363 protein-coding genes, 12 tRNA genes, 3 rRNA genes, 1 other RNA gene, 18 pseudogenes and 1 riboswitch (2 of these 398 running past the window's edge) are annotated in these 461373 nt (G+C 70.1%); of the genes and pseudogenes, 219 read left to right on the top strand and 178 right to left on the bottom strand.

The features are described from left to right. From thrS to LRS14_RS07465, 9 genes are all read left to right on the top strand, one after another. Nucleotides 1–1617: the 3' portion of a threonine--tRNA ligase gene (gene thrS / locus LRS14_RS07505; RefSeq protein ID WP_257799119.1), read on the top strand. It extends 291 nt beyond the left edge of the window; the window shows 1617 of its 1908 coding nt (coding positions 292–1908); its start codon lies off the left edge, out of view; its stop codon occupies nucleotides 1615–1617. 71 nt (nucleotides 1618–1688) lie between these two features. Further along, nucleotides 1689–2237 carry a translation initiation factor IF-3 gene (infC, locus tag LRS14_RS07500; RefSeq protein ID WP_083440438.1) on the top strand — a complete coding sequence of 183 codons (549 nt, stop codon included), beginning with the start codon at nucleotides 1689–1691 and terminating at the stop codon, nucleotides 2235–2237. 119 nt (nucleotides 2238–2356) lie between these two features. Then, nucleotides 2357–2560, top strand: coding sequence for a 50S ribosomal protein L35 (gene rpmI, locus LRS14_RS07495; protein WP_046112289.1), 204 nt, complete (start codon nucleotides 2357–2359; stop codon nucleotides 2558–2560). A gap of 24 nt (nucleotides 2561–2584) precedes the next feature. Beyond that, nucleotides 2585–2941, top strand: coding sequence for a 50S ribosomal protein L20 (gene rplT / locus LRS14_RS07490; RefSeq protein ID WP_046112288.1), 357 nt, complete (start codon nucleotides 2585–2587; stop codon nucleotides 2939–2941). A gap of 86 nt (nucleotides 2942–3027) precedes the next feature. Continuing rightward, the gene (pheS, locus tag LRS14_RS07485) at nucleotides 3028–4068 is read left to right on the top strand and encodes a phenylalanine--tRNA ligase subunit alpha (RefSeq protein ID WP_257799118.1); all 1041 of its coding nucleotides are present in this window, start codon (nucleotides 3028–3030) and stop codon (nucleotides 4066–4068) included. Nucleotides 4069–4107: 39 nt separating this feature from the next. Continuing rightward, complete coding sequence (pheT, locus tag LRS14_RS07480) at nucleotides 4108–6531, top strand: phenylalanine--tRNA ligase subunit beta (RefSeq protein ID WP_257799117.1); 2424 nt, start codon at nucleotides 4108–4110, stop codon at nucleotides 6529–6531. A gap of 17 nt (nucleotides 6532–6548) precedes the next feature. Continuing rightward, nucleotides 6549–6890 carry an integration host factor subunit alpha gene (locus LRS14_RS07475; protein WP_083440437.1) on the top strand — a complete coding sequence of 114 codons (342 nt, stop codon included), beginning with the start codon at nucleotides 6549–6551 and terminating at the stop codon, nucleotides 6888–6890. Between the two features lie 34 nt (nucleotides 6891–6924). Next, nucleotides 6925–7383 carry a MerR family transcriptional regulator gene (locus LRS14_RS07470; protein ID WP_257800432.1) on the top strand — a complete coding sequence of 153 codons (459 nt, stop codon included), beginning with the start codon at nucleotides 6925–6927 and terminating at the stop codon, nucleotides 7381–7383. Between the two features lie 31 nt (nucleotides 7384–7414). Continuing rightward, nucleotides 7415–7491: transfer RNA gene (locus tag LRS14_RS07465), tRNA-Pro, on the top strand. 59 nt (nucleotides 7492–7550) lie between these two features. Here LRS14_RS07465 and LRS14_RS07460 read toward each other — a convergent pair. The 7 genes and pseudogenes from LRS14_RS07460 to LRS14_RS07430 all read right to left on the bottom strand — a co-directional run bounded on the left by LRS14_RS07460 (nucleotide 7551) and on the right by LRS14_RS07430 (nucleotide 16222). After that, nucleotides 7551–9516 (bottom strand): annotated as a pseudogene (locus LRS14_RS07460) (acyl CoA:acetate/3-ketoacid CoA transferase). Nucleotides 9517–9621: 105 nt separating this feature from the next. Continuing rightward, nucleotides 9622–9697 (bottom strand) — tRNA-Thr (locus LRS14_RS07455). 25 nt (nucleotides 9698–9722) lie between these two features. Beyond that, on the bottom strand, nucleotides 9723–10736 hold the full coding sequence (locus LRS14_RS07450; protein WP_046112282.1) for a class 1 fructose-bisphosphatase: 1014 nt from the start codon (nucleotides 10734–10736) through the stop codon (nucleotides 9723–9725). A gap of 3 nt (nucleotides 10737–10739) precedes the next feature. Then, a pseudogene (gene pepN, locus LRS14_RS07445) lies at nucleotides 10740–13425 on the bottom strand (aminopeptidase N). 29 nt (nucleotides 13426–13454) lie between these two features. Continuing rightward, on the bottom strand, nucleotides 13455–14105 hold the full coding sequence (locus LRS14_RS07440) for an HAD family phosphatase (protein WP_232315299.1): 651 nt from the start codon (nucleotides 14103–14105) through the stop codon (nucleotides 13455–13457). Then, nucleotides 14106–15210 (bottom strand): peptide chain release factor 2 gene (prfB, locus tag LRS14_RS07435; RefSeq protein ID WP_157039489.1). Its coding sequence is split into 2 segments (ribosomal slippage): nucleotides 14106–15128 and nucleotides 15130–15210, totalling 1104 coding nucleotides; the frame shifts between segments, so codons are not numbered across the junction. Nucleotides 15211–15283: 73 nt separating this feature from the next. Next, nucleotides 15284–16222: an alpha/beta fold hydrolase gene (locus tag LRS14_RS07430; protein ID WP_046112279.1), complete on the bottom strand. Its 939-nt coding sequence runs from the start codon at nucleotides 16220–16222 to the stop codon at nucleotides 15284–15286. 99 nt (nucleotides 16223–16321) lie between these two features. Between LRS14_RS07430 and LRS14_RS07425 the strand changes: the two genes are divergently transcribed. Further along, a complete protein-coding gene (locus LRS14_RS07425) occupies nucleotides 16322–16831 on the top strand; it encodes a GNAT family N-acetyltransferase (RefSeq protein WP_046112278.1) in 510 nt (169 codons plus the stop codon). 6 nt (nucleotides 16832–16837) lie between these two features. After that, nucleotides 16838–18591: pseudogene (locus tag LRS14_RS07420) on the top strand (acyl-CoA synthetase). Here LRS14_RS07420 and LRS14_RS07415 read toward each other — a convergent pair. Further along, nucleotides 18580–19224 (bottom strand): hypothetical protein, encoded by a 645-nt coding sequence (locus tag LRS14_RS07415; RefSeq protein ID WP_257799116.1) that lies wholly within the window; start codon nucleotides 19222–19224, stop codon nucleotides 18580–18582. The pseudogene LRS14_RS07420 and the gene LRS14_RS07415 sit on opposite strands and share 12 nt — an antisense overlap. Before the next feature lie 121 nt (nucleotides 19225–19345). Here LRS14_RS07415 and LRS14_RS07410 point away from each other — a divergent pair, with 121 nt between their 5' ends. The 5 genes from LRS14_RS07410 (at nucleotide 19346) to LRS14_RS07390 (ending at nucleotide 22382) form a co-directional block, all read left to right on the top strand. Continuing rightward, on the top strand, nucleotides 19346–20425 hold the full coding sequence (locus LRS14_RS07410) for an aldo/keto reductase (protein ID WP_257799115.1): 1080 nt from the start codon (nucleotides 19346–19348) through the stop codon (nucleotides 20423–20425). 12 nt (nucleotides 20426–20437) lie between these two features. Beyond that, a complete protein-coding gene (gene ybaK, locus LRS14_RS07405) occupies nucleotides 20438–20929 on the top strand; it encodes a Cys-tRNA(Pro) deacylase (protein WP_046112274.1) in 492 nt (163 codons plus the stop codon). Nucleotides 20930–20990: 61 nt separating this feature from the next. After that, on the top strand, nucleotides 20991–21647 hold the full coding sequence (gene plsY / locus LRS14_RS07400; RefSeq protein WP_257800431.1) for a glycerol-3-phosphate 1-O-acyltransferase PlsY: 657 nt from the start codon (nucleotides 20991–20993) through the stop codon (nucleotides 21645–21647). Further along, entirely contained in the window at nucleotides 21647–21991 is a 345-nt protein-coding gene (locus LRS14_RS07395; protein WP_310740850.1) for a RidA family protein, read from the top strand. The genes plsY and LRS14_RS07395 overlap by 1 nt, the downstream gene beginning before the upstream one ends. A 22-nt stretch (nucleotides 21992–22013) precedes the next feature. Further along, nucleotides 22014–22382 (top strand): glutaredoxin family protein, encoded by a 369-nt coding sequence (locus LRS14_RS07390; protein ID WP_046112272.1) that lies wholly within the window; start codon nucleotides 22014–22016, stop codon nucleotides 22380–22382. Here the strand turns inward: LRS14_RS07390 and LRS14_RS07385 are convergent. The 3 genes from LRS14_RS07385 to LRS14_RS07375 all read right to left on the bottom strand — a co-directional run bounded on the left by LRS14_RS07385 (nucleotide 22369) and on the right by LRS14_RS07375 (nucleotide 28295). Beyond that, complete coding sequence (locus tag LRS14_RS07385; protein WP_257799113.1) at nucleotides 22369–23004, bottom strand: L-threonylcarbamoyladenylate synthase; 636 nt, start codon at nucleotides 23002–23004, stop codon at nucleotides 22369–22371. The two genes, LRS14_RS07390 and LRS14_RS07385, sit on opposite strands and share 14 nt — an antisense overlap. A gap of 56 nt (nucleotides 23005–23060) precedes the next feature. Beyond that, nucleotides 23061–26186: a PAS domain-containing protein gene (locus LRS14_RS07380; RefSeq protein ID WP_257800430.1), complete on the bottom strand. Its 3126-nt coding sequence runs from the start codon at nucleotides 26184–26186 to the stop codon at nucleotides 23061–23063. A gap of 147 nt (nucleotides 26187–26333) precedes the next feature. Then, entirely contained in the window at nucleotides 26334–28295 is a 1962-nt protein-coding gene (locus tag LRS14_RS07375; RefSeq protein ID WP_257799112.1) for a diguanylate cyclase, read from the bottom strand. A 72-nt stretch (nucleotides 28296–28367) separates the two neighbouring features. Here LRS14_RS07375 and LRS14_RS07370 point away from each other — a divergent pair, with 72 nt between their 5' ends. Then, nucleotides 28368–29093: a 2OG-Fe dioxygenase family protein gene (locus LRS14_RS07370; RefSeq protein ID WP_046112269.1), complete on the top strand. Its 726-nt coding sequence runs from the start codon at nucleotides 28368–28370 to the stop codon at nucleotides 29091–29093. On the opposite strand, the gene LRS14_RS07365 is transcribed toward LRS14_RS07370, so the two are convergent. Then, nucleotides 29081–29746, bottom strand: coding sequence for a DUF502 domain-containing protein (locus tag LRS14_RS07365; RefSeq protein ID WP_257799111.1), 666 nt, complete (start codon nucleotides 29744–29746; stop codon nucleotides 29081–29083). The two genes, LRS14_RS07370 and LRS14_RS07365, sit on opposite strands and share 13 nt — an antisense overlap. A gap of 173 nt (nucleotides 29747–29919) precedes the next feature. Here LRS14_RS07365 and LRS14_RS07360 point away from each other — a divergent pair, with 173 nt between their 5' ends. Then, nucleotides 29920–30252, top strand: coding sequence for a hypothetical protein (locus LRS14_RS07360; RefSeq protein ID WP_046112267.1), 333 nt, complete (start codon nucleotides 29920–29922; stop codon nucleotides 30250–30252). A gap of 22 nt (nucleotides 30253–30274) precedes the next feature. Here the strand turns inward: LRS14_RS07360 and LRS14_RS07355 are convergent, their stop codons facing one another. Genes LRS14_RS07355 through LRS14_RS07340 form a run of 4 tightly spaced genes read right to left on the bottom strand, consistent with a single transcriptional unit; the run spans nucleotide 30275 to nucleotide 34300 of the window. Further along, a complete protein-coding gene (locus LRS14_RS07355) occupies nucleotides 30275–31315 on the bottom strand; it encodes a VWA domain-containing protein (RefSeq protein ID WP_046112266.1) in 1041 nt (346 codons plus the stop codon). After that, the gene (locus tag LRS14_RS07350; RefSeq protein ID WP_046112265.1) at nucleotides 31315–32250 is read right to left on the bottom strand and encodes a DUF58 domain-containing protein; all 936 of its coding nucleotides are present in this window, start codon (nucleotides 32248–32250) and stop codon (nucleotides 31315–31317) included. Before LRS14_RS07350 ends, LRS14_RS07355 begins: the two co-directional genes overlap by 1 nt. 14 nt (nucleotides 32251–32264) lie before the next feature. Further along, entirely contained in the window at nucleotides 32265–33278 is a 1014-nt protein-coding gene (locus LRS14_RS07345; RefSeq protein WP_046112264.1) for a MoxR family ATPase, read from the bottom strand. Nucleotides 33279–33319: 41 nt separating this feature from the next. After that, a complete protein-coding gene (locus LRS14_RS07340) occupies nucleotides 33320–34300 on the bottom strand; it encodes a S1C family serine protease (protein WP_257799110.1) in 981 nt (326 codons plus the stop codon). A gap of 102 nt (nucleotides 34301–34402) precedes the next feature. On the opposite strand from LRS14_RS07340, the gene LRS14_RS07335 reads away from it, so the two are divergent. The 5 genes from LRS14_RS07335 to LRS14_RS07315 all read left to right on the top strand — a co-directional run bounded on the left by LRS14_RS07335 (nucleotide 34403) and on the right by LRS14_RS07315 (nucleotide 40270). Further along, nucleotides 34403–35224: a TatD family hydrolase gene (locus LRS14_RS07335; protein ID WP_257799109.1), complete on the top strand. Its 822-nt coding sequence runs from the start codon at nucleotides 34403–34405 to the stop codon at nucleotides 35222–35224. Continuing rightward, nucleotides 35221–35730: a DNA-deoxyinosine glycosylase gene (locus LRS14_RS07330; protein ID WP_257799108.1), complete on the top strand. Its 510-nt coding sequence runs from the start codon at nucleotides 35221–35223 to the stop codon at nucleotides 35728–35730. The genes LRS14_RS07335 and LRS14_RS07330 overlap by 4 nt, the downstream gene beginning before the upstream one ends. Continuing rightward, complete coding sequence (locus tag LRS14_RS07325) at nucleotides 35727–36500, top strand: spermidine synthase (RefSeq protein ID WP_257799107.1); 774 nt, start codon at nucleotides 35727–35729, stop codon at nucleotides 36498–36500. The genes LRS14_RS07330 and LRS14_RS07325 overlap by 4 nt, the downstream gene beginning before the upstream one ends. 35 nt (nucleotides 36501–36535) lie before the next feature. Beyond that, complete coding sequence (locus LRS14_RS07320) at nucleotides 36536–38356, top strand: GspE/PulE family protein (protein ID WP_257799106.1); 1821 nt, start codon at nucleotides 36536–36538, stop codon at nucleotides 38354–38356. A 147-nt stretch (nucleotides 38357–38503) separates the two neighbouring features. Beyond that, nucleotides 38504–40270 (top strand): ATP-binding protein, encoded by a 1767-nt coding sequence (locus LRS14_RS07315; protein ID WP_257799105.1) that lies wholly within the window; start codon nucleotides 38504–38506, stop codon nucleotides 40268–40270. Here the strand turns inward: LRS14_RS07315 and LRS14_RS07310 are convergent. Further along, nucleotides 40259–40933 carry an N-acyl amino acid synthase FeeM domain-containing protein gene (locus LRS14_RS07310; protein WP_046112259.1) on the bottom strand — a complete coding sequence of 225 codons (675 nt, stop codon included), beginning with the start codon at nucleotides 40931–40933 and terminating at the stop codon, nucleotides 40259–40261. The genes LRS14_RS07315 and LRS14_RS07310 overlap by 12 nt on opposite strands. 214 nt (nucleotides 40934–41147) lie before the next feature. Between LRS14_RS07310 and LRS14_RS07305 the strand changes: the two genes are divergently transcribed. The 5 genes from LRS14_RS07305 to LRS14_RS07285 all read left to right on the top strand — a co-directional run bounded on the left by LRS14_RS07305 (nucleotide 41148) and on the right by LRS14_RS07285 (nucleotide 45650). After that, nucleotides 41148–41618 carry a tripartite tricarboxylate transporter TctB family protein gene (locus LRS14_RS07305; protein ID WP_046112258.1) on the top strand — a complete coding sequence of 157 codons (471 nt, stop codon included), beginning with the start codon at nucleotides 41148–41150 and terminating at the stop codon, nucleotides 41616–41618. 10 nt (nucleotides 41619–41628) lie between these two features. Continuing rightward, on the top strand, nucleotides 41629–43134 hold the full coding sequence (locus tag LRS14_RS07300; RefSeq protein WP_046112257.1) for a tripartite tricarboxylate transporter permease: 1506 nt from the start codon (nucleotides 41629–41631) through the stop codon (nucleotides 43132–43134). 126 nt (nucleotides 43135–43260) lie between these two features. Next, nucleotides 43261–44187 carry a DMT family transporter gene (locus tag LRS14_RS07295; protein WP_046112256.1) on the top strand — a complete coding sequence of 309 codons (927 nt, stop codon included), beginning with the start codon at nucleotides 43261–43263 and terminating at the stop codon, nucleotides 44185–44187. A 2-nt stretch (nucleotides 44188–44189) separates the two neighbouring features. Next, on the top strand, nucleotides 44190–44978 hold the full coding sequence (locus LRS14_RS07290) for an SDR family oxidoreductase (protein WP_046112255.1): 789 nt from the start codon (nucleotides 44190–44192) through the stop codon (nucleotides 44976–44978). Nucleotides 44979–45005: 27 nt separating this feature from the next. After that, nucleotides 45006–45650: a glutathione S-transferase N-terminal domain-containing protein gene (locus LRS14_RS07285; protein WP_257799104.1), complete on the top strand. Its 645-nt coding sequence runs from the start codon at nucleotides 45006–45008 to the stop codon at nucleotides 45648–45650. A gap of 21 nt (nucleotides 45651–45671) precedes the next feature. Here the strand turns inward: LRS14_RS07285 and LRS14_RS07280 are convergent, their stop codons facing one another. Beyond that, nucleotides 45672–46493: a carboxymuconolactone decarboxylase family protein gene (locus LRS14_RS07280; RefSeq protein ID WP_257799103.1), complete on the bottom strand. Its 822-nt coding sequence runs from the start codon at nucleotides 46491–46493 to the stop codon at nucleotides 45672–45674. Between the two features lie 86 nt (nucleotides 46494–46579). Here LRS14_RS07280 and LRS14_RS07275 point away from each other — a divergent pair, with 86 nt between their 5' ends. Continuing rightward, nucleotides 46580–47452: a LysR family transcriptional regulator gene (locus LRS14_RS07275; protein ID WP_257799102.1), complete on the top strand. Its 873-nt coding sequence runs from the start codon at nucleotides 46580–46582 to the stop codon at nucleotides 47450–47452. A 61-nt stretch (nucleotides 47453–47513) separates the two neighbouring features. Here the strand turns inward: LRS14_RS07275 and LRS14_RS07270 are convergent, their stop codons facing one another. Both LRS14_RS07270 and LRS14_RS07265 read right to left on the bottom strand, forming a co-directional pair. Further along, nucleotides 47514–48437 (bottom strand): DMT family transporter, encoded by a 924-nt coding sequence (locus tag LRS14_RS07270; RefSeq protein ID WP_257799101.1) that lies wholly within the window; start codon nucleotides 48435–48437, stop codon nucleotides 47514–47516. Then, entirely contained in the window at nucleotides 48434–48739 is a 306-nt protein-coding gene (locus LRS14_RS07265) for a putative signal transducing protein (protein WP_046112250.1), read from the bottom strand. The genes LRS14_RS07270 and LRS14_RS07265 overlap by 4 nt, the downstream gene beginning before the upstream one ends. Nucleotides 48740–48809: 70 nt before the next feature. On the opposite strand from LRS14_RS07265, the gene LRS14_RS07260 reads away from it, so the two are divergent. Then, nucleotides 48810–49802 (top strand): quinone oxidoreductase, encoded by a 993-nt coding sequence (locus LRS14_RS07260; RefSeq protein WP_257799100.1) that lies wholly within the window; start codon nucleotides 48810–48812, stop codon nucleotides 49800–49802. An 18-nt stretch (nucleotides 49803–49820) separates the two neighbouring features. On the opposite strand, the gene LRS14_RS07255 is transcribed toward LRS14_RS07260, so the two are convergent. From LRS14_RS07255 to LRS14_RS07235, 5 genes are all read right to left on the bottom strand, one after another. Continuing rightward, nucleotides 49821–50489: a histidine phosphatase family protein gene (locus LRS14_RS07255; RefSeq protein WP_257799099.1), complete on the bottom strand. Its 669-nt coding sequence runs from the start codon at nucleotides 50487–50489 to the stop codon at nucleotides 49821–49823. 93 nt (nucleotides 50490–50582) lie between these two features. Then, nucleotides 50583–51101 (bottom strand): signal peptidase II, encoded by a 519-nt coding sequence (gene lspA / locus LRS14_RS07250; protein WP_257799098.1) that lies wholly within the window; start codon nucleotides 51099–51101, stop codon nucleotides 50583–50585. A gap of 23 nt (nucleotides 51102–51124) precedes the next feature. Beyond that, complete coding sequence (gene ileS, locus LRS14_RS07245) at nucleotides 51125–53998, bottom strand: isoleucine--tRNA ligase (RefSeq protein WP_257799097.1); 2874 nt, start codon at nucleotides 53996–53998, stop codon at nucleotides 51125–51127. Between the two features lie 232 nt (nucleotides 53999–54230). Further along, the gene (locus LRS14_RS07240) at nucleotides 54231–55187 is read right to left on the bottom strand and encodes a bifunctional riboflavin kinase/FAD synthetase (protein WP_257799096.1); all 957 of its coding nucleotides are present in this window, start codon (nucleotides 55185–55187) and stop codon (nucleotides 54231–54233) included. 8 nt (nucleotides 55188–55195) lie between these two features. Beyond that, nucleotides 55196–55903 (bottom strand): 16S rRNA pseudouridine(516) synthase, encoded by a 708-nt coding sequence (locus tag LRS14_RS07235; RefSeq protein ID WP_257799095.1) that lies wholly within the window; start codon nucleotides 55901–55903, stop codon nucleotides 55196–55198. A 139-nt stretch (nucleotides 55904–56042) separates the two neighbouring features. Between LRS14_RS07235 and LRS14_RS07230 the strand changes: the two genes are divergently transcribed. Further along, a complete protein-coding gene (locus LRS14_RS07230; protein WP_257799094.1) occupies nucleotides 56043–58607 on the top strand; it encodes a TAXI family TRAP transporter solute-binding subunit in 2565 nt (854 codons plus the stop codon). Then, nucleotides 58604–59098, top strand: coding sequence for an OmpA family protein (locus LRS14_RS07225; protein ID WP_052736182.1), 495 nt, complete (start codon nucleotides 58604–58606; stop codon nucleotides 59096–59098). The genes LRS14_RS07230 and LRS14_RS07225 overlap by 4 nt, the downstream gene beginning before the upstream one ends. Nucleotides 59099–59107: 9 nt before the next feature. Here the strand turns inward: LRS14_RS07225 and LRS14_RS07220 are convergent, their stop codons facing one another. The 4 genes from LRS14_RS07220 to LRS14_RS07205 form a co-directional block, all read right to left on the bottom strand. Next, nucleotides 59108–60106, bottom strand: a complete 999-nt coding sequence (locus LRS14_RS07220) for a P1 family peptidase (protein ID WP_257799093.1) — start codon at nucleotides 60104–60106, stop codon at nucleotides 59108–59110. Next, nucleotides 60082–61191: a glycerophosphodiester phosphodiesterase family protein gene (locus LRS14_RS07215; RefSeq protein ID WP_257799092.1), complete on the bottom strand. Its 1110-nt coding sequence runs from the start codon at nucleotides 61189–61191 to the stop codon at nucleotides 60082–60084. The genes LRS14_RS07220 and LRS14_RS07215 overlap by 25 nt, the downstream gene beginning before the upstream one ends. A gap of 118 nt (nucleotides 61192–61309) precedes the next feature. Continuing rightward, the gene (locus LRS14_RS07210; protein ID WP_257799091.1) at nucleotides 61310–62419 is read right to left on the bottom strand and encodes an acyl-CoA dehydrogenase family protein; all 1110 of its coding nucleotides are present in this window, start codon (nucleotides 62417–62419) and stop codon (nucleotides 61310–61312) included. 1 nt (nucleotide 62420) lies between these two features. Then, the gene (locus LRS14_RS07205; protein WP_046112240.1) at nucleotides 62421–63602 is read right to left on the bottom strand and encodes an acyl-CoA dehydrogenase family protein; all 1182 of its coding nucleotides are present in this window, start codon (nucleotides 63600–63602) and stop codon (nucleotides 62421–62423) included. 121 nt (nucleotides 63603–63723) lie between these two features. On the opposite strand from LRS14_RS07205, the gene LRS14_RS07200 reads away from it, so the two are divergent. Both LRS14_RS07200 and LRS14_RS07195 read left to right on the top strand, forming a co-directional pair. Further along, complete coding sequence (locus LRS14_RS07200) at nucleotides 63724–64929, top strand: SUMF1/EgtB/PvdO family nonheme iron enzyme (RefSeq protein ID WP_257799090.1); 1206 nt, start codon at nucleotides 63724–63726, stop codon at nucleotides 64927–64929. 38 nt (nucleotides 64930–64967) lie between these two features. Next, on the top strand, nucleotides 64968–66116 hold the full coding sequence (locus tag LRS14_RS07195) for a mechanosensitive ion channel family protein (protein ID WP_257799088.1): 1149 nt from the start codon (nucleotides 64968–64970) through the stop codon (nucleotides 66114–66116). 250 nt (nucleotides 66117–66366) lie between these two features. Here LRS14_RS07195 and LRS14_RS07190 read toward each other — a convergent pair whose 3' ends face one another. From LRS14_RS07190 to LRS14_RS07170, 5 genes are all read right to left on the bottom strand, one after another. Beyond that, nucleotides 66367–67215, bottom strand: a complete 849-nt coding sequence (locus LRS14_RS07190; RefSeq protein ID WP_257799087.1) for an SHOCT domain-containing protein — start codon at nucleotides 67213–67215, stop codon at nucleotides 66367–66369. Nucleotides 67216–67270: 55 nt separating this feature from the next. Further along, complete coding sequence (locus LRS14_RS07185) at nucleotides 67271–69817, bottom strand: GspE/PulE family protein (RefSeq protein WP_257799086.1); 2547 nt, start codon at nucleotides 69815–69817, stop codon at nucleotides 67271–67273. Between the two features lie 110 nt (nucleotides 69818–69927). After that, entirely contained in the window at nucleotides 69928–71262 is a 1335-nt protein-coding gene (locus tag LRS14_RS07180; RefSeq protein WP_046112236.1) for a TRAP transporter large permease, read from the bottom strand. 22 nt (nucleotides 71263–71284) lie between these two features. Next, nucleotides 71285–71818 carry a TRAP transporter small permease gene (locus LRS14_RS07175; RefSeq protein WP_257799085.1) on the bottom strand — a complete coding sequence of 178 codons (534 nt, stop codon included), beginning with the start codon at nucleotides 71816–71818 and terminating at the stop codon, nucleotides 71285–71287. Then, nucleotides 71818–72783 carry a TRAP transporter substrate-binding protein gene (locus tag LRS14_RS07170; protein ID WP_046112234.1) on the bottom strand — a complete coding sequence of 322 codons (966 nt, stop codon included), beginning with the start codon at nucleotides 72781–72783 and terminating at the stop codon, nucleotides 71818–71820. The genes LRS14_RS07175 and LRS14_RS07170 overlap by 1 nt, the downstream gene beginning before the upstream one ends. 182 nt (nucleotides 72784–72965) lie before the next feature. Here LRS14_RS07170 and LRS14_RS07165 point away from each other — a divergent pair, with 182 nt between their 5' ends. From LRS14_RS07165 to LRS14_RS07155, 3 genes and pseudogenes are all read left to right on the top strand, one after another. Continuing rightward, nucleotides 72966–73538, top strand: a complete 573-nt coding sequence (locus LRS14_RS07165; RefSeq protein ID WP_083440433.1) for a winged helix DNA-binding protein — start codon at nucleotides 72966–72968, stop codon at nucleotides 73536–73538. Then, complete coding sequence (locus tag LRS14_RS07160; RefSeq protein ID WP_257799084.1) at nucleotides 73538–74206, top strand: aspartate/glutamate racemase family protein; 669 nt, start codon at nucleotides 73538–73540, stop codon at nucleotides 74204–74206. The genes LRS14_RS07165 and LRS14_RS07160 overlap by 1 nt, the downstream gene beginning before the upstream one ends. Nucleotides 74207–74214: 8 nt before the next feature. Then, nucleotides 74215–77869, top strand: a pseudogene (locus tag LRS14_RS07155) (hydantoinase B/oxoprolinase family protein). Here LRS14_RS07155 and LRS14_RS07150 read toward each other — a convergent pair. Next, nucleotides 77866–78387, bottom strand: a complete 522-nt coding sequence (locus LRS14_RS07150; RefSeq protein WP_257799083.1) for a BON domain-containing protein — start codon at nucleotides 78385–78387, stop codon at nucleotides 77866–77868. The pseudogene LRS14_RS07155 and the gene LRS14_RS07150 overlap by 4 nt on opposite strands. Before the next feature lie 148 nt (nucleotides 78388–78535). Here LRS14_RS07150 and pcp point away from each other — a divergent pair, with 148 nt between their 5' ends. Further along, nucleotides 78536–79219: a pyroglutamyl-peptidase I gene (gene pcp / locus LRS14_RS07145; protein WP_257799082.1), complete on the top strand. Its 684-nt coding sequence runs from the start codon at nucleotides 78536–78538 to the stop codon at nucleotides 79217–79219. Nucleotides 79220–79246: 27 nt separating this feature from the next. On the opposite strand, the gene LRS14_RS07140 is transcribed toward pcp, so the two are convergent. Continuing rightward, nucleotides 79247–79474: a hypothetical protein gene (locus LRS14_RS07140; RefSeq protein WP_046112230.1), complete on the bottom strand. Its 228-nt coding sequence runs from the start codon at nucleotides 79472–79474 to the stop codon at nucleotides 79247–79249. Nucleotides 79475–79490: 16 nt separating this feature from the next. After that, nucleotides 79491–80054, bottom strand: a complete 564-nt coding sequence (locus LRS14_RS07135; protein ID WP_046112229.1) for a sigma-70 family RNA polymerase sigma factor — start codon at nucleotides 80052–80054, stop codon at nucleotides 79491–79493. A 140-nt stretch (nucleotides 80055–80194) separates the two neighbouring features. Between LRS14_RS07135 and LRS14_RS07130 the strand changes: the two genes are divergently transcribed. The 5 genes and pseudogenes from LRS14_RS07130 to LRS14_RS07115 all read left to right on the top strand — a co-directional run bounded on the left by LRS14_RS07130 (nucleotide 80195) and on the right by LRS14_RS07115 (nucleotide 82638). Then, nucleotides 80195–80467, top strand: a complete 273-nt coding sequence (locus LRS14_RS07130) for a DUF2282 domain-containing protein (RefSeq protein ID WP_046112228.1) — start codon at nucleotides 80195–80197, stop codon at nucleotides 80465–80467. Nucleotides 80468–80493: 26 nt separating this feature from the next. Further along, complete coding sequence (locus LRS14_RS07125; RefSeq protein ID WP_257799081.1) at nucleotides 80494–81351, top strand: DUF692 domain-containing protein; 858 nt, start codon at nucleotides 80494–80496, stop codon at nucleotides 81349–81351. Then, a pseudogene (locus tag LRS14_RS30635) lies at nucleotides 81264–81605 on the top strand (putative DNA-binding domain-containing protein); the annotation flags it as partial. The gene LRS14_RS07125 and the pseudogene LRS14_RS30635, both read left to right, overlap by 88 nt. 41 nt (nucleotides 81606–81646) lie before the next feature. Further along, complete coding sequence (locus tag LRS14_RS07120) at nucleotides 81647–82186, top strand: hypothetical protein (RefSeq protein ID WP_257799080.1); 540 nt, start codon at nucleotides 81647–81649, stop codon at nucleotides 82184–82186. Next, on the top strand, nucleotides 82183–82638 hold the full coding sequence (locus LRS14_RS07115) for a DoxX family protein (protein ID WP_046112226.1): 456 nt from the start codon (nucleotides 82183–82185) through the stop codon (nucleotides 82636–82638). Before LRS14_RS07120 ends, LRS14_RS07115 begins: the two co-directional genes overlap by 4 nt. Here LRS14_RS07115 and LRS14_RS07110 read toward each other — a convergent pair. The 6 genes from LRS14_RS07110 to LRS14_RS07085 are packed head-to-tail and all read right to left on the bottom strand — an operon-like array spanning nucleotide 82635 to nucleotide 86345. After that, on the bottom strand, nucleotides 82635–82868 hold the full coding sequence (locus LRS14_RS07110; protein WP_257799079.1) for an energy transducer TonB: 234 nt from the start codon (nucleotides 82866–82868) through the stop codon (nucleotides 82635–82637). The genes LRS14_RS07115 and LRS14_RS07110 overlap by 4 nt on opposite strands. After that, nucleotides 82847–83614 (bottom strand): hypothetical protein, encoded by a 768-nt coding sequence (locus LRS14_RS07105; RefSeq protein WP_257799078.1) that lies wholly within the window; start codon nucleotides 83612–83614, stop codon nucleotides 82847–82849. Before LRS14_RS07105 ends, LRS14_RS07110 begins: the two co-directional genes overlap by 22 nt. Nucleotides 83615–83620: 6 nt before the next feature. Next, nucleotides 83621–84046, bottom strand: coding sequence for a biopolymer transporter ExbD (locus LRS14_RS07100; RefSeq protein WP_046112224.1), 426 nt, complete (start codon nucleotides 84044–84046; stop codon nucleotides 83621–83623). 12 nt (nucleotides 84047–84058) lie between these two features. Further along, on the bottom strand, nucleotides 84059–84739 hold the full coding sequence (tolQ, locus tag LRS14_RS07095) for a protein TolQ (protein ID WP_046112223.1): 681 nt from the start codon (nucleotides 84737–84739) through the stop codon (nucleotides 84059–84061). Beyond that, a complete protein-coding gene (ybgC, locus tag LRS14_RS07090; RefSeq protein ID WP_046112399.1) occupies nucleotides 84736–85152 on the bottom strand; it encodes a tol-pal system-associated acyl-CoA thioesterase in 417 nt (138 codons plus the stop codon). The genes tolQ and ybgC overlap by 4 nt, the downstream gene beginning before the upstream one ends. Before the next feature lie 8 nt (nucleotides 85153–85160). Further along, nucleotides 85161–86345 (bottom strand): pyridoxal phosphate-dependent aminotransferase, encoded by a 1185-nt coding sequence (locus LRS14_RS07085; protein ID WP_257799077.1) that lies wholly within the window; start codon nucleotides 86343–86345, stop codon nucleotides 85161–85163. A gap of 194 nt (nucleotides 86346–86539) precedes the next feature. Between LRS14_RS07085 and LRS14_RS07080 the strand changes: the two genes are divergently transcribed. The 3 genes from LRS14_RS07080 (at nucleotide 86540) to LRS14_RS07070 (ending at nucleotide 92187) form a co-directional block, all read left to right on the top strand. Further along, entirely contained in the window at nucleotides 86540–86959 is a 420-nt protein-coding gene (locus LRS14_RS07080) for a response regulator (protein ID WP_052736178.1), read from the top strand. Continuing rightward, nucleotides 86956–91461, top strand: a complete 4506-nt coding sequence (locus LRS14_RS07075) for a PAS domain-containing protein (protein WP_257799076.1) — start codon at nucleotides 86956–86958, stop codon at nucleotides 91459–91461. The genes LRS14_RS07080 and LRS14_RS07075 overlap by 4 nt, the downstream gene beginning before the upstream one ends. Nucleotides 91462–91469: 8 nt before the next feature. Further along, a riboswitch (FMN riboswitch) is annotated at nucleotides 91470–91623 on the top strand. A 78-nt stretch (nucleotides 91624–91701) separates the two neighbouring features. Next, nucleotides 91702–92187, top strand: coding sequence for a 6,7-dimethyl-8-ribityllumazine synthase (locus LRS14_RS07070; RefSeq protein WP_046112221.1), 486 nt, complete (start codon nucleotides 91702–91704; stop codon nucleotides 92185–92187). Here LRS14_RS07070 and LRS14_RS07065 read toward each other — a convergent pair. From LRS14_RS07065 to LRS14_RS07035, 7 genes are all read right to left on the bottom strand, one after another. Beyond that, nucleotides 92176–92646, bottom strand: coding sequence for a hypothetical protein (locus LRS14_RS07065; RefSeq protein ID WP_257799075.1), 471 nt, complete (start codon nucleotides 92644–92646; stop codon nucleotides 92176–92178). The genes LRS14_RS07070 and LRS14_RS07065 overlap by 12 nt on opposite strands. An 81-nt stretch (nucleotides 92647–92727) precedes the next feature. Continuing rightward, on the bottom strand, nucleotides 92728–93003 hold the full coding sequence (locus tag LRS14_RS07060) for a DUF4212 domain-containing protein (protein WP_257799073.1): 276 nt from the start codon (nucleotides 93001–93003) through the stop codon (nucleotides 92728–92730). A gap of 34 nt (nucleotides 93004–93037) precedes the next feature. Then, nucleotides 93038–93802, bottom strand: coding sequence for a sensor histidine kinase KdpD (locus LRS14_RS07055; protein ID WP_257799071.1), 765 nt, complete (start codon nucleotides 93800–93802; stop codon nucleotides 93038–93040). Continuing rightward, entirely contained in the window at nucleotides 93715–94167 is a 453-nt protein-coding gene (locus LRS14_RS07050) for a two-component system response regulator (RefSeq protein WP_257799070.1), read from the bottom strand. The genes LRS14_RS07055 and LRS14_RS07050 overlap by 88 nt, the downstream gene beginning before the upstream one ends. Further along, nucleotides 94164–94742, bottom strand: coding sequence for a chemotaxis protein CheB (locus LRS14_RS07045; RefSeq protein WP_232315297.1), 579 nt, complete (start codon nucleotides 94740–94742; stop codon nucleotides 94164–94166). Before LRS14_RS07045 ends, LRS14_RS07050 begins: the two co-directional genes overlap by 4 nt. Before the next feature lie 80 nt (nucleotides 94743–94822). Further along, nucleotides 94823–95677 carry a protein-glutamate O-methyltransferase CheR gene (locus LRS14_RS07040; RefSeq protein WP_232315308.1) on the bottom strand — a complete coding sequence of 285 codons (855 nt, stop codon included), beginning with the start codon at nucleotides 95675–95677 and terminating at the stop codon, nucleotides 94823–94825. A gap of 5 nt (nucleotides 95678–95682) precedes the next feature. Then, nucleotides 95683–98853, bottom strand: a complete 3171-nt coding sequence (locus LRS14_RS07035) for a response regulator (protein WP_257799069.1) — start codon at nucleotides 98851–98853, stop codon at nucleotides 95683–95685. 132 nt (nucleotides 98854–98985) lie between these two features. Between LRS14_RS07035 and LRS14_RS07030 the strand changes: the two genes are divergently transcribed. The 6 genes from LRS14_RS07030 to LRS14_RS07005 all read left to right on the top strand — a co-directional run bounded on the left by LRS14_RS07030 (nucleotide 98986) and on the right by LRS14_RS07005 (nucleotide 107081). Further along, nucleotides 98986–100401, top strand: coding sequence for an HlyD family efflux transporter periplasmic adaptor subunit (locus tag LRS14_RS07030; RefSeq protein WP_257799068.1), 1416 nt, complete (start codon nucleotides 98986–98988; stop codon nucleotides 100399–100401). Continuing rightward, entirely contained in the window at nucleotides 100398–101090 is a 693-nt protein-coding gene (locus LRS14_RS07025; protein ID WP_257799067.1) for a hypothetical protein, read from the top strand. The genes LRS14_RS07030 and LRS14_RS07025 overlap by 4 nt, the downstream gene beginning before the upstream one ends. Continuing rightward, nucleotides 101039–102553 carry an efflux RND transporter periplasmic adaptor subunit gene (locus LRS14_RS07020; RefSeq protein ID WP_257799066.1) on the top strand — a complete coding sequence of 505 codons (1515 nt, stop codon included), beginning with the start codon at nucleotides 101039–101041 and terminating at the stop codon, nucleotides 102551–102553. Before LRS14_RS07025 ends, LRS14_RS07020 begins: the two co-directional genes overlap by 52 nt. Nucleotides 102554–102579: 26 nt before the next feature. Then, a complete protein-coding gene (locus tag LRS14_RS07015; protein WP_257799065.1) occupies nucleotides 102580–104538 on the top strand; it encodes a hypothetical protein in 1959 nt (652 codons plus the stop codon). A gap of 90 nt (nucleotides 104539–104628) precedes the next feature. Further along, nucleotides 104629–105570: an efflux RND transporter periplasmic adaptor subunit gene (locus LRS14_RS07010; RefSeq protein WP_257799064.1), complete on the top strand. Its 942-nt coding sequence runs from the start codon at nucleotides 104629–104631 to the stop codon at nucleotides 105568–105570. Then, nucleotides 105567–107081 (top strand): diguanylate cyclase, encoded by a 1515-nt coding sequence (locus tag LRS14_RS07005; RefSeq protein WP_257799063.1) that lies wholly within the window; start codon nucleotides 105567–105569, stop codon nucleotides 107079–107081. Before LRS14_RS07010 ends, LRS14_RS07005 begins: the two co-directional genes overlap by 4 nt. Nucleotides 107082–107090: 9 nt before the next feature. Here the strand turns inward: LRS14_RS07005 and LRS14_RS07000 are convergent, their stop codons facing one another. Further along, complete coding sequence (locus LRS14_RS07000) at nucleotides 107091–109157, bottom strand: sodium-translocating pyrophosphatase (protein ID WP_257799062.1); 2067 nt, start codon at nucleotides 109155–109157, stop codon at nucleotides 107091–107093. Nucleotides 109158–109383: 226 nt separating this feature from the next. Between LRS14_RS07000 and ppa the strand changes: the two genes are divergently transcribed. Next, on the top strand, nucleotides 109384–109926 hold the full coding sequence (ppa, locus tag LRS14_RS06995; RefSeq protein WP_046112214.1) for an inorganic diphosphatase: 543 nt from the start codon (nucleotides 109384–109386) through the stop codon (nucleotides 109924–109926). 9 nt (nucleotides 109927–109935) lie between these two features. On the opposite strand, the pseudogene LRS14_RS06990 reads toward ppa, so the two are convergent. Then, nucleotides 109936–111092, bottom strand: a pseudogene (locus LRS14_RS06990) (GNAT family N-acetyltransferase). Nucleotides 111093–111282: 190 nt separating this feature from the next. Between LRS14_RS06990 and LRS14_RS06985 the strand changes: the two are divergent. Continuing rightward, on the top strand, nucleotides 111283–111621 hold the full coding sequence (locus tag LRS14_RS06985) for a P-II family nitrogen regulator (RefSeq protein WP_046112213.1): 339 nt from the start codon (nucleotides 111283–111285) through the stop codon (nucleotides 111619–111621). Nucleotides 111622–111637: 16 nt separating this feature from the next. Here LRS14_RS06985 and LRS14_RS06980 read toward each other — a convergent pair whose 3' ends face one another. The 6 genes and pseudogenes from LRS14_RS06980 to LRS14_RS06955 form a co-directional block, all read right to left on the bottom strand. Next, nucleotides 111638–112219 carry a TIGR00730 family Rossman fold protein gene (locus LRS14_RS06980; RefSeq protein ID WP_257799061.1) on the bottom strand — a complete coding sequence of 194 codons (582 nt, stop codon included), beginning with the start codon at nucleotides 112217–112219 and terminating at the stop codon, nucleotides 111638–111640. 2 nt (nucleotides 112220–112221) lie between these two features. Beyond that, nucleotides 112222–112605: a diacylglycerol kinase gene (locus LRS14_RS06975; protein ID WP_046112211.1), complete on the bottom strand. Its 384-nt coding sequence runs from the start codon at nucleotides 112603–112605 to the stop codon at nucleotides 112222–112224. Next, nucleotides 112602–113135, bottom strand: coding sequence for an RDD family protein (locus tag LRS14_RS06970; RefSeq protein WP_046112210.1), 534 nt, complete (start codon nucleotides 113133–113135; stop codon nucleotides 112602–112604). Before LRS14_RS06970 ends, LRS14_RS06975 begins: the two co-directional genes overlap by 4 nt. Nucleotides 113136–113145: 10 nt before the next feature. Beyond that, entirely contained in the window at nucleotides 113146–113889 is a 744-nt protein-coding gene (locus LRS14_RS06965) for a DUF3106 domain-containing protein (protein ID WP_257799060.1), read from the bottom strand. Further along, nucleotides 113886–114331: pseudogene (locus LRS14_RS30225) on the bottom strand (DUF3619 family protein). Before LRS14_RS30225 ends, LRS14_RS06965 begins: the two are co-directional and overlap by 4 nt. Next, on the bottom strand, nucleotides 114328–114903 hold the full coding sequence (locus tag LRS14_RS06955) for an RNA polymerase sigma factor (RefSeq protein ID WP_046112208.1): 576 nt from the start codon (nucleotides 114901–114903) through the stop codon (nucleotides 114328–114330). Before LRS14_RS06955 ends, LRS14_RS30225 begins: the two are co-directional and overlap by 4 nt. 233 nt (nucleotides 114904–115136) lie before the next feature. Here LRS14_RS06955 and LRS14_RS06950 point away from each other — a divergent pair, with 233 nt between their 5' ends. The 7 genes from LRS14_RS06950 (at nucleotide 115137) to pbpG (ending at nucleotide 124257) form a co-directional block, all read left to right on the top strand. Beyond that, nucleotides 115137–116918 carry an acetolactate synthase 3 catalytic subunit gene (locus LRS14_RS06950; RefSeq protein WP_046112207.1) on the top strand — a complete coding sequence of 594 codons (1782 nt, stop codon included), beginning with the start codon at nucleotides 115137–115139 and terminating at the stop codon, nucleotides 116916–116918. A gap of 170 nt (nucleotides 116919–117088) precedes the next feature. Beyond that, on the top strand, nucleotides 117089–117580 hold the full coding sequence (gene ilvN / locus LRS14_RS06945) for an acetolactate synthase small subunit (protein ID WP_046112206.1): 492 nt from the start codon (nucleotides 117089–117091) through the stop codon (nucleotides 117578–117580). Nucleotides 117581–117654: 74 nt separating this feature from the next. Next, complete coding sequence (gene ilvC, locus LRS14_RS06940) at nucleotides 117655–118671, top strand: ketol-acid reductoisomerase (protein ID WP_046112205.1); 1017 nt, start codon at nucleotides 117655–117657, stop codon at nucleotides 118669–118671. Between the two features lie 108 nt (nucleotides 118672–118779). Then, nucleotides 118780–119613, top strand: coding sequence for a CDP-diacylglycerol--serine O-phosphatidyltransferase (pssA, locus tag LRS14_RS06935; protein WP_046112204.1), 834 nt, complete (start codon nucleotides 118780–118782; stop codon nucleotides 119611–119613). Nucleotides 119614–119824: 211 nt separating this feature from the next. Next, nucleotides 119825–121504, top strand: coding sequence for a 2-isopropylmalate synthase (gene leuA, locus LRS14_RS06930; RefSeq protein ID WP_257800429.1), 1680 nt, complete (start codon nucleotides 119825–119827; stop codon nucleotides 121502–121504). A gap of 54 nt (nucleotides 121505–121558) precedes the next feature. Continuing rightward, nucleotides 121559–123100, top strand: a complete 1542-nt coding sequence (locus LRS14_RS06925) for a 2-isopropylmalate synthase (RefSeq protein WP_257799058.1) — start codon at nucleotides 121559–121561, stop codon at nucleotides 123098–123100. Nucleotides 123101–123261: 161 nt separating this feature from the next. Then, entirely contained in the window at nucleotides 123262–124257 is a 996-nt protein-coding gene (gene pbpG / locus LRS14_RS06920; RefSeq protein WP_257799057.1) for a D-alanyl-D-alanine endopeptidase, read from the top strand. Here the strand turns inward: pbpG and LRS14_RS06915 are convergent. Continuing rightward, a complete protein-coding gene (locus LRS14_RS06915; protein ID WP_046112201.1) occupies nucleotides 124241–125044 on the bottom strand; it encodes an IclR family transcriptional regulator in 804 nt (267 codons plus the stop codon). The two genes, pbpG and LRS14_RS06915, sit on opposite strands and share 17 nt — an antisense overlap. A 69-nt stretch (nucleotides 125045–125113) precedes the next feature. Between LRS14_RS06915 and LRS14_RS06910 the strand changes: the two genes are divergently transcribed. After that, complete coding sequence (locus LRS14_RS06910) at nucleotides 125114–126280, top strand: TIGR03790 family protein (RefSeq protein WP_257799056.1); 1167 nt, start codon at nucleotides 125114–125116, stop codon at nucleotides 126278–126280. Between the two features lie 13 nt (nucleotides 126281–126293). Here LRS14_RS06910 and hpnE read toward each other — a convergent pair whose 3' ends face one another. The 3 genes from hpnE to hpnC are packed head-to-tail and all read right to left on the bottom strand — an operon-like array spanning nucleotide 126294 to nucleotide 129288. Continuing rightward, nucleotides 126294–127580 carry a hydroxysqualene dehydroxylase HpnE gene (gene hpnE / locus LRS14_RS06905; RefSeq protein ID WP_257799055.1) on the bottom strand — a complete coding sequence of 429 codons (1287 nt, stop codon included), beginning with the start codon at nucleotides 127578–127580 and terminating at the stop codon, nucleotides 126294–126296. A 2-nt stretch (nucleotides 127581–127582) separates the two neighbouring features. Continuing rightward, complete coding sequence (gene hpnD, locus LRS14_RS06900) at nucleotides 127583–128431, bottom strand: presqualene diphosphate synthase HpnD (RefSeq protein ID WP_257799054.1); 849 nt, start codon at nucleotides 128429–128431, stop codon at nucleotides 127583–127585. Then, nucleotides 128428–129288 (bottom strand): squalene synthase HpnC, encoded by an 861-nt coding sequence (gene hpnC, locus LRS14_RS06895; protein WP_257799053.1) that lies wholly within the window; start codon nucleotides 129286–129288, stop codon nucleotides 128428–128430. Before hpnC ends, hpnD begins: the two co-directional genes overlap by 4 nt. 179 nt (nucleotides 129289–129467) lie before the next feature. On the opposite strand from hpnC, the gene LRS14_RS06890 reads away from it, so the two are divergent. The 10 genes from LRS14_RS06890 (at nucleotide 129468) to LRS14_RS06845 (ending at nucleotide 140422) form a co-directional block, all read left to right on the top strand. Further along, a complete protein-coding gene (locus LRS14_RS06890; RefSeq protein ID WP_046112198.1) occupies nucleotides 129468–130601 on the top strand; it encodes an efflux RND transporter periplasmic adaptor subunit in 1134 nt (377 codons plus the stop codon). 19 nt (nucleotides 130602–130620) lie between these two features. After that, nucleotides 130621–133761, top strand: coding sequence for an efflux RND transporter permease subunit (locus tag LRS14_RS06885; RefSeq protein WP_046112197.1), 3141 nt, complete (start codon nucleotides 130621–130623; stop codon nucleotides 133759–133761). A gap of 68 nt (nucleotides 133762–133829) precedes the next feature. Next, nucleotides 133830–133918 (top strand) — tRNA-Leu (locus LRS14_RS06880). A gap of 26 nt (nucleotides 133919–133944) precedes the next feature. Then, nucleotides 133945–135252, top strand: a complete 1308-nt coding sequence (gene tig / locus LRS14_RS06875) for a trigger factor (protein WP_257799052.1) — start codon at nucleotides 133945–133947, stop codon at nucleotides 135250–135252. Between the two features lie 138 nt (nucleotides 135253–135390). Next, nucleotides 135391–135999 carry an ATP-dependent Clp endopeptidase proteolytic subunit ClpP gene (gene clpP / locus LRS14_RS06870; RefSeq protein WP_046112195.1) on the top strand — a complete coding sequence of 203 codons (609 nt, stop codon included), beginning with the start codon at nucleotides 135391–135393 and terminating at the stop codon, nucleotides 135997–135999. A 132-nt stretch (nucleotides 136000–136131) separates the two neighbouring features. Beyond that, nucleotides 136132–137400, top strand: a complete 1269-nt coding sequence (clpX, locus tag LRS14_RS06865; protein ID WP_046112194.1) for an ATP-dependent Clp protease ATP-binding subunit ClpX — start codon at nucleotides 136132–136134, stop codon at nucleotides 137398–137400. Nucleotides 137401–137522: 122 nt separating this feature from the next. Further along, a complete protein-coding gene (gene lon / locus LRS14_RS06860; protein WP_257799051.1) occupies nucleotides 137523–139946 on the top strand; it encodes an endopeptidase La in 2424 nt (807 codons plus the stop codon). Between the two features lie 85 nt (nucleotides 139947–140031). Beyond that, nucleotides 140032–140107: transfer RNA gene (locus tag LRS14_RS06855), tRNA-Gly, on the top strand. Nucleotides 140108–140175: 68 nt separating this feature from the next. After that, nucleotides 140176–140249: transfer RNA gene (locus LRS14_RS06850), tRNA-Cys, on the top strand. A gap of 97 nt (nucleotides 140250–140346) precedes the next feature. Continuing rightward, nucleotides 140347–140422: transfer RNA gene (locus LRS14_RS06845), tRNA-Gly, on the top strand. A 68-nt stretch (nucleotides 140423–140490) separates the two neighbouring features. Here the strand turns inward: LRS14_RS06845 and LRS14_RS06840 are convergent. Beyond that, nucleotides 140491–141432 (bottom strand): LysR family transcriptional regulator, encoded by a 942-nt coding sequence (locus LRS14_RS06840; RefSeq protein WP_257799050.1) that lies wholly within the window; start codon nucleotides 141430–141432, stop codon nucleotides 140491–140493. Between the two features lie 113 nt (nucleotides 141433–141545). Between LRS14_RS06840 and LRS14_RS06835 the strand changes: the two genes are divergently transcribed. Then, entirely contained in the window at nucleotides 141546–143066 is a 1521-nt protein-coding gene (locus LRS14_RS06835) for a CoA-acylating methylmalonate-semialdehyde dehydrogenase (RefSeq protein ID WP_257799049.1), read from the top strand. After that, complete coding sequence (locus LRS14_RS06830; protein ID WP_257799048.1) at nucleotides 143063–143599, top strand: chorismate lyase; 537 nt, start codon at nucleotides 143063–143065, stop codon at nucleotides 143597–143599. Before LRS14_RS06835 ends, LRS14_RS06830 begins: the two co-directional genes overlap by 4 nt. Here LRS14_RS06830 and LRS14_RS30220 read toward each other — a convergent pair. Genes LRS14_RS30220 through tssK form a run of 5 tightly spaced genes read right to left on the bottom strand, consistent with a single transcriptional unit; the run spans nucleotide 143592 to nucleotide 152464 of the window. Beyond that, nucleotides 143592–145502 (bottom strand): serine/threonine-protein kinase, encoded by a 1911-nt coding sequence (locus tag LRS14_RS30220; RefSeq protein ID WP_310740809.1) that lies wholly within the window; start codon nucleotides 145500–145502, stop codon nucleotides 143592–143594. The two genes, LRS14_RS06830 and LRS14_RS30220, sit on opposite strands and share 8 nt — an antisense overlap. Then, entirely contained in the window at nucleotides 145499–146218 is a 720-nt protein-coding gene (tagF, locus tag LRS14_RS06815; protein WP_257799047.1) for a type VI secretion system-associated protein TagF, read from the bottom strand. The genes LRS14_RS30220 and tagF overlap by 4 nt, the downstream gene beginning before the upstream one ends. Before the next feature lie 5 nt (nucleotides 146219–146223). Further along, a complete protein-coding gene (gene tssM / locus LRS14_RS06810) occupies nucleotides 146224–149754 on the bottom strand; it encodes a type VI secretion system membrane subunit TssM (RefSeq protein ID WP_257799046.1) in 3531 nt (1176 codons plus the stop codon). A 21-nt stretch (nucleotides 149755–149775) separates the two neighbouring features. Further along, on the bottom strand, nucleotides 149776–151092 hold the full coding sequence (locus tag LRS14_RS06805) for a DotU family type VI secretion system protein (RefSeq protein ID WP_257799045.1): 1317 nt from the start codon (nucleotides 151090–151092) through the stop codon (nucleotides 149776–149778). 34 nt (nucleotides 151093–151126) lie between these two features. Next, nucleotides 151127–152464, bottom strand: a complete 1338-nt coding sequence (gene tssK, locus LRS14_RS06800) for a type VI secretion system baseplate subunit TssK (RefSeq protein WP_257799044.1) — start codon at nucleotides 152462–152464, stop codon at nucleotides 151127–151129. A gap of 257 nt (nucleotides 152465–152721) precedes the next feature. Here tssK and LRS14_RS06795 point away from each other — a divergent pair, with 257 nt between their 5' ends. Beyond that, a complete protein-coding gene (locus LRS14_RS06795) occupies nucleotides 152722–153279 on the top strand; it encodes an OmpA family protein (protein WP_232315552.1) in 558 nt (185 codons plus the stop codon). Nucleotides 153280–153283: 4 nt separating this feature from the next. Here LRS14_RS06795 and LRS14_RS06790 read toward each other — a convergent pair whose 3' ends face one another. From LRS14_RS06790 to tagH, 3 genes are read right to left on the bottom strand one after another with little or no spacing between them, the layout of a single operon-like run. Then, entirely contained in the window at nucleotides 153284–153670 is a 387-nt protein-coding gene (locus LRS14_RS06790) for a DUF4280 domain-containing protein (protein ID WP_046115853.1), read from the bottom strand. Between the two features lie 14 nt (nucleotides 153671–153684). Then, nucleotides 153685–154446: a PP2C family serine/threonine-protein phosphatase gene (locus LRS14_RS06785; protein WP_083440933.1), complete on the bottom strand. Its 762-nt coding sequence runs from the start codon at nucleotides 154444–154446 to the stop codon at nucleotides 153685–153687. A 28-nt stretch (nucleotides 154447–154474) separates the two neighbouring features. After that, the gene (tagH, locus tag LRS14_RS06780; RefSeq protein WP_257800427.1) at nucleotides 154475–155098 is read right to left on the bottom strand and encodes a type VI secretion system-associated FHA domain protein TagH; all 624 of its coding nucleotides are present in this window, start codon (nucleotides 155096–155098) and stop codon (nucleotides 154475–154477) included. Between tagH and LRS14_RS06775 the strand changes: the two genes are divergently transcribed. Beyond that, entirely contained in the window at nucleotides 155083–155610 is a 528-nt protein-coding gene (locus LRS14_RS06775; protein WP_257799043.1) for a hypothetical protein, read from the top strand. The two genes, tagH and LRS14_RS06775, sit on opposite strands and share 16 nt — an antisense overlap. A 299-nt stretch (nucleotides 155611–155909) precedes the next feature. Here LRS14_RS06775 and LRS14_RS30630 read toward each other — a convergent pair. The 22 genes and pseudogenes from LRS14_RS30630 to tssA all read right to left on the bottom strand — a co-directional run. Beyond that, nucleotides 155910–156176, bottom strand: a pseudogene (locus tag LRS14_RS30630) (FHA domain-containing protein); the annotation flags it as partial. A 62-nt stretch (nucleotides 156177–156238) separates the two neighbouring features. Next, nucleotides 156239–157030 (bottom strand): hypothetical protein, encoded by a 792-nt coding sequence (locus tag LRS14_RS06770; RefSeq protein ID WP_257799042.1) that lies wholly within the window; start codon nucleotides 157028–157030, stop codon nucleotides 156239–156241. Continuing rightward, nucleotides 157030–158700, bottom strand: a complete 1671-nt coding sequence (locus LRS14_RS06765; protein WP_257799041.1) for a hypothetical protein — start codon at nucleotides 158698–158700, stop codon at nucleotides 157030–157032. Before LRS14_RS06765 ends, LRS14_RS06770 begins: the two co-directional genes overlap by 1 nt. Nucleotides 158701–158729: 29 nt before the next feature. Continuing rightward, entirely contained in the window at nucleotides 158730–158909 is a 180-nt protein-coding gene (locus LRS14_RS06760) for a hypothetical protein (protein ID WP_257799040.1), read from the bottom strand. 267 nt (nucleotides 158910–159176) lie between these two features. Then, entirely contained in the window at nucleotides 159177–159611 is a 435-nt protein-coding gene (locus tag LRS14_RS06755) for a hypothetical protein (RefSeq protein ID WP_257799039.1), read from the bottom strand. After that, entirely contained in the window at nucleotides 159608–160066 is a 459-nt protein-coding gene (locus LRS14_RS06750) for a lipopolysaccharide assembly protein LapB (RefSeq protein ID WP_257799038.1), read from the bottom strand. Before LRS14_RS06750 ends, LRS14_RS06755 begins: the two co-directional genes overlap by 4 nt. Nucleotides 160067–160160: 94 nt before the next feature. Next, on the bottom strand, nucleotides 160161–161348 hold the full coding sequence (locus LRS14_RS30625; protein WP_404977537.1) for a DUF6861 domain-containing protein: 1188 nt from the start codon (nucleotides 161346–161348) through the stop codon (nucleotides 160161–160163). A gap of 27 nt (nucleotides 161349–161375) precedes the next feature. Beyond that, the gene (locus LRS14_RS06740) at nucleotides 161376–163199 is read right to left on the bottom strand and encodes a type VI secretion system Vgr family protein (protein WP_257799037.1); all 1824 of its coding nucleotides are present in this window, start codon (nucleotides 163197–163199) and stop codon (nucleotides 161376–161378) included. Between the two features lie 25 nt (nucleotides 163200–163224). Further along, nucleotides 163225–163401, bottom strand: a pseudogene (locus tag LRS14_RS30620) (contractile injection system protein, VgrG/Pvc8 family); the annotation flags it as partial. A gap of 19 nt (nucleotides 163402–163420) precedes the next feature. Further along, the gene (locus LRS14_RS06735) at nucleotides 163421–164758 is read right to left on the bottom strand and encodes a tetratricopeptide repeat protein (protein WP_257799036.1); all 1338 of its coding nucleotides are present in this window, start codon (nucleotides 164756–164758) and stop codon (nucleotides 163421–163423) included. A 22-nt stretch (nucleotides 164759–164780) separates the two neighbouring features. Then, nucleotides 164781–165836 (bottom strand): hypothetical protein, encoded by a 1056-nt coding sequence (locus LRS14_RS06730; protein WP_257799035.1) that lies wholly within the window; start codon nucleotides 165834–165836, stop codon nucleotides 164781–164783. Between the two features lie 54 nt (nucleotides 165837–165890). Beyond that, the gene (gene tssH / locus LRS14_RS06725) at nucleotides 165891–168614 is read right to left on the bottom strand and encodes a type VI secretion system ATPase TssH (protein ID WP_257799034.1); all 2724 of its coding nucleotides are present in this window, start codon (nucleotides 168612–168614) and stop codon (nucleotides 165891–165893) included. A gap of 2 nt (nucleotides 168615–168616) precedes the next feature. Next, a complete protein-coding gene (tssG, locus tag LRS14_RS06720) occupies nucleotides 168617–169708 on the bottom strand; it encodes a type VI secretion system baseplate subunit TssG (protein WP_257799033.1) in 1092 nt (363 codons plus the stop codon). Next, nucleotides 169705–170793: a type VI secretion system baseplate subunit TssF gene (tssF, locus tag LRS14_RS30615; RefSeq protein WP_404977536.1), complete on the bottom strand. Its 1089-nt coding sequence runs from the start codon at nucleotides 170791–170793 to the stop codon at nucleotides 169705–169707. Before tssF ends, tssG begins: the two co-directional genes overlap by 4 nt. A gap of 86 nt (nucleotides 170794–170879) precedes the next feature. Then, a pseudogene (locus tag LRS14_RS30610) lies at nucleotides 170880–171521 on the bottom strand (type VI secretion system baseplate subunit TssF); the annotation flags it as partial. Nucleotides 171522–171574: 53 nt separating this feature from the next. Continuing rightward, a complete protein-coding gene (gene tssE, locus LRS14_RS06710) occupies nucleotides 171575–172081 on the bottom strand; it encodes a type VI secretion system baseplate subunit TssE (protein WP_046115843.1) in 507 nt (168 codons plus the stop codon). A gap of 30 nt (nucleotides 172082–172111) precedes the next feature. Next, the gene (locus tag LRS14_RS06705) at nucleotides 172112–172903 is read right to left on the bottom strand and encodes a type VI secretion system accessory protein TagJ (protein ID WP_257799032.1); all 792 of its coding nucleotides are present in this window, start codon (nucleotides 172901–172903) and stop codon (nucleotides 172112–172114) included. After that, nucleotides 172900–173388 carry a type VI secretion system tube protein Hcp gene (locus LRS14_RS06700; protein WP_257799031.1) on the bottom strand — a complete coding sequence of 163 codons (489 nt, stop codon included), beginning with the start codon at nucleotides 173386–173388 and terminating at the stop codon, nucleotides 172900–172902. The genes LRS14_RS06705 and LRS14_RS06700 overlap by 4 nt, the downstream gene beginning before the upstream one ends. Nucleotides 173389–173466: 78 nt before the next feature. Then, nucleotides 173467–173952 carry a type VI secretion system tube protein Hcp gene (locus LRS14_RS06695; protein ID WP_046115846.1) on the bottom strand — a complete coding sequence of 162 codons (486 nt, stop codon included), beginning with the start codon at nucleotides 173950–173952 and terminating at the stop codon, nucleotides 173467–173469. Between the two features lie 99 nt (nucleotides 173953–174051). Then, nucleotides 174052–175545 (bottom strand): type VI secretion system contractile sheath large subunit, encoded by a 1494-nt coding sequence (tssC, locus tag LRS14_RS06690; protein WP_046115847.1) that lies wholly within the window; start codon nucleotides 175543–175545, stop codon nucleotides 174052–174054. A gap of 40 nt (nucleotides 175546–175585) precedes the next feature. After that, nucleotides 175586–176095 (bottom strand): type VI secretion system contractile sheath small subunit, encoded by a 510-nt coding sequence (gene tssB / locus LRS14_RS06685; protein WP_046115848.1) that lies wholly within the window; start codon nucleotides 176093–176095, stop codon nucleotides 175586–175588. 37 nt (nucleotides 176096–176132) lie between these two features. Continuing rightward, on the bottom strand, nucleotides 176133–177215 hold the full coding sequence (tssA, locus tag LRS14_RS06680; RefSeq protein WP_257799030.1) for a type VI secretion system protein TssA: 1083 nt from the start codon (nucleotides 177213–177215) through the stop codon (nucleotides 176133–176135). A 374-nt stretch (nucleotides 177216–177589) separates the two neighbouring features. On the opposite strand from tssA, the gene LRS14_RS06675 reads away from it, so the two are divergent. Next, nucleotides 177590–179203 carry a ShlB/FhaC/HecB family hemolysin secretion/activation protein gene (locus tag LRS14_RS06675; protein ID WP_257799029.1) on the top strand — a complete coding sequence of 538 codons (1614 nt, stop codon included), beginning with the start codon at nucleotides 177590–177592 and terminating at the stop codon, nucleotides 179201–179203. A gap of 5 nt (nucleotides 179204–179208) precedes the next feature. Further along, nucleotides 179209–186879: pseudogene (locus LRS14_RS30605) on the top strand (autotransporter-associated beta strand repeat-containing protein); the annotation flags it as partial. A gap of 1259 nt (nucleotides 186880–188138) precedes the next feature. On the opposite strand, the gene LRS14_RS06665 reads toward LRS14_RS30605, so the two are convergent. Beyond that, nucleotides 188139–188330, bottom strand: a complete 192-nt coding sequence (locus tag LRS14_RS06665; RefSeq protein WP_257799027.1) for a hypothetical protein — start codon at nucleotides 188328–188330, stop codon at nucleotides 188139–188141. A gap of 50 nt (nucleotides 188331–188380) precedes the next feature. Here LRS14_RS06665 and LRS14_RS06660 point away from each other — a divergent pair, with 50 nt between their 5' ends. From LRS14_RS06660 to LRS14_RS06640, 5 genes are all read left to right on the top strand, one after another. Next, complete coding sequence (locus LRS14_RS06660; protein WP_257799026.1) at nucleotides 188381–189871, top strand: caspase family protein; 1491 nt, start codon at nucleotides 188381–188383, stop codon at nucleotides 189869–189871. Between the two features lie 26 nt (nucleotides 189872–189897). Continuing rightward, nucleotides 189898–189986: transfer RNA gene (locus LRS14_RS06655), tRNA-Leu, on the top strand. Between the two features lie 50 nt (nucleotides 189987–190036). Beyond that, a complete protein-coding gene (locus tag LRS14_RS06650; protein ID WP_046116104.1) occupies nucleotides 190037–190582 on the top strand; it encodes a VUT family protein in 546 nt (181 codons plus the stop codon). Nucleotides 190583–190679: 97 nt separating this feature from the next. Next, nucleotides 190680–190913: a hypothetical protein gene (locus LRS14_RS06645; protein WP_257799025.1), complete on the top strand. Its 234-nt coding sequence runs from the start codon at nucleotides 190680–190682 to the stop codon at nucleotides 190911–190913. Nucleotides 190914–190971: 58 nt separating this feature from the next. Then, nucleotides 190972–192288, top strand: coding sequence for an MFS transporter (locus LRS14_RS06640; protein WP_257799024.1), 1317 nt, complete (start codon nucleotides 190972–190974; stop codon nucleotides 192286–192288). Between the two features lie 52 nt (nucleotides 192289–192340). On the opposite strand, the gene murI is transcribed toward LRS14_RS06640, so the two are convergent. Then, nucleotides 192341–193147, bottom strand: a complete 807-nt coding sequence (gene murI, locus LRS14_RS06635) for a glutamate racemase (RefSeq protein WP_046116106.1) — start codon at nucleotides 193145–193147, stop codon at nucleotides 192341–192343. A 136-nt stretch (nucleotides 193148–193283) separates the two neighbouring features. Between murI and LRS14_RS06630 the strand changes: the two genes are divergently transcribed. The 4 genes from LRS14_RS06630 to LRS14_RS06615 all read left to right on the top strand — a co-directional run bounded on the left by LRS14_RS06630 (nucleotide 193284) and on the right by LRS14_RS06615 (nucleotide 197783). Further along, a complete protein-coding gene (locus LRS14_RS06630; RefSeq protein WP_257799023.1) occupies nucleotides 193284–194033 on the top strand; it encodes an electron transfer flavoprotein subunit beta/FixA family protein in 750 nt (249 codons plus the stop codon). A 2-nt stretch (nucleotides 194034–194035) separates the two neighbouring features. Next, nucleotides 194036–194968, top strand: coding sequence for an electron transfer flavoprotein subunit alpha/FixB family protein (locus LRS14_RS06625; protein WP_257799022.1), 933 nt, complete (start codon nucleotides 194036–194038; stop codon nucleotides 194966–194968). 68 nt (nucleotides 194969–195036) lie between these two features. After that, nucleotides 195037–196827, top strand: a complete 1791-nt coding sequence (locus LRS14_RS06620) for an acyl-CoA dehydrogenase (protein ID WP_257799021.1) — start codon at nucleotides 195037–195039, stop codon at nucleotides 196825–196827. Next, entirely contained in the window at nucleotides 196824–197783 is a 960-nt protein-coding gene (locus LRS14_RS06615; protein ID WP_157039847.1) for a nitronate monooxygenase family protein, read from the top strand. Before LRS14_RS06620 ends, LRS14_RS06615 begins: the two co-directional genes overlap by 4 nt. A gap of 4 nt (nucleotides 197784–197787) precedes the next feature. On the opposite strand, the gene LRS14_RS06610 is transcribed toward LRS14_RS06615, so the two are convergent. Next, entirely contained in the window at nucleotides 197788–198453 is a 666-nt protein-coding gene (locus LRS14_RS06610) for a class I SAM-dependent methyltransferase (RefSeq protein WP_257799020.1), read from the bottom strand. Between the two features lie 397 nt (nucleotides 198454–198850). On the opposite strand from LRS14_RS06610, the gene LRS14_RS06605 reads away from it, so the two are divergent. From LRS14_RS06605 to rrf, 5 genes are all read left to right on the top strand, one after another. Continuing rightward, a 16S ribosomal RNA gene (locus LRS14_RS06605) occupies nucleotides 198851–200379 on the top strand. 63 nt (nucleotides 200380–200442) lie between these two features. Continuing rightward, a tRNA-Ile gene (locus LRS14_RS06600) sits at nucleotides 200443–200519 on the top strand. A 7-nt stretch (nucleotides 200520–200526) separates the two neighbouring features. Next, nucleotides 200527–200603, top strand: a tRNA-Ala gene (locus LRS14_RS06595). A gap of 279 nt (nucleotides 200604–200882) precedes the next feature. Next, nucleotides 200883–203755 (top strand): 23S ribosomal RNA (locus LRS14_RS06590). A gap of 127 nt (nucleotides 203756–203882) precedes the next feature. After that, nucleotides 203883–203995 (top strand): 5S ribosomal RNA (rrf, locus tag LRS14_RS06585). The 16S, 23S and 5S rRNA genes sit together here with 2 tRNA genes alongside, the layout of an rRNA operon. Nucleotides 203996–204128: 133 nt before the next feature. Here the strand turns inward: rrf and LRS14_RS06580 are convergent. From LRS14_RS06580 to LRS14_RS06570, 3 genes are all read right to left on the bottom strand, one after another. Continuing rightward, complete coding sequence (locus LRS14_RS06580) at nucleotides 204129–206393, bottom strand: ATP-binding protein (protein ID WP_257799019.1); 2265 nt, start codon at nucleotides 206391–206393, stop codon at nucleotides 204129–204131. Between the two features lie 48 nt (nucleotides 206394–206441). Further along, nucleotides 206442–207176: a response regulator transcription factor gene (locus tag LRS14_RS06575; RefSeq protein WP_046115705.1), complete on the bottom strand. Its 735-nt coding sequence runs from the start codon at nucleotides 207174–207176 to the stop codon at nucleotides 206442–206444. A gap of 116 nt (nucleotides 207177–207292) precedes the next feature. Continuing rightward, on the bottom strand, nucleotides 207293–208270 hold the full coding sequence (locus LRS14_RS06570) for an NADPH:quinone oxidoreductase family protein (protein ID WP_257799018.1): 978 nt from the start codon (nucleotides 208268–208270) through the stop codon (nucleotides 207293–207295). 108 nt (nucleotides 208271–208378) lie between these two features. Here LRS14_RS06570 and surE point away from each other — a divergent pair, with 108 nt between their 5' ends. Genes surE through rlmD form a run of 5 tightly spaced genes read left to right on the top strand, consistent with a single transcriptional unit; the run spans nucleotide 208379 to nucleotide 213334 of the window. Continuing rightward, nucleotides 208379–209131 (top strand): 5'/3'-nucleotidase SurE, encoded by a 753-nt coding sequence (gene surE, locus LRS14_RS06565; protein ID WP_046115703.1) that lies wholly within the window; start codon nucleotides 208379–208381, stop codon nucleotides 209129–209131. Then, nucleotides 209128–209949 (top strand): protein-L-isoaspartate(D-aspartate) O-methyltransferase, encoded by an 822-nt coding sequence (locus LRS14_RS06560; protein ID WP_046115702.1) that lies wholly within the window; start codon nucleotides 209128–209130, stop codon nucleotides 209947–209949. Before surE ends, LRS14_RS06560 begins: the two co-directional genes overlap by 4 nt. Nucleotides 209950–209965: 16 nt before the next feature. Further along, nucleotides 209966–210889 (top strand): peptidoglycan DD-metalloendopeptidase family protein, encoded by a 924-nt coding sequence (locus LRS14_RS06555; protein WP_404977578.1) that lies wholly within the window; start codon nucleotides 209966–209968, stop codon nucleotides 210887–210889. A 26-nt stretch (nucleotides 210890–210915) separates the two neighbouring features. Then, complete coding sequence (gene rpoS, locus LRS14_RS06550) at nucleotides 210916–211935, top strand: RNA polymerase sigma factor RpoS (RefSeq protein WP_257799016.1); 1020 nt, start codon at nucleotides 210916–210918, stop codon at nucleotides 211933–211935. A 34-nt stretch (nucleotides 211936–211969) separates the two neighbouring features. Continuing rightward, nucleotides 211970–213334: a 23S rRNA (uracil(1939)-C(5))-methyltransferase RlmD gene (gene rlmD, locus LRS14_RS06545; protein ID WP_257799015.1), complete on the top strand. Its 1365-nt coding sequence runs from the start codon at nucleotides 211970–211972 to the stop codon at nucleotides 213332–213334. A 67-nt stretch (nucleotides 213335–213401) separates the two neighbouring features. Here the strand turns inward: rlmD and LRS14_RS06540 are convergent, their stop codons facing one another. Next, complete coding sequence (locus tag LRS14_RS06540) at nucleotides 213402–214100, bottom strand: Bax inhibitor-1 family protein (RefSeq protein WP_046115698.1); 699 nt, start codon at nucleotides 214098–214100, stop codon at nucleotides 213402–213404. Between the two features lie 130 nt (nucleotides 214101–214230). Between LRS14_RS06540 and LRS14_RS06535 the strand changes: the two genes are divergently transcribed. The 5 genes from LRS14_RS06535 to LRS14_RS06515 all read left to right on the top strand — a co-directional run bounded on the left by LRS14_RS06535 (nucleotide 214231) and on the right by LRS14_RS06515 (nucleotide 220240). Beyond that, nucleotides 214231–214635 carry a heme-binding protein gene (locus tag LRS14_RS06535; protein WP_046115697.1) on the top strand — a complete coding sequence of 135 codons (405 nt, stop codon included), beginning with the start codon at nucleotides 214231–214233 and terminating at the stop codon, nucleotides 214633–214635. 194 nt (nucleotides 214636–214829) lie between these two features. After that, complete coding sequence (carA, locus tag LRS14_RS06530; protein WP_257799014.1) at nucleotides 214830–215981, top strand: glutamine-hydrolyzing carbamoyl-phosphate synthase small subunit; 1152 nt, start codon at nucleotides 214830–214832, stop codon at nucleotides 215979–215981. Next, nucleotides 215982–219248: a carbamoyl-phosphate synthase large subunit gene (gene carB, locus LRS14_RS06525; RefSeq protein WP_257799013.1), complete on the top strand. Its 3267-nt coding sequence runs from the start codon at nucleotides 215982–215984 to the stop codon at nucleotides 219246–219248. Between the two features lie 81 nt (nucleotides 219249–219329). Continuing rightward, a complete protein-coding gene (gene greA, locus LRS14_RS06520; protein ID WP_046115694.1) occupies nucleotides 219330–219806 on the top strand; it encodes a transcription elongation factor GreA in 477 nt (158 codons plus the stop codon). Between the two features lie 2 nt (nucleotides 219807–219808). Beyond that, nucleotides 219809–220240 (top strand): DUF4149 domain-containing protein, encoded by a 432-nt coding sequence (locus LRS14_RS06515; protein ID WP_046115693.1) that lies wholly within the window; start codon nucleotides 219809–219811, stop codon nucleotides 220238–220240. Here the strand turns inward: LRS14_RS06515 and LRS14_RS06510 are convergent. After that, nucleotides 220221–220691 (bottom strand): YhbY family RNA-binding protein, encoded by a 471-nt coding sequence (locus LRS14_RS06510; protein WP_257799012.1) that lies wholly within the window; start codon nucleotides 220689–220691, stop codon nucleotides 220221–220223. The genes LRS14_RS06515 and LRS14_RS06510 overlap by 20 nt on opposite strands. A gap of 20 nt (nucleotides 220692–220711) precedes the next feature. Here LRS14_RS06510 and LRS14_RS06505 point away from each other — a divergent pair, with 20 nt between their 5' ends. From LRS14_RS06505 to phoR, 11 genes are all read left to right on the top strand, one after another. Next, the gene (locus LRS14_RS06505) at nucleotides 220712–221389 is read left to right on the top strand and encodes an RlmE family RNA methyltransferase (RefSeq protein ID WP_257799011.1); all 678 of its coding nucleotides are present in this window, start codon (nucleotides 220712–220714) and stop codon (nucleotides 221387–221389) included. Nucleotides 221390–221542: 153 nt separating this feature from the next. Beyond that, a complete protein-coding gene (gene ftsH / locus LRS14_RS06500; RefSeq protein ID WP_046115690.1) occupies nucleotides 221543–223447 on the top strand; it encodes an ATP-dependent zinc metalloprotease FtsH in 1905 nt (634 codons plus the stop codon). 97 nt (nucleotides 223448–223544) lie between these two features. Further along, complete coding sequence (gene folP / locus LRS14_RS06495) at nucleotides 223545–224384, top strand: dihydropteroate synthase (RefSeq protein WP_257799010.1); 840 nt, start codon at nucleotides 223545–223547, stop codon at nucleotides 224382–224384. A 12-nt stretch (nucleotides 224385–224396) separates the two neighbouring features. Next, complete coding sequence (gene glmM, locus LRS14_RS06490; protein WP_046115688.1) at nucleotides 224397–225731, top strand: phosphoglucosamine mutase; 1335 nt, start codon at nucleotides 224397–224399, stop codon at nucleotides 225729–225731. 100 nt (nucleotides 225732–225831) lie between these two features. Continuing rightward, a complete protein-coding gene (gene pstS / locus LRS14_RS06485; RefSeq protein ID WP_046115687.1) occupies nucleotides 225832–226902 on the top strand; it encodes a phosphate ABC transporter substrate-binding protein PstS in 1071 nt (356 codons plus the stop codon). 149 nt (nucleotides 226903–227051) lie between these two features. Continuing rightward, entirely contained in the window at nucleotides 227052–228029 is a 978-nt protein-coding gene (pstC, locus tag LRS14_RS06480) for a phosphate ABC transporter permease PstC (RefSeq protein ID WP_046115686.1), read from the top strand. Then, a complete protein-coding gene (pstA, locus tag LRS14_RS06475) occupies nucleotides 228026–228892 on the top strand; it encodes a phosphate ABC transporter permease PstA (RefSeq protein WP_046115685.1) in 867 nt (288 codons plus the stop codon). Before pstC ends, pstA begins: the two co-directional genes overlap by 4 nt. Before the next feature lie 15 nt (nucleotides 228893–228907). Next, complete coding sequence (gene pstB, locus LRS14_RS06470) at nucleotides 228908–229693, top strand: phosphate ABC transporter ATP-binding protein PstB (protein WP_257799009.1); 786 nt, start codon at nucleotides 228908–228910, stop codon at nucleotides 229691–229693. A gap of 13 nt (nucleotides 229694–229706) precedes the next feature. Next, the gene (gene phoU, locus LRS14_RS06465; RefSeq protein WP_046115683.1) at nucleotides 229707–230414 is read left to right on the top strand and encodes a phosphate signaling complex protein PhoU; all 708 of its coding nucleotides are present in this window, start codon (nucleotides 229707–229709) and stop codon (nucleotides 230412–230414) included. After that, a complete protein-coding gene (gene phoB / locus LRS14_RS06460) occupies nucleotides 230411–231121 on the top strand; it encodes a phosphate regulon transcriptional regulator PhoB (protein WP_046115682.1) in 711 nt (236 codons plus the stop codon). The genes phoU and phoB overlap by 4 nt, the downstream gene beginning before the upstream one ends. A 28-nt stretch (nucleotides 231122–231149) precedes the next feature. After that, nucleotides 231150–232505, top strand: a complete 1356-nt coding sequence (gene phoR / locus LRS14_RS06455; RefSeq protein ID WP_257799008.1) for a phosphate regulon sensor histidine kinase PhoR — start codon at nucleotides 231150–231152, stop codon at nucleotides 232503–232505. A 1-nt stretch (nucleotide 232506) separates the two neighbouring features. Here the strand turns inward: phoR and LRS14_RS06450 are convergent, their stop codons facing one another. The 4 genes from LRS14_RS06450 to trxA all read right to left on the bottom strand — a co-directional run bounded on the left by LRS14_RS06450 (nucleotide 232507) and on the right by trxA (nucleotide 236438). Further along, nucleotides 232507–234174 carry a hypothetical protein gene (locus LRS14_RS06450; protein ID WP_257799007.1) on the bottom strand — a complete coding sequence of 556 codons (1668 nt, stop codon included), beginning with the start codon at nucleotides 234172–234174 and terminating at the stop codon, nucleotides 232507–232509. Nucleotides 234175–234247: 73 nt separating this feature from the next. Next, the gene (locus LRS14_RS06445) at nucleotides 234248–234508 is read right to left on the bottom strand and encodes a type B 50S ribosomal protein L31 (protein WP_046115679.1); all 261 of its coding nucleotides are present in this window, start codon (nucleotides 234506–234508) and stop codon (nucleotides 234248–234250) included. Between the two features lie 102 nt (nucleotides 234509–234610). After that, entirely contained in the window at nucleotides 234611–235873 is a 1263-nt protein-coding gene (gene rho / locus LRS14_RS06440; RefSeq protein ID WP_046115678.1) for a transcription termination factor Rho, read from the bottom strand. A 238-nt stretch (nucleotides 235874–236111) separates the two neighbouring features. Further along, nucleotides 236112–236438, bottom strand: coding sequence for a thioredoxin TrxA (trxA, locus tag LRS14_RS06435; RefSeq protein WP_046115677.1), 327 nt, complete (start codon nucleotides 236436–236438; stop codon nucleotides 236112–236114). Between the two features lie 199 nt (nucleotides 236439–236637). On the opposite strand from trxA, the gene LRS14_RS06430 reads away from it, so the two are divergent. Then, nucleotides 236638–238443, top strand: coding sequence for an HDOD domain-containing protein (locus tag LRS14_RS06430; RefSeq protein ID WP_257799006.1), 1806 nt, complete (start codon nucleotides 236638–236640; stop codon nucleotides 238441–238443). Between the two features lie 15 nt (nucleotides 238444–238458). Here LRS14_RS06430 and ffs read toward each other — a convergent pair. Both ffs and LRS14_RS06420 read right to left on the bottom strand, forming a co-directional pair. After that, an RNA gene (gene ffs / locus LRS14_RS06425) (signal recognition particle sRNA small type) lies at nucleotides 238459–238555 on the bottom strand. A 57-nt stretch (nucleotides 238556–238612) separates the two neighbouring features. Next, nucleotides 238613–239752, bottom strand: a complete 1140-nt coding sequence (locus tag LRS14_RS06420) for an AIR synthase-related protein (protein ID WP_046115676.1) — start codon at nucleotides 239750–239752, stop codon at nucleotides 238613–238615. 68 nt (nucleotides 239753–239820) lie between these two features. Between LRS14_RS06420 and dnaX the strand changes: the two genes are divergently transcribed. Genes dnaX through recR form a run of 3 tightly spaced genes read left to right on the top strand, consistent with a single transcriptional unit; the run spans nucleotide 239821 to nucleotide 242948 of the window. Further along, nucleotides 239821–241962, top strand: coding sequence for a DNA polymerase III subunit gamma/tau (gene dnaX, locus LRS14_RS06415; protein ID WP_257799005.1), 2142 nt, complete (start codon nucleotides 239821–239823; stop codon nucleotides 241960–241962). Between the two features lie 34 nt (nucleotides 241963–241996). Beyond that, complete coding sequence (locus LRS14_RS06410) at nucleotides 241997–242323, top strand: YbaB/EbfC family nucleoid-associated protein (RefSeq protein ID WP_046115674.1); 327 nt, start codon at nucleotides 241997–241999, stop codon at nucleotides 242321–242323. 19 nt (nucleotides 242324–242342) lie between these two features. Further along, a complete protein-coding gene (gene recR / locus LRS14_RS06405) occupies nucleotides 242343–242948 on the top strand; it encodes a recombination mediator RecR (RefSeq protein ID WP_046115673.1) in 606 nt (201 codons plus the stop codon). Between the two features lie 27 nt (nucleotides 242949–242975). Here recR and LRS14_RS06400 read toward each other — a convergent pair whose 3' ends face one another. Next, a complete protein-coding gene (locus LRS14_RS06400) occupies nucleotides 242976–244676 on the bottom strand; it encodes a transglycosylase SLT domain-containing protein (protein WP_257799004.1) in 1701 nt (566 codons plus the stop codon). Continuing rightward, entirely contained in the window at nucleotides 244673–245470 is a 798-nt protein-coding gene (gene gloB / locus LRS14_RS06395) for a hydroxyacylglutathione hydrolase (protein ID WP_257799003.1), read from the bottom strand. The genes LRS14_RS06400 and gloB overlap by 4 nt, the downstream gene beginning before the upstream one ends. An 86-nt stretch (nucleotides 245471–245556) precedes the next feature. Here gloB and LRS14_RS06390 point away from each other — a divergent pair, with 86 nt between their 5' ends. Both LRS14_RS06390 and LRS14_RS06385 read left to right on the top strand, forming a co-directional pair. Further along, nucleotides 245557–246408 (top strand): class I SAM-dependent methyltransferase, encoded by an 852-nt coding sequence (locus tag LRS14_RS06390; RefSeq protein WP_046115670.1) that lies wholly within the window; start codon nucleotides 245557–245559, stop codon nucleotides 246406–246408. Nucleotides 246409–246467: 59 nt separating this feature from the next. Next, entirely contained in the window at nucleotides 246468–246920 is a 453-nt protein-coding gene (locus LRS14_RS06385) for a ribonuclease H (RefSeq protein ID WP_046115669.1), read from the top strand. A 31-nt stretch (nucleotides 246921–246951) separates the two neighbouring features. On the opposite strand, the gene LRS14_RS06380 is transcribed toward LRS14_RS06385, so the two are convergent. The 7 genes and pseudogenes from LRS14_RS06380 to LRS14_RS06345 form a co-directional block, all read right to left on the bottom strand. After that, complete coding sequence (locus tag LRS14_RS06380) at nucleotides 246952–263487, bottom strand: hypothetical protein (RefSeq protein WP_257800509.1); 16536 nt, start codon at nucleotides 263485–263487, stop codon at nucleotides 246952–246954. Then, nucleotides 263394–264653 carry a hypothetical protein gene (locus LRS14_RS06375; RefSeq protein ID WP_257800425.1) on the bottom strand — a complete coding sequence of 420 codons (1260 nt, stop codon included), beginning with the start codon at nucleotides 264651–264653 and terminating at the stop codon, nucleotides 263394–263396. The genes LRS14_RS06380 and LRS14_RS06375 overlap by 94 nt, the downstream gene beginning before the upstream one ends. Before the next feature lie 103 nt (nucleotides 264654–264756). Beyond that, nucleotides 264757–266676 (bottom strand): annotated as a pseudogene (locus LRS14_RS30600) (DUF4347 domain-containing protein); the annotation flags it as partial. Between the two features lie 271 nt (nucleotides 266677–266947). Next, nucleotides 266948–267478 (bottom strand): GNAT family N-acetyltransferase, encoded by a 531-nt coding sequence (locus tag LRS14_RS06360; protein WP_257799000.1) that lies wholly within the window; start codon nucleotides 267476–267478, stop codon nucleotides 266948–266950. After that, nucleotides 267475–268068: a molybdenum cofactor guanylyltransferase MobA gene (gene mobA / locus LRS14_RS06355; RefSeq protein WP_257798999.1), complete on the bottom strand. Its 594-nt coding sequence runs from the start codon at nucleotides 268066–268068 to the stop codon at nucleotides 267475–267477. The genes LRS14_RS06360 and mobA overlap by 4 nt, the downstream gene beginning before the upstream one ends. A 69-nt stretch (nucleotides 268069–268137) precedes the next feature. Beyond that, nucleotides 268138–269253, bottom strand: coding sequence for a GTP 3',8-cyclase MoaA (gene moaA, locus LRS14_RS06350; protein ID WP_257798998.1), 1116 nt, complete (start codon nucleotides 269251–269253; stop codon nucleotides 268138–268140). Nucleotides 269254–269346: 93 nt separating this feature from the next. Beyond that, nucleotides 269347–269913 carry a C40 family peptidase gene (locus LRS14_RS06345; protein WP_404977535.1) on the bottom strand — a complete coding sequence of 189 codons (567 nt, stop codon included), beginning with the start codon at nucleotides 269911–269913 and terminating at the stop codon, nucleotides 269347–269349. A gap of 288 nt (nucleotides 269914–270201) precedes the next feature. On the opposite strand from LRS14_RS06345, the gene LRS14_RS06340 reads away from it, so the two are divergent. From LRS14_RS06340 to LRS14_RS06330, 3 genes are read left to right on the top strand one after another with little or no spacing between them, the layout of a single operon-like run. Continuing rightward, nucleotides 270202–272136: a propionate--CoA ligase gene (locus LRS14_RS06340; protein WP_310740808.1), complete on the top strand. Its 1935-nt coding sequence runs from the start codon at nucleotides 270202–270204 to the stop codon at nucleotides 272134–272136. A 57-nt stretch (nucleotides 272137–272193) separates the two neighbouring features. Further along, nucleotides 272194–274074 (top strand): S8 family serine peptidase, encoded by a 1881-nt coding sequence (locus tag LRS14_RS06335; protein WP_257798996.1) that lies wholly within the window; start codon nucleotides 272194–272196, stop codon nucleotides 274072–274074. After that, nucleotides 274074–276077 carry a M3 family metallopeptidase gene (locus LRS14_RS06330; protein ID WP_257798995.1) on the top strand — a complete coding sequence of 668 codons (2004 nt, stop codon included), beginning with the start codon at nucleotides 274074–274076 and terminating at the stop codon, nucleotides 276075–276077. The genes LRS14_RS06335 and LRS14_RS06330 overlap by 1 nt, the downstream gene beginning before the upstream one ends. A gap of 56 nt (nucleotides 276078–276133) precedes the next feature. Here LRS14_RS06330 and LRS14_RS06325 read toward each other — a convergent pair whose 3' ends face one another. The 3 genes from LRS14_RS06325 to LRS14_RS06315 all read right to left on the bottom strand — a co-directional run bounded on the left by LRS14_RS06325 (nucleotide 276134) and on the right by LRS14_RS06315 (nucleotide 279024). Further along, complete coding sequence (locus tag LRS14_RS06325) at nucleotides 276134–277909, bottom strand: PhoH family protein (RefSeq protein ID WP_257798994.1); 1776 nt, start codon at nucleotides 277907–277909, stop codon at nucleotides 276134–276136. 144 nt (nucleotides 277910–278053) lie between these two features. Beyond that, nucleotides 278054–278530, bottom strand: coding sequence for a peroxiredoxin (locus LRS14_RS06320; protein WP_046115752.1), 477 nt, complete (start codon nucleotides 278528–278530; stop codon nucleotides 278054–278056). A gap of 116 nt (nucleotides 278531–278646) precedes the next feature. Continuing rightward, nucleotides 278647–279024, bottom strand: a complete 378-nt coding sequence (locus LRS14_RS06315) for an Mth938-like domain-containing protein (protein WP_046115753.1) — start codon at nucleotides 279022–279024, stop codon at nucleotides 278647–278649. Nucleotides 279025–279061: 37 nt separating this feature from the next. Here LRS14_RS06315 and LRS14_RS06310 point away from each other — a divergent pair, with 37 nt between their 5' ends. From LRS14_RS06310 to LRS14_RS06285, 6 genes and pseudogenes are all read left to right on the top strand, one after another. Further along, nucleotides 279062–280288 carry a pyridoxal phosphate-dependent aminotransferase gene (locus tag LRS14_RS06310; RefSeq protein ID WP_046115754.1) on the top strand — a complete coding sequence of 409 codons (1227 nt, stop codon included), beginning with the start codon at nucleotides 279062–279064 and terminating at the stop codon, nucleotides 280286–280288. Then, complete coding sequence (locus LRS14_RS06305; protein ID WP_257798993.1) at nucleotides 280285–281598, top strand: homoserine dehydrogenase; 1314 nt, start codon at nucleotides 280285–280287, stop codon at nucleotides 281596–281598. Before LRS14_RS06310 ends, LRS14_RS06305 begins: the two co-directional genes overlap by 4 nt. 2 nt (nucleotides 281599–281600) lie before the next feature. Next, nucleotides 281601–283013 (top strand): threonine synthase, encoded by a 1413-nt coding sequence (gene thrC / locus LRS14_RS06300; protein ID WP_046115756.1) that lies wholly within the window; start codon nucleotides 281601–281603, stop codon nucleotides 283011–283013. 17 nt (nucleotides 283014–283030) lie between these two features. Next, nucleotides 283031–283576 carry a molybdopterin-guanine dinucleotide biosynthesis protein B gene (gene mobB / locus LRS14_RS06295; RefSeq protein WP_046115777.1) on the top strand — a complete coding sequence of 182 codons (546 nt, stop codon included), beginning with the start codon at nucleotides 283031–283033 and terminating at the stop codon, nucleotides 283574–283576. Then, nucleotides 283573–284850 carry a gephyrin-like molybdotransferase Glp gene (glp, locus tag LRS14_RS06290; protein WP_257798992.1) on the top strand — a complete coding sequence of 426 codons (1278 nt, stop codon included), beginning with the start codon at nucleotides 283573–283575 and terminating at the stop codon, nucleotides 284848–284850. The genes mobB and glp overlap by 4 nt, the downstream gene beginning before the upstream one ends. Before the next feature lie 13 nt (nucleotides 284851–284863). Next, a pseudogene (locus tag LRS14_RS06285) lies at nucleotides 284864–285040 on the top strand (MoaD/ThiS family protein); the annotation flags it as partial. Between the two features lie 86 nt (nucleotides 285041–285126). Here LRS14_RS06285 and dapA read toward each other — a convergent pair. Next, entirely contained in the window at nucleotides 285127–286008 is an 882-nt protein-coding gene (dapA, locus tag LRS14_RS06280; RefSeq protein WP_257798991.1) for a 4-hydroxy-tetrahydrodipicolinate synthase, read from the bottom strand. Between the two features lie 259 nt (nucleotides 286009–286267). Here dapA and LRS14_RS06275 point away from each other — a divergent pair, with 259 nt between their 5' ends. From LRS14_RS06275 to LRS14_RS06250, 6 genes are all read left to right on the top strand, one after another. Further along, nucleotides 286268–286846 (top strand): molybdenum cofactor biosynthesis protein MoaE, encoded by a 579-nt coding sequence (locus LRS14_RS06275; protein ID WP_257798990.1) that lies wholly within the window; start codon nucleotides 286268–286270, stop codon nucleotides 286844–286846. After that, on the top strand, nucleotides 286843–287244 hold the full coding sequence (locus LRS14_RS06270) for a CrcB family protein (protein ID WP_046115759.1): 402 nt from the start codon (nucleotides 286843–286845) through the stop codon (nucleotides 287242–287244). Before LRS14_RS06275 ends, LRS14_RS06270 begins: the two co-directional genes overlap by 4 nt. Then, nucleotides 287241–287774, top strand: a complete 534-nt coding sequence (locus LRS14_RS06265; RefSeq protein ID WP_232315549.1) for a flavin reductase family protein — start codon at nucleotides 287241–287243, stop codon at nucleotides 287772–287774. The genes LRS14_RS06270 and LRS14_RS06265 overlap by 4 nt, the downstream gene beginning before the upstream one ends. 89 nt (nucleotides 287775–287863) lie before the next feature. Beyond that, the gene (clpB, locus tag LRS14_RS06260) at nucleotides 287864–290470 is read left to right on the top strand and encodes an ATP-dependent chaperone ClpB (protein ID WP_257798989.1); all 2607 of its coding nucleotides are present in this window, start codon (nucleotides 287864–287866) and stop codon (nucleotides 290468–290470) included. A 70-nt stretch (nucleotides 290471–290540) separates the two neighbouring features. Then, a complete protein-coding gene (locus LRS14_RS06255; protein ID WP_257798988.1) occupies nucleotides 290541–290936 on the top strand; it encodes a hypothetical protein in 396 nt (131 codons plus the stop codon). Continuing rightward, nucleotides 290933–291574, top strand: coding sequence for an AAA family ATPase (locus LRS14_RS06250; protein ID WP_257798987.1), 642 nt, complete (start codon nucleotides 290933–290935; stop codon nucleotides 291572–291574). Before LRS14_RS06255 ends, LRS14_RS06250 begins: the two co-directional genes overlap by 4 nt. Nucleotides 291575–291589: 15 nt before the next feature. On the opposite strand, the gene LRS14_RS06245 is transcribed toward LRS14_RS06250, so the two are convergent. Next, nucleotides 291590–291892 (bottom strand): late competence development ComFB family protein, encoded by a 303-nt coding sequence (locus LRS14_RS06245; RefSeq protein WP_046115782.1) that lies wholly within the window; start codon nucleotides 291890–291892, stop codon nucleotides 291590–291592. A 100-nt stretch (nucleotides 291893–291992) separates the two neighbouring features. Further along, nucleotides 291993–292859, bottom strand: coding sequence for a helix-turn-helix domain-containing protein (locus LRS14_RS06240; RefSeq protein WP_257798986.1), 867 nt, complete (start codon nucleotides 292857–292859; stop codon nucleotides 291993–291995). A gap of 65 nt (nucleotides 292860–292924) precedes the next feature. Here LRS14_RS06240 and LRS14_RS06235 point away from each other — a divergent pair, with 65 nt between their 5' ends. Beyond that, nucleotides 292925–294169 (top strand): MFS transporter, encoded by a 1245-nt coding sequence (locus LRS14_RS06235; protein ID WP_046115763.1) that lies wholly within the window; start codon nucleotides 292925–292927, stop codon nucleotides 294167–294169. Here LRS14_RS06235 and LRS14_RS06230 read toward each other — a convergent pair. The 7 genes from LRS14_RS06230 to adh all read right to left on the bottom strand — a co-directional run bounded on the left by LRS14_RS06230 (nucleotide 294157) and on the right by adh (nucleotide 301846). Beyond that, nucleotides 294157–294510, bottom strand: coding sequence for a DNA-binding protein (locus LRS14_RS06230; protein ID WP_257798985.1), 354 nt, complete (start codon nucleotides 294508–294510; stop codon nucleotides 294157–294159). The two genes, LRS14_RS06235 and LRS14_RS06230, sit on opposite strands and share 13 nt — an antisense overlap. Beyond that, nucleotides 294491–294787 (bottom strand): DUF6516 family protein, encoded by a 297-nt coding sequence (locus LRS14_RS06225; protein ID WP_257798984.1) that lies wholly within the window; start codon nucleotides 294785–294787, stop codon nucleotides 294491–294493. The genes LRS14_RS06230 and LRS14_RS06225 overlap by 20 nt, the downstream gene beginning before the upstream one ends. Before the next feature lie 47 nt (nucleotides 294788–294834). Beyond that, on the bottom strand, nucleotides 294835–296898 hold the full coding sequence (locus LRS14_RS06220; protein WP_257798983.1) for a TonB-dependent receptor: 2064 nt from the start codon (nucleotides 296896–296898) through the stop codon (nucleotides 294835–294837). Next, entirely contained in the window at nucleotides 296895–297314 is a 420-nt protein-coding gene (locus tag LRS14_RS06215; RefSeq protein ID WP_257798982.1) for a DUF779 domain-containing protein, read from the bottom strand. Before LRS14_RS06215 ends, LRS14_RS06220 begins: the two co-directional genes overlap by 4 nt. A 54-nt stretch (nucleotides 297315–297368) precedes the next feature. Next, nucleotides 297369–298523, bottom strand: a complete 1155-nt coding sequence (locus tag LRS14_RS06210; RefSeq protein WP_257798981.1) for a c-type cytochrome — start codon at nucleotides 298521–298523, stop codon at nucleotides 297369–297371. 17 nt (nucleotides 298524–298540) lie between these two features. Further along, nucleotides 298541–300259: a PQQ-dependent dehydrogenase, methanol/ethanol family gene (locus LRS14_RS06205; RefSeq protein ID WP_257798980.1), complete on the bottom strand. Its 1719-nt coding sequence runs from the start codon at nucleotides 300257–300259 to the stop codon at nucleotides 298541–298543. Between the two features lie 66 nt (nucleotides 300260–300325). After that, nucleotides 300326–301846, bottom strand: a complete 1521-nt coding sequence (gene adh, locus LRS14_RS06200) for an aldehyde dehydrogenase (protein ID WP_046115769.1) — start codon at nucleotides 301844–301846, stop codon at nucleotides 300326–300328. Nucleotides 301847–302127: 281 nt separating this feature from the next. Here adh and LRS14_RS06195 point away from each other — a divergent pair, with 281 nt between their 5' ends. Both LRS14_RS06195 and LRS14_RS30215 read left to right on the top strand, forming a co-directional pair. Beyond that, nucleotides 302128–302706, top strand: coding sequence for a GAF domain-containing protein (locus LRS14_RS06195; RefSeq protein ID WP_257798979.1), 579 nt, complete (start codon nucleotides 302128–302130; stop codon nucleotides 302704–302706). Next, complete coding sequence (locus LRS14_RS30215; protein ID WP_310740807.1) at nucleotides 302604–304097, top strand: sigma 54-interacting transcriptional regulator; 1494 nt, start codon at nucleotides 302604–302606, stop codon at nucleotides 304095–304097. The genes LRS14_RS06195 and LRS14_RS30215 overlap by 103 nt, the downstream gene beginning before the upstream one ends. Nucleotides 304098–304113: 16 nt before the next feature. On the opposite strand, the gene LRS14_RS06180 is transcribed toward LRS14_RS30215, so the two are convergent. From LRS14_RS06180 to LRS14_RS06165, 4 genes are read right to left on the bottom strand one after another with little or no spacing between them, the layout of a single operon-like run. Next, nucleotides 304114–304347, bottom strand: a complete 234-nt coding sequence (locus tag LRS14_RS06180) for a hypothetical protein (protein WP_257798978.1) — start codon at nucleotides 304345–304347, stop codon at nucleotides 304114–304116. 35 nt (nucleotides 304348–304382) lie between these two features. Further along, on the bottom strand, nucleotides 304383–305201 hold the full coding sequence (locus LRS14_RS06175; RefSeq protein WP_257798977.1) for a PEP-CTERM sorting domain-containing protein: 819 nt from the start codon (nucleotides 305199–305201) through the stop codon (nucleotides 304383–304385). A gap of 29 nt (nucleotides 305202–305230) precedes the next feature. Next, nucleotides 305231–306355 (bottom strand): hypothetical protein, encoded by a 1125-nt coding sequence (locus tag LRS14_RS06170; RefSeq protein WP_046115773.1) that lies wholly within the window; start codon nucleotides 306353–306355, stop codon nucleotides 305231–305233. A gap of 15 nt (nucleotides 306356–306370) precedes the next feature. Continuing rightward, a complete protein-coding gene (locus LRS14_RS06165; RefSeq protein WP_046115774.1) occupies nucleotides 306371–307291 on the bottom strand; it encodes a DUF6345 domain-containing protein in 921 nt (306 codons plus the stop codon). 215 nt (nucleotides 307292–307506) lie between these two features. Here LRS14_RS06165 and LRS14_RS06160 point away from each other — a divergent pair, with 215 nt between their 5' ends. The 6 genes from LRS14_RS06160 (at nucleotide 307507) to LRS14_RS06130 (ending at nucleotide 331902) form a co-directional block, all read left to right on the top strand. Further along, nucleotides 307507–309204, top strand: coding sequence for a thiamine pyrophosphate-binding protein (locus LRS14_RS06160; RefSeq protein ID WP_257798976.1), 1698 nt, complete (start codon nucleotides 307507–307509; stop codon nucleotides 309202–309204). A 176-nt stretch (nucleotides 309205–309380) separates the two neighbouring features. After that, nucleotides 309381–322505 (top strand): hypothetical protein, encoded by a 13125-nt coding sequence (locus LRS14_RS06155; RefSeq protein ID WP_257798975.1) that lies wholly within the window; start codon nucleotides 309381–309383, stop codon nucleotides 322503–322505. A gap of 4717 nt (nucleotides 322506–327222) precedes the next feature. Beyond that, complete coding sequence (locus tag LRS14_RS06145; RefSeq protein ID WP_257798973.1) at nucleotides 327223–328053, top strand: cadherin-like domain-containing protein; 831 nt, start codon at nucleotides 327223–327225, stop codon at nucleotides 328051–328053. A gap of 24 nt (nucleotides 328054–328077) precedes the next feature. Next, a complete protein-coding gene (locus LRS14_RS06140) occupies nucleotides 328078–328647 on the top strand; it encodes a PEP-CTERM domain protein (RefSeq protein WP_046116051.1) in 570 nt (189 codons plus the stop codon). 176 nt (nucleotides 328648–328823) lie between these two features. Next, the gene (locus LRS14_RS06135; RefSeq protein ID WP_052736665.1) at nucleotides 328824–330563 is read left to right on the top strand and encodes a type I secretion system permease/ATPase; all 1740 of its coding nucleotides are present in this window, start codon (nucleotides 328824–328826) and stop codon (nucleotides 330561–330563) included. Between the two features lie 4 nt (nucleotides 330564–330567). Then, nucleotides 330568–331902, top strand: a complete 1335-nt coding sequence (locus LRS14_RS06130; protein WP_257798972.1) for an HlyD family type I secretion periplasmic adaptor subunit — start codon at nucleotides 330568–330570, stop codon at nucleotides 331900–331902. Between the two features lie 30 nt (nucleotides 331903–331932). Here the strand turns inward: LRS14_RS06130 and yedA are convergent, their stop codons facing one another. Beyond that, on the bottom strand, nucleotides 331933–332832 hold the full coding sequence (gene yedA, locus LRS14_RS06125; protein ID WP_257798971.1) for a drug/metabolite exporter YedA: 900 nt from the start codon (nucleotides 332830–332832) through the stop codon (nucleotides 331933–331935). A gap of 105 nt (nucleotides 332833–332937) precedes the next feature. On the opposite strand from yedA, the gene LRS14_RS06120 reads away from it, so the two are divergent. The 4 genes from LRS14_RS06120 (at nucleotide 332938) to LRS14_RS06105 (ending at nucleotide 334597) form a co-directional block, all read left to right on the top strand. Next, nucleotides 332938–333456, top strand: a complete 519-nt coding sequence (locus tag LRS14_RS06120; protein ID WP_046116053.1) for an Lrp/AsnC family transcriptional regulator — start codon at nucleotides 332938–332940, stop codon at nucleotides 333454–333456. Then, the gene (gene rraA, locus LRS14_RS06115) at nucleotides 333457–333948 is read left to right on the top strand and encodes a ribonuclease E activity regulator RraA (RefSeq protein ID WP_257798970.1); all 492 of its coding nucleotides are present in this window, start codon (nucleotides 333457–333459) and stop codon (nucleotides 333946–333948) included. Further along, nucleotides 333945–334484: a DUF697 domain-containing protein gene (locus tag LRS14_RS06110; protein WP_232315589.1), complete on the top strand. Its 540-nt coding sequence runs from the start codon at nucleotides 333945–333947 to the stop codon at nucleotides 334482–334484. Before rraA ends, LRS14_RS06110 begins: the two co-directional genes overlap by 4 nt. Before the next feature lie 36 nt (nucleotides 334485–334520). After that, nucleotides 334521–334597: transfer RNA gene (locus LRS14_RS06105), tRNA-Pro, on the top strand. A gap of 43 nt (nucleotides 334598–334640) precedes the next feature. Here LRS14_RS06105 and LRS14_RS06100 read toward each other — a convergent pair. Together LRS14_RS06100 and LRS14_RS06095 are read right to left on the bottom strand one after the other, a co-directional pair. Continuing rightward, nucleotides 334641–335132 carry a flavodoxin family protein gene (locus LRS14_RS06100; protein ID WP_257798969.1) on the bottom strand — a complete coding sequence of 164 codons (492 nt, stop codon included), beginning with the start codon at nucleotides 335130–335132 and terminating at the stop codon, nucleotides 334641–334643. A gap of 37 nt (nucleotides 335133–335169) precedes the next feature. Continuing rightward, complete coding sequence (locus LRS14_RS06095; protein WP_257800422.1) at nucleotides 335170–336285, bottom strand: 3-deoxy-7-phosphoheptulonate synthase; 1116 nt, start codon at nucleotides 336283–336285, stop codon at nucleotides 335170–335172. Between the two features lie 233 nt (nucleotides 336286–336518). Between LRS14_RS06095 and paaG the strand changes: the two genes are divergently transcribed. The 8 genes and pseudogenes from paaG to LRS14_RS30595 all read left to right on the top strand — a co-directional run bounded on the left by paaG (nucleotide 336519) and on the right by LRS14_RS30595 (nucleotide 344612). After that, the gene (gene paaG / locus LRS14_RS06090) at nucleotides 336519–337346 is read left to right on the top strand and encodes a 2-(1,2-epoxy-1,2-dihydrophenyl)acetyl-CoA isomerase PaaG (RefSeq protein ID WP_257798968.1); all 828 of its coding nucleotides are present in this window, start codon (nucleotides 336519–336521) and stop codon (nucleotides 337344–337346) included. A gap of 40 nt (nucleotides 337347–337386) precedes the next feature. After that, nucleotides 337387–338394 (top strand): 1,2-phenylacetyl-CoA epoxidase subunit PaaA, encoded by a 1008-nt coding sequence (gene paaA, locus LRS14_RS06085; RefSeq protein ID WP_046111505.1) that lies wholly within the window; start codon nucleotides 337387–337389, stop codon nucleotides 338392–338394. Next, on the top strand, nucleotides 338391–338693 hold the full coding sequence (gene paaB / locus LRS14_RS06080) for a 1,2-phenylacetyl-CoA epoxidase subunit PaaB (protein WP_046111504.1): 303 nt from the start codon (nucleotides 338391–338393) through the stop codon (nucleotides 338691–338693). The genes paaA and paaB overlap by 4 nt, the downstream gene beginning before the upstream one ends. Nucleotides 338694–338807: 114 nt before the next feature. Continuing rightward, complete coding sequence (gene paaC, locus LRS14_RS06075) at nucleotides 338808–339581, top strand: 1,2-phenylacetyl-CoA epoxidase subunit PaaC (RefSeq protein WP_046111503.1); 774 nt, start codon at nucleotides 338808–338810, stop codon at nucleotides 339579–339581. Then, nucleotides 339575–340087, top strand: a complete 513-nt coding sequence (gene paaD / locus LRS14_RS06070) for a 1,2-phenylacetyl-CoA epoxidase subunit PaaD (protein WP_046111502.1) — start codon at nucleotides 339575–339577, stop codon at nucleotides 340085–340087. The genes paaC and paaD overlap by 7 nt, the downstream gene beginning before the upstream one ends. Before the next feature lie 42 nt (nucleotides 340088–340129). Continuing rightward, nucleotides 340130–341239, top strand: coding sequence for a 1,2-phenylacetyl-CoA epoxidase subunit PaaE (gene paaE / locus LRS14_RS06065; RefSeq protein WP_257798967.1), 1110 nt, complete (start codon nucleotides 340130–340132; stop codon nucleotides 341237–341239). A gap of 28 nt (nucleotides 341240–341267) precedes the next feature. Beyond that, entirely contained in the window at nucleotides 341268–343319 is a 2052-nt protein-coding gene (gene paaZ / locus LRS14_RS06060; RefSeq protein WP_257798966.1) for a phenylacetic acid degradation bifunctional protein PaaZ, read from the top strand. A gap of 79 nt (nucleotides 343320–343398) precedes the next feature. Continuing rightward, nucleotides 343399–344612, top strand: a pseudogene (locus LRS14_RS30595) (benzoate/H(+) symporter BenE family transporter). 27 nt (nucleotides 344613–344639) lie between these two features. On the opposite strand, the gene LRS14_RS06045 reads toward LRS14_RS30595, so the two are convergent. Both LRS14_RS06045 and LRS14_RS06040 read right to left on the bottom strand, forming a co-directional pair. Further along, nucleotides 344640–344990, bottom strand: a complete 351-nt coding sequence (locus LRS14_RS06045; RefSeq protein WP_257798963.1) for a HigA family addiction module antitoxin — start codon at nucleotides 344988–344990, stop codon at nucleotides 344640–344642. Between the two features lie 38 nt (nucleotides 344991–345028). Then, a complete protein-coding gene (locus tag LRS14_RS06040) occupies nucleotides 345029–345310 on the bottom strand; it encodes a type II toxin-antitoxin system RelE/ParE family toxin (protein ID WP_257798962.1) in 282 nt (93 codons plus the stop codon). A 166-nt stretch (nucleotides 345311–345476) separates the two neighbouring features. On the opposite strand from LRS14_RS06040, the gene LRS14_RS06035 reads away from it, so the two are divergent. The 3 genes from LRS14_RS06035 to LRS14_RS06025 all read left to right on the top strand — a co-directional run bounded on the left by LRS14_RS06035 (nucleotide 345477) and on the right by LRS14_RS06025 (nucleotide 347405). Then, nucleotides 345477–345917: an Hsp20/alpha crystallin family protein gene (locus LRS14_RS06035; protein WP_046111499.1), complete on the top strand. Its 441-nt coding sequence runs from the start codon at nucleotides 345477–345479 to the stop codon at nucleotides 345915–345917. Between the two features lie 42 nt (nucleotides 345918–345959). Beyond that, nucleotides 345960–346355 carry an Hsp20/alpha crystallin family protein gene (locus LRS14_RS06030; protein ID WP_046111565.1) on the top strand — a complete coding sequence of 132 codons (396 nt, stop codon included), beginning with the start codon at nucleotides 345960–345962 and terminating at the stop codon, nucleotides 346353–346355. Between the two features lie 69 nt (nucleotides 346356–346424). Continuing rightward, entirely contained in the window at nucleotides 346425–347405 is a 981-nt protein-coding gene (locus LRS14_RS06025; RefSeq protein ID WP_257798961.1) for an aldo/keto reductase, read from the top strand. A 7-nt stretch (nucleotides 347406–347412) separates the two neighbouring features. Here the strand turns inward: LRS14_RS06025 and LRS14_RS06020 are convergent, their stop codons facing one another. After that, nucleotides 347413–347922, bottom strand: coding sequence for an Lrp/AsnC family transcriptional regulator (locus LRS14_RS06020; protein ID WP_198156870.1), 510 nt, complete (start codon nucleotides 347920–347922; stop codon nucleotides 347413–347415). A gap of 129 nt (nucleotides 347923–348051) precedes the next feature. Here LRS14_RS06020 and LRS14_RS06015 point away from each other — a divergent pair, with 129 nt between their 5' ends. Beyond that, nucleotides 348052–351651 carry an indolepyruvate ferredoxin oxidoreductase family protein gene (locus LRS14_RS06015; RefSeq protein ID WP_257798960.1) on the top strand — a complete coding sequence of 1200 codons (3600 nt, stop codon included), beginning with the start codon at nucleotides 348052–348054 and terminating at the stop codon, nucleotides 351649–351651. A gap of 14 nt (nucleotides 351652–351665) precedes the next feature. Here LRS14_RS06015 and LRS14_RS06010 read toward each other — a convergent pair whose 3' ends face one another. The 16 genes and pseudogenes from LRS14_RS06010 to selD all read right to left on the bottom strand — a co-directional run bounded on the left by LRS14_RS06010 (nucleotide 351666) and on the right by selD (nucleotide 367050). After that, nucleotides 351666–351953, bottom strand: coding sequence for a hypothetical protein (locus LRS14_RS06010; protein WP_257798959.1), 288 nt, complete (start codon nucleotides 351951–351953; stop codon nucleotides 351666–351668). Between the two features lie 16 nt (nucleotides 351954–351969). Continuing rightward, a pseudogene (locus LRS14_RS30590) lies at nucleotides 351970–352446 on the bottom strand (HDOD domain-containing protein); the annotation flags it as partial. Between the two features lie 155 nt (nucleotides 352447–352601). After that, a complete protein-coding gene (locus tag LRS14_RS06005; protein WP_046111495.1) occupies nucleotides 352602–353078 on the bottom strand; it encodes a VOC family protein in 477 nt (158 codons plus the stop codon). Between the two features lie 69 nt (nucleotides 353079–353147). Further along, on the bottom strand, nucleotides 353148–353975 hold the full coding sequence (gene panC, locus LRS14_RS06000; RefSeq protein ID WP_257798958.1) for a pantoate--beta-alanine ligase: 828 nt from the start codon (nucleotides 353973–353975) through the stop codon (nucleotides 353148–353150). A gap of 25 nt (nucleotides 353976–354000) precedes the next feature. Next, nucleotides 354001–354813, bottom strand: a complete 813-nt coding sequence (gene panB, locus LRS14_RS05995) for a 3-methyl-2-oxobutanoate hydroxymethyltransferase (RefSeq protein ID WP_257798957.1) — start codon at nucleotides 354811–354813, stop codon at nucleotides 354001–354003. A 79-nt stretch (nucleotides 354814–354892) separates the two neighbouring features. Further along, nucleotides 354893–354988, bottom strand: a tRNA-Sec gene (locus LRS14_RS05990). A gap of 17 nt (nucleotides 354989–355005) precedes the next feature. Beyond that, nucleotides 355006–356967: a selenocysteine-specific translation elongation factor gene (selB, locus tag LRS14_RS05985; RefSeq protein WP_257798956.1), complete on the bottom strand. Its 1962-nt coding sequence runs from the start codon at nucleotides 356965–356967 to the stop codon at nucleotides 355006–355008. A gap of 10 nt (nucleotides 356968–356977) precedes the next feature. Then, complete coding sequence (gene selA, locus LRS14_RS05980) at nucleotides 356978–358444, bottom strand: L-seryl-tRNA(Sec) selenium transferase (RefSeq protein ID WP_257798955.1); 1467 nt, start codon at nucleotides 358442–358444, stop codon at nucleotides 356978–356980. After that, entirely contained in the window at nucleotides 358441–359439 is a 999-nt protein-coding gene (gene fdhE / locus LRS14_RS05975) for a formate dehydrogenase accessory protein FdhE (RefSeq protein WP_257798954.1), read from the bottom strand. The genes selA and fdhE overlap by 4 nt, the downstream gene beginning before the upstream one ends. Then, the gene (locus LRS14_RS05970) at nucleotides 359432–360109 is read right to left on the bottom strand and encodes a formate dehydrogenase subunit gamma (RefSeq protein ID WP_257798953.1); all 678 of its coding nucleotides are present in this window, start codon (nucleotides 360107–360109) and stop codon (nucleotides 359432–359434) included. Before LRS14_RS05970 ends, fdhE begins: the two co-directional genes overlap by 8 nt. Beyond that, nucleotides 360106–360978 carry a formate dehydrogenase subunit beta gene (gene fdxH, locus LRS14_RS05965; protein WP_046111489.1) on the bottom strand — a complete coding sequence of 291 codons (873 nt, stop codon included), beginning with the start codon at nucleotides 360976–360978 and terminating at the stop codon, nucleotides 360106–360108. The genes LRS14_RS05970 and fdxH overlap by 4 nt, the downstream gene beginning before the upstream one ends. A gap of 14 nt (nucleotides 360979–360992) precedes the next feature. Further along, the gene (gene fdnG, locus LRS14_RS05960; protein ID WP_257798952.1) at nucleotides 360993–364067 is read right to left on the bottom strand and encodes a formate dehydrogenase-N subunit alpha; all 3075 of its coding nucleotides are present in this window, start codon (nucleotides 364065–364067) and stop codon (nucleotides 360993–360995) included. Nucleotides 364068–364112: 45 nt separating this feature from the next. Then, a complete protein-coding gene (locus tag LRS14_RS05955; protein ID WP_046111486.1) occupies nucleotides 364113–364445 on the bottom strand; it encodes a hypothetical protein in 333 nt (110 codons plus the stop codon). A gap of 53 nt (nucleotides 364446–364498) precedes the next feature. Next, the gene (locus LRS14_RS05950) at nucleotides 364499–364966 is read right to left on the bottom strand and encodes a response regulator (RefSeq protein ID WP_257798951.1); all 468 of its coding nucleotides are present in this window, start codon (nucleotides 364964–364966) and stop codon (nucleotides 364499–364501) included. Between the two features lie 22 nt (nucleotides 364967–364988). Beyond that, nucleotides 364989–365789 (bottom strand): ATP-binding protein, encoded by an 801-nt coding sequence (locus LRS14_RS05945; protein ID WP_257798950.1) that lies wholly within the window; start codon nucleotides 365787–365789, stop codon nucleotides 364989–364991. Nucleotides 365790–365979: 190 nt separating this feature from the next. Then, a complete protein-coding gene (gene selD, locus LRS14_RS05940) occupies nucleotides 365980–367050 on the bottom strand; it encodes a selenide, water dikinase SelD (protein WP_257798949.1) in 1071 nt (356 codons plus the stop codon). A gap of 142 nt (nucleotides 367051–367192) precedes the next feature. Here selD and LRS14_RS05935 point away from each other — a divergent pair, with 142 nt between their 5' ends. From LRS14_RS05935 to phnE, 4 genes are all read left to right on the top strand, one after another. Continuing rightward, on the top strand, nucleotides 367193–368053 hold the full coding sequence (locus LRS14_RS05935) for a putative selenate ABC transporter substrate-binding protein (protein ID WP_257798948.1): 861 nt from the start codon (nucleotides 367193–367195) through the stop codon (nucleotides 368051–368053). A gap of 9 nt (nucleotides 368054–368062) precedes the next feature. Beyond that, nucleotides 368063–368872 carry a phosphonate ABC transporter ATP-binding protein gene (locus LRS14_RS05930; RefSeq protein ID WP_257798947.1) on the top strand — a complete coding sequence of 270 codons (810 nt, stop codon included), beginning with the start codon at nucleotides 368063–368065 and terminating at the stop codon, nucleotides 368870–368872. 140 nt (nucleotides 368873–369012) lie between these two features. Continuing rightward, nucleotides 369013–369783, top strand: a complete 771-nt coding sequence (locus LRS14_RS05925) for an ABC transporter permease (protein WP_257798946.1) — start codon at nucleotides 369013–369015, stop codon at nucleotides 369781–369783. After that, nucleotides 369780–370559, top strand: coding sequence for a phosphonate ABC transporter, permease protein PhnE (gene phnE / locus LRS14_RS05920; RefSeq protein ID WP_257798945.1), 780 nt, complete (start codon nucleotides 369780–369782; stop codon nucleotides 370557–370559). The genes LRS14_RS05925 and phnE overlap by 4 nt, the downstream gene beginning before the upstream one ends. Here the strand turns inward: phnE and mnmH are convergent. Genes mnmH through LRS14_RS05900 form a run of 4 tightly spaced genes read right to left on the bottom strand, consistent with a single transcriptional unit; the run spans nucleotide 370516 to nucleotide 373572 of the window. Continuing rightward, on the bottom strand, nucleotides 370516–371592 hold the full coding sequence (gene mnmH / locus LRS14_RS05915) for a tRNA 2-selenouridine(34) synthase MnmH (RefSeq protein WP_257798944.1): 1077 nt from the start codon (nucleotides 371590–371592) through the stop codon (nucleotides 370516–370518). The genes phnE and mnmH overlap by 44 nt on opposite strands. A gap of 36 nt (nucleotides 371593–371628) precedes the next feature. Further along, nucleotides 371629–372372, bottom strand: coding sequence for an arginyltransferase (locus tag LRS14_RS05910; RefSeq protein ID WP_046111480.1), 744 nt, complete (start codon nucleotides 372370–372372; stop codon nucleotides 371629–371631). Further along, nucleotides 372369–373127 carry a leucyl/phenylalanyl-tRNA--protein transferase gene (gene aat, locus LRS14_RS05905; RefSeq protein WP_257798943.1) on the bottom strand — a complete coding sequence of 253 codons (759 nt, stop codon included), beginning with the start codon at nucleotides 373125–373127 and terminating at the stop codon, nucleotides 372369–372371. Before aat ends, LRS14_RS05910 begins: the two co-directional genes overlap by 4 nt. Before the next feature lie 40 nt (nucleotides 373128–373167). After that, nucleotides 373168–373572 (bottom strand): hypothetical protein, encoded by a 405-nt coding sequence (locus LRS14_RS05900; protein ID WP_257798942.1) that lies wholly within the window; start codon nucleotides 373570–373572, stop codon nucleotides 373168–373170. 478 nt (nucleotides 373573–374050) lie between these two features. On the opposite strand from LRS14_RS05900, the gene LRS14_RS05895 reads away from it, so the two are divergent. The 7 genes from LRS14_RS05895 to LRS14_RS05865 all read left to right on the top strand — a co-directional run bounded on the left by LRS14_RS05895 (nucleotide 374051) and on the right by LRS14_RS05865 (nucleotide 384296). Continuing rightward, nucleotides 374051–374731, top strand: coding sequence for a response regulator (locus LRS14_RS05895; RefSeq protein WP_046111477.1), 681 nt, complete (start codon nucleotides 374051–374053; stop codon nucleotides 374729–374731). Nucleotides 374732–375110: 379 nt separating this feature from the next. Next, nucleotides 375111–376649, top strand: a complete 1539-nt coding sequence (locus LRS14_RS05890) for a response regulator (RefSeq protein ID WP_257798941.1) — start codon at nucleotides 375111–375113, stop codon at nucleotides 376647–376649. Between the two features lie 265 nt (nucleotides 376650–376914). Then, a complete protein-coding gene (locus tag LRS14_RS05885; RefSeq protein WP_046111475.1) occupies nucleotides 376915–379773 on the top strand; it encodes a 2-oxoglutarate dehydrogenase E1 component in 2859 nt (952 codons plus the stop codon). Nucleotides 379774–379803: 30 nt separating this feature from the next. Further along, entirely contained in the window at nucleotides 379804–381096 is a 1293-nt protein-coding gene (gene odhB / locus LRS14_RS05880; protein WP_257798940.1) for a 2-oxoglutarate dehydrogenase complex dihydrolipoyllysine-residue succinyltransferase, read from the top strand. 10 nt (nucleotides 381097–381106) lie between these two features. Then, nucleotides 381107–382537, top strand: coding sequence for a dihydrolipoyl dehydrogenase (lpdA, locus tag LRS14_RS05875; protein WP_257798939.1), 1431 nt, complete (start codon nucleotides 381107–381109; stop codon nucleotides 382535–382537). 40 nt (nucleotides 382538–382577) lie between these two features. Next, complete coding sequence (gene zapE / locus LRS14_RS05870) at nucleotides 382578–383675, top strand: cell division protein ZapE (RefSeq protein WP_046111472.1); 1098 nt, start codon at nucleotides 382578–382580, stop codon at nucleotides 383673–383675. Nucleotides 383676–383687: 12 nt separating this feature from the next. Further along, entirely contained in the window at nucleotides 383688–384296 is a 609-nt protein-coding gene (locus LRS14_RS05865; RefSeq protein ID WP_257798938.1) for a hypothetical protein, read from the top strand. A gap of 24 nt (nucleotides 384297–384320) precedes the next feature. Here the strand turns inward: LRS14_RS05865 and LRS14_RS05860 are convergent, their stop codons facing one another. Beyond that, nucleotides 384321–385133, bottom strand: coding sequence for a PP2C family serine/threonine-protein phosphatase (locus tag LRS14_RS05860; RefSeq protein WP_046111470.1), 813 nt, complete (start codon nucleotides 385131–385133; stop codon nucleotides 384321–384323). A 45-nt stretch (nucleotides 385134–385178) separates the two neighbouring features. Between LRS14_RS05860 and LRS14_RS05855 the strand changes: the two genes are divergently transcribed. After that, nucleotides 385179–385382: a YdcH family protein gene (locus LRS14_RS05855; RefSeq protein WP_046111469.1), complete on the top strand. Its 204-nt coding sequence runs from the start codon at nucleotides 385179–385181 to the stop codon at nucleotides 385380–385382. Nucleotides 385383–385452: 70 nt separating this feature from the next. Further along, a complete protein-coding gene (locus LRS14_RS05850; RefSeq protein WP_257798936.1) occupies nucleotides 385453–387402 on the top strand; it encodes an ATP-dependent DNA helicase in 1950 nt (649 codons plus the stop codon). Nucleotides 387403–387506: 104 nt separating this feature from the next. On the opposite strand, the gene LRS14_RS05845 is transcribed toward LRS14_RS05850, so the two are convergent. Then, nucleotides 387507–388328 (bottom strand): outer membrane protein assembly factor BamD, encoded by an 822-nt coding sequence (locus LRS14_RS05845; protein ID WP_046111468.1) that lies wholly within the window; start codon nucleotides 388326–388328, stop codon nucleotides 387507–387509. 132 nt (nucleotides 388329–388460) lie between these two features. On the opposite strand from LRS14_RS05845, the gene LRS14_RS05840 reads away from it, so the two are divergent. The 19 genes and pseudogenes from LRS14_RS05840 (at nucleotide 388461) to LRS14_RS05750 (ending at nucleotide 409499) form a co-directional block, all read left to right on the top strand. Then, a complete protein-coding gene (locus LRS14_RS05840) occupies nucleotides 388461–389420 on the top strand; it encodes an RluA family pseudouridine synthase (protein ID WP_257798935.1) in 960 nt (319 codons plus the stop codon). A gap of 271 nt (nucleotides 389421–389691) precedes the next feature. After that, nucleotides 389692–390402, top strand: coding sequence for an SMC-Scp complex subunit ScpB (scpB, locus tag LRS14_RS05835; RefSeq protein ID WP_257798934.1), 711 nt, complete (start codon nucleotides 389692–389694; stop codon nucleotides 390400–390402). Continuing rightward, on the top strand, nucleotides 390399–393038 hold the full coding sequence (locus tag LRS14_RS05830; protein ID WP_257798933.1) for a pseudouridine synthase: 2640 nt from the start codon (nucleotides 390399–390401) through the stop codon (nucleotides 393036–393038). Before scpB ends, LRS14_RS05830 begins: the two co-directional genes overlap by 4 nt. A 60-nt stretch (nucleotides 393039–393098) precedes the next feature. Continuing rightward, nucleotides 393099–393524, top strand: coding sequence for a nucleoside-diphosphate kinase (gene ndk / locus LRS14_RS05825; RefSeq protein ID WP_046111464.1), 426 nt, complete (start codon nucleotides 393099–393101; stop codon nucleotides 393522–393524). Between the two features lie 18 nt (nucleotides 393525–393542). Next, on the top strand, nucleotides 393543–394766 hold the full coding sequence (gene rlmN, locus LRS14_RS05820; RefSeq protein ID WP_257798932.1) for a 23S rRNA (adenine(2503)-C(2))-methyltransferase RlmN: 1224 nt from the start codon (nucleotides 393543–393545) through the stop codon (nucleotides 394764–394766). A 2-nt stretch (nucleotides 394767–394768) separates the two neighbouring features. Continuing rightward, entirely contained in the window at nucleotides 394769–395575 is an 807-nt protein-coding gene (gene pilW, locus LRS14_RS05815; RefSeq protein WP_310740849.1) for a type IV pilus biogenesis/stability protein PilW, read from the top strand. Then, on the top strand, nucleotides 395568–396485 hold the full coding sequence (locus LRS14_RS05810) for a helix-turn-helix domain-containing protein (RefSeq protein WP_046111463.1): 918 nt from the start codon (nucleotides 395568–395570) through the stop codon (nucleotides 396483–396485). The genes pilW and LRS14_RS05810 overlap by 8 nt, the downstream gene beginning before the upstream one ends. 5 nt (nucleotides 396486–396490) lie before the next feature. Then, on the top strand, nucleotides 396491–397792 hold the full coding sequence (ispG, locus tag LRS14_RS05805; RefSeq protein ID WP_404977534.1) for a flavodoxin-dependent (E)-4-hydroxy-3-methylbut-2-enyl-diphosphate synthase: 1302 nt from the start codon (nucleotides 396491–396493) through the stop codon (nucleotides 397790–397792). A 78-nt stretch (nucleotides 397793–397870) separates the two neighbouring features. Further along, complete coding sequence (hisS, locus tag LRS14_RS05800; RefSeq protein ID WP_257798930.1) at nucleotides 397871–399181, top strand: histidine--tRNA ligase; 1311 nt, start codon at nucleotides 397871–397873, stop codon at nucleotides 399179–399181. Nucleotides 399182–399227: 46 nt separating this feature from the next. Further along, nucleotides 399228–399887 (top strand): tetratricopeptide repeat protein, encoded by a 660-nt coding sequence (locus LRS14_RS05795; protein WP_257798929.1) that lies wholly within the window; start codon nucleotides 399228–399230, stop codon nucleotides 399885–399887. Then, the gene (gene bamB / locus LRS14_RS05790; protein ID WP_257798928.1) at nucleotides 399887–401008 is read left to right on the top strand and encodes an outer membrane protein assembly factor BamB; all 1122 of its coding nucleotides are present in this window, start codon (nucleotides 399887–399889) and stop codon (nucleotides 401006–401008) included. The genes LRS14_RS05795 and bamB overlap by 1 nt, the downstream gene beginning before the upstream one ends. Before the next feature lie 19 nt (nucleotides 401009–401027). Then, nucleotides 401028–402368: a ribosome biogenesis GTPase Der gene (der, locus tag LRS14_RS05785; RefSeq protein ID WP_046111458.1), complete on the top strand. Its 1341-nt coding sequence runs from the start codon at nucleotides 401028–401030 to the stop codon at nucleotides 402366–402368. Between the two features lie 96 nt (nucleotides 402369–402464). Next, nucleotides 402465–402707, top strand: a complete 243-nt coding sequence (gene hfq, locus LRS14_RS05780) for an RNA chaperone Hfq (RefSeq protein ID WP_046111457.1) — start codon at nucleotides 402465–402467, stop codon at nucleotides 402705–402707. Nucleotides 402708–402730: 23 nt separating this feature from the next. Continuing rightward, nucleotides 402731–403924, top strand: a pseudogene (hflX, locus tag LRS14_RS05775) (GTPase HflX); the annotation flags it as partial. Between the two features lie 45 nt (nucleotides 403925–403969). Then, the gene (hflK, locus tag LRS14_RS05770) at nucleotides 403970–405307 is read left to right on the top strand and encodes an FtsH protease activity modulator HflK (protein WP_198156860.1); all 1338 of its coding nucleotides are present in this window, start codon (nucleotides 403970–403972) and stop codon (nucleotides 405305–405307) included. Between the two features lie 22 nt (nucleotides 405308–405329). After that, nucleotides 405330–406217 (top strand): protease modulator HflC, encoded by an 888-nt coding sequence (gene hflC / locus LRS14_RS05765; protein ID WP_046111455.1) that lies wholly within the window; start codon nucleotides 405330–405332, stop codon nucleotides 406215–406217. Between the two features lie 187 nt (nucleotides 406218–406404). Continuing rightward, nucleotides 406405–407568 (top strand): ATP phosphoribosyltransferase regulatory subunit, encoded by a 1164-nt coding sequence (locus LRS14_RS05760; protein WP_257798926.1) that lies wholly within the window; start codon nucleotides 406405–406407, stop codon nucleotides 407566–407568. A gap of 28 nt (nucleotides 407569–407596) precedes the next feature. Beyond that, nucleotides 407597–408949 carry an adenylosuccinate synthase gene (locus tag LRS14_RS05755; protein WP_257798925.1) on the top strand — a complete coding sequence of 451 codons (1353 nt, stop codon included), beginning with the start codon at nucleotides 407597–407599 and terminating at the stop codon, nucleotides 408947–408949. A 28-nt stretch (nucleotides 408950–408977) separates the two neighbouring features. Then, on the top strand, nucleotides 408978–409499 hold the full coding sequence (locus tag LRS14_RS05750; protein WP_046111452.1) for a phosphoribosyltransferase: 522 nt from the start codon (nucleotides 408978–408980) through the stop codon (nucleotides 409497–409499). A gap of 160 nt (nucleotides 409500–409659) precedes the next feature. On the opposite strand, the gene LRS14_RS05745 is transcribed toward LRS14_RS05750, so the two are convergent. After that, nucleotides 409660–409744, bottom strand: a tRNA-Leu gene (locus LRS14_RS05745). Nucleotides 409745–409817: 73 nt separating this feature from the next. On the opposite strand from LRS14_RS05745, the gene rnr reads away from it, so the two are divergent. Continuing rightward, nucleotides 409818–412061 carry a ribonuclease R gene (rnr, locus tag LRS14_RS05740; RefSeq protein ID WP_046111451.1) on the top strand — a complete coding sequence of 748 codons (2244 nt, stop codon included), beginning with the start codon at nucleotides 409818–409820 and terminating at the stop codon, nucleotides 412059–412061. Between the two features lie 28 nt (nucleotides 412062–412089). Here rnr and LRS14_RS05735 read toward each other — a convergent pair. Further along, nucleotides 412090–413608, bottom strand: a pseudogene (locus LRS14_RS05735) (NAD(P)H-hydrate dehydratase). Between the two features lie 17 nt (nucleotides 413609–413625). After that, complete coding sequence (locus LRS14_RS05730; RefSeq protein WP_257798924.1) at nucleotides 413626–414912, bottom strand: D-amino acid dehydrogenase; 1287 nt, start codon at nucleotides 414910–414912, stop codon at nucleotides 413626–413628. 343 nt (nucleotides 414913–415255) lie between these two features. On the opposite strand from LRS14_RS05730, the gene rpsB reads away from it, so the two are divergent. The 16 genes from rpsB to LRS14_RS05650 all read left to right on the top strand — a co-directional run bounded on the left by rpsB (nucleotide 415256) and on the right by LRS14_RS05650 (nucleotide 430171). Then, nucleotides 415256–416002 carry a 30S ribosomal protein S2 gene (rpsB, locus tag LRS14_RS05725; protein WP_046111448.1) on the top strand — a complete coding sequence of 249 codons (747 nt, stop codon included), beginning with the start codon at nucleotides 415256–415258 and terminating at the stop codon, nucleotides 416000–416002. 100 nt (nucleotides 416003–416102) lie between these two features. Then, on the top strand, nucleotides 416103–416993 hold the full coding sequence (gene tsf, locus LRS14_RS05720; protein ID WP_257798923.1) for a translation elongation factor Ts: 891 nt from the start codon (nucleotides 416103–416105) through the stop codon (nucleotides 416991–416993). 77 nt (nucleotides 416994–417070) lie between these two features. Continuing rightward, entirely contained in the window at nucleotides 417071–417781 is a 711-nt protein-coding gene (gene pyrH / locus LRS14_RS05715) for a UMP kinase (protein ID WP_046111446.1), read from the top strand. 9 nt (nucleotides 417782–417790) lie between these two features. After that, nucleotides 417791–418351: a ribosome recycling factor gene (frr, locus tag LRS14_RS05710; RefSeq protein ID WP_046111445.1), complete on the top strand. Its 561-nt coding sequence runs from the start codon at nucleotides 417791–417793 to the stop codon at nucleotides 418349–418351. Beyond that, nucleotides 418348–419082, top strand: coding sequence for a polyprenyl diphosphate synthase (uppS, locus tag LRS14_RS05705; protein ID WP_083440336.1), 735 nt, complete (start codon nucleotides 418348–418350; stop codon nucleotides 419080–419082). The genes frr and uppS overlap by 4 nt, the downstream gene beginning before the upstream one ends. Nucleotides 419083–419097: 15 nt before the next feature. Then, nucleotides 419098–419919 carry a phosphatidate cytidylyltransferase gene (locus LRS14_RS05700; RefSeq protein ID WP_257798922.1) on the top strand — a complete coding sequence of 274 codons (822 nt, stop codon included), beginning with the start codon at nucleotides 419098–419100 and terminating at the stop codon, nucleotides 419917–419919. A gap of 13 nt (nucleotides 419920–419932) precedes the next feature. Further along, a complete protein-coding gene (gene ispC, locus LRS14_RS05695) occupies nucleotides 419933–421123 on the top strand; it encodes a 1-deoxy-D-xylulose-5-phosphate reductoisomerase (RefSeq protein WP_257798921.1) in 1191 nt (396 codons plus the stop codon). Next, the gene (gene rseP, locus LRS14_RS05690) at nucleotides 421120–422487 is read left to right on the top strand and encodes an RIP metalloprotease RseP (protein WP_257798920.1); all 1368 of its coding nucleotides are present in this window, start codon (nucleotides 421120–421122) and stop codon (nucleotides 422485–422487) included. Before ispC ends, rseP begins: the two co-directional genes overlap by 4 nt. A gap of 13 nt (nucleotides 422488–422500) precedes the next feature. After that, nucleotides 422501–424804, top strand: a complete 2304-nt coding sequence (gene bamA / locus LRS14_RS05685; protein WP_052736070.1) for an outer membrane protein assembly factor BamA — start codon at nucleotides 422501–422503, stop codon at nucleotides 424802–424804. Further along, nucleotides 424804–425316 (top strand): OmpH family outer membrane protein, encoded by a 513-nt coding sequence (locus LRS14_RS05680; RefSeq protein WP_198156859.1) that lies wholly within the window; start codon nucleotides 424804–424806, stop codon nucleotides 425314–425316. The genes bamA and LRS14_RS05680 overlap by 1 nt, the downstream gene beginning before the upstream one ends. A 34-nt stretch (nucleotides 425317–425350) precedes the next feature. Continuing rightward, the gene (gene lpxD, locus LRS14_RS05675; RefSeq protein WP_404977577.1) at nucleotides 425351–426385 is read left to right on the top strand and encodes a UDP-3-O-(3-hydroxymyristoyl)glucosamine N-acyltransferase; all 1035 of its coding nucleotides are present in this window, start codon (nucleotides 425351–425353) and stop codon (nucleotides 426383–426385) included. 2 nt (nucleotides 426386–426387) lie between these two features. Then, nucleotides 426388–426828, top strand: a complete 441-nt coding sequence (gene fabZ, locus LRS14_RS05670) for a 3-hydroxyacyl-ACP dehydratase FabZ (RefSeq protein ID WP_046111441.1) — start codon at nucleotides 426388–426390, stop codon at nucleotides 426826–426828. Further along, complete coding sequence (gene lpxA / locus LRS14_RS05665; protein WP_257798918.1) at nucleotides 426825–427613, top strand: acyl-ACP--UDP-N-acetylglucosamine O-acyltransferase; 789 nt, start codon at nucleotides 426825–426827, stop codon at nucleotides 427611–427613. Before fabZ ends, lpxA begins: the two co-directional genes overlap by 4 nt. Nucleotides 427614–427648: 35 nt before the next feature. Next, nucleotides 427649–428767, top strand: a complete 1119-nt coding sequence (gene lpxB / locus LRS14_RS05660; protein ID WP_257800420.1) for a lipid-A-disaccharide synthase — start codon at nucleotides 427649–427651, stop codon at nucleotides 428765–428767. Beyond that, the gene (gene rnhB / locus LRS14_RS05655; protein ID WP_046111439.1) at nucleotides 428739–429395 is read left to right on the top strand and encodes a ribonuclease HII; all 657 of its coding nucleotides are present in this window, start codon (nucleotides 428739–428741) and stop codon (nucleotides 429393–429395) included. Before lpxB ends, rnhB begins: the two co-directional genes overlap by 29 nt. Next, a complete protein-coding gene (locus LRS14_RS05650) occupies nucleotides 429392–430171 on the top strand; it encodes an RNA methyltransferase (RefSeq protein WP_257798917.1) in 780 nt (259 codons plus the stop codon). The genes rnhB and LRS14_RS05650 overlap by 4 nt, the downstream gene beginning before the upstream one ends. Here LRS14_RS05650 and LRS14_RS05645 read toward each other — a convergent pair. After that, nucleotides 430165–430989, bottom strand: a complete 825-nt coding sequence (locus LRS14_RS05645) for a pyruvate, water dikinase regulatory protein (protein ID WP_046111437.1) — start codon at nucleotides 430987–430989, stop codon at nucleotides 430165–430167. The two genes, LRS14_RS05650 and LRS14_RS05645, sit on opposite strands and share 7 nt — an antisense overlap. Before the next feature lie 235 nt (nucleotides 430990–431224). On the opposite strand from LRS14_RS05645, the gene ppsA reads away from it, so the two are divergent. From ppsA to LRS14_RS05605, 8 genes are all read left to right on the top strand, one after another. Beyond that, the gene (gene ppsA / locus LRS14_RS05640; RefSeq protein WP_257798916.1) at nucleotides 431225–433633 is read left to right on the top strand and encodes a phosphoenolpyruvate synthase; all 2409 of its coding nucleotides are present in this window, start codon (nucleotides 431225–431227) and stop codon (nucleotides 433631–433633) included. Between the two features lie 82 nt (nucleotides 433634–433715). Further along, nucleotides 433716–435731, top strand: a complete 2016-nt coding sequence (locus tag LRS14_RS05635; RefSeq protein WP_257798915.1) for a VC_2705 family sodium/solute symporter — start codon at nucleotides 433716–433718, stop codon at nucleotides 435729–435731. A 145-nt stretch (nucleotides 435732–435876) separates the two neighbouring features. Beyond that, a complete protein-coding gene (rpsF, locus tag LRS14_RS05630) occupies nucleotides 435877–436242 on the top strand; it encodes a 30S ribosomal protein S6 (protein WP_046111434.1) in 366 nt (121 codons plus the stop codon). Nucleotides 436243–436273: 31 nt separating this feature from the next. Further along, on the top strand, nucleotides 436274–436555 hold the full coding sequence (priB, locus tag LRS14_RS05625; protein WP_046111433.1) for a primosomal replication protein N: 282 nt from the start codon (nucleotides 436274–436276) through the stop codon (nucleotides 436553–436555). A gap of 46 nt (nucleotides 436556–436601) precedes the next feature. Continuing rightward, nucleotides 436602–436892, top strand: a complete 291-nt coding sequence (gene rpsR, locus LRS14_RS05620; protein ID WP_046111432.1) for a 30S ribosomal protein S18 — start codon at nucleotides 436602–436604, stop codon at nucleotides 436890–436892. A gap of 10 nt (nucleotides 436893–436902) precedes the next feature. Next, entirely contained in the window at nucleotides 436903–437355 is a 453-nt protein-coding gene (rplI, locus tag LRS14_RS05615; protein WP_046111431.1) for a 50S ribosomal protein L9, read from the top strand. 145 nt (nucleotides 437356–437500) lie between these two features. After that, nucleotides 437501–438916: a replicative DNA helicase gene (gene dnaB, locus LRS14_RS05610; protein WP_046111430.1), complete on the top strand. Its 1416-nt coding sequence runs from the start codon at nucleotides 437501–437503 to the stop codon at nucleotides 438914–438916. Nucleotides 438917–439026: 110 nt separating this feature from the next. Further along, nucleotides 439027–440118: a PA0069 family radical SAM protein gene (locus tag LRS14_RS05605; RefSeq protein ID WP_257800419.1), complete on the top strand. Its 1092-nt coding sequence runs from the start codon at nucleotides 439027–439029 to the stop codon at nucleotides 440116–440118. Nucleotides 440119–440127: 9 nt separating this feature from the next. Here LRS14_RS05605 and LRS14_RS05600 read toward each other — a convergent pair whose 3' ends face one another. The 7 genes from LRS14_RS05600 to LRS14_RS05570 all read right to left on the bottom strand — a co-directional run bounded on the left by LRS14_RS05600 (nucleotide 440128) and on the right by LRS14_RS05570 (nucleotide 447594). Continuing rightward, nucleotides 440128–440931 (bottom strand): peptidoglycan-binding protein, encoded by an 804-nt coding sequence (locus LRS14_RS05600; RefSeq protein ID WP_257798914.1) that lies wholly within the window; start codon nucleotides 440929–440931, stop codon nucleotides 440128–440130. 94 nt (nucleotides 440932–441025) lie between these two features. Beyond that, nucleotides 441026–442183 (bottom strand): molecular chaperone DnaJ, encoded by a 1158-nt coding sequence (dnaJ, locus tag LRS14_RS05595; RefSeq protein ID WP_257798913.1) that lies wholly within the window; start codon nucleotides 442181–442183, stop codon nucleotides 441026–441028. A 151-nt stretch (nucleotides 442184–442334) separates the two neighbouring features. After that, a complete protein-coding gene (dnaK, locus tag LRS14_RS05590) occupies nucleotides 442335–444278 on the bottom strand; it encodes a molecular chaperone DnaK (protein ID WP_046111426.1) in 1944 nt (647 codons plus the stop codon). 68 nt (nucleotides 444279–444346) lie between these two features. Beyond that, nucleotides 444347–444991 (bottom strand): nucleotide exchange factor GrpE, encoded by a 645-nt coding sequence (gene grpE, locus LRS14_RS05585; protein WP_404977576.1) that lies wholly within the window; start codon nucleotides 444989–444991, stop codon nucleotides 444347–444349. 58 nt (nucleotides 444992–445049) lie between these two features. Further along, nucleotides 445050–445490 (bottom strand): RNA-binding S4 domain-containing protein, encoded by a 441-nt coding sequence (locus LRS14_RS05580; RefSeq protein ID WP_257798912.1) that lies wholly within the window; start codon nucleotides 445488–445490, stop codon nucleotides 445050–445052. Continuing rightward, nucleotides 445490–446938, bottom strand: a complete 1449-nt coding sequence (locus LRS14_RS05575; RefSeq protein WP_232315254.1) for a sensor histidine kinase — start codon at nucleotides 446936–446938, stop codon at nucleotides 445490–445492. The genes LRS14_RS05580 and LRS14_RS05575 overlap by 1 nt, the downstream gene beginning before the upstream one ends. Next, nucleotides 446935–447594: a response regulator transcription factor gene (locus tag LRS14_RS05570; protein ID WP_257798911.1), complete on the bottom strand. Its 660-nt coding sequence runs from the start codon at nucleotides 447592–447594 to the stop codon at nucleotides 446935–446937. Before LRS14_RS05570 ends, LRS14_RS05575 begins: the two co-directional genes overlap by 4 nt. A 124-nt stretch (nucleotides 447595–447718) precedes the next feature. On the opposite strand from LRS14_RS05570, the pseudogene LRS14_RS05565 reads away from it, so the two are divergent. The 3 genes and pseudogenes from LRS14_RS05565 to LRS14_RS05555 all read left to right on the top strand — a co-directional run bounded on the left by LRS14_RS05565 (nucleotide 447719) and on the right by LRS14_RS05555 (nucleotide 450705). Beyond that, nucleotides 447719–448677: pseudogene (locus LRS14_RS05565) on the top strand (tripartite tricarboxylate transporter substrate binding protein). Next, nucleotides 448677–449210, top strand: a complete 534-nt coding sequence (locus LRS14_RS05560) for a tripartite tricarboxylate transporter TctB family protein (protein WP_257798910.1) — start codon at nucleotides 448677–448679, stop codon at nucleotides 449208–449210. Before LRS14_RS05565 ends, LRS14_RS05560 begins: the two are co-directional and overlap by 1 nt. A gap of 10 nt (nucleotides 449211–449220) precedes the next feature. Further along, entirely contained in the window at nucleotides 449221–450705 is a 1485-nt protein-coding gene (locus LRS14_RS05555; RefSeq protein ID WP_046111421.1) for a tripartite tricarboxylate transporter permease, read from the top strand. A 27-nt stretch (nucleotides 450706–450732) separates the two neighbouring features. Here LRS14_RS05555 and hemH read toward each other — a convergent pair whose 3' ends face one another. The 6 genes from hemH to LRS14_RS05525 form a co-directional block, all read right to left on the bottom strand. Then, on the bottom strand, nucleotides 450733–451833 hold the full coding sequence (gene hemH / locus LRS14_RS05550; protein WP_257798909.1) for a ferrochelatase: 1101 nt from the start codon (nucleotides 451831–451833) through the stop codon (nucleotides 450733–450735). Nucleotides 451834–451845: 12 nt separating this feature from the next. Continuing rightward, the gene (locus tag LRS14_RS05545; RefSeq protein WP_257798908.1) at nucleotides 451846–454683 is read right to left on the bottom strand and encodes an ATP-binding protein; all 2838 of its coding nucleotides are present in this window, start codon (nucleotides 454681–454683) and stop codon (nucleotides 451846–451848) included. Between the two features lie 15 nt (nucleotides 454684–454698). Then, nucleotides 454699–455667 carry an adenylate/guanylate cyclase domain-containing protein gene (locus LRS14_RS05540; RefSeq protein WP_046111419.1) on the bottom strand — a complete coding sequence of 323 codons (969 nt, stop codon included), beginning with the start codon at nucleotides 455665–455667 and terminating at the stop codon, nucleotides 454699–454701. A 106-nt stretch (nucleotides 455668–455773) separates the two neighbouring features. Continuing rightward, nucleotides 455774–457945, bottom strand: a complete 2172-nt coding sequence (gene rpoD / locus LRS14_RS05535; protein ID WP_257798907.1) for an RNA polymerase sigma factor RpoD — start codon at nucleotides 457943–457945, stop codon at nucleotides 455774–455776. A gap of 262 nt (nucleotides 457946–458207) precedes the next feature. Continuing rightward, nucleotides 458208–460226: a DNA primase gene (dnaG, locus tag LRS14_RS05530; protein ID WP_257798906.1), complete on the bottom strand. Its 2019-nt coding sequence runs from the start codon at nucleotides 460224–460226 to the stop codon at nucleotides 458208–458210. Between the two features lie 25 nt (nucleotides 460227–460251). After that, a protein-coding gene (locus LRS14_RS05525; protein ID WP_257798905.1) for a bifunctional diguanylate cyclase/phosphodiesterase crosses the window boundary here: on the bottom strand, nucleotides 460252–461373 show its end. Its footprint extends 1971 nt past the window's final position; 1122 of the gene's 3093 nt are visible here — the last part of the coding sequence; the start codon falls outside the window, past its right edge — the gene reads right to left on this strand; the stop codon is at nucleotides 460252–460254.

Below are 461373 nucleotides of genomic sequence, written 5' to 3'. Positions count from 1 at the left end.
ATCGAGGAGGGCTTCTACTACGACATCTCGTACGAGCGCCCCTTCACGCCGGAGGACATGGCCGCCATCGAGGCGCGCATGCGCGAGCTCATCGCCAAGGACTACGACGTCATCAAGCGCATGACGCCGCGCGCCGAAGTGATCGAGGTGTTCAAGTCGCGCGGCGAGGACTACAAGCTCCGTCTGATCGACGACATGCCCGACGAGACGGCGATGGGCCTGTACTACCACGAGGAATACGTGGACATGTGCCGCGGCCCGCACGTGCCGAACACGCGCTTCCTGAAGAACTTCAAGCTTACGCGGCTGTCGGGCGCCTACTGGCGCGGCGACGCGAAGAACGAGCAGCTGCAGCGCATCTACGGCACCGCCTGGGCCGACAAGAAGCAGCTCGACGACTACATCAAGCGCATCGAGGAAGCCGAGAAGCGCGACCACCGCAAGCTCGGCCGCGAACTCGACCTGTTCCACCTGGACGAGCATTCGCCCGGCACGGTGTTCTGGCACCCCAAGGGCTGGACCATCTGGCAGCAGGTGGAGCAGTACATGCGCGCCGTCTACCGCGACAACGGCTACCAGGAGGTCAAGGGCCCGCAGATCCTGGACAAGACGCTGTGGGAGAAGACGGGTCACTGGGACAAGTACCGCGACAACATGTTCGTCACGGAATCGGAGAAGCGCGACTACGCGCTCAAGCCGATGAACTGCCCCGGCCACATCCTGATCTTCAAGCAGGGCATCAAGAGCTACCGCGACCTGCCGTTGCGCTACGGCGAGTTCGGCCAGTGCCACCGCAACGAGCCCACGGGCGGGCTGCACGGCATCATGCGGGTGCGCGGCTTCACGCAGGACGACGGCCACATCTTCTGCACCGAGGACATGATCCTCGACGAATGCGTGGCCTATACGGCGCTGCTGCAGAAGGTGTATGCCGACTTCGGCTTCACCGACATCATTTACAAGGTAGCCACGCGGCCAGACGCCCGCATCGGTTCCGACGAGATCTGGGACAAGGCCGAGTACGCGCTGATGGAAAGCCTGCGCCGCTCTGGCGTCGATTTCCGCATCGCCCCGGGCGACGGCGCCTTCTACGGCCCCAAGATCGAGTACACGCTGAAGGACGCGCTGGGCCGCCAGTGGCAGTGCGGCACGATGCAGGTCGATTTCTCGATGGCCGAGCGCCTGGGCGCCGAGTACGTGGCCGAGTCGGGCGAGCGCAAGACGCCCGTCATGCTGCACCGCGCCATCGTCGGCAGCCTCGAGCGTTTCATCGGCATCCTGATCGAACAGCACGCCGGCGCGATGCCCGCCTGGCTCGCGCCGGTGCAGGTTGTTGTCACAAACATCACCGACGGCCAGGCCGAATACGCCTCCGATATTGCGAAAACGCTGCAAAAACAAGGGGTTAGAACCTTGGTCGATTTGCGCAACGAGAAGATCACCTATAAAATCCGTGAGCATTCCATGCAGAAGGTTCCGTTCATCCTTGTCGTTGGCGACAAGGAGAAGGCAAGCGGGGCCGTTGCCGTGCGTGCACGTGGCAACCAGGATCTCGGCGTGATGCCCCTCGACAACTTCGTCCAGAAGCTCGCGGCGGACATCACCGGCAAGGTCTGAGTTCCCCCGTGAACGCACCGTCATCACTGTCGAGCCGTTGCTTGCCTTGGGCTCGTTTGAAGGTCTGAACCATCGCTACTTTCCTTGACCGTCGCACTCCCAATGCGGAGCGCAAGCACCGGCTGAACCGCGAAATCATGGCGCCCGAAGTGCGCCTGAACGGGGTGAACAACGAGCCGCTGGGCATCGTGAGCATCCAGGAGGCTTTGCGGATGTCGGGCGAGCTGGACGTCGATCTGGTCGAGATCGCCGCCACCGCCGACCCCCCGGTGTGCCGCTTGATGGACTACGGCAAGTTCAAGTACCAGGAACAGAAGAAGGCCGCCGAAGCCAAGAGCAAGCAGAAGGTCATCGAGATCAAGGAAGTCAAGTTCCGTCCGGGCACGGACGAAGGCGACTACGCGATCAAGATGCGCAACCTGCGCCGCTTCATCGCTGAAGATGGTGACAAGGGCAAGGTCACGCTGCGCTACCGCGGCCGCGAGATCACCCACCAGGACATCGGCATGCGGCTGCTGGAACGCATCCGCGACGAGCTGGCCGACGTGGCCGTCGTCGAGAACATGCCCAAGCTCGAAGGCCGCCAGATGATCATGGTGCTGGCGCCCAAGCGCAAGTAAGTACGAGATTCGGCCCTGCGGTCTGGTCACCGCAGGGTTTGAAGAGAAGCCGCTGACAGGCCAACAAGCACTGCAAGTCCATTGCAGTCGCCTGCAGGGGTCACTAAGAAGGAGCAGTCATGCCCAAGATGAAGACCAAGAAGAGCGCGGCCAAGCGGTTCCGCGTTCGCCCGGGTGGCACCGTCAAGCGCGGTCAGGCGTTCAAGCGCCACATCCTCACGAAGAAGTCGACCAAGAACAAGCGCCACCTGCGTGGCGCCGTCAATGTGCACGAGACCAACATGGGCCACATGGCTCAGATGTTGCCGTTCGCGGGTCTTTAAGATTTCTGAGTAAGGAGAAAAACCATGCCTCGCGTCAAACGTGGTGTAACCGCACGCGCTCGTCACAAGAAGATCCTGGCTCTTGCCAAGGGTTTCCGCGGCCGTCGCAAGAACGTCTTCCGCATCGCCAAGCAGGCGGTGATGAAGGCCGGGCAATATGCCTACCGTGACCGTCGTACCCGCAAGCGCGTGTTCCGTCAGCTCTGGATTGCCCGTATCAACGCGGCCAGCCGTGAGCTGGGCGTGACGTACAGCAAGTTCATGGCCGGCCTGAAGAAGGCGAACATCGGCATCGACCGCAAGGTCCTGGCCGATCTCGCCGTCAACGACCCCGCTGCCTTCGGCAGCATCGTCGACAAGGTGAAGGCCCAGCTCGCTTGATCCGGCGCGCGCCGTTCGCGCGGCGCGTCGCCCCCAAGCTTCAAGGCCGTCACCTTGGTGGCGGCCTTTTTCATTTCCGAATCAAGATGAACGATCTCGACTCCCTGGTGCAGGCGGCGCAAGAGCAGTTCGCGCAGGCCGCGACGCCCGCCGACCTGGAGAACGCCAAGGCGCGTTTCCTCGGCAAGGCCGGCCGCGTGACCGAGCTGCTGAAGTCGCTGGCCCAGCTGCCGCCCGACGAGAAGAAGGCCCGCGGGGCCGAGATCAACGCCACCAAGCAGCGCATCGAAGCCGCGCTGACCGAGCGCCGCCAGGCGCTGGCCGATGCCGAGCTGCAGGCGCAGCTGAAGGCCGAGTCGCTGGACGTGACGCTGCCCGGCCGCAGCCGCGGCACCGGCGGCCTGCACCCGGTGTCGCGCACGCTGGAGCGCATCGAGGCCATCTTCGGCTCGATGGGCTTCGACGTGGCCGACGGCCCGGAGATCGAGAACGACTGGTTCAACTTCACCGCGCTGAACACGCCGGCCGACCACCCCGCGCGCTCGATGCACGACACCTTCTACGTCGATGCGCAGGGCGCCAGCGGCGGCTACCTGCTGCGCACGCACACCAGTCCGATGCAGGTGCGCTACGCGATGCAGCATGTGAAGGCGCACGAGGGCAAGGCGACGATGCCGGAGATCCGCGTGATCGCGCCCGGCCGCACCTACCGCGTGGACAGCGACGCGACCCACTCGCCGATGTTCCACCAGTGCGAAGGCCTGTGGATCGGCGAGAACGTGAGCTTCAAGGACCTGAAGTCGGTATTCACCGATTTCTTCCGCACCTTCTTCGAGACCGATGACCTGACGCTGCGCTTCCGCCCCAGCTTCTTCCCGTTCACCGAGCCGTCGGCCGAGGTGGACATCGCCTTCTCGTCCGGCCCGCTGAAGGGCCGCTGGCTGGAGGTGGCGGGCTCCGGCCAGGTGCATCCCAACGTGGTCCGCAACTTCGGGCTCGACCCCGAGCGCTACATCGGCTTTGCCTTCGGCATGGGCCCCGACCGCCTGACCATGCTGCGCTACGGCGTGAATGACCTGCGGCTGTTCTTCGACGGCGACCTGCGCTTCCTGAGCCAGTTCCAGTAAGCGCCCGCCCACGAAGAACCCTGGAAGAGAAGCGACGACATGCAATTCCCTGAATCCTGGCTGCGTGAGTTCTGCAACCCGCCGCTGAGCACCGAGCAACTGGCCGACACGCTGACGATGGCCGGCCTGGAAGTCGAAGAGATGCGGCCGGTGGCGCCGCCGTTCTCGCGCATCGTGGTCGGCCGCATCCTGGAGGCCACGCAGCATCCGAACGCCGACCGCCTGCGGGTGTGCAGCGTCGATGCCGGCGAGCATTCGAAGGACGGCCCGCTGCAGATCGTCTGCGGTGCGCCCAACGCCCGCGCCGGCATCAAGGTGCCGCTGGCGCTGGTGGGCGCCGAGCTGCCCCCGGGCGACGACGGCAAGCCGTTCGAGATCAAGGTGGGCAAGCTGCGCGGCGTGGAGAGCTTCGGCATGCTGTGCTCGGCGCGTGAGCTGAAGCTGTCCGACGACCACGGCGGCCTGCTGGAACTGGCTGACGACGCGCCGGTGGGCGTGGACGTGCGCGAGGTGCTGAAGCTCGACGACACCATCTTCACGCTCAAGCTCACGCCCAACCTGGCGCATTGCCTGAGCGTGTACGGGGTTGCGCGCGAGCTGTCGGCGTTGACCGGTGCGCCGCTGCGGAAGCCCGAATTTCCGCCGGTGCCTCCTTCGCACGACGACAAGCTGCCGGTGTCGGTGGAAGCGCCCGACCTGTGCGGCCGCTTCTCCGGCCGCATCGTGCGCAACGTCAACACGCAGGCCAGGACGCCGGCCTGGATGGTCGACCGCCTGGCGCGCTGTGGCCAACGCTCGGTCACCGCGCTGGTCGACATCTCGAACTACGTGATGTTCGAGTTCGGCCGGCCTTCGCACATCTTCGACCTGGACAAGATCCACGGCGGCCTGGTGGTGCGCTGGGGCCGCGCGGGCGAATCGCTGAAGCTGCTCAACGGCAACACCATCACGCTCGACGACCAGGTGGGCGTGATCGCCGATGCGCAGGCGGTGGAATCGCTGGCCGGCATCATGGGCGGCGACGCCACTGCGGTGTCCGACGAGACGAAGAACGTGTACGTGGAGGCCGCGTTCTGGTGGCCCAAGGCCGTGGCCGGCCGCTCGCGCCGCTTCAACTTCTCGACCGACGCCGGCCACCGCTTCGAGCGCGGCGTGGACCCTGCGCTGACGGTGGAGCACATCGAGCACATCACGCGCCTGATCATCGACATCTGCGGCGGCGAGGCGGGCCCGATCGACGACCAGCAGCCCCGCATGCCGCAGCGTGAAGCGGTGCAGCTGCGCGTGGCGCGCGCCGCCAAGGTCATCGGCATGCCGGTGACGCAGGCGCAATGCGCCGACGTGCTGCGTCGCCTGGGCCTGCCGTTCACCGAGGCCGAAGGCGTGCTGACGGTGACGCCGCCCAGCCACCGGTTCGATTTGCAGATCGAGGAAGACCTGATCGAGGAAGTGATCAAGGTCCTGGGCTACACGCAGCTGCCGGACACGCCGCCGCTGGCGCCGGTGACCGCCCGCGTGCGGCCTGAGGCCCGCCGCGGCAGCCACGCCCTGCGCCGCGCGGTGGCTGCGCTGGGCTACCAGGAGACGATCAACTTCAGCTTTGTCGAAGCGCGCTGGGAGCAGGAGCTGGCCGGCAATGCCGATCCGATCCCGGTGCTGAACCCGATCGCCTCGCCGCTGTCGGTGATGCGGTCCAGCCTGATCGGCAGCCTGGTGGCGGTGCTGCAATACAACCTTGCGCGTCGTGCGCAGCGGGTGCGCATCTTCGAACTGGGCCGTGTGTTCCGCCGCGATGCCTCGGTGACGGACACGCTCACCACCGTGGCCGGCGTGTCGCAGCCGATGCGGCTGAGCGGCCTGGCCTATGGCCCGGCGCAGCCGCTGCAATGGGGTGTGGCCGAGCGGGCGGTGGACTTCTTCGACGTCAAGGCCGACGTCGAGGCGCTGCTGGCGCCGCGCCGCGCCACCTTCGTCGCCGCCGAGCATCCGGCCTTGCATCCGGGCCGCAGTGCGCGCATCGAGCTGGACGGCCAGCCCATCGGCTGGATCGGTGAACTGCACCCCAAGTGGCGCCAGGGCTATGACCTGCCGCAGGCGCCGGTGCTGTTCGAGCTGGATGCCGAGGCGCTGGCTGCCCAGGTGGTGCCCAGCTTCCAGTCGATCCCACGCCAGCAGTCCGTGTGGCGCGACCTCGCGTTGGTGGTGAAGGACACGGTGGCCCACGACGCGCTGATCGGCGCCATCACCGACGACGCCTCCGGCCTGGTGCGCCATGCGCAGCTGTTCGACATCTACAAGCCCAAGGCGCCCACCGCCGACATCGCTGCCGACGAGCGCAGCATGGCCGTTCGTGTGGAACTGCTCGACGACAGCGCCACGCTGACTGACGAACGTGTCGATACCGTGGTGGCCGGCATCGTCGAGCGCCTGGGCAGCCGCCTGCAGGCGAGGTTGCGCGGCTGATGGAGGAGAAACCTGCGATGGACCGCGTGATCCTGCCGACCCTCGAGACGCCGACCCTCACCAAGGCCGAACTGGCCGACCTGCTGTTCGAGCGGCTGGGGCTGAACAAGCGCGAGTCGAAGGACATGGTCGAAGCCTTCTTCGACATCATCCACGCCGCGCTGGTGAAGGGCGACGACGTCAAGCTGTCGGGCTTCGGCAACTTCAACATCCGGCGCAAGGCGCCCCGGCCCGGCCGCAATCCGCGCACGGGTGAGTCGATCCCGATCGCCGCGCGCAACGTGGTGACCTTCCACGCCAGTCATAAACTGAAGGGCCTGGTGCAGGGCGACATCCCGAGCCCGGACGAGTTCGAGTAAAGTTTGAGCGCCAACCCGTGGAGCGTTGATTTCTATGGAAAAAGCGCTTCCCGCGATCCCTGCCAAACGCTACTTCACCATCGGTGAGGTGAGCGAACTCTGCGGCGTGAAGCCCTATGTGCTGCGCTACTGGGAACAGGAGTTCACGCAGCTCAAGCCGATGAAGCGTCGGGGCAACCGGCGCTATTACCAGCACCACGAGGTGCTGCTGATCCGCCGCATCCGCGAGCTGCTGTACGACCAGGGCTTCACCATCAGCGGTGCCCGCAACCGTTTGGCCGAGATGCAGGGCCTGGGCCGCCACGGCGCTGCCCATCCAGCGCATGAAGCCGAGCTGCACGGGCCGGATGACGAACCCCATGACCTGTTGCAGGCCGACGAGCTGCACCACCTCGACGACGAACATGACGGCACGTTGGCGCCGCACGAAGCGGTGTCGCTCGACCAGCTGCGCATCGAATTGCTTTCGATTCGCAGCCTGCTCACCATTTGAGAAAACTTCAGGCTATACTGCTTGGCTCAGTCGGGGCGTAGCGCAGCCTGGTAGCGCACTTGCATGGGGTGCAAGGGGTCGCGAGTTCGAATCCCGCCGCCCCGACCATTGAAAAAGCCGAAGCCCGGTGCCGCAAGGTACCGGGCTTTTTTGCTGTCTGCAGCAAGCTACGGCGGGGCCGGGCGCGGCATCAGGTTGGGCTGCACACCTCGGGCGCTCAGCGTGTGTGCCAGCGCGGCGCGCACGAAGGCATTGCTGGCATAGCGCGTCACCCGGCTGTAGTAGTGCTCGGACAGTCGAGCCACCATCGCGCCCCAGGCCTCGTGCAGGCTTTCGTCGAGCTGGAAATCGTCGTAGTTGACGATGGCCGGCACCTTGCGGCGCAGCGGTGACAGCAGCCGGGCCACTTCGTCCTCCACCCGCTGGATATCTTCCAGGCGCCGGATCGCCAGGCGCGAGAAGTCGATGTACAGCACGCCCTGCTCGGCCTGCCAGCGCAGCCGGTCATTCATCGGCTGGGCAGTGAGCTGTTCGCGCAGCGCCATCGGCCCGGGCCGGAAGATGCGGCCATCCATGCGCCGCGGCATGCCGCGCAGTAACGGCGCAAAGCCCATGTGTGCCAGCACGTCGCGCTCCAGGTCCACGCCGGGTGCCAGTTCGGTGAGCACCAGGCCCTGGGGCGTCAGTTCGAACACGCAGCGCTCGGTGACATACAGCACCGGCTGTCCGCGCGCGGCGGCCTGCTGGCCGGCGAAAGTGCGCTGCTCCACCGCGTGCACGAACTTGGCCTGCGTGCCGGCCATGAAGCTGCCGACGAACACCACCTTCTTCGCGTTCTGCGAGATGTTGATGAAGCCACCCGCGCCAGCAAGCCGGGGCCCGAAGCGGGACACGTTCACGTTGCCCTCGCGATCGGCCTGCGCCAGGCCCAGGAAGGCCAGGTCCAGCCCGCCGCCGTCGTAGAAGTCGAACTGGCTGGGCTGGTCGATCACCGCCTGGGTGTTGACCGCCGCGCCGAAGTCCAGGCCGGAGGCCGGCACGCCGCCGATGACGCCCGGTTCGGCCGTCAGGGTGATGAGGTCGGTGATGCGCTCTTCGGCAGCCACGCGGGCGATGCCCTCCGGCATGCCGATGCCCAGGTTCACCACGCTGCCGGCCAGCAGCTCCAGGGCGGCGCGGCGGGCGATGACCTGTCGGTCTCCGGCCGGCATCGGCTCGGCCTCGTGCAGCGGCACGCGCAGCTCGCCCGCAAAGGCGGGGCTGTAGGCGGTGGCGAAGGTCTGGGGGGTGGTATTCGGGGCGCTCGGCCACCACCACGCAGTCCACCAGCACGCCGGGGATCTTCACCTGGCGTGGCGGCAGGCTGCCGCGCTCGGCCACGCGTTCCACCTGCACGATGACGATGCCGCCGCAGTTGTGCGCCGCCGTCGCGATGGCCAGGGTCTCCAGCGTGAGCGCCTCGCGCTCCATGGTGACGTTGCCGTCCGCATCGGCGGTGGTGCCGCGCACCAGCGCCACGTGGATCGGGAAGGCCTTGTAGAACAGGTATTCCCCGCCTTCGTACGGCCACAGCATCACCAGGTCTTGCGTGGTGCGGCTGTTGACCTTGCCGCCGCCGTGTCGCGGGTCGACGAAGGTGCCCAGGCCCACGCGCGAGAGATGGCCCGGCTTGCCGGCCGCGATGTCGCGGAACAGGTGCGAGATGACGCCCTGCGGCAGGTTGTAGGCCTCGATGGCATTGTTGACGGCCAGTGCCTGCAGCCGCGGCACCAGGCCCCAGTGGCCGGCGATCACGCGCCGCAGCAGGCCGGCGTGCCCCAGGTGGTTGAGGCCACGCTCCTTGCCGTCGCCCTGGCCGGCAGCGCACACCAGCGTGAGGTTGCGCGGCTTGCCCAGGCCGGGACTGTGTTCGTCGGCGCCCGCGGCGTTGTCGGCCAGGAAGGCTTGCTCCAGCGCCACCGCCAGGTTCTCCGGAAAGCCGATACCCACGAAGCCGCCCGTGGCCACCGTGTCGCCGTCGCGGATCAGGCGCACGGCATCGTGGGCCGAGACGATCTTGCCGTGCCGTGCGGCAATGAGGTCGCGCAGCGCGTCGCGTGCGCGGGGGCTGTCGTGGCCGGCCTGCAGTGTCATCGTGCGCTCCTGTCCCGGTGCGGGCGGCACGATGCTAAGACGACTGCGCTCGGAAAGCGCCCATGAAAAAGCCGACCCGGGGGTCGGCTTGTTCGCTTGAGCTTCTGGTGCCGGTGAAAGGAGTCGAACCCTCGACCTTCGCATTACGAATGCGCTGCTCTACCAACTGAGCTACACCGGCAACAGCCCAACAGTATAGCCCGAAATCACTGCTTGGCTTCCAGGTGGTAGCGCGTCACACGTTCCACTTCGTTCTTGGAGCCCAGCACCACGCTCACGCGTTCATGCAGCTTGCCGGGCTGCAGGTCGAGGATGCGCTCCCGGCCGTTGGTGGCGGCGCCGCCGGCCTGCTCGATCAGGAAGGCCATCGGGTTGGCCTCGTACATCAGCCGCAGCTTGCCGGGCTTCTCGGGCTCGCGCTTGTCCCACGGGTACAGGAAGATGCCGCCGCGGCTGAGGATGCGGTGCACGTCGGCCACCATGCTGGCGATCCAGCGCATGTTGAAGTCCTTGCCGCGCGGGCCCTCGCTGCCGGCCAGGCATTCGTCGATGTAGCGCGTCACGGGGGCGTCCCAGTGGCGCTTGTTGCTCATGTTGATCGCGAATTCCTTGGTGTCCTCGGGGATGCGCACGTTCTCGGCCGTCAGCACCCAGGAGCCTTGCTCGCGGTCGAGCGTGAACATGGCCACGCCGTCGCCCACCGTCAGCACCAGCGTGGTCTGCGGGCCGTAGACGCAATAGCCGGCGGCGGCCTGGCGGCTGCCCGGCTGCATGAAGTCGCGCTCGCCCACGCTCTCGTGGTCGCCCAGCTTGCGCAGCACCGAGAAGATGGTGCCGATGCTGACGTTCACGTCGATGTTGCTGGAGCCGTCGAGCGGATCGAACAGCAGCAGGTATTCGCCCTGCGGATAGCGGTTGGGCACCACGTGGATGGAGTCCATCTCCTCGCTGGCCATCGCGGCCAGCGCGCCGCCCCATTCGTTGGCCTCGATCAGCACCTCGTTGGCGATGATGTCCAGCTTCTTCTGCACCTCGCCCTGCACGTTCTCGCTGCCGGCGCTGCCCAGCACTTCGCCCAGCGCGCCCTTGTTGACGGAAATGGCGATGCGCTTGCAGGTGCGGGCCACCACCTCCAGCAACAGCCGCAGCTGCCCCGGGATGTGGCCGTGCTTGCGCTGCTGCTCGACCAGGTATTGCGTAAGACTGATGCGTTTTTCCATGGTTCAGCTTTCCAGTGCGCGGGACACGACTTCGCGGGTGTCGTCGCTGAGGTTGGGTTTGGCGGCCACGCGGGCCAGGGCTTCGCGGGCCGCGGTCTGCCAGGGCTCGGCCAGGCGGCGCCAGCGTTCCATCATCCGGGCCAGGCGTGACGCCAGCTGCGGGTTGGCGGCGTCGATGTCGGTGACCAGGGCCTCCCACAGCGCATAACCGGCCGCATCGCTGCGGTGGAAGGCGGCGGGATTGGACGACATCAGCGTGAACACCAGGCTGCGTGCGCGATTGGGGTTCTTCAGCGAGAAGTCGGGGTGCTTCATCAGCGCCTTGATGCGCTCGAACACCCGCCCGGCCTGCGGGCCCACCGGCTCGGGCGCGCCGGCCTGCAACGCGAACCACTTGTCGATGACCAGGGCCTCGTCCTTGAACATCTCGTAGAAGCGCTGCAGCGCCGGCTCGGCCAGCGGTGCATGGGCCTCCACCAGCGCCTGCAGCGCACCCAGGCGCTCGGTCATGTTGCCGGCGTCCTTGAAGCGGCCATAGGCCTTGCCCTGCCACACCTCGTCGCCGGTGGCCACCGCGATGGCGCACCAGCATCTGCAGCGCGCGGTTGGCCAGCGCGCGGCGGCCGCTCTGCAGCGCATCGGGGCGGTAGCCGTCGGTGACCTGGTGGTGCTCCCAGGCCCACACCCAGTCGTCATGCAGCTGCGCGGCCAGCTGGTCGCGCATGGCCTCGTGCACCACGTGGATGCGCTGCGGGTCGGACACCTCGAACTGCTCGGCCACGTAGCGCTCGCTGGGCAGCGTGAGCACCAGTTCCTTGAAGGCGGCGTCCAGCGACGGGTCGCGCAGCACGTTGCGCAGGGCGTCGACGATGGCGTCGTCCAGCGCCGGTGCGGCGTCCGACTGCGTGGCGGCCATCATGTTGGACAGCGCCAGCCGCTGGCCGGCCTCCCAGCGGTTGAAGGGGTCGCTGTCGTGCTTGAGCAGCGTCAGCAGCTCGGCATTGCTCAGGCCGTCGTCCAGCCGCACCGGCGCCGAGAAGCCGCGCAGCAGCGAAGGCACCGGCGGCACGTCGACGTTGATGAAGGTGAGGTCGATGCGGTAGTCGTCCAGCACCAGCACACGCTCGGTGGAGGCGCTGGGGTACTCGCCGTCGAGCTGCACCGGCAGCGCCTGGCCATCGGGGCCGATCAAGCCCATCTGCACCGGGATGACATAGGGCCGCTTGTTGTGCTGGCCGGGGCTGGGCGCGCTCCATTGCTCCAGCGTCAGGGTGTAGCTGCGCTGCTCGGCGTTGTAGCTGCCGCGGGCCTTCAGGTGCGGCGTGCCGGCCTGCGCATACCAGTTCTTGAACTTGTCCAGGCGCGTGGACAGCATGCTGCCCGGGTTGGCATCGGCGATGGCCTGGGCGAAGTCGTCGCAGGTGACGGCAAAGCCGTCATGCCGCTCGAAGTACAGCGTCATGCCGCGCTCGAAGCCTTCGCGGCCCACGAGCGTCTGCATCATGCGCACGACTTCGGCGCCCTTCTCGTACACCGTGGCGGTGTAGAAGTTGTTGATCGCCTGGTACTCGTCGGGCCGCACCGGGTGCGCCATCGGGCCGGCATCTTCCGGGAACTGCACCTGGCGCAGGCCGCGCACGTCCTCGATGCGCTTGACGGCCTTGGCGCTGACGCCGCCGGCCATGTCCATGCTGAATTCCTGGTCGCGGAAGACGGTCAGGCCTTCCTTCAGGCTCAGCTGGAACCAGTCGCGGCAGGTGATGCGGTTGCCGGTCCAGTTGTGGAAGTACTCGTGGCCGACCACGCTTTCCACGCCGGCGAAATCGACGTCGGTGGCGGTGGCCGGGCTGGCCAGAACGAACTTCGTGTTGAAGATGTTCAGGCCCTTGTTCTCCATCGCGCCCATGTTGAAGTCGCCCACCGCGACGATCATGAAGCGTTCCAGGTCCAGCGGCAGCTTGAAGCGGGCCTCGTCCCACACCACCGAGGCGATCAGCGAGTTCATCGCATGCTCGGTCTTGTCCAGGTCGCCGCGGCGCACGTACACCTGCAGCAGGTGGTCGCGGCCCGAGCGGGTGCGGATGTGCTGCTCACGCGCCACCAGGTCGGCGGCCACCACGGCGAACAGGTAGCTCGGCTTGCGGAAGGGGTCGTGCCACTTCGCGTAGTGACGGCCGTTGTCCAGATCGCCCTGTTCCAGCAGGTTGCCGTTGGACAGCAGCACCGGATAGCGCTTCTTGTCGGCCCGCAGCAGCACCGTGTAGACGGCCATCACGTCGGGCCGGTCCAGGAAGTAGGTGATGCGCCGGAAGCCCTCGGCCTCGCACTGCGTGAACAGCCCGCTGTCCGACGAGAACAGGCCCGACAGCTGGGTGTTCTTGTCCGGGCAGCAGGTGTTGCGGATGTCCAGCGTGAAGTGGTCGCCGGGCGGGTTGTCGATCACCAGCAGGCCCGGCTCGTGGCGGAAGCTCACGCTTTCGCCATTGGCCTGCACGCGCAGCAGCGTGATGTCTTCGCCGTGCAGCTTCAGCGGCTGCGGCGCCACCGACAGGTTGCGCTCGATCACCAGCCGGCTGCTGACGATGGTCTTGGCGGGGTCGAGGTCGAAGGTGAGCTCGACGCTGCGGATCCAGTACGCGGGCTCGGTGTAGTCCGAGCGGCGCACGGTGAGGGCGGGTCCTTCGCGCATGTGTGACTTCTCCGTTGGAGCTGAAAGGGCTAAAGGGCCAGGGCGCCGAGATCGAAGCCGTTGAGGTCGGGCACGATGGCCACGACGTTGGCGAAGCCGGTGAAGGCCTCGCGCGGCATGGTGGTGGTGAGCGCCACCGCGCGCATGCCGGCACGCTGCGCGGCCTCGATGCCCAGCGGCGCGTCCTCGAACACCACGCAGGCCTCGGGCGCCACGCCCAGGCGGCGCGCGGCCTCGAGGAAGATGTCCGGATGCGGCTTGCCGCGCAGGCCGTCGGCCGGGCTGGTGACGGTGTCGATCCACTCGCCGATGCCGAAGCGCTCGAACGCCAGCTGCATGTTGAGCAGGCCCGACGCGGTGCACACAGCCAGCTTCAGGCCCTGCGCGCGGGCCTGCGTGGCCAGCTCGGCCGCGCCGCCGATGAGCTGCAGCGCCGGGCGTGCCAGCTCGCGGTAGATCGCCTCCTTCTCCTCGGCCAGGGCGTCGATCGCCTGGGCGTCGAGATCGGGCAGCAGGTCGGACAGGATCTCCGCATTCGCGCGGCCGGCCGTCGCGGCGAAGAAGCCCGCTTCGTCCATCGGATGGCCATGGCGCCGGTGCCATTCGATCCAGGCGCCGTGGTGGTGCGGCATGCTGTCGATCAGCGTGCCGTCGAGGTCGAAAAGCAGTGCTTCGGTCACTCAGACTCCCTGCTTCAGGCTGGCTTCGATGAAGGGATCCAGGTCCCCGTCGAGCACCTTCTGCGTGTTGCTGATCTCCACGTTGGTGCGCAGATCCTTGATGCGGCTCTGGTCCAGCACATAGCTGCGGATCTGGTGGCCCCAGCCCACGTCGGTCTTGGTGTCCTCCAGCTTCTGCTGCTCGGCCATGCGGATGCGCATCTCGTGCTCGTACATGCGCGAGCGAAGCATCTGCCATGCCTCGTCGCGGTTGCGGTGCTGCGAACGGTCGTTCTGGCACTGCACGACGATGCCGGTGGGGATGTGCGTCAGCCGCACCGCCGAGTCGGTCTTGTTGATGTGCTGGCCGCCCGCGCCGCTGGCGCGGAAGGTGTCGGTGCGCACGTCGGCGGGGTTGATGTCGATCTCGATCGAGTCGTCCACCTCGGGATAGACGAACAGGCTCGCGAACGAGGTGTGACGGCCGCCGGCCGAGTCGAACGGGCTCTTGCGCACCAGGCGATGCACGCCGGTCTCGGTGCGCAGCAGGCCGAAGGCGTAGTCGCCTTCCACCTTGATGGTGGCCGAGCGGATGCCGGCGACGTCGCCTTCCGTCTCTTCCATCACCTCGGTCTTGAAGCCCTTGCGCTCGCAGTACTTGAGGTACTGGCGCAGCAGCATGCTGGCCCAGTCGCAGGCCTCGGTGCCGCCGGCGCCGGCCTGGATGTCGATGAAGCAGTTGCTGGGGTCGGCCGGGTTGTTGAACATCCGGCGGAACTCGAGCTGCTCGACGGTTTCCTGCAGCTTGCGCGCATCCATCTCGATGGAGGCGATGCTGTCGAAGTCGCTCTCGGCCTTGGCCATGTCGAACAGCTCGGTGCTGTCGGCCAGGCTGCTGGTCAGGTGGTTGATGGTCTCGACCACCGTGTCGAGCGTGCGCTTCTCGCGGCCCAGTTCCTGGGCGCGCTTGGGCTCGTTCCAGACGTTGGGATTCTCGAGCGCCGCGTTGACTTCGTTGAGTCTCAGGGCTTTGCGGTCGTAGTCAAAGATACCCCCGTAGCGCTTCGGTGCGCGTGGTGAGGTCCGCCAGGAGGGCGCCGATCTCGTTGACCTTTTCGTTGTCCATGCTTGCCATTCCTCTTGAAGGGGAGCGATTTTCGCATGGCCCCCGGCATGGCGCCCGGTGGACGAACTGCCGGCTATGCGTCCAGGAAACGCTCGATGTACGCGGCCAGGGCGTCGGGCTCGTCGTGGTGCAGCATGTGGCCGCTGGCCGGCAGCCGCGCGCGGGTGATCGGGGCGCGCAGCGTGGCCAGCCGGGTCTCGAATTCCTCGCGGGTGTAGCGGGTGCCCCAGATCGCGGCCAGGTCGGTCAGCGCGCCGTCCACCCACAGCACCGGCGCGGCGATGCGCTGCCACAGCGCCAACGCCTCTTCCACCTGGTACAGCGTGGGCGACACGCCCTTGTGCGCCGGATCGGCCCGCAGGTGCCAGCGGCCGTCGGCCTGCGGGGCCGACCAGTGGCCGGCCAGCCAGGCGGCCTTGTCGGCGGGCAGGCGCGGGTTGTTCTTCATCAGCCGGCGCATCACGCCTTCCGGGCCTTCGTAGCTCACCAGCGCGGGCGGCGTGCGCAGCTGGTCCAGCCACTGCAGCAGCCGCTTGGGCGCGTCCTCGGGCCGGGTGCGCGGCATGCCGAAGCCTTCCAGGTTCACCAGCTTGCGGATGCGCTCGGGCCGCAGGCCGGCATACACCATCGCCACGTTGCCGCCCATGCTGTGACCCAGCAGGTCGATCGTGCGGCCGGGCAGCAGGGCTTCCAGCAGCGCATCCAGGTCACCGACGTAGTCGGGGAACCAGTAGGTGTCGGTGGCCGGGCCTTCGGTCAGGCCGAAGCCGCGCCAGTCAGGCGCGACGATGGCGCGGCCGTCGGCCATCGCATCGACCATGAACTGGAACGAGGCGCCCACGTCCATCCAGCCGTGCAGCAGCACCAGCGGCCGCTTGTCGCCGTCGGCTTGCGGGTCGCCCCAGCAACGCAGGTGGTAGCGCAGGCCGCGCACGCTGACGAAGCGGCTGGTGGCCTCGCGGCGCGGCAGGTAGGCGGTGGCGGGCAGGGGGGCAATGTCGGCGGGCTGCATGCGGCCGACTGTAAGGGGCCTGCGGGCACGCCGCTGTCACCTGCGCAGCCGGGAAACCGCGGGCCGGGCGGCCGCCGGCGCGCTGCCAGAATCGGCCGCATGAACACATCCTTCGTCCTGCGCGCGGCCGAGCCGCGCGACGTGCCGGCCATCGTCGGCCTGATCGGCGAGCTGGCCGACTTCGAGAAGCTCACGCACCTGATGCAGGCCACGCCCGAGACGCTGCATCCGCACCTGTTCGGCGACAAGCCGGCCGCCGAATGCCAGGTGGCCGAGGTGGAAGGCCGCGTGGTGGCCTTCGCGCTGTTCTTCACCAACTTCTCCACCTTCCTGGCCAAGCCCGGGTTGTACCTGGAGGACTTGTATGTACAACCTGCGCACCGCGGCAGCGGGCTGGGCAAGGCGCTGCTCACGCGGCTGGCGGGCATCGCGGCCGAGCGCGGCTACGGCCGCTTCGAGTGGTGCGTGCTGGACTGGAACGAGAACGCCATCGCCTTCTACCAGCGCATGGGTGCGACGGTGATGCCGGACTGGCGGCTGTGCCGCATCACCGGTCCGGCGCTGCAGGCCTTCGGCACAGCGGGGTCCGCCCCGGGCAACGAGGGCTGAGCCGCCATGCCGCGCCGCAGTCCGGGCGCCGGCCCGCAAGCCGACCCTTCCGCCGACCGCCACGCCCGCATCCATGCCGAGTTCCGCTGGCAGGTGCCGGCCCGCTTCAACCTGGCCGAGGTGTGTTGCGGCCGCTGGGCGCGCGACACGCCCGAGGCCATCGCGGTGCACCACGAGCGCGACAGCGGCGAGCGCAGCGCCTACACCTTCGCGCGGCTGCAGGCCGATGTGAACCGGCTGGCCAACCTGCTGCAGCGCCTGGGGGTGCAGCGCGGCGACCGCGTGGCCATCGTGATGCCGCAGCGCTACGAGACGGTGGTGTCGCACATGGCGATCTACCAGCTGGGCGCGGTGGCCATGCCGCTGTCGATGCTGTTCGGCCCCGAGGCGCTGGCCTATCGGCTGCAGGACAGCGAGGCCGGCGTGGCGATCGCCGACGAGAGCGCAATGGCTTCGCTGCAGGCCGCACGCGCCGAATGCCCGGCGCTGCGCCACGTGCTGGCGGTGGGCGCCGCCGAAGGGCAGGGCGATGGCGACTGGCGCGCCGGCCTGGCGGGCAGCGACAACCGCTTCACGCCGGTGGACACCGCGGCCGACGATGCGGCCATCCTCATCTACACCAGCGGCACCACGGGCCCGCCCAAGGGCGCACTGCTGCCGCACCGGGCGCTGATCGGCAACCTGCCGGGCTTCGTCTGCAGCCACAACGGCTTCACCGCGCCGGATGGCGGGCCGGTGCTGTGGAGCCCGGCCGACTGGGCCTGGACCGGCGGCCTGATCGACGTGCTGCTGCCCACGCTGTACTTCGGTCGGCCGCTGGTGGGCTACACCGGCCGCTTCGACCCGGTGACCGCCTTCGGCCTGATGCAGCGCCACGGCGTGACGCACACCTTCCTCTTCCCCACCGCGCTGAAGGCGATGATGAAGGCGGTGCCCGACCCGCGGGCGCGCTTTCCCAAGCTGCGGCTGCAGTCGGTGATGGCCGCCGGCGAGCCGGTGGGCGACGCGGTGTTCGCCTGGTGCCGTGACGTGCTGGCCGTGCCGATGAACGAGATGTTCGGCCAGACCGAGATGAACTACATCGTCGGCAACTGCGCCAGCCTGCCGCTGCCGGGGGCGGCACCGCGCCAGGCTGGCCGGCGCGACCCGGCAGCATGGGCCGGGCGTACCCGGGCCACCGCATCGCCGTGATCGATGACGAAGGCAACGAATGCCCGCGCGGCACGCCGGGCGACGTGGCGCTGCACCGGCGCGACGTGCATGGCGACCCGGACCCCATCTTCTTCCTGGGCTACTGGAACAACCCGCGCGCCACCGCCGCCAAGTTCACCGGCGACCCGGCCGACAGCTGGTGCCGCACCGGCGACACCGCGGTGATGGACGAGGCTGGGTACCTCTGGTACCAGGGTCGCAGCGACGACGTGTTCAAGGCCGCGGGCTACCGCATCGGGCCCAGCGAGATCGAGAACTGCCTGGTGAAGCATCCGGCGGTGCTCAACGCCGCCGTGGTGCCCAAGCCCGACGCCGAGCGCGGCGCGGTGGTCAAGGCCTACGTGGTGCTGGCGCCCGGCTTCGCGGGCGACGACGGCCTGGCCGCCGAGCTGCAGGCCCACGTGCGCGGCCGGCTGGCGCCGTATGAATACCCCAAGGAGATCGAGTTCGCCGACAGCCTGCCGATGACCGTCACCGGCAAGGTGCAGCGGCGCGTGCTGCGGCTGCAGGAGGAAGAGCGCGCGAGGGCCGTCGGCTCAGTCGCATGAGCCGACGCTGCGCGGCGCGGTCTTGGCATGTTCGCTGAACGGGTCGAGCTGCGATCCGCGGGTGGCCTTGGTGAGCAGGCAACCGTCGCCGCGGCGCAGGCGCACGCTGCCGTCGGACTGCACCTCCTCGCTCACGCGGGTGTCCAGTCGGCGGGCCAGGCGCGCTTCCCAGGTGGGCCGTGGTGCGTTGGCGCGCGGGTCGGCCAGGGCTTCGGCGGCCGGTGAGGGCGGCGCGGCGTACGCGGCCCGGGCGGGCAGGCGCAGGTCGAGCAGCGGCTCGGCCCGCGGTGGAGCACTGGCCGGCGGCTCGGCCGCGGGAGCTGGCGTGGCCAGGCCTGCGGCGGGCAGGGTGATGGCCTGGCCCACCGGCCGCGGCGCCGGCGGGACGGACCGAACCGCCGCCGGCGCACTGCGTGGCGGCACGGACAGGCGTGGCACCGCCGGCGTGGCGACCGCACCGGTCGGCGAAGGCCACAGCAGCCGCAGCACCGTCGGCTGCCGCACCGGCCGCGCCATCTCCCGCGGCATCGCCGGCTGCCGCGGCCAGGCCAGGTACAGCAGCGCATGCAGGCCCAGCACCGCCAGCAGCACGGGCGTGCGGCGCGGTGGCGGCCAGGCGGAGTGGATCGGCATGCCGGCACTGTAGGCGCAGCTCAGCCACGGGCCGGCCGCCGGTACCGTCCAGTATTTGCCGGGGCCGGCCGCCAAGCCCGTGGCCCGGCCGGGGCGCACGGCCTGCGGCACACTTGGCCGCATGAGCATCACCTCCTCCTCCGACTTCCACGTGCGGCTGGGCCGCAGCGACCTGCAGGCCACGCGCATCTGCCTGGGCACCATGACCTTCGGCGAGCAGGTCGACGAGGCCACGGCCTATTCCATCCTCGACCGGTCGGTCGAACGCGGCGTCACCTTCCTCGACACCGCCGAGATGTACCCGGTGCCACCCTCGGCCGCCCGCTACACGCTGACCGAGAGCATCATCGGCCGCTGGATCGCGGCGCGGCCCGGCGTGCGCGACCGGCTGCTGCTGGCCACCAAGGTGGCGGGCCCGGCGCGCGGCTACGACTGGATCCGCAACGCCAGCGGCGACCTCACCGGCCAGGACATCATCGCCGCCTGCGAAGCCAGCCTGCGCCGGCTGCAGACCGACGTGATCGACCTCTACCAGATCCACTGGCCGGCCCGCAACGTGCCGTCCTTCGGCAGCATCTACTTCGACCCCGCCAAGGAGCAGCCGGTGACGCCGATCCAGCCGCAGCTGGAAGCGCTGGGCAAGCTGGTGCAGGCCGGGAAGGTGAAGGCCATCGGCCTGAGCAACGAGACGCCCTGGGGCGTGCATGAGTTCGTGCGGCTGGCCGAGCAGCACGGCCTGCCGCGCGTGGCCACCGTGCAGAACCCGTACACCCTGGTCAACCGCAGCGTGGACAACGCGCTGGACGAGACGCTGTTCCGCGAGCAGGTGTCACTGCTGGCCTATTCGCCGTTGGCCTTTGGCCTGCTGACCGGCAAGTACGACGAGAAGGGCCTGGAGGACGACAGCCGCCCCGGCCGCCTGGCCCTGTTCGAGACGATGAAGAAGCAGCGCTGGGGCCGTCCGGAATCGCTGGCCGCGGCTCGTCTATACAACCAGCTGGCGCGCGACCACGGCTTCACGCCCACCCAGCTGGCGCTGGCCTTCTGCTACCGCAGCCCGCGGGTGGCCAGCACCATCATCGGCGTCACCTCGGTGGCGCAGCTGGACGAGAACATCGATGCCTGGAGCCTGCCGCTGTCGCCCGAGGTGCTGGCCGAGATCGACCGCATCCGCTGGCAGCACCGCGACCCGGCCCAGTAAGCAGGCAGCGCCATGGCGAAGAAGGAGCACAAGCACGTCAGCGAGACGCCGGCCACGCAGTGGCTGCGCCAGCACGGCGTGCCGTTCACCGAGCATGTGTACGAGTACGTCGACCATGGCGGCACCACCGAGTCGTCGCGCCAGCTCGGCGTGGATGAGCATGCGGTCGTCAAGACGCTGGTGATGCAGGACGAGAAGGCGCAGCCGTTGATCGTGCTGATGCATGGCGACCGCCAGGTGAGCACCAAGAACCTGGCGCGGGCGATCGGTGCCAAGGGCATCGAGCCCTGCAAGCCCGAGGTGGCGCAGCGCCACAGCGGCTTCCTGGTGGGCGGCACCTCGCCCTTCGGTACCCGCAAGGCGATGCCGGTGTACGTGGAAGAGACGGTGCTGCAGCTGCCGAGGATCCTGATCAACGGCGGCCGCCGCGGCTTCCTGGTGGGCATCGAGCCGGCGGTGCTCACCGGCCCGCTGGGTGCCAGGCCCGTGCACTGCGCCATCTGAGCAGCGGCCACCGGGCGGCATACACTGGCCGGCTGACAAGAACACGGTGGAGCGCGTTGCGATGGAGTGGTCGAGCCTGTTGGCGGTGGCATTGGCATATGCCATCGGGTCGCTGTCGTTCGCGGTGATCATCAGCCGCGCGATGGGCCTGTCGGACCCGCGCAGCTACGGCTCGGGCAACCCGGGCGCCACCAACGTGCTGCGCTCGGGCAACAAGAAGGCCGCGCTGCTCACGCTGGTGTTCGATGCGCTCAAGGGCTATGTCCCGGTGGTGGCGGCGCTGCTGCTGGCGCCGCGCTTCGGCTGGGGCGAGACCACCGTCGCGGCGGTCGGCCTGGCGGCCTTCGTCGGCCACCTGTGGCCGGTGTTCTTCCGCTTCCAGGGCGGCAAGGGCGTGGCCACCGCGGCGGGCGTGCTGCTGGCGCTCAATCCCTACCTGGGCGCGGCCACGCTGCTCACCTGGCTCATCATCGCCTACTTCTTCCGCTATTCGTCGCTGGCCTCGATCGTGGCCGCGGCCTTCGCACCCTTCTACCAGCTGCTGATCTGGGGCCCCGGCGCCATGGCCATCGCCATCGCGGTGATGAGCCTGCTGCTGGTGTGGCGCCATGCCGGCAACATCCGCAAGCTGATGGCCGGCACCGAATCCAAGATCGGCAGCAAGGCGGCGCCGCCCGCCAGGAAGCACGCATCCCAACACCACGGAGTGAAGAAATGATGGTTCAACGATTCGACGTCGGCACGCGCCTGTCGGAGATGGCGGTGCACAACGGCACCGTGTGGCTGGCCGGCCAGGTGCCGTCCGACGCCACCCAGGACATGGCCGGCCAGGCGCGCCAGGTGCTGGAGGCCATCGACGCGCTGCTGGGGCGCGCCGGCACCGACAAGTCGAAGATCGTGATGGCGCAGGTGTTCGTCACCGACCTGGCCGAGTTCCCCGCCTTCAACGCCGTGTGGGACGCCTGGGTGGCCCCGGGCAATGCGCCCCCGCGTGCCACGGTGCAGGCCGCCCTGGCCAAGCCCGAGTGGAAGGTGGAAGTGGTCGTCACCGCCGTCGTCTGAGCGGCAGCGCAGGCGCGCCTCCATGGCCGGCAGCCGTCCTTCCGCCAAGTCGCTGCTGGGCCTGGTGCTGCTGATCGCGGCGGTCAGCGGCGCCAGCCAGTGGTGGCATGCCACGGCGCAGCAGCGCGCGGCCGAACGCCTGGTGGCTATTGCCCGGCCGGGCGACATCCGGTTGATCTCGTCGGTGACCTGCGCCTACTGCACCCAGGCCCGGCTGTGGCTGGAGAAGCACCGCGTTCCCTTCGAGGAATGCTTCATCGAACGGGACGCGGCCTGCCAGGCCACCTTCCAGGCGCACATGGCGCCGGGCACGCCGCTGGTGCTGGCCGGCGGCAAGCCGCTGCTGGGCTTCGATCCGCAGCAGGTGCTGCAGGCGCTCAATCGAAGCTGAGGCCCAGGCGGGACGGGTCGCCGCTGCCCAGGCGCACCAGCCTCGGCTCCGCATCGTCGGTCAGGTCGATCACCGTGGTGGGCTGCATCGGGCAGGCGCCGGCATCCACCACCGCCTGCAGCATCTTCTGGAAGCGTTCGCGGATGTCCGCGGGGTCGTTCATCGGATCGGTCTCGCCGGGCGGTATCAGCGTGGTGGCCAGCAGCGGCTGGCCATGCGACTCCAGCAACGCCTGCGTCACCTTGTGGTCGGGCACGCGCAGGCCGATGGTGCGGCGCGACGGATGGCTGACGCGCCGCGGCACTTCCTTCGTCGCTTCCAGGATGAAGGTGAAGGGGCCGGGCGTGCCCAGCTTCAGCAGCCGGTACTGCTTGTTGTCCACGCGCGCGTAGCTGGCCAGCTCGCTCAGGTCGCGGCACAGCAGCGTGAGGTGGTGCTTCTCGTCCACCTCGCGGATGCGGCGCAGCTGCTCCACGGCGGACTTGTCGTCCAGCTGGCACACCAGCGCATAGCTGGAATCGGTGGGGATCGCCACGACGCCGCCTTGCTGCAGCAGCTGCGCGGCCTGCTTGAGCAGGCGGGGCTGAGGGTTGTCGGGGTGGACTTCGAAATACTGGGACATGGGCCCGATTGTCCGGCGCCCGGTGGTCGGGTGCCTGACGGCGTGGCGCCGCCGCGTCAGGCACGTGGGGGTTCGCCGGCGCGGCCGAACAAGGTGTCCAGCGCGCCGAGCAGGGCCGGCAGCTCGATGGGCTTGGTCCAGTAGTCGGTGAAACCGGCGGCCAGTGCCCGCTGGATGTCGTCGGACATCACGTTGGCCGACAGCGCGATGCACGGCAGGTGCGCCGTGCGCGGGTCGGCCCGCAGCGCTTTCAGCACGGCATGGCCATCGGTGTCGGGCAACTGCATGTCCAGCAGCACGAGGTCCGGGCACGATGTGCCGGCAAGCCGTATGCCGGACGTGCCGTCCACCGCCACCTGCAGCTGGATCAGCGGCCGGTGCGCCATGGAGGCCTGCACGATCATCGCGTTGATCGGGTTGTCCTCGATGTAGAGCACGCTGCCGGTGCCGTCGCTGCGCAGGCGTGGCAGCGGCCGGCGCAGGTCGTCGGCCCGGCTGGGCGTGCCCGGCGGTGCCGGCGTGGCGGGCGGCAGGCCGGCTTCGTCGGCCGTCTGCGCCTGCTGCAGCCACACCTCGAAGGTGCTGCCCTCGCCGGGCGAGCTGTGCACCTGCACCCAGCCGCCCATGCTGCCGGCCAGCGCCTTCACGATGGCCAGGCCGATGCCGGTGCCTTCCACCTCGTCATGCTCGCGGCCCAGGCGGTTGAAGGGCTGGAACAGCTGGTCGATCTGCCCGGGCCGGATGCCCGGCCCGGTGTCGGCCACCGACAGCACCACATGGCCGACCTTCTCATGCCCCTCGGGCACCTGGTCCGCGGCCACGGCACGGGTGGCGATGCGCACGCTGCCCTGCGGCCGGTTGTATTTGATGGCGTTGGACAGCAGGTTCACCAGCACCTGGCGCAGCCGGGTGGCGTCGCCGCGCGGCGGCGGTGGTGGCGGGCCGGCGGCCGGGCCTTCGATGGTGATGCCGCGCTGCTGCGCCGCCGAGGCCAGCAGCGAGACGGACTGCGCCACCACCGCCGACAGGTCCACCGGCCGCAGCGCCAGGCGCATCTCGCCGCCTTCGTAGGCCGACAGGTCGAGCACGCCGTCGATCAGCGCCAGCAGGTGTCGGCTGGCCGACTGCACCTGCTCCAGCTGGCGCTGGCGCTGCGCGGGGTCGGGCGTGCCGGCGGCCATCAGCATCAGCTGGGTGACGCCCAGGATGGCATTGAGCGGCGTGCGCAGTTCGTGGCTGATGCGCGCCAGCAGCCGCGACTTGGCCTGGCTTTCGCGCAGCGCCGCTTCGCGCTCGCGCTGGGCCAGCTCGGCCATCTTGTTGTCGGTGATGTCCCAGTTGACGCCGATGCGGCGCATCTCGCGGCCATGGGCGTCGGGCAGCGGACGGGAGCGGGAGGCCAGCCAGCGCACGCGGCCATCGGGCAGCACCACGCGGAATTCATAGGTGGGCGACATCGCCATGCCCTCGGACGACGGGTGGTAGCACGCCATCGCCTCGCGGTCGTCGGGGTGCACCACCGCCAGCCGCGCGGCGGTGTCGGGCGCGGGCACCTGCATCGGCATCTCCCGCAGGCGAAACATCTGCTCGTCCCACAGCACGGTGCCGTCTGCGCGCCGCTCCCAGGTGCCGATGCCCACGCCGCGCGTGGCGAGCTCGGCCCGCTCCACCGCGGCCTGCAGGCGCTGCAGCGACAGATGGCGGTCGGTCACGTCCATCACCACCGCGAACAGCTGCCGGTCGTCGGGCGCATCGCCGCGCACGGACAGCCAGCGCGGCCCGTCGCCGGGCGGCGTGCGGGTGCGGAACTGCAGGTCCAGCGGGCCGCTCGGCCGGCGCAGCCAGCGGCTGATCACGCCCTGCACCAGCATCGCATCGTCCTCGTGCACACAGTGGCGTACCCACTCCGACAGCCGCAACGGCGGACGCCTGCCGGCGGGCCAGGCCGACAGCGCATGCATCTGCGCATTCCAGGTGATGTGCCAGCGGCGGTGGCGGCGGCCCCGGCGCTCCAGCGCGCAGATGCCCAGGCCGGTGGCGCGGGCCGCGGCCTCCAGCGTGCGGGCCAGGGCCAGCGCGCGCTCGGCGTCGGCCGCCTGGCCGCTGACGTCGAAGGCCACGCCCAGCAAGGCGACCACGCGGCCCTGCTCGTCGCGCTGGGCCACGCGACGGGTGAGCAGCATGCGCCAGCTGCCGTCCGGGCCGCGGTAGCGGGCCTGCAGGTCCGTCGGCTCGGTGCCGCGACGGGCCTGCGCCAGGTCGGCCTGCACCCGCGGCAGGTCGGCCGGGTGCACCGCGGCCAGCCAGTCGGCATGGGCGAAGTCGGCGTCGCCGGGCGGCAGCGCGGCCAGACTGCGCATCTGCGGGTTGCAGGCCACGCTGTCGTTGCGCAGGTCGTGCCGCCAGATGGCGATGTTGCCCAGCTCCAGGGCCATCGACAGGTGGGCGCTGGTGTCCTCGAAGGACCGCACCAGCTCGGCCAGGTCGGTGGCGTCGCGCAGGATGCCCAGCACCCGGCGCGGCAGGCCGTCGGCGCCGGGCTGCACCCGCCACTGCGAATGCAGGTGCCGCACGCCGCCTTCGCGGTCATGCAGGCGGAAGCGCGCCGAGTAATCGCCCGGCGCCAGCAGCGAGCGCCGGTAGCGGCCGATGAAGTCGTCGTCGGGATGGATCCGGCGGGCCAGCTGTTCCAGCGTGGGCGGCTGCGGGCCGGGCGGCTGGCCGGCCAGGCGGAAGGTCTGGCGGTCCCAGCGGCTGTCCTGCGTGCGCGCGTCGCATTCCCACAGGCCGATGCCGGCCAGTTGCTGCACCACGTCCAGCTGCTCGCGCAACTGCTCGTTGTGCTGCCGCAGGCGATGCGCCTCGGTCACGTCGGCCAGCGTGGCCAGCAGGTAGTGGCCGCCGGGGTCGGGCGCCACGCTCAGGCGACCGACCCAGGGCCGGCCGTCGGTGTGCAGGCCGGGCAGTTCCATGCCTTCGATGCGCTGGCCGGCGGCCAGCCGATGGGCGATGGACAGCGGCTGTGGCGCGCCGCTGGTGGCCGAGCCGGCGCTGTGCAGCACCGCCGCCAGGTGCAGGCCCTGCAGCGCGCCCGGCGGGCGGCCGATCAGGGTGGTGAAGGCGCTGTTCTGCCAGAGCATGCAGCCGCTGGTATCGAGCACGGCCATGGCGCAGTCCGACACCTCGAGCAGTGCGGTGCTCTCACGGCCCAGCAGGGGCCACGGGGAGTCGTGCAGTTGAGCCACCAACCCAGTCTAGGCAAACTGACTGAAAATGGCAGGAAATTAGAGTCAAGTGATAAAAGTCACCGGAGTGAAACTTGACCTGTGTCAACCCCGGGAATGAGAGTCGGCGTCCGCCGACGCCAGCGGCAGGCGCAGCGCCTGCCGGGCCGCGCCGATCACCGCATCGGCCTGCTGGCCGTCCTGCGCCTCCGTCACCTTGGTGCGCACCACCACGCGGTTGCGGCCGGCGGCCTTGGCCGCGTAAAGGGCCTCGTCGGCCCGGCGCAGCATCGTGCTCAGGTCGTCCCCGGGCTCGGCCAGCGTCAGGCCCACGCTGGTGGTGATCTCGGTGCCCGAACCCAGGCTCCAAGGCGCCGCGTCGATGGCCTGCACCCGGCGGCGCAGGTCTTCCGCCACCTCGGCGGCGCGCATCACGTCGGCGCGCGGCAGCACCACGACGAATTCCTCGCCACCCAGGCGGCCCACCGCGGCCGGCGGGCGCACCGCCTGGCGCAGCACGTCGGCCACGGCGCGCAGGACCTCGTCGCCGATCAGGTGGCCGCGCTCGTCGTTGAAGCGCTTGAAATGGTCCAGGTCGACGATGAGCAGCGCACCGCCACCGGCGCCGGGCGCCAGCAGGGCTTCCAGCCGCGCCAGCACATGGCGGCGGTTGGGCAGGGCGGTCAGCTCGTCGGTCATCGCCAGCTTCTGCATCGTGCGGCCGCTGCGCCGCTGGCGCCAGGCCAGCGCGGCCAGCACCACCACCAGCGCGGTGGCCAGCAGCATGACCACCAGCTTCAGGCGGCCCACCCGCCGTTCCTGGGCCAGCGCGGCATCGGCGGCGCTCTTCTCACGCTGCAACAGCGCGTTCTCCTTGTCCTTGGCGGCGCTGTCGAACTCGATCTTCAGCGTGGCGAAGCGCTGGTCCAGCTGGCGGCGCAGCAGCGTGTCGGAGGCTTCCTTGAAGGCGGCATGGTGGGTGAAGGCGGCGCGCCAGTCGCCGCTGTCCTTCAGCGCTGCGGCCAGCTCGCCACCGGCGGCCACCTGCTCGGCCAGCGAATCCGCGCGGCGGAAGATTTCCATCGCCTGCTGCAGCAGTTCCACCGCCTCGGCCGGCCGGTGCAGCTGGCGCAGCGCGATGCCCCGCTGCAGCAGGAACTGGCCGCGCAGCCGCTCGTCCGGCGTGTCCTGCTGGATCTGAGAGGCCAGGTCGAGCAGCGCCAGCGCCTCCGAGGGCGCCTGCCGCGCATTGCGCACGCTGGCCAGGCCGCGCAATGCATAGGCCTCGCCGCGCGGGTAGTGGATCCGGCGGGCCAGGTGCAGCGCCTCCTCGAACGCCTTGTGCGCGGCCGGCCAGTCGGCCATGCCTTCCAGCGTGCGGCCCAGGTTGTGCAGCGTCACCAGTTCCTCGCGGGACATGCCGGAGGCCCGCTGCAGCTTGAGCGAGGCCTCGAAGTAGTGCCGCGCCTGCGCATGGTCGCCCATGCGGTTGTAGAGGATGGCGATGCCGCTGAGCGCGTTCTGCGCCTGCTGCGGTTGCTGCAGCTTCTCGTACAGCGACATGGCGCGGCGCATGTCGGTGAGGCCGGCCGCCAGCTCGCCTTGCACGCCGCGCAGGTAGGCACGCTGGAACAGGGCGTCGGCCATCAGCTCGTCGTCCCCGCCAGCGGCCGCGGTGGACACCGCACGGTCGAACAGTGCGAGCGCACGCCGGCTGTCGCCGCGGGCTTCCTGGGCCACGCCTTCGCACAGCAGGACGGCAGCCTCCGCGCCGCCGCGGCGGGTGGCCGGCAGCAGCGCGCGCATCGCCTGCGCCTGCTGCTCGGCGGCGGCCAGGTCGCGTTCGGCGAAGTAGTCGCACAGCAGCAGGCGGGCACGCAGGTGCACGTCCGCATCGGGGCGGCGGGCCAGGGCTTCCAGCGCGCGTCCGGCCAGCGCGCGGCTGGCCTCGGGGTCGGCGCCCAGGGCCTGGCGGCCGGAAAGGACGAGCTCCGCCGGCGTCTGCGCCTGCAGCCAGGGCGCGTGGAGCGCCAGCACGATGACGAGGATGCGGTGCTTGATGGACATCGAACGGTGCCGCAAGGGTGACCGATTGTGCCGTGACGGCGGTGTACGCCGGCCGGTTATCCTCGGTGCACCATGTTGCAGCCTCCCATCACCCCGCCCGCGCAAGTCGACGCGGCCATGCAACGCCAGGGCCATGCGGTGCTCGATGCCGCCGGCCTGTGCCACAGCCTCCAGGCCACGCCCGAGGCCCTGGCGCGCTGGCTGCCCTTCTGGGACCGCCTGCCGCCCGACGAGCACCTGCGCGATGGTGGCCGCTACCGCCGCCGGCGCCATGGCTGCTTCGTGGTGGAAGGCGAGGCGGTGGCCCTGATGCCGCACCGCGCGCATTGGCAGCCGGTGGAATACAACGCGCTGCACGGCGGCATCGAGCGCTGGTTCGAGCCCATCGAGCCGGCGCTGGTGGGCGATCCGCTGTGGCACCGCCTGCTGTGCATGCTGGCCGGGCGCGCCAGCGCACTGCGCGGCAGCCAGCCCTGGTACATCGAGGCGCATCCCTTCCGCATCGACACCCAGGGCGGCATCGGGCGGCCCACGCCCGAAGGCGCGCACCGCGACGGCGTGGACCTGGTGGCGGTGATGCTGGTGCAGCGCCACCATGTGAAGGGCGGCGAGACCCGCGTGTTCGAGGCCGATGGCCCGCACGGCCTGCGCTTCACGATGACCCAGCCCTGGACCACGCTGCTGCTGGACGACGCGCGCGTGATCCACGAAAGCACGCCCATCCAGCCCGACGGCGACCAGGGCCACCGGGACACCCTTGTCATCACGCTGCGCGCCGGCGGCTTTCAGGGCCCTTGACGCACCGGCGCCGCGGCGCCCAGGTGCTGGGCCGAGGTGAGGCCCATCGACACGTAGATGCTGGTCACCGCGTCGATGCCGATGTCGGCGCGCACCACCCATTCCTCCGGCACGTACAGCAGCCCGCCGCCGATGGGCACCGGCGAGGTGGGCACCATCACCGCCAGGTAGCGGCGGCCTTCCAGCAGCACCGGCTCCGGGCTGCCCAGCAGTGCCAGCGCGGCCGCGCCGCCCACGCCGCCGAAGTGGCACCACACCGGGCTCATCGAGCGCAGGCTGTCGTCCTGCCCGGGTGCGAACAGGCCCACCATCCTGCGCACCATGTCGTACACCGTGCGCACCACGGGGATGCGCAGCATCACGCCATCCACCAGCCGGGCCAGGCCACGCTGCAGGCCGGTTTCCACCAGCAGGCCGAGCGCGAACAGCCCGGCGCAGACGAACGCGATGCCCAGCAGGTAGCCCAGCACCGCGGTGCCGCCCAGGCCGAAGCCCAGCGCCACGAACACGCTGCCCAGCAGGCTGCCCGGGCCCACCCACTGCAGCAGCAGCTGCACCAGCCACACCAGAATGGCCAGCGTGGCGGCCAGCGGCAGGGCGGCCAGCAGCCCGGTGAGGAAGACACGAACCAGTGGGCGGTGGGAGCCGGTCATGGCAAAGGGATCCTGAACTGAAAGCGGAAACGGGTGCCGCACTGTAGCGAGGCGGCGCAGCCGGTCGGTCTGCACGGCAGCTCGCACCGCCGTGGCGGCGGTTCGTCGCACGCCGCTGGTTGCGCAGCCGGCGGCTTTGCACACTGACCCCGTCAGCAGCCAGGAGTACCGCCATGAACATGCAACGCCCGCTTCGCACCACCGTGCTCGTGATGAGCGCCGCCATCGCCGCCGCCGCCGGCCTGGCGGCCGCACCCGCCGCCCAGGCCGGCGAGCCGGTGCAGCGCGTGGTGGTGGTGGGCAAGCGCCTGCCGCCGCCGGCGGTGGAGCCTCAGGGCGTGCAGCAGGTGGTGGTGATCGGCCGCCGTGCCTCGCTGCAGGAAAGCCAGGAAGCCGCGGCCGCGCCGGCGCAGCCGGTGCAGCCGGTGCAGCGGGTGGAGGTGATCGGCCGCCGCGCGCTGTCCACCGCCAAGGCGTCGGAGGCGCTGGCCACGCGCTTCAACTGAAGGCGCGCTGCAGCACGGGGCGCTACAGCACCCGGTGGAACCACAGCAGCGACAGCGCCGCTGCCGCCACCGCCAGCGCTGCGCCCAGGCCGGCGAACAGCGCGGTGATCTCGGTCTCCTTCTTCTGCGCCGTCAGCCGCGAGCCCAGCGACTGGTACACCTTCTTCAGGTCCTCGGCGGTGCCGGCGTAGAAGTACTCGGCGCGGGTGGCGGAGGCCACGTTCTTCAGCGTCTCCTCGTCCAGCCGCACCCGCATCGACCAGCCTTCGAAGCCGATGGTCTCGCCTTCCTTGGTGCCGATGCCCACGGTGTACACCTTCACGCCGCGGTCGGCGGCCATGCGGGCAGCGTCGATGGAATCGGGGCCGGTGGTGCGCTGGCCGTCGGTCAGCAGGATGATGGCGGCCGAGTTGTAGGAGCCGGGCTCCACCGGCGCGGTGCCCGGGTCGGCCTTCTTCTCGTCCAGCCCGCCGGGCATCGGCCGCTGGCCGGTGACCTGCGACAGGTCGATGTTGGCATCCGGGAAGATGGTGGCCAGGGACAGCACGATGCCGCTGCCGATGGCGGTGCCCCGCTGCAGCTGGAAGCGGTCGATGGCAGCGGCCACGTCGTCCCGGCTGGTGGTGGGCGGCTGCACCACGGCGGCGGTGCCGGCAAAGCTCACCACGCCCACGCGCACCTGGCGCGGCAGGTCGGCGATGAAGCTCTTGGCCGCGTTCTGGGCGGCCACCAGGCGGTTGGGCTCCACGTCGGCCGCGCGCATGCTGCCCGACACGTCGATGGCCAGCACGATGGTCTGCTCGACCAGCGGCAGCGTGATCTTGGCCGCCGGCCGCGCGATGGCCAGCAGCAGCGACACCAGCGCGGCCAGGAACAGCAGCGGCGGCACATGGCGGCGCCAGGCGTTGCCGCGGCCCACCGCCTCCTTCACGATGCCCAGGCTGGCCCAGGCCACCGCGCTGCGCTTGCGGCGCTTGAGCAGCCACAGGTACAGCAGCACCAGCAGCGGCACCGCCAGCAGCAGCCACAGCAGGTCGGGCCAGAGGAAATTGAATCCGTTCATCATGCAAACCTCCGGGTGCCGACGGCCCCCGCTGCAAGTCGGCTGCGCTGCTTGCGGGCATCGACGAAGCGCAGCAGCGAATCGGCCAGGTCGTCCTCGGTGGACAGCTCCAGCGTGTCCACGCCGGCGCGCGCCAGGCCGTCCAGCAGCGCGGCCTCGCGTTCGGCGGCGATCTTCTCGAAGCGCTGGCGGAAGCCGCGCGCGCCGGTGTCGACGAACATCTGCTCGCCGGTCTCGGCATCCTGCATCAGCACCATGCCCAGGTCGGGGATCTTCATCTCCAGCGGGTCATACAGGCGCACGGCCACCACGTCATGGCGGCGGGCCAGCTGCGCCAGCGGCTTGTCCCAGCCGGGCTCGCTGATGAAGTCGGACACCACGAACACGCTGGAGCGCCGCGGAATCGCGCCGGCCGCCCGCTGCAGCAGGTCGGCCAGCCGGGTGCCGGTGCCCAGCTTGGCCGCGGGCCGCGACTGCAGCCGGTGCAGCAGGTGCAGCACATGGCGGCGGCCGCCGCGCGCGGGGATCACCGCGTCCACCTGGCTGCCGTAGAGCAGGGCGCCCACGCGATTGCCGTGGCGGGTGAGGCCGCGTGCCATCGCGCCGACGAAGTGGGTGGACAGCGTGCGCTTGCGCACCCGGGCGCCGAAGTCGATGGACGGGCTGAGGTCCAGCAGGAACCAGGCGCTCAGCTCCCGGTCCTCGGTGAACTCGCGCACATGCGGCTGCTGCAGCCGGGCGGTGACGTTCCAGTCGATGTGGCGCACGTCGTCGTGGTGCTGGTACTCGCGCAGGTCGGCCAGGTCCAGGCCGTTGCCGCGCATCAGCGTGCGGTAGTCGCCCTGCAGCCAGCCGTCCAGGCGGCGCAGCACGGTCCATTCCAGCTGCGTCAGCAGCGCCTCGACGCCGCCGGGCGGGGTTTCGGTGGCTTGCATGGTGGCGTGCCGGCTCAGCCGTTGACGACCTTGGCGTCCTGGTGCTCCAGCGGCCGCGCCGGCGCGGGCACCTTCTGCAGGATCTGCGAGACGATCTGCTCGGCGGTGATGCCGTCGCTCAGCGCCTCGTAGCTCAGCGACAGGCGGTGGCGCAGCACGTCGGCAGCCAGGTCGCTCACGTCCTCGGGCAGCGCATAGTTGCGGCCCCGCAGGAAGCCCAGCGCCCGCGCGCCTTCGATCAGGTTGATGGTGGCCCGCGGGCTGGCGCCGAAGGTGATGTACTTCGCCAGGTCGGGCAGGCCGAAGCGGCCGGGCTCGCGGGTGGCGGCCACCAGCTTGACCGCGTAGTTGATCAGCGACGGATCGACGTACGAGCGTCGGCACTCCTGCTGCAGCGCGGCCAGCTGGTCGGTGGTGGCCACCGGCACCACGTCCACCGGCGCGCCGGTCACCCGCTGCACGATGACGAACTCTTCCTCGTCGGTGGGGTAGCCGACGATCACCTTCATCATGAACCGGTCCACCTGCGCCTCGGGCAGCGGGTAGGTGCCTTCGGTCTCGATCGGGTTCTGCGTGGCCATCACCAGGAAGGGCTTGGGCACCGGGTAGCTGTGACCGGCGATGGTCACCTGCCGCTCCTGCATCACCTCCAGCAGCGCGCTCTGCACCTTGGCCGGCGCGCGGTTGATCTCGTCGGCCAGCAGCAGGTTGGCGAACACCGGCCCCAGCGAGGTGCTGAAGTCGCCGCTCTTCTGGTTGTAGATGCGCGTGCCCACCAGGTCGGCCGGGACCAGGTCGGGCGTGAACTGGATGCGCTTGAACTGGCCCGACACCGCCTTGGCCAGCGTGTTGACCGTCAGCGTCTTGGCCAGGCCGGGCACGCCTTCGACCAGCAGGTGGCCCTGCGCCAGCATGGCCACCATCACCCGCTCGAGGAAGCGGTCCTGGCCCACCACCACCCGCTTGACCTCGTAGAGCACCTGCTCCATCAAGGTGCTGACGTCGGCGGCGCTGCGTTGGTTATCCATCGATGGAACTCCTGGTGAACTGGAAACAGGACAGGCTGTGCCTAGAACGGGTGCATGCCGGCGCCGGCCGCGGCGTTCTCGATGGGCACGGCAAAGCCGATGCCCACGAAGAAGCGCTGCTGCACCGGGTTGAGGATGGCGGTGACGATGCCCACCACCTCGCCTTCGTCGGTGACCAGCGGGCCGCCCGAATTGCCCGGGTTGGCCGCGGCGTCGAACTGGATGAGGTTGGTGAGAACCTGCTTGCCTTCGGGCGAGCGGAACTCGCGCTTCAGCCCCGAGACCACGCCGTGCGACACCGAAGGCCCGATGCCGAACGGAAAGCCCACCGCCGTCACCCGGTCGCCGGGGCGCAGGTCGCCGGTGGAGCGCATGGTGGCGGGCACCAGGTCGTCGGGCAGCTTCTGCGCCTGCAGCACCGCCAGGTCGTTCTCGGGCTGCACGTTGATCACCTGCGCGTCGGCCTCGGTGCCGTCGGCAAACGTGACCTTCACCCGGCGCGAGCCCGCCACCACATGCAGGTTGGTGAGGATCACGCCGCGGTCGGTGATGACCACGCCGCTGCCCACGCCGCCCTCATCGTCGTCCTTGGCCTCGGCATCGCTGGGGCTGGACAGGCCCACCACCCGCACCACCGATGGCCGAACGATGTCGGCCGCCTTGGTGGACAGCTGCGGCAGCGGCTTGGTGTTGAGGGTGTGCAGCACCGCCTTGTCGATGTCCTTCTGCGTCAGCCGCTGGCCGGGCGGCTGCAGCATCAGCAGCGCCACGGTGGCCACGCACAGGCCCACCAGCGCACCGCCGCCCGCGAAGGCCCAGCGGCCTGCCCGGGTGGAAGTGCCGCGCGGTGGCCGTGGCGCACCTGCACCGGCGCTTGCCTCGCGCGGTCCATGCGCCGACGTTTCTCCGGGCGATGGGCCCGGCGCGGCGCTGCGCCGTGCGGCCTCGGTCGGCGCCGTGGGCACCGGAGGAGCGGCCTGCCGCGAGCGGCTGGCCGCGCTGTAGAGCGGAGTTCGTTTCATGACGCCCCTGAACAGTCAAGAAGACTCAAGACGACAGTAGCACGGCATGCGGGTTTGCGCAGCAAGCCGGGACTTCGGGCTTGCTGCGGCATGATCCATGCCATGTCCTGGATCGACACCCACATCCATCTCGACGCGCCCGAATTCGACGCCGACCGCGGCGAAGTGGTGGCCCGGGCCCGTGCGGCAGGGGTCGGCATGCTGGTGCTGCCGGCGGTGCTGGTGAAGCATTTCGATACGGTTCGCACGCTGGCGCACCAGCATGGCCTGGCCTATGCCTGGGGCATCCATCCGCTGTACGTGGGCCAGTCGGCCGACGAGGACCTCGACCGCATGGCCCAGGCGCTGCGCGAACATGCGGACGACCCGCGGCTGGTGGCGGTGGGCGAGATCGGCCTCGACCTCTTCGTGCCCGGGCTGGATGTCGCGCGGCAGGAGCGCTTCTATGCGGCCCAGCTCAAGCTGGCGCGGGATGCCGGCCTGCCGGTCATCGTGCATGTGCGGCGCTCGGCCGACCTGCTGCTCAAGCACCTGCGCCGCATCGAGGTGCCCGGCGGCATCGTGCATGCGTTCAACGGCAGCGACGCGCAGGCCGCGCACTTTGTGGACCGCGGCTTTCGCCTGGGCTTCGGCGGTGCGATGACCTTCGAGCGCGCACGGCAGATCCGCCACCTGGCCGCCAGCGTGCCGGACCATGTGCCGGTGCTGGAGACCGACGCACCCGACATCCCGCCGCACTGGCTCTACCGCACCGCCGACACCCGCGCCCAGGGCGAGGCCAGCGGCCGCAACGAGGCGGCCGAGCTGCCGCGCATCGCCCGCACGCTGGCCGAGCTGCGCGGCTGGACGCTGGAGCACACCGCCCGCCGCACGGCCGACAATGCGCGCGCCGCGCTGCCGCGGTTGTCGGCTTTCGCTGCATGACCGGGCCGCTGCCCGTGCTCACCGGCCTGGCGCCGGTCATCGCCTCCCACACCCGGCTGGTGGTGCTGGGCAGCTTTCCCGGCGCGCGGTCGTTGGTGGCGCAGCAGTACTACGCCCATCCCCGCAATCATTTCTGGCCGATCCTGTCGGCCCTCTGGGAGATCGACCTGCGTTCCCTGACTTATGAAGCGCGCCTGCAGGAAGTGCGCGACCGCGGCCTCGGACTGTGGGACGTGTATGCGGCCTGCCGCCGCCCCGGCAGCCTGGACAGCGCGATCGAGGCCGCCGAGCCCAACGACCTGCCCGGCCTGCTGCGGCAGGCGCCGGGCCTGCGCGGCATCGCGCACAACGGCGCCGAATCGGCCCGCTCCATGCGCGTGACTGCGGCGCTCGGCCTGCCGGTGTGGCGCCTGCCATCCACCAGTCCGGCCAACGCCAGCTGGTCCTTCGAGCGCAAGCTGGCCGCCTGGCGCGAGGCCTTCGTGGCCGCCGGGGTGGCCGCATGAAGGCGGCCTCCCTGCCCGAGGTCACGCTGTCGGAGCTGGACGGCGTGCGCTACCTGCACCTCGAATCGGTCTGGGTGCAGGGCGCCATGCGCATCGCCAAGCCACGTGCGCTGGAGCTGGAATACATCCAGCGCATGATGGCCTGGATGCTGTGGCGCCCCACCGACGAACTCACGCAGGGCCATGCGGTCCAGCTGGGGCTGGGCGCGGCGGCCATCACCCGCTTCTGCCACCAGGTGCTGCGCATGCGGACCACGGCGGTGGAGATCAACCCGGCCGTCATCGCCGCCTGCCGCATGCGCTTCCGGCTGGGTGACGACGACGAGCGGCTGACGGTGCTGAACCAGGACGCAGGCGCCTGGGTGCGCAGCGCGGCCCACACGCAGACGGTGCAGGTGCTCAACGTCGACCTGTACGACCACGAGGCTGCCGCGCCGGTGCTGGACGACGAGCGCTTCTACGCCGACTGCCATCGCGTGCTGGCCCATGGCGGGCTGATGACGGTCAACCTGTTCGGCCGCCATGCCAGCTTCCTGGCGAGCGCCGAGCGCATCGCCGCCGCCTTCGGTCGCGACCAGGTGTGGAGCCTGCGGCCCACGCGCGAAGGCAACACCGTGGTGGTGGCCGCGCGCGGCGTGGTGGTGCCGGATCGTGAAGAACTCATTGCCCGCGCCGATAACATCGAAAAGCGGTTCGGCCCGCTGGGCGTGCCGGCCCGCAAGTGGCTGCGCATGGTGCGCCCGCTGCCGCCGCCGGCCGCCGCCGCCTGATACCCGCCGAACCGCCCGCCGCAGTACACGCCCGCATGAATCCAGCCGCTTCCTCCCCTGCGCAGCGCGCAACCGCCGACGCACCTGCCGGCCGGCTCGACTGGCGGGCCCTGCTGCAGTGGCTGCAGGCCGATGGCTGGATCGCCGCGGAGGAGGCCGAGCGCGTGGCCCGCCGCTTCGGCGCCGGCGACAGCCGCCAGCATCCGCTGGTGCGCCTGGGCGCCGCCGGCCTGGTGCGCCAGGGCATCGGCAAGCCGCTGGACACCGAGGCCCTGACCGAATGGCTGGCCGGCCACCTCGGCATGCCTTATGTGCGCATCGACCCGCTGAAGGTGGACGTGGGCCGCGTGGCCGACGTCATGTCCATCCACTATGCCGAATCGCGCCGCGCGTTGCCGCTGAACGTCGGGCTGGTGGAAGTGACCGTGGCCACCAGCGAGCCGCTGGACACCGGCTGGCTGTCCGAGATCGAGGGCCACACCCGCAAGAAGCTCAAGCTGGTGCTGGCCAACCCGGTGGACGTGCAGCGCTACACCACCGAGTTCTACACGCTGGCGCGGTCGGTCAAGGCCGCGGCCCGGAGCGGCGAGACCTCGGCCATCGCCAGCTTCGAGCAGCTGGTGGAGCTGGGCAAGGCCAACAAGCAGCTGGACGCCAACGACCAGGGCGTGGTGCAGGTGGTGGACTGGTTGTGGCAGTACGCCTTCGACCAGCGTGCCAGCGACATCCACCTGGAGCCGCGGCGCGACATGGGCGCCATCCGCTTCCGCATCGACGGCGTGCTGCATACCGTCTACCAGCTGCCGGCCTCGGTGATGACCGCGATGACCGCGCGCATCAAGCTGCTGGGCCGCATGGACGTGGTGGAGCGCCGCCGCCCGCAGGACGGCCGCATCAAGACCATCCGCCCCGAGGTGGGCGGCGTGCCCGGCGGCGAGGTGGAGATGCGGCTGTCCACGCTGCCCACGGCCTTTGGCGAGAAGATGGTGATGCGCATCTTCGACCCCGACACCGTGGTCAAGAGCATCGAGGCGCTGGGCTTCGGCGCCAACGAGGCGCAGCGCTGGCAGGAGCTGACCGGCCGCGCGCACGGCATCATCCTGGTGACCGGGCCCACCGGCAGCGGCAAGACCACCACGCTGTATTCCACGCTGAAGAAGCTGGCCACCGACGAGGTGAACGTCTGCACGATCGAAGACCCGATCGAGATGGTGGAGCCCGCGCTCAACCAGACGCAGGTGCAGACCGCGCTGGACCTGGGCTTTGCCGAAGGCCTTCGCGCGTTGATGCGGCAGGACCCGGACATCATCATGGTGGGCGAGATACGCGACCTGGCCACCGCCGAGATGGCCATCCAGGCCGCGCTCACCGGCCACCTGGTGTTCAGCACGCTGCACACCAACGATGCCGCCAGCGCCATCACCCGGCTGGCCGACCTGGGCGTGCCGCCGTACCTCATCAGCGCCACCGTCATCGGCGTGCTGGCGCAGCGGCTGGCGCGCACCCTGTGCCCGGCCTGCAAGGTGCGCGACGAGGGCGCCACCCGCGAAACGCTGGATGCCGCCGCCCATCCGTGGCGTCTGAAGGGCGCGGTGCGGGCCTACCGGCCGGTGGGCTGCCTGGAATGCCGCATGACGGGCTTCCGCGGCCGCGCCGGCCTGTACGAGCTGATGGTGATGAGCGACGCGGCCCGCGCCGCCGTGCATCCGGTGCTGGACCCGGCCGCCCTGCGCCGCCAGGCGCTGGCCGACGGCATGCACCCGCTGCGCCTGGCCGGCGTGATGAAGGTGGCCGACGGCAGCACCACGATCGAGGAAGTGCTGCGCACCACGCCCAAGTGGAGCGAGACCGGCTGACCTTCTAGGGACAGGGGCCGGCCACCATGCCACGGGCGCGGTCATACTGGTGGCGGATGTCCAGCACCGACGATCACCCGATGGGCAGCCCCGGGGAGCGCACTGCGCAAGCGGCCCCGCCACCGCCCCCCAGAGGTCGCCGCCCAGGTGACCACCGAACAGCTGCGCATGCTGTTCGCCCACACCACGCTGGGCACCCTGGTGGCCACCGGCTTCGCGATGGTGCTGGCGCTGCATGTCTACGGCCGGGTGGAGCCGCAGCTGCTGTGGACCTGGGTGGCGCTGAAGATCGGCGTGGCCGTGCCGCGCATGGTGCAGGCCCAGGTGTACCGGCTGCGCGGGCGGCCTGGCACCGAAGGCTGGTTGCGCTGGACGGTGGCGCTGCTGGCGGTGGATGGCGCGGTATGGGGCCTGGGCGGCGCCTGGCTGATGCGCTCGCCCGACGAGGAAATCGTCGCCGTGATCGCGGCCAGCCTGTGCAGCGTGGCCGCGGTGGCCACCTTCGGACTGCAGGTGCGCCAGCAGGCGACGCTGGCCTACGTGCTGCCGATGATCCTGCCCACCGCGCTGGCGATGATCTGGCGCGGCGACCGCATCGGCCTGACCGGCGGCATCGGCCTGCTGCTGTTCCTGGGCCTGCTGCTGGCCACCGCGCGGCGATCGGAGCTGCGGCTGGCCGAGGTGTTCCGGCTGCGCTTCCTCACCGCCCGCATCGCGGAGGAGCGTGCGCTGGCGCTGGCCCTGGCGCAGCGGGAAAGCCGCGTGAAGACACGCTTCCTGGCCACCATGAGCCATGAGCTGCGCACGCCGCTGCACGGCATCCTGGGGCTGGCGCGCATGCTGGCCGCCGAGCATCCCGATCCGCAGGTGCGCCACCGGCTGGGCCTGATCGAGCATTCGGGCGAGCACCTGCTGCAGATCATCAACGACCTGCTCGACCTCTCCCGCATCGAGGCTGGCCGGGTGGAGCTCAAGCCCGCGCCCTTCTACCTGCTGGCCGACCTGGAGGAGCTGGTGGACATCTACCTGGTGCGCTGCCAGGAGCGTAGCATCGGCTTCCATGCGGCGCTGGACATCGATCCCGAGACCCAGGTCATCGCCGATGCCACCCGCCTGCGCCAGGTGCTGCACAACCTGCTGGGCAATGCGGTGAAGTTCACCGAGCATGGCGAGGTGCGGCTGTCCGCCGACTGGTGCGACGAGGGCCTGCGCATCACCGTGGCCGATACCGGCCCCGGCATCGCCGAGGCCGACCTGCCGCACATCTTCGACGCCTTCACGCAGGCGCGGCGGCCCGGCACGGTGCCCGGGGCCGGCGTGGGCCTGGGCCTGAACATCGCACGCGAGATCACCCAGGCCATGCGCGGGCGGCTGCGCTGCGACAGCCGGGTGGGCCAGGGCAGCCGGTTCGAGCTGGTGCTGCCGCTGCAGCCGCTGCAGCCCGCCGTGCCGCAGCCGCCGCAAGGTGCCGGCCTGCGCGCGGTGGGCCTGCCGCACAAAGTGCTGCTGGCCGAGGACAACGAGGTCAACGCGATGCTGGCCGAGGCCATGCTGCAGCGGCTGCGCTGCCAGGTCACGCATGTGCGCGACGGCCTGGCGGCGGTGGCCGCGGCCGCCGGTGCGCCGCAGCAGCGGCCGGACCTGGTGCTGATGGATTGCCAGATGCCGGTGCTGGACGGCCTGGAGGCCACGCGCCGCATCCGCGAGGCCGAGCGGCAGGCGGGGCTGCCGCGTCTGCCGGTGGTGGCGCTCACGGCCAACAGCGCGCTGGAGGACCGCCAGCGCTGTGCCGATGCCGGCATGGATGCCTTCCTCAGCAAGCCCTTCACCGAGGAGGAGCTGAAGGCGGTGATGGCCTCGGTGACCGGCGGGCGCCGACCGCCCGATGGCTGCTTCGCGGACTCAGGCCGCTAGCGCCTGCAGGCCGGCCGCGGGCACCGCCTGCTGCTGCGGCAGCGGCGTGATGTCGGGGTGCTGCTGCTCGATCATGAAGCCGTAGAACGGATGCTGCGCGGCCTGCCAGTCGGCGCGTGCGGTGCGCACGTTGAAGGCCAGCACCCGGTGCGGCAGGTTGCCCGCATGGGCCAGCGGCACCATCTCGCCGCGCGGCAGGGCATCGGTGAAGCCCAGGCGCTGGTAGCCGCGCACCAGGCTGGGCAGGCGCGCGCCGATCACCATCCACTCCACGCTGCGCGCCAGCGCCGCCTGGTACACCGCCTTCATCAGCGCCAGCTTGATGGCCGGGTCGTCCTGGCCGGGCAGGATGGCCAGCCGCGTGATCTCGGCATTGCGGGTGCCCAGGTAGGCCGCGGGCAGGGCGGCGCTGCCTTCGATCTGCAGCGGCCGCTGGTGGTTGGTGGCCAGGCGCACCGTGCCGATGGCCTCGCCGGTGGCCTTGCTGAAGGCCGCGAACACGATGACGCCTGGCTGGCGGTCCAGCTCGTCCGGCTCGCACCACAGGCTCACCACGTTGGGCAGGCGGCGGCCGTAGGCGGTGGCCCGCACCGCACAGGCTGCTCTCAGTTCCGCTTCGTCGGCAACCGGACGGACGGTGAAGTGCAGCAGGTGGGTGCGCATGGCGTGGGACCTTTCTTGGCGGCGAGGGACAGTTTCAAGATGTAGTTTCGGCGGCCCCCGCCATCGCTAAACCCTTGTCAGCGCTTGTTTCCCCGGCCTGGTCGAGTGGCGTTGCGCCGCTCATCTGTGATAAGGCATTACGTGGAATCCACAGGGGCCGTGCCGACCCCCCTGCCTAGAATCCGCCGCCATCAACGCATCGCAAGGAGACAGCGTGAAGATCAAGAGCCAGAAAGATTTCTGGTCGGGGCTGATGTTCGTGGTCGTGGGCATCGCGTTCGCCTGGGGAGCGACCAGCTACAGCTTTGGCGCCTCGGCGCGGCCGGGTCCCGGCTACTTCCCGTTCGGCCTCGGCATCCTGATGGCCGTCCTGGGCGCCATCGTGCTGTTCCAGGCCCTGACCATCGAGACCGAAACCGGCGACCCGATCGGCAAGTGGGCGTGGAAGCCGCTGATCATCGTGGTGGGTGCCGTGGCCGCCTTCGGCTGGCTGCTGCCGCACATGGGCATGGTCATCGCGCTGCCGCTGCTGGTGCTCATCTCGGCCTCGGCCAGCGACGAGTTCCGCCTGCGCGAGGCGCTCATCAACGCCATCGTGCTCACCGTCTTCTCCTGGCTCATCTTCATCAAGGGGCTCAGCCTCGTGATCCCGCTGTGGCCTTCCTTCATGGCCACCGGCGGCTGAGGTTCCTGACATGGACTTGTTGACCAATCTGTCCACCGGCTTCGCGGTGGCATTCACGATCGAGAACCTGCTGTACGCCTTCGGCGGCGCGGTGCTCGGCACGCTGATCGGCGTGCTGCCGGGCCTGGGCCCGGTGGCCACCATCGCGATGCTGCTGCCCTCGGTCTATGCACTCGACGCCACGCCGGCGCTCATCATGCTGGCGGGCATCTACTACGGCGCGCAGTACGGCGGCTCCACCACCGCCATCCTGATCAACGTGCCGGGTGAATCCAGCTCGGTGGTCACGGCCATCGACGGCTACCAGATGGCGCGCCAGGGGCGGGCCGGATCGGCACTGGCGGCCGCGGGCCTGGGCTCCTTCTTCGCCGGCTGCGTGGGCACCATCGTCATCGCGGCCTTCGCGCCGCCGCTGACGGAGCTGGCCTTCAAGTTCGGCCCGGCGGAGTACTTCTCGCTGATGGTGCTGGGCCTGATCGGTGCCGTGGTGCTGGCCTCGGGCTCGCTGCTCAAGGCCATCTCGATGATCATCCTGGGCCTGCTGCTGGGCCAGGTGAACACCGACGTCATCTCGGGCACGCCGCGCTTCTCGTTCGACATCCCCGAGCTCACCGACGGCATCAACTTCGTGGCCATCGCCATGGGCGTGTTCGGCTTCGGCGAGATCATCGCCAACCTGGGCCAGCCGGCCGAGAGCCGCGAGGTCTTCACCAAGAACGTGAAGGGCCTGTGGCCCACGAAGGAAGACTTCAGGATGGCCGCGCCGGCCGTGCTGCGCGGCACCGCGCTGGGCTCCATCCTGGGCGTGCTGCCCGGCGGTGGCGCACTGCTGTCGTCCTTCGCCTCGTACACGATGGAGAAGAAGCTGGCCGGTGCCAGCGGGCGCTTCGGCAAGGGCGACATCCGCGGCGTGGCGGGCCCCGAGTCGGCCAACAACGCCGGCGCGCAGACCTCCTTCATCCCGATGCTGACGCTGGGCATTCCGCCCAACGCGGTGATGGCGCTGATGGTGGGTGCGATGACCATCAAGGGCATCCAGCCCGGCCCGCAGGTGATGAGCAGCAACCCCGACCTCTTCTGGGGCCTGATCGCCTCGATGTGGATCGGCAACCTGATGCTGATCATCCTGAACCTGCCGCTGATCGGCATCTGGATCAAGCTGCTGACGGTGCCCTACCGCTTCCTGTTCCCGGCCATCATGTGCTTCTGCTGCATTGGCCTCTACACGCTGAACAACAACGCGTTCGACGTGTACATGGGCGCCGGCTTCGCGGTGGTGGGCTACATCTTCTACAAGCTGGGCTGCGAACCCGCGCCGCTGCTGCTGGGCTTCATCCTGGGCCCGATGATGGAAGAGAACCTGCGGCGCGCACTGCTGCTGTCGCGCGGCGACTGGAGCACCTTTATGACGCGTCCGCTGTCGGCCGGCCTGCTCATCGCCGCCGCGCTGATGGTCGTCATCGTGCTGCTGCCTTCGGTCAAGAAGAAGCGCGAGGAAGCCTTCCAGGAAGAGTGACCGCGCGGCGCGCAGGTCATGCACAAGGGGCTGCTTCGGCAGCCCTTTTCAATGGCGGCCTGCAGCCTTCGCGATGCGGCAAGGCCCGCGGCGCATCCGGCTGCGCGCGTCTATAGTGCCCGGCCGATGTCCACGCCCCCTGCCGCCCCTGCCGTTCCCCAGCCCGCCGCTGCCGCGCCGGTGTGGCCCGGGCTGGCGCTGGCCAGTGCGGGGGCCATCGCGTTCTCCGGCAAGGCCATCGTGGCCAAGCTGATGTACCGCCACGGCGTGGATGCGGTGCAGGTGCTGTTCTTCCGCATGCTCATCGCGCTGCCGCTGTTCATGCTGCTGGCCTGGTGGGCCGGGCGTGGCAAGCCGGCGCTGTCGCGCCGCGACTGGGGCACGGTGGGTCTGCTGGGCTTCACCGGCTACTACCTGGCCAGCTTCCTCGACTTCATCGGGCTGCAGTACATCAGCGCCAGCCTGGAACGGCTGATCCTGTACCTCAACCCCACCATCGTGCTGCTGATCGGCTGGCTGGTGTACCGCCGCCGCGTCAGCGGCAAGCAGGCGCTGGCACTGGCCGTGGGCTATGCGGGCGTGGCGCTGGTGTTCGGCCGTGAACTCAGCTTCGAGGGACCGCGCGCCGCGCTGGGCGCCGGCCTGGTGTTTGCCAGCGCGGTGAGCTATGCGGTGTACCTGGTGCTCAGCGGCGAGGCGGTGCGCCGCCTGGGCTCGGCCCGCCTGAGCGGCCTGGCCAGCAGCGTGGCCTGCCTGCTGTGCATCGCGCAGTTCTTCGTGCTGAAGCCGGTGGCCGCGCTGCAGGTGCCCGACGCGGTGCTGTGGATGAGCCTGCTGAACGCCACCGTGTGCACGGTGGCGCCGGTGCTGATGGTGATGATGGCCATCGAGCGCATTGGCGCATCGATGGCTTCGCAGGTGGGCATGATCGGGCCGATGAGCACGCTCGCGATGGGCGTGCTGATACTGGACGAGCCGTTCACACCCTGGCTGGCCGTGGGCACGGGCCTGGTGCTGGGCGGGGTATGGTTGTTGACGCGTTGGAGGCAGTAGCGATGGATCTGGGTGTGGCAGGCAAGTGGGCGCTGGTGTGCGCCGCCAGCAAGGGGCTGGGCAAGGGATGCGCCGAGGCGCTGGTGCGCGAAGGCGTCAACGTCACCATCACCGCACGCGGTGAGGAGGCATTGCAGGACACGGCGGCCGCGCTGCGTGCGCTGAATCCGCAGGTGGAGGTGCGCGCGGTGGCCGGCGACATCGCCACCGCCGACGGCCGGGCCGAGGCGCTGGCCGCCTGCCCGCAGGTCGACATCCTGGTGAACAACGCCGGCGGCCCGCCGCCCGGCGACTTCCGCAGCTGGGACCGCGAGGCCTGGATCGCCGCGCTGGATGCCAACATGCTCACGCCGATCGAGCTGATCAAGGCCACGGTGGACGGCATGGCCGAGCGCGGCTTCGGCCGCGTGGTCAACATCACCTCGGGCGCGGTGAAGGCACCCATCGACGTGCTGGGCCTGTCCAACGGCGCGCGCAGCGGGCTCACCGGCTTCGTGGCCGGACTGGCGCGGCAGGGCCGGCTGGCCTCGCGCAACGTCACCATCAACAACCTGCTGCCGGGCGCGTTCGACACCGACCGGCTGCGCAAGACCATGCAGGCCGGCGCCGCCAAGAGCGGCGTGGGCGTGGACGAGCTGGCCGATCGCCGGCGCATGGGCATTCCGGCGCAGCGCTTCGGCAGCGCCGAAGAGTTCGGCGCGGTGTGTGCCTTCCTGTGCAGCATGCAGGCCGGCTACCTGACGGGCCAGAACATCCTGCTCGACGGGGGCGCCTACCCGGGCACCTTCTGAGGCGCGCAAGGCGCGGGGAGCGCGACGATGGACCACGAAGCAAGCTGTGTGCTGTATGGCTATGACGGCAGCGGGTCGGCCGCGGTGGAAGCCGCGCTGGAGCTGGCCGGCCAGCCCTACCGGCGGGTGGATGCGGCCACCTGGGACGAGGCCTCCGCGCTGGAAGAGCTGCGCGGCGTCAACCGGCTGCAGCAGATCCCGGCGCTGCGCTGGCCCGATGGCAGCGTGATGAGCGAAAGCGCCGCCATCCTTGCCGAGCTGGGCCTGCGCCACCCGGACAGCGGCCTGCTGCCGCAGGCGCCGGCCGCCCGCGCGCAATCGCTGCGCGGGCTGGTCTACATCGTGGCCAACTGCTATGCGGCCATCGGCATCATCGACTACCCCGAGCGCTGGTGCAGCCCGGCCGAGCCGGCCCACTGCGATGCGTTGAAGGCCGGCGCACGGCAGCGCCTGCATGCGCTGTGGGAGGTGTTTGCCAACAGCTTCGAGGCCACGCCCTGGCTGGCCGGCGGGCAGCTCGGCGCGCTCGACCTGCTGGCCGCGGTGGTGTCCAAGTGGTCGGGCGCCCGCGCCCATCTGGCCACGCACCGGCCGGCCTTCGCGGCGCTGATGCAGCGGGTGGATGCGCATCCGGTGGTGGCGCCGGTGTTCGCGCGGCACTGGCCCGGCTAGCCGGGGCGGCACAGCGGCCGGTCAGGCGGCGGAGGTCGACGCCCTTTCCGCCAGCACGTCCTGGACGACGCGCATCGCATTGAGCGCCGCTGGAAAGCCGGCATAGGCGGCGACCTGGATCACCACCTCCACCAGCTGCTCCGGCGTGCCGCCCACGTTCAGCAGGCCGTGTGCATGCACCCGCAGCTGCGGCGCGGCATGGCCCAGCGCACTGAGCATGGCCACCGTGGCCAGCTCGCGCTGCAGCAGGTCGAGCCCGCCGCGGGTGTAGACGTCGCCGAAGGCGAACTCGACGATGAAGCGGCCCAGGTCGGGCGCCACGCCGGACAGCGACGCCACGACCTGCGTGCCCGCGCTGCCGTCGATGCGGCACAGCGCTTCCCATCCGGCCCGGTAGCGGTCGGCCGCGGCGGCGCCTGCGCCGGCCGGCGGGGCCGGCCGGTGCGGCACGCCCCGCTCGGTGAACACTTCCTGGGCGGCGAACATGCCGTTCAGGCCGGCAGGAAAGCCGGCATACACCACCAGGTGGATCATCAGCTCCACGATCTCCTGGCTGCTGCAGCCGGCATTCAGGGCGCCAGCGATGTGGAACTTGAGCTGCGGCCTGGCATGGCCCATCGCCGCCAGCGCGGCGACGGTGACGAGCTGGCGCTGCGGCAGCGCCAGCTGCGGCCGCGCGAGGACCTCGCCGTAGACGAAGCCGATGGCCAGCCGCGCCAGGTCGGGCGCCACGTCGCCGAGCGCCTCGACCAGGGACGGTGGCTCGCGGCCCTCCAGGCGCTGCAGCAGGGCCAGGCCCCGGTCGTACGGGGTGGGCGGGGGAAGGGTGTGAGGTGATGTCATGCCGCCACCGTAGCGCCGCCGCCAACAGGGCGCCAATGCCTTTTGCCTGATACCTTTGCGGCATCACCCCTTCGACGGAGCAGCATGTGGCACAGCCGCCCAGCCTCAGGCAGTTGCGGTATTTCGTGGCCGTGGCCGAGGAACTGAACTTCCGGCGCGCAGCGGAGCGGCTGTTCATCACCCAGCCGCCGTTGAGCCGGCAGATCCAGGCGCTGGAAGCAATGCTGGGCGCCCGGCTGCTCGACCGCGACCGGCGCGGCGTCCGGCTCACGGAGGCCGGCGAACGCTTCCTGGAGCAGGCACGTGCGCTCGTGCGCGGCCTCGACCAGGCGGTCAGCCGCTTCCAGCCCGCCGCCGGCCGCAGTGCGCTGCGGCTGGGCATCACCACCGTGGTGGACGTGAGCCTGTTCGCCGGCATCGGCGATGCCTTCGAGTCGGAATGGCCCGGCCTGCCGCTGCGCATCCGGCGGCAGCTCTCGTCGCAGCTGATCCGCGACCTGCACCGCGGTGCGCTCGACGCCGCCGTCATCGGCCTGCCTTCGGCCACGCAGGGCCTGGTCACCGAACACCTGGGCGACGACCCGCTGGTGGTGTGCCTGTCGTCGGCCCACCGCCTGGCGCGGCGCCGGCGCATCCGGCTGCTGGACCTGGCGCAGGACACGCTGTTCTGGTTCGACCGCAAGCTCAACCCTGCCTACTTCGAGCATTGCGAGCAGGTGTTCGCGCGGCTGGGGTTCGATCCGCCGCGCCTGGCCGAACCCGCGGAGCATCCGGTGCTGCTGGGCCTGATCGCCCAAGGCCGCGGCTTTGCGTTGGTGCCCCAGTCCCTGAACACCGTCCGGCGCCAGGGGTGGTGTTCCGCCGCCTGGAAGAGGAGTCGGCGCTGTGCATCCGCCTGGCCGCGGCCTGGCCCGCCGGTCCCGTGGCGCCCGAGGTGCAGGCGCTGGTGGCGGCCCTGAAACGGGTGTTTCCCAAGGCCGGGGCCGGCGCCGGTGCCTGAAGCCGCCCGCGGCGGCCGCGCTATCGCCTGGACGACACCACGATGCCCGCCACGATCAGCGCGAAGGCCAGCGCGTGGTAGGGCTGCGGCGGCACGCCCAGCAGCAGCGCCTGCAGCAGCGCCGCGAACAGCGGCGTCAGGTTGATGAAGAAGCCCGCGGTGGAAGGGCCCACCGCCGCCACGCCGCGGCCCCAGCACAGGTAGGCCAGGATCGAGGGACCCAGCGCGATGTACACCAGCGTGAGCGCGGTGGCCAGGCTCCAGTGCACCTGCGTGGGCACCAGCGCGGCTTCCAGCAGCGCGGCACCGCCGGCCCAGCCCAGGCCGAACAGCGTCTGGATCAGCATGAAGCCCCACCAGTCCCAGGCCGGGCGCTGGTCGCCGGCCATGGAGGCCGGCGGCTTGGCCAGCATCCAGCTGTAGAAGGCCCAGCTCAGCATGGCCAGCAGCATCAGCAGGTCGCCCGGCACGAACTGGATGCCGGCCAGCGATGCCAGCTCGCCGCGGGCCAGCACCAGGGCCACGCCCAGCAGCGACAACGCCGCGCCCAGCAGGCCGCGGCCGGTGGGGCGCTGGCCGTAGAACAGCGCGCCGACGATCATCATGCACACCGGCGAGCTGGCCGTGATGAGCGTGACGTTGAGCGGCGTGGAGGTGGTGAGCGCCACGTACTGCAGCGCGTTGTAGGCGCCCACGCCGGTCAGCCCCAGCAGGGCCAGCGGCTTCCAGCGCGCCAGCACCTGGGCCCGCGCGGCCGGGGTGCCGATGGCCTGCCAGCCCAGCGGCAGCAGCACCATCAGGGCCAGGATCCAGCGCGCCGCATTGATCATCACCGGCGGCACGATGCCCACCAGCATGCGACCGGCGACCGCGTTGCTGGCCCACAGCAGGGGAGGTAGCGTCAGGAGGAGGGCGGTGCGGACATTCAGGGACTGCGCGGTCATGCCGGCATCATCGCACCGCAGTTCCAGCACTGTTCGAAGCCGCCTTCGATGGACTCGCCACAGCCGCGGCAATGCCAGTGGCGGCTGGGCCGGGCGCGCAGCTCGGCCAGCAGCGCGCGGGCCCGGTCGTAGTGGCTGTCGTCGGTCAGCCAGACCTCGGGCAGGGCCTGGTCGGGCGGGATCTCGCCGGCAATGCCGCTGGTGAAGGCGCGCTGCACCGTGGCCGGTATGCCGCCCTGGCAGAGCCAGTCGGCCCACAGCGTGGCGATGGCGAGGTTGGGTGCAAGGTCGAGTCTGCGCATGGCCTGCAGGGTACGTGCAAGCGCGGCAAGATGGCGCTCCTTGTCCCACAGACGTATCGAGGAGACCGCCTTGCCCACCACCGCCCCCGCCATCCAGATCACCGAGTACGGTGGCCCCGAGGTCATGAAGCTGGTCGACGTGAGCGTCGGCGAGCCCGGCCCCGGCGAGCTGCGCATCCGCCACCAGGCCTGCGGCCTGAACTTCATCGACGTCTACCAGCGCACCGGCCTGTACAACAACCCGCTGCCGCTGACGCTGGGCATGGAAGGCGCGGGCATCGTGGAGGCGGTGGGCGAGGGCGTCACCCACCTGCGGCCCGGTGACCGCGCGGCCTACGCCAGCCAGCCGCCCGGCGCCTACAGCCTGCTGCGGGTGATGCCGGCCAAGTGCGTGGTGAAGCTGCCGGAGGCCATCAGCTTCGAGGAAGGCGCGGCCATGATGCTCAAGGGACTGACAGTGCAGTACCTGCTGCGCAAGACGCAGCCGGCGGGCGGCCTGCAGCCGGGCGACCATGTGCTGTTCCATGCGGCGGCCGGCGGCGTGGGCCTGATCGCCTGCCAATGGGCCAAGGCCATGGGCCTGCAGCTGATCGGCACCGCCGGCAGCGACGAGAAGTGCCAGCTGGCGCTGGACCACGGCGCGGCCCATGCCATCAACTACCGCAGCGAAGATTTCGTTGAGCGCGTCAAGCAGATCACCGGCGGCGCCGGCGTGAAGGTGGTGTACGACTCGGTGGGCAAGGACACTTTCGTGCGCTCGATGGACGTGCTGCGGCCCTTCGGCCTGCTGGCCAACTTCGGCAATGCCTCGGGCAAGGCGCCGCCGGTGGACCTGGGCATGCTGGCGGCCAAGGGCTCGCTGTACGTCACGCGGCCCACGGTGTTCACCCACCTGGCCACGCGCGAATCCACCCAGGCCATGGCCGACGACCTGTTCGACATGGTGGCCCGCGGCGCGGTCAAGGTGCCCATCGACCAGCGCTATCCGCTGGCCGAGGCCGCGCAGGCGCACCGCGAGCTGGAATCGCGCGCCACCACCGGCTGCAGCATCCTGCTGCCCTGAGGCGGCCCGCCCCGGCGCTCAGGTGTAGGTGGCCCACCCGGCGCAGTCCGGGTGCTCGAAGTGCGGCAGGCCGTTGTAGCTCAGCAGCATGTGGCGCCTGGGCGTGAAGGCGAACTCGGTCACCGAGCAGTTGCGGATGCGCAGGTTCAGCTCGATGGTGGTCTCGGCCGAGGTGCCCAGCACATGGCCCACCGCGGTGGCGATGGGCCCGCCGCTGGACACCAGCAGCACGTCGCCGGCGTACTGGCTGCGCACATGGTCCAGGGCGCTGGTCACGCCTTGCAGGAAGTCGGCATAGCTCGGCATGCCCACCGGCTGCGTCTGCCCGCGCATCCAGCGCGCCAGGCCGTCGCGCAGCAACCGGAAGTGGTGGCGGATCAGCTCGGGCGTGTCGGGCATGGCCAGCGGCTGGGTGTGGAAGGCGCCGATCACCGCGGCGGCGTCGTACTCGTTCAATCCTGGCCAGGCCAGCGGCTGCAGCGGCGCCTCCAGGCCTTCGACGATGCCTTCGAAGGTCTGTACATGCCGGCGCAACGTGCCCACGAGCGCGGCCTCGAAGCTGATGCCCTTGGCACGGAAGTATTCGCCCAGCCGCACCGCCTGCCGGCGGCCCAGCGGGCTCAGCTGGTCGTAGTCGTCGGCGCCGAAGGAGGCCTGGCCGTGCCGGATGAGGTGGAGGGTGCCCATGCGCCGATTCTGCGGCGGCTGCGCGGGGGCGCGCGTCGCGAAAGTGTCAGGACCTCCCAGCTCGCTGCGCTCGCGGCCCCAAGGGCGGGTGGATCAGCGGCTGCTTCTCACCCGGCGCAGCTCATCCACGATCAGGCTGATGGCGCCCAGCGTGATCGCGCTGTCGGCGATGTTGAAGCTGGGGAAGTACTTGCCGCCGGCATGCACCTGGATGAAGTCGACCACATAGCCGTGCAGGGCGCGGTCCACCACGTTGCCGATGGCGCCGCCCAGGATCATGGCCAGCGCGAAGCAGAACAGCTTCTGCCCCGGATGCTTCTTCAGCATCACCAGGATGAAGACCGACACCACGCTGGCCAGTCCGATGAAGAACCAGCGCTGCCAGCCCGAGGCCCCAGCCAGGAAGCTGAACGCCGCGCCGGTGTTGTGCACCCGGACCACGTTGAAAAAGGATGTGACGGTGCGGCTGTCACCCAGCTGGAAGTAGCCGAGGATGAGCGTCTTGGTGAACTGGTCCAGCAGGATGATGACCACCGCCAGCCCCAGCCAGACGGCCAGGCTGGGGGCGGACGAGGACGACGACTTGGAGACGGCGGGGGAACGTTTGGCCATGGAAGGTGCAATGCCTCGGCAGGTCAGGCAAAACGGCGGGTCTCACCCTCGCCATACAGGTTGCTCGTGCAGCGCCCGCAGATCGTCGGGTGGGCCGTGTCGACGCCGACGTCGTCGCGCCAGTGCCAGCAGCGCTCGCACTTGGTGGCGGTGGACGGCGTCACTTGTATGGACAACTCGTCGGCCGCCGCCAGCACGGCTTCGGACGTGATGAACACGAACTTCAGGTCGTCGCCCAGTGACGCCAGGATGGCATGGTCCTCGGCGGGCGCGCCCACCGTCACCGTGGCCTGCAGCGACGAGCCCACCGCGCCTTCGGCGCGCACCGCCTCGATCGCCTTGTTCACCGCGTCGCGCACCGCATGCACCCGGTTCCACTTGGCGATGAGGCCTTCGTCAGCCTGCGGCAGCGACCAGTAGTGCTCCACGAAGATGGTCTGCTTGCCGCCGAACACGCGCCACGCTTCCTCGGCCGTGAAGCTGAGGAAAGGCGCCATCCAGCGCAGCATCGCCTGGGTGATGTGCCACAGCGCGGTCTGCGCGCTGCGCCGGGCCAGGCTGTCGGGCGCGCTGGTGTAGAGGCGGTCCTTCAGCACGTCGAGGTAGAAGGCGCCCAGGTCTTCGCTGCAATACACCTGCAGCTTGGCGACCACCGGATGGAACTCGTACTTCTCGTAGTGGGCCAGGATCTCGGCCTGGAACTGCGAGGCACGCGCCAGCGCATAGCGGTCCACCTCCAGCATCTGCTCCAGCGGCACGGCCTGCGTGGCGGCGTCGAAGTCCGACACGTTGGCCAGGAGGAAGCGCAGCGTGTTGCGGATGCGCCGGTAGGCATCCACCACGCGGGCCAGGATCTTGTCGTCGCCGGCGATGTCACCGGAGTAGTCGCTCGCGGCCACCCACAGCCGGATGATCTCGGCGCCCAGCTTCTTGGTGATGTCCTGCGGGTCGATGCCGTTGCCCAGCGACTTGCTCATCTTGCGGCCCTGGCTGTCCACGGTGAAGCCGTGGGTCAGCAGGCCGCGGTAGGGCGCGCGGTCGAACAGCGCGCAGGCCAGCAGCAGCGACGAATGGAACCAGCCGCGGTGCTGGTCGTGGCCTTCCAGGTACAGGTCGGCCTCGGGGCCGCTCTGGTGGTGGCCCGGATGCTCTGCGGTGCCCTGGTGGGTGCCGCGCAGCACGTGGAAGAAGGTGCTGCCGGAGTCGAACCACACCTCCAGGATGTCGCTGCTCTTGGCGTAGTGCGGTGCGTCGTCGGCGCCCAGCATCTCCTCGGGCGTGACGCGGCTCCAGGCCTCGATGCCGCCGGCCTCGACGATGGCCGCGGCCTGGTCCAGGATCTCCATCGTGCGCGGGTGCAGCTCGCCGGTCACCTTGTGCAGGAAGAACGGGATCGGCACGCCCCAGCTGCGCTGGCGGCTGATGCACCAGTCGGGCCGGTTGGCGATCATGTCGTGCAGGCGGGCGCGGCCGTTCTCCGGGTAGAACTGGGTCTGCTCGATCGCGTCGAGCGCCAGCTGGCGCAGCGTCTTCGGCGCCTTGTCCTGGGTGAACACGCCTTCGCCTTCGTCCATGCGGATGAACCACTGCGCCGCGGCGCGGTAGATCACCGGCGTCTTGTGGCGCCAGCAGTGCGGGTAGCTGTGGGTGATGTCGTGCGTGGCCAGCAGGTGGCCGGCATCCTTCAGCGCCTGGATGATGACCGGCACTGCCTTCCAGATGTGCTGGCCGCCGAACAGCGGGAAATCGGCCGCGTACACGCCGTTGCCCTGCACCGGGTTGAGGATGTCCTCCACCTTCACGCCGTGGGCCAGGCAGGAGTTGAAGTCGTCCAGGCCGTAGGCGGGCGACGAGTGCACGATGCCGGTGCCGTCGTCGGCGGTGGCGTAGTCGGCCAGGTACACCGGGCTCAGCCGGTCGTAGCCCGGGTGCACCGCGGCCAGCGGATGGCGGAACTGCAGGCCGTCGAGCGCGCGGCCCTTCACGGTGGCCAGCACCGTGCCGTGCAGGCCGTAGCGTTCCATGCACTTGTCGACCAGGGCCGAGGCCAGCAGCAGCACGCCGCGCTCGGTGTCCACCAGGCTGTAGTCCAGCTCGGGGTTGAGGTTGAGCGCCTGGTTGGCCGGGATGGTCCACGCGGTGGTGGTCCAGATGACGACGAAGGCCGGCTTGGGCAGCGCCGACAGGCCGAAGGCCGCGGCCAGCGCGGCCGGGTCGGCGGCCGGGAAGGCCACGTCGATGGTGCTGCTCTTCTTGTCGGCGTATTCGATCTCGAACTCGGCCAGCGACGAGCCGCAGTCGAAGCACCAGTACACCGGCTTCTGGCCGCGGTAGACGAAGCCGCGCTCGATCACGCGCTTGAAGGCGCGGATCTCGCCGGCCTCGTTCGCGAAGTCCATCGTGCGGTAGGGGCGCTCCCAGGTGCCCAGCACGCCCAGGCGCTTGAAGTCGGTGCGCTGCTGGTCGATCTGTTCGGTGGCATAGGCACGGCTCTTGGCCTGCATCTCGTCACGGCTGAGGTTGCGGCCGAACTTCTTCTCGATCGCGTTCTCGATCGGCAGGCCGTGGCAGTCCCAGCCGGGCACGTACTGAGCGTCGAAGCCGGCCAGCTGCCGCGCCTTGACGATCATGTCCTTCAGGATCTTGTTGACCGCATGGCCCATGTGCAGCTGGCCGTTGGCGTACGGCGGGCCGTCATGCAGCACGAACAGCGGCGCGCCGCAGCGGGCATCGCGCAGCTGCTTGTAGGTGCCTTCCTCGTCCCAGGCCTTGACCCAGCCCGGCTCGCGCTTGGGCAGGTCGCCACGCATGGGGAAGGGCGTGTCGGGCAGGTTGAGGGTGGCGCGGTAGTCCGTGGCGGCTGCCGCGGCGGTGGAGTTGTCGGTCTTGTCGGTCATGGCGCTTGCCGCACCCGTGCTGCGGGTGCGCTCGTGGCATCAGGGCAAAGTGGGGCGGTGCCACCGGGGCAGGTCGCTGGCCGGCAGGGGTGCGGCAGCAGCGGCCGCGGCCACGGTAGCGGCGGCAGGATCAGCGCGCGCGCCGAATTCGGTCGCGCGTGGTCTGCCGGCGGCCGGCGGCATGCCAGCGCAGCAGATCGAGCAAAGTCCGGTCGGTGGCCATCGGGGGATTCTAGGTGGCAAGCCGGAACCAGGCCCGCGCATCGGCTTCGTCGCGGGCGATGCCGGCCTTCAGGGCCTCGAGCGACTCGTACTTGCGCTCGTCGTGCAGCTTGTGCAGCAGCTCCACGCGGATCACGCGGCCGTAGCCTTCGTCCAGGTCGAGCGGCCATTCCAGGCAGTGGGTTTCCAGCAGCACGCGGCCGGCGTCCTCCACCGTGGGGCGCACGCCCAGGCTGGCCACGCCGGCCAGCGGGCCGCGGCCCAGGCCGTGCACCCGCACGACGAAGATGCCGGCGGCGGCCGGCAGCCGGTGGCCGAAGCGCAGGTTCAGCGTGCGGAAGCCCAGCTCGCGGCCCAGCTTGCGGCCGTGCACCACGTGACCGCTGATGCTGTAGGGGCGGCCCAGCAGCGCGGCGGCACGGGCCATGTCGCCGGCGGCCAGCGCCAGCCGCACGGCCGAGCTGCTGACGCGCAGGCCGTGCACCTCGTAGCTCTGCATGCGCGCCACGTCGAAACCCAGCTGCGGGCCGGCGGCGTCCAGCATGGCGTAGTCGCCGGCGCGGCGGGCGCCGAAGCGGAAATCGTCGCCCACCAGCACGTAGCGGGCATGCAGGCCGTCGGCCAGCACGTCCTGCATGAAGGCTTGCGGCGGCTGCGCGGCGAAGCCTTCGTCGAAGCGCAGCACCACCGCCTGCTCGATGCCGCAGCGCTCCAGCTCGGACAGCTTGTCGCGCAGCGTGGCGATGCGCGCCGGCGCCTTCTCGGGCGTGCCGGCCTTCATCGCGAAGAAGTCGCGCGGATGCGGCTCGAAGGTGAGCACGCAGCTGGGCACGCCGCGGTGGCGGGCCTCGTTGTTCAGCAGGGCCAGCATCGCCTGGTGGCCGCGGTGCACGCCGTCGAAGTTGCCGACGGTCAGCGCACAGGCGGGGGCGATGTCGGGGTGGTGAAAACCGCGGAAAACGCGCATGGCCGGGATTATCGCGGTGCCAGCAGCGCGGCGCGTTCCTCGCTGGACACCCAGCGCCACAGGCCGGCGGCCGGCCCGTCGGCCAGCGTCAGGCCGCCGATGGCGCTGCGATGCAGGCCCTCGCAGCGGTTGCCCACCGCGGCCAGCATGCGCTTGACCTGGTGGTACTTGCCTTCGGTCAGGGTCAGCCGCAGCGTGTGTTCGCCGGTGGCTTCGCAGGCGGCGGCGCGCACCGGCTGGGGGTCGTCGTCCAGCACCACGCCGGCCAGCAGCTTGTTGACCTGCGCCTCGTCCACCGGATGCCTGGCCGTCACCTCGTACACCTTGGGCACATGGTGCTTGGGCGAGGTGAGCTTGTGGATCAGCGTGCCGTCGTCGGTGAGCAGCAGCACGCCGGTGGTGTCCTCGTCCAGCCGGCCGACGGGCTGCAGGCCCCGGGTGCGCAGCGGCGCGGGCAGCAGGCTCAGCACGCTGGGGTGGTGCTTGGGCTTCTGCGAGCATTCGTAACCCGCCGGCTTGTTCAGCAGCACCAGGGCGCTGGCGTGGAACTGCCACTCGCGGCCCTGGACGGAAAAGCGCAGGCCGTCGGTGTCCACGTCCTCGTCGGGATCGTCGGCCACCCGCCCGCCGATGGACACCAGGCCCTGGCCGATCAGGCCCGCGCACACCCGCCGGGTGCCGAAGCCTTGCGTGAACAACACCTGAGCCAAGCGCACAGCATCTCCTTGCGGCCCGCCGCGGAGCCCAACATGCATGAGGGGCGGGAGTGTAGCCAGCGGTTTCATCCGACATCCGCCGGGGCAAAACCTGCGTACGCTCCGGCAGGTACGCAGTAACGCAGTGGAAGAGGACGTGATGGCCGAACAGGCAGGTGGCAAGTCGACGGGATCTTCGCAACAGCAGCCGGACGACTTCACCGCGGCCATCGAGGCCTTGATGTCCCGCGTGGCTGCCGCCGCGCGCGCCGACGACGGCCGCGCCCAGGCCGGTGCGGCAGAACTGAAGGTGGACCTGGCGGTGGACGCCGAGGGCCGCGTGGCCGGTCAGGCCAGGCCCGCGGAGCCGACGACGAACATGGTGCAACTGGCACCGCTGCATCCCGCGCCGGATGCGGCGGCGCAGGCCCGGGCCGCGCAGGACGAGGCGCAGCGGGCCCAGGCGGCCCGGAAGGCGCATGCCGAGCGGGAAGCCGAGGAGGCGCGTCGGGCCGAGGCGTCGAAGGCCGAGCAGGCGGCGCGTGAGGCTCGGCGGGTCAAGGCCGAGCAGGACGCGCAGGCCGCCAGGGCGGCCGAAGCAGCGCGCAAGGCCGAGGCCGAAAGGGCCGCACAGGCTGAAGTGCAACGCAGGGCGCGCCTGGCGCAGGAGGCAGAAGCCGCCCGGCAGGCAGAAATCCTGAAGGCCGAGCACGCCGCGCAGGAAGCCCGGCGGATCGAGGCCGAGCAGGAGGCCCGGGCCGCCAAGGCGGCCGACGAAGCGCGCAGGGCCGAGGCCGCCAGGGCCGAAAGGGCGGAGGCAGAGCGCCAGGCCCGCGCGGCGCGGGAGGCTGAAGAAGCCCGCCGAGCGGAGGCGCTGAAGGCCGAGCAAGCTGCGCGAGAGGCCGAGCGGGCCAGGGCGGAGCAGGAAGCCCGAGCTGCCAAGGCGGCCGAGGAAGCCCGCCAGGCCGAGGCCGCAAAGGCTGCGCAGGTGGAAGCGGAACGCAGGGCACGCCTGGCGCAGGAGGCTGAAGAAGCCCGCCGAGCGGAGGCGCTGAAGGCCGAGCAAGCCGCGCGAGAGGCCGAGCGGGCCAGGGCGGAGCAGGAAGCCCGAGCTGCCAAGGCGGCCGAGGAAGCCCGCCAGGCCGAGGCCGCCCGGGCCGAAAAGGCCGAGGCAGAGCGCAAAGCCCGCGCGGCGCAGGAGGCCGAAGAGGCCCGCCGAGCAGAGGCGCTGAAAGCCGAGCAGGCCGCGCAAGAGGCCCGGCGGGTGAAGGCCGAACTGCAAGCGCAGGCTGCAGCGCGCGAGGCCGAGGCTGCCAAGGCCGTGCAGGGTGAAGCGGAACGCAAAGCCCGCGCGGCGCAGGAAGCTGAACGGGCCCGCCAGGACCAGGCCCGGCGAGACGAGCAGGCCGCGCAAGAGGCCGAGCGGGCCCGTGCCGAGCAGGCAGCCCGCGCCGCCCAGGCGGCCGAAGCAGCACGCCAGGCCGAGGCCGCCCGGGCCGCGCAAGCCGCCCAGGCAGCCCAGGCCGCCCAGGCAGCCCAGGCCGCCCACGCCGCCGAGCCCCGCCTGCTGCCCGATCCGCCAGCCGGCGCCTCGCGCGCAGCCGGACACAAGCCGGTCTTCCGCGCGCCGCCGTCCGGGCCTGCGCCAGCCTCGCCGCCAACCGGGCGCCACACGGGCTGGCAGCGCTGGACGGCGGTGCCGGTGGCAGCGGTGGCGCTGGGCATCGCCTTCTGGCTGTGGCCGTCGCCGCCGGGTACTTCCACCGATCCCATGGACGGCCTGGAAGCGCCCAGCGCCGGATTGCCGGCGGCCCCGCCGCCGGTGCCGAATCCTGCGCCGGCCGTCACACCGCCGGCGCCCGCGCCGGCCGCCCTGGCGCCGCCGCTGGAGGTGCTGGCCGATGCCGATGCCTCCACCGACCAACGCATGGCCGCCGAGCTGGGCCGCGCGCTGGCGGCCGAGGGGCTGGCGCCGGGCGCGGCGCCGCTGGCCATCGTGCGCTATGACGCGCTGCAGATCGCTCCCGCCGCCTGGCGGGTGGTGGCGCCGCTGCATCTGCAGCCGGTGCTGGCCCTGGTGCGGGCGGATTCGCCGCTGCGCAACCTGCAGGCGCTGCGCGGCCAGCGCATCAACACCGGGCTGCTGGATGGCGCGCGGGCGCAGTCGTCGCTGGTGCTGTACCGCCGGCTGTTCGGCGAGGAGCTGCCGCTGTCGGCCGTCACCTCGCTGGGCCGTGACGCCGCCATGGTGGCGCTGGCCCAGGGCAAGCTGGACGCGGTGCTGCTGATGGACGGCCAGCCGTCGGCCTGGCTGGCGTCGCTGCCTTCGGGCACCGCCGCCGGCCTGCGCCTGCTGCCGCTGGACAGCGCCAGCGACGCCGGACGCCGCGCGCTGAAGACCTACCTGCCCACCGAGGCGGCGCTGCCCGGCGGCGGCGCGCCGGTGCCTACGCTGGGCGTGATGTCGTACCTGGTGGCCACCGACGCGGCCGCCTCGCCCGAGGCGCTGGCCGCCGTGGCGCGCGGCCTGTGCGCCCGCCTGCCTCAGCTGCAGCGCGAAGGCCATGCCAAGTGGCGCGAGGTGCGCCCCGGCCTCGACCTGCCCGCGCCGCGGCCCATGCCGCCCGCCGTGCGCGCCGCCTGGCGTGCCTGCAGCGGCGGCCCCGACAGCAGCGCCGCCCGCCCCGCACCTGCTTCGACAGCCTCACCAGGAGCCCGCTCATGACCCTGCCCGCCCAACGTCCCGCTCTCCAGCGCCGGTCCCGCCTGCGCGCCGCGGCCGCCGCCTGCTGCTGCAGCCTGCTCGCCGCCGCGGCCTTCGCCGCCGATCCCCCGGCCGGCCCGGTGGAAAAGGTGGCGGTCAAGGCCGTCGCCCGCTTCCACTTCGACCGCACCGATGTGCTGCCCGCCGACCAGCAGACGCTGCTGGCCGAGGTGGCCAAGATGAAGGACGTGACCTGGCAGAGCGTCTCGGCCCGCGGCTACACCGACAACGTGGGCACCGACGCCTACAACGAGAAGCTCTCCCAGCGCCGGGCCGATGCGGTCAAGCGCTTCCTGGTGGGCAAGGGACTGGAACCCGGGATGATTGCCACCGAAGGCCTGGGGCCGCAGTCGCCCGTGGCCGACAACGCCAGCGCCGCCGGCCGGGCGCAGAACCGCCGCACCGAGGTCACCTTCGAAGGCGTGCGGCCCACCTCCGTCGCCGGCCGCTGAGCCGGCGCTTCAGCCCAGCTCGCGCCAGGCCGGCAGGCCCGGCAGGCCGGTGGCGGCGCGCACCGCGTTAAGCACCGCCCGGGCCACCACCTCGGCCGCCAGCGTGCCCAGCACCGACATCGGCGGGGCGGCGGCGGCGGTGCCGGTGGCCAGCGCGAACAGCGTGTCGCCGTCGCTGGCGGTGTGCACCGGGTTGATGCTGCGCGCCAGCCCGTCGTGCGCCACGGTCGCCAGCCGGTTGGCCTGAGGCTTGGTCAACACCGCATCGGTGGCCACGATGCCCAGCGTGGTGGCACTGCCGGTGGCCGGCACCTGCACCGCCAGTCCTTGGACGATGCTGCGCGCGCTGTGCTGCAGCGCCATGCCGTCGCCGGTGCGTGCGCCAGCCAGCGGCTGGCCGGTGGCCGGATCGATGACGTCACCGATGGCATTGACCGCCACCATCGCCGCGACCGTCACGCCATGCGCCTGCAGCGATGCACTGCCGATGCCGCCCTTCATCGCGCGGCCGATGCCGAACAGCTTGCCCACCGTGGCGCCGGTGCCGGCGCCCACGCAGCCTTCGGCCTCCGGCTGGGATGAGGCCGCCTCGCAGGCTGCCCAGCCGGCCGCCGCATCGGGCCGCGCCGTGGGCGCCAGCCACAGGTCGAACAGCACCGCGGCCGGCACGATGGGCACGCGCGCCGGACCCACCGGCAGGCCGTGGCCCTGGGCTTCCAGCCAGCGCATCACGCCGCCGGCCGCATCCAGGCCGAAGGCGCTGCCACCGGACAGCAGCAGCGCATGCACCCGGTCGACCAGGTTGTCGGAGTGCAGCAGGTCGGTCTCGCGGGTACCGGGGGCGGCGCCCCGCACGTCGGCCCCGCATACCGCGCCGCCGGGCGGGCACAGCACCACGCTGCAGCCGGTGGGGGCGCCTGGCAGCGTGTGGTGGCCGACCCGCAGGCCGGCCACGTCGGTCAGGTGACCGGGAAAACGCTCGATCAGGCGTGGGACGGCTTCAGGCATGCAGCCACTGTAGCGGCGCGCTGGCGACGCCGCGCGGCCACGCCCAGGCCGGCCAGGCCCAGCGCCATCAGCGCATAGGTCTGCGGTTCGGGCACCGAGGCCACGTAGGCCTGCACGCCGGCCACGGCCAGGTCGGGGTAGTTGCTGAACACGCCGTCCATGCCCATTTCCAGGTAGCGCTGGTACTCGGCGGCGGCCAGGGCCTTGTCGGGCTGGCCGAAGGTCCAACCGTGCACTTCCAGGCCGGCGGCGTGGGCCTGGTCGATGAAGGCCTTGCTCAGCGGCGCGGCCGCATAGTTGATGACCATGCCGATGCCGTCGGCAAAGCTCGCCACTTCGGCCAGCGACAGCATCTGCACGCTGCCGCCCGCGCCGAACACGCCCACTCGCGCCACGCCGTCGCCGCCGGTCAGTGCCGCGCCCAGCAGCACCAGCTTCATGTCCTGGCCCTGGGCCTGCTGCTTGGCCTCGATGCTGCGCAGCGTGCCGTCGCTGAAGGACTGGATGTACACCTTGTCGGCGGCGCGGCCGTAGCCGTTGGCCGTCAGCGTGGACAGGATCTGGTTCTCCATCACCGGGTCGGCCTGCTTGGCCTCGGGGTAGATGCCCACGGTGCGGCCGACCAGCGCGCTCTGCTGCTTGGCGAAGCTGATCACCTCCTGGAAGGTGGGCACGTCATAGCGGGGGTTGGCCGGCGTGAAGCCCGGGTACACCGACTTGGCGGTGCCACCGGCCGGCGGCACCACCGTCAGCGCCTTGATCTCGGCCAGCGTGAAGTCGCTGACCTTGTAGCCGCCGTTGCGCCGCGCGAACCACGAGGCCACGTTGGTGGTGCGGTCCAGCGTGTCGTCGTGCAGCGCCACCAGCTGGCCGTCCTTGGTCAGCTGCAGGTCGGGCTCGATGTAATCGGCGCCCATCTTGATGGCCAGCTCGTAGGCGGCCAGCGTGTGCTCGGGCAGGTAACCGCTGGCGCCGCGGTGGGCGATGACGATGGGGTTGGCGGCCTGCGCGGCGGGCGCGATGGCCAGCAGCGCGGCCAGCGTGAGGCCGGCGAGCACGAAGCCCTGGCGGATGGTGACGTTCATGGGGTACTCCTGGCGATCTTGTGGCTGTGCAATGCAAACAGGCCCGCTTTGGGCGGGCCTGCCGGCAGCTTGCCTAGACAAGATGACGCGGCCATGAACCTCGCCGCCGGTGATCCCGCTATGCGAACACGCCGGCCGTGTCCTGCATGCGGGCCGACACTTCGCCCAGGTGGTGCATCGTGTCGCCGTAGGCCATTTCCAGCATCGTCAGGCGCTTGAAGTAGTGGCTGGCCACGTACTCGTCCGTCACGCCGATGCCGCCGTGCAGCTGCACGCACTGCTGGCCGACGAAGCGCATGCTGTGGCCCAACTGCACCTTGGCCTGCGACAGCGCGCGCCGGCGCTGCTCCTGCGGCTCGCCGAGCTTGAGCGTGGCGTAGTAGCTCATCGATCGGCCCAGCTCCACCTGCATCTTCACGTCGGCCACGCGGTGGCGCAGCGCCTGGAAGGTGGCGATGGTCACGCCGAACTGCTTGCGCTGGTTCATGTACTCGACGGTGATGGCCAGCAGCCGGTCCATCAGGCCGACGGCCTCGGCGCACACCGCGGCGATGCCCACGTCGGTGGCATGCATCAGCGCCGGCAGGCCATCCTGCGCCACCAGCGCGGCGGCAGCGTTGTCGAACGTGACCTCGGCCGCCCGCGCGCCGTCCTGCGTGGGATAGCCGCGCACCTGCGCCGCGGCCTTGTCCACCAGGAAGAGGCCGATGCCGCCCGCATGCCGCGCGCTCACCACGAAGGCATCGGCCTCGTCGCCCGCGGCCACCACGCTCTTGGCGCCGCTCACGGTCCATCCTTCGCCGGCCTGCGTCGCGGTGGCCTGCACGTCGTCCAGCCGGTAGCGGCTGCGGCGCTCCTGCAGCGCCGGCACCAACAGGGCCGAGCCGTCGGCGATCCTCGGCAGCCACTCGGCCTGCAGCGCCTCGGGTGCAGCGGACAACAAGGCCGGGGCCACCAGCGCGGCCTCGGTGTAGGGCGCGTTGACCAGGCCGCGGCCCAGTTCCTCCATCACCACCATGGCCTCGACCGGGCCGAAGTTCATGCCGCCGTGCGCCTCCGGCACGGCCAGGCCGGCCAGGCCCAGCTCGGCCAGTTCGGCATATACCGCGCGCGTGGCGCCGCCGGCCTTGGCCAGGCCATGGCGGCGGTCGAAGGAGAAGCCTTTTTCCACCCAGCGCTGCACCGCGTCGCGCAGCGAGGCCTGGTCTTCCGTGAAGTCGAAGTTCATGTCAGCTCCCGAGCACGGTTTGCGCAACGATGTTGCGTTGCACTTCGTTCGAGCCACCGTAGATGGTGGTCTTGCGCATGTTGAAGTAGGTGCCGGACAGCGGCGCCAGGTAGGCCGCGCCGACGTGGTCGCCCTGCCAGCCGGCTTCCATGGCCTCGTGCACATAGGGCCGGGCGAAGGGCCCGGCGGCCAGCATCATCAGCTCGGTGTAGCGCTGCTGGATCTCGCTGCCGCGGATCTTCAGCAGGCCGGCCACGTCCAGGCTGCTCTTGCCGCTGGTCTCGGCGCTCAGCACCCGCAGCACCATCATCTCCAGCGCCACGATGTCCACTTCCAGCAGCGCGATCTGGTCGCGGAAGCGGGCGTCGTCGTACACGCCCTCGGCCTTGGCGATGCGCTTGAGCCGTTCCAGCTCGCGCTTGGCACGGTTCACGTCGGCGATGTTGGTGCGCTCGTGCGCCAGCAGGTACTTGGCGTAGGTCCAGCCCTTGTTCTCCTCGCCCACCAGGTTCTCGGCCGGCACCTCGACGTTGTCGAAGAACACCTCGTTGACCTCGTGCTCGCCGTCCAGCGTGATGATGGGCCGCACGGTGATGCCGGGGCTCTTCATGTCGATCAGCAGGAAGCTGATGCCCGTTTGCGGCTTGCCTTCGGTGCTGGTGCGCACCAGGCAGAAGATCCAGTCTCCGTACTGGCCGAGCGTGGTCCAGGTCTTCTGGCCGTTGACGATGTACTTGTCACCCTGGCGCACCGCCCGCGTCTTGACCGAGGCCAGGTCGGAGCCGGAGCCCGGCTCGCTGTAGCCCTGGCTCCACCACACCTCGCCGCTCATGATGCCGGGCAGGTGCTTCTTCTGCTGCTCGGGCGTGCCGAAGGCCATGATCACCGGGGCCACCATCACCGGGCCGAAGGGCACTACGCGCGGTGCGCCGGCCAGCGCGGTCTCTTCCTCGAAGAGGTGGCGCTGGATGGCGTTCCAGCCCGGGCCGCCGAACTGCTTGGGCCAGGCCCAGCCGTGCCAGCCCTGCTTGCCGAGGATCTTGGCCCAGCGCTGCAGGTCGTCCTTGCTCAGGCGCAGGGCGTTGTGCACCTTGTGGCTGATGTCCTGCGGCAGGTGGGCGGCCACCCACTGCCGGATCTCTTGGCGGAACGCTTGCTCTTCCGCGGTGAAGTTGAGGTCCATCGATGTGTCTCCTGGGGGGATCGCGCGTTTTAGCACGGTCGTTCGATTCGGCTTTGTCGCTGGTGCGACAGGCCCGCACCGGGATAATCCATGGCATGCCCGCCGCTGTCCATCCGCGTTGATGTCGAGTGCCATCGATGCCCTGCTTGCCGACCCGCGCCGCATGCGCGTGGCCGATGCCGACGTGCTGTCGCTGGCCTTCATCGACGCGCGCAACCGCACGCTGCGCTGGCTGGCGCTGTTCGAGGGCGCGCCCGACACCCGCCGCCTGCCCACCGCCGATGCCGCGGTGCTGGCGCCGGCCCGCTGGCTGGCCGGCCATGCGGCCTGGTACCAGGAGCGCTGGATCGCCCGCAACCTGCAGCGTGCCCGCGGCCCGCAGGCCGACCGCGGCCGTGCGCCGCTGGCCAGCATCGACCCCGGCGCCGACGGCTGGTGGAACCCTGACGCCGTGGGCGGCGCCGCCCGCTGGCACATGGCGCTGCCCGACTTCGGCGCCACGCGCGCCTACCTGGCCGACACGCTGGATGTCACGGTGGAGTTGCTGGCCGGCGAGGACGACGACGACCTGCACTGGTTCCGCGATGCGCTGATGTACGAGGACGCGCTGGTCGAGCGCTTTGCCGCGCTGGCCCAGGCGCTGGGTCTGGAGGGCGCCGCCACGCTGGCCGTCGCGGCGCCGGTGCTGCCGCTGCGCCAGCCGCTGCTGTTCGGCGCGCAGCGCTTTCCGCTCGGGTCGCAGCCGGGCGGCTACGTGCCGCCGTCCGAGCAGTGGGCGCATGAGGAGGCGGTGCCCGAGTTCGAGATCGACGCCCAGCCGGTGAGCTGGTCGCAGTTCGCCGAGTTCGTGGAGGACGGCGGCTACGACGAGGCCCGCTGGTGGCATGCCGACGGCTGGGCCTGGGTGGAACGAGAGGGCCGGCGCAGCCCGCGCGACGTGGAGCAGCTGCGCAACGGCGTGCTGCTGCGCCGCTTCGGCCGGCTGCAGCGCGCCGCGGCCGCGCAGCCGGTGCTGCATGTCAACTGGTACGAGGCCGATGCCTGGTGCCGCTGGGCCGGCCGCCGGCTGCCCACCGAGGTGGAATGGGAACTGGCCGCGATGCAGGGCGGCGCGCGCGGCTGGGCCTGGGGCGGCGTGCGCGAATGGGTGGCCGGCCATGCCCGCGCCTGGCCGGGCGGCGCGGCCGGCGGCGTCGATGGCCGGCTGCGGGTGCTGCGCGGCGTGGCGGCGCTGGAGCCACACCGCATCGCCCACCCCAAGGCGCGGCGTTTTGCCGCGGCCGAGCGGGACGAGGGCTTCACCGGTTTCCGCAGCGCGGCCTTGTAACCGCGGGTGGCGGCACGGCGCTTGCCGCATGCGCCGCCATGAATCAAAGCGAACTGATCGACTGGTTTGGCGTCACCCGGCTGGGCGGCGTGCCCTTGAGCAACCTGCTGTGGGGCCTGCTGGCGGCCTGCATCGCCTACCTGGTGCTGACCACCGCGCTGCGCTTCGCCGTCTCACGCGCGGGCAAGGTGGCGCAGCACACCGCCACGCGCATCGACGACTTCCTGGTCAACGTGCTGGCCGGCACCAACCGCTGGCTGATCCTGGTGGCCTCGGTGCTCATCGGCGTGGGCGTGCTGGACCTGCCGGACCGCTGGCACAGCCGGGTGGAGCACCTGTGGTTCCTGGCGCTGGCGGTGCAGATGGGCCTGTGGATGAACCGCGCGGTGCAGGCCGGCCTGGCCGCCTACCACCAGCGCCACACGGCGGGAAGCGCCAATCCGCAGCAGGTGAGCGCCGCCGGAACCTTGATGGCCTGGGGCGCCAGCACGCTGGTATGGGCGGTGGTGCTGCTGTCCATCCTGGCCAACCTGGGCGTGAACATCACCGCCTTCGTGGCCAGCCTGGGCGTGGGCGGCATCGCCATCGCGCTGGCGGTGCAGAACATCCTGGGCGACCTGTTCGCCAGCGTCTCCATCGCGGTGGACAAGCCCTTCGAGGTGGGCGACTTCATCGTCATCGGCAGCACCGCCGGCACGGTGGAGCGCATCGGCCTGAAGACCACGCGCATCCGCAGCCTGCAGGGCGAGCAGATCGTGATGTCGAACACCGAGCTGCTGAAGCAGACGATCAACAACTACAAGCGGCTGCAGACCCGGCGCATCGTCTTCACCTTCGGCATCACCTACGACGCCACGCCCGAGCAGGCCGAGCAGGTGCCCGGCATCGTGCAGCGCATCGTGCAGGCCAGCGATCGGCTGAAGTTCGACCGGGCGCACTTCAAGGGTTTTGGCGAAAGCTCGCTGGACTACGAGGTGGTCTACATCGTCCAGGACCCGGGTTTTAACGTCTACATGGACGAGCAGCAGCGCATCAACCTGGCGCTGATGCGCGAGCTGGCCGGCATCGGCGTGCAGTTCGCGTTCCCGACCCGCACGCTGATCGTGCAGGGGCCGGTGCCGATCGACATGCCGGCGGGCGACGGGCGGGCGTCTGGCGGGCGGGGGGCGGCTTCGGCGTTGAACTGACTGCGGTGCTGATGGCTGATGGAACGGGGCTCAATGCCTATCGCTGACGATGTGCCTGCAGCACGTAGCTTCGGGGTGATGTGTTCCGCTCGAGGCGGCAGCGAGGGCCACGCGGGACGGTGGGGTGCTGGGCGCAGGGACATAAGAGGAGGAGGTCCCAGCCCTAGGCTGGGGCCGGGGGACAGTCCCGGAGGCCAGTGCCCCGCCCTCCCGCGGCGTCCAAGCACCTATGGCCTCCCCCGCCAAGAACTCAAATCCGCTTCAACAACTCCGCCTTCTTCGCCGCGAATTCCTCGTCGCTCAGGATGCCCTTGGACCGCAGGTCGGCCAGGCGCTCGATGGTGGCGAAGACGTCGCCTTGCTCGCCCGGCGAGGGCGACGATGACGACGACGAGAACGAAGCCGCCGGCTGTTGCTGCGGCTGCCCGTCCGACGACCACACGACCGGCAGCGACGCCACGTCCACCAGCCCGTACTGGCTGTTGAAGCTCAGCGTGCCGCTGCCCGACTGCTGCTGGCCGAAGCCGCCGATGTTGTGGTCCTGCGTGTCGTACACGGTCACGCGGCCGCCCACGTCGATGGCCAGGCGGTGGGCCTGGGCGAAGTAGGCATAGCGCACGTTGTTCTGCGCACCGGTGCTGTTGGGCCAGCGCAGGTCGTCGGGCCACCAGTCGCCGCTGCCGCCGCCCGACGCCGCCGGCACGAACAGGCTGGCCTGGCCGAAGCTGTTGCGGTCGTTGCTCTGCACGCCGCCTTGGCCGCCGCTGTGCTGCTGCTGGCCGTAGCCGCCGCCCTGGCTTTGCGATTGGAAGCTGCCGCTGCGCACCAGGTCGGGCTGGCTGGACACCAGCTCGGACAGCTCGGCGCACAGGCTGTCCACCCGGCTCTTGAGCTGGTTGTTGAACATGTCCGACACCATCGTCATGCCGCCGCGCATCCACTGGCCGGAGCCGGCGAACTCGGGATGGCTGAACTGGGCCATGCCGCCGTTGCCGTTGATCACGGCTTCCAGCATGTGCGTCACCGCATCGGCGCTGAAGCCATGCCGCTGGGCGATGCCGTTGACTGCGTCCTGGCCGGCAGGAGAAAGTTGTCGCATGGAAGGCCTCGTCGCTCGTGGGCTGTGAAACCCGTGATTCTGAGGCCTTGCCATGTCAGGTGTTGCTCGTGGCGCGCACTTCCTCGATGGTGGTCAGGCCCTGCAGCACCTTCTCGATGCCGTCCTGGCGCAGGGTGCGCATGCCTTCGGCCAGCCCGGTGTTGAGGATCTCCTCCACGCGGCCGCCGGTCTGCACCAGCCGGCGCAGCTCGCGTGACATGGACAGCAGCTCATGCAGGCCCACCCGGCCCTTGAAGCCGCTGTCGTCGCAGTGCTTGCAGCCCGGCGCGTGGTAGTGCATGAGCTTGCCGTTGCTGCCGAAGCGCGCGGTCCAGTCCGCCAGCAGCGCCTCCTCCGTCTCGCCGGCAAAGCGCTCGTCCTGCGGCGGGAACACATGCAGGTAGTCGTGCAGCAGCTCGGCCACCTGCTGCTCGGTGGCGGGGCTCGCCACGCGGCAGTGGGCGCAGATGCGGCGCACCAGCCGCTGGGCCAGCACCGCCAGCAGCGCATCGGCGAAGTTGAACGGGTCCATGCCCATGTCCAGCAGCCGCGTCACCGTCTCCGGCGCGCTGTTGGTGTGCAGGGTGCTGAACACCAGGTGGCCGGTGAGCGAGGCCTCCACCGCCATGTGCGCCGTCTCGCCGTCGCGGATCTCGCCCACCATGATGACATCCGGGTCGGCGCGCAGGAAGGCGCGCAGCGCCTTGGCGAAGGTCCAGTCGATCTTGGCATTCACCTGCACCTGCCGCAGGCCGGCCTGGGTGATTTCCACCGGGTCCTCGGCCGTCCAGATCTTGCGCTCGGGCGTGTTGATCTTGGCCAGCGCGGAATGCAGCGTGGTGGTCTTGCCGCTGCCGGTGGGGCCCACGCACAGCACCATGCCGTAGGGGCGGCCCACGGCCTCGGTCAGGCGCTTGTAGTTGCGCTCGGAGACGCCCAGCTTCTCCAGCGGCAGCGGCTTGGCCGAGGCCAGCAGCCGCATCACCACGTCTTCCAGGCTGTTGTTGGTGGGGATGGTGGCGATGCGCAGCTCCAGCTTGTGCTGGGGGCTGAACTTGGCGAAGTTGATCTTGCCGTCCTGCGGCTTGCGGCGCTCGGAGATGTCGAGGTCGCACATGATCTTGATGCGCGCGATCAGCGCCGCGCGGTAGGTGTGCGGCAGCTCCAGGTAGGCACGCAGCACGCCGTCCTTGCGGAAGCGGATCTTCAGCTTCTCGCGGCCGGGGTAGGTCTCGATGTGGATGTCGGACACGCCCTGGTTGTGGGCGTCGATGATCATCTGGTTGATCAGCCGCACCAGCGAGTTGTCCGACTGCTCGATCGGCTGGTCGTCGTCGCTTTCCTTGGCGGCGCTGGAATGCTGCAGTTCCAGCGTCTCCACCAGCTTGCTGGCGTCCTGCGGCTCGAACTCGATGGCGGCGCTGGGGTCGTCGTTGCGGGCGCCCGAGGTGTCCATGCCGAAGCGCTCGTACACGCCGGGCAGCGCCCGCTGCACTTGCGCGGCAGTGGCCAGCGTGGGCACCACCTTCAGCTGCGAGACGAATTCCAGCTCCTCGATCACCGCCCGGCGCGAGGGATCCTCCAGCGCCACGATCAGGCGGCCGCCGCGCAGCAGCAGCGGCAGCGTGGTCAGCCGCGTGGCCACCGCGAACGGCAGCTTGCGCACCGCTTCCTGTTCCACCGGGAAGTGGGCCACGTCCACCACGGGGTAGCCCATCTTGCGGGCCAGCGCGGTCTGCAGGTCCTGGCGCGAGACCAGGCCCTGGCGCACCAGCATCTCGCCCAGCGGCACCGAGCGGTCGTGCTTCTGCTGCGCCAGCGCGTCGTCCAGCTGCTGGCCGGTGATCAGGCCCAGCGCGGTGAGCGCCTCGCCGATGCGCACCATCGGCATCTTGGCCTGCTGCTCGATGGCTTCCAGCAGCTGGTCGGCGGTGACGATCTGGCGGGTGACGAGGATGTCGCCCAGCTTCTGGGAGCGCATGCGCGACTGTTCTTCCACCGCCTGCTCGATCTGCGCCGGCGTGGCGGCCTGCTGTTCCACCAGCAGCTCGCCCAGGCGGGTGCCGAACTCCACCTCGCTGTAGGCCTCGCGCGGGATGAAGCCGCGCAGCACGGTGCCGGCATCGTCCACCGGCTCGAAGATGAACACGCCGTAGGCCGCATCCACATGGCCGATGGTCAGGCCTTCGGTGGAGGTGCCGTCGCGCCAGATGATGCGGAAGGGCACCGCCGGCCGGTGGTCGACGATGGCCGCATGCGGGTCGTTGTGGGCCGAGCCCAGCGTGGGCAGCGGCGCCTTCAGCGTGAGGCGGCGGAACTGGTCGAAGCGCAGCGGGATGGCGGCGCGCGCGGGCAGCACCTTGACATGCGCGATGCCGGCTTCGGGCGTGAGCGACATCAGCTTGCCGGGGCGGGCCTTGCCGCTCAGGCCTTCCAGGTCGCAGTCCTCGGGGCGGCTCTGGCGCACCGGCTCCGGGTAGCTGGCATAAGGCGGCGTGGGCCACTTGAACGGATCGTAGGCCGGCCCGCGGTCGGGGCCGAGGTCGGCCGGGACCGTGTCCTGCATCGAGAACTCGAGCGGCGGCAAGGAAAGATCAGACATCAGGTGTCCTCGTGGCACGTGGGAAGCGCCGGAACAGACACACCGGCACGCCCCTGCATGCTAGGCAGGCGCGCCGATCCAGAAAGGCCGATAAGCCGGGCCGCCGGCCCTCAATTGGTGCCCGGCGGCGCCACCACCGGATCGGCTCCCATCACCGCATCGGGCAGCCATGTAACAAGCTGGGGGAATACCGTGACGAGCACGATGCACACCACCAGGCAGCCGAAGAAGGGCAGGGCGGCGCGGGCGATGGTGTTGCTGTCCTTGCCGGTCATGTTCTGCAGCACGAAGAGGTTGAAGCCCACCGGCGGCGTGACCTCGGCGATCTCGACCAGCAGCACCACGAAGATGCCGAACCACACCAGGTCGAAGCCGGCCTTCTGGATCATCGGCAGCACCACGGCCGAGGTGAGCACGATCATCGAGATGCCGTCCAGCGCGGTGCCCAGCACCAGGTACACGCCCACCAGCACCGCGATCAGCGCATAGGGGCTGAGCTGCAGGCTGTCCACCCACTCGGCCAGCTCGCGCGGAATGCCGGTGAAGGCCATGGTCTTGGTGAGGAAGGAGGCCCCGGCCAGGATGAACATGATCATGCAGCTGGTGCGGGTGGCGCTCATCAGTCCTTCGACGAAGTTGCGCCAGGTCAGGCTGCGGCCCCAGGCCGCCAGCGCCAGCGCGCCGGCCACGCCGTAGGCCGCGCATTCGGTGGCGGTGGCGTAGCCGGCGATGAGCACCCAGCAGATGAAGACGATGAGCGCCGCGCAGGGGATGAGCTGGCCCGAGCGGCGGATCTTCTCCATGAACGAGGTGGGCGCATCCGGCGGCGGCACCTGGGCCGGGTGGCGGATGCTCCACCAGGCGATGTAGCCCGAGAACAGTGCCATCAGCACCGCACTGGGAATGAAGCCGGCCAGGAAGATGCGGATGATGGAGGCATCCGCCGCCACCGCGTACACCACCATGGTGATCGATGGCGGAATGAGGATGCCCAGCGTGCCGGCGGTGGCCAGCGAGCCCAGCGCGAGCCGCTCGGAGTAGCCGCGGCGCTGCAGCTCGGGCAGGGCCACCTTGGCGATGGTGGCGCAGGTGGCGGCCGACGAGCCCGAGACCGAGCCGAAGATGCCGCAGCCCAGCACCGTGGTGTGCATCAGCCGGCCCGGCACGCGGTTGAGCCAGGGCCGCAGGCCCTCGAACATCTCCTCCGACAGCCGGGTGCGAAACAGGATCTCGCCCATCCAGATGAACAGCGGCAGCGCCGCCAGCTCCCACGAGGCGTTGGACTCCCAGAAGGCGGAGAACAGGTTCTTGGCCGGCTGTGTGCTGGTGAAGAACGCCTGCCCCACCCAGCCCACGATCGCCAGCGTCATCGCGATCCACACGCCGCCGGCCAGCAGCACCAGCATCAGCACGAGCAGGATCGCGCCCATCGTCAGGATGTCCATCGTCGCGTCGGTCCCGGGTTCGTCAGATGTCGGAAGAAAAATCGCCCTGCGCGTGCCGCTGCTCCACGGCCACCACGAAGCTGGGCCGGCCGCCGCGCAGCACGATCACCAGCTCGTCCACCACCGCGATCCACAGCAGCACCGAGCCGATGGCAAAGCCCAGCTGCGGAATCCACAGCGGCATCGGCAGCAGGCCGGTGGCGATGTCGTTGAACTCCCAGCTCTCGTAGGTGAACGAGACGGCAGCCCACATCAAGTAGCTGGCGGCGGCGGTGCCGATCAGCAGCGACACCAGCTCCAGCACGCGCCGCACCTGGGGCGACACATGCTCCAGCAGCAGGGTCACGCGCACGAAGTCGCCGTGCTTGAAGGCATGGGCCATCGCGAAGAAGCCGGCCGCCGCGCAGCACCAGGCCACCACGTCGGGCACGGCGCCGGTGCGCACGCCCAGGCCGCGCAGCACGCTCTGGCCGATCATCAGCAGCGCGATCAGCGCCACGAAGCTCGCGGCCACCACGCCGGCCGCGAAGTACAGCCCGTCCAGCAGACGGCGCATCACTTGCGGAAGGCGCTGATCACCGCATCCCCGTCAGGCCCGGCCTTCTTCTGCCAGTCGGCCAGCATGATGCCGCCCACCTGCTTCAGGTCGGCCACCAGCTTGGGCGAAGGCGTCATGATCTTCATGCCCTTGTCGGTCAGCGCCTTCTTGTACCAGGCGTTCTTCTCCTCGCTGATCTTCCAGCCGCGGGCCTCGGCATCGGCGGCGGCCTTGAGCAGCGCGTCCTGCGTGGGCTTGTCCAGCGCGTCGAAGGCCTTCTTGTTGACCAGGATGCCGTTCTTGGGCAGCCAGGCCTGGGTGTCGTACCAGTACTTGATGCTCTCGTAGGTCTTGCTGTCGTAGCCGGTGGAGCCGCTGGACATGTAGCTCTCCACCACGCCGGTGGCCAGCGCCTGCGAGAGCTCGGCCGCCTGGATGGTGACCGGCTGCGCACCGATCAGCTCGGCCACCTTGGCCGTGGCCGGGCTGTAGGCGCGCCACTTCAGGCCGCGCATGTCGGCCACCGAGGCGATCTCCTTCTTCACGTAGATGCCCTGCGGCGGCCACGGCACGGCGTACAGCAGCATCATGCCCTGCGAGGCCAGCAGCTTCTGCAGCACCGGCTTCTGCGCCTCGGCGAGCTTCTTCGACTCGGCATAGCTGGTGGCCAGGAAAGGAATGCCGTCCACGCCGTAGATCGGGTTCTCGTTCTCGAAGTTGGCCAGCAGCACCTCGCCGATGGGCGCCTGGCCGCCTTGCACCGCTCGCTTGATCTCGTTGGCCTTGAACAGCGAGGCGTTGGCATGCACGGTGATCTTGAGCTTGCCGCCGGTAGCCTTGTCCACGTCGGCCGCGAACTGGGTCAGGTTCTCGGTGTGGAAGTTGGTGGCGGGATAGGCGGCGGGCAGGTCCCACTTGGTCTGGGCCTGGCTGGCCATCACCGCGCCCAGCGTCAGCAGCGTGGCGGCCAGGGTGGTGGGCATCGAAGGGACACGGGTCACAGGCATGAGGTCGCTCCAGCAAAGAGGTGTGCGAACTGTCGCACCGAAAACGGGCATGGCTAGCACGGTGCGTGCCGGGGCTTACCCGGAGGTGCCGGGCAACCGCATTGCCGGGGCCACGGCTTTGCGATAAAACGTCGACGTTTTCTCAGCAACTTGCCGACATGACGCAGGCAACCCGCATGCAAAAACGCGCGACTCCCAGCGCCGCCCCGGCCGGCTCGCACCGGCGCGGCAAGCCGGGCGCGGGCATCGTCAGCTCGGCGCACCTGGTGTCGCCGCGCAGCGCGGAGCTGTCGGAGTTCGAGTTCGGCCTCATCGTCGCCTTCAATGCCTTCTCCCGCTGGGCGGTGCGCTGCATGGCCGCGGCCGGGCAGGGCGAGTTCACCTTCACCGACGTGCTGCTGCTGCACCACGTGGCCCACCGTGCGCGCCACAAGAAGCTGGCCGACATCTGCTTCGTGCTGAACTACGAGGACACCCATGTGGTGGCCTATTCGCTGAAGAAGCTGGTGGCCGCCGGGCTGCTGGAGGCCAGCAGGCAGGGCAAGGAGGTGTTCTACCAGCCCACCCCCGCCGGCGAAGCCGCGGTGCAGGCCTACCGCGCGGTGCGCGAGCAGTGCCTGCTGCAAAGCCTGGACACCGAGCTGAATGCCCCGGTGGGCGAGCTGGCCCGGCTGCTGCGCACCATGAGCGGCATGTACGACCAGGCCGCCCGCTCGGCCGGCTCGCTGTGATGGCCGCGCCGTTCCTCGGCATCCTGATGCTGCAGACCCGCTTTCCGCGCTTGCCGGGCGACATCGGCCATCCGCACACCTTCGCCTTCCCGGTGCGGCGCCGGGTGGTGGCCGGTGCCAGCCCGCAGCGCGTGGTGCGGGAGCAGGCGGCCGGGCTGCTGCAGCCCTTCGTCGATGCCGCGCGGCAGCTGGTGGACGAGGGCGCGGCCGCCCTCGCCACCAGCTGCGGCTTTCTCGCCATGTTCCAGCCGCAGCTGCAGGCGGCGCTGCCGGTGCCGGTGTGGACGTCCAGCCTGCTGAAGCTGGCCGAGCTGCCGCCCGGCAGTGCCGGCGTGGTGACGGTGGATGCGCAGGCCCTGGGCACCGCCCACCTGCGGGCCGTGGGCGCGGACGTGGCCACGCCGGTGGCCGGCCTGCCGCCCGGCTGCCGGCTGCAGCGCACGCTGGTCGACGACCTGCCGATGCTGGACGAAGCCGATGCGCAGGCCGAGGTGGTGCAGGCCGCGCTGCGCCTGCTGCAGCAGGCCGGTCCGCTGCAGCACATCGTGCTGGAATGCACCAACATGCCGCCCTATGCGGCCGCCGTGCACGCCGCCACCGGCGCCACGGTGCACGACATCACCACCGTGCTGACCGAACGCTGGTCGGCGCTTTCCCTGACCGAGTGAGCAAGCCCATGGACCCACGCTGGCAGTTCTGGATCGACCGCGGCGGCACCTTCACCGACATCGTGGGCCGTGCGCCCGGCGGCGTGCTGCACACCCTGAAGCTGCTGAGCGAGGACCCCGGCCGTTACGACGACGCGGCGGTCGAGGGCATCCGCCGGCTGCTGCAGCTGGAGCCCGACGAGCCGGTGACGCCGGAGCTGGTGGGCTGCGTGAAGATGGGCACCACCGTGGCCACCAATGCGCTGCTGGAGCGCAAGGGCGACCGCACGGTGCTGGTCACCACCCGCGGCTTCCGCGATGCGCTGCGCATCGCCTACCAGGCGCGGCCGCGGCTGTTCGACCGCCGCATCCTGCTGCCCGAGCTGCTGCATGAGCGGGTGATCGAGGCCGACGAACGCATCGGCGCCGACGGCAGCGTGGTGCAGCCGCTGGACGAGGCCGCGCTGCGCACCCGGCTGCAGCAGGCCTTCGACAGCGGCATACGCGCCTGCGCAGTGGTGTTCATGCACGGCTGGCGCTTCACCGCGCACGAGGCCGCGGCCGGCGCGCTGGCGCGCGAGCTCGGCTTCACCCAGGTGTCCATCTCGCACGAGGTGAGCCCGCTCATCAAGCTGGTGCCGCGCGGCGACACCACGGTGGTGGATGCCTACCTGAGCCCCATCCTGCGCCGCTACGTGGACCGCGTGGCCGCGCAGATGCCGGGCGTGCGGCTGCTGTTCATGCAGAGCTCGGGCGGCCTGGCCGAGGCCCGCCGGTTCCAGGGCAAGGACGCCATCCTCTCCGGCCCGGCCGGCGGCATCGTGGGCATGGTGCGCACCGCCGCGGCGGCCGGCCATGCCAAGGTCATCGGCTTCGACATGGGCGGCACCTCCACCGACGTGTCGCACTATGCCGGGGAGTTCGAGCGCGCCTTCGAGACGCAGGTGGCCGGCGTGCGCATGCGCGCGCCGATGATGAGCATCCACACCGTGGCCGCCGGCGGCGGCTCCATCATCCGCTTCGACGGGGCGCGGCTGCGCGTGGGGCCGGAATCGGCCGGCGCCCATCCCGGGCCGGCCAGCTACCGCCGCGGCGGCCCGTTGGCCACCACCGATGCCAACGTGATGCTGGGCCGCATCCAGCCGGCGCACTTCCCCGCGCTGTTCGGGCCGCGCGGCAACCAGCCGCTGGACCGTGCCGAGGTGCTGCACCGCTTCGAGGCCATCGCCGAGCAGATGCAGCAGGCCGGCGGCCGCAGCGTGCATGCGGAGGGACGTGGCCGCAGGCGCACTGCAGATCGCGGTGGCCAACATGGCCAATGCCATCAAGCGCATCTCGGTCGCACGCGGCTACGACGTCACCGCCTACACGCTGCAGTGCTTTGGCGGCGCGGGTGGCCAGCATGCCTGCGCGGTGGCCGATGCCCTGGGCATGCGCACGGTGTACGTGCATCCGCTGGCCGGCGTGCTGAGTGCCTACGGCATGGGCCTGGCCGACCAGATCGTGATGCGCGAAGCCTCGGTGGAACAGGCGTTGGACGCTGCAGGCCTGGCCGCCGCGCAGGCCCTGGCCGCCACGCTGGAAGCGGCCGCGCGCCAGGAGCTGGCCGCCCAGGCCGGCGAGGCGACCGGCGAGCCGGCCGGCATGCAGCTGCAGGCCCGGGCCCAGCTGCGCCTGCGCGGCACCGACACCGCGCTGCAGGTGGCGCTGACCGAGCCGCAGCGCATGCGCGCGGACTTCGAGGCCGCCTACCGCCAGCGCTTCGCCTTCCTGCCGCCGGACAAGCCGCTGGAGATCGAATCGGTGTCGGTGGAAGCGGTGCTGCCCGGCGACCGCATCGCCACGCCGGGCGCCGGCGCGGCGCCCCTGCACACCGTGCCGCGGGCCGAGGCGGTGCGCATGTACTGCCTGGCCGACGAGCAGCCGGCCGGCTGGCGCGATGCCTGGCTGTTCCAGCGCGAGCAGCTGCCGCCCGGCGCGCATGTGGACGGCCCGGCCATCCTGGCCGAGCGCAATGCCACCACCGTGGTGGAGCCCGGCTGGCAGGCCCGGCTGCTGGCCGGCGGCGCGGTGGAGCTGCACCGGGTGCGGCCACGCGCCGGCACCGTGGCAGTGGGCACCCAGGCCGACCCGGTGATGCTGGAGGTGTTCAACAACCTCTTCATGAACATTGCCGAGCAGATGGGCCTGCGGCTGCAGAACACCGCGCACTCGGTGAACATCAAGGAGCGGCTGGACTTCTCCTGCGCGCTGTTCGACAGCGCCGGCAACCTCATCGCCAATGCGCCGCACATGCCGGTGCATCTGGGCTCGATGAGCGAATCCATCAAGAGCGTGATCGCGCGCAACCCGGGCATGAAGCGGGGCGAGGTGTTCGTCCTGAACGACCCGTACCACGGCGGCACCCACCTGCCCGACATCACCGTGGTGACGCCGGTGTTCCTCGACGAGGCCAGCGGCGCCGATGCCACGCGGCCCGCCTTCTACGTGGCCTCGCGCGGCCACCATGCCGACGTGGGCGGCAGCACGCCGGGCTCGATGCCGCCGTTCTCGCAGACCATCGCCGACGAAGGCGTCCTGATCGACAACATGAAGCTGGTGGAGGTGGGCCCGCAGGGCCCGGTGCTGCGCGAGCAGGCGTTGCTGGCGCTGCTGGCCAGCGGCCCCTGGCCGGCGCGCAACCCGGCGCAGAACCTGGCCGACCTGCAGGCGCAGATCGCGGCCAACGAGAAGGGCGTGCAGGAGCTGCATGCGATGGTGGCGCAGTACGGCCTGCCCACCGTGGCCGCTTACATGGGCCATGTGCAGGACAACGCGGAGGAATCGGTGCGCCGCGTGATCACCGCGCTGAAGGACGGGCGCTTCGAGCTGCCGCTGGACAACGGTGCCTGCATCCGGGTGCAGGTGCAGGTGGATGCGGCCGCGCGGGCGGCCACCATCGACTTCACCGGCACCAGCGGGCAGCTGCCCAACAACTTCAATGCGCCGAAGGCGGTGACCATGGCCGCGGTGCTGTACGTCTTCCGCACGCTGGTGGACGACGACATCCCGCTCAACGCCGGCTGCCTGAAGCCGCTGCAGGTCATCGTGCCCGAGGGCTGCATGCTCAACCCGCGTCCGCCGGCGGCGGTGGTGGCCGGCAACGTGGAGACCTCCACCTGCGTGACCAATGCGCTGTATGGCGCGCTGGGCGTGATGGCGGCCGGCCAGTGCACGATGAACAACTTCACCTTCGGCAATGCGCGCCACCAGTACTACGAGACGGTGTCCGGCGGCTCCGGCGCGGGCGAGGGTTTCGACGGCACCAGCGTCGTGCAGACGCACATGACCAACTCCCGCCTGACCGATCCCGAGGTGCTGGAGTTCCGCTTCCCGGTGCGGCTGGAAGGCTACGAGATCCGTGCCGGCTCCGGCGGCGCCGGCCGCTGGAAGGGCGGCGATGGCGGCACCCGCCGCATCCGCTTCCTGGAGCCGATGACGGCCAGCATCCTGAGCAACGGCCGCCTCCATGGCGCCTTCGGGCTGCAGGGCGGCCGGCCGGGCCAGGTGGGCAGCAACCATGTGCAAAGAGCCGATGGCCGCGTGGAGACGCTGGGGCACATCGGCTCGGCCGAACTGCAGCCCGGCGACGTGTTCGTGCTGAACACGCCGGGCGGCGGCGGCTGGGGGGACCCTGCCGCTTAGCTGTTGGCCACCTGCAGCTTGTTCACCACCGAGGTGACGCCGATCACGGTGGAGGCCACCTGTTCGGCCTTGGTCTTCTCGTTGGCGTTCTTCACCTCGCCATTGAGCGTGACCACGCCGTTGGCGGTGTCCACGTCGATGTTGAGCGAACCCAGGTCGGGCGCGGTGATCAGTGCGGTCTTCACCTTCGCCGTGAGGCTGGCGTCGCCGGTGGCGCTGGCCACGTTGCCGGCGGCGTTCTCGGCGGCATTGCCCAGGCTGCGGGCCGCATCGCCCACGTTGTCCATGGTGCTGCCGGTGTTGCCGCTGCCCGCCGTGGTGGTCGTCGAGTCGGTGGTGGTGGCCGGCGGCGTGGTCGAGGGCGTGGTGGGCACCGGTGCGGGCTCGGTGCTGGCCACCGTGCCGCCGGCGGTGCCGGTGGCGGCGGTGTCGTCGCTGCGCGGGCTGCAGGCCGTCAGGAAGGTGAGGGCGGCGGCCGAGGCCACGATCGCGAGCCGGTTGCGGTGGGTCGCTTGCATCGTTCGAACTCCTGTGCAGATGCGCCTGGGCGCGATACGGAAACTGTAGGCAGCGCTGCGCGGCGCGCCTGTCGGGCCGGCTCGGCAATGCCTGTAGTCATGTTCCGACGCCTGTGAAGAGGTGTACGCGGCGGGCCAGAATGCAGCGATGCACAGCAGTCAAGCCCTTCCCACGGTGCTCGTCACCGGCTTCGAGCCCTTTGGCGGCATGCCGCTCAACCCCAGTGGCGCGGTGGCCCGGGCGCTGCACGGCCGCCAGCTGGAGTTGCCCGGCGGCCCGGCGGCGCAGGTGGTCGGCGTGGTGCTGCCCTGCGTGTTCGGCCAGTCGTTGCGGGCGCTGGATGAAGCACTGGCCCTGCATCGGCCCCGGCTGGTGCTGGCCCTGGGCCAGGCCGACGGCCGCACCGACCTGTCGGTGGAGCGCGTGGCCATCAACGTCGACGACGCGCGCATCCCCGACAACGCCGGCGCGCAGCCGGTGGACCTGCCGGTGGTGGCGGATGGGCCAGCGGCCTACTTCAGCACCCTGCCCATCAAGGCCATCGTGGCGGCGCTGAAGGCGGCGGGCCATCCGGCATCGGTGTCGCAGACCGCCGGCACCTTCGTCTGCAACCATGTGTTCTTCGGGCTGCAGCACCGGCTGGCCGGCAGCGGCGTGCGCAGCGGCTTCATGCATGTGCCGCTGCTGCCGCAGCAGGCGGCGCTGGCCGCGGGCGTGTCGCCGCCCAGCCTGGCGCTCGTGCTGCAGATCGAGGCCGTGGTGCTGGCGCTGCAGGTGGCGCTGGGCTGGCAGGGGCAGGACCTGCAGCGCGGCGGCGGCGCGCTGGATTGAGGCGTCGTGGGACTTGCGGCCGCGCGGTCAGTCGTGAGGCCGCCTGGGCAGCGGGGGATCGGCCGGGCCGTCCCGGCCGGCGCGCCACTGCTTCATGGCCTCGCGCATCACGAGCACCTGCGCCGAGAAATGCGTGCACCCGTGGCATGCCATCAGGTGCAGGCGCACGCCGATGCGCTCGCCCAGCCGCAGGCGGCGGTCTTCGCCGGCCAGCACCAGGCGGGTGGTTTCGCGGCAGTTGGGCATCAGCTTCATGGGTGTCGTCGCAACATCAGGCGGGGCGGCTGGCACGTTGGAACCAGCGCAGGTCCAGGCACTCGCGCAGCCGCAGCCGCGCGCGGTGCAGCAGCACCCAGAGGTTGGTCGGGGTGATGCGCAATTCCTTGCAGATTTCTTCGCTGTCCAGCTCCAGCCACTCGCGCATCATGAACACGCGGCCCTGGGCGGGCGGCAGATGCTGCACGCAGGCTTCCAGCACCTCGAGGAACTGGCGCTCGCCCAGCGAGGCCTCCGGGCTGGCCCAGGCCGCCGGTGGCTCGCGCCAATGGCCCTGGGGCGTGAACAGCAGCTCGTCCAGGTCCTCGCCGTCCTCGTCCACCAGCACCGTGGCTTCGCGTGCATGGCGTCGCAGCTGGTCCACCACCTTGTGCTTGAGGATGCCCACCAGCCAGGTCTTGAGCTGCGACTGGCCACCGAAGGCCTGCGGCCGTTCCAGCGCAGCCAGCAAGGTGTCGGATACCGCATCCTCGGCCCAGGCCTCGTTGCGCAACTGCGTGCGGGCAAAGCGCAGCAGCTGGGGACGCAGGCTTTCGACCTGACGCGCGAAATCACTCATGGGCACGAAGGAAAGTTTTTTGTCGGCCGCAGTGTAAGTAGCGGTGGGTACCGTCGACTGAAGCAGGCCGGCAGCGTTGCCGGTATGCCGGTCCTCGACGACCATCCCAACTTCCTTCAGTCCTTCAACGGAGCATCCTCATGAACCACCGCCTCATCGCCTCTTCCGCCCTTGCCTCGGTGCTGGCCCTCGGCCTGGCCGGCCACGCCGCCGCGCAGGACAAGGGCAAGGAGAAGTGCTACGGCATCGCCAAGGCCGGCCAGAACGATTGCGCCAACCTCAGCAAGACCCACAGCTGCGCCGGCCAGGCCAAGACCGACAACGCACCGGACGAATGGAAGTACGTGGCCAAGGGCACCTGCAAGGACATGAAGGGCATGACCGCCGAGGAAGCGGCCAAGGCCAAGAGCTGAGCGCACGAACCCTGACCGCCCGCGCCATGCATTCCACGCCTGCACCCGCCGCCGGCATTGGCTGGCGCCAGCCGCACGAGGCCGAGCTGCTGCAGCGCCGGCCGGCGCTGGGCTTCATCGAGGTGCATTCGGAGAACTACTTCGCCGAAGGCGGTGCCGCGCTGGCGGTGCTGGCGCAGGCCCGCGAGGCCTATGCGCTGAGCCTGCATGGCGTGGGCCTGGCGCTGGGCTCGGCGGCCGGTCTGGATGCCTGGCACCTGGACCGGCTGGCCATGCTGGTGCAGCGCATGCAGCCGGTGCGCGTGTCCGACCATGCCTGCTTCGCCCGCGCGCCGCAGGCGGCCGGCGGGCCGGTGGTGCATGGCAACGACCTGCTGCCGCTGGGCTTCAACGACGAATCGCTGCGCATCCTGTGCAGCAACGTGCAGCGGGTGCAGGAGCGGCTGCGCCGGCCCATCGGCGTGGAGAACCTGGCCGCCTACCTGGGCTGGGCCGACGACACGCTGGCCGAGCCGCAGTTCTTCAATGAGCTGGCCCGCCGTACCGGCTGCTGGCTGCTGCTGGACCTGAACAACATCGCCGTCAATGCGCTGAATGCGGGCCTCGATCCGCTGGCCGAAGGCCGGGCCTGGGTCGATGCGCTGGACGCGCGGCAGGTGGGCGAGATCCACCTGGCCGGCTACGACGACAGCGGCGACATCGTGGTGGACGACCATGGCAGCCGGGTGCATCCGCCGGTGTGGCAGCTGTATGCCCATGCGGTGCGGCGCCTGGGCCCCGTGCCCACGCTGATCGAATGGGACACCGACCTGCCTGTGCTGGACGTGCTGCTGGAAGAAGCCGCGCGGGCCGATGCGCTGCAGCGCCAGGAGGCGGGCCTGTGAGCGCCGCCGATACCTCCGGCCGCGAGGCGGCGCGGCAGGCCGCGCTGCTGGGCGCGGTGCAGCCTGGCGGCCATGTGCCGGGCCCGGGGCTGGCACTGCGGGCGCCGCAGGCCGGCCTGGCGCGCGGCCTGCAGGTCTACCAGGCCAATGCCGGCGCGGCGGCCGAACGTGCGCTGGCTGCGGCGTATCCCACCGTGGCCGCGCTCATCGGCGGCGAATCGATGGCCGCGCTGGCGCGGGTGTTCTGGCGCGCCCAGCCCCCAGGCGGGGCGACCTCGGTGAATTCGGGTCCGGCTTGCCGGCCTTCATCGCCGACAGCCCCACGCTGGCCAGCGAGCCCTACCTGCCCGACGTGGCCCGGCTGGACTGGCTGGTGCACCAGGCTGCACGCGCGGCCGATGCGCCGGCCACGGTGCGGGCCCTGGAGCGGCTGGGCGACACCGATCCCGACCGGCTGCAGCTGCTGCTGGTGCCCGGCACGGCACTGCTGCGCTCTCGCTGGCCGGTGGTGACCATCTGGCAGGCGCACCAGCCGCTGCCCGAAGGCCAGCCGCAGCCGGCGGACCGCTTCGCCGACGTGCGCGCCGCGATGGCCGTGCGGCGTGGCGAAGCGGCCGCGGTGTGGCGACAGGGCTGGCATGTGCGCGTGGCGGCGCTGGGCCCGGCGGCCAGCGACTTCACGCGGGCACTGCTGGCCGGGCAGGTGCTGTCCGAGGCGCTGGATGCAGCGCCCGATCTCGACTTCGCCAGCTGGCTGGGCGAGGCATTGCAACAAGACCGGTTGGCCGGCGTGCGGGTGTTGCCGCCGGTGGCGCCGGAAGGAGAGTCCCCATGAACAGCATCACTCCCGCCACGGCCCTGCAGGCCTGGCAGCGCCGCATCGTCGGCGCGCTCGAAGCGGCCCAGCCGCTGGCCCAGCTGGCCGCCCGGCTGTACCTGGCCCAGGTGTTCTTCCTGTCCGGCCTGACCAAGCTGCGCGACTGGGAGATCACCGTCGCGCTGTTCACCGACGAATACCGCGTGCCATTGCTGCCGCCGGAAGTGGCTGCGCTGATGGGCACGGCGGGCGAGCTGGTGCTGCCGGTGCTGCTGGTGCTCGGCCTGGCCGGCCGCTTCGCTGCGCTGGGCCTGTTCGTCGTCAATGCGGTGGCCGTCGTCAGCCTGCCCGACATCGGCGAGGCCGCGCTGCAGCAGCATGTGTTCTGGGGCAGCCTGCTGCTGGGCCTGCTGCTGTGGGGGCCGGGGCGTTGGTCGGTGGATGGGTGGTGGGTGCGGCGCGGCCGCTAGTCGCCCCGCCGGAACACGATCTCCATCGACGACGGCACCCGCCCGTCCACGTCGCGCGGCAGGGTGTCGGTGCGGTCGATGGCACGCAGCACCGCATCGTCCCAGGCCTTCACGCCGCTGGCCTTGACCAGGCGGCGGCCCAGGATGGTGCCGTCGGGCGCGGCGCGCACCTCCACCACCGCCACCGGGCTGCCGGGCACCTCGTCCGTCAGCACGATGTTGGGCCGCACGCGGGCGATGATGCGGCCCGCATAGCTGGCCGAGGGCCCGCGGCGCGCTGGGCGGTGCCGGTGGCATCCGGTGCGCCGGTGGCGCCGGCCTGGCCCATCATGCGGGCCAGCTGGTCCTTGCGCAGCTGCTCCCGACGGGCCTCGGCGGCCTTCTCGGCCTTGTCCCGCTCGGCCTTCTCGCGGGCGGCCTTGGCCTGCTGCTCGGCCCGTTCCTTCTTCTCTTCCTCCGCCTTCTCGCGCCGCGCCTGTTCCTCGGCCTTCTGGCGCTCTGCCTTCTGCCGGGCCTCGCGTTCGCGGCGCTCCTCCTGGCGTTCGCGTTCCTGCTCCCGCTGCTTCTCGCGCTCGCGTTCACGGGCCAGCTCGGCCTGGCGTTCCTTCTCCTTCTTCGCCTTCTCCACCGCGATCTCGGCATCGCGCTCGGCCGGCGAGGGCCGCGGCGGGGGCGCCGGCACCGGCGCGGGTGCCGGGGCGGGAGGAGGCGGCGGGGGCGGCGGCTCAGGAGCCGGGGCGGGCGCGGGCGCCGGCGTGGGGGCTGGCGGCGGCGGCTCGCCGCGCGGCGCGGCTTCGGTGGTGTTGGCGGCCCACAGCTCGGCGGTGGTGCCCTCGGGCTCGCTCACGCGCCACTTCACGGCCAGCGCGATGGCGCCCACCAGCGCCAGGTGCGCCAGCACCGCAGCCACGGCGCCGGCCCGCATGCCGCCCGGTTGTTGCGGGCGCAGCACGTCGACGGCTTGTTCGTCGGCCATCCGCGTTCAGCCCCCCGCCTTGACCGACAGGCCCACGCGCTGGATGCCCGCGCGCTGCAGCGTGTCCATCACCTTCACCACGGTGTCGTACTTGACGTTGCGGTCGGCCGCGATCACCACCGGCACCTGCGCGTCGCCGGCCTGCGCGGCGCGCACGTTGGCGGCCAGTTCCTTCAGCGTGATGCTGCGCTCGTTGCCTTCGGAGGCCAGCTTCATGCTGCCGTCCAGCGCCACCTGCACATCGATCTTGCGGCTCTCGGCCTGCCTGGCCTTGCCCACGGTGGGCACGTCGATGGTGGCGGTGGTGATGAGCGGCGCGCTGACCATGAAGATGATCAGCAGCACCAGCATCACGTCGATGAACGGGACCATGTTGATCTCGTTCATCGCACGGCGCCGGCGGCCGCCGCCTCGGGAGTTGAGTGCTGCCATGGTCGGGGCCCTTCAGCGCGCGGCGGGCTGCGTGGCGTTGCGTTGCAGGATGTTGGAGAACTCCTCGATGAAGGTCTCCAGCTGCGTGGCGATGCGGTCGATGTCGCGGGCGAAGCGGTTGTAGGCGATCACCGCCGGAATGGCCGCGAACAGGCCGATGGCCGTGGCCACCAGCGCCTCGGCGATGCCGGGGGCCACCGTGGCCAGCGACACCTGCTGCAGGTTGGCCAGGCCGACGAAGGCATGCATGATCCCCCACACCGTGCCGAACAGGCCCACGTACGGGCTGACCGAGGCCACCGAGCCGAGGAAGCTCAGGTTGCTCTCGATCACGTCCAGCTCGCGCTGGTAGCTGGCGCGCATGGCGCGGCGGGCGCCGTCCAGTTGCGCACCGCCGTCCAGCCGCTTCTCGCGCAGCTTCAGGAATTCGCGCATGCCGCTGGCGAAGATGCGCTCCATCGGCGCGGTGGTCTTGGAGGAGGTGGCCGCCTGCTGCAGCTCGGTCAGGCTGCGGCCGGACCAGAACTCGCGCTCGAAGCCTTCGTTCAGGCCGCGCACGCGCTTCAGGCCCACCAGCTTGCCGAAGATCACCGTCCAGCTGATGAGCGAGACGGTGAGCAGCCCGGCCATCACGAGTTGCACGACGAAGCTCGCTTCCAGCACGAGCGAGATGATGGACATGTCCTGGTTCATGGATGCATGGCGATGTCGGGCATCGCTTCGAGAAGGGGATTCGGAATGCGGCGCGGGCGGAAGGTTCCGGGCTCGACGCAGGCGATGCGCACCTCGCCCTCGGCAAGCAGCTCGCCCGCGCGGCGCGCATGCTGGCGCAGCGTGAGCGTGGCACGGCTTCGTTCCGCCAGTACCACGTCGATGTGAAGCAAGTCGTCGAGCCGGGCCGGCTTCAGGTGGCGGGTGCGGGTGTCGGTGACGACGAACATCGCGCCGCCCTCGTCCTTCAGCCGCTGCTGCTCATGGCCCAGGCTGCGCAGCCATTCGGTGCGCGCCCGTTCGAAGAACTTCAGGTAATTGGCATAGAACACCACGCCGCCGGCGTCGGTGTCCTCCCAGTACACCCGCACCGGATATTCGAAGTGCGGCTTCACGGCGCCGGTCACAGCGCCTGGGAAAGCCGGCGCACGGCTTCCTCCAGTTGCGGCAGGCTGTTGGCGAAGGACAGCCGCATGTAGCGCTCGCCGGCCGCCGGGCCGAAGTCGCGGCCGGGGGTCAGGGCCACGTGGGCCTTGTCCATCATGCTGAAGCAGAAGTCCCAGCTGCTGGCTGCATGGGCGCTGACGTCGGCCCATACGTAGAAGGCGCCGTCCGGCACCACCGGCACGCCGAAGCCCAGGCTTTGCAGCGCCGGCACGATGAAGTCGCGCCGGGCGCGGAAGGCGGCGCGGCGGTCCTCGTAGGTGGCGATGGACTCGGGCAGGAAGCAGGCCAGCGCGGCCTGCTGGGCGATGCTGGAGGCGCAGATGAACAGGTTCTGCGCCAGCCGCTCCACCGGGGCCACCAGCCGCTCGGGCAGCACCATCCAGCCCAGCCGCCAGCCGGTCATGCTGAAGTACTTGCTGAAGCTGTTGATCGAGATGACGTCCTCGCCCAGCTGCAGCGCGCTGGCCGCGAAATGATCGTCGTAGCTCAGGCCGAGGTAGATCTCGTCGACGATGGCGAAGCCGTGGCGCTCGCGCACCACGTCGACGATGCGGCGCATCTCGTCCGGCGCGATGGAGGTGCCGGTGGGATTGGAGGGCGAGGCCAGCAGCACGCCGCGGGTGTGCGGCCCCCAGGCGGCCTGCACCGCGGCCGCATCCAGCTGGAAGCGGGACTGAGCACCGGCCGGCAGCAACACCGCCTGGCCGCCCGCCGCGGCCACGAAGTGCCGGTTGCAGGGGTAGCTGGGGTCGGGCAGCAGCACCTGGTCGCCCGGGTTCACCAGCGCCAGCGTGGCCAGCTGCAATGCGGCCGAGGCGCCCGCGGTGACGACGATGCGGCGCGCCGGCACTTCCAGACCGAAGCGCTCGGCATACCAGCGGCTGATGGCTTCTCGCAGCGCCGGCAGGCCGGTGGCCGCGGTGTATTGGGTGCGGCCGGCGGCCAGGCAGGCCTGCGCGGCCTGCAGCACTGGCGGCGGGGCGGTGAAGTCGGGTTCGCCGATGTTCAGGTAGATCATCGGCCGGCCGCCTTGGGCGGGGTCGCAGGCCGGGCTGCGGGCGATCTCGTCGGCCGCCTTGGCGCACTCCATCACGTAGAACGGATCGATGAACTGCAGTCGGTCGGCGAGCGGGAGCGGCATCTGGGAAGGCGTTGGCACGGCACGGCCCGGGCCGGGCGGGCCGGGGCAAAAGCCGCCAGTCTAAAGCCGCGGCCCGGGGCCGGCCCCGCGATTGCCCCTGCCGCAGGACGTCCCCAGGGCAGGGCATGCGCCTATCGAAGGCACGCACCGGGGCCACTCAGAATGCTTGCAGCACAGCAGTCCGCCGGTGAACGATGAACGCGCCACATGACCTTCTCATCGTCGACGACGATCCCACCGTCATCGTGGTGGTGGGCGCATGCCTGCGGTCGCTGGGCAAGGTGCGCTTCGCCAAGCGGGGCGCCGACGGCCTGCGGCTGGCCCGCCAGGCGATCCCCAACCTGGTGCTGCTGGACCTGAACCTGCCCGACCTGCCGGGGCTGCAGCTGCTGGCCGAGATGCGCGCCTCGGCGCCGCTGGCCACGGTGCCGGTGCTGCTGATGAGCGGCAGCGAGCCGGATGCCCGGGTGCAGGCCTGGTGCGAGCAGCCCGGGGTGGCCTTCCAGATGAAGCCGCCGCAGCCGCAGCGCCTGCTGGCCTGCGCGCAGGCGCTGCTGCAGGCGGCCGCGGACGGTGGCGTGGTGCCTCGCCGCCGCGGGGAGGACGCCGCTTGACCAGCGCCCGGCCGTGGCGCGCGCTTCACCAGCCCGCGGCCGGCGCGATCGCGCTGCTGCTGGCCGGGCTGCTGGTGGCGGCGCTGCTGGCGTTGCAGCAGTCGCAGCTGAACCAGGCCTTCGCCCAGTCCCGCTTCGAGCAGCAGGCCGGCCGCGTGGCCGACCGGCTGATGGCCCGCATGCAGGACTATGAAAAGGGCCTGCGCGGCGCACGCGGCGTGGTGATGGCCGCCGGCGACCGCCTGAGCCGCGAGGTGTTCCGCCGCTACCACCTGTCCCGCGACATCGACCGCGAGTTTCCCGGCGCGCGCGGCTTCGGCTTCATCCGGCGCGTGCCGGTGGACGAGGAGGTGGCCTTCATCGAGGCCGCGCGGCGCGACGGCTGGCCCACCTTCGGGGTGCAGCATTTCGCGCCGCATGCGGGCGAGCGCTTCGTCATCCTCTACATCGAGCCGGTGGAGCGCGGGCCCAATGCCGTGGGGCTGGACATCGCCTCCGAGGCCCGCCGCCGCAACGCCGCGCTGCAGGCCCTGGCCAGCGGCCGGGCCGCGCTCACCGCGCCCATCACGCTGGTGCAGGCGCGCGAACGGCCGATGCATTCCTTCCTGCTGCTGCTGCCGGTGTATGCCCCGGGCCTGCCAGTGGACACGCCCGAGCAGCGGCAGGCGGCGGGCATCGGCTGGGTGTATGCGCCGCTGTCGATCGACGACGTGCTCAGGGAGGTGGCGCTGCGCGAGGTGGGCTTCGCCATCGGCGTGGCCGACAGCCAGCCGGGCGGGCCGGCGGAGCACTTCTTCGCATCGCCGGGCTTCCATGCCGGCGCGACCGCCGACCTGGGCATCCAGCTGCAGCGGGAGCTGTTCGGCCGGGCCTGGCACCTGGAGCTGCGGGCGCAGCCGGCCTTCATGCAGGGGCTGAACCTGGTGTCGCCGACGCGGGTGTTCGCCGGGGGTGTCGTCGCCTCGCTGCTGCTGGCGGCGCTGGGCTATGTGGTGCTGCGCAACCGGCGTGCGGAGCTGCGGGCGCGGCTGCACCAGAGCCGGCTGGCCGGCATCCTGCAGACCTCCAGCGACGCGATCATCGGCGAGTCGATGGCGGGCACGGTGATCGGCTGGAACCATGCGGCCGAACGCATCTTCGGCTACGGCGCGGCCGAGGCCATGGGCCAGCCGCTGTCCAGCGTGCTGCTGGCGCAGGACGGCACGCTGCCGCACGAGGGCCTGCGCGAGCGCATGGCGCGCGGCGAGTCGGTGCCGCCCTTCGATGCCGTGTGCCGGGTGCGCGACGGCTCGCTGGCCGAGGTGTCCATCGCGGTCTCGCCCATCCGCGATGCCCACGGCCGGCTGCAGGGCGTGGGCATGACCATCCGCGACGTGGGCGCACGCAAGGCCGCCGAGCGCCGGCTGCGCGAGCTGAGTGCCACCCTGGAGCAGCAGGTGCTGGACCGCACCGCCGCGCTGGAAGGCGCCCGTCGCGACCTGCAGACGCTGCTGGACGCGCTGCCTTCCATGGTCGGCTACTGGGACCGTCACCTGGACAACCGCTTTGCCAACGATGCATACCACCACTGGTTCGGCCTGCCGCGCGGCGCCATGCCCGGGCGCAACCTGCGCTCGGTGATGAGCCCGGAAATCTTCCGCAGCAACGAGCCGCACCTGCTGGCCGCGCTGGCTGGCGAGCCGCAGACCTTCGAGCGCACCTTCCCGGCGATGCACGGCCTGCCCGAGCGCCATACCCTGGCCCACTACGTACCCGACAAGGTGGACGGCGAGGTGCGCGGCCTGTACGTGCTGGTGCACGACATCACCGAGCTGACCGAGCAGCGCCGCCGCCTCGATGCGCTGGTGCAGGAAAGCCGCGGCGCCCAGCGCGAGCTGGCCGACCGCGAACGGTTGCTGCGGCTGGCCATGGATGCCTTTCCCGGCGTGCTGGCGCACTGGGACACCGACATGCGCTGCACCTTCGCCAACAAGGCCTACCGCAGCTGGCTGGGGCTGGACCCGGCCGAGATGGTCGGCCGCACCCAGCGCGAGCTGTTCGGCCCCGAGCTGTATGCGCTGAACGAGCCGCTGATGCGGGCCGCGCTGCGCGGCGAGCGCGTGCGTGCCGAGCGCAGCCGCCAGCTGCCCGACGGCAGCACCGTGCACTACTGGCTGCACTACCTGCCCGACCGCGACGAGCACGGCGTGCACGGCTTCGTCTCGGTGGTGATGGACGTGACGGAGCTGAAGACGGTGCAGTTGCAGCTGGAGGAACGCACCGCGCAGGCCGAGCTGGCCAACATCGCCAAGAGCCAGTTCCTGGCCAACATGAGCCACGAGATCCGCACGCCGCTCAATGCGGTGATGGGGCTGTCGTACCTGCTGGAGCAATCGGCGCTGGATGCCGAGCAGCGCGGCTTCATCCAGCGCATCCAGACCGCCGGCCGGGCGCTGATGGGGGTCATCGACGACGTGCTCGACCTGTCGAAGATCGAGGCCGGCGAGATGCTGCTGGAGGAGGCACCCTTCGACCTGGCGCGGCTGCTGGCCGAGCTGACCGAGGTGCTGTCGGTGCAGGCCGACGGCAAGGGCCTGGCCCTGCGCATGCCGGCGCTGGCCGGCGTGCCGCGCCATGTGCGCGGCGACGCCACCCGCGTGCGGCAGATCCTCACCAACCTGCTGAGCAATGCCATCAAGTTCACCGAGCAGGGCATCGTCTCGCTGGACGTGGAGGTGCTGCACCGGCAGGACGAGCGGGCGTGGCTGTGCTGGACGGTGCGCGACACCGGCATCGGCATCGCGCCGGAGGTGCAGCAGCGGCTGTTCGCGCCCTTCACCCAGGCCGATGCCTCCACCACCCGCCGCTTCGGCGGCACGGGCCTGGGCCTGTCCATCGTGCGCCGGCTGGCCGGGCTGATGGGCGGCGAGGTGGGCGTGCACAGCCGCCCCGGCGAGGGCAGCGAGTTCTGGGTGGTGCTGCCACTGGGCCTGGCACGCGAGGACGAAGGCGCGCCCGGGCCGGCCGCCGCCGGCACGATGCGGCTGCTGGTGGCCGGCCAGGGCAGCGAGCAGCGGCCGGCGCTGCTGGGCGCCGCCAAGGCCCTGGGTTGGCAGGCCGACGAGCTGGCCGCCGGACCCGAGCGCAGCGCCGGCCGGCTGGCCGCCGCCGACGTGCTGGTGATCGACGCGGCACGGCCGCCGGCCGAGCAGGCCGCAGCCCTGCTGAACGACTGGCGGGCCGCCGTCCCGGCCCCGGGCCAGCCGGCGCTGGTGCTGGTGTGCGTGCCGGCGCCGGCCGCGGTGGCGGCGCCGGCCGATGCACAACCGCTGGAGGGCGCCGATGCCTGGCTGCGGGAACCGGTGTGCGCGGCCGCGCTATTCAATGCGGTGAACCAGGCGCTGCGCCGCTTCGGCCGTGGTGGCGCGCTGCTGGAGGCCACGCGGCTGGACGGCCAGTCGCTGCGCTGGCTGCCCGGCGTGCGGGTGATGGTGGTGGACGACAGCGAGGTCAACCTGGAGGTGGCGCGCCGGGTGCTGGAACGCGAGGGTGCCAGCGTGGTGGCCTGCGTCAACGGCCGTGATGCGCTGGAGCATCTGCGCGGCGGAGAAGGCGGAGTGGACCTGGTGCTGATGGACGTGCAGATGCCGGTGATGGACGGCCTGGAGGCCACGCGCCGGCTGCGCCAGGAACCGGCGCTGCAGGCGCTGCCGGTGGTGGCGCTGACCGCGGGTGCGATGCTGGCCGAGCGGCAGCGGGTGTTCGAGGCCGGCATGAACGACTTCGTGGCCAAGCCGCTGGATGCACGCTCGCTGGTGCGCTGCGTGCGCCGCCATGTGGAGCGGGCACGGGGCCGGGCGCTGGCGGTGGCGCCCGGCGACGGCATCGGCCTGCCGGCCGACTGGCCGGCCATCGAGGGCATCGACGCCGAAGGCGCCGCGGTGCGGCTGGGTGGCGATGCCGACCTCTTCGTCCGACTGCTGGGCCGCATGCTGGACGAGTTCGGCGACCTGGCGGAGCTCAGCGAGACCGCGCCGGCCCACGGGTCCGCCAGCCCGCCGCCGCTGGCCGCGCGGGTGCACAAGCTGCGCGGCTCGGCCGGCACCCTGGGCGCGCTGGCGGTGCAGCGGCTGGCGGGCGAGGCCGAAGCCGCGCTGCTGGCGGAGCCCGGCGCCACGGCCGTGCCGCCTGCCATGGCGGCCCTGGCCCACGCGCTGGCCGCGCTGATGGCCCAGGCGCAGCCGGTGCTGCTGGCGCGCGCCCGGCAACAGCAGCAGGCGCGGGATGGCGCCGCCGCGCAGGCGCCGCTGGACACCGAGGCCCTGCGCCGGCTGCAGGCCCTGCTGCGGGCCCAGGACCTGAATGCGCTGCCGCGCTTCCAGGCGCTCGCGCCGGCGCTGCAGCAGGCGGTGGGCCGCACCCAGTTCGACGCGCTGGCCGCCCGCATCGACGAGCTGGACTTCGAGCAAGCCGCGGCGCTGATCGAAGACCTGCTGCCACCGGGCTCTTCGGCCGGCGCATAGACTGCGCGCCACGTTCTCAGGGCGGGGTGGAATTCCCCACCGGCGGTGATGGCGGCTGCGGCCGCATGAGCCCGCGAGCGCCCGGCCTGCTGCAGGCCGGGGTCAGCAGACCCGGTGCGATGCCGGGGCCGACGGTCACAGTCCGGATGAAAGAGAGCGCATGGCCTGCGGCACGTGACGGTGCGGCGGGCCGCTGCGCCCGTGCGCCCTGATTCTGGTCAACCTTGCAACAGGCCCTCCATGAATCAGCCTTCCGCTTCCGCTTCCTCGCAACGCCCGCGCTTCGCCTTCATCCAGGCGGGCTGGCATGCCGACATCGTCGGCCGCGCCCGCGAGGCCTTCTTCGCCGAGCTCGAACAGCGCGACGTGCCGCCCGATGCGGTGGACGTGTTCGACGTGCCGGGCGCGTTCGAGATCCCGCTGCATGCGCAGCGCCTGGCGCGTTCAGGCCGTTATGCCGCCATCGTCGGCTGCGGCCTGGTGGTGGACGGCGGCATCTACCGCCACGACTTCGTCGCCCATGCGGTGATCGACGGCCTGATGCGGGTGCAGCTGGACACCGGCGTGCCGGTCATCTCGGCGGTGCTGACACCGCACCATTTCCACGAGCATGCGGAGCACCGCCGCTACTTCACCGAGCACTTCGTGGTCAAGGGCGGCGAGGCCGCGCGGGCCTGCCTGGCCACCGTGGCCGCACTGGCGCGGCTGCCCGCTTCAGCCGGCTGAGGCCGGCGGCCGCAGCGCCCGGCCGCGCCAGGCCATCGCATAGGCCGCCGATCCGGCCGCGCGGGCCAGTACCGCCGGCGTGGCCAGCGCGCCTGCGACCAGCGCATAAGGTCCAGGCCCGAACAGGCGCAGCGGCGCGGCCGCCCGCACCAGCGTCAGCAGCCCCAGGCCGGCGCCATACATCACCACGAAGGCAATGCAACCGGCCACGGCCGGGCTGCCGATGCCAGGCAGCAGCAAGCCCGCGGGCAGCAGGCCGAAGGTGAGGGCGCCCAGCCGCTGCGGCGCCAGCCGGTCGCCGGCGAGCAGATCCAGCATCCCCGTGGCCATGGCGGCGATCACGAAACCCTGTGCCGCGAGGGCCGCGCCCAGCCAGCACAGCCGGGCATCGCGCAGCGGCGGCGGACGGGCGCGCCAGCCCAGCGCCTGCACCAGGGCCAGGGTCAGCGGCCAGAACACGCTGCTGGCGAGGCCGGCGGACCGGCGCGCCCTCACTGCCTGCCGCGTCGGCGCGGCGGGCCGCGCGCATCGGCGCCCGCTTCAAGGGCCTGGCGGCGCAGCCTCGGCCTGCGGGGCCTGGCGCGCTTGCTCGTCGGCCCGGTTCATCAGCCGCGCATACAGCGCGATGATGGCCACGTACATCAGCAGCGCGCCCTGCGCCGCGAACCAGAAGGCGAACGGCCAGTTGAGCCACTGGAACATCAGCTCGCGGGCGAAGAACAGCACGCCGAAGGTGGCCACCGACCACACGCCCAGCAGCGCGCCGATCAGGCGGCGATTGCGTTGCCAGTAGCGTGAGGTTGCGGGGCCGGACATGGCCCGCATTGTGCGGCGGGCCGCAGGCGGCCGGCTATGCCGCGCTGGCCATCGGCAGTCCGCGTGGCAGCGAGAAGCTGAACACGGTGCGCCCCTCGTCGCTGGAGCGGCCCTGCACCTGGCCGCCGTGCGCTTCCAGGAACTGCGCCACGATGTACAGGCCCAGCCCGAGGCCGCCGCTGCTGGCGCTGCTGGTGCGGAAAGGCTCGAACAGCCGCTCGCGCACCGCCGGCGGCAGGGTGCCGGTGTTGCTCACCTCCACCGCGATGACCTCGGCCCGCGTGCCGTCCAGCCGCAGCTCCACCGGCTGGTCGGGCGCGCCGTGCTGCACCGCATTGGTCACCAGGTTGGCGATCACCTGCATCAGCCGGTCGGGGTCGAAGCTGGCGTTCAGGTCGCCTTCGGTATGCAGCTGGATGTGGGCATCGGGCCGCGCCTGGCGGATCTCGTCCAGCACCGTGGCGCACAGCGCGCCCAGGTCGGAGGGTGCCTTGTCGATGCGCAGCGAGCCCGAGCGGATGCGCGAGAAGTCCAGCAGCTGCGCGATCATGCGGTTCATGCGCTGGCCGCTGGAGCGGATGCCGTCGGCCGCGTTGCGGGCGCCGCTGTCGGCCGACTTGCGGCGGATCAGGTCCGCGCCGGCCATCATCGCCTGCAGCGGCGTGCGCAGGTCGTGCGTCAGCACCGCGACCATCGCCTCGTTGAGCGCGATCACGCGCTGCAGCTCGCCCACCGTCTGCGCCAGCGCACGGCGCTGCTCGAACAGCTCGACGAACACCGCCACCTTGCTGCGCAGCACTCGGGGTCGATCGGCTTGTAGAGGAAGTCCACCGCGCCGGCCTCGTAGCCGCGGAACAGCCGCTGGCCGTCGCGCGGCGCCGCGGTCAGGAAGATGATGGGCACGCCGCGGGTGCGTTCGGCGCCGCGCATCAGCTCGGCCAGCTCGAAGCCGTCCATGCCCGGCATCTGCACGTCCAGCAGCGCCAGCGCGATGTCCTGCGTCAGCAGCAGTTCCAGCGCCTCGGGGCCGCTGCGGGCGGTGAGCACCTGCACGCCGGGGCGGGCCAGCAGGGCCTGCATCGCGATGAGGTTCTGCTGCACGTCGTCGACCACCAGCAGGTTGACGTCGTCACGTTCGGGGGTTCGCGTCGTCGTCGTCATCATCGACAGGCCCATGCACCCAGGCGGGCGCCCAGTTCGTCCAGGGGCGCCACCAGGTCGGCGCCGGCGTGGGCCAGCGCGGCCGCCGGCATGGTGGAGACAAGGGCGGTGGAGGGTGCCTCCACCCAGGCCTGGCCGCCTTGCCGCCGCACCGCGGCCAAGCCTTCGCTGCCGTCGCGGCTGGCGCCGGTGAGCACGATGCCCAGCAGCGCCGGGCCGTAGGCGATGGCCGCGCTTTCGAACAGCGGGTCGATGGCGGGGCGCGAATACAGCAGCGGTGCATCCACCGACAGCGCCACGCTGCGGTCGGGCTCCACCAGCAGGTGGTAGTCGGGCGGCGCCAGCAGCACCTGTCCGGGCAGCATCGGCTGCTTGTCGATGGCCTCGGCCACGGGCAGCGCGCAGCTCGCGCCCAGCAACGAGGCCAGCGCGCTCGGCCGGTCGGGCGGCAGGTGCAGCACCACCGCGATGGCCGCCGGGAAGTGCGCGGGCACCGCGGCCAGCAGCGTCTGCAGCGCCTGCACGCCACCGGCGGAGGCACCGATGACCACCGCCTCCGGCCGGAACGGCTCAGGCACCGTGTTCACTGGCGCACCGTCCCGCTGCGCGGGATCCTTCCAGGAGGAGGCGCCGCCTTCGGGCGGTCGGGCGGCGGCGCTCATACCTTGCGGTAGATGCGTTGGTCGGGCACCACCGGCTCGAAGGCACCGGCGTGGCCGCTGAACTGCACCGTCTCGCGCAGGCCCAGGCCGAGGAAGCCGCGGCGCACCAGCGCCTCGGCAAACAAGCCCAGCGCGCGGTCCTGCAGCGGGCGTTTGAAGTAGATGAGCACGTTGCGGCAAGAGACGAAATGCACCTCGGAAAACACGCTGTCGGTGGCCAGGCTGTGGTCCGCGAACACGATCTGCTGCTTGAGCCGACGGTCGAAGGCCACGCCGCCGTAGGCGCTGGTGTAGTGGTCGGAGAGCGAGCCGCGCCCGCCCGCGGCCAGGTAGTTGCGGCTGAAGCCGGCCACGCGGTCCAGCGGATAGATGCCGGCCTCCGCGCGCTGCAGCGCCGCGGCATTGATGTCGGTGGCATAGAGGATGGTGCGCGACAGCAGCCCTTCCTCGGCCAGCAGGATGGCCAGCGACCACACCTCCTCGCCATGGCTGCAGCCGGCCACCCAGATCTTCAGCGACGGGTAGGTGCGCAGCACCGGCAGCACCTGCTCGCGCAGCGCGCGGAAGTAGCTGGGGTCGCGGAACATCTCGCTGACCTGCACGGTGAAGAACTGCAGCATCTGCGCGAACACCTCCGGCTCGTGCAGCACGCGGCCCTGCAGCGCCGAGAGGCTGTCGCAGTGGAAATGCGCCATCGCCTGGCGCATGCGCCGGCGCAGCGAGCTGATGGCGTAGTCGCGGAAATCGTGCTGCCAGCGCTGGTACACCGCCTCCAGCAGCAGCCGGATCTCCAGGTCGAACAGCTGTTCTTCCTGCAGCGCCGCGGCGGGGGTGGTGGCGTGCTCGCCCAGGGTGTTCACTTGGGCATCCACACGCGGCACAGCGACACCAGCTTGTCGATGTCGATGGGCTTGGCGATGTAGTCGTTGGCGCCGGCGGCCAGGCAGCGCTCGCGGTCGTCGGCCATCGCCTTGGCGGTGAGCGCGATGACCGGCAGGCTGGCCCATTCGGCATGCTCGCGGATGTGGCGCAGGGCGGTCAGGCCGTCCATCTCCGGCATCATGATGTCCATCAGCACCAGGTCGATCTGGCTGCGTTCGGCCTCCAGCTTCTGCAGCGCCTCCTTGCCGTTGCGGGCGATCACCAGCTTGGCCCCCAGCGGCTCGAACACGCTGGACAGCGCGAAGATGTTGCGCACGTCGTCCTCGGCCAGCAGGATGCGCCGGCCGTCCAGCACCGCGTCGCGCTGGCGGGCCTGACGCAGCAGCTGGCGCTGGTTGGCCGGCAGCGTGGCTTCCACGCTGTGCAGGAACAGGGTCACCTCGTCCAGCAGCCGCTCGGGCGAGCGCGCGCCCTTGACGATGATGGACCGCGAATGCTTGCGCAGCCGCTGTTCCTCGTCGCGGCTGAGCTCGCGGCCGGTGTAGACGATGACGGGTGGGAAGGCGTAGTCCTCGGTTGCGGCAATCCGTTCCAGCAGGTCGTAACCGGTGCCGTCGGGCAGGGCCAGGTCCATCACCATGCAGTCGAAGGTGGAGCGGCCGAGCTGCGCGAGCGCATCGGCGATCGTTCCCACGGCAGTGATCTCCACACCTTCGCCTCCCAGCAGCAACTGCAGGTGGCTGCGCAAGCCATCGTCATCCTCCACGATCAGCAACCTGCGTACCTGCTGCTGCATGCGGCGCTGCAGCGCATCCAGCGCGCCGGCCAGGCCTTCGCGGTCCACCGGCTTCTGCAGGTAGCCCACCGCACCCAGCTCGCGGGCGGTCTGCACATGCGGATGGGCCGAGACCACATGCACCGGGATGTGGCGGGTGTCGGGGTCGCGCTTCAGGCGCTCCAGCACCGTCAGGCCCGACTGGTCGGGCAGGCCCACGTCCAGCAGGATGCCGTTGGGCCGCAGCTCGCGCGCCAGCTGCAGCGCTTCCTCGCCGCTGGAGGCGATCTCGCAGTCGAAGCCGAGGTCGGTGGCCAGCTCGCACAGCACCTTGGCGAAGGTGGGATCGTCCTCCACCGCCAGCACCAGCCGGCCGGTGTGGCGGCGCGGGCTGGGCGTGCGTGCCGCGACCGGCGCGGCAGGCGGTGCGGGCTCCGGCGCCGGCGCGGCGGCCGGTGCCGGTGCCAGTGCCGGGGAGGGGGCCCGGGCCGGTGCGGGGGACGCGGCGGCTGCCGGTGCCGGTGCCGGCGTGGCGCTGCGCTCGGCCGCCATATCGGCCGGGCCGCCGGCTTCTTCCTGCAGCTCCACCGGCAGGTCCAGCGTGAAGGTGCTGCCCCGGCCGGGCTCGCTGTCCACCGTGATGTCGCCGCCCAGCCGGCGGGCCAGCTCGCGCGAGATGGACAGGCCCAGCCCGGTGCCGCCGAAGCGGCGGCTGGTGCTGCCGTCGGCCTGGCGGAAGGCCTCGAAGATCACTTCCTGCTGCGACTTCGGAATGCCGATGCCGGTGTCCTGCACCGCGAAGGCGATGCGACCCTCGGTCGTGGGCAGGGCACGCAGCGAGACCTGGCCACGCTCGGTGAACTTCAGCGCATTGGCCATCAGGTTCTTCAGCACCTGCTGCAGCCGCAGCGCATCGGTGTGCAGGCGCTCGGGCATGCCGGGCTCGGCCACCACCTGCAGCGCCACGCCCTTCTGCAGGGCCAGCGGCTCGAAGGTGGCGCGCAGGCGCTGCAGCAGGTCGTCGGTGCGCACCGTGCCCAGTTCCAGGTCGGCCTTGCCGGCCTCGATCTTCGACAGGTCCAGCACGTCGTTGATGAGCGCCAGCAGGTCGTTGTTGGCGGCATGGATGGTCTGGGCGTACTTCACCTGCTCGGGCGTCAGCGTGCCTTCGCGGTTGTCGGCCAGCAGGCGCGACAGGATCAGCGCGCTGTTGAGCGGCGTGCGCAGCTCATGCGACATGTTGGCCAGGAACTCCGACTTGTAGCGGCTGGCCTCCTTCAGCTGCTCGGCATGCGTGCGCAGCGCGTTCTGCGCCTGCACCAGGTGCTGCTTCTGCCGTTCCAGCGATGCCTTCTGCTCCGACAACGCCAGGTTGGTGTGCTCCAGCTCCACCTGCTGCGTCTCCAGCCGCGCCTGGGACTCGGAGAGCACGCGGCTTTGCTCCTCCAGCTCCTCGTTGGTCACGCGCAGCTCTTCCTGCTGGGCCTGCAGCTCCTCGCTCTGGCGCTGGGTTTCCTCCAGCAGCGACAGCAGCCGCTCGCGGTACAGCGCGCTGCGCATGGCCACGCCCACCGCCTCGCCCACGTCGCGCATCAGCGCGCGCTTGCGGGCCATGCGGGCCTCGCCCAGTTCCTCGGCACTGGTGGCGAAGCCCAGCTCGATCACGCCGCAGACCTGTCCGTCGGCGCGCAGCGGCGCGATGAGCAGCTGCGCCGAGGGACTGCGGCCCAGGCCACTGGCGATCGGCAGGTGCTCGATGGGTACCTTGCGCAGGTGGCGCAGCTGGCCGCTGACGGCCACCTCGCCCAGCAGGCCGTCGGGCAGCTGCCAGCGCTCGGCGGTGGTGGCCGGGTCGAAGCCATGGCCGCCGCAGCGCAGCAGGGTCTGGCCTTCCAGCCGGTACAGCACGCCCACCGGCGCATGGGTGAACTCGCACAGCGCGCTCATCGCCTTCTGGCCGATCTGCTCGGGCGTCAGCTCGCCCAGCAGCGCCTGCGCCACCGCGCTCTCGCCCTGCTGCTGCCACAGGATGTCGTTGACCTGGTGGCGCGTCTTCAGCGCATTGACCACGGTGAAGGCGATGGTCCACACCGCCGTGATGCCGATGCCGCGGTTGATGTGGGCGAAGCCCGACGCGGTGGTGGCCCCGGCCGACTGGTAGTAGCCCACGATGATGAGCACCGTGCACACCGCCGCTTCCACCAGCGGCACCGCGCTGCGGTTCTGCAGCAGCGTCAGCGACATCGGGATGATGTACATGGCCCATTCGGCGTAGCCGAGCGGTGTTTGCACATCCAGCAGAAAGATCAATGCGGGCAGGGCCGCGAGCAAGAAGGTGACGAACAGCTGACGCGTCTGGGTGTACTGCATCGGGCCATTCTAGGAAGGGCCGGCGCCACAGCCGCCGCGGTCGTCGAACCGCTGGTTGTGCCCGCGTATGCGCCGGCTTGCGGCCTCTTTTTGCGGCTTCTATCACTTGTGTGGCCGCTATCGTGGCTGCTTATGTCACTTGTCGAATCTTCCTGCGCCGCGGCCGATCCGGCCGCCCTGGCACTGCGCCTGCAGGCCGCCACGCTGGCCCATGCCCGGCTGGCCGAAGCCGCCGCGGCCGCCGCCACCGAGCTGTCGGTGGCATTGGGCTGCGACCGCGTGGCCATTGGCCTGCGCGACGAGGCCGATGCCACCCGGCTGCTGGGCGTGTCCCACCAGGCGCAGGCGCCGGCCGAGCGGGCGCTGGCCCGGGCCTTGGCCGCCGCGATGGACGAGGCCATCGACCAGGCCGCCACGCTGGTGCATCCGCAGCCCACGGACGGGCCACCGGCCATCCACTGGGCGCACGAAGCCCTGGCCCGCGACCATGCGGGCGCGCATGCAGCGCTGTGCAGCGTGCCGCTGGCCGATGCCGGCCGGCCGCTGGGCGCCATCGTGTTCGAGCGCGGCGCTGGCCGCGGCTTCGAGCCGGCGGAGGTGGCGCTGTGCGAGCACCTGGCCTGCCTGCTCGGCCCGCTGCTGGAGCTCAAGCGCCGGCAGCAACGCAGCCTGCCGCGCCATGCGCTGGACGAGCTGCGCGCGCTGCGCGACCGGCTGCTCGGCCCCGGCCACGCCGGCACCAAGCTGCTGGCCTGCGCTGTGGCCCTGGCGGCTTCGGCGGCCCTGGTGGCGGCCGTGGTGCCGGCGGACCACCGCATCACCGGCCAGGCCCGCATCGAGGGCGCGGTGCAGCGGGTGCTGGTGGCGCCGGTGGACGGCTTCATCGAGCAGGTGCATGCGCGGCCGGGCGACGTGGTGGCTGCCGGCCAGGTGCTGGCCGAGCTGGCCCGCGACGAACTCGACAGCGAACGCCGGCGCTGGCAGAGCCAGGCCCAGCAGCAGGGCCAGGCCTATGCCGAGGCGCTGGCCCGCCACGACCGTGCGCAGCTGGTGATGGCGTTGTCCCGCGCCGAGGAAGCGCGCGCCCAGCTCGACCTGGCCGAGCAGACGCTGCGCCGCGCTCGGTTGGAGGCGCCGTTTGCCGGCGTGGTGATCCAGGGCGACCTGTCGGCCTCGCTGGGTGCGCCGGTGCGCCGGGGCGACGTGCTGATGACGGTGGCCCAGGGCGACGGCCACCGCGTGATCGTGGAGGTGGACGAGCGCGACATCGCCGGCCTGCGGGTGGGCCAGCCCGGCCGCATGGTGCTGGCCGCCTCGCCGGCGCAGCCGCTGGCGCTGCGCATCCGCCGCATCACGCCGGTGGCCGCGGTGGTGCAGGGCCGCAACGTGTTCGAGGTGGAAGCCGCGATCGAAGGCGCCACGCCGCCGCTGCGGCCAGGCCTGCGCGGCATCGCCCGCATCGAGGCCGGCCGCCGCCCCGCGTTGTGGATCGCCAGCCACCGCCTGGTGGACTGGCTGCGCCTGCAGTGGTGGAGCTGGGTGGCATGAACGAGCCCGTCGACAGCCCCCACTGGTACCGCGTGGCCGGCCTGCATCCTCGGCTGCATGCGCAGGTGCGGGTGCAGCGGCGCCCGGCGCGCGGCGGCGTCTGGTACGTGCTGGAGGACACCCTGTCCGGCCGCCACCACCGCATCAATGCCGCGGCCTGGCGGCTGGCCGGCCGCTTCGATGGCCGTGCCAGCGTCCAGCAGGCGTGGGATGCGGTGCGGGCGCTGGGCGACGACGCCGCGCCCACCCAGCGCGAGGTGATCGTGCTGCTGGCGCAGCTGGATGCCGCCGGACTGATGCAGTGCGAGCGCACGCCCGACGTGGCGCTGCTGTTCCGCCGCGCCGACGAGCGCCGGCGTGCCGAGCGGCGGCGCGCCGTCAATCCGCTGGCCTTCAAGGTGACGCTGGGCGATCCGTCGTCGCTGCTGCGGCGGCTGGATCCGCTGTCGCGCCGGCTGGCCAGCGGCCCGGTGCTGCTGGCCTGGCTGGCCTCCATCGCCGCAGCCGCCGTCGCCGCCTGCCTGCATGCGCAGGAGATCGCCGCCTTCGCCGCGGCGCACATGGCGTCGCCGCGGCACCTGCTCATCGCCTGGCTGGCCTACCCGGTGCTCAAGGGCCTGCACGAGCTGGCCCAGGGATGGCGGTGCGGGCCTTCGGCGGCGAGGTGCACAAGGTGGGCATCACGCTGATGCTGGCGCTGCCGGTGCCCTTCGTGGATGCATCGGCCTCCAACGGCTTTCCGGCACGCAGGCATCGCATCGCGGTGGCGGCGGCCGGCATCGTGGCCGAGCTGCTGCTGGCCGCCTGCGCGCTGGCGGTGTGGCTGCTGGTGGAGCCGGGCTTGGTGCAGGACACGGCCTTCGTGGTGATGTTCGTCTGCGGCGTGTCCACGCTGCTGTTCAACGGCAATCCGCTGCTGCGCATGGACGGCTACTTCATGCTCAGCGACCTGCTGGACATGCCCAACCTGGCCCAGCGCAGCCAGGCCTACCTGCTGTGGCTGCTGCAGCGCCACCTGCTGGGCTTGCGGGCCCGTGCCGCACCGGTGCAGGGCCCGGGCGAGGTGCCCTGGCTGGTGGGCTACGGCCTGGCCGCGGCCGCTTACCGCTGGGTGGTGGCGGTGATGGTGGTGGGCTGGGTCACCGCGCAATCGGTGGCGCTGGGCGCGGTGGCGCTGCTGTGGGCGGCCGTCACGCTGGTGCTGGCCCCGCTGTGGAAGCTGGTGCAGTTCCTGCGGCACGACGGCCGGCTGCACCGGCGCCGCGGCCGCGCGGTGGCCACCGCCGCCGGCCTGGCCGCGGCGCTGCTGCTGCTGCTGGTGGCCGTGCCGCTGCCGCAGCGCACGCTGGCGCAGGGCGTGGTCACCGCGCCCGAAGGCGCCCAGCTGCGTGCGGGCAGCGCCGGCTTCGTCACCGAGGTGCTGGCCGCCGATGGCGACAGTGTGCGCGAGGGCCAGCTGCTGCTGCGGCTGGACGACCCGGCACTGCGCGCCGAGCGCAGCTCGCTGGCCGCGCGGGCCGAGGCGCTGGAGGTGGAACGGCTGCAGCGGCTGTTCATCGACCCCGCGCAGGCGCAGCGGCTGGGCACGGAGCTGGCCCGGCTCGATGCCGAGCTGGCGCGGCTGGATGCCCGCATCGCCGCGCTGGCGCTGCACAGCCCGGCCGACGGCCGCCTGGTGCTGCCCAAGCCGCAGGACCTGCCGCTGCAGTACGCCGCCCAGGGCAGCCTGCTGGGCTACGTGCTGGACGGCCGGCCGCTGTCGCTACGGGTGCCGGTGCCGGAGGCCGACATCGACCTGCTGCGCCGCAGCCCGCCGGCGGTGTCGGTGCGGCTGTCGGATGCGCCCGCGGCGCTGCAAGGCCGCGCGCTCACCGCCGTCGCGCTGCGCGAAGTGCCGGCCGCCGCCGGCCAGCTGCCCAGCGCCGCGCTGGGCGAGGCCGCCGGCGGCCGCTGGCTCACCGATCCGGCCGATCCGCAGGGGCTGAAGACGCTGTCCCCCGCCTTCGTCGTCGACCTGCAGGTGCCGGCCGCGCCGGCCGAGCGCATCGGCGCCCGTGCCTGGGTGCGCTTCGACCACGGCAGCGCGCCGCTGGCCACGCAGGCCTGGCGCCGCGCCCGCCAGCTGCTGCTGCGCCATTTCCAGGCGGCCTGACGGTGTTGCTGTCCTTTGCGCCCCCCATGCCGCTGCCGCGCCCGGGCGTGCTGCACGGCGCCTATCCGCAGCGGCCCGATGCGCCGCCGCCGCGCTGGCTGGCCGCGCTGGCCACCGCCTGGCGGCTGCTGCCCCGGCCGGGCGAGTGCCTGGGCACGCGCCGCTTCCTGCAGGCGGTGCAGCAGGCGACCGCGGTGCTGGCGGCGCTGCCCGAGCCCGGCCGCATCGCGCGGCTGCAGGCGGTGCGCGCCACGCTGGCCCGCCAGGGCCTGGCCGCGGCGGTGCTGCCCGAAGCCCTGGCGCTGGCCGCCGATGCGGCGCAGCGCCAGCTGGGGCTGGTGCCGCATGCGGTGCAGCTGCTGGCCGCCCGCACGATGCTGCAGGGCCGGCTGGCCGAGATGGCCACCGGCGAAGGCAAGACGCTGGCCGCCTTCCTGGCCGCGGCGGTGGCCGGCCTGGCCGGCGTGCCGGTGCACCTGGTCACCGCCAACGACTACCTGGTGCAGCGCGACGCCGCCTGGCTGCAGCCGGCCTATGCGGCGCTGGGCCTCGGCGTGGGCACCGTGGTGCAGCCCGACGGCCCGGTGCAGCGCATGGCCGCCTACCGCTGCCACGTGACCTACTGCACCGCGCGCGAGCTGGTGTTCGACTGGCTGCGCGACCAGCTCGCGCGCCGCGGCGCCACCACCGATCTGCAGCTGCGCGCGGCCACCGGCCTGCCGCTGCTGCTGCGCGGCCTGTGCTGCGCCTTCATCGACGAGGCCGACGCCATCCTGCTCGACGACGCCATGACCCCGCTGGTGCTCAGCCACAGCCTGCCCGACGAAGACGAGCAGGCCCGCTGCCGTGCGGCCTGGCGCATCAGCGGCCTGCTGGGCGCGCGGCGCGACTACCGGCTGCACACCGCCGAGCGCAGCGCCGAGCTCACCGAGGCCGGCAGCGCCGCCGTGGCCGCCCATCTGCAACGGCTGGGCGTGGCGCCGGCGGCGCGGCGGCAGACCACCGATGCGGTGCGGCTGGCCCTGGCCGCACGCCACCTGTACCAGCGCGACCGGCACTACCTGGTGCGCGACGGCAAGCTGCTGCTAATCGACGAAACCACCGGCCGCGTGGCCGAGGGCCGGGTCTGGTCGCGCGGCCTGCAGGCGCTGGTGGAGCTGAAGGAAGGCTGCAAGCCCAGCGGCAGCAGCCGCACGCTGACGCAGACCACCTTCCAGCGCTTCTTTCCGCGCTATCTGCTGCTGGGCGGCATGAGCGGCACGCTGAACGAATCGCGGGCCGAGCTGGCCACGGCCTACGGCCTGGCGCTGCGCCGCATTCCGCTGCGCCGTCCCAGCCGCCGCCTGCACCGGCCGACGCGCCTGCATGCCACCGACGCCGCCCGCTGGACCGGCGTGGTGGCCGAGGCACAGCGGCTGCATGCGGCCGGCCTGCCGGTGCTGCTGGCCACCGATTCGGTGGCCGATTCCGAGCGGGCGTCCGCGCTGCTGGTCCGCGCCGGCCTGCCGCATGAAGTGCTCAATGCCCGCCACGATGCCGCCGAGGCCGCCATCGTGGCGCGCGCCGGCCAGGCCGGTGCCATCACCGTGGCCACCAACATGGCCGGCCGAGGCACCGACATCGCCGTGCCCGCAGACGTGGCGGCCGCCGGCGGCCTGCAGGTACTGGCCTGCCAGCACAACCCCGCCCGCCGGCTGGACCGCCAGCTGGCCGGCCGCTGCGCGCGCCAGGGCCAGCCCGGTGCGGTGCAGCGCTGGCTGGCGCTGGACGCCGGCCTGTTCCTGCTGCATCCGCGGCTGGCCGGCGCGGCGGCGGCACTGTGCCGCCGGTTGCCCGGCGCGGTGGTGCAGGGCCCGCTGGCCGACCTGCTGGCGGCGCTGCCGCAGCGCCTGGCCGAGCGCCATGACGCGGGCCGCCGGGCCGCCCTGCGCCAGGACGACCGGACCACCTGCGAGCAGCTGGGTTTTGCAGGGCCGGCGGATTGATTGAAGGTGGCAAAAATGACCAAAACACTACTTTGGTATGGGCTGTCTGCCGATATCCACCCATCGCAATGTGGCCGCCGGCCCCGCACCATGACGTTTCATGTTTTCCATCCGCAGTCGCAGTCGCAGTCGCATCCGCCTTCACGCCCGCGCGGCCGACTGCGCCTCCTGGCCGCCGGGGCTGCCTTGTGCGCCGCCGCCCTGGCCCCGGTCGACGCCGCTGCCCAGCAGGCGCTGGGCTGCCTGATCGAGCCTTCGCAGACGGTGGAGCTGGGCGCGCCCGTGGTGGGCGTGGTCAGCCGCATGCTGGCCGAGCGCGGCGACAACGTGCGCAAGGGCCAGGTGCTGGTGCAGCTGTCCGCCGCGGTGGAACGCGCCGGTTATTCCGCCGCCGAGCAGCGCAGCCGCGCGCAGGCCGAGCTGGCCTCGGCCGAGAGCGCCGAGGCCTTCGCCCACAGCAAGCTGCAGCGCACCCGCGAGCTGCATGGCCAGGCCTTCGTCTCCGCGGTGGCGGTGGACCAGGCGGTGGCCGATCACGCCATGGCCGCCGCCCGCACCCGCCAGGTGCGCGAGCAGCTCGAAGTGGCCGCGCAGGACCTGGCCGTGGCCGGTGCGCAGCTGGGCCAGCGGGTGATCCGCAGTCCGCTGGACGGCGTGGTGCTGGAGCGCTACGCCTCGCCCGGCGAGCGGGTGGAGGACAAGCCGGTGCTGCGCCTGGCGGTGCTGGACCCGCTGCGGGTGGAGGTGCTGATGCCGGCCGCCGCCTTCCTGCGCATCCGCCCCGGCATGGCCGCCACCGTGCTGCCCGAACTGCCCGGCCTGCCGCCCCAGCAGGCGCAGGTGCAGCTGGTGGACCGCACCATCGACGCAGCCAGCAGCTCCTTCCGCGTGCGGCTGCTGCTGCCCAACCCCGACGGCGCGCTGCCCGGCGGCCTGCGCTGCAAGGTCAGCTTTGCCGGCCTGGCGGCCCCGGCGCCCGCGCCCGCCGCCGCCGTGCCCATGCCCGCGGCCCTGGCGGCGCCGCGGCCATGATGCTGGTGCGCCTGGGCCCGGCCGAACGCATCGCCATCGGCCTGGCGGCCCTCACCAGCCTGCTGGTGCTGCTGCTGGACCTGCTGCTGGGCGTGTTCCCGCCGGCCGGCGAGCCGGAGCGCATGGCCCGCGTGCGGCTGGCCAACACCGTGTCCACGCAGCTGGCGGTGCTGGTGCAGCAGCCCGATCCGGCGCCGCTGCTGCGCCGGGCGATGGAGCAGGCGGTGGCGGCCGACGGCGAGCTGCTGTCGATGGCGGTGCGCCGCATCGACGGCAGCCTGCTGGCCGCCACCGAAGGCCATGCGCACTGGGTGCCGCCGCCCGGTGGTGGCTCCTCGGTCACCCACCTGATGGTGGAGGTGCGGCGCCAGGCCCAGCCCTGGGGCCAGGTGGAGATGCGCTTCGCCCCGCCGGCGGCCGACTGGCGCTGGCTGCAGTTCATGGCCGGCATGTGGCTGGCCGGCGGCCTGCTGTATGCCTTGTTCCTGCGCCGCGTGCTGCACCACCTGGACCCCGGCGCCGCCGTGCCCGAGCGTGTCAAGCATGCCTTCGACACGCTGACCGAGGCGGTGATGATCGTGGACCGCGCCGGCCGCATCGTCATGGCCAACCGCGCCTTCGACGGGCTGCATCCGCAGGCGGCCGCGGCCGACCGGCTGGGCAAGCCCGCCTCGGGCCTGCAATGGCTGGTGCAGGCCATGCCCGCCGAGCCGCACGAGCATGCCTGGCACCGGGTGATGGACAGCCGCGAAGCCAGCACCGGCGAGGTGCTGGCCATCCCGCAGCCCGACGGTGCGCCGCCGCGCCGGCTGGTGCTGCACGCCACGCCGGTGAAGGACACCCGCGGTGCCGTGCGGGGCGCACTGGTCACCTTCGACGACGTGACCGAGCTGGACCGCATGAACACCGAGCTGCGGGCCGCACTGGGCGCGCTGGAGGCGTCGCGCCAGGAGATCGAGGCCAAGAACCGCGAGCTGACCGAGCTGGCCACGCGCGATCCGCTGTCGGGCTGCTTCAACCGGCGTGCACTGTTTGCCGCCTTCGAGCCGATCTTCGCCCGTGCGCTGGCCGCGCGGCTGCATGGCGATGCCAGCGGCGGCGGCCTGTGCGTGGTGATGGCCGACATCGACCACTTCAAGTCCTTCAACGACCGCTATGGCCATGCGGTGGGCGACCTGGTGATCAAGGCCGTGGCCCGGGCACTGGGCACCACGCTGCGGCCGCAGGACATCCTGGCGCGGTACGGCGGCGAGGAGTTCTGCATCCTGCTGCCCGGCCTGGACATCGACGAGGCCCGCCAGGTGGCCGACCGGCTGCGCCAGCAGATCGAGCGCCATGCCGGCAAGCACATCGAAGGGCAGGGCACGCTGCGCATCACCAGCAGCTTCGGCGTGGCCTCGGTGGCGGGCGGCGCGGCCAGCGCCCAGGCGCTGCTGGAGCAGGCCGACGCCGCCCTGTACGCGGCCAAGAAGGCCGGCCGCAACCGCGTGGAATGCGCGGTGCTTGTCTAGACAGGTCGTCTATCCGATCACACCGGCCGGCAGCAGCGGCACGATCAGCAGCGCCACGATGTTGATGATCTTGATCAGCGGATTGACCGCCGGGCCGGCGGTGTCCTTGTAGGGATCGCCCACGGTGTCGCCGGTGACGGCGGCCTTGTGCGCCTCGCTGCCCTTGCCGCCGTGGTGGCCGTCCTCGATGTACTTCTTGGCGTTGTCCCAGGCGCCGCCGCCGGTGCACATGCTGATGGCCACGAACAGGCCGGTGACGATGGTGCCCATCAGCAGCCCGCCGAGCGCGGCCGGGCCCAGCAGCAGGCCCACTAGGATCGGCACCACCACCGGCAGCAGGCTGGGGATCACCATCTCCTTGATGGCGGCGCTGGTTAGCATGTCCACCGCCTGGCCGTACTGCGGCTTGGCCGTGCCTTCCATGATGCCGGGGATCTCCTTGAACTGCCGGCGCACCTCGACCACCACGCTGCCCGCGGCGCGGCCCACGGCCTCCATCGCCATGGCGCCGAACAGGTAGGGGATCAGCCCGCCGATGAACAGCCCCACGATCACCATGTGGTTGCTCAGGTCGAAGCTCACCTGCATGCCGCGCGCCTCCAGCGCATGGGTGTAGTCGGCGAACAGCACCAGCGCGGCGAGGCCGGCCGAGCCGATGGCATAACCCTTGGTGACGGCCTTGGTGGTGTTGCCCACCGCGTCCAGCGGGTCGGTGACGGCGCGCACGCTGTCAGGCAGCTCGGCCATCTCGGCGATGCCGCCGGCGTTGTCGGTGATGGGGCCGTAGGCATCCAGCGCCACCACGATGCCGGCCATGCTCAGCATGGAGGTGGCGGCGATGGCGATGCCGTACAGCCCGCCCAGCGCATAGGCGGCCACGATGGCGATGCACACGAAGATCACCGGCCAAGCGGTGGAGCGCATCGACACGCCCAGGCCCGCGATGATGTTGGTGCCGTGGCCGGTGGTGCTGGCCTGCGCCACATGTTGCACCGGCTTGTATTGGGTGCCGGTGTAGTACTCGGTGACCCACACCAGCGCGGCCGTGAGCAGCAGGCCCACGATGCAGGCGCCGAACAGCCGCATCTGCGTGCCCGCACCCAGCGCGTCGTCGGGCATCACCGCGGCGGTGACGAACCAGAAGGCGATGAGCGAGAGCACGCCCGAGACCACCAGGCCCTTGTACAGCGCCGGCATCACGTTCTTCATGCCCGGGCTGGCCTTGACGAAGGCGCAGCCGACGATGGAGGCGATGATGGACACACCGCCGAGCACCAGCGGATACAGAACCGCGGCCATCGGGGCCGCGGTCACCATCAGCGCGCCGAGCGCCATGGTTGCAATGAGCGTGACGGCATACGTCTCGAACAGGTCGGCCGCCATGCCGGCGCAGTCGCCCACGTTGTCGCCCACGTTGTCGGCGATCACCGCCGGGTTGCGCGGGTCGTCCTCGGGGATGCCGGCCTCCACCTTGCCCACCAGGTCGGCGCCCACGTCGGCGCCCTTGGTGAAGATGCCGCCGCCCAGCCGCGCGAAGATGGAGATGAGCGAGGAGCCGAAGGCCAGCCCCAGCATCGGCTTGAGCGCGGCCGACAGCGCCTTGCCGTCGGTGGTGGAAGCGTTGCCCGCCACGAACCAGAAGAAGAGCGACACGCCCAGCAGGCCCAGGCCCACCACCAGCATGCCGGTGATGGCGCCACCCTTGAAGGCCACGTCCAGCGCCGGGCCGATGCCGCGCGTGGCGGCCTGCGCGGTGCGCACATTGGCCCGCACCGAGACGTTCATGCCGATGAAGCCGCAGGCGCCCGACAGCACCGCGCCCACCACGAAGCCGATGGCGGTGGTGAGGTCCAGGAAGATGCCGATCAGCACCGCCAATACCACGCCCACGATGGCGATGGTGCGGTATTGCCGCGCCAGGTAGGCCGCCGCACCCTGCTGGATGGCGGCGGCGATCTCCTGCATGCGCGCGGTGCCCGCGTCCTGTCGCAGGATCCAGCTTCGCTGCACGAAGCCGTAGATGACAGCGGCCAGGCCGCAGGCCAGCGCTGCATACAGCGCCATCTGATTCGACATCGGTTCTCTCCTCTTCCAGTGGGTCACATGGTGCGGATCGAGTGCCAGTCTTGTCTTGTTACGCACGCCTGTGGGTGGCGCCTGGGCTGGCAGTGCCGGGCCATGCTACGGGAAGGTCATGCACGGATTGCATGGTGTTTTCCTTGTGCTGCCGGCGCGCCGTCAGGGCCGCGAAAAGTGCGGCTCATAGAATCGCGCACCTCCCATCAGAGCCTCGAGAAACCGCATGAGCCTTGAAAAAGTCAGCCCTGGCAAGAACGCCCCGGACCAGTTCAACGTGATCATCGAGATACCGATGAACGCGGACCCGATCAAGTACGAAGTGGACAAGGACAGCGGTGCGCTCTTCGTCGACCGCTTCATGACCACGGCCATGCACTACCCGTGCAACTACGGCTACGTGCCGCAGACGCTGTCGGACGACGGCGACCCGGTGGACGTGCTGGTGATCACGCCGTTCGCGCTGTCGCCCGGCGTGGTGGTCACCTGCCGCCCGATCGGCGTGCTGAAGATGGAAGACGAAGCCGGCGGCGACGCCAAGCTGCTGGCCGTGCCCATCGACAAGGTGCTGCCCATCTACACCCACTGGCAGAAGCCCGAGGACATCAACCAGATGCGCCTGAAGGCCATCCAGCACTTCTTCGAGCACTACAAGGACCTGGAAGCCGGCAAGTGGGTCAAGGTGCAGGGCTGGGAAGGCCCCGAGGCCGCCAAGGAAGAGATCCGCTCGGGCATCGAGGCCTACAAGAAGGCCAGGCAACAGGCCTGAGCCAAACCGCTAGCCGGGCGGCTTGAAGGGGTTGCGCTCCTTCAGTTCGTCCACGTAGGCGCCGATGCCGGCGCCTTCCTGTTCCAGGAAATCGGCCACGGCCGATGCAAAGCGGCGGTCGGCCAGCCAGTGGGCCGAGGCCGTCTTCACCGGCAGCAGGCCGCGGGCCATCTTGTGCTCGCCCTGCGCCCCGCCTTCGAAGCGCTGGTAGCCGTTGGCAATGCACCAGGCCAGCGGCTGGTAGTAGCAGGCCTCGAAGTGCAGGCAGGGCACGTACGCGGTGGCCCCCAATAGCGGCCGTAGGCCACCCGGCGCTGCGGATCCAGCGCGATCAGCGATGCGCCGATGCGCTGCCGCTGCGCCCCTTCACCCTGCCACGCCACGAACAGCAGCCAGTGCTTCGGCATGTGGCGCGCCATCTCGGTGAAGAAGGCCCGCTGGAGGTAGGGCCTGGAATGGTGCGCCCGGTAGGTGAGGGTGTAGCAGCGGTGGAAGAAGTCCCACAGGTCGTCGTCGATCTGCTCGCCGTGATGCACCGTGAAGCTCACGCCGGCCTCGGCCACCTTGCGCCGCTCCTGCTGGATCTTCTTGCGCTTCTCGCGCTGCAGGCTGCCCAGGAAGGCCTCGAAGCTGGACCACGGCTGGCCCTGCGGCGCGGTCCAGTGGAACTGCACGCCTTCGCGCAGCAGCCAGCCGGCACGCTCGAAGGCGGCGCGGTCGGTCTCGTCGAAGAACAGCAGGTGGGCCGACGACAGCTTGGCCTGGCGGGCAAAGGCGGCAATGGCCTGCACCAGCAGGTCGCGCGCGGCCTCGTCCACCGCCAGCAGCCGCGTGCCGGGCACCGGCGTGAAGGGCACCGCGCCCAGCAGCTTGGGGTAGTAGGCCAGGCCGTGGCGCTCGTAGGCATCGGCCCAGGCCCAGTCGAACACGTATTCACCGTAGGAATGGGCCTTCAGGTACAGCGGGCAGGCGGCCAGCAGCCGGCCGTCCTGTTCCACGGTGACGAAGGCGGCCGACCAGCCGGTGGACGCCACCGCGCTGCGCGAACGCTGCATCGCCAGCAGGTATTCATGGCGCAGGAACGGGGTGGGCGAGGGCTGGGCGGCCAGCAGGGCGTTCCAGGCTGCGGCGTCGATGCCGGCGGGGTCGTCGTGCACCCGGATCACCGGCTCGGAACCCGGCGGCAGGGGGTCGGGGCGGGGGGCAGATCATGCGCTTTCACCCCCGGATCATCGCCTGCCGGGCGGCGCCCGCGCGGTGACCCGCCATGAGGCCGGGGCGCTGCCGCCACCATCCCCGGGGCCGGGGGCTTCCATGCTTAAATCAGCGTAATTTGACGCATTCCCGGAGCCCGCCATGAAACAGATCACCGCCGTCATCAAGCCCTTCAAGCTCGAGGAAGTGCGCGAGGCGCTGGCCGAGGTGGGCGTCTCCGGCCTCACCGTGGTGGAGGTCAAGGGCTTCGGCCGCCAGAAGGGCCATACCGAGCTCTACCGCGGCGCCGAATACGTGGTGGACTTCCTGCCCAAGGTGAAGGTGGAAGTGGTGGTCAAGGACGATGACGTCGACCGCTGCATCGAGGCCATCGTCAAGGCCGCCAAGACCGGCAAGATCGGCGACGGCAAGATCTTCGTCTCGCCGATCGACCAGGTGGTGCGCATCCGCACCGGCGAGACGGACGAGTCGGCGATCTGAAGCACCCCGCCGGGCGCTACAGCTTGGAGTAGTCGTCCGGCGCGGTGGCCCGTGCCGCTGCGCCGGCCAGCCGCTGCATCAGCCGCGGCGCGTCGGTGTCCACGATCAAGGCCTCGAACTGGGGCTGGGACACGAAGCCGCGCTGGTGACTGATGCGCGTGAATTCGAGCAGCGCGTCGTAGTAGCCATCGACGTTGAGCAGCGCCACCGGCTTGTCGTGGTAGCCCAGCTGCTGCCACGACCACATCTCGTAGATCTCCTCCAGCGTGCCGATGCCGCCGGGCAGCGCGACGAACACGTCGGATGCCTCGGCCATGGCCAGCTTGCGCTGGTGCATGGTGTCCACCACCTGCAGCTCGGTCAGGCCGCGGTGGCCCACTTCCCGCGCCATCAGCGCCTGCGGGATCACGCCCAGCACCTCGGCGCCGGCGGCCAGCGCCGCATCGGCCACCGCGCCCATCAGGCCCACCTTGCCGCCGCCGTACACCAGCCGGCCACCGGCCTGGCCGATGAGCACGCCCACCTCGCGGGCGGCCTGCAGGAAGAGCGGCGAATCCCCCGCGCGGGAGCCGCAGTACACACACACCGACAACGCCATCGTCACCCTCCTCCCCACCGATGCCACCCGGCGGCAAGCCAGATGCCGCCGCACAGCAGCAGCGACATCAGCACCGCCGCACTGCCGATGTCCTTGGCGCGCTTGGACAGCGGGTGATGCTCCAGTGACACCCGGTCCACCACCGCTTCGACGGCGGAATTGAGCAGCTCCACGATCAGCACCAGCAGCACGCTGCCGGCCAGCAGCGCCACCTCCACCCAGCCCCGACCCAGCCAGAAGGCGGCCGGCAGCATCAGCACCGCCACCCACACTTCCTGGCGGAAGGACGGTTCTCCGGCATAGGCCGCGCGCAGCCCCGCGGCCGAGTAGCCGGTGGCATACAGGATGCGGGCGAGGCCGCTGCGGCCCTTGTCGGGCCGGGTCATGCCGCGGCCGTGCGCCGCGGCGGGCGCACCGGCCGCCAGGTGATGAGCTGCGTGCCGCACAGGGCGTCGTGCAGGAACTGCCGCTGCGGATGCAGCCGGGCCAGCGCGGCATAGGTGGCCACGCCGGCGATCAGCAAGGCGGTGATGGCGCCCAGGCTGTGCAGCCCGGCCAGCCAGGCGGTGGCCGTGGCGGGCAGGAACCAGATCCAGCTCAGCAACGAGCGCGCCAGCGCCCGGCCCTGGCTCAGCGGCTGGCCGTCACGGCGCACCACCCGCACATGCCAGGCCTTCATGGCCACCGTCTGGCCGCCATGCGACCAGAACCACACGAAATACACCGTGAGCACCAGGAAGAGGAAGGCCATCAGCCCGTGGCGGCCCTCCAGTGCATTGCGCTGCTGCGTGAGGCTGCTGTAGAGGTAGCCGGCGATCATCACCACGCCGAACAGCAGCACGCCTTCGTAGAGGAAACAGGCCAGCCGGCGCCAGATGCCGGGAATGTCGAATTGCGGGGGGCGCTCAGCCGTCATGTAACAGGGGTCAAGGGCCCTCGGACGCCGGCTCGGAGGCCGGCGCCGAACGCGCCGCGGCTCCCTGGGCGCCACGCTTGGGCAGCAGGGTGGTGGAGTCGACGAAGGCCGGCGTGGCCGCGATCTTGGGCACGCCGGTCTGCTGGTGCAGCGGCGGCTTGGCCGGGCGCGACAGCAAGGTGGTGGTGGCGCCGGGCCCGGCCTGCACCACGGTGGGCGCCACTGGCCGCACCGGCGTGGGCGCCGAGGGCGCTCGCACGATGTTGCTCTTGCTGCCGTCGGTGTGGGTGGCCGAGCCGGGCAGCAGGGTGTCGCGGTCGTTGCGCGGCGGGCGGGCCCGGTCGGCCAGCCGGCGCTTCTCGTCGGGCGGCAGGGCCTGGTAGCTCTCCCAGCGGGCCTTGCGCTCCTCGGGGCTGATCTGCCGCGCTTCCTGGAAATTGATGCGGGCCTGGCCGCGCTCGCGCGGCGACAGCTTGGCCCATTCGGCCATGCGCTGCTGCATGCGCTCGCGCTCGTCGGCCGACATCCCCGGGAAGCGCGCGGCAATCTCCAGCCACTTCTGCTGGCGCGACGCATCCAGCGTCGCCCAGTCGCGCTCCAGCGGGGCCAGGGCGCTGCGCTGCGGCGCGCTCAGGCGCTTCCAGGGCGTGCCGTCACCGCTGGTCTGCGCCAGCGTGGCGCCGGCGGTGCACAGCAGTGCCAGCAGCAGCCCGCGGGCCGCCTGCCGTTGCAGCAAGCGCAGTGCAGCGGTCATTCGGCCGCGGTGCGCAGGAACTCGACGAAGCCGGGATCGGCATAGGCGTCGGGCGGCACGCTGTCGGACAGCAAGGCGGTGTCGATCTCCACCGCGGCCTGGATCTGCGAGCGGCTCTGCCATTCCTGGATCAGCAGCAGGCCGCCGGCCAGCACCAGCAGCGGCAGCGCCGAGCCCAGCCGCAGCCACCAGTTGGTGCCGCCGCCGCGGCCCAGGCGCAGGGTGCCGGCCATGCCAGGCCCAGGGCCACCACCGGCTCGGCGCTTTCAGCGGCCTGGCGCACCGCACGGGCGCGCTGCAGCGCCTGCTCGCGCGCGAAGCGCAGGCGGGTGTCGATGTCCGGCGGGGTGCCGGCGGCCACCGCTTCGCTCAGCCGCGCGGCCACGCGGCGCGCGAACTGGTCCTGCAACGATTCGGGGGCCAAGGAAGATGTGTTCGTCATGGTGCAATTCCCTTGGAGCGAAGTGCCTTCGCGAGTGCATGGACCGCCCGTGAGCAGTGCGTCTTGACGCTGCCTTCGGAGCAACCCATCACGGAGGCGGTCTCTGCGACGTCGAGTTCCTCCCAGTAACGAAGCAGGAAGGCCTCGCGTTGACGGGCCGGAAGCTCGCCGACCTGGGTATCGATCAGTTGCAGGATCTGCGCCCGCGACACGCTGTCGGCCGCGCTCTCGGCGCCCAGGCTGCCGTCGGCGCTTTCCAGCGCTTCCAGCAGATCGAAATCGCCGCCGCCCGCGTCGTCTTCGGACGATTCGAACGACGAGAGGTTCCGTACCACCGCATTGCGCACCTTCTGCCGCCGGAACCAGTCCATGGTGGCGTTGGACAGGATGCGCGGAAACACCAGCGGCAGCTCGGCCGCAGGCCGGTCGGCGTACTTCTCGGCCAGCCGGATCATCGAGTCCTGCACGATGTCCAGTGCGGCATCGTCGTCGCGCACCGCGTACACGGTGCGCTTGAAGGCGCGCTTTTCCACGCTCTTCAGGAAATCGGATAGTTCTTTGTCGGTGGCCAAGGCAGCAAGAGGCGGCAGCCCCTGTTGCGAGGCCGGCGGATTATGGCACCGGGCCTCCACGTCCATCCCCCAAAGGTGCCAGGAGTGATGCCATAATCCTCGGCTCAGCACATCTTGCTGGGGGCACGCCGATCTGGGGCGCCTCCCGGCAGCACCGGCTCCACATCCGCCTCACGAGGGCGCGAGAAGGGGCACCGATGGTTTTTCGTCAGAGAAAATCGCAAAGGTCAGTCATGGACATCTCCCCCGCCGAAATCAAGCGCGCCGCCTCGGCGCAGCCTTCCTCCCCCCACGCCGCCTCCGCCGACCCCAACGGGTCCGAGATCCTCGTGCGCTGCCTGCAGGCCGAAGGCGTCAAGTATCTCTGGGGCTATCCCGGCGGTGCCGTCCTCTACATCTACGACGCCCTGTACAAGCAGGACACGATCGAGCACGTGCTGGTGCGCCACGAACAGGCCGCCGTGCATGCCGCCGACGGCTACGCACGCGCCACCGGCGACGTGGGCGTTGCGCTGGTCACCTCGGGCCCGGGCGTCACCAATGCCATCACCGGCATTGCCACCGCGTACATGGATTCCATCCCGATGGTGATCATCACCGGGCAGGTTCCCACGCCGGCCATCGGCCTGGACGCCTTCCAGGAATGCGACACCGTCGGCATCACGCGGCCCATCGTCAAGCACAACTTCCTCGTCAAGGACGTGCGCGACCTGGCCGCCACGCTGAAGAAGGCCTTCCACATCGCCCGCACCGGCCGGCCCGGCCCGGTGGTGGTCGACATCCCGAAGGACGTCTCGCTCAACACCGCCCCCTTCGTCTACCCGGACAAGGTGGAGATGCGCTCGTACAACCCGGTGCGCAAGGGCCACGGCGGCCAGATCCGCAAGGCGGTGCAGCTGCTGCTGCAGGCCAAGCGCCCCTACATCTACACCGGCGGCGGCGTGATCCTGGGCAATGCCTCGGCCGAGCTGCGTGAGCTCACCGCGCTGCTGGGCGCGCCCGTCACCAACACGCTGATGGGGCTGGGCGCCTCGGCTGCCAGCGACCCGCAGTTCCTGGGCATGCTGGGCATGCACGGCACCTACGAAGCCAACATGACGATGCAGAACTGCGACGTCCTGCTGGCGGTGGGCGCGCGCTTCGACGACCGCGTGATCGGCAACCCGAAGCACTTCGCATCGGTCGAGCGCAAGATCATCCACGTGGACATCGATCCCTCGTCGATCTCCAAGCGCGTGCGGGTGGACATCCCCATCGTCGGCGACGTGAAGGACGTGCTGGTCGAGCTGATCGCCCAGATCCGCGAGGCGCAGAGCAAGCCGGACACCGCGTCGATGTCGGCCTGGTGGAGCCAGATCAACGAGTGGCGCAAGCGCGAGTGCCTGAAGTACAAGGGCAGCAGCGAGGTCATCAAGCCGCAGTACGTGATCGAGACGCTGTGCGAGCTCACGCGCGACCGCGACACCTACATCACCTCGGACGTCGGCCAGCACCAGATGTGGGCCGCGCAGTACTTCCGCTTCGAGCAGCCGCGCCGCTGGATCAACTCCGGCGGCCTGGGCACCATGGGCGTGGGCCTGCCGTATGCGATGGGCATCAAGCTGGCCAAGCCGGACAGCGACGTGTTCTGCGTCACCGGCGAAGGCTCCATCCAGATGTGCATCCAGGAGCTGTCGACCTGCCTGCAGTACAAGACGCCGGTCAAGATCCTGTCGCTGAACAACCGCTACCTCGGCATGGTGCGCCAGTGGCAGCAGCTGGACTACGGCGGCCGCTACTCGCACAGCTACATGGACGCGCTGCCCGACTTCGTGAAGCTGGCCGAGGCCTATGGCCACGTGGGCCTGAAGATCGAGAAGCCGGGCGACGTGGAAGGCGCGCTGCGCGAAGCCATGGCGCTGAAGGACCGCACCGTGTTCCTCGACATCCGCACCGACCCCACCGAGAACGTCTGGCCGATGGTGCAGGCCGGCAAGGGCATCAGCGAGATGCTGCTGGGCTCGGAAGACCTGTGAAGCGCCACTAGGCAGGTGAGGGCGGCTGGCGTTACCGCGCGGCCGCAGCCACCTGCCGAAGGGTGCCGACCGGCTTCCGGCCGACTCACTTCTTTCCTCAACCTCGCACAGCGTGGCCAAGGGCCGTCGGTTACCGCCGCCGGTCTGAAGAGCGCGCAGGACGAAAACTCATGAAACACGTCATTGCCCTGTTGCTCGAGAACGAGCCGGGCGCCCTCTCGCGCGTGGTGGCCCTGTTCTCCGCCCGCGGCTACAACATCGAGAGCCTCACGGTCGCCCCGACCGAGGACCCCTCGCTGTCGCGCATGACCATCGTCACCAGCGGCAGCGACGAGGTGATTGAGCAGATCACCAAGCACCTGAACCGCCTGATCGAAGTGGTCAAGGTCGTCGACCTGACCGAAGGCGCCTTCACCGAGCGCGAGTTGATGCTCATCAAGGTGCGCGCCGTCGGGAAGGAGCGCGAGGAGATGAAGCGCATGGCCGACATCTTCCGCGGCCGCATCATCGACGTCACCGAGAAGAGCTACACCATCGAGCTGACCGGCGACTCCGGCAAGCTCGACGCCTTCATCGAGGCGATCGACCGCACGGCCATCCTGGAGACCGTGCGCACCGGCACCAGCGGCATCGGCCGCGGCGAACGGATTCTCAGAGTCTGACCCACCCCCGGCAGAGCCGTTTTCGCGGCGGCTGCTTGTTCACTGAACCCACCTAATTTCTGCTGGAGAGAACCATGAAGGTCTATTACGACAAGGACGCCGACCTGAGCCTGATCAAGGGCAAGAACGTCACCATCATCGGCTACGGCTCGCAAGGCCATGCCCACGCCCAGAACCTGACCGACAGCGGTGTCAAGGTCACGGTCGGCCTGCGCAAGGGCGGTGCGTCCTGGAGCAAGGTCGAGAAGGCCGGCCTCAAGGTGGCCGAGGTGGCCGAGGCCGTCAAGGGCGCCGATGTCGTGATGATGCTGCTGCCCGACGAGCAGATCGCCGACGTGTACAAGCGCGACGTTGAGCCCAACATCAAGGAAGGCGCCTCGCTGGCCTTCGCCCACGGCTTCAACGTGCACTACGGCCAGGTGATCCCGCGTGCCGACCTGGACGTGTGGATGGTCGCACCCAAGGCCCCGGGCCACACCGTGCGCGCCACCTACCAGCAAGGCGGCGGCGTGCCCCACCTGATCGCCGTGCATGGAGACAAGAGCGGCAAGGCGCGTGACCTGGCCCTGAGCTACGCCGTGGCCAACGGCGGCGGCAAGGCCGGCGTGATCGAGACCAACTTCCGCGAAGAGACCGAGACCGACCTGTTCGGCGAGCAGGCCGTGCTGTGCGGCGGCACCGTCGAGCTGATCAAGGCCGGTTTCGAGACGCTGGTGGAAGCCGGCTACGCGCCCGAGATGGCCTACTTCGAGTGCCTGCACGAGCTGAAGCTGATCGTGGACCTGATCTACGAAGGCGGCATCGCCAACATGAACTACTCGATCTCGAACAACGCCGAATACGGCGAGTACGTCACCGGCCCGCGCGTGGTGACCGAAGAGACCAAGAAGGCCATGAAGCAGTGCCTGAAGGACATCCAGACCGGCGAATACGCCAAGAGCTTCATCCTGGAGAACAAGGCCGGCGCGCCCACGCTGCAATCGCGCCGCCGCCTGACGGCCGAGCACGACATCGAGGTGGTCGGCGAGAAGCTGCGCGCGATGATGCCGTGGATCAAGAAGAACCGCCTGGTCGACCAGTCGAAGAACTGATCGCCATCGGCGATCTCCGGGCCGCGGCGGCCCGGGCCTTCGCCGGCCCGGGTTCCGCGGCCTTCGGCTGTCTGCGGCCCTCATATCTCTGCGGGGTATGCTTTGAAGATGAATGACCAGAACGACGCAGCCCTGTCGCTGCAGGAACCCGACGACCTGCGCGACCGGCCCCGCCGCAAGGGCATCTACATCCTGCCCAACCTGTTCACGCTGGCCGCGCTGTTCGGCGGCTTCTATGCGGTGGTGATGGCGATGAACGGCCGCTTCGAGCAGGCGGCCATCGGCATCTTCATGGCCGCGGTGCTGGACAGCCTGGACGGCCGCGTCGCCCGCATGACCAACACGCAGAGCGCCTTCGGCGAGCAGATGGACAGCCTGTCGGACATGGTGAGCTTCGGCGCCGCGCCGGCGCTCATCACCTACGAATGGGCGCTCAAGGGCCTGGGCAAGGCGGGCTGGATCGCGGCCTTCGTGTACTGCGCCTGCGCCGCGTTGCGGCTGGCGCGCTTCAACACCAACATCGGCGTGGTGGACAAGCGCTACTTCCAGGGCTTGCCCAGCCCGGCCGCGGCGGCGCTGATCATCGGCTTCATCTGGGTGATGGACGACGCGGGCTTCCGCGAGGTGTGGAGCCTGCCGTGGCTGGCCTGGTCCGCCTTCGGCGCCACGTTGTACGCGGGGCTGACGATGGTGACCAACGTGCCGTTCTACAGCTTCAAGGACGTCAGCTTCAAGCGCTCGGTGCCGTTCATCGTCATCGTGCTGATCGCGCTCGGCATCGCGGTGATCAACATCCACCCGCCGATCGTGCTGTTCGCGCTGTTCTGCGTGTACGGGCTGTCGGGCTACGGCGTGTACGTATACCGCAAGATGAAGGGCCGGCCGGTGAGCGTGATCGCCACGTCCACCGATGAGCCGGACGAAGAAGGCCTTCACCGCTAGAACACGTTCCCCCATTCGGGTGATATATTCGTGGCGATGTCGTTCCGCATCGCAACCACCTCGCTGCTACTAGGCGTGCTTCAGGCGCGCTGAACGATCTCGTCCAGAATTTTTTTCTCCCCGGATCAACGGCCCGCCTAGCGCAACGCAGCGGGCCGTTTGCTTTTGGGAAATCCGGCTGCGTTCACACCAACGAAAGACCACCATGTCGATGTTGAAGAACCCTGCCGCCAAGTACCGCGCTGCCACCACCGTCGGCCTCGTCGACCGCCGCTGGCCCGATGCCGTGATCGACAAGCCGCCCGTGTGGTGCAGCGTCGACCTGCGCGACGGCAACCAGGCGCTGATCGAGCCGATGGACCCGGCGCGCAAGCTGCGCATGTTCGAGCAGCTCGTGCGCATCGGCTTCAAGGAGATCGAGGTCGGCTTCCCGTCGGCGTCGCAGGCCGACTTCGACTTCGTGCGGCTGCTGATCGAGCGCAACCTCGTGCCCGACGACGTGACCATCCAGGTGCTGACGCAGGCGCGTGACCACCTCATCACCCGCACCTTCGAATCGCTGGTGGGCGCCAAGCGCGTGATCGTGCACCTGTACAACGCCACCGCGCCGGTGATGCGCCGCGTGGTGCTGGGCCTGGACGAAGACGGCGTGGTCGATCTCGCCGTCAGGCATGCCCGCATGATCCGCGAATGCGCAGAGCGCCAGCCCGGCACGCAGTGGACCTTCGAGTATTCGCCGGAGATGTTCTCCAACACCGAGCTGCCGTTCGCCAAGCGCATCGTCGATGCGGTATCGGCCGAATGGCGCGCCACGCCACAGCGGCCCTGCATCATCAACCTGCCTTCGACGGTGGAGTGCTGCACGCCCAACGTGTTCGCTGACATGGTGGAGTGGATGCACCGCCACCTCGAGCGGCGCGACGGCATCGTGATGTCGATCCACCCGCACAACGACCGCGGCACCGGCACCGCCGCCGCCGAGATGGCCCTGATGGCCGGCGCCGACCGGCTGGAAGGCTGCCTGTTCGGCAACGGCGAGCGCACCGGCAACCTCGACGTGGTGAACGTGGCGCTCAACCTGTACACCCAGGGCGTGGCGCCGGGCCTCGACTTTTCCGACATCGACGAGATCCGCCGCACGGTGGAGCACTGCAACCAGCTGCCGGTGCACCCGCGCCATCCTTACGTCGGCGATCTCGTCTATACAAGTTTCTCGGGCTCGCACCAGGACGCGATCAAGAAGGCCTTCGCCGCGCGGCGCGAGGGCGACATCTGGGACATGCCCTACCTGCCCATCGACCCGATGGACCTCGGCCGCAGCTACGAGGCGGTGATCCGCGTCAACAGCCAGTCGGGCAAGGGCGGCATCGCGTACCTGCTCGAGAGCGAATACGGCCTGGAGCTGCCGCGCCGGGTGCAGATCGACTTCAGCCGCGTGGTGCAGCAGGTGATGGACACCGAGGGCAAGGAGCTGAACGCCGCCGACCTGTGGGCCATCTTCGAGCGTGAATACGGCGTGGCACAGGCCCACATCGCGCATGTTCAGGTGACCGAGCAGGACGACGGCCGCGTGACGGTGCGCGCCGACGTGCAGCACGCCGGCCGCACCCATCGCCTGCAGGGCGAAGGCAACGGTCCGGTGGATGCCTTCGTCGACGGCCTGCGCGCGCTGTCGCCGGCCACGGTGGAGGTGCTGGACTACCATCAGCATGCGATCGGTGGCGGTGCCCAGGCCCGCGCGGCGGCCTACCTGGAGCTGCGCATCGATGGCGCCACCCGCTTCGGCGTGGGCATCGATGCCAACACCACCACTGCGTCGATGAAGGCGGTGCTGGGCGGCCTGATGCGCGCCGGGCGCTTCGAGCCACAGGCCGAAGGCGCCACTGCCTGACGCTGCCGCTCGACACTACAAAGACACCCACGAGGCATCCGAAGGAGACCCGCCATGGCCGACAAGCTCATCATCTTCGACACCACCTTGCGCGATGGCGAGCAGTCGCCCGGCGCGTCGATGACCAAGGACGAGAAGCTGCGCATCGCGCGGCAGCTCGAGCGGCTGCGCGTGGACGTGATCGAGGCGGGCTTCGCGGCCTCGAGCAACGGCGATTTCGAGGCGGTGAAGGCGATCGCCGACGTCATCAAGGAGTCGACCGTGTGCTCGCTGGCCCGCGCCAACGACCGCGACATCGCCCGCGCTGCGGAGGCGCTGAAAGGTGCGGCGCGCTCGCGCATCCACACCTTCATCGCCACCAGCGAACTGCACATGGAGAAGAAGCTGCGCATGACGCGCGAGCAGGTGCTGGAGCAGGCGCGTCAGGCAGTGCGCTTCGCCCGCAACCTGACGGCCGACGTGGAGTTCTCGCCCGAGGACGGCTACCGGTCGGACCCGGATTTCCTTTGCCGCGTGCTGGAGGCCGTGATCGAGGAGGGCGCCACCACGCTGAACATCCCGGACACGGTGGGCTACGCCATTCCGGAGCTGTACGGCAACTTCATCCGGCAGCTGCGCGAGCGGGTGCCCAACAGCGACAAGGCGATCTGGTCGGTGCACTGCCACAACGACCTGGGCATGGCCGTGGCCAACTCGCTGGCCGGCGTCAAGCTGGGCGGCGCGCGGCAGATCGAATGCACGATCAACGGCCTGGGCGAGCGCGCGGGCAACTGCTCGCTCGAAGAAATCGTGATGGCGGTGAAGACCCGCCGCGACTACTTCGGCCTGGAGCTGGGCATCGACGCGACGCAGATCGTGCCGGCCTCGCGCATGGTCAGCCAGACCACCGGCTTCGTGGTGCAGCCCAACAAGGCGGTGGTGGGCGCCAATGCCTTCGCACATGCCTCGGGCATCCACCAGGACGGCGTGCTGAAGGCGCGCGACACCTACGAGATCATGCGCGCCGAGGACGTGGGCTGGTCGGCCAACAAGATCGTGCTGGGCAAGCTGTCGGGCCGCAATGCCTTCAAGCAGCGGCTGCAGGAGCTGGGCATCGGGCTGGAATCGGAAGCCGACGTGAACGCGGCCTTCGCCCGCTTCAAGGACCTGGCCGACCGCAAGTCGGAGATCTTCGACGAGGACATCCTGGCGCTGGTGTCGGACGAAAGCGTCACGCCCGACCGCGAGCACTACCGGCTGCTGGCGCTGTCCCAGCGCTCGGAGATGGGCGAGCGCCCGCACGCCACAGTGGCCTTCGCGGCCGGCGAAGTGGAGCATCACGCCAGCAGCGACGGCAACGGCCCGGTGGACGCGAGCCTGAAGGCCATCGAGTCCCGCGTCGGAAGTGGCGCCGAACTGCTGCTCTATTCGGTCAATGCGATTACATCCGGAAGCACAGAATCCCAGGGAGAGGTGACCGTGCGCCTGCAGCTGGGCGGACGTGTCGTCAATGGTGTGGGTGCCGACCCGGACATCGTGGTGGCTTCGGCCAAGGCGTACCTGGCGGCGTTGAACAAGTTGCACAGCAAGACCGAACGTGTCGCGGCCCAAGGCTGAGGCCCCAGGTGGCGCCAAAAGGCGCCACTTGAGGAACGTGGCGTAAGTTTCTGATCTTGCGTGTGTTTTTTGCTTCGCCTACACTGACTTCTTGACAGGAGCCGGGTGTGGTACGCGCACTGAAATCTTTACGTTTGTTGTGTGTGGCAGGTGCTGTCGGCGTGGCCGCGGCATTGTTCCAACCGCTCACCGCGGAAGCGGCGGCCAAGCCCGCCAAGACGGTCAAGGCCAAGAAGCCGGCGGCGCGCCAGGCCAGCGCCAAGGTCAAGGCCGACCGCACCACCAAGGTGGTGGCCAAGCGCCGCGTGGCGATCGTCAACCCCGAGCCGGCCCGCATGTCCTTCGGCCAGCTCTACGGCCTGCATGGCGCCACCGATCCGCTGGACCTCAAGTCCAGCGTCGCGCTGGTGCTGGACCAGGACACCAACGAGGTGTTGTTCAGCAAGAACTCCCAGGCCGTGCTGCCGATCGCCTCCATCACCAAGCTGATGACGGCGCTGGTGGTGGCCGAAGCCAACCTGCCGGCCGACGAGGTGCTGACCATCACGCAGGACGACGTCGACACCGAGAAGCACAGCGGCTCCCGGCTGGCCGTGGGCACGCAGCTCACGCGTGGCGAGATGATGCACCTGGCGCTGATGTCGTCGGAGAACCGCGCAGCCAATGCGCTGGGCCGGCACTACCCGGGCGGCCTGCAGGCCTTCGTCGCGGCGATGAACCGCAAGGCCCACCAGCTGGGCATGAACGACACGCGCTATGTGGAGCCCACCGGCCTGTCGAGCAACAACCAGTCCAGCGCCCATGACCTGGCCGAGCTGGTGAAGGAAGCCAGCAAGCACGAGGTGATCCGCCAGCTCTCCACATCGCCCGAGCACCGGGTGGAGGTGGGCAGCCGGCTGCTTCAGTTCCGCAACAGCAACGGCCTGGTGCGCAGCGGCTCCTGGGACATCGGCCTGCAGAAGACCGGCTACATCTCCGAAGCTGGCCGCTGCCTCGTGATGCAGGCCCAGGTGGCCGGCCGCAAGGTCATCATGGTGCTGCTGGATTCGGCCGGAAAGTATTCGCGCATCGGCGATGCCGAGCGCATCCGCAAGTGGGTCACCACCGAGCTGCCGGGCAGCCTGGCGGTGAGCACGGCGGTCAAGACGACGCCTTGAGCCCCGCCGCCGGGCCCTGCGAGATGCGGTGGCCCAGGGCCGACGAGATCTGGCTGGCGGTGGCCTTCAGGCGCTCCAGCCAGCCTTCTTCCAGCCGGTCCGCCGGCGCCGAGATCGACAGTCCGGCCACCAGCTTGTTCTGGTCGTCGTAGATGCCGGCGGCCATGCAGCGCACGCCCAGCTCCAGTTCCTCGTCGTCGCGTGCCACCGTCTGGTGGCGCACGCCGTGCAGCTCGCGCTCCAGCCGCGCGATGTCGGTGATGCTGTTGCGCGTGTGGCCGGCCAGGCCGGTGCGCGTGGCATAGGCGCGTACCCGCTGCGGGTCTTCATGGGCCAGGAACAGCTTGCCCACCGAGGTGAGGTGCAGCGGCGCGCGGCCGCCGATGGCACGCACCACCTGCATGCCCGAGCGTTCGCTGTACGTGCGCTCGATGTAGACGATCTCGTCGCCCTGCCGCACCGAGAGGTTCACCGGCTGGTGGGTGAGCTTGTGCAGTTCGCGCATCGGCGCCAGCGCCGCGTCGCGCACGTCCAGCCGCGCCTTCACCAGGTTGCCGAGCTCCAGCAGGCGCATGCCGAGCCGATAACTGCCGGCCTGGGGCCGGTCCACCAGGCGGCCGACCGCCATGTCGTTGAGGATGCGGTGGGCGGTGGAAGGATGCAGTCCCGACCGCTCGCTGATTTCCTTGAGCGAGACAGGATCCTGGTGCTCGGCCAGTACATCGAGTAGCGCGAAAGCCCGTTCCAATACCTGGATCGTGGGCGTTTGACCATCATTTTTTCGCATGCCGATATTGTGAAGCGCTTCTTGAATTTTTGCATCGCGAAACTGGCGTGCGCCGCGCGGCATGCGGTCGTGTTACTGGCTGGCGTGTCGCTGGCTGCAGTGGCCACCGCGCAAGCGCCTTCGGCTGCGGCATCCGCCGGGTCCGCCGCTGCCGAAGCCCCGGCCTCCGAGCCCGCACCGGAAGCTGCGCGGCAATGGATCCAGGTGCCGCGCGTGGGCACGCGGCTGATGCCGGCCGACATCGGCCTGGTGATCAACACCGCGGACCCGTACTCGGTGGCGGTGGGCGCCTACTACATCGAGCGGCGGGGCTTGAAGCCGCGACAGGTGCTGCGGTTGGAGCTGCCGGTGCGCGGCAGCCTGACACCGGAGGAATTCGCCGCGCTGCGCCAGCAGGTGGAAAGCCATTTCGGCGACACCACGCAGGCGCTGGCCCTGGCCTGGACGGTGCCGTATGCGGTGCAGTGCCAGTCCATCACCGGCGCGCTGGCGCTGGGCTTCGATGCCGATTTCTGCCGCCGCAGCTGCGACCGCTCGCGGCCTTCGCCCTACTTCAACTCGGCCAGCAGCATGCCGTGGCGGGACCATCAGCTGCGGCCGTCGATGCTGCTGGCTGCGCGTGACGTGGAGCAGGCCCGGCGGTTGATCGATCGCGGCGTCTCGGCCGACGGGCGGCTGGGCCGGCGCTGGTCCGGGCCGGCGAATGCGCTGTACCTGTCCACCACCGACGCAGCGCGCAACGTGCGCCATCGGCTGTTTCCGCCGGCCGGGCCGGTACCGGCGCTGGGCCTGGCGGTGCGGGTGGAGCAGGCCGACCAGCCGCGGCAGCAGCAGCGCCTGCTGCTGCTGCAGACCGGTACTGCACAGCTCAGCGGGCTGGACGGCCTGGGCTGGGTGGACGGCGCCCTGGCCGACCATCTGACCTCCTTCGGCGGCCAGCTGGATCGGGTGGGCGGGCAGAGCACCGCGCTGGAATGGCTGGACTCGGGCGCCACCGCCAGCTACGGCACGGTGAGCGAGCCCTGCAACCACCTGCAGAAGTTCCCGCATCCGCAGGTGCTGCTGCTGCACTACGCGCAGGGCGCCACGGCCATCGAGGCCTATTGGAAGAGCGTGGCCTGGCCACTGCAGGGCGTGTTCGTGGGCGAACCGCTGGCGGCGCCGTTCGGGCCGGTTCTTCCAGCGCCGGCGGGCGGCGGCCTGGAGCCGGTGTCGATGCGCGCGCCGAAGCGCTGAGCAAGCTCGGGGCTCAGCCGGCCAGCGCCGCGGCGAGCGCCGCCTGCCCGGCCCGCACCGCGCCTTCCAGCGTGGCGGGGTAGGGGCCTTCCACGTAGTCGCCGGCGGCCCACAGGCCGGGTGCCACCGCGGCGGGCGGGCGGTCCAGCCCCGGGGTGCAGAGGAAGGTGGCGCGCCGCTCGGCCAGCGTGCGCAGCACCGTGGGCACCACCGGCCAGGTGCCGGGGGCAAAGGCGGCCTGGGCCTGCAGCAGCGTGGCCTCGGCCGTGGCCTCCAGACCGAGTGCCGCCCAATCGCGGGCGCCGCTGATGACGAAGGCAAACACGCCATGGGTGCCGCGGTCGCCGGCCAGCGCTCCCAGGTCGAACACGAACTGCGCCGGCGCCTGCGGGCCGGCCTGCAACGCCATCATCGGCAGCGGCAGGCGGGCGCCGGGGCAGCGCAGGTACACGGTGATGATGGGTTCGTAGTCAAAGGCCGCGGCGCGCGCGGCCCAGGCGGGCGCCAGCGGCTGAGCCAGCCGGGCCGCCTCGCGGGCGGAGGTGGCCAGCAGCACCTGGTCGAACGCCTGACCTTCCACCTGCCAGGCGCTGCCTTCGCGCTGCAGCTGCTGCACCCGCTGGCCCATGCGCACGGTGGCGCCGCGCGACTGCAGCCAGGCCTGCGCCGGCGCGGGCAGCAGCGCGCCCAGGCTGGCGCGCGGCAGCAGCAAGTCGGCGCTGCCGGCGCCGCTGAACAGCGCATCGCGCAGCACCCGCAGGAACACCCGCCCGCTGGCGCGCTGGGTTGGCGTGTTGAGCGCGGCCACGCACAGCGGCTCGATGAGCTGCTGGCGCACCGCCGGGCTCAGGCTGCGGGTGAGCTGCGCCACGCCATCTCGCGGCGCGCAGCGGAAGCCGCTGGCGCCCCAGCGGCCGGCGGCCAGCAGCAGCGACGCGCGGTCGCGCCAGCCCCAGCCGGGATAGGCCAGCACGCCGCGCACGAAGGCCGGGATGGCCGACCCGGGCGGCAGCCGCAGCCCGCTGCCGTCGGGATACACCAGCGCCAGCGGGCAGCGCAGCAGCAGGGCCTCGGGCGATGCACCCACGGTGCGCATCAGGGCCAGCGTATGGCGGTAGGCGCCGATGAGGATGTGCTGGCCGTTGTCCAGCGGCAGGCCGTCCATCGGCACCTCGCGGGCGCGGCCGCCCAGCTGCGGCGCCATCTCGAACAGCGTCACCTGGGCACCCCGCTGCACGCCGGCCACCGCGGCGGCCAGGCCGGCCCAGCCGCCACCGATCACCGCGACGCGGCAGTCCACGGCTAGCGCGCTTGCCAGTTGGTGCGCATCGCGATCCACACCTTGCGCACCGGCGTGAGGGCGATGCGCTGGTGCAGCACCTGGAAGTCGCTGGCCTCGATCTCGCGCAGCAGCGTGCGGTAGATGTTGGCCATCATCAGCCCCGGGCGCTGGGCGCGGCGGTCCTGCGCGGGCAGCAGCGCGAAGGCCTCGTCGTAGAAGCGGTGGGCACGCTCGGCCTGGAAGCGCATCAGCGCGGTGAAGCGGTCGCTGTAGCCCCAGGGCGCGGTGCGCTGCAGCAGCTCATGCGCCTTCACGTCGAACTGCTGAAGTTCCGAGACCGGCAGGTAGATGCGGCCGCGGCGCGCGTCCTCGCCCACGTCGCGGATGATGTTGGTGAGCTGCAGGGCCAGGCCCAGGCGGTGCGCGTACTCGATCGTCTGCGCCTGGGTACGGCCGAAGATGCTGGCCGCTACCTCGCCCACCACGCCGGCCACCAGGTGGCAGTAGCGCTGCAGGCCGGTGAAGTCGAGGTAGCGGCTCTGCTCCAGGTCCATCTGGCAGCCGTCGATCACCGCCATCAGGTGCTCGGGGCGGATGTCGTAGTCGCCTGCGTGCGGCATCAGCGCCTTCATCACCGGATGGGTGGCGGTGCCGGCGAAGGACTGCGCCACCTCCTTGCGCCACCAGGCCAGCTTGGTGGCGGCCACGCCGGTGTCGTGCACCTCGTCCACCACGTCGTCCACCTCGCGGCAGAAGGCGTAGAAGGCGGTGATGGCCGCGCGCCGTGGCGGCGTGAGGAACTTGAACGCGTAATAGAAGGAGGAGCCACTGCGCGCGGCCTTCTCCTGCACGTATTGCTCGGGGGTCATGCGGGCCTTCGGGCCGGTGCGTCGGCGGGGGTCATGGTGAGCGCACGCCACAGCAGGCGCGGCGCGTCGGCGGCGCCCACGGTGGGGCGGCGGCGCAGGCTGTCGTGGTCCTGGCCGGCGATCTTGTCGAGGATGCGCAGGCCGCCCTGCACCACCAGGCGCAGCTCCCAGCCGGCACGGCCGGGCAGGCGGTGCACCAGCGGCGCGCCGGCCAGCATGCTCTGGCGGGCCCAGGCGCACAGCTCGCGCACCAGCGCGCGGGTGGCGGGCGAGGCCTGCTGCGCCGCGGCCTCGGCCTCCAGGCCGGCCGGCGTCAGGCCATGCCGGCGGGCATCGGCCAGCGGCACGTAGTGGCGGCCGCGCGGCAGGTCGATGCGCAGGTCCTGCCAGAAGTTGATGAGTTGCAAGGCGGTGCAGACGGCGTCGGATTCGGCCAGCGCCGCCGGCGTATCCACGCCGTACAGGTGCAGCAGCAGGCGGCCGATGGGATTGGCGGAGCGCGCGCAATAGTCCAGCAGCGCGGCGCGGTCGGGGTAGAGCGGGTTGCGGGTGTCCTGCTCGAAGGCGCTGAGCAGGTCTTCCAGCGGCTGGCGCGGCAGGCGGTGCGCAATGATCATGCGCTGCAGTGGCGCGAACACCGGCGCCCAGCGGCCGGAGGAGTCGCCGTCGAAGGCGCGCTGCAGCGCTGCGCGGTACTCGGCCAGCGCGGCCAGGCGCTCGTCGGCGGGCAGGTCGCCCTCGTCAGCCAGGTCGTCGGCGGTGCGCGCGAACCAGTAGATGGCCTGGATCGGCGGCCGCAATCCTGGCGGGCACAGCCAGGAGGCAACGGGGAAGTTTTCGTAGTGGTCGACGCTCACGGGACCGCGATTGTCCACATAAGCGGCACTCAACCCTCGCAGGTTCGCAGTCGATTGACATGCCACCCGCGCGACTTCTACATTACTGACCGGTCAGTCAGTACCAGAGAACAGCCGCAAAACACGGCACACGACAATCCGCGAACCGCGGGGTTCCGACGTCACAAGGACACGTTTCGATGCGCCTTCACCTCCTTTCCGTCGCCGCTGGCGCGCTGTCGCTGGCCCTGCTGGCCGCTTGTTCGCGGCCCGAGCCGGAAGCCGAGCCCATCCGCGCCGTGCGCACCACGGTGATTGCCGCGGGCAGCGCGGGCGGCAGCGTCGATTACGCGGCGGAGGTGCGGGCGCGCACCGAATCGCGGCTGTCCTTCCAGGTGCCGGGCAAGATCACCCGCCGCCCGGTGGACCTGGGCGACACCGTCAAGCGCGGCCAGCTGCTGGCCCAGCTGGACCCGCAGGACCTGCGCCTGGGCGAAGCCGCCGCCCAGGCCGCGGTGCGCGCCGCGCAGGTGAACTACGACCTGGCTGCCGCCGACCTCAAGCGCTATCGCGAGCTGAAGGCCCAGGGCTTCATCAGCGGCGCCGAGCTGGAACGCCGCGAGACCGCCACCCAGGCGGCCCAGGCGCAGCTGGAGCAGGCGCGGGCGCAGGCCGGCGTGCAGGGCAACCAGCGGGCGTACACCGCGCTGCTGGCCGACGCGCCCGGCGTCATCACCTCGGTGGATGCGGAGCCCGGCACGGTGGTGGCCGCCGGCACGCCGGTACTGCGCCTGGCCCACGACGGCCCGCGCGACGTGGTGTTCAGCGTGCCGGAAGACCGGCTCAACGGCATGCGGGCGCTGATGGGCAAGGCCGGCGCGGTGCAGGTGTCGCTGTGGGGCCAGGAAGGCAAGCCCATTCCCGCCACCGTGCGGGAGGTGGCGGCCGCCGCCGATCCGGTGACGCGCACCTTCCTGGTCAAGGCCGACGTGGGCAGCACCGGCGTGCGGCTGGGCCAGACCGCCACCGCCTCCATCGCGCTGCCGCGGGTGGAGGGCGTGACGAAGCTGCCGCTGTCGGCCGTGTTCGAGGAGCAGGGCCGCTCCACCGTGTGGGTGGTGGAGCCGGGCACGATGACGGTGCGTGCGCAGCCGGTGCAGGTGGGCGGTGCCGACGGCAAGGACGTGGTGATCGCCGGCGGCCTGCAGCCGGGCCAGCGGGTGGTGACGGCCGGCGTGCATGTGCTGACACCGGGGCAGAAGGTCACGCTGTATGCCGAGCCGGGCGCGCCGGTGCCGCCGCCGGCCGCACCGGCCGCTTCCGCCGCACGCTGAGCCACCGGAGCCGCCCCCCATGACCGACCCGACTCCGCTGGCCGTCGAGCCTTCGCGCTTCAATGTCTCGCGCTGGGCGCTGGAGCATCCGGCGCTCACCCGCTACCTGATGATCGTGCTGATGGTGCTCGGCGTGGCCGCGTACTTCCAGCTCGGCCAGGACGAGGACCCGCCCTTCACCTTCCGTGCGATGGTGGTGCAGGCCTACTGGCCCGGCGCCACCGCGCAGCAGGTGGCCGACCAGGTCACCGACAAGATCGAAAAGGCGCTGCAGGAGGTGCCGCATGCCGACAAGATCCGCAGCTACACCAAGCCCGGCGAATCGCTGACCATCTTCCAGCTGCAGGAAAGCACGCCGCCCAAGGAGGTCTCGGGCACCTGGTACCAGGTGCGCAAGAAGATCGGCGACATGCGCGCCACGCTGCCGGCGGGCGTGATCGGCCCCTTCTTCAACGACGAGTTCGGCGACGTCTACGGCACCATCTACGCGCTGTCGGCCGACGGCTTCAGCGACGAGGAGCTGCGGGTGCAGGCCGAGGCCGTGCGCCAGGAGCTGCTGAAGGTGCCCTACGTGGCCAAGGTGGAGCTGTTCGGCGTGCAGCCCGAAAAGCTGTTCATCGAGATCTCGGCCCGCCGCCTGGCGCAGCTGGGGCTGGACTTCAACCAGGTGATCGGCCAGCTCGGCGCGCAGAACGCGGTGGAAGGCGCCGGCGTGCTCAACGCCGGCACCGACAACCTGCAGGTGCGCATCGGCGGCGCCTTCAATTCGGTGGAGGAGCTGCGCCAGTTCCCCATCCGCGGCACCAACCCGGCCACCGGCGCCGGCAGCACGCTGCGCCTGGGCGACATCGCCGAGATCCGCCGCGACTACGCCGACCCGCCTTCCACCATGGTGCGCCACCAGGGCCGCCAGGTGGTGGCGCTGGGCATCTCGATGGCCAAGGGCGGCGACATCATCGAGCTGGGCAAGCAGCTGCGCGCCCGCGCCGACACTGTGCGCCGCACGCTGCCCGCCGGGCTGGAGCTGTCGCAGGTGCAGGACCAGCCTTCGGCCGTCTCGCGCTCGGTGGGCGAGTTCGTCAAGGTGCTGGTGGAGGCGGTGGTGGTGGTGCTGGCGGTGAGCTTCATCAGCCTGGGCCTGCACACCCGGCCGCTGCGCATCGACGTGTGGCCGGGGCTGGTGGTGGGCATCACCATTCCGCTGGTGCTGGCCATCACCTTCGTGACGATGTTCTATTGGGGCATCGGCCTGCACAAGATCTCGCTGGGCTCGCTGATCATCGCGCTGGGCCTGCTGGTGGACGACGCCATCATTGCGGTCGAGATGATGGTGCGCAAGCTGGAGGAGGGCTTCGACAAGCTGCATGCCGCCACCTACGCCTACGAGGTGACGGCCATGCCGATGCTCACCGGCACGCTGATCACCGCGGCCGGCTTCCTGCCCATCGGCCTGGCCAAGTCGATGACCGGCGAATACACCTTCGCCATCTTCGCCGTCACCACCGCGGCGCTGGTCATCTCCTGGGTTGTTTCGGTGTACTTCGTGCCCTACCTGGGCGCCCGCCTGCTGCACACCCACAGCCGGGTGCAGGGCGGCGAGGTGCACGAGCTGTTCGATTCGCCGTTCTACATGCGCTTCCGCCGCCTGGTGGACTGGTGCGTGCACCACCGCTGGATCACCATCGGCCTGACGGTGCTCACCTTCGCGCTGGGCATCGTGGGCATGGGCAAGGTGCAGCAGCAGTTCTTCCCCGATTCCAGCCGCCCCGAGGTGCTGGTGGACCTGTGGTTGCCTGAAGGCAGCACCATCCAGCACAGCAACGAGGTGGCCAAGCGCTTCGAGGCCCGGATGATGAAGGAGCCCGGCGTCGAGAGCGTCACCCTCTGGGTGGGCTCGGGCCTGCCGCGCTTCTACCTGCCGCTGGACCAGATCTTCCCGCAGGCCAACGTCTCGCAGGCCATCGTGCTGCCCAAGGACCTGGAAACCCGCGAGCACCTGCGCAAGGCGCTGCCGGCCATCCTCGCCGCCGAATTCCCGGACGTCCGCGGCCGCGTGAAGCTGCTGCCCAACGGCCCGCCGGTGCCGTATCCGGTGCAGTTCCGGGTGATGGGCGACGACGTGACCCAGGTGCGCCAGTGGGCCGACCAGGCGCTGGCCATCCTGCGCGCCAGCCCCAACATGCGCGGTGTCAACGACAACTGGAACGAGTCGGTCAAGGTGCTGCGGCTGGAGATCGACCAGGACAAGGCGCGCGCGCTGGGCGTCACCAGCCAGGGCATCGCCCAGGCGTCACGCACGCTGCTGTCCGGCACGCCGGTGGGCCAGTACCGCGAAGGCGACCGGCTGATCGACATCCTGCTGCGCCAGCCGGCCGACGAGCGCGCCGCCGTCACGTCGCTGGCCAACGGCTACGTGCCCACCGCCACCGGCCGCGTCATCCCGCTGACGCAGATCGCCAGCATCCGCTTCGACTGGGAGCCGGGCGTGATCTGGCGCGAGGGGCGGCAGTTCGCCGTCACCGTGCAGGGCGACGTGGCCGAAGGCCTGCAGGGCCCGACCGTCACCGCCGAGCTGTGGCCGCAGCTCAATGAACTGCGCCAGCGCATGCCGCCGGGCTACACCATCGAGATCGCCGGCGCGGTGGAGGAAAGCAGCAAGGGCCAGGGCTCCATCGCCGCCGGCGTGCCGCTGATGCTGTTCATCATCTTCACCCTGCTGATGCTGCAGCTGCAGAGCTTCAGCCGCTCGGTGCTGGTGTTCCTCACCGGGCCGCTGGGCATCGCCGGCGTGGCCGGCGCGCTGCTGCTGCTGAACCGGCCGTTCGGCTTCGTCGCGCTGCTGGGCGTGATCGCGCTGATGGGCATGATCATGCGCAACTCGGTCATCCTGATCGACCAGATCGAGCACGACCGCGCCCGCGGCGTGCCCACCTGGACGGCGGTGGTGGAGTCGGCGGTGCGCCGCTTCCGCCCCATCGTGCTGACGGCCGCGGCCGCGGTGCTGGCGATGATCCCCCTGTCGCGCAGCGTGTTCTGGGGTCCGATGGCGGTGGCCATCATGGGCGGGCTGATCGTGGCCACCGCGCTCACGCTGCTGGCGCTGCCGGCGATGTACGCGGCATGGTTCCGTGTGAAACGTGAGCCCGCGCAGGCTGGTTAGAATCCGCGGTTCACAAAAACAGCGAAGGGGCGCTTCCGCCCGGAAGCAGCCCCTTCTTTCCACTTCCAGCGCGGGTGGCGAAATTGGTAGACGCACCAGGTTTAGGTCCTGACGCCAGCAATGGTGTGGGGGTTCGAGTCCCCCCCCCCGCGCACCACAGTACGCAACAAGAGAGTCGGACAAATGACGGTCACGGTTGAAACCCTCGAGAAACTGCAACGCCGGATCACGCTGACGCTGCCGGCCGATGTCATCGCCGGCGAAGTGTCGACGCGGCTGAAGAAGCTGGCTCGCACCGTCAAGGCCGACGGCTTCCGCCCCGGCAGGGTGCCGATGAGCGTGGTGACGCAGCGCTACGGCTACTCGGTGCAGTACGAGGTGGTGAACGACAAGGTCGGCGAGGCCTTCAACACCGCCGCCAACGAAGCCAAGCTGCGCGTGGCCGGCATGCCCAGCATCACGCAGAAGGACGAGGCGCCCGAGGGCTCCTTTGCCTTCGACGCCACCTTCGAGGTGTATCCGGAAGTGGTCATCGGCGACCTGGCCGGCGCCGAGGTGGAGCGCGTGTCGTCCGAGGTGACCGACGCCGCCATCGACAAGACCGTCGACATCCTGCGCAAGCAGCGCCGCACCTTCGCCCAGCGCCCGGCCGACGCCGCCGCCGAGGAAGGCGACCGCGTGACCATCGACTTCGAAGGCAAGATCGACGGCGAGCCCTTCGCCGGCGGCAAGGCCGAGGCCTTCCAGTTCATCGTCGGCGAAGGCCAGATGCTGGAGCAGTTCGACAAGGCCGTGCGCGGCATGAAGGCCGGCGAAAGCAAGACCTTCCCGCTGCAGTTCCCCGAGGACTACCAGGGCAAGGACGTCGCCGGCAAGGAAGCCGACTTCCTGGTCACGATGACCAAGATCGAATCGCAGGTGCTGCCGGAAATCGACGCCGCCTTCGCCCAGTCGCTCGGCATCGCCGACGGCACGGTGGAAGCGCTGCGCGCCGACATCAAGAAGAACCTGGAGCGCGAGGTCAAGTTCCGCGTGCTGGCCCGCAACAAGGCCTCCGTGATGGACGCACTGGTGTCGGTGGCCCAGCTGGACGTGCCGCAGGCGCTGGTCAAGACCGAGACCGAGCGCATGGTCGAGTCGGCCCGCGCCGACCTGAAGCAGCGCGGCGTCAAGGACGCCGACAAGGCGCCGATCCCGGCCGAACTGTTCACCGCCCAGGCCGAAAAGCGCGTGCGCCTGGGCCTGGTGGTGGCCGAGCTGGTGCGTGCCAACAACCTGCAGGCCAAGCCCGAGCAGCTGCAGGCCCACATCGAAGAGATGAGCCAGAGCTACGAGAAGCCGGCCGAGGTGGTGCGCTGGTACCTGAGCGACCGCCAGCGCATGGCCGAGGTGGAAGCCGTGGTGATCGAGAACAACGTGACCGACTTCGTGCTCGGCCGCGCCAAGGTCACCGACAAGCAGCTGCCTTTCGACGAGCTGATGACCGCCTGACCTCCCTGTGCGATCCGCAGGTCGCAACGGAAGGCGCCGCGCCGCAAGGCAGGCGCCTTTTCCGTTCTTAGGGCCTCCTCTTGCAGGCCCATAATCGACCCGCATGTTGTACAGACTCCCTATTCGCAAGGACAACTCATGAGCGCGCTTGAAACCACCGGCCTGGGCATGGTGCCCGTGGTCATCGAACAATCCGGCCGCGGTGAGCGGGCCTACGACATCTACAGCCGCCTGCTGCGCGAACGGGTCATCTTCCTCGTCGGCCCGGTGAACGACCAGACCGCCAACCTCGTGGTGGCGCAGCTGCTGTTCCTGGAGAGCGAAAACCCCGACAAGGACATCCACCTGTACATCAACTCGCCGGGCGGCAGCGTCAGCGCGGGCCTGTCGATCTTCGACACGATGCAGTTCATCAAGCCCGACGTGTCCACGCTGTGCATGGGCATCGCCGCCAGCATGGGCTCGTTCCTGCTGATGGCCGGCGCCAAGGGCAAGCGCTTCGCGCTGCCGAACTCCCGCGTGATGATCCACCAGCCGTCGGGCGGCGCGCAGGGCCAGGCCACCGACATCGAGATCCATGCCCGCGAGATCCTCAAGACCCGCGAGCAGCTCAACCGCATCTACGCCGACCGCACCGGCCAGTCCATCGAGAAGATCCGCGCCGACATGGAGCGCGACTTCTTCCTGGACCCCGAGGAATCGAAGGCCTACGGCCTGATCGACCAGGTGCTGGACAAGCGCCCGTAACAGCCCTGCCACCCGGGGCGGGCGGCTGAGCTGCGAGGCCCCGTCAGGGGCTTTGCCGGCCCGCCGGTACCCCGGTGGCGTTGGACTATCATTCCCTGCATTGACCTTCGCGTCTGCGAAACCTGAATACCCATGGCCGAGAAAAAAGGCGCTTCGAGCGAAAAGGTTCTGTACTGCTCCTTCTGCGGCAAGAGCCAGCACGAGGTGAAGAAGCTCATCGCCGGTCCGTCGGTGTTCATCTGCGACGAGTGCATCGAGCTGTGCAACGACATCATCCGTGACGAGGTGCCGGCCGACGGCGCCACCGCCAAGGCGGCCAAGTCCGACCTGCCGACGCCCGCGGAGATCAAGACCAGCCTCGACCAGTACGTGATCGGCCAGGAAGTGGCCAAGCGCACGCTGTCGGTGGCCGTCTACAACCACTACAAGCGCCTGAAGCACATGGGCGCCAGCAGCAAGGATGAGGTAGAGCTCAGCAAGAGCAACATCCTGCTGATCGGCCCCACCGGCTCGGGCAAGACGCTGCTGGCGCAGACCCTGGCGCGGCTGCTGAACGTGCCCTTCGTGATCGCCGACGCCACCACGCTGACCGAAGCCGGCTACGTGGGCGAGGACGTCGAGAACATCATCCAGAAGCTGCTGCAGAACTGCAATTACGACGTCGAGCGCGCCCAGCGCGGCATCGTCTACATCGACGAGATCGACAAGATCAGCCGCAAGGCCGACAACCCGAGCATCACGCGCGACGTGTCGGGCGAAGGCGTGCAGCAGGCGCTGCTGAAGCTGGTGGAAGGCACCATGGCCAGCGTGCCGCCGCAGGGTGGGCGCAAGCATCCGAACCAGGATTTCCTGCAGATCGACACGACGAACATCCTGTTCATCTGCGGCGGCGCGTTCGACGGCCTCGAGAAGGTCATCCAGAACCGCACGGAGAAGTCGGGCATCGGTTTTGGCGCCACGGTGCACACCAAGACCGAGAAGCGCGTCTCGGAGGTGTTCCGCTCCACCGAGCCGGAAGACCTGATCAAGTTCGGCCTGATTCCGGAACTGGTCGGCCGCCTGCCGGTGGTCGCCACGCTGGGCGAGCTGACCGAGGACGCACTGGTGCAGATCCTGACCGAGCCGAAGAACGCGCTGCTCAAGCAGTACCAGCGCCTGTTCGGCATGGACGGCGTCGAGCTGGAGATCCGCACTTCGGCGCTCCAGGCCATCTCGCGAAAGGCGCTGGCCCGCAAGACCGGCGCCCGCGGCCTGCGCTCGATCATGGAACATGCGCTGATCGACACGATGTTCGACCTGCCCAACCTCGATGGCGTGGCCAAGGTGGTGGTCGATGAACACAACATCGAAGAGGGCTCCAAGCCCCTGCTGGTCTACCACGAGGCCAAGGCGAGTGCCTGAGTTGCTGCCGCCTGCAACCGCGGCCGGCGGCGGTCTCCTGGAAGCTTCTCATGCGGCCCTGGCGGGCCGCCTTGCAATCCCCCGCTCGGGCCCCACGTCGGCTTGGAAAGAGAGGTTTCTACATGTCCGGACATCCTGTTTTGCCCTCGGATCCGATCACCCTGCCGTTGCTGCCCTTGCGCGACGTGGTGGTGTTTCCGCACATGGTGATCCCGCTGTTCGTGGGTCGCCCGAAATCGATCAAGGCGCTGGAAGCCGCCATGGAAGCCGGCCGCCAGATCATGCTGGTGGCGCAGAAGGCCGCCGGCAAGGACGAGCCCAAGGCCGACGACATGTTCGACGTCGGCTGCGTCTCCAGCATCCTGCAGATGCTGAAACTGCCTGACGGCACCGTGAAGGTGTTGGTCGAAGGCACCCAGCGAGCCAACACGCTGTCGATCACCGAAACGGAGGAGCACTTCGTCTCCGAGGTGTCGCCGATCCAGCCGGCCGTTGACACCAAGCCCGAGATCGAGGCCCTGCGCCGCGCGGTCACGCAGCAGTTCGACCAGTACGTCAAGCTGAACAAGAAGATCCCGCCCGAGATCCTCACGTCCATCGCCGGGATCGACGATGCGGGCCGCCTGGCCGACACCATCGCCGCGCACCTGCCGCTCAAGCTCGAGGCCAAGCAGTCGGTGCTTGACCTGTTCGAGACCGACAAGCGGCTGGAAAAGCTGCTGGAACTGCTCGAGCATGAAGTCGACATCCTGCAGGTGGAAAAGCGCATCCGCGGCCGCGTCAAGCGCCAGATGGAAAAGAGCCAGCGCGAGTACTACCTGAACGAGCAGGTCAAGGCCATCCAGAAGGAACTGGGCGACGGCGAAGAGGGCGCGGATCTCGAGGAACTCGAGAAGAAGATCGCCGCGGCCAAGATGCCGAAGGACGCGCGCAAGAAGGCTGAGAGCGAGCTGAAGAAGCTCAAGCTGATGTCGCCGATGTCGGCAGAAGCCACGGTCGTGCGCAACTACATCGACACCCTGGTCGGCCTGCCCTGGGCCAAGAAGACCAAGATCAAGCATGACCTGTCGAACGCCGAGGAGGTGCTCAACGAGGACCACTACGGGCTGGACAAGGTCAAGGACCGCATCCTGGAATACCTCGCGGTGCAGCAGCGCGTCGACAAGGTGAAGGCGCCGATCCTGTGCCTGGTGGGCCCTCCGGGCGTGGGCAAGACCTCGCTCGGCCAGAGCGTGGCGCGCGCCACCGGCCGCAAGTTCGTGCGCATGGCGCTGGGCGGCATGCGTGACGAAGCCGAGATCCGCGGCCACCGCCGCACCTACATCGGCTCCATGCCGGGCAAGGTGCTGCAGAGCCTGAGCAAGGTGGGCACGCGCAATCCGCTGTTCCTGCTCGACGAGATCGACAAGCTGGGCATGGACTTCCGCGGCGATCCGTCTTCGGCGCTGCTGGAAGTGCTCGACCCCGAGCAGAACCACACCTTCAGCGACCACTACGTCGAGGTCGACTTCGACTTGTCGGACGTGATGTTCGTGGCGACGTCCAACTCGATGAACATCCCGCCGGCGCTGCTGGACCGGATGGAAGTGATCCGCCTGTCGGGCTATACCGAGGACGAGAAGCTCAACATCGCCCAGCGCTACCTGCTGCCCAAGCAGGCCAAGAACAACGGCGTGCTGGACGACGAGATGGAAGTCACCGAGAGCGCGCTGCGCGGCATCATCCGCTACTACACGCGGGAGGCCGGCGTGCGTTCGCTGGAACGCGAGATCTCGAAGATCTGCCGCAAGGTGGTCAAGGGCATCCAGCTGAAGAAGTACGAGGGCAAGGTCGTCGTCACCGACGAGAACCTGCATGACTTCCTGGGCGTGCGCAAGTACGACTACGGCCGTGCCGAGAAGAAGAACCAGGTGGGGCAGGTGTCCGGCCTGGCCTGGACCGAGGTGGGCGGCGACCTGCTGACCATCGAGGCGGCGGTGATGCCCGGCAAGGGCAACATCATCCGCACCGGCTCGCTCGGTGACGTGATGAAGGAATCGGTCGAGGCGGCACGCTCGGTGGTCCGGTCACGCTCGCGGCGCCTGGGCATCAAGGACGAGCTCTTCGAGAAGCGCGACGTGCACATCCACGTGCCCGATGGCGCCACGCCGAAGGATGGCCCGAGTGCCGGCATCGCGATGACCACGGCATTCGTCTCGGCGCTGCTGGGCATCCCCGTCAAGGCCGACGTGGCCATGACCGGCGAGATCACGCTGCGCGGCGAAGTGACGGCCATTGGCGGCTTGAAGGAGAAGCTGCTGGCGGCGCACCGGGGTGGCATCAAGACGGTGATCATCCCGGAGGAGAACGTCAAGGACCTGCAGGAGATCCCCGAGAACGTGAAGAACAATCTCGAGATCGTGCCGGTGAAGTGGATCGACCGCGTGCTGGAAGTGGCGCTCGAAAGCGCGCCGCAGCCTCTGCCGGACGAGGAAGTGGTGCCGGAGACCAAGGCCGCGCCGGCTGCGGGCGGAGGTAGCGTGACGCCCGCGGGCATCAAGCATTGAGTTTTAGTCGGGATTAGGCTTGCCTCGGTCGCTGGGGCTGCCTATACTGCAGAGCTTCGCTGAACACACCAAGTCAGCGTCGTATGCGGGAATAGCTCAGTTGGTAGAGCGCAACCTTGCCAAGGTTGAGGTCGCGAGTTCGAGTCTCGTTTCCCGCTCCAGCATGCAGAATGAAAAGGGAAGCAGCCGCTTCCCCTTTTTGTCGAGTGAACCCGGTTTGCCGGGCGGTGGCGCGATAGCAAAGCGGTTATGCAACGGATTGCAAATCCGTCTAGTCCGGTTCGACTCCGGATCGCGCCTCCAAAGTTGTTCAGTCCGGGTTTGAAGTGCTTGCAGAAGCAAACATTCCCTGGCTAGAATAGCGGGCTAGCCAGCCACCAAACTGGCGCAGTTTTGAAATGCGGGAATAGCTCAGTTGGTAGAGCGCAACCTTGCCAAGGTTGAGGTCGCGAGTTCGAGTCTCGTTTCCCGCTCCAGAATGCAATGCAAACGGGGAAGCCAGTGGCTTCCCCGTTTGCTTTGTGTCTGGCTTGCGTGCGTCGGATCAGGGCAAGGCGAATCCTGGCGCCAGGGCCCGCCGCAGGCATTCCACCACCTCGTGCACTGCGCGCGGCGTGTGCGGGCTCCAAGGGCGGATGGCATGGATGGCGTCGCCGAAGAAGCCGACCGGGCGCCAGTCCGGGAGCACCACGCGCAGCCGGCCGGAGCCCAGCGCGGCGGCTGCGCTGAAGTCCGGCAACAGCGCGATGCCCAGGCCATCGATCACCGCGTCACGCAGCACTTCGGAGTTGTTGGCGCGGAACGGGCCATGGACGGTCACCTCGATGCGCTCGGGCTCCGCAGCCGCCTGCGCCTGCCGTTCGAACTGCCAGATGGACGGACCGGGGCGCAGGTAGGCCAAAGCGTCATGTCCGGCCAACGCCGATGGATGCTCCGGCAGGCCGCGCCGGTCCAGGTAGTCGGCGCTGGCCACCAGCAGGGTGCGGGAGTCGCAGAGCTTCCAGGCGACATGGTCGTCGGGCGGCGTATGGGTGTGGCGCACCGCCAGGTCGAAGCCTTCGCGTGACAGCGGCACCAACCGGTCGGACAGCTCCAGGTCCACGCGGACGGACGGAAACGCGCGGTGGAAGCCCGCCAGCGCCGGTGCGATGTACTGGCGGCCCAGCGCCACCGGTGCAGTAATGCGCAGCACGCCGCTGGGCGTGGCGGCCAGGTCGCGCACGCTGGCGAAGCTGCGCTGGATCTGCTCGTAGGCGCCCCGCGTCTGGTCCACCAGCTGCTGGCCGGCCGGCGTGAGCCGCACGCTGCGGGTGGTGCGCTGCACCAGCGGAACGCCGGCCGCCCGTTCCAGTTCGGTGATGCGCTGGCTGACCGCGGCCTTGCTCACCTGCAGCCTGGCGGCAGCCGCGGTGTAGCTGCCCGCCTCCGCCAGGGCGCCGAGGCAGTGCACATGAGCCCAGAGTTGGTCGGGAGACGTCGTAGTCATCGGCTGATTGTTCATCGCACTGAACAATGCGTCTACATGCCATGGCTGTGCATTGCGCTGCGCGGCTTCTAGACTCGCGGCCTTGCATCACCGCATCAGCAGCTGGAGACACCATGGGCGCACCCGAAGCCTTCACCCGTACCACCGACGTCGGCCATTGGATTGGCGGCCAGCCGAGCGCCGGCAGTGGCGGCCGCAGCCAGGCCGTCTACAACCCCGCCACGGGTCAGGTGGCGCGGCAGGTGCTGCTGGGCAGCGTGGACGACGTGAACGCCGCGGTGGCCGCGGCCAGCGCCGCCTTTCCGGCCTGGGCCGACACGCCGCCGATACGCCGCGCCCGCGTGATGAACAACTTCCTGGCGCTGATGAACCAGCACCGCGACACCTTGGCGGCGATGATCACCGCCGAGCACGGCAAGGTGTTCACCGATGCGCAAGGCGAGGTCACGCGCGGCATCGAGATCGTGGAATTCGCCTGCGGCATTCCGCAGCTGCTGAAAGGCGACTTCACCGACCAGGTGTCCACCGGCATCGACAACTGGACGTTGCGCCAGCCGCTGGGCGTGGTGGCCGGCATCACGCCGTTCAACTTCCCGTGCATGGTGCCGGCCTGGATGTTTCCGGTGGCGCTGGCCTGCGGCAACACCTTCATCCTGAAGCCCAGCGAGCGCGATCCATCGCCCAGCCTGTTCATGGCCGAGCTGCTGAAGCAGGCGGGCCTGCCCGACGGCGTGTTCAACGTGGTGCAGGGTGACAAGACGGTCGTGGATGCGCTGCTGACCCACCCGGACGTGAAGGCGCTGAGCTTCGTCGGCTCCACGCCGATCGCGCAGTACATCTACGAGACCGGCGCCCACCACGGCAAGCGGGTGCAGGCGCTGGGCGGTGCCAAGAACCACATGGTGGTGATGCCCGACGCCGACATCGAGCAGACGGTGGATGCGCTGATCGGCGCGGCGTACGGCTCGGCCGGCGAGCGCTGCATGGCCATCAGCGTGGCGGTGCTGGTGGGCGACGTGGCCGACCAGATCGTGCCGCTGCTGGCCGAGCGCGCCAGGGCGCTGAAGATCAAGAACGGCATGGAGCTCGACGCCGAGATGGGCCCGATCGTCACCCGCCAGGCGCTGGAGCGCATCGAGGGCTACATCGCGCTGGGCGTGGAAGAGGGCGCGCAGCTGGTGGTCGACGGCCGTGGCCACCAGGTGGCGGGGCACGAAGAAGGCTTCTTCACCGGCGGCACGCTGTTCGACCACGTGACGCCGGCGATGCGCATCTACAAGGAAGAGATCTTCGGCCCGGTGCTGGCCTGCGTGCGCGCGAAGGACTTCGCCGAGGCGGTGCAGCTGGTCAACGACCACGAGTTCGGCAACGGCGTGGCCTGCTACACCCGCGACGGCAACGTGGCGCGGGAGTTCGCACGGCGCATCCAGGTGGGCATGGTCGGCATCAACGTGCCGATCCCGGTGCCGATGGCCTGGCACGGTTTCGGCGGCTGGAAGCGCAGCCTGTTCGGCGACATGCATGCCTATGGCGAGGAAGGCGTGCGCTTCTATACCAGGCAGAAGTCGATCATGCAGCGCTGGCCGGCCAGCACGCCCAAGGGCGCGGAGTTCGTGATGCCGACCTCGAAGTGACGCCGGCGGCAAGGCGGTCGGTACGCCGCTGGCAGCGGGCCCCGGGCTCGCTGACCCAGCGGCTTTTTGCGTGGGGCGGTGAAGTGCGCGTGCAGCGGTTGCTGCAGGCGGTGGCGCCGTTGCTGCCCGGTGAGGCGTCCGACCTGGGCGTGCCGCCCGGCACCCGCTGCCTGGTGCGCGAGGTGGTGCTGCACGTGGGTGATGCGCCGGTGGTGTGGGCGCGCAGCGTGGCGCCGCACAGCGCGCTGCACGGGCCGTGGAAGGCCCTGGTGGGCCTGGGCCAGCGACCGTTGGCGGCGCTGCTGTTCGTCGATCGGTCGGTGCGCCGCACGCCGCTGGTGGCGGAGTGGCACGGGCGCGGGAGCCCGTGGCATCAGCGGGCCAGCGACGCCTGGCAGCAGGTGGCGGGCGGCCGCTGGCCCGGGCCGGTGGTGGCCGGGCGCAGCTCGGTGTTCTCGCGCGGCGAGGCGCCGCTGCGGGTGTTCGAGGCCTTCGTGCCCGGCATCTCCGCGCCGGTGCGCGGGCTTACCTGACCACGTCGACGCTGAAGCGCACTGCGCCGTAGGCGGTGCAGGCGTCGCCTTCGCACGGGCCGGGGCGGCCGGCGAAGGTGGAGCCGGGGCCGGTGTGGGCGGCGGCCAGGGCGGCCGCGTCGGCGCCGGTGGGCAGGAACAGGAAGGTATCGCGCTTGCCGCGCAGGTGGTCGAAGCTGCGTGGCACGGCGGACACGATGACGACGAAGTCCTCGCGCCCGGCGGGCTCCGAGGTCTCGATGGCCGCGTCCGCCGGCGGCAGCGTGAGCGGCTTGCCCGCGCTGATGCGATTGGCCCGGGCCATCGTGTTGGGATGCAGCAGCACCAGCGAGCCGTCGGGGCCCTTGACCAGCGTGTAGACGTAGCCGTCGCGCGACGAGGTGACGCTGTAGCGCAGCCGGTCGCGGCCGATGCGCAGCTGCGGTCGTGCAGAGGACGCTTCCACGCTGAAACCCGGCGTCTGCGCCTGCACGATGCGGTCGAGTTCACCGTCGACGGTAAAGGGCAGGTTCGGCGCGGGGATTGGTGCGGGCGCAGGCGCCGGGGCGGGCAGGGGCGCCGGCGCCGGAGACGGCGTGGGTGCCGGCGCAGGTGCCGTCGCCACCACCGGCGGCGCGGGCGGCGGCTTGCCGGGGGTCAGCGCGAAGAACGCGCCCACACCGCCAAGCACCAGCACGCCGGCGCCGATGCCGATCCACCGGCCCGAGCGGCCGCCGGCCGTCGTCGCCCCACCGGCGGCGGCGGCGCGCCCTGCGGCCGAAGCCGGCGTGCCGGTCACGGCCGGCGGCGGTGGTGCCTCGCCCTGCAAGACCGTCTGCACGTCCGGCGCGCCGCCGGGGCCCAGGCCCATGTCGGCGCGGAAGGCTTCGATGCTCGGCGTGCGGTCTTCGGGCCGCACCTTCAACGCCCGGTCGACCGCGGCCAGGAAGGTTCCGCTGTAGAGGCCGCGTGCGGCCTCCGTCAGCGGCTGGTAGCTGTCGCCCATCATGCGGCCGACCGACACCGGTGGCGTGCGGCCCTGGATGGCGAAATACACCACCGCGGCCAGCGCATAGACGTCGGTCCACGGTCCCTGCTTCATGCTGGGCACCTCGGCGTACTGCTCCAGCGGCGCATAGCCGGGCTTGAGGATGACGGTCAGCGCCTGCGTCATGTCGCCGATCACGCGGCGGGCGGCGCCGAAGTCCAGCAGCAGCGGCTTGCCGCTGCCGGCCAGCAGGATGATGTTGTCGGGCGCGATGTCGCGGTGGTAGCAATGCTCCGCATGGATGACGGCCAGCGCCTCGGTCAGCGGCGCCAGCAGGCCGCGCAGCCAGGCTTCGTCGGGCGCGGCGCCCATCTCGCGCAGCTTGTCCTTCAGCGTCATGCCCTCGTAGAAGGGCATCACCATGTACGCGGTGCCGTTGGCTTCCCAGAAGCGGTAGACCTTCACCAGCGACGGGTGATCGAACTGGGCCAGCAGCCGGGCCTCGTTGACGAAGCTCTTCAGGCCGGCCTCGAAGGTCTCGCGGTGGCGCTCGCTCTTGACCGACACCTGCGTGCCGCCCTTGCGCGCCGCCAGCGCCGAAGGCATGTACTCCTTCAGCGCGACGCGGCGGTGCAGCGAGTGGTCCTGCGCCAGGTAGACGATGCCGAAGCCGCCTTCGCCCAGCACCCGCGTCAGCTCGAATTCGCCGAGGCGGGTGCCCACCGGCAAGGCGTTGCCGTTGTCGTCGGGCGAGGTCGCAGGCGGGCGCGGGGGCGGCTCGTCGGTGCCCAGCAAAGGCGACGGTGCGAAGACGGTGCGCTCATCGTCGGCCGCAGCGGCTGCGGGTGTCGGCGCGTCGGCGGGCGCGGACCCGGCGGCAGGCGGCACCGGTGGCCGGATGAGGGTGCGATCGTCGTCGTCGTCAGTGGAACTCATCGTGATGCGTCTGCGTTGGCCGGGCCATTGTCCGCCAGCGGCTGCGGCAGGCCGCCGAACAGCAGCCCGGGCAGGCCGGCGGTGGCCAGGCCTTCGGAGCGCAGCAGCTGCGGCGTGGCCAGGTCCGCTTCGGCATACCAGTAGGCGGCGCCGCGGGCCTGCATCAGGCCCGCGGACAGCCAGTCGGCGGCCACGCGCGCCGCCCCATGGCGATGGCCACCGAGCGCCAGGCGCTGCACCCCGCCGGCGGCGGGCGCTGCGAGCAGCGGCGGCGGGCCGCCTGTCCACGGCGGTGTGCCGATGCGCTGCAACTCGGCTTCCAGCGCGTCGATGGTCCAGTCCTCGTGCAGCGCATCGGCCGCGGCCTCGTCGATGCGCAGCAGCCAGGCCCACAACGCTTCCATCGCGTCGGCCTCCGAAGGCAGGGCGGGCAGGGGCTGCGCGATCGTCAACGGGTAGTAGCGGCCGACGCGGTCCACCGAGGGCATCAGCACGCCGGCCCAGGGCTGCTCGTCCATCACGCCGGGCATCAGCAGGAAGCGCCAGCTCGGGCTGGCGAGGTAGCCGTCCAGCCAACCCGGCTGCTGCTGCAGGCCGGCCAGGCCGGCCGACAGCCATTCGTCCCAGCGCTGCACGAAGGCCGGCGGCAGCCGGCGGCTGGCGAAGTCGCCCAGCGTCGGCAGCTTGCCGTGCCAACCGGCGGCGGGTGCCTGCACCGCGCTCACAAGGCGCCCGGGCAGCGGAACTGCTGGATCTCGCGCAGCCGGAAGGGGTTCAGCACGCTGTTGGCGGTGACGTCGAAGCGCACGCGCTGGCCTTCCAGCGTCATCAGCACGCTGAATTTCTCGGGCTGGGCCGAGGGCTGCACCTCGAAGCGGTCGAACAGCCGGAACAGCGCCCACGGCCCTTCGAACACCAGCGGCGCCGCGCCCGGCGTGCTGCTGAGCCTGACGGTGGAGGCGACCCGCTGGCTGGGCCAGCTCACGGTGGCGGCGGTGGCCGCGCCGGGGGTGAACTTGACGACCTGGCCGTCGATGTCGAGCGTGACCTCCTGCAGCGTGCCGAGCTCGGCCGCGCGCAGGTCGAGCTTGAAGCCCGGCGTGCGCCCGCCGCCGCGGAAGAAGGCTTCCTTGATGCGCGACGCACGCTGGAAATCGGCCAGTGCCGCGGGCGCAGCGGGGCGGGTGCCATCGGCCAGCGGCTTGTAGGTCCAGGTGGCGCCGCTGGTGTCGACCAGCGCGGCCAGCCGGCGGTTGTAGAACTCGTCGAGCAGGCCGCCGGGCGCGAAGAGCTGGCCGAAGTCCTCTGGCAGCACGTCGGCCCGCGAGCTGGGCGCGAACGGGTAGCGGTTGGCCACCGCGCGGGTGCAGAAGTCGAAGATCGGCTTCAGGTCGCCGGTCATCACGTCGCGCTCGGCCACTCGGCCTTGCTTGGCGCTCACGTCGGCCAGCTGTTCGAGCATCGAGCGCACCGGCTCCGGCTGCTGCGCGGCCACCAGCTTGGCGGCGCCGCCACCGGCCGGCGGCGGCGGCGACTTGCTCTTCTGCGCCGCGTCGATGGCCTGCAGCTGTGCGAACACCTCGCCGAAGGCCTTCACCGTGTCGTCGATGGGCGCCGGCTGGCCCTGCACCTGGCGGCGGATGCTGGCGAAATGGTCGTCCACCATCTTCTCGACCGGCCCGGCCGACGGCGCCACGGCGGGCCCGCCGCCGGCCAGCTTGGCGAGGTCGGCCTTGGCCTGGTTGGCGGCCTGGGCGGCCTTGTCCAGCGCACCCGGCGCCGCGGCAGGGGGCACCAGCGTGGTCTCCTGCGCCACGGCGGCGAGGTAGAGCTTCAGCGGCGAATCGACGCCCGACAGCAGCCGCGCGACTTCCATGCTGCGCTCCAGGCTCGTGAGCTTGACCAGCCGCACGTCGGCCAGGTACGCGTCCCAGGCCTTGATGTAGTCCTGCAGGTACAGGCGCCGCACGCGGTCGGTGAGCTCATTGCCCAGCAGGGCATTGGCGGCCTGGCCGGCGCTGGCCTTGCGGCCGAACACCCATTGCTCCTCGGCCTGGAGCTGCGCGGCCGACAGGCCCACGCTGCCCTGGAAGGCCTGCACATAGCCCTGGCGCGTATAGAAGCCCGGCACGCCGCGCGACAGCGGCTCGCCGCTGGCCCGCTCGAACACCTTGTCGGCCTGCGGGCCGGCCTTGGCGGCCACCGAGAACTCCGGCAGCTCGCCGCGGAAGCGCCGCTTGAGCCGGCTGTAGATGCGGTACTCGATGGGGAAGGAGGCCAGCATGTCGCGCACGCTGGTCACCAGCGCGGTGTCGATCGGCCGCGCGCTCTGCGGCGCGCCCTGGGCCAGCAGCGCATCCAGGTGGGCATCGAGCGCGGCCCGCTGCTCGGGCGGCAGGTTGCGGAACTGCGCATCCCAGTCGATGCCGATCCAGGCCTTGAGCGTGGGTGCGTCGAACTGGTCGGGCGTGTAGAGCATCAGGTAGGCCTTGAGCGCCTCGTAGGCCTGCTCCAGGTTGTCCTTGTTCGCCGCGCGCAGGCGCTCTTCCAGCCGCTGGGCCACGCGCGGCAGCAGCGCATGTTCCAGCAGTCGGCGGTAGCCCAGGCGGGCGCCGGCATCCAGCTTGTCGCCCTGGTACAGGCCCAGGGTGTCCAGCAGCGGCGGATCGTCGAGCGAGAAACGTTCACTCTGCGCGGCATTACGCACCGCCGTAAGCGCCGGCGCGATCGGCGCGGGGTCGGCGCTGGTGGCCGGCGGCAGTGCGTCCACCGCCTGCTGCAGCGCCGGCAGCCTGGCGGCCACTTCGGCGTCGTAGGCCTGGTTGCGCACATAGCTCACCGCCCAGCCCACGGCCAGCGCAGTGCCGGCCACGGCCACGGTGGCGAAGCCGGCCATGCGCAGCGCGAAGCGCCGCCGCTCGGCCTGCGGATTGGCCGAGACCAGGTGCGCCTCCGGGAACACCACGTCCTGCAGCAGCCGCTTCAGGAAGAAGCTCTTGCCGCGCGCACCGGCCAGCGTGGCCGCACCCCGGCGCTCCAGCCCGAAGGAGCGCGACAGCAGCCCCATCACGCGGTCGATCGGCGTGCCTTCCTGCGTGCCGCTGGTGAAGTACACGCCGCGCAGGTCGACCCTATCCTGCAGCGCCGGCGCGGGGCCGAACACCTGCTGCAGGAAGCCGGCCAGCACCGGCTTCAGGCTCGCAAATTCCTGCGGGAAGGCGAACATCGCGGCCCGCTTGCCCACGTCGCGCTCGGCCTGCAGGCGGCCGATCAGCCCGGCCGACAGGCGCTCTTCCAGCGCGCGGAACTGCGCATCGAAGTCGGCCAGCGGGTTCTCGGCAGGCTGCGCGCCGTGCGGGAAGGTGAAGCCCCAGACCTGCTCGCGCTCTTCCTTGCCCAGCGCGTCGAAGCTCTCCATGAAGCCGGCGATCAGGTCGGCCTTGGTCACCATCACGTAGACCGGCGGGCGCACGCCCAGCTTGGTCTGCAGCTCCTGCAGCCGGGCGCGCAGCGCGGCCGCATGCTCCTGCCGTTCGGTCGCGCCCTGCTGCAGCAGGTCCTGCACGTTGACGGTCAGCAGCACGCCGTTGATCGGCCGGCGCGGCCGCGACTTGCGCAGCAGGCCGAGGAAGTTGTCCCAGGCCGAGGCATCGACCTGGCGGTCGGATTCCTGCGTGGCGTAGCGGCCGGCGGTGTCGATCAGCACCGCATCGGCGGTGAACCACCAGTCGCAGTGGCGGGTGCCGCCCACGCCCTTGACGGCCGCGCCCTGCTGGCTGTCGGCGCCGATGAAGTCCAGCCCGGCATGCAGCAGCGCCGTGGTCTTGCCCGAGCCCGGCGCGCCGACGAAGACGTACCAGGGCAGCTCGTACAGCGCGTCCGTTCCGCTGAGCCAGCGGCGACCCCGGCCGCCGGCCTTCAGCCTGGCCACCGCCTCGCGGAAGCGCTGGTCCAGCACCTGCGCTTCCTGGTCGCTGGCGCTGGGGCCCGGCGCGATGCCCTGCAGCAGCGCGGCATTGGCCTGCCTGCGGCGCCAGGCCAGCCAGCCCAGGCGGCCCAGCCACAGCAGCCACATCAGCACGATGACGACCGCGCGCGCCATCGCGCTGCCCAGCGGCCGCGACACCTGGCCTGCCGCATCGGCACCGAAGGCCAGCAGCGGTCCCAGCCACCAGACGATGGCGCTCAGCGCCAGCACCGCCAGGCTGCCGAGCACGGCAGGGCCCAGCAATACGTTCAACACACGTTTCATGGACTGTGGCTCCGGCAGGCTTCAGCTTTGCGGCGGCGAAGCCAGCGTGATCTCGACCCGGCGGTTCTTGGCGCGGCCGGCGGGCGTGTCGTTGCCGTCCACCGGCTCGCTGTCGGCACGGCCCTCGGCGCGCAGCCGTTCGGCCGGCAGCGTGGCGGCCAGCAGCGCCTTCACGCTGTCGGCCCGCTCCTGCGAGAGGTGCCAGTTCGACGGATAACGCACCGAGCGGATGGGCTGGTTGTCGCTGTGACCGGTGACCAGCACCGGGCCGGGCAGCGGCTTGAGCGCGGCGGCGATGCGGCCCAGCAGCGGCTTGACGCGGTCAGCCACGTCGGCGCTGGCGGGCTCGAAGAAGCCGTCGCCGCGGATCACGATGACCGAGCGGTCGGCATAGTCGCGCACCTCCACCAGGCCGGCCTGGATGTCGGGTGCCAGCAGCCCGGCCAGGCGTGGCTGGGGCGCCGGCACCGGCGGCGGCGCGGGCGGCGGCGCCTTCACGTCGAGCGACTGCAGCGCCTCGAAGGTGGGATCGGTGCGGGCATTGATGGCCATGCGCAGCGCGATGAACACCAGCATGAGCACCAGCGCCGTGACGGCCGCCACCACCCACACCGGGATGCCGTCGCGCAGCCGCTGGCCCGCGGCGCGCACGCCGGCCCAGGCGGGCGACAGCTCCTTGTCCACCGCGGGCGTGGCCTGCTTCAGCATCTGCGCCAGCCGCTCGCGCACGGTTTCCAGCTGCGCGCGGCCGTTGTCGATCACGCGGTAGCGGCCCTCGAAGCCAAGGGCCAGCGCCATGTACATCAGCTCCAGCAGGTTGCGGTTGGCGGGCACGTTCTCGGCCAGCTTGCCCATCAGCTGGAACACCTTCTCGCCGCCCGACACCTCGTTGTGGAACAGCACCAGCAGGCTCTGCGAGCCCCAGGCGCCCGAGCCGCCCCAGGGCGTGCTGCTGGCGCATTCGTCGATGAAGGTGCACAGCACGTAGCGGCCGGCGATCACCTGCTCGTTGGGCAGGCCCTGCGCACGCGTCGTGGCCTCGAACTGCTTGACGCCTTCGGCCAGCGCCGCGCGCAATGCGGCCGGATTGGGATGGTGCGGCATGGTGCGCAGCCGCGCCGCCGTGCCCAGCAGCGGCGAGGCCGCCTGCAGCAGCGGGTTGAAGCCGGCCACGCCGGGCAGCTCGGGCAGCGGCGCGGCTTCAAGCGCGGGCGCGGCGCCCGGCATGGCCGCGGGCTGGCCGGGTGCGGCGGCACCGGGCCGCATGCCGCGGCCGGCGCTGGGCTTGATGACGGTGCGGTCGGACTCGAAGGCCGAGAACGGATCCTGGTCGCTCATCGCTCAATGTCCCGCTGGTCGGTGCGCCGGGCCGTCATGGCCGGATCGCCCAGAACTCGAACTCGATGCCGGGGAAGTCGCCCGACACATGCATGGCCAGGCCGGCGGAGCGTTCCAGCTGCTGCCACAGCTCGCTGCCGCGGGTCTCCAGCTCGAAGTAGCTGAAGCCGCCGTGGTAGGGGATCTGCCGCGGCGCCACCGGCATCGGCTTGACGGCCACGCCCGGCAGCGCCAGGTTCACCAGGTCGCGGATGCGTTCGGCCGGGCCGATCTTCACCTGCGACGGGAAGCGCGCCCGCAGGGCTTCGCTCGGCATCTGCGCATTGACGGCCAGCACGAATTGCGCACGCCGCTGCAAGTCGACGTCCGCAATGATGGCCACGCGCACGCCGTGCTGGCGCTCCTGCAGCTCGATCGGGATGGCGGTCTGCTCCAGCACCATCGACAGCGATTGCCGCAGGTCACCCATCACCGCGCGGAAGCACGGCGCCAGGTCGTCATGGCGGTAGGGCGGGTAGTCGATCGGGCGCTTGCGGTCGCGGAAGGTGGACAGCTCGCCGGCCAGCTGCAGCAGCACCGTGTACAGCCGCTCGGGCGGCAGCGCCGGCAGCTGCGGCAGGTGGGCCAGCAGCGGCTCGGTGCGGTTGAGCGCCTGCAGGAAGACGAAGTCGGCGATCTCGCCCACGCCGGCGCGGCCGGGTTGCGCCAGCCGTGCGGCCAGGGCTTCGCTGCGCTGGCGCACCATGCCCAGCACCTCGCGCTGGTAGCTCTCCAGCACCGGATGCGCGGCCACGTGCAGCATCGGCGGCACGTACTGCGCATCCAGCACCACGCGGCCATCGGCCCGGCGCTCGACGATGCGGGCGGCGCCCAGCTGGGTGAAGCCTTCGTTCGCATCGCGCGCCAGCATCAGCCGCAGGTTCAGGCGTCCGATCTGCAGCGGCGCCTGGCGCAGGCTCACCGCATGGCTGTCGGCCACTTCCACGTCGCTGGCCAGGTAGCGCGGCGGCATGGTGGGCGTGGCGTCCTCCACGTCGCTCTCGGCCACGCCGGGGCGGGCCATCGCGGCCACCAGCAGCACCGGCTCGTCGCGGGCGTCGGCAGGCACGTCGAGCGCGGGCGGCGCGGCGTCGTGCGAAGGAATGTGGAAGGGCGTGCCGTCGGGCAGCACGCCGCTGGCGCTGGTCAGGGCCAGCTTGCCCTGCAGCAAGGCGGCGTCGTCCAGGGCCAGGGTGGTGAAGCCCCAGTAGTGCGGTACCACGGCATTGACACGGGCATCGACGAGTCGGGCGGTGTGTCGGTCCTGCTGCTGGAAATGCTGGGGCTGGAGGAACATGCCCTCCGTCCACATCACCTTGTTGTGCCAGGTCATGGATGTTTTGGTTGTGTGCTGGGCCAGCGGCGGCCGGTGGCAGCCGGAGCCGGCGGAACCGGCGCACCCCACATGCGTGTCAGCCCCGCAAAACGAGGTGGCAACGATACACGCCGATGCTTGCAGCGTCACGCTTTGCGCGATAGGAAAAGGCGTCCTGATTCCCTCCTGCGTGGGATGCTGCGCAACGCTGGCCGACTATCATTTGCCTTCGGTGCGGCGCGGTCTGCCGCATGAATGCTCGTTGGGGAATCGACATGAAACGCTCGCCCACTGTGTTGCACGCCGGCCGTAGCGCGGCCGTCGTCGTGTGCCTGGTGACCTTGCTGCAGGCCAATGCCGCCGATGCGCTGGACATCGGCAACCAGGTGCCCGATGCGGAGGCGGTGAAGGAAGGCCTGTTCCCGGAAGATGCCTGCAAGGAGCTGGAGGCCGCGGGCTTCAAGTGCATGGGCTTCAAGCCGGCGGTGCGCTATTCGCTGCCCGCGGCTTCGTTCAAGGTGGGCTCGGCCGAGCTGCCCGAGATGCTGCGCCGGCAGCTCGACGTGTTCGCCGACGTGCTGCGCGGCAAGAAGGGCACCGGCCGCACCGTGCGCATCGAGGGCCATGCCGATGCCTCCGGCACGGCCGAGGCGAACAAGGCGCTGTCCGAGCGCCGGGCCGAAGCCGTCAAGACCTACCTGGTGGACAAGGGCGCCGACCCTGCCATGCTGGAAGCCGTGGGACTGGGCGCCACCACGCCCAAGATCAGCAGCGACCCCTTCGCGGCCGAGAACCGCCGCGTGGAGATCGGCCGCATCGGCGCCAAGCCCTGAGGGATCAGGGAATCTGGTGGGTCGCCTGCCCGGCCTGCACGAACTCGATCACGCCGCCCCAGATGCACATCAGCTTGCTGGTGTCGTCCAGCGCCGGCGCATTGCACAGCATCACCGTGGGTGCGCCCGGCACCCAGGGCGCCGGCGTGGCCGGCACGCAGGGCATGGGCGTGAGCACGCCCAGCGCGGCTGCCGTGGCCGCGGCCACCGTCGGATTGGACGGCGACTGGCACATGCCGAACGGCATCACGTTGGTCATCGGCACATGGTCCAGGATGTTGGCCGCCACCATGTTGCTGGTCATCACCGTCTTCGGCGTGGGCATGAGGCTGCTCGGCGCCATGCCGAAGCTGCACTTCAGCAGTCCGCCCATGCAGGTCTGGTTCGGCATGCGGTGTCCTTTGCTCAGTCGGCCGCGGCAGCGGCGGTCCACACCGTCAGCGCGGTGAAGTTGTCATGGCTGGCCTTCTGCCGCGTGGCTTCGGTCACCACGCGCTCCAGCGCGGCCAGCCAGGCGGTGGGGGTGCCGGCGGTCAGCAGCGTGGCCTCCAGCGTGGCATCTGGCACGTGCTCCCACAACCCGTCGGTGCACAGCAGGAACACGTCGCCGGGAAGCACCTCGTGCGGCTCGCCGCTGTCGCTGACCTCCAGCACGTCGGAGGCGGTGCCCAACGCCGAGCGCAGCTCGCTGCGCTGCGGATGATGGCGGGCCTGGTCGGCGGGCAGCAGGCCGGCATCCACCAGCGACTGCACCAGGCTGTGGTCGCGCGTGCGGGCATGCAGCCGGCCGCCACGGAACCAGTACAGCCGTGAGTCGCCGGCATGGGCCCAGTGCACCCGGTGGCGCACGAAGTCGATCACCAGGCCGACCACGGTGCTGAACATGTTGGCCCGCTCGGTGTGCGGCGTGCGCGCCTCGATCACCGCGCGGTTGGTGTCGAACACCAGGTCGGTGAGCTGGCGCGCGCCTGTGGTGGGCCGGGCGGCAAAGCCCTGCAGCATGCGTTCGACCACCAGCCGCGCGGCCACGCCGCCGCCGCCATGGCCGCCGGCGCCATCGGCCAGCACGCAGCACAGCTCGTCCACCGAATGCCAGTGGCCACAGGCATCCTCGTTGGCCTTGCGGCCCCCCATCTCGGAAAGCAGGGCGACTTCCAACGCCAGCATCGCGGGCTCTCCTCAAGTGGAACGAGGGTCACTCGTCCTGTTGCAGCTGATCGATGTGCGCTTCATAGGCCTTGCGGAAGGCCTTGCCGAACAGCTCCTGGAAGTCGTCGGCGGCCTCGGCCGACAACTGCGAATAGAGCTGCTGGAACTGCTCCCACAGCTGCGCCTTGCGGCCCGAGGGCAGCAGGCCGGCCAGGCCCGAGCGCTTGCTGATCTTGGCTTCCAGCACCGCGGGGTCGAAGCGCTGCAGCACGCCCTCGAGCGCGGCGCGCATGCCGGCCATCACGCCCAGCTGGTGCGCACGCAGGTCGTCGAAGGCATCGCGCATGGCCTCGGTGGGGCCCATGAAGCCGGGCGTGGGCGCGCCCAGCAGGTGCTTGAGCGCCACCTCCACATTGGGCGAGAACTTCAGCGGGTTGTTCTCGCGCGCGGCCATCAGCGTGACGTCGGCGCGCATCTCGCGCTTGATGGCGGCGCGGGCCACCAGCAGCTCCACCGCGCCGCGGGTGGACTCGCGCAGCAGCGCGCCCACGCGGCGCAGCTGGTCGGCGTCCAGCCCGCGCAGCTCGGCCGCCGGCAGGCCCAGGCCCCTCGGCCAGCGCGGCCAGCAGCTCGTCGGGCGCGGGCGCCGGCGTCGTGCCCACGGCCGCAGCCCGCGGGGCCGATGGCGGGCGGATCATCGTCCGCGGATCGGCCTCGGCCATCCAGCCGGCCTCGAGCGTCGGTGCGGGTGCAGGGCTCGGGGCCGGTGGCTCCGGCGGCGGCACGCGGCGCACGCCGGGCAGGGTGACGACCTTGGTCTCGCGCGAAGGCTGGTCCCAGGACAGCACCGCACCCGGCGGCAGCGCCGGCGGGGGCAGCGGCGCGGGTGCCGGCACCACCGGCGGCGCCATGGCCGGCGCGGGCGGCACGGCTTCGCGCAGGGGTGGCGCCATCCACGGCGTGTTCAGGTCGGACACATGGTCGGAAGCGCTGGGCGCGACCGGCGTGGCCTGCAGGCCCAGCGCGCGCAAGGGGTCGGCATCGGCCGCGGTGTTGGGGCCGGCCAGCGGCGCGGCCAGCGGCGAGCCGGCGAAGGGGTCGGTACCGCTGCCGCCGAGATTGAACAGCGCATCCAGCGAGTTGCTGGCCGAGGGGGCCTGCAGCGGCAGGTCGGGGATGTAGGGGCTGGAGCCGCCCGCCACCGGTGGCTGCGCGCCGAAAGGCGTGGCAACGGAGGCCGGCGCCGGTGAGGGCGCGAACGGATCCCAATCGTCGGGGATCACGCTGGCCGCGCCGGCCGCGGGCGCCGGCGGCGCGGCCACTGGCGTGGGTCCGAAGGACTGGGTGAACAGCGGCGGCGGCGGGCGCGGCGGTGCGGCCGGGGCCTTGGCGCCGGCGTCGCCGAAGAGGTCGGCGAACAGGTCCTTGGCGGTGGTCTGCTGGCCCAGGCTGACGCCGATCAGGTAGCCGCCGATCTGCAGCGTGTCGCCCTGCTTCAACGGCGCCTCGCGGCCGTTGCCCAGCGGCGTGCCATTGACCAGCACCGGGTTGCTGCCGCGGTCCACCAGCGCGAAGGCGCCATGCCGGAACACCACCTGTGCATGCACGCGGGAGATGGAGCGGTCGGGGTCGGGCAGCACCAATTGGTTGTTGTCGGCCCGGCCGACGGTGCCGCCCAGTTCGTCAAAGGTCGCGGAGAGCGCGGCCGTGGGTTGGCCGTTGAAGCTCTGGACGGTGAGGACGATCATGGCTGACGACGGCAGGGCGGGTAAACAGACGTTGCAAGCATAGCGGTCCGTGTTGCGGTGCGTCAGCGCATGACGTGGCAATGGCCTTCCACCACGCCCACCCGCAGCGGCCAGGCGTGGCTGCTGCCGTCGGGCCCGGCTTCGGTGCGCAGGATGGGCTGGCCGGCAGCGTCCACGCACTCCAGCAGCCGGCCGCCGGCGCAGGGTCGCAGCTGCAGCTCGGTTGGTGCCGGCAGCACCATGCGCAGCGCCTTGGTGGCATACAGCATCTGGATGCGGGCGCGCCAGCGCGCGGCCAGCTCGGCCACCGGCTTCTGGTAGGCCACCGCCAGCTCCTCGAAGCGCAGGCGCGCGGCCTGCATGAAGGGCTCGGGATCGCCCTTGGCCAGCGACACCGCCAGGCCCTGCACGAAGGCCGCCACCAGCGGCTGCACCGCGGCGGCATCGGCCACCGGCGGCAGGTCGAGCCAGCGCCAGCGCGGAAAGCTGATCGGCAGCTCGGTGCTGCGCTGGGCGGCCAGCGGGGCGGTGTAGATCTCGCCCTCGAGCACGCCCAGTTCCAGCTCGGCCAGCGTGCGGGCGCTCAGTTCGCTGCCGGGCTGGCCGATGCGCGGCAGCAGCAGCCGCGCCTGGGCTGCCAGACCCTGCGCGGCCAGCCGCGGCGCGGCCGGCAGGCCGGGCGCGCGCGGGTCGAGCAGCAACGTCAGCTGATTGGTGCCCGACAGCAGGTATTCATGCACCGGCACATTCACCTGGCCGCCGCTGGCCGGCGTGCGGACCACCGGGATGTCGTTGATGCGCGCTTCGGCGGCACAGCCCACCGAGCGCAGCCGCAGCAGCAGCAGGCGTTCCATCAGCCCAGGCTCCAGTCCAGCAGCAGCAATGCGGGCAGCAGCGCCAGTTGGCGCCGCGTGTGGCCCAGCAGGGGGTCGTGCAGCGTCACCGGTGCCAGCACCGGCTCCAGCGAGGCGCGCACGAACCATTGCCAGCCGCTGCCGCCGGATTGCCGCGGCCGCAGGCCGGCCTGCAGCACCAGGGCGCCGCTGCAGGGGCCGGCCTCGCGCCACACCAGGCCGTCGTCATGGGCGATGGGGTCGAGGCTCAGTTGCCAGGGCAGGCGCAGTTCCATCGACAGCGGCAGCACCGTGTCCAGCAGGCCGGGGCGCAACGTGTCGCGCAGCAGCGTGCGCTGCAGCGGGGCCTGGCCTTCGGCCTGCAGCGCCACGCGCGCGCGGCTGCCGCCCAGGTCGATCTCGCCCTCCAGCGACAGGGCTAGGCTGCAGGCCAGGTCCAGCTCGCCCGCCACGCGCAGCAGCGCTTCGCCCGCCAGCCCGCCGGGGCCTTCGCGCCAGCCCCAGGTGAGCGCGGCGCGGCCGGTGAGCAGGCCGGGCGTGGCGCGCATCGTGGCCGCTTCGGCGCTGCGCTGCCAATGGGTGAAGAGGCTGTCCAGGCCCTGACGCCAGGCCGCGGCAAGCGCCTGGTCGAAGCCGGCGGTCCATGCCCGCGCATCGAGGGCGAAGCCGTCGCGCTCGATGTGGCAGCGGGTGGCCGGGCCGGTGGCGGCGGGCGGTGCGGCATGGCCGGCCGGTGCGGGCCAGGCGGCCTCCGGCGCGGCCTCGCGCTGCAGCGCGAACAGCCACTGGTCGGCGGGATAGGCCCACACCTGCGCCTGCTGCGGACCCAACGGCACGCCCGTGTCGCGCAGCCCGCAGGTGGGCAGCTGCAGCAGGCACACGGCGGGAGACACCTCTTCGGCCAGCGCCAGGCCCAGGCCGGTGGCGGGCGGCTGCGGCGGCATTGCCATCACCGGCCAGCTCGCGGCGCGGGCCTCGTGGCCCTGCCGGTGTGCCAGGCCTTCGGCACCCAGCCAGCGCACGGCCGGATGCCGCTCCCCGCAGCCGGCATGCAGCGCCTGGCGCACCTGCAGCCGGGCCAGCGGGCCCTGCTGTGCGGCATGCGTGAGCACTGCCAGCACCGATGGCGCCAGCTGCGTGGCGTCGATGCGCAGGGCCGGAGGCGCGGGCGGGCCGGGCACGCGCTGCCACTGGCCGTCGAGCAGGCAGTATTCGTGGCGCCACTCGGTATCGAGCACACGCAGGTCGATCGCCTCGATGTCGCAGGCGGTGCGCGGCAGCGGTACGGCATCGGCGTCCTGGCTGCGCGCGTGTGCATCGGCCGCGTCGAGCAGCGCGCCGTCGGCACGCACCAGCGCCGCCGCGTCGCCGCCGCTGCGCTGCAGTTCGGCCTGTGCGCGGTGCAGCAGCTGGTGCAGCTTGACCTGCGGCAGCAGGCGCTCGTCGGCCAGCAGTGCCAGCGCCCATTCATACTGCGGCCGGGTCTCGAAGCCCGGGCCGAAGGCGAAGCTCAGGTTGAGGTAACGCTGCTGCGACAACGCATCGGCCAGGCCATGCCGCGCCGCATGCTGCGCAGCCGTGGTCAGGAAGGCCTCGCGCCGCTCGCCCAGCCGCTCGGCCACGGCGGGCCAGTGGGCCGCGATGCGCTCGAAGGCGTCGGATGCAGGCATGGCGCGTGGTGTACCGGGCATGGCGACCGTCAACGCCTCCAGAACGGCGCGCCCTGCAGCGCGTCGTAGTCGGCCAGCGGCCGCTTCTTGTCGAGCATGAAGGCCGGCATGTCGGCACGCACGAGGCGCAGCGGCTGGTCGATGCCGAACTCGGCATGGAACGCGGCTGCGGCGTGCGCGGCCTCGTCGAGTTGCTGCAGCAGCGGCACAAGAGCCGCACCGGCAGGCAGCTGCCCCGGCTGGGGCTCAGCGCGCCGAAGGCGGCACATGCGCCCGGCAACTGGTCCACCTGGAGATAGCGGCGGTAGAGGCGGGCGGTCACGAGCTCGGGCGGCACTTGCGCGGGCCACCGCAACCCGGGCGTGGCCACGGCCTGGAAGAAGGCTTCGACCTGCGAAGGCATGCCCAGCAACAGCAGCGTGTGGCCCCCGAGCACACCGATGAGCGACTGTGTGGTCACGGGTGGCTGCGTGGCGTCAATCCACCAGGCCGGCCTGGCGCAGCAGGCCGAGCCAGCCTTCGCCGCCGGGCTCGGCGTGAAAGATGTCTTCGCCATCCAGCATGTAAGCGCGCAGCAGGTGCTCGCGTGCGTCGGCCTCCTGGCCCAGGCGGCTGCTGGCCTGGCCCAGCCGGTAGTGCACGAAGGGGTTCTCCTGCGCGCCGGGGCCGTTGAGTGCGTCGAGCAGCGCGGCACGCGCGGCCGCGAAGTTGCCCAGCTGGAAATAGGCGTCGCCAATGGCGGTCTGCAGCCAGGTCCAGGCCTCCCATTGCACCGCCGGGGGCGGCAGCAGTTCGAGCGCAGCCTGCCAGGCCGAGATGGCGGCCGCCTGCCGGCCGGCGTCGAAGTGCTGGTTGCCTTGTTCCGACAGGACTTCGATCCGCTGATGCAGGGCATCGGGCAGCGAGTTCATGGCTTGGATGCGCCGCCGGCGCGCTGCAGGTAGAACTTCAGGTACTTCGGGTCCTCGTCCTGGAAGGGCCGGCGCTTGAAGCGCTTGTACAGCGCCTGGAAGCCCTGGAAGGCAGTGTCGAGGTCACCGGTTTCGTAGGCCAGTGCGGCGCCGATGAAATCAGCTTCCGAAGCATCGGGCCCGGGGCCGTAGGCCTCGCGCATGCGTTCGAGCCAGAGGGCGGCCTTGTCGAACTGCCGGGTTTGCATGAAGAACGCCACCAGTCCCGACGCCATCGACTGCGCATGGCCGTGTGCGGGCTTGGGCTCCGGGATCAACGCCCAGGCGGCCAGGAACTCTGCCTCGGCCTGTGGCAGGTCGCCGGCGGCCCAGGCCGCACGGCCTTGGCTGGCATGGGTTTGCAGGGCCTGCAAGGCGGCGTCGGACAAGGGGATGGGTGCGGGGGATGAGGTCATCGGCGGGCTTCACTTCAACGGCGGCAGGTAGCGCTCGGTCTGGCCCAGCACGGCACCCGCCGAGCGATTGAGCCGGTAGTAGTCCAGAGTGTAGTTATCGGGGTTCAGCATGAACTCGCGCACCTCCGGCGACTTGGCGCCGAACTGGCGCAGGTGCTGGTTCCATTGCGTGACCGCGTCCTTGCCGGCCACATGCGTCATGTCGGCCTTGGCCAGCGGTTGCCAGCTGCCGTCGCTGGCCAGGATCTCCGGCTTGCCGGTGATCAGGTTGTCGCGCAGCGTGCCGTCGGTCCGCATGCGGGCCTGCACCTGCCGGCCGGTGGCCGAGTCCTTGCCCGGCGTGCGACCCATGTAGCGCGTGCGCGCGCTTTGCGGCCGGCCGGCCGCGGCGGGGGGCCGGCGTGGGCGCCGGCGCGGGCGGGGGCGGTGCCGCCGGGCGCAACTGGGAAGGTGTGCTGGTCGCGCTGCCACCCGCCGCGCCGCCGCTGCCGCCGCTTTGCGGGCGCAGCCGCGGGTTGCGCAGCAGCGACTGCGCATTGGCCGCCACCCAGTCGGCGAAGCCGGCGCCCAGGCGGCTGCTGCGCAGCGCGGCGATGAGCTCGTCGGCCGAGCCGGCCGCGCGTGCGCTGGCGCCGGTGGCCTGGCCCATCGTCAGCCGCGCCACGATGGCCATCAGGATCAGCATCATCAGCCGCGCCACTGCATCGGCCATCAGCCGGCCGGCGGCCTGCACGTCGGCATCGCGGCGCGGCGTGCCGTGCGCGTCCCAGGCCAGGCGCACCGCCTGCATCACCATGCCGCTGACCTCGCCCAGCCCGCGGCCGATGGCCGCCGCCAGGAAGCCCAGGCCCAGCCACGCCAGCACCGCGATGCCCACGTCGGTGCCCAGCGTGGCACCGGCCGCCGCACCGGGCACCGCGCCCACGCCACCGGCCAGCGCGCCCACCGCGGCGCCGATGGCGCCACCCAGCGCGGCGGAGGCGCCGACCACCGCCATCATCATCAGCAGGCCGGGCAGCAGACCTTCGATCAATGACTGCAGCTGGTAGCCGGTCTCGCGCAGGATGGCGGCCGGTGCCTCGCGGGCGCCGAGCGCGGCGGCCTCCTGCACGCAGGCGGCGCGGCGCCACAGCACCAGCGGATCGAGCCCGCTGGCGGCGCCGGCCTGCACCGCCACCAGCGCGCCGGGCAGCGCAGCGGGTGCGCGCTGCAGGGTGCCGTCCTGCGTGAACAGCGTCTGCTGCGCGCCGCAGGTGGGGCCGGCAAGGCGGTACTGGGCCATCTCAGGCGCCGCGGCGGGCCGGGTGCATCAGGCCAGCGGATCGGTGGGGGCCTCGGGCGCCTCGGGTGCCTGGATGGCCTCGGGCGTCTTGGGGCTCGCGCCGTTGCCGGCGCCGGGACCGCCGCCAGAGTTGATGAGCACCATGGCGCCGGTGATGGCCACGTTGGCCGGGCCGATGACCACCGAGCCGCCGCCGCACTTCAGCGTGAGCATGGCGCCCGCCTCGATCACCACGTTGGCACCGCCCTTGATGTGTACGTTGGCCGCGGCCTCCACGCCCAGGTTGGCGCCCACCTTCTGCACCATGTCCGCGCCCGACTTGGCCGACACCGCCGCCGCCGACTCCAGCACCAGGTCGCCGGTGACCTTCAGGCCGTAGGCGCCGCCCACCTGGTTGGCGCTCTTGCCGGTGATGTCCAGGCTCTGGTCGCCGCCCACGCTTTCCTTGCGGTGGTTGCCGATCTTGCGCTGCACGTCGTTCTTGATCTCTTCCTTCTGGTCGTTGGTGACGATGCGGAACTCGTCGTTGCCCACCCAGACGGCCTTGTCGTTCTTCACGTACTGGTAGAAGTCCTTCTCGGCCTGGAACCACACGTATTCGTTGTCCTTCTTGTCCTCGAAGCGCAGCTCGTTGAAGTTGGACACCGCGCCGCCGGTGGTCGACATGCTGCGCACGGTGGACACGGTCTTGTTGGCCGGCAGCGCATAGGGCACCGTCTGCGTGGCGTTGTAGACGCGGCCGGTGACCAGCGGCCGGTCGGGGTCGCCCTCGATGAAGTCGACCACCACCTCCTGCCCGATGCGCGGCAGCGCGATCATCCCGAAGCCCTTGCCCGCCATCGGATGCGACACCCGCACCCAGCACGAGCTGTTCTCGTTCCGCTGGTCCAGCCGGTCCCAGTGGAAATGCAGCTTCACGCGGCCATGCTCGTCGGTGTCGATCTCTTCGCCCGAGGTGCCCACCACCACCGCCGTCTGCGGCCCCGGCACCGTGGGCTTGGGCGTGATGCGCGGCGGCCGGTATACCGTGCTGCCGGGCACGGCGGTGAAGCTGCAGCGGAACCAGGACGAGGCCTGGCCGGATTCCTGGTCGGTGAAGCCGGCGTCGATGCGGGTGGACACCAGCACATGCTCGGCGTTCTCGGCATCGCGGGGATGGTCTTGCAGCGTGAAGCGGCTGCCGGTGGCCAGGCCGCGCACATTGCCCGAGCCCGACTTGCGTACCGCGGCGGCAGCCAGCTCGTCCAGCCGCAGCGCGGCATAGCGGTCGCCGTCGGCGCTGGCCTGGTAGTCGCCCGGCGGGTCGTAGTGTTCCAGCGCGCCGTCGGCCCCGGTGCCGTTGCCGGTGGCCTGGGCCTGCAGCGAGGTGTCGGGCGTGGTGAAGTTGTAGTCGTCCAGCACCACCTTGCCGGTGTGCACCTCCAGGCTGCTGCGCCATTCGGTGATGGCTTCCAGCTCCAGCATGCCGTCCAGCGATTCACGGAAGGGCACGGTCTCGTGGCCGGGGTAGGGCGTGTGCGCGGACATCGCATCCACGATCACCAGCGTGTGGTTGGCCTCGGTGTGCTCGAAGAAGTAGTACAGGCCTTCCTGCTCCATCAGCCGGCTGACGAAGTTGAAGTCCGACTCGCGGTACTGCACGCAGTACTCGTAGGTGGGCAGCGTGGTGCCGAGGTCGAAGCGCACGCTGTGCACATAGGCGCTGAACACGTCGGCCAGGATCTGCTGCGCCGTCTTGCCCTGGAAGATGCGCGTGTCCGCCCGCCGCGTCAGCAGCCACAGCCACGGCCGCAGCACCAGCCGCGCCGCCAGCAGCCTGCCAGCCACGCCGTCGATGCCCGTCGACGCCACCACGCCAGTGGAAGTGCCGCGCGCCATCGTCCGCCAGCCGCAGCGTGACGTGTGCCGGCTGGCCCAGCAGGCTGTCCAGGTCCACCGAGGGATCGTCCGCCAGCGCGGCGACGTGGAACTCGAATGGACGGCCCAGTTCCTCGTGGGCGGACAGGCTGCGCACCCGCAGCACGTCCTCGCCCAGTGGCGTGGTGAGCGTCATCAGCGGCGTGGCGCTGGCTTCAGGCATCTTGTCTCCGGGAGGTCACCAGCCAGCCCGCCACCTGCTGGCCGGCTTCCTTGCGCAGCGCCACCGAGGCGAGCTGCACATGCGCCAGGCCGGCAGCCGCCAGGCTGCGCTGCACATAGTCCTGCGTGTGGCTGTAGCGGCCGTGCGGCTCCAGCAGGTGGTCGGCGCCGGCGCTGCGCGCCTCCACCGTGAACACCAGCAGGCCACCGGGCCGCAGGCTGCGTGCGGCCGCGGCCAGCACCTCGTCCAGCCGGCCGAAATAACACAGCGTGTCGGCCGAGACGATGACGTGGAAGGCCGACGGATGGGCGGCTAGCCAGGCGGTGAGCTCGGCGGCCTGCAGACTGTCATAACCGCCGCGCAGGCGAGCCTGCGCCAGCATGCCGGGCGACAGGTCCACGCCCACCAGCCGACGGGCATAGGGCCGCAGATGCTGTGCGCACAGGCCGGTGCCGCAGCCGGCATCCAGCACGTCCAGCGTGGGCTTGGCCGGCGGGGCGCCCAGCGCCTCGGCCAGCGCATCGCCCACCAGCTGCGGCGCGCGGTACTCCAGCGCGGTGAGCCGCTCGTCGAAGCTGCCGGCGAAGCTGTCGAACACGTCGACCACGTAGTCGTTGGGCGCCCGCTCGGGCACGCCGTCGCCGGTGACGGCCGCCAGGTGGTGGCGGGCCTGCACGCTGTCGGGCTCCACCGCCAGCCATTCGCGGAACACGCCGGCCGCCTCGGCCAGCCGGCCGGCCTGCGCATAGACGATGCCCAGCAGCCGCCGCGAGCGCGTGTCCTGCGGCTTGAGTTCCAGCGTCCGCGCGAAGTGCACATAGGCCTCGGGCAGCCGGCCCACGCGCGACAGCAGCGAAGCCAGGTTGAAGTGCGCGTCGGCGTAGTCGGCGTTGCGCTCGAGCACGGTGCGCAGCGAGGCCTCGGCCTCGTCGAAGCGCCTGAGCCGCATCAGCATGCAGCCCAGGTTGTTCAGCACGTCGAGGTTGCCGGGGTCGAGGTCGAAGCTGCGCTCGTAGGCGTCGGCCGCCTCCTGGCCGCGGCCGGCGTCCAGCAGCGCATTGCCCAGGTTGTTCTGCCAGGCCGCCACCGTCGGGTCCAGCCGCACCGACTCCTGCAGCAGCGGCAGCGCCTCGGCCCGCTGGCCGCGCTGGTGCAGCAGCATGCCCAGGAAGTGCATGGTGTTGGCATCGCCAGGCTGGAAGGCCAGCAGCCGGCGGTAGAGCTTCTCGGCCCCTTCCCAGCGGCCGTCGCGGTGCAGGCCGATGGCCATGCGCAGCGCCTCGTCGAAGGTCACTTCGGCCTGGGGCGCAGGGGCTGGGGGGCGTTGCATGCCGGCAGCTTCCGCAAGGCGCTCAGGCGCGGCGCTGCAGGTAGTGGCGCACGCCCGGATCGTTGATCAGCACGATCTGCTCGCTGGTCGTCGGGTTGACGAAGTCGTAGCTGATGACGTTGGGCAGGCACATGCGGTCGCCGCGGCTGGCGGCCACCACCTTCCACTGCGCCTCGTCCGCCTTCTCGGGCTTGTAGGCGAAGTGCCTGACCGAATGCTGCTGCAGCAGCTTGATCATCTTCGGTGTGTTGGCATGCGTGCCGCCGGTGAGCTTGAGCGGCGACTTCGGGTCCACGCCGCCCGGGGCCTTGGTGTTGCTTTCCACGTAGCCGCCGGTCTGCTGCCAGTACAGGAAGAACAGGTGGTCGTCCGGGTGGCAGGCATGTTCGTTGGCCCCCTTCAGGCCGTCGGCGATCACGTCGTTGATCGACACCTTGCCTTCGAAGCAACCGCAGATCGGCAGGCCGTCGGTGACGTTCTGCCCGTTCGAATACTTGTAGAAGCCGTGGATGCCCTTGGCCTGGTCGATCTGGCTGTCCTTGTTGCTGCCGATCGTCTTCTTCTTGAAGCCGAACTTCTTGACGTCGAAGATGCAGATGGCCTTGCCACGCAGGTCGCCGATGCGGGCATTGGCCAGGTTGCCGTTGCCCTTGTACAGCCGCTTGGCGATGGGATGGTTGAGCACCTCGTCCACGATGCCGGTGGAGCGGTCGGTGTGGGAGATGCGCAGGATGACGAACTCGCTCCCCCGTGCGCCCAGGAAGCCGTCCACGTCGTCCAGGATCTTGCGCGAGGTGGCGCCCACGCCGCCCTGGCCGGCCGTCTGGTGGTAGCCGCGCACCACGCCGCCGTCGGTCTTCAGCCGCACGTCGAAGAAGCGCGAGCCGGCGCGGCACTGCTCGCCGATCGTGCCGCTCTGGGTGATCGAGCGGGACTTGGACACCACGTACTTGGTGAAGCCGCTCTTGCTGAAGTCGTCACCGTCGTAGATGGTGGCGTCGTGGCTTCCCGGCATGGTGATGTTCTTCAGCAGCAGGTCGTCGCGCAGGGTGGCTGACCAAAGCGTGAGGTCGATCATGTCAGTGGAACTCCCGTGGGTGTGGCTGTGCAGGACTGGTATGCGGGCCAGCGGTCAGCCGAAGCTGTAGCTGAAGTTGCCGTCCCCCACGCCCACCTTGACCTGCTCGATCGGCTTGCCTTCCATCATCCGCGTGAGGAACTCGCGGCTGATGTCGGGCAGCATGGTGTTGGTGAGGATGGCGTCGATCATGCGGCCGCCGGATTCGCTCTCGGTGCAGCGGCTGACCACCAGCTTGACCACGTCGTCGCCCACCTCGAACGGAATCTTGTAGCGCGCTTCCACGCGCTTCTTGATGCGGCCCAGCTGCAGCCGCACGATGCTGGCCAGCATCTCGTCGGACAGCGGGTAGTACGGGATGGCGACCAGCCGGCCCAGCAGCGCGGGCGGGAAGATCTTCAGCAGCGGCTCGCGCAGCGCCTTGGCCATGCCCTCGGGCTCGGGCATCAGCTCCGGGTCCTTGCACATGCTGGCGATGAGGTCGGTACCGGCATTGGTGGTCAGCAGGATCAGCGTGTTCTTGAAGTCGATGCTGCGGCCTTCGCCGTCCTCCATGAAGCCCTTGTCGAACACCTGGAAGAAGAGCTCGTGCACGTCGGGATGGGCCTTCTCCACCTCGTCCAGCAGCACCACGCTGTAGGGCTTTCGGCGCACCGCCTCGGTCAGCACGCCGCCTTCGCCGTAACCCACGTAGCCCGGGGGCGCGCCCTTGAGCGACGAGACGGTGTGCGCCTCCTGGTACTCGCTCATGTTGATGACGATGAGGTTCTGCTCGCCGCCGTACAGCGCCTCGGCCAGCGCCAGCGCGGTCTCGGTCTTGCCCACGCCCGAGGTGCCGGCCAGCATGAACACGCCGATCGGCTTGCTCGGGTTGTCCAGCCCGGCACGGCTGGTCTGGATGCGCTTGGCGATCATCTCCATCGCATGGTCCTGGCCGATCACGCGCTGGGCCAGCAGCTGCGGCAGCCTGAGCACCGTCTCGATCTCGTTGCGCTGCATGCGGCCCACCGGGATGCCGGTCCAGTCGCCCACCACCGCGGCCACCGCCTGGTAATCGACCGTGGGCAGGATCAGCGGGCTTTCGCCCTGCAGCGTGGTGAGCTGCTGCTGCACCTCCTGCAGCCGGGCCAGCGTGGCTTCGCGGTCGACGTCCGCGGCGGCCTTCGCATCGGCCGCGGCCTGGGCTTCCAGCGTGCTGCCGGTGCCTTCCACCGGCTGCGTGCCGCCGGGGCCGCCGCGCAGCGTGGCGCGCAGGCCCAGCAGCTCGTCGACCAGCTTCTTCTCGCCGGCCCAGCGTTCTTCCAGCTGCGCCAGGCGCGCCTGTTCCTCGGCCAGCGCGCTGCTGGCGTCGTCCTCGCGCTCGCGCACGTCGATGCCGATCGCCTTCTCGCGGCCGATGATCTGCAGCTCGGTCTCCAGCGACTCGATGCGCTTGCGGCTGTCGTCCACCTCGGCCGGCGTGGCATGCAGGCTCACGGCCACGCGGGCGCAGGCGGTGTCCAGCAGGCTCACGCTCTTGTCGGGCAGCTGGCGCGCCGGGATGTAGCGGTGGCTGAGCTTGACGGCGGCCTCCAGCGCCTCGTCCAGGATCTGCACCTTGTGGTGCTTCTCCATGGTGCTGGCCACGCCGCGCATCATCAGGATGGCCTTCTTCTCGTCGGGCTCGTCCACCTGCACGTTCTGGAAGCGGCGGGTCAGCGCCGGGTCCTTCTCGATGTACTTCTTGTACTCGGCCCAGGTGGTGGCGCCCACGGTGCGCAGCGTGCCGCGGGCCAACGCGGGCTTGAGCAGGTTGGCCGCGTCGCCGGTGCCGGCCTGGCCGCCCGCGCCCACCAGGGTGTGGGTCTCGTCGACGAACAGGATGATGGGCTGCGGGCTGGCCTGCACTTCCTCGATCACCGAGCGCAGCCGCTGCTCGAACTCGCCCTTCATGCTGGCGCCGGCCTGCAGCAGTCCGACGTCCAGCGTCAGCAGCTTCACGTCCTTCAGCGCCGGCGGCACGTCGCCGCGGGCGATGCGCTGGGCGAAGCCCTCGACCACCGCGGTCTTGCCCACGCCGGCCTCGCCCACCAGGATGGGGTTGTTCTGCCGGCGGCGCATCAGGATGTCGACCACCTGGCGGATCTCGTCGTCGCGGCCGACGATCGGGTCCATCTTGCCGCTGCGGGCCTGCTCGGTCAGGTCGGTGGTGAACTTCTTCAGCGCCTCCTGCTTGCCCATGGCCGCAGGGGCGATGGCGCCCGAGCCTTCGCCCGGCGCGCCGCTGCCCACGCCGGAGCCGTCGGTGGCGCCTTGGCCGTCCTCGGGCGAGCCTTCGGTGATGCGCGCGAAGTTGTCGGCCAGGTCGTCGGCCTTGATCTTCTCGAACTGCCGCGACATCGCGAACAGCGCATTGCGCAGCAGCCCGGTCTTGAGCATGCCCAGCAGCAGCGTGCCGGTGCGCACGGCCGTGTCGCCGAACATCAGCGAGCCGTACACCCAGCCGCGCTCCACCGCGGTGTCGATGGTGTCGGCGATGTTGCTGATGGAGGTGGCGCCGCGCGGCAGGCGGTCCAGCGCAGTGGTGATGTCCTTGGCCAGCACCGAGGCATCCAGCCCGTAGTGCTTGACGATGCGGTGCCAGTCGGAGTCGGGGCTCTGCAGGATCTGCGCGATCCAGTGCTCCAGCTCCACCGTCGGGTTGCCCCGCAGCTTGCAGAACACCGTGGCGCCTTCCACCGCCTTGTAGGCGAGGGCGTTGAGCTTGCCGAAGACGGCAACGCGGCTGATTTCTGCCATGGTCAGACCTCTATCGAGTCGGTGGTGGATCGGTGGCTCTCGGTGTGCTGTCGGCGGCGCAGGGAGCGCAGCGCCTCGATCGGCTGCAGCCGCAGTGGCGCAATGCCGGTGCGGCCGGGCTGGCGCAGCCAGCTGTCCCAGCCCAGGCGGCCATGGCGGCCCAGGCGGGCGGGCTGGATCTGCTCGGCCTGCAGCCCCAGGCGCAGGCCCCAGCCGAATTCATCGCCCACGTACTGCCGCACCAGCGCCACCACCGCCGGCAGCACCCGGCCGCCCGGCAGCAGGGCGGCAAAGGCGGCATGGTCCAACGGGCCGATGTGCACCAGGAAGTGGTGCTGCCGGTCCCACACCATGGCGCCCAGCACGGCGCCGGCGCCGAGCTTTGCGCTGGTGTTGCGGCGGGCGCCGCCGCGGCGCGTGCCCAGGCGGCTGCGTTCGGCCGGCTGCAGCGGCATCCAGGCGCCGGCGAACTGCTCCACCTGCACCGGCCGGCGCAGCATGCCGCCCAGCAGCGCGGCCAGGCCTTCGGCGCTGCGCGACTGGCGGGTGAACACGCCGGCGAAGTGCAGCTTCACATGGTCGTGCACCGCATCGCGCTGGCGCATCGCCGGGCTGCCGATGCCGATGAGCGAGCCGACGAAGGCGGCGAAGCGGTCCTCGTCCGGCCGGTCCATGCCCACCGCCGGCTGCGCCTGTGCCCAGGCGCGGTAGAACAGCAGCAGCACCCGGTGGTGGAACAGGTCGGCGAAGCGGGCGAAGGTCTCGTCGCCGTGATGCAGCTCGCGCTCGCGGGCGTATTCGGTCAGGTGCAGCGGCAGCGGGCCGTTGGGGCCGAACAGGCCGAGGAAGCGCACGTCGATGCGCGGCGGCCGGCTGCCGGTGCGCGGCCGCACCGCATGCAGCGTGGCCGGCGCGAAGCTCAGGTCGGGCGACTGGCCCAGCCGCACCGGCTCGTCCTGCGGACGGCGCGCGGTGCCCAGCCGGGGCGCCCGCGGATGGGCCGCCTCCACCAGCCGCAGCGCATGGAAGAAGTCGTAGCGCCAGGGCTCGGCGGCCAGCGCCTGCAGCAGCTGCTCCGCACTCGTCGCGCTCACAGCACCGGCCTCGTGCCCGTGGTGGGGCGGCCCACCAGGATGGCCCCGCGGCTGGCCGAGCGCACATGCGTCTCGGTGAAGCCGTTCATCGACACATGCCGCGCCAGGAAGCGCTCGAGCACGCAGCCCAGCAGGAAGGCGCTGCTGCCCTGGAAGGCCAGGTCGTCCACCTCCAGCTCGATGCGCACGCCGCGGCCGAAGGCGATGGGCCCGGGCATCGGCAGCCGGCGCACCACCGGCTCGGTGCGCACCGAGCGCAGGCCCTCCACCTGCTTGTGCTGCGCGGCATCGGCCTCGTGCACGTACAGCCGCAGCATCTCGCGCAGCGCGGCGGCGCCCTGCTCGGCATCGGTGTCCAGCAGCGACAGGTGGTTGAGCGACAGCTGGTTGACGAAGCGCCAGGCCACGTTGCCCTCGCGCAGCGCCGACAGCGGCCGCGACGGCCCCTTGATCACCCGCACGCCCTTGACCGGCGCGGTGGTCTCCAGCGTCAGCTCCGCGCCCGCGGGCAGCAGCAGCGGCAGGTCGCGGTTGCTGCACAGCGCCTTCACGCCCAGCTGCTGCAGGCTGCCGCTGTAGGGCGCCTCCTGGGCGTCCACCACGCTGATGAACACCTCGCTGCCCACGTAGGAGGAACGGGGCCCGTCGCGCTTCTGCGTGGTCGACAGCAAGCGCGGCTCGCGCTGCAGGGCGAAGTAGGCGTCGTGCTCATGGTCCTCGGCATGGAAGGCGGCATACAGCGGCATGAACTGCCGCTCGCTGCCGCTGCCCACGCCGTGCCCGGTGACCTGCAGCACGTCGTGGATCTCGTAGTCCATCGGCCGGGTGCGGTCCACCACCACATGGAAGTCGCTGGTCTGCGGCGTGACATGGATGCGGTCGCAGCGCTGCTCGAACAGGTTGACCGCCGGCACGCAGTTCAGCGCGAAGGCGCTGGCGTCCACCGACTGCTGCAAGCTGCCGTCGCCGCGCGAGAACAGCAGCACCAGCTCGGCCTCGCGCCCGCCCAGCGCGCGCAGCGCCTCGCCCAGCCCGCAGACGTCGAAGAACAGGAAGCGCTGCGGGAAGGCGAAGTACTCCTGCACCAGCCGGTAGCCGTCGAAGCCGGGCAGGGCGGGGGCAGCAGCGCCTGCTCGGGCTCGAAGCCCACCCGCTTCACGTCATCGGCATCCAGCACCTGCCAGCGGTCGCGGCGCGCCTGCGGGCCGGCCGGCAGCACGAAGCCGCCCAGCACATGGCCGCACACCAGTTCATGCAGCCGGTAGGCGATGTCGTCGATGCCGGCGCAGTGCAGCCGCAGGTCGTCCAGCTGCACCTGCGAGAAGTCCAGCCCCGCCGTCGTGCGCAGCTTGATGCGCACGCCGCCGCCGTAGCTGCGCCACTCGGGCACGCTGGCCAGCGGCAGTTGCGCCGCATGGGTGAAGTAGGCGGCCTCGGTGATCTCCAGCGGCCACATCGTCAGGTCCTGCCCGGTGCGGAAGCGGCAGGCCGTCTGGCCGGCGCGGCCGGTGCCGCTGCGCAGCATGCTGCCGCGCGGCAGGGTGGTGCCGGTGGCCAGGCCGGCATCGGCCAGGTCGGGCTGCAGCTGGGCGATGAGCATCGCCGGCGTGGGCGCCAGGAAGTTGGGGTAGACGATCTCCAGCAGCCGCTGCGTGAAGCGCGGGAACTCGGCATCCAGCTTCAGCTGCACCCGCGCCGTGAGGAAGGCGAAGCCCTCCAGCAGCTGCTCCACGTAGGGGTCGGCCACCTCCACGCCGTCCATGCGCAGGCGGCCGGCGATCTTGGGGAACTGCTGCGCGAACTCGGCGCCCATCTCGCGCAGGTGTGCCAGCTCCTGGTTGTAGTAGCGCAGCAGTCGCGGGTCCATCAGCGGGCCAGTTCCTTGATGTCGACACGCCCGGTCTCCAGGTCGATGTCGGTGTGCAGCAGCAGTTCCAGCGGTACCGGCTGCGCCCACAGCTGGCCGCTGATGCGAAAGCTGATCTGGTTGTGGTGGTCCAGCTGCTCGTCGGCCACCACCGCTTCCACCCGCAGCGTGGCGGGCAGGATGCGCGGCTCATGGTCGACGATGGCCTGGCGCACCTGCGCTTCCAGCGACACCGCATCCACCGACGAGGCGCACAGGCCCGACAACGCCGGCAGCCCGTAGTCGAGCACCGAGCGCCGGGCCTGCGGGTACGCGTCCAGCGGCTGCGAGTCGGACAGCCGCGCGCTGTTGAACAGCCAGCTCAGGTCGCGCAGCACCGCCTGGCGCAGCTGCTGGCGCGACAGCACCCGCTGCTCGGGCGCGTCGGTGCGGCTGCCGGGATCGTCGTCGCGCAGGCGGTCGAGCAGCGCGGGCTGCAGGCGGTCGGTGACTTTGTTCAGGGCCATCGCGCCCTCGTGTCCATCAGAGGGCGGTGGTCAGGCACTGAAGGTGATGGAGCGGGTGTCCATCAGGGCCAGCTCGCCGCTGTCGGTGGCCCACATGCGCTGGCCGGCGCCGACGAACAGCCCGGGCCGCGGCTCCAGCCAGTCGGTGCGGCGGGCCAGGGCCAGCAGGCCGTCGGTCAGGTCGGTGCCGGCATAGCGGGTGGGGATGAAGGCCACCGTCTCGCCGCCGTTGTCGAACAGCAGCTGCGCTGGTGTCCACACCCGGTCGCGCAGGTCGGCCGGGGCTTCGATCTTCACTTCCGCCAGGCGCGTCATCGGCACCCAGTAGTAGCGGCCGTTGATCACCGCCTCGATCACCGGGCCCAGGCGCATGTCGGCATCGGCGATCCAGGCGAAGGCCTGGCCGTCTGCCTGGCCGGCGCAGTCGGGCGCGTCGTCCAGCGCCTGGATGCGCAGCTTGTGCGCATCCTCGGCCTCGCCGCGGCCGTCGCGGATCAGCGCCTCGATCAGCAGTGCCACCCAGGCCTCGGGCTCGCCGAACAGCAGCGGTACCTTGCGGCCCTGGAACACGGCTTCGCGCAGGGCCTCGCACTGCAGCGTCTCGCGGTAGGTCTGCACCATCGGCAGGGCCGAGGCATCCAGCTCGCCCACCACGTCCAGCTGGTTGCGTGCACGTTCCCACTGGCCCAGCACGCACAGCAGCTGGAACAGGAAGATGCGCAGCTTCGGCTCGGCCGGCTTCGCGCGCACCTGGTCCTGCAGCAGCTTGAGCGCGCGCTGGGGGTCGCCTTCGCGCAGGGCTTGTTCGGGTGTGGGGTTCATCCTGTGATCTCCGCCGAGAAGGACGAAGCGGCCTTCTTGGCGCCCTTTTCATCCTGCGCGCTGTAGGTGACGTCGATCTTCTCGAACGCGATGGCGATGCGCTCGACCAGCACCGGGCTGTCGGGCGACTCGGTGCCGATGTCGAAGGCCGTGATGCGGCCGCGTTCGATGGTGACCTGCAGGTAGTCGATGGCCGGTGCGCCGCCGCTCTTGCGCACGGACAGCACGGCCTTCTTGATCTGCTCGTTGTTGCGCATCACCGCCATCAGCGCGGTGGAGGCACTGTCCACGCCCTTGGTCAGGCGCAGCTCGGACAGCGCGGCGCGCGAGGCGGTGCCGGCACCGCCCAGGCCCGAGGCGGCGGCCATGCCCCAAGACCATTCCTTGACCTCGATCTCGCCGATGTGGCTCGCAACGTTGGATTCGCCCCGGATCGCGCCGGTGCTCTTTGCCTCGATGCGCAGGTGCATGTCGCCTTTGGCCATGGGTGCGCTCTGGTACAGCGGACAGTCGGTCCGGGCCCCTGGCGGTGCCCGGTGGTGCGGTGCGGGCTAGGCGCCCGCTCAGGCTGCGGCGTTGCCGGCGATGTCGTAGACGTAGTCCATCGTGCCGCCCTTCTTGGCGCCCTTGGGATCCTGCGGCTGGTACTTGAAGCTGAACTTGGCGAAGTTCAGCGACACGTTCTCGGTCAGGCGGTCCTCGCCGCCGCTGCCGCCGGTGGACACCGAGGTGACCAGCACTTCCTCCAGCTCCAGCACCACGTACTCGAGCGGCGTGCCGCCGGCCTTGCGCACGATCAACGTGGCCTTGTCGTGGTGGGTGCCCTCGCAGCAGGACTTCAGCAGCGCGTTGGACGACGAGTCGATGTACTTGGTGAAGGACAGGTCCTGCACGGCGGCCTTGCCGCTGCCGCCGCCGCCGCCCATGTGCGTGGTGCCCGAGTTGCTCATGCCCCAGCTCCAGGCCAGCACGTCGATCTTTTCCTTGTGCTTCGCGTCGGTCGACTCGCCCTTGATGTCGCCGATCTGGATGAACATGTCTACAGCCATGATGGATCTCCTTGATGCCCTGGACGGAAGCGGGCGGTTGGTTGTCGCGTGAACACTCTAGGCGGCGCACCCTGCGCCGCCATCCCCAAGAAACGAGACTCAGGCCCCCTTGGCCGAAGGCAGCTTCGACACCAGCCGCAGCGAGACCGTCAGCCCCTCGAGCTGGTAGTGCGGCCGCAGGAAGAACTTCGAGGTGTAGTAGCCCGGGTTGCCTTCGACTTCCTCCACCACCACCTCGGCGGCGGCCAGCGGCTTGCGGGCCTTGGTGGATTCCGACGAATGCGCCGGATCGCCGTCGACGTAGTTGAGGATCCAGTCCTGCAGCCAGCGCTGCACCTCGTCGCGTTCCTTGAAGGAGCCGATCTTGTCGCGCACGATGCACTTCAGGTAGTGCGCGAAGCGGCAGGTGGCGAACAGGTACGGTAGCCGCGCGGCCAGGTTGGCATTGGCGGTGGCGTCGGGGTCGTCGTATTCGGCGGGCTTCTGCAGCGACTGCGCGCCGATGAAGGCGGCGAAGTCGCTGTTCTTGCGGTGCACCAGCGGCATGAAGCCGTTCTTGGCCAGCTCGGCCTCGCGGCGGTCGCTGATCGAGATCTCGGTGGGGCACTTCATGTCCACGCCGCCATCGTCGGTGGGGAAGGTGTGCGTCGGCAGGCCCTCGACCGCGCCGCCGGACTCGATGCCGCGGATGCGCGAACACCAGCCGTATTCCTTGAAGGAGCGGTTGATGTTGGTGGCCATCGCATAGGCTGCATTGGCCCAGGTGTACTTGCTGTGGTCGGCCGCGCCGGTGTCTTCCTCAAAGTTGAAGGCCTCCACCGGATTGGTGCGGGCACCGTACGGCAGGCGCGACAGGAAGCGCGGCATCGCCAGGCCGATGTAGCGCGAATCGTCGGACTCGCGCAGCGAGCGCCAGGCGGCGTACTCGGGCGTGGTGAAGATCTTGGTCAGGTCGCGCGGGTTGGCCAGCTCCTGCCAGCTGTCCATCTGCATCACGCTGGGCGAGGCGCCGGTGATGAAGGGTGCATGCGCGGCCGCGGCCACCTTGGCCATCTCGCCGAGCAGCTCCACGTCGGGTGCGCTCTGGTCGAAGTGGTAGTCGCCCACCAGGCAGCCAAAGGGCTCGCCGCCGAACTGGCCGAACTCCTCCTCGTACAGCTTCTTGAACAGCGGGCTCTGGTCCCAGGCCGTGCCCTTGTAGCGCTTGAGGGTCTTGCCGAGATCCTGCTTGCTGATGTTCATCACGCGGATCTTCAGCATCTCGTCCGTCTCGGTGTTGTTGACGAGGTAATGCAGGCCTCGCCAGGCACCTTCGAGCTTCTGAAAATCGGCGTGGTGCAGGATCAGGTTGATCTGCTCCGACAGCTTCTTGTCGATCGCCGCGATCATGTCCTCGATCGTCTTGATCGTGTCCTTGCCGATCAGCTGCGTCTGCGACAAGGCCTGCTGGGCGAGCGTCTGCACGGCCTGCTCGACGGCGCTCTTGGCCTCGTCGCTCTTGGGCTTGAACTCCTTCTGCAGCAGCGAGGCAAGGTCGTTGCCTTCGAGGCTGACCGCGGCCAATGCGGAAGGGCTGGTTTGGGCTTCTGCCATGGGTGTTGCTCCGGAATGCGGTGTCAGCGTGCGGCGCGCCTCAGGTGGCGCTGCCTTCGTCGGCCGGCTTGGCCGAGGCGGCCAGCGAGCCCAGCAGCGCCGGGTCGGCCAGCAGCTTGGCGATCAGCTCCTCGGCGCCGCCCTTGCCGTCCATGTAGGTGACCAGGTTCTGCAGCTGCTCGCGCGCGGTCAGCAGCTTGTTCAGCGAATCGACCTTGCGCGCCACGGCCGCGGGCGAGAAGTCGTCCATGCTGTCGAAGGACAGGTCGACGTTGATGTTGCCTTCGCCGGTGAGCGTGTTGGGCACCTGGAAGGCGACGCGCGGCTTCATCGACTTCATGCGGGCGTCGAAGTTGTCGACGTCGATCTCGAGGAACTTGCGGTCGGCCACCGGCGCCAGCGGATCCGCCGGCTTGCCCGACAGGTCGGACAGCACGCCCATCACGAAGGGCAGCTGCACCTTCTTCTCGGCGCCGTAGACCTCCACGTCGTACTCGATCTGAACCCGTGGCGCCCGGTTGCGGGCGATGAATTTCTGGCTGCTACCCATGACTCACTCCTTGGTTGAAAGGCCGGGCGCTGTGGCCCTACGCGGACTCGTCGTCCAGTTGCACGCTGTCGGGATCGACGCCCATCACACGGGCCACCTCGGCCAGTGCATCGGGCGCCAGCTCTTTCATGAGCTGCAGGAAGTTGCGGTTGATCATCCGCCGCGCCCGGCGCAACAGCAGCGGCGCGGGGTTGGTGGGCTCGGTGCGCTCGAGGAAGTCGCACACCATGTCGATGGCGCGGATGGCGTCGTCGCGGGTGGCCACGGTGCCCGACAGCCCCCGGCGCGGCGCGGCGCCCGACGTTGCAGCGCCGCCGCCATCCACCGCTGCAGCGCCGTCGTCCTGCGCCGCATCGGCGCCGGTGGCGTCGGCCGCGCCATCGGCGGCCTCGGCCGGCATCACGCCCACCAGCATGTGCAGCAGCGACTGCAGCGGCTTGAAGTCGGGCGCGGATTCGATGCCGGCCTTGTCGTTGGCCAGGCTGGCCAGCGCCTTCAGCTGCGCCATCGCCTCCGACGGGCTGCTGCGCAATGCAGGCTGCTGCCCCGCTGCCGCCGCCAGCATCTGCTGCAGCTGGTCGCGAGAGTAGTTGGCATCGCCTTCCTTGGCCGGCATCAGGCCCAGCGCCACTTCCACCGCCCGCACCCGCACTTCGCCGATGCCACGCTGGCTGAACAGCACCGCGCGGCGCACGTCGCCCACCAGGCCGTCGGATTCGCGCAGCAGGGCCAGCGCATTCATGCGGGCATAGGGATCGCCGTCGTCGGGATCGGGCAGCGGATGCAGCGTGTCCCAGAAGGCATCGAGCAGGCCGTGCAGCAGGCGCAGGCCTTCGGGCAGCGCGGCGAAGCCTTCGAGGTGCACGCAGGCACGCACCCAGATGACGGCGATGCGCAGGTCGCGCGTGCGTTCCATCAGCGCTTCACAGCGCACCCGCACGTCGCGCCAGTCGGGCGGCACGGCGGCCTCGAACTGCGTCTCGGGCCGGCCGGCGGCGGCCTGGTTCAGCGCGAGGAAGTCGTTGTCGTATTCGAGGTCGGGGCCGCAGGGCGCGTCGTCGTCCGGCAGGGGTTGAAGCCAGCCGTCGATGGCACTGGTGCCCGTGAAACCGTCGCTCACTTCGACATCCTCAGCATCGATCACGCCCCGTTGGTTTTATGTTGTGCACTTGCTACAAAGGTATGCACTATTTGCAGCCCCCGCAGCGAGGCGCGAGTGTCGCAGTGTTCCGTGACCGTGAAAAGTGCCGCGAGTCGTTCTTATTGATGTCAACCCGTTGGGGGATAAGGAAGCGTGAACTCCTTCGCTACCATGCGCCCGCAGTCGGCAATGCCGCCCTTGGGGGGACGATGAAAATAGATGGGGCTCAGCGGCAATTCAGCACGTTCCAGGCAGCCGCCGGGCGGCGGACGTGGCCTGCGTGCCTGCTGCTGGCGGGCCTGTTCCATGGGGGCGCACAAGCCCAGCAGCCACCCGATCGGCCGCTGCCGGTGGTGCCCACGCCTTCGGAGCTGGCGCCGCGTGCATTGCCGTCGCTGGCCGACACGCCGGGCCTGCCGCCGCAACCGGTGCCGCGCGAGCTGGCCAAGCCGCAGGACGACATCGCCATCGACGTGACCGCCTATGCGGTGTCGCCGGATGCCCCGCCGGAATTGCGCGCCGCGCTTCCGGCGCTGACCGCGGCCTACGTGGGTCGCGGCCGCTCGTATGAAGACCTGGTCAATGCGGCCACGGAGGTCACGCGCTTCCTGCAGCGGGAGCTGGGCTATTACCTGGGTTATGCCTACCTGCCGGAGCAGGCGCCCGAAGGCGGGGTCATCCGCATCGCAGTGCTGGAAGGCCGGCTCGACCGGGTGGAGCTGAACTGGCGCGATGGCCTGCCGGTCAAGCGCGAGGTGGTGGAGGCCTACCTGGCGCGCCTGAAGCCGGGCGACATCCTGCGGGTGCGCGAGGTGGAGCGGGTGGTGTTCCTCCTGAACGACCTGCGCGGCATCACCGCCCGCTTCGACGTGAAGACCGGCTCGGTGCCCGGCACCGCCACGCTGGTGGTCACGCCCACCGCCGAGGCCCGCTGGACCGGCAAGCTCGACGTGGACCTCAACGGCTCGCGCTTCCTGGGCACCGAGCGCATCGGGGGCCTGGTCTCGGGCAACAGCCTGCTGGGCCGCGGCGATGCGCTGACGCTCAATGCGCTCACCAGCTTCGACCGCGGGCTGAGCTTCGCGCTGGCCGGCTACACCCTGCCCATCGGCAGCGACGGGCTGAAGGTGGGGGCTTCCATCTCGGCGGTGCGCTACCAGCTGGACGAGGAGGAGTTCCCGCTCGACGTCAACGGCGACGCGCTGAACCTCACGGCCTATGCGCTGTACCCGCTGGTGCGTTCGCGCAACCTCAACACCTTCGTGGTGGGCTCCTTCGAGCACAAGCGGTACGAAGACCGCCGCGACGTCACCCGCAGCGAGGACAAGAAGCGCGTGGACAGCCTGACCCTGGGCACCACCGGCGACTTCCGCGACAGCCTGCTGAGCGGCGGCGTCAACACCTACGAGGCCAACATCGCGCTGGGCCGCGTGCGTTATCCCGGCGGCACGCCCGCCGGGCTGGACGACGACGAGCACTACCGCAAGCTGATGCTGGCCTTCAGCCGGCTGCAGAACATCGTGGACCAGCGGCTGCTGCTGTACATCGCGCTGCGGGCGCAGCAGGCGTTCTCCAACCTGGACACCACCGAGCAGTTCCGACTGGGCGGGCCCGACGGCGTGCGTGGCTTCGCGCCCGGCGAAGGCACCGGCGACAGCGGCCAGTTGATGACGCTGGAGCTGCGGCTGCTGCCGCCCGAGAGTTGGCTTGGGTCGCTGTCGCGCGAGGTGGTGTTCGGCGTGTTCTACGACGCGGGCCGGGTGAAGTTCCGGCATGACGCTTCGTCCCGGCCGGCGGGCTTCGACAACGCGGCCACCTACACGGCGGCCGGGCTGGCGGTGTCGTGGGTGCGGCCTGGTGGTTATGCGCTGCGGGCCAGCCTGGCCAAGCCGCTGGTGGGCACGCCGCGCGCGGATGCCCGCGAGCGCGACCCGCGCCTGTACCTGCAATTCAGCAAGCTGTTCTGAACTGGATGGCGGCCGCCGGCGGCCGCACGAGGGGTTATGCCATGCGTGAACGCTCCCACCCACACCATCGGCCGGTCCTGCGGCGTGCCGCGCGGCCGCTGGCCGTGGCGCTGAAGCCGGTGTGCCTGGCCGCCGCGCTGGCGGCCGGTGCGCTGCCGGTGCAGGCGCTGCCCACTGGCGCGCAGGTGACTGCCGGCCAGGTGCAGGTGGGCACGCCGCAGGGCGGGCAGCTGGTCATCCGCCAGACCACCGGCAAGGCCGGCATCGACTGGCAGGGCTTCTCCATCGGCGCCGGCGAGCGGGTGCAGGTGCAGCAGCCCGGCGCCTCGTCCATCCTGTTCAACCGCGTGGTGGGCGCCGAGCCCAGCGTGATCCTGGGGCAGCTGCAGGCCAATGGCCGGGTGTTCCTGTCCAACCCGCGCGGCATCCTGTTCGGTGCCGGCTCGCAGGTGGACGTGGGCGGCCTCGTGGCCACCACGCTGAACCTCGATCCACAGGCGCTGGCCAATGGCCGCTACCAGCTCACCCGTGGCCTGGACCAGCCGGGCGAGCTGCGGGCCGAAGGCGACATCCGCGCCAGCGGCACCGTGGCGCTGGTAGGGCCGACGCTGGTGCAGGGCGGCCACATCAGCGGCGCCCGGGTGGGCCTGGCGGCGGCCGGCGCGGTGCAGGTGGACGTGGAGGGCGACGGCCTCATCTTCTTCCACATGCGACACGAAGACCTGGCCACGCGGCTGTCGGTGCTGGGCAATGTGCTGGCCGATGGCGGCAGCGTGGAGGCGCGCGCCGTGGCCCGCAGCGGCTTTGCCGACACGGTGCTGAACATGGACGGCATCGTGCGCGCCCGAGGCATCGGTCAGCGCGAGGGGCGGGTGGTGATCGACGGCGGCACCGACGGCATCACCACCGTGGCCGGCACCGTCGACGTCAGCGGCCAGCAGCCGGGCCAGCAGGGCGGGCAGGCCGAATTGCTGGGCGAGAAGCTGCTGCTTTCGGGCACCGCCCGCATCGATGCACGCGGCGACGCGGGCGGCGGCACCGTGCTGGTGGGCGGGAACTGGCAGGGCCAGGGTCCGCAGCCCAATGCGCGCATGACGGCCGTGGCCGCCGGCGCGCAGATCGACGCCAGCGCCCGGCGCAGCGGCGATGGCGGCACGGTGGTGGTGTGGTCGGACGAGGCCACGCGCTACCAGGGCCGCATCACTGCGCGCGGTGGCGAGGCAGGCGGCGATGGCGGGCAGGTGGAGGTGTCCGGCAAGCGGTTCCTGGACTACCGGGGCAGCACGGACCTGCTGGCCCCGAAGGGCCGCAGCGGCCGGCTGCTGCTGGACCCGACCAACATCACCATCGACGATCTGGCCACGCCCGATGTGAACGACGACGGTGTCAGCGAAGACCTCGGCAGCCCCACGCTGGCTTTTGCCGACCCCGGCACCAACAGCCGCATCAGCGCCAGCGCGGTGCAGACGCAACTCGGCGCCGGCTCGGTCACGCTGCAGGCGACCAACGACCTGTTCGTCAACAGCACCATCACCTCCACCAACGGCTCGTCGCTCACGCTGCAGGCGGGCAACAACATCAATGTGGCCGCCGCGATCTCGGTGACCGGTGCGGGCGCCAACCTCACCTTGTCCGCCAACGATGCCGGCGGGCCGGCCAGTGGTGCCGGCCGGGTGGCGCTGGGCGCCGCGGTGACGGCAGCCGGCACCGTCTCCATCACCCAGGGCGTCAGCAGCACGCCGCATCAGCTGGGCGCCGACATCAGCGCCACCAGCCTGGTGCTGGACGGCGCGGCCACGCTGGTGGACCCGCGCATCTGGACGCTCAGCGGTGCCTCCACCGTCGCCGCATCGCTCGGCGGTGCCGGCACGCTCACCCAGGCCGGCGGCGGCAGCCTGGTGCTCACCGGCACCAACAGCTTCGGCGGCCTCACCATCAACGCCGGCAACACGCTGCAGGTGGGCAACGGCGGCACCACCGGCACGCTGGGCGGCGGCGCGGTGGTCAACAACGGTGCGCTGGTGTTCAACCGCAGCAATGCGCTGGCGGTGGGCAATGCCATCAGCGGCAGCGGATCGTTGACGCAGGCGGGCACAGGGCTGCTCACCTTGTCGGGCGGCAACAGCTACGGCGGCACCACCACCGTGAGCGGCACCGGCGGCCTGACGCTGCAGGGCGGCAGCGCCATCGGCGACGGCAGCGCGGTGCAGGTGGATGCCGGCACCACGCTGACCATCGACACCAGCGAGACGATCGGCTCGCTGGCCGGCGCGGGCACCGTGGCCCTGGCCACCGACCAGGCGCTGAGCACCGGCGGCAACAACACCAGCACGCTGTTCAGCGGCAGCATCACCGGCAGCGTGACGGTGGCCAACACGCTGCAGCTCATCAAGCAGGGCAGCGGCAACTTCACGCTGACCGGCAGCAACAGCTATGCGGGCGGCACCAGCATCGCGGCCGGCGGCAGCCTGCAGCTGGGCAACGGCGGCACCACCGGCTCGGTGGCCGGCGGCGCCATCACCAACGACGGCACGCTGATCGTCGACCGCAGCAATGCCATCACGCTGGCCAACACCATCGGCGGCAGCGGCGCCCTGCGGCAGGCAGGCGCCGGCCTGCTCACGCTGACCGCCGACAACAGCTACGGCGGCGGCACCACCATCAACAGCGGGCGCAGCCTGCAGGTGGGCGATGGCGGCGCTTCGGGCAGCCTGGGCACGGCCGGGGTGGTGAACGATGGCAGCCTGGTGTTCAACCGCAGCGGCAGCGTCACGGTGGGCGGCGCCATCAGCGGCAGCGGCAGCCTGGCCGCCAACGGCGCCGGTACCGTGGTGCTGGCCGCCGACAACAGCCATGCCGGCGGCACCACCATCGCCAGTGGCGCCACGCTGCAGGTGGGCAACGGCGGCACGGCCGGCACGCTGGGTGCGGGCACCGTCGGCAACGACGGCACCCTGGTGTTCGACCGCAGCGACACCGTCGTGCAGGCCACCGCCATCAACGGCAGCGGCGGGCTGCGGCAGGCCGGCAGCGGCACGCTGGTGCTGGCCGCGAACAACGGCTATGCCGGCGGCACCACGGTGGAGTCCGGCGGCACGCTGCAGGTGGGCAACGGCGGCACCACCGGCACGCTGGGCGGCGGCGCGGTGGTCAACAACGGTGCGCTGGTGTTCAACCGCAGCAATGCGCTGGCGGTGGGCAATGCCATCAGCGGCAGCGGATCGTTGACGCAGGCGGGCACCGGGCTGCTCACCTTGTCGGGCGGCAACAGCTACGGCGGCACCACCACCGTGAGCGGCACCGGCGGCCTGACGCTGCAGGGCGGCAGCGCCATCGGCGACGGCAGCGCGGTGCAGGTGGATGCCGGCACCACGCTGACCATCGACACCAGCGAGACGATCGGCTCGCTGGCCGGCGCGGGCACCGTGGCCCTGGCCACCGACCAGGCGCTGAGCACCGGCGGCAACAACACCAGCACGCTGTTCAGCGGCAGCATCACCGGCAGCGTGACGGTGGCCAACACGCTGCAGCTCATCAAGCAGGGCAGCGGCAACTTCACGCTGACCGGCAGCAACAGCTATGCGGGCGGCACCAGCATCGCGGCCGGCGGCAGCCTGCAGCTGGGCAACGGCGGCACCACCGGCTCGGTGGCCGGCGGCGCCATCACCAACGACGGCACGCTGATCGTCGACCGCAGCAATGCCATCACGCTGGCCAACACCATCGGCGGCAGCGGCGCCCTGCGGCAGGCAGGCGCCGGCCTGCTCACGCTGACCGCCGACAACAGCTACGGCGGCGGCACCACCATCGACACCGGCAGCACGCTGCAACTGGGCAACGGCGGCGCCGGCGGCACGGCGGGCAGCGGGCCCATCGACCTCGACGGTGCCCTGGTGGTGAACCGGAGCGCCGACCTCACCCTGGCCAGCCTGCTGCAAGGCAACGGCAGCCTCACGCAGACCGGCAGCGGCCTGCTCACGCTCACCGCCGACAACACCTACCTGGGCACCACCATCGACCCCGGCAGCACGCTGCGCGTGGGCGCGGGTGGCAGCACCGGCACGCTGGGCAGCGGTGGCATCACCAACAACGGCAGCCTGGTGTTCGACCGCAGCGCGGCCTTCACGCTGGCCGGTGCTATGACCGGCACCGGCGCGCTGGTGCAGACCGGCAGCGGCCTGCTGATCCTGGGCGCCGACAACAGCCACGGCGGCGGCACCACCATCGACGCCGGCAGCACGCTGCAGGTGGGCGCCGGTGGCGCCACCGGCACGCTGGGCAGCGGCCCGGTGGTCAACCAGGGCAGCCTGGTGTTCGACCGCAGTGCGGCGCTCACGGTGGCCAACACCATTTCCGGCGCCGGCACGCTGCGCCAGACGGGCAGCGGCAGCCTGACGCTGGCGGCCGACAACAGCTACGGCGGCGGCACCACCATTGACAGCGGCAGCGTGCTGCGGCTGGGCAGCGGCGGCGGCACCGGCTCGGCGGGCAGCGGCGCCATCGTCGACAACGGCCTGCTGGTGGTGGAGCGCAGCAGCGCGCTGGTGCTGGGCATGGCGATCAGCGGCAGCGGCGGCTTGACGCAGGCCGGCACCGGCCAGCTCACGCTGTCCGGCAGCAACAGCTACAGCGGCCTGACCACGGTGGAGCGCGGCACCCTGCGGCTGCTGGGCGGCAATGCACTGGCGGACACCGCGGCGGTGCAGCTGGATGCCGGTGCCACACTGGTGCTGGATGCGAACGAGACCATCGGATCGCTGAGCGGCGCGGCCGGCGCCACGGTGGCGCTGGGCCTGGACCGCCGGCTGACCCTGGGCGGCAACAACGCCTCCACGGTGTTCGCCGGCAGCATCACCGGCAGCACCAGTGCGCCGGGCACCGTGCAGCTGGTCAAGCTGGGCAGCGGCCGCTTCACGCTGGCGGGCGACAACAGCATGGCGGGCGGCATCACCGTGGCCGACGGCACGCTGCAGGTGGGCAATGGCGGCGCCGCCGGCAGCCTGGGCAGCGGGCCGGTCGGGAACAACGCGGCGCTGGTGTTCGACCGCAGCGATGCGGCCGGCCATGTGGTGGCCAACACCATCACCGGCAGCGGCACGCTCACGCAGGCGGGCACGGGCCGCCTGATCCTCACCGGCGACAACACCTATGGCGGGCTCACCACCGTGCAGGCCGGCACCACGCTGCAGGTGGGGCAGGGCGGCGGCACCGGCGCGCTGGGCAGCGGCAACGTGCTCAACCAGGGCGCGCTGGTGTTCGACCGCAGCACTGCATTGACCGTCAGCGGCCGCATCGACGGCAGCGGCACGCTCACGCAGCAGGGCAGCGGCATGCTCACCCTCAGCGGCAGCAACGGCTACACCGGCCTCACCACGGTGCTGTCCGGCGGCCTCACGCTGGCCGGCGGCGCGGCGCTTGCCGACAGCGCGGCGGTGCAGCTGGCCGATGCGGCCGGCGCCACGCTGGTGCTGGCCGACGACGAGACGCTCGGCAGCCTGGCTGGCGGCGGCGCCGCAGGCGGCGGCGTGGACCTGGGCAGCCACACGCTGACGCTGGGCGGCGGCACCACCTTCGGCGGCCGCATCGTCGGCACCGGCGGACTCACCAAGACAGGCACCGACCTGCTGGCGCTCACCGGCGACAGCAGCTACAGCGGCCCGACGACCATCGCGGCCGGCGTGCTGCAGGTCGGCGATGGCGGCAGCACCGGCAGCCTGGGCAGCGGCAGCGTGCTCAACCAGGGCCTGCTGCGCTTCCAGCGCGGCAACGCGCTGCTGGTGGCCAACGACATCAGCGGCAGCGGCGGCCTGACGCAGGCCGGCAGCGGCACGCTGACGCTGGCCGGTGCCAACACCTACGCCGGCCTGACACTGGTGGCCGCCGGCGTGCTGGCCACGCAGGGCGCCGAGCGCCTGCACGACGCCGGCGCAGTGCAGGTGGCCAACGGCGCGCAGCTGCAGTTGGGCGGCAACGAGGCCATCGGCTCGCTGGCCGACGCAACCGGCCAGGTGGCCGACGGCAGCGCACGGGTGCTGCTGGGCAGCTTCACGCTGGCCGCGGGCGATGCCAGCGACACCCGCTTCGGCGGCGTGATCGACGGCTCGGGCGGCTTCACCAAGACGGGCAGTGGCCGCTTCACGCTGGCCGGCCTGAACAGCTACACCGGGCTGACGCTGGTGGCGGCCGGCACCCTGGCCACCGAAGGCGGCAGCGCCGGCCACCTGGACGACCGCAGCGCGCTGCAGATCGCCAACGGCGCGGTGCTGGCCCTGGGCGGGGCGGAGACGGTCGCCTCGCTCGCCGATGCCGATGGGCAGGTGGCCGACGGCAGCGCCCGGCTGCTGCTGGGCACCCACACGCTGACGCTGGGCGATGCCAACAGCACCGTCTACACGGGGCAGCTGGTGGGCAGCGGCGGCGCCGGGCGGCTGGTCAAGCAGGGCAGCGGCATGTTCACGCTGGCGCAGCCGGGGGCCAACAGCCACGGCGGCACCTCGGTGCTGGGCGGCGTGCTGCGGCTGTCTTCCGACGCGCAGCTGGGCGTGGCCGGCGCAGGCCTGCTGCTGGACGGCGGCAGCCTGCGGGTGGACAACAGCTTCGCGCTGGCCGCGGGGCGGGTCATCACCCTGCAGGGCGCCGGCGGCACCATCGACGTGGCCGCCGGCCAGACGCTGGCCTATGAAGGCGGCACCGCCGACGGCAGCAGCGCCGGCCGCCTCACCAAGACCGGCGGCGGCACCCTGCTGCTGGCCGGCGCCAACGGCCATACCGGCCTCACCCGCATCGAGGCCGGCACCCTGGCCACTGGCGCGGCGCAGCGCCTGTCCGACGCCGGCGCGCTGCAGCTGGCCAACGGCGCCGTCCTGGTGCTGGGCGGCGACGAGACCATCGCCTCGCTGGCCGACCTGGCCGGCCTGCCGGCCGACGGCAGCGCCCAGGTGGCGCTGGGCGCCCACACGCTGACCACCGGCGATGCCACCGACACCGTCTTCAGCGGCCGCCTGGACGGTGTGGGCGGCCTCACGAAGCTGGGCAGCGGGCGCTTCACGCTTGCGGGTGCGCAGGCCTACACCGGCCTCACGCTGGTGGAGGCCGGCACGCTGGCCACCGACGCCGCCGACCGCCTGGCCGATGCCACGCGGGTGCAGATCGCCAATGGCGCCATGCTGTGGCTGGGCGGTGCCGAGACCGTGTCCGGCTTCGACGACCGGGCCGGCCAGGCGGCCGACGGCAGCGCCCGCCTGCGCATCGCCAGCGGCCTGCTCACCAGCGCGGATGCCGCCGACCACCTGTTCAGCGGCCGCATCGAGGGCGACGGTGGCCTGGCCAAGGCCGGCGGCGGCACGCTCACCCTGGCCGGCAGCGCCGACAACAGCTACACCGGCCCTACGCAGGTGCTGGGCGGCGTGCTGGCCATCGGCCGCGACGGCCACCTGGGCGCCGCGCCCGGCAGCGCCAGCCCGGCGCACCTGCTGCTGGACGGCGGCACGCTGCGCATCGGCAGCAGCATGACGCTGGCCGCCAACCGCGGCCTGGCATTGCAGGGCAGCGGGGGCACGCTCGACGTCGCCGCCGGCCAGACGCTCAGCTACGACGGCGTCATGGCCGACGGCAACAGCCGCGGCGTCCTGCTCAAGTCCGGCGAGGGCACGCTGGTGCTGGGTGGCGCGAGCATCTACGGCGGCAGCACCACGGTGCAGGCCGGCCTGCTGCAGACGGTGGGCAGCGAGCGCCTGCCCGACGGCACGGCGCTGACCATCGCGGCCGGGGCTTCGCTGCAGCTCGGCGGGTCGCAGACGCTGCAGTCCATCGACGCGCAAGGCGCCGTCACGCTGGCCGGCTCCGTCACCACCAGCGGCGACCAGACCTACGCAGCGCCGGTCACCGTCGCGGCCACCGGCCCCATCCGCCTGGCCGCGGGCGGTGCCATCACCGCCACCGCGGCAGGCAACCGCTGGAACACCAGCGCCGCGCAGCCGCTGTCGATCGACGCGGCTTCGCTGCAGCTGTCCAGCGCCGACGCGGCCGGCGTTCATGCCGACCTGGTGCTGGGCGACCTGCGCCTGTCCGCCGGCAGCAGCCGCATGGACGGCGGACTGCTCACGCTCGTCGGCACCTGGTCGCTGGAGGGCACTGCCCAGCTGGCGCTGGTGGCGCATGCCGCGCCCAGCTATGCGCCGGCCGATGTGGCCGTGGGCGTGGTCGATCCCGCCGGCCGCAGCCTGCATTTCGCCAGCGACGTCATCGTGCAGGCCGAAGGCAGCAGCATCACGAGCGCCGCCGACACCAGCCTGCTGCTGCTGTCGCCGGCCGGCGGCTCCATCCGCCTGGGGCAGGTGGCCAACGACCTGCGCGGCGGGCTGTCGGCCCTGAGCGCCAACGAGGCCACGCTGTCGCCCACCAGCTTCGGCAGTGCCTGGCAGCCCAACACGGCGGGCGACGCCAACAACCTGGCGCTGCCGGCGCGGCAGTCGGTCATCACGCTGGCCGGGCAGAACCTGCGCATCGGCAACCAGACGGTGGCGATCGACGGCACCCCCGTGCCGGTGGACGGCGTGGCGGCCGACCTGGTGCGCATCACTGCCGGCAGCCTGCGCACCGATCCGGGCAGCGTGATCCGCGCACGGCTTTGGTACAACGACGAGGCCTTCGGCACCGTGCGCTCCACGCCCGGCCTGCAGCTCACGCTGCTCGACCCCGCGGCCTACACGCTGGAAGGCAGCTTCGGCAACAGCGACGCGCCGATCGCGGTGGACGTGGGCGCCATCGGCACCGATGCGCCGCGTGCCGGCCTGAGTGCCGGCTTCGTGCAGGTGCTGCCGAAGAACGGCGCGCGCGGCTCCACGGCCGTCTACCTCACCGGCCCGCGCATCGGCGCCGGGCTCTACAGCTTCTTCCACGACGGCGCCGGCCTGCTCAGCGAGGTGCCGGTGCTCTACAACGGCTTCCTGCCGGCGTCGCCGCAGTTGAGCGGCTCGCTGTCGTCGGTGGCCTCGGTCTCCGAGCAGGCGCGCAAGGAACGTTTCGAGGAGGCGGTGCGCACCGAGAACGTGGCGGTGCGGCTGCGGGCCGGCGTCATCGCGGAGGTGGGCCCGGGCCGGCCGGCCACGCAGGGCAGTGACGGCATCCGTTTGCCGGAACAATGCGATCCCCCTGGCCCGCGCTGGACTGCCCGAAATGACTCGCCCAGATCCCGAAGCTCCCTCCGCCCTCCGGCGCCGGCTGGCGTCGCGCCTGCGCCGCCGGCTGTGGCAATGGCCGCTGGCGGCCTGGCTGGGCGGCGCCGCGGGCCGCGTGGCGGCGCAGTACGGTGCCGCGCCCGTGGCACCGGCAGGCAATCCGTCGCCCGCGGCCACCGCGCCCGTACCTACCGTCGCGCCGGAGGTGCCGGCCGCGGTGGTGCTGGGCGAGCGCCTGGCCCTGGTGCTGGGCAACCGCGCCTATCCCGAGCCCTTCGACCTGCCTTCCATCCACAAGAACGTGCGCGACATGGAGGCGGCGCTGGCCAGGCGCGGCTTCCAGGTCACCGCCGGCATCGACCTCGACCCGGCCGCCGCGCGCGCCACGGTGGAGGCCTTCCTGCGCCGGGTGGCGGCCGCGCCGCCCGATGCCATCGTGCTGTTCTATTTCAGCGGCCACGGCGTGCAGCTGAATGCGGAGAACCTGCTGCTGGGCGCCGGCGTCAACCCGTCGGGCACGCCCGAGACGCTGCTCAAGGGCAGCATGGTGCTGCAGCCCGACGTGGTGCTGAAGCTGCCGCGCCGCGAGCAGGGCCTGACCATCGCGGTGATCGATGCCTGCCGCACCGACCTGCGCGCCGCGCTCAAGCCCGGCGAGGGCCTGAACCAGGTGGAAGCGCCGCCGGGCTGCCTCATCGCCTTTTCCACCGGCGCCGGCAAGCCCGCGCTGGCGCCCAACAACGAGACGCAGAACACCTTCTACACCGGTGCCCTGGTGCACCAGCTGGGCACCGCGTCGGACGAGCTGTCGTTCTCCGACCTGTTCCGGCTGGTCAAGCTGGAAACCCAGCGCACCATGCTCAACCATCCGGTGTCGCTGATCCGGCAGTTCGCGCAGTTCCCCTTCATCGCCGAGAACACGCGGCAGCCGGTGCTGCTGGCGGCGCGGCCGGCGAGCACGGCCGCGGCCGGCGGCAGCCGCTTCCGCACCGAGGACGAGGCCGGCGACTGGGCCACGCTGCAGGCCACCGTGTGGCCGCCCGACGTGGTGCGCCTGGCCGACCGCTACCTGCAGCGCTGGCCCGACAGCAAGCTGGCCGGCGGCGCGGAGGTGATGCGCGAGGGCGCCAAGGAGGCTGCGGCCATCCTGCGGCGCAACGACATCCGGCTGTTCCGCCGGTCCTTCGAGCCGCATCCCGGGGCCGACAAGGACTACCAGGCCGACCTGCTCAAGGCCGCCCGCGGCGACAAGGACGCCGCCGCCCGCGTCGGCCGCGCCTGGCGCACCGGCGCGCAGAGCGGCGCCGAGCTGTCGCGCTACGAAGGCTGGATGCAGTACGCCGCCGAGCTGGGCAACGGCATCGCCAGCTACGAGCTGGCGCTGCACTACCGCCGCCAGGACCAGCCGCAGCCCGCCGCACGCTGGGAGGCGCGTGCCCGCGAGCTGGGCTACACGCCGCCGCCCTCGCTCGACAACCAGCGCAAGTAGCTGCGTCCGGTATGCTCCGCGCCCCGGCCGGGGTGGCGAAATCGGTAGACGCCGCAGACTTAAAATCTGCTGTCGCGCAAGCGGCGTACGGGTTCGAGTCCCGTCCCCGGCACCAGGCGGCGACCCGCGCGGCGCGCCGTCCCATCCACTCCCTGGATTCCTCCCATGTCCGACACCCGGCTTCCGCTCGGGCGCCTGTGGCGTCCCGTGCTGGCGATGATGCTGGTCATCGTCTCGTCCAACTTCCTCGTCCAGTTCCCCATCAACGACTGGCTCACCTGGGGTGCTTTCACCTTTCCGGTGGCCTACCTGGTGACCGACCTCACCAACCGCGCGGTCGGCGCCTCCGCCGCGCGCCGGGTGGCATGGATGGGTTTTGCCATCGCGGTGGTGGTGTCGCTGCTGCTGGCGCCGTGGCGCATCGCGCTGGCCTCGGGCGTCGCCTTCATCGTGTCGCAGCTGCTGGACGTGGCGGTGTTCAACCGCTGGCGCACGCAATCGTGGTGGAAAGCCCCGTTTGTCGGGTCTTCAGTCGCCTCGGTCATCGATACGCTGCTGTTTTTCTCGCTGGCCTTTGCCGGCACCGATCTGGACTGGCGCGCCCTGGCCGCCGGCGACCTGGGCGTCAAGTGGCTGATGGCCGTGGTGCTGCTGGTGCCTTACCGCGCCATGCTGCCGCGGCTGTCGCTGTGGGTGCCTACCGGGCGCTGACGACACCGCCCACGGCGGCGGGCCAATCCCCCGTGCGGGCGATGCCACCCCCCGCGTTCCAGGGCCAAGAATCGGTGCCACACAGGAGCGCACCCGCATGAATCCCTCGTCCCAACCCGCCGCCGTCCACCTCGTCCTGCAGCGACGGGCCGCGGGTGCGCCCGAGGTGGATGTGGTGCTCACCGATCCCGCCAGCGGACGTGACTGGCGACCCGGCCGCGGCCTGCGTGCCTACGGCAGTGCCGAGGGCGCCGCCTGCTTCGAGGCCGTGATGGCCGACTTCATGCCGCCCCCGGCCCCGCCGCGCACCAGCGGACGCACCCCCTCCTAGTCCTGCCGCGGGGCCGCGGGGTGTTAGCCTGCGCCGCCCGTGGACTGCAGGAGGTGGCTTGAGCTGGTTTCCCCAAGCGGCTTTGAACGCCGGCGTGCGCAAGCGCGAGGTGTTCGGCTGGGCGATGTACGACTTCGCCAACTCCGGCTACACGACGGTGGTGCTCACCGCCGTGTTCAACGCCTATTTCGTGGGCGTGGTGGCGCAGGGCGCCAGCTGGGCCACGCTGGCGTGGACGCTGTGCATCGCGGTCTCCAGCGCCATCACCATGCTCACCGTGCCCGCCCTGGGGGCGCATGCCGACCAGCGCGGTGCCAAGAAGCGGGTGCTGGCCTGGACCACGGCCGGCTGCGTGCTGGCCACGCTGGCGCTGGCGGCCTGCGGCCGCGGCGACGTGGCCCTGGCGGCGGTGGCGGTCATCGTGTCCAACACCTTCTATTCGTACGGCGAGGCGCTCAACGCCGCCTTCCTGCCCGAGCTGGCGCGGCGCGAGGCCATTGGCCGCGTGTCCGGCTGGGGCTGGAGCTTCGGCTACTTCGGCGGCATGTTGTCGCTGGGCCTGTCGCTGGCCTATGTGCTGTGGGCCCAGGGACAGGGGCAGGAGGCCGCGCAGTTCGTGCCCGTCACCATGCTGATCACCGCCGGCGTGTACGCGGCAGCCTCGGTCGCCACCTTCGTGCTGCTGAAGGAACGGGCGCAGCCGCAGCCGCAGCCCGCCGGTCCGGCCGGCCAGGCGGGTGTTGGTCAGGCCCTGGCGCGGCTGGCACGCACCGGCCACCAGGCGGCGCACTACCGGGACTTCGCGTGGCTGCTGGCCTGCAGCACCGCCTACCAGGCGGGCATCGCCGTGGTGGTGGCACTGGCCGCGGTGTATGCGGAGCAGGCGCTGGGCTTCCAGCAGACCGACACCATGGCGCTGGTGTTCGCGGTCAACATCGCCTCGGCCGCGGGGGCCTTCCTCTTCGGCTACTGGCAGGACCGTTCGGGCCACAAGCGCACGCTGGGCGCCACGCTGGTGGGCTGGCTGGTGATGACGCTGCTGGCCTATGCCGCCACCGGGCCCGGCCTGTTCTGGGTGGCGGCGGTCCTGGCCGGCTTGTGCATGGGCTCCAGCCAATCAGCCGGTCGTGCGCTGGCCGGTGCCCTGGCGCCAGCCGACCGACTGGCCGAGTTCTTCGGCCTGTGGACCTTCGCCACCCGGCTGGCCGCGATCCTGGGTCCGCTCACCTACGGCCTGGTGACCTGGCTCACGGCCGGCAACCACCGGCTGGCCATCCTGTCCACGGCGGTGTTCTTCGTCGCCGGCCTGTTGCTGCTGCGGCCGATCGACGTGGCCCGCGGCGTGGGCGCGGCAGGCGGCTCTTCCGCCGACTGACTTTCCCGAAGTGGCCCGTGCAGCAGCGCCGGGCCTGCACCCCGGCGACGGCCTACACCGGGGCCTGCCCGGCCGTCGCCACCACGCCGGCCCAACGCTCGGCTGCGGCCTGCAGCTTTGCCGGGTCACCGGTGCTCCACAGCGTGCAGCCGGGCGCCTGCTGCAGGGCCGGCAAGGCCGTGGCCAAGGCGACGGTGCGTCGCGCCACGGCGTCGGCCGTGTCCACCAGCTGCACGTCCTGGCCCAGCGCAGCCTGGATGCGCCCGGCCACCAGCGGATAGTGGGTGCAGCCCAGCACCACCACGTCACAGCCCGCAGCGCGCAGCGGCGCCGCATGGCGCTCGATGCATTCGCCCACCTCCGCGCTGTGCAGCGAATGCTGCTCGATGGCCCGGGCCAGCCCGACGCAGGCCTGCAGATGGATGCGCACCTGCGGCGCCGCAGCGGCCAGCCGGTTCTTCAGCGTCACGAAGCGGGGGCTGCACAGGGTGCCCTGGGTGGCCATCACGCCCACGCTGCCGCGGCGGGTCAGGGCCAGCGCGGGCTTCAGGCCGGGCTCCAGTCCCACGATGGGCCAGTCCGGCATCGCCTGCCGCAGCCCGGCCACGGCCGCCGCGGTGGCGGTGTTGCAGGCGATCACCAGCAACTGCGCGCCCTGTTCACGCAGGAAGGCCGCGGCCCGGGCGGTGCGCTCGCTGACAAAGACGGCGTCACGCTCGCCATAGGGCGCATGGCCGCTGTCGGCCAGGTAGCTGAGCTGGGCGGCCGGCAGGCTGTGACGCAGTGCCCGCAGCACCGACAGGCCACCAAGGCCGGAGTCGAAGACGCCGATGTGCACCGGCAGGGCGGAGGTGGTCATGGACAGGGCGCCGAATCGGGCGCGCAGTGTAGGTTCGGGTCAGCCCGGGTGCCAAGAATGCACGTTCCGGCGGCCTTGGCCCTTAGAATCGAACGATCGTTCGTTTTTGATTTCCCATTGCTAGGAGCACAAGCGCATGAAGGTACTCGTCCCCGTGAAGCGGGTGGTGGACTACAACGTCAAGGTGCGGGTCAAGGCCGACGGCACCGGCGTGGACATCGCCAACGTGAAGATGAGCATGAACCCGTTCGATGAGATCGCGGTGGAAGAGGCCGTGCGGCTGAAGGAGAAGGGCGTGGCCACCGAGGTCATCGCTGTCTCGTGCGGCCCCACGCAGTGCCAGGAGACCCTGCGCACCGCGATGGCCATCGGCGCCGACCGCGGCATCCTGGTCGAGTGCACCGACGAGCTGCAGCCGCTGGCCGTGGCCAAGCTGCTCAAGGCGCTGGTGGACAAGGAACAGCCCGGCCTGGTGATCCTGGGCAAGCAGGCCATCGACGACGACTGCAACCAGACCGGCCAGATGCTGGCCGCGCTGGCGGACCTGCCGCAGGCCACCTTCGCCTCGAAGGTGGAAGTTGCTGATGGGAAAGCATCGGTCACCCGTGAAGTCGACGGCGGCCTGGAGACCCTGTCGGTCACGCTGCCCGCGGTCATCACCACCGACCTGCGCCTGAACGAGCCGCGCTACGTCACGCTGCCCAACATCATGAAGGCCAAGAAGAAGCCGCTGGAGGTCGTCAAGCCGGCCGACCTGGGCGTCGACGTGGCCCCGCGTATCAAGACCCTGAAGGTCAGCGAGCCGCCCAAGCGCAGCGCCGGCATCAAGGTGCCCGACGTCGCCACGCTGGTGAGCAAGCTCAAGACCGAAGCCAAGGTGATCTGACCATGACCGCACTTGTTATCGCAGAACATGACAACGCGACCGTGAAGGGCGCGACCTTCAACACCGTCACTGCCGCCAGCCAGATGGGCGGCGACGTGCACGTGCTCATCGCCGGCCACAACGCGCAGGGCGCGGCCGATGCGGCGGCCAAGATCGCGGGCGTCAGCAAAGTGATCCTGGCCGAAGCCGCCGGCCTGGAGCACGGCCTGGCCGAGAACGTCGCCGCGCAGGTGCTGGCGATCGCCGGCAACTACAGCCACCTCGTCTTCCCGGCGACGGCCAGCGGCAAGAACATCGCCCCGCGCGTGGCCGCCAAGCTCGACGTCGGCCAGGTCAGCGACATCACCAAGGTGGTCAGCGCCGACACCTTCGAGCGCCCGATCTACGCCGGCAACGCCATCGCCACGGTGCAGGCGACTGACGGGGTCAAGGTCATCACCGTGCGCGGCACCGGCTTCGACGCCGCCGCGCACGAAGGTGGCAGCGCCGCAGTGGAGAAGGCCGAAGCCGCCGCCACCAGCGACAAGGCCACGTTCGTCGGCAGCGAGATCGCCAAGAACGACCGGCCCGAGCTGACGGCCGCCAAGATCATCGTCTCGGGCGGCCGGGCGATGGGCAGCAGCGACAAGTTCAACGAAGTGCTCACCCCGCTGGCCGACAAGCTGGGTGCCGCACTGGGCGCCAGCCGCGCCGCGGTGGATGCGGGCTACGCGCCCAACGACTGGCAGGTCGGCCAGACCGGCAAGATCGTCGCGCCGCAGCTGTACATCGCCGCGGGCATCTCGGGCGCCATCCAGCACCTGGCCGGCATGAAGGACAGCAAGGTCATCGTGGCCATCAACAAGGACCCCGAGGCGCCGATCTTCAGCGTGGCCGACTATGGGCTGGAGGCGGACCTGTTCAATGCGGTGCCGGAGTTGGTGAAGGCGCTGTAAGGCGCACCGGCAGGAGTGAAGGCGCCCCTTGCGGCGCCTTTTTCTCGCGATCCATCGGAGACAACCAGATGACTTACCGAGCCCCCGTGCGCGACATGCTGTTCTGCATGCAGGAGCTGGCCGGCCTGCAGACGCTGTCGCAACTGCCCGGCTTCGAAGAAGCCGGCATCGACACCGCCCAGGCCGTGCTGGAGGAATGTGCCCGCTTCAACGAGAACGTCGTGGCGCCACTCAACTGGGAAGGCGACAAGCATCCCTCGTCCTGGAAGGACGGCCAGGTGACCACCACGCCGGGCTTCAGGCAGGCCTTCCGCCAGTTCGGCGAAGGCGGCTGGCAGGGCTTGCAGCATCCGGTTGAATTCGGCGGGCAAGGCCTGCCCAAGACCATCGGCGCGGCCTGCATCGAGATGATCAACAGCGCCAACCTCAGCTTCGCGCTGTGCCCGCTGCTGACCGACGGCGCCATCGAGGCGCTGCTGACCGCCGGCACCGACGAGCAGAAGGCGCTGTACCTGCCCAGGATGATCGACGGCAGCTGGACCGGCACGATGAACCTCACCGAGCCCCAGGCGGGTTCCGATCTGGCGGCGGTGCGCACCCGCGCCGAGCCTCAGCCCGATGGCACCTACAAGATCTTCGGCACCAAGATCTACATCACCTTCGGCGAGCACGACATGGCGGACAACATCGTCCACCTGGTGCTGGCCCGCGTGACCGGTGCGCCGGAGGGCGTCAAGGGCATCTCGCTCTTCATCGTCCCCAAGTTCCTGGTGAATGCCGACGGCTCGCTGGGCGCGCGCAACGACGTGCACTGCGTGAGCATCGAGCACAAGCTCGGCATCAAGGCCAGCCCCACCGCCGTGCTGCAGTACGGCGACCATGGCGGCGCCATCGGCACGCTGGTGGGCGAGGCAAACCGCGGCCTCGAGTACATGTTCATCATGATGAACGCCGCCCGTTTTGCCGTCGGCACGCAAGGCATCGCGCTGGCGGAGCGGGCCTACCAGAAGGCCGTGGCCTACGCCCGCGAGCGCGTGCAGTCGCGGCCGGTGGATGGCTCCATGCGCACGGCCGCCCCCATCATCCACCACCCCGACGTCAAGCGCATGCTGATGACGATGCGGGCCTGCACCGAGGGATGCCGCGCGATGGCGCTGACCGCCGCCGCCGCCTACGACGCTGCTCATGCCCATCCGGACGCCGAAGTGCGGCAACAGAACCAGGCCTTCTATGAATTCATGGTGCCGCTGGTCAAGGGCTACAGCACCGAGATGAGCATCGACGTGGCAAGCCTGGGCGTGCAGGTGCATGGCGGCATGGGCTTCATCGAGGAAACCGGCGCGGCCCAGTACTACCGCGACGCCAAGATCCTGACCATCTATGAAGGCACCACGGCCATCCAGGCCAACGACCTTGTCGGCCGCAAGACGGCACGGGATGGCGGCGCCACGGCACGTGCCATCGCCGCGCGCATCGAGCAGACCGAGCAGGCCCTGGCCGCCAGCGGCAGCGTGCACGCTGGCGCGGTGCGGCAGCACCTGCAGGCAGGGCGCGAGGCTTTCCTGCGGGTGGTCGACTTCGTGGTCCAGCAGGCCAAGGCCGATCCCAACGCCGTGTTTGCGGGGTCCGTGCCGTACCTCATGCTGGCGGGCAACCTGGTGGCGGGCTGGCAGCTGGCGCGTTCACTGCTGGTGGCCGAGGAACGCCTGGCCGCCGGCGTCGACGAGCCGTTCATGGCGGCCAAGATCATCACCAGTCGGTTCTATGCCGACCACATCCTGTCCAAGGTGCCCGGCGTGTGTCACAGCATCGTCGAAGGTAGCGAGGGCGTCACCCACATGGCTCTGGAGGCCTTCTGATGGCATTGCCCCCCGTACTTGCGAACCTGCCCTTGCCCATCATCGGTTCGCCGCTGTTCATCGTCAGCAATCCGAAGCTCGTCATCGAGCAGTGCAAGGCAGGCGTGGTGGGCTCGATGCCAGCGCTCAATGCACGCCCGGCGTCGCAGCTGGAAGACTGGCTGGCCGAGATCACCGAGACGCTGGCCGCCCACGACCGCGCGCATCCGGAAGCCAAGGCCGCACCCTTTGCCATTAACCAGATCGTGCACAAGAGCAATGACCGGCTCGAGCACGACATGGAGGTCTGCGCCCGCTACAAGGTGCCCATCGTGATCACGTCGCTGGGCGCGCGCACCGACGTGAACGAAGCCGTCCACGCCTGGGGCGGCGTGGTGCTGCACGACATCATCAACAACACCTTCGCCCACAAGGCGATCGAGAAGGGCGCCGACGGTCTCATCGCCGTGGCGGCCGGCGCGGGCGGCCACGCCGGCGTGAAGAGCCCGTTTGCGCTCATCCAGGAGATCCGCGAGTGGTTCGATGGCCCGATCGCTTTGTCCGGCTCCATCGCCACCGGCGCTGCGGTGCTGGCCGCCCAGGCCATGGGCGCCGATTTCGCCTACATCGGCAGCGCCTTCATCGCCACCGAAGAAGCCCGTGCCAGTGACGACTACAAGCAGGCCATCGTGGACGGCGCCTCGGATGACATCGTCTACTCCAACCTGTTCACTGGCGTGCATGGCAACTACCTGAAGCGCTCCATCGTCAGCGCCGGGCTCGACCCCGACAACCTGCCGGTCAGCGATCCCAGCAAGATGAGCTTCGGTGGCGATGGCGCCAAGAAGGCCTGGAAGGACATCTGGGGTTCGGGCCAGGGCATCGGGGCCGTCAAGCAGGTGCTGCCTGCACGCGAACTGGTGGCCCGCCTTCAGCGCGAGTATGTCGAGGCGCGCACACGGCTGTCTCTCGCCTGAAGACTCAGTCTCGTCGTCGGCCGGCGGCGATGTAGATCGAACCGGCCCACAGCGACTGCTCCTCCACCTCGCAGAGGTAGGGCCGCAACAGATCCCACGGGCACGCCAGCCCTTCCAGGCAAGTCGTCGAATACATCGCCGCCGACCAGACGAAGAGATTGGCTGGCACCGCCCACAAAGGTGCCCATTGCAGCCCTGCGGCCACCACCCGGCCCCCCGGTTTCACCTGCGACATCAGCCACTGCACTGCACGCGGATTGCGAAGCACGTCGTGCGTGAAGTGGAACAGCATGGCGTCGACCGGGGCGATGCCGGAGAAGTCCGCCAGTTCGGCAACCGACTGCTGCAGGTCGATCCAGGGCATGCGCATGCCCACGACGCGGGCGCGCGCCCTGGACAGCATGCCCGGCGAAGGTTCCACGCCGAGCACACGGCCCCGTGGGCCCACGGCCGCTCCCAGCAGCGGCAGGCTCAAGCCGGTGCCACAGCCCACATCCACCACCGATTGCCCGGGGCCGATCGCAAGTTGCTCGATCGCCGCACGGCGGACAGGCTCAAAAGCTGCGAGCTCCCAGTCATAGCGCCCGGCGCGCTCTTCATACTGGGCCATCGCCGCATCGGCATCAGGACCATGGGGAAGTGCAGCGTGGTTCGCCTGAGGTTTGACCATCGTCCGATTCTGGGCCCTGGCCTGTGACGCGCCACCTGCAAACATCAACCACGCAAAAAGTTGACCGCCTCAAAAATCCCATGCTATAGTGCAAGGCTTCGCTGATCACAGCGCGGTTGTTTCGAAGGAAGCGGCGGCGAATGGCAAGCGAAGCGGATCGAAAGACCCGGCAGTTGACAGGGATTTAAAAAGAACGTCATAATCACTGTCTTCGCTGATTACTGCAAACGAAATCAGCAGCGACCTGCAAGGGCCGCAGTTCTTTAAAAAGTTACAGCCGATAAGTGTGGGCGTTTGAAGGCGAGCACCGTCAAGCCGCAAGGCAACGGGGTTTTCGGACCTCAAACGCTCATGGAAGTGAAGTTCACTTCAATTCTTTGAGTGATTAAACAAGATCGAACTAAAGAGTTTGATCCTGGCTCAGATTGAACGCTGGCGGCATGCCTTACACATGCAAGTCGAACGGTAACGCGGGGCAACCTGGCGACGAGTGGCGAACGGGTGAGTAATGCATCGGAACGTGCCCAGAAGTGGGGGATAGCCCGGCGAAAGCCGGATTAATACCGCATGAGACCTGAGGGTGAAAGCGGGGGATCGCAAGACCTCGCGCTTTTGGAGCGGCCGATGTCAGATTAGCTAGTTGGTGGGGTAAAGGCCTACCAAGGCGACGATCTGTAGCTGGTCTGAGAGGACGACCAGCCACACTGGGACTGAGACACGGCCCAGACTCCTACGGGAGGCAGCAGTGGGGAATTTTGGACAATGGGCGCAAGCCTGATCCAGCCATGCCGCGTGCGGGAAGAAGGCCTTCGGGTTGTAAACCGCTTTTGTCAGGGAAGAAACGCTCTGGGCTAATACCCTGGGGTAATGACGGTACCTGAAGAATAAGCACCGGCTAACTACGTGCCAGCAGCCGCGGTAATACGTAGGGTGCAAGCGTTAATCGGAATTACTGGGCGTAAAGCGTGCGCAGGCGGTTATGCAAGACAGATGTGAAATCCCCGGGCTCAACCTGGGAACTGCATTTGTGACTGCATGGCTAGAGTGCGGCAGAGGGGGATGGAATTCCGCGTGTAGCAGTGAAATGCGTAGATATGCGGAGGAACACCGATGGCGAAGGCAATCCCCTGGGCCTGCACTGACGCTCATGCACGAAAGCGTGGGGAGCAAACAGGATTAGATACCCTGGTAGTCCACGCCCTAAACGATGTCAACTGGTTGTTGGGAGGGTTTCTTCTCAGTAACGAAGCTAACGCGTGAAGTTGACCGCCTGGGGAGTACGGCCGCAAGGTTGAAACTCAAAGGAATTGACGGGGACCCGCACAAGCGGTGGATGATGTGGTTTAATTCGATGCAACGCGAAAAACCTTACCTACCCTTGACATGTCTGGAATCCTGAAGAGATTTGGGAGTGCTCGAAAGAGAGCCAGAACACAGGTGCTGCATGGCCGTCGTCAGCTCGTGTCGTGAGATGTTGGGTTAAGTCCCGCAACGAGCGCAACCCTTGTCATTAGTTGCTACGAAAGGGCACTCTAATGAGACTGCCGGTGACAAACCGGAGGAAGGTGGGGATGACGTCAGGTCCTCATGGCCCTTATGGGTAGGGCTACACACGTCATACAATGGCCGGTACAGAGGGCTGCCAACCCGCGAGGGGGAGCCAATCCCAGAAAACCGGTCGTAGTCCGGATCGCAGTCTGCAACTCGACTGCGTGAAGTCGGAATCGCTAGTAATCGCGGATCAGCTTGCCGCGGTGAATACGTTCCCGGGTCTTGTACACACCGCCCGTCACACCATGGGAGCGGGTTCTGCCAGAAGTAGTTAGCCTAACCGCAAGGAGGGCGATTACCACGGCAGGGTTCGTGACTGGGGTGAAGTCGTAACAAGGTAGCCGTATCGGAAGGTGCGGCTGGATCACCTCCTTTCTGGATAGTCTGGTGCTTTAATTCTTGCGCCCACGCTTATCGGCTGTACTTGACGGCAGATTGGGGTCTGTAGCTCAGTCGGTTAGAGCACCGTCTTGATAAGGCGGGGGTCGTTGGTTCGAATCCAACCAGACCCACCACCTATTGGGGGGTGTAGCTCAGCTGGGAGAGCACCTGCTTTGCAAGCAGGGGGGTCATCGGTTCGATCCCGTTCACCTCCACCAATGAAGATTGTTCAGGCCAAGAACTGATGAGTTCTTGGCCTGTGCGATCCGTGTGGTTGCCTGTCGTTCTTTAACAATTCAAAGAGTCGAAATCAGTAATTGTTGTCGACGCATTGGATGCAGTGAAAGCTGTTTCCGAAGCGAAGGTGACGTTCAATGATTGCGTCAAAACAAACTTCAAGAATTGAAGTTCGGCATAACGCGTAAATACTCAAAGTCAACAGATAGTTGATTTTCAGTCCTTGACGACGCCTCAAGCGTGAGGTGTCAAAGTTATAGGGTCAAGTGACTAAGTGCATGTGGTGGATGCCTTGGCGATTACAGGCGACGAAGGACGTGATAGCCTGCGATAAGCTTCGGGGAGCTGGCAAATTAGCTTTGATCCGGAGATTTCCGAATGGGGAAACCCACCCTTAGGGGTATCGCATGATGAATACATAGTCATGCGAGGCGAACCGGGTGAACTGAAACATCTCAGTAGCTCGAGGAAAAGACATCAACCGAGATTCCGAAAGTAGTGGCGAGCGAAATCGGAAGAGCCTGCACGTTTTAGCAGCTCACTTATCAGAACAGTCTGGAAAGGCTGGCCATAGCGGGTGATAGCCCCGTATGAAAAAAGTAGGCTGTGGAACTAGGCGTGCGACAAGTAGGGCGGGACACGTGAAATCCTGTCTGAAGATGGGGGGACCATCCTCCAAGGCTAAATACTCGTAATCGACCGATAGTGAACTAGTACCGTGAGGGAAAGGCGAAAAGAACCCCGGGAGGGGAGTGAAATAGATCCTGAAACCGCATGCATACAAAAAGTCGGAGCCGCAAGGTGACGGCGTACCTTTTGTATAATGGGTCAGCGACTTACATTCAGTGGCGAGCTTAACCGAATAGGGAAGGCGTAGAGAAATCGAGTCCGAATAGGGCGTTCAGTCGCTGGGTGTAGACCCGAAACCAGGTGATCTATCCATGGCCAGGATGAAGGTACCGTAACAGGTGCTGGAGGTCCGAACCGACTAGTGTTGCAAAACTAGCGGATGAGCTGTGGATAGGGGTGAAAGGCTAAACAAACCTGGAGATAGCTGGTTCTCTCCGAAAACTATTTAGGTAGTGCCTCAAGTATTACCATCGGGGGTAGAGCACTGTTATGGCTAGGGGGTCATGGCGACTTACCAAACCATTGCAAACTCCGAATACCGATGAGTACAGCTTGGGAGACAGTGCACCGGGTGCTAACGTCCGGACACAAGAGGGAAACAACCCAGACCGCCAGCTAAGGTCCCTAAAATTGGCTAAGTGGGAAACGAAGTGGGAAGGCTAAAACAGTCAGGATGTTGGCTTAGAAGCAGCCATCATTTAAAGAAAGCGTAATAGCTCACTGATCGAGTCGTCCTGCGCGGAAGATGTAACGGGGCTAAGCCAGTTACCGAAGCTGCGGGTGCATCGCAAGATGCGCGGTAGGAGAGCGTTCTGTACGCCTGTGAAGGTGGATCGTGAGGTCTGCTGGAGGTATCAGAAGTGCGAATGCTGACATGAGTAGCGTTAAAGGGGGTGAAAAGCCCCCTCGCCGAAAGCGCAAGGTTTCCTACGCAACGTTCATCGGCGTAGGGTGAGTCGGCCCCTAAGGCGAGGCAGAGATGCGTAGCTGATGGGAAACAGGTCAATATTCCTGTACCGACGTGCAGTGCGATGTGGGGACGGAGAAGGTTAGCTCAGCCGGGTGTTGGATATCCCGGTTCAAGCATGTAGGCGTGCCCTCTAGGCAAATCCGGAGGGCTTAGCTGAGGTGTGATAACGAGGAGGCTTGCCTCCGAAGTGAGTGATACCCTGCTTCCAGGAAAAGCCACTAAGCTTCAGCTGCACGCGACCGTACCGCAAACCGACACTGGTGCGCGAGATGAGTATTCTAAGGCGCTTGAGAGAACTCTGGAGAAGGAACTCGGCAAATTGACACCGTAACTTCGGAAGAAGGTGTGCCTTTAGTAGGTGAACCATTTACTTGGGGAGCCCAATGAGGTTGCAAAGAATCGGTGGCTGCGACTGTTTATTAAAAACACAGCACTCTGCAAAGACGAAAGTCGACGTATAGGGTGTGACGCCTGCCCGGTGCTGGAAGATTAAATGATGGGGTGCAAGCTCTTGATTGAAGTCCCAGTAAACGGCGGCCGTAACTATAACGGTCCTAAGGTAGCGAAATTCCTTGTCGGGTAAGTTCCGACCTGCACGAATGGCGTAACGATGGCCACACTGTCTCCTCCAGAGACTCAGCGAAGTTGAAATGTTTGTGATGATGCAATCTCCCCGCGGAAAGACGGAAAGACCCCATGAACCTTTACTGTAGCTTTACATTGGACTTTGAACAGATCTGTGTAGGATAGGTGGGAGGCTTTGAAACCCAGTCGCTAGATTGGGTGGAGCCGACGTTGAAATACCACCCTGGTGTGTTTGAGGTTCTAACCTTGGCCCGTGATCCGGGTTGGGGACAGTGTATGGTGGGCAGTTTGACTGGGGCGGTCTCCTCCCAAAGTGTAACGGAGGAGTTCGAAGGTACGCTAGGCACGGTCGGAAATCGTGCTGATAGTGCATTGGCATAAGCGTGCTTGACTGCGAGACTGACAAGTCGAGCAGGTACGAAAGTAGGACAAAGTGATCCGGTGGTTCTGTATGGAAGGGCCATCGCTCAACGGATAAAAGGTACTCTGGGGATAACAGGCTGATACCGCCCAAGAGTTCATATCGACGGCGGTGTTTGGCACCTCGATGTCGGCTCATCTCATCCTGGGGCTGTAGCCGGTCCCAAGGGTATGGCTGTTCGCCATTTAAAGAGGTACGTGAGCTGGGTTTAAAACGTCGTGAGACAGTTTGGTCCCTATCTTCCGTGGGCGCTGCAAGATTGAGAGAGCCTGCTCCTAGTACGAGAGGACCGGAGTGGACGCACCTCTGGTGTATCGGTTGTCACGCCAGTGGCATTGCCGAGTAGCTAAGTGCGGAAGAGATAACCGCTGAAAGCATCTAAGCGGGAAACTCGTCTCAAGATGAGTCTTGCCGGGGCCTTGAGCCCCCTGAAGAGTCGTTCGAGACCAGGACGTTGATAGGCTGGGTGTGGAAGCGCAGTAATGCGTTAAGCTAACCAGTACTAATTGCTCGTGAGGCTTGACCCTATAACTTTGACAACACGACCGTCAAAGATCACGTTATGCCAAACCTTGGCGCAATCGTTGAATACTGATTACACTCTTTGAATTGGCTGGGCTGACCCAACAGGCGTCAACCCGGCAACCCGTCAAGCCTGATGACCATAGCGAGGTGGTCCCACTCCTTCCCATCCCGAACAGGACAGTGAAACGCCTCAGCGCCGATGATAGTGCGGGTTCCCGTGTGAAAGTAGGACATCGTCAGGCTATTTACCCAGCGCATGCCCCCGCATAACGAATAGTTGTGCGGGGGTTTTTGCCTTTTGGGGGCAGCTAAATCGGGGTGAGGCGCAAGACATGCGCCCCTGAGGGCCGCACATTGCGTTGCACGCGAGTCGCTTCAGTTGAAGTTTTTGTTCTCGGCACCGAGCGCTGGAATCCATATGCGGCACTGGATGCCCCCCGCAGATCGCTGCTGCCATTCGACGTGGCCCCCCAACTGCCGAACTCGCTTCCTGACGCCGTTCAAACCCAGACCATGTGTCCAGGCCGAAGGTGGGCCACCAACGCCGTTGTCCCTCACCGTGATGGTGAACTGGCCATGCTGGAGCGAGGCATCTACTTCGACACGCGACGCCTGGGCATGGCTGATGATGTTGTTGATGAGCTCGCGCAGGGCGCGTGTGAGTGCAGACCATTGAACGACGTTCAATACCAGGTCCCTGTCGGCGGAAAAGGACCATGCGAGCTGGCAGTTCGCAGCATTCAGGCGTTGAGCGATATCCGCCTTCCATTCCGCCGCGGCGTGGGACAGTCTGTGGTTGGATGCGGCGAGCCCTCGGGTCAGTGTTTTTAGGTCCTTCAGCGTGTGGCGCACATATTCTTCGGTCTCGGCATCCGGGGCGCGATACATCAGCGTCAGCAGGCGAGCACCAATGTCGTCGTGCAAATCCTGCGCCAGCCGCATGCGCTCTTCACTCCTGCCCTGTTCCACCGCTTGATCGAAGGCCACGGCGCGCTTGAGCTGCTCGCAGATGCGGTCAGCCAGCCGGGCGTCCTCGTCGCAAAACAGGCGGGTGCCTTTTCTGGCATACCGAAGCACGACCGTGGCGTCTGGCTGCTCATGGGCACCCGGCACCGGCGGGACCGGCACGATGAGGGTGGAGCCGTCGCCCGCCACGCGTGCGAAGGGCAGTGATCTGGCCACCAGCATCGTTTCCATGGGCTCGAACAATTCGCGCAGCAACTGGCACAACCGCTCGCCTACATGCTCGGGCTGCCGCTCTACCTCACGCGCCAAGCGGTAAAGCTGCTCGAACGCGCGCTCGGTGGTGAGTACGGTACTGTCCATGATGCGGTTCAGCAGCCACTGGCGGACGCCGGCATAGATGGCGACTGAGATGAACAGCGCCAGCGTCACCGAGGCGAATTGACCGAGGGAAAACAAGGCCACGAACAGCAGGTCGAGCGAAGTGGCAACGGTGCTGACGCCCGCCAGCATCGAAAATTCGCGCAGGACCTGCTGCGACCGCGATAGAAAGGGCAGCAGTGCCAGCAGCGATGCCAGGAACACCACCCACACCGTCGAGCCGATGGCGGTGGCAAGGTGTGCGTTGGCGGTGCTGCCGGAAGCGGTCGCCATCGCGACGGTGAGCAGGCCCAGCGTGGACACGGCGACGGTGGCCAAACGACGCAACAGCAGGGAGGCGGGATGAGGCTCCAGCTTGCGTGCCTGCTGAAGCTGCGCGATGGCCACCAGTCCTGCAGCGATGGCTGCGCCCTGAGTCCACCACCACGCGCCGGGCAACTGCCCAGTGCATACCCACCACATGAGCAGCAGCGCCACCATCCATCCCGTTGCGGCAATGACGGTGCGATGGCGCAAGGTGCGTGGGTGGATGCCGGTGGCCTGGATCAAGGCGGCGCCGGTGGCCAGGTCCAAGGAAGTCCGTGCGGTGAAGTCCCAGTCCAACAGCCACTGAGGAAGCAACAGGCCCGGCACCGACTCTGCGGCGATGAACGCAAGATTGGCGGCCTGGCAGGTCGCCATGACGGCATACAGCAGATTGCGCTCGTTCGGGCGCGCGGCAGCGACGACGGCAGCCGTCAGGAAAAGCGCCAGCGCCAGCCCCGCCATGAGCCAGAAACCAGCTCCCAAGCCGCCGATGCCGCGGGCATGGGGGCGCAGTGCGACCGGCGATTGCTCAGCCAGCACGAGGGTGATAGGCCCCAGCTTCACCGCTTCGTTGAGCTTCGAATGCAGCCGGGCATGTTGCGCCCGCTCGTCGTCTCCGACGATCCAGCGAGGCGAGCGCTGCAGCATGCCCGGCGCGACGGCGAGCGGTCGGCCGTGGGCGTCGAGCATGCCGACCACCACTGCGGCGTCGATGGCGCCAGAGCGGGCGGGCACGGCGCTGGCGATCAGGCGGCCATCGGCGTCCACGCGCCAACTGGCGCCCAGAGAAGGCGTCGCGGCCAGGGCGCGCACCAGCAGGAACACGGCCAGGCAGGCAAGCAGCGCCGCCGCTGCGACCACCCGGGTTCGCCAGCCGACCGCGACCGCGTGGCCCAGGGGCCGGCCCAGCGTGCGCTCCCATGCGGATGCATCGAAGCTGGAGTCAGGGCCCGTGTCGGCGCCTCGCGAGGGGAGGGCAGTGGGGGTCATGAAGCGCGCGGCGGTGGGCAGGCGGTGGCCTGCGCAAGGGGTGTGCGGTCAGACCAGGCCCTGCTTGCTGGCCAGCACAGCCGCTTCCGCCCGGCTGGAGACGTTGAGCTTCTTGTAGATGGACTTGATGTGGTCGTTCACGGTGAACCACTTGATGCCCATCAGGCTGGCGATCTCCTTGATCGTGAAGCCTTTGCTCAGGTACGTGAGCACCTCGTTCTCGCGCGGGGTGAGCCGTTCATGATCCAGTGGCTTCTCGATGGGCACCGGTCGGCTGGTGGCGTAGCCGAAGGGCGTGGAAAAGCCCGAATCCACGGCCGCGCCCTCCTGTGGATTGCCACGGAAGTGCGTCAGGAGCCGGCGCGCAATGGCGGGGGACAACGGGGGCTGGCCCCGCACGATCTTCTGCAGTTCCTCCACCAGCACCTCGAACCGGTCTTCCTTGAGCAGGTAGCCATCCGCGCCACGCTGCAGGGCGGGAAACAGGTGGTCGTCGTCGGAGTAGAGCGTGGTGACGATCTTGGTGGCCGGGTAGTGCACCAGTTCGGCCAGCAGTTCCATGCCGTTGCCGTCAGGCAACTCGAGGTCGACGAGGATCAGCTTGAAGGGATCGACGCCGTGCAGGCCACGGGCGCCGCCCGTCAGGTTGATGTGCTTGCGCGCGCTTTCGAGGTCGCCCGCCTCGGTGATGACGATGGTGTCGCTGAAGCTTTCTCTCACGACACGGCACAGGAAACTGCGTGCGACCGGATTGTCTTCCAGGATCAGGACCTTGACGGCCATGGCTCTACCCCCTCATGCCACACCCGAAACAGGTGTTTCTGCGCCGCAGATTGTGCGGCGCATCGTAGCGCATCGAGCTTCCCCCCGGGGGAGGGTGATTGACAGCGGCCGCGGGCTCAGCTGTTGACCAGCAGCACCTTGCCGCGCACCTGCCGGCTTCCCATGCGCGCATAGGCGGCGTGCAGCTCCGACATCGGCAGCCGGGTGTCGATCACCGGCTTGATCTTGCCCTGCGCGTACCAGTCGGCCAACTGGGCCATGGCCGCGGCGCTGGCCTTGGGTTCCCGGCGCACGAAGTCGCCCCAGAACACGCCGACCACCGAGGCACCCTTGAGCAACGGCAGGTTCCAGGGCACGGCCGGAATGGTGCCGGCGGTAAAGCCGATCACCAGGTAGCGGCCGCGCCAGGCGATCGAGCGGAAGGCCGCGGTGGCGAAGTCGCCGCCCACCGGGTCGTAGACGACGTCGGGGCCGTGGCCTTGCGTCAGTTCCTTCAAGGCCTCGCGCAGGTCGGCGGTGGCGTAGTTGATCGTGGCGTCGGCACCGATCTCGGCGCACAGCGCGCACTTCTCGTCGCTGGAAGCCGCCGCGATCACCCGCGCCCCCGCGGCCTTGGCAATCTGGATGGCGGAGGTGCCGACCCCGCCGGCGGCACCGAGCACCAGCACGGTCTCGCCGGGCTGCAATGCGGCACGGTCCATCAGCGCATGGTGCGAGGTGCCATAGGTGAACGCGAACGCGGCGGCATCTTCCAGTGCAAAGCCGGAAGGCAGCGGTATCACGCGGTCGGCCTTGACGCACGCATGGGTGGCGAAGCCGCCGGTGGCGCCGATGGCCGTCACCGGGTCGCCCACGCGCAGGTGCGACACACCCTCGCCCACGGCGTCCACGCGGCCGGAGAACTCGGCGCCCGGTACGAAGGGCAGCGGCGGCTTGACCTGGTACTTGTTCTGCACGATGAGCAGGTCGGGGAAGTTCAGGCTGGCCGCATGGATGGCGATGCGCACCTCACCGGCCGCCGGCTGCGGCATGTCCAGTTGCTTCCATTGCAGGGCTTCCACGCCCACCGGGTTGTCGCACACCCACGCTTGCATCGCTTGTCTCCTGCTGCGGCACGGCGCCGCGTTTCGTGGCGGGATGATAGGCAGCGGTGCCACCCGGCGCGGTCGCGCAGGCGACGGTCCCATCCCTACAATGCCCTGATGCGCATCCTCATCGCCAACGACGACGGTTACCTCGCCCCTGGACTGGCTGCCCTGGTGCGGGCCATCGAAGGGCTGGGCCAGATCGACGTCATCGCCCCGGAGCAGAACGCCAGCGGCACGTCCAACGCATTGACGCTGGGGCGGCCGCTGCAGGTCTACCGCGCGGCCAACGGCTTCCAATACGTGAACGGCACGCCGTCGGACAGCGTGCATCTGGCGATGACCGGCCTGTTGCCCGAGCGCCCTGATCTGGTGCTGTCCGGCATCAACAACGGCGCCAACATGGGCGACGACACTCTGTATTCAGGCACCGTTGCCGCCGCGATGGAAGGCTTTCTTTTCGGCGTGCCGGCCATCGCGTTCTCGCAGGTTCAGCGGGGCTGGGAGCACCTGGATGCCGCAGCCCGCGTCGCGCGTGCCGTCGTGGAGCAGGTGCTGGCGCTGCCGCTGGAAGGCCGGCCCTGGCTCCTCAACGTGAACATCCCCAACCGCGCGGATGCGGACCAACTGCCGCGCAAGCTCACCCGGCTGGGCCGCCGCCATGCGAGCGAGCCCGCCATCCGGCAGACCAATCCGCGCGGCGAGACCATCTACTGGATCGGGCCGGCCGGCGACGCGCGTGAAGCCGGGGAGGGCACCGATTTCCACGCCACCGCATCGGGCTGCGTGTCGATCACGCCGCTGCAGGTCGACCTCACGGACCATGCGGCGCTGCCGGCATGGCGCGAGGCGCTTGGAACGGTGGCATGACCACCCGGGCGCGTTCGTTCCCGATCCCGCTGGCCAAGGCCTCTTCGCAGAAGAGTCCGCGACCGGCCGGCACCACCGGCCAGACCTTGCTGCGCCCGCAGCGGCCGATGCACGAGGCCGCGGTGGCAGCGCGCCAGCAGGCGGCCCCGAGCGGCCTGGGGCTCGACTCCCAAGGCGTGCGGGCGCGCATGGTGTCCCGCCTGCGCGCCGATGGCCTGCACTGCGAGCCGGTGCTCGCCGCGATGGCCCAGGTGCCCCGGCACTTCTTCGTCGACACCGCGCTGGCAGCCCAGGCCTACGAGGACACCAGCCTGCCGATCGGCCTCAACCAGACGATCTCGAAGCCGTCGGTGGTGGGGCTGATGATCTCGCTGCTGCTGGAGGGCCGCGCCGCACGGCAGCGTGAGTCTCTGGGCAAGGTGCTGGAGATCGGCACCGGTTGCGGCTACCAGGCGGCGCTGCTATCGGTGCTGGGCACGCAGGTGTATTCGATCGAGCGGCTGAAGCCGCTGCACGACAAGGCGCGCGAACTGCTGGCGCCCTTGCGGCGCAACAACCTGCGCCTGATCTATGGCGATGGCCGCATCGGTCACGGGCCGAATGCGCCTTACGACAGCATCATCGCGGCCGCCGGCGGCGAGGACCTGCCGGCCGCCTGGCTGGACCAGCTGGCGGTTGGCGGCCGTCTGGTGGCGCCGATGCAGGCCCCCAGCGGGCGCGGACAGGTCCTGGTCATCGTCGACCGGACCGAGACGCAGTGGGTGCGGCGGCAGCACGATGCCGTCAACTTCGTCCCCCTAAAATCCGGCGTTGAATAGCGGAGATTCCTTTCTGATGCGATTGCACTGGCAGCGCCCGGTCCCCGGGCGTACGACGAGTTCGTTCCGAGTGTTGGCGGCCTGCGTGCTGGCCGTCACGCTGGCAGGTTGCGCCTCCCCGCGCAACAAGGCACCGGTGGAGGACCGCGTGGGCGTGCCTTCGGCTGCGCGCGCACCCGTGGCCGCCGTGCCGGAAGCCGACAAGCCGCCACCGCCCGGCATCGAGAACGCCGGCAAGCCAGGCTACTACACCGTCAAGCCGGGCGACACGCTGATCCGCGTCGGCCTGGAATCGGGCCAGAACTGGCGCGACATCGCGCGCTGGAACAACATCGACAACCCGAACCTGATCGAGGTCGGGCAGGTGGTTCGCGTGGTGCCGCCGGGCACCGATCCCGCGGTCGCTTCCACGCGCGGCGTGCCACCGGCCAAGGTGGAGAGCCGTGCGCTGGACGCCAAGGCCGGCGCGTCCGCGGCGTCCGGCGTGGCGGCTGCCACGCCCGCCGCCGCCAGCGCGCCGGCGCCCAGCGTGCCCGAACGCACCGCCACTGTCACCAGCGCCTCGGGCGACGACGACATCAACTGGGCCTGGCCTGCACGCGGCGCTGTCACCAGTGGTTTCGATGAGTCGCGAAACAAGGGCTTGGCAATCGCTGGCAAAGCAGGCGATCCTGTGCTCGCGGCGGCCGATGGCCGGGTGGTGTATGCCGGTTCGGGCTTGCGCGGCTATGGCAACCTGGTGATCGTCAAGCACAACAGCACCTACCTGACGGCCTACGCGCACAACCAGACCCTGCTGGTCAAGGAAGACCAGTCGGTCAAGCGGGGCCAGAAGATCGCTGAAATGGGCTCCAGCGACGCCGACCGTGTACAACTGCACTTCGAGATCCGGAAGCAGGGCCGTCCGGTCGATCCGGCCAGGCTGCTTCCGCCGCGTTAAGGCTTCAATGGAGCGGAGATCCACCCATGACCAGGCGAATCGAAACGCAGAACGGACATGGGGTGGACAGCGCAGCGGCGCGCTTGCCGCTGCTGCCTGCCAGGCCCACGCCGGAGGAGACGCCTGACATCGAACTCCGCGCCGAGCCGGATGTAAGCGATGCCAAGGTGCCGGTCGAGATTCCGGCCGGCGAAAGCGACGTCGGCAACACGCTGCAGACCTACCTGCGCGAAATCCGCAAGGCGCCCCTGCTGACACCGCAGGAGGAGTACGACACCGCGGTCAAGGCACGCTCCGGCGACTTCCCTGCCCGGCAGGCGATGATCGAGCGCAACCTGCGGCTGGTCGTCAGCATCGCCAAGAACTACCTGGGCCGCGGCCTGCCGATGACCGACCTCATCGAGGAAGGCAACCTCGGGCTGATGCATGCCATCGGCAAGTTCGAGCCGGAGCGGGGCTTCCGTTTCTCCACCTATGCCTCGTGGTGGATCCGCCAGAGCATCGAGCGCGCGATCATGCACCAGGCCCGCCTGGTGCGGTTGCCGGTGCACATCGTGCGCGAGCTGAACCAGGTGCTCAAGGCACGCCGCACGCTGGAGGCCGAGCATTCGCATGGCCCGGAAGGCGAGCGGCCGGTGCGGGTGGAGGCGATCGCGTCGCTGGTGGGCCGGCCGGTGCACGAGGTGTCCGAACTGCTGAAGTTCGCCGAGCAGCCCGCCTCGCTCGATGCGCCGCTTGAGCGCGACGCCGGTGAGTCGATGCTGGACACGGTGGCCGATGAACAGGCCATCGACCCAATGGGCATCACCCTCAGCCATGAAGTGGAGGCGCTGCTCAACAACGGCCTGGCCGAGCTCAACGACCGCGAGCGCGAGGTGCTGTCTGGCCGCTACGGCCTGCGCGACCGCGAGCCGGAGACGCTGGAGGTGCTGGCCGAGCGCATGGGCCTGACGCGCGAGCGCATCCGCCAGATCCAGCAGGAGGCGCTGCTGAAGCTCAAGCGCCGGATGATGCGCCACGGCGTGGACCGCGACTCGGTGTTCTGAAGCCGTTGGCGGGCCGCACCGGATAATCCGGTGCATGACTCAAGTGAATGAATGGCTGACGGTCGAATCGCTCGATCTCGAAGCTCAAGGCGTCGCCCACAACGAAGAGGGCAAGGTCGTTTTCATCGAAGGTGCGCTGCCCGGTGAGCAGGTGCAGGTGCAGGTGGGACGGCGCAAGAACGCCTGGGAACAGGCCACGATGACGGCCCTGCGTCGCGAAAGCAGCCAGCGGGTGCAGCCGGGCTGCCCTCATTTCGGACTGCACGCCGGCGCCTGTGGCGGCTGCAAGATGCAGCACCTGCATGTGTCGGCGCAAGTGGCGGTCAAGCAGCGCACGCTGGAAGACAACCTGTGGCACCTGGGCAAGGTGAAGCCAGAGCGTGTGCTGCGCCCGATCGAAGGGCCGGCCTGGGGCTACCGCGATCGCGCGCGGCTGTCGGTGCGCCACGTGGTGAAGAAGGGCGAGGTGCTCGTCGGCTTCCACGAGCGCAAGTCGCGCTACATCGCCGACATGAAGGTGTGCCCCGTGCTGCCTGCGCATGTGAGCGCGATGCTGCTGCCGTTGCGCGAGCTGGTGATGTCGATGGACCAGCGCGAGCGGCTGCCGCAGATCGAACTGGCGGCCGGCACCGACGTGACCGCGCTGGTGCTGCGCCACCTAGAGCCGCTGACCGATGCCGACCTGCAGCGCCTGCGCGCCTTTGGTCGGCAGCACGGCGTGCAATGGTGGCTGCAGCCGAAAGGTCCTGACACCGTCCGGCTGCTGGACGAGGGCGGCCCGGTGCTGAGCTACCGCCTGGCCGAGTTCGGCCTGACCATGCCCTTCAAGCCCACCGATTTCACGCAGGTGAACCAGCACATCAATGCGGTGCTGGTCGGCCGTGCGCTGCGACTGCTGCAGGCGCAGGCCACTGACAGGGTGATCGACTGGTTCTGCGGCCTCGGCAATTTCACCCTGCCGATCGCCACCCAGGCGCGCGAGGTGCTGGGCATCGAGGGCAGCGAGGCGCTGGTGGCCCGCTCGCGCGAGAACGCGGCGGCCAACGGGCTGGCCGCCAAGACGGCCTTCGTGGCCCGCAACCTGTTCGAGATGACGCCACAGCAGTTGATGCAGGACGGGCGGGCCGACAAGTGGCTGGTGGACCCGCCGCGCGAAGGTGCGCTGGCGCTGTGCAAGGCGCTGGCCGAGGCCTGCCAGCTGACCGACACCGGTGGCTGGGCACCCCCCGGCCGCATCGTCTACGTGAGCTGCAATCCCGGCACGCTGGCGCGCGATGCCGGGCTGCTGGTGCACCAGGCCGGCTACCGGTGCGTCGCCGCCGGCGCGGTGAACATGTTCCCTCACACGGCCCACGTGGAAAGCATCGCGGTGTTCGAGCGCGCACCGGCCGCGGCCTGACGACGGCGCGTGATGCGGGCATGAAAAAGGGGCCCGGAGGCCCCTTTTGTTCATAGCTGTCCGCGTGTCACTCGCGGTCGCCGCCTGCGATGCCGAAGATGGCCAGCAGACTCTGGAAGATGTTGTACAGGTCCAGGTAGATGGCCAGCGTGGCCGAGACGTAGTTCGTCTCGCCGCCATCGATGATGCGCTTCATGTCATAGAGCAGGAAGGCCGAGAACAGGCCCACCGCGATCACCGACAGCGTGAGCATCATCGCGCTCGACTGCAGGAAGATGTTCGCGATGCCCGCCACCAGCAGCATGATCGCGCCGATGAACAGGAACTTGCCCATGCCGGACAGGTCGCGCTTGATCATGGTCGACAGCGAAGCCATCGCGAAGAACGACAGTGCCGTGCCGCCGAAGGCGTACATGATCAGCGTGGCGCCGTTGCTGAAGCCCAGCACCGCCGCCAGCATGCGCGAAAGCATCAAGCCCATGAAGAAGGTGAAGCCCAGCAGCAGGCCGACGCCAGCCGACGAGTGCTTGAACTTCTCGATGGCGAACATGAAGCCGAATGCGCCCACCAGGAAGACGATGGTGCTGATGCCGATGCCCATCGACGCGACAATGCCGGTGCTCACGCCGATCCACGCGCCCAGCACCGTTGGCACCAGCGACAGGGCCAGCAGCCAATAGGTGTTGCGCAGCACGCGGTTGCGCTGCTCGGCAAGCGCCGCACCGCCAGCAAAGCCGGGGTACGAGGTTTGCAGGGATTCGTTCATTGCGGGAGCCTCCAGAGGGATGTGACAGCGCTCTGATCGAGCGGAGCGATTCTAGTTCCGCATCCTGTCACCGGAAGGCGCCGCCAAGGCCGGTAAAGTGCGTGTGTTCCCTCATCCAGCCCACATTTCCATGAATACCAAGCCGTACCTGTCCCTCGAGGACGTGAAGAAGATCGCCGCCGCCGCCGAAGCCGAGGCCGTGAAGAACCAGTGGGCGGTGTCCATCGCCATCGTGGACGATGGCGGCCACATGCTGTGGTTCCAGCGCCTGGATGGTGCCGCGCCCATCTCGGCGCAGATCGCGCCGGCCAAGGCGCACACCGCCGCCGTCGGCCGTCGCGAAAGCAAGGGCTACGAGGACATGATCAACCAGGGCCGCGTCTCCTTCCTCAGCGCGCCGGTGCTGCAAGGCATGCTGGAAGGCGGGGTGCCGGTGCTGGTGCAGGGCCAGGTGGTGGGTGCCGTGGGTGTCAGCGGCGTGAAGTCGAACGAAGACGCCCAGATCGCACGCGCCGGCATCGCCGCGCTGGGCTGACGGCAGGATTCGTCCAAGGGTCATCGGGCTCGGTCCGATGCCGGGCGGCTATACTCAGCAGGTTTACCCTCTCACGCTGCCCCCGAGAAACCACTGACGTTTTTCGCACCGGAACCGAGCCGCCGCACGCAGGCCTGCCCGCGTGCGGATTCGCGCAACAGGACCAGGGGGCGCACCGCTTCGGAGCCTTCCCTTTGCTACCCGTCCTGCCTCCCGCACTGCTCGCACTCGCAGACGGCACGGTCTTTTCAGGCGCGTCGATCGGCGCTGCCGGTCACACGGTCGGCGAGGTGGTGTTCAACACCGCGCTCACCGGCTACCAGGAAATTCTCACCGACCCGAGCTACTGCCGCCAGATCGTCACCCTGACGTATCCGCACATCGGCAGCTACGGCGTCAACGAGGAGGACGTCGAGGCGTCCAAGGTGCATGCCGCCGGCCTGGTGATCAAGGACCTGCCGCTGCGTGTCTCCAACTTCCGCCAGACGGCCACGCTGTCCGACTACCTGCGCCGTGAGAACACGGTGGGCATCGCCAACATCGACACCCGCCGCCTGACGCGGGTGCTGCGCACCACCGGCGCGCAGAACGGCTGCATCGCGACCTTCGAGCCCGGCACGGTGCTCACGCAGCAGCACATCGACGACGCCATCGCCAAGGCCAAGGCCGCGCCCAGCATGTCGGGCCTCGACCTCGCCAAGGTGGTGTCGGCGACGCAGCCCTACGAATGGCTGGAAACGGAGTGGGCGCTGGGCAGCGGCTACGGCAAGCTGGCCGATCCGCGCTTCCACGTGGTGGCCTTCGACTACGGCGTCAAGCGCAACATCCTGCGCATGCTGGCCAGCCGCGGCTGCCGCATCACCGTGATGCCGGCGCAGACGCCCGCCGCCGAGGTGCTGAAGATGAAGCCCGACGGAGTGTTCCTGGCCAACGGCCCGGGCGACCCGCAGCCCTGCGACTACGCGATCGAAGCCACGCGCGAGGTGATCGCCGCCGGCATGCCCACCTTCGGCATCTGCCTGGGCCACCAGATCATGGCGCTGGCCTCGGGTGCCAAGACCTACAAGATGAAGTTCGGCCACCACGGGGCCAACCATCCGGTGAAGGACCTCGACAGCGGCCGCGTGAGCATCACCAGCCAGAACCACGGCTTCGCGGTGGACGAGAAGACGCTGCCGGACAACCTGCGACCCACGCACGTGAGCCTGTTCGACAACACGCTGCAGGGCCTGGCCCGCACCGACAAGCCGGCGTTCTGCTTCCAGGGCCACCCGGAAGCCTCGCCCGGTCCGCATGACATCGGTTACCTGTTCGACCGCTTCGTCAGCCTGATGGAGCAAAAGTAAATGCCCAAGCGCACCGACCTCAAGAGCATCCTCATCATCGGCGCGGGCCCGATCATCATCGGCCAGGCGTGTGAGTTCGACTATTCCGGCGCCCAGGCCTGCAAGGCGCTGCGGGCCGAGGGCTACAAGGTCATCCTGGTCAACTCCAACCCGGCGACCATCATGACCGACCCGGAGATGGCCGATGTGACCTACATCGAGCCCATCACCTGGCAGGTGGTCGAGAAGATCATCGCCAAGGAGCGGCCGGACGCGGTGCTGCCCACCATGGGCGGCCAGACGGCGCTGAACTGCGCGCTCGACCTGCACAAGCACGGCGTGCTGGCCAAGTACGGCGTGGAGATGATCGGCGCCAACGAGAAGGCCATCGAGAAGGCGGAGGACCGCCTCAAGTTCAAGGACGCGATGACCGGCATCGGCCTGGACTCGGCCAAGTCGGGCATCGCCCACTCGATGGAAGAAGCGCTGGAAGTGCAGCGCCAGATCGTCCAGCAGATCGGCGGCAACGGCTTCCCGATGGTGATCCGTCCCAGCTTCACGCTGGGCGGCACCGGCGGCGGCATCGCCTACAACCCGGAGGAGTTCGAGGAGATCTGCAAGCGCGGCCTCGACCTGTCGCCGACCAAGGAACTGCTGATCGAGGAATCGCTGATCGGCTGGAAGGAATACGAGATGGAAGTGGTTCGCGACAAGGCGGACAACTGCATCATCGTGTGCGCGATCGAGAACCTGGACCCGATGGGCATCCACACCGGCGACTCGATCACCGTGGCACCGTCGCAGACGCTGTCCGACAAGGAATACCAGCTGCTGCGCAACGCGTCGATCGCCATCCTGCGCGAGATCGGCGTGGACACCGGCGGCTCCAACGTGCAGTTCTCGATCAACCCGGACAACGGCCGGATGGTGGTGATCGAGATGAACCCGCGGGTGTCGCGGTCGTCGGCGCTGGCCTCCAAGGCCACCGGCTTCCCGATCGCCAAGATCGCGGCCAAGCTGGCGGTGGGCTACACGCTGGACGAACTGCGCAACGACATCACCGGTGGCGCCACGCCGGCGAGCTTCGAGCCCAGCATCGACTACGTCGTCACCAAGATCCCGCGCTTCGCGTTCGAGAAGTTCCCGGCGGCCGATTCGCGCCTGACCACGCAGATGAAGTCGGTGGGCGAGGTGATGGCCATGGGCCGCACCTTCCAGGAGAGCTTCCAGAAGGCGCTGCGCGGCCTGGAGACCGGCATCGACGGCCTGACCGAACGCTCCACGGACCGCGAGGAGATCATCCAGGAGATCGGCGAAGCCGGTCCCGAGCGCATCCTGTACCTGGGCGACGCCTTCCGCATCGGCATGACGCTGGAAGAAGTGTTCGAGGAAACCGCGATCGACCCGTGGTTCCTGGCGCAGATCGAGGACATCGTGAAGACCGAGCAGGCGCTGGCCGGCCGCACGGTGGACAGCCTGTCGAAGGACGAGTTCCTGTTCCTCAAGCGCAAGGGCTTTTCCGACAAGCGCCTGGGCAAGCTGCTGGGCAGCAACCAGCACGACGTGCGCCGCGCCAGGCATGCGATGAACGTGCGCCCGGTCTACAAGCGGGTGGACACCTGCGCCGCCGAGTTCGCGACGCAGACGGCCTACATGTACTCCACGTACGACGAGGAGTGCGAGGCCGAGCCCACCAACAAGCGCAAGATCATGGTGCTGGGCGGCGGGCCGAACCGCATCGGCCAGGGCATCGAGTTCGACTACTGCTGCGTGCACGCGGCGCTGGCGATGCGCGAGGACGGGTACGAGACCATCATGGTCAACTGCAACCCGGAAACCGTCTCCACCGACTACGACACCTCCGACCGCCTGTACTTCGAGCCGGTGACGCTGGAAGACGTGCTGGAGATCGTCGACAAGGAAAAGCCGGTCGGCGTGATCGTGCAGTACGGCGGCCAGACGCCGCTGAAGCTGGCGCTGGACCTGGAAGCCAACGGCGTGCCGATCATCGGTACCTCGCCCGACTCCATCGACATCGCCGAGGACCGCGAGCGCTTCCAGAAGCTGCTGCACGACCTGGGCCTGAAGCAGCCGCCCAACCGCACCGCCCGCACCGAGGACCAGGCGATGGCCCTGGCCCACGAGATCGGCTATCCGCTGGTGGTGCGCCCGAGCTACGTGCTGGGCGGCCGCGCGATGGAGATCGTGCACGGCGACAAGGACCTGGAGCGCTACATGCGCGAAGCCGTGCGCGTCAGCGACAAGTCGCCGGTGCTGCTCGACCGCTTCCTGGAAGACGCGATCGAGGTCGACGTCGACTGCATCTGCGACGGCACCGAGGTGCTGATCGGCGGCATCATGGAGCACATCGAGGCGGCCGGCATCCACTCCGGCGACTCGGCCTGCTCGCTGCCGCCGTACTCGCTGTCGCCTGCGCTGCAGGACGAACTGCGCCGCCAGGCCGCGGTGATGGCCAAGGCGCTGGGCGTGGTCGGGCTGATGAACACGCAGTTCGCGATCCAGGGCGAGGGCGACGACGCCGTGGTCTACGTGCTGGAAGTCAATCCGCGTGCCTCGCGCACGGTGCCCTATGTGAGCAAGGCGACGGGCCAGCCGCTGGCCAAGATCGCGGCACGCTGCATGGCCGGCCAGAAGCTCGCCGACCAGCGCAATGCCGACGGCAAGCCGCCGCGCGAGATCGTGCCGCCGTACTTCAGCATCAAGGAAGCGGTGTTTCCGTTCAACAAGTTCCCGGGCGTCGATCCGATCCTGGGCCCCGAGATGCGCTCCACCGGCGAGGTGATGGGCGCGGGCGACAGTTTCGGCGAGGCGATGCTGAAGAGCCAGCTCGGCGCCGGCTCGCGGCTGCCCACCAAGGGCACGGTCGTGATCTCGGTAAAAAACACCGACAAGGACCGCGCGGTGAAGGTGGCTTCCGACCTGCACGACCTGGGCTTCAACATCGTGGCCACCAAGGGCACCTCGGCCGCCATTGCGGCGGCCGGCGTGCCGGTGAAGACGGTGAACAAGGTCAAGGACGGCCGGCCGCACATCGCCGACATGGTGAAGGCGGGCGAGATCCAGCTGGTGTTCACCACGGTGGACGAGACGCGCACGGCCATCGCCGATTCGCGCTACATCCGCACTGCGGCGCTGGCCAACCGGGTGACCTACTACACCACGATGGCCGGCTGCGAAGCCGCCACCGAGGCGCTGAAGCACCAGGACGACCTGACGGTCGCCTCGCTGCAGGAACTCCACGCCCGGTTGCGAACCGAAGTGCACTAAACTGACCGCACCTCGCGCCCGCCGCCGGGTCGTTGTCCACGACCCCGGCGGCGGTTTTCATTTGTCTCTGCAGGTTTGAACATGGCCACCATTCCCCTGACCCGGCGCGGTTTCGAAAAGCTCAAAGAAGAACTCCATCGCCTGAAGACCGTCGAGCGCCATGCGGTGATCCAGGCCATCGCCGAGGCGCGTGCCCAGGGCGACCTGTCGGAAAACGCCGAGTACGAAGCCGCGAAGGACAAGCAGGGCTTCATCGAAGGCCGCATCCTGGAGCTGGAAGGCAAGCTGGCCGCCGCCCAGGTGATCGACCCCGCCACGCTGGACGCCGGCGGCCGCGTGGTCTTCGGCGCCACGGTCGACCTGGAGGAAGAAGCCTCCGGCGCCCAGGTGACCTACCAGATCGTGGGCGACGACGAGGCCGACCTGAAGCTGGGCCTGATCTCCATCAGTTCGCCCATCGCCCGGGCGCTGATCGGCAAGGAAAACGGCGACATCGCAGAGGTGCGTGCCCCTGGCGGCGTCAAGAGCTACGAAGTGGTGGACGTCCGGTACATCTGACGATGCTGCCGCGCCTGCGCATGCTGCTGCCGGCCCTCTGGGCCGGTTTGCTCATCTGTATCGCCACCATCGCCACGCCGGCTGCGTTCGCGATGGCGCCCGGTGAGGCGGGCCGCATCGTCGGGCGCATCTTTGCCCAGGAGGCGGTGGTGAGCATGGCGCTCGCGCTGGTGGTGACTGCGATCGAGCGCAAGCTGGCGCCGGACCGGCAGGTGGGTGTGTGGCTGGCGCTGGGCGCCCTGTTCTGCACCGTGGCAGGCTATTACGCGTTGCAGCCGCTGATGGTGGCGGCGCGTGCAGGGCAGGGCACGCTCAGCTTCGGCCAGCTGCACGCCATCAGCCTGGGCCTGTTTGCGCTGAAGGGCGTGCTGGTGGGGGCGCTGGCCTGGCGCGCGGCGGCGCCGGCTGCCGGTATCAGGCCGTCGTCTTCTTGATGCTGGTGGTGCGCTTGCGGGCGCGCTTGATCTCGCCACCGGCCGTCACGCGTTCGTTGCCCAGCACCTTCACCTTCTTGATCTGCGGCCGGTGATTGCCGCTCTTGCTGAACTTGAGGATCTTGACGATCTTCGGGCCGGCCATGCGGTCGTCCCGCTCGGCCTTGGTCTTCTCGGGCATCGGCCGCCACAGCACCAGCAGCTTGCCGATGTGCTGGATGGGCGCGGCGTCCAGCTCGTGGCTGAGCTGGGCGAACATCGCCTCGCGGGCCGCCCGGTCGTCGGAGAACACGCGGACCTTGATCAGGCCGTGGGCGTTCAGCGCGTTGTTGATTTCCTTGGTCACGGCCGGGGTGAGGCCGTCGCCGCCGACGAGGACGACGGGGTCAAGATGATGCGCAGCGGCGCGGTGTTCCTTGCGCTGCGAAGGTGTCAGTTGGATTGCGGGCATATGCCTATTATCGGTGCGGCATGAAAATCAAGACGAAAAGCAAGAAGGTCAACAAGGCGTGGTTGGCGGATCACATGAACGATCCGTACGTCAAGCTGGCCCAGCGCGAGGGCTACCGCGCCCGCGCGGCCTACAAGCTCAAGGAAATCGACGAGGCGTTGGGGCTCATCAAGCCCGGCCAGCTGGTCGTGGACCTGGGCGCCGTGCCGGGCGCCTGGAGCCAGTACCTGCGCCGCAAGTTCGCCCCGAAGGAAGCAGGCACCGGCGGTGCGGCGGTGGGTGAGCTCAATGGCACCATCATCGCGCTGGACGTGCTGCCCTTCGAGCCCATCGAAGGCGTGAGATTCATCCAGGGCGATTTCCGCGAGGACGAGGTGCTGCAGCAGCTGGAGGCGGAAGTGGCCGGCCGCGCCGTGGATGTGGTGGTCTCGGACATGGCGCCGAACCTGTCGGGCATCGAGAGCTCGGACGCTGCCCGCGTCGGCCACCTGGTGGAACTGGCGCTGCAGTTCTCGCAGGCCCACCTCAAGCCAGAAGGCGCGCTGGTTGCCAAGGTGTTCCATGGCAGCGGCTACAGCCAGCTGGTGGAAATGTTCAAGAAGCAGTTTCGCGTGGTCAAGCCGATCAAGCCCAAGGCCTCCCGCGACCGTTCCTCTGAAACCTTTCTCGTCGGCATCGGTCTGAAGAAGCCGGGATGACGACCCCTTTCATCACGTCATCCCTGCTTCAAAGCTCTGACACAGTACGGGTCATGCACCGGAGATCGTTAACTTGAGTCCACTAGAATCATCCCCAGTTGCGTGCAAGGCGCCATTTGGGCGTCGTGACAGTCACGGGCAGAAGGAGCCGCAGTGAACAATCAATGGTTTTCCAAGGTGGCGGTCTGGCTGGTGATTGCACTGGTGCTGTTCACCGTCTTCAAGCAGTTCGACCGAGGTGCGATTTCCGGCAACCAGATCGGCTACTCCGATTTCCTGGAGGAAGTGCGTGCCAAGCGCATCAAATCGGTGACGCTGCAGGAAGGTGCTGCAGGCGGTACCGAGATCGTGGCGATCACGAACGATGACAAGCGCCTGCGCTCCACCGCAACGTACCTGGACCGCGGCCTGGTCGGCGACCTGATCAACAACAACGTCAAGTTCGACGTGAAGCCCCGCGAGGAGCCGTCGATCCTGATGAGCATCCTGATCAGCTGGGGGCCGATGCTGCTGCTGATCGGCGTGTGGATCTACTTCATGCGGCAGATGCAAGGCGGCGGCAAGGGCGGCGCCTTCAGCTTCGGCAAATCCAAGGCGCGCATGCTGGACGAGGCCAACAACTCGACCACCTTCGCCGACGTCGCCGGCTGCGACGAGGCCAAGGAAGAGGTCAAGGAACTGGTCGACTTCCTGAAGGACCCCCAGAAGTTCCAGAAGCTGGGCGGCCGCATCCCGCGCGGCGTGCTGCTGGTCGGCCCTCCGGGTACCGGCAAGACGCTGCTGGCGAAGGCCATTGCGGGTGAAGCCAAGGTGCCGTTCTTCAGCATCTCGGGCTCCGACTTCGTGGAAATGTTCGTCGGTGTCGGCGCGGCCCGCGTGCGAGACATGTTCGAGCAGGCCAAGAAGAGCGCGCCCTGCATCATCTTCGTCGATGAAATCGACGCGGTGGGTCGCCATCGTGGTGCTGGCCTGGGCGGCGGCAACGACGAGCGCGAGCAGACGCTGAACCAGATGCTGGTCGAGATGGACGGCTTCGAGACCAACCTGGGCGTGATCGTGATGGCGGCCACCAACCGGCCCGACATCCTCGACCCCGCGCTGCTGCGTCCAGGCCGCTTCGACCGCCAGGTCTACGTGACGCTGCCGGACGTTCGCGGCCGCGAGCAGATCCTTAACGTGCACATGCGCAAGGTGCCGGTCGGCCAGGACATCCGGGCCGACATCCTGGCGCGCGGCACCCCGGGCTTTTCGGGCGCCGACCTGGCCAACCTGGTGAACGAGGCTGCTCTCTTCGCCGCGCGCCGCAGTGGCCGCGTGGTGGAGATGGTCGACTTCGAGCGCGCCAAGGACAAGATCATGATGGGCCCCGAGCGGAAGTCCATGGTCATGCCCGAGGAAGAGCGCCGCAACACCGCCTACCACGAGGCCGGCCACGCCCTGGTGGCCCGCCTGATGCCCAAGACGGATCCGGTGCACAAGGTGACGGTGATCCCGCGCGGCCGTGCGCTCGGCGTGACGATGCAGCTGCCCGAGGGCGACCGCTACAGCATGGACAAGGAGCGCATGCTCTCCACCATCAGCGTGCTGTTTGGCGGCCGCATTGCGGAAGAGGTGTTCATGAACCAGATGACCACTGGCGCCAGCAACGACTTCGAGCGGGCCACCGCGATTGCCCGCGACATGGTCACCCGCTACGGCATGACCGACGAGCTGGGCCCGATGGTGTATGCGGAGAACGAGGGCGAAGTGTTCCTCGGCCGTTCGGTCACCAAGACCACCAGCATGTCGGAAGAGACGATGCGCAAGGTGGACCTGGTGATCCGCCGCATCATCGACGAGCAGTACACCATCGCCCGCAAGCTGATCGAGGACAACCAGGACAAGATGCATGCGATGGCCAAGGCTTTGCTCGAGTGGGAAACCATCGACGCCGAGCAAATCGACGACATCATGAACGGCAAGCCGCCGCGCCCGCCGAAGGACTGGACGCCCACCTCGTCCAAGCCGGGTGGTCCGACGCCGCCGGTCAATCCGGAAAGCGCCCCGGCCGCTGCCTGAGCGTGCTGACCGGCAGCGCCTGCACGGCGCGCAAACGGGGCTTCGGCCCCGTTTTTTCGTTTCGCGGCGCCTCGGCCGCTCCGCTTCACTGTTTCCGATGATCTGGCAGACCACCCGTTTCGAGATCGACCTGCGCCGGCCGCAGGTGATGGGCATCGTCAATGCGACGCCCGATTCCTTCTCCGACGGCGGGCGGGATGCCGCCGCGGCCTGCGCCCACTGCGACATGCTGGTGGCGCAGGGTGCCGACATCCTGGACATCGGCGGCGAGTCCACCCGGCCCGGCTCACCCCGGCCTACGCCGGATGAAGAGTTGGCCCGCGTGCTGCCGGTGCTGCGCCATGCCGTCACGCTGGGCGTGCCGGTATCGGTGGACACCAGCCAGCCGCAGGTCATGGCGGCCGCCTTGCAACTCGGCGTGGACATCATCAACGACGTCCGGGCGCTGCGGGTGCCCGGTGCCGCGGAGGTGGTGGCGGCCCACCCGGGCTGTGGCGTGTGCCTGATGCACATGCAGGGCGAGCCGGAAACCATGCAGCTGGCGCCCGCCTATCAGGACGTGGTGGCGGAGGTGATGCAGTTCCTGCGCGATGCCGCTGACGCGCTGCGGGCGCAGGGCGTGGCGGCGCAACGCATCGTGCTGGATCCGGGCTATGGCTTCGGCAAGACGGTGGCGCACAACCTCGGCCTGATCCGTCAGCAGGAAGCGCTGCTGGCCTTGGGGTATCCGCTGCTGGTGGGCTTGTCGCGCAAGTCGACACTGGGCACCGTCACCGGCCGGCCGGTGGGCGACCGGCTCATCCCCAGCGTGGCCGCCGCCCTGGCCGCCACGGAGCGGGGCGCGCGGGTGCTGCGCGTGCACGACGTGGCCGAGACGGTGGATGCGCTGAAGGTATTCGCGGCCATCGGCCTGCCGCGCTGGGCGCAACAAGACTGAGGAGAAAACACCATGGGAAGACGTTACTTCGGCACCGACGGCATCCGCGGTGCGGTGGGCCGCGCGCCGATCACGCCGGACTTCATGCTGCGGCTGGGCCATGCGGTGGGGCGCGTGCTGCGGCGCAGTGCCGAGCGCCCGACGGTGGTCATCGGCAAGGACACGCGCATTTCCGGCTACATGATCGAGTCGGCGCTGGAGGCGGGCTTCGCGTCCGCCGGCGTGGACGTGCTGCTGTCCGGCCCGCTGCCCACGCCTGGCGTCGCCTACCTCACGCGCGCGCTGCGGCTGGACCTGGGCGTGGTGATCAGCGCCTCGCACAACCCGTTCAATGACAACGGCGTGAAGTTCTTCTCCGCCCGCGGCGAAAAGCTGGACGACGACTGGGAGGCGGCGGTGGAAGCCGCCCTGGAAGAGGCGCCGCAATGGGTCGATTCCACCGGCCTGGGCAAGGCCCGCCGCATCGACGACGCCCGTGGCCGCTACATCGAGTTCTGCAAGAGCACCTTCGGCAGCGAGCTGTCGCTCAAGGGCCTGAAGATCGTGGTGGACGGCGCCCACGGCGCGGCCTACCACGTCGCGCCGGATGTGTTCCACGAACTGGGCGCCGAGGTGAGCTCCATCGGCTGCGCGCCCAATGGCACCAACATCAACGACGGCGTGGGCGCCACCGCGCCTGCTGCGCTGGTCAAGGCGGTGCAGGAGCGGGGCGCCGACTACGGCATCGCGCTGGATGGCGACGCCGACCGACTGCAGCTGGTGGACGCCGCGGGCCGCCTCTACAACGGCGACGAACTGCTGTACGTGATGGTGGCCGACCGCCTCGCGCAGGGCCAGGCCGTGGCCGGCGCGGTGGGCACCTTGATGACCAACATGGCCGTGGAGCTGGCCTTCCGCAAACGCAACCTGCCCTTCGTGCGCGCCAAGGTGGGCGACCGCTACGTGCTCGAAGAGCTGGGCGCGCGCGGCTGGCAGCTGGGCGGGGAGGGCTCCGGCCACCTGCTGGCGCTGGACAAGCACACCACCGGCGACGGCATCGTCAGCGCGCTGCAGGTGCTGCAGGCCGTGCGGCGCAACAACACCTCGCTCTCGGCCCTGCTGTCCGGTGTCGAGCTGTTCCCGCAGGTGCTGATCAACGTGCGCCTGCCGGACGGGCTGGACTGGCGGCAGAACCGCCACCTGGCCGCCGAGCAGGAGCGAGCCCAGCGTGAGCTGGGCGACAGCGGCCGGCTGCTGATCCGTGCCTCAGGCACGGAACCGGTGCTGCGTGTGATGGTGGAGGCCAGCGACGGCCAGCTGGCCCGTGCAGCGGCCGAGCGCCTGGCGGCCGCGGCCGTGACCGTGTAAACGCCTGCGGCATGGCCCCGCCAGGCGCGGGATGTCATGTCACTGTCACACAGCCTGCCTACAGTGACTTCCAGTCAGATCACTGTAGAAAGGTTAGTCCATGTCGTCGCAAGCTCAACGCACCGCAGGTGCCCGCCTCCAGCCCTTCGGTTTCGCCGCCGCGGCTGCCGCGCTGGCCTTCTCGGTCCAGCTCGCCCATGCGCAGGACGTCACCGGCGCGGGCGCTACCTTCCCGGCCCCCATCTACGCCAAGTGGGCCGATGCCTACAACAAGGCGACCGGCGCACGCATCAACTACCAGTCGGTGGGCTCGGGCGCCGGCATCAAGCAGATCAAGTCGAAGACGGTGGACTTCGGTGCCACCGACATGCCCCTGAAGGACGAGGAACTGGCCAAGGACGGCCTGGTGCAGTTTCCGACCGTGATCGGCGGCGTCGTTCCGGTGGTCAACATCCCCGGCATCCAGCCGGGCCAGATCAAGCTGACCGGCCAGGCGCTGGGCGACATCTACCTGGGCAAGATCACCCGCTGGAACGATGCCGCGCTCACCGCGCTGAACCCGGGCGTGCCGCTGCCGGACGCCGCCATCAGCGTGGTGCGCCGCGCCGACGGCTCGGGCACCACCTTCATCTTCACCAACTACCTCAGCAAGGTGAACGAGGAGTGGAAGTCCAAGGTGGGTGAGGGCACCGCCGTGAACTGGCCGACCGGTGCGGGTGGCAAGGGCAATGAGGGCGTGGCCGCCTTCGTGCAGCGCCTGCCCAACTCCATCGGCTACGTGGAGTACGCGTACGTCAAGCAGAACAAGATGACGTTCACGATGCTGCGCAACAAGGACGGCCAATGGGTGTCGCCGAGCGACGACACGTTCAAGGCGGCTGCCGCCGGCGCCGACTGGACCAAGACCTTCTACCAGATCACCACCGAGCAGCCCGGCAAGACCACCTGGCCCATCACCAACCCGACGTACATCCTGATGTACAAGAACCAGGACAAGCCGGCCAGCGCCTCGGCCGCCCTGAAGTTCTTCGAGTGGGCCTATGCCAACGGCGACAAGATGGCCGACGAGCTGGACTATGTGCCGCTGCCGGCCTCGGTGAAGGACCTGGTGCGGGCCCAGTGGTCCTCGCAGATCAAGGACGCCGGCGGCAATGCCGTCGCCTTCAAGTAAGCCGCCTGCAGCACACAAGCAGTTGATCCAGGGTGCAGGCCGCGTGTCTGCACCCTGAGCTGCGTTGACAACCCCGCCGGGCTGCCGGCTCAAACGGAGGGAATGTGGCCGCTACACTGCCCGCTACCCCATCAGACAACGCCCGCCCCATGGCCCGTTCCAGCTCCCGTGGTGGACCCCCCGCGCGCCGCCGCCGGGTGCCCTGGGCCGACGGAGTGTTCTCCGTCCTGGCGCATGGCGCCGCCATCTTCACCCTGCTGCTGCTGGTCGGCATCATCGTCTCGCTGATCGTCGGCGCGGCGCCGGCCATCAAGCAGTTCGGCCTCGGCTTCCTGTGGTCCACCGACTGGGACCCCGTGCAGGACAAGTACGGCGGCCTGGTGATGATCTACGGCACGCTGATGACCTCGTTCATCGCGCTGCTGATCGCGGTGCCGGTCAGCTTCGGCATCGCGCTCTTCCTCACCGAGCTGTCGCCCAACTGGCTGCGCCGCCCGCTGGGCGTGGCCATCGAGCTGCTGGCCGCGGTGCCGTCCATCGTCTACGGCATGTGGGGCCTGCTGGTCTTCAGCCCGCTGCTGTCCACCTGGGTGCAGCAGCCGCTGCAGCGCTGGGTGGGCGACGTGCCGTACCTGGGCGCGCTGGTGTCCGGCCCGCCGGTGGGCATCGGCATCCTGTCGGCCGGCATCATCCTGGCCATCATGGTCATCCCGTTCATCGCCTCGGTGATGCGCGACGTGTTCGAGGTGACGCCGCCCATGCTCAAGGAATCGGCCTACGGCCTGGGTTCCACCACCTGGGAGGTGGTCTACAAGGTGGTGCTGCCGTACACCAAGACCGGCGTGGTGGGCGGCATCATGCTGGGCCTGGGCCGTGCGCTGGGCGAGACGATGGCGGTCACCTTCGTGATCGGCAACTTCAACCAGCTCAACTCGCTGTCGCTGTTCGACGCAGCCAACAGCATCACCTCCGCCCTGGCCAATGAATTCGCCGAGGCCGGCGAGGGCCTGCACCAGGCTTCGCTGATCTACCTGGGCCTGGTGCTGTTCTTCATCACCTTCGTCGTGCTGTCGCTGTCCAAGCTGCTGCTGGCGCGCCTGAAGAAGTCGGAAGGAACCCGCACATGACCACGCTGAGCATCACCGGCTCCAAGCTGGCCAAGCACCGCCAGCGCAAGCGCGTCAATGCGCTCGCGCTCACCCTGTCCCTCGCAGCCATGGGCTTCGGCCTGGTGTGGCTGGTGTGGATCCTGTTCGAGACGGTGCGCCTGGGCATCGGCGGCATCGGGTTGCAGGTGTTCACCGAGATGACGCCGCCGCCGCAGGCCGAGACCGGCGGCCTGGCCAATGCCATCTTCGGCAGCGCCATGATGGTGGGGCTGGCCACGCTGCTGGGCACGCCCATCGGCATCATGGCCGGCATCTACCTGGCCGAGTACGGCCAGAAGGGCTGGCTGGGCAATGTGACGCGCTTCATCAACGACATCCTGCTGTCAGCGCCGTCCATCGTCATCGGCCTGTTCATCTATGCCGCGGTGGTGGACCAGATCAAGAGCTTCTCGGGCTTCGCGGGCGTGCTGGCGCTGGCGCTGATCGTCATCCCGGTGGTGATCCGCACCACCGAGAACATGCTGATGCTGATCCCCAACGCGCTGCGCGAGGCGGCCTACGCCCTGGGCACGCCGAAGTGGAAGGTGGTTTCGGCCGTCACGCTGAAGGCCGCGCGGGCCGGCGTGATCACCGGCGTGCTGCTGGCCCTCGCCCGCATCGCCGGAGAAACCGCACCGCTGCTGTTCACCGCGCTGTCCAACCAGTTCTGGACGGCCGACATGCGCGAGCCGATGGCCAGCCTGCCGGTGACCATCTTCAAGTTCGCGATGAGCCCCTATGAGAACTGGCAGAAGCTGGCCTGGGCCGGCGTGTTCCTCATCACGCTGGGCGTGCTGGCGCTGAACATCCTGGCGCGCGTGCTCTTCCGCAACAAACACTGACCCGAGGCCCGATCCATGGACACCAAAGTCGACCTGCCGGTCACCGAGAAAGCCAAGCTGTCGATCCGCGACCTGAACTTCTACTACGGCAGTTTCCACGCGCTCAAGCGCATCAACCTGGACATCCCGGAGAAGAAGGTCACCGCCTTCATCGGCCCGTCGGGCTGCGGCAAGAGCACCCTGCTGCGCACGTTCAACCGCATGTTCGAGCTGTACCCCGAGCAGCGTGCCGAAGGCGAGATCCTGCTGGACGGCGAGAACATCCTGCAGTCGAAGCTGGACGTGAGCCTGGTGCGGGCCAAGATCGGCATGGTCTTCCAGAAGCCCACGCCCTTCCCGATGTCGATCTACGACAACATCGCCTTCGGCGTGCGGCTGTTCGAGGACCTGCCGCGCGTGGAGATGGACGAGCGCGTGGAATGGGCGCTGAAGAAGGCCGCGTTGTGGAACGAGGTGAAGGACAAGCTCAACCAGAGCGGCTCCGGCCTGTCCGGCGGCCAGCAGCAGCGGCTGTGCATCGCGCGCGGCATCGCCATCAAGCCCGAGGTGCTGCTGCTGGACGAGCCCTGCTCGGCGCTGGACCCGATCTCCACCGGCAAGATCGAGGAGCTGATCCACGAGCTGAAAAGCGACTACACCGTTGCCATCGTCACCCACAACATGCAGCAGGCGGCCCGGTGCTCCGACTACACCGCCTACATGTACCTGGGCGACCTCATCGAATTCGGGCCCACTTCTGAGCTGTTCATGAAGCCCAAGAAGAAGGACACCGAGGACTACATCACTGGCCGTTTCGGCTGAACGGAGTCACACCATGCCGGACAAGCATCTCTCTACCCAGTTCGACGCCGAGCTGAGCGGCATCTCCAACCGCGTGCTGGAAATGGGCGGCCTGGTGGAATCCCAGGTGGCGCAGGCCATCTATGCGCTCAGCAACTTCAGCAGCGAGACGGCCAACCAGGTGCTGCAGCAGGAAACGCGCGTCAATTCGATGGAAGTCGAGATCGACAGCGACCTGTCCGGCATCATCGCCCGCCGCCAGCCCACCGCCCGCGACCTGCGGCTGCTGATCGCCGTCAGCAAGACCATCGCCAACCTGGAGCGCGTGGGCGACGAGGCCGCGCGAATCGCCCGCACGGTGCAGCGCCTGGTCAATACCGGCGTGTCCAGCCGCCTGCGCGTGCCGGTGGCCGACCTGGCCTTCGAAGCCGACCTGGCCATTGCGCTGCTGCGCAAGGCCCTGGACGCCTTTGCCCGCCTGGACACCGCCCGCGCGCTGGAGGTGCTCAAGCAGGACGACCAGATCGACCAGGAATTCGACGGCCTGCTGCGCAAGCTCATCACCTACATGATGGAAGACCCGCGCACCATCTCGTCGAGCATCGACCTCGTGTTCGTGGCCAAGGCCATCGAGCGCGTGGGCGACCATGCCAAGAACCTGGCCGAAGCCATCATCTACGTGGTGAAGGGCACCGACGTCCGTCACCATTCCGTTGAAGCCGTCGAGGATGCAGTGCGATGAGCCTGGTACTGGTGGTCGAGGACGAGCCGGCGATCGCCGAGCTGATTTCCCTGAACCTGCGGCATGCAGGCTATGACGTGGTGATCGCCGCCGACGCCGAGCAGGCGCAGCAGGCCGTCAATGGCGTGCTGCCCGACCTGGTGCTGCTGGACTGGATGCTGCCCGGCCAGTCGGGCCTGGCGCTGGCCAAGCGCTGGCGCGGCGATGCCCGCACCAAGGGGCTGCCGGTCATCATGCTGACTGCCCGCTCGGAGGAGTCGGACATGATCTCCGGCCTGGATGCCGGCGCCGACGACTACCTGACCAAGCCGTTCTCCACCAAGGAACTGCTGGCGCGCATCCGCGCGGTGCTGCGCCGCAAGGCGCCCGACGCGCTGGATGCGGCGGTGGAGGTGGGCGGCCTCGTGCTGGATCCGTCCACGCACCGGGTCACGCGGGTGGTGGAGGGCGTCTCGCGCGAAGTGAAGATCGGCCCCACCGAGTTCCGCCTGCTGCATTTCTTCATGACGCATCCCGAGCGTGTGCACAGCCGCGGCCAGCTGCTGGACCGCGTGTGGGGCGACCATGTCTTCATCGAGGAACGCACGGTGGACGTGCATGTCAAGCGGCTGCGCGAGGCGTTGGCCCCGGTGGGCTGCTCGCCGATGATCGAGACCGTGCGCGGCGCCGGCTACCGGCTGACGCAGCAGGCCAGCGTCTCCGCGTGAGCCGCCGGCCGCGCACCGGAGCCGGCCGATGAGCTGGTGGTTGCTGCGCACGCTGGCCGCCGCGCTGGCGGCGCTGGCCGGGGCGCTCCTCGGACAATGGCTGCTGGGTGGTACCGGCCCCTTGCCGCACACCGGGCCGGCGCTCGGCGCGGGGTTGGCCGTCACCGTGCTGGTGGCCGTCGATTCGCTCAAGGGCCGGCGGCTGATGCGTTGGCTGCGCGGTTCGCAGGAAGCGCCGGCCCCGCGCGGGCGTGGCTACTGGGGCGAGATGGGCTACCGCATCGAGCGGGTGCTGCGCCTGCGCGAGCGCGAGCTGGAGCGTGAACGCGGCCGGCTCGAACAGTTCCTGTCGGGCATCGAAGCCTCGCCCAACGGCGTGCTGATGCTGGATGCCAACGACCAGATCGACTGGTGCAATTCGGTCGCGGCCGACCACTTCGGCCTGGACCCGGTGCGCGACCGCCGCCAGCGGGTCACCAACCTGATCCGGTCGCCTGCCTTCGTCAGCCACTTGCAGGCCGGCCGCTTCGAGCAGCCGGTCGTGCTGGCCAGCCCGCTGGGGCGCGCCACCTTGTCGGTGTTGGTGCGACCTTATGGTGAGGGTGCCAAGCTGGTGCTGTCGCAGGACATCACCGAGCATGAACGCGCCGACGGCATGCGCCGCGACTTCGTCGCCAACGTGTCGCATGAGATCCGCACGCCACTCACGGTGTTGTCGGGGTTCGTCGAATCGATGGCCAGCCTGCCGCTGAGCGAGGCCGAGCGGCAGCGGGTGCTGCAGCTCATGCGCCAGCAGACCGAGCGCATGCAGACGCTGGTGGGCGACCTGCTCACCCTGGCCCAGTTGGAGGGCAGCCCCCGGCCCGCGCCCGATCGCTGGACGGCGATGGACACGCTGCTGCAGCGCCTGCACGCCGATGCCGTCTCGCTGTCGGCCGGCCGGCACGTGATCCGCTTCGAGGTGGAGCCGGGCTACGAGGTGGCCGGCAACCCGAGCGAGCTGGCCAGCGCCATCACCAACCTGGTGACCAATGCCGTGCGCTACACGCCGGAGGAAGGCCGCATCGAGCTGGCCTGGCGCGTGCGGCCCGACCAGAGCGGCGAGCTGGAGGTGCGCGACACCGGCATCGGCATCGCGCGTGAACACATTCCGCGCCTGACCGAGCGCTTCTACCGGGTGGACGGCAGCCGCTCGCGCGAGACCGGCGGCACCGGCCTGGGCCTGTCCATCGTCAAGCACGTGGTGCAGCGCCACGGCGGCGAGCTGGTGGTGGAAAGCGAACTGGGTCGCGGCTCCTGCTTCCGCCTGCTGCTGCCGGCGCCGCGGGTGCGACGGGTGCGCCAGTCGGCCGACCAGCGCGCCAGCTTCGCTTCCGAGTTCTGAATCAGGGACGGCGGTAGATCGCCGTCACCTCGTCACGATCGGTAGGGCGGTTCTCGCGCGCCACCAGGCGCCAGCCGGCAGGTGCAGGCTGCGGCCGACCGCGGATCTCGCTGACCAGCAACACCTGGCAGCTGCCTTCGCTGCGCAGCTCGGTCGTGCCCCGCGAATGCGCCACCACGCGCCAGCGCCCGAAATACTCCAGCGAAGCCACGGCCGACAGCGGCAGCCCGCGCGTGACCACGCAAGCGCCTGCAGGCACATGCCGCGCCAGGCGTTCCGTCCACGGCCGGTAGCTGCGGGCATAGTCCAGCAACGGCAGCCACAGCGTCATCAGCAGCAGCCAGCACAGGGCCACGCCGCCGGCCGGCAGCACCAGGCTCTTCCACAGCGCATGCTGGTGGCGGCCGGTGCGCCAGCGCACCAGCCCGATCCAGGCCACGGTGCCGGCGATGGCGAACAGCAGGCTCACCAGGGAAAAGCGTGCGCTGAAGCCCGGTGCCAGCTTGGCCACGTTGGCGGCCGTCTTGGCCGGCACCCCTGTCTGGAAGGCGGCGTACACCACCCACGCGCCGATGGCGCAGGCGCTGAAGAAGAACACCGAGAACCAGTCGATGGCCGCGCTGGTGCCCCGCTTGAGCGTGGGCAGCGCAAAGGCCGCCAGCACCGCGAAACCGGGCAGACCCAGCATCAGCGCCCGGTCGGAGCCACCCATCGCCACGCTGGCCACCACGGCCAGGCCGGCCACGGCCAGCGGCACCGAGATATGGCGGTGCTGCAGGTGCCGCCGCCAGCGCCAGGCCGTCCACAGCGCCAGCAACCAGGCCGGCCACAGGAACCACACCAGCAGCCGGCCGATGCGCGGCAGCCCCGTCAGCACATCGGCGTCGATGCGCCAGGCCCAGCTGTGCACCGTGGCCCCGACCAGCGCCGCCGCCAGCGTGGCGGCCGCCACCCAAGGCATGAATCGGCGCACGGCGTCGAAGCCCGATCGTGCGCACAACAACGTGGCGATGGCACCCAGCGCCATCGCCATGGCGGGTGCACCGCAGGCCGCCAGCAGGGGCAGCGCCGCCAGGATGGCCAGCCGGGGCCGCAGCCCGCGGAAGGGGGCCGCCGCCAAGGCCCACACCGCCAGCGCCACGCTGGCCAGCTGTGCCAGCTCGGGCGTGGTCTCGTGGCCCAGCTGCAGCGCGCCCAGCGTGGCCATCAGCGCCAGGATGGCGCCGTCGGCCAGCGCGCGGGCGTAGTCCACCGGCGTCGCTTCACCACCGAATGCAAAGGCCACGGGCTGTGCCGCTTCGGTCCGCGCCAGCTGGAAGGTGGCATACCAGGTCAGCGCCAGCGTCAGGGCCAGCAGCAGCGCATACGGAATGCGGGCCGCCATTGGCGCGTCGATCCAGGGTGTGAGCAGCCAGATGAACGCGGCCCCCAGCCAGTGCGGCAGCAGCGCGGTGTCCACCGGCAGCCCGCCCAGCGAGGGTGAAAGCCAGGAGATGCGTCCTTCGGCCATCGCCGCCATCACGCCGAAGGCGGTGAGGTCGGCGTTTTTCCAGGGGTCGCGGCCCACCACGCCGGGCAGCAGGTAGGCCGCGCAGAACAGCCACAGCGCCCAGCGCGGCAGCGGTTGGGCCGCGCGCTGGGCCACCAGGGCAGGGGTCGGAATGTTCATGCGGGCAAGGCCGGGTTCGAGCGGGCAAGAAAAAGGGCAGCCAAGGCTGCCCTGTTGCCGTTGCAGGCGTGCATCACTTCTTGATGCCGACCTTCGCAAACTTGTTGCGGAACTTCTCGACCCGGCCGCCCAGGTTGTCGATGCTCTTCTGCGTGCCGGTGTAGAAGGGATGCGATTCGCTGCTGGTTTCCAGCTTGAACAGCGGCAGCTCGCGGCCGTCGTCCATCTTCACGGTTTCGCGCGTCTGGGCGCACGAGCGCGTGACGAACTTGAAACCGTTCGACAGGTCCACGAAACAGACCTCGCGGTACGCGGGATGGATGCCTTCTTTCATACGTGCCTCGTTCATCAGCCCACTCGTCACACGGTAGCCACGCCTGCCCCATGCATGCGCACTTTCCCACGAGCGGAAAACCCGGAAGTATAGCGTGGGGCGTCAGCCGCCGCGCCGCATCATGTCGAAGAAGTCCAGGTTGTTCTTCGTCGACTTCATCTTGTCGAGGATGAACTCCATCGCCTCGATCTCGTCCATCGGGTAGAGCAGCTTGCGCAGGATCCAGCTCTTTTGCAGGATCTCGGGCTTCAGCAGCAGCTCCTCGCGCCGCGTGCCGCTCTTGTTGATCAGGATGGACGGGTAGACGCGCTTTTCGGCCATGCGGCGATCCAGGTGGATCTCGCAGTTGCCGGTGCCCTTGAATTCCTCGTAGATGACTTCGTCCATCTTCGAGCCGGTGTCGATCAGCGCGGTGCCGATGATGGTCAGCGAGCCGCCTTCCTCCACGTTGCGCGCCGCGCCGAAGAAGCGCTTGGGCCGCTGCAGCGCGTTGGCGTCGACACCGCCGGTCAGCACCTTGCCCGACGACGGCAGCACGTTGTTGTAGGCGCGGGCCAGGCGGGTGATGGAGTCGAGCAGGATGACCACGTCCTTCTTCAGCTCGACCAGGCGCTTGGCGCGCTCGATCACCATCTCGGCGACCTGCACGTGGCGCTGGGCGGGCTCGTCGAAGGTGGAGCTGATGACCTCGCCGCGCACGGTGCGCAGCATCTCGGTCACTTCTTCCGGCCGCTCGTCGACCAGCAGGACGATCAGGTGCACCTCGGGATGGTTGGCCACCAGCGCATGCGCCAGGTGCTGCATCATCATCGTCTTGCCGGTCTTCGGCTGGGCGACGAGCAGGGCGCGCTGGCCCTTGCCGATGGGCGCGATCAGGTCGACGATGCGGCCGGTGATGTTCTCGTCGGCACGGATGTCGCGCTCGAGCTTGAACTGCTCCTTGGGGAACAAGGGCGTCAAGTTCTCGAACATGATCTTGTGCTTGTTCTCCTCCGGCGTGAGGCCGTTCACGCGGTCGACCTTGACCAGCGCGAAGTAGCGCTCGCCGTCCTTCGGCACGCGCACTTCACCTTCGATCATGTCGCCGGTGTGGAGATTAAAGCGGCGGATCTGGCTCGGGCTCAGGTAGATGTCGTCGGTGGACGCCATGTAGCTGGTGTCGGGCGAGCGCAGGAAGCCGAAGCCGTCGGGCAGCACTTCGAGCACGCCGTCGCCGAAGACCTGTTCACCGGCCTTGGCGCGCTTCTTCATGATCGCGAACATCAGCTCCTGCTTGCGCAGCCGGCTGACGTTGTCGATCTCCAGCGCCTCGCCCATCTTGATGAGCTCGGATACGTGCTGGGCCTTCAGTTCGGAAAGATGCATGGAGGCGGACCTTGGGAGGGTGCGCTGCTGCCAAGCAAGCGCACCGAACGATCGGCTCGGGCTGTGCCAGCGCCGCGGGGCGAATTCGCTGGATCAGCAAACTCGCGTGCGGGCTATCAAATACACGCTGGTGGGAGGAGCCGACTCCACGCGGTGGATGCCTCTGGGGCATCGGGCGTGGTGGCAATCTGGGAGCTGGCGGGGGCTGGGAGCCGTTTCCGCCAGCAGCTCCGGCAGATTATAGATGACCGTCCAGGAATGCGGTCAATTGGGACTTCGACAGTGCACCAACCTTCGTGGCGGCCACCTGGCCATCCTTGAACAGCATCAGCGTGGGAATGCCACGGATGCCGAACTTGGCGGGCACGTCGCGATTTTCATCGACGTTGAGCTTGGCGATCTGCAATTTGCCGCCGTAATCCTTCGAAACCTCATCGAGGATGGGCGCGATCATCTTGCAGGGGCCGCACCATTCGGCCCAGTAATCGACGAGCACGGGCTTGTCGGATTGCAGAACGTCGGCTTCGAACGACGCGTCGGAGATGTGCTTGATGAGTTCGCTCATGTCGTTTCCTGAATTGCCGTGAGGCGCGAAACGATTCTGACACAACGCTTTCTCGCGACGCGGTGGCGCGGTCTATGGCAGCCATAGCCTGAGCCCGCTGGCAAACCGGGACCATCTGGCGCCCAAACCGCCCTTTGTTCGGCGCATGCACAGGCCGGCGCCACGGTCCAATCGGGATGTTTTCAGTCGCCGTCGAGCCATGAGCGCCGCTGCACCGCCATCGTCAAAACCCGTTGTCCGCACCTTCGGCCGCTTCGAGCTGCGCCATCTGCTTGGCCGCAGTGCCTGCACGATGGCGTGGACGGTGCTGGATCCGGCCTGCCAGCAGGAACGGGTGCTGGTGCTGCCGCGCTCGCAGCCCAGCGATGCGCAAGGCCTGGAGCGCTGGCTGCAGGCCGCGCGCAAGGCCGCCCGCCTGGACCATCCAGGCCTGGCGCCGGCGCTGGAGGTGGACGCGCACGACCGCTGGCCCTACGTGGCCTATGCCCGCGGCCGCACGCTGGCGGAGAAGCTCTCGCGTGAAGGCGAACCCGCCGTCGACGTGGCGCGCTGGATGGCGCAGGCGCTGGAAGGCCTGGCCTTCGCCCACGAGGCCGGCATCGCGCACCGCGACCTGCAGCTGCACCTGCTGGCCCTGACGGACACCGACCAGCTCCAGGTGATGGGCCTGGAAGTAGCCATTCCCGAAATGGTCGAGGCCCGGTTGCCGGGTGGTGCGCATGGGCTGCAGGCCCAGGGAGCGGCCGCTGGGCGCGACGTGCTTTCGCTGGGCCTGCTGATGCATCAGCTGCTGGCGGCCGAGCCGGCCCTGGGCGAAGCCGACACCGGGCGCTGCATCGAACGCATGCCTCCGGCCGGACGCGACATCGTGCGCCTGCCGTGGGCGATTCCGCGACCGGTGCCGGAGGCGCTGCGTGCCATCGTCAACCGCGCCACCGACCGCCAGGAGCGCCAGCGTTACCACAGCGCCCGCACGCTGGCCCGCGCGCTGCACGGCTGGCTGGACAATGCCTCGCAAGGCGGCGATGCCCACGACGTGCTGCTCGAGCGGGTGCGCCAGATCGGCGCGCTGCCAGCGATGCGCGGCGGCGCGGTGCGCGCGGCGCGGCTGGCTTCGCTGGAAAGCGGCCATACGAGCGAACTGGCCGAGCTGGCGCTGAAGGACCTGGCGCTGGCGTTCGAGCTGCTGCGCCAGGTGAACACCGCCCAGGTGCGCGGCGCGCAGGTGGCCGGCAACGGCCCGGTGCTGACGGTTCGCCGCGCGATCGCGATGATCGGCCTGGACGGCCTGCGCCGCGCGGCCCAGGGCCTGCGTGCCTGGCCGGGCCCCTTGAACGAAAGCGGCGAGGCGGAGCTGGCGCGCTGCATCCTGCGGGTCAAGCGGGCGGCGCGGCTGGCGCAGGCGCTGCGGCCGGCCGGCTATGACGCCGAGGTGGTCTACCTCGTCACGCTGATGCAGAACCTGGGCCGGCTGCTGGTGCACTACCACTTCCCCGACGAAGCCCAGCAGGTCCACCGGCTGATGCAGCCCGCACCCGGGCGCGACGGCGGCCCGGACGAACCCGGCATGCCGGAGGACGTGGCGGCCTTCGCGGTGCTGGGCGTGGACATCGCTTCCATGGGCGCCGCAGTGGCCCGCCACTGGGGCATGGATGATGCGGTGCTGCACATGATCCGCCGCGTGCCGGTGAACACCCCGGTGCGCCACTGCGACAACGACGACGACACCCTGCGCACCGTGGCCAGCGCGGCCAACGAGGCGGTGGATGCCATGGGGCTGCCGGCGCGGCAGGTGCCGGCCGCGCTCGACAAGGTGGCGCAGCGCTATGCCCGGGTGCTGCACCTGCAGCCGCGCGAACTGCATGACGCGGCGCAGGGCGCGATGCACGGCGAGGGCGATCCGCTGGCGGGTGAGGAAGACGAGGTGGGGGCCGGCGTGCAGCCGGTGGTCCAGGAGGCCGTGGTGGCCGGCGAGGCGACGGAACTGCCTGCGACGCCCGCCTGACGGTGAGGCGGGAAAGGTGACGAGCCTGATCTCGGCACTGGTTGCAACGGTTGGGGCTGCTTCGTTCCCGACCTGACCCGGTTGGCCGCGCTTCCATGCGAGGAGGCCCGTCGCTGACCATTGTAGGGGCATGCGCCGGTCACCCTGCGCGGGCGACCGGATCGGCGGCTCAGCGCAGCTGCAGGTCGTCGTTGCCGAAGGTGATGTTCAGCGGCTCGATCAGCAGCTGCTTCGGGCCGGCTTCCACGCGGCCGGCCACCAGCGCCGGAACGCCCTGCGCCTGCGCGATCTGCACCACGCGATCGGCATCGGCGGCGTTCACGAAGATGGCGAAGCCCGCGCCCATGTTGAGCGTGCTGTAGGCCTCGCGGTCGTCCTGCCTGGCGTGCTGCTGGATGAACTTCAGCACCGGCGTCACTTCGGGCACCGTGTGGATGCGGTAGGTGAGCTCGGCTGGGTGGCGCAGCAGCTTGCGCCAGCCGTGGCCGGTGATGTTGGCGCAGTAGTGCGGCACCACCCCGGCCTTGTACAGCGCCTCCGTCACCGGCGAATACAGCGTGGTGGGCGCAAGCAGCGCCTCGCCGTAGCTCAGGCCCGGCTGCACCTCGGTGAGGTAGCCCTGCGGCAGCCGCTCCACCAGCTTGCGCGCCAGGCTCAGGCCGTTGGCATGGATGCCGCTGGAGGCCAGCAGCACGATGGCGTCGCCGGCCTGCAGCCGGTCGCCGACCGACAGCCGCTCCTTCGGGTTGATCAGGCCGGTGCAGGAGGCCGCCAGGTCGATGCGGCCGGCCTCCACGATGCCGGCCAGCGCGGGTGTCTCGCCACCGCCCCAGGCCACGCCGCAGGTGTCGCAGGCCTTCTTCCAGCCCGCCACCAGCGCCTGTGCGCGCTGCGCGTCGCCGAACCAGTCGCTGCCGCCGGCGGCCCAGTAGGCCTGCACCACCAGCGGCGTGGCGCCGACGGTGATGAGGTCGTTGACCGCCATTGCGATCGTGTCCTGGGCAATGCCGTCGTAGTAGCTCCTGCCGGTGAGCTGCTGCATCTCGTCGGCCACCAGGGCCTTGCTGCCCAGGCATTCGACGATGCTGGCCAGGTAGAACGGGCCGACGTCCACCACGTAGGCCGATTCGCCGCGCGAGGCGGCCACCTCGGTGAAGCCGTGCGCGGCCAGGTGGCCGGCGGTGGCCGCGGCGGCGCGCTGCGCGCTGACCTTCAGCGGGTCGATCAGGTCGTAGTTGACGCCGGCCTGCTCATAGGTGAGGGCGGCTTCGGCGGGCGCGGCGTCGGCGCGGGTTTCGTTCGAATTCATGGGGCGGGATTATCGGGGAGCGGCGCTGCCCGCCCGGGCGGTGTGCGGGCGCTTCGTAGAATGCCCCGATGAGTTACGTCGTGCTCGCGCGCAAGTACCGCCCCCGAAGCTTCGAGCAGATGGTGGGGCAGGAGCACGTCGTCCGTGCCCTGACCAACGCCCTGGATCAGCAGCGGCTCCACCACGCCTACCTGTTCACCGGCACCCGCGGGATCGGCAAGACCACGGTCTCGCGCATCCTGGCCAAGAGCCTGAATTGCATCGGCCCCGACGGCACCGGCGGCATCACCGCCCATCCGTGCGGCGTGTGCAGCGCCTGCACCGAGATCGATGCCGACCGCTACGTGGACTACATCGAGATGGACGCGGCCAGCAACCGCGGCATCGATGAGATCCGCGACCTGCTGGAACGCGCGGCCTACAAGCCCAGCGTCGGCCGCTTCAAGGTCTTCATGATCGACGAAGCGCACCAGCTGACCAAGGAGTCGTTCAACGCGCTGCTGAAGACGCTGGAGGAGCCGCCCGACTACCTGAAGTTCGTGCTGGCCACCACCGACCCCGAGAAGATGCTGCCCACGGTGCTCAGCCGCTGCCTGCAGTTCAACCTGCGGCCGATGGCACCCGAGGTGGTGTACGAGCACCTGGAGCATGTGCTGAACGCCGAGGCGGTGGAACATGACGAAGCCTCGGTGCGGCTGCTGTCGCGCGCGGCGCGCGGCTCGATGCGCGATGCGCTGTCGCTGACCGACCAGGCCATCGCCTACGGCGCCGGCCGCATCGAGGCCGAGGGTGTGCGCCAGATGCTGGGCGCGGTCGACCGCAGCCATGCGGCCAACTTCGTCGAGGCGGTGGCCCGGCGCGACGGCCCGGCGCTGCTGGCTGGCGTGGACACGCTGCGCGAGCGCGGCCTGTCGCCGGCCGGCACGCTCGAAGAGATGACGGTGCTGCTGCAGCAGATGGCGGTGGAGCAGTCCGTGCCCGGCGCGCTGGACGAGACCGATCCCGACACGCCCGCCACGCGCGAGCTGGCCGGCCTGCTGCCGCCCGACGAGACGCAGCTGCTGTACAGCCTGGCGCTGCACGGCCGCGGCGAGCTGCAGCTGGCGCCCGACGAGTACGCGGCGCTGACGATGGTGCTGCTGCGGTTGTTCGCCTTCCCGCCCGCGGGCAGGGAACCGGCGCCGGCCGCGCCCGGGCCGGGCGGTTCCACGGCGGCGCGCAGCCCCGCCGCCGCACCGGCGTCGGCCGCGTTGAAGGCGCCGGTGGCGCAGGCGGTGGCGCGCACGCAGGTGCCGCCGCGGCGGCCGGCAGCGGGCAGTCCGCCGACGCCGGCACCTGCGGCGCCAGCCATGCCGCCCAGGGTGCAGCAGACGGCAGCGACCGACGCCGAGCCGCATGTCGACCCAGCTCCAGCGGCAAGCCCTGGCGGCAGGCCGCAGCCGCCGATGCCCGAAGGTGCGGCCGCGGCTGCCGCGGCCCGGGTCGCGCCGCTGCCCGCCAGGCCGGCGCCGAGCGCGCCGGTGGCTCCGGCGCCCGGCCGACCGGATCCGGCCGCGCCCACGCCGTCTGCGGCCCTCGCTGCGGCCATGCCCAACCGGCCGACGGCCGCCGCGCCGCGCCACAGCCTGCCCGAGCCGCCGTCCTGGCTGGACGAGGCGCCGCCCGACCTGGCGCGCGAGGCGCCCGCCGTTGCCGCCGACTTCGACCTGGCCGAGGCCGACGTGCTGGCGCTGCCCGCCGTCGCCCGCCCGCCAGCCCCGGCCTCGCGGCCGGCGCCGGCCCCGTTGGTGCTGAACCAGACCGCCCTGGGCGAGCGCTGGGCCGCGGTGGTGGCCGGGCTCAACCAGAAGCAGGCCGTGGTGGCGATGGTGCGCGAGCTGGCCATGCAGGCCGAGCTGGTGGGGATCGACGAGGCCGCGTCCGATGGCGGCAAGCCGGCCTGGCGGCTGCGCGTCGAGCGCGAATCGCTGCGCACGCCGTCGCTGGTCAACAAGCTGCAGGCGGTGCTGGCCGACGTGGCGGGGCTGCAGGTGCAACTCCTGCCCGAAGCCGGCATCCCACAGGACTCACCTGCGCTGCGCGACCGGGCCGAGCGTGAGCGCCGCCAGCGCGAGGCCGAGCAGATCATCCTCAACGACCCGGTGGTGCTGGGCCTGATGTCGCGCTTTCCCACCGCGCGCATCGTGCCCGGCTCCATCAAGCCGCAATGACGCCTTCCTCCCATTCAACGAAAGCGAACCGATCATGATGAAGAACCAACTCGCCGGCCTCATGAAGCAGGCCCAGGCGATGCAGGACAACCTGAAGAAGGTGCAGGACGAACTGGCCACCATCGAGGTGGAAGGCCAGTCCGGCGCCGGCCTGGTGAAGGTGGTGATGACCTGCAAGCACGACGTCAAGCGCGTGACCATCGACCCCAGCCTGCTGGCCGACGACAAGGACATGCTGGAAGACCTGGTGGCAGCCGCCTTCAACGACGGCGTGCGGCGCGCCGAGGCGCTGAGCCAGGAGAAGATGGCCAAGGTGACCGCCGGCATGCCGCTGCCGCCCGGCATGAAGATGCCTTTCTGAGCTTGGCGGCGCAGCAGCCTTGGCCACTTCGCAGCTCACCACGCTGATCGACGCGCTGCGCCGGCTGCCCGGCGTGGGCGTGAAGTCGGCCCAGCGCATGGCCTACCACCTGCTGCAGCACGACCGGCCGGGCGCAATCGCGCTGTCGGGTGCGCTGGCCGCGGCGATGGAGAACGTGCGCCACTGCGAGCGCTGCCACACCTTCTCCGACACCCCGGTGTGCGACGTCTGCAGCGACGGCAGCCGCGATGCGCGGCAGCTGTGCGTGGTGGAGACACCCGCCGACCAGGCCGCGCTGGAACGCTCCGGCGGCTACCGCGGCTACTACTTCGTGCTGATGGGCCGGCTGAGTCCGCTGGACGGCGTGGGCACGCGCGAGCTGGGCGTGCAGCCGCTGATGGCACGCGCCCGCGACGGGCAGGTGCAGGAGGTGATCCTGGCGTTGAGCTTCACCGCCGAGGGTGACGTCACCGCCCATGTGCTGCAGCAGGCACTGGGCGCCATCCAGGGGCCGGACGACCGGCCCTTGCAGGTCACGCGGCTGGCGCGGGGCGTGCCGGCCGGCAGCGAACTCGAATACGTGGACCTTTCCACCATCGCCCACGCGCTGGTCGACCGGCGCTGACGCAGCGCCGGTCCCTGCCGGGGCCCTTCAGCGGCGGACGTTGCCCGGGCCTTCGGCCACGCGCAGGCCCGAACGGTCGGTCGACTTGGAGCCGCCGGTGCCGGCCACCCGGGTGCTCTTGGCCGCCTTGCTGCGTATCGGCGGACTGGCCTTGGCCACGCGCTTGACCGGTGCCTTGCTGGCCTTGGTAACGACCGCGGCGATGGCCTTCTGACTGGGCTTGACCGTCTTGGCCGCTGAAGCGGTGCGGGTGGTGGCCACCGCATTGGGCACGAACACCACGATCTGGCTGCCCGCCTTGAAGCGTGCGCCCGATCCCACGTCGTTCCACTGCGCCACCTGGGCCGGCGACACGCGGTAGCGGCGGGCGATCGAGGCCACCGTCTCGCCCTTCTTGCCGGCCTTCAGCGCCACGCGGCGCAGCGGCGGCACGTCGGGCGCCAGCAGCATGGCGGCGTTGTCGGCCACGTGCACCGGCACGTCCGACTGGCGCTGCGGGCTGCGCGGCACCAGCAGCGTGGAACCGGCCTTGACCAGCATGCGCGGCGGGATGCGGTTGATCTCGCGCAGCTCCGACTCGGCCATGCCCACCTGCTGCGCGGCATCGGCCGGCTTCATCGTGCGCGGCACCACCCAGGCCGTCCAGCTGGCCAGCGCGCCTTCATGGCGGCGCAGGTTGTGCAGGAAGGCATTGGCGTTGTCGTAGGGCAGCAGGATCTGCGGCGTGCCCGAGGCCAGGATCACCGGCTTGTTCATCTGCGGATTGAGGTCCGCGAAGTCCGACGCCGACATGCCGGCCAGCTTGGCGGCCAGCGCCACGTCCATGTCGCGCTCGATGGGCACGCTCAGGAAGTAGGGGTGGTTCTGCAGCGGCGGCAGCGTCAGCGCGAAGTCGGCCGGGCGGCTGACGATGTTCTTCACCGCCTGCAGCTTGGGCACGTAGTTGCGCGTCTCGTCGGGCATGCGCAGGCTGAGGTAGTCGGTCGGCAGGCCGGCCTTCTCGTTGCGCGCGATGGCGCGCTGCACGCTGCCTTCGCCCCAGTTGTAGGCGGCCAGGGCCAGGTGCCAGTCGCCGAACATGTTGTGCAGGCGCTGCAGGTAGTCGAGCGCGGCGCGGGTGGAGGCCAGCACGTCGCGGCGGTCGTCCCGGAACATGTTCTGGCGCAGCTCGAAATCGCGGCCGGTGGCCGGCATGAACTGCCACATGCCCGAGGCCTTGGCCACCGACATGGCCTTGGGATTGAAGGCGCTCTCGATGAAGGGCAGCAGTGCCAGCTCGGCGGGCATGCCGCGCTTCTGCAGTTCCTCGACGATGTGGAACAGGTAGCGGCCGCCGCGGCTGGTCATGCGCTCCACGTAGTCGGGGCGCGAGGCATACCACTGCTCATGCTTGCGCACCAGCTCGTTGTCCAGGTCGGGCATGGCGAAGCCGTTGCGCACTCGCACCCACAGGTCGGCACGGGAGGCGGCATCGTCGATGTCGATCTGCACCTCGGGGCGCAAGGGGTCGACCGGCATGCCGGCGGCTTCGGCCGCAGGCGGCTGGGCCGGCGCGCTGGGTGCCGAGACGGCCTCGGGCAGCGGCGTGGCAGGGGCGGTGGTGGTGGATTCGGTGTCCGGCGTGCGGCCGGTGCCGGTGGGCGGCGCGGTGGTGGCGCAAGCGGTCAGCAGCAGGGAGGCGGCCAGGGCGACCAGGCCCTGTGTTCTTCGGGGATGTGGCGGATTCATCTGAATTGGTTCTTCCATTCACGCAGCGTGGCAAAGACCGTGACCGGGGCCGCGTCGGGCGCGCCGTGGTCACGAGCGGCGCGCACGACGGCCGGGGCCTCGCTGCGCAGGAACGGGTTGATCTCGCGCTCGCGCGAGATGGTGGAGGGCAGCGTGGGCTGCCCTGCGGCGCGCTGGTGCTCGCACCAGCGCAGGTGGTCGGCCACCGCGCCGTTGCCGGGCTCGACGGCCGCGGCAAAGCGCAGGTTGGACAGGGTGTACTCATGCGCGCAGCACACGCGGGTGCTGCCGGGCAGGGCCGCCAGGCGGCCGAGCGAGTGGTGCATCTGCGCCGGCGTGCCTTCGAACAGCCGGCCGCAGCCGCCGGAGAACAGCGTGTCGCCGCAGAACAGCACCGGGCCGGCATCGGGCGCGCCGGGCAGGCCGTCGCGCAGCAGGTAGGCGATGTGGCCGGCGGTGTGGCCGGGCACGTCGATGACCTCGAAGCGCAGGTCCATCAGCGTGACGAGGTCGCCATCGTCGACGCGGGTGCAGGGCTCGGGCAGGCGCTCGGCGCGCGGGCCGTACAGCGGCAGCGGATCGGCGGCGGGCAGGCGGGGTCGCAGGGCATCCACGCCGCCGACATGATCGGCATGGTGGTGCGTCACTAGAATGCCGGCGAGCTCGAGGCCCCGCGCATCGAGCGCCGCCTCCACCGGCGCACTGTCACCCGGGTCGACCACGAGGGCCCGGCGGCCATCGTCGATCATCCAGATGTAGTTGTCGGTGAAGGCGCTGAGGGCTACCAGGTTCATGCGTGGGGGTCGCTACCGCGAGTCAAGCGGAATTATAGAAAGCCGATCCCCCGTGAAAGCCTTTGCGCAACGCCACTTTACATACGATGCTTAATGTGCCGGATCACGATCGGCTCGTGGCCTGGCTGCAGACGCCGCCCGGGCGCTACCTGCTGGCCTGGGAACAGGACCGGCTGGACCGCGCCGTGGTCGATCTCTTCGGCTTCCATGCGCTGCAGCTGGGCCTGCCGCAGCTCGACGGCCTGCGCACCAACCGCATGCCGCATCAGTGGCTGGCCACCGACAGCGCGGAGCCGGCCGCGCCCGGGACGCCGCCCGACGCCGCGGCGGAGCCGCTGATCACCGCGCCGCCGCGGCAGGTCGCGCTGCACTGCGACTTCGATGCACTGCCGTTTCCCAGCCAGAGCATCGACCTGGTGGTGCTGCCGCACACGCTGGAATTCGCGCGCGACCCGCACCTGACGCTGGCCGAGGTGGAGCGGGTGCTGGTGCCCGAGGGCCGGGTGGCCATTCTTGGCTTCAACCCGGCCGGGCTGTGGGGACTGCGCCAGCGGCTGGGCCGCATCCGCCGCGGCCTGGGCGGCAAGGCGCCGCTGTACCTGCCGCAGTCGCCCGACCTGATCCACTACTGGCGGCTGCGCGACTGGCTGCGGCTGCTGAGCTTCGAGGTGGAGGGTGGCCGCTTCGGCTGCTATAGGCCGGCGCTGCGCTCGCAGCCCTGGCTGGACCGCTTCGGCTGGATGGACGGCGTGGGCGACCGCTGGTGGCCGGTGCTGGGCTCCGTGTACTTCCTGCTGGCCGTCAAGCGCGTGCGAGGCATGCGGCTGGTGGGCCTGGCGCGGCGGCAGAAGGTGGCCCGCCAGGCCGCGCCCGCGGTGGCCGCGCATCGGCAGCCGGCCATCCACCGGCAACCGTCCGACGATTTCCCTGTTGACTGAGAACCCATGACCCGAAGAGAGAACCACATTCGTTCCCGCGCCGCTGCCGGAGGCTGCGCATGAAGTGGGTGGCCTACACCGACGGCGGCTGCGCACCGTCCAATCCCGGCCCGGCCGGCTGGGGCGTGGTGCTGATCGCGCCCGACGGCGTGACCGAGAGCGACCATTACGGCTTCATCGGCCCCGGCACCAACCAGATCGCGGAACTCACCGCGGCGATCGAGGGCCTGTCGCGCGTGCCCGAGGGCGCGGCGGTGGAGCTGGTGTCCGACAGCCAGTACGTGCTCAAGGGCATCAGCGAATGGCGCGCCGGATGGGAGCGCAAGGGATGGCGCAATGCCAAGGGCGAGCCGGTGGCCAACCTGGCGCTGTGGAAGCGCCTGTTCGCCCTGGTGGACGCGCGCCGCGTGAGCACCCGCTGGGTGCGGGGCCACAACGGCGAGACCTACAACGAACGCGCCGACGCCCTGGCCAACCAGGCGCTGCGGCTGCGCGACAGCAGCGCGGCCTGAACCACCGGCGCCGCCGCGCCGGCGCCCGCGCTCAGGCACGCGCCGGCGCGGCGGGCTCGAACAGGTCGTCGATGGCCTGGAATGCGGCCTCGTCGGCATCGTCCCGCGGTGCCCAGCCGATGCGCGCCACCCGGTCCTCGTCCTCCTCCACCAGGATGGGCAGCGGATCGATGTCGCGCCAGGCCGGCGCGGTGGTGGCCAGGCCGGCCAGCAGGCCGCCGGTGCGGCCCACCCACCACAGCGCACCGGCCGACAGCAGCACCACGCCGACCTGCAGCGACAGCTGCATCGCATCCGCTTCAGCGTCCGGCACCGGGGGCGCGCTCTCCAGCCGCAGGGCCGGCGACAGCCATGACGACGGCTGCGCCGGCTCGTACCAGCCGGCCCACACGGCGGCCGGCGCGATGAACGATGGCTGGCTGTCGGACGACAACGGCCCGGCCGGCAGGCCGGTGGTGTAGGACCAGCGCAGCGTTGGCACCGACGGCGTGGGCAGCACGGCCGCGGCACGGCCGGCCGCGGCGGCCTCCGGCGGCAGCGCCTTGTGCACCTCGGGGCTCGGCAGCGATGCAACAGGCGCGGGCGCGGGCGCGGGCGCGTCGGCGGTGGGCGGCGGAGGAGGTGGCACGTCGGGCCAGGGCGGCGGGGCCAGCGTGGCCTGCGGCGCTGCGGGGGCGGGGTCCGGATCGGGAGCTGGCGAGGGGGCCGGTGCCGGTGCGGGTGCCGGTGCGGGTGCCGGTGCGGGGGTCGGTGTGGGTGCGGGTGGGGGGACCGGCGCAGGTGCAGGCGCCGCCAGCACCACGCGGCTGTCGGCCAGGGCCCGCTGGGCGCCGCCCAGGCCTTGCGCGCCCCGGTTGCCGTCGTCCAGCGTCCAGCGCAGCCACAGCTCGCCTTGGGCGGCGGGGTCGGCCTGGTGGTACTGCAGCGTGCGCAGTGCGGCCTGCAGTGGCGCGGCGCCCACGCCGGGCAGCACCTGCAGCTGCAGCTGGCCGTTGCCGTGCTGTACCACGGTGGCCACCGGCTGGCCGTCGTGCAGCCACAGGGCGCCGGCAGTGGCAGGCAGGCCGGGGGCCAGGATCAGGTCGCCGGCCACCGGGCCGCCGGCACGCGCCAGCGTCAGCAGGCTGCCGCCGAAGTCGTCGCGCGCCGACAGCTCGGCGTCGGAAAGCCACAGCGCCGGTGCCAGCGCCACCGGCGTGCCGGTCCACTGCACGGCGGTGGTGCCGCCCAGGCGGGGCACGTCGTTCTCGGCCTGCACCTGCGCCTGCAGCAGGTCGCTGGCCTGGCTGAAGGCCGGGCCCGCGACCACTGCGCGGCTGCCTGCCGCGCCGGCATCGGCGGCGTCCCAGCCGCGGTACTGCAGGCTGCCGCTGCCGCCGTCCGGCCCGCCGGGCAGGAAGCGCAGGAGGTCGTCGGCGCCCAGCAGCAGCGCGCTGGCTTCGGACACCGGGCCCACGTCCTGCCAGCTGCCGCCGCCGTCGCGCGTGTACTGCCAGCGGCCGCCTTGTTCGCTGCCGCCGGTGAGCGCGATGCCGGGCGCACCGCCATCGGCATCCGTCAGGTGGCCGGCCAGCAGCGACGAGACGCTGGCGCCGGCCGGGTCGGTGTCGGTTTCGCGCACCGTGGGCAGCGTGGGCGCGCTGGGCTGCAGCACCGGCGCGTCGGGCACGTCGCTCACCGGCTGGGTGATGCTGTCGTCGGCGCTGCTGAAGGCACTGCTGCCGCTCCTCAGGCGGGCATCGGCGTGCTGGCCGGCGCTGCCGGTGCTGCCGTCCCAGGCGCGGTAGTCCAGCCGCGCGGTGCCGCCCTGGCGTCCATCGGGCATGAAGCGCAGCAGGTTGGCGTCGCGCAGCAGCAGGGCATCGCCCTCGCTCACGCTGCCCACTGCCTGCCAGCTGGCGCCGCCGTCCAGCGAGTACTGCCAACTGCCGCTGGAGCCGGCCGTGCCGCCGGTGAGCGCGATGCCGCCCGAGCCCGAGCCGCCCGCATCGGCATCGGTGACGCCGCCGCGCAGGTTGATGATGCTGTGGCCAGTCGGCTGCAGGTCGTCCTCGGTGATGGCGGGCAGCACCGCATGGCGGGGCATGAGCACCGGCGCATCGTTGACCGCACCGACGCTGATGGACGCGGTGTCGCTGGCGCTGCTGAAGGCGCTGCTGCCGCCAGGCAGGCGGGTGTCGGCCAGGCTGCCGCACGTGCCGGTGGACTGGTCCCAGGCGCGGAAGCCGAGGCTGGCGCTGTCGGCGCCGCTGCCGTCGGGCAGGTAGCGCAGTCGGTCGGTGGCGCGCAGCAGCAGCGCGCTGTCGTGGGTCACGCTGCCGACCGCGGCCCAGGTGGCGCCAGCGTCCAAGCTGTATTCCCAGCGGCCTTGGCCGGGCGACTGGCTGGTGAGGGCCACGCCGGTGAGCGCGCCGGCATCGCGGTCGGCGATGCGGCCGGCGACGAGGCTGCCCACGGCCTGGCCGGCGTTCGCCGTGTCGTCCTCGGTGATGGCCGTCAGCACCGGTGCGCCGGGCGTGAGCACCGGTGCTTCGTTGATGACCACCACCGACAGGCTGGCGGTGTCGCTGGCGCTGCTGAAGGCGGTGCTGCCGCCGTTCAGGCTGGCATCGGCCGTGCTGCCGGCCGCGCCGCTGCTGCCGTCCCAGGCGCGGAAATCGAAGCTGGCGCTGGTGGCATTGACGCCATCGGGCACCAGCCGCACGAGGTCGGTGTCGCGCAGCAGCAGGGCGGCGGCCGGGCCCACGCTGCCGAAGGCGGACCACGTGCTGCCGCCGTCCAGGCTGTACTGCCAGCTGCCGCTGCCCGGGTTCTGGCCGACGACGGCGATGCCGGCCAGGCCGCTGCCGTCGGGATCGGCGATGCGGCCGGCGGTGAAGGAGGCCACCGTCTGGCCGGCGGGTTGGGTGTCGTGCTCGGCGATGGCGGTCAGCACCGGCGCGCCGGGCGTGAGCACCGGCGCATCGTTGACGGCGGTGATGCCGAGCGTGGCGGTGTCGCTGGCGCTGCTGAAGGCGGTGCTGCCGCCGTTCAGGCTGGCGTCGGCCAGGCTGCCCGCGCTGCCGCTGGTCTGGTCCCAGGCGCGGTACCTCAGGCTGGCGTTGTCGGCACCGCTGCCGTCGGGCAGGAAGCGGATGCGGTCGATGTCGCGCAGCAGCAGGGCGCTGCCGTCGCTCACGCTGCCCAGGGTCGTCCAGGTCGCTCCGCCGTCGGTGGAGGTCTGCCAGCTGCCGAGGCCCGGGCCCTGGCCGGTGATGGCGATGCCCTGCAACGCGCCGCCGTCCACGACGTTGATGCTGCCGCCCAGCAGCGCAGCGACGGTCTGGCCGCTGCCGGCGGTGTCGTCCTCGGTGAGCGGGGGCAGTACCGGCGCGGCCGGCGTCAGCACCGGCGCATCGTTGACCGCCGTGACGCTGATCGATGCGCTGGCGGTGCCGCTGCTGAAGGCCGAGGCGCCGCCATGGCTGCGCGCATCGGCCAGCGTACCGGCGCTGCCGCTGGTCTGGTCCCAGGCGCGGTAGCTGAGGCTGGCACTGGTGGCATTGGCGCCATCGGGCACGAAGCGCACGCGGTCGGTGGGCCGCAGCAACCGGGCCGAAGCATCGGACACCGCACCGATCGCCGACCACGAGGCGCCGCCGTCCAGCGAGAACTGCCAGCCGCCGTTGCCCGAGGCCAGCCCGGTGACGGCGATGCCGGCCAGCGCGCCCGGGTCCACGTCGCTGATGCTGCCGGCGAAGGAGGCCACCGTCTGCCCGGGCGGGTTCAGCTGGTCTTCATCGATGGGGCTCAGCGCGGTGGTGCCGGCCGCCAGCACCGGCGCGTCGTTGACGGCGGTGATGGCCAGGAAGGCGGTGTCGGTGGCGACGCTGAAGGCGGTGCTGCCGCCGTTCACGCTGGTGTCGCCGGTGCCGCCAGCCACGCCGGTGGACTGGTCCCAGGCGCGGTAGGTGATCTGCGCACTGTCGGCGTCGATGCCGTCGGGCACCAGGCGCAGCACGTCGGTGGCGCGCAGCAGCAGCGCGGCGTTGTCGCTCACCGCGCCCATGTCCACCCAGGAAGCGCCGTGGTTGATCGAGTACTGCCAGCGCCCGTTGCCCGGCACCAGGCCGGTGACGGCCACGCCCTGCAGCGCGCCGGCGTCCACGTCGCTCACGCTGCCACCGAGCAGCGCGGCCACGGTCAGGCCGGCATGCAGGCCGGCGTCCTCGGTGATCGGCGGCAGCACTGGCGCGGCGGGCGTGAGCACCGGCGCATCGTTGACCGCGGTGACGGCCACGGCGGCGATGTCGCTGGCGCTGCTGAAGGCGCTGCTGCCGCCGGCGGCGCCGGTGTCGGCGCGGCTGCCGGCGCTGCCGGCGGTCTGGTCCCAGGCACGGTAGCGCAGCGTGGCGCTGGTAGCGTCCAGGCCGTCGGGCACGAAGCGCAGCCGGTCGGCCGGGCGCAGCAGCAGCGCGTCGTCCTCCGCCACCGAGCCCAGCGCCAGCCAGCTGGCGCCGCCGTCCAGCGAGTACTGCCAGCTGCCGGCGGCGGCGTCGGCCTCCACCAGCGCGATGCCCTGCAGCGCGCCCGCATCGGCATCGCCGACGCTGCCGCCCAGCAGCGCGGCCACGCTCTGGCCGGTGCTGGCGGTGTCGTCCTCCGACAGCGGCGGCAGGGCCGGCGACCACGGCACCAGCACCGGTGCATCGTTCACCGCGGCCACGCTGACGCTGGCGCTGTCGGACGCGGCACTGAAGGCGCTGCTGCCGCCGCGCACGCTGCTGTCCACCCGCTGGCCGGCGGTGCCGGCGGTCTGGTCCCAGGCCAGGAAGGCGAGGCTGGCGCTGTCGGCGCCGCTGCCGTCGGGCAGGTAGCGCACTCGGTCGGTGGCGCGCAGCAGCAGGGCGCTGCCATCGCTCACGCTGCCGACCGCGGCCCAGGTGGCGCCGCCGTCCAGGCTGTACTGCCAGCTGCCGCTGCCCGGTGACTGGCCGATGACCGCCACGCCGGTGAGTGCGCTGGCGTCGGCGTCGGCGATGCGGCCGGCCACCAGCAGGCCCACGGCCTGGCCGGCATGGCCGGTGTCGTCCTCGGTGATGGCGGGCAGCACCGGCGCGCCAGGGGTCAGGGCCGGTGCATCGTTGATGACGAAGACCGACAGGCTGGCCGTGTCGCTGGCGCTGCTGAAGGCGGTGCTGCCGCCGTTCAAGCTGGCATCGGCCAGGCTGCCGGCCGTGCCTCTGCTGCCGTCCCAGGCGCGGAAATCGAAGCTGGCGCTGGTGGCATTGACGCCATCGGGCACCAGCCGCACGAGGTCTGTGTCGCGCAGCAGCAGGGCGGCGGCCGGGCCCACGCTGCCGAAGGCGGACCACGTGCTGCCGCCGTCCAGGCTGTACTGCCAGCTGCCGCTGCCCGGGCTCTGGCCAACGACGGCGATGCCGGCCAGGCCGCTGCCGTCGGGATCGGCGATGCGGCCGGTGGTGAAGGAGGCCACCGTCTGGCCGGCGGGTTGGGTGTCGTGCTCGGCGATGGCGGTCAGCACCGGCGCGCCGGGCGTGAGCACCGGCGCATCGTTGACGGCGGTGATGCCGAGCGTGGCGGTGTCGCTGGCGCTGCTGAAGGCGGTGCTGCCGCCGTTCAGGCTGGCGTCTGCCAGGCTGCCCGCGCTGCCGCTGGTCTGGTCCCAGGCGCGGTAGCTCAGGCTGGCACTGCCGGCCTGGCTGCCGGCGGGCAGCATCCGCACCCGGTCGGTGCCGCGCAGCAGCAGGGCGCCCGCGTCGCTGACGGACGGCAGGGCCTGCCAGCTGCCGCCGCCGTCGGTGGAGTACTGCCAGGTGCCGCCGGTGGCCGCGGCGCCGTGCACCGCGATGCCCTGCAGCGCGCCGCCATCGGCGTCGCTGATGCTGCTGCCGACGAGCGAGGCCACGCTGGTGCCGCCATCGTCCTGGGTGTCCTCGCTGAGGCTGGGCAGCACCGGGGCCGCGGGCGTGAGCACCGGCGCATCGTTGACGTCGGACACGCTCACGCCCAGGGTGTCGGCCGCCAGGCTGAAGGCGCTGCTGCCGCCGGCGGTGCGCACGTCGGCCAGGCCGCCGGCCACGCCGCTGGTCTGGTCCCAGGCCAGGTAGCTCAGGCTGTTGCTGCTGCCGGCGCTGCCGTCGGACAGGAAGCGCAGACGGTCGCCGGCACGCAGCAGCAGGGCGCCGGCATCGCTGACGGCGCCCACTGCCTGCCAGCTGGCGCCGCCATCCAGCGAGTACTGCCAGGCGCCGGCCTGCGCCGTGCGGCCGATGACGGCGATGCCCTGCAGCGCGCCGCCGTCCACGTCGGCCACGCTGCCGCCCAGCAGCGCCGCCACCGTCTGGCCGGCGGGGTTGGCATCGTCCTCGGTGAGGGCGGGCAGGCTGGGCGCGGCGGGCGTGAGCACCGGCGCATCGTTGACCGAGGTGACGGTGAGCGAGGCGGTGTCGCTGGCGCTGCTGAAGGCGCTGCTGCCGCCGGCGGTGCTGGTGTCCACCTTGCTGCCGGCGCTGCCGCTGGTCTGGTCCCAGGCCCGGTAGGTGATGCTGGCGGCGGTGCCGTTCTGGCCGTCGGGCACCAGGCGCAGCAGGTCGCCGGAGCGCAGCAGCAGCGCGCTGCCGTCGCTCACGCTGCCCACGGCCGACCAGCTGGCGCCGCCGTTGAGCGAAAACTGCCAGCTGCCGCTGCCGGCCACCAGGCCGCTGAGCGCAATGCCCTGCAGCGCACCGGCGTCCGCATCGGCGATGCTGCTGCGGACGATGGCCGCGACCGTCTGGCCGCCATGGCTGGCCTGGTCTTCGGTCACGCTGGGCAGCACCGGGGCCGCCGGCGTGAGCACCGGCGCATCGTTGACGGCGGTGATGTCGAGCGTGGCGGTGTCGCTGGCGCTGCTGAAGGCGGTGCTGCCGCCGTTCAGGCTGGCATCGGCCAGGCTGCCGGCGCTGCCGCTGGTCTGGTCCCAGGCGCGGTAGCTCAGGCTGGCGTTGTCGGCGCCGCTGCCGTCCGGCAGGAAGCGGATGCTGTCGATGTCGCGCAGCAGCAGGGCGCTGCCGTCGCTCACGCTGCCAACGGCCGTCCAGCTGGCACCACCGTCGGTGGAGATCTGCCAGCTGCCGCGGCCGGGGTCCTGACCGGTGATGGCGATGCCCTGCAACGCGCCGCTGTCCACGCCGCTGACGCTGCCGCCCAGCAGCGCAGCGACGGTCTGGCCGCTGCCGGCGGTGTCGTCCTCGGTGAGCGTGGGCAGCACCGGTGCGGCCGGTGTGAGCAACGGCGCATCGTTGACGGCGCTCACGCTCAGGCTGGCGGTGTCGGTGGCACTGCTGAAGGCGGTGCTGCCGCCGTTCAGGCTGGCATCGGCCAGCGCACCGGCGCTGCCGCTGGTCTGGTCCCAGGCGCGGTAGCTGAGGCTGGCACTCGTGGCATTGGCGCCATCGGGCACGAAGCGCACGCGGTCGGTGGGCCGCAGCAGCCGGGCCGAAGCATCGGACACCGCGCCGATGGCCGACCAGGAGGCGCCGCCGTCCAGCGAGAACTGCCAGCCGCCGTTGCCAGAGGCCAGCCCGGTGACGGCGATGCCGGCCAGCGCACCGGGGTCCACGTCGCTGGTCGCGCCGCCGAGGAAGGACGCCACCGCCTGTCCAGCGTTGGCCGTCTCGTCCTCGGTCAGCGGTGCCAGCACGGGCGCGGTGGGCGCCAGCACCGGTGCATCGTTGACCGCGCCCACCGCCAGCGTGGCGGTGTCGCTGGCGCTGCTGAAGGCGCTGCTGCCGCCGTTCATGCTGGCATCGGCCAGGCTGCCGGCGCTGCCGCTGCTGCGGTCCCAGCCGCGGAAGGACAGGCTGGCGGTGCTGCCGCCCAGGCCGTCCGGCATGAAGCGCACGAGGTCGCTGCTGCGCAGCAGCAGCGCGGCCGCATCGCTGACGGCGCCCAGCGCCTGCCAGCTGCCGCCCGCGTCGACGGAGAACTGCCAGCTGCCGCCGGCCGCCGACTGCCCGATGAGCGCAGCGCCCTGCAGCGCACCGCTGTCCACGTCCGACAGCGGGCCGCCCAGCAGCGTGGCCACCAGATGGCCCGCAGGGTTCAGCTCGTCCTCGGTCTGCGCAGGCAGCACCGGCGCGGCGGGCGTCAGCACCGGCGCATCGTTGACGGCGGAGACCACCAGCGTGGCGGTGTCGGTGGCCGCGCTGAAGGCGCTGGTGCCGCCGTTCACGCTGGCATCGGCCCATGCGCCGGCGCTGCCGCTGGTCTGGTCCCAGGCGCGCCAGGCCAGGCTCACGGTGCCGCCGTTGGCGCCGTCGGGCACATGGCGCAGCAGGTCGGCCGGGCGCAGCAGCCGGGCCTGCGCATCGCTGACGGCGCCCAGCGCGGCCCAGCTGCTGCCGCCGTCCAGGCTGTATTGCCAGCTGCCGCCGCCGGCCGACTGGGCGGTGACGGCGATGCCCTGCAGTGCGCCGGCATCGGCGTCGCTGATGCTGCCGCCCAGCAGGCTGGCCACGGTCTGGCCGGCAGGCGCCAGCTGGTCCTCGGTCTGGCCGGCCATCGCCGGAGCGGCCGGGCTGAGAACCGGCGCGTCGTTCAGCGCGGTGACCGAGATGCTGGCGGTGTCGCTGGCGCTGCTGAAGGCGCTGCTGCCGCCGTGGAGGCTGGCATCGGCCAGGCTGCCGGCGCTGCCGCTGGTCTGGTCCCAGGCGCGGTAGCTGAAGCTCGCGCTGGTGGCGCCGCTGCCGTCGGGCAGGTAGCGCACGCGGTCGGTGGCGCGCAGCAGCAGGGCCGAGGCATCGGACACCGCTCCCATCGCCTGCCAGCTGGCGCCGCCGTCGGTGGAGAACTGCCAGCCGCCCGCACCCGCCACCTGCGCGGTGATGGCGACGCCCTGCGCCGCGCCGGCATTGGGGTCGCTCACGCTGCCGCCCAGCACCGAGGCCACCGTCTGCCCGGCATGGGCGGTGTCGTCCTCGGTCAGGCCGGGCAGCACCGGCGCGGCCGGCGCCAGCACCGGGGCGGCATTGCTGTTGGACACGGTGATGCCCGCCACGTCGGTGGCGCTGCTGAAGGCGCTGCTGCCGCCGTTGGCGCTGGCATCGGCCAGGCTGCCGGCGCTGCCGCTGCTGCGGTCCCAGGCGCGGTAGCCCAGGCTGCCGGTGGTGGCGCTGACGCCGTCGGGCACCAGCCGCACCAGGTCGGTGGCGCGCAGCAGCAGGGCATTGGCATCGCCCAGCGGGCCGAGCGGCGCCATGTCCAGCCAGCTGGCACCGCCATCCAGCGAGTACTGCCAGCTGCCCGTGCCCGGCGACTGCGCCGTCACCGCAATGCCTTGCAGCGCGCCGGCATCCACGTCGCCGATGCTCCCGCCGGCGAAGGAGGCCACCGTCTGCTCGGGCGGGTTGGTGTCCCATTCCGGCACCGAGGCCAGCGTGGGCGCGATGGGCGTGAGCACCGGCGCGTCGTTGACGGCGCTGACGCTGATGGCGGCGGTGTCGGTGGCGGTGCTGAAGGCGCTGGTGCCGCCCGCGGCCGCGGTGCTCACCTTGCTGCCGGCGCTGCCGCTGCTGCGGTCCCAGGCGCGGAAGCCGATGGTGGCGCTGGCGGCATTGGCCCCGTCGGGCACGAAGCGCAGGCGGTCGGTGCCGCGCAGCAGCAGCGCGCTGCCGTCGCTCACCGCGCCCAGCGCCTGCCAGCTGCCGCCGCCGTCCAGCGAGTACTGCCAGCCGCCGGTGGGCGCACTGGCGGCGGTGATGGCGATGCCCTGCAGGGCGCCGCCGTCCACGTCGGCGATGCTGCCGCCCACCAGGCTGGCCACGGTGTGGCCGGCGCTGGCGGTCTGGTCCTCCGTCAGGCCGGGCAGCGCCGGGGTGGCAGGCGTGAGCACCGGCGCGTCGTTGACGGCGGTGATGGCCAGGCTGGCAGCGTCGGTGGCGCTGCTGAAGGCGGTGGTGCCGCCATGCACGCCGGCATCGGCCCGCGTGCCGGCGCTGCCGCTGGTCTGGTCCCAGGCGCGCCAGGCCAGGCTGGCGCTGCCGCCGTCCAGGCCGTCCGGCTGGTAGCGAATGCGGTCGGTGGAGCGCAGCAGCAGGGCGTTGTCGTCGGCCACCGAGCCCACCGCCTGCCAGGTGCTGCCGCCATCGGTGGAGAACTGCCAGGCGCCGCCGCCGACCACGCTGGTGGCGGTGAGGGCGATGCCCTGCAGCGTGCCGGCATCCACGTCGGCGATGCTGCCGCCCACCAGCGCGGCCACCGTCTGTCCGCTGCCGTCGAGGGCGTCTTCGCTGACGGCCGGCAGCACCGGCGCGGCGGGGGTGAGCACCGGCGCGTCGTTGGCCGGCAGCACCGGCTGGCTCAGCAGGTCGCTGGTGCTGCTGAAGGCGCTGCTGCCGCCGGTGCTGCTGGCGTCCGCCCGGCTGCCGGCGCTGCCGGTGCTGCCGTCCCAGGCGCGAAAGCCCAGCGTCGCGGTCTCGCCGCGGCTGCCGTCGGGCAGGTAGCGCAGCTGGTGGCTGGCGCCCAGCAGCAGCGCATTGCCTTGGGCGACGCCGCCCACGGCCTGCCAGCTGACGCCGCCGTCCAGCGAGTACTGCCACTGGCCGTGGCTGCCGCTGGTGGACACCACGGCGATGCCGGTGGCCGCGCCGCTGTCCACGTCGCTGATGCTGCCGCCGACGATGGCGGCGACCGTGTGTCCGGCCGGTGCGTTGTCATCCTCGCCGATGGCCGGGAGCGTGGGGGCGGCGGTGCTGAGCACCGGTGCGTCGTTGACGGCGGTGACGGTGGCGGTGGCGGTGTCGGTGGCGCTGCTGAAGGCGCTGCTGCCGCCGTTGCTGCTGGTGTTCGCGGTGGTGCCGGCGACACCGCTGCTGCGGTCCCAGGCGCGCCAGACGATGCTGCCGCTGCCGGCGTTCTGGCCGTCGGGCAGCAGGCGCAGGCGGTCGGTGCCGCGCAGTAGCAGCGCGGCATTGCCGCTCACGCTGCCGACGGCGCTCCAGCTGCTGCCGCCGTCCAGCGAGTATTGCCATGTGCCCGCCGTGCTGCTGGCCGCGGTGACGGCGATGCCCTGCAGCGCGCCGCTGTCCACGTCGCTGATGCTGCTGCCCACGAGCGCGGCCACCGTCTGGCCGGCAGGGCTGGCCTGGTCTTCGGTGACCGTGCCCAGCGTCGGGCCGGCCGGTGCCAGCACCGGCGCATCGTTGGCGGCGGTGATGGTGAGCGTGGCGGTGTCGGTGCCGCTGCTGAAGGCGGTGCTGCCGCCGTGCACGCTGGCATCGGCCAGGCTGCCGGCGCTGCCGCTGCTGCGGTCCCAGGCGCGCCAGCCGAGGCTGGCGCTGCCGCCGTTCAGGCCGTCGGGCACGAAGCGCAGCAGGTCGGTGCTGCGCAGCAGCAGCGCGCTGCCGCCCGACACCGTGCCCACCGCCTGCCAGGTGCCGCCGCCGTTGGTGGAGAACTGCCAGCTGCCGCCGCTGCCGCCGGTGGCGGTGAGCGCGATGCCCTGCAGCGCGCCGGTGTCGACATCGCTGATGCTGGCGCCGACGAGGCTGGCCACGGTGAGGCCGGCCGGATTGGCGTCGTCCTCGCCGATGGCCGGCAGCACCGGCGCCAGCGCGGTGAGCACCGGTGCATCGTTGACCGCGGTCACGCTGAGCGTGGCGGTGTCGCTGGCGTTGCTGAAGGCGCTGCTGCCGCCGGTGCTGCTGGCGTCGTGCTTGCTGCCGGCGCTGCCGCTGGTCTGGTCCCAGCCGCGGTAGACGAGGCTGGCGCTGGTGGCGTTCAGGCCGTCGGGCACGAAGCGCACGCGGTCGGTGCCGCGCAACAGCAGCGCCGCATTGGCGGTGACGGTGCCCAGCGCCTGCCAGCTGCCGCCGCCGTCGGTGGAGAACTGCCAGCTGCCGTTGCCTGCAATAGCGCCGGTGATGGCGATGCCGGCCACGGCGCCGCTGTCCACGTCGCCCAGGCTGCTGCCGAGGAAGGACGCCACCGTCTGGCCACTGTTCGCGGTGGCGTTCTCGTCGACAGGGGCGAGCACCGGCGCGGCGGGTGCCAGCACCGGCGCATCGTTGACCGAAGCCACGCCGAGGCTGGCCGTGTTGGTGGTGGTGCTGAAGGCGCTGCTGCCGCCGCCGCTGCCGGTGTCGGCCAGCGTGCCGGCGCTGCCGCTGCTGCGGTCCCAGGCGCGCCAGCCCAGGCTGGCGCTGCCGCCGTTCTGGCCATCGGGCAGCAGGCGCACCCGGTCGGTGGCACGCAGCAGCAGCGCGGCGCCGGGGTTCACGCTGCCCACCGCAGCCCAGGTGGCGCCGTCGTCCAGGCTGTATTGCCAGCCGCCGGTGCTGGTGCTGGCCGCGGTGAGGGCGATGCCCTGCAGCGCGCCGCTGTCCACGTCGGTGATGGTGGCGCCCACCAGGCTGGCCACGGTCTGGCCGGCATGGCCGGTGCTGTCCTCGGTGAGGGCGGTGAGCGCCGGCGTGGCCGCGGCCATCACCGGCGCATCGTTCACCGCCGCCACCAGCAGGCTGGCGGTGTCGGTGGCGCTGCTGAAGGCGGTGCTGCCGCCGCTGCTGCCGGTGTTGGCGGTGCTGCCGGCGGTGCCGGTCGTCTGGTCCCAGGCCCGGTAGCTCAGGGTGGCGGTGCCGCCGTTCAGGCCGTCGGGCAGCAGGCGCAGGCGGTCGGTGGCGCGCAGCAGCAGCGCGGCGTTGGCCGACACGCTGCCCAGGGCCTGCCAGCTGGTGCCGCCGTCCAGCGAGTACTGCCAGCTGCCGGCCGGCGCGCTGCTGCCGATGACGGCGATGCCGGCCTGCGCGCCGTTGTCCACGTCGGTGATGCTGCTGCCGGTGAAGGAGGCCACGGTCTGCCCCGCGGGGGCGGCGGCGTTCTCGTCGATGGCAGCAAGGGCCGGCGCCGCAGGCGTGAGCACCGGCGCGTCGTTGACCGACGTGACCACCGAGGTGGCGATGTTGACCTGCGTGCTGAAGGCGCTGGTGCCACCGTTGACGGTGGTGTCGGCCTTGCTGCCGGCGGTGCCGCTGCTCTGGTCCCATCCGCGGTAGCTGATGGTGGAGGTGCCGCCGTTGCGGCCGTCCGGCGTGAAGCGCATGAGGTCGGTGCTGCGCAGCAGCAGGGCGGCGCTTTCGCTCACGCTGCCGGCGTCCTGCCAGGTGGCGCCGCCATCGACCGAGTACTGGCCGCTGCCGTTGACCGCGTTGATGCTGGTGATGGCGATGCCCTGTTGCGCGCCGCTGTCCACGTCGATCAGGCCACTGCCCAGCACCTCGGCCACCGTGCGTCCGCCCGGGTTGGTGGTGTCTTCGGTCAGCGTGTTGAAGCCCGGGGCGGCGGCGGCCATCACCGGTGCGTCGTTGACCGGCGTGACGGTGAGGGTGGCGCTGTCGGTGGTGGTGCTGAAGGCGGTGCTGCCGCCGTTGGTGGCCGTGCTGGCCTTGCTGCCGGCGCTGCCGCTGGTCTGGTCCCAGGCACGGTAGGTCAGGCTGGCGCTGGTGCCGTTCTGCCCGTCGGGCACCAGCCGCACGCGGTCGCTGCCGCGCAGCAGCAAGGCAGCGCTGTTGCTCACCGTGCCCATGGCCTGCCAGCTGGTGCCGCCGTCCAGCGAGTACTGCCACACGCCGTTGCCGGCCAGCAGCGAGGTGATGGCGATGCCGATGGGCACCGCACCATCGGGGTCGCTGAGGCTGCTGCCGATGAAGGAGGCCACCGTCTGCCCGCCATGGCTGCCGGCGTCTTCGCTGACGGGCGCCAGCACCGGCGCCACGGCGGCGATCACCGGGGCGTCGTTGACGGCGGTGATCTGCACCACGGTGTTGCCGGTGGTGCTGGCGGCGCCGCCGCTGCCCTGGGCGCCGGTGTTGCCGTCGCTGACGGTCCACACCATGGTCGCGCTGGCCGGCGGTGCATTGCTGCTGTTGGCATAAGCGATCAGCCGCAGCGCAGCATTCACCCGGGCCTGCGTGGCGTTGCTGTTGAAGGTGAGCAGCAGCGTGCCGTTGCTGTTGGTGGTGACGGTGCCGATGGTGGTGCCGCCGTACACCAGCGCACCGCCCTGCACCAGCGCGCTCAGCGTGCCGGTGGCACTGAACACGTCGGTGGCGTCGGCGCCGCCGCTGCGCTCGATGCGCACGCTGGCACCGGCGTAATGGCCCTGTGCGGCCAGTTCGGCGTCGACGACGGATACGTCGTTGTCCAGCACTACGGCCGCACCGTTCTCGGTGTAGCTGACGCTGCCGCCAAGGGTGGAGCCGTTGGACCATCCGCTGGGCAGCTGGCCGTCGGCGGTGCGCAGCGCGGTGGCAAAGCCCGGGGCGGTGGCCGTGTCGTCGTTGTCCACCGCCACGCGGCCGAAGGAGGGGTTGGTCACCATCAGCTGCTGGGCTTCGCCGCCAGCCAGCGCGATGCTGCCGTCCGGGCGCACCACCAGGCCGTGGGCGATCTCGGGCTCGGCGCTGGCGCGCAGCACCAGCTTGCCGCCGCTGCCGAAGCTGGTGTCCAGGCTGCCGTTGGCCAGCAGGCGCACGGCCAGCATGTCGCTCTTGCCCTGGGTGCTGATCCAGCCGCTGGCCAGCAGCCGGCCATCGGGCAGCAGCGCCAGGTCGCGCAGGCCGGCATCGGCCCCCAGCGCCAGCACCTGCACGCCGCCGCTGCCGAAGCCGGCGTCCGGCGCGCCGTTGGCGGCAAAGCGCTGCACCACCGCTTCGCTGCCTTCGCTGGTGCCGGCCACGACCACGCTGCCGTCGGCCAGCACCACCATCGCGTCCGGCTTGCCGGCGCTGCCCCAGGCGATGCCGTTGCTGCCGAAGCTGGTGTCCAGCACGCCGGCGGCGCTGGTGCGCAGCACGAAGCTGGTGTACTGGCCGCCGCTGCCGCTGAAGCCCGCCACCAGGATGCGGCCGCTGCCGTCCACCGCCACGGCGGTGGCCTGGGTGTCCTCGCCCAGCGCCAGCTCGTAGTGGCCGGCGGTGCCGAAGCTGGTGTCCAGGTAGCCGTCCGCGCGCAGCCGCGAGAGCACCAGCCGCCCCGGGTCGAGTTCGTCGGCCACCGTCTTGATGGTGCCGGCCACCAGCACCTTGCCGTCGGCCAGCGGGGCCATGGCTTCGGTCAGCATGTACTGCGGCAGGGTGCTGCCGTCCACGTCCATGAACGGATGGAAGCTGCTGTCCAGCGTGCCGTCGGGCAGCAGGCGGAAAGTCTGCGACAAGACCTGCTGGCCGTAGGCGGGCCTGTCGTTCCGGTAAACGTAGCCCGTCACCAGCAGGTTGCCGTTGGACAGCACCGCCACCGACCGCATCACGTTGTCGCCGTACAGAGAAACGTCGACCTTGCCGCCGCTGCCGAAACTCGTGTCCAGCGTGCCGTTCGGATTGAGCCGGATCACCGTGCCGTCCAGCTGCCCGTTGCCCGCCAGCACCAGCTTGCCGTCGGCCTGCACCGCCACGTCGTGGGCGCGGTTGGCGCCCCAGGCGTCCGGTCGCACGATCACCGTGCCGCTGCCGCCGAAGCGCGGCGCGGTGTTGCCGGGCGCGGCGTCGACCTGCAGCGTGACCGTGGCGGTGGCGCTGCTGAAGGCGCTGCTGCCGCCGGTGCTTCCGATGAACGCCACGCTCACGGTGTTGGCGGCGGTGTCGTTGGCGCTGCGGTCCCAGGCGCGGTACTCGAAGCCGGCGGTGTGGCTGCTGCCGTCGGCCGGCACGTAACGCATGCGGAAGTGCCACTGCATCAGGTAGCCCTGGCTGCCGGCGGCTGCGGCGTGGTCGAAGTCTTCCCAGCTGGAGCCGCCGTTGACCGAGTACTGCCACTGCCCTGTGCCCGCGGTGAACTGCGTGATGACGATGCCCTTGCGCGCTGCGGCATCCACGTCGGTGATGGTGTCGCCGACGATGCCGGCCACCGTCTGGCCGAGGCTGCCCAGGTTGGCCACCGCCGCGATGGCGGGCAGGGTGCGCACGGTGGCGGTGAGCACCGGCGCATCGTTGATCGGCGTGATGCTGAGGCTGGCGGTGTTGCTGCTGCTGCTGAAGGCGCTGCTGCCGCCGCCGCTGCCGGCATCGGCCAGCGTGCCGGCGCTGCCGCTGCTGCGGTCCCAGGCGCGGTAGGTCAGCGTGGCGGTGCCGCCGTTGAGGCCGTCGGGCAACACACGGATGCGGTCGGTGCTGCGCAGCAGCAGGGCCGAGCTGGCGCTGACGCTGCCCAGCGCCTGCCAGCTGCTGCCGCCGTCGAGCGAGTACTGCCAGCTGCCGGCCGGCGTGCCGGCCGCGGTGATGGCGATGCCTTGCACCGCGCCGCTGTCCACATCGGAAATGCTGCTGCCCACCAGGGTGGCCACGGTGCTGCCGGTGTTGGTGGTCTGCGCTTCGGTGATGGTGGGCAGCGCGGGCGTGGCGGGGCTCATCACCGGCGCGTCGTTGACCGACGTGACCGTGATCGAGGCGGTGTCGGTGGCGGTGCTGAAGGCGGTGCTGCCGCCGTTGCTGGCGGTGCTCACCTTGCTGCCGGCGCTGCCGCTGGCCTGGTCCCAGCCGCGGTAGGTGAGGCTGGCGCTGGTGCCGTTGCTGCCGTTGGGCACGAAGCGCACGAGGTCGGTGCTGCGCAGCAGCAGGGCCGAGGTGTTGCTGACCGTGCCGACGGCCCCCAGCTGCTGCCGCCGTTGATGGAGTACTGCCAGGTGCCCAGGGAGGCGGTGGTGGCGGTGATGGCGATGCCGGGCGCGGTGCCTTCCGGGTCGCTCACGCTGCCGCCCACGATCGAGGCCACGGTCTGGCCGCCGTTGGCGGTGTCGTCTTCGGTGATCGGCGCCATGGCCGGCGCGGCTGCCGTCAGCACCGGCGCATCGTTGATGGCGGTGATGTTGACGGTGGTGCTGCCGCTGCCGGCCAGGTTGCTGCCGGCGCCCTGGGTGCCGGTATTGCCGTCGGCCAGCGTCCATTGCAGCTGCACCGACGCGGGCGGCGCCTCGCTGGTGTTGCGGTAGGCGATCAAGCGCAGCGCGCCGTTGACGTTGGCCTGCGTGGCGCTGCTGTTGAAGGTCAGCAGGAGCTGGCCACCGCTGTTGGCGGTGACGCTGCCGATGGTGCTGCCGTTGTAGACCAGGGCGCCGCCTTCGATGAGTGCACCCAACGCGCCGGTGGCGCTGAAAACGTCCTGCGCATCGGCGCCGCCGCTGCGCTCGATCTGCACCGTGGCGCCGCTGTAGTTGCCCGCGGTGGCCAGTTCCATGTCGTAGGCCACCACGTCGTTGTCCAGCACCACGGCGCTGCCGTTCTCGGTGAAGGCGACGCTGCCGCCCAGCGGGCCGGTGTTGTTCCAGCTGGTGTCCAGCGCGCCGGTGGTGGTCAGGCGGGCGGTGGCAAAGCGGGTGTTGTCGGCCGCCGGGCCCGACATCAGCAGCTTGCCGTCGGCCTGGGTGGTGAGCGCAAAGCCGCGGTCGGTACCGGTGCTGTGGGTGATGGTCGTGTAGCCCGGGCCGCTGATGCCGAAGGCGGTGTCCGTGCTGCCGTCGGATTGCAGCCGGGCCACCAGCGCCGCGCTCTTGCCCGCACTGGCGTGGCCGGAGACGACGATGCCGCCGTCGGCCTGCACACGCACCTGGGCCAGAAAGGTGCTGCTGCCGACCGCCAGTTCGGCGTCGCCATCGGTGCCGAAGCTGGTGTCCAGCACGCCGGCAGAGGTCAGCCGCATCACCAGGCCCTGGCCGTCGGCATCGCCGGCGAGCAGGATGCGGCCGTCGGCCTGCACCGTGATGGCGTAGGCGGCGGCATCGGTGTGGTTGCCGGGGCTGAGGAAGACGCCGCCCCCCGCTGAAGCTGGTGTCCAGTGCGCCGGCGGTGGTCAGGCGCACCACGGCCATGTCGGTGAAGCCGGACGTGGTGCTGTGGCCGGCCAGCAGCAGGCGGCCGCTGGCGTCCAGCGTCACGGCTTCGATGACGACGTCGCTGCCCACGCTCGTGCGGAACTTGCCGCCGCTGGCGAAGGTGGTGTCCAACGCACCGGTGCTGGTGTAGCGCACCGCCACCACGTCGTGCGAGCCGGAATCGCCGGCATAACCGCCGACCACGATGCGGCCGTCGGCTTGCACGGCGACGCCGGCACCGATGGCCCGGCCATCGGCGGCATGGAAGGTGGTGAGAACACGGCCACCGGTGCCAAAGCTGCTGTCCAGCGTGCCGTTGGCCAGCAGCCGCACGGCGGTGAAGCCGTAGGTGGTGCCGCTGATGGCATAACCAGCGAGCACGATCTTGCCGTCGGCCTGCCGCGCCACGCTGGTGAACTCGCCGAAACCTTCATTCAACGTCACGACGGCCACGCCGCCGGTGCCGAAGCCGGTGTCCAGCGAGCCGTCGGCGTTGTAGCGCACCACGGCGCCGTCCAGGTTGCCGTAGGCACCCACCACCAGCAGCTTGCCGTCAGGCTGCAGCAGGTTGGCGCTGGCGAAGTGATCATCCGCGCCCAGGCTGGTGATGACCCGACCGCCAGTGCCGAACTGCGGGGCCTGGTTGTCGGCCACCACCACGTTGAGCGTGGCCGTATCGGTGGCGGCGCTGAAAGCGGTGCTGCCGCCGTTCACCGAGGCGTCCAGCTTGCTGCCGGCGCTGCCGGTCGTCTGGTCCCAGGCGCGGAAGCTGAAGGAGGCGCTCCCGGCGCTGCTGTCGCCGGGCACCAGCCGGATCAGGTCCTGCTCGCGCAGCGCAAGCGCCGAACTGCCGGCCACGGAGCCGACATCCGCCCACGTCGCGCCGCCGTCCAGCGAGTATTGCCAGCTGCCGGCGGTGCCCGCCGTGGCCGTGACGACGATGCCGGATGCGCTGGCGGCGTCGGCATCGCTCACCTGGCCCGCCAGGAAGGAGGCCACCGTCTGGCCGGCGTTGTGCCGGTCCAGCGTGGCCAGCGACGCGAGTTCCGGGGCCGACGGCGCGAGCACCGGCGCCGCGTTGGCCAGCGTCTGCCCGAACATGGCCTGGCCTTGCAGGCCGATGGCCAGCGCGGTCTGGATCACGCCCTGATGCACCTCCAGCCGCCAGTCACCACCCAGCAGCGTGGCGCCGGTGAGGTCGTCGGAAGCGGCCACGTCGGCGCCGGTGAGCTGCGCCAGCGCCTGCACGAATGCCAGGCCGTTGCTGCCGGCGGCCACGTCGCAGCCGTACAGCAGCACATCGGCATCGGCGGACAGTGCGGCGCGCCAGGCGCCGAGCTCATCGGCCCGCTGCGCCAGCGTGGCGGCGTCCAGCACCTGTCCGCCCAGGCTGACGGCACCACTGCTGCCGTGGCTGACCAGGTGCAGCGCCGACAGCCCGCTGTGCGAGCGCAGCACGTTGCCGATCTGCGCCAGCGCGTCGATGCCGGGCTGCAGCAGCAGGGCCTGGATGGCCCGGCCCGCGTCGGCCTGGGCCTGGATGTCGGCCAGCAGGACGGCGGCGCCTTCCACCTGGGCATCGATGAAGACCAGTTCGGCCACCTGCGTGTCTGCAGCCGGGGCAGCCGACGCCGACGCAGCCGCCGCGGCGGCAGCCGGGCTGGTGCCCAGCTGTTCACCCGCTTCACCCAGGTAGGGCAGCAACTGCCAACGGCTGCCGGCCGGCTGCTGCGCCAGCACTTCGGCGACGCGCTGGGCGCCGTCCTCGTCGGCTGCAATGGTCACCTCGTCGGCCTGCGCCTGCAGCCCTTCGGTGCTGCTGCGCCAGGCCGCCAGGCGGGCATCGTCGGGCGCCACCCGCTCGTCGATGAACAGCAGCGTGGCCGCGGGTTGCGGCGTGGCGGTGTGCAGCATGTCGCCCGCAGACACCAGCCGCTGGTCGACCACGGCGGCCGGGCCGGCCAGGGGCGAGAGGTCGGCCGAATACAGGATGCGGAGCTCGAGTTCCTCGAACAGGGGCTGGCCGAGCCAAGGGCGGAGGGTCATGACGGCGGACGAAAAAGTTGCGGGCAGCGCCAGCCCCGTACACCTGGGCCGGCAACCCCACCTTATCGACGCGGGCCGTGATGAATTGACAGAAAACGATGGAAACGGCGGCCTTGATCGGGCCGTTGTGCGCGCTCTATCAGTCCGTGTCCAGCGGCAGCACCATCTGCAGCTTGTCGAACAACCGGCCGTCGGCCAGGCGCAGCGCACGCGGCAGGCAGCCGCAGGTGCGGAAGCCGGCGCGCTCGTACAAGGCGACGGCCGGCCCGTTGCCCTTCGTGACCGTCAGCGTGAGCTGCAGCAGCCCGCCGGTCTCGCGCGCCCGGGCCACGGTGGCCGCCAGCAGCTGGCCGCCCAGGCCGCGGCCCTGGTGGCCGGGTGCCACCATCATGGCCACCAGGTGCCCCAGGTGCCGTTCCTTGGCGCGGCTGGAGATCTCGCAGGTGAGGGCGCCCAGCAGTTCGCCGGCCTGCAGCACGCCCAGGGTGAAGCCGCCGTCACCGGCCTGCAGCCGCTCGGCGTAGCTGTCCACGGTGCGGTGATGCTCCGTCTGCGCATCGGAGGTGAAGGCTTCGGGATGGCGGCTGAGCATCAGGTCGCGCAGACGCTTGTAGGCGGCCGCATGCGCGGGCTGCAGCAGCTCAACGGGCAGCGGGGGTGTGGAGGTCATGGTCGTGAAAGCCGCGCCAGGTCCTGCGCGGTGTTGGCATTGGCGAAGGCCCGAGCATCGGCGAACGGCACCTGCACGCAGCGCAGCCGCGCCGCCCAGGCCTCCACCTGCCGGCCGCCATCGGCCAGGAAGCCGGCCAGGTCGTCGGCCAGGCTGCGGCGCAGCAGGCCGAACACCGGCTGCGGCTGCCGGCGCCCGGTGTCGGGATCCAGGGTGACCGGCATCACCGCGTCCGCGGCCTCGGCGTGCGCGGCCAGGCGCTGCACCAGGTCCGGCGGAAAGTGCGGGCCGTCGCAGGGCACGCAGGCCAGCCAGGGCGTGTCGGCATGCCGCAGCCCGGCCAGCATGCCGGCCAGCGGCCCGGCGAACTGGTCGTCGGCATCCGGCCACACCGGCACGCCCCAGGCGGCATAGACGTCGAGGTGGCGGTTGGCATTGAGCATCAGCGCGCCCACCTGCGGCCGCAACCGCTCGAGCGCCCGCCGCGCCAGCGGCTGCCCTTCGAACGGCTGCAGCCCCTTGTCCACGCCTCCCATCCGCCGCCCCAGCCCGCCGGCCAGCACCAGCCCGGTGATGTCAGACATGTTCATGGCGAGCCTTCACGGGGCCGATTCCCCGGGCCGCGCGCCGGGCTGCCCCAGGCCGGCCCGGGGGCCCCATCATCCACCGATGTAGTGCATCTCGACCTTGCGAAACCCCGGCTCCGCTGCGTCAGCCGGCAGCTGCGCCCGCAGCTCCGAGTACCGGTCGTCCCGCGCGCCCCAGGCCCCGCCGATGGCCGCGGACAGCGCCTCGTCGGTGGCCCCGCCGCGCAGCAAGGCCCGCAGGTCGTGGCCGCGGCTGGCGAACAGGCACAGGAACAGCTTGCCCTCGGTGGACAGCCGCGCCCGGTTGCAATCGCCGCAGAAGGCCTGCGTCACGCTGCTGATGAGGCCGATCTCGCCGCCGCCGTCGCGGTAGCGCCAGCGCTCGGCGGTCTCGCCCGGCTGGCTGGGTGCCAGCGGCTCCAGCGGATGCTCCGCATCGATGCGCGCCAGCACCTCGGCCGAGGGCAGCACATGGTCCATGCGCCAGCCGTTGGTGCTGCCCACGTCCATGTACTCGATGAAGCGCAGCACCACGCCCGTGCCGCGGAAATGGCGCGCCATCGCCAGGATCTCGTGGTCGTTGGTGCCGCGGCGCACCACCATGTTGACCTTGATCGGCCCCAGGCCCACGCGCTGCGCGGCCTCGATGCCGGCCAGCACGTCGGCCACCGCGAAGTCCACGTCGTTCATGCGGCGGAACACCGCGTCGTCGATCGCGTCCAGGCTCACCGTCACCCGCTGCAGGCCAGCGTCCTTCAGCGCCTGCGCCTTGCGCGACAGCAGCGAGGCATTGGTGGTGAGCGTCAGGTCCATCGGCTCGCCGTCGGCGGTGCGCAGCGCGGCCAGCATGCCCACCAGCGTTTCCACGTTCTTGCGCAGCAGCGGCTCGCCGCCGGTCAGGCGCAGCTTGCGCACGCCGTGCGCGGCGAACAGGCGGGCCAACCGGGTGGTTTCCTCGAAGCTCAGCAGCGCCTGCTGCGGCAGGAACTGGTAGTTGCGGCCGAACACTTCCTTGGGCATGCAGTAGCCGCAGCGGAAGTTGCAGCGATCGGTCACCGAGATGCGCAGGTCGCGCAGCGGCCGGCCCAGCCGGTCGGACAGCAGGCCGTTCGGCGCGGCGGTGAACGGTGCGGGCGGCGCCGGCAGGGCGCTGCGCAGGTCGGCGATCGGAAACACCTTGTCAGCCATGGCGGTGATTGTGCCGGGCGTGACGGCCGTCACGCTGCGGGCAATCCGCGCTGCAGGTCAGGGCTTGTACGCAGGCCGGCACGGCCCGCGTCGTCAGTTGGCCGGCGAGCCCTGCACCGCGGAGCGCAGGTTCTGCAGGCCGAGCTGCATGCGCTGCTCCAGCTCCGCCACCTCGGGCGCGCGGCGGGCGCCGGTGAAGCGCTTGGCCCAGTAGCTGGCACCCATGTCCTCGATGCGCACTTCGCCACCCGGGCGCGGCGCATGGATGAACTTGCCTTCGCCCACGTAGATGCCCACGTGCGAGAAGGTGCGGCGCATGGTGTTGAAGAACACCAGGTCGCCGGGCTTGAGCTCGGTGCGCGCCACCTTGAACAAATCGGGGGCCTTGGCCTGCTCGTCGGCGCGGCGCGGCAGCACGCGGCCCACGCTCATCTCGAACACCTGGCGGGTGAAGCCGCTGCAGTCGAAGCCTTCCTGCTCGCTGGTGCCGCCGCGGCGGTAGGGCACGCCCAGGAAGTTCATCGCGGACATCACGAGGTCCGAGGTCTTCTCGCGCATCGTGTTCATCACGGTGGCGCTGGAGGCCGGCAGCAGGCCGCGTTCGATCAGCAGCGCGGTCACCGGGTCCGACATCGGTGCCGCCGCGGGCACCGACGGCACGGGGGCCGTCGCCTCGGGTGCGGCGTGCGCGGCAGCCGCCACGCAAAGGGTTGCGATAGCGCAAACTTTGGCGAGGCGATACGGCACGGATGGGGGGTAGGCTGCGTCACGGGGCGCGACTTTAACACCGGCTTTCCACCGTTCCGCTAGGGAAAAAACAGGTTTTTCAACGACTTATCGCACGCGTTGAAAGCTGCAGCGAAGGTGCCGGCTGCCGATCGCGCGGACCGGACCACCCCTTCAGAGGGGGGTCGGCGAGTCAGTCAAACGTCAGCCCCCGTGGCTGAAATGCCACCACAAGTTCAACAGGAGACATGCATGAGCCCAGCCGGCCGTTATGCGGACTACCACCGTCGTTCCATCGAGCAGCGCGACAGCTTCTGGGCCGAGCAGGCCGGCCTGATCGACTGGCAGCAGCCGTTCTCGCAGGTGTGCGAGCACGACAAGCCGCCCTTCGCCAACTGGTTCGGGGGCGGCACCACCAACCTGTGCCACAACGCGGTGGACCGCCACGTGGCCGGCCGCGGCGGGCAGAACGCACTGGTGTGGATCTCCACCGAGGTGGGGCAGGAGCGCATCCTCAGCTATGCCGAACTGCACCAGGAAGTGCAGCGCATGGCCGCCATCCTGCAGGAGCAGGGCGTGGTGGCCGGCGACCGGGTGCTGATCTACATGCCGATGATCCCGGAGGCCGTGTTCGCGATGCTGGCCTGCGCCCGCATCGGCGCCATCCACTCGGTGGTGTTCGGCGGCTTCGCCAGCGTGAGCCTGGCCAGCCGCATCGACGACGCGCAGCCCAAGCTGATCGTCAGCGCCGACGGCGGCTCCCGCTCGGGCAAGCCCATCGCGTACAAGCCGCTGCTCGACGAAGCCATCCGCCTGGCCACCAGCCGGCCCCAGCGGGTGGTGATGGTGGACCGCGGGCTGGTGCCCTTCGAGCCGGTGGCCGGCCGCGACATCGACTATGCCGAGGCCCGCGCCCGGCACCTGGACGCCGAGGTGCCGTGCACCTGGGTGGAGTCGACCCACCCCAGCTACACCCTGTACACCAGCGGCACCACCGGCAAGCCCAAGGGCGTGCAGCGCGACACCGGCGGCTACGCCGTGGCGCTGGCCACCAGCATGCGCGACATCTTCCAGGGCAAGCCGGGCGAGACCCTGTTCTGCACCAGCGACATCGGCTGGGTGGTGGGCCACAGCTACATCGTCTACGGCCCGCTGATCAGCGGCATGGCCACCATCCTCTACGAAGGCCTGCCGACGCGGCCCGACGCATCCATCTGGTGGAGCCTGGTGGAGCGCTTCAAGGTCACCACGATGTTCAGCTCGCCCACCGCGGTGCGGGTGCTGAAGAAGTTCGACACCACGGCGATGAGCAAGCACGACCTCGGCTCGCTGCGCGCGCTGTTCCTGGCCGGCGAGCCGCTGGACGAGCCCACGGCCCAGTGGATCAGCCAGGCGCTGGGCTGCCCGATCATCGACAACTATTGGCAGACCGAGACCGGCTGGCCGATCCTGGCGCTGGCCAACGGCGTGGAGAAGCAGCACTCGAAGTTCGGCAGCCCCGGCCTGCCGGTGCCGGGCTACGACGTGAAGCTGGTGGACGAGGAGACGGGCCAGGACATCACCGAGCCGAACCGCAAGGGCGTGGTGGCCATCGAGGCGCCGCTGCCGCCGGGCTGCCTGCAGACGGTATGGCGCGACGACGAGCGCTTCGTCAACACCTACTGGAAAAGCGTGCCCAACCGCCTCGTCTACAGCACCTTCGACTGGGGCGTGCGCGACGAGGACGGCTACTTCTTCATCCTCGGCCGCACCGACGACGTGATCAACGTCGCCGGCCACCGGCTGGGCACCCGCGAGATCGAGGAGAGCATCTCCAGCCATCCGGCCATCGCCGAGGTGGCGGTGGTGGGCGTGGCCGATGCGCTCAAGGGCCAGGTGGCGGTGGCCTTCGCGGTGCTGAAGGACGCCAGCCTGGCCGCCACGCCCGAGCAGGCGCTCAAGCTGGAAGGCGAGGTGATGAAGCGGGTGGACGAGCAGCTGGGCCCGGTGGCGCGGCCGGCGCGGGTGCGCTTCCTGGCGGCGCTGCCCAAGACCCGCTCGGGCAAGCTGCTGCGGCGCGCCATCCAGGCGGTGTGCGAGGGCCGCGACACCGGCGACCTGACGACGATGGACGACCCGGCCGCGCTGCAGCAGTTGCGCGAGGCGGTGCAGGCTTAACCGAGGCCTTGAACTCGCGCCGTACCATGGGCCCTCGGAAAACTTTCGAGGCTGCGCATGTACCAGCACACCTGGGCGGCCACCGCCGCCGCGCTGTTGTTCACCGTGTCGGGCACCACCCTGCCCGGCATCGCTTCGGCGGCTGACCAGCCCGCCAGGCCCCGCATCGAGAAGGCCGCCGACCTTCCGCGCTTCAGCTACGAGGTCAAGGGCCCGCTGGAGCCGGTGGTGCGCGAGGCCGACCGCTTTGCGCCGCTGGCCGCGGCCATCCGCCGCGACACCGAATCGGTGCTGGCCCGCTACGACATCCCGGACAAGGCCACCCAGCGCGACCTGCTGGGCCTGCTGGCGGCGCTGGATTACCTGGACGGCCGTTACGACCAGGTGCTGGCCCGCAGCGAGCAGATCCGCGCGCTGCAGGACAAGCCGGCCGACAAGCTCCTGTCGGGCCTGCGGCTGCGGGCGATGGCGCAGGCCGCCAAGGCGCATGGCCCGCAGGGCGAGGCCTTCCAGCGCGCGGTGGCCACCCAGATCCGCCGCGAGCTGGACGGCATGCCCTACGCGGTGATCGAGAACGACATCAAGAGCGCCAAGATGGGCATGGAGCTGATCGGCGAGGCGCTGGTGCTGGGGCGGGTGCGCGAGGTGATGCAGCCCATCGTCGACCGCAGCGGCACGCTCAGCTCCGACTTCGCGCCCGCGCTGGTGAATGCCCGGCTGTCGCTCACCGCCGTGCTGCCACTGAAGAACACGCTGGTGGACACATACAGCAGCTACCTGGCCGCCCACCAGGTGCAGAAGCCCGACATCTGGGCCGCGCGCGACGTCACGCTGACGCCGGCGCAGGTGAAGCAGCCGGTGGCCATCGCCGTATGGGACAGCGGCACCGACACCGCGCTGTTCGGCAAGCAGGTGCTGGCGGATGCGCAGGGCAAGCCGGCGCTGATCGCCTTCGACAAGTACGCCCGCCCGGCCAGCGGCGAGCTGATGCCGATCCCCAAGGAGCTGCAAGCCCAGCTGCCGCAGATGAAGGCGCGTACCAAGGGCTTCTCCGACCTGCAGTCCAACATCGACAGCAAGGAGGCCAGCGAGGTCAAGCGCTACCTTTCCACGCTGGCGCCCGACCAGTACAAGTCGGCGGTGGAGCAGATCGGCCTGGCCGGCAACTACGAGCACGGCACCCATGTGGCCGGCATCGCGATGGCCGGCAACCCGGGCGCGCGCCTGCTGGTGGCCCGCATCGAGTTCGGCTGGACGCTCAAGCCCGACCCGTGCCCCAGCCGCGAGCTGTCGGAGCGCGACGCCCAGGCCGCGCAGGCCTACGTGGACTATTTCAAGCAGCACCAGGTGCGCGTGGTCAACATGAGCTGGGGCGGCAATGTCAACGCCATCGAGAACGACCTGGAGCAGTGCGGCCTGGGCAAGACGCCCGAGGAGCGCAAGGCCACCGCGCGGGAGCTGTTCGAGATCGGCAAGGCCGGCCTGACCAAGGCCTTCGCCAGTGCGCCCGACATCCTCTTCGTCACCGCCGCCGGCAACAGCAACAGCGACGCCAGCTTCGTGGAGGACATCCCGGCCGGCATCGTGCTGCCCAACCTGCTGACGGTGGGTGCGGTGGACCGCGCCGGCGACGAGGCACCCTTCACCAGCTACGGCCCCACAGTGAAGGTGCATGCCAACGGCTACCAGGTGGAGAGCTTCCTGCCGGGCGGCGACCGGGTGGCGCTGTCGGGCACCTCGATGGCCTCGCCGCAGGTGGCCAACCTGGCGGCCAAGATGCTGGCGGTGAATCCGTCGCTCACGCCGGGCAGGCTCATCGAGCTGATCGTCGGCACCGCCGAGCGCACGCCGGACGGCCGGCGGGTGCTGGTGCATCCGAAGAACGCGGTGGCCGCCGCGGCGGCTGCCACCGCCACCGCCACCGGCCCGGCGCGCTGATGGACAGGCTCTCCGCCCTGCGCGGCGTGGTGCTGGCCAGCGCCGTCACCGCCGGCCTGCTGGCCGCGGTGCCGGCCCCGGCCGCCGACGTGCCGGACTTCCCCGTGCTGTCCTCGCCTGCCGCGGTGCGCCAGGCCTGCGACCAGGGCCTGGCCGAGGCGCGGGCGCAGCTGGCCGCGCTGGAGCGCCGGCCGGCCGATGCTGGCTGGCTGGCGGCCTCCGACGCCTTGTCGGCCACCATCGAGGACCGCTACTACCCCATCGGCTTCCTGTCCAACGTGCATCCGCAGGCGGCGGTGCGCGCCGCCACCCAGGCCTGCGAGCTGCGGTGGCAGGGCTTCCTGTCCACGCTGGGCCTGAACGAGCGGCTGTACCAGGCGCTGAAGTCGCTGCCGCCGGGCGATGCCATCGACCAGCGTGCCGCGTCGCTGGCGATGGAGGCCTTCGAGGATTCGGGCGTGGCGCTGCCGCCGGCGCAGCGGCCGCAGGCCAAGCGCCTGGCCGACCGCATCGGCGAGCTGGGCCTGGCCTTCGACAAGGCGGTGCGCGACGGCCGCACCCGCGTGGCCTTCACCGAGGCCGAGCTGAAGGGCGTGCCGGAGGCCACCTGGCGCGGCGCCCGGCGCGATGCGCAGCGCCGCATCCTGCTGGGGCTGGACATGCCCAGCTACCTGGCGGTGATGAACAACGCCGAGTCCGCCGCCGCGCGCGAGCGCATGTACCGCGCCAAGATGACGGAGGGCGGCCCGGCCAACCTGGAGCGGCTGTCGCAGATCGTGCGGCTGCGCACCGAGTACGCCGCGCTGTTCGGTCATGCCAGCTACGACGACTTCGTGCTGCGCCGGCGCATGACCGGCGGCACCGAGCGCACGCAGGCCTTCCTGGACGAGGTCAAGGCCGCCGTCACCGCCAGCGAGCTGCGCGACGTGGAGGAGCTGCGCCAGGCCAAGGCCGAGCACACCGGCCAGCCGCTGGCCGACACCCGCATCCAGCGCTGGGACGTGTTCTTCTACGGCGAGCGGGTGCGCCGCCAGCGCTACAGCATCGACCAGGAGGCCTTCCGCCCCTACTTCCCGCCGCAGGAGAGCGTGCAGTTCGTGATGAAGCTGGCCGAGCGCATGTTCGGCGTGCGGCATGAGCGCATCCAGGGCGCGCGGCTGTGGCACCCCGAGGCCCAGGCCTGGGCGGTGGTGGATGCCGACAGCGGCCAGCGGCTGTCCACGCTGCTCATCGACCTGTATCCGCGCGACGGCAAGTACAACCATGCGGCGGTGTGGCCACTGCGCAGCGTGTCCACCGCCAGCGGCCGGCTGCCGATGTCGGCGCTGGTGGTCAACCTCGACCGCAAGGGCCTGTCGCTGGAGGAGGTGGAGACGCTGCTGCACGAGTTCGGCCATGCGCTGCACAACAACCTGTCGAGGACGCGCTACACCGCGCAGGCCGGCACCTCGGTGCTGCAGGACTTCGTCGAGGCACCGTCGCAGATGCTGGAGGACTGGGTCTACGACCCCGAGGTGCTGGGGCTGATGCAGCAGGTGTGCGCCGACTGCAAGCCGGTGCCGCGGGAGATGCTGGCCCAGGCGCGCCGGGCGCGCGACCACGGCAAGGGCCTCACCTATTCGCGCCAGCACCTGTATGCCTCCTACGACCTGGCGCTGTACGGCCCGCGCCCGGCCGGCCAGCCGGTCGATCCGCTGGCACTGTGGGTGGCGATGGAAGGCGCCACGCCGGTGGGTCATGTGCAGGGCACGATGCTGCCGGCCGGCTTTGGCCACATCGCTGGCGGTTATGCCGCGGGCTACTACGGCTACCTCTACAGCCTGGTGGTGGCGATGGACTTGCGCACCGCCTTCGAGGGCCGGCGGCTGGATGCAGCGGTGGGCAAGCGCTACCGCGACAGCGTGCTGGCGCAAGGCGGGCAGAAGCCGCCGCTGGAACTGGTGCGCGACTTCCTCGGCCGCGACACCAACTCCAAGGCCTTCTTCGACTACCTGGCGGAATGAAAAAAAGCGGCCCCGGTGGGCCGCTTCTCATGGCGGGTGTGGAAGGTGCGCCGCCGTCAGAGCACCTCGGAAGCGAAGTCCGCCAGCCGCGAACGTTCGCCGCGCGCCAGCGTCACATGGCCCGAATGCGGCCAGCCCTTGAAGCGGTCGACCGCGTAGGTCAGGCCCGACGAGCCTTCGGTCAGGTAGGGCGTGTCGATCTGCGCCAGGTTGCCCAGGCAGACGATCTTGGTGCCCGGGCCGGCGCGGGTGATCAGCGTCTTCATCTGCTTGGGCGTCAGGTTCTGCGCCTCGTCGATGATGACGAACTTGTTCAGGAAGGTGCGCCCGCGCATGAAGTTCAGGCTCTTGATCTTGATCTTGCTGCGCACCAGGTCGTTGGTGGCCGCGCGGCCCCATTCACCGGCGCTGCTGTCGCTACGGGCCAGCACTTCCAGGTTGTCGTCCAGCGCGCCCATCCACGGGCTCATCTTCTCTTCCTCGGTGCCCGGCAGGAAGCCGATGTCCTCGCCCACCGGCACCGTCACCCGGGTGACGATGATCTCGGTGTAGCGGCGCTCGTCCATCACCTGCGCCAGGCCGGCGGCCAGCGTCATCAGCGTCTTGCCGGTGCCGGCGGTGCCGGTCAGGGTGATGAAGTCGCACTCCGGGTCCATCAGCAGGTTCAGCGAGAAGTTCTGCTCCCGGTTGCGCGCGGTCACGCCCCACACGGCGTTCTTCTGGTGGGTGTATTCCTTCAGCGTCTTGAGCACCGCCGTCTTGCCGGTGATCTCGACCACGCGCGCATACAGCGGCACCGCGCCCGGCGACTCCAGGTAGACGAACTGGTTGATCAGCAGCGCCGGCACCATCGGCCCGGCGATCCGGTAGAAGGTGTGGCCGCTCTGCTGCCAGCTCTCCATCGTCTTGCCGTGGCGCTCCCAGAAGTCCGAAGGCAGCTGCAGCACACCGTTGTAGAGCAGGTCGCCGTCTTCCAGCGTCTTGTCGTTGAAGTAGTCCTCGGCCGGCAGGCCCAGCGCACGCGCCTTCACGCGCATGTTGATGTCCTTGGACACCAGCACCACGTCGCGCTCGGGCATCTGCTCGCGCAGGCCCTGCACCACGCCCAGGATCTGGTTGTCGGCCTTGCCCTGCGGCAGGCCGGCCGGCAGCTTCACGTCCAGCAGCGTGGTCTGGAAGAACAGCTTGCCACCGGCTTCCTTGTGGCCGCTCTTGGCCAGCGGGATGCCGGCCTTGGGATCGGCGAGGTTGTCGGCGGCGGCCAGCGCATCCAGCTCGCGGCTGACCTGGCGCACGTTGCGCGAGACCTCGCTCATGCCCTTCTTGTGGCCGTCGAGTTCCTCGAGCGTGATCATCGGCAGGTAGATGTCGTGCTCGTCGAAGCGGAAGAGGGACGTCGGGTCGTGCATCAGCACGTTGGTGTCCAGCACGAACAGCTTGGCCGGGCCGGTGTGCTTGGGACGGCGCGGCTTGGCCTGCGGCGCCGGGCGGTCCGCGGCGCGGGCGGTCACCGGGGCGCTGCGGGCCGCCGGGGCGGGCACCGGCAGGGCCGGGGCTTGCGCCGGGCTGCGCGCGGTGGCCGGCGCGCGGCCTGCGGGCTCGCGGGCGGCGGTGCGGCCGCCGGGCTGGCGGGCCGGGGCGGGTGCCGGCGCGGCCTTGGCCGCGGGCACCTCGGTCTCGTCATGGCTGAACAGGTCCAGCACCGCGGGCGCCACCTCGGCCGCTGCAGGTTGCTTGGCGGCGCGTTTGCCGGTCTTGGGCGCGGCCTGCGAATCGAAGTCGGCGGAAGCGAGTACGGCTGCTTTGCGGGTCGGCGGCTTGGGCAGGGGCATGGGCGGTGGGCTTTTCAGGCTCGTAGAAACGACAAAGCCGCGCAGGGGCCTGCGCGGCTTTGGAGGGGATGGACGCGGGGTCGCAACAACTCACGAACATGCGGCGCATTATGCGCCGGGGTTCATGACCGTTGCGGGGCGTGCTCAGGCGGCGAGTTTCAAGGCGTTCACCGCCTTGATCACTTCTTCGACGTGGCCAGCGACCTTCAGGCCGCGCCACTCGGCACGCAGCACGCCGTTGGCGTCGATCAGGAAGGTGCTGCGCTCGATGCCCTTGACCTTCTTGCCGTACATGATCTTGTTCTTCACCACGCCGAACATGTGGCAGAGCTTCTCTTCGGTGTCGGCGATCAGTTCGAACGGCAGGTCGAGCGCCTGCTTGAACTTCTCGTGCGAGGCCATGTTGTCGCGCGACACGCCGAAGACCACGGCGCCGGCGGCCACCAGCTCCTTGTGGTGGTCACGAAACTGCATTGCTTCGGTGGTGCAGCCGGGGGTGTTGTCCTTCGGGTAGAAGTACAGGATCACCGTCTGACCGGCATACGCCTGGGGTGTGAATTTCACACCGCCCGTGGCAAGCGCTTCAAACTCCGGGAGGGCTTTATTGAGGGCTGGCGTCATGAAGGCGGATCTCTTCTATGGGGTTACCTGACGGTGCAGGAACAACCCTCGATTATACGGGGGTCGTACGACGAGCTCGGTTTCGTGAGGTTTGAACTTGCCTTGCCGGTGAGGATTCACTGCGCTGGCAGCAACAGGGCCGCGACGACCGATCGGCCTTCGCTGGCGAGCACGTTGTAGGTGCGGCAGGCGGCCGCGGTATCCATCGTCTCCACGCCGATGCGCCGCTCGATCAGCGAGCGCTGCAGCGCCGGGCTGACGAAGCGCAGCTGCGGGCCCGAGCCGAAGATCACCAGTTCGGGCTGCAGCGACAGCACCTGCTCGAAGTGCGCCGCGGTGAGTTCCGCGAGCGCGCCCACGGGCCATGCCAGCGCCTGGCCGCGCCAGGGCACCAGCACGCTGGCGGTCCAGGGCGTGCCGTTGACCCACAGGCGCCCGGGCTCCACGCGCGAGATGCTGTTGACGCCTTCGAGATGGTCGGGTTGGAATTTCATACGTGCTCTAATTATCGGTTCTTCGGAGAATCCCCCTGTGAAGCCTCTCTCAAAGTCCACCAAGCTCGCCGACGTGTGTTACGACATTCGTGGACCCGTCCTGGCCAAGGCCCGGCAGATGGAGGACGAGGGGCAGAAGATCATCAAGCTCAACATCGGCAACGTGGCCGCGTTCGGGCTGGAGCCGCCCGACGAGATCGTGCAGGACATGATCCGCAACCTGCCGCACACGGCGGGCTACACCGACAGCCTGGGCCTGTTCGCGCCGCGCAAGGCGGTGGTGCACTACACGCAGCAAAAGCAGATCAAGGGCGTCACGGTCGACGACGTCTACCTGGGCAACGGTGTTTCCGAGCTCATCACGATGAGCCTGAACGCGCTGCTGAACAACGGCGACGAGGTGCTGCTGCCTTCGCCCGACTACCCGCTGTACACCGCCTCGGTGGCGCTGTCGGGCGGCACGCCGGTGCACTACATGTGCGACGAGCAGAGCGACTGGCTGCCCGACATCGCCGACATCCGCTCGAAGATCACGGCCAACACCAAGGCCATCGTCGTCATCAACCCGAACAACCCGACCGGCGCGCTGTACCCCGAGAGCGTGCTGCGCGAGATCGTGCAGGTGGCGCGCGAGCACCAGCTGCTGATCCTGGCCGACGAGATCTATGACAAGACGCTGTACGACGGCGCGGTGCACACCAGCATCGCCTCGCTGGCCGACGACGTGCTGTGCATCACCTACAACGGGCTGTCCAAGAACTACCGCAGCTGCGGCTACCGCGCCGGCTGGATGGTGGTGTCGGGCGACAAGCGCCATGCACGCGACTACATCGAGGGCCTGAACATGCTGGCCTCGATGCGGCTGTGCGCCAACACGCCGGGCCAGCTCGCCATCCAGACCGCGCTGGGCGGCTACCAGAGCATCAACGACCTGGTGGCGCCCACGGGCCGGCTGTGCCGCCAGCGCGACCTGGCCTACGAGCTGCTGACTCAGATCCCGGGCGTGAGCGTGGTCAAGCCCAAGGCCGCGCTGTACATGTTCCCGCGGCTGGACCCGCGCATGTACCCGATCCAGAACGACCAGCAGTTCGCCTACGAGTTGCTGGCCGAGGAGAAAGTGCTGATCGTGCAGGGCACGGGCTTCAACTGGCCCACGCCCGACCACTTCCGCATCGTGTTCCTGCCCAATTCCGACGACCTGGCCGAGGCCATCGGCCGCATCGCGCGCTTCCTCGAGCACTACCGCAAGAGACATTCCCAATGAAACCGATTCGGATCGCCGTGCTCGGCGCTGGCGTGGTGGCCAGCGGCGTGGTGCATGTGCTGCAACGCAACCAGGCTGAGATCCAGCGCCGCGCCGGCCGCGGGCTGGAAGTGGTGTCCATCACCGCGCGCAACACCGCCAAGGCCACCGAGGCGCTGGGTGCGACCGGCGTGCCGATCGACGACGGCTTCGAGGCCGCGGTGCGCCGGCCCGACGTGGACATCGTGGTCGAGCTGATCGGCGGCACCGACCGCGCGCGCGCGCTGGTGCTGGCCGCCATCGAGGCCGGCAAGCATGTGGTCACCGCCAACAAGGCGCTGCTGGCGGTGCACGGCAGCGAGATCTTCGCGGCGGCCAGCGCACGCGGCGTGATGGTGGGCTTCGAGGCGGCGGTGGCCGGTGGCATCCCCATCATCAAGGCGCTGCGCGAGGGCCTGACGGCCAACCGCATCGAGTGGATCGCCGGGATCATCAACGGCACCACCAACTTCATCCTCAGCGAGATGCGCAGCAAGGGCCTGGACTTCGCCACCGTGCTGGCCGAAGCGCAGCGCCTGGGCTATGCCGAAGCCGACCCCACCTTCGACATCGAAGGCGTGGACGCCGCCCACAAGCTCACGCTGATGAGCGCCATCGCCTTCGGCGTGCCGGTGCAGTTCGACAAGGCCTACGTCGAGGGCATCACCAAGCTGCAGGCGGCCGACATCCGCTATGCCGAGCAGCTGGGCTACCGCATCAAGCTGCTGGGCATCACCCGCTGCCGCGACGACGGCATCGAGCTGCGCGTGCACCCCACGCTGGTGCCGGCCAAGCGCCTCATCGCCAATGTGGAAGGCGCGATGAACGCGGTGGTGGTGCAGGGCGATGCCGTGGGCACCACGTTGTACTACGGCAAGGGCGCCGGCAGCGAGCCCACCGCCAGCGCCGTGGTGGCCGACCTGGTCGACATCACCCGGCTGCACACCGCCGACCCCGACCACCGCGTGCCGCACCTGGCCTTCCAGCCCGATGCGATGAGCGACGCGCCCATCCTGCCGATCGAGCAGGTGCGCACCGCCTTCTACCTGCGCCTGGTGGTGGCCGACGAGACCGGGGTGCTGAGCCGCATCACCACCATCCTGGCCGAGCTGGACATCTCCATCGACGCAGTGCTGCAACGCGAATCCGCCGAAGGCGAGCGGCAGACCGACCTCATCATCCTGACGCACGACACGGTGGAAGGCCGCATGCGCAAGGCGCTTGCGCAGATGCAGGCGCTGCCCACGGTGCTGGCGCCCATCGTCGCGCTGCGCAAGGAAGAACTGGCCTGACCGTGAAATACATCAGCACCCGCGGCAACACCGACCGCCGCAGCTTCAGCGAGATCCTGCTCGAAGGCCTGGCGCCCGACGGCGGCCTCTACCTGCCCGAGCGCTATCCGCACATCGAGGACGCCACGATGAACCGCTGGCGCACGCTGTCGTATGCGGACCTGGCGTTCGAGATCCTGTCGCTGTACATCGACGACATCCCGGCCGACGACCTGCGGGCGCTGACGCACAAGACCTACACCCATGCGGTGTTCGGCACCGAGGCCATCGTGCCGCTGAAGCCGCTGGAGCCGGGGCTGGCGCTGGAGGCGCTGTCCAACGGGCCCACGCTGGCCTTCAAGGACATGGCGATGCAGCTGCTGGGCCACCTGTTCGAGTACGAACTGGCCCGCCGCGGCGAGACGCTCAACATCCTGGGCGCCACCTCGGGCGACACCGGCAGCGCCGCCGAGTACGCGATGCGCGGCAAGCAGGGCGTGCAGGTGTTCATGCTGAGCCCGCATGGCCGCATGAGCCCGTTCCAGCAGGCGCAGATGTTCAGCCTGCAGGACGAGAACATCCACAACATCGCCATCGAAGGCGTGTTCGACGACTGCCAGGACATCGTCAAGGCGGTGAGCAACGACCTGCCGTTCAAGCGCGCGCACCGCATCGGCACCGTCAACTCGATCAACTGGGCGCGGCTGCTGGCGCAGGTGGTGTACTACTTCGCCGGCTATTTCCAGGCCACGCAGCACAACCAGGAACGGGTGAGCTTCGCGGTGCCTTCGGGCAACTTCGGCAACATCTGCGCCGGCCACGTGGCCCGCATGATGGGCCTGCCGATCGAGCGGCTGATCCTGGCCACCAACGAGAACGACGTGCTGGACGAGTTCTTCCGCACCGGCACCTACCGCGTGCGCAAGGGCCACGAGACGCACGAGACCTCCAGCCCGTCGATGGACATCAGCAAGGCGAGCAACTTCGAGCGCTTCGTCTTCGACCTGATGAACCGCGACGGCGAGCAGGTGCGCCACCTGTTCGGCGAGGAGGTGGAGCAGGCCGGCGTGTTCAGCCTCAAGCCCGATGAATTCGAGCGCATCGCGTCCTTCGGCTTCGTGTCGGGCAAGAGCACCCATGCCGACCGGCTGCGCACCATCCGCGACACCTGGGAGCACTACGGCGTGATGATCGACACCCACACCGCCGACGGCCTGAAGGTGGCGCGTGAGCAGTCGCTGGCCGGCACCACCACGCTGGTGCTGGAAACCGCGCTGCCGGTGAAGTTCGCCGAGACGATCCGCGAGGCGCTGGGCCGCGAGCCCGACCGCCCGGCTGCGCTGCAGGGCATCGAGGACCTGCCCAAGCGCTTCACCGTGATGCCGGCCGATCCGCAGGGCGTCAAGGCCTACATCTCGGCCCGCGTCAGCACTTGATCCAGCAGGCAGTGCCCGTGAAGGTGGTGGGTTTCGCCGGCCCGTCCAACGTCGGCAAGACCACGCTGATCACCGGCGTGCTGGCCGCGCTGAAGGCGTCGGGCCGGCGGGTGTCGGTGCTCAAGCATGCGCACAAGCGCTTCGACGTCGACCAGCCCGGCAAGGACAGCTGGCGCCACCGCGAGGCCGGTGCCTTCGAGGTGCTGCTGGCGTCGCAGAAGCGGCTGGCGCTGCTGCGCGAGTACGACGCCGAGACCGAACCATCGGTGCACCAGCTGCTGGCCGAGCTGTCGCCCTGCGACTGGGTGCTGGTCGAAGGCTTCAAGCATGCCGACCTGCCCAAGATCGAGGTGCGCCGCGCCGCCGCGCCCGAGCAGATGGCGCCGCTCTACACCGACGATCCCTTCGTGGTGGCGCTGGCCACCGACAGCCCGCCGCCGGTGGCCACGTCGCTGCCGCAGCTATCCATCGACGATCCCGCCGCGGTGGCGCAATGGCTGCTGCAATCGGGCGACCGCTTCGACTACCGGCCGGAGCACCACTTTCCCGACGAGGCTGCATGACCCCATCCCCCGAGCGTTCCCCGCTGATGCCGCTGGACGAGGCGCTGCGCCTGCTGGGCGAGGGCGCCCGCGCCGCGGCGATCACTGACACCGAGACGCTGTCCACCTTCGATGCGCTGGGCCGCGTGCTGGCGGCCGAGGTGTGCTCCGGCCTGGACGTGCCGCCGCAGGACAACACTGCGATGGACGGCTACGCCGTGCGCGTGGCCGACGTGCAGGCCGAAGGCACCGTGCTGCCGGTGAGCCAGCGCATCCCCGCCGGCACCGTGGGCCAGCCGCTGCAGCCCGGCACCGCGGCGCGCATCTTCACCGGCGCGCAGATCCCGGCCGGCGCCGATGCGGTGGTGATGCAGGAACGCTGTGAGGCGGTGGCAGGCGGGGCGGGTGACCTCGGCAGCGTGCGCGTGAACCTGCTGCCCACGCCGGGCCTCTCGATCCGCCGCCGTGGCGAGGACGTGCGCAGCGGCGCCGTGGTGCTGGAGCGCGGCCAGCGCCTGTCGCCGCAGGCGCTCGGCCTGGCCGCCTCGGTGGGCGCCGCCACGGTGCAGGTGCTGCGCCGGCCGCGGGTGGCACTGTTTTCCACCGGCGACGAGCTGGTGATGCCCGACGAGGTGCCGCCCGAGCGCATGCCGCCGGGCGCGATCTACAACTCCAACCGCTTCACGTTGCGCGGGCTGCTGCAGTCGGCCGGCTGCGAGGTGACCGACCTGGGCATCGTGGCCGACCGGCTGGACGCCACGCGGCAGGCGCTGCGCACGGCGGCCGAGGGGCACGACCTGATCCTCACCTGCGGTGGCGTGTCGGTGGGCGACGAAGACCATGTGAAGCCCGCCGTGCAGGCCGAGGGCCGGCTGGCGCTGTGGCAGCTGGCGATCAAGCCGGGCAAGCCGCTGGCCTTTGGCGCGGTGAACCGGGCCGGCGGTGGCGAAGCCTTGTTCGTCGGCCTGCCGGGCAACCCGGTGTCGGCCTTCATCACCTTCATGGTGGCGGTGCGCCCGGTGCTGCAGGCGCTGCAGGGCCTGCCGGCCACGCTGCCGCGCGCCATGCAGGCCCGCGCCGGCTTCGACTGGCTGCGGCCCGACAAGCGGCGCGAGTTCCTGCGCGTGCGCTTCGATGAGGCCAGCGGCGCGCTGGTGCTGTTCAGCAACCAGGGCTCGGGCGTGCTCACGTCCACCGTCTGGGCCGACGGCCTGGTGGACAACCCGCCCGGCCAGGCCATCGCGAAGGGCGACACCGTCGCCTTCCTGCCGATGCAGGCGCTGGTGGGCACCTGAGCGGGCCGGCGCGATGAAGGTGCAGGTGCGTTACTTCGCCTCGCTGCGCGAGGCACTGGGCAGCGGCGAGGCCGTCGAGCTGCCCGCCGGCAGCCGCGTGGCCGACCTGCGCGCCGCACTGGTGACGCGCAGCCCGCTGCATGCCGAGAAGCTGGGCGCCGGCCGCGCGGTGCGCTGTGCGGTCGACCAGCTGATGTGCCAGGACGAAGCCCAGCCGCTGCCCGAGGGCGCCGAGGTGGCGTTCTTCCCCCGGTCACCGGCGGCTGAAGGCGGGCTTCAGCCTGCCGCGGCCAGCCGGCCGAGATCGGCCACCAAGCCTTCGATGCGCTGCTGCAGCGCCGCCGACACCGGCCGCATCGGCGCGCGCAGCTCGTTCTTCAGCAGGCCTTGCGCCGCCAGCGCGGCCTTGGCCGGTGCCGGGTTGGGCTCGGCAAAGGCGGCGTCGATCCAGGGCAGCAGTGCCTGCCACAGCCGGCGCGCGGCGGGCAGGTCGCCGGCCAGCAGCCGCTCGCGCAACCGCACGAAGAGCTTCGGGTGCAGATGGGCCGAGGCCGAGATGCTGCCCGCGCCGCCTGCGCACAGCGTGGCGAAGATGTTCACGTCGTCGCCCGCCAGCACCTGCAGCCGGCCGTCGTCGATCAGCGCCTGCGTGTCGGCAGCGCAGCCACCGCAGTCCTTCAGGCCGGTGATGCGCTCATGCGCCGCCAGCGCCAGCGCCGTCTCGCGCTGGATGCGGGTGCCGGTGCGCGAAGGGATGTCGTAGAGCACCACCGGCAGCGGCGAGGCATCGGCCAGCATGCTGAAGAAGTCGATCACGCCGGCCTGCGGCGGCTTGACGTACAGCGGCGGCGGCACCAGGAAGCCCTGCACGCCGCATTCGGCCCACTGCAGCAGTTCGTCGCGCACCGCGGCCGGCGCGCTGCCGGCCACGCCCATCAGCACCGGCAGGCCGGCCCGCTCGGCCATCACCGCCTGCAGCACCTGGCGCTGCTCCGCCTCGCTCAGCAGCGCCGCTTCGCCGGTGCTGCCGCACACGACGTAGCCGGCGATGCCGCCGGTCGCCAGCGTGGCCACCAGCCGGCGCAGCGCCGGCAGGTCGACACGGCCGCCGTCGAAGGGAGTGACGAGGGGGATCCACACACCTGAAAGATCGAGCACGAACAGTTCTCCTGGTTGCGACCGCAAGGGGCAAACCGTGTGCGCGTGGCGGCTCAGCGGGTGGGTGGCAGCGGGGAGCGGGGGGGGTGGAGCGGGGCGGCCAGGTCCGTTGCGTCGCGCATCCGAACACGGAACCGCAGCTCCGGTCAGAAGCGCCGCAGTTTTTTGAGGCCCAGGCTTGCGCCCAGGTCGCCGAAGCGGGCTGGGGACAAGGTGTTGCCGGGCATGGGGCTGAATTCTAGATGCCACAATCCCGCAAATGCAGATGGAAATAGCGCACACCTCCGCCGCCGGCCAGGCCCGGCCGCGGGTGCGTGTGCAGGCCACCGATTTCGACCTGTCCGCCGAGGTGGCCGAGCTGCGTGCCGGCGATGCCGGCATCGGCGCGGTGGCCGCCTTCGTCGGCACGGTGCGCGACCGCGACGGCAGTGCCGCGCAGGCCGCCGCGCCGGTCAGCCTGCTGGAGCTGGAGCACTATCCCGGCATGACCGAGCGCGCGATCGAGGCCATGATCGACGAGGCGCAGCGCCGCTTTGGCATCCGCGGCGCGCGGGTGGTGCATCGCATCGGCCCGCTGGCGCTGAACGAGCAGATCGTGCTGGTGGCCGTGGCCGCCGCGCACCGCGGCGAGGCCTTCCAGGCCTGCGAGTTCCTGATGGACTACCTGAAGACCCAGGCCCCGTTCTGGAAGAAGGAACACTGCGCCGACGGCGCCCGCTGGGTGGATGCCCGCGTGGCCGACGATGCCGCCGCCGCTCGCTGGGGCCTGCCGGCGACCAACCTCGCCGGCAGCGTTGCCGGGCTTCCACCCGCCCTGCCGGCGGTGCAGCCCGCATGACGGCCGCCCTCGGCGCGGTGCCCTGGACCACCGTGGCGGCGATCGGCATCGGCGCGGCCGCCGGTGCGCTGGCCCGCTTTGCCGCCGGGCTGTGGTTCAACGGCCTGTGGCGCGGCTTTCCGCTGGGCACGCTGCTGGTGAATTGCGTGGGCGGCTTCCTGGTCGGCGCGGCGATGGTGCTGTTCGCACGCCACCCGGACGAGACGCTGCGCCACCTTGCAGTCACCGGCTTCCTCGGTGGGCTCACCACCTTCTCGGCCTTCTCCGGCGAATCGCTGGGCCTGCTGCAGCGCGGCGAGCTGCCGATGGCCGCGGCCCACACCCTGTCCCACGTGCTGGGCGCGTTGCTGTGCGCCAGCCTCGGCTTCCTGCTCGCGCGGGCGGCGCTGCGCCCATGAACGCACCCATCGACGCGGCGATGAAGCTGCCCGCCCAGGCCGACCCCGCCGCCGCGCGCCTGGCGCTGCGCGCGGCACTGGGCCGCTATGCCACCGGCGTGACCATCATCACCTGCCGCGACGCCGACGGCGCGCCGGTGGGGCTGACGGCCAATTCCTTCAGCGCGCTGTCGCTCGATCCGCCGCTGGTGCTGTGGTCGCTGCGCCAGGCCAGCGGCAGCCTGGCGCCGTTCTCGGCGGCGCCGGTGTTCGCGGTCAACGTGCTGGCGGAAGACCAGGTCGAGCTGTCGCGGCGCTTCGCGTCGTCGGTGGCCGACAAGTTCCAGGGCGGCGACTGGCGCGACGGGGCGCACGGCGCGCCGGTGCTGGCCGGCTGCGCCGCGGTGTTCGAGTGCGCGCTGACGGCGCAGCAGACGGCCGGCGACCATGTGCTGTTCATCGGCCAGGTGCTGGCCCACTGCCATGCGGCCGAGACGGCGCCGCTGGTATTCCACGCCGGGCACTATCACGACCTGGGCGACCGGCTGTAGCCACCGTCGATGCGCCAGGCCTTGACCTGGCGCAACTTGAAAACGGGGCCAGAGCGCCTCATGTCTCTCGCAATCGGAGGTCAAACCCCATGCGAATCGACAAGCTCACCACCGCCTTCCAACAGGCCCTGGCCGAAGCGCAGACGCTCGCCGTCACGCGCGACAACCCCTACATTGAACCGGCCCACGTGCTGGCCGCCATGCTGGTGCAACCCGACGGGCCCAAGGCCCTGCTCGACCGCGCCGGCGCCAACACCGCCGCGCTGAAAACGGCCATGGACACCGCCGTGGCCGGCCTGCCGCAGGTGCAGGGCCAGGGCCAGGTGGTCCAGCCCGGCCGGGACCTGGTGGCGCTGCTGCAGGCGGCCGAGAAGGAAGCCGGCAAGCGCGGCGACCAGTTCATCGCCAGCGAGATGTTCCTGCTGGCGCTGGCCGATGCCAAGACCGACCTGGGCGGCATCGTGCGTGGCCACGGCGTCACCCGCAAGTCGCTCGAAGCCGCCATCGATGCGGTGCGCGGCGGTGCCAAGGTGGACTCGGCCGAGGCCGAGGGCCAGCGCGAGGCGCTCAAGAAGTACACGCTCGACCTGACCGAGCGCGCCCGCCAGGGCAAGCTCGATCCGGTGATCGGCCGCGACGACGAGATCCGCCGCGCCATCCAGGTGCTGCAGCGCCGCAGCAAGAACAACCCGGTGCTGATCGGCGAGCCCGGCGTGGGCAAGACGGCCATCGTCGAAGGCCTGGCGCAGCGCATCGTCAATGGCGAGGTGCCCGAGAGCCTGAAGGACAAGCGCGTGCTGGTGCTGGACATGGCCGGCCTGCTGGCCGGAGCCAAGTACCGCGGCGAGTTCGAGGAACGCCTGAAGGGCGTGCTGAAGGAAGTGTCGGCCGACCAGGGCCGCATCATCCTGTTCATCGACGAGCTGCACACCATGGTGGGCGCCGGCAAGGCCGAGGGCGCGATGGACGCCGGCAACATGCTCAAGCCCGCCCTGGCGCGTGGCGAGCTGCACTGCATCGGCGCCACCACGCTGGACGAATACCGCAAGTACGTCGAGAAGGACGCCGCGCTGGAGCGCCGCTTCCAGAAGGTGCTGGTGGGCGAGCCCACGGTGGAGGCCACCATCGCCATCCTGCGCGGCCTGCAGGAGAAGTACGAGGTGCACCACGGCGTGGAGATCACCGACCCGGCCATCGTGGCCGCGGCCGAGCTGAGCCACCGCTACATCACCGACCGCTTCCTGCCCGACAAGGCGATCGACCTGATCGACGAGGCGGCGGCCAAGATCAAGATCGAGATCGACTCCAAGCCCGAGGTGATGGACCGGCTGGACCGCCGCGTCATCCAGCTCAAGATCGAGCGCGAGGCGATGAAGAAGGAGCACGACGAAGGCTCGCAGCGCCGCCTGGGCCTGATCGAGGAAGAGCTGGTCAAGCTGCAGCGCGAATACGCCGACCTGGAGGAGATCTGGAAGAGCGAGAAGGCCGCGGCGCAGGGCTCGGCCCATGTGAAGGAAGAGATCGACCGCATCAAGTTCCAGATCGAGGAATTCAAGCGCAAGGGCGACTTCAACAAGGTGGCCGAGCTGCAGTACGGCAAGCTGCCGGGGCTGGAGTCGCGGCTGAAGGAAGCCCAGGCCAAGGAAGCCGGCAAGGCCGCCGGCGCCAAGGACGGCAAGGGCGGCCCGCAGCTGCTGCGCACGATGGTGGGTGCGGAAGAGATCGCCGAGGTGGTCTCGCGCGCCACCGGCATCCCGGTGAACAAGCTGATGCAGGGCGAGCGCGACAAGCTGCTGCAGATGGAGGCCAAGCTGCACGAGCGCGTGGTGGGCCAGGACGAGGCCATCGTGGCCGTGGCCGACGCCATCCGGCGCTCGCGCGCGGGCCTCTCCGACCCCAACCGGCCGCTGGGCAGCTTCCTGTTCCTGGGCCCCACCGGCGTGGGCAAGACCGAGCTGTGCAAGGCGCTGGCCGGCTTCCTGTTCGACTCCACCGACCACATGATCCGGGTCGACATGAGCGAGTACATGGAGAAGCATTCGGTCAGCCGGCTGATCGGCGCGCCCCCGGGCTACGTGGGCTACGACGAAGGCGGCGCGCTGACCGAGGCCGTGCGGCGCAAGCCCTACAGCGTGGTGCTGCTCGACGAGGTGGAGAAGGCGCACCCCGACGTGTTCAACGTGCTGCTGCAGGTGCTGGACGATGGCCGCCTGACGGATGGCCAGGGCCGCACCGTGGACTTCAAGAACACGGTGATCGTGATGACCAGCAACCTGGGCTCGCACCTGATCATGCAGATGGCGGGGCAGGACAGCGAGCTGATCCGCGAGGCGGTGTGGGGCGAGGTGAAGGAGCATTTCCGGCCCGAGTTCCTGAACCGCATCGACGAGACGGTGGTGTTCCATGCGCTGGACCGCCAGCACATCGAGAACATCGCGAAGATCCAGCTCAAGGGCCTGGAAGCACGGCTCGAGAAGATGGAGATGAAGCTCGACGTCTCGCCCGAGGCGCTGAAGGAACTGGCCAAGGTGGGCTTCGACCCGGCCTTCGGAGCGCGGCCGCTCAAGCGGGCGATCCAGCAGCGCATCGAGAACCCGGTGGCCAAGCTCATCCTGGAAGGCCGCTTTGGGCCGAAGGACGTGATCCCGGTCAACCTGCACGAGGGCGACTTCTCCTTCGAGCGCGTAGTGCACTGACGTGGACACCCAGGATACCCATTTCGGGTATTTTGGGTAAGATGGCGGACATTCCTCTTGGAGGTCCGCCATGTCCGCCTTGCCCGCCGCGATCGCCAGTTCCAGCCTGCAGGCCCGCTCGCGCCAGCGCATGCAGGCGCTGCCCAGCGTCTCCGCCACGCAGCTGGTCTCGGGCATGAACAAGGTCACCAGCACGGTGATGGCACACGGCGCGGTGGTGGTCACCCGCCATGAGCAGCCGGCGATGGTGCTGATGTCGGTGGAGCGCTACCTGGCGCTGCAGCAGGCCGCCGAGCCCGACCTGGACCAGCTCACCCGCCGATTCGACGAGATGTACCAGCGCATGCAGGCGCCCGGCGTGGCCGACCGCATGGCCGATGCCTTCGCGATGACGCCCGATCAACTGGCCGATGCCGCGCTGGCGGCCGTGCAGGCCGACGGCGGCGGCACTCCCGCCGCCCGGTGAGCGCCGCGCGCCTGTACGTGCTGGCCGGCGTCAACGGCGCCGGCAAGAGCAGCATTGGCGGCGCCGCGCTGCAGGCTGCCGGCGTGCCTTACTTCAATCCCGACATCGCTGCACGCAACTTGCGGCAGGCCGATGCCTCGCTGGGGCTGGAAGCCGCCAATGCGCAGGCCTGGCAGCTCGGCCTGCGCGGGCTGCAGCGTGCGCTGGCCGAAGGCGGCACCTATGCGATGGAAACCACGCTGGGCGGCCGCACGCTGCCGGCACTGCTGCTGCAGGGCGCGCAGCAGGGCGCCGAGCTGCACCTGTGGTTTGCCGGCCTGGCCACGCCCGAGCTGCACCTGCAGCGGGTGCGCAGCCGGGTGGCGGCAGGCGGCCACGACATCCCCGAGGCCAGGATCCGCGAGCGCTTCGACAGCAGCCGCGCCAACCTGGTGAAGCTGCTGCCGCAGCTGGCCAGCCTGCGGCTGTACGACAACAGTGCCGAGGGCGATCCGCGCCAGGGCCGGCGGCCGGCGCCGGTGCTGCTGCTGCACCTGCAGCGCGGGCGCATCGTGCAGCAGGCGCCGCTACTGCAGGTGGGTGAGTGGGCCAAGCCGCTGCTGGCGGCGGCCTGGGCCTTGCCAGGCGCGCTGGGTTGAGCGCCTCGGGCCGCTTCAGGCGGCCAGCTTGGGCGCCGGCTTGGCGCGCTCCCGCGCGCTGACGAAATCGAAGGCATGCTGCACCGCCGAGGCGATCATCTGGGCATTGGCCGCGCGCTCGGCTTCGGTCAGGTAGAACAGGTAGTCCACCTTGTGGCGGATGTAGCGCGGCTGCACCCGGTTGAGCGCGATGCAGGCCACGTCGATCAGCAGCTCATGCCGGGCGGCCACCTCGGGGAAGCGGGCCGACATCTCGACGACGGCTTCGAACACGCTGCTCTCGTGGTGGTTGTGGATGGAAGAAAAGTCCAGGCTCATGACGTCTCCGTTGGCGGCAGTGGTGCCGGTGGCGGCGGTCATTGTGGGCAGCGGAGCACGACGATGTCCCCCGAACAGGGGAGGCAAAACCGGGCTTTCGTCACGGCCCGGGCTGCAACGCGGCGCCGAAGAAGCGCGCCGGCGGCATGCCCACCGAGCGGCGGACCATCGCGGTGAAGGCGCTGGCGCTGGCATAGCCCAGGTCGGCGGCGATGCGCTTCATCGGATGCTTGTGCGCTGCCATCGCCACCGCCTTGGCCAGCAGCACCTGTTGGCGCCATTGGCCGAAGCTGGTGCCCAGCTCCTGCTGGAACAGGCGGGCCACGGTGCGGGCGCTGGCGCCGGTATCGCGGGCCCAGCCTTCCAGCGTGGCATGGCGGGTGGGGTCGTCCAGCACCGCCTCGCACAGCATGCGCAGGCGGGCATCGGCGGGCAGGTCCACGCCCAGCTTCACCGGCCGGGCGCGGCGCAGCTCGTCCAGGGCCAGTGCATTCAACCGCGCCTCGCGGGCCTGGGCCTCGCGGTCCAGCACCAGCGGGCGGGCCAGGCCGTCGGGGCGGGCGTCCATCGCCATCACCAGCGCGCGCAGCAGGTCGGTCACCTCCAGCACCCGGCACTGGCGCCAGACGGCTTCCTCGGCACGCGGCACCTGCGGGCCGCAGCGGCCGGGCGGCTGGTGGAAGTACAGCGTCATCAGGTCGGTTTCGCTCAGCACCGTGACCGCGTGCTCCATGCCCGGCGGCACCCACACCGCGCGCGAGGGCGGCACGATGTAGCTGCCGTCGGCGGTGGTGAGCCGCGTGACGCCGGTGGCCGAGAAGGCGAACTGCGCCCAGTGGTGCGCATGCGGCACCACGAACTGCTCCGGCGTCAGGCGGTGGCGCTTGGCGCGCACCGGCCGCCCCGCGGTGGGCGTGAACAGGTGCGGCGTCAGCGGGCCGATGCGTTGCGGTGTCGGGTTTGGCATGATCTCGACAGAAGTTGGCCGCCTATCGTAAAGCTGCCGAGGAACCGCCGCCTACCATCGCCGGCATGAGCACACTCGCAGCACCGCCCGTTCCCTTGCGGCAGGACGCCACCTTCATCGGCCTGGTGGGCATCGCCCACCTCATCAGCCACTACAGCCAGCTGCTGCTGGCGCCGCTGTTCCCGTGGCTGAAGGACGAGTTCGCCGTCAGCTATACGCAGCTGGGCTTCCTGCTCACCATCTTCTTCGTGGTGAGCTGCGTGGTGCAGGCGGTGTCGGGCTTCGCGGTGGACCGCTTCGGGCCGCGTCCCATCCTGTTCATGGGGCTGGGGCTGCTGGGCGCCGCCGCGCTGGGTTATGCCACCAGCCACAGCTACGCCATGCTGGCCTTCTGGTCGGCGGTGGCGGGCGTGGGCAACGGCGTGTTCCATCCGGTGGACTACACGCTGCTCAACCGCAGGATCGGCAAGGCGCGGCTGGGCCATGCGTACAGCGTGCACGGCATCACCGGCAGCCTGGGCTGGGCGCTGGCGCCGGCCATGCTGGTGCCGCTGGCGCATGCGTTCAGCTGGCGGGTGGCGCTGATGGCGGCGGCCGCGCTGGCCTTTGGCGTGCTGGCGCTGCTGCTGGTCAACCGCCGGCAGCTGGAACTGCCGCCGCTGCCGGCCACGCCCGCCGCGCGGCCGGGTGCCGCGCCGCTGCAGGCCGAAGGCGCCTTCGACTTCCTGAAGATCCCCGCGGTGTGGATGTGCTTCGCGTTCTTCTTCTTCTATGCCGCGTCGCTCAGCGTGGTGCAGAGCTTCGCGCCCGAGGCCGCGCGCCGGCTGCACGAGGTGCCGATGGGCCTGGTGGCCATGTGCCTGACGATCTACATGGTGTGCAGTGCCGGCGGCATGGTGGTGGGCGGCTTCCTGGCGTCCGACCCCGCGCGCTGCGAGCGCATCGTGGGCGCGGCCTTCGGCGTGGCGGCCGCCGTGGCGCTGGTGCTGGGCCTGAGCGACCTGCCGGCCACCGCGGTGCCGGTGCTGTTCGGCGCGATGGGCTTCTTCGCCGGCATCGCCGGGCCGTCGCGCGACCTGCTGGTCAAGCGCTCCTCGCCCGACAACGCCACCGGCCGGGTCTACGGCGTGGTGTATGCGGGGCTGGACATCGGCCAGGCGGTGGCGCCGCTGCTGTTCGGCGCGCTGATGGACCAGGGCCGCTACACCACCGTGTGGATCGGCCTGGCCGCGGTGCAGGGCGTGCTGATCGCCAGCGCCTTCAACGTGCGGCGGGTGCGCCGCACGCAGCGGGTGGTTCAGGCGGCTTGAAGCAGGAACTCCACCCTTACCGCATCGAACGGGAACTCGATGCCGGCGCTGCCGTCGGCGGGGCGGGTGAGCACGCCGGCCTGCAGCAGCGCAGTGACGTCGCCGTGCACCGCCTTCACGTCCCGGCCCACCCGCCGCGCCGCTTCGCGGATGGACACCGGGCCGGCACCGCACAAGGCCTTCAGCAACTCCCAGCGCTTGGCGCTGAGCACCTGCCACAGCAGCTCCGGCGTGGCGAAGCCGATCCGCGTGGCGGCATCGGCACGGCCGCTGTTCATCGCCCGCGCGGCATCGGCCAGCGTGTCGGCCAGAGAACGTACTTCAAGAACGACCGTTTTCATGGTTCCACCTCGTGATGTCCGCGTTGAAATCCTGCATCAGCCGCTCAGGCGTTTCGAACACGTAGTCCGATTCGACCTCACCGACATGACGGTGATCCCCCTTGCCGCGCTCGTTGTCGTAGCGCAGCACGCACCGACCTTGAACCACGTAGGCCAGCCGGTACTTGAAAGGGTGGCCGGATGGCGGCACCGGCGCCGGCAGGCGCCAGACGGCCAGTTCCGCGAACGCGTCTTCTGCCACCACGACGCGGCGGCGGATCAGGGCGATGGCCTTCATGTTGGAGATGATGACAACAGGCAAGGCTGTTGTCAATCAATCCAACACTAGAAGCTGTAGCTCCCCGTCACCCCCAGTGCCCAGGTGCGGCCGGGGGCGGGCTCGAAGTAGCGCTGGTTGGCTTCGTTGACGATGACCGAGCCGACGTAGTCCTTGTCGAACAGGTTGTCGACGCGGGCGAACTGGCTGAGCTTCCAGGCGCCCATGCGCTGCTCGAAGCCGGCGCGCAGGCTGGCGGCGACGTAGCCGGCCGCCGAGGCGGTGTTGGCATCGTTGGCCATCAGCTTGCTGGCGCCGCGCACCTCGGCCGCGGTGCTGAAGCCGCTGGGCTGGTGGCGCCAGCCCAGCTCGCCGAACAGCACCTGGCGCGGCACGCCCGGAATGCGGTTGCCCGACAGGTCGGCGCCGGCCGGCGTGACCAGGTCGCGGTATTCGGCCTTGGTGTAGGTGTAGGCCAGCATGGCGTTGAAGCCGGCCGGCAGCGTGGCCTCCATCGACAGCTCCAGGCCCGTGCGCCGCGTCTTGCCGGCGTTGGTGAACACGGTGCGGCCGCCGCTGGAGCCGGCCGAGACCACCTCGTTGCGCGTGTCGGCGCGGAAGGCCACCGCGGTGGCGCGCATGCTGCTGCCCAGCCGCGCCTTGACGCCCGCCTCGAAGTTGCGGCTCTTGGCCGCGGCCAGGTCGAAGTTCAGGCCCGGCTGGCCGGCGCTGCGGTAGGCCAGCTCGGCGAAGGTGGGCGTCTCAAAGCCACGGCCGAGCGAGGCGAACAGGTGCACGTCGGGCGTGAGCTGGTGCAGCACGCCCAGCACCGGGCTGGTGGCGCTGTAGCGGGCCGAGCCGCTGTCGTCGGGGTTGGTGCCGGTGATGAAGCGGTCTTCCGCCTTGAAGCGCACCACGCTGTGCCGCAGGCCGCCCGTGAGCTTCCAGGTGGGCGCCACCTGCCAGCTGCCGATGACGAACTGGTCGAAGCTGTTGACGCTGTCCTGCTCGTCGCGGCGCTGCTCGCCGGCCACGCCGGCGGTGTTGACGAAGCCCTGCCGGTGCTCGCGCATGCGGTCGTAGGCCAGGCCCACGGTCAGCGAGCGCTGGTCGTCGCCCAGCCGCCATTGCAGCCCGGTGCCGGAGAAGTTGCGGTCCAGGTCCACCACGCCGCCCGACGAGGTGATGCCCTGCGCCGCCAGCGGCAGCCCGAGGTACTGGGTGAGCTGGCGCTGGCCGCCATAGACGCTGGCCTCCAGCGCGCCGCCCAGCAGCTGCGGATGGCGGAACACCACGCCGCCCTGGCTGTGGCGGATGCTCTTGCGCGTGTCCTGCGCCAGCGCATTGGTGCCGGCCTGGCGCGGGTCTTCGTCGAGCTGCGCCTGGGTCAGGCCCAGCGGGTCCTGCGTGTCGGGCTGGTCGAGCGCGTTGGCGATGACGACGATGCTGGCGCCGTTGTCCAGCCCGAAGCGCAGGCGCGCATTGGCCAGGTCGCGCCGGGCAGCGCTGTGGTCGCGCGAGCCGTTGGTCTCGAAGCGCGAGACATTGCCGGTGGCGCCGAAGCTGCCGCTGGCGACGCCGAAGCGCACGCCGGTGCGCCAGGTCTCGTCGCTGCCGCCCATCACGCTGGCTTCGACGAAGGGGCGCTTCGGCGCGTCGTCGCCGATGACGTGGATGACGCCACCCGAGGCATTGCCGTACAGCGCCGCAAAGGGGCCGCGCAGCACCTCGATGGCGCCGGCGCCTTCCAGGTCCATCAGCGCGGTCTGGCCCTGGCCGTCGGGCATGGTCAGCGGGATGCCGTCCTGGATCAGCCGCACGCCGCGCACGCCGAAGGTGGCGCGGGCGCCGAAGCCGCGCGACGACACCTGCAGGTCCTGCGCGTAGTTCTGCCGGTTCTGCACCAGCAGGCCGGGGATGCGGGCCACGCTTTCCGACAGGTTGACGCGCCACTGCTGGTCGCGCAGCGCCTCGCCGTCCACACGGTCGATCGAGGCGGGCACGTCGAAGGCACGCTCGGCGCTGCGGGTGCCGGTGATGACCACCGATTCCACCGGCTGCGCCTGCGCGGCGGCGCCGGCCAGCAGCAGCGAGCAGGCCGCCGCGACGGGCTTGAGGAACAGGCGCTTCATGCGACCACCTCGCGGGTGGGCAGGGCCGCGGCCTGCGTGGCGGTCAACGCCGGCGCGTTTGCCTTGAGCCAGGCGTTCTCGTCGTCGGTGAACAGCCGCGATCGGGTGAGGAAGCGCTCGCCGTGCCGGCCTTCCAGCGAGAACATGCCGCCGCGCCCGGGCACCACGTCGATGATGAGCTGCGTGTGCTGCCAGTACTCGAACTGCGGCGCGCTGATGAAAAACGGCATGCCGCCGATGTGGCCCAGCAGCCTGTCGCCGTCGCCGACGATCAGCTCGCCGTCGGGGTAGCACATCGGGGCGCTGCCGTCGCAGCAGCCCCCCGACTGGTGGAACATCAAGGGCCCGTGCTCGGCCCTCAGCTTGTCGATCAACGCCAGCGCCTGCGGCGTGGCGGTCACGCGGTCCACCGTCATGCTTGTCTCCTGCCTTGTACAACCTGCGGCCAAGGGTAGCCGAAGATGCGGCGGCTACTTGCGCTGCTGCACGCTGTCGACGAAGGCCTTGATCGAGGCGATGTCGTCCTCGGCCAGCACGCCCTTCCAGGCGGGCATGCCCTTGTCGGGCCGGCCGGCGCGCACCGTGGCGTGGAACACCTCGGTCATCTCGTCGCCATAGCGGCGGCCGAGCTTGCGCAGGTCGATGCGCGCTTCGGGCGATTGCGCGTTGGGCCCATGGCAGTGGGAGCAGTTGGTGTTGAACAGCGTCCTGCCGCGCGACAGCATCGCATCGCTGCCCGCCGCATCGGCCACCACCGCTGCGGTCGCCTGGCCCATCAGCCCGCCCACCGCGCCGGCCGCCGCCAGCCGCAGCACCGGCGCATCCGCCGCGGCCAGTGGCAGCGCCGGCCCGGCCGGAAAGCCGTACTTCGCTGCCAGGCCGGTGATCCAGCCCTGCAGGCCGTCGAGCTGCTGCTGCACCTGGGCCCGCAGCGCCGCGTCGTCGCGGCGGAAGCCGATGGCCACCGGCCAGGCCATGCCCGGCCCGTCGGTGGCCAGCACCTGCCAGCGCTCCGCATGCCGCGTGCGGTTGTGGTAGCCGGCCGAAGGGCCCCACAGCCAGGCCACGTCGGCCTGGCCCTCGGCCAGCGCCTGCAGGCCTTCCTCGGGCGAGCGCACCGTCACCGTCTGCATGCCCTCGGTGGTGGCCAGCAGCTGGTGCGGCGGCGTGAGCAGCTGCACCGCCACGCGCCGGCCGCGCAGCTCAGCCACGCCCGAGATCCGCTGGCCAGGCGGCAGGACGAGTGCGTAGTGATGCACCGCGAAGGGCGCCGACATCACCACCTGCGGCCGCATGAAATCGCCTTCGGCGGGCAGGCCGATGTAGAGGTCGCAGCGTCGGGCCAGCAGCGTGCTGCGGACGGCACGCCTGGCGTACAGCGTGGAGTGCCACACCTCCTGCGCGGCGCCGCGGCCCAGGGCTTCGGACAGCTTGTCCGCCAGCTCCACATAGAAGCCCTTCGGTCCCTCGGCGGCGCTGGAGAAGGGCAGGTTGTCGGGGTCGGCGCAGGCGCGCAGCGGGCCTTCGGCCGGCACCGCGCCGGTGGCTGCGGCGGCGCCGATGCAGGCGGCCGCCAGGCCGGCGCCCAGCAGGCTGCGCCGCCACTTGTCTAGACAGGTGAACATGGCAGGTGGCCTCCGCATCACAGCGAGAACACGAACAGCGCGCCGCCCTCGGGCGTGGACAGCATGGTCTTGCCCAGGTCGCCGAGGAAGGCGGGGATCGACGCGGTGCGGCCCACCACGACGGCCACGTACTGCTTGCCGCCGGCGGTGAAGGTCATGGGGCCGGCGCCGATGCCCGAGCCCAGGTTCATGCGCCACAGCACCTCGCCGGTCTTCGCGTCCAGCGCGCGGAACAGGCCGCCGTTGTTGCCCGCGAACACCAGCCCGCCGCCGGTGGACAGGGTGCCGCCGTTGAAGGGCGTGCTTTCCTTCAGGCCCCAGGCCTTGCGCTGCTTCACCGGATCCCAGGCCACCAGCTCGCCCAGGTAGTCGCCGGGCCCGGGCTTGGCCGGGAACTCCTTGCCCAGGTACATCGTGCCCTTCTTGTATTGCACCTCGGTGGCGGCCATGTCCATGCACACGTTGTTGGCCGGGATGTAGACCAGCTGCGTGTTGGGGTCGAAGGACATCGGCTGCCAGTTCTTGCCGCCCAGCAGGTTGGGGCAGATGTCGCTGGCGGCATGGCCGGTGCGCGGCCGCTTGGCCGGCACCTCGATCGGCCGGGCGGTGGCCAGGTCGATGCCGGTGGCCCAGTTGGTGGGCACGAAGGGCTGGGCCGAGATCAGCTTGCCGCTGTTGCGCTCGGCCACATAGAAGAAGCCGTTGCGGTCGGCCTTCATCATCACCGGGCGCGTGCTGCCGTCGATCTTCAGGTCGGCGAGCACCGCCTCGTTCACGCCGTCGAAGTCCCAGGCGTCGTAGGGCGTGCCCTGCAGCCACCACTTGATCCTGCCGGTGTCGGCATCGAAGGCGACGGTGGAGCTGGTGTAGAGGTTGGTGAACTGGCCGTAGTCGCTGCTGTCGGGGCCGCGCAGCGCGTTGTTCCAGGGGCTGGGGTTGCTGGTGCCGTAGAAGATGGTGTTGGTCTTCGCGTCGTAGGAGCCGATCAGCCAGGCAGCGCCGCCGCCGTTCTTCCAGCTGTCGCCCTTCCACGAGTCGTTGCCCGGCTCGCCTTCGCCGGCGGTGGTGAAGGTGTTCCACAGCTGCTTGCCGGTCTTGGCGTCGTAGGCGCTGAGGGCGCCGCGCACGCCGTATTCGCCGCCGCCGAAGCCGGTGACCACCATGTTCTTCACCACCAGCGGCGGCGAGGTGATGACCGCGCCCTGCTTGTAGTCCACCACCTTGGTGTCCCACAGCTCCTCGCCGGTCTTGGCGTCCAGCGCCACCAGGTGGCCGTCCAGCCGGCCGACGTAGATGCGGCCGTCGCCATAGCTCACGCCGCGGTTGACCACGTCGCAGCAGCCGTACTGCATGGTGTCGCCGGGCAGGTCGGGCTCGTAGCGCCAGCGGATGGCGCCGGTGGCGGCATCGAGCGCGAACACCGTCTTCGGCCCCCAGGAGCTGGAGACGTACAGCATGTCGCCCACCACGATGGGCGTGGATTCGTTGCTGCGCAGCGCGCCCAGCTGCAGCGTGTACGCCAGCTTCAGGTTCTTCACGTTGCCGCGGCCGATCTGCTTGAGCGGGCTGTAGTGCGTGTTGGCATAGTCGCGGCCGTACATCGGCCACTGGCCTTCTTGGCTGGACAACCTGGCCAGCTCATCATTGGCCTGCGCGGTGGTGCAGGGCAGGGCCAGCGTGGCGGTGAAAGCGGCAGCCAGCAGCGGGCTGCCCCAGCGCGTGGGGAAGGTGGTCATGGGTGTCTCCTCGGGTGGAAAGGGCCCGGCCGGGCAGCCGGGCCGCGGGCTCAGCGGCTCAGTGGCTCAGAAAAAGCCGAGCGCCTGGTCGCTGTAGCTCACCAGCAGGTTCTTGGTCTGCTGGTAGTGGTCGAGCATCATCTTGTGGTTCTCGCGGCCGATGCCGGACTGCTTGTAGCCGCCGAAGGCCGCATGCGCCGGGTAGGCGTGGTAGCAGTTGGTCCACACGCGGCCGGCCTGGATGCCGCGGCCCATGCGGAACGAGGTGTTCATGTCGCGTGTCCACACGCCGGCGCCCAGGCCGTACAGCGTGTCGTTGGCGATGGCCAGGGCCTCTTCCTCGTCCTTGAAGGTCGTGACCGACACCACCGGGCCGAAGATCTCCTCCTGGAAGATGCGCATCTTGTTGTGGCCCTTGAATACGGTCGGCTGCACGTAGTAGCCGTCCTTCAGGTCGCCTTCCAGCAGGTTGCGGCCACCGCCGATCAGGCAGGCCGCGCCTTCCTGGCGGCCGATGTCCATGTAGCTGAGGATCTTCTCCAGCTGCTCGCTGGAAGCCTGCGCGCCGATCATCGTGCTCATCTCCAGCGGGTTGCCCTGCTTGATGGCGCGCACGCGTTCCACCGCGCGCTCGATGAAGGCCTCGTAGATCGATTCCTGGATCAGCACCCGCGACGGGCAGGTGCACACCTCGCCCTGGTTGAGCGCGAACAGCGCGAAGCCTTCCAGCGCCTTGTTGAAGAAGGCGTCGTCCTTGCTCATCACGTCGGCGAAGAACACGTTGGGCGACTTGCCGCCCAGCTCCAGCGTCACCGGGATCAGGTTCTGGCTGGCGTACTGCATGATCAGCCGGCCGGTGGTGGTCTCCCCGGTGAAGGCGATCTTGGCGATGCGCTGGCTGCTGGCCAGCGGCTTGCCGCATTCCAGCCCGAAGCCGTTGACCACGTTGAGCACGCCCGGCGGGAGCAGGTCGCCGATGACTTCCATCAGCACGAGGATGGACACCGGCGTCTGCTCCGCAGGCTTGAGCACCACGCAGTTGCCGGCGGCCAGCGCGGGCGCCAGCTTCCACACCGCCATCAGCAGCGGGAAGTTCCACGGGATGATCTGGCCCACCACGCCCAGCGGCTCATGGAAGTGGTACGCATAGGTCTGCGCATCGATCTCGCTGATGCTGCCTTCCTGCGAACGCACGCAGCCCGCGAAGTAGCGGAAGTGGTCCACTGCCAGCGGCAGGTCGGCGAAGGTGGTCTCGCGGATGGGCTTGCCGTTGTCCCAGGTCTCGGCGGCGGCCAGCATCGGCAGGTTGGCCTCGATGCGGTCGGCGATCTTGTTGAGGATCACCGCGCGCTCGGCCGGCGAGGTCCTGCCCCAGGCGGCCTTGGCGGCATGGGCGGCATCCAGCGCGCGTTCCACGTCCTCGGCGGTGGAGCGCGGGATCTCGCAGAAGGCCTGGCCGGTGACCGGCGTCAGGTTGTCGAAGTACTGGCCCTGCGCGGGCTCCACCCACTGGCCGTTGATGTAGTTGCCGTAGCGCTTCTTGAAGGCGACGGGGGTGCCGAAGCGGCCGGGTTCGAGCATGTCCATGGGGTGTCTCCGTGACGGTGGCGGTTGCGGGCTTCGAGCGGCTGCGACATGCGCCGCTGCAGTCCTCTTTCTGCAGACGCTGTGCCACCGAAGCACGGGTTTTCACCGAAAGGCAGCCCGCTGCCGAGGGCGAAGAAGCCGCATGGGGCGGCCCACAATCCGCAGGCCGGCGGTGGTCTTGCCGGCTGCGACGGGCGGCATGGGCGCGTTGTCGCAAGCTGCGACAAGCACCTGCCGTGGCAGGCGCGATTCGCGACCCGACGAGACGCGGAGACAAGCGCATGCAACAACTTCCCGCCGACGCTGCCAGCATGCAGGCGGCGCGGCGCCGCTTCATCGAGGAAGGCACCTTGCCGGCAGCCGGCGCTTCGCCGCTGTCGCAGCTGATCGAGCGCAGCTGGCAGCGCTGCCGCGGCCAGGTGCCGGGGCCGGAGCCGCTGGCCCGTTCGGTCTTCGCCAGCCGGCTGGAAGCCTCGCGCAAGCTGATCGACCATGCGCAGCCGGAGCTGGAGGCACTGGCCGAGCAGATGGCGCACACCCGCAGCGTGCTGATCCTCACCGACGCGCAGGGCCTGATCCTGGAAGAAGGCGGCAGCAGCGAGTTCTTGCGCCGTGCGCAGCGCGTCGCCCTGCAGCCGGGCGTCGGCTGGTCGGAGGACCAATGCGGCACCAATGCCATCGGCACCGCGCTGGTGGAGCGGCAGGCACTGGAGGTGCGCGGCGCCGAGCACTTCCTGGACGAGCACCACATCCTGCATTGCGCGGCCGCGCCCATCCTCTGCCGCGCGGCGAGGTGCTGGGCGTGCTGGACGTCTCGGGCAGCGCCAGCGAGATGCACCAGCATGCGCTGGCGCTGGTGAAGCTGGCCGGCGAGCAGATCGAGCACCGGCTCATCCATGCCGATGCGCAGGGCCGCCGGCTGCTGCGCTTCCATGCCAAGGCGCCGATGCTGGGCACCGCCCGCGAGGCGGTGCTGCTGCTGGAGGACGACCGCATCGTCGGTGCCAATCCCATCGCGCTGCGGGCGCTGGGACTGCGCTGGGGCGCGGTGCTGGACCATTCGATGGACGCTCTGTTCGACCGCGGCTGGCGCAGCCTGGACGGCCGCGGCGGCCTGCTGACCACGCATGCCGGAAACGGCTTCGCCGCGGCCTGGCAGCACGCGCCGACGGCCACCGCCGCGCCGGTGCGGCCGGCCGGCGGCAGCGCGCGGGCGCCGGCGGCCTTCAGCACCGACGACACCATCGAGCCCTTGCTGGCGCGTGCGGTGCGGGTGCTGGACGCCGGCAGCTCGGTGCTGCTGCAGGGCGAGACCGGATCGGGCAAGGACGTGTTCGCCGGCCTGCTGCACCAGCGCAGCAGCCGCGCGCGCGGGCCCTTCGTGGCGCTGAACTGCGCGGCGCTGCCGGAGACGCTGGTGGAGGCCGAACTGTTCGGCTATGCCGAGGGTGCCTTCACCGGCGCACAGCGCAAGGGCCAGGTCGGCCGCGTGCGCGAAGCCGATGGCGGCGTGCTGTTCCTCGACGAGATCGGCGACATGCCGCTGCTGCTGCAGTCGCGCCTGCTGCGGGTGCTGCAGGAACGCAGCGTGACGCCGCTGGGCGGCGGGCGGGCGGTGCCGGTGGACTTCGCGCTGGTGTGCGCCACCCACCGCGACCTGGCCGCGATGGTGGAGGCGGGCAGCTTCCGCGCCGACCTGTTCTACCGGCTGCAGGACTACACCGTGGCGCTGCCGGCGCTGCGCGAGCGGCGGGACATCCCGGCGCTGGTCGAGCGCCTGTTCGTGCAGGCCGGCGGGCAGGCGATGGGCCTGAAGCTGTCGCCCGAGGCCGTGGCCGAACTGGCCGCGCGGCCCTGGCCCGGCAACCTGCGCCAGCTGGCCAGCACCCTGCGCACGCTGGTGGCGCTGGCCGATCCGGGCACGGTGATCGGCGTGGCCCAGCTGCCGCCGCTGCCGGGCCGCCCGGTGGCCGCGGCGGCCGTTGCCACGGGCCTGCCGGCCATGGGCCCGGCGCAGCCCCTGCCGCCGGCTGCAGGCGCGGCGGCCGTGCCGGCGGAAGGACCGGCGGACCTGCGCAGCCTGACGGCCGAGGCCATCGACCGCGCGCTGCAGGCCCAGCAGGGCCGGGTGGCGGCCGCCGCGCGGGCCCTGGGCGTGCACCGCAGCACGGTGTACCGGCACATCGCGCAGAAGGCCCAGAAGGCGCAGGAAGCGCAAGAGGCTGGGCAGCCGCCCGCCGAAGGCCGCTGACGGCGGCGGGCCGACCTCAGGGCCGGCCGAAATCCTTGCGCACCTGGCGCAGGCATTCCTCGCGCACGGCGCGCACCGGGTGCGCCTGGCAGCGGCGCACCCGTTCCTCGTAGCTGGGCGCGGGCGTGGCGGCCGAGGCGGCCGAAGCGGCCACCGAGGGCCGCGGCCCGCCCGGGGCGCCCAGCACGCTGCCATGCAGCGCGGCCCAGGCCAGGCCGCTCACCATCGCCATCCGCTTCAGTCCGTCCACGCCCTGACTCCTGGCGCCGTTCCCTCCAGCGCACTTCAGGCCGGCAACCGCCGCGCCCGGCGGCCCGCCAGGCGGGCCACCACCGCCAGCCCGGCCAGCGCCATCGCCCAGGTGGAGGGCTCCGGCACCGCCGTCACCTGGCTGAAGCCCGAGACCGTCAACGTGGTGCCCGCGGCGCCTACGCCGGCGAAGCTGAGCGAGCGGCCGGAGACCGAACGTCCGTCGTCCGACAGCGCCAGCCGCACCAGCAGGCTTTCATTCGGGCCCAGCGTCGGCGCGTTCCATTGCAGGCCCATCACCGCGTCGCAACCGGCCGGGGCCAGGCAGGCGGCATCGGGCGCCGCGTCGGTCAGGTTGGCATTGACCGCAAAGCGGCCCAGGATGTTGTCGAAGGGGTCGGCCGTGGCCGCATGCACCTCGCGGCGCACCGGGTCGCCGGCCACGGCCGCGCCCCAGGTCTCGGTGACCCGGTCCAGGAAGTTCAGCTGCTCGCCGTCGGGATTGGCGAACACCATGAAGCGCAGCTGCGAGAAGCTGTCGGTGGCGCTGCTGTTGGTGATGCGGTAGTCCACCGTCATCAGGCCGCTGCCCGCGCCGGCCACCGACACCGCGTAGTCCAGCGCGCTGTTGAGCGTGGTGACGCTGGCCGGCCCGCCGGGCGAACCCAGGCCGTTGATGAACAGCCGCGGCGTGAGCTGGAACACGTTGCCGGCCAGGCCGTAGGCGATGTTCTCGAAGCCGCCTTCGAAGTCGGGGCCGGTGCCGCCGGCCACCGCGGCCTGGGCGGCGGGCACGGCCAGTGCGCAGGCCAGGGCGCAGGCGGCGGTCAGGGGCAGCAGAGAGGTTCTTGGCATGAGAGGGCTCCTTGAAAGGGTGCGGGGCTTCAGCGCAGCGCGCCTTCGGCCTCGGTGGGTGCCAGCAGGTCGTATTCGCGCACCAGGCCGGGCGCGGCGAAGGCCTTCTCCGAGGTCTGCAGCCGCTCCCGCGTCGCCTGGGAGACGATGACCTTCACCGCCGGCTGCAGCACGCCGCACACCGGGCACAGCGGCGGGTTGGGATCGTCGGGATGCGGATAGCCCTTGCGCAGCGCGATCAGCACCGACATCGAGCGCACTTCGCGCACGCCCTCGTTCCACAGGTCCTGGGTGATCTCGTTGACCAGCGTGCTGGCCGACTTGGCACGCCGGGCGTCGGTCTTGGGATCGATCTGCGCATCCGACCAGCCCTGCACCTGCGCGAACTGCACGCCGGCGTCGTTGATGGCGATCACCGCCTGCCCGGGCGCGATCACATGGTCCAGCGCCACGCCGCTGGTGCCGTCCCGCAGCAGGCCACCGGGCACCAGGAAGGCCCGCGGCAGCACCACCACCTTCTGCAGCTCGAACTGCCGGGCATTGGCGCCGGGCTCGTCGGCCGCGCCGGCCACCAGCGTGCGCACCGGCAGCGGCACCTTGGCGCCCGGCGGCGCCTGCGGGATCTCCGACTTGGGAATGCCCAGCAGTTCGGCGAAGGCCAGCGCGGTCTTGTAGGCGTCCTCGTCGGTGAGCTTCAGCGGCTGCGGCGTGCCCTCGTCGCCCGGCTTGAAGGCGGCGCGGCGGAAGTAGCGGATGTCGCCCTGGCCGATGTTCTTGCTGAAGGCCAGCTGCACGTAGGCGCCCGCGGGATCGTCGCGCCCGCCGAGTTCCAGCGTGCACAGGCCTTCGTCCGGCTCCTTCATCGGCGTGGTGGCGCCGCGGCATTCGGGCGCCGCACTCGGGCTGCCGCGGCCGAACACCGCCTGCGACACGCGGCCGGGATTGAAGCCGCGCGAGATGGCGCCATCGGGCCGCACGTTGGCCAGCTTGCCGACCACCTCGCCCGGGCCGTTGGGCATCACCCGCGACAGCGCGGCGGCCACGTCCTTCTGCAGCACGTCGAGCCGGCTCTGCGCCTGCACCGGCAGGCAGCAGGCCAGGGCGGCCAGGGCCGCGCAGGCAGCGGCGGTGGGATTGAGCTTGAGGGAGTTCATGGTGTGCGTCCTGCTTCAGGGGTTGAAGGGGTTTTCGCCGACCGGGTCGCAGCCGCGATAGCCCATCCAGGCGTACCAGCTGCGGCCGGTGGGTGGGCCGAAGGCGGCGCTGTTGTTGTAGCGCTCGTGCAGCAGCCGGTTGAGCGCATTGCCGCCGCTGGGGCCCACGGTCATCGCGGTGGGGCACTGGTCCTGGCAGGTGCCGAACCAGCCGAACGGGTCGTAGCCCGCGCAGGAGAACTGGTTGGACTTGTAGTGGTTGGTGACCCAGGCGGTGGCCACCGGCATCACGTGGCCGTCGCTGGCGGTGTCGCGGTAGTCGCCGTTGAAGCTGGAGCTGATCCACATGATCCCGTGGAAGCCCGTCATCACATGCAGGCCCTTGGCGGTGCCGGGCTCCTTCATCGCCACCCGCATGTTGCTGAAGTAGTTGTCGTTCAGGCTGTAGCAGGACGAGGCGTGCAGGAATTTCAGGCTCTTGTCGCCCACGAAGGTGGTGCCGCCGGCACCGCCCATGCGCAGGCTGCACTGGTTCTTCCAGCTGTTGCGCATCAGGGCGCCCCAGGCATTGCCGGCATCGAAGCCATGCGCGGCCACGATGGCCGCGTCGGGCCAGTCCACGTAGGCGAAGTCCAGGCAGCCGGCATCGAAGCTGGGGTCGCAGAAGCGCTGCAGCGTGGTGTTGCCGTCGACGAACTTGCCGGTCTTGCTGTGGCCGATGGCGCCCATGCGGTCGTACCAGGCCGTGGCCATGCCGGGCCAGGAACCGCGGTCGGCGTCGGTGTCGCCGGGCGCGCAGTTGCCACCGCTCCAGTTGCCGATGGCGTACATGTCGACCTTGAAGGCCAGGGCCGTGGACAGGCCGGTGGAGACGGCGGCCGCGGCCGCCAGCCGGATCAGCAGGCGCCGGTGATGGGGTGGGATGAGGATCTTCAAGGTGTGCCTCCTGTGCGGGCCGGCCGCCAGCGGGTTGCAGCGGCCGTGCTTCAAAGGTAGGCGGCCGACCCGTGCGGCAACACCCCCGGCGCACTTCAACAATGGGGGCCCGGAAGGGGGTGCGGGGGGGCCGCGGCGGGGGCGCCCATGCGGGGAAGGGCGGCTCGCATAATCGCCGCCGCACCCGCTGTCCAACCCTCAACACCTGCCGTCCCATGAACACTCGCCCCGCCGGCCATGCCCTGGTCGAAGCCCTCGTTGCACAAGGCGTCGACACCGCCTTCGGCGTGCCCGGTGAAAGCTACCTGGCCGTGCTCGACGGCTTCCATGAACACCGCGAGCGCATCCGCTTCGTGGCCTGCCGGCAGGAGGGCGGCGCCGCCTTCATGGCCGAGGCGCAGGGCAAGCTCAGCGGCCGGCCGGGCATCTGTTTCGTCACCCGCGGCCCCGGCGCCACCAATGCCAGCATCGGCGTGCACACCGCCTTCCAGGACTCCACGCCGATGGTGCTATTCGTCGGCCAGGTGGCCAGCGACCAGCGCGACCGCGAGGCTTTCCAGGAGCTGGACTACCGGCAGGTGTTCGGCCCCGGCACGCTGGGCATGGCCAAGTGGGTGGGCGAGGTGCACGACCCCGACCGCCTGCCCGAGTACGTGGCCCGCGCCTTCCACACCGCGATGCAGGGCCGGCCGGGCCCGGTGGTGCTGGTGCTGCCCGAGGACATGCTGGCCGCGCCCACCGCGGCGCCGGTGCTGCCGCGCATCGAACCCGCCACCGCCTGGCCCGCAGCTGGCGCGATGCGCGACCTGCGCGCAATGCTGGCTGCAGCGAAGCGGCCTTTCGTCATCGCCGGCGGCAGCGGCTGGACGGCCGAGAGCGTGCAGGCGCTGCAGCGCTTCGCCGAGAACTGGGGCCTGCCGGTGGGCTGCGGCTTCCGCTTCCAGGACACCTTCGACAACCGCCATCCGCTGTATGCGGGCGACGTGGGCATCGCCCTCAATCCGAATCTGGCGCAGCGCATCCGCGAGGCCGACCTGGTGCTGGCCGTGGGCGTGCGCCTGGGCGAGATGACCACCAGCGGCTACACCCTGCTGCAGGTGCCGCGGCCGGCACAGAAGCTGGTGCACATGCATGCTGGCGCCGAGGAACTGGGCCGCGTGTACAGCGCCGACCTGATGCTGCAGAGCGCGATGTGCCATGCCGGCAAGGCGCTGGAGACGCTGGCCGCACCCGCCGGCACGCCGCGCTGGGCCGACTGGGCCTCCGCCGCGCATGCCGACTACGAGGCCAACCACGTCGCGCCCGAGGTGGTGCCGATGGACATGGCCCAGGTGATGAAGACCATCCAGCGCCTGGCACCCGAGGACACCGTGTACACCAACGGCGCGGGCAACTACGCCGGCTGGCTGCACCGCTATGTGCGCTACTTCGGGCTGCAGCACCACGGCCGCACGCAGCTCGCGCCCACCTCGGGCGCAATGGGCTACGGCGTGCCGGCGGCGGTGGCGGCCTCGCTGCTGCAGCCGCAGCGCACCGTGGTCAACATCGCCGGCGACGGCGACTTCCTGATGACCGGCCAGGAGCTGGCCACGGCCACCGGCTACGGCGCCACGCGGCTCATCAGCGTGGTGGTGGACAACGGCACCTACGGCACCATCCGCATGCACCAGGAGCGCGACTACCCTGGCCGCGTGAGCGGCAGCGACCTGTTCAACCCCGACTTCGCCGCGCTGGCCCGGGCCTACGGCTGGCGCGCCGAGCGCATCGACGCAACCGCGCAGTTCGAGCCGGCCTTCGCCGCCGCCCTCGACAGTGGCCGCCCCACGCTGCTGCATGTGAAGCTGGACACCGACGTCAGTACCACCCGCAGCACCCTGAGCGCCATTCGCGCGGCAGCTATGAAGAAAAAATGATGAAGTCAAGGGGGTGAGCAGACACTGATCCCCCTAGGCTGTGGAAATTCGCGCAGCCTCAGCAATTTAGGGGTTGTTGCTCAACGCAACGCCAGCCAACACTCGGAGAACAACTGTTACGTCTCGGCGCGCTGGTGCGCCGCTTCGTTACAGCCACAACATTCGAGGAGCGGGCAATGGGCGTCGTGTTTGGCGAAAGCGCGGTCAACGTTTTCCAACCGGGCAGCCAGGAGGCGCCGAAGGTCACGGTGCTGGCCGATGGCAGCTACGTGGTGGTCTGGCAGTCGTACGGCCAGGACGACTCCGACAGCCAGGGCATCTATGCCCAGCGCTTCAGCGCGGCCGGCGTGGCCGTAGGGCCCGAGTGGCGCATCAACCAGCTCACCGAAGGGGGCCAGCACAGCCCGCGCATCACCGCCTTGAGCGATGGCGGCTGGGTGGTCACCTGGCAGGACGACGCCGAGGCCGATGGCAGCAGCACCGGCGTGATGGGCCAGCGCTTCAACGCGGCCGGCGTGCCGCAGGGCGCCAACTTCGTGGTGAACGCCGCCACCAGTAGCTCCCAGTACGACGGCGCGGTGGCGGGCTACACCGGCGGCTTCGCGGCGGTATGGTCGTCGGCCCAGGCCGGTGGCAACGGCTACGACATCATCCTGCGCCGCTTCGACAACAGCGGTGCCACGGTGCTGGCGGAAACCCGCATCTCCACCGTGCCGGGCAGCCCGGGCAGCGCCCAGGCCGGCACGCAGGAGCAGGCCGACATCGCGGCGCGGGCGGACGGCAGCCTGGTCATCGTCTGGACCGACCAGGGCGGCAGCGATGGCAGCAGCTACGGCGTGTACGGCCGCACCGTGGCGGCCGACGGCACGCTGGGCAATCCCTTCCTGGTCAACACCTTCACCAGCGGCGCGCAGTACGAGCCCAGCGTGGCGATGCTGTCGGGCGGCGGCTTCGTGGTGGTGTGGCGCTCCGATGCGCAGGACGGCAGCAGTGCCGGCGTCTACGGCCAGCGCTTCGACGCAGCCGGCGCGAAGGTGGGCGCGGCCTTCCTGGTCAACGAGACCACCAACGGCGGCCAGTACCAGCCCTCGGTCACCGGCCTGTCCACCGGTGGCTTCGTCGTCACCTGGTTCAACGACAACTACGACAGCAGCGGCAGCGGCAGCACGGCCGACGTGTACCTGCGGGAATACAGCGCGGCGGGCGTGGCCCTCACCGGCCAGCAGAAGCTGGCGTCCGGCAGCAACAGCACCGAGTACCAGCCCGACATCGCCGACCTGGGCAACGGCAACTACGTGGTGGTCTATGCCGACTACGTCACCGCCGCGGGCCCCGGCGACAACACCTACCGCATCGCGCAGCAGATCTTCGGCGATGCCAATCCGCCGGTTCGCCAGGCCGACCCCACGCTGGGCGACTTCACCGGCACCGTGACCTTCGCCGAAAACCTGGTGAACACCGCGCCGCAGGTGATCGACGCAGCCATCAGCCTGGCGGACAGCGATTCCGCTGACCTGGCCGGCGGCCGGCTCGACCTGTTCTATGTGCAGGGCGGTGATGCCACCGACCAGCTGGGCGTGCGGCACCAGGGCAACGGCTTTGGCCAGATCGGCCTGGCCGGCAGCACCGTCAGCTACGGCGGCGTGGCCATCGGCACGCTGAGCGGCGGCGCCAACGGCGCCAACCTCGTCATCAGCTTCAATGCCAGCGCCACCGTGGATGCGGTGGAAGCGCTGGTGCAGAACCTCACCTACGCCAGCACCTCGCAGAGCCCGCAGCCCAGCCGCACGGTGGGCCTGCGCATCAGCGACGGCGACGGCGGCAGCAGCGAGGCCAGCACCGTCACCATCCAGGTGACGGCCGAGCTGGACGGCCGGCCGGTGGCGCACGGCGAGGAGGCGGTCAACACCTACCGCGCCAGCACGCAGGACCAGCCCGACATCGCGGTGCTGGCCGATGGCAGCTACGTCATCGCCTGGGAGTCGCAGGCCCAGGACGGCGCCGGCACCGGCGTGTACTGGCAGCGCTTCGCGGCCAACGGCACCGCCATCGGCCCCGAGGTGCGTGCGGCCGGCGCCACGGAAGGCGAGCAGCGTCAGCCGCACCTGGCGGCCTTGAGCGACGGCGGCTTCGTGCTCACGTGGGAAGACAACTCCGGCGTGGACGGCAGCGGGCAGGGCGTGATCGGCCAGCGCTACAACGGCGCCGGCGTGGCCCAGGGCGGCAACTTCATCGTCAACACCACCACCAGCAGCGCGCAGTACGACGGCGCGGTGGCGGGCTACACCGGCGGCTTCGCGGCCGTGTGGTCGTCTTCGCAATCGGGCGGCAACGGCTACGACATCATCCTCAAGCGCTTCGACAACACCGGTGCGGTGACGCTGGCGGAGACCCGCATCTCCACCGTGCCGGGCCAGCCGGGCACGGCACAGCCCAGCACGCAGGAGCAGGCGCAGATCGCCGCCCGCGCCGACGGCAGCCTGGTGGTGGTGTGGACCGACCAGGGCAGCAACGACGGCAGCAGCTACGGCGTCTACGGCCGCACCGTGGCCGCCAACGGCACGCTGGGCGACACCTTCCTCGTCAATGGCAGCACTGCCGGCGCGCAGTACGAGCCCGCGGTGGCGCTGCTGAGCAATGGCGGCTTCGTCGTGGTCTGGCGCTCCGACGGCCAGGACGGCAGCAGCGCCGGGGTGTATGGCCAGCGCTTCGATGCCGCGGGCGTGAAGGTCGGCGGCGAGTTCCTGGTCAACGAGAGCACCACCGGCGGCCAGTACCAGCCGGCGGTCACCGGCCTGTCCACCGGCGGCTTCGTGGTCAGTTGGTACAACGACAACTACGACACCACCGGCACCGGCACCACGCAGGACGTCTACATCCGCGAGTACGGCAACAACGGGGTGCCCGTGGACGGCCAGCGCAAGCTGCTGTCGGGCACCAACAGCACCGAATACCAGCCCGCCATCGCCGACCTGGGCAGTGGCAACTTCGTGGTGGCGTACAGCGACTACCAGCCCACGGGCGACGGCGGCAACAACACCTACGAGATCGTGCAGCAGGTGTTCGGCAGCGGCGCCGCGCTGGCCCGCCAGTCGGCCCCGACGCTGGGCGACTTCACCGGCAGCGTGACCTTTGCCGAGAACCTGGTGAACACCACGCCGCAGCTCATCGATGCGGCGGTGAGCCTGTCGGACACCGACTCGGCCAACTTCGCCGGCGGCCGGCTCGACCTGTTCTATGTGCAGGGCGGCGAGGCGGGCGACCAGCTCAGCGTGCGCCACCAGGGCAACGGCGCGGGCCAGATCAGCCTGGCCGGCAGCACCGTCAGCTATGGCGGCGTGGCCATCGGCACGCTGAGCGGCGGCGCCAACGGCGCCAACCTCGTCATCAGCTTCAATGCCAGCGCCACCGTGGATGCGGTGGAAGCGCTGGTGCAGAACCTCACCTACGCCAGCACCTCGCAGAGCCCGCAGCCCAGCCGCACGGTGGGCCTGCGCATCAGCGACGGCGACGGCGGCAGCAGCGAGGCCAGCACCGTCACCATCCAGGTGACGGCCGAGCTGGACGGCCGGCCGGTGGCGCACGGCGAGGAGACGGTCAACACCTACCGCGCCAGCACGCAGGACACACCCACCATCGCGGTGCTGGCCGATGGCAGCTACGTCATCGCCTGGGAGTCGCAGGCCCAGGACGGCGCCGGCACCGGCGTGTACTGGCAGCGCTTCGCGGCCAACGGCACCGCCATCGGCCCCGAGGTGCGTGCGGCCGGCGCCACGGAAGGCGAGCAGCGCCAGCCGCACCTGGCGGCCTTGAGCGACGGCGGCTTCGTGCTCACGTGGGAAGACAACTCCGGCGTGGACGGCAGCGGGCAGGGCGTGATCGGCCAGCGTTACAACGGCGCCGGCGTGGCCCAGGGCGGCAACTTCATCGTCAACACCACCACCAGCAGCGCGCAGTACGACGGCGCGGTGGCGGGCTACATCGGCGGCTTCGCGGCGGTGTGGTCGTCGGCCCAGGCGGGTGGCAATGGCTACGACATCATCCTCAAGCGCTTCGACAACACCGGTGCGGTGACGCTGGCGGAGACCCGCATCTCCACCGTGCCGGGCCAGCCGGGCACGGCACAGCCCAGCACGCAGGAGCAGGCGCAGATCGCCGCCCGCGCCGACGGCAGCCTGGTGGTGGTGTGGACCGACCAGGGCAGCAACGACGGCAGCAGCTACGGCGTCTACGGCCGCACCGTGGCCGCCAACGGCACGCTGGGCGACACCTTCCTCGTCAACACCACGACCGCCGGCTACCAATACGAGCCGAGCGTGGCGCTGCTGAGCAACGGCGGCTTCGTCGTGGTCTGGCGCTCCGACGGGCAGGACGGCAGCAGCGCCGGGGTGTATGGCCAGCGCTTCGATGCCGCGGGCCTGAAGGTCGGCGGCGAGTTCATGGTCAACGAGAGCACCACCGGCGGCCAGTACCAGCCGGCGGTCACCGGCCTGTCCACCGGCGGCTTCGTGGTCAGTTGGTACAACGACAATTACGACACCACCGGCACCGGCACCACGCAGGACGTCTACATCCGCGAGTACAGCAACGCCGGCGTGGCGCTGGACGGCCAGCGCAAGCTGGTGTCTTCCTCCAACAGCACCGAATACCAGCCCGCCATCGCCGACCTGGGCAATGGCAACTTCGTGGTGGCGTACAGCGACTACCAGTCCACGGGCGACGGCGGCAACAACACCTACGAGATCGTGCAGCAGGTGTTCGGCAGCGGCGCCGCGCTGGCCCGCCAGTCGGCCCCGACGCTGGGCGACTTCACCGGCAGCGTGACCTTTGCCGAGAACCTGGTGAACACCACGCCGCAGCTCATCGATGCGGCGGTGAGCCTGTCGGACACCGACTCGGCCAACTTCGCCGGCGGCCGGCTCGACCTGTTCTATGTGCAGGGCGGCGAGGCGGGCGACCAGCTCAGCGTGCGCCACCAGGGCAACGGCGCGGGCCAGATCAGCCTGGCCGGCAGCACCGTCAGCTATGGCGGCGTGGCCATCGGCACGCTGAGCGGCGGCGCCAATGGCGCCAACCTCGTCATCACCTTCAACGCCAGCGCCACCGTGGATGCGGTGGAAGCGCTGGTGCAGAACCTCACCTACGCCAGCACCTCGCAGAGCCCGCAGCCCAGCCGCACGGTGGGCCTGCGCATCAGCGACGGCGACGGCGGCAGCAGCGAGGCCAGCACCGTCACCATCCAGGTGACGGCCGAGCTGGACGGCCGGCCGGTGGCGCATGGGGAGGAGGCGGTCAACAGCTACCGCAACAACACCCAGGACCAGCCTGACATCGCGGTGCTGGCCGATGGCAGCTATGTGATCGCCTGGACCTCGGAAGGCCAGGACGGTGCCGGCAGCGGCGTGTACTGGCAGCGCTTCGCCGCCAACGGCGTGGCCACCGGGCCCGAGGTGCGCGCGGGCACCGTGGCCAATGGCAGCCAGCAGCAGCCGCAGGCCGCGGCCCTGAGCGACGGCGGCTTCGTGCTGGTGTGGAACGACAGCGGCGCCTTCGACGGCAGCGGCCAGGGCGTGATCGGCCAGCGCTACAACGGCGCCGGCGTGGCCCAGGGCGGCAACTTCGTCGTCACCAGCACCACTGCCAGCGCGCAGTACGACGGCTCGGTGGCCGGCTACACCGGCGGCTTCGCGGCGGTGTGGTCGTCGGCCCAGGCGGGTGGCAATGGCTACGACATCTACCTCAAGCGCTTCGACAACACCGGTGCGGTGACGCTGGCGGAGACCCGCATCTCCACCGTGCCCGGCAACGCGGCCACTGCCCAGAGCAGCACCCAGGAACAGGCCGACCTGGTGGCCCGCGCCGACGGCAGCCTGGTGATCGTGTGGACCGACCAGGGCGGCAACGACGGCAGCAGCTACGGCGTCTACGGCCGCACCGTGGCGGCCGACGGCACGCTGGGCGACACCTTCCTCGTCAATGGCAGCACTGCCGGCGCGCAGTACGAGCCCGCGGTGGCGCTGCTGAGCAATGGCGGCTTCGTCGTGGTCTGGCGCTCCGACGGCCAGGACGGCAGCAGCGCCGGGGTGTATGGCCAGCGCTTCGATGCCGCGGGCGTGAAGGTCGGCGGCGAGTTCCTGGTCAACGAGAGCACCACCGGCGGCCAGTACCAGCCGGCGGTCACCGGCCTGTCCACCGGCGGCTTCGTGGTCAGTTGGTACAACGACAACTACGACACCACCGGCACCGGCACCACGCAGGACGTCTACATCCGCGAGTACAGCAACGCCGGCGTAGCGCTGGACGGCCAGCGCAAGCTGGTGTCTTCCTCCAACAGCACCGAATACCAGCCCGCCATCGCCGACCTGGGCAATGGCAACTTCGTGGTGGCGTACACCGACTACCGCCCGAGCGGCAGCGGCGGCAACAACACCTACGAGGTGGCGCAGCAGATCTTCGGCAGCGGTGCCTCGCTGGCCCGCCAGGCGAATCCGGTGCTGGCCGACGTGGTGGAGCTGGTGACCCTGAGCTCCAGCGCCGCCAGCCCGGTGTTCGCCGGCCTGGCCGTGACCATCGATACCGACGTGTCGGTCAGCGATGCCGATTCGGCCAACTTCGCCGGTGGCGCCCTCACGCTGCAACTGGGCAACGGCGCCACCGCCACCGAGGTGCTGGGCGTGCGCCACCAGGGCAACGGCGCCGGCCAGATCGGCGTGGCCGGCAGCGTGGTGAGCTTCGGCGGCGTGGCCATCGGCACCATCAATGGCGGCGGCGCTGGCAACAGCCTGCTGGTCATCCAGTTCAACGCAGCGGCCGATGCGGCGGCGGTGCGGGCGCTGGTGGAGAACATCACCTACCAGAACACCTCGCCACCGGCCGGCACCACCGACCGCAGCCTGAGCCTGCGCCTGAGCGACGGCGACGGCGGCAGCAGCGAGCCGGTGGCGGTGCAGATCCGCATCCAGGCCACGGTGAGCGCGCCCACGCTGGCGCTGACCGACCTGGCGGAGGAACGCACCCTGACCGAGGCGCAGGCCCAGGCCGGCGTGCTGGTGGACGATGCGGTGCAGCTGGACTACGCCGGCGCCACCGGCTTCGCCAACGGCAAGCTCACCGTGAGCTACACCGGCAACAGCAACCGCGCCGACGACCAGCTGGCGATCGCGCATGAAGGCAACGGCGCCGGCCAGGTGGGTGTGGCCGGCAGCGCCATCAGCTACGGGGGCACGCAGATCGGCAGCCTCAGCGCCACGCTGGACGGCGGCGGCGGCCGCACGCTGGAGATCACCTTCAACGGCAGCGCCACCGCCCAGGCCATCGAGGAGGTGATCGAGCGCCTGCGCTACAGCACCACCTCCGAGGCCCCCAATGCCACGCGCGAACTGCGTGTGCAGGTGACCGACGGCGCGGGCGCCAACAGCCCGGTGCGTGACGTGCTCATCAGCATCACGCCCGAGGCCGATCCGGCCGCAGTGCAGCCGTTGACCGGCGACCTGCAGGCCAACAGCCAGGAAGGCGGGCAGCAGACCGATGCGTCCCTCGCCCGGCTGCTCGGCCCGAACAACGGCGGCTACGTCATCGCCTGGGTGAGCGACGGCGGCCAGGACGGCAGCGGCGGCAGCATCCACCTGCAGCGCTTCGCCGCCAACGGCAGTGCCCAGGGCGCCGAGGTGCAGGTCAACAGCTACACCCTCAACACCCAGAACCAGCCGGCGGTTTCCGGCCTGGCCGATGGCGGCTACGTGGTGGCCTGGACCAGCGGCCACGACGGCAGCGGCAGCGGCGTGTATGCGCAGCGCTTCAACGCCGCCGGCCAGCCGGCGGGAGGCGAGTTCCGCGTCAACACCACCATCACCAGCACCCAGAACATGCCCACGTTGCTGGGCCTGGCCGACGGCAGCTTCGTGGTGGCCTACGAGAGCGACTATTCCAATGCCACCGCTGGCTACACCTACGACGTGCTGGGCCAGCGCTTCGCGGCCGATGGCACGCCGCTGGGCGCCGAGTTCACGCTCAACAGCAATGTGAACGGCAGCCAGGTGCAGCCCCAGCTCGCCAGCCTGGCCGGCGGCGGCTTCGTGGCGGCGTGGACCGACACCAGCGGTGCCGACGGCAGCGGCTACGGCATCGTGCTGCAGCGCTTCGCGGCCGATGGCAGCAAGCTGGGGTCGGAGATCATCGCCAACACCACCGTGGCCGGCACGCAGCAGGGCGCCGACGTGGTGGGCCTGGCCGGCGGCGGCTTCGTGGCGGTGTGGCATGACGACAGCACCAACAGCGTGCTGGCGCAGCGCTTTGCGGCCGACGGCAGCAAGCTGGGTGCCGAACTGCTGGTGAGCACGCCCGACACCCGGGCGGACTACAACAACTACGCCCGCGTGGCCGCGCTGGACACCGGCGGCTTCGTCGTCACCTGGGACTCCACCTATGCGGTGGGCGGCTCCAACTACGAGGTGGTGGCCCAGCAGTTCAGCGCCACCGGCCAGCGGGTGGACGGCGTGTTCGTCCTCAACCAGCGCACCGCCAGCACGCAGATCGAACCGGACGTGGTTGGCCTGGCCGGCGGCAATTTCGTGGCCGCCTGGAGCAACTACGACGCCGAGCGCCGGACCGACAACAGCTACGGCGTGTTCCACCGCGTGTTCGGCACGCCGGGCTCGGTGGCCAGCTCGGCGGCCCCGGTGCTGGTGGACCTGGCCGACCGCGTCACCTTCGACGAGGCCTTGGTCAATGCCGGTGGCCAGCTCATCGATGCCAGCGCGGGGCTGAGCGATGCCGATTCCGCCAACTTCGACGGCGGCCGGCTGTGGGTCAGCGTGATCAACGGCTATCCGCACGACAACGACGGACCGCTGGCCGCCGGCCTGGTGCAGCAGGACGTGCTGGGCATCCTTTCGGTGGGCACCGGCGCGGGCCAGGTGTCGGTCAGCGGCAGCACGGTGAGCTACGGCGGCGTGGCCATCGGCGTGATCGAGCTGGGCGGCGCGGCCGGCGCCGACCTGGTGCTGCGCTTCAACGCCGGCGCCACCAGCGCCGCGGTGGAGGCGGTGATCGAGAGCCTGACCTATGCCAACACCTCGTCGGCCCCGTCGGCCAGCCGGGTGGTGAGCATCAGCGTGAGCGATGGCGACGGCGGCACCAGCGATCCGCGGCTGGTGACGGTCAACGTCACGCCGCAGGCCGACGGCCCGCAGCCGCTGTTCGGCAACGAGGTGGTCAACACCTTCCGGCCCGACACCCAGGGCGAACCGGCCACGGCCGCGCTCACCGGCGGCGGCTATGTCACGGTGTGGACTTCGCAAGGCCAGGACGGATCGCAGGGCGGCGTGTTCGGCCAGCGCTACACCGCGGCCGGCGAGCGGGTGGGGCCGGAGTTCCAGGTCAACACCCAGACGCTGCAGGTGCAGGACCACCCCAAGGTGGTGGGCCTGGCCGGCGGCGGCTTCGTGGTGGCCTGGGAATCGCAGAACCAGGACGGCAGCAGCACCGGGCTGTATGGCCAGCGCTTCGGCGCCGACGGCGCACCGGCGGGCAGCGAGTTCCGCATCAACACCAGCACCGACAACGACCAGAGCCAGGTGAGCCTGGCGGCCTTGCCCGGCGGCGGCTTCGTGGCCACCTGGTACAGCTACTACCACGAAGGCACCTACTACCAGATCGTCGCCCAGCGCTTCGATGCCGCCAACGTGCCGGTGGGCCCGGAGTGGACGGTCAACACCGACGCCAGCAGTTCGTACCAGGCCGAGCCGGCCGTGGCCGCCGCGGCCGATGGCAGCTTCCTCATCGTCTGGCGCAGCGACGGCCAGGACGGCTCTGGCGCCGGGGTCTATGGCCAGCGCTTCGCGGCCAACGGCAGCGCCCAGGGCAGCGAGTTCCGCGTCAACAGCTACACCGACGGCAGCCAATACCAGCCCGACGTGGCGGCGCTCGCCGGCGGCGGCTACATCGTGGTGTGGCACTCCGACAGCCAGGACGGCAACAGCGGCGGTGTCTACGGCCAGCGGCTGAATGCGTCCGGCGCGCCGGTGGGGCCGGAGTTCCGCATCCATGCCGACATCGTCGGCAACCAGCACACGCCCAGCGTGACGGCCCTGCCTGGCGGCGGTTTTGCCGTGGCCTGGATCGACAACGGCCAGGCCTGGCTGCAGCAGTTCGCGGCCGACGGCACGCGGCTGGACGGCGAGCTGCGGCTGGACACGCTGGACAGCGGCGGCAACGTCAGCCTGCCGCAGGTCACGGCACTGGCCAACGGCAGCCTGGTGGCCACCTGGGGCGACTATGTGCAGTCCCAGGCCAGCTACGAGGTGGTGCAGCAGCTGCTGGCCAATCCGGCCACCACCACGCGCCAGTCGCGGCCGGTGATCACCGACCTGGTCGACAGCATCACGCTGCCGGAAAACCTGGTGAATGCCGCAGCGCAGCTGATCGACGCCAGCATCGACCTGGCCGATGCCGACTCGGCCAACTTCGATGGCGGCCAGCTGTGGGTGAGCGTGATCTCCGGCTACGGCAACCTGGAGGTGGCCCAGCTGCCGGAGGACGTGCGCGCCCAGGACCAGCTGGGCCTGCGCAGCACCGGCGACGGGCCGGGCCAGGTGCGGGTGACCGGCAGCGCGGTGAGCGTGGGCGGCGTGGTGGTGGCCACCGTGCTGACCAACGGCAGTGCCGGCGCCGACCTGGTGCTGCGCTTCAATGCCCAGGCCACGCCCGCCGCAGTGGAAGCGGTGGTGGAGGCGCTGACCTATGCCAACACCGCCTCCAACCCGGTGGGCAGCCGCGCCATCAGCATCAGCCTGAGCGATGGCGACGGCGCCACCAGCGAGCCGCAGGTGGTCACGGTCAACGTCACGCCCGAGGCGGACGGCGCGCAGGCGCTGTTCGGCAACGAGCTGGTCAACACCTATGCCCCCGACACGCAGAACCTGCCGGCCATCACCCGGCTGGCCGATGGCGGCTACGTGATCGTCTGGACCTCGCAAGGCCAGGACGGCTGGGGCACTGGCGTGCATGCGCAGCGCTTCGATGCCAACGGCGTGCCGGTGGGCAGCGAGTTCCAGGCCAACACCTACACCCCTTACGACCAGGTTGCGCCCACCGCGGCCGGCCTGGCCAGTGGTGGCTTCGTGCTGATGTGGACGTCGCAGAATCAGGACGGCAGCGGCAGCGGCATCTTCGGCCAGCGCTTCGACGCCAACGGCGTGCCGGCGGGCGCCGAGTTCCTGGTCAACACCGGTACGGGCAACAGCCAGAGCCAGGTGGCCGTGGCGGCGTTGGCCGGCGGCGGCTTCGTGGCCACCTGGTACAGCGACTTCCAGGACGGGAGCTACTACAACGTCTACGGCCAGCGCTTCGCTGCCGACGGTGCCAAGCTGGGCGGCGAGTTCAAGGTCAACACCAGCACCGGCTTCGAGAACTCGGACCAGTCGGAGCCGGCGGTGGCCGCGCTGGCGGGTGGCGGCTTCGTCGTCGTGTGGACGGGCGCCGGCCAGGACGGCGGCACCTATGGGATCCACGGCCAACGCTATGCCGCCGACGGCAGCGCCGTGGGTGCGGAGTTCCAGGTCAACAGCTACGGCCCCAACACCCAGCACCAGCCCGATGTGGCCGCACTCACCGGCGGCGGCTTCGTGGTGGTGTGGCGCTCCGAAGGCCAGGATGGCAACAGCGGCGGCGTGTTCGGCCAGCGCTACGGCAGCGACGGCGCGCCGGTGGGCAGCGAGTTCCGGGTCAACACCGACACCTTCAACGATGAAGGGCAGCCGGCGGTCACGGCCTTGTCCGATGGCGGCTTTGCCGTGACCTACTACGACGGCGGCCGGGTCATGGTCCAGCAGTTCGATGCCGCCGGCCGCGCGCTGGACAACGAGACGCGGGTTGACACCGCGGACAACAACAGCAATGCCTCGCAGCCGGCCATCCAGGGCCTGGCGGGCGGCGCCTTCGTCATCGCCTGGACCGACTACGACTACCAGAGCGGCCAGTACCAGATCTACCAGCAGGTGTTCGGCAACCCGGCGCTGCTCACACGCCAGGCCAACCCGCAGCTGGTGGACGTGACGCCCAGCGTCACCTTCGCCGAGAACCTGGTGAATGCGGTGCCGCAGTTGATCGACCCGGGCGTGGGCCTGATCGACACCGACTCGGCCAACTTCGACGGTGGCCTGCTGGAGGTGAACTACCTCACCGACTACGGCGCGCAGGACCAGCTCGGCCTGCAGAGCCTGGACAACCAGGACCAGCTGGGCATCCGCCATGAAGGCCTGGGTGCCGGCCAGGTGGGCGTGGTGGGCAGCGTGGTGAGCTTCAGCGGCGTGGCCATCGGGCAGATCGTCAGCGCCGGCGCCAATGGCGACAAGCTGAGCGTGCGCTTCAATGCCAATGCCAGCGTGGAGGCGGTGGAGCAGGTGATCGAGAACCTGACCTATGCCAACACCGTCAGCAATCCCATCGCCAGCCGCACTGTCAGCATCCGCGTGACCGATGGCGACGGCGGTGCCAGCGCCGCCCGCGCGGTGACCATCAACGTCACGCCGCAGATCGACGGCGCGGTGCGCTTCGGCCTGGAGCAGACGGTCAACACCACGCGCCCCGGCCAGCAGGTCGAGTCCGACATTGCCCGCCTGGCCGATGGCGGCTATGTGGTGGTGTGGACCGACCAGGGCGGTGCCGACGGCAGCAGCTATGGTGTCTACGGCCAGCGTTATGACGCCGACGACAACGCGGCGGGTGCGGAATTCCGCATCAACACCACCACCGACGGCCAGCAGGACAACGCGCAGGTCGTCGGCCTGGCCGGCGGCGGCCATGTGGTGGTGTGGCAGTCGCTCAACCAGGACGGCTCCGGCTGGGGGTGTACGGCCAGCGCTACAACGCCGACGGCAGCGCGGCCGGGGCTGAGTTCCTGGTCAACACTCTTACCAGCTCCAGCCAATACCAGCCGGCGTTGGCAGCCACGGCCAACGGCGGCTTCATCGTGGCTTGGCACCACGACTCCTACAGCGACAACAACACCGAATATTCCGACGTCTTCTTCCAGCGTTATGGCGCCAACGGCGTCGTGCTGGGCAGCGAGACCAAGGCCAACCCCGGCCTGGGCGAAACCTTCCGCTACCAGTCGCAGCCGGCGCTGGCAGTGCTTAGCGACGGCAGCTTCGTGGTGGTGTGGTCGGACGACAGGGAGGACGGCAGCAGCACCGGCGTGTTCGGCCAGCGCTTCAGCGCCGCCGGCGCCCCGCAAGGCAGCGCATTCGCCGTCAATAGCTACACCGACAGCCAGCAGGATCAGGCCGCCATCACCGCCTTGAAGGACGGGGGCTACCTGGTCACCTGGCAATCGCTGCAGCAGGACTTGAGCGGCTGGGGTGTGTATGCGCAGCGCTTCGATGCCGCGGGCAACACCGTGGGCGCGGAATTCCGCGTCAACACCACCATCAACAGCAGCCAGTACGACGTCGATGTCACCGCGCTGGAGAACGGCGGCTGGGTAGTGGCCTGGCACGGCGACAACAGCGGTGACGTGTACCTGCAGCAGTACAACGCCGCCGGCCAGGCGGTGGACGGCGAAACGAAGGTCAACAGCTACGAATACAGCACGCAGTCGCAGCCGGCCATCATCTCCATGGCCGATGGCGGCTTCGTCGTCAGCTGGAGCAGCTACATCGCCAGCGGCGATGGCAATGGCGACGGCGTGGGCGATGGTGGCAACGACACCTACGAGATCCGCCTTCAGCGCTTCAGCAACACCGCGCCGCAGGTGTCCGACGTCATTGCCAACGGCCTGGAGGACACGCCGCTGGTGCTGGGCAATGCCGTGTTCGAGGCCGGCTTTGCCGACGTGGACGGCCAGACGCTGCAGTCCATCCGCATCACCACGCTGCCGGGCGAGGGCACGCTGCGCCTGAACGGCACCGCCGTGGTGGCCGGGCAGGAGATCACGCTGGCACAGCTGCAGGCCGGCCAGCTCACCTACCAGGGCAATGCCGACTGGTTCGGTGCCGACCAGTTCCGCTGGACCGGCTCGGATGGCGTGGCCTATGCCTCCACGCCGGTGCTCACCACCATCAACCTGGCCAACGTGAACGATGGGCCGCGGCTGGAGGCCGGCGCCAACGACACCGCCAACGAGGGCGTGTGGTTCAGCCACAGCATCACGCTGGGCGACCCCGACCCCGAGGGCCATCTGCTCACCATCGACTGGGGCGACGGCCAGGCGCCGCAGGTGTTCACGGTGGGCAACACGCCCAACCACAGCATCAGCCACTACTTTGCCGACAACGGCAGCTACACCGTGCAGGTGCGCGCCGACGACCAGCGCGGCCTGCCCAACAGCGTGGCGACCGACAGCTTCCAGGTGGTGGTGGCCAATGTGGCGCCCACGCTGGCATTGTTCGGCAATGCCAATGCGGTGCAGGGCCAGCCTTATGTGCTGGACCTGGGTACCGTGGTCGATCCGGGCGCCGACACCGTCACCCAGTACCGCATCGACTGGGGCGACGGCACGCCGCTGCAGGTGGTGGCCGCGGCCGACCTGCCGGCCAACCGCGAGCTGCAGCACACCTACGCCAACCCCGGCACGCCCACCATCCGCGTGGCGCTGCAGGACGAGGACGGCGTGTTCGCCAATGCCGGCAGCCGCAGCGTGAACGTGGTGGCACCGGCCGAGGTCATCACCGTGCAGGCGGGCGCCGACCTCTCGGTCAACGAAGGCACGGTATTCACCCGCAGCATCAGCTTCACCGACCCCACCGACCAGGCGCCGGCCGGCCGCAGCTACACCGTCAACTGGGGCGACGGCCAGACCAGCAGCGGCAATCTGGCCGCGGGCGTGCTCAGCTTCAACATCTCGCATGCCTATGCCGACCACGGCGGCAGCTACACCGTGCAGGTGACGGTGGACGACTCCGGCGCGCAGCAGGGCAGCGACAGCTTCGTGGTGCAGGTGGCCAACGTGGCGCCCACGGTGCAGCTGCAGGGCGCCACGTCGGTGGCCGAAGGCTCGGCGTACACCATGACGCTGGACGTGGTGGACCCGGGCACCGACACCGTGCAGCGCTACGACATCAACTGGGGCGACGGCAGCCCGGTGCAGACCGTGCTGGCCGCCGATCTGCCGCCCAGCCGGCAGGTCAGCCATGTGTATGCCGACGGCGCCGTCACCCGCAACATCAACGTGTCGGTGGTGGACGAGGACGGCACCTGGACCAACGCCGGCACGCGCTCGGTGCTGGTGAGCAACCTGGCGCCGGTCGCCGCCGTCACCGGTGCCAACAGCGTGGCCGAAGGCGCCAGCTATGTGCTGAGCGTGGGCGCCATCACCGATCCCGGCACAGACACCCGCACCGGCTACAGCATCGACTGGGGCGACGGCACGGTGCAGGCCTTCACGCCCGCGCAGTGGGCGGCGGCCAACGGCAGCTTCAGCCATGTGTATGCGGACGGCGTGGGCAGCGGCAGCTTGCGCACGGTGGTGGTCACCGCCACCGACGAGGACGGCAGCTTCACGCTGGGCAGCAAGAGCCTGACGGTGGCCAACGTGGCGCCGGTGCTCACCGTGGGCGGCGCGGCGGCGGTGAACGAAGGCGCGACCTACACCCTGGCCATCAGCGCCAGCGACGCCGCAGGGGCGCTCGACCCGCTGGGCTACAGCATCGACTGGGGCGATGGCTCTGCGCTGCAGATCCTGACGGCCGCACAGCTGGCCGCGCTCGGCGGCAATGTCACGCATGTGTTTGCCGATGACCAGGACGGCCCGGTCAACAGCACCGCCCGCACCATCAGCGTCACCGCCAACGACGGTGACGGCGGCTTGACGACCCGCACGCAGGCGGTCACCGTCAACAACGTGACACCCGTGGCCACGGTCGGCGGCGCGGCCAGCGTCAACGAGGGCGCGAACTATACGCTGACCGTCGGTGCCGTCACCGAGCCCGGCAGCGACACCCGCACCGGCTACAGCATCGACTGGGGCGACGGCGTGGTGCAGGCCTTCACGCCCGCGCAATGGGCTGCAGCCGCCGGCAGCTTCAACCACGTGTATGCCGATGGCGGCAACGGGGGCACGGCCCGCAGCATCACCGTCAGCGCCACCGACGAGGACGGAACCTTCGTGCTCGGCAGCCGGACCGTGACGGTCAACAACCTCGCGCCCAACCTGGCGATCAGCGGCGCGGGCGCGACCAACGAAGGCGCGACCTACACCCTGGCCATCACCGCCAGCGACGCGGCCACGACCAACGACCCGCTGAGCTACAGCATCGACTGGGGCGATGGCTCGGCGGTGCAGACCCTGACGGCGGCGCAGCTGGCCGCGCTGGGCGGCAACGTCACCCACGTGTTCGCCGACGACCAGGACGGTCCGGTCAACAGCACCGCCCGCAGCATCAGCGTCACCGCCAACGACGGCGATGGGGGCCAGACCACGCGCACGCAGGCCATCAACGTCAACAACGTGGCGCCGCAGCTGGCCGTGACCGGCGCCGCGGCGGCCGTGGTGGGGCAACCGTACGTGCTGGCACTCGGCGCCATCACCGACCCGGGCACGGACACCGTGCAGAGCTACGTCATCGACTGGGGCGACGGCAGCACGCAGACCGTCACCACGGCCGGCGACGTCAGCCACACCTATGCCAGCGCCGGTGCCCGCAACGTCGCCGTGACGGTGGTGGACGAGGACGGCAGCCACGCCAACGCCGCCACCTTGGCGGTGAGCGTGGGCGCGGCCACCCCGCAGGTCAGCATCGAGGCCGGTGGCAACGAAACGCTGGCCGAAGGCCAGTCGCTCAGCCGCAGCATCGTCATCAGCGACGGGCAGGACAACGGCTCGCCGGGCTGGAGCTACAGCATCGACTACGGCGACGGCAGCGCGCTGCAGACCGGCACCACGCTGACGCCGGCCCTCGTGCTGGACCATGTGTATGCCGACGGCGCGGCCAACCGCACCGTGACGGTGACGGTGACCGACGTCAACGGCGAGACCGCCAGCGACAGCTTCAGCGTGGCGGTGACCAACGTCGCGCCGACCGCTGCGGTCAGCGGTGCGCCGGCGGTCAACGAAGGCGCCAGCTACACGCTCACCGTCGGTGCCGTCACCGACCCCGGCGCGGACACCCGCACCGGCTACCGCATCGACTGGGGCGACGGCGTGGTGCAGAACCTCACGCCGGCGCAATGGGCGGCGGCCGCAGGCAGCTTCAACCACGTGTATGCCGACGGCGGCAACGGTGGCACTGCCCGCAGCATCACCGTCAGCGCCACCGACGAGGACGGCACCTTCGTGCTGGGCACGCAGGCGGTGACGGTCAACAACCTTGCACCCAACCTCGCGGTCAGCGGTGCGGGCGCGACGAACGAAGGCGCGACCTACACCCTGGCCATCAGCGCCAGCGACGCGGCCACCACCAACGACCCGCTGGGCTACAGCATCGACTGGGGCGACGGCTCTGCGCTGCAGACCCTGACGGCCGCACAGCTGGCCGCGCTCGGCGGCAATGTCACGCATGTGTTTACCGACGATGGCGACGGACCTGGCAACAGCACGCCCCGCACCATCAGCGTCACCGCCAACGACGGCGATGGGGGCCAGACCACGCGCACGCAGGCGGTCAACGTCAACAACGTCGCGCCGCTGCTTGCGCTCACCGGCGCCACGGCAGCCACCGCCGGCCAGCCGTACGTGGTGACGCTGGGCGCCGTGGCGGACCCCGGTACCGACACCGTGCAGGCCTACGTCATCGACTGGGGCGATGGCAGCACGCAGACGGTCAACAGCGCCGGCGACGTGAGCCACACCTATGCCAGCACAGGCAGCCGCAACATCGCGGTGACGGTGGTGGACGAGGACGGCAGCCATGCCGATGCAGCCCGCCTGGCGGTGACCGTGGGCACCCAGCCGGTGGACAACACGCCACCGGTGGCCGGCGACGACAGCGTGGCGGCCACGGCCGGCCAGCCGGTGGTCATCACCTTCGCGCAACTGCTGGCCAACGACGTTGATGCCGATGGCCATCCCTGGCCATCGCCTCGGTGGACACCACCGGCCTGGCCGGCACGCTGACGCGGGTGGACGGCGTGGGCTACCGCTTCGAGCCCACGGCCGGCTTCAGCGGCAGCACCGCCTTCAGCTACGTGGTCAGCGATGGCGAGGGCGGCCTGGACACCGCCCGCGTCGAGATCGAAGTGCAGCCGGCGCCGGTGGAGACGGTGCGCATCGGCGACGCCCCGGTGCGCCAGACCGGCACCGGCGGCCAGTGGGCGGCGGCCTGGAGCCATGCCGACCTGACCCTGCTGCACAAGGCCGACGCCACCGACGACGGCACCGCCTTCAGCAGCGTGAGCCTGCACGGCGTGAGCCCGCAGGGCCTGGCCGGCGGCGACATCTACCAGGGCGACCTGGGCGTGAGCGGGCAGTCGGTGGCCAGCAGCAGCGTGCGCCAGGAGATCGACGGCCGCGAGGTGCTGCGGGTGGAGCTGGACCGCGAGGCCACGCAGGTGGACCTGGCGCTGTCGCGCTTCTTCCTGCAGGACGACGGCGGCCTGCTGTTCGAGGCCGGCCGGCTGCGGCTGCTCGACGTAGACAACCAGGTGGTGGCCGAGCGGGCCTTCACCGCCGTCAATGCGCAGGGCACGTTGCAGCTCAGCCTGGAGGCGGCCGCCGGCTTCCATGCGCTGGAGCTGAGCGCCGGCGCATGGCAGGGCGACAGCTTCGAGTTCGGGGCCTATGCCGATGCCAGCGGCGGATTTGCGGCCGCCGCCGGGCCGGATGCCAACGGCGTGCAGCACGGCAGCGACTTCATGCTGGACTGGATCGAGTTCGAGTTCCCGGTGCTGGGCGTGCTGCAGGAGCCGGCGCCCTGATTTCATCAACAGAAGGAGGAAACGATGTTCAACCAAGACAAGTGCGTGCAGCGGGTGGTGGCCGCGGCGCTGGTGCTGGCCGGCGCCTGCGCGCTGGGCCCGGCCACTGCCGCGCCGCTGTTCAGCAGCCCGCCCGGCGGCACCCTGGGCGGCGTGCAGGCCGACGACAGCGCCGGTAGCTTCACCAACAACCTGGTCAGCGCCGCTGGCACGCTGGACGCGATCGTCTGGTGGGGCTTCCACGGCGCCAATTCGCAGGGGCCGGCCTTCGACAGCTTCGAAGTGCGGCTGGACGGTGCACTGCGCAGCGGCAGCCTGAGCAGCACCGCCGTGGGCAGCAACGGCCTGTTGCGCTACCTGCTGGACGTGGCCGACTTCAACCTGGCCGCCGGCGGCCACACGCTGACGCTGGTGAATGCGTCGCCGGACGTGGAGTGGTTCTGGCAGGACGGCAGCCCCACCAGCGGCAGCCAGGCCTTCGAGCTGCTGGCCGCCGAGCCGCCCACCGGCGTGCCCGAGCCGGCCTCGCTGGCGCTGGCGCTGCTGGCGGGCCTGGGCGCGGTGGCCGCCAGCCGCAGGACGCGCGTCGGCTGAAGCCAGCGCCGGTGGGCAAACCGGGCAGGGCAGGGCGGCCGCGGGGTGCGCCCCGCAGCGCCGTGCCCGCGCCGTGACGGGCTGCGCCGCATCCCGCCGCCGTCCCCCTTCGCCGTCCCCATCCTCCTCGCCTTCCCCATCGCCCCGTCGTTCCCGCCACGCCAACACCGCCGCCGATGACCTCCTCCCGCGCCCCGGGCCCCGCACCCGCCGCCTCCGACAGCGCCCTGCACCGGGCGCTGCAGATCGTGCGCCGCACGCTGTGGTCGGTGGCCTTCTTCAGTTTCTTCATCAACCTGCTGGCGCTCACCTCGTCGCTGTACATGCTGCAGGTGTACGACCGGGTGCTGGCCTCGCGCAGCCTGCCCACGCTGCTGTACCTCACGTTGTTCGCCGCCGGCTGCCTGGCCACGCTGGCGCTGCTGGAGGTGGTGCGCTCGCGGCTGCTGGTGCGCATGGGCGTGCGCTTCGACGCCCAGCTGTCGGGCCTGGTGTTCCGGCGCACGCTGCAGGGTGGCCGCACCGCGCAACCGCTGCGCGACCTCGACCAGCTGCGCAACTTCTTCGCCGGCCCCACCACGCTCAGCCTGCTGGACGCGCCCTGGATGCCGGTCTACATCGGCCTGGTGTACCTGCTGCATCCGTGGCTGGGCCATGTGGCACTGGCCGGCGGCGTGCTGCTGCTGGGCCTGGGCCTGTGGAACGAGCGCGCCACGCGCCGCCCGCTGACCGAGGCGGGGCAGGAGATGTCGGCCAGTGCGCAGTTTGCCGAGCTGTCGGGCCGCAATGCGGAGGTGGTGCAGGCCATGGGCATGGTGCCCGCGCTGTCGCGGGTCTGGCGGCTGCGGCACGACTATGCGCTGGGCCTGCAGGGCCTGGCCAGTGACGAGGCGGCCAACGTGGCCGGCGTGGCCAAGGCCTTCCGGCTGTTCCTGCAGGTGGCCATCCTGGCGGTGGGCGCCTGGCTGGTCATCCTGCAGCAGAGCACGGCCGGCGTGATGATCGCGTCGTCCATCGTGATGGGCCGCGCGCTGGCGCCGCTGGAGTCGGCCATCGGCGGCTGGCGCGGCTTCCTCGGCGCGCGCGAGGCCTATCGCCGGCTGTCGCAGGACCTGCAGGCGGTGGCCGACGAGCGGCCCGCCATGCCGCTGCCGCGGCCGACGGGCGAGCTGGTGTTCGACGGCGTGTCCGCCGGCCCGCCCGAGGCGCGGCATTTCACCGTCCAGGGCCTGCAGTTCCGAGTGGCGCCGGGCGTGTGCCTGGGCATCACCGGGCCCAGCGCGGCCGGCAAGTCCACGCTGGCGCGGCTGGCCATGGGCGTGTGGCGGCCCGGCGTGGGCGTGGTGCGGCTGGACGGCGTGGACATCGCCGCCTGGCGGCGCGAGGACGTGGGCCCCGCGCTGGGCTACCTGCCGCAGGACATCGAGCTGTTTCCCGGCACGGTGGCGTCCAACATCGCCCGTTTCGGCGAACCCGACCCCGAGCAGGTGGTGGAGGCGGCCCGCCTGGCCGGCGCGCACGCGATGATCCTCACGCTGCCGCAGGGCTACGACACGCCCATCGGCCCGGCCGGGGCCAACCTGTCGGGCGGCCAGCGCCAGCGCATCGGCCTGGCGCGGGCCTTCTACGGCCAGCCCGCGCTGGTGGTGCTGGACGAGCCCACCTCCAACCTGGATGCGGAAGGCGAGGCCGCGGTGCGCCAGGCGATGGAGGCACTGAAGGCGGCTGGCCGCACGGTGGTGGTCATTGCCCACCGGCCGGCGCTGCTGGCCGGCACCGACCAGCTGATGGTGGTGGTGGACGGCCGCATCGCCAGCCTGGGCCCGACGGCCGAGGTGATGCCGGCCATCACCCGACGCGTGATGGCACAACCCGAGGGCCGCGACCTCGGCGCACTGGGGGTGGCCCATGGTTGATGCAATGGCCAGGCAGCAGGCGATGGCCGGGCTGGTGGTGGGCGAGGCCCGCGCCGCGGCCGACAGCCGGCGCTGGACGCTCATCGGTCTGCTGGTGCTGGCATTGACGGTGGGCCTGTCGGTGGCCTGGAGCACGCTGGCGCCGCTGGCCTCGGCGGTGGTGGCCGCCGGCGCTGTGAAGGTGGACAGCAGCCGCAAGAAGATCCAGCACCCCGAGGGCGGCGTCATCAAGGAGATCGCGGTGCAGGATGGCAGCCGGGTGCAGGCCGGCGACGTGCTGGTGCGGCTGGACGAGACGCGCGCCGGCGCCGCGCACGGCGTGGTCACCGGCGGCCGCGACATCGCGCTGGCCACCGAGGCCCGCCTGGTGGCCGAGCGCGACGAGCTGCCGGCCATCCGGTTTCCGCAGGCGCTGCTGGACCGCGCCGCGGAGCCGCAGGTGGCCGAGACCCTGCGTGCGCAGCAGACGCTGTTCGCCGCGCGGCGCAATGCGCGCAGCGGCGAGCTGGGCATCCTCGACCAGCAGATCGGCGCGCTGCGCAGCGAGATCACCGGGCTGGAGTCGCAGCGCCGCGCCAAGCAGGAGCAGCGCGAAAGCATCGAAGGTGACCTGGCCGGCCTGCGCGAGCTGGACGCGGTGGGCATGGTCGAGAAGACCCGGCTGCGCTCGCTGGAACGTGACATCGCCAAGCTGCGCGGCGAGCAGGAGGAGCTGGGCTCGCGCATCGCCTCCACCCGCACCGCCATCAGCGAGCGCGAGCTGAAGAAGTTCCAGGTGCGCAAGACCTTCCAGGAAGAGGTGGCGCAGGAGCTGAAGAAGGTGCAGGGCGAAAGCTTCGAACTGCTGGAGCGTGAAAGCGCCACCCGCCGCACGCTGGAACTGACCGAGCTGCGGGCGCCGGTGGCCGGCACCATCACCGGGCTGAACGTGCACACCGCGGGCGGTGTGATCGGCCCCGGCGAGGTGCTGATGGAGATCGTGCCCAGCGCCGACCGCCTGCTGGTGGAGGCCCGGGTGCTGCCGGCCGACATTGACCGCGTGCAGCTCGGCCAGTCCACCGGCATCAAGCTGCATGCCTTCAACCAGCGCACCACGCCCGAGCTGAACGGCAGCGTGAGCTACGTGGCCGCCGATGCCGCGCAGGACAACCGCACCGAACAGACCTACTTCATGGTGCGGGTGGAAGTGCCGCCGGCCGAGCTGGCCCGGCTGCAGGGCGAGCGGGTGCAGCCCGGCATGCAGGCCGACATCTTCATCCGCACCGGCGAGCGCACCTTCCTGGGCTACCTGCTGCAGCCGCTGGCCGACAGCTTCCGCAAGGCCTGGACCGAACGCTGAGCCGGCCCGCGGCGGGGGTGGCGGCCCGCTTCAGCGTGCCGCCGGCTTCCACATCAGCAGCACCACGCCGGCCAGCACCACCGACACCGCCGCCCATTCGAAGCCGGTGACCTGCTCGCCGGCGATCAGCACGCCCAGCAGCATCGCGATCACCGGGTTGACGAAGGTGTAGCTGGAGGCCAGCCCGGCCGGCGCCCGCGCCAGTAGCACCATGTAGGCATTGAAGGCGATCAGCGAGCCGGCCACCACCAGGTACAGCCAGGCCGCCGAGGCCGCGGTGGCGGGCGGCCATTGCGGCGTCTCGCCGCTGATCCAGGCCAGGCCCATCAGCACCACGCCGCCGCACAGCATCTCGCTGGCGAAACCCATCGCGCCGGGCGCCAGCGGCAGGCTGCGCTGGCTGAGCACGCTGCCCACCGACCAGCTCCCGCAGGCGATGCACATGGCCAGCAGCCCGCCGGGCGAGGCCTGGAAGCCCTGGCCCTGCGTGAGCATCAGCACGCCGACCAGGCCGACCGCGATGCCGGCGGCTTCCGACGCCCGCGGCCGCACGCCGAACAGCAGGTTCACCAGCGCGATCATCAACGGCACCACCGCGATGAAGGCCACCACCAGGCCGGAGCCCACGGTGGTCTCGGCCACCGCGGTGCCGCCCATGCCGCCTCCCAGCATCAGCGCGCCCACCACCAGCGCATCGCGCCATTGGCGTGGCTGCGGCATCGGCGCGCCACGCCAGGCCATCCAGGCCATCAGCAGGCCGCCGGCCGCCAGGAAGCGGGTGCCCATCTGGAAGAAGGGCGGAAAGCTGATCAGCGCGTACTTGATGGCCAGGTAGGTGGAGCCCCAGACCAGCCAGGTGGCAAGCAGGCAGGCCAGGATGAGCGGTGACAGCATGGAGCCGCCGGAACAGGCGCGGGCAGTGGTCGTCATGGCGCAAATATTAGGAGCCCGGCTGCGGAGCTTCGAGAGGGGAAGCAAGGTCTAGCCGTTGCCAAGCCTTGCAATTCATCGTCTTGTGCGTGCTAGGCTTTGAAAATGGGAATCGCCACGCCGCCTGCCACCCTCAGCGCCGGATCGGCGCTCGATGGCTACGACACTCGCATCCTGGCCGAGCTGCAGGCCGATGCACGCCTGACCATGGCCGAGCTGGGCCGGCGCGTGCACCTGTCGCAGCCCGCGGTCAGCGAGCGCGTGCGCAAGCTGGAGGCGGCCGGCGTCATCACCGGCTACCGCGCCAGCGTCAACGTGGGCGCGCTGGGCTACGGCATCCGCGCCATCATCCGCGTGGGCCGTGCCGAATACGCCCGCGTGGTGCGGCTGATCCAGGAGACGCCCGAGGTCATCGACGCCTACAACGTCACCGGCGAGGACAGCTGGATCCTGCAGATCGCGGTGATCGACGTGGCGCACCTGGACGCGGTCGTCACGCGCTTCTGCCTGATGACCGAGACCTCCACCTCCATCATCCTCAACGTCGCGCGGGAGCACCATCCGATGCTGCCGGCGCGGCGGGAGAACATCCGACCCCCGCTCGTCAAAGTGGAGAACGCCTGAATGATCCCGACCTGCGATCTGTGTGACCGCTACAAGGCCGACACCACCGGGGCGCTGCGCGTGCTGCCCCCGGTGTTCCATGACTATGGCGGCCGCGCCGCCTTCTTCGGACCGGTGGTCACCGTGCAGTGCTTCGAGGACAACACGCCGGTCAAGGCCGCGGTGGAATCGCCGGGCCAGGGCCGGGTGCTGGTGGTGGCTGGCGGCGGATCGCTGCGGCGGGCGCTGCTGGGCGGCAACCTGGGCGCCGCCGCGGCCCGCAATGGCTGGGCCGGCGTGGTCATCGATGGCTGCGTGCGCGACGTGGCCGAGCTGCGGCCGCTGCCGCTGGGCATCCGCGCGCTGGCACTGGTGCCGCTGCCCACCGAGCGCCGCGCTGAAGGCCTGGTGGACCTGCCGGTGCAGCTGCAGGGCGTGTGGGTGCGTCCTGGGGAGTGGTTGTATGCGGACGAGGACGGCATCGTGGTGCTGCCGCAGCAGCAGCAGGCATGAAGATGATCAAGCCCAAGTTGTCCAGACAAGAGCCGAATGCCTGGGTGGTGGTGCCTTCCACCCCGCAGCAGCTGGAAACGGCCGCGCGCGCGGCGCGGCGCCTGGTGAACAAGCGCGCGGCGGTGGCGGCCGGTGTGGCCGCCGTGCCCATCCCCGGGCTGGACATGCTGACCGACGTGGGCATGCTGGTGAAGCTGCTGCCCGAGATCAACGAGATCTTCGGCCTGACGCCCGAGCAGATCGAGCGGCTGGCGCCGGACCGCCGGCTGGTGGTCTACAAGGCCATGTCGGCCGGGGGCGGCATGCTGGTGGGCAAGCTGGTGACGCGCGACGTGGTGGTGCGGCTGCTGAAGATGGTGGGCGTGCGCCTGACCACCCAGCAGGCCGCCAAGTACGTGCCGATCGCCGGACAAGCGGTGTCGGCCGCGCTCACCTTCACGATGCTGCGTTATGTGTGCGCCCAGCACATCGAGCAATGCATCGCGGTGGCGCGACAGCTGCAGCTGCCGCCCCCGACCGAGCCGGCCAGCCTGTGAACCTACGCACCCGGGCTACAATCCGCGGTTCTCAGTCGGGGCGTAGCGCAGCCTGGTAGCGCGTCTGCTTTGGGAGCAGTAGGTCGCACGTTCGAATCGTGTCGCCCCGACCATGTAGCTGAAGCCGTCGCTTGCGACGGCTTTTTGCTGTGCGCCTCAGAACACCCCCAGCCCCATCCCCGCCGCCAACCCCGCGCCCAGTTCCTGGCAGCGCGCCAGTTCCTCGGGCGCGATGACCTTGGGTGCCAGGATGGCCTCGGGCGTCTGCGCATGTGTGCACACGATGAGCGCCGGCGCCACGGCCTTCAGCCGCCAGCCGGTGGCGATGCGCTCGACCTGCCGCACCGCGCTGCTGCCATCGCTGCCGGCGCACACCATCACCGCATAGGGCCGGCCTTCGATGCGGCCCAGGGCCGGGTAGTAGCAGCGGTCGAAGAAGTCCTTCATCAGGCCGGCGATCGCGGCCAGGTTCTCGGGCGTGGCGAAGAGGTAGCCGTCGGCTTGCAGCAGGTCGGCGGGCTGGGCCTGCTGTGCCTGCAGGCTGCGCACCTGCAGCATCGGCTCGGTGCGCGCCCCCTCGGCGGCGGCCACGGCCATCTGGCGGGTGCCGCCGGTCATCGAGTGGTGCACGATGAGCAGCGTCTTCATGCCACGCCGCCTGCGTGCTGCACGGGTGGGCGGTGCTTCAACCGCCGCGGGTGCGGCGCGTGCGCACCGCGTCGGCCAGCGCCTGCAGCACCGGCACGGTCTGCGCCCAGCCGATGCAGGCGTCGGTGACCGACACGCCGTGCTTCAGCGGCACGCCGGGCTTCAGGTCCTGGCGGCCTTCCTCCAGGTGGCTTTCGATCATCAGGCCGGTGATGCGCCGCTCGCCTTCGGCGATGCGCCGCGCCACGTCGTGCGCCACCTCGATCTGCCGCGCATGCTGTTTCTGGGAGTTGGCATGCGAGCAGTCCACCATCACCTGCTCGCGCAGGCCGGCCTTGCGCAGCACGGCGCAGGCAGCCTCCACATGCTCGGCGCCGTAGTTGGGGCCGCTGCTGCCGCCGCGCAGGATCACATGGGTGTCGGCATTGCCGCGGGTCTCGAAGATGGCGGCCAGTCCCATCTTGGTCATGCCCATGAAGGCATGCGGCGCGGCCGCGGCCACCATGGCATCGGCCGCCACCTGCACGCCGCCGTCGGTGCCGTTCTTGAAGCCGATCGGGCAGCTGGAGCCCGAGGCCAGCTGGCGGTGGCTCTGGCTTTCGGTGGTGCGTGCGCCGATGGCGCCCCAGGCGATCAGGTCGGACACGTACTGCGGGCTCAGCAGGTCGAGGAACTCGGTGGCGGTGGGCAGGCCGATGGCGCCGATCTCCAGCAGCAGCGTGCGTGCCTTGCGCAGGCCTTCGTTGATGCGGAAGCTGCCATCGAGCTGCGGATCGTTGATGTAGCCCTTCCAGCCCACGGTGGTGCGCGGCTTTTCGAAATACACCCGCATCACCAGCACCAGCGCGTCATCCAGCCCGGCCTGCAGCGCACGCAGCCGGTGGGCATAGGTGATGGCCTGGTCGTGGTCGTGGATGGAGCAGGGGCCGGTGACCACGATCAGCCGGTCGTCGCGGCCCTGCAGCACGTCGGAAATCTGGCGCCGGCTGCGCTCGACCAGCCGCTGCAACTCCGCGTCCACCGGCAGTTCATCCAGCAGCATCGCCGGCGAGATGAGCGGCCGCACGGCCGAGATGCGCACGTCGTCGATGCGGGTGGTGTCCTGCGTCGAGGCTTCGCGGTCGTTCTGGAGGGGATCGTGGAGCGTGGTCATGGCGAATTGTTGCATCGGGCTGGGCCTGGATCTTCGGCAGCCGACCGTTGCGCTGGAGCGAGCCAGGACCGGCGAGCGGCGCCGTTGCGATCCATTACATGTGGCGTTGGCGGCTTCCAAGGGTTGTCACCAAGGTTCACGGTGGCCGCAGCGGTTGATCTGCAGAGCATCACGCATTAAGATTGACCGACCGGTCGGTAGAACAATATCCGGACAGACAGGAGACCCGCCGCATGCCGTTGCCCGATACCCCAGGCCTTGTGTTGTCGTCTCTGGCCGACGCCGGGGCCGGCCGCGTGTGCACGCTCACGCTCAACCGGCCTGCGCAGCTCAACGCCTTCAATGGCGAACTGCATGAAGCTTTGATGGCCTCGCTGGATGCCGCTGCGGCCGATGCGCAGGTGCGCTGCGTGGTGATCACCGGCGCCGGGCGGGGCTTCTGTGCCGGCCAGGACCTGGCAGACCCGGCCGCCGCGCCCGAACTGGCGCCCGGCGCTCCGCCCAAGGACCTTGGCGGCCTGATCGAACGCCATTACCGCCCGCTGGTGCAGCGACTGCGCACGATGCCGGTGCCGGTGGTGGCCGCGGTCAATGGCGTGGCGGCCGGCGCTGGCGCCAACCTGGCCCTGTGCTGCGACCTGGTGGTGGCCGCGCGCTCGGCCAGCTTCATCCAGGCCTTCGCCAAGATCGGCCTGGTGCCCGACACCGGTGGCACCTGGCTGCTGCCGCGACTGGTGGGCCGGGCGCGCGCGCTGGGGCTGGCGCTGCTGGGCGACAAGCTGCCGGCGGAGCAGGCCCAGCAGCTGGGCCTGATCTGGCAGTGCGTGGACGACGACCAATTGGCCACCACCGCCGCGGCGCTGGCCGCACGCCTGGCCGCCATGCCCACGCGCGCGCTGGTGGCCACCCGCCAGGCGATGGATGCGGCCGGCACCACGGACCTGTCCACCGCGCTGGACGAGGAGGCCCATCTGCAGCGCGACCTGGGCCGCGCGCACGACTACCTGGAAGGCGTAGCCGCCTTCCGCGAGAAGCGCGCGCCGCGCTTTTCCGACCGCTGAACCGCGAACGCCGAACACCCGAACCGCAAAGGAAGCCAGCATGTACACGCAAGCGATGGACACGATGGGCAAGGAGGGCGCCGACGCGCCGAAGACCCTGCGCTCGGCCGATGAACTGGCGCTGCAGCAGCGCTTCGACGAGCGCATCGATGCCGGCGACTTCATCGAGGCCAAGGACTGGATGCCCGAGCACTACCGCAAGACGCTGGTGCGGCAGATCAGCCAGCATGCGCATTCGGAGATCGTGGGCATGCTGCCGGAAGGCAACTGGATCAGCCGCGCGCCCACGCTCAAGCGCAAGGCCATCCTGCTGGCCAAGGTGCAGGACGAGGGCGGCCACGGCCTGTACCTGTATGCCGCAGCCGAGACGCTGGGCACCAGCCGCGACCAACTGCTGCAGGCGCTGCACACCGGCAAGGCCAAGTACAGCTCCATCTTCAACTACCCCACGCTGACCTGGGCCGACATGGGCACCATCGGCTGGCTGGTGGACGGCGCGGCCATCATGAACCAGGTGCCCATCTGCCGCTGCAGCTATGCGCCCTATGCGCGGGCCATGATCCGCATCTGCCGCGAGGAGAGCTTCCACCAGCGCCAGGGCTACGAGGCGCTGCTGACGATGATGCAGCAGGGCACCGATGCGCAGAAGGCCATGGTGCAGGACGCGGTGAACCGCTGGTGGTGGCCCTGCCTGATGATGTTCGGCCCGCCCGACGACCAGTCGCCCAACAGCGCGCAATCGATGCGCTGGGGCATCAAGCGCGTGAGCAACGACGAGCTGCGCCAGAAGTTCGTCGATGCCACGGTGGAGCAGGCCAAGGTGCTGGGCGTGACGCTGCCCGACCCGGACCTGAAGTGGAACGAGCAACGTGGCCACTGGGACTTCGGCACCATCGACTGGGACGAGTTCTGGCGCGTGGTGAACGGCGACGGCCCCTGCAACCGCGAGCGCCTGGGCGCCCGCGTCAAGGCCTGGGACGACGGCGCCTGGGTGCGCGAAGCCGCGATGGCGCACGCCAACAAGCAGGCGATGAAGGAGGCCGCATGAGCCAGCAGCAAGCCAGCCAGGCCGAATGGCCGTTGTGGGAAGTCTTCGTTCGCAGCAAGGCCGGCCTGGACCACAAGCACTGCGGCAGCCTGCATGCGGCCGATTCGAAGATGGCCATCCAGATGGCACGCGACGTCTATACCCGCCGCCAGGAAGGCAGCAGCGTGTGGGTGGTGCGCAGCGACCAGATCGTGGCCAGCGACCCGCGCGACAAGGACATGTACTTCGACCCGGCCGAGGACAAGGTGTACCGCCACCCCACGTTCTACGAGCTGCCGAAGTCCGTGGATCATATGTAGACCCCCGGAGCGGCTTTCGCCGCACCCCCCAGGGGGCCACACCGGCGGACCGGCGGAGCCGGATCCGCGGTGTGTGCTTGGTGTTGTTGTCTAGACAAGTTTGGCTGAGGGTTTATGCAAGCATCCATCCAGTTGGAACGGTCCCCCGCGGTGCAGTACGTGCTGCGGCTGGGTGATACCTGCCTGATCCTCGGGCAGCGGCTGGGCGAGTGGTGCGGCCATGCGCCGGTGCTGGAGGAAGACATCGCGCTGGCCAACATGGCGCTCGATCTCGTCGGCCAGAGCCGCGCGCTGCTGACGCATGCCGGCCGGCTGGAAGGGCAGGGCTTCGACGAGGACCGGCTGGCCTTCCTGCGCGACGAGCGCGACTACTTCAACCTGACGCTGGCCGAGCTGCCACGCGGCGACTTCGCCTTCACCGTGGTGCGCAACCTGATGCTGGCCACCTGGCTCAAGCTGATGTGGGAACGCCTGGCTGATTCCAGCGACGCCGAGCTGGCCGCCATCGCCGGCAAGGCGGTGAAGGAGGCGCGCTACCACCAGCAGCATGCGGCCGACTGGGTGGTGCGGCTGGGCGACGGCACCGATGAGTCGCGCCGCCGCACCGAGGCCGCGCTGTCGCAGGCGTGGCTGTACCTGCCCGAGTTGTTCGATACCGATGCGGTCGACGACGCCGCCTACGAAAGCGGGCTCGGTCCGCAGCCCTGCCTGCTGCAGGCCGCCTGGCTGGCCGAGGTGAAGCCGGTGCTGGACGAAGCTGGCCTGGCCGTTCCGCGCGACAGCGCCTTCCGCTCCACCGGCAAGCGCGGCGTGCACAGCGAGCACATGGGCTACATCCTGGCCGAGATGCAGCACCTGCAGCGCAGCTTCCCCGGGGGCGTGTGGTGATCTCCGCCGGCGACCGCCTGGCCGAAGCCTGGCGCGTGCTGGATGGCGTGCCCGACCCCGAGGTGCCTGCCATCTCGGTGCGTGAGCTGGGCATCGTCCGCGATGTGCTGGCGCATGACGACGGCCTGGAGGTGGTGCTGACGCCCACCTACTCCGGCTGCCCCGCCACCGAGGTGATCGAGCGCAGCGTGCTGGAGGCCATCGACGCCGCCGGCCTGGGCCCCGCCCGCGTGAGCATGCGGCGCGCGCCGGCCTGGACCACCGACTGGATCAGCGACGAAGGCCGGCGCAAGCTGCGCGAATACGGCATCGCACCGCCGGGACCCACCGGCGCCGTGCCTGCGGCGGGTGCGCCCATTCGCATCGTGCGGCGCGAGCGCATCGCCTGCCCGCGCTGCGGCAGCACGCACACCGAGCAGTTGTCGGCCTTCGGCTCCACGGCCTGCAAGGCGCTGTACCGCTGCCTGTCTTGCCAAGAGCCCTTCGAGTTCTTCAAGCCGATCTAGCTTCCACCCCGGAGTGCCATCCGCTGCACTCGGAGACCACCCATGAGCTTCTCGTTCCACCCGCTGCGTGTGCGCAGCATCACGCCCGACACCCCCGAGGCCGTGGTCGTCTCGTTCGACGTGCCGCCCGAGCTGCGCGAGGTGTTCGGCTTCACCCAGGGGCAGTACCTCACGCTGCGTTCGCAGGTCGACGGGCAGGATCTGCGACGCTCGTACTCCATCTGCGCGGGTGTCGACGACGGCGAGCTGCGGGTGGGCGTGCGCAAGGTCAAGGGCGGCGTGTTCTCCAACTGGATCAACGAGCACCTGCAGCCCGGCGACATGCTGCAGGTGATGGCGCCGCAGGGCCGCTTCTTCGTTCCGCTGCAGCCCGAGGCGCGGCGCCACCACGTGGGCATCGCGGGCGGCTCGGGCATCACGCCCATCCTGTCGATCATGAAGACGGTGCTGGCGCGCGAGCCGCAGAGCCGCTTCTCGCTGATCTACGGCAACCGCATGCAGAAGTCGACGATGTTCAAGGAAGAACTCGAAGACCTGAAGAACCGCTACCTCACGCGGCTGGTGCTGCACCATGTGTTCAGCGACGAGCACACCGATGCGCCGCTGAACATGGGCGTGATGAACCGCGACAAGATCGGGGAGTTCCTGCGCTCTGTGGTGCCGGCCGCGCAGATCGACCATGTGTACATCTGCGGCCCGTTCCAGATGAACGACGAAGCCGAGGCCGCGCTGCTGGCCGCCGGCGTGCCGGAAGACCGCATCCACATCGAGCGCTTCGGCGTGGCCGCGCCGGCCGGGCAGCCAGGTGCTGCCGGGGCGGGGGCCGGGGTCGGTGCCATCGTGCACGAGGCCTTGCCGGGTGATGCACCGGCGGCCCGCATCACCATCGTGCGCGACGGCCTGTCGCGCGAGATCTCGTACAGCAAGGACCAGCCGAGCATCCTCGACTGCGCCTCGGCCGCGGGGCTGGAAGTGCCTTTTTCCTGCACCTCGGGTGTGTGCGGCACCTGCCGGGCCAAGGTCATCGAAGGCGAGGTGCGCATGGAGCGCAACTTCGCGCTCGACAAGAACGAGGTGGCCAACGGCTTCGTGCTGACGTGCCAGGCGCATCCGCTTACCGAGCGAGTTGTCCTTTCTTTCGATGAGCGATGACCCGCCTCGCACAAATCAGGAGTCGTTGATGAGCACGCCCGTTCTTCAGAGTTACATCGGTGGCCGCTGGCTGGGGGCCGAGGGGGCGCAGACGCTGCGCAGCGCGGTCAATGGCAAGCCGGTGTACCGCACGCATGCGGAGGCCATCGACTTCGCCGAGGCCGTGGAGCATGCGCGGCGCGTGGGCCTGCCCAACCTGCTGCAGCTGGATTTCCAGCAGCGGGCGCAGCGGCTGAAGGCGCTGGCCAAGTACCTCAGCGAGCACAAGGAGCAGCTCTACGCCGTCTCGGCCCACACCGGCGCCACGCGGGCCGATTCATGGATCGACATCGAGGGCGGCGCCGGCACCTTGTTCGCCTATGCCAGCATGGGCAGCAACGAGCTGCCGTCGGGCAACCTGGTGCATGAGGGCCCGGCGATGCCGCTGGGCAAGAAGGGAGGCTTTGCGGGTACGCACATCCTGGTGCCGCGCGGCGGTCTGGCGGTGCACATCAATGCCTTCAACTTCCCCGTCTGGGGCCTGCTGGAGAAGTTCGCGCCCAGCTTCCTGGCCGGCATGCCCTGCATCGGCAAGCCCGCCACCGCCACCAGCTACCTGACCGAAGCGGCGATGCGGCTGATCGTGCAGTCGGGCATCCTGCCCGAGGGCAGCCTGCAGCTGGTGATCGGCAGCACCGGTGACCTGCTGGACCGCCTGGGCGGTGCCGACGTGGTCACCTTCACCGGCTCGGCCGACACCGCGGCCAAGCTGCGTGTGCAGCCCAACCTCATCCGCCACAGCGTGCCCTTCAATGCCGAGGCCGATTCGCTCAACTGCGCGATCCTGGCGCCCGACGTCACGCCCGACGACGAGGAGTTCGATCTCTTTGTCAAGGAGGTGGCGCGCGAGATGACCGTCAAGGCCGGCCAGAAGTGCACCGCCATCCGCCGCGCCATCGTGCCGCATGACCGCATCGACGCGGTGGCCGAGGCGCTGCGCGCTCGGCTGACCAAGATCACCGTGGGTGATCCGTCGGTCGAAGGCGTGCGCATGGGCGCGCTGGCCTCGCATGCGCAGTTCGACGACGTGCGCGAGCGTGTGGCGATGCTGCGCGAAGGCGCGGAGCTGGTCTACGGCGCGGCCGACGGCTTTGCACCGATGGGCGAGGGCACGGCCGAAGGCGCCTTCTTCGCGCCCACGCTGCTGCTGGCGCGGAATGCGCTGAAGAACACTGCGGTGCACGACATCGAGGCCTTCGGCCCGGTCAGCACGCTGATGGGCTACGACGGCGTGGACGAGGCACTGGCGTTGGCCGCGCGCGGCAGCGGCAGCCTGGTGGGCACGCTGGTCACGCGTGATCCGGCGATCGCCGCGCGGGTGATCCCGGTGGCTGCGGCGCTGCACGGCCGGCTGCTGGTGCTGGACCGCGAGGCCGCGCACGAGTCCACCGGCCATGGCTCGCCGCTGCCTTCGCTCAAGCACGGCGGGCCTGGGCGTGCCGGCGGTGGCGAGGAGCTGGGCGGCGTGCGCGCCGTCAAGCACTACCTGCAGCGCGCGGCGGTGCAGGGCTCGCCCACGATGCTGGCGGCTATCACCGGCGAGCATGTGCGCGGCGCGCGCGTGACGGACACGCCGCAGCATCCGTTCCGCAAGCACTTCGAGGAGCTGCAGGTGGGCGACTCGCTGCTGACGCATCGGCGCACGGTGACCGAGGCCGACATCGTCAACTTCGGCGGCGTGTCGGGCGACTACTTCTACATGCACTTCGACGAGATCGCCGCGAAGCAAACGCAGTTCGGCCAGCGCATCGCGCACGGCTACTTCGTGCTGTCGGCCGCGGCAGGCCTGTTCGTCAGCCCGGCCCCGGGGCCGGTGCTGGCCAACTATGGGCTGGACACGCTGCGCTTCGTCAAGCCGGTGGCCATCGGCGACACCATCCAGGCCCGGCTGACCGCCAAGCGCAAGATCGACCGCAACAAGACCGACGACAAGGGCGTCGGCCAGGGCGTGGTGGCCTGGGACGTGGAAGTGAAGAACCAGCACGACGAGCTGGTGGCGAGCTACGACATCCTGACCTTGGTGGCGAAGCGAGGTCAGTAGTAGCGCTTGGCGCGCGCAAATCCATCGTTTTTGCGCTCTAGCATCGGTCGCTTGTACGGCAAGCACCCGGTGAGGCGACGTGAACGATGAAGCGGCGGCGGCACAGCAACCATTGTCCCGACTGCAACGGTGGTTCGAGGACTTCTCCTGGCAGGCCCTGACGGCGGGGCTGGTCGCGGTTGTCGTGGGCTACGCCGGCCCCACTGTTCTGGTGTTCAAGGTCGCGGAGAGCGCGCACCTGTCCGAGGCACAGATCGTGTCCTGGTTGTGGGCCTATTCCATCGGTGCCGGCCTGACCACCATGGTGGCCAGCCTGCAGTACCGCATGCCGCTGGTCACTGCCTGGTCCACGCCGGGCATCGCGTTCTTGATGACAGCGATGGCCGGTGTGCCGCGGGCAGAGGCGATTGGCGCCTTCATCGTCTCGAATGTGCTGGTGACTGCGGTCGGCTGCTTCGGTTTGCTGCAGAGGCTGGTTCGCTGGATCCCGATCCAGGTGGCCTCGGCGTTGAACGGCGGCATCCTTCTCGTGTTTGCCGTGGCCGTGGTCGGCTCGTTGCAAACCCAGCCCCTGCTCGTGGCCGGAATGGTGCTGGCCTTTTTTTGGTACGCCGATTTGCGCCCCGTTGGGCGGTCGCTGCGGTAATGCTGTCGGGCGCCGTACTGTGCCTGCTGACGGGGCAACTCGACACGAGCAGCCTGTCGGTGTCCATGGCCAGCCCGGTGTGGACGCGGCCGGTCTTCACATGGCACGCCACGGTCAACATCGCCATCCCGATGACGGTGCTGGTGCTCACCGGCCAGTACCTGCCCGGCTTCGCGGTGCTCAAGACGGCCGGGTATGAGCCGCCGGTCGACAAGGTGGTGGTGCTGTGTGGTGCCGGGTCGTTGCTGGCGGCGCCGTGGGGCTGCCACAACCTCAACCCGTCGGCCATGATCGCCGGCATCGTGACCGGCCCCGAGGCGCATGCCGACAAGCAGCGTCGGTACATGGCCGCCGTTTGCGCGGGTGGTGTCTACATCCTGTTCGGCAGCTTTGCGCCGACGCTGGTGAGCTTGTTCGCCAGCCTGTCGCGCGAGGCGGTTGCCGCGCTGGCGGGGCTGGCCTTGCTGCCTGCCATTGAGGCGTCTTTCGAGTCGGCGTTCTCGGCGCACAAGGCATCGCTTGCGCCGCTGGTGGTGTTCGTGATCGCCGTCAGCGGGATGCAGATGCTGGGCATGGGCGCTGCCTTCTGGGCCATCGTCGCCGGCCTGCTGGTGGTCCATGTGCTGGAGCGGCGTCCGGCCAAGTGACGGCTGCGGCCCATGCCGGTGGCTGGGTCAGGCAGCAGCCAGGTGCTGCACTTCATCTGCCAACCGGTCGCCCTGGTCGCGTTGGATCACCTCGATGTCGTACTGCGCCTGCAGTTGCAGCCAGAACTGCGGCTCCACGCCGAAGGCCAGGCCCAGGCGAACCGCCGTGTCGGCCGTGATGCCGCGCTCTCCGGCGCAGATCTCGTCGATGCGCCGCTGCTGCACGCCGATGGCTTTTGCCACGCGGTAGCGCGTGATGCCCATGGGCTCTATGAAATCGCTCAACAGCACCGAGCCGGGATGCACCGGGTCGAGCCGGGGGCCGGTGGTCACGCCGCGCAGGTTGAGCGCCTTCAGTTCGTTGCGTGAAATGCTCATGGTCGTTCACTCCGTTGACCTGTGTGTGACCGCATGCCTCAGTGGTAGTCCGCAATCTCGACTTCGAACGCGCTGCCGTCATGCCATTTGAAGCAGATCCGCCACTGGTCGTTGATGCGGATGCTCCACTGGCCCTTGCGGTTTCCTTTCAGCGGCTCAAGACGGTTGCCCGGCGGCACGCGGAGCGATTCAAGGGACTGCGCGGCGTCGATGATCTTGAGCTTCCGTCTGGCAGTCGTCTGGATCTCCCTCGGCAAACCGCGCACCTCCTGGCCCAGAAAGATCGCTGCGGTGCGCTTGTCCGAGAAGCTTTCGATCATCAGATAGTATCGTTACTCGTTACTAAAATTGTCAAGCGCGAACGTGTCATGCGCCAGTTCGCACCCCCTCTTGAAACCCCGCCGGCCCATCCTCATTGTTGGATCCATCGGCGCCGCACCCCCTCAGATCAACGCGGCGCCTGGTCCACCCACGAGGAGATTTGCCATGGCACGATCCCTTTTCTCGCGCGACGTCTTCGCCGAACTCGACCGCCTGCAGCGTGAGATGCAGCAGGCCTTCGACCTGACGCCCAGCATCCGCGGCTACGCCCGTGGCGGCTATCCCGCCCTCAACGTCGGCAGCACGCCGCAGTCGTTCGAGGTGTACGCCTTCGCCCCCGGGCTCGACCCGGCCAGCATCGAGGTGCAGCTCGACCGCGGCATCCTCAGCGTGGCCGGCGAGCGCCGCGCCTCGCTCCCCGAAGGCGGCGCCGACAAGTCCACGGTGCACATCAATGAACGCTTTGCAGGCGCCTTCAAGCGCGTGGTGAGCCTGCCGGAGGACGCCGATCCCGAAGGCGTGTCGGCCAGCTATCGCGATGGCGTGCTGCGCGTGAGCGTGCAGCGCCGCCAGGCCGCCCAACCGCGCCGCATCACGGTGCAGTGACGCACCTGCCTGTCTAGACAACCTGGAATGAAGGAGCTCGTGATGAACACCACCGCTCAAGTACCCGCTCAGCGCACCGAAGGCCAGCCGCAGCGCAACCAGGCCGAAGCCGCCCTGGTGCCCGCCGTCGACGTGATCGAGGATGCCACCGGCATCACGCTGTATGCCGACCTGCCCGGCGTGGCCAAGGAGTCGCTCGAACTCAACGTCGAGCGCGACACGTTGACGATCGAAGGCGCCGTCAGCCTTTCGGTGCCCGAGGGCATGACCGCCAGCCACGTGGAAGTGGACCGCGCGCGTTACCGCCGCGTGTTCACGCTCAGCAAGGAGCTGGACAGCCAGAAGGTCTCGGCCGAGCTGGCGCACGGCGTGCTGAAGCTGCGCATCCCCAAGGCCGAGCATGCGCAGCCGCGGCGCATCGAGGTGCAGGTGGCCTGACGCCCCTACGGCCCGCCGGTGCTTGCGCCGGCGGGCACACTCCGGTCGAACAACCACCGGAGGATCGGCATGCACAAGCGTCAGTTGGGCCGCAGCGGCCTGGAGGTGTCGGCCCTGGGCCTGGGCTGCATGGGCATGACCCACGGCTACCTGCCCAAGCCCGACCGCGGCGAGATGGTGAAGCTGCTGCGCACCGCGGTGGACCGCGGCATCACCTTCTTCGACACCGCCGAGGTCTACGGCCCGTTCGACAACGAGGAGCTGCTGGGCGAGGCATTGGCGCCGGTGCGCAGCCAGGTGGTCATCGCCACCAAGTTCGGATTCACCGTGGAATCCATGCCTGGCGTGGACAGCCGGCCCGAGCGCATCCGCCAGGTGGCCGAGGCTTCGCTCAAGCGGCTGAAGACGGACGTGATCGACCTGTTGTACCAGCACCGGCCCGATCCGCAAGTGCCGGTGGAGGACGTGGCCGGCACGGTGCGCGACCTGATCCGCGAGGGCAAGGTCAAGCACTTCGGGCTGTCGGAATCCGGCGCCGATGCCATCCGCCGCGCGCATGCGGTGCAGCCGGTGGCCGCGCTGCAGAGCGAGTATTCCTTGTGGACCCGCGACCTGGAGCCCGAGGTGCTGCCGCTGCTGGCCGAGCTGGGCATCGGGCTGGTGCCGTTCAGCCCGCTGGGCCGCGGCTACCTCACCGGCCAGATGGACGCCAGCACGCCTTTGCAGGCCGGCGACTTCCGCGCCACGCTGCCGCGCTTCACGCCCGAGGCGCGCCAGGCCAACGAGGCGCTGGTGGCCCTGCTGCGCCGCACCGCCGAGCGCAAGGGCGCCACGCCGGCCCAGGTGGCGCTGGCCTGGCTGCTGGCGCAGCAGCCGTGGATCGTGCCGATTCCAGGCACCACCAAGCTGCACCGGCTGGACGAGAACCTGGGCGCCGCCGACCTGCTGCTCACGCCCGAGGACCTGCGCGAGATCCGCGAGGCCGCCGAGGCGATTCCGGTGCAGGGCGCGCGGTATCCGCAGGCGATGCAGAAGATGGTGGGCCGGTAGCGATTCCTCAGCGCGCGGCCCGGCGCGGCCGCGCCGCGACCGCCGCCGCGCCGGCCGGCTCCACCGGCAGCGCCACCTCGGCCTTGATCTCGCGCAGCACGATGGACGAGCGCACATGCGTCACGCCGGGCAGCCGGAAGATGGTGTCGTGCAGCAGCTGCTCATAGCGCTTGATGTCGGGCGCCAGCACCGTCATCACGTAGTCAGCCTGGCCGGTGGTGCTGTGGCATTGCACGATGTGCGGGCTGGCCGCCACCGCCGCCTCGAAGCGGCGCACCAGGTCCTCGCTGTGCTTCTCGAGGTTGGCTTCCACCACCACGCGCAGGCCCAGGCCCACCTTCTCGGCGTCCACCAGCGCGGTGTAGCCGCGGATGACGCCGGCGGCTTCCATGTCCTTCACCCGTTTCCAGCAGGGGCTGGACGACAAGCCCACCGCCTCGGCCAGCTGCTGCACCGTCTGGCGTGAGTCGCGCTGCAGTTCGGCCAGGATGCGCAGGCTGAGGGCGTCGAGTGAAATCTGCTCTGTCATGGTGGTTTGGTGGAATGGTTTGCTTGCAATTTAGCTTGCGGGCGGCAAAACAAGCATGGATTGCCGCAGGTGCGCCCCTATGCTTTGGCGATCCCAAGAAGCAAGTGGAGCCGTCGCATGACCACCACCACCGCAGCGCCCGAGACAAGCGCGATCACCCGGCCCGACTACCAGCTCGCCCACAGTCTGTGGGCCACCGGTGGCCAGGTCTTTCTCACCGGCACGCAGGCGCTGGTGCGGCTGATGCTGATGCAGCGCGCGCGTGACGAGGCCGCCGGGCTGAACACCCAGGGCTTCATCAGCGGCTACCGCGGCTCGCCGCTGGGCATGCTGGACCAGGCCATCTGGAAGGCGGGCAAGCGCTTCAACGAATGCGGCCTGCGCTTCCTGCCCGCCATCAACGAGGAGCTGGGCGCCACCGCGGTGCTGGGCACGCAGCGGGTGGAATCGGATGCCGAGCGCACCGTCGAGGGCGTCTTCGCGATGTGGTATGGCAAGGGCCCGGGCGTGGACCGCGCGGGCGATGCGCTGAAGCACGGCAATGCCTACGGTTCGTCGCCGCATGGCGGCGTGCTGGTGGTGGCGGGCGATGACCACGGCTGCGTCAGCTCCTCCATGCCGCACCAGAGCGACCACGCGATGATGGGGTGGAGCATGCCGGTGGTGTCGCCCGCCAACGTGGCCGAGTACCTGGAGTTCGGCCTGTACGGCTACGCACTCTCGCGCTTCAGCGGCGCCTGGGTGGGCCTGACCGCCTTGTCCGAAGTGGTGGAGAGCGGCTCCACGGTCGACCTGGACCTCGTGCAGTCCCGCGTCGCCGCCTGGGCCGATGCCGACACCGTGCGCGCCGCCACCGGCCACCAGGCGCCGGCCGATGGCCTGCACTACCGCTGGCCCGACCTGCCTTCGCTGCGCATCGAATCGCGCCTGGCCGACAAGCTGGATGCGGTGCGTGCCTTCTCGGCCGTCAACAGCATCGACCGCCACGTCATCGAATCGGCGCACGCCACGGTGGGCATCGTCACCTGCGGCAAGGCCCACTTCGACCTGATGGAGGTGCTGCGCCGGCTGGAGATCACGCCGGCGATGCTGGCCGAGGCCGGGGTGCGCCTGTACAAGGTGGGCCTGAGCTTCCCGCTGGAAACCACGCGCATGCAGGCCTTTGCGCAGGGCCTGGCGGAAGTGCTGGTGATCGAGGAGAAGGGCGCCGTCGTCGAGACGCAGATGCGCGACCTGTTCTACAACCAGCCGGTGCGCCCGGCCATCGTCGGCAAGCGCGATGCACAGGGCCGGCCGCTGGTGTCGGACCTGGGCGAGCTGCGGCCTTCGCGGCTGATCCAGCTGGTGGACCAGTGGCTGGTGCGGCACTTTCCCGGCAACCCGCAGATGGACAAGCGCCACCTGGTGCGCGACTTCACGCCGCCCGAGCTGTTGGCCAATGACGCCGACAGCGTGAAGCGGCTGCCATACTTCTGCGCCGGCTGCCCGCACAACACCTCCACCGTGGTGCCCGAAGGCTCCACCGCGCGCGCCGGCATCGGCTGCCACTTCATGGCCAACTGGATGGACCGCGACACCGCGGGCCTGATCCAGATGGGTGGCGAGGGCGTGGACTGGGTTTCGCACTCGATGTTCACCAAGGTGCCGCATGTGTTCCAGAACCTGGGCGACGGCACCTACTACCACTCGGGCTACCTCGCCATCCGGCAGGCGGTGGCGGCCAAGGCCACGCTCACCTACAAGATCCTGTTCAACGACGCGGTGGCCATGACGGGCGGCCAGCCGGTGGACGGCGTCATCAGCGTCGACGCCATCGCGCGGCAGGTGGAGAGCGAAGGCGTCAAGCAGGTGGTGGTGCTGTCCGACGACATCAACAAGTACGACGCCATCAAGAGCCGCTTTCCGGCGGGCACCGAGTTCCACGACCGCAGCCAGCTCGATGCGGTGCAGCGCCGGCTGCGCGAGGTGGCCGGCGTCACCGTGCTGATCTACGAGCAGACCTGCGCGGCCGAGAAGCGCCGCCGCCGCAAGAAGGGCGAGATGGTGGACCCGGCGCGGCGCCTCTTCATCAACGAGCGGGTGTGCGAAGGCTGTGGCGATTGCTCGGTGCAGAGCAACTGCGTGGCGGTGCTGCCGCACGAGACGCCGCTGGGCCGCAAGCGCCGCATCGACCAGAGCAGCTGCAACAAGGACTACTCCTGCGCCAAGGGCTTCTGCCCCAGCTTCGTCGGCGTGCTGGGTGGTCGGCCGCGCAAGAAGACGGGCGCTTTGGCCGGCGCCGGCGCCGAGCGCTTCATGCAGCAGGTGGCGGCGCTGCCGCGGCCCGCGCCGCATGCCTGGACCGGGCCCTACGACCTGCTGGTCACCGGCGTCGGCGGCACCGGCGTGGTGACGGTGGGCGCGGTGATCGCGATGGCCGCGCACCTGGAAGGCAAGAGCGCCAGCGTGCTCGACTTCATGGGCTTTGCGCAGAAGGGTGGCTCGGTGCTCAGCTTCGTGCGCCTGGCCGACACGCCCGAGCGCCTGAACCAGGTGCGCATCGACACCCAGCAGGCCGATGCGGTGCTGGCCTGCGACATCGTGGTGGCCGCCTCCCCCGAGGCGCTGCAGACGGTGCGCCATGGCCGCACCCGCGTGCTGGCGAACCTGCACGAGATCCCGGTGGCCGAGTCGCTGAAGAACCCCGATGCCAGCCTGAAGACCGACCTGCTGCTGGCCAAGCTGGAGTTCGCCGCCGGCGCCGACCGCGTGGAGACCTTCGAGGCCCAGGCACTGGCCGAAGCCTTCCTCGGCGACTCCATCGTCAGCAACATCCTGGCGATGGGCTATGCCTGGCAGCGCGGTCTGATCCCGGTGAGCCTGGAGGCGCTGCAGCGCGCCATCGAGCTCAACGGCGTGGCGGTGCAGTCCAACCAGCTCGCCTTCTCGCTGGGCCGCATGGCCGCGGCCGACGAAGCCGCGCTGCACACGCTGCTGAACGCACCGGCCGAAGCGGCGGCGAGCGCCGATGGCGAGTCGCTGGAAGCGCTGGTCGCTCGCGGCGTCGTCCACCTCACCGGCTACCAGAATGCGGCCTATGCGCGCCGCTTCGAGGCCCGTGTGCGGCAGCTGCAGCAGCGCGAGCAGGCGCTGGGCGCCGACGCCACGCTGCCCTTCACCCGCGCCGCCGCGGCCAGCCTGCTCAAGCTGATGGCCTACAAGGATGAGTACGAGGTGGCGCGGCTGTACACCGACGGCGCCTTCAGGCAGCAGCTGGCGCAGCAGTTCGAAGGCGACATGAAGCTGGAGTTCTACATGGCGCCGCCGCTGCTCAGCCGCCCGAAGGACGGCGGCGCGCCGCGCAAGATGCGCTTCGGCGCCTGGCTGATGCCGGCGCTGGGCGTGCTGGCCAAGGCGCGGGCGCTGCGCGGAACGCCGCTGGACGTGTTCGGCTACACCGAGGAACGGCGGATGGAGCGCGGCCTGATCGCGGCCTTCGAATCGCGCCTGGACGAGCTGCTGCCCAGGCTGAGCGCCGGCAACCTGGCGCTGGCCACGCAGATCGCGGCGGTGCCGCAGAAGATGCGCGGCTACGGCCACGTGAAGATCGCCAACGTGGCGCTGGCCAAGGCGCGCGAGGCCGAGCTGCTGCACCGCTTCGACGCGGCGCGTTATCCCAAGCCGGCCGGTGCGGCCCAGGCCGGGCAGTTCCGAGGGATCCCGGTGGTGTCGGGCTGATCCGACCCGGGGTGCTAGTGCACCAGGGCCTCCACACCTGCGGTGGCCAGGCGATGGTCGGGCAGGTGGGCTTCCAGCCAGCCGAGGTCGAGTTGCAGGTGTTCCAGCAGTGCCGACTGCATCAGCTGCAGGCCGTCCTGCACCGGCACGCCCAGCTCGCGGCAGTCGGTGATGACGCTGGCCAGCCGCAGCGCGGCGCCCATGCGGCTGAAGGGCCGGGTGGCCAGCGGATCGACCGCCGCGGTGAGCGCCATCACCAGCGAGGCGGGGAAATGCCAGTGGTGCGCCAGCGCGGCCGTCACCTCGGGGGTGGCTGCAGCCGAAGAGGCGGCTTTCCACGCCGATGGTGGAGTCGACCGTGCTGGCCTGGTAGTGGGCCAGCACCGAATGCTCGGGGTCGGTCATCAGCATCAGGATCTGGCCGGTGCGCAGCACCAGGCCGCCGAGGTAGGCCTCGTCCTCGTCCAGGCCCATCGCCCGTGCCAGCGGCTGGGTGTAGGCCGCCAGCGCCAGCGTGGAGCGCCAGAAGGCCAGGCGGTCGAAGCCGATCACCGACGGAAAGGCGCTGCACATGCAGGCGGCCAGCGTCAGGTCGCGCAGCGAGCGCAGGCCCAGCGTGGCAGCCGCGTCCTTCAGCGAGGCGATGCTGTGCGAAGGCGAGTAGCGAGGCGAATTGGCCAGCCGCAGCACCTTGGCCGCCAGCACCTGGTCACGCCCGATCAGCCCGGCCACCTCGCCCAGCGAGAGGTCGTCGCGCGAGAAGGAGCGGATCAGCGTGTTGGCCACCTCGGGCATGGCCGGCAGGGTGCTGGCGCATTGCACGAAGGGCGCGAGGTGCGTGGCGGTTCCGAGAGACACGTGACAAGCTCCTGAGCGGCGGGGTTTGTAACGGTCATCGGGCCGCGCCGCGGGAACTTGAGGCATTGCCCGCCTGCGCCGCGCACGCTCCTTCAGCCCGCGCCCGGCGCGAACAAGGCCGCCGCCCGGCGGGCCACTTCCTCGTTGGACACGTCTTCCACATGGGTGGAGACGATCCAGCGGTGGCCGAAGGGGTCGAGGAAGGAGCCGCTGCGGTCGCCGTAGAACTGGTTTTCCACCGGCATGGCGGGCTTGCCGCCGGCGGCGATGGCCGCGGCATACGTCGCGTCCACGTCATCCACGTACAGCATCACCGAGCAGGCGGTGCCGCCGATGGCCTGCGGGCTGCGCACGCCCCACTGGGGCGCGTCCTCGCTGAGCATGATGATCGAGTCGCCGATGCGGATCTCGGCATGCATGATGGCGCCCCCCGGGTCGGCCAGCCGCATCACCTCCACCGCGCCGAAGGCCTGGCGGTAGTAGTCGATGGCGGCCGCCGCGCCGGTGATGGTCAGGTAGGGCGTGGCGGTGTGGTAGCCCTCGGGCTTCTTCTGCACTGCAGCGTTCATCGTGCGCTCCACGGTGGAAAAGGGGGCAACGATTCTGCGGCGCCCCGGCGGGCGCGCCAAGCGCCGGCGTCAGATCTCCAGGTTGTCGATCAGCCGCGTGCTGCCCAGCCGCGCGGCGGCCACCACCACCAGCGGCTCGCCGGCGGCCTGCGGCTGCGCCAGGTCGGCGCGGCGGCGCACTGCCACGTAGTCGGGCTGCCAGCCGCGCTGGCGCAGCGCCTGCAGCGCCGCGGCCTCGATGTCGGCGAAGTCGCGGCGGCCGCCGCGCACCGCCTGGGCCACGCGCTGCAGCTCCGCGCTCAGCGCCACGGCCTCGGTGCGCTCGGCATCGCTGAGGTAGCCGTTGCGCGAGGACAGGGCCAGGCCGCCGTCGGCCCGCACCGTCTCGCCGCCGATCACTTGTATAGGCATGTTGAACTGCTCCACCATGTTGCGCACCACGATGCACTGCTGGTAGTCCTTCTTGCCGAACAGCGCGATGCCGGGCTGCACGATCTGGAACAGCTTCATCACCACGGTGCACACGCCGGTGAAGAAGCCGGGGCGGAAGTGGCCTTCCAGGATGTCGGCCAGCGCCGCGGGCGGCTGCACCTTGAAGCCCTGGAGCACCGGGTACATCTCGGCCTCGTCGGGCGCAAAGACGATGTCGCAGCCGGCGCCTTCCAGCAGCTCGGCGTCGCGCGGCAGGGTGCGCGGGTAGCGGTCGAAGTCCTCGTGCGGCGCGAACTGCAGGCGGTTGACGAAGATGCTGGCCACCACCGGAACGCCGTGCGCCCGGGCCTGGCGCACCAGGGCCAGATGGCCTTCATGCAGGTTGCCCATGGTGGGCACGAAGGCCGGGCGGGGACCGCCCGCCAGCGCGGCGCGCAGTTCGTCGATGCGGTGAAGCACTTTCATCGCGTGTCTCCTGTCGTCGGTTTGTTCAGTAGCCGTGCAGCTTGTCGTCGGGGAAGCTGCCTTCCTTCACCGCCGCCACGTAGGCGCGCACCGCGGCTTCCACGCCGTCGCTGCCCTGCATGAAGTTGCGGACGAACTTCGGCAGCCGGCCTTGCGTCAGGCCCAGCATGTCGTGCAGCACCAGCACCTGGCCGCCGCAGCCCACGCCGGCACCGATGCCGATGACGGGAATCGGCAGCTCATCGGCCAGCATGCGGCCCAGCGCGGCGGGAATCAATTCAACCACCAGCATCTGCGCGCCGGCCTCGGCCAGCTCGCGGGCCTGCTGGCGCATCAGCTGCGCCGCCGCTTCATCGCGGCCCTGGATGCGCCAGCCGCCCAGCGCATGCACCGACTGCGGCGTGAGCCCCAGGTGGGCGCACACCGGCACGCCGCGCTCCGACAGGAAGCGCACCACCGGCGCCGTCCAGCCGCCGCCTTCGAGCTTGACCATGTGCGCGCCGGCCTGCATCAGCCGCACCGCGCTGGCCAGCGCCTGCTCGTTGGACTGGTGGTAGCTGCCGTAGGGCAGGTCGCCCACCACCCAGGCGCTGCGGTTGCCGCGGGCCACGCAGGCGGTGTGGTAGGCCATGTCGTCCAGGCTCACCGGCACGGTGCTGGCCTGGCCCTGCAGCACCATGCCCAGCGAATCGCCCACCAGCAGCACGTCCACGCCGGCCGCATCGAGCAGGCGGGCGAAGGTGGCGTCGTAGCAGGTCAGCATCGCGATCTTCTCGCGGGCGGCATGCATCTCGCGCAGGCGGTGCAGCGTGATCGGCTTGCGTTCGGCAGGGGTCATGGCGCAGGGCAGGGCGGAAAAGCCGCGAGTGTGCCCCAGCCGCCCGCACCCGTAACAGGGCCCCGGTCCGCCGCCAGGGTGGCGGAAGGGAGAGGGAGTCGAACCCTCCCGGCGACGCGTGGCGCCACCCACCGGGTTTGAAGCCCGGCCGTCCCACCGGGGACGATTCCCTTCCGGTGTGTGCGGCCGCCGCTAGCGGCCGCCGTCGAACAGTGCGGCATCGGGCCGCAGCACATGCAGGTCCTTCACGCGGCGGGTGAAGCCCACCCGGTCGAAGAACTCCAGCAACTGGATGGCCCGCTTGCGGCCCAGGCCGGTGGCGTCGCGGAAGCTCGCGGCGCACAGGCCCTGCGGCCCCGCCGCCGCCTGCCGTGCCAGCCCGGCCAGGCGCTCGATCGTGGGCAGCGGATAGTAAAGGTCCTTGACGACGGCGAAGGCCTGGCCGCGGCGCGACAGATTGGCCAGCGTCAGCCGCACCATGGGCTCGGGCGTGGACGTGAGCTTGGCGAGGTCGCGCGCCCACGGCGGATCGAAGCCACCTTCGAGCATCGCCGGCATCAGCCTGCCCACCAGCTTCTCCTCGGCTTCGGACAGCCGCGCCGCATGCGCGGGCAGGTGCAGCCAGTGGCCGCTGCGCACGACGCGGCCCTCGGCCACCAGCGCATCGAGCGCATGGCGGAACACCAGGTCGTCCATGCGCGGCGCGGCCAGGCGCTTGAAGCGGCGCGGATCGGGGCCGATCTCGTCGGGCTGCTGCGCATGCAGCGCCGCCAGCGCGTCCACCAGCCGCTGCTGCAACGCCTGCAGGTGGCCGCTGGCGATGGCGACCAAGTGGCCGGTGTCCTCCGCCCGCGCGGACTGCCCGCCAGGCGCCGGGCACGCCACCGCGCGAGCCTGCGCATCGATGCACACGGCTTCGGCCGGCAACGGCAGGTCCGTGACGCGCCAGCCCAGGCCGCGCGCCAGGGCCGACAGGTCCAGGCCCTGCGGCGCGGCCTGCAGCAGCGCCTGCAGCCGCGGCGCCGCATCGGGCAACGCGGCGGCGGCCAGCCACTGCAGCCGCTCCGGCGTGCGGCGGTAGCGCGCCGGCGCCTGCGCGTCGAGCACGGTGATGCCGGCCACGGTGCGGCTGGCGGTGGCGTCGCGCAGCACGCCGCGGTCGCCATGCCAGGCGCCCACCGGCGCGCGCAGCACCAGTTGCGCCAGGGCGGTGCCACCGGGCTGCAGGGCTTCGACGTCCAGCAGCGCGACGCTGGCCAGCACGTCGGCGGTGCCCAGGTGCAGGTGCACCGTGGTGCCGCTGCGCAGCGGCCTGGCCTCGCCGGGCCAGAGCTGCAGGCGCACGTCCATGCGTTCGGTGGCCTGGGCCACTTCGGGTGCGCACAGCCATTGGCCGCGGCCCACCGCCTCACGCTCGATGCCGGCCAGTGCCACCGCGCAGCGCTGGCCGGGCGCGGCCTGCTGCGCCGGCTGGTTCTGCGCATGCAGGCTGCGCACGCGCAGCAGGCGATCGCCGGGCACCAGGCGCAGCTCGTCGCCCACCGACACGGCGCCTGCATGCACGCTGCCGGTGACGACGGTGCCGGTGCCGGCCAGCGTGAAGGCGCGGTCGATGGCCAGCCGGAACGCTGGCCGCGCATCGGCCGCGCGCGGGATGGCGGCCTGCTGCAGCAGGTGGCGGCGCAGTTCGTCGACGCCAATGCCGGTGGTGGCCGACACCTCAAACGCCGGCGCGCCGGCCAGCGGCGTGGGCGCCAGCAGCGCTTGCACCTCGGTGTGCACCTGCTGCAGGCGCGCGGCGTCCACCCGGTCCGCCTTGGTGAGGGCGACGGTGCCGTGCGACAGGCCCAGCAGCGCAGCCACCGCAAGATGCTCGCGGGTCTGCGGCATCACGCCGTCGTCGGCGGCCACCAGCAGCAGCAGGTGGTCGATGCCGGTGGCACCGGCCAGCATGGTGTGCAGCAGGCGCTCATGGCCCGGCACGTCGACGAAGCCGATCACCTGCCCATCGTCGGCCGGCAGGTAGGCATAGCCCAGTTCGATGGAGATGCCGCGGCGCTTTTCCTCGGGCAGGCGGTCGGTGTCCACGCCGGTGAGGGCGCGCACCAGCGTGGTCTTGCCGTGGTCGATGTGGCCTGCAGTGCCAATGATCATGTTCCGACGATCATCCCGCGAGCGGCTCCATGCCCAGCGCCTCGCGCAGCGCCGGCAGCTGCGCCATGAACGGCGCGGCCTCGTCCAGGCAGCGCAGGTCCAGCAGCAGCTGGTCGTGCGCGATGCGGCCCACCACCGGCAGCGGCAGGCCGCGCAGCGCGCGGGCCAGTTCGTCCAGCGCGGTGCCCACGCCCTTGGGGCTGCCCGCGGGTCCGATCGCCAGGCCGGCCGAAGGCAGCCGGTCCACCGGCAGCGAGCCCGAGCCGATCTGGCTGCTGAGAGCGACGCAGCCCACCTCGAAGCGCGGCGACAGCGCCTGCGCCACCGCCGGCTGCAGCGCCTGCGCCATGGCCGCCACCTGCGATTGCGGCCGCGTGAGGTGGCGCAGCGTGGGCAGGTCGCGCACCAGCCGCTCGGGCTGCAGGTACAGCATCAGCGTGGCCTCCAGCGCCGCCAGCGGCAGCTTGGACATGCGCAGCGCCCGCTTCATCGGGAACTTGCGGATGCGGCCCACCGCCGCCCGGCTGCCGACGATGAGCCCGGCCTGCGGACCGCCCAGCAGCTTGTCGCCGCTGAAGGTGACCACGTCGCAGCCGGCGCGCAGCATCTCCTGCGGCAGCGGCTCGCGCGGCAGGCCGTGGGCGGCCAGGTCGATGAGCGATCCGCTGCCCAGGTCGGTGGCCAGCGGCACGCCGCGCGCATGGCACAGCGGCGCCAGCACCGCTTCGCTCACCGCCGAGGTGAAGCCCTGCACCGCGTAATTGCTGGTGTGCACCTTCATCACCAGCGCGGTGCGCTCGTTCAGCGCCTGCTGGTAGTCGGCCGGGTGGGTGCGGTTGGTGGTGCCCACCTCCACCATCTGCGCGCCGGCGCTGGCCATCACGTCGGGCATGCGGAAGGCGCCGCCGATCTCCACCAGCTCGCCGCGCGAGACGACGACCTCGCGCCCGCGGGCCAGCGCCGCGATGGTCAGCAGCACCGCGCCGGCGTTGTTGTTGACCACGGTGGCCGCCTCGGCACCGGTGATCTCGCACAGCAGCTCTTCCACCAGCGTGTCGCGGTCGCCGCGGCCGCCGGTGTCGAGGTCGAACTCCAGGTTGTTCGGCCCGGCCATGGTGCTGACGATGCGGGCGATGGCCTCGTCGGCCAGCACCGAGCGGCCCAGGTTGGTATGGATCACCGTGCCCGTGAGGTTGAGCACCGGCCTGAGCCGCGGCGCCAGGCGGTCGCGGCAGCGGACCGCCAGGTCGGCGGCCAGGGTGTCGGGCTGCAGGGCCGCGGGTGCCAGCAGGCCGGCACGCGCGGCTTCGCGGCGCCGGGCGACCAGTGCCCGCGCCTCGCCGGCCACCAGCGTGTGGCCGTGCGTGGCCACGAGCGCCTGCACGGCAGGCCACTGCAGGATGCGGTCGACCGAAGGAAGCTGCTGGAGCAAAGCCTTCGAGCCATGGACCATGGACTCGTCGGGCCGCATCGTCATGAGGATTCGGCGTCCCCGAACAGCAGCATCAGGTTGACGCCGGCGCGCTGGTGGCCGGCTTCGCTGACCAGCAGGTCGAGCGCCACGCTGGCCAGGTCGTCGGCCATCGGCTCCACCTCGGGGTCGCGTTCCATCGCCACCATCTTCAGGTAGTGGCCGCAGCTCTCGCAGCATTCGGCCTTCACCGCGCCGAGGTAGGCACCGCGCGCAGTGCCGTCCGGGGCCGGCGCTTCCAGCTGCTGGTAGCTGATGCCGCGGGTGCTCTCGCAATGCGCGCACTTGATGCGCACGTAGTGCCACTGCGTGGCGCAGACCGAGCAGGCCAGGTAGCGGTGGCCCGATTCGTCCGCGCCGATGCGGGTGACGCTGGCGGTGGGCGCACTGCCGCAGCAGGGGCAGCCGGTGGCGGGGTCGGTGCGACCGAACACCGCATCGCCGTGTGCCTGCGCGGTGGCGATCACCGCATGGGTGAAGAAGGCCTGCAGCCCCGCAGCCACCAGCGGCGCGGCCGCCAGGTCCAGGCTGCGGGCGATGCCGTTGCGCAGGGCGTCGGCCTGGCGGTCGAGCCAGGCGTCGTCCGCTGCCATCACGCGCCGCACCACCTCGCGCGCCGGGCCTTCCGGCAGCCGCTGGTCGAGCAGGCCCAGCAGCCGGCGCAGCTCGGTGCGCCAGGCCGCATCCAGCGGCCACAGCGTGGCCGGCAGCGGCGGCAGCAGGCCGCGGGCGGCGGCATCGCAGGCCGCGGCATCGGGCAGCGGCACGCTGGCGTAGTCCTGCAGCACCTGGTGCTGGGCCTGCACCAGCTCGGCGATGAACAGCAGGTAGTCGCGCATCGGATGCGCGGCAGCCAGCTGGCGCAGCCGCAGGGCGCGCTCGGCATACACCGTGGCGCGCTGCGGCAGGCGCAGGAACGGCATCTGCCGGCCTGCCTGGATGGCGATCTGTTCGGGGTCGAGCAGCCGGCTGGTGCGGGTCGTCGTGGTGGGGTCAGTCACGTGGCGGATGGCCTTCGGTCATTTCACGGTGCCACAGCGGATGGTTGTGGCGGGCCCAGCTGTCGGTCACGGTGCCGCGCGTCATCGCCCGCGTGGTGCCCTTGACCCAGATGGCCGCATACACATGCACGATGACCGACAGCACCAGCACCACCGCCGACACCGCATGGACCAGGATGGCCAGCCGGCGCACCGTCACCGGGAACAGGTGGAAGAAGTAGGGCGCCCAGAACATGAAGCCGGTGACCAGCAGCAGCAGCAGGCTCACCGCGAAGCCCCAGAACACCAGCTTCTGCCCGGCGTTGTACTTGCCCACGGCCGGCATCGCGCCCTTGTTGCCCTTGAGCATCTGGCCGGAATGCCGCAGCCACTCGCGGTCGGCGCGGCCGATGAGGTTCTCCCGCCAGACGGTGAAGAACAGGAACACGAAGCCCAGCACCATCGCCAGCCCGAGGAACGGATGCAGGATGCGCGTGAGCTGGCCGCCGCCGAACAGGTTGCTGAAGAAGAACAGCACCGGATGGAAGAGGGCCAGGCCCGACAGCGCCGCCGCGAAGAACAGCAGCGCCACGAACCAGTGGTTCATGCGCGTGCCGTCCTTGTAGCGGCGGATCTCGCCGGGATGGGTGGCCGTGGCGGTGGTCCGCGCGGGGGTGCTCGTCGTGGTCATGGCCGGTCCTCCGCGTCCTTGTCCTCCACCGGGCCCACCTTCATGTAGTGGAAGAAGCCGCCCAGCACCGCGCCGGCCATGGCCACCAGCGCCAGCGGCTTGGCCAGGCCCTTCCACAGGCCCACCAGCGGGCTGATGTGCGGGTCCTTCGGCAGGCCGTGGTACAGCTCGGGCCGGTCGGCATGCTGCAGCACGTACATCACGTGCGTGCCGCCCACGCCGGCGGGGTCGTACAGGCCGGCATTCTGGAAGCCACGCTCCTTCAGGTCGACCAGCCGTTCCTCGGCGTAGTCGTGCATGTCCTCCTTGGTGCCGAAGCGGATGGCGCCGGTGGGGCAGGCCTTCACGCAGGCCGGCTCCAGGCCCACCGTCACGCGGTCGGAGCACAGGCTGCACTTGTAGGCCTTGTTGTCCACCTCGCTCAGCCGCGGCACGTCGAACGGGCAGCCGCTGACGCAGTAGCCGCAGCCGATGCAGTGCTCGCTGATGAAGTCGACGATGCCGTTGCTGTACTTGACGATGGCGCCCGGGCTTGGGCAGGCCTTCAGGCAGCCCGGGTCCTCGCAGTGCATGCAGCCGTCCTTGCGGATCAGCCACTCGAGCTTGTTCTCCTCGGGCTCCACTTCCGAGAAGCGCATCACCGTCCAGCTCTTGGGGGTGAGGTCGTTGGGGTTGTCGTAGGTGCCGTGGTTGGTGCCCACCTCGTCACGCAGGTCGTTCCACTGCATGCAGGCCACCTGGCAGGCTTTGCAGCCGATGCAGGTGGACACGTCGATGAGTTTGGCGACCTCGGGTTGCTTGCGGACCTGCGGCGCGGCCGTGGGCGTGGCCGAGCGCAGTTCGATGTCCAGGGATTGCAGCGAAGACATGCGTCAGTGCTCCTTCATGCCTTCTCGATGTTGACGGTGAAGCTCTTGTACTCGGGCGTCTGGGTGTTGGCATCGCCCACGAACGGCGTCAGCGTGTTCACCAGGTAGCCTGGCCGCGCCACGCCCACGAAGCCCCAGTGGTTGGGCAGGCCCACCGTGTGCATCGGCTTGCCGTCGCATTCCAGCGCCCGGATGCGCTTGGTGACCACGCACACCGCCTTGATGAAGCCGCGCGGGCTGCTCACCTTGACCATGTCGCCATGGGCGATGCCCTTCTCCTTGGCCAGGGCCTCGCCGATCTCCACGAACTGCTGCGGCTGGATGATGGCCGAGGTCTGCACGTTCTTGGTCCAGTAGTGGAAGTGCTCGGTCAGCCGGTAGCTGGTGGCCGCATACGGATAGTCCTTGGGCTGGCCCATCGCATCCAGGTCGCGCTTGAACACCCGGGCCGCAGGATTGGCCCGTGCCACCGGGTTGTCCGGATGCAGCGGATTGCCCACCAGCGGCGACTCGAAGGGCTCGTAGTGCTCGGGCAGCGGTCCCTCGGCCATGCCCGTGGGCGCGAACAGGCGTGCCACGCCCTCGGCCGTCATGATGAACGGATGCACCGCCTCGGGCTCGTTCGGGTTGGCGCCCGGTGCGATGTCGGGCACGTCGGCCCCGCCCCAGGCCGTGCCGGTCCAGGCGAGGTAGCGGCGGTCGGCACGCCAGGGCTTGCCGGTGGGGTCGGCCGAGGCGGCGTTGTAGAGGATGCGCCGGTTGGCCGGCCAGGCCCAGGCCCAGTTCAGCGCCTGGCCCACGCCATAGGGGTCGCTGTTGTCGCGCCGGGCCATCTGGTTGCCGGCCTGGGTCCAGCTGCCGGCATAGATCCAGCAGCCGCAGGCGGTGCTGCCGTCGTCGCGCAGCAGGCCGAAGCCGGACACCTGCTCGCCGGCCTTGGCCAGCACCTTGGTCGGGTCCTTGGGATCGGTCACGTCGGCCAGGGCGCGGCCGTTGTACTCGCGCGCCAGCTCCTCCGACGACGGGCTGTGCGGGATCTTGTAGCCCCAGGTCAGCTTGAGGATGGGGTCGGGGAAGGCGCCGCCCTCCTTCTGGTACAGCGCACGGATGCGCGTCCAGATGCCGGCCACGATCTCCACGTCGCCACGGGCCTCGCCGGGCGGCTCGGCGCCCTTCCAGTGCCACTGCAGCCAGCGGCTGGAATTGGTGAGCGAGCCGTCCTCCTCCGCGAAGCAGGTGGACGGCAGGCGGAACACCGTGGTCTGGATGTCCTCGGGCTTGACGTCGTTGAACTCGCCGAAGTTGCGCCAGAACTCGCTGGTCTCGGTCACCAGCGGGTCGATGGTCACCAGGAACTTGAGCCTGGACAGGCCCTCGACCACCTTGGCCTTGTGCGGGAATGAGCCCACCGGGTTGAAGCCCTGGCAGATGTAGCCATTGAGCTTGCCCTGGGTCATCAGCTCGAAGGTCTGCAGCACGTCGTACAGCTTGTCGATCTTCGGCAGGTAGTGGAAGGCCCACTCGTTGTCCGCGGTTGCGGCGTCGCCCCACCAGGCCTTCTGCAGGCTGACGAAGAACTTGGGGTAGTTCTGCCAGTAGCTCATCTGGTTGGGGCGCAGCGGCTTCAGCGCACGGGGCTTGTAGTAGTCCTCCAGCGTCTGCTCGCTCTCGCGGGCCAGCGACAGGTAGCCGGGCAGCGAGTTCGACAGCAACCCCAGGTCGGTCAGGCCCTGGATGTTGCTGTGGCCGCGCAGCGCATTCATGCCGCCGCCGGGCACGCCGATGTTGCCCAGCAGCAGCTGCACGATGGCCGCGGTGCGGATGATCTGCGAGCCCTGGCTGTGCTGCGTCCAGCCCAGCGCATACATGATGGTCATGGTGCGCTCGGGGCCGGCGGTGCTGGCGATGTACTCGCACACCTTCAGGAACTGGTCCTGCGGCGTGCCGGTGATGCGGCTCACCATCTCGGGCGTGTAGCGCTCGTAGTGGCGCTTCATCACCTGCAGCACGCACTGCGGGTCCTGCATCGTGGGGTCGACGCGGGCGAAGCCCTGGTCGTCCATGGCATAGCCCCAGCTCTTGTTGTCGTAGCTGCGCTTGTCGGGGTTGTAGCCGCTGAACAGGCCATTCTCGAACTTGTAGTCAGGCCCGACGATGAAGCTGGCGTTCGTGTAGCTGCGGACGTACTCGGTCTGGATCTTGTCGTTGCTCAGCAGGTATCGGATGACGCCGCCCAGGAAGGCGATGTCGCTGCCGGGCCGGATGGGCGCGTAGTAGTCGGCCATGGCGGCCGAACGCGTGAAGCGCGGGTCCACCACCACCAGCCGGGCCTTGTTGTGCTTCTTGGCCTCGATCACCCACTTGAAGCCGCACGGATGCGCCTCGGCGGCGTTGCCACCCATGATCAGCACGAGATCCGCGTTCTGGATGTCCTGCCAATGGTTGGTCATCGCACCGCGGCCGAACGTCGGGGCCAGACTGGCCACCGTCGGTCCGTGTCAAACGCGGGCCTGGTTATCGAAGGCGAGCATGCCCAACGACCGGAACGCCTTGTGCGTGATGTAGCCGGTTTCGTTGGACGAGGCGGAGGCACACAGCATGCCGGTGGACACCCACCGGTTCACCGGCTTGCCGTCCGCCGTGGTGGCGATGAAGTTGGCATCGCGGTCGGCCTTCATCAGCTTGGCGATGCGGTCGAGCGCCTCGCCCCAGCCGATGCGCTTCCACTCCTTGCTGCCGGGCTCGCGCACTTCGGGGTACTTCAGCCGGTTGGGGCTGTGCACGAAGTCCAGCAGGCCGGCGCCCTTGGGGCACAGCGTGCCGCGGTTGACCGGGTGATCCGGGTCACCCTCGATGTGCATGATGTCGGCGGTGACGTTCTTCGCCTTGTCGCCGAGGCTGTACATGATGATCCCGCAGCCCACCGAGCAGTACGGGCAGGTGTTGCGGGTCTCGGTGGCGCGGGCCAGCTTGAAGGTGCGGGCTTCGGCCAGTGCGGCATCGGGCGAGAACCCCAGCGCCACGAGGCTGGAGCCGACCAGGCCCGCCCCGCTGACCCGGAAGAACTGCCTTCGGTCCATGTCCATCATCAAAAAAGCTCCTGGGTGAATTCCTGGGGGCTGGAGAAGTGGGGTTCAGCGGCTGGCGGCGCTGGCCGCGCCGTCACCGGCGGTGGGCGCGGGCGCCTCGCTGCCGGTGTGGCCTCCGGAGCCGGCCACGCCGCCGATGGCGGCCGCGCCGTCGGACGGCCCGACCGAGGAAGCGGCATGCGCCTCGTCGACCGGCTTGACGCCCGGCTGCGCACCGCTGGCGGTGGAGGTCGGCGCGTTGGCCGGGGCCGCTTGCGCGGTGGGAGTGGGTGGCGTGGCGGGCTTGGGATCGCAGGCCGACAGGGCCGCGAGGATGGCGCTGAAGAACGCCATGCCCACCATCTTCGAAAGCCACGACTGCGGGCGGGGGTACTGCATCGGCACCAGCCTAGCCCGCCCGCCGCGCCGGGTCAATCGGCGCTTGCGCCGTGTCAGCTGGGCATGCCGGGGCTGCCGTCCTCGGCCGGCTGGTTCAGCTCCAGCCAGTAGCGGCCCACGCGGCGCAATGCCTGCAGGTAGTCCTCGAACTGCACCGGCTTGACCACGTAGCTGTTGGCCCCCAGCCGGTGGCTGCGCTGCACGTCCACCCGCTCCTGCGAGCTGCTGAGCATCACCACCGGCACCAGGCGGGTGGCTGGATAGGCGCGCAGCCGGGCCAGCACCTCCAGGCCGTCCAGCTTGGGCAGCTTCACGTCCAGCAGCACCAGCCGTGGCGGCGGCGCGTCGCGCCGGCCGGCATGGCGGCCCTGGGCGAGCAGGAAGTCCACCGCTTCCTGGCCGTCGTGCACCACCTGCATGCCGCCGCGCAGCGGCACCTGGCGCAGGCCGCGCAGGGTGAGTTCGAGGTCGATGGCTTCGTCCTCGGCGATGAGCACGTCTATGGGGGAGGGCGGGTTCACGGCGGGCAAGGCAGGTCGGTTGTCACGGCGCAGGCAGGTGGAACTGGAAGGTGGCGCCCTGGCCGGGCGTGGCGCCGGCCTGGATGTCGCCGCCATGGCGCTGCACGATCTGCTGCACGATGGCCAGGCCGACGCCGGTGCCTTCGAACTCGGCGGAGGGATGCAGCCGCTCGAACACACCGAACAGCTTGTCGGCATGCCGCATGTCGAAGCCCACGCCGTTGTCGCGCACCAGGTAGTGCACGCTGCCATCGGCGCGGGCGTGGCCGCTGACCTCGATCACCGCCAGCGTGCGCGGCCGGCTGTACTTCAAGGCGTTGGACAGCAGGTTCACCCACACCTGGCGCAGCAGCTCGGTGTCGCCATGGCAGGGCGGCAGCTGCCCCACGCGCAGCTCCACCTGCCGGCCGGCGCGCAGCGGCGCCAGCATCGCCAGTGCCTCGGCCACCAGCGCCTGGGTGTTGACCGCCCGCTTGACCAGCCGCGCCCGGCCGGCGCGGGAGAAGCTCAACAGGTCGGTGATCAGCCGGCCCATCTTCTGCGCGCTGTCGCGGATCAGCGAAAGGTACTGGCGGCCGGTGTCGGGCAGCAGCGGGCCGTAGTCGTCCAGCACGATCTTGGAGAAGCCATCGATGGCGCGCAGCGGTGCCCGCAGGTCATGCGAGACGGTGTAGCTGAAGGCCTCCAGCTGCTTGAGCGCGGCTTCGAATTCCGCCGTGCGCAGCTGCAGCCGCTGCTCGAAGTCGCTGCGCAGCTGCTCGATCTGGGCCGCGCAGCCGCCGCAGGTGCAGCCCGGGGACGGCATGGTGCCGCGGGCGGGCATGGGCTCCGGCACTGCGGCCGGTCTGGTCTCTTCTGAAAGCATGTCGTCCCCCGGCGGCCTGGCAGGGCAGGCCGTTGCAACGGGGGGCCATGCTGCAGATCGGGTGGATTCGCCGGGCAGTTTTCTGCAGGCGGGTGCGCACTACGTCACGACAGGAAACACAACTGTCGCGTTGCCGGCGCGCGGCCGTTCACTCCACACGCAGGCCCGGGCCACCCGCCTCGAAGCGGCCGACCGGCACCGCGTCGGCAAAGCCGGCCTGCGCGAACACGGCCATCACCTCGTCCAGCGCCTGCGGCGCGCAGCTCACCAGCAGGCCGCCGGAGGTCTGCGGATCGGTCAGCAGCGCCTGGGCGGTGGGCGGCAGGCCGGCGGCCAGCCGCACTTCGGCGCCATAGCCCGCCCAGTTGCGGCCGGAGGCACCGGTGACGAAGCCGTCGGCCGCCATCGCCTCGATGCCGGGCAGCAGCGGCACCCGCGCCCAATCGATCACCGCGGTGAGGCCGGCGCCGCGCGCCATCTCCAGCGCATGGCCGGCCAGGCCGAAGCCGGTGACGTCGGTCAGCGCATGCACGCCCGGCAGCTCGGCCAGCGCGATGCCGGGCGTGTTCAGCCGGGTGGTGGTGTCGATCAGCCGCGCATAACCGGCCGCATCCAGCTTGCCCTTCTTGAGCGCGGCCGACAGCACGCCCACCCCCAGCGGCTTGCCCAGCACCAGCACGTCCCCGGCCCGTGCGGCGGCATTGCGCCGCACCTTGGACGGATGCACCAGGCCCATCACCACCAGGCCGTAGATCGGCTCCACCGAGTCGATGGTGTGGCCGCCGGCGATGGGGATGCCCGCCGCCTGGCACACCGATTCGCCGCCGCGCAGCACCTGCCCGATGACCTCCACCGGCAGCTGGTTCACGGGCATGGCCACCAGTGCCAGCGCCATGATGGGCCGCCCGCCCATGGCGTACACGTCGCTGATGGCGTTGGTGGCGGCGATGCGGCCGAAGTCGAACGGATCGTCGACGATGGGCATGAAGAAGTCGGTGGTGGCGATCAGCGCCTGCTCGTCGTTGAGCTGGTAGACGGCGGCGTCGTCGGCCGTCTCGATGCCCACCAGCAGCTGCGGCGGCAGCAGGCCGCCGGCGCGCTGGCGCAGGATCTCGTTGAGCACACCGGGCGCGATCTTGCAGCCGCAGCCGCCGCCGTGGGAGAAGCTGGTCAGGCGCAGGGCGGCATCGGGCGTCGCGGCGGGGGTCGGGCTGGTCATCGGCATCACTCCTCGGGGCTGGGCCGGTGATTGTGGCCGCCGCCCGGGTGGCCCTGGGCGCGCGAGGCATTACCCTTGCGCCCGGCGCGTGGTGCCTCGTCGAGGTCCGCGGTACGCCCTGCATGCACCAGAAAGCCTCCCGATGAACATTCGACTCACCCGCCGCGCGCTGGCCGCGCTGCTGCTCGGCGCCAGCGCCGCCACCTGGGCCCAGACCGGCACCCTGCGTGTCTCGGCCATCCCCGACGAAGCCCCCACCGAGCTGCAGCGCAAGTTCAAGCCGCTGGGCGACTACCTCAGGCAGCAGACCGGCATGGAGGTGCAGTTCGTGCCCGTGACCGACTACGCCGCGGTGGTGGAAGGCCTGGCCACGCAGAAGATCGACCTGGCCTGGCTGGGTGGCTTCACCTACGTGCAGGCGCGCATGCGCACCCAGGGCGGCGCGGTGCCCATCGTGCAGCGGGCGGAGGATGCGGTGTTCACCAGCCGCTTCATCGTGCCCAAGGACAGTCCGGCCAAGACCCTGGCCGACCTGAAGGGCAAGACCTTCGCCTTCGGTGCGCCTTCGTCCACCTCGGGCAGCCTGATGCCGCGCTTTTTCCTGCTGCAGGCCGGCATCAACCCCGAGACCGACTTCAAGACCGTGGCCTTCTCCGGCGCGCACGACGCCACCGTGGCCTTCGTGGCCGCAGGCCGCGCCGAGGCGGGCGTGCTCAACGCGTCGGTGCTGGACAAGCTGAACGAAGCCGGCAATCCCAACGCCGCCAAGGTGCGGGTGCTGGCGGTGACGCCGCCTTACTTCGACTACAACTGGACGGTGCGCCCCGGCCTGGACGCCGCGCTGACGCGCAAGCTGACCGACGCCTTCCTGCAGCTGGACCCGGCCAACCCGCAGCACAAGGAGATCATGGCGCTGCAGCGCGCCAGCAAGTTCATCCCCACGCAGTCGTCCAACTACGACGGCATCGAGTCCGCGGCCAAGTCGGCCGGCCTCATCAAGTAGGGCGCGGCCATGTCCTTCCAGCTGGAAGGCGTGGGCCTGGTGCATGCCAACGGCCACCGCGCGTTGAAGGCGGTGACGCTGGCCGCGCGCGCGGGCGAGCGCATCGCCGTCATCGGCCCTTCGGGCGCAGGCAAGACCAGCCTGCTGCGCCTGGCCGGCTGCGCGCTGCGCCCCAGCCAGGGTCGCCTGACGGTGCTGGGCCTGCAGCCCTGGCAGCTGCCGCCGCGCGGGCTGCGCCGGCTGCGGGCGCGCATCGGCACCGTGCACCAGGCGCCGCCGATCCCGCCGCGGCTGCGCGTGGTCACGGCGGTGCTGGCCGGCCGGCTGGGCCAGTGGAGCCTGGGCCGTGCGCTGTGGTCGCTGCTGCATCCGGCCGACATCGCCGGTGCGCAGGAGGTGCTGTACAGGCTGGAGCTGGCCGACCGGCTGTTCGACCGCTGCGACCGGCTCTCCGGCGGGCAGCTGCAGCGGGTGGGCATCGCCCGCGTGCTGTACCAGCGGCCCGAGCTGATGCTGGCCGACGAGCCGGTGTCGGCGCTGGACCCGACGCTGGCCGATGCCGCGGTGCAGAGGCTGGTGGGCCAGAGCGAGGCCACCGGCGCCACGCTGCTGGCCTCGCTGCATGCGGTGGAGCTGGCGCTGCGCTGGTTTCCGCGGGTGGTGGGCCTGCGTGCGGGCGAGGTGATGTTCGACCTGCCGGCCCCCGAGGTGACGCCGCCGCTGCTGCAGGCCCTGTATGCCGGCGACACCGCCGCGCCGGCCTTCGGCGGCCTGTTGCCGGCCGCCCTGCCGCTGGCCGCCGGCGCGATGTGCCGGTGAGGCGGTGGCGATGACCCCCTTGCCCGTGCCGCCGGCCGCTCGGCCGTCGCCCGCCGTGGCCACCGAGGCTTCGCTGCTCGCCGCCTCGAGCGCGCCCCCCGCCGCGCGATCCGCAGGCCCGCGGCCGCCTCACCGCCGCGGTGCTGGGCCTGGTGCTGCTGTGGCCGGTGCTGCAGCTCAGCGAGTTCCGCCCGTCGGCGCTGTTCCAGCCGGGCAACCTGTCGGTGATGGGCGGCTTCCTGGCCGGTTTCCTGCCGCCTTCCACCGACCCTGAATTCCTGCGGCTGCTGGGCCGCGCCACGCTCGAGACGCTGGCCATGGCCACCGCCGGCATGGCCATCGCGTTCGTCATCGCCGCGCCGCTGGGCCTGGCGATGAGCCGGGCGCTGTCGGTCTCGCGGCTGGGCCCGGGTGCGCTGCGCTGGCGCGGCAGCCTCCTGCGCACCGCGGCCCGCACGCTGCTGATGGTGCTGCGCGCGGTGCCCGAGGTGGTGTGGGCGCTGCTCTTCGTACGGGCGCTGGGCCTCGGGCCGGCTGCGGGCGTGCTGGCGCTGGCCATCACCTACGGCGGCATGCTGGGCAAGGTGTATGGCGAGATCCTCGAATCCACCGACACCCGCCCGGCGCGGGCGCTGCTGGAAGCCGGCAGCGGCCGGCTGGCCGCGCTGTGCTACGGCCTGCTGCCCGGCGCCGCGCAGGAGCTGGCCAGCTACACCGTCTACCGCTGGGAGTGCGCGGTGCGCGCCTCGGTGGTGATGGGCTTCGTGGGCGCGGGCGGCCTGGGCCAGCTGATGGACCAGTCGATGAAGATGCTCAACGGCGGCGAGGCGAGCAGCATCCTGCTCACCTTCCTGCTGCTGGTGTTCGTGGCCGACGGGCTGTCGGCGCTGCTGCGCAGGTGGCTGGCATGAGGCGCGACCAGTGGCCTGGCCTGCTGGTGCTGCTGGCCGTGCTGGCCAGCGTGGCGGCCAGCTTCGCCTACCTGGCCATCGACTACCGCGCGCTGGCCACGCCCGAATCGCTGCGGCTGATGGGCCGTTTCGTGGCCGAGTTCTTCCCGCCCGACGTCTCGGCGGCCATGCTGGCCAAGGTGGGCTGGGGTGCGCTGCAGACCCTGGCGGTCTCCGCCCTGGGCACGCTGCTGGCGGCCGCGGCCGGTGCGCTGCTGGCCCTGCCGGCCGCGGGCCGAGCAGGGCGGGCGGCCCGGCCAGCGGCCCGGCTGCTGCTGAACATGCTGCGCAGCGTGCCCGAGCTGGTGTGGGCGGCACTGATGGTGCTGGCCGCCGGGCTCGGGCCGTTCGCCGGCGCGCTGGCGCTGGCGCTGCACACCACCGGCGTGCTGGGCCGGCTGTTCGCCGAGGCGCTGGAGAACCTGCCGCCCGCAGCGGAGCGCACGCTGCGCGAGGCCGGCAGCGGCGCGGTCGCCGCCTTCGCCTACGGCAGCCTGCCGCTGCTGGCACCGCAGGCCGCGGCCTATGTGCTGTACCGCTGGGAAATGAACATCCGCATGGCCACGGTGCTGGGCTTCGTCGGCGCCGGCGGCCTGGGGCAGCTGCTGTACTTCCACCTGTCGCTGTTCCAGCAGGCGCAGTCGGCCACGGTGCTGGCGGCGATGTTCGTGCTGGTGTTCGTGGTGGACGAATTCAGCGGCTGGGCGCGTCGCCGGCTGGCGCCTGCCCACGCCTGACCAGCTCCTGCGCCGCGGCCCGCATCGCCTCGTCCGACAACGAAGGCAGCACCAGCCGCTCGCCGCCGCGCTCGTTCTCGAACAGCCGGCGGGTGGAGCGGGTGTAGGCCGGGTCGTAGTGCTCGCGCATCACCCGCTCGAACAGTTCGGCCGTCAGACCGGCCGCCGCCAGCTTCTGCCAGCGCTCGTAGGCCTCGCCGCCCACCAGCGGGCGGATGGGCGCCAGCTGCTCCACCATGGCCACCGGGTTGGCCACGAAGTGTGCATAGTCCTCGTGCCACAGCCGCACGCGCTCGGGCATGCCCACTTCCAGCGTCAGCGTGGGGCTGCTGTACATGGCCTCGTGCAGCGCATCGGGCAGCTGGATGCGGCCGATCTTCTTGCTCTCGGCCTCGATCCACACCGGCCTGGCCGGATCGAAGCTGCGCAAGCGCTCCAGCAGCCGGCTGTCGAACCACTTCTGGCTGGGCTGCGGCGCACCGGGCAGGGCGCCGATCAGCGAGCCGCGATGCGAGGCCATGCCTTCCAGCTCCAGCACCTGTTCGCCGGCGGCTTCCAGCGCATGCAGCAGCCGCGTCTTGCCGCAGCCGGTGGGGCCGCACAGCACGCGGTAGCGGAAACGGCCGGGTTCGGTGGCCAGCGCCTGGCGCACCCAGCCGCGGTAGCGCTTCCAGCCGCCGGGCAGCACGTCCACCTCGAAGCCGATGGTGCGCAGGTTGTCGGCCCACAGCCGCGAGCGCTTGCCGCCGCGGAAGCAGTACACCAGCATGCGGTCGGCCGGCGTGTACTTCGAGATCAGCGGGCCGATGTGCTGCGCGATGTTCTGCAGCGAGTAGCGCACGCCGATCAGGTAGGCCTTGTGGGTGTCGGTGCGGTGGGTGGTGCCCACCTCGGCGTATTCGTCGTCGTTGACCACCGGCAGGTTCACGGCGCCGGGAATGTGGTCTTCCGCGTACTCGCGCGGGGAGCGGGCATCGATCACCAGCGCATAGCGGTGGAAGTCGTCGACGCCGAGTTCGGTGGGATCAGCCATGCGGCCACTCTACCGCCCCGCTGGCGGCAGGCCGCTTCAGGCCGCCGGCGGCGGCGCCTGCCACTGCCCGTCGAGCAGCAGCTGGTGCGGCTCGAACTGGGCCTTGTAGGCCATCTTCTGGCTCTCGGCGATCCAGTAGCCCAGGTACACGTGCGGCAGCTTCAGGAGCTTGGTCTGCTCGATCTGCCACAGCACGTTGTAGGTGCCGTAGCTCTTGTGCGGCTCGGGCTCGTAGAAGGTGTAGACCGCCGACAGGCCGTCGTTCAGCACGTCGAGGATGGACACCATCTTCAGCGTGCCCAGGCCTTCGGCGGCCGGCTCGCGGAATTCGACCAGCCGCGAGTTGACACGACTTTGCAGCAGGAACTGGGTGTACTGGTCCACGCTGTCATGGTCCATGCCGCCGCCGGCATGGCGGCCCGACTGGTAGCGCAGGTAGAGCTGGTAGTGCTCCGGCACGAAGCACAGCCGCAGCACGCGCGCCTTCAGCCCGCTGTGCGCCTTCCAGGCGCGGCGCTGGCTGCGCGTGGGCTGGAAGTCGTTGACCAGGATGCGCAGCGGCACGCAGGCGCGGCAGCCGTCGCAATAAGGCCGGTAGGTGAACATGCCGCTGCGACGGAAGCCGTTGGCCACCAGGCCCGAATACGCATCGGCATGGATCAGATGGCTGGGCGTAGCCACCTGCGACCGGGCCATTCGGCCGGTGAGGTAGCTGCAGGGGTAGGGCGCTGTCGCATAAAACTGCAGCGACGCCAGGGGAAGGTCTTTCGGATAGGTCACGCGCTTGGCTCTCCGCGCAGTCCGAGCTGGGCCCAGTACGCCGGATCATAGGCCCAAGCCGACGGCCCTTGCGCCGGCAGCACCTGCGCCAGGTGCGCCTCGAACTGCGCACGGGGGATCTCGTGCGCGCCCAGCGAGGCCAGGTGGCCGGTGTTCTGCTGGCAGTCGATCAGCCCGATGCCGTGCACGCGGCAGAAGGCCACCAGGCCGGCCAGCGCGATCTTAGAGGCATCGGTGCGGTGCGAGAACATGGATTCGCCGTAGAACATGCGACCGATGGACACGCCGTACAGCCCGCCCACCAGCTGGCCGTCGATCCAGGTCTCGAAGCTGTGCACCCGCCCGGCGCGGTGCCAGGCGGTGTAGGCGGCCACGATCTCCGGCACGATCCAGGTGCCGGCCTGGCCTTCGCGCGGCGTGCCGGCGCAGGCTGCGATCACGCGCGGGAAGGCGCTGTCCACTCGCAGTTCGCAGCCTGGCGTGCGCATGAAGCGCTGAACTGTCTTGCGCAACGAGCGCGAGAGCTTGAAGTCTTCCACCGGCAGCACCATGCGCGGATCGGTGCTCCACCACAGCACCGGCTGGCCGTCGGAAAACCAGGGGAACACACCCTTGCGGTAGGCCTCCTCCAGGCGGGGCAGGCTGAGGGTGCCGCCGGCGGCCAGCAGGCCGGGCGCGTCCGTGTCCACGCCCAGGGCGCGGCGGGTATCGGGCAGCGGCGTGCTGTCGTCGTGCAGCCAGGTCAGGGCGGTCATGCGCCGATGATGCCCGGCCGGTGCGCCGGGCCGGGCGGGCCTAGATCAATTCCTCGATCGTCAGCATCCCGTACTTCTTGGCCAGCGTGGCCTTGCCGCTGCGTGCCGCCTCGGCCACGCGGTTCTGCATCTCGTCGTCGCGCACCCGCACGATCATCAGCCCGTGGCCCTCGAGTGCCAGCAGGTACATCTGGCGCATGGACTGGATCTCCGAGCCGAAGCCCGAGGCGCCGCTGGCATCCGGCAGCAGCGGCTTGAACTGGGCCACTACCTCCTCGGGACTCAGGCGGACGATGTCGCCGTCCGCCACGCCCTGCGACTGCAGCGATTGCGCAACAGTGTCGGCGGCCGATTCCTCGGGGAAAACGATGACGACATGGCCCGTGGGCTTGAAGCTGCCGAACGACAGCGGCAGGTTGTCCTTGGTGATGGTGGGCTCGAACATGGTCTGGCTCCTGGCGATGTGGCCGCGGCCCGGGGCGGGCCGCGGCATTTCAGTCACCCCAGCCGTGGCATGCGTCGTGCCCACGCGTCATGCCGCGGATGCGGGGGTGTGGCGTGCTGCCGGTCAAATGCCGATATCGCGCGAGGCGATCCGGCAATTCTGGCCGTCCCGCCCCTCCCGCCCTGCTGACAAACGGAGTGCTTCGCATTTACCCCGCCCAAAACGCATTGGAAGCTCATGCAAACGATTGTTGTCCGTGCAATGTCACCGCGCGCTACGAGGCACCATCGGCACAGGATGCGGAAAACGCCGATCGTGTAGTCGGCCAATCCCGCATAGATTGCAAATATGACGGGCGCGTGCAATCGACCGCTACCGCGCCGGAAGCACCTGAGGCTGATTTGCTGCATAAACCGGGTTCAGTTCACTGCGTAAAAATAGTGGCTTGCCGCACTGAGGATGAAATAATCCCGTCCATATGAACGCAAAAACAACGCCTCCCGCCGAAGAAGTCACCACGTCGGCGTTCTACACCACCATCGAAACCGCACGCCTGCTCGGTCTGGCCGTGCGGTCGGTGCAGTTGATGGTCGATCGTGGTGAGCTGGAAGCCTGGAAGACACCAGGCGGGCATCGGCGCATCTCCAAGGTGTCGGTCGAGCGCTGGATTGCCGTCAACCGCATGCATGTCACTTCCGGCGGCAGCGGCGCCGGTGCGGGCAAGCAGGAAGAAAAGGCACCGCGCGTTCTGCTGGTGGAGGATTCCTCGCACTTCCAGAACCTGGTGTCGCTGCTGGTGCGCGAGCAATATCCGGAAGTGGAACTGCATGTGGCCGACGACGGCATTGCCGGCCTGGCCATGTATGGCCAGCTGCAACCGCAAGTGCTCATCGTGGATATTCTGTTGCCGGGTATCGACGGCGCCACCTTGATTGCCAGCCTGCGTTCGCATCCGCAATTCGCCAACAGCGAACTGATCGTGATGACTTCGCTGGACGAACAGCAACGCGCGCCTTATGCATTTGCGTTGGCGGGCGTGCCGGTGGCGCACAAACTCCAGCTGGTCGCGCAATTGGAGCCCCTGCTGCGCAATGCGCTCGTCAAACATCTGCCGCGGCTGGCGGCTGATCAGGGCGATCAGAAAAACACCGCTGAATAAATCGGCATGCAACGGCGCCTGCCGCGGGATGCGGCGGGCGGTGCGCAGGCCAGTGCGCAGCCACACTGGCCGCCGGCCTCTCCATCTGCGACCGCAGGGTGCCCTGTCAGTCACAGGTCGGTCATTTTGATAAAAATGATGTAAATGAACTGAACTGGTATTTCCATCGATGCCAGTCGCCGTCCCGTGGTTTTTGTAAACCCGTGTGCACGCCTTACTATTGTGATTCAGGGGCACATTTCTGAGCGAAGATGATTCGCTCGGTGGTTCGAGGCGGAGAGCGGTGATGGTGGAATCGACGTTTGCGCTGCGCGATATGGTGGCGGGTCTGGCCGATACTTTTGGTCGGCAGGCCCGGCTGAAGGGCGCCGAATTGGTCGTGGACGTTTCGCCTTCGCTGGCCGCGGTCACGCAAACCCTGTCCGGCGACCTGTCCAGGCTCACGCAGCGTGTGAAATTGCTCGGCGAACAGGCGCTGGCGCCGGCCACGCCCAGCGGCAGCCTGATCCTGCGCATCGAGCAGCAGCCCGCGGGGCCACTGGCGCCGGACGACATCGTGCTGCGCTTCGGCTTCCACGATCCCGCGCTTCGCTCGGCCGCGCAGGCCACCCACTTCTTCGACGAGCGCTTCCGCCGCGCCGCCACGGCCACCTCGCCGCCGCCGCTGCAGCCCCTGGATGCCGCGCTGCGGCCCTTGCAACAGCACCAGATCCTGGCCGTGGACGACAACGCGCCGGCCCTGCGGGTGCTGCTGCAAACGGCAAGCGCCTTCGGCCTGTCCATCGAGCCGGCGCACGACGGCTGGGATGCCCTGCGGGCGGTGATGCTGGCGCACGAGGCCTCGCGTGACCATGGCCTGGTGCTGCTGGACGCCCGCATGCCCGGCATGGACGCGCTGGACTGCGCCCGCCAGCTGCGCGAGAACACGCCCTGCCGCGCGCCCATCCTGCTGATGGCCGGGCCGGGCGACGAGGACGCCGTGGCGGTGCTGGCGCCCGACCAGCCGCTGGGCCGGGCGCTGGGCATCGCCGGCGTGCTGCGCAAGCCGGTGGTCGATGGCGCGGTGCTGGCCCGCGCCTGCCTGGACGCCCTGGTGGTGCGGCCGCCGCTGGTGGGACCCGAGCCCGCCGCCCCCGGCCCGCTGGACGGCCTGCACCTGCTGGTGGTGGCCGATACCGACGTCGCCACGGCCGGCGTGCCGCGGCCCGCGACCGCCGCGCTGGTGGCGCAGCTGCGCCTGGCCGGCGCCAGCGCCCGCCAGGCCAGCGGCGGTGGCGACACGCTGGACCTGCTGGCCATGCCGCAGTGCGACGCGGTGCTGCTGCACCTGCAGCCACCGGGCGGCCGCGCGCTGGAAGCCGCCCGCGCGCTGCGTGCAGAGCCCCGGCTGCGCCACCTGCCGCTGCTGGCAGTGGGACCGGAGGCGAGTCAGATCGACCGCGCGCGGCTGCAGGCCGCCGGCATCGACGAGGCGCTGCCCGACGCCGGCGACATGCAGGCGCTGGCCACGGCCCTGGCGCGCTGCCGCGCCGCGCGTGCCGCCGCCACGCCGGCCGCGCTGCAGCCGCTGGACAGCCTGCCCGGCATCGACGCTGCCATCGGCCGCGCCAGCACCATGGGCAACGACAAGCTCTACCGCCGCCTGCTGATCAAGTTCCGCGATGCGCAGCACGACGTGCCGGCCCGCATCGCCGACGCCTGGCAGGCCAGCGACGTGCAGGGCGCCCGGCGCCTGGCGCACGACCTGGCCAGCGTGTCCGGCACCTTGGGCGCGATGCAGTTGCACCGCTGCGCGCGCGACCTGGAGTCGGTGTGCGCCGGCGAGGCCGACGCCGCCAGGCTGCCGGCGCTGCTGGCCGCCACCAGCGTGGAGCTGTCCCGCGTGGTGCGCAGCCTGCAGTTGCTGGGCACTGAATAGGCAGGCGCCCAACGCCAGCGCCGGCCACGGCGCAATCCCCTTCCCGGTGGGGAGGCCCACGCCAAGTGTGCAATCTGCCCTGATTGTCATCCCGGGTTCGGAGGGGCGGTGCTACAGTCGCCCCCTTGTTTGAAGCAGGTCCTTCCCGTCCCCTTTGCTGGCGTACAGCCAAGGCGGGTCGCAATCCGCCAACCGGTCAAGCCGTGTCGCGGAAGGTTTTCCAACCAGCCAACAGTGCCCAAGAAGGGCGCGTGAGGTGAGCGAGATGATGGAACAGTACAGGTCCAATTCGTACCTGTTCGGCGGCAATGCGCCGTATGTCGAAGAGCTTTACGAGGCCTACCTCGACAACCCGGGCTCCGTGCCCGACAACTGGCGCAGCTACTTCGACGCCCTGCAGCACGTGCCCGCGGTCGACGGTTCCGAGAACCGCGACGTCGCCCATGCGCCGGTGATCGAATCCTTCGCGCAGCGCGCCAAGGCCGGCGCCTTCGCGCTCAAGGCCAGCAACACCGATCTCGCCGTCGCCCGCAAGCAGGTGCACGTGCAGTCGCTGATCGCGGCCTACCGCTTCCTCGGCTCCCGCTGGGCCGACCTGGACCCGCTCAAGCGCACCGAGCGCCCCAAGATTCCCGAGCTGGAGCCGGCGTTCTACGACCTGACCGAGTCCGACATGGACATCGTGTTCAGCGCCACGAACACCTACTTCACCTCCGCCGACCAGATGACGCTGCGGCAGATCGTGCAGGCCCTGCGCGAGACCTACTGCGGCTCCATCGGCGCCGAGTACATGCACGTCACCGAGCCGGCCGAGAAGCGCTGGTGGCAGGAGAAGCTGGAAAGCATCCGCAGCAAGCCGACCTTCAGCGCCGAGGAGAAGATCCACATCCTCGAGCGGCTGACCGCATCGGAAGGCCTGGAGCGCTACCTGCACACCAAGTTCGTCGGCCAGAAGCGCTTCTCGCTGGAAGGCGGCGAGAGCTTCATCGCCTCGATGGACGAGATCGTGCAGCGCGGCGGCCAGAAGGGCGTGCAGGAGATCGTGATCGGCATGGCCCACCGCGGCCGCCTGAACGTGCTGGTCAACACCCTGGGCAAGATGCCCAAGGACCTGTTCGCCGAGTTCGAGCACACCGCGCCGGAGAACCTGCCGGCCGGTGACGTGAAGTACCACCAGGGCTTCTCCAGCGACGTCTCCACGCCGGGTGGCCCGGTGCACCTGTCGCTGTCGTTCAACCCCTCGCACCTGGAGATCGTCAACCCGGTGGTCGAAGGCTCGGTCAAGGCCCGCCTGGACCGCCGCGGCGACAAGGAAGGCGACCAGGTGCTGCCGGTGCTGGTGCACGGCGACGCCGCCTTCGCCGGCCAGGGCGTGGTGATGGAGACGCTGGCGCTGGCGCAGACGCGCGGCTACTACACCGGCGGCACCGTCCACCTGGTGATCAACAACCAGATCGGCTTCACCACCAGCGACCCGCGCGACACCCGTTCCACGCTGTACTGCACCGACGTCGTCAAGATGATCGAGGCGCCGGTGCTGCACGTGAACGGCGACGACCCCGAGGCCGTGGTGCTGTGCACCCAGCTCGCGCTGGACTACCGCCAGGAGTTCAACAAGGACGTGGTGGTCGACATCGTCTGCTTCCGCAAGCTGGGCCACAACGAGCAGGACACGCCCAGCCTGACGCAGCCGCTGATGTACAAGAAGATCAGCAAGCACCCCGGCACCCGCAAGCTGTACGCGGACAAGCTGGTGGCGCAGAACGTGCTGCCGGCCGACGGCCCCGACGCAATGGTCAAGGCCTACCGCGCCGCGATGGACGCGGGCAAGCACACGGTCGACCCGGTGCTGACCAACTTCAAGAGCAAGTACGCGGTGGATTGGGCGCCGTTCCTCAACCGCAAGTGGACCGACGCCGCCGACACCGCGCTGCCGCTGGCCGAGATCAAGCGGCTGGCCGAGCGCGTGACCACCATCCCCGAGAAGTTCAAGCTGCATCCGCTGGTGGAGAAGGTCATCGCCGACCGCGCCGCCATGGGCCGCGGCGAGGTGAACGTCGACTGGGGCATGGGCGAGACGCTGGCCTACGCGTCGCTGGTGGCCTCGGGCTACCCGGTTCGCCTGTCGGGCGAGGACTGCGGCCGCGGCACCTTCGTTCACCGCCACGCCGTGCTGCACGACCAGAACCGCGAGAAGTTCGACGAAGGCACCTACATCCCGCTGCAGCACGTGGCGGACAACCAGGCCCCGTACACCGTCATCGACTCCATCCTGTCCGAAGAGGCGGTGCTGGGCTTCGAGTACGGCTACGCCAGCGCCGAGCCCAACACGCTGGTGATCTGGGAAGCGCAGTTCGGCGACTTCGTCAACGGCGCGCAGGTGGTCATCGACCAGTTCATCGCCTCGGGCGAAGTGAAGTGGGGCCGTGTCAACGGCCTGGTGATGATGCTGCCTCACGGCTATGAAGGCCAGGGCCCCGAGCACAGCTCGGCCCGCCTGGAGCGCTTCATGCAGCTGGCCGCGGACAACAACATGCAGATCTGCCAGCCGACCTCGGCCAGCCAGATTTTCCACCTGCTGCGCCGGCAGATGGTGCGCATGTTCCGCAAGCCGCTGGTCATCATGACGCCCAAGTCGCTGCTGCGGAACAAGGACGCCACCTCGCCGCTGTCGGACTTCACCAAGGGCGAGTTCCGCACCGTCATCGGCACGGACAACCCGGACGTCGAGCCGCAGAAGGTCAAGCGCATCATCGCCTGCTCGGGCAAGGTGGCCTACGACCTGATCAAGCGCCGCGACGAGAAGAAGGCCTACGACGTGGTGATCCTGCGCGTGGAGCAGCTGTACCCGTTCCCGCACAAGGCCTTCGCCGCGGAGCTGAAGAAGTTTCCGAACGCGACCGAAGTGGTGTGGTGCCAGGACGAGCCGCAGAACCAGGGCGCCTGGTTCTTCGTGCAGCACTACATCCACGAGAACATGGCCGAAGGCCAGAAGCTCGGCTACGCCGGCCGCCCGGCCTCCGCCTCGCCGGCCGTGGGCTATGCCCACCTCCACCAGGAACAGCAGAAGGCACTGCTCGACCAGGCCTTTGCCAAGCTCAAGGGCTTCGTGCTGAGCAAGTGACCCACCGACTGAATCCACAACAAACACATCATGGCCATCATTGAAGTCAAGGTTCCGCAACTGAGCGAGTCGGTCGCGGAAGCCACCCTGCTGACCTGGAAGAAGAAGCCTGGCGAGGCAGTTGCCGAAGACGAGATCCTGATCGAGATCGAGACCGACAAGGTCGTGCTGGAAGTGCCGGCGCCCGCCGCCGGCGTGCTGGCCGAGTTCGTCAAGCAGGACGGCGCCACCGTCGCCAGCGACGAAGTTATCGCCAAGATCGACACCGAAGCCGTGGCCGGCGCCGCGGCGCCGGCTGCTGCCGCACCCGCACCCGCTGCCGCCGCCCCGGCCGCGGCACCTGCGGCCGCCCCCGCCGCCGCCCCCGCGGCCGGCGGCAGCAAGAGCGACGTGGCCATGCCCGCGGCCGCCAAGCTGCTGGCCGACAACAACCTGTCGGTCGGCAGCGTGGCCGGCACCGGCAAGGACGGCCGCGTGACCAAGGGCGACGTGCTCGGCGCCGTGGCCGGCGGTACCGCCGCCCCGGCCGCCAAGGCCGCGCCGGCACCGGTGGCTGCACCCGCACCTGCGCCCAAGCCGGCGCTGCCGCCGGTGGCCGCGCCGGTGGCGCAGAACCTGGGCGACCGCCCGGAGCAGCGCGTGCCGATGAGCCGCCTGCGCGCCCGCGTCGCCGAGCGCCTGCTGCAGTCGCAATCCACCAACGCCATCCTCACCACCTTCAACGAGGTGAACATGGCCCCGGTGATGGAGATGCGCAAGAAGTTTCAGGAGAAGTTCGAGAAGGAGCACGGCGTCAAGCTGGGCTTCATGAGCTTCTTCGTGAAGGCGGCGGTCGCGGCGCTCAAGAAGTACCCGGTGATCAATGCCAGCGTGGACGGCAACGACATCGTCTACCACGGCTACTTCGACATCGGCATCGCGGTGGGCTCGCCGCGTGGCCTGGTGGTGCCCATCCTGCGCAATGCCGACCAGATGAGCTTCGCCGACATCGAGAAGAAGATCGCCGAGTTCGGCCAGAAGGCGCGTGACGGCAAGCTGTCGCTCGACGACCTGACCGGCGGCACCTTCTCGATCAGCAATGGCGGCACCTTCGGCTCGATGCTGTCCACGCCCATCATCAACCCGCCGCAGAGCGCCATCCTGGGCGTGCACGCCACCAAGGACCGCGCCGTGGTCGAGAACGGCCAGATCGTGGTGCGCCCGATGAACTACCTGGCGATGAGCTACGACCACCGCATCATCGACGGCCGCGAAGCCGTGCTGGGCCTGGTCACGATGAAGGAAGCGCTGGAAGACCCGGCCCGACTTCTCTTCGACATCTGAGCGCAGCACCATGGCTGAAAAGAACTTCGACGTCGTCGTGATCGGCGGCGGCCCTGGCGGCTACATCGCGGCCATCCGCGCGGCGCAACTGGGCTTCAACACCGCCTGCATCGACGAGTGGACCAACGACAAGGGCGGCCCGGCACCGGGCGGCACCTGCACCAACGTCGGCTGCATCCCCAGCAAGGCGCTGCTGCAGTCGAGCGAGCACTTCGAGCAGGCGCACCACCACTTCCAGGACCACGGCATCGGCCTGGACAACCTGTCCATCGACGTGCCGAAGATGCTGTCCCGCAAAGACCTGGTGGTCAAGCAGAACAACGACGGCATCCTCTACCTGTTCAAGAAGAACAAGGTCACCTTCTTCCATGGCCGCGGCTCGTTTGCCAAGGCCGCTGAAGGCGGCTACGAGATCGCCGTCGCCGGCAAGCAGGCCGAGACCATCGGCGCCAAGCATGTGGTGGTGGCCACCGGCTCCAATGCCCGTGCACTGCCCGGCGCGCCGTTCGACGAGGTCAACGTGCTGTCCAACGACGGCGCGCTGAAGGTCGGCGCGGTGCCCAGGAAGCTGGGCGTCATCGGCTCGGGCGTCATCGGCCTGGAGATGGGCTCGGTGTGGCGCCGCCTGGGTGCCGAGGTCACGGTGCTGGAAGCGCTGCCCACCTTCCTGGCGGCGGTGGACGAGCAGGTGGCCAAGGAAGCCTTCAAGGCCTTCACCAAGCAGGGCCTGAAGATCGAGCTGGGCGTGAAGATCGGCGAGATCAAGAACGAAGCCGGCGGCGTGACGGTGGCCTACACCGACGCCAAGGGCGGCGCACAGAGCCTGGCGGTGGACAAGTTGATCGTCTCCATCGGCCGCACGCCCAACACCATCGGCCTGAACGCCGAAGCCGTGGGCCTGAAGCTGGACGAGCGCGGCGCCATCGTGGTGGACGCCGACTGCAAGACCAACCTGCCCAACGTCTGGGCCATCGGCGACGTGGTGCGTGGCCCGATGCTGGCGCACAAGGCGGAAGAAGAAGGCGTGGCCGTGGCCGAGCGCATTGCCGGCCAGCATGGACATGTCAACTTCAACACCATCCCGTGGGTGATCTACACCAGCCCCGAGATCGCCTGGGTGGGCCAGACCGAGCAGCAGCTCAAGGCCGAAGGCCGCGCCTACAAGGCCGGCAGCTTCCCGTTCATGGCCAACGGCCGTGCGCGGGCACTGGGCGACACCACCGGCTTCGTCAAGTTCCTGGCCGATGCCAAGACCGACGAGATCCTGGGCGTGCACATCGTCGGCCCGATGGCCAGCGAGCTCATCTCGGAAGCCGTGGTGGCCATGGAGTTCAAGGCCAGCGCCGAGGACATCGCGCGGATCTGCCATGCGCATCCGTCGCTGTCCGAGGCCACGAAGGAAGCCGCCCTGGCGGTGGACAAGCGCACCTTGAACTTCTGATGGCAGCGGCCGGCCCGCAGCGTCGGCCGGTCTGACCGCCATGGGGGTCAGACAGGTCTATGAGGCCGCGCTGAAGGCGCGCGGCTACCAGAGCGATCCGGCGCAGCTGCGCGCGATCGCGGCGCTGGAGCGCTGCGAGAACGAGTGGATCCGCTACCTGGAGCAGCGCAGCAACGCGGTGGCCCGCCTGCTGCGCCGCCCGCCCATTCCGCGCGGCGTGTACATGGTCGGCGGGGTGGGGCGCGGCAAGAGCTTCCTGATGGACTGCTTCTTCCAGTCGGTGCCGCTGCGCCGCAAGACGCGGCTGCACTTCCACGAGTTCATGCGCGAGGTGCACCGCGAGCTGCAGGAACTCAAGGGCCTGCAGAACCCGCTGGACGAGCTGGGCAAGCGCATCTCGCGGCGGTTCCGCCTCATCTGCTTCGACGAGTTCCACATCGCCGACGTGACCGACGCGATGATCCTGCACCGGCTGCTGGAGGCGCTGTTCGCCAACCGGGTGAGCATCGTCACCACCAGCAACTTCCGCCCCGAGGGCCTGTACCCCAACGGCCTGCACCGCGACCGCATCCTGCCGGCGATCGACCTGCTGAACCAGCGCATGGAGGTGATCGACGTCGACAACGGCACCGACTACCGCAGCATCACGCTGGAGCAGGTGGCCATGTACCACACGCCGCTGGGCCCCCAGGCCGATGCCGCGATGACCGAGGCCTTCGACAAGCTGGCCGAGGCCCGCGACGAAGACCCGGTGCTGCACATCGAGCAGCGCGAGATCCGCTCGCGCCGCAAGGCCGGCGGCGTGGTGTGGTTCGACTTCAAGCAGCTGTGCGGCGGGCCGCGGTCGCAGAACGACTACCTCGAGATTGCGACCCAGTTCCACACGGTGTTCCTGTCGAACGTGCCGCTGATGCCGCCCAACCTGGCCAGCGAGGCACGCCGATTCACGCTGCTGATCGACGTGCTGTACGACCGGCGGGTCAAGCTCATCATGTCGGCCGCGGTGCCGGCCGAGCAGCTCTATACCGAAGGGCCGCTGGCGCATGAGTTCCCGCGCACCGTCTCGCGGCTGAACGAGATGCGCTCGGCGGAGTTCCTGGCGCTCGACCGGCGCGACGTGGACACGCGCATCACCTGAGACGGCATCACGATGGCACCTACTGCACCCCGGCTGGTCGCCTGGCTCATGGCCCTGGCGGCCGGCGCCGCCACCGCGCAGGGCGTGGGCGAGCAGCGCGCGCGCATCGAGCGCGAACAGGCCGCCGCCGAAGCGCGGTATGCCGAACGCGAGGCGGTGTGCCTGCAGCAGTTCATCGTCACCGCCTGCGTGAACGAGGCCAAGGCCGAGCGCCGCGCGGTGCTGGAGCGCCTGCGCAACGAACGCCTGGCGCTCGACGAGCAGCAGCGCAAGCAGCGGGCGGCCAATCGCCTGGCCGATGTGGAGAAGCGCCGCCAGGAACGTGCGCAGGCGGAACGCGAAGCGGCGGGCCGCGTGGCCGAGCGGGCGTCGTCACCCGCCGCACGCGCGTCGGCGCCTGCCGTGCCGCTGCCGCCGCCGGCTGCGGCGCCGGCCGTCACGCCCCGCAGCGCGCCTGACCGGAGCGGGGAGCGCGCGCGTGCGGCCGAACGCGCCGCGCAGCAGGCGCAGCGTGCCTCGGCCGCACAGGAGCACCGGCGCAGGGTCGAGGAGCGCAACCGGCGCGATCCACCGCCGCCTTCGCTGCCGGTGCCGCGGCAGCTGCCGGCCAGCGCGCCTTGAAACCGCGGCGGCCGGCCGCGCCGCTCAGTTGGCGTTGGCGGTGCCGCGCGGCAGCGCATCCACCCGCAGCAACGCCAGCGAGAGGTTGTCGCCACCGCCGCGTGCGCGCTGGCGGGCCTTGTTGATCAGCATCTCGCCCGCCTCGCGCGGAGGCAGCGCATCCACGATGGTGCCCAGCTCGTGCGGGGTGAAGTAGTGCCACAGGCCGTCGCTGCAGGCCAGCAGGCTGTCGCCCACCTCCAGCCGCTCGATGGTCATCAGGCTCAGCGGCGGGTCCTGCTGGGTGCCCAGGCAGCCGGTGAGCAGGTTGGACTGCGGATGGGTGTTGGCGTCTTCCTCGGCCAGCCGGCCTTCGTCGATCAGCCGCTGCACGAAGGAGTGGTCGATGGTGCGCGACACCAGCTGCGCCCCGCGGAAGTGGTACACGCGGGAATCGCCGGCATGCACCACGTGGCCGCGGCGGTCCGGGCTCACCAGGAAGGCGGCCACGGTGCTGTGCGGCTCCTCCTCGGCGGTGATGGCGGTGAGCTTGATCATCAGGTGCGCCTCCTGCACCAGCTGCCTCAAGGTCTCGCCGGCGTCGTCGGTGCCCGGCACGAAGCGCTCGAACAGCTGGCGCGCAGTGAGCAGCACCTGGTCGGCCGCCTTGCGCCCGCCGCTCTTGCCGCCCATGCCGTCGGCCAGCACGCCCAGGGCGCAGCCGGCCACCCGCGGGTGCACCAGCAGCGCCACCTGGTCCTGCTGGTAGGCGCGGTCGCCACGGTGGATGCCGGTGGCGGCGGACAGGCGGTGGCCCGGAGGACTGGCCACGGTGGAAGCGGGGAAGGGACTGGACATCACGGCAATATACGGGAAGGAGTGGCCTAAACTGGGCTGCCCGCCATGCCAGACAACCTGCACTCGCCCCAGCGCCAGCTCATCGAGCTGCGCATGGAACATGCCGACCTCGACAGCGTGATCGACCGGCTGTCGGTGACCCAGCCGGAGGACGATCTCTCGCTGCGCCGGCTGAAGAAGCGCCGCCTGATGCTGCGCGACCAGATCGCCCGGCTGGAAGTGCAGCTGGAACCGCCCGAGCCCGCGTGACCGAATCAGAAGACATCGCCGACCCGGCGATGCAGCATCCCCCGACGATCCCGCCGCACTGGCCGATGCCGTGCGGCGTGCCTTCGCGCTGGACGGCCCGCTGGCTGCGGCCGATCCGCACTACCGCGAGCGTGAAGGCCAGCAGCAGCTGGCCCTGGCCGTGGCCGATGCGCTGGCCCACCGCGAGGCCCTGGTGGCCGAGGCCGGCACCGGCACCGGCAAGACCTTCGCCTACCTTGTGCCGCTGCTGCTGGCCGGCCGCCGCGCGCTGGTGAGCACGGCCACCAAGAGCCTGCAGGACCAGCTCTTCCTGCGCGACCTGCCGCGCCTGCGCGAGTCGCTGCAGGTGCCGGTGACGCTGGCGCTGCTCAAGGGCCGCGCCAGCTACCTGTGCCTGCACCGCATGGACCAGGCGCGGCAGACCGTCTCGCTGGCCGACCGCTTCGTGCTGCGGGCGCTGGCGCGCATCGAGCAATGGGCGCAGACCACCACGGGCGGCGACCTGGCCGAGCTGGAAGGCCTGGACGAACGCTCGCCGGTGATTCCGCTGGTCACTTCCACCCGCGACAACTGCCTGGGCACCGACTGCCCGCGCTACCGCGAATGCCATGTGATGAAGGCACGCCGCGACGCGATGGCGGCCGACCTGGTGGTGGTCAACCACCACCTTTTCTTCGCCGACATGGCCTTGCGCGACAGCGGCGTGGCCGAGTTGCTGCCCACGGTGGATGCCGCCGTGTTCGACGAGGCCCACCAGCTGGTGGACGTGGGCACGCAGTTCCTCGGCCGCGCGCTCGGCACCGCGCAGCTGATCGACCTGGCGCGCGACCTGCTGGGCCTGGGCCAGCAGCAGGCCCGCGGCCAGGCCGACTGGCAGGCCCTGGCCGCCGCCTGCGACCGCGCCGCGCGCGAGCTGCGCATCGCCGCCGTCGGGCCGCTGCGGGAGGTGCATGCGGGCGTGAAGCTGCGCTGGGCCGACCGCGCGGGCGGCGCAGCTTTCCTGCAGGCCATCGACGACGTGGGCGCCGCCTGCGATGCCGCGGTGCAGGCGTTGGCCGAGGTGGACGAGGGCAACGCCGAACTGGCCCGCCTGCGGGCGCGTGCCGAGCATGCGGTGCAGATGGCGCGACACTTCGCCGAGCCGTCCACGCCCGACCATGTGCGCTGGGTGGACCTCAGCGCCCAGCAGGCGCGGCTGATCGAGGCGCCGCTGGACATCCGCGAGCTGCTGACCGAGCAGCGCAACGCGGCGCCGCGCGCCTGGGTTTTCACCTCGGCCACGCTGGGCGACGACGAGAGCCTGCGCTGGTTCACCACCGCCGCCGGGCTGGAGGACGCCCGCAAGTTGCGGGTGGGCAGCCCGTTCGACTATCCGGAGAACGCGCGGCTCTTCGTGCCGCAGCGCTTTCCCAAGCCCAACGATCCGGGCCATGCGGAAGCCGTCGGCCGGCTGGCCGGCCGTTGCGCCGCGGCGCTGCGCGGGCGCACCTTCGTGCTCACCACCACGCTGCGGGCGATGCAGGTCATCGCCCAGGCCCTGCGCGACGAGCTGGCGTGGGCCGGCGGCGACATCGAGGTGCTGGTGCAGGGCCAGCAGCCCAAGCGGGCGCTGATGCAGCGCTTCATGACCAATCCCGCCAGCGTGCTGGTGGGCTCGCAGAGCTTCTGGGAAGGCATCGACGTGCCGGGCGATGCCCTGCAGTGCGTGCTGATCGACAAGCTGCCGTTTCCGCCGCCCAACGATCCGCTGGTGGAAGCGCGCGTCAAGCGCATCGAGAGCGAAGGCGGCAATGCCTTCGGCGAGCTGTTCGTGGCCGACGCGGCGATCAGCCTGAAGCAGGGCGCCGGCCGCCTGATCCGCAGCGAGACCGACCGCGGCCTGCTGGTGGTGTGCGACCCCCGCATGGCGACGATGAACTACGGCCGCCGCCTGCGCGCCGCGCTGCCACCGATGAAGCTGGCCACCACCGAGCAGGAAGCCCTCGACTGGCTGCACCACCTCGCCGAATCCCACGGGTAGCAAAAACGACAACGGCCGCCGAAGCAGCCGCATGAGTCAACGAGTGACCAAGCCGTGAGCCCCCCGGGGGCTGGCGCCGCCGCCGCGGCGTCAGGGGGCCGCCATCACCAGAACTGCCACCAGGCCTTCTCGCGCTCGCGCAGGCCTTCAGCCAGGAACTTGCTGTCCGGGAAATTCTGCCGCAGCACCCGCGTGCTGTCGTCGCGCAGCTGCTCCAGGCCGAGGCGGTCGTAGCTCATGGCCAGGATGTACAGCGCCTCTTCCACCGCCGGCGAACGCTGGAACTCCTGCGTGGCCTGCTGCGCCCGGTTGGCCGCGGCCACGTAGGCGCCGCGCTTGTAGTAGTAGCGCGCCACGTGCACTTCGTACTCGGCCAGCGCATTGACGATGTAGTTCATGCGCTCGCGCGCATCCGGGGCGTACTTGGAACCGGGGAACTGCTCGGCCAGCTGCTTGAACGACTGGTACGAATCGCGCGAGGCCTGCTGGTCGCGCTCCGACAGTTCCTGGCGCGACAGGCTGCCGAGGAAGCCCAGGTTGTCGTTGAAGTTGACGATGCCGCGCAGGTACAGCGCATAGTCGTAGGCCGGGCTCGAGGGATGCAGCTTCATGAAGCGGTCCAGCACGGCCAGTGCCTCGGTCCGCTCGCCGGTGCGGTAGTGCACGTAGGCCAGGTCCAGCGTCGCCTGTTGCGCCAGCAGGGTGCCGGCGGCGCGGCCTTCCACGCGCTGCAGCGTCTGCGTGGCGCGCTCGTAGTTGCCGGAGGACATGTCGTCCTGGGCGTCTGCATACAATTTGTCGACCGCCTGCTGCGAGTTCGGGTCTTCCTTGGGCGTCGAACTGCAGCCACCGAGCACCAGGGCGCTGGCCAGCGCCGGGATCGCGAGCCAACGAGCTGCGCGTTGCACGGGTCGGGAAACGGTCATCGTCTACGCCGGCGTTCAATCCGGCTCCGCTGAAAAATCGAGCGCGAATTATATGGTTGCCCCCCAGGCCGCCCGGGCCCAGCGCCGGGGCCGGACACGTCTTTACCCCTGCTTGCCAACCCCGAGGCCGCCGTGGCGGACGCGGACGCCGACACCGACGACGCGGAGGCCGAAGCCGAGACCCGCGCCTGGAACGTCAGCGCGGATGAGCATGGCCAGCGCCTGGACAAGGTGCTGGTGGCGCATGCCGGCGAGTTCTCGCGCAGCCACCTGCAGGCGCTGATCGAGCGCGGCCACGTGCTGCTGGACGGCGTGCCGGCCGGCACGGCCTCGCGCAAGCTGAAGATGGGGCAGGCGGTGGCCATGGCGCTGGTGCCCACGGCGCAGAGCCGTTCCTTCCGCGCCGAGCCGATGGCGCTGCAGGTCGTGTTCGAGGACGAGCACCTGCTGGTCGTCGACAAGCCGGCGGGGCTCGTCGTGCATCCGGCGGCGGGCAACTGGAGCGGCACGCTGCTCAACGGCCTGCTGGCCCACCATGCCGGCGCCTTCGACCTGCCGCGTGCCGGCATCGTGCACCGGCTGGACAAGGACACCTCCGGCCTGATGGTGGTGGCCAAGACGCTGCCGGCGATGACCACGCTCACCCGGGCCATCGCCGCGCGCGAGGTGCACCGCGCCTACCAGGCGCTGGTGCATGGCGAGATGAAGCTGCTGCCCTTCACGGTGGAGGCGCCGGTGGGCCGCGATCCGCACACCCGCGTGCGCATGGCGGTGGTGGGCAGCGGCAAGCCGGCGCGCACCGACGTGCAGCCGCTGGCGGCGCGGCAGGGTGTGTGCGCGGTGCGCTGCACGCTGCACACCGGCCGCACCCACCAGATCCGCGTGCACATGGCCTCGCGCGGGCATCCGCTGGTGGCCGACGTGCTGTATGGCGGGCGGCCGTTGCTGGGCCTGTCGCGCCAGGCGCTGCATGCGGCCCAACTGCGCTTCGCGCATCCGGTGGATGGCCGCGAGCTGGCCTTCGAGGCGCCGCCGCCGGCCGACCTGGCCGCGGCCTGGTCGGTGATTTGTGACCCGGCGGCCACGGCCTGACACGCCATTCCCTCTTTCGGGGGCTACAATGTGCCTCCAACACGCCGCGTTCCGCAGGCCGTGGCCCAAAAAGGCCCGGCACCTCGCCCGAACCGGCACAGGCCTCTTCCGCAACCCCTGCCGTCACCGGCCGGCCTTGCAGCGAAGAGCCCCGATACCTGCCAAGAGCAGTGGCCCCCGCGGTGCCGAAGAAGACCCACACCGCCGGGATCCGATCCGCCCATGTTGTGAACGCCGCCGGCCCGATCCGGCGCCCCTTCAAGCAGAGCCCATGAACACACAGGATGCGAAGCGCGTCCTCGAAACCGCGCTCATCTGTGCCCAGCAGCCGCTGCCGTTGCGCGACATGCGGGCGCTGTTCGATGACCACGTCGGCGTCGACACCCTGCGCAGCCTGCTCGACGAGCTGGTGCGCGACTGGGAAGGCAAGGGCGTGGAACTGGTGGCGCTGGCCTCGGGCTGGCGCTTTCAGAGCCGCCCCGAGATGCGCGACTACCTCGACCGGCTGCATCCCGAGAAGCCGCCGCGCTACTCGCGCGCGGTGATGGAGACGCTGGCCATCGTGGCCTACCGCCAGCCGGTCACGCGCGGCGACATCGAGGACATCCGCGGCGTGACCGTCAGCACGCAGATCGTCAAGCAGCTGGAAGATCGCAACTGGATCGAAGTGATCGGCCACCGGGACGCCCCCGGCCGGCCGGCGCTGTATGCCACCACGCGGCAGTTCCTCGACGATCTCGGCCTGGCCAGCCTTGACCAGCTGCCCCCGCTCGAAGGCACGCCCGCGGCCATCGACCTGATGGCCACCGGCCTGGCCGACCAGCCCTCGTTGCTGGACGCCGAAGGACCGCTGGCCGAGTCCGGCAGCAACATGGGCGAGCCGCTTGCCCTGGCCGCCTTGCCTTCGGCCGCACCGCCCGACCTCCCGCCCACCCCGTCCGACCCGACCGCCTCCTCCTCTTCACCCGAAGCGCAAGCATGAACGCCAACGACTCCGATCTGCCCTCCGACGCTCCGGTGGATCCCGCCCACGCGGCCTCCACCCCGGACGGCGAGGCCAAGCCCAAGCGCCGTCGCACGCCGCGCAAGACGGCCGAAGAGGGAACGTCCGACGCGCAGGCCGTCGGCGCGCAGGCCGAGGCGCCGGCTGCGCAGCCGGCAGGCGAGGGCGAGCCGGCAGCCGCCGCACCGCGTCGCCGCAGCCGCAGCGCCGCCGCCACGGCCCAGCCGCAGGCGGACGCCGCGCCGGCGGAGGCCGCGGCCGACGATGGCGCGAACACCGCCGCCGCCAAGCCGGCCCGCCGCCCGCGCAAGCCGGCCAAGGCCGATGCGGCCGAAGGCGCCGCACAGTCGGCACTGGCCTTCGACGCGCCGGTGGCTGATGGTGCCGACGCCGCGGCCGTCACGGCCTATGCCGAGCCGCAGGCGCGGCCGGTGGTGCCGTCGGCTGCCACGGGAGAGGGTGCACCGGGGGAGATGGGCCCGGCGGAGGGCGGCGAGGGCGGCGAACGCACCGGCGACGGCCAGGCTGCGGGTGGCGAGGCCACCGAGGCTGGCGCAGCCGGTGAACGCTCCTCCCGATCGCGCAACCGCCGCCGCGGCCGCAAGGAGCGTGGCGAGAAGGGTGGCGAGCAGCGCGCCGAAGGGCGCCCGGACGGCCGCAACGAGCCGCGTGCCGACAAGCCGCGTGGCGACCGCAAGCCGGGCGGCCAGCCGCCGGCGATCGTGCGGCCCGACACCACGCCGCTGTTCGCCGAGGTGCTGTCCGGCGCCTTCGACGATGCGGTGGAACTACCCGCCGGCGAAGCGCTGGACGATGCCGGCCTGCCGCAGGACGCGCAGGCCGCCGACTCGGGCCAGGACGCTGCCGCGGACCAGCCGTCCGCCGCGGCCGATGCTGCGCCGGCAGCCGAGGGCGAAGCCGCTGGCGCCGACGAGGCCGACGGCCCCGCCAAGCGCGTGCTGGCCGCCGAAGCCGATGCGCCCAAGCTGCACAAGGTGCTGGCGCAGGCCGGCATCGGTTCGCGCCGCGACATGGAGCAGCTCATCACCGAAGGCCGCATCACGGTCAACGGCGAGCCGGCCCACACCGGCCAGCGCATTTCCTGGGGCGACCGCATCCAGGTCAACGGCAAGCCGATCAAGGTGCGTATCGCACCGTCGCCGGCGCGTGTGATCGCGTACCACAAGCCCGTGGGCGAAGTGGTCACGCTGGACGATCCGCAGCAGCGCCCGACCGTGTTCCGCAAGCTGCCGCGGCTGCAGCACGGCAAGTGGCAGTCGGTGGGCCGGCTGGACATCAACACCGAAGGCCTGCTGCTGTTCACCACCTCCGGCGACCTGGCGCACCAGTTGATGCATCCGCGCTTCGGCGTGGAGCGTGAGTACGCGGTGCGCGTGCTGGGCACGCTGGAAAGCGAAGCCAAGGCCAAGCTGCTGGAAGGTGTCGAGATCGAGGGCCAGAAGGCCGCCTTCACCAGCATCGAGGACGGCGGCGGCGAAGGCCTGAACCGCTGGTACCGCGTGGTGATCAACGAAGGCCGCAACCGCGAGGTGCGCAAGCTGTTCGACGCGGTGGGCCTGACGGTCAGCCGCCTGATCCGCATCCGCTACGGCAGCGTGGTGCTGCCGCGCGGCCTCAAGCGCGGCGTCTGGGTCGATCTGGAAGAGCCGGACGTGAAGATGCTGCGCCGGCTGATCGGCCAGGTGCCGCGCGGCCCGAAGGAAGCGCGCGAGCAGCGTGAAGGCGAGGGCGGCGGACAGGGCCAGAACAACGGCCAGGGCGGCCACAACAAGCCCGGCCGCAACGCCAAGCGCGGCAACGGCCCGCAGCAGCGCGACCGCGGCGAACGCGGCGACCGCCCGCCGCGCGGCGATCGCAACGACCGCGGTGGCGATCGCGCAGACCGTGGCGACCGTTCGCGCGGCCCGCGCGAGCGTGGCCCGGTGATCCCCGATCCGCTGCAGCAGACCTTCGACAAGCGCCTGGCCCGTGAAGCGCGCCAGGGCCGTTCGAACCGGCCCATCCGCGAGGACGGGCCCATCCCCAATCCGCTGCAGCAGACCTACGACAAGCGCGCGCTGCGCGAGAACCGCGAGCCGCGCCGCGAGCGCGAGGACGGCCCGATCCCGAATCCGCTGCAGCAGACCTACGACAAGCGCGCGATGCGCGAGCTCAGCCTGCAGCGCAAGGACATCGGCGACGATGGCCCGATCCCGAACCCGCTGCAGCAGACCTACGACAAGCGGCTGATGCGCGAGCACAACGCACCGCGCCGCGAATACAGCGAGGACGGCCCGATCCCCAATCCGCTGCAGCAGACCTACGACAAGCGCCTGGTCAAGGGCGTGCCCAACGGCGGCAACGCCTTTCCCCGCAAGGGCGGTGGCGGCGGCCTGGGCATCAAGGCCCGCGGCGGCAAGCCGGGCGGCCCCAACCGGGGCGGCGGTGGTGGTGGTGGCGCGGGTCGCGAACCCGATCCGATGCAGACCTCGGTCGGCTACATCGGCGCCGATGCCTTCCATCGCAAGGGCGGCGGCGGGCGTGGTGGCCGGGGCGGCGGCGGCGGTGCAGGCGGTGGCGGCCGGGGTCGCCCGGGTGGCCGCGGCGGTCGTTGATCCGCTTCAGCGGGTTACAATCCAAGGCTTTGCCAAGTTATTGATTCAGGAGAGATTTCCATGGCCATCGAACGCACCCTGTCGATCATCAAGCCCGACGCCGTCGCCAAGAACGTGATCGGTCAGATCTATGCCCGCTTTGAAGGCGCCGGCCTCAAGGTGGTGGCCGCCCGCATGGCGCACCTGTCCAAGGGCGAAGCGGAAGCCTTCTACGCAGTGCACAAGGCCCGCCCGTTCTTCAACGACCTGGTCAGCTTCATGATCTCCGGCCCGGTGATGATCCAGGTGCTGGAAGGTGAAGGCGCCATCGCCAAGAACCGCGAGCTGATGGGCGCCACCGATCCGAAGAAGGCCGACAAGGGCACCATCCGTGCCGACTTCGCCGACAGCATCGACGCCAACGCCGTGCACGGCTCCGACGCCGCCGAGACCGCGGCCGTCGAGATCGCCTTCTTCTTTCCCGGCATGAACGTCTACAGCCGCTGATCGGCGCTGGAAGTCCGCATGGCCGAGCTGCAGTCTTCGAACTCCACCGCCGCACAGGCGTTGTCGGAGGCTGCGCGCGTCAACCTGCTGGACTTCGACCTGGAAGGCCTCACCGCCTTCTGCGAACAGCTGGGCGAGAAGCGTTTCCGCGCCACGCAGCTGTTCCGCTGGATCCACCAGAAGGGCGCGGCCGACTTCGGCCAGATGTCCGACCTGGCGCGCTCGCTGCGCGACAAGCTGGCCACGCGCGCCGAAGTGCGCGGCCTGAAGATCACGAGCGAGCAGGCGTCGGCCGACGGCACCATCAAGTGGCTGTTCGACGTCGGCAACGGCGACGCAGTGGAAGCCGTGTTCATCCCCGAGGCCGACCGCGGCACGCTGTGCGTGTCGTCGCAGGCGGGCTGCGCGGTGGGCTGCCGTTTCTGCTCCACCGGCCACCAGGGCTTCAGCCGCAACCTGTCCACCGGCGAGATCCTGGCCCAGCTGTGGTTCGCCGAGCACCATCTGCGCGAGCGACTGAAGCTGCAGCCCGGCGAGCGGGCGATCGACAACGTGGTGATGATGGGCATGGGCGAGCCGCTGCAGAACTACGGCGCGCTGGTGCCCGCGCTGCGGGTGATGCTGGACGACCACGGCTACGGCCTGTCGCGCCGCCGTGTCACCGTGAGCACCTCGGGCGTGGTGCCGATGATGGACCGGCTGCGGGTGGACTGCCCCGTGGCACTGGCCGTCTCGCTGCATGCGCCGGAAGACGGCCTGCGCGACCAGCTGGTGCCGCTCAACCGCAAGTACCCGCTGGCCGAGCTGATGGCGGCGTGCGGGCGCTACCTGGAAGCCGCCCCGCGCGACTTCATCACCTTCGAGTACTGCATGCTCGACGGTGCCAACGATTCCCCCGAGCAGGCGCGCCAGCTGGTGCGCCTGGTCACCGGGCGTGCCGGTACGCCGGCCGTGCCCTGCAAGCTGAACCTGATCCCGTTCAATCCGTTCCCGGCTTCCGGCCTGCTGCGCTCGCCGAAGGAGCGGGTCGACGCCTTCGCGAAGGTGCTGATGGACGCCGGCATCGTCACCACCGTGCGCCGCACCCGCGGCGACGACATCGCCGCCGCCTGTGGCCAGCTGGCCGGCGAGGTGCAGGACCGCACCCGCGTGACGCAGCGGCTGACGCGCCCGGCCATCCGCATCGCACCGGCTCCCGTCCAGCAAGAGGGAGACCGCCTGCACGGGCGGAGGGCCGGTTGATCGTGCACCGCGCTGCCGCGTGGGTGCTGGGCGCGCTGGCGGGCATCGGCCTGCTGGCCGGCTGCGAGACGCCGCCTGGCCAGGGCCTGCAGGGCAGCACGCAGGAAATCCGCACCGCCTCCGACCAGACCGACAACGACCGCCGCGCGCGGCTGCGACTGGAGCTGGCCTCGGCCTACTTCGGCCGCCAGCAGTACGAGGTGGCGCTGGACGAGGTCAAGCAGGCGCTGAACGCCCGGCCCGACCTGGGCGAGGCCTACAACCTGCGCGGCCTGATCTATGCCGCGATGGGCGAGAACCGCCTTGCGGACGAAAGCTTCCAGCGCGCGCTGCAGCTCAATGCGCGCGACGGCGATGCCAAACACAACTACGGCTGGTTCCTGTGCCAGCAACGTCTGTTTGCCGATGCGCAGCGCCAGTTCGACGCCGCGCTGGCGCTGCCGCAGTACCGCGACATGGTGCGCACGCTGCTGGCGCAGGGCGTCTGCCATGCACGCGCCGGCCAGCTGGATGCGGCCGAGCGGGCGCTGGTGCGTTCCTATGAACTCGATCCCGGCAATCCGACGATCGCGGTCAACCTGTCCGAGGTGCTGTACCTGCGCGGCGAGTACGAGCGCGCACGTTTCTACGTGCGGCGCGTGAACCTGCGGCAGGAGACGTCGAACGCGCAGTCGCTGTGGCTGGCCGTGCGCATCGAGCACCGCATGGGCAACCGGGGCGGCGTCGAGGAATGGGGGCGCCAGCTGCGCGCGCGCTTCCCGCAGGCGCCGCAGACCCTGGCCTTCGAAAGAGGACAATTCGATGACTGAGGCTGTTGCCGCCACCGCTGGCGGGCTGCTGAAGGCGGCCCGCGAGAAGCAGGGCATCCACATCGCGGCGCTGGCCGCGTCGATCAAGGTCACGCCGCGCAAGCTCGAGGCGCTGGAACACGACCGTTATGACGAGCTGCCCGACATGACCTTCGTGCGGGCGCTGGCCAAGACGGTTTGCCGCACGCTGAAGATCGAGCCCGAGCCGGTGCTGGCCCTGCTGCCGCACCAGGCCGACAGCGGCACCGCGCTGGCGCAGGTGAGCACCGGGCTCAACCAGCCGTTCCGCGAGCGCCCGGCGCGCGGCGATCCGCCCGAGTGGGCCGTGCTGCAGAAGCCGGTGCTGTGGGGCGCCGGCGCGGTGCTGCTGGCCGCGCTGGTGGTCTACCTGCTGCCCGAGCGTGCGCTCGAAGGCCTGGGCGGCGGCACCGGCACCGGCACCGAGGCAAGCGACCTGGTGGGTACCGTGGGCGCGGGCGCCTCGGGCGTCGTCACCGAGGTGATCGAGGCGGCCTCCGCCGCGGTCGATACCGTGCATTCCGTGCCTTCGGTGGTGGAGCCGCCGGCTTCCGCTGCGCCGGCCGCGCCGGCCGCCGCCTCCGCCGCCGGCCCTGTGGCGGCCACTGCGCCACCCGCGGTGGCCAGCGCCCCGGCCGCCGTTGCCCCGGCCACCGCCGCCGGCGCGCTGGTGCTGCGCGCCACCGCCGAGAGCTGGGTGGAGGTGCGCGACCGCAGCGGCCGCGTGCTGCTGTCGCGCACGCTGCAGTCCGGCGAAACGGTGGGCGTGGACGGGGAGATTCCGCTGCGCGCCACAATCGGCAACGCTGCCGGCACGCAGGTCACCTTCCGCGGGCAGCCGGTCGATACCTCGGCCACCCGGGACAACGTCGCCCGGCTCGAACTCAAGTGAACGCCATGAACACAGCCGCTCCCGCCGCCTTCGTCCCCGAGTCGCCGGACACCATGATCGATGCCGCCTTCCCGGCGCCGCGCCGCTCGCGCCAGGCCCGCGTGGTGTGGGGCGACCGCGTGGTGACGGTGGGCGGCGACGCACCGGTGCGCGTGCAGTCGATGACCAACACCGACACGGTGGAGGTGATCGAGACGGCCATCCAGGTCAAGGAACTGGCGCAGGCCGGCTCGGAGATGGTGCGCATCACGGTCAACACGCCCGAGGCCGCGCAGGCCGTGCCGCACATCCGCGAGCAGCTCGACCGCATGGGCGTGGACGTGCCGCTGATCGGCGACTTCCACTACAACGGCCACCGGCTGCTGACCGAGTTCCCGGACATGGCGCAGGCCCTGTCGAAGTACCGCATCAACCCCGGCAACGTGGGCAAGGGCGACAAGCGCGACCGCCAGTTCGCGATGATGGTGGAAGCCGCCGCCAAGTACGACAAGGCGGTGCGCATCGGCGTCAACTGGGGCAGCCTGGACCAGGAGCTGCTGGCCTCGCTGATGGACGACAACGCCCGCCGTGCCGCGCCCTGGGACGCGAAGCAGGTGATGTACCAGGCGCTGGTGCAGTCGGCGCTGGAGTCGGCCGCTTATGCGCGCGAGATCGGCCTGGACCCCAACCAGATCATCATCAGCTGCAAGGTCAGCGGCGTGCAGGACCTCATCTCGGTCTACCGCGCATTGGCCCGCCGCTGCGACTATTCGCTGCACCTGGGCCTGACCGAAGCCGGCATGGGCACCAAGGGCACCGTGGCCTCGGCCACCGCGCTGTCCATCCTGCTGCAGGAAGGCATCGGCGACACCATCCGCGTGAGCCTGACGCCGCAGCCCGGCGAGGCGCGCACGCAAGAGGTGGTGGTGGCCGGCGAGATCCTGCAGGCCCTGGGCCTGCGCAGCTTCAATCCCAGCGTCACCGCCTGCCCCGGCTGCGGCCGCACCACCAGCACCACCTTCCAGGAGCTGGCCAAGCAGATCGACGACCACCTGCGCGCCAGCATGCCGGTGTGGAAGGCCCGCTACCCGGGCGTCGAGACGCTCAAGGTGGCCGTGATGGGCTGCATCGTCAACGGCCCGGGCGAAAGCAAGCATGCCGACATCGGCATCAGCCTGCCCGGCACGGGCGAGGCACCGGCGGCGCCGGTGTTCATCGACGGCGAGAAGGCGCTGACGCTGCGCGGCGAGGGCATCGCCACCGAATTCCAGAAGATCGTCGAGGGCTACATCGAGCGGCGCTTCGGCGCCGCCACGGCCACGCCCTGACCGGCCGGCCCGCTTGCGCGCGGGCCGCCTGCCGAACACAACCGGGCCGCCTGCGGCCCCCAACGCATTGCTGCTGACATGTCTGAACGACTGAGTGCCGTCAAGGGCATGAACGACCTGCTGCCGCCCGAGTCCGCGCGCTGGGAATGGGTGGAGGCCACGCTGCGCTCGCTGATGCAGCGATACGGCTACCAGAACGTGCGCACGCCCATCGTCGAGCCCACTGCGCTGTTCGTGCGCGGCCTGGGCGAGGTGACCGACATCGTCGAGAAGGAGATGTATTCCTTCGAGGACCGCCTGAACGGCGACCAGCTCACGCTGCGCCCCGAGGGCACGGCCGGCGTGGTGCGGGCGATGAACGAGCACAGCTTCCTGCGCGAAGGCGGCCGGCGACTGTTCTACATCGGGCCCATGTTCCGCCACGAGCGGCCGCAGAAGGGCCGCTACCGCCAGTTCCACCAGGCGGGCGTGGAGGTGCTGGGCTTTCCCGGGCCGGACGTGGACGCCGAGATCATCCTGCTGCTGCGTGCGCTGTGGCGCGAGCTGGGCCTGGTGGAAGGCCGCGACGTCACGCTGGAGATCAACAGCCTGGGCCAGCCGGAGGAGCGCCGTGCGCACCGCCAGGCGCTGATCGCGCACCTGGAAGCCCATGCCGACCTGCTGGACGAGGATGCCAGGCGCCGCCTGCACAGCAATCCGCTGCGGGTGCTGGACACCAAGAACCCGGCGATGCAGCCGGTGGTGGATGCCGCGCCCCGGCTGATCGATTTCCTGGGCGAGGCCTCGCTGGCGCACTTCGATGGCGTCAAGGCCGTGCTGGATGCGGCCGGGCTGGCCTACCGCATCAACCCGCGCCTCGTGCGCGGCATGGACTACTACAACCTCACCGTCTTCGAGTGGGTGACCGACAAGCTCGGCGCCCAGGGCACGGTGTGTGGCGGCGGCCGCTACGACGGCTTGATCGAGCAGCTGGGCGGCAAGCCCTCGCCTGGCGTCGGCTGGGGCCTGGGCCTGGAGCGGCTCCTGCTGCTGCTGGAAGCGGCGCAGGCGCCAGTGCCGTCGGCGGCCCCGTCGGCCTATGCGGTGGTGCCTTCGGCCGCCAGCCTGCCGCGCGTGATGCCGGTGCTGGAAGCGCTGCGCGCGGCCGGCGTGGCGGTGGTCATGCATGCCGGCAACACCGAAGGGCAGGGCAGCATGAAGTCGCAGTTCAAGCGGGCCGACGCCAGCGGCGCGCGTTTCGCGCTGATCTTCGGCGACGACGAACTGGCCCGCGGCGAGGTGGCGGTCAAGCCGCTGCGCGACGGGCAGGGCGCGCAGTCCCAGGCTGCGCAGACCGTGCGTCCGCTGGCCGACGTGGCCGCCTGGGCGCACGAACTGCGCAACGCATAATCCCGCCTCCTCCGCCCCCGGGCGGTCAGAACAAGACAAGCATCGCATGGCAACCCAACTCGACCTGCAAGAGCAGGAACAGCTCGACGAGCTGAAGGCTTTCTGGAAGCGCTACGGCAACCTCATCACCTGGGTGCTGGTGCTGGCGCTCGGTGGCTTCGCGGCCTGGAACGGCTGGAACTACTGGCAGCGCGACCAGGGCACCAAGGCCGCGGCCATGTTCGATGCGCTCGAAGGCGCCGCCCGCGCGGGCGATGCGGCCCGCACCGGCCAGGTGTTCGCCGACCTCAAGAACAAGTACCCGCGCACCGCCTATGCCGGGCAGGGCGGCCTGCTGGCTGCCCAGGCCCAGTTCGACAAGGGCCAGGTGGACGAGGCCGCGGCCACGCTCGGCTGGGTGGCCGACAGTGCCAGCGAGGACGAGCACCGCACCGTGGCGCGCCTGCGGCTGGCCGGCATCCTGCTGGACAAGAAGCAGTACGACGAGGCGCTGCGCCAGGTGGACGCCGCCAAGGCGCCCGGCTTCGAGGCGCTGGCCGCCGACCGCCGCGGCGACGTGCTGATGGCCCAAGGCAAGAAGGACGAAGCGAAGACCGCCTACCAGGCCGCCTGGGCGGCGATGGATGCGCGCCTGGAGTACCGGCAGCTGATCGAGGCCAAGCTCACCGCGCTTGGCGCGGCGCCGGCCGCCCAGGGAGCCAAGTGATGCAGCGCCGTCTTCTTTCCGCCGCCGCTGCCGCCCTGGCGATGGCCCTGGCCGCCGGCTGCTCGTCCACCGACAAGCCCAAGCCCACGCCGCTGGAGACCGTCTCGCCGCAGATCGCCGGCCGCCTGGTGTGGAGCGCCCGGCTGGACAGGCTGGACTTCCCGCTGGTGCCCACCGTGCGCGAAGGCGAGCTGACGCTGGCCTCCGGCAACGGCAACGTGGTGGCCCTGCAGGCCGACAGCGGCGCTGAACTGTGGCGTGGCAATGCCGGTGCGCCCATCGTCGCCGGCGTGGGCAGCGATGGCCGCATCGCCGCCGTCGTCACCCGCGACAACGAGCTGGTGGCCATGGAGCGTGGCGCCGTCAAGTGGAAGGTGCGCCTGAACGCGCGCGTGGCCACGCCGCCGCTGGTGGCCGGCGAGCGGGTGTTCGTGATGGGCGTGGATCGCATCGTCAATGCCTTCGACGCGCTGGACGGCAAGCCGCTGTGGCGGCTGCAGCGCCCGGGCGACGCGCTCACGCTGTCGCAGGCCAGCGTGCTGGCGCCGTTCAAGGACACCTTGCTGGTGGGCCAGGGCCCGCGCCTGCTGGGCGTCGACCCGCTGCGCGGCACCGTGCGCTGGGACGTGGCCGTGGCCACCCCGCGCGGTACCAACGAGGTGGAACGGCTCGCCGACCTGATCGGGCCGCCGGCGCGCAACGGCGACGCCGTCTGCGTGCGGGCCTTCCAGTCCGCCGTGGGCTGCGTGAATGCCGAGCGCGGCACGCTGCAGTGGAGCAAGAACGTGGGCGGCGTGCAGGCCGTCGGCGGCGATGCGGAACTGGTCGTCGGTGCCGATGCCAGTGACCGCATCACCGCCTGGCGCGGCACCAACGGCGACGTGGCCTGGACCTCCGAGCGGCTGCTCTACCGGCAGCTCAGCGGCGGCCTGGTGGTCGGCCGCACGGTGATCTTCGGCGACGTCGAAGGCCAGGTGCACTTCCTGGATCGCACCAACGGCACCACCCTGCTGCGCCTGCCCACAGACGGCTCGCCGGTCGTGGGCCTGCCGGTGCGGTGGGGCAACACCGTGGTCGTGACCACCCGCAACGGCGGCGTGTTCGCGTTCCGCCCGGAATGACAGTCAACAGGCAGCACACATGAAACCGGTCGTGGCCCTCGTGGGCCGCCCCAATGTCGGCAAGAGCACGCTCTTCAACCGCATCACCAAGAGCCGGGACGCCATCGTGGCGGACTTCGCCGGCCTGACGCGCGACCGCCACTACGGCGATGCCCGGCTGGGCAGCCGCGAGTTCATCGTCATCGACACCGGCGGCTTCGAGCCCGACAAGCCCACCGGCGTGGTGGCCGAGATGGCCAAGCAGACCAAGCAGGCGGTGGCCGAGGCCGACGCCGTCATCTTCGTGCTGGACATCCGATCCGGCCTGTCCGGCCAGGACGCCGACATCGCGCGCTACCTGCGCGCGGCCAACAAGCGGGTCTTCATCGCGGTGAACAAGGCCGAAGGCATGGCCGAATCGCCGATGCTGTCGGAGTTCCATGAACTCGGCATGGGCGAGCCGCATCCCATCAGCGCCGCGCACGGCCAGGGCATCCGCAGCCTGGTGGAAGCGGTGCTCGAGAGCTTCACCTGGCCCGAGGACGAGGAAGAACCCGCCGACGGCGAGGAACGCCCGATCCGCCTGGCCGTGGCTGGACGGCCCAATGTGGGCAAGAGCACGCTGATCAACACCTGGCTGGGCGAGGAGCGGCTGATCGCCTTCGACATGCCCGGCACCACGCGCGATGCCATCCACGTGCCGTTCGAGCGCAACGGCAAGCGCTTCGAACTGATCGACACCGCCGGCCTGCGCCGCAAGGGTAGGGTGTTCGAGGCCATCGAGAAGTTCTCGGTGGTCAAGACGCTGCAGGCCATCGCCGACGCGAACGTGGTGGTGCTGCTGCTGGACGCCACCCAGGGGGTGACCGAGCAGGACGCCCACATCGCCGGCTATGTGCTGGACGCCGGCCGCGCGGTGGTGCTGGCCGTCAACAAGTGGGACGCGGTGGACAGCTACCAGCGCGAGATGCTGGACCGCTCCATTGCCAGCCGGCTGGCCTTCCTCAAGTTCGCGCCCATCATCCAGATCTCCGCTTTGAAGCGGCAGGGCTTGGGCCCGCTGTGGAAGACGATCGCCGACGCGCACGCCTCGGCCACGGTGAAGATGAGCACCCCGGTGCTCACCCGGCTGGTGCACGAGGCGGTGGAACACCAGGCACCCAAGCGGGCTGGCAATTTCCGCCCCAAGCTGCGATATGCGCACCAAGGCGGCATGAATCCGCCGGTGGTGGTGATCCACGGAAATTCGCTGGAGCACATCACCGACGCCTACAAGCGCTTTCTGGAAGGTCGCATCCGGGAGCATTTCAAGCTCACCGGCACCCCGCTGCGCATAGAAATGAAATCTTCGCGGAACCCTTTCGACGACAAGGGCTCCTAGAGGCGGGGCGGGGAAAGGTTGTCGCGGGGCCCGCCGGCCACTAGGGGCAACCCTGTGCTAACGTGGCACGCATCTGAAACAGACACGGAGAATGTCGTGAGTAATAAAGGGCAATTGCTACAAGACCCATTTCTGAACCTGCTGCGCAAGGAACATGTTCCGGTGTCGATCTATCTGGTCAATGGCATCAAGCTGCAGGGCCACATCGAATCCTTCGACCAGTACGTCGTCCTGTTGCGCAACACCGTGACCCAGATGGTCTACAAACATGCCATTTCCACGGTGGTTCCCGGTCGCGCGGTCAATTTCCACGCGCAAGAACCCGGTGAAGCGGCCTGACGGCCGAGCTGGCACATCCTGCTTTGAGTTCTGACGTTTCTCCGTCCGGTGCTGCAGCCGACGGCGCCCGGGCGGTGCTCGTCGGCGTCGACCTGGGCCCATCGTCCTCCTTCGATCCCACGCTCGACGAACTGGCGCTGCTGGCCGAGTCGGCCGGCGACGTCGCGGTGGCGCGCCTGATCGCACGCCGCAAGGCGCCCGATGCCGCGCTCTTCGTAGGCAGCGGCAAGGCCGACGAGATCAAGGCCCTTGTGGAACAACACCGGGCTACCGGCGTCATCTTCGACCAGGCGCTGAGCCCGGCGCAGCAGCGCAACCTGGAGCGCCACCTGGGCGTGCAGGTGGCCGACCGCACCGCCCTGATCCTCGAGATCTTCGCCCAGCGCGCCCAGAGCCATGAGGGCAAGCTGCAGGTGGAACTGGCGCGGCTGCAGTACGTCGCCACCCGCCTGGTGCGCCGCTGGAGCCACCTGGAGCGCCAGCAGGGCGGCATCGGCACCCGCGGCGGGCCGGGCGAAGCGCAGATCGAGCTCGACCGGCGGATGATCGGCGACCGCATCAAGACCGTGAAGCAGCGGCTCGAGAAGGTCAAACGCCAGCGCGGCACGCAGCGCCGGGCGCGGGAGAAGAGCGGCACCTTCCGCATCTCGCTGGTGGGCTACACCAACGCCGGCAAGTCGACGCTGTTCAATTCGCTGGTCAAGGCCCGAACCTACGCCGCCGACCAGCTCTTCGCCACGCTGGACACCACCACGCGGCAGCTCTACCTGCCGCAGCTGGGCGGCACCGTCTCGCTGTCGGACACCGTCGGCTTCATCCGCGACCTGCCGCACAAGCTGGTGGAGGCCTTCCGCGCCACCTTGCAGGAGGCGGCCGAGGCCGACCTGCTGCTGCACGTGGTGGATGCCTCCAGCCCGCAGCTGGCCGAGCAGCTCGACGAAGTGGACCGCGTGCTAGCCGAGATCGACGCCGAACGCATTCCGCAAATCCTCGTCTACAACAAGCTCGACCGTCTCGACGAGGCCACCCGGCCGCGGGTGCTGGTCGATGCGGTGGAACGTGCGCCGGGCCTGCGGGTGCCGCGTATCTTCCTCAGTGCCATGGAAGGCACCGGCCTGGAGGCGCTGCGCGAAGCCATCGCCGCGGCCGCCAGCGGCAATGCCGACGATTACGTCACCCCGGCCGGCGAAGCCGCCGCCGAGGCCGACGAGCCCCCCCTCACCGGAAGCCGACGAGGCTCCCGCCACCCGATCCATGCAAGCATGAACATGCGCCCATCGTTCCCCGAGCGTTCCAGCCTGTCGGCCGTCGCCCAGGCCTCCCGCGCGCTCCTGGCCGGCCTGGCTCGCAGCGCCTGGCCGCGGCGCCGCGCAGACGCCAGCGACACCCTCGTGCTCAACAACGGCCGCAACGACGGCCCACCCGATCTCGACGAACTCTGGCGCGACTTCAACCGCAAGCTCAGCGGGCTGCTGGGCGGCAAGCCCACCGGCGGCGGCAACAACAACCGCGGTGGCAGCGGCGATGGCGGCGGCCCGAACTTCCGGCCCGACATGAAGAGCGCCGGCATCGGCGCCGGCCTGATCGGCGTGGTGGTGGTGCTGGTGTGGCTGGCCAGCGGCTTCTTCATCGTGCAGGAAGGCCATCAGGCGGTGGTCACTTCCTTCGGGCGTTATGCCTACACGGCCGAGGCCGGCTTCCAGTGGCGCTTCCCGTATCCATTCCAGGCGCATGAGACGGTGCCCGTGACGCAGCTGCGCTCGGTGGAAGTGGGCCGCAATAGCGTGGTGCAGGCCACCGGCCTGCGCGACTCCTCCATGCTTACCGAGGACGAGAACATCGTCGACATCCGCTTTACCGTGCAATACCGGCTGAAGGATGCCCGCGAGTTCCTGTTCGAGAACCGCAGCCCCGACGAAGCCGTGGTTCAGGCGGCCGAATCGGCGGTGCGCGAGATCGTCGGCCGCAGCCGAATCGACCAGGTGCTGTACGAGCAGCGTGACGCCATCGCCACCGACCTGGCGAAGTCCGTGCAGGCGCAGCTTGACCGGCTGAAGGCCGGCATCATCGTGGCCAACGTCAACGTGCAGAACGTGCAGGTACCCGAGCAGGTGCAGGCGGCGTTCAACGACGCGGTGAAGGCCGGGGCCGACCGCGACCGCTTCAAGAACGAAGGCCAGGCCTACGCCAGCGACGTGATTCCGAAGGCGCAGGGCACGGCCGCGCGCCTGCGCGAGGAGGCCGAGGGCTACAAGGCCCGCGTGACCGCACAGGGCGAAGGTGATGCGCAGCGCTTCCGCTCGGTGCTGACCGAATACCAGAAGGCCCCGGCCGTGACGCGCGACCGCCTCTACATCGAGACGATGCAGCAGGTCTACAGCAACGTCAGCAAGGTGATGGTGGACAGCCGCAACGGATCCAATTTGCTGTACCTGCCGCTGGACAAGCTGCTGCAGCAGCCGCAGGCCGGCGGTGCGGGCGCGCCCGCCTCCGGCGTGGCCACCCCACCGACGCCGATGGACAGCGTGCCCAGCGGCTCGTCCGCCGCCGACGTCCGATCGCGCGAGAACCAGCGCAGCCGCGACCGCGAAGTCCGCTGAGCTTGCAGGAGACATAGACAACATGAACCGAATCGGAGCCATCGTTGCCGGCGCGCTGATCCTGCTGATGCTCGCCAGCTCAACGCTTTTCATCGTCGACCAGCGCCAGGTGGCGGTGGTCTACGCGCTGGGTGAGATCAAGGAAGTGATCACCGAGCCCGGCCTCAAATTCAAGCTGCCGCCGCCGTTCCAGAACGTGGTGTTCCTCGACAAGCGCGTGCAGACCCTGGACAGCCCCGAGACCCGCCCGATCTTCACCGCCGAGAAGAAGAGCCTGGTGATCGACTGGCTGATCAAGTGGCGCATCGTGGAGCCGCGCCAGTTCATCCGCAACAGCGGCGTCGACATCCGCAACCTGGAAAGCCGCCTGGCGCCGGTGGTGCAGGCCGCCTTCAACGAGGTGGTGACCCGCCGCACCGTGCGCGGCGTGCTGGCCACCGAGCGCGAGCAGGTGATGCAGGCCGTGCGCGACCGCCTGGCCGACGAGGGCAAGGCCTTCGGCATCGAGATCATCGACGTGCGCGTCAAGCGCGTGGACTTCGTCGCCGACATCACCGACGCCGTCTACCGCCGCATGGAATCGGAGCGCAAGCAGGTGGCCAACGAGCTGCGTTCGCAGGGCGCGGCCGACGGCGAGAAGATCCGCGCCGATGCCGACCGGCAACGCGAAGTCATCATCGCCGAGGCCTACCGCGACGCGCAGAAGATCAAGGGCGAGGGCGATGCGCAGGCCTCGGCGCTGTATGCCGACGCCTTTGGCCGCGATCCTCAGTTCGCCCAGTTCTATCGCAGCCTGGAGGCCTACCGCGCCAGCTTCCGCACCAAGGGCGACGTGATGGTGGTCGATCCCAACAGCGAGTTCTTCCGCGCCATGCGCGGCTCGCAGAGCAGCACGCCGACCGGCCGCTGAGGCCTGGGGACTGCCGCTGCGTTCGGCGGCCGCAGCGCTGCATGCTGCAAGTGCGGCTGGGGCCCTGCGCCGCCTGAGGCTGGGGCCGGCCAGCGCCCGGACCCCACCGCCGCCAACAGGCCGCTGGCACCGGCTGGCGGCCGTTTCCACGCCCGTACAATCGGGTTTTTAATACCGGTGCATTTTGATGTCGTCTGCGTGGCTGCTGCCCGAGCACATTGCCGATGTCCTGCCTTCGCAGGCCCGGCGTATCGAAGAACTGCGGCGCGCCTTGCTCGACATGGCGCGTGGCTATGGTTTTGAGCTGGTCATCCCGCCGCTGCTGGAGCATCTGGAGTCCTTGCTGTCCGGCACCGGCCGCGAACTGGACCTGAAGACCTTCAAGCTGGTCGACCAGCTCAGCGGCCGCACCCTGGGCCTGCGCGCCGACACCACACCGCAGGTGGCGCGCATCGATGCCCACCTGCTCAACCGCAGCGGCGTCACCCGCCTGGCCTACTGCGGCCCGGTGCTGCATACCCGGCCCGAGCGGCTGCATGCCACGCGCGAGCCGCTGCAGTTCGGCGCCGAGATCTATGGCCATGCTGGCCTGGAGGCCGAGCTGGAAGTCATCGAGCTGGCGCTGGACGGCCTGAAGGCTGCCGGCATCGAAGCGCCGGTGCTCGACCTGGGCGATGCGCGCGTGGTGCGCGGGCTGCTGGAAGGCGTCTCGGTCGATGCCACGCGGCTCAACGACGTGATGGCCGCGCTGGCGCACAAGGACAGCGCCGCGTTGTCCGAGCTCACTGCCGGCTTCCCGGCACGGGCCCGCGAGGGCTTTGCCACGCTGCTGCGCCTGTATGGCGGCGCCGACGTGCTGCAGGCTGCCCGGGCGCAGCTGCCGGCCAGCGGACTCATCGCTGCCGCGCTGGACGACCTGCAGTGGATCGAACAGCATGTGCGCCGCGCGCATCCGCAGGTGCGCGTGGGCTTCGACCTGGCCGACATGAGCGGCTATGCCTACTACAGCGGCGTGCGCTTCGCCCTGTACGGCGCGGGTGCGAGCGATTCGCTGGTGCGCGGCGGTCGATATGACGAGGTGGGCGCGGTGTTCGGCCGCAATCGGCCCGCCGCCGGTTTCAGCCTGGACCTGAAGGCGCTGGTGGAGCTGGCCACGCCGCAAGGCCCGCGCATGGCCATCCGCGCCCCCTGGGGCGAAGACAGCGCGCTGCGCGACGCCGTGCGCAGCCTTCGCCAGCAGGGCGAGACGGTGGTGTGCGTGCTGCCGGGCCATGAACACGAGGCCCAGGAATTCGACTGCGACCGCGAGCTTGCGCTCGTCGACGGACGCTGGGCGCTGCGCGCGCTCTGATTCTCTTTCCACGAACCTTTCGGACATCATGCAACAGCAGAGCAACTCGGCCTCGCGCGCATCGCGGGGCAAGAATGTCGTCGTCGTCGGCACCCAGTGGGGCGACGAGGGCAAGGGCAAGGTGGTGGATTGGCTGACCGACCACGCACAGGCGGTGGTGCGCTTCCAGGGCGGCCACAACGCGGGCCTCACGCTGGTCATCAAGGGCGTGAAGACGGCGCTGCAGCTCATCCCCAGCGGCATCATGCGCGATGGCGTGCAGTGCTACATCGGCAACGGCGTGGTGGTCGACCCGACCCACCTGCTGTCGGAGATCGAGCGGCTGGAGAAGATCGGCCTGGACGTGCGGTCGCGGCTGTTCATCAGCGAATCGTGCCCGCTGATCCTGCCATTCCACGTGGAAGTGGACAAGGCGCGCGAGGCGCTGCGCGAGACCAGCGGCGCCGGCAAGATCGGCACCACCGGCAAGGGCATCGGCCCGGCCTATGAGGACAAGGTGGCCCGCCGCGCGCTGCGCGTGCAGGACCTGAAGCACCCCGAGCGCTTTGCGAAGAAGCTCAAGGAACTGCTGGAGCTGCACAACTTCGCGCTGGGCGGCTACCTCAAGGCCACGCCGCTGGACTACCAGCCCATCTTCGATCACGCAATGAAGGTGGCCGAGCAGCTCAAGCCGATGATGGCCGATGTGGGCTACCGCCTGCACACCGCCAACCAGCAAGGCGCTCACATCCTGTTCGAAGGCGCGCAGGGCACGCTGCTGGACATCGACCACGGCACCTATCCGTACGTCACCTCCAGCAACTGCGTGGCCGGCAATGCGGCCGCGGGCTCCGGCGTCGGGCCCGACCAGCTGCACTACATCCTGGGCATCACCAAGGCCTACACCACGCGCGTGGGCTCGGGCCCGTTCCCGACCGAGCTGCCGATGGACGAGGAGGGTACTGTGGGCCATCACCTGTCCACCGTCGGCCAGGAGCGCGGCACCGTCACCGGCCGGCCGCGCCGCTGCGGCTGGCTGGATGCCGCGGCGCTCAAGCGCTCGATCATCATCAACGGCATCTCGGGCCTGTGCATCACCAAGCTCGATGTGCTGGATGGCCTGAAGGAGATCAACGTCTGCGTGGGCTATGAGCTGGACGGCCAGCGCGTGGACATCCTGCCGCTGGATGCCGACGACATTGTGGCCTGCAAGCCGATCTACGAGACCTTCCCCGGCTGGACCGAGACCACCTTCGGTGTGACGCAGTGGGATGCGCTGCCGGCCAATGCACGGGCCTACCTGGAGCGTGTGCAGGCCTTCATCGGCGCGCCGATCGACATGGTGTCCACCGGTCCCGACCGCGACCACACCATCCTGCTTCGCCATCCCTACCAAGCCTGATGCCCCATCGCCAGACAAGGAGCCCACGATGCTGACCGACGACGGCAAACACCTGTACGTCTCCTGGGACGAGTACCACATGCTGACCGAGCGCCTGGCGCTCAAGGTCTACAACTCGGGCTGGGAGTTCGACCAGATCCTGTGCCTGGCCCGCGGCGGCATGCGCCCGGGCGACGTGCTGTCGCGCGTGTTCGACAAGCCGCTGGCGATCATGTCCACCAGTTCGTATCGTGCCGAGGCCGGCACCATCCAGGGCCGGCTGGACATGGCCAAGTACATCACCATGCCCAAGGGCGAACTGGCTGGCCGCGTGCTGCTGGTGGACGACCTCGCCGATTCCGGCATCACGCTGCGCGCGGTGGTCGACCGGCTGCGTGGCATGCCTTCCATCCAGGAACTGCGCTCGGCTGTCATCTGGACCAAGGGCGTATCGACCTACACGCCCGACTACTACGTCGAGATGCTGACGACCAGCCCGTGGATCCATCAGCCCTTCGAAGAATACGACGGGCTGCGCCCCGAAGGCCTTGCGAGGAAGTTCGCGGTTTGAGCGAAGGCAGCACCGGATTGGTTGATGCCATCAAGGATCGAGTGTCCTTGATGGCGCTTCCTTGGCTGACGCCGAGGTCCGGTGCTTCTTCGGTTGCCGCACAAACAAAAAGGGCCGATGCTGTGTGCATCGGCCCTTTTTACTTCAATCCATTCAACTCTGGTGCCCAGGAGAGGACTCGAACCTCCACGGAGTTACCCGCTAGTACCTGAAACTAGTGCGTCTACCAATTCCGCCACCTGGGCATTTCAGGGAAGCCGAGAGTCTATCATCAAAAATTCGAACAACGCAAGCGCCCCCAGCCTCGGCGCCGCTCTGATGAGCGAAGTGGAAGGCATCGTGCAGGGCCACCGCGACGGCCACGGCTTCGTGCTGCAACCCGGTGGCAACGACATCTACCTGTCGCAGCAAGAAATGCGCGCCGTGCTCCACCGCGACAAGGTGCGGGTGCGCGTGGTGCGCTATGACCGCAAGGGACGGCCCGAAGGCCGCGTGCTCGAGATCCTCGAGCGCCGCAAGTCGCCCATCATCGGCCGGCTGCTGCATGAAAGCGGCGTGTGGCTCGTGGCGCCGGAGGACAAGCGCTACGGCCAGGACATCCTGATCCCGAAGAACGCCACCGCCGATGCGCAGGCCGGGCAGGTGGTGGCGGTGGAGTTGACCGAGCCGGCCTCGATGTTCTCGCAGCCGGTGGGCCGCGTGAGCGAGGTGCTGGGCGAGATCGACGACCCGGGCATGGAGATCGAGATCGCGGTGCGCAAGTACGAGGTGCCGCACCGCTTCTCGCCTGAGACGCTGGCGCAGGCCGCGGCGCTGCCCGACCGCGTGCGGCCGGCCGACAAGCGCCACCGCATCGACCTGACCGACGTGCCGCTGGTCACCATCGACGGCGAGGACGCACGCGACTTCGACGACGCGGTGTACTGCGAGCCCTTCAAGAAGGGCCGCGGCAAGACGGCGTTCAACGGCTTCCGGCTCATCGTGGCCATCGCCGACGTGAGCCACTACGTGAAGCCTGGCGAGCCGATCGACGACGACGCCTACGAGCGCGCCACCTCGGTGTATTTCCCGCGGCGCGTGATTCCGATGCTGCCGGAGAAGCTCTCCAACGGATTGTGCTCGCTGAACCCGTACGAAGACCGGCTGGCGATGGTGTGCGACATGCTGGTGTCCGACGTCGGCGACGTGCAGGCCTACCAGTTCTACCCGGCCGTCATCAACTCGCATGCGCGCTTCACATACACCGAGGTGGCGGCCATCCTGGCCAACACCCGTGGGCCGGAGGCCGCCAAGCGCAGCGACCTGGTGGAGCACCTGCTGCACCTGAACGACTGCTACCGCGCGCTGCTGAAGGCGCGTGCGGCCCGTGGCGCGGTGGACTTCGAGACCACCGAGACGCAGATCGTGTGCGACGAGAACGGCCGCATCGAGAAGATCGTGCCGCGCGTGCGCACCGAGGCCCACAAGCTGATCGAGGAAGCCATGCTGGCCGCCAACGTGTGCGCCGCCGACTTCATCCAGCAGGGCAAGCACAAGAGCCTGTACCGCGTGCACGAGGGCCCCACGCCCGAGAAGAAGACGACGCTGCAGAACTACCTGCGCTCGCTGGGGCTGGGCCTGTCGGTCAGCGACGACCCCACGCCGGGTGAGTTCCAGGCCATCGCGCAGGCCACGAAGGACCGGCCCGATGCGCTGCAGATCCACACCATGCTGCTGCGCTCGATGCAGCAGGCCATCTACACGCCGGCCAACAGCGGCCACTTCGGCCTCGGCTACCCGGCCTACACCCACTTCACCAGCCCCATCCGCCGCTACCCGGACCTGCTCGTGCACCGGGTGATCAAGGGCCTGCTGTCGGGCAAGAAGTACCAGCTCGACCCCAACCTGCTGGCCAGCGAACCCACGGTGACGATGCGCAAGGCCGGCAAGCCGGTGAAGGCCGCGGTGGCCACGCCCACCGGCGCCACGCGCGTCACCGCAGCCGATGTCTGGGACATCGCCGGGGCGCATTGCAGCGCCAACGAGCGCCGTGCCGACGAGGCCTCGCGCGACGTGGAGGCCTGGCTCAAGTGCCGCTACATGCGCGAGCGCCTGGGCGAGGAGTTCGGCGGCACCGTCACCGCGGCCACCAGCTTCGGCCTCTTCGTCACGCTCGACGGCCTGTACGTCGAAGGCCTGGTGCACATCACCGAGCTGGGCGGGGAGTACTTCCGCTTCGACGAGGCACGGCAGGAACTGCGCGGCGAGCGCAGCGGCGTGCGCTACACCATCGGCTCACGCGTGCGGGTGCAGGTCAGTCGCGTCGACCTGGACGGTCGGCGCATCGACTTCCGCATGGTGCGTGAAGGCGAGCCGGAGCGGCCGCTGTCGCGCAATGGGCGCGACAAGCCGGGTGAGCGGCGCGCCGCTTCCAGCGCGGTGGACGAACTGGCTTCAGTGCAGGAAACCGACCGTGCGGTGAAAGCCCGCACGCGCAAGGCGGCCAGCAAGCGCAGCGCGGGCGGCGGTGGCGGCGCGGGCCGCAAGTCCACTGCGGCAGGCAAGACCCGCAAGCGGCGCTGAACCGCGCTGGCTGGCAGCGCAGCGATGCTCAGCCCAGGGCGAGCATCGCCTCCACCAGCTCGGCCGCGCGCAGCGGGCCGCGCCGGCCGGCGGCAGCGGCCGCGTCGGCGGCGGCACCATGCAGGCGCACGCTGTCCAGTGCGGGCAGCCAGCCATCCTCGCCGGGCGTTGGCGCCCAGCGCCCGCCCAGCCAGCCGGCCAGCACGTCGCCGGTACCGGCGGTGGCCAGCAGGGCGTTGCCGGTGGCATTGATCATCGGCAGCCGCGCCGGCGCCGCCAGCACTGTGCCGGACCCTTTCAGGACCACCACCACCTGCAGCCGCGCGGCGATCTGCAGCGCGGCATTCAGCCGGTCCGCCTGCACCTGGGCGGCGCTGCAGCCCAGCAGGCGTGCGGCCTCCAGCGGATGCGGCGTCAGCACCGTGTGCTGGCCGCGGCGCGCGCGGGCAGCCAAGGCCTGCTGCAGCGTGGCGTCGGCGGCAATGGCGTTCAGCGCGTCGGCGTCCAGCACCAGCCGCGGCACATGTTCGAGCACCGGCGGCAGCAGCGCCGCCACGGCCTGGCCGCCGCCACAACCGCACACCACGGTGGCGGCCGTCAGCAGGCCGGCGGTGTCGGACCATGCGGCCGGCCGGTGCATCAGCTCGGGTCGGCCGTCATCGCCTGCCGCCTCCGGATCCAGCAGGCTCAGGTAGATGCGGCCGGCGCCTGCTGCCAGCGCCGCCCGGCCGGCCAGCCGTGCGGCGCCTGCCATGCCCGGCGCCCCGCCGATCACCACCACGTCACCGAAGCTGCCCTTGTGTTGCGCATGCTGGCGTCGCAGCAGCGACCCGGCGCCGGCCAGCGTGGGCGCCAGCCGTGCGAGCGGCGCCTGCAGTGCGCGCTGCGGCTCGTCGACGCCGATGTCGTCATGCCACAGGCGGCCGCACAGCTCCCGGCCCTGGCCGGTGAACAGGCCCGGCTTCAGCGCCAGCAGCGACAAGGTGTCGGTGGCGCGCACCACCGTCTCGCCCAGCGGGGCACCGGTCTCGGCATGCAACCCGGAGGGCAGGTCCACCGCCAGCAGCGGACCGCGGTGCAGGGCCGTGCGGCCGATGGCGGCGGCGACGGCGCCTTCCGGTGCGCGGCGCGCACCGAGGCCAAGCAAGGCGTCGATCAGCAGGTCGGCTTCGAGGCGCTCGGGCAGCGCGGTCTCGATGCGGGCACCGGCCTGGCATGCACGCTGCAGCGATCGGGCGGCGTCATCGGGCAGGGCGGCGGCGTCCGCCCTCAGCAGCACCTGCACCTGCCGGCCGCTGCGCAGCAGGGTGCAGCGCCGCTTCCAGGCCGTCGCCGCCGTTGTTGCCTGGGCCGGCCAGCACGCACACGCGGCGCGCATGCGGTGCCAGCGCCTGGGCCAGCCGCGCCACTGCCAGTCCGGCACGTTGCATCAGGGTGTGGGGCGGCAGCACCGCGGCGGCGGCCGACTCGATCTGCCGTGCCGCCGCGATGCCGTGGAGCGGCCGCGGCTGATCCAGGGGCAGCACCGGTTCAGTCGTCCGCGCCATGGCAGCTCCTGGGAATGTCAGCGCAGGCGTTCCAGCGCCAGGCGCGTGGTGTCGATGGCCGGCGTGCGGCCTGCCAGCTGGTCGGCCAGCGCACGGGCCGATCCGCAGGACAGTGCCCAGCCGCTGGAGCCATGGCCCAGGTTCAGCCACACGCCGGCCTGGCCGCTGGCGCCGAGCACTGGCGGGCCATCGGGCAGCATGGGTCGTGCGCCCTTCCAGCGCTGCGCCTGCGCCAGGTGGGTGGCACCCGGGAACCAGTCGTGCAGCACCTTGTACAAGGTGTCCATCGGCGCCTTCGACCATTGCCCCGGCGCGCCGCCCAGCTCCGCGCTGCCAGCCACCCGCACGCGCTGGCCCAGGCGAGAGATGGCGATCTTGTACTTCTCGTCCATCAGCGCCGCGCGGGGTCCGAAATCGGGATGGCCCTCGACGATGCGCAGCGGTGCGGTGAGCGAGTAGCCGTACACCGGCTGCATCGGCAGCTTCACGCCCAGCCGGCCCAGCAAGGGCAGGGCGCCCATGGCCGCACACAGCACCACCGCGTCGAAGGGCTGCGTCTGCTCGGGGCCGGGCATGTCCTGCTGTGCATGCTCGGCGAAGCGCAGCACCGGCGTGCGGCTGCCGGCGTCGATGCCGCGCACGGTGTGGTGGAAGCGGAAGCGTGCGCCCAACCGCTGGGCTTCCGCGCGCATCAGCATCGCGAACTGGCGGCAGTTGCCCACGCCGTCCTGTGCCAGATGCACGCCGGCATGCAGCGGCGTGGCCGCGTCCAGGCCGGGTTCGATCTGCCGGCATCGCGCGGCGTCCACCAGGTGGAAGTCCACGCCCAGCTCCGCCAGCAGCTTGAGCGAGCCTCGGGCGCCGGCCACGTCGCGCGGCGTGCGCAGCAGCACCAGCAGGCCCTGCGCCTGTTCATATTCCAGGTGCAGCGTGTGCTGCAGGTCGGCCAGGCGCTCGCGGCTGTAATGCGCCAGCGCATGCATGGCCCGTCGGTTGGGACCGTAGGTGTCCGGATGGCAGGCGCGCCACCAGCGCCACAGCCAGCCCATCAGCGCAGGGCCGGGCATGCCGCCGAAGCGCACCGGCGCATGCCGGCTCAGCAGATGGCGCAGCACCTTGGCGGGCATGCCGGGCGCGGCCCAGGGGGTGACATAGCCTGGGGCGAGCACTCCGGCATTGGCAAAGCTGGTTTCCTCGGCCACGGTGCCGCGGCGCTCGAACACCTCCACCTCGTGGCCGTCCGCGGCCAGCTCGTAGGCGGTGGTCACGCCGACGATGCCGGCGCCAATCACGGCGACGCGCATTCAGCGCGGGCCCGCCGCGCTGAATGCGCCGCGGAAGCAGTGGGACACGGAGGAGCCGGCGCGTTGGCGCGCCGGAGAAGAGGGCCGTTGGGGCATGCTGGAAGGGCCGGCCGGCGATGCGCCGGTGGCGGAGAAGGAGGATGGCGCCTGGGCGCGTGCTAGAATCCTTTGGTTTACCCGGCCACTGCCATCCTGGCGGCGTGCTTGTCGGTAAATCAATCGCGAATCCGGCTGCTGAAAGGTGTCGGGACAGGCGCTCCAAGGAGCGTGACGCGAGGGGAAAAGCCCTTGCAGTTCCTGTTTCGATTCACGCCGGATTCTAGACCCAACCTTCGGAGTCTCCATGTCCGTCACGATGCGTGAAATGCTGGAAGCCGGTGTCCACTTTGGCCACCAAACGCGCTTCTGGAACCCCAAGATGGCCCCGTACATCTACGGCCATCGCAACAAGATCCACATCATCAACCTCGAGAAGACGCAGCCGCTCTTCGAAGAGGCGATGAAGTTCGTCCGCCAGCTGGCGGCCAAGCGCGGCACGATCCTGATGATCGGCACCAAGCGCCAGGCTCGCGAGGTGATCGCCGAAGAAGCGCAACGCGCCGGCATGCCTTACGTCGACCAGCGCTGGCTCGGCGGCATGCTGACCAACTTCAAGACGGTCAAGGGCTCGCTGAAGAAGCTGAAGGACATGCAGGCCCAGGTCGAGGCCGGCACCCAGCCCGCCATCAAGAAGGAAGCCCTGATGTTCCAGCGCGAGATCGCGAAGCTGGAAAAGGACATCGGCGGCATCGGCGACCTGACCGCGCTGCCTGACGCGATGTTCGTCATCGACGTCGGCTACCACAAGATCGCCATCGCCGAAGCCAAGAAGCTGGGCATTCCCATCATCGGCATCGTCGACACCAACCACTCGCCGGTGGGCATCGACTACGTCATCCCCGGCAACGACGACTCGGCCAAGGCCGTGGCGCTGTACGCCCGTGCGGTGGCCGACGCCGTGCTGGAAGGCAAGGCCAACGCCACGAACGAACTGGTGCAGGCCGTGACGGCCGGCGACGACGAGTTCGTCGAGGTCAGCGAAGACGCCTGATCCGCGCCCAAGGACTGCGACGGTGCCCCCGGTGCCGTTCAAGCCGACATTGTTCGAAAGGGGCCGCTGAGCCCCTTTTTCACTCAACGGAGAATTTGAGATGCCCGCAATCACCGCAAGCATGGTCGCCGAGCTGCGCGCCAAGACCGATGCGCCGATGATGGAATGCAAGAAGGCGCTGACGGAAGCCGAAGGCGACCTCGGCCGCGCCGAAGAGATCCTGCGCGTCAAGCTGGGCAACAAGGCCGGCAAGGCCGCCTCGCGCGTGACCGCCGAAGGCGTGGTCGCCGCGGCCGTGAACGGCACCACCGGCGCCCTGATCGAAGTCAACTGCGAGACCGACTTCGTCTCGAAGAACGACTCGTTCCTGGCCTTCGTGCAGGCCGCCGCCAAGCTGGTGGCCGAGCACAACCCGGCCGACGTCGCCGCGCTGTCGGCCCTGCCGTACGAGCAGGACACCTTCGGCCCGACGCTGGAAGACGTGCGCAAGGGCCTGATCGGCAAGATCGGCGAGAACATGTCGATCCGCCGCTTCAAGCGCTATGCCGACGGCGGCAAGCTGGCCAGCTACCTGCACGGCACGCGCATCGGCGTGATGGTCGAGTTCGACGGCGACGACGTGGCCGCCAAGGACGTGGCGATGCACGTGGCCGCGATGAAGCCGGCCGCGCTGTCGTCGTCCGAAGTGTCGGCCGAGCTGGTCGAGAAGGAACGCAAGATCGCCGCCGAGAAGGCCGCTGAATCGGGCAAGCCGGCCGAGATCGTCGCCAAGATGGTCGAGGGCTCGGTCGCCAAGTTCCTGAAGGAGGTCTCGCTGCTGGACCAGACCTTCGTCAAGAACGACAAGCAGACCGTGGCCGCGATGCTCAAGGCCGCCAACACCACGGTCAAGGGCTTCACGCTCTACGTGGTGGGCGAGGGCATCGAGAAGAAGCAGGACGACTTCGCGGCCGAAGTGGCTGCGCAGGTGGCGGCGGCCAAGGGCCAGTAACCGTCTGCAAAGCAAAGGGGCCGCAAACGCGGCCCCTTAAACTAGAACAAGTTGAACATCGCTCACGGGGGAGCCGAATGCCGGCGTACAAGCGCATCCTGATCAAACTCTCCGGCGAAGCCCTGATGGGCGACGACCAGTTCGGCATCAACCGCGCGACCATGGTCCGCATGGTGCGCGAAGTGCACGAAGTCACCCAGATGGGCTGCGAAGTGGCGGTGGTGATCGGCGGCGGCAACATCTTCCGCGGCGTGGCCGGCGGTTCGGTGGGCATGGACCGCGCCACCGCTGACTACATGGGCATGCTGGCCACGGTGATGAACTCGCTGGCCCTGGCCGACACCATGCGCCAGGAAGGCATGACCGCCCGCGTGATGAGCGCCATCGCGATCGAGCAGGTCGTCGAGCCGTATGTGCGGCCGAAGGCGCTGCAGTACCTCGAAGAGGGCAAGGTCGTGGTGTTCGCGGCCGGCACCGGCAACCCGTTCTTCACCACCGACACGGCCGCCGCGCTGCGCGGTGCCGAGATCGGCGCCGAGATCGTGCTGAAGGCCACCAAGGTCGATGGCGTGTACACCGCCGATCCGAAGAAGGATCCGACGGCCACGCGCTACACCAACATCTCGTTCGACGAAGCGATTACCAAGAACCTGCAGGTGATGGACGCCACCGCGTTTGCGCTGTGCCGCGACCAGAAGCTGCCCATCAAGGTGTTCTCCATCTTCAAGAGCGGTGCGCTCAAGCGTGTGGTGCTCGGCGAGGACGAGGGCACGCTGGTGCACGTCTGAGGAATTGTCATGACCGTTGCCGACATCAAGAAAACCGCCGAAGGCAAGATGGCCAAGTCCATCGAGTCCTACAAGTCCGAGCTGCAGAAGATCCGTACCGGCCGCGCCCACCCGGGCATCCTGGACCAGGTGCAGGTGGAGTACTACGGCTCGCAGGTGCCCATCAGCCAGGTGGCCAACGTCACCCTGATCGATGCCCGCACGATCAGCGTGCAGCCCTGGGAAAAGGGCATGGGGCCGAAGATCGAGAAGGCCATCCGTGAAAGTGACCTGGGCCTGAACCCGGCTTCGCAGGGCGACCTGATCCGCGTGCCAATGCCCGCGCTGACCGAAGAGCGCCGCAAGGACCTGACCAAGGTCGTGCGCCACGCCAGCGAGGATTCCAAGGTGGCCGTGCGCAACCTGCGCCGCGATGCCAACGACCAACTGAAGAAGCTGGTCAAGGACAAGGCCATCAGCGAAGACGACGAGCGCCGCGCCCAGGACGACGTGCAGAAGCTCACCGACCGCACGATCGCCGAGATCGACCGCCTGACCCAGGCCAAGGAAGCCGAGATCCTGGCGGTTTGAGCGTGAGCGCCTCCGTTCCGCGCCATGTGGCCATCGTGATGGATGGCAACGGCCGATGGGCCAAGAAGCGCTTCATGCCGCGTTTCTTCGGCCACAAGCAGGGGGTCGATGCGCTGGTGCGCACGGTGCAGGCCTGCGCCGACCGCGGCGTCGAGTACCTCACCGTGTTCGCCTTCTCCACCGAGAACTGGAAGCGCCCGACCGAAGAGGTCTCGGGGCTGATGGGCCTGGTGCTGGTGGCGGTGTCCAAGTACCTCGGCAAGCTGGCGCGCGAAGGCGTGCGCATCCGCATCGTGGGCGATCGCTCGGCGGTGTCGGACAAGGTGCGGCAGGCCTGGGAGCAGGTGGAATCCACCACCGCCCACAACCAGCGCATCACGCTGATCGTGGCCTTCAACTATGGGGGCCGCTGGGACGTGGTGCAGGCCGCGCAACAGGCCATCCGCGACGGCGTGCCGGCCGATGCGCTGGACGAGCGCAAGCTCGGCCAGTACATGGCGATGGGTTTTGCGCCCGACCCGGACCTGTTCATCCGCACCGGCGGCGAAGTGCGCATCAGCAACTTCCTGCTGTGGCAGATCGCCTATTCGGAGCTGCATTTCTCCGATTGCCTGTGGCCCGATTTCGGTGAAGCCGAACTCGACGCCGCCATCTCCGCCTATGCCGAACGCGATCGCCGCTTCGGTGGCGTCAAGCCCGCGCCGGCGGCGTCCCTTGCCGTCGGCAACTAGAAGTCGTCGCAGTCCATGCTCAAGCAGCGCGTGATCACGGCGGTGGTGCTGCTTGCAGTGCTGCTGCCCGCCTTGTTCGCCTCCAGTCCCTGGCCCTTCGGCCTGCTCACGCTGGTGATGGTTGCCGCGGCCGGCTGGGAATGGGGCCGGCTCAACGGCCTGGCGGGCGGTGCCGTGCTCGTGGGCGCGGCCGTGGCGCTGATCTGCGGGGCGGCCTGGTGGACCGGCACCGCCTTCGGCGCCTGGCCGCTGGTGGCGGTAGCCTGGATCGTGGGCGTGGCGCTGGTGCTGCGGGCCGGTCCAGCCGGCTGGCCAAAGACGCCGGCCGCCCTGCGCTGGGTGCTGGGCGTGGCGCTGCTGTGCGTGGCCTGGCTGGCGATGACGCAGGGCAAGGCGCTGGGCCTGAACTTCCTCTTGTCGGTCTTCTGCCTGGTGTGGATGGCCGACATCGCCGCCTACTTCAGCGGCCGCGCCTTCGGCCGGCGCAAGCTGGCCCCCACCATCAGCCCCGGCAAGAGCTGGGAGGGCGTGTACGGTGGCGTGGTCGGCGTGCTGCTGCTGGCGGTGCTGTGGTCGCTGGCCGACGCGCACTTCATGCCAGCTTCGCCCAGCCTCTACAGCTTGCTGCCGGCCCGCCTGGGCTGGCCGCTGGCGCTGCTGGCCCTGCTGGTGCTGGCCGGCATGAGCGTGGCCGGCGACCTCTTCGAATCCCTGGTCAAGCGGGCCGCCGGCGCCAAGGACAGCAGCCAGCTGCTGCCCGGCCACGGCGGCGTGCTCGATCGCATCGACGCGCTGCTGCCGGTGCTGCCCATCGCCATCGCGTTGGCCACTCTCTGAGCCTCCTGTTCCCATGACCCATCGCCAGCGCATCACCATCCTCGGCTCCACCGGCTCGGTCGGCACCAGCACACTGGACGTCATGGCCCGCCACCCGGAGCGCTTCGAGGTGTTTGCGCTCACCGCCCATGCCAAGGTGGACGAGCTGGCCGCCCAGTGCGCGCGCTGGCGGCCGCGTTATGCGGCCATGCCGTCGGCCACGCTGGCCGGGCAGCTCCGCGACAAGCTGCGCGCCGAAGGCATCGCCACCGAGGTGCTGCAGGGCGAGCAGGCCCTCTGCGACCTGGCCAGCCACCCCGAGGTGGATGCGGTGATGGCCGCCATCGTCGGCGCCGCCGGCCTGCCGCCGTGCCTGGCCGCGGCCCGCGCCGGCAAGCGGCTGCTGCTGGCCAACAAGGAGGCGCTGGTGGTCGGCGGCGCGCTGTTCATGCAGGCGGTCAAGCAGGGCGGTGCCACGCTGCTGCCGATCGACAGCGAGCACTCGGCCATCTTCCAGTGCCTGCCGGAAGACCGCAGCGCCTGGGCCCAGCGCATCGACCACATCGTGCTCACCGCCTCGGGCGGGCCGTTCCGCGACCGCGATCCGGCCACGCTGGCCGACATCACGCCCGACCAGGCCTGCGCCCATCCCAACTGGGTGATGGGGCGCAAGATCTCGGTCGATTCGGCAACGATGATGAACAAGGCGCTGGAGGTGATCGAGGCGCGCTGGCTGTTCGACCTCGCGCCCGAGCAGATCCACGTGGTGATCCATCCGCAGAGCATCATCCATTCGATGGTGGTGTGCCGCGATGCCTCGGTGCTGGCGCAGCTGGGCACGCCCGACATGCGGGTGCCGATCGCGTATGGCCTGGCCTTTCCGGAGCGCATCGAGTCCGGCGCGTCGCAGCTCGACTTCCTCACGCTGTCGTCGCTCAGCTTCTCCCCGGCGGACCGGCAGCGCTTCCCCGGCCTGTACCTGGCCTGGGACGCCCTGCGCGCGGCCGAGGGCAGCACCACGGTGCTGAATGCCGCCAACGAGGTGGCCGTGGAGGCCTTCCTCGCCGGCCGTACCGGGTACATGGACATCCACCGCATCAATGCCGCGACGGTGGAGGCGGTGCAGCCGGCCTTGCCGGCGCAGCCCGCGCTGGACGACCTGCTGGCGCTGGACGAGGCGGCGCGTGCCCATGCACGGCAGCTGGTGCGCGGGGTGGCCTCATGACCACCGTGCTGGCCTTCCTGCTGACGCTGGGCGTGCTCATCGTCATCCACGAATACGGCCACTACCGCGTGGCACGCGCCTGCGGCGTGAAGGTGCTGCGCTTCTCGGTGGGCTTCGGCCGCGTGCTGTGGCGCCGCCAGGCCACGCCGGACAGCACCGAGTTCGTGCTCAGCGCGCTGCCGCTGGGCGGCTATGTGCGCATGCTGGACGAACGCGAGGGCCCGGTGGCGCCGGACGAGCGTCCGCAGGCCTTCAACCGCAAGTCGCTGGGCCAGCGCGCGGCCATCGTCGCGGCCGGTCCGGCGGCCAACCTGCTGCTGGCGGTGGTGCTGTATGCGGCCGCGCAGTGGATCGGCGTGGATGAGCCGCGCGCCATCCTGTCCGCGCCGGTGGCGGGCAGCCTGGCCGAGCGCGCCGGCCTGCGGGCCGGTGACGAGGTGACGGCGCTGTCCAGCGACGGCCAGGACTGGCAGGACGTGGCCTCGCTCACCGACCTGCGCTGGCGTGTCACCCAGGCCGCGGTGCAGGGCGAGCGGCTGCACATGCTGGTGGGTGAGCCCGGTGGCCACCGCAGCCGCACCGTGGTGCTGGAACTGGACCGCGTGGCAGGCCAGGACATGGACGCGGCGATGGTGCGACAGATCGGCATCGGCGCACCGTACAGCGAGCCGGTGCTGGGCGAGGTGAAGCCGGCCGGCCCGGCGGCACGTGCCGGATTGATGGAAGGTGACCGCGTGCTGCGCGTGGACGGCCAACCCATCGGCGATGCCCAGGCGCTGCGCGAGCGCATCCGCCAGGGCGTGCGCCAAGGCGCGTCGGTGCCACAGTCGTGGACGGTGGAACGCCAGGGCCGCAACCTGGAGCTGACGGTGGAGCCGCGCGTGGCCACCGAAGGCAGCACCGCCATCGGTCGCATCGACGCCTTCGTGGGCCAGCCGCCGCAGATGGTCAACGTGCAGCGTGGGCCGGTCGAAGGCCTGGTGAATGGCGCGGCGCGCACCTGGGAGGTCTCGGTCCTCACGCTGAAGATGATGGGCCGCATGCTGGTCGGCGAGGCATCGCTGAAGAACCTCTCCGGCCCGCTGACCATCGCCGACTATGCCGGCCAGTCGGTGCAGCGCGGCCTGCCCGACTACCTCGCCTTCCTGGCGCTGGTGAGCGTGAGCCTGGGGGTGCTTAACCTGCTGCCGCTGCCCATGCTCGATGGCGGGCACCTCATGTATTATCTTTTCGAGGGTCTGACCGGGCGCCCGGTCTCCGAGTTGTGGCTCAAGTGGCTGCAACGTGGCGGCGCCTTCATCATGCTGCTGCTGATGTCCCTCGCCCTTTCCAACGATGTGGCCCGCCTCCTGGGCCTGCACTGAAGCGTTTCCCCCGATGCATTCATTCTTTTGCCCGAGCCCGCTGCGGCCGGTGGCTGCCTGCGTGGCCCTGGCCTGCGGCCTGGCCGCGCTGCCGGCGCTGGCCGTCGAACCCTTCACGCTGAGGGACATCCGCATCGAAGGCCTGCAGCGCACCGACCCCGGCACCGTCTTCGCCGCGCTGCCGTTTCGCATCGGCGATACCTACACCGACGAAAAGGGCGCGGCCGGCCTGCGTGCGCTGTTCGCCACCGGCCTGTTCAAGGATGTGCGCATCGAGGTGGAAGGCGACGTGCTCGTGGTCATCGCCGATGAGCGCGCGGTGATCTCCTCGGTCAACTTCATCGGCTTGAAGGAGTTCGACAAGGACACGCTGACCAAGTCGCTGAAGGACGCCGGCATCGGCGAAGGCCTGCCCTTTGACCGCGCGGTGATCGACCGTGCCGAGCAGGAGATCAAGCGCCAGTACCTCACCCGCAGCCTGTACGGCGCCGAGGTGGTGACCACCATCACCCCGCTGGAGCGCAACCGCGTGGATGTCACCTTCACCATGACTGAAGGTGAAGCCGCCAAGATCAAGGAAATCCGCATCGTCGGCGCCAAGGCATTCTCGGAGAGCACGCTGCTGGGCCTGTTCGAGCAGAGCACCGGCGGCTGGCTGACCTGGTACACCAAGAGCGACCGCTATTCGCGCACCAAGCTCAACGCCGACCTGGAAGCCCTGCGCGCGTACTACACCAACCGCGGCTACCTGGAGTTCGTCGTCGAGTCCACGCAGGTCACGATCTCGCCGGACAAGCAGGACATCTCCATCACCATCTCCGTGCGCGAAGGCCAGCGCTACACCGTCACCGCGGTGCGGCTGGAGGGCGACTACCTGGGCCGCGACCAGGAGTTCAGGGACCTGGTGCGCATCAAGCCGGGCGAGTCGTACCGCGCGGAAGACGTGGCCCAGACCACGCGCCTGTTCACCGAGCGCTTCGGCCTGTTCGGCTATGCGTTCGCCCGGGTGGAGCAGCGCCCCGAGATCGACCGCGCCACCGGCCAGGTGGTGGTGGTGCTGAATGCGGAACCGCAGCGCCGCGTGTACGTGCGCCGCGTGAACGTGGCCGGCAATACCCGCACGCGCGACGAAGTGGTGCGCCGCGAGTTCCGCCAGTTCGAGTCGGCCTGGTACGACGGCCAGAAGATCAAGCTCTCGCGCGACCGCGTGGACCGCCTGGGCTACTTCAAGGAAGTGAACGTCGAGACCAACGAGGTGGCGGGCACCGCCGACCAGGTGGACCTGACGATCAACGTGGTGGAGAAGCCCACCGGCAACCTGATGCTGGGCGCCGGCTTCTCCAGCGCCGACAAGCTGGCGCTGACCGGCTCGATCAAGCAGGAAAACGTCTTCGGCTCGGGCAACTACCTGGGCATCGAGGTCAACACCAGCAAGTACAACCGCAACATCGTGTTGTCCACGGTGGACCCGTACTTCACGATGGATGGCATCTCGCGGGCCTTCGACGTGTACTACCGCACCAGCAAGCCGCTGAACAGCCAGGGCGTGGACTACGAGCTGTCCACGCCGGGCGCGTCCATCCGCTTCGGCGTGCCGTTCTCCGAGTACGACACGGTGTTCTTCGGCATCGGCGTGGAAAGCACGCAGATCAAGGGCCCGGGCGCGCTGCCCAACAGTTACCTGATCTACCGCGAGCAGTTCGGCGAACGCAGCCTGACCGTGCCGCTGACGCTGGGCTGGGCCCGCGACCAGCGTGACAGCGCGCTGGTGCCCACCACCGGCAGCTACAAGCGCGTGAACGTCGAGCTGTCGGCGCTGGGCGATGCCCGCTACGTGCGTGCTAATGCGCAGTACCAGCAGTACATCCCGCTGGGCCCGCAGTTCACGCTGGGCCTCAACGGCGAACTGGGCTGGGGCAAGGGCATCGGCGGCCGACCGTATCCCATCTTCAAGAACTTCTATGGCGGCGGCCTGGGCTCGGTGCGGGTGTTCGACCAGAGCTCGCTGGGCCCGGTGGACGTGACCGGCACCTACATCGGCGGCAACCGCCGCATCAACTTCAATGCCGAGCTGTACGTGCCGGTGCCGGGCGCCGGCAACGACAAGACCTTGCGCATCTTCGGCTTCACCGACGTGGGCAACGTGTGGGGCGAACATGAGTCGCTGGACGCCGGAACGCTGCGTGCCTCGGCCGGTATCGGCCTGTCGTGGATCTCGCCGGTGGGCCCGCTGAAGCTCAGCTTCGGTGCGCCGATCCGCAAGGAACGCAACGATAGAATCCAGAAATTCCAATTCCAGATCGGGACAGCGTTTTGATGAACAAGGTGAAGACGTTGGCGGCCGCGGTGGCAACCGCGTCGCTGTGGGCGACGTGCTCGGTCGCGCAGGCCCAGGAGTTGAAGATCGGCTACGTCAACAGCGAGCGCGTGCTGCGCGAGGCCACGCCCGCCAAGGCCGCGCAGAGCAAGCTGGAAGCCGAGTTCGGCAAGCGCGAGAAGGACCTGGCCGAGGTGGCCAACCGGCTCAAGGCCGCTTCCGACAAGCTGGACAAGGAAGCCCCCACGCTGAGCGAGGCCGAGCGCACCCGCCGCCAGCGCGAGCTGGTGGAGCAGGACCGGGACTTCCAGCGCAAGCGCCGCGAGTTCCAGGAAGACCTCAACAACCGCAAGAACGAAGAGCTGGCCCTGGTGGTGGAACGCGCCAACAAGGTGATCAAGCAGATCTTCGACAGCGAGAAGTACGACCTCATCCTGCAGGAAGTGGTCTTTGCCGGCCCGCGTGTCGACATCACCAAGAAGGTGATCGACGCGCTGAACGCCGGCAAGTGATGCGCGGCCAGCGCCCGGGCTGGCTGGCATGACGATCTCGCTCACGCTCGCTGACATCACCGCCCGCCTGGGGGGCGACGTCACCGGCGATCTGGCGATGCGCTTCGATCGCATCGGCCCGCTGTCAGGGGCCACCGCCACGACGGTGAGCTTCCTGTCCAATCCCCGCTACCGCTCGCAGCTGGCCGACACCTCGGCCGGCTGCGTGATCGTCGCGCCGGCGCAGGCCGACGAGGCGAGGGCGCGGCCGGCCGGTGGCGCCGTCATCGTCACGCCCGACCCCTACTTGTATTTCGCCCGGCTGACGCAGCTCTGGGCCGAGCTGACGCGCCCGCGCGAAGCCGCCGGCGTGCATGCCAGCGCGGTGGTCGACGCCGCGGCGCAGGTGCATGCCACGGCCCACGTCGGCCCCATGGTGTGCATCGGCCCTGGCGCGGTGGTGGGCGAGGGCGCAGTGATCGGTGCGCAGACGGTGATCGGCCGCGATGTGCGCATCGGCGCGCACACCCGCATCGCGCCGCGCGTGGTGGTGGGGGATGGCTGCTCGGTGGGCGACCGCTGCATCCTCCACAGCGGCGTGGTGATCGGCGCCGACGGCTTCGGCTTCGCGCCGACCGAGGGCCGCTGGGAGAAGATCGAGCAGCTGGGCGCGGTGCGCATCGGCGACGACGTGGAGATCGGTGCCAACACCTGCATCGACCGCGGGGCGCTGGACGACACGGTGCTGGAAGACGGGGTCAAGCTCGACAACCTGATCCAGATCGGCCACAACGTGCACGTCGGCCGCCACACCGCAATGGCCGGCTGCGTGGGCGTGGCCGGCAGCGCGCGCATCGGTGCCGGCTGCACCGTGGGCGGTGGCGCGATCATCCTGGGCCACCTGCAGCTGGCCGACGGCGTGCACGTGTCGGCGGCCACGGTGGTCACCCGCTCCATCCTCAAGCCAGGCCAGTACAGCGGCGTGTTTCCCTTCGATGACAATGCCGCGTGGGAGAAGAACGCCGCCACGCTGCGTCACCTGCATACCTTGCGCGACCGCGTGCGGGCGCTCGAAAAGAAGAACGTTTGACGATGATGGACATCCACCAGATCCTGAAGAAGCTGCCCCACCGCTACCCGATCCTGCTGGTCGACCGGGTGCTGGAACTCGAAAAGGGCAAGCGCATCCGTGCCATCAAGAATGTCACCATCAACGAGCCGTTCTTCATGGGCCACTTCCCCAACCGGCCGGTGATGCCCGGCGTGCTGATGCTCGAAGCGCTGGCCCAGGCTGCCGCGCTGCTCAGCTTCGAGTCGATGGACGCGGAGTTGACCGACGACATGGTGGTGTATTTCGTGGGCATCGACGGTGCGCGCTTCAAGCGCGTGGTCGAGCCCGGCGACCAGCTGACGCTGGAAGCCAGCATCGAGCGCGCCAAGGCCGGCATCTACAAGTACAAGACCCGCGCCAGCGTGGACGGCGAAACCGCCGTGGAAGCCGAGCTGATGTGCACCATGCGCAAGGTGGCATGACCACGATCCACGCCACCGCCATCGTCGACCCGAAGGCCGAGCTGGATCCTTCGGTGAGCGTGGGGCCGTATGCGGTCATCGGGCCGCATGTGCGCATCGGCGCCGGCACCACGGTGGGCCCGCATGCGGTGATCGAAGGGCACACCACGATCGGGCGCGACAACCGCATCTTCCAGTTCGTGTCGCTGGGCGCCATGCCGCAGGACAAGAAGTACGCGGGTGAGCCCACCGAACTGCACATCGGCGACCGCAACACCATCCGCGAGTTCTGCACCTTCAACACCGGCTCCGCGCAGGACGCGGGCGTCACCCGCATCGGCGACGACAACTGGGTGATGGCCTACGTGCACATCGCCCACGACTGCCAGGTGGGCAACGACAACACGCTGGCCAACAACGCCACTTTCGCCGGCCACGTGCATGTGGGCGACTACGTGACCGTGGGCGGCCTGACCGGCATCCACCAGTTCGTGAAGATCGGCTCCTACGCGATGCTCGGCTTTGCCAGCGCGGTGACGCAGGACGTGCCGCCCTACATGCTGGTGGACGGCAATCCGCTGGCGGTGCGCGGCTTCAATGCGGTGGGGCTGAAGCGCCGCGGCTTCAACGCCGAGCGGGTGAACGCCGTCAAGCAGATGCACCGGGCGCTGTACCGCAGGGGCCAGACGCTGGAAGAGGCCCGCGCCGAGATCGCCGGCCTGAGCGCCACCGTACCCGACGCGGCCGGCGACGTGGCGATGATGCTGGACTTCCTGCAGGCCGCCACCCGCGGCATCGCGCGCTGACCGTGGATACCGCGGCGCAGGCTCCGCGGTTCGGCATGGTGGCGGGCGAGACGTCCGGCGACCTGCTGGCCGGTCTGCTGATGGGCGGCATGAAGCAGCGCTGGCCGGCCATGCAGGCGGCCGGCATCGGCGGCCCGCGCATGGCGGCCCACGGCTTCCAGGCCTGGTGGCCGCACGAGAAGCTGGCGGTGCGCGGTTATGTGGAGGTGCTGCGCCACTACCGCGGCATCTCGCGCATCCGCGACGAGCTGAACGAGCGCCTGTTGCAGCAACGGCCCGACGCCTTCATCGGCATCGATGCACCCGATTTCAACCTGGGCCTGGAAGCTCGGCTCAGGACCGCAGGCATCAAGGCCATCCATTTCGTGTGCCCCTCGATCTGGGCCTGGCGCGGCGGGCGGGTGAAGAAGATCGCGGCCAGCACCGACCATGTGCTGTGCCTGTTCCCGTTCGAGCCGGAGCTGTTGCACGCGCATGGCGTGCCTGCCACCTACGTCGGCCATCCGCTGGCCGATGCCATTGCGCTGCGGGCACCGCGGGCGGCCGCGCGCGCCGCGCTAGGCCTGGCCGACCATGCGCCGGTGGTGGCGGTGCTGCCCGGCAGCCGCCGCTCCGAGATCGAGATGATCGCGCCCGTCTTCCTGCAGACCGTGGCCCTGCTGGCCCGCCAGCGGCCCGACCTGCGCTTCGTGCTGCCGGTGGTGCCGGGCCTGCGCGAGCTGGTCGAGCCGCTGCAGCGCCAGCACGCGCCTGAGGCGCCGCTCACGTTGCTCGACGGCCAGTCGCACGAGGCCCTGGCCGCGTGCGACGTCACGCTGATCGCCAGCGGTACCGCCACGCTGGAGGCGGCGCTGTTCAAGCGGCCGATGGTCATCGCCTACCGCATGAACGCGATCAGCTGGCAGATCATGAAGCGCATGGCCTACCAGCCCTGGGTGGGCCTGCCCAACATCCTGTGCCGCGACTTCGTGGTGCCCGAGCGCATCCAGGAAGCTGCGCAACCGGCGACACTGGCGGCCGATGTGCTGGCCTGGCTGGACGCGCCGGCCCGCATGGCGGCGGTCACCGGCCGCTTCGAAGAACTCCACCATCTGTTGCGGCGGGACACCGGCCGCACCGCCACCGATGCCATCGCGCAAATCCTCGAAAGCTGAGCAGCTGGGCCTGTCCTGGGACGTGCCCGGGCTCCTGGTCGCCGGCGTGGACGAAGCCGGCCGCGGCCCGCTCGCCGGCCCGGTGGTGGCCGCAGCGGTCATCCTGGACGATCTGCGGCCGATCAAGGGCCTGGCCGATTCCAAGGTGCTGACCGCCCGCCGCCGGGAGGAGCTGTACGAGGAGATCCGCGCCCGCGCGCTGTGCTGCAGCGTGGGCGAGGCGACGGTGGAGGAGATCGACCAGATCAACATCCTGCAGGCCACGATGCTGGCGATGCGCCGGGCGGTCGACGGCCTGCGGCTGCTGCCGGGCAAGGTGCTGGTGGACGGCAACCGGCTGCCGGTGCTGCGGGTGCATGCCGAGGCCATCATCGGCGGCGACGCCACGGTGCAGTCGATCTCGGCGGCGTCGATCATCGCGAAGGTCACGCGCGACCGCGGCTGCAGGGCGCTGCACGAGCGCTTTCCGCTCTACGGCTTCGACGAGCACAAGGGCTACAGCACGCCCGACCACCTGCATGCGCTGCGCACCCACGGCGCCTGCGAGGCGCACCGCCGCAGCTTCGCGCCGGTGCGCGAGGTGCTGACGCCGGTGGGCGTGCTGCCGATGCCGCCGACGCCGCGATGAACGAACCGGCGCTGATCACTTCGCGCGACAACCCGCTGCTGGTCAAGCTGCGCAAGCTGGCGCAGGACCCGGCCGGCTATCGCAAGCTGGGCCTGCTGTGGCTGGAGGGCGACCATCTGGCGCGTGCGCTGCAGTCGCGCGGCGGCCGTGCCCAGCAGGCACTGGTCAGCGAAAGTGCCTGGGCCCGCGAGCCCAGCCTGCGCGACCTGGCCGGCTGGGCGGACAAGGTGAGCCTGCTGCCGGATGCGCTGTTCAAGTCGCTGAGCACGTTGGAGTCGCCGGCCGCCATCGGCTTCGTCGTCGCGGCGCCGGCCTCGCCCGCCATCCAGCCGGGCGCGCCCTCGGTGGTGCTGGACCGGCTGCAGGATGCCGGCAACGTCGGCAGCATCCTGCGCAGCGCGGCGGCGCTCGGCTTTGAGCAGGTGGTGGCGCTCAGGGGCACGGCGGCCCTGTGGTCGCCCAAGGTGCTGCGGGCCGGCATGGGCGCGCATTTCGGGCTGCGGCTGGTGGAGGGCGCGGACGAGGATGCATTGGCGGCGCTGCAGCTGCCGCTGGTGGCCACCAGCTCGCACACCGAAGCCGTGCTGCACCAGGCCGAGCTGCCCTGGCCCTGCGCCTGGGTGATGGGCCATGAAGGCCGCGGCGTGGCGCCGGACTTGATGGCGCGCTGCGCGCTGGCGGTGCGCATTCCGCAGCCGGGCGGCGAGGAATCGCTGAACGTGGCCGCCGCGGCGGCCGTGTGCCTGTACGAATCGGCGAGGCGGCGGCTTCAGTAGATCAGGCGGTCGGGGCGGATGTCCCGCAGGATCGTGGTGGCGATCTCCTCGATCGACTTGTGCGTGGAGCTCAGCCAGCCGATGCCCTCGCGCTTCATCATCGCTTCGGCCTCGTTCACCTCGTAGCGGCAGTTCTCCAGCGCCGCGTACTTGCTGCCGGGCCGCCGCTCGTTGCGGATCTGCGCCAGCCGCTCCGGATCGATCGACAGGCCGAAGCACTTGGCCTTGAAAGGCGCCAGCGCCGAGGGCAGCTTGTTGCGCTCGAAGTCCTCGGGGATCAGCGGATAGTTGGCCGCCTTGATGCCGTGCTGCATCGCCAGATACAGCGACGTGGGCGTCTTGCCGCTGCGGCTCACGCCCACCAGGATCACGTCGGCCAGCTCCAGGTTGCGCGACGACTGCCCGTCGTCGTGCGCCAGCGAGAAATTGATCGCCTCGATGCGGTCGTCGTATTCCTGGCTCTTGGCCGCGTCGGAGAAGCGCCCCACCCGGTGGTTCGACTTCATGCCGAACTCGTGCTCCAGCGGCTCGACGAAGGTGCGGAACATGTCGAACACCATGCCGCGGCAGTCCGGCGCGGTCACCACGTCACGGATCACCTCGTTGACCAGCGTGATGAACACGATGGGCGGCTTGCCCTCACGCTCGGCCACCTCGTTGATCTCCAGCACCACCTGGCGGGCCTTCTCTTCCGTGTCGATGAAGGGGCGGCGCACACGCCGGGGCTTGGCCGTGAACTGCGCCAGGATCGAGTTGCCGAAGGTCTCGGCGGTGATGCCGGTACCGTCGGACACAAAAAACACGGAGCGATTGGGCATGGCCAGGGCGCTGTGGCAGCAGGGAAGGGGACATGGATCATAGGCCGCGAAGGACTTCACGAAGGCCCGCTTCCGGTGCGGCTTCGAAACTAGAATCGGCGCCAATTCCTTCCCACGCCACGACGCCCATGCGCTGCCCCCGCCCCATAACCCGAACAACCAGCACGGCTGGCCGGGTGGCGCGCGTCCTCGGCCGAGCGGAAGCACCGGTTTCTTGTCATCACGGAGTTTTCCCATGTCCCAACCCAACCTGGCGACCGCCCTGGTCGCGCCGTTCGAACAACTGAGAATGACCGATGTCGAGGTGGTCGGCGGCAAGAACGCCAGCCTCGGCGAAATGATCAGCCAGCTCGCCAGCACCGGCGTGCGCGTGCCCGGCGGCTTCGCCACCACGGCGCACGCGTTCCGCCAGTTCCTGTCGCACGGCGGGCTGGACAAGAAGATCAACGCCCGCCTGGCGGCGCTGGACACCGACGACGTGCGCGCGCTGGCCGAAGCCGGCGCCGAGATCCGCCGCTGGGTGGAAGAGACGCCGTTCCCGGCCGACCTGGAGCAGGCCATCGCGGCCGAGTTCGAGAAGCTGACCGCCGGCAACCCGGGCGCCTCGTTCGCGGTGCGCTCTTCGGCCACCGCCGAAGACCTGCCCGACGCCTCGTTCGCCGGCCAGCAGGAAACCTTCCTCAACGTCGTCGGCCTGCCCGAGGTCATGTCGAAGATGAAGGAGGTGTTCGCCTCGCTCTACAACGACCGCGCCATCAGCTACCGCGTGCACAAGGGCTTCGCCCATGCCGACGTGGCGCTGTCGGCCGGCGTGCAGCGCATGGTGCGTTCCGACCTGGGCGCGGCCGGCGTGATGTTCACCATCGACACCGAGTCGGGCTTCAAGGACGTGGTCTTCATCACCTCCAGCTACGGCCTGGGCGAGACGGTGGTGCAGGGCGCCGTCAACCCCGACGAGTTCTACGTGCACAAGCCGGCGCTCAAGGCCGGCAAGCTGGCCGTCATCCGCCGCAACCTGGGCTCCAAGCTCATCAAGATGACCTTCGCCTCGCCCGAGGAAAAGGCCGCCTCCGGCAAGCTGGTGAAGACCGAGGACACGCCGCCCGAGCAGCGCAACCGTTATTCGCTGAACGATGCCGACGTGACCGAGCTGGCCAGGTACGCCCTCATCATCGAGGAGCACTACGGCCGCCCGATGGACATCGAGTGGGGCAAGGACGGCGGCGACGGCAAGCTCTACATCCTGCAGGCCCGCCCTGAGACGGTCATGAGCCAGGCCGAAGGCAAGGTCGAGCAGCGCTACAAGCTGCGCGGCGACACCAGCAAGAACACGGTGCTGGCCGAAGGCCGCGCCATCGGCCAGAAGATCGGTACCGGCCCGGTGCGGCTGGTCAGCTCCATCACCGAGATGGAACGCGTGCAGCCCGGCGACGTGCTGGTCACCGACATGACCGACCCCAACTGGGAGCCGGTGATGAAGCGCGCCAGCGCCATCGTCACCAACCGCGGCGGCCGCACCTGCCACGCGGCCATCATCGCGCGTGAACTGGGCATCCCGGCCGTGGTGGGCTGCGGCGATGCCACCGACAAGCTGGCCGACGGCGCGCTGGTGACGGTGGCCTGCTCCGAGGGCGACACCGGCTACATCTACGACGGCCTGCTGGACACCGACGTGTCCGACGTCGAGCCGGTCGACCTGCCGTACTGCCCCATCAAGATCATGATGAACGTGGGCAACCCGCAGCTGGCCTTCAACTTCGCCCAGATGCCGAATTCGGGCGTGGGCCTGGCGCGGCTGGAATTCATCATCAACAACAACATCGGGGTGCACCCGAAGGCCATCCTCGACTACCCCAACATCGACGCCGACCTGAAGAAGGCGGTGGAATCGGTGGCCCGGGGCCATGCCAGCCCGCGCGCCTTCTACGTCGACAAGCTGGTGGAGGGCATCGCCACCATCGCCGGCGCCTTCTGGCCCAAGACGGTGATCGTGCGGCTGTCGGACTTCAAGAGCAACGAGTACCGCAAGCTGATCGGCGGCTCGCGCTACGAGCCCGACGAAGAGAACCCGATGCTGGGCTTCCGCGGTGCGTCGCGCTACATCAGCGGCGACTTCAGCGACGCCTTCGCGATGGAGTGCGAGGCGCTCAAGCGCGTGCGCAACGACATGGGCCTGACCAACGTCGAGATCATGGTGCCCTTCGTGCGCACGCTGACCCAGGCGCGCAAGGTCAACGAGATGCTGGCCGAGCACGGCCTCAAGCGCGGCCAGGACGGCCTGCGCCTGATCATGATGTGCGAGGTGCCGAGCAACGCCATCCTGGCCGAGCAGTTCCTCGAGTACTTCGACGGCATGTCCATCGGCTCGAACGACCTGACGCAGCTGACGCTGGGCCTGGACCGCGACTCCGGCCTGGAGCAGCTGGCCGGCGACTTCGACGAGCGGGATCCGGCCGTCAAGGCCATGATCTCGCGCGCCATCGCCGCCTGCCGCGCCACCGGCAAGTACGTCGGCATCTGCGGCCAGGGGCCCAGCGACCATCCGGACTTCGCCGACTGGCTGGCGCAGGAAGGCATCGTGTCGATCTCGCTGAACCCCGACACGGTGATCGAGACCTGGCAGCGGCTGGGCGCCGCCAAGTAGCCTGCGGGCGGGAGCGCGTCTGACCACCGCCCGCGGCAGCAGCGCAGGCGCCTTCGAACGGCGCCTGCACCGGCGCTACGGGATGTTCGCGCTGGGCGTGCTGCTGTTCGTGGCGCTGCTGGCCTGGGCCGAGCACGGGGGCTTCTCGCGGGCGTGGATCGGCACCATGTTCCTGGTGGCCACGGTGGCGGTTTACGCCACCATCGGGCTGTCGTGCCGCACCACCGACGAGGCCGAGTACTACGTGGCCGGCCGGCGCGTGCCGGCCTTCTACAACGGCATGGCCACCGCCGCCGACTGGATGAGCGCGGCCTCCTTCCTCGGCATGGCGGGCGTGCTGTACCTGCAGGGCTTCGGCGGCCTCGCCTACCTGCTGGGCTGGACCGGCGGCTTCTGCCTGGTGGCGCTGCTGCTGGCGCCGTACCTGCGTCGCTTCGGCCAGTTCACCATCCCCGACTTCATCGGCGAGCGCTACGGCGGGCTGCCGCGCTTCATCGCGGTGGCGGCGGTGCTGCTGGTGAGCTTCGTCTACGTGGTGGTGCAGATCTACGGCGTCGGCCTGATCACCTCGCACCTCACCGGCTTCAGCTTCGAGGTGGGCATCTTCGTCGGCCTGGGCGGCGTGCTGGTGTGCTCCTTCCTGGGCGGCATGCGCGCGGTCACCTGGACGCAGGTGGCGCAGTACATCGTGCTGCTGATTGCCTTCCTGCTGCCGCTGACCTGGCTGTCGGTCAAGCAGAGCGGCAGCTGGCTGCCGCAGATCACCTATTCGCAGCAGCTGCAGCAGGTGACGCGCATGGAGGAACACCTGCGCAACGACGCGGCCGAGCAGCGGGCGCAGGCGGCGCTGGAGCGGCGGGCCATCAGCGCGCAGCAGAAGCTGGCCGACGTGCCTGCGGCCATGAAGGAGGATGCGCAGCGACAGGCTGAACGCATCCAGGCGCTGCGTGCGGAAGACGCGCCGCTGCGCCGCATCCAGCAGGCCGAGCGGCAGCTGGCACTGGCCCCGCGCAACGAGGCCGACGCGCGCGCAGCCTACGAGCGCGAGCGCGACCGCGCCGCGCAGCAGGCGCTGCCGCTGGGCGGCATGGCGCCGCAGGCCGAGCCGTTCGCGCCGTCGCAGCCGGGGCCTTCCTCCGACGAAAGCGGCCGCCGCAACTTCGTGGCCCTGGTGCTGTGCCTGATGATGGGCACGGCCGCCATGCCGCACGTGCTCACGCGCTACTACACCACGCCCTCCGTGGCGCAGGCGCGCAACTCGGTGGGTTGGTCGCTGCTGTTCATCACGCTGCTGTACCTGTCGGCGCCGGCGCTGGCGGTGCTGGTGAAGTACGAGGTGCTCAGCCACCTGGTCGGCACGCCGTTCGACGAACTGCCGGCCTGGATACGGCGCTGGAGCAAGCTGGATTCCGGCCTGGTGTGGGTGGAGGACATCAATGCCGACGGCCTGCTGCAGCTGGCCGAGCTGCGGCTCAGCGGCGATCTCATCGTGCTGGCCGCGCCGGAGATCGGCGGGCTGCCCTACGTGGTCACCTGCCTGGTGGCTGCGGGCGGGCTGGCGGCGGCCCTGTCCACCGCGGACGGCCTGCTGCTGACGGTCGCCAATGCCCTGTCCCACGACATCTACTACCGCGCCATCAACCCGCGGGCGTCGGCCATCCGGCGGGTGATGATGTCGAAGATGCTGGTGCTGGTGATCGCGTTGATCGCGGCCTGGGTGGCCTCGCTGCGCATCGCCAACATCCTGCAGTTCGTGTCGGCGGCTTTCTCGCTGGCGGCCTCGGCCTTCTTCCCGGCGCTGGTGCTGGGCATCTTCTGGAAGCGCGCCACCCGCTGGGGTGCCACCGCCGGCATGTTGAGCGGGCTGCTGGTGTGCATGGGCTACATGGCCGCCAATCTTTCGGCGTTCCGCAACCTGGTCGGCCTGCAGCCGGCCGCCGACGCATGGCGCTGGTGGGGCATCGACCCGGTGGCCGCCGGCGTGTTCGGCGTGCCGGTGGGTTTCCTGGTGATGGTGCTGGCCAGCCACCTCGGTCCGGCACCGTCGCGCGATCAGCAGACGCTGGTCGAACGCCTGCGTTCCCCCAGCCCGGGCTGAACTGCTATACTCGCGGGCTTTTCCGGGCCTGCAGGGTTCGGGGAAGAACCCAATCCAGGGTGTGCGCCTGCGCGCACCCCGGCCTTGCCGCAGGCGAACCGATGCAGCGCCGCGGCTTCCACCACGGAATCCACAAGGAGAATCCATGCGTCACTACGAGATCGTTCTGCTGATCCATCCGGATCAAAGCGAACAGGTTCCGGCCATGCTGGAGCGCTACAAGGGCAGCATCACGAATGCTGGCGGCACGGTGCACCGTGTCGAGGACTGGGGCCGCCGCCAACTGGCCTACCAGATCCAGAAGCTCAGCAAGGCCCACTACCTCTGCCTCAACATCGAGTGCAGCAAGGAAACGCTGGAAGAGCTGGAAACCGGCTTCCGCTTCAACGACGCCGTGCTGCGTCACCTGACCGTGGCGATGGACAAGGCCGAAACCGCGCCGTCCGTCATCATGAAGCAGGTCGAGCGCGAAGAAGCCCGCAAGCAGCAAGCGCAGGAGAGCGCCGCCTGAGCATGATGTTCGCGGCCTGGCAGTTGCTCGCATGAACCGGCTGGTTCTGCAAGCGCAATTGCTGGAGCGTGCCGCGCTGCGCTACACCCCTGCCGGTCTGCCGGCCCTGGACCTGGTGCTTCAGCACGAGTCCGAGGTCAGCGAGAACGGCCACCCCCGCAAGGTGTCTCTCGAGATGCGTTCGGTGGCGATCGGGGAGATCACGCAGCCGCTGAGCAAGCTGGAACTGGGCGCCTCGCGCACCTTCGCCGGCTTTCTCGCAGCAGCACGCAACGGCCGCGGCGTCGTGTTCCATGTCACGGCACTCGACTGACGAGCGCACCTGTTCAATCCCGGATCCAGAATCAAACGAGGTCACTATGCCCCCGCCACGTGGTAAAGGCCGTTCGGCCAAAGATCGCAAGCCCAAGCGCAACCAACAATCGCTGCTGTTCCGCCGCAAGCGCTTCTGCCGCTTCACGGTCGCCGGCGTCGAGACGATCGACTACAAGGACATCGACACGCTGCGCGATTTCGTCGGTGAAAACGGCAAGATCACGCCCGCTCGCCTGACCGGCACGCGTGCGTTCTTCCAGCGCCAGCTGACGACGTGCATCAAGCGCGCCCGTTTCCTGGCCATGCTGCCGTACTCCGACCAGCACAAGTCCTGAGGAAACCGCCATGCAAATCATCCTGCTGGACAAGGTTGCCAACCTGGGCAATCTCGGTGATGTCGTCAAGGTCAAGGACGGCTACGCCCGCAACTTCCTGATCCCGACCAAGCGCGCCCGCCGCGCGACCGACGTCGCGATCAAGGAATTCGAAGCCCGCCGCGCCGAGCTCGAGAAGGCCGCCGCCGAAAAGCTGTCGGCCGCTCAAGCCCTGGGCGACAAGCTCAACGGCAAGTCGGTCCGCATCGCGCAGAAGGCCGGTGTCGATGGCCGTCTGTTCGGCTCGGTCACGAATGCCGACATCGCCGACGCGCTGAAGAAGGAAGGCTTCGACATCGCCAAGTCGCAAGTGCGCCTGCCCAACGGCCCGCTGAAGACCATCGGCGAGTTCACGGTGGCGGTCGCTCCGCACACCGACGTGGTGTCGGAAGTCACCATCGTGGTGGTCGGCGAAACCGACTGATCGCCTCGGCGCACCGTCGCTGCAAGAGGGCCGGCTGATCGCCGGCCCTTTTTCTTTGGCGCGGCGGGTTATCCGCGCAAGTTCCCCAGGTCATGCACAGGTCTGTCCACAGGCGCTGTCGCAGGGCCGGCTTATCCTCGGAACCATGTCTGTAGTCTTCCAGAGCCCCGTGTTTCCTGGCGCCGCGCGCGACGACGAAGTCGCCCGCCTGCGGGTGCCGCCCCATTCGATCGAAGCCGAGCAGAGCGTGCTCGGCGGCCTGCTGCTCGACAACGGCGCCTGGGACCGCGCCGGCGACCTGCTGCAGGAAAGCGACTTCTACCGCTTCGAGCACAAGGCCATCTATGGCGTGATCGGCTCGCTGATCAACGCCAACAAGCCCGCCGACGTCATCACGGTCTTCGAGCAGCTGCAGAGCCTGGGCAAGGCCGACGAGTGCGGCGGCCTGGTCTACCTGAACGCGCTGGCGCAGAGCGTGCCCAGCGCGGCCAACCTGCGGCGCTATGCGGAGATCGTTCGCGAGCGCGCCATCCTGCGCAAGCTGATCGAGGCCAGCGACGAGATCGCCACCAACGCCTTCAATCCGCAGGGCAGGGCGGTGTCGCAGATCCTGGACGAGGCCGAGGGCAAGATCTTCAAGATCGGCGAAGAAGGCTCGCGCACCAAGCAGGGCTTCCAGAGCATGGACCATCTGGTCATGCAGCTGATCGACCGCGTGACCGAGCTGGCCGAGAACGGCGCCGAGGAAGTGACGGGCGTGCGCACCGGCTTCTACGACATGGACCGCATGACGGCGGGCCTGCAGCCGGGCGACCTGATCGTGCTGGCGGCGCGGCCTTCCATGGGCAAGACGGCCTTCGCGCTGAACATCGCCGAGCATGTGGCGGTGAACGAAGGCCTGCCGGCGGTGGTGTTCTCGATGGAAATGGGCGCCTCGCAGCTGGCGCTGCGGATGGTGGGCTCGCTCGGCCGCATCGACCAGCAGCACCTGCGCACCGGCGCGCTGCGCGACGACGAATGGGGCCGGCTGACCGAGGCGGTGGACAAGCTGTCCAAGGCCAGCGTCTTCATCGACGAGACGCCCGCGCTCAACCCGGCCGAGCTGCGCGCCCGCGCACGGCGCCAGGCGCGGCAGTGCGGCAAGCTGGGCCTGATCGTCATCGACTACCTGCAGCTGATGAGCGGCACCGCCAGCAGCAACGAGGAGAACCGGGCGACCGTCATCGGCGAGATTTCGCGTGGCCTGAAGGCGCTGGCCAAGGAGCTGCAATGCCCGGTGATCGCCTTGTCGCAGCTCAACCGCTCGGTGGAAACACGCACCGACAAGCGGCCGATGATGAGCGACCTGCGCGAGTCCGGCGCCATCGAGCAGGACGCCGACGTCATCATGTTCATCTACCGCGACGAGTACTACAACAAGGACTCGAAGGAGCCGGGCGTGGCCGAGATCATCATCGGCAAGCAGCGTAACGGCCCGGTGGGCACGGTGAAGCTCACCTTCCTCAAGCCGCTGACCAAGTTCGACAACCTGGCACCGGGCAGCAGCAGCGGCGAGTATTGAGTGATGGGCCGGCCGTGGTGCCGGCGTTTGCAAGGCGCGCAAGCACTGTATATATTCACAGTATGCGCACCGACCGCCCCATTTCGTCCCGCCCGCCAGCGGCCACCTTGATGTATGCACCTCGCTCGCCGGTCAAGGGCCGGGGCACGGTGTGGGCCATCGAGCACCGCTTCACTTCCGATGCACGGGAGGCCTTTGACGACGGCTGGGGTGCGCTGGAGCAGGCGGCGCAGGAAGAGGTGGTGGCGCCCGGCACGCAGCTGGTGGAAGAGAACGTCAAGTCGATCCTGGCGGCCAACGACTCGCCGGACATCTCGTTCGACCTGTCGATCAACCCCTACCGCGGCTGCGAGCACGGCTGCATCTACTGCTTCGCGCGGCCCACGCACAGCTACCTCAACCTGTCGCCGGGACTGGACTTCGAGACGCGCATCATCGCCAAGGTGAATGCGGCCGAACGGCTGCGTGAGGCCCTGGCCGGGCGCAGCTACCGGCCCCAGGCGCTGAACATCGGCTCGGCCACCGACGCCTACCAGCCGGTGGAACGCCGGCTGCGCATCACCCGTTCGGTGATCGAGGTGCTGGTGGAGGCGCAGCATCCGTTCTCGGTCATCACCAAGTCGGCCGGCATCGAGCGCGACATCGACCTGATTGCGCCAATGGCCGCGCAGAACATGGCGGCGGCCTATGTCTCGCTCACCACGCTGGACCCTCAGCTCGCCCGCATCCTGGAGCCGCGGGCGGCCGCGCCGCACCGGCGCCTGCAGACGATCAAGGCATTGACCCAGGCGGGTATCCGCGTGGGCGTGAGCGTGTCGCCGGTCATCCCCTTCATCAACGAGCCGGAGATTGAGCAGATCCTGGAGGCTGCGGCCGAGGCGGGTGCCACGCGGGCCTTCAGCATCGTCTTGCGGCTGCCGTGGGAGGTGAACCCGCTGTTCCAGCAGTGGCTGGAGCAGCACTTCCCTGACCGCGCAGCGCGGGTGATGGCACGAATCCGCGAGATGCGGGGTGGCCGCGACAACGATGCCAGCTTCGGCAGCCGCATGCGCGGGCAGGGCATCTGGGCCGAGCTGTTGCACCAGCGCGTGAAGAAGGCCGCCGCGCGGCTGGGCCTGGACCGGGAGCGGATCGAGCTGGACTTCAGCCGCTTCAAGCCGCCGGTGAAGGCCGGCATGCAGGCCCAGGGCAGCTTGTTCTAGGCACCCTGCCTAGAGATCCTCGTCGTCGGTCAGCATGTCGCCGATGCGGTAGGCCTCGGTGAAGGCTTCCAGCCCGTGGCTGCCGCCGTTGACTGCGCGCCGAGCACTGCGCAGGTCACCTTCCAGTAGCGCCGACTTGATGCGCAGCTCGCGGTCCTTCAAGAATGCGGCCAACACCGCAGCGGCTACGGCCGGGTCGTTGGCTTCGTGCGGATGATCGACCAGCGAAGCGCCCAGCCGCTCGGCGTACACGGTGTAGTTGTGGCGGCCGGTGAGCTGCACGAAGCCGCGGCCCTTGAAGGCGGCGCCATCCGGCGCGTCGTGGTTGCCCAGATCGGCGCGGCGGTCGTAGAGGTCGAATGGGTGGCCGCGCGGCGAGGTGTTGAAGCGCGACGGGCCTTCGTCGATGGGCACGAAGCCCGCCGTCTCGGCGCGGATGGTGGCCAGTGCGGCCAGCAGCATGATGCGGTCGGGCATGCCGGCGCTCTTCATCGCTTCCAGCACCGGCGGCAGGTGACTGCGGAGGGCGCCCAGCGGCGTGGCGGGGAACATCTGCGCCACCACCTGCAGCGTGAAGCGGTCGGTGGCGTCGGGAAGTTTGTGGCTGCGTGCCAGGCCCAGTGCACGCAAGGTGCGGGGGCCGGCCACGCCGTCGTGCAGCAGGCCGGCACTGTGCTGGAAGGCCATCACCGCGGCTTCGGTGCCGGCGCCAAACTCGCCGTCGATCTTGCCGGGATTGAACCCGGCCGTCAGCAGTGCCTGCTGCAGCTTGCGGACCGCGGGTCCGCTGTCACCGATCTCGAGCATCGCCATGCAAGACCTCGTGGACGCCGGAGCTGCCGGCGCTACGAGGCTTATAGCAGCGCGCCGCCGGCTTGTAACCGGCGGCATCCCCAGAAGCGCAGGCTTACTTGAACAGGTCCTTGACCCGGTCGGTCCAGCTCTTGGCGTTGGGCGAGTGCTTGTCGCCGCCCTTGCGGAAGGAGTCGTCCAGTTCCTTCAGCAGCTTGCGCTGGTGCTCGGTGATCTTCACCGGGGTTTCCACCGCGATATGGCAGTACAGGTCGCCCGGATAGCTGGATCGGATGCCCTTGATGCCCTTGCCGCGCAGCCGGAAGGTCTTGCCGTGCTGGGTGCCTTCGGGCAGCTCGATCTCCGCCTTGCCGCCCAGCGTGGGCACCTCGATGCCGCCGCCCAGCGCCGCGGTGGTCAGCCCGATCGGCACGGTGCAGTGCAGGTCGTCGCCGTCGCGCTCGAAGATCTCGTGCTGCTTGATGCGGATCTCGATGTAGAGATCGCCGGCGGGGCCGCCGTTGGTGCCAGGCTCGCCGTTGCCGGCCGAGCGGATCCGCATCCCTTCGTTGATGCCGGCGGGGATCTTCACCTCCAGCGTCTTCTGCCGCTTGATCTTGCCGGCGCCGCTGCAGGTTACGCAGGGCTCGGGGATGATCTTGCCGGTGCCGTGGCAGTGCGGGCAGGTCTGCTGGATGCTGAAGAAGCCCTGGCGCAGGTGCACCGTGCCGCTGCCGTTGCAGCTGGCGCAGGTCTTGGGGCTGGTGCCGGGCTTGGCGCCGGAGCCCTTGCAGGTCTCGCAGGTGTCCCAGGTGGGAATCCGGATCTGCGTTTCCTTGCCGTTGGCTGCTTCCTCGAGCGTGATCTCCATCGCGTAGGAGAGATCGCTGCCGCGGTAGACCTGCTGGCCGCCCGGCCGGCGCTGGCCGCCGGGGCCGCCCTGGGCACCGAAGAGGTCGCCGAAGATGTCGCCGAAGGCCTCGGCGAAACCGCCGAAGCCTTCCTGGCCCGGCCCGCCGCGGCCCATGCCCATGTTGGGGTCGACGCCGGCATGGCCGTATTGATCGTAGGCGGCCCGCTTCTGCGGGTCGGAGAGCATCTCGTAGGCCTCCTTGGCCTCCTTGAACTTCTCCTCGGCCGTCTTGGCATCGTCCCCCTGGTTGCGGTCCGGGTGGAACTTCATGGCCAGCTTGCGGTAGGCCTTCTTGATGGCGTCATCGTCGGCGTTCTTGGGGACGCCGAGGATGTCGTAGTAGTCGCGCTTAGTTGCCATTGAAAGTTGCCATTGAATTTCGGGCTCATTCAAGCGAGGAAGCCGCGCCGGGGCGAAGAGGCGTTCATCACGCAACCTTCGCGCCCGGACGCGGCGCATTCAAGGAACGTCGGGGGCGGACCGGGCAGGGCCGCCGCCGTCGTTCAGCACGTCACTTCTTGACTTCCTTGAAGTCGGCGTCGACGACGTTGTCGTCTTCCGCCCGTGCTTCGCTCTTCGGGGCCGCGCCTTCGGTGGCACCGGCCGCACCGGCGGCGCCGGCGGCAGCCGCCTGGGCATCGCCGTACATCTTCTCGCCCAGCTTCTGGCTGGCGGTCATCAGGGCTTCGGTCTTGGCGTCGATGTCGGCCTTGTCCTCACCCGCCAGGGCGGCTTCCAGGTCCTTCAGCGCGGCTTCGATCTTTTCCTTCTCGGGCGCGTCAAGCTTGTCGCCATGCTCGCTCACGCTCTTCTTGACCGAGTGCACCAGCGCCTCGCCCTGGTTGCGGGCCTGCACCAGCTCCAGCTTCTTGGCGTCTTCGGCGGCGTTCAGCTCGGCGTCCTTCACCATCTTCTCGATCTCGGCTTCGGACAGGCCCGAGTTCGCCTTGATGGTGATCTTGTTTTCCTTGCCGGTGCCCTTGTCCTTGGCGCTCACGTGCAGGATGCCGTTGGCGTCGATGTCGAAGGTGACTTCCACCTGCGGCACGCCGCGCGGCGCCGGCGGAATGCCTTCGAGGTTGAACTCGCCCAGGCTCTTGTTGCCCGAGGCCATCTCGCGCTCGCCCTGGAATACCTTGATGGTCACCGCCGGCTGGTTGTCGTCGGCCGTGGAAAACACCTGGCTGAACTTGGTCGGGATCGTGGTGTTCTTCTTGATCATCTTGGTCATCACGCCGCCCAGGGTCTCGATGCCCAGGCTCAGCGGGGTGACGTCCAGCAGCAGCACGTCCTTGCGCTCGCCGCCCAGCACCTGGCCTTGCACGGCCGCGCCCACTGCGACGGCTTCGTCAGGGTTGACGTCCTTGCGCGGCTCCTTGCCGAAGAACTCCTTGACCTTCTCCTGCACCTTGGGCATGCGGGTCATGCCGCCGACCAGGATCACGTCGTCGATGTCGCTGACCTTGACGCCCGCATCCTTGATGGCGATGCGGCAGGGCTCGATCGTGCGCTCGATCAGCTCGTCCACCAGGCTTTCCAGCTTGGCGCGGGTGAGCTTGATGTTCAGGTGCTTCGGGCCCGAGGCATCGGCCGTGACGTAGGGCAGGTTGATGTCGGTCTGCGACGAGTTCGACAGCTCGATCTTCGCCTTCTCGGCCGCTTCCTTCAGGCGCTGCAGGGCCAGCACGTCCTTGGTCAGGTCGACGCCTTGCTCCTTTTTGAACTCGGCGATGATGTAGTCGATGATGCGCTGGTCGAAGTCTTCGCCGCCCAGGAAGGTGTCGCCGTTGGTCGACAGCACCTCGAACTGCTTCTCGCCATCGACGTCGGCGATCTCGATCACCGAGATGTCGAAGGTGCCGCCGCCCAGGTCATAGACGGCGATCTTGCGGTCGCCCTTGCCGTGCTTGTCCAGGCCGAAGGCCAGGGCCGCGGCCGTGGGCTCGTTGATGATGCGCTTGACGTCCAGGCCGGCGATGCGGCCGGCGTCCTTGGTGGCCTGGCGCTGCGCGTCGTTGAAGTACGCAGGCACCGTGATCACGGCCTCGGTCACTTCCTCGCCCAGGTAGTCCTCGGCGGTCTTCTTCATCTTGCGCAGCACTTCGGCGCTGACCTGCGGGGGCGCCAGCTTCTTGCCGCGCACTTCCACCCAGGCGTCGCCGTTGTCGGCCGCGGCGATGGTGTAGGGCATCAGGTCGATGTCCTTCTGCACTTCCTTCTCGGTGAACTTGCGACCGATCAGGCGCTTGACCGCATACAGCGTGTTGCGCGGGTTGGTGACGGCCTGCCGCTTGGCGGCGGCGCCGACCAGGATCTCACCGTCTTCCTGGTACGCAATGATCGACGGCGTGGTGCGCGCACCTTCGCTGTTCTCGATCACGCGCGTGGTGTTGCCTTCCATGACCGCGACGCACGAATTCGTGGTGCCGAGGTCGATGCCAATGATCTTGCCCATATTCTTTCTCCTGAAACTGAAAAATCCGGTTGTGTTCGAGTTGTGGATAACTCAGGTCTTTTCAAGGCTCACTTCGGCGCCGACACCGTCACCAGCGCGGGGCGAAGCACCCGCTCGGCGATGAGGTAGCCCTTCTGCAGCACAGCCACCACCGTGTTGGCCTCCTGGTCGGCCGGCACCACGCTGATGGCCTGGTGCTGGTGGGGATCGAACTTGGTGCCCGCGGGCGGCGCGATCTCGACCACCTTGTTGCGCTCCAGCGCCTGGCTGAGCTGGCGCAGCGTGGCATGCACGCCTTCCAGCATCTGCTGGCTGGTGGCGTTCTGGATGGCGATCGCGGCTTCCAGGCTGTCCTTGACCGGCAGCAGCGATTCGGCAAAACCTTCCACCGCGAACTTGCGGGCCTTGGCCACTTCTTCCTCGGCGCGGCGGCGGGTGTTCTCGGCCTCGGCCTTGGAGCGCAGGTAGGCGTCGGCCACCTCCGCATGCTTGGCCTCCAGTTCGGCCAGGCGGGCTTCGGCCGACGGCGCGGCGCCGTCGCTGCCCGACGGGGCGGCAGGCGACGCGGTCGTGGCTTCAGGGGCGGCCGGCGCTGCGGCGGGCGCACCGGCGGCGGCCGGATCGGCGGCTTGGGGGCTTGTTGGGCGGGGTCGTTCGACGTCATTGTTTTCAAACGGAAAGAGGACTGCCGGGCACTTGAGGCGTGATTTCAGGGTTTCAAGAGGGCCTTCGCACGCTGGGGTTGATCCAGACGTGGCACGCGCGCGGGGATCAGCTGCCGTCGTCGTCGTCGACCGAGGCGCTCCAGCGCTGCCAGTCGGCCAAGGTGCGGCGGTCGCGCTTGGTGGGCCGGCCCTGCTCGATGCTGGCGGCCGGCTCCACGCCCTGGCGGCGGGCCTGCGCAGCCCGTTCACGGGCCTGGATGCTGTCCGGCGTTTCCTCGTACAGGGCCCGGGCCACCGGGGCCGGGCCGCGCACATGGCTCAGCCCCAGCACCACCACGGTGCGCAGCGCGGGCCCCTGGCGGAACTGCACCCGGTCGCCCAGGCGCAGCTCGCGCGAGGCCTTGGCCACCTGCTCGTTGATGCTCACGCGGCCCTTGCCGATCTCCTCGGCGGCCAGCGAGCGGGTCTTGAAGAAGCGGGCGGCCCACAGCCACTTGTCCAGGCGCGGGCCTTCGCGGGTGTCTTCGTCGTCGTGTTTGGTCTTCATCAGCGGGCGGCATTCTCCGCGAGCGGCAGGCGCACCACCGCATCGAGCCCCGGCGGCCGCCTGTCGTCGCCGCGCCGGTTCTCCAGGGCGATCTGGCCGCCCAGCGGTTCGACGATCTCGCGGCAAATGGCAAGCCCGAGTCCGGAGCCGCTGCCCGCCTCGCCGGCACTGAAGGGCTGGAACAGCCGCCGGCGCAGCGGCTCGCTGATGCCGGGGCCCTCATCGGCCACCGTGAGCACCGCCTGGCCGCCATCGACGCCCAGGCGCACCTCCAGCGCGCTGCCGGGCGGGCCGTGCTTGATGGCGTTGTGCAGCAGGTTACGGGTGAGCTCGCGCAGGGCCCAGGGATGCGCGCGCACCCAAGCCGGCGCCGCTTCCAGCGAGAAGTCGAGCCCGCGATCGGCGGTGAGCGGCGCGATGTCCAGCGACACCGCGCGCACGATGGGTGCCCAGTCCTGCGGCTCGGGTGCGCCTTGCTGGCGCAGCTGCTCCAGCTTGGCCAGCGCCAGCATCTGGTTGGCCAGGTCGGTGGCGCCCTGCACGGTGGTGGCGATCTCCTGCAGCGCCTGGGCCGGCGGCACGTCGCCACGCTGGGCCGACTGCACCTGCGCCTTCAGCACTGCCAGCGGCGTGCGCAGCTGGTGCGAGGCATCGCGCACGAAGCGCTTCTGGTGGTCCAGCAGCTGTTGCAGGCGCTGCATCACCTCGTTGGTGGCGTCCATCAGCGGGCGCAGCTCCTTCGGCGCGCCTTGCGCATCCACCGGTGTCAGGTCGCCTTCGCGGCGCTGGCGCAGCAGGGTGCTGAGCTCGCGCACGGGCCGCGTGGCGCTCTGCACCACCAGCACCACCACCAGCGCCAGCACCGCCAGCAGCGCGGCCTGGCGCCACACCGTGTCCAGCAGGATCTGGCGGGCCAGCGTCTCGCGCAGCTCCAGCGTCTCGGCCACCTGGATGGTGGCCACGCCCATGCCGTCGCGGCTGGCCACCGGCTGCAGCAGCACCGCCACGCGCACCGGCTCGCCCTGGTAGTGGTCGTCGTAGAACTCCACCAGGGCCGCATACGGTCCCTTGGCCGGCAGCGTGCCGCGCCACGGCGGCAGGTCGGGGTAGCCGGCCACCACCTCGCCGTCGAAGCCGGTGACCTTGTAGAACAGGCTGCTGCGGTTGTCCGACTCGAAGGCCTCCAGCGCCGAGTACTGCACGGTGGAGGTGATGCGCAGCCGGCCGCCCACCTGTTCCACTGCCAGCAGCTCGCCCAGCGACTTGGCCGAGGCCAGCAGCGTGCGGTCGTAGGCGGTATTGACCGAGCGCAGCGCTTGTCTATACAAGCTGCCGGTGTTCAGCGCCACCAGCGCCAGCATGGGCAGCAGCAGCCCCCACAGCAACCGGCTGCGCACCGACAACCGGCCCAGGCGGCGCCGCAGGTCCTGCATCGAAGGCGGCTTCATCCCTTGAGCAGGTAACCCAGGCCGCGCAGGGTGACCAGCTGCGCGCCGGTGGCGGCCAGCCGCTTGCGCAGCCGGTACACCACCACCTCGATGGCCTCGGCCTGCGCGCTGGCGTCGCCCGGGAACACCAGCTCGAACAGGCGTTCCTTGGCCACAGCCTGGCCCGGCTGGGCCAGCAGGCCGCGCAGCAGCGCGGCCTCGCGCGGTGAGAGGTCCATCGGCTCGCCCAGGTGGTAGATCGCGCCGCTGGCGGCGTCCACCCGCAGGCCGCAGAACTCGGGTGCCGGCGCGGCCTTTCCGGCGCGGCGGGCCAGGGCCTGCACGCGGGCTTCCAGCTCGTCCAGGTCGAAAGGCTTGGGCAGGTAGTCGTCGGCGCCGGTGTTCAGGCCCAGCACGCGGTCGCCCACGGTGCTGCGCGCGGTGAGGATGAGCACCGGCGTGGTGAAGCCGCGCTGGCGCGCCTGCGCCAGCACTTCCAGGCCGTCGACGTCGGGCAGGCTGAGGTCCAGCAGCACCACGTCGGGCACGCTGGCGGCCCAGCGGTCCAGCGCGCGGCTGCCTTCGCCGCACACCACCACCTGGAAGCCGCGGCGCTGGAAGGAGCGCTGCAGCGTGGTCTGCATGGTGGGGTTGTCTTCGATCAGCAGCAGCTTCATGCGCGCGGGCCGGGGCCGCGGGGCCCTAGCGCTTTCCCTAGGTGGATGGACAGCCGTTTGACAGCTTTCTTGGCGAAGATCACCTCGGCCATTTTCACTAGAACGCCTTCCGTCTGGAGACACCATGCGTCGTGACACCTTCCTGAAATCCCTGGCGGCCCTGGCCGCTTCCGGTGCCCTGCCGATGTCAGCCTGGGCGGCGGCCAACCTGAAGATGATGGTGCCCGCCAACCCGGGCGGCGGCTGGGACACCACGGGCCGCGCGCTGGGCAAGGCGCTGATCGATTCCGGCGCGGCCGCGACCGTGAGCTACGAGAACAAGGGCGGTGCAGCAGGCACCATCGGCCTGGCCCAGTTCGTCAACAGCAGCAAGGGCGACGGCAATGCGCTGATGGTGATGGGCGCCGTGATGCTGGGCGGCATCATCACCGGCAAGCCGCCGGTGCAGCTGTCGCAGGCCACGCCCATCGCGCGGCTGTCCAGCGAATACAACGTCTTCGTGCTGCCGGCCAACTCGCCCTTCAAGACCATGCAGGACGTGGTGGCCCAGCTCAAGAAGGACCCCGGCAGCGTGAAGTGGGGCGGTGGCTCCCGCGGCTCGACCGAGCACATCGCCGCGGCCATGCTGGCGCGTGACGTCGGCGTCGATCCGGCCAAGATCAACTACGTGGCCTTCCGGGGGGTGGCGAAGCCACGGCCGCCATCCTGGGCGGCAACGTGTCGGTGGGCGGCAGCGGCCTGAGCGAGTTCTCCGAGTACATCAAGGCCGGCAAGATGCGCGCGGTGGCCGTCACCTCGGACAAGCGCCTGCCCGGCCAGGACATCCCGACGATGAAGGAGATGGGCTACAACGTGGTGATCGGCAACTGGCGCGGCGTGTTCGGCGCGGCCGGCATCACGCCCGAGCAGCGCAAGGCGCTGACCGACGCCATCGTCACCGCCACCAAGCACAAGTCGTGGGCGGAAGCCGTGGAGCGCAACGGCTGGACGCCCGCGCTGCTCACCGGCCCGGCCTTCGACCAGTTCGTGGACGACGAATTCGCATCGCTGCGGGCGGTGATGGCCAAGTCCGGAATGATCTGATGCACAGCGCCCGCCGCCCCAAGGGTGCCCAGACACTCGTGGCCGTCGGAACGCTGGTGGCCGCTGGCCTGCTGGCGGCCGGCGCCCGCGACATCAGCTCCGAGGCCGGCTATGCCGGCATCGGCCCCAACTTCGTGCCGTGGGTGGTGGCCATCGCCCTGGGCATCTGCGGGCTGTGGCTGCTGTGGGAGTCGCTGACCGGCGGCTTCCGCCAGATGGACGAGGACGAGCCGCCGCCGGTGCTGTCAGGCGGCGATGGCCGGCCCTACTGGCCGGGCTTCGCCGCGGTCTCCGCCGGCATCCTCCTGAACGCCGCGCTCATCACCACCATCGGCTTCATCCTGAGCTGCACGCTGTCGTTCGTGCTGGCCACGCGCGGCTACCGCGCCTCGCAGGGCCACCCGGACCTGAGGCCGCTGACGCTGCTGAAGGATGCGTTGGTGGGCATCGCGATCGCTGCGCCGGTGTACTGGCTGTTCACCAAGCTGCTGGCCATCAACCTTCCCGGCCTGACGGCCACCGGCTGGATCTGAACGGCACCCCATGGACGTCTGGAACCAACTCCTCCAAGGCTTTGCCACCGCCGGCACGCCGGTCAACCTGCTGTGGGCGCTGCTGGGCTGCACCATCGGCACCGCCATCGGCGTGCTGCCGGGCATCGGGCCGGCCACCGCGGTGGCAATGCTGCTGCCCATCACGCTGCAGGTCGAGCCCACCGGCTCGATGATCTTCTTCGCCGGCATCTACTACGGTGCGATGTACGGCGGCTCCACCACCTCCATCCTGCTGAATACGCCCGGCGAGGCGGCCTCCATGGTCACCGCGATGGAGGGCAACAAGATGGCCAAGAACGGCCGCGCCGGCGCGGCGCTGGCCACGGCGGCCATCGGCTCCTTCGTGGCCGGCACCATCGCCACGGTGGTGGTGACGATCGCCGCGCCGGTGGTGGCCAAGTACGCGGTGCTGCTGGGCCCGCCCGAGTACTTCATGCTGATGGTGCTGGCCTTCGTCACCGTCACGGCGGTGCTGGGCAAGAGCGCGCTGCGCGGCGTGACCGCGCTGTTCATCGGGCTGGCGCTGGGCCTGATCGGCATCGACCAGATCACCGGCCAGGCCCGCTACACCATGGGCGTGCCCGAGCTGATGGACGGCATGGAGGTGGTGCTGATCGCGGTCGGGCTGTTCGCGGTGGCGGAGGCGCTGCACGTGGTGCTGTTCGAAGGCCGCGTGGTGGAGACGCAGAACAAGCTGACCAAGGTGCACATGACCAAGCTGGAATGGAAGCGGTCCATCCCGGCCTGGCTGCGCGCCACCTTCATCGGCATCCCGTTCGGCACCATCCCGGCCGGCGGCAGCGAGATCCCCACCTTCCTCAGCTACGCCACCGAGAAGAAGTTCTCCAAGCACAAGGAGCAGTTCGGCACCACCGGAGCCATCGAGGGCGTGGCCGGGCCCGAGGCCGCCAACAACGCGGCCATCACCGCCACGCTGATCCCACTGCTGACGCTGGGCATTCCCACCTCCAACACCGCGGCCATCCTGCTGGGGGCGTTCCAGAACTACGGCATCCAGCCCGGGCCGCAGCTGCTGGACACCAATGCCACGCTGGTGTGGGCGCTGATCGCCTCGCTGTACATCGGCAACGTGATGCTGCTGGTGCTGAACCTGCCGCTGGTGGGCCTGTGGGTCAAGCTGCTGAAGGTGCCGAAGGCGCAGCTGTATGCCGGCATCCTGATCTTCGCCACGGTGGGCGTGTACGGCATGCGGCAGTCGGCCTTCGACCTCTTCCTGCTGTACGCCATCGGCGTGCTGGGCCTGGTGCTGCGGCGCTTCGACTTTCCCGCCGCGCCGGTGGTCATCGGCATGATCCTGGGCCCGCTGGCCGAGGCGCAGCTGCGCAACGCGCTGTCCATCGGCGAAGGCAAGTGGAGCATCCTGTGGGAGCGGCCGATGTCGGCCACGCTGCTGGCCTGCATCGTGGCGGTGATCGTGCTCCCGCGCATCGTCAAGCGGCTGCGGCGGGGCTGACCGCCGGCAGCCCGGCGCGGCGGTTCTTCAGGCGGCCGCGCCCATCGCGACGGCGCGCTCGCGCTGGGCGGCCAGTGCCGCGGGCGGGGCGCCGCGCAGCTCCCAGCCCTGCAGATGGCGTTCGGCCAGCGCGGCCAGCGCGTTGATCCACTGCGGCTGGTCGTTCAGGCAGGGGATGTAGTGGAAGGCCTGGCCACCGGCATGCAGGAAGGCTTCGCGCGCTTCCTGGTCGATCTCCTCCAGCGTCTCCAGGCAGTCGGAGGTGAAGCCGGGGCACATCACGTCCACGCGCTTCAGGCCCTGCTGCGCCAGTGCGATCAACGTCGGCTCGGTGTAGGGCTCCAGCCACTTGGCCTTGCCGAAGCGGCTCTGGAAGGTGACCTGCAGTTCGTCGGGCCGCAGGCCCAGATGCTCGCGCAGCAGCCGGGCGGTGACATGGCATTCGCAGTGGTAGGGGTCGCCCAGGTGCAGCGTGCGCTCGGGCACGCCGTGAAAGCTGAGCACCAGCTTGTCGCCGCGACCGTGGGCCGCCCAGTGGTCGGTCACGCGGCGGGCCAGCGCGCCGATGTAGCCGGCATCGTCGTGGTAGTGGTTGACGAAGCGCAGCTCGGGCTGGCGCCGCTGCTTCGCCATCCATTCGTTGATCTTGTCGTTGGCGGTGGCGGTGGTGGAGCCGGCGTATTGCGGATACAGCGGCAGCACCAGGATGCGCGTGGCGCCCTCGGCGGTGAGTTCATCCAGCACCGAAGGGATGGACGGATTGCCGTAGCGCATCGCATGGCGCACCAGCACCGCCGGCTCGGGCTGGCCCAGGCGTTCGCCCAGGTGGCCGCGCAGCAGCGTGGTCTGACGCTGCGTCCACACCGCCAGCGGCGAGCCTTCCGGCGTCCAGATGCTGGCGTACTTGGCCGCCGACTTGGCCGGCCGCACCCGCAGGATCACGCCGTGCAGGATGGGCAGCCAGGCGGCGCGGGGAATCTCCACCACCCGCGGATCGCTCAGGAACTCGGCCAGGTAGGTGCGCAGGGCCGGGGCGGTGGGCGCATCGGGCGTGCCCAGGTTGACGAGCAGGACCGCGGTGCGCTGGGGCGTGCCGTGGCGCCACGCGGCGGGGGGTGGGGTCGTCATGCAGTGTGATCTTCAGTGGATGCCGGCACCAAGCCGGCCGAGGTCGGCGAGGATACGGGACAAGTCCAGCGGCTTGGACCAGTAGCCCGCGAAGCCGGCCTGCTGCGCGCGGGCCATGTCCTCGGGCGCGGCATCGGCCGAGCACATGTAGGCCGGCACGGCCGCATAGCCGGGCAGGGTGCGCAGCCGGGCCAGCACCTCGTAGCCGTTGCAGTCGGGCAGGTGGGCGTCCAGCACGAGGACGTCGGGCCGCAGTTCGTCCAGCCGCTCGAACAGCTCGGCGCCGGTCTCCACCACATGTGGCTCCACGTCGCTGTGCATGCGCAGCGCCTCGGTGAACAGCAGCGCATTGACGCGGTTGTCCTCCAGGTACAGCAGGCGCAGCGGCGCGGTGCGCGCGGCGGGCCCGGGCACGCCGGCGGTGGCCCCGGCGGCCGGCACGGCGGGTGGGTCGGCCGGCAGCAGGATGCGCACGACGGTACCCACGCCCGGCTGGCTGCTCAGGCTGAGGCTGCCGCCCATGTCGCCCACCAGGCGGCGGGCGATCAGCAGGCCCAGGCCGCTGCCTTCGATGTTGCCTTCGCGGCCCAGCCGCTCGAAGGGCTGGAACAGCCGGGCCTGCTGGTCCTGGGTCATGCCGGAGCCGGTGTCGCGCACCTCGATGGCCACCGAGCCGCCGGACTCCGCCTCGAGGTGCCAGTGCACATGGCCGGCAGGCCGGTTGTACTTGATGGCGTTGGAGCCGATGTTCAGCAGCACCTGGCGCAGCCGCTGCTCGTCGGCCACCAGCCGGGGCGGGGCCGGCAACAGCGGCGGCAGGTGCTGGCTGACGCCGCGGGCCTGCGCCAGCGGCTGCAGCATGGAGGCGCAGGCCACCACCAGCGGCGCGGCATCCATCGCACGCGGCTGCAGGTTGAGGCCACCTTCCTCCACCTGCTGCAGGTCCAGCACGTCGTTGATGAGCGTGAGCAGGTGCTGGCTGGCATGCAGCACATGGTCCACGTAGTCCAGCCGCGCGCCGCCCTGCAGCCGCAGCAGCTGCGCGAAGCCGATGACCGCATTCAGGGGCGTGCGCATCTCGTGGCTCATGCGCGAGAGGAACTCGCTCTTGCTGCGGCTGGCCAGCTCCGCGGCCTGCTTGTCGCGCAGGGCCGCCTCGGTGGCGCGCTGGCGGGTGATGTCGGTCTGCGTGCCCACCATGCGCAGCGCGCTGCCATCGGCCCCGCGCGCGACGATGCGGCCGCGGTCGCGTATCCACAGCATTCGGCCGTCGCGATGCCGCATGCGGTAGTCCACCTCGAAGCCGAGGGCCTCGCCCTGCTGGTAGGCCTGCAGCGCGGCCTGCACCGCCGGCAGGTCTTCCGGATGCACGCGTGACGACCATTCCACGGCGTCGTCGCCGATCTCGTGCTCGGCATAGCCCAGCATCTGCTTCCAGTAGGCGGAGTAGAAGGTGCGGCCCGTGTCGACCTCCCAGTCCCACACGCCGTGGCCGGCCGCATCGAGCGCGAACTTCCAGCGCTCCTCGTTCAGCCGCACCTCGGCGGCCAGCATGCGCAGCTCGGTCACGTCGCGCACCAGGTACAGCAGCTCGCCGTCGGGCATGGGGGAGATGCGCGCCTCGAAGCTGCGCGGCTGGCCACGCACCGGCAGCTCGTATTCCAGGCGCTGGCTGTCGCCGCTGGCGCGGGCCTGGCGCAGCGCGGCACGCAGGCTGTCGGCCAGCGGCGGCGGCAGCAGGTCTGCCATGTGGCGATCCGCCAGGCTGCTCCAGGGCACGGCCATGGACGGATGGTCGGGCGCGCTGCAATGCTTGAAGCGACCGTCGTCGGCGATGACGAACCAGAGGTCGGGCACCGCGCGCAGCACCGCACGCAGCCGCGCGTCGGAGGTGCGGGCGCGGTCCTGCTCCTCGGCCAGCGCGCTGGCGCGTCGCCGGCGGTCAGTGATGTCCATCGACAGGTGCACCACGGTGCCATCGGGCAGCCGGCGGTCGTTGATGGTCACCCAGCCACCGCGCCATTGCGTTTCCTGCGGACGGGGCACCGCAGCGGGCAGCGACAGCCGCCAGGCGACGAAGGCTTCCTCGCGGCCGATGGCCTGCTGGTAGTGGCCGGCGGCGGCCAGGTGGCGCACGGCGGTGGGCCAGTGGTCGCAACCGCGCGGCAGCAGGGCGCCGATCTGGCGGTGCCAGCGCTGGTTGGCCAGCAGGATGCGGCCATTCGGGTCGCTGATCATCACGCTGCCGGCCAGGCCGTCCAGCGTCTGCGTCAGCAGCTCATGCGCACGCTGCAGCCGGACGTCGGCGGGCTCGGACGGCCCGGCCGGTGCGGGTCCGGGCAGGGCGGCCAGGCGGGATTCGATGAGGCCGCCGCAGGCGATGGCCAGGTCGTGCAGGCCTTGCAGCACCGGATCGTCCAGCACCAGGGCCGGCCCACCCATCACGCACAGCGTGCCCACCGCGCGGCCGTGCATGCGCACCGGCACGCCGGCATAGGCGGCGATGCCGAGCGCCAAGGCGGTGGCGCGGCCCGGTGCATCGGCCGGCAGCGCATCGTGCAGCTGGCGCAGCACCTGGGCATGGTCGCGCCGGACCACCTGGGCGCACAGCGGATGCAGCGCAGCGGCCTCGGTGCGCAGCATGCCCACCGCGGCCTTGGTGAAGGACCGCTGGCCGGTAAAGAGCGTGAGCGCCGCCACCGGGCTGCGGCTGCAGCGGGCGGCCTGGCGCACCAGGGCGTCGAAGGCGGCGTCGGGGCTGGCATCCAGCAGCGCCAGTGCATCGGCGGCCACGGGCGGCGGCTGCTGCGCCGGAGCGGTGTCGGCGGACACGCGGGACTGCGTCGTCATGTCGGCTGGGGCCGGTCAGGGCAGGAGCAGGCCGTCGTCGAGTGCGTTGTGGTGCGTGTCGCCGAAGCGGAGCACCTCGAACTGCACGATGGGCGAGGTGCTTTCCAGCGGGCTGCCCCCCAGGCCGATGCTGCCCTTGCTGTGCAAGGTGCAGCTGCTGCGGCGCAGGCCGAGGATGCTGTTGTCGTCGCGGAAGCGCACGTAGGTGCCGTTGTAGCTGAGGTCGGTGAGCTGGATGGCGCCGCCGTGCCACTGGATGCGCGCATGCGAGCGCGACACCCGCGAGTCGTCCACGCAGAAGCTGGCCTGCGGGCTGCGGCCCAGGATCACCGGCGTCTGGTCGGCGATGTACACCCGCTCGATCTCGCCCCACAGCAGCCGGATGCCGTCGGGCTCGGCCAGCGGCGACACCGGATCGAACTGCGTGGTGGCATCCATGTCGGCACGCCGGTCGCCCAGCAGATGCACGAGCACCGGGTCGGCGCGGCCACGCAGGTGCATCCAGTCGAGGCTGCGGAAGCGCTGCTGCTGCTGGTGCTGCGGCAGGCCGCGCAGCACCGCGTCGGTGATCAGCGTCTCGTTGTCGCCTGCATGGTCGATCAGCCGGGCCGCCACGTTCACCGCGTCGCCGAAGCAGTCGCCGCCCATCTCCACCACCTCGCCGCGGGCCAGCGCCACCTGGATGCGCAGCGAACGCAGGCCCGGCGAGGCGCCGTGGGCGCGGCCGCGCGACAGCAGCTGGTCCAGCGCCTCGTGCATGCGGCTGGCGGCTTCCACGCCGTCCACCGAGGTGTCGAACACCGCCATCAGGCCGTCGCCCAGCGTCTTGACCACCTGCCCGCCGCATTGCGTGACGGTGGCGGCCAGCAGGGTGACGGTGTGGGTGACGACCGAGCTGGCTTCCGCATTGCCGAGTTGCTCGTACAGCGCCGTGCTGCCGCGCAGGTCGGCAAACAGGACGGTGCGTTCGGCGATCACGGTCATGCGGCGCTACTGGGCAAATAGGGGGTTGACGGCTCGGCCTGAGTTTAAGCGGCCGCGGCTCGCGCAAAAAAAAGCCCGGCGGTGCCGGGCTTCGGTGCGCGCAGGATCAGAGGTTGTCCAGGTAGGTGCGCAGCTTGTCCGAGCGGCTCGGGTGCTTGAGCTTGCGGATCGCCTTCGCCTCGATCTGGCGGATGCGCTCGCGCGTCACGTCGAACTGCTTGCCCACTTCCTCCAGCGTGTGGTCGGTGCTCATCTCGATGCCGAAGCGCATGCGCAGCACCTTGGCTTCGCGCGGCGTCAGGCTGTCGAGGATGTCCTTGACCACGTCGCGCAGGCCGGCCTGCATCGCGGCATCCACCGGGGCCACGTTGTTCGTGTCCTCGATGAAGTCGCCCAGGTGGCTGTCGTCGTCGTCGCCGATCGGCGTTTCCATGGAGATCGGCTCCTTGGCGATCTTCATGATCTTGCGGATCTTGTCTTCCGGGATCTCCATCTTCTCGGCCAGCGTCGGGGCATCCGGCTCGAAGCCGAATTCCTGCAGGTGCTGGCGCGAGATGCGGTTCATCTTGTTGATCGTCTCGATCATGTGCACCGGGATGCGGATGGTGCGCGCCTGGTCGGCGATCGAGCGGGTGATGGCCTGGCGGATCCACCACGTGGCGTAGGTCGAGAACTTGTAGCCGCGGCGGTATTCGAACTTGTCCACCGCCTTCATCAGGCCGATGTTGCCTTCCTGGATCAGGTCGAGGAACTGCAGGCCGCGGTTGGTGTACTTCTTGGCGATGGAGATCACGAGGCGCAGGTTGGCCTCGATCATTTCCTTCTTGGCGTCGCGGCTGGCCTTCTCGCCCTGGTTCATCCGCTTGTTGATGAGCTTCAGGTCGTCCAGCGGCACCACGGCCTTCGACTGGATGTCGATCAGCTTTTGCTGCAGCTCCTGGATGGCGGGCAGGTTGCGGCCCATCACGGCGCTGTAGTTCTTGCCGGCGGCCACTTCCTTCTCGGCCCACTGCAGGTTGAGTGCGTTGGGCGGGAAGGTCTTGATGAAGTGGTCCTGCGGCATGCCGCACTTGTCGACCACGATCTTGCGCAGCTCGCGCTCGTAGCGACGCACGTCGTCCACCTGCTGGCGCAGGATGTCGCACAGGCGCTCGATCGTCTTGACGGTGAAGCGGATGCCGATGATCTCGCCGCTGACCGCCATCTGCGCCTTGTTGTAGGCGCTGGACTTGTAGCCTTCCTTCTCGAAGGCCTTGCGCATGCGGTCGAAGTGCTCCGACAGCGCGTCCAGCTTGACCAGCGCGGCAGCCTTCAGCTCTTCCAGCTTCTTGGTCAGCGCCTTGCTGCCGCCCTGGCCGTCGTCGTCGTCTTCCTCTTCGTCGAATTCGTCGAAGTCTTCCTCGGCCACGTAGTCGTCGGCCTCGTCCTCGGCCACGAAGCCGTCCACCGCCTCGGAGATCTGCATCTCGCCGGCGCGGATCTTCTCGGCCATCGTCAGGATCTCGGCGATGGTGGTGGGCGAGGCGCTGATGGCCAGCATCATGGCCTGCAGGCCGCCTTCGATGCGCTTGGCGATCTCGATCTCGCCCTCACGCGTGAGCAGCTCCACCGTGCCCATCTCGCGCATGTACATGCGCACCGGGTCGGTGGTGCGGCCGAATTCGGAATCGACCGTGGACAGCGCGGCTTCGGCGGCTTCCTCGGCCTCTTCTTCCGTCGCGGTGGTGGTGGAGCCGCCGGCGATCAGCAGCGTGGCGGCGTCGGGCGCCTGCTCGTACACCGCGATGCCCATGTCGTTGAGCATCGAGACGATCGCCTCGAGGATCTCGTTGTCGACCAGCTTCTCGGGCAGGTGGTCGTTGATTTCCTGGTGCGTCAGGAAACCACGGGTCTTGCCCATCTTGATGAGGGTCTTGAGCTCCTGGCGGCGCTTGGCGACTTCCTCTTCGGTGAGCGCAGTCTCGTCCAGGCCGAACTCGCGCATCAGCGCGCGCTCCTTGGCGCGCGACACCTTCATGCGCAGCGGCTTGGCCTTCGCGGCGGGCTCGCCATCGGCGGCTTCGACGGTGTCCACCGCATCGGCGGTGTCGGCCTCAGCCACCTCGGCTTCCGGCTCGCCTTCCAGGTCGGCCTCGATGTCCGACAGGTCGGCGTCGAGCGTGGCCTTGTTCTCGTCACCCTTCTTGCGCCCGGCGGCTTTGCCCTTGGCGGCAACGGGCTTCTTCTTGTCTTCGGCCTTGGCCTTGGCGGGGGCGGCGGCGGTTTTCTTGGCGGTCATGCGAAATCCTCGAAAGGTGAAGGCTTCTCAGGCGCGGTCGTGAGGCAACGGGCGGGCGGTCGGCGGGGAAGCGGGGTGGTTCATGACGGCCCGCAGGCTTCGATGTGCGGGCGGCGTCGGCGCATTCAAAGGCTGTTGGGCGCGTGACGACCGCTGTCATGGTGTCCGGCTGCTGACCTGCAGGGCCCCTCGGCTTGGCTCGGCAGTGGCGGTGAGGGCCTTGCCGCTGGAAGGAACCGCGGATTATACCCGTGAAACCGAGTTACGGCTCGTTGGACGCGGCGGCCTCGGCGCGGCGCTGGCGCAGCCGCTGGCAGTGCTCTGCCAGGCGGCGGTAGCTCTCACGTGCGGCCGCATCGGCCGCCATCAAGGGTGCCAGCGCCTCCATCTGCGCCTGGGCGGCGGCGAGCAGGCACTGGTCGAGCGCGGCGCGCAGCTGCTGGAACTGGGCCTCGTCGTCGGCCGGGTCGGGCGACAGCACGCGGCGCGCCGCCTCCGCCAGTGCCGGGTCGGCATCGATGGCTACACGCAGCACCGCCCACGGCCGCGCGCCGTGGTCGTGCAGGTCACGCTCCAGCCAGCGCAGCAGCTCGCCGTGCACGCCGTCGAAGCCGTGCAGCAGGTCGAGGTCGTCCGGTGCGAGCTGGTCCCACCACTCTGCATGCGTGAGCAGCATGTGCACGATGCGGTCCTCGGGCTTGCGCGGCGCACGGCGCGGCGTGGCGGGCGGCGCGGGCGCGCGCCAGTCGCCGCGGCCGCCGCCGCTCCAGCCGCCGGCCTTGCGGGCGCCGCCCCACTTGCCGCGGCCACCGTCGCGCGGCGGGCCGGCCGGCCGGTATTCGGCGCCGCCGCCACCGGGCAGTGGCGCATGGCCGGCGCTACCCGGCATCAGCACCGCATCGGCCGCGGCCTGGCCGCCGTCGTCCTCGTACACGTCGTGGCGCGGCTCAGGGCGGCCGCCGCGCGGGGCGGGCGCATGCACCCACTGGGCGGCCAGCTCGGCATCGGGCACGCCGGCCTGGCGGGCGATCTCGGCGCGCATCTGGCGCGACAACGCGCCTTCCGGCGGCAACGCCGCCCACAGCGGCCGGGCCTGCGCCAGGAAGCGGGCACGGCCCTCGGGCGTGGCCAGGTCGCAGCCTTCGGCGGCGATGTCCAGCATCTGGCGCGACAGCGGCAGCGCCTCGTTCACGCAGCGCTCGAAGGCTTCGGCGCCGAATTCGCGCACGTACGAATCGGGATCGTGCTCGGCGGGCAGGAACAGGAAGCGGATGGTGCGGGTGTCGCTGGCGAACGGCAGGGCGGCCTCCATCGCGCGGCTGGCGGCGCGGCGGCCGGCGGCGTCGCCATCGAAGCTGAAGACCACCGATTCGGTGAAGCGGAACAGCTTGCGCACATGCTCCTCGCCGCAGGCGGTGCCCAGCGTCGCCACCGCATTCTCGAAGCCGAGCTGCGCCAGCGCCACCACGTCCATGTAGCCCTCGACCACCAGCGCGTAGCCGCGGGCGCGCATGGCGGCGCGGCCTTCGAAGAGGCCGTACAGCTCGCGGCCCTTGACGAACACAGGCGTCTCGGGCGAGTTGAGGTACTTGGGCTCGCCGCGGTCCAGCACCCGCCCGCCGAAGCCGATGACCTCTCCCTGCACCGAGCGGATCGGGAACATCACCCGGTCGCGGAAGCGGTCGTAGCGCTTCTCGTCGGCATCGCCTTCGGCCGCATGCAGGATCACCAGGCCCGATTCGGCCAGCAGCGGATCATCGTAGCGCGGGAACACGCTGGCCAGGTTGCGCCAGCCGTCGGGTGCATAGCCCAGGCCGAAGCGGGCCGCCACCTCCCCGGTGAGGCCGCGGCCCTTCAGGTAGTCGATGGCGCGCGGGCTGGCGCGCAGCTGCTTGCGGTAGTGGTCGGCGGCGCGGGCCAGCACGTCCGTCAGGCTGGCCTGCTGCTCCTTCTGGCGGGCGGCCTGGGCGCGTTCCTCGGGGTTGCGCTCGTCGTCGGGCACCTGCAGGCCGACCTGCTGGGCCAGGTCGGCCACGGCCTCGCGGAAGCTGGCGCCGGTGTGCTCGCTCAGGAACTTGACCGCATCGCCCGAGGCGCCGCAGCCGAAGCAGTAATAGAACTGCTTGCTCGGACTGACGGAGAAGCTCGGCGACTTCTCGCCATGGAAGGGGCACAGCCCCATCAGGTTGGCGCCGGTCTTCTTGAGCTGCACATGGCGGCCGACGACGTCGACGATGTCGACGCGGGACAGCAGCTCCTGGATAAAACCGGCGGGAATCATGCCGGCAGTCTAGCGAGGCGTCCGGTCAGGCCACCTGCGGCGGCGGCGGGCCCTCGGCGGCCGGCGCCACGGTGAACAGGCCGCGGTAGGCGGTCACCCAGGCCAGCACGGCGGGCGCGCGCATCGGGCTGGCGATGCCATGGCCCTGGCCGATGTCGCAGCCCATGTCGATCAGCAGCCGCGCCTGCGCCGGCATTTCCACGCCTTCGGCCACCACGCTGCAGCCGAAGGTGCGGGCCAGGCCGATCACGCCTTCCACGATGGCCAGGTCCTGCCGGTCGTCCAGCATGTTGCGCACGAAGGATCGGTCGATCTTCAACACGTCCACCGGCAGCCGCTTGAGGTAGGTGAGGGTGGAGTAGCCGGTGCCGAAATCGTCCAGCGAGAAGCGCACGCCCAATCGGCGGCAGCGCTCCAGCAGGGCGGAGGTGTAGTCGATGTCGGCCAGCGCGGCCGTCTCCAGCACCTCCAGTTCCAGCCGCTCGCCCAGCGGCCGGGCATGGCGGGCCAGCATCTCGGCCAGGCGCTGGGCGAAGTCGGCCTCCTGCAGGTGGCGGGCCGAGACGTTGACGCTGACCGACAGGTCCAGCCCCTGGCGCTGCCAGCGGGCCAGCTGCTCCAGCGCCTGGCCCAGCACCCAGTCGCCCACGCGGGCCGACAGGCCGGTGTGCTCGATCAGCGGCAGGAACTGCGCCGGGGAGATGACGCCGTGCTCGGGATGGTTCCAGCGCAGCAGTGCCTCCATGCCCAGCACCGTGCCGCGGCGCATGTCGACCTTGGGCTGGTAGTACAGCTCCAGTTCGTAGTTGTCCAGCGCCTCCTGCACGCGGCCGATGGCCATCACGCGTTCCTCGGTGCGGCGGCTGTGCTCGGGGTCGAAGAAGCTGTAGCCGTTGCGGCCTGACTGCTTGGCACCGTACATCGCGTGGTCGGCATGGCGCAGCAGGGTGTCGGCATCGCTGCGGTCCAGCGGGTAGACGGTGGCGCCCACGCTGGCGGTGACGGTGACCGGTTCGGCGCCGGGCTCGATGGCATAGGGCTGCGAGATGACGCGCAGCACGCGCTCCACCGCCAGCCGGGCCTCGTCCAGCGTGCCGGCGCGCAGCAGCAGCACGAACTCGTCGCCGCCCAGGCGCGCCGCGGCATC

The organism is Aquincola sp. J276, from assembly GCF_024700035.1.
In the GTDB taxonomy this organism is placed as follows: domain Bacteria; phylum Pseudomonadota; class Gammaproteobacteria; order Burkholderiales; family Burkholderiaceae_C; genus Aquincola; species Aquincola tertiaricarbonis.
This window is presented reverse-complemented; position numbering and strand designations above follow the sequence as displayed.

Bases quoted from the DNA above. Each gene is read 5' to 3' on its own strand.
- rpmI (WP_046112289.1), top strand. From the start codon at position 2,357: ATGCCCAAGATGAAGACCAAGAAGAGCGCGGCCAAGCGGTTCCGCGTT.
- rplT (WP_046112288.1), top strand. From the start codon at position 2,585: ATGCCTCGCGTCAAACGTGGTGTAACCGCACGCGCTCGTCACAAGAAG.
- pheS (WP_257799118.1), top strand. From the start codon at position 3,028: ATGAACGATCTCGACTCCCTGGTGCAGGCGGCGCAAGAGCAGTTCGCG.
- pheT (WP_257799117.1), top strand. From the start codon at position 4,108: ATGCAATTCCCTGAATCCTGGCTGCGTGAGTTCTGCAACCCGCCGCTG.
- LRS14_RS07475 (WP_083440437.1), top strand. From the start codon at position 6,549: ATGGACCGCGTGATCCTGCCGACCCTCGAGACGCCGACCCTCACCAAG.
- LRS14_RS07470 (WP_257800432.1), top strand. From the start codon at position 6,925: ATGGAAAAAGCGCTTCCCGCGATCCCTGCCAAACGCTACTTCACCATC.
- LRS14_RS07450 (WP_046112282.1), bottom strand. From the start codon at position 10,736: ATGGAAAAACGCATCAGTCTTACGCAATACCTGGTCGAGCAGCAGCGC.
- LRS14_RS07430 (WP_046112279.1), bottom strand. From the start codon at position 16,222: ATGCAGCCCGCCGACATTGCCCCCCTGCCCGCCACCGCCTACCTGCCG.
- LRS14_RS07425 (WP_046112278.1), top strand. From the start codon at position 16,322: ATGAACACATCCTTCGTCCTGCGCGCGGCCGAGCCGCGCGACGTGCCG.
- LRS14_RS07415 (WP_257799116.1), bottom strand. From the start codon at position 19,224: ATGCCGATCCACTCCGCCTGGCCGCCACCGCGCCGCACGCCCGTGCTG.
- LRS14_RS07410 (WP_257799115.1), top strand. From the start codon at position 19,346: ATGAGCATCACCTCCTCCTCCGACTTCCACGTGCGGCTGGGCCGCAGC.
- ybaK (WP_046112274.1), top strand. From the start codon at position 20,438: ATGGCGAAGAAGGAGCACAAGCACGTCAGCGAGACGCCGGCCACGCAG.
- plsY (WP_257800431.1), top strand. From the start codon at position 20,991: ATGGAGTGGTCGAGCCTGTTGGCGGTGGCATTGGCATATGCCATCGGG.
- LRS14_RS07395 (WP_310740850.1), top strand. From the start codon at position 21,647: ATGGTTCAACGATTCGACGTCGGCACGCGCCTGTCGGAGATGGCGGTG.
- LRS14_RS07390 (WP_046112272.1), top strand. From the start codon at position 22,014: ATGGCCGGCAGCCGTCCTTCCGCCAAGTCGCTGCTGGGCCTGGTGCTG.
- LRS14_RS07385 (WP_257799113.1), bottom strand. From the start codon at position 23,004: ATGTCCCAGTATTTCGAAGTCCACCCCGACAACCCTCAGCCCCGCCTG.
- LRS14_RS07375 (WP_257799112.1), bottom strand. From the start codon at position 28,295: ATGTCCATCAAGCACCGCATCCTCGTCATCGTGCTGGCGCTCCACGCG.
- LRS14_RS07370 (WP_046112269.1), top strand. From the start codon at position 28,368: ATGTTGCAGCCTCCCATCACCCCGCCCGCGCAAGTCGACGCGGCCATG.
- LRS14_RS07365 (WP_257799111.1), bottom strand. From the start codon at position 29,746: ATGACCGGCTCCCACCGCCCACTGGTTCGTGTCTTCCTCACCGGGCTG.
- LRS14_RS07360 (WP_046112267.1), top strand. From the start codon at position 29,920: ATGAACATGCAACGCCCGCTTCGCACCACCGTGCTCGTGATGAGCGCC.
- LRS14_RS07355 (WP_046112266.1), bottom strand. From the start codon at position 31,315: ATGAACGGATTCAATTTCCTCTGGCCCGACCTGCTGTGGCTGCTGCTG.
- LRS14_RS07350 (WP_046112265.1), bottom strand. From the start codon at position 32,250: ATGCAAGCCACCGAAACCCCGCCCGGCGGCGTCGAGGCGCTGCTGACG.
- LRS14_RS07345 (WP_046112264.1), bottom strand. From the start codon at position 33,278: ATGGATAACCAACGCAGCGCCGCCGACGTCAGCACCTTGATGGAGCAG.
- LRS14_RS07340 (WP_257799110.1), bottom strand. From the start codon at position 34,300: ATGAAACGAACTCCGCTCTACAGCGCGGCCAGCCGCTCGCGGCAGGCC.
- LRS14_RS07335 (WP_257799109.1), top strand. From the start codon at position 34,403: ATGTCCTGGATCGACACCCACATCCATCTCGACGCGCCCGAATTCGAC.
- LRS14_RS07330 (WP_257799108.1), top strand. From the start codon at position 35,221: ATGACCGGGCCGCTGCCCGTGCTCACCGGCCTGGCGCCGGTCATCGCC.
- LRS14_RS07325 (WP_257799107.1), top strand. From the start codon at position 35,727: ATGAAGGCGGCCTCCCTGCCCGAGGTCACGCTGTCGGAGCTGGACGGC.
- LRS14_RS07320 (WP_257799106.1), top strand. From the start codon at position 36,536: ATGAATCCAGCCGCTTCCTCCCCTGCGCAGCGCGCAACCGCCGACGCA.
- LRS14_RS07310 (WP_046112259.1), bottom strand. From the start codon at position 40,933: ATGCGCACCCACCTGCTGCACTTCACCGTCCGTCCGGTTGCCGACGAA.
- LRS14_RS07300 (WP_046112257.1), top strand. From the start codon at position 41,629: ATGGACTTGTTGACCAATCTGTCCACCGGCTTCGCGGTGGCATTCACG.
- LRS14_RS07295 (WP_046112256.1), top strand. From the start codon at position 43,261: ATGTCCACGCCCCCTGCCGCCCCTGCCGTTCCCCAGCCCGCCGCTGCC.
- LRS14_RS07290 (WP_046112255.1), top strand. From the start codon at position 44,190: ATGGATCTGGGTGTGGCAGGCAAGTGGGCGCTGGTGTGCGCCGCCAGC.
- LRS14_RS07285 (WP_257799104.1), top strand. From the start codon at position 45,006: ATGGACCACGAAGCAAGCTGTGTGCTGTATGGCTATGACGGCAGCGGG.
- LRS14_RS07280 (WP_257799103.1), bottom strand. From the start codon at position 46,493: ATGACATCACCTCACACCCTTCCCCCGCCCACCCCGTACGACCGGGGC.
- LRS14_RS07270 (WP_257799101.1), bottom strand. From the start codon at position 48,437: ATGACCGCGCAGTCCCTGAATGTCCGCACCGCCCTCCTCCTGACGCTA.
- LRS14_RS07265 (WP_046112250.1), bottom strand. From the start codon at position 48,739: ATGCGCAGACTCGACCTTGCACCCAACCTCGCCATCGCCACGCTGTGG.
- LRS14_RS07255 (WP_257799099.1), bottom strand. From the start codon at position 50,489: ATGGGCACCCTCCACCTCATCCGGCACGGCCAGGCCTCCTTCGGCGCC.
- lspA (WP_257799098.1), bottom strand. From the start codon at position 51,101: ATGGCCAAACGTTCCCCCGCCGTCTCCAAGTCGTCGTCCTCGTCCGCC.
- ileS (WP_257799097.1), bottom strand. From the start codon at position 53,998: ATGACCGACAAGACCGACAACTCCACCGCCGCGGCAGCCGCCACGGAC.
- LRS14_RS07240 (WP_257799096.1), bottom strand. From the start codon at position 55,187: ATGCGCGTTTTCCGCGGTTTTCACCACCCCGACATCGCCCCCGCCTGT.
- LRS14_RS07230 (WP_257799094.1), top strand. From the start codon at position 56,043: ATGGCCGAACAGGCAGGTGGCAAGTCGACGGGATCTTCGCAACAGCAG.
- LRS14_RS07225 (WP_052736182.1), top strand. From the start codon at position 58,604: ATGACCCTGCCCGCCCAACGTCCCGCTCTCCAGCGCCGGTCCCGCCTG.
- LRS14_RS07220 (WP_257799093.1), bottom strand. From the start codon at position 60,106: ATGCCTGAAGCCGTCCCACGCCTGATCGAGCGTTTTCCCGGTCACCTG.
- LRS14_RS07215 (WP_257799092.1), bottom strand. From the start codon at position 61,191: ATGAACGTCACCATCCGCCAGGGCTTCGTGCTCGCCGGCCTCACGCTG.
- LRS14_RS07210 (WP_257799091.1), bottom strand. From the start codon at position 62,419: ATGAACTTCGACTTCACGGAAGACCAGGCCTCGCTGCGCGACGCGGTG.
- LRS14_RS07205 (WP_046112240.1), bottom strand. From the start codon at position 63,602: ATGGACCTCAACTTCACCGCGGAAGAGCAAGCGTTCCGCCAAGAGATC.
- LRS14_RS07200 (WP_257799090.1), top strand. From the start codon at position 63,724: ATGTCGAGTGCCATCGATGCCCTGCTTGCCGACCCGCGCCGCATGCGC.
- LRS14_RS07195 (WP_257799088.1), top strand. From the start codon at position 64,968: ATGAATCAAAGCGAACTGATCGACTGGTTTGGCGTCACCCGGCTGGGC.
- LRS14_RS07190 (WP_257799087.1), bottom strand. From the start codon at position 67,215: ATGCGACAACTTTCTCCTGCCGGCCAGGACGCAGTCAACGGCATCGCC.
- LRS14_RS07185 (WP_257799086.1), bottom strand. From the start codon at position 69,817: ATGTCTGATCTTTCCTTGCCGCCGCTCGAGTTCTCGATGCAGGACACG.
- LRS14_RS07180 (WP_046112236.1), bottom strand. From the start codon at position 71,262: ATGGACATCCTGACGATGGGCGCGATCCTGCTCGTGCTGATGCTGGTG.
- LRS14_RS07175 (WP_257799085.1), bottom strand. From the start codon at position 71,818: ATGCGCCGTCTGCTGGACGGGCTGTACTTCGCGGCCGGCGTGGTGGCC.
- LRS14_RS07170 (WP_046112234.1), bottom strand. From the start codon at position 72,783: ATGCCCACCACCCTGGCCGCCACGCTGCTGACGCTGGGCGCGGTGATG.
- LRS14_RS07165 (WP_083440433.1), top strand. From the start codon at position 72,966: ATGACGCAGGCAACCCGCATGCAAAAACGCGCGACTCCCAGCGCCGCC.
- LRS14_RS07160 (WP_257799084.1), top strand. From the start codon at position 73,538: ATGGCCGCGCCGTTCCTCGGCATCCTGATGCTGCAGACCCGCTTTCCG.
- LRS14_RS07150 (WP_257799083.1), bottom strand. From the start codon at position 78,387: ATGCAAGCGACCCACCGCAACCGGCTCGCGATCGTGGCCTCGGCCGCC.
- pcp (WP_257799082.1), top strand. From the start codon at position 78,536: ATGCACAGCAGTCAAGCCCTTCCCACGGTGCTCGTCACCGGCTTCGAG.
- LRS14_RS07140 (WP_046112230.1), bottom strand. From the start codon at position 79,474: ATGAAGCTGATGCCCAACTGCCGCGAAACCACCCGCCTGGTGCTGGCC.
- LRS14_RS07135 (WP_046112229.1), bottom strand. From the start codon at position 80,054: ATGAGTGATTTCGCGCGTCAGGTCGAAAGCCTGCGTCCCCAGCTGCTG.
- LRS14_RS07130 (WP_046112228.1), top strand. From the start codon at position 80,195: ATGAACCACCGCCTCATCGCCTCTTCCGCCCTTGCCTCGGTGCTGGCC.
- LRS14_RS07125 (WP_257799081.1), top strand. From the start codon at position 80,494: ATGCATTCCACGCCTGCACCCGCCGCCGGCATTGGCTGGCGCCAGCCG.
- LRS14_RS07115 (WP_046112226.1), top strand. From the start codon at position 82,183: ATGAACAGCATCACTCCCGCCACGGCCCTGCAGGCCTGGCAGCGCCGC.
- LRS14_RS07105 (WP_257799078.1), bottom strand. From the start codon at position 83,614: ATGGCCGACGAACAAGCCGTCGACGTGCTGCGCCCGCAACAACCGGGC.
- LRS14_RS07100 (WP_046112224.1), bottom strand. From the start codon at position 84,046: ATGGCAGCACTCAACTCCCGAGGCGGCGGCCGCCGGCGCCGTGCGATG.
- tolQ (WP_046112223.1), bottom strand. From the start codon at position 84,739: ATGAACCAGGACATGTCCATCATCTCGCTCGTGCTGGAAGCGAGCTTC.
- LRS14_RS07085 (WP_257799077.1), bottom strand. From the start codon at position 86,345: ATGCCGCTCCCGCTCGCCGACCGACTGCAGTTCATCGATCCGTTCTAC.
- LRS14_RS07080 (WP_052736178.1), top strand. From the start codon at position 86,540: ATGAACGCGCCACATGACCTTCTCATCGTCGACGACGATCCCACCGTC.
- LRS14_RS07070 (WP_046112221.1), top strand. From the start codon at position 91,702: ATGAATCAGCCTTCCGCTTCCGCTTCCTCGCAACGCCCGCGCTTCGCC.
- LRS14_RS07060 (WP_257799073.1), bottom strand. From the start codon at position 93,003: ATGTCCGGCCCCGCAACCTCACGCTACTGGCAACGCAATCGCCGCCTG.
- LRS14_RS07050 (WP_257799070.1), bottom strand. From the start codon at position 94,167: ATGATGACGACGACGACGCGAACCCCCGAACGTGACGACGTCAACCTG.
- LRS14_RS07035 (WP_257799069.1), bottom strand. From the start codon at position 98,853: ATGCAGTACACCCAGACGCGTCAGCTGTTCGTCACCTTCTTGCTCGCG.
- LRS14_RS07030 (WP_257799068.1), top strand. From the start codon at position 98,986: ATGTCACTTGTCGAATCTTCCTGCGCCGCGGCCGATCCGGCCGCCCTG.
- LRS14_RS07025 (WP_257799067.1), top strand. From the start codon at position 100,398: ATGAACGAGCCCGTCGACAGCCCCCACTGGTACCGCGTGGCCGGCCTG.
- LRS14_RS07020 (WP_257799066.1), top strand. From the start codon at position 101,039: ATGGCGGTGCGGGCCTTCGGCGGCGAGGTGCACAAGGTGGGCATCACG.
- LRS14_RS07015 (WP_257799065.1), top strand. From the start codon at position 102,580: ATGCCGCTGCCGCGCCCGGGCGTGCTGCACGGCGCCTATCCGCAGCGG.
- LRS14_RS07010 (WP_257799064.1), top strand. From the start codon at position 104,629: ATGACGTTTCATGTTTTCCATCCGCAGTCGCAGTCGCAGTCGCATCCG.
- LRS14_RS07005 (WP_257799063.1), top strand. From the start codon at position 105,567: ATGATGCTGGTGCGCCTGGGCCCGGCCGAACGCATCGCCATCGGCCTG.
- LRS14_RS07000 (WP_257799062.1), bottom strand. From the start codon at position 109,157: ATGTCGAATCAGATGGCGCTGTATGCAGCGCTGGCCTGCGGCCTGGCC.
- ppa (WP_046112214.1), top strand. From the start codon at position 109,384: ATGAGCCTTGAAAAAGTCAGCCCTGGCAAGAACGCCCCGGACCAGTTC.
- LRS14_RS06985 (WP_046112213.1), top strand. From the start codon at position 111,283: ATGAAACAGATCACCGCCGTCATCAAGCCCTTCAAGCTCGAGGAAGTG.
- LRS14_RS06980 (WP_257799061.1), bottom strand. From the start codon at position 112,219: ATGGCGTTGTCGGTGTGTGTGTACTGCGGCTCCCGCGCGGGGGATTCG.
- LRS14_RS06975 (WP_046112211.1), bottom strand. From the start codon at position 112,605: ATGACCCGGCCCGACAAGGGCCGCAGCGGCCTCGCCCGCATCCTGTAT.
- LRS14_RS06970 (WP_046112210.1), bottom strand. From the start codon at position 113,135: ATGACGGCTGAGCGCCCCCCGCAATTCGACATTCCCGGCATCTGGCGC.
- LRS14_RS06965 (WP_257799060.1), bottom strand. From the start codon at position 113,889: ATGACCGCTGCACTGCGCTTGCTGCAACGGCAGGCGGCCCGCGGGCTG.
- LRS14_RS06950 (WP_046112207.1), top strand. From the start codon at position 115,137: ATGGACATCTCCCCCGCCGAAATCAAGCGCGCCGCCTCGGCGCAGCCT.
- ilvN (WP_046112206.1), top strand. From the start codon at position 117,089: ATGAAACACGTCATTGCCCTGTTGCTCGAGAACGAGCCGGGCGCCCTC.
- ilvC (WP_046112205.1), top strand. From the start codon at position 117,655: ATGAAGGTCTATTACGACAAGGACGCCGACCTGAGCCTGATCAAGGGC.
- pssA (WP_046112204.1), top strand. From the start codon at position 118,780: ATGAATGACCAGAACGACGCAGCCCTGTCGCTGCAGGAACCCGACGAC.
- leuA (WP_257800429.1), top strand. From the start codon at position 119,825: ATGTTGAAGAACCCTGCCGCCAAGTACCGCGCTGCCACCACCGTCGGC.
- LRS14_RS06925 (WP_257799058.1), top strand. From the start codon at position 121,559: ATGGCCGACAAGCTCATCATCTTCGACACCACCTTGCGCGATGGCGAG.
- LRS14_RS06915 (WP_046112201.1), bottom strand. From the start codon at position 125,044: ATGCGAAAAAATGATGGTCAAACGCCCACGATCCAGGTATTGGAACGG.
- hpnD (WP_257799054.1), bottom strand. From the start codon at position 128,431: ATGACCCCCGAGCAATACGTGCAGGAGAAGGCCGCGCGCAGTGGCTCC.
- LRS14_RS06890 (WP_046112198.1), top strand. From the start codon at position 129,468: ATGCGCCTTCACCTCCTTTCCGTCGCCGCTGGCGCGCTGTCGCTGGCC.
- LRS14_RS06885 (WP_046112197.1), top strand. From the start codon at position 130,621: ATGACCGACCCGACTCCGCTGGCCGTCGAGCCTTCGCGCTTCAATGTC.
- tig (WP_257799052.1), top strand. From the start codon at position 133,945: ATGACGGTCACGGTTGAAACCCTCGAGAAACTGCAACGCCGGATCACG.
- clpP (WP_046112195.1), top strand. From the start codon at position 135,391: ATGAGCGCGCTTGAAACCACCGGCCTGGGCATGGTGCCCGTGGTCATC.
- clpX (WP_046112194.1), top strand. From the start codon at position 136,132: ATGGCCGAGAAAAAAGGCGCTTCGAGCGAAAAGGTTCTGTACTGCTCC.
- lon (WP_257799051.1), top strand. From the start codon at position 137,523: ATGTCCGGACATCCTGTTTTGCCCTCGGATCCGATCACCCTGCCGTTG.
- LRS14_RS06840 (WP_257799050.1), bottom strand. From the start codon at position 141,432: ATGACTACGACGTCTCCCGACCAACTCTGGGCTCATGTGCACTGCCTC.
- LRS14_RS06835 (WP_257799049.1), top strand. From the start codon at position 141,546: ATGGGCGCACCCGAAGCCTTCACCCGTACCACCGACGTCGGCCATTGG.
- LRS14_RS30220 (WP_310740809.1), bottom strand. From the start codon at position 145,502: ATGAGTTCCACTGACGACGACGACGATCGCACCCTCATCCGGCCACCG.
- tssM (WP_257799046.1), bottom strand. From the start codon at position 149,754: ATGAAACGTGTGTTGAACGTATTGCTGGGCCCTGCCGTGCTCGGCAGC.
- LRS14_RS06805 (WP_257799045.1), bottom strand. From the start codon at position 151,092: ATGAGCGACCAGGATCCGTTCTCGGCCTTCGAGTCCGACCGCACCGTC.
- tssK (WP_257799044.1), bottom strand. From the start codon at position 152,464: ATGACCTGGCACAACAAGGTGATGTGGACGGAGGGCATGTTCCTCCAG.
- LRS14_RS06795 (WP_232315552.1), top strand. From the start codon at position 152,722: ATGAAACGCTCGCCCACTGTGTTGCACGCCGGCCGTAGCGCGGCCGTC.
- LRS14_RS06790 (WP_046115853.1), bottom strand. From the start codon at position 153,670: ATGCCGAACCAGACCTGCATGGGCGGACTGCTGAAGTGCAGCTTCGGC.
- LRS14_RS06785 (WP_083440933.1), bottom strand. From the start codon at position 154,446: ATGCTGGCGTTGGAAGTCGCCCTGCTTTCCGAGATGGGGGGCCGCAAG.
- LRS14_RS06770 (WP_257799042.1), bottom strand. From the start codon at position 157,030: ATGGAACGCCTGCTGCTGCTGCGGCTGCGCTCGGTGGGCTGTGCCGCC.
- LRS14_RS06765 (WP_257799041.1), bottom strand. From the start codon at position 158,700: ATGCCTGCATCCGACGCCTTCGAGCGCATCGCGGCCCACTGGCCCGCC.
- LRS14_RS06755 (WP_257799039.1), bottom strand. From the start codon at position 159,611: ATGAACTCGCTGCCCGATGCCCTGCATCAGCGGATCGAAGTCCTGTCG.
- LRS14_RS06750 (WP_257799038.1), bottom strand. From the start codon at position 160,066: ATGACCTCATCCCCCGCACCCATCCCCTTGTCCGACGCCGCCTTGCAG.
- LRS14_RS30625 (WP_404977537.1), bottom strand. From the start codon at position 161,348: ATGGCCCAGTACCGCCTTGCCGGCCCCACCTGCGGCGCGCAGCAGACG.
- LRS14_RS06735 (WP_257799036.1), bottom strand. From the start codon at position 164,758: ATGCAACGCCCCCCAGCCCCTGCGCCCCAGGCCGAAGTGACCTTCGAC.
- LRS14_RS06730 (WP_257799035.1), bottom strand. From the start codon at position 165,836: ATGATCGACCTCACGCTTTGGTCAGCCACCCTGCGCGACGACCTGCTG.
- tssH (WP_257799034.1), bottom strand. From the start codon at position 168,614: ATGGCAGAAATCAGCCGCGTTGCCGTCTTCGGCAAGCTCAACGCCCTC.
- tssE (WP_046115843.1), bottom strand. From the start codon at position 172,081: ATGGCCCTGAACAAAGTCACCGACCGCCTGCAGCCCGCGCTGCTCGAC.
- LRS14_RS06705 (WP_257799032.1), bottom strand. From the start codon at position 172,903: ATGAACCCCACACCCGAACAAGCCCTGCGCGAAGGCGACCCCCAGCGC.
- LRS14_RS06700 (WP_257799031.1), bottom strand. From the start codon at position 173,388: ATGGCCAAAGGCGACATGCACCTGCGCATCGAGGCAAAGAGCACCGGC.
- LRS14_RS06695 (WP_046115846.1), bottom strand. From the start codon at position 173,952: ATGGCTGTAGACATGTTCATCCAGATCGGCGACATCAAGGGCGAGTCG.
- tssC (WP_046115847.1), bottom strand. From the start codon at position 175,545: ATGGCAGAAGCCCAAACCAGCCCTTCCGCATTGGCCGCGGTCAGCCTC.
- tssB (WP_046115848.1), bottom strand. From the start codon at position 176,095: ATGGGTAGCAGCCAGAAATTCATCGCCCGCAACCGGGCGCCACGGGTT.
- LRS14_RS06665 (WP_257799027.1), bottom strand. From the start codon at position 188,330: ATGCCGTCACTGCCCTGCGTGGCCGGCCGGCCCGGGCCCACCTCCGCG.
- LRS14_RS06660 (WP_257799026.1), top strand. From the start codon at position 188,381: ATGACTCGCCCAGATCCCGAAGCTCCCTCCGCCCTCCGGCGCCGGCTG.
- LRS14_RS06650 (WP_046116104.1), top strand. From the start codon at position 190,037: ATGTCCGACACCCGGCTTCCGCTCGGGCGCCTGTGGCGTCCCGTGCTG.
- LRS14_RS06645 (WP_257799025.1), top strand. From the start codon at position 190,680: ATGAATCCCTCGTCCCAACCCGCCGCCGTCCACCTCGTCCTGCAGCGA.
- murI (WP_046116106.1), bottom strand. From the start codon at position 193,147: ATGACCACCTCCGCCCTGCCGGTGCACATCGGCGTCTTCGACTCCGGC.
- LRS14_RS06630 (WP_257799023.1), top strand. From the start codon at position 193,284: ATGAAGGTACTCGTCCCCGTGAAGCGGGTGGTGGACTACAACGTCAAG.
- LRS14_RS06625 (WP_257799022.1), top strand. From the start codon at position 194,036: ATGACCGCACTTGTTATCGCAGAACATGACAACGCGACCGTGAAGGGC.
- LRS14_RS06620 (WP_257799021.1), top strand. From the start codon at position 195,037: ATGACTTACCGAGCCCCCGTGCGCGACATGCTGTTCTGCATGCAGGAG.
- LRS14_RS06610 (WP_257799020.1), bottom strand. From the start codon at position 198,453: ATGGTCAAACCTCAGGCGAACCACGCTGCACTTCCCCATGGTCCTGAT.
- LRS14_RS06580 (WP_257799019.1), bottom strand. From the start codon at position 206,393: ATGACCCCCACTGCCCTCCCCTCGCGAGGCGCCGACACGGGCCCTGAC.
- LRS14_RS06575 (WP_046115705.1), bottom strand. From the start codon at position 207,176: ATGGCCGTCAAGGTCCTGATCCTGGAAGACAATCCGGTCGCACGCAGT.
- LRS14_RS06570 (WP_257799018.1), bottom strand. From the start codon at position 208,270: ATGCAAGCGTGGGTGTGCGACAACCCGGTGGGCGTGGAAGCCCTGCAA.
- surE (WP_046115703.1), top strand. From the start codon at position 208,379: ATGCGCATCCTCATCGCCAACGACGACGGTTACCTCGCCCCTGGACTG.
- LRS14_RS06560 (WP_046115702.1), top strand. From the start codon at position 209,128: ATGACCACCCGGGCGCGTTCGTTCCCGATCCCGCTGGCCAAGGCCTCT.
- LRS14_RS06555 (WP_404977578.1), top strand. From the start codon at position 209,966: ATGCGATTGCACTGGCAGCGCCCGGTCCCCGGGCGTACGACGAGTTCG.
- rpoS (WP_257799016.1), top strand. From the start codon at position 210,916: ATGACCAGGCGAATCGAAACGCAGAACGGACATGGGGTGGACAGCGCA.
- rlmD (WP_257799015.1), top strand. From the start codon at position 211,970: ATGACTCAAGTGAATGAATGGCTGACGGTCGAATCGCTCGATCTCGAA.
- LRS14_RS06540 (WP_046115698.1), bottom strand. From the start codon at position 214,100: ATGAACGAATCCCTGCAAACCTCGTACCCCGGCTTTGCTGGCGGTGCG.
- LRS14_RS06535 (WP_046115697.1), top strand. From the start codon at position 214,231: ATGAATACCAAGCCGTACCTGTCCCTCGAGGACGTGAAGAAGATCGCC.
- carB (WP_257799013.1), top strand. From the start codon at position 215,982: ATGCCCAAGCGCACCGACCTCAAGAGCATCCTCATCATCGGCGCGGGC.
- greA (WP_046115694.1), top strand. From the start codon at position 219,330: ATGGCCACCATTCCCCTGACCCGGCGCGGTTTCGAAAAGCTCAAAGAA.
- LRS14_RS06515 (WP_046115693.1), top strand. From the start codon at position 219,809: ATGCTGCCGCGCCTGCGCATGCTGCTGCCGGCCCTCTGGGCCGGTTTG.
- LRS14_RS06510 (WP_257799012.1), bottom strand. From the start codon at position 220,691: ATGCCCGCAATCCAACTGACACCTTCGCAGCGCAAGGAACACCGCGCC.
- LRS14_RS06505 (WP_257799011.1), top strand. From the start codon at position 220,712: ATGAAAATCAAGACGAAAAGCAAGAAGGTCAACAAGGCGTGGTTGGCG.
- folP (WP_257799010.1), top strand. From the start codon at position 223,545: ATGATCTGGCAGACCACCCGTTTCGAGATCGACCTGCGCCGGCCGCAG.
- glmM (WP_046115688.1), top strand. From the start codon at position 224,397: ATGGGAAGACGTTACTTCGGCACCGACGGCATCCGCGGTGCGGTGGGC.
- pstS (WP_046115687.1), top strand. From the start codon at position 225,832: ATGTCGTCGCAAGCTCAACGCACCGCAGGTGCCCGCCTCCAGCCCTTC.
- pstC (WP_046115686.1), top strand. From the start codon at position 227,052: ATGGCCCGTTCCAGCTCCCGTGGTGGACCCCCCGCGCGCCGCCGCCGG.
- pstA (WP_046115685.1), top strand. From the start codon at position 228,026: ATGACCACGCTGAGCATCACCGGCTCCAAGCTGGCCAAGCACCGCCAG.
- pstB (WP_257799009.1), top strand. From the start codon at position 228,908: ATGGACACCAAAGTCGACCTGCCGGTCACCGAGAAAGCCAAGCTGTCG.
- phoU (WP_046115683.1), top strand. From the start codon at position 229,707: ATGCCGGACAAGCATCTCTCTACCCAGTTCGACGCCGAGCTGAGCGGC.
- phoB (WP_046115682.1), top strand. From the start codon at position 230,411: ATGAGCCTGGTACTGGTGGTCGAGGACGAGCCGGCGATCGCCGAGCTG.
- phoR (WP_257799008.1), top strand. From the start codon at position 231,150: ATGAGCTGGTGGTTGCTGCGCACGCTGGCCGCCGCGCTGGCGGCGCTG.
- LRS14_RS06450 (WP_257799007.1), bottom strand. From the start codon at position 234,174: ATGAACATTCCGACCCCTGCCCTGGTGGCCCAGCGCGCGGCCCAACCG.
- LRS14_RS06445 (WP_046115679.1), bottom strand. From the start codon at position 234,508: ATGAAAGAAGGCATCCATCCCGCGTACCGCGAGGTCTGTTTCGTGGAC.
- rho (WP_046115678.1), bottom strand. From the start codon at position 235,873: ATGCATCTTTCCGAACTGAAGGCCCAGCACGTATCCGAGCTCATCAAG.
- trxA (WP_046115677.1), bottom strand. From the start codon at position 236,438: ATGAGCGAACTCATCAAGCACATCTCCGACGCGTCGTTCGAAGCCGAC.
- LRS14_RS06430 (WP_257799006.1), top strand. From the start codon at position 236,638: ATGAGCGCCGCTGCACCGCCATCGTCAAAACCCGTTGTCCGCACCTTC.
- LRS14_RS06420 (WP_046115676.1), bottom strand. From the start codon at position 239,752: ATGAATTCGAACGAAACCCGCGCCGACGCCGCGCCCGCCGAAGCCGCC.
- dnaX (WP_257799005.1), top strand. From the start codon at position 239,821: ATGAGTTACGTCGTGCTCGCGCGCAAGTACCGCCCCCGAAGCTTCGAG.
- LRS14_RS06410 (WP_046115674.1), top strand. From the start codon at position 241,997: ATGATGAAGAACCAACTCGCCGGCCTCATGAAGCAGGCCCAGGCGATG.
- LRS14_RS06400 (WP_257799004.1), bottom strand. From the start codon at position 244,676: ATGAATCCGCCACATCCCCGAAGAACACAGGGCCTGGTCGCCCTGGCC.
- gloB (WP_257799003.1), bottom strand. From the start codon at position 245,470: ATGAACCTGGTAGCCCTCAGCGCCTTCACCGACAACTACATCTGGATG.
- LRS14_RS06390 (WP_046115670.1), top strand. From the start codon at position 245,557: ATGCTTAATGTGCCGGATCACGATCGGCTCGTGGCCTGGCTGCAGACG.
- LRS14_RS06385 (WP_046115669.1), top strand. From the start codon at position 246,468: ATGAAGTGGGTGGCCTACACCGACGGCGGCTGCGCACCGTCCAATCCC.
- LRS14_RS06360 (WP_257799000.1), bottom strand. From the start codon at position 267,478: ATGACCTCCACACCCCCGCTGCCCGTTGAGCTGCTGCAGCCCGCGCAT.
- mobA (WP_257798999.1), bottom strand. From the start codon at position 268,068: ATGAACATGTCTGACATCACCGGGCTGGTGCTGGCCGGCGGGCTGGGG.
- moaA (WP_257798998.1), bottom strand. From the start codon at position 269,253: ATGGCTGACAAGGTGTTTCCGATCGCCGACCTGCGCAGCGCCCTGCCG.
- LRS14_RS06340 (WP_310740808.1), top strand. From the start codon at position 270,202: ATGCCACCACAAGTTCAACAGGAGACATGCATGAGCCCAGCCGGCCGT.
- LRS14_RS06335 (WP_257798996.1), top strand. From the start codon at position 272,194: ATGTACCAGCACACCTGGGCGGCCACCGCCGCCGCGCTGTTGTTCACC.
- LRS14_RS06330 (WP_257798995.1), top strand. From the start codon at position 274,074: ATGGACAGGCTCTCCGCCCTGCGCGGCGTGGTGCTGGCCAGCGCCGTC.
- LRS14_RS06325 (WP_257798994.1), bottom strand. From the start codon at position 277,909: ATGCCCCTGCCCAAGCCGCCGACCCGCAAAGCAGCCGTACTCGCTTCC.
- LRS14_RS06320 (WP_046115752.1), bottom strand. From the start codon at position 278,530: ATGACGCCAGCCCTCAATAAAGCCCTCCCGGAGTTTGAAGCGCTTGCC.
- LRS14_RS06315 (WP_046115753.1), bottom strand. From the start codon at position 279,024: ATGAAATTCCAACCCGACCATCTCGAAGGCGTCAACAGCATCTCGCGC.
- LRS14_RS06305 (WP_257798993.1), top strand. From the start codon at position 280,285: ATGAAACCGATTCGGATCGCCGTGCTCGGCGCTGGCGTGGTGGCCAGC.
- glp (WP_257798992.1), top strand. From the start codon at position 283,573: ATGACCCCATCCCCCGAGCGTTCCCCGCTGATGCCGCTGGACGAGGCG.
- LRS14_RS06275 (WP_257798990.1), top strand. From the start codon at position 286,268: ATGCAGATGGAAATAGCGCACACCTCCGCCGCCGGCCAGGCCCGGCCG.
- LRS14_RS06270 (WP_046115759.1), top strand. From the start codon at position 286,843: ATGACGGCCGCCCTCGGCGCGGTGCCCTGGACCACCGTGGCGGCGATC.
- LRS14_RS06265 (WP_232315549.1), top strand. From the start codon at position 287,241: ATGAACGCACCCATCGACGCGGCGATGAAGCTGCCCGCCCAGGCCGAC.
- clpB (WP_257798989.1), top strand. From the start codon at position 287,864: ATGCGAATCGACAAGCTCACCACCGCCTTCCAACAGGCCCTGGCCGAA.
- LRS14_RS06255 (WP_257798988.1), top strand. From the start codon at position 290,541: ATGTCCGCCTTGCCCGCCGCGATCGCCAGTTCCAGCCTGCAGGCCCGC.
- LRS14_RS06245 (WP_046115782.1), bottom strand. From the start codon at position 291,892: ATGAGCCTGGACTTTTCTTCCATCCACAACCACCACGAGAGCAGCGTG.
- LRS14_RS06240 (WP_257798986.1), bottom strand. From the start codon at position 292,859: ATGCCAAACCCGACACCGCAACGCATCGGCCCGCTGACGCCGCACCTG.
- LRS14_RS06235 (WP_046115763.1), top strand. From the start codon at position 292,925: ATGAGCACACTCGCAGCACCGCCCGTTCCCTTGCGGCAGGACGCCACC.
- LRS14_RS06230 (WP_257798985.1), bottom strand. From the start codon at position 294,510: ATGAAAACGGTCGTTCTTGAAGTACGTTCTCTGGCCGACACGCTGGCC.
- LRS14_RS06225 (WP_257798984.1), bottom strand. From the start codon at position 294,787: ATGAAGGCCATCGCCCTGATCCGCCGCCGCGTCGTGGTGGCAGAAGAC.
- LRS14_RS06220 (WP_257798983.1), bottom strand. From the start codon at position 296,898: ATGAAGCGCCTGTTCCTCAAGCCCGTCGCGGCGGCCTGCTCGCTGCTG.
- LRS14_RS06215 (WP_257798982.1), bottom strand. From the start codon at position 297,314: ATGACGGTGGACCGCGTGACCGCCACGCCGCAGGCGCTGGCGTTGATC.
- LRS14_RS06210 (WP_257798981.1), bottom strand. From the start codon at position 298,523: ATGTTCACCTGTCTAGACAAGTGGCGGCGCAGCCTGCTGGGCGCCGGC.
- LRS14_RS06205 (WP_257798980.1), bottom strand. From the start codon at position 300,259: ATGACCACCTTCCCCACGCGCTGGGGCAGCCCGCTGCTGGCTGCCGCT.
- adh (WP_046115769.1), bottom strand. From the start codon at position 301,846: ATGGACATGCTCGAACCCGGCCGCTTCGGCACCCCCGTCGCCTTCAAG.
- LRS14_RS06195 (WP_257798979.1), top strand. From the start codon at position 302,128: ATGCAACAACTTCCCGCCGACGCTGCCAGCATGCAGGCGGCGCGGCGC.
- LRS14_RS06175 (WP_257798977.1), bottom strand. From the start codon at position 305,201: ATGCCAAGAACCTCTCTGCTGCCCCTGACCGCCGCCTGCGCCCTGGCC.
- LRS14_RS06170 (WP_046115773.1), bottom strand. From the start codon at position 306,355: ATGAACTCCCTCAAGCTCAATCCCACCGCCGCTGCCTGCGCGGCCCTG.
- LRS14_RS06160 (WP_257798976.1), top strand. From the start codon at position 307,507: ATGAACACTCGCCCCGCCGGCCATGCCCTGGTCGAAGCCCTCGTTGCA.
- LRS14_RS06155 (WP_257798975.1), top strand. From the start codon at position 309,381: ATGGGCGTCGTGTTTGGCGAAAGCGCGGTCAACGTTTTCCAACCGGGC.
- LRS14_RS06140 (WP_046116051.1), top strand. From the start codon at position 328,078: ATGTTCAACCAAGACAAGTGCGTGCAGCGGGTGGTGGCCGCGGCGCTG.
- LRS14_RS06135 (WP_052736665.1), top strand. From the start codon at position 328,824: ATGACCTCCTCCCGCGCCCCGGGCCCCGCACCCGCCGCCTCCGACAGC.
- LRS14_RS06130 (WP_257798972.1), top strand. From the start codon at position 330,568: ATGGCCAGGCAGCAGGCGATGGCCGGGCTGGTGGTGGGCGAGGCCCGC.
- yedA (WP_257798971.1), bottom strand. From the start codon at position 332,832: ATGACGACCACTGCCCGCGCCTGTTCCGGCGGCTCCATGCTGTCACCG.
- LRS14_RS06120 (WP_046116053.1), top strand. From the start codon at position 332,938: ATGGGAATCGCCACGCCGCCTGCCACCCTCAGCGCCGGATCGGCGCTC.
- rraA (WP_257798970.1), top strand. From the start codon at position 333,457: ATGATCCCGACCTGCGATCTGTGTGACCGCTACAAGGCCGACACCACC.
- LRS14_RS06110 (WP_232315589.1), top strand. From the start codon at position 333,945: ATGAAGATGATCAAGCCCAAGTTGTCCAGACAAGAGCCGAATGCCTGG.
- LRS14_RS06100 (WP_257798969.1), bottom strand. From the start codon at position 335,132: ATGAAGACGCTGCTCATCGTGCACCACTCGATGACCGGCGGCACCCGC.
- LRS14_RS06095 (WP_257800422.1), bottom strand. From the start codon at position 336,285: ATGACCACGCTCCACGATCCCCTCCAGAACGACCGCGAAGCCTCGACG.
- paaG (WP_257798968.1), top strand. From the start codon at position 336,519: ATGCCGTTGCCCGATACCCCAGGCCTTGTGTTGTCGTCTCTGGCCGAC.
- paaA (WP_046111505.1), top strand. From the start codon at position 337,387: ATGTACACGCAAGCGATGGACACGATGGGCAAGGAGGGCGCCGACGCG.
- paaB (WP_046111504.1), top strand. From the start codon at position 338,391: ATGAGCCAGCAGCAAGCCAGCCAGGCCGAATGGCCGTTGTGGGAAGTC.
- paaC (WP_046111503.1), top strand. From the start codon at position 338,808: ATGCAAGCATCCATCCAGTTGGAACGGTCCCCCGCGGTGCAGTACGTG.
- paaE (WP_257798967.1), top strand. From the start codon at position 340,130: ATGAGCTTCTCGTTCCACCCGCTGCGTGTGCGCAGCATCACGCCCGAC.
- paaZ (WP_257798966.1), top strand. From the start codon at position 341,268: ATGAGCACGCCCGTTCTTCAGAGTTACATCGGTGGCCGCTGGCTGGGG.
- LRS14_RS06045 (WP_257798963.1), bottom strand. From the start codon at position 344,990: ATGAGCATTTCACGCAACGAACTGAAGGCGCTCAACCTGCGCGGCGTG.
- LRS14_RS06040 (WP_257798962.1), bottom strand. From the start codon at position 345,310: ATGATCGAAAGCTTCTCGGACAAGCGCACCGCAGCGATCTTTCTGGGC.
- LRS14_RS06035 (WP_046111499.1), top strand. From the start codon at position 345,477: ATGGCACGATCCCTTTTCTCGCGCGACGTCTTCGCCGAACTCGACCGC.
- LRS14_RS06030 (WP_046111565.1), top strand. From the start codon at position 345,960: ATGAACACCACCGCTCAAGTACCCGCTCAGCGCACCGAAGGCCAGCCG.
- LRS14_RS06025 (WP_257798961.1), top strand. From the start codon at position 346,425: ATGCACAAGCGTCAGTTGGGCCGCAGCGGCCTGGAGGTGTCGGCCCTG.
- LRS14_RS06015 (WP_257798960.1), top strand. From the start codon at position 348,052: ATGACCACCACCACCGCAGCGCCCGAGACAAGCGCGATCACCCGGCCC.
- LRS14_RS06005 (WP_046111495.1), bottom strand. From the start codon at position 353,078: ATGAACGCTGCAGTGCAGAAGAAGCCCGAGGGCTACCACACCGCCACG.
- panC (WP_257798958.1), bottom strand. From the start codon at position 353,975: ATGAAAGTGCTTCACCGCATCGACGAACTGCGCGCCGCGCTGGCGGGC.
- panB (WP_257798957.1), bottom strand. From the start codon at position 354,813: ATGACCCCTGCCGAACGCAAGCCGATCACGCTGCACCGCCTGCGCGAG.
- selB (WP_257798956.1), bottom strand. From the start codon at position 356,967: ATGATCATTGGCACTGCAGGCCACATCGACCACGGCAAGACCACGCTG.
- selA (WP_257798955.1), bottom strand. From the start codon at position 358,444: ATGACGATGCGGCCCGACGAGTCCATGGTCCATGGCTCGAAGGCTTTG.
- LRS14_RS05970 (WP_257798953.1), bottom strand. From the start codon at position 360,109: ATGACCACGACGAGCACCCCCGCGCGGACCACCGCCACGGCCACCCAT.
- fdxH (WP_046111489.1), bottom strand. From the start codon at position 360,978: ATGTCTTCGCTGCAATCCCTGGACATCGAACTGCGCTCGGCCACGCCC.
- LRS14_RS05955 (WP_046111486.1), bottom strand. From the start codon at position 364,445: ATGCAGTACCCCCGCCCGCAGTCGTGGCTTTCGAAGATGGTGGGCATG.
- LRS14_RS05945 (WP_257798950.1), bottom strand. From the start codon at position 365,789: ATGCCCGCCCGCGGCACCATGCCGTCCCCGGGCTGCACCTGCGGCGGC.
- selD (WP_257798949.1), bottom strand. From the start codon at position 367,050: ATGACCAGCCCGACCCCCGCCGCGACGCCCGATGCCGCCCTGCGCCTG.
- LRS14_RS05935 (WP_257798948.1), top strand. From the start codon at position 367,193: ATGAACATTCGACTCACCCGCCGCGCGCTGGCCGCGCTGCTGCTCGGC.
- LRS14_RS05930 (WP_257798947.1), top strand. From the start codon at position 368,063: ATGTCCTTCCAGCTGGAAGGCGTGGGCCTGGTGCATGCCAACGGCCAC.
- phnE (WP_257798945.1), top strand. From the start codon at position 369,780: ATGAGGCGCGACCAGTGGCCTGGCCTGCTGGTGCTGCTGGCCGTGCTG.
- mnmH (WP_257798944.1), bottom strand. From the start codon at position 371,592: ATGGCTGATCCCACCGAACTCGGCGTCGACGACTTCCACCGCTATGCG.
- aat (WP_257798943.1), bottom strand. From the start codon at position 373,127: ATGACCGCCCTGACCTGGCTGCACGACGACAGCACGCCGCTGCCCGAT.
- LRS14_RS05900 (WP_257798942.1), bottom strand. From the start codon at position 373,572: ATGTTCGAGCCCACCATCACCAAGGACAACCTGCCGCTGTCGTTCGGC.
- LRS14_RS05895 (WP_046111477.1), top strand. From the start codon at position 374,051: ATGAACGCAAAAACAACGCCTCCCGCCGAAGAAGTCACCACGTCGGCG.
- LRS14_RS05885 (WP_046111475.1), top strand. From the start codon at position 376,915: ATGATGGAACAGTACAGGTCCAATTCGTACCTGTTCGGCGGCAATGCG.
- odhB (WP_257798940.1), top strand. From the start codon at position 379,804: ATGGCCATCATTGAAGTCAAGGTTCCGCAACTGAGCGAGTCGGTCGCG.
- lpdA (WP_257798939.1), top strand. From the start codon at position 381,107: ATGGCTGAAAAGAACTTCGACGTCGTCGTGATCGGCGGCGGCCCTGGC.
- zapE (WP_046111472.1), top strand. From the start codon at position 382,578: ATGGGGGTCAGACAGGTCTATGAGGCCGCGCTGAAGGCGCGCGGCTAC.
- LRS14_RS05865 (WP_257798938.1), top strand. From the start codon at position 383,688: ATGGCACCTACTGCACCCCGGCTGGTCGCCTGGCTCATGGCCCTGGCG.
- LRS14_RS05860 (WP_046111470.1), bottom strand. From the start codon at position 385,133: ATGTCCAGTCCCTTCCCCGCTTCCACCGTGGCCAGTCCTCCGGGCCAC.
- LRS14_RS05855 (WP_046111469.1), top strand. From the start codon at position 385,179: ATGCCAGACAACCTGCACTCGCCCCAGCGCCAGCTCATCGAGCTGCGC.
- LRS14_RS05845 (WP_046111468.1), bottom strand. From the start codon at position 388,328: ATGACCGTTTCCCGACCCGTGCAACGCGCAGCTCGTTGGCTCGCGATC.
- scpB (WP_257798934.1), top strand. From the start codon at position 389,692: ATGAACACACAGGATGCGAAGCGCGTCCTCGAAACCGCGCTCATCTGT.
- LRS14_RS05830 (WP_257798933.1), top strand. From the start codon at position 390,399: ATGAACGCCAACGACTCCGATCTGCCCTCCGACGCTCCGGTGGATCCC.
- ndk (WP_046111464.1), top strand. From the start codon at position 393,099: ATGGCCATCGAACGCACCCTGTCGATCATCAAGCCCGACGCCGTCGCC.
- rlmN (WP_257798932.1), top strand. From the start codon at position 393,543: ATGGCCGAGCTGCAGTCTTCGAACTCCACCGCCGCACAGGCGTTGTCG.
- LRS14_RS05810 (WP_046111463.1), top strand. From the start codon at position 395,568: ATGACTGAGGCTGTTGCCGCCACCGCTGGCGGGCTGCTGAAGGCGGCC.
- ispG (WP_404977534.1), top strand. From the start codon at position 396,491: ATGAACACAGCCGCTCCCGCCGCCTTCGTCCCCGAGTCGCCGGACACC.
- hisS (WP_257798930.1), top strand. From the start codon at position 397,871: ATGTCTGAACGACTGAGTGCCGTCAAGGGCATGAACGACCTGCTGCCG.
- LRS14_RS05795 (WP_257798929.1), top strand. From the start codon at position 399,228: ATGGCAACCCAACTCGACCTGCAAGAGCAGGAACAGCTCGACGAGCTG.
- bamB (WP_257798928.1), top strand. From the start codon at position 399,887: ATGCAGCGCCGTCTTCTTTCCGCCGCCGCTGCCGCCCTGGCGATGGCC.
- der (WP_046111458.1), top strand. From the start codon at position 401,028: ATGAAACCGGTCGTGGCCCTCGTGGGCCGCCCCAATGTCGGCAAGAGC.
- hflK (WP_198156860.1), top strand. From the start codon at position 403,970: ATGAACATGCGCCCATCGTTCCCCGAGCGTTCCAGCCTGTCGGCCGTC.
- hflC (WP_046111455.1), top strand. From the start codon at position 405,330: ATGAACCGAATCGGAGCCATCGTTGCCGGCGCGCTGATCCTGCTGATG.
- LRS14_RS05760 (WP_257798926.1), top strand. From the start codon at position 406,405: ATGTCGTCTGCGTGGCTGCTGCCCGAGCACATTGCCGATGTCCTGCCT.
- LRS14_RS05755 (WP_257798925.1), top strand. From the start codon at position 407,597: ATGCAACAGCAGAGCAACTCGGCCTCGCGCGCATCGCGGGGCAAGAAT.
- LRS14_RS05750 (WP_046111452.1), top strand. From the start codon at position 408,978: ATGCTGACCGACGACGGCAAACACCTGTACGTCTCCTGGGACGAGTAC.
- rnr (WP_046111451.1), top strand. From the start codon at position 409,818: ATGAGCGAAGTGGAAGGCATCGTGCAGGGCCACCGCGACGGCCACGGC.
- LRS14_RS05730 (WP_257798924.1), bottom strand. From the start codon at position 414,912: ATGCGCGTCGCCGTGATTGGCGCCGGCATCGTCGGCGTGACCACCGCC.
- rpsB (WP_046111448.1), top strand. From the start codon at position 415,256: ATGTCCGTCACGATGCGTGAAATGCTGGAAGCCGGTGTCCACTTTGGC.
- tsf (WP_257798923.1), top strand. From the start codon at position 416,103: ATGCCCGCAATCACCGCAAGCATGGTCGCCGAGCTGCGCGCCAAGACC.
- pyrH (WP_046111446.1), top strand. From the start codon at position 417,071: ATGCCGGCGTACAAGCGCATCCTGATCAAACTCTCCGGCGAAGCCCTG.
- frr (WP_046111445.1), top strand. From the start codon at position 417,791: ATGACCGTTGCCGACATCAAGAAAACCGCCGAAGGCAAGATGGCCAAG.
- LRS14_RS05700 (WP_257798922.1), top strand. From the start codon at position 419,098: ATGCTCAAGCAGCGCGTGATCACGGCGGTGGTGCTGCTTGCAGTGCTG.
- ispC (WP_257798921.1), top strand. From the start codon at position 419,933: ATGACCCATCGCCAGCGCATCACCATCCTCGGCTCCACCGGCTCGGTC.
- rseP (WP_257798920.1), top strand. From the start codon at position 421,120: ATGACCACCGTGCTGGCCTTCCTGCTGACGCTGGGCGTGCTCATCGTC.
- bamA (WP_052736070.1), top strand. From the start codon at position 422,501: ATGCATTCATTCTTTTGCCCGAGCCCGCTGCGGCCGGTGGCTGCCTGC.
- LRS14_RS05680 (WP_198156859.1), top strand. From the start codon at position 424,804: ATGAACAAGGTGAAGACGTTGGCGGCCGCGGTGGCAACCGCGTCGCTG.
- fabZ (WP_046111441.1), top strand. From the start codon at position 426,388: ATGATGGACATCCACCAGATCCTGAAGAAGCTGCCCCACCGCTACCCG.
- lpxA (WP_257798918.1), top strand. From the start codon at position 426,825: ATGACCACGATCCACGCCACCGCCATCGTCGACCCGAAGGCCGAGCTG.
- lpxB (WP_257800420.1), top strand. From the start codon at position 427,649: ATGGTGGCGGGCGAGACGTCCGGCGACCTGCTGGCCGGTCTGCTGATG.
- rnhB (WP_046111439.1), top strand. From the start codon at position 428,739: ATGCCATCGCGCAAATCCTCGAAAGCTGAGCAGCTGGGCCTGTCCTGG.
- LRS14_RS05650 (WP_257798917.1), top strand. From the start codon at position 429,392: ATGAACGAACCGGCGCTGATCACTTCGCGCGACAACCCGCTGCTGGTC.
- LRS14_RS05645 (WP_046111437.1), bottom strand. From the start codon at position 430,989: ATGCCCAATCGCTCCGTGTTTTTTGTGTCCGACGGTACCGGCATCACC.
- ppsA (WP_257798916.1), top strand. From the start codon at position 431,225: ATGTCCCAACCCAACCTGGCGACCGCCCTGGTCGCGCCGTTCGAACAA.
- LRS14_RS05635 (WP_257798915.1), top strand. From the start codon at position 433,716: ATGTTCGCGCTGGGCGTGCTGCTGTTCGTGGCGCTGCTGGCCTGGGCC.
- rpsF (WP_046111434.1), top strand. From the start codon at position 435,877: ATGCGTCACTACGAGATCGTTCTGCTGATCCATCCGGATCAAAGCGAA.
- priB (WP_046111433.1), top strand. From the start codon at position 436,274: ATGAACCGGCTGGTTCTGCAAGCGCAATTGCTGGAGCGTGCCGCGCTG.
- rpsR (WP_046111432.1), top strand. From the start codon at position 436,602: ATGCCCCCGCCACGTGGTAAAGGCCGTTCGGCCAAAGATCGCAAGCCC.
- rplI (WP_046111431.1), top strand. From the start codon at position 436,903: ATGCAAATCATCCTGCTGGACAAGGTTGCCAACCTGGGCAATCTCGGT.
- dnaB (WP_046111430.1), top strand. From the start codon at position 437,501: ATGTCTGTAGTCTTCCAGAGCCCCGTGTTTCCTGGCGCCGCGCGCGAC.
- LRS14_RS05605 (WP_257800419.1), top strand. From the start codon at position 439,027: ATGTATGCACCTCGCTCGCCGGTCAAGGGCCGGGGCACGGTGTGGGCC.
- LRS14_RS05600 (WP_257798914.1), bottom strand. From the start codon at position 440,931: ATGGCGATGCTCGAGATCGGTGACAGCGGACCCGCGGTCCGCAAGCTG.
- dnaJ (WP_257798913.1), bottom strand. From the start codon at position 442,183: ATGGCAACTAAGCGCGACTACTACGACATCCTCGGCGTCCCCAAGAAC.
- dnaK (WP_046111426.1), bottom strand. From the start codon at position 444,278: ATGGGCAAGATCATTGGCATCGACCTCGGCACCACGAATTCGTGCGTC.
- LRS14_RS05580 (WP_257798912.1), bottom strand. From the start codon at position 445,490: ATGAAGACCAAACACGACGACGAAGACACCCGCGAAGGCCCGCGCCTG.
- LRS14_RS05575 (WP_232315254.1), bottom strand. From the start codon at position 446,938: ATGAAGCCGCCTTCGATGCAGGACCTGCGGCGCCGCCTGGGCCGGTTG.
- LRS14_RS05570 (WP_257798911.1), bottom strand. From the start codon at position 447,594: ATGAAGCTGCTGCTGATCGAAGACAACCCCACCATGCAGACCACGCTG.
- LRS14_RS05560 (WP_257798910.1), top strand. From the start codon at position 448,677: ATGCACAGCGCCCGCCGCCCCAAGGGTGCCCAGACACTCGTGGCCGTC.
- LRS14_RS05555 (WP_046111421.1), top strand. From the start codon at position 449,221: ATGGACGTCTGGAACCAACTCCTCCAAGGCTTTGCCACCGCCGGCACG.
- hemH (WP_257798909.1), bottom strand. From the start codon at position 451,833: ATGACGACCCCACCCCCCGCCGCGTGGCGCCACGGCACGCCCCAGCGC.
- LRS14_RS05545 (WP_257798908.1), bottom strand. From the start codon at position 454,683: ATGACGACGCAGTCCCGCGTGTCCGCCGACACCGCTCCGGCGCAGCAG.
- LRS14_RS05540 (WP_046111419.1), bottom strand. From the start codon at position 455,667: ATGACCGTGATCGCCGAACGCACCGTCCTGTTTGCCGACCTGCGCGGC.
- rpoD (WP_257798907.1), bottom strand. From the start codon at position 457,945: ATGACCGCCAAGAAAACCGCCGCCGCCCCCGCCAAGGCCAAGGCCGAA.
- dnaG (WP_257798906.1), bottom strand. From the start codon at position 460,226: ATGATTCCCGCCGGTTTTATCCAGGAGCTGCTGTCCCGCGTCGACATC.